Source organism: Nonlabens sp. YIK11 (genome assembly GCF_001413925.1).
GTDB lineage: Bacteria > Bacteroidota > Bacteroidia > Flavobacteriales > Flavobacteriaceae > Nonlabens.
Genome location: NZ_LBMJ01000001.1, coordinates 115,344 through 576,716, shown reverse-complemented (window position 1 = coordinate 576,716; position 461,373 = coordinate 115,344). Strand labels below are relative to the sequence as shown.

The following is a 461,373-nucleotide window of genomic DNA, read 5'->3' as shown; positions in this document are numbered from 1 at the left end:
AACCTTGACACCGTCAATGACGATGATTTCGTCACCAGCTTTAAGACCAGCTTTATCTGCTGGATAATCTTTCCAGGGCTCCACTATAATGAGTTTGTCTGCTCTGGAACTCACGTTAGCACCTATACCGGTAAACTCGCCACGCGAATTGATCTTGGCACGTTCTACTTCTTGCTCTGTCCAGAAAGTGGTGTACGGATCTAGATCTGATAACATTCCTTCTATCGCGTCATCCATGAGTTGCGCAGGATTGGTTTCATCTACATAGTTCATGTTGAGCTGCTTATACATCTCTGTAAAGATTTCGATCTGCTTGGCGATTTCAAAAAAGTCATTTTTGAAACTGGCTAGTGATAGAAAAAATACAGCCCCTAAAACCGGAACCAGAATTTGTCTTTTGATCTTGTGAGAAGTAGATGCCATAAAGGATTGTGTGCTAAAATGTTATACTAATATACTCAAAACGAGCTTACACTAATTTTAGTGCAATTATGATTCCGTAGTTGTGCAGGTATGGGATTTATGCAATTGCTTGATAATTCCCTGCAAAAGCTGCTTGACATGGTCCTGATCTGGAAGTTTGTGGGATTGATAGATCCACATAAAATGGAAGTGCCTGTCTTCTAACTGAGGTAAATTGTGCTGCTCCAAACGGTACGCTTCCCGCAACAATCTTTTCACTCTGTTGCGATCTACGGCAAGTTTGAAGAACCGCTTAGGCACACTGAAACCCGATCTATGTACACCAGGTTCTTCTTTTAAGGCATATTTAAGCAACAACGCACCTTTCCTGATGGTAGTACCCTGCGTAAAAAGCTCTGTAATAGCTTTTTTACTTTTTAGTTTTTTGTCTTTGCCTAGTGTGTAGCGCATGTGACAAAGATACTGGAGGCATATTTGAAACCAGCAATAAAAAATAGGCGCCCCAGTTGAGACGCCTATTCCATAATAAATTAAATACGCTTAGTTATTCTGCATCAGTGTGAACACTTGGTATTTGTTGTTTTCTCTGTCAACATCTGCCATCATATTCTTAGGGTCGATAGTTACATTACTAATGTCTTTTTTGCTCAATCCACTTAATTGAAGTTCATAAGTTGGGTAAGCCCAAGCCCAATCTGCTGCCACAGTCCAGTCTGCAGGCACTTTTTTCTGATTATACATGAATTCCAGTGGTACATAGTACATTTTGCTAGTGCCATCATTCATGGTCACTTGAATATCAAGTGGCATAGGCATAAGACCCTTTCGCGAAAGCGATACAGTGGCCACGCCATTCACATCTTTCAAATCATCAATCGCATAATCAATGGTGTTTGTAGTTTGCGTCCAGTCTATGAGGTACCAGTCCAATTCAAAACCGCTCACACGCTCTGCCACGCGTTTGAAATCATTAGGATTAGGGTGCTTGAATTTCCAGGTGTTGAAATACTCTTTGATGATCTGGTCACGGACGTCTTCGCCCACGATATAACCTAGTTGTGACATGAAAACCGCACCTTTAGAATAGGCGCTGGTTCCATAGGCGCCGTTGAGGTTGTAGCGATCTGCATGTGTGGTTTGGGGCTGCTCTACACCAGAGTTTGCCAGCTGTGCATAACCTCTAAAAGAGCCTGCATTTGGATTTTCCTTGCCCTCGTTGTAGATCTCGTTCATGGCAAGATTTGAAATATAGGTGGTAAAGCCTTCATCCATCCATTCATGTTTTGCCTCGTTAGTCGCAAGGATATGGTTGAACCATGAGTGTGCGAACTCGTGTGCCGTAACGCCGGCAAGGCTGCCGTAGCTGCGCTCGCCTGTAATTAACGTTGCCATGGCATATTCCATACCACCATCACCACCTTGAATCACAGAATATTGTTTGTAAGGATACAACCCTACATTTTCATTGTAGAACTCCAACATCTTGTTGGTATCTGGCTGTAGTTTTTTCCAGTTGGCCTTAATCGCCTCGTTGTCTTTGTAAAAGAAGTGAAGGTCGACTCCATTAGCTCCTTTGTAGATATCATGTATGTAATCAGGATCTGCGCCCCAGGCGAAATCATGTACCATAGGCGCCTTAAAGTGCCAGGTCAATTTACCATCCTTACCTTCTGCAGGGCCAGAATTAGGGCGATCATAACCATGTCCTATTTCTTTAGGGTTTTGGAGGTAGCCTGTACCACCAATAGTGTAATCCTTATCGATAGTAAGTTTTACATCAAAATCTCCCCAAACGCCATGAAACTCACGACCTACGTACGGCGTTGCATTCCATCCATCACGATCAAATTCGGCCATTTTAGGGAACCATTGTGTCATGGAAAGTGCCACACCTTCTGCATTATTACGACCGCTGCGGCGTATTTGTACGGGTACCTGACCGTTAAAATCCAGTTCAAAAGTCGTGGACTGTCCAGGCTTCAAAGCTTTCGCGAGCGGTACAATAAGAATGGTACCTTCTTCTATTGGGTTAAGCGGTACGCCATCCTGCATCATATTTTTCACATGTAGTTGTCCTTGCTCGTTAGGTTGTAAACCTGCAATTCTAGAACCTACACGACGATCAGGATCTGCGATGGTACGGGAACGCACATCCATCTGGCTGCCTGGCTGGAACGCGTTGAAGAACAAATGGTAATACACACGGTCCAGAGTTTCAGGTGAGTTGTTGGTATACACCAATTTTTGCTTACCAGTATATTGATAATTGTCAACATTCATATCCACATCCATGGTGTAGTCAACATGTTGCTGCCAGTAACCAGGTACAGAAGAGTCTGTTGTATTTGAAGGTTTCGTGTTTTGGGTAGAGCTACAGCTGGCCAGAAAAACACCAACGGTGAACATTAAAAAAATCCTTTTCATGTATAATTTTTAGTAAGAGATAAAGATACAAATTTGAAAGCACTGTTTTAAGGCACAAAAGATACGCGTCATTTAGTGGGCGTTCCCTACGGTCAGGCTTTACGCTGCCATCTTTTTGAGCCCAAATGCAACACGGCAGAGGCTCAAAAAGGATGTACGCTTCAATCCTTAACGCGCAACGATGTTTCAAACATTTGATTGCTATTTTATCGTTACTGCGGTTAGACGGCTTGATGATAAAAATGATATCTGAAAATCAAGATTTGTTTAATTAGGCTCAAAAGCTAAGAGCATCTTTTAATTCGAGAAGTATGAGCAAAAAAAAGACCCTAGCGATTGCTAAGGTCTTTGTTGTGGGCCCACCTGGGCTCGAACCAGGGACTTTCTGTCCCGATAGCTATCGGGAGAGTCAGATATTTTTAGTTTCATTGATGACTTTTTCTCGCATTTCCTCGTACCGAATAAGATTTTTAATGTACGTACTACTCTTCATTCGTTTTATCTTCTTCTCGAGTCTTAGCGCATGGTTGTAATCATGACACTCAAGTTTCAAAATAAGTTTCCAATCATTGGCTTTGGCTGTAAAGCGATGCGATCCATATGCACCAGAGTTGTGAGCGCTAATTCTATCTTCAAGACTTGCTTGACAAGCGCCTATGTAGTTCTTTTTCAAGATCTCGCTGTAAATAAATACAAGCCATTCCTAAAAATAAAAAACCTCAGCTAAAAAGCTGAGGTCTTTGTTGTGGGCCCACCTGGGCTCGAACCAGGGACTTTCTGATTATGAGTCAGATACTCTAACCAGCTGAGTTATAGGCCCTCAAAATATCGCAGCGCGATATACTGATTTAAAAGTCTGCAAATTTACACTATCCGCTCGTTTCACCAAACTATTCATTGATTTCCTGACATAGTTCTACCAGTACGCCATTAGTCCCTTTAGGATGCAAAAAGGCAACGAGTTTGTTGTCAGCTCCTTTTTTGGGCTCTTTGTTCAGTATGGTGAAGCCTTCTTTTTCCAGTCGGGCCAACTCTTTTTTAATATCCTCTACCGCAAAGGCGACGTGATGAATGCCTTCACCTCGCTTGTCGATAAACTTTGCAATGGCGCTTTCAGGATCTGTGGCGGCTAGTAGTTCTATCTTATTCTCACCAGCTTTGAAAAAGCTGGTGATCACGTTTTCAGTTTTGACTTCTTCCATTTTATAGGATGCGGTTCCCAGCAGCTTTTCGTATAGATTATTGGAAGCCTCTAAATCCTTGACGGCAATTCCTAGATGTTCAATTTTTCCCAGCATGGTATTGTTTTGATCAAAAATAATGATTTCAGAAATTGGCAGCTCTCGATTTATCCTTGATGGAATCCAAAATACTCATTGTTCAACTCATGAACTTTAAGTGGTAATTAAAACATCAAACCTGCGTTAGGGATAGTAGCGTAAATCCTTTTCAAGCCATCTTCATAGTCAAGCTGGGCTTGAAAAGATTGTAGCGCATAGCCCGACGGCAACCTTGAGCGCCAGGGAAAGTTTGCCGTAACGCCCTAATCATTATAATTATAGAATCTAGTTACCTTTGTAGCATGGAAGAAACTCAACGTCAGAAGAAAATCGCCGGTATCCTGCAAGAGGATATCTCGAATGTGTTGCAGGAGAAAATGCGGGAGAATGCCGTTAAAAACCTGCTGGTGTCTGTTACTAAGGTGACGGTCACGCCAGACCTGGGTTATGCCAAGGCTTTTATCTCAGTTTTCCCGCCAGAAAAGGCAGATGCCGTGGTGAATGAGATCAAGGAGATGACGAGCGATATACGGTATGAGGTTGCGGCAAAGGTGCGCCACCAGTTTCGTCGTATGCCAGAGCTGCAATTCTACAATGACGATAGCCTGGAATATATGGACCAGATCGATAAGGAGTTGAAGGGCGAGAACAACCCTATTGAAAATCCTGATATCCTGCCACGACGCAAGAAGTCATAAGTGAACTTTTCGTTTTACATAGCGCGACGTTACCTGATTTCCAAGAATGGCAAGAATGCCATCAACATCATTAATATTCTCAGTTTTATTATCACAATCGTGGGGACCACGGCATTGTTTATCGTGCTTTCTGGTTTTAGCGGGTTGAAGGAGTTTAGCACCAGTTTTAGCGGTTATTTTGATCCAGACCTGCAGGTCACAGCGGTACAGGGAAAGACGTTGAATGTTCCGCTTTCGCGAAAGCGTGCTCTCGAAAACATAACTGGTATCCAAGTGCTCTCTGAAGTCATTGAAGAAAAGGCCTTTTTAAGCTATTCTGAAAAAAATGACATCGCCTACATTAAAGGTGTGCCAGAGAATTATGATCAAATCGTGTCGCCAGATTCCATTCTAATTTACGGTAGCTGGCTTACTGACAATGATCCCCAAGTGGTCATGGGTGCAGGAATTGCAGACGACCTTTCCATATCTGTCAACGATTACTCGACCTTTATGCAAATCATGGTGCCGCGACCAGGTACCAATGCGATCAATGCGATGAATTTAAGCCGTTCTTTTAGCACGCTGGATGCGATTGCCACGGGACAATTTAGCGTTAATGAGGATCTGGACAACAAATATATCTTCATGCGGCTAAGTGCTGCACGAACGTTGCTTAGTTATAGTGATTCCACGGTCACGGCGCTTGAGATCAAGCTTACCGATCCTGAGATGGAAGATGAGGTGCGTGAAGAGATCACTGCTCTTTTTGATGTGGATCTCGAGATTAAAAACAAGCTGCAGCTTAACGGTGCGCTCTACAAGATGTTGAACAGTGAGAACCTGGCGGTGTATTTGATCTTTACACTGGTGTTGATCATTGCGCTGTTTAATGTGGTAGGTTCGATCATCATGATGATTCTAGACAAAAAGAAAAACCTCAAAACCCTGGCAGATCTAGGCGCTGAGGTAGGTCAACTACGCCTCATATTCTTTTTACAGGGAACCCTAATGACGCTGTCTGGCGGCATCATTGGTTTGTTGATAGGTGTAGGTTTTGTGTATGGCCAGATCCATTATAACTGGATCTACATTGCTCCTGGCATTCCTTATCCTTTTGCCATGGAGCTGTTGAATGTCTTGGTTTCTTTATTGACGATTGCCGTACTGGGAATTATCGCCAGTTACGTAGGTAGTCGCAGGATCAACGACCGGTTGCTTTCTCAGGCGAAGTTGTAATCACCAAACTCCTTTAGTATGTCTTCAATCGCTGCTAAACTAACACCCGCCACAACACTATTTGAACAATATGTTTCAGGTAAACGATTTAATCGCGATTGAAAATTGAACTTAAAAAAACTAAATCAAGAACAGTAATTATTCTATAATTAAAAAAAAATTAACGTAGCTGAACTAATTTCTTATAAGGTTTAAGTATTTTTTTCTATAATATAATAAGCTTATTGAATATATGATTCCTATAACTGAAATTATAAATACAATAGCCAAAAATATAGTGCCTATCCAACTGACTACGTACCAGTCTTTCATTTTGAAATAAACGGAAGTTAATTCTTTATTCTTTTTCCCAGCAATATCAAAAACCTCCACAGGAAAATTTTTTGTTTTTCCTTTCAAAAACAAGATTATACCCGGAATTTTCTTCTGCTATTTTCTTCTCCAACTGCCCTAAGTCATCATTTAGGTAAACAATTGAAGAGGGTAATATTGCATTTGTATTGGCATTATATGCTTCCAGATTGTATGTTTCAATATCGTTGTATTCTAATGTCAAGTAAATTGGTGTAAAAGCGAGAAAAGCACAAACGATTAATATACCAAAACCAGACTTCAACATATCTATACTAAACTTCTTTATTGAAGGAACATTGGGTATTCGATGATGAAAATCTAATCTTTCTCCGATATTTTCCTTTTTAATATCCTCATTAATTTCGATTATTCCCTCATACTCAACGAATTCTTTACTTTTTATTAAATCGAAATTTAAGAATACTGACTCATCATTAAGCTTTTTTTGAAATATCATTCCCTTAGAATTAGAGACTATTTTGTAATCAAGCCATTTCCAATTCGTCGGCAGATTTATCTGAAGACTATTTTCGTCATTTGAAATATCCTTCTTTCCTTGACAAACAATAAAGCCATTAATAAAATAAATGTTTTTTTGAACTTCAATTCCTTTATATTTTATAGAAAGCTCTTCAAAATTTTTAAGTAAATCATCTTTTAAATTAATGATTCGCTTCTCTAAATGAATTAGCTTAGTTTGATTTATTCTAAAAAAAGTAATGATACTTGGTATGCCTATAATTAGCGTAATAGCTATCGATATAATTCCTTCCGTACTCATTCTATTTTCACTTTTATCATTATAACACTTGCTTCTCAGGCAAAACTATAATCCCCAAACTCCTGCAACACCTCTTCAAAAGCGGCAAAAACTGAAGCACTATCATCGCTAGTGACCATTTTCATGCGGTGTTCTTTGAAGTTGGGAATGCCTTTGAAATAGTTAGTATAGTGGCGACGGGTTTCAAAAACGCCCAGTTTTTCTCCTTTCCAGGCAATGGCCATTTCCAGATGGCGTCTCGCTACTTCCACACGTTCTTGCATGGTAGGTGGATCCAAGTGCTCGCCAGTTTTAAAAAAGTGCTTGACTTCTCTAAAAAACCATGGATAACCTATACTGGCGCGACCTATCATAGCGCCGTCAAGTCCATATTCATCACGCATTTCTACAGCGCGTTCTGGTGTGTTGACATCACCGTTTCCAAAAACCGGGATATGCATTCGTGGGTTGTTCTTTACCGCAGCAATGGGTTTCCAGTCGGCATCGCCTTTATACATCTGGGCTCGCGTGCGACCGTGAATACTAATGGCCTTGATACCTACGTCTTGCAAACGCTCTGCTACTTCAACAATCTTGATGGAGTCGTGGTCCCAACCCAATCGTGTTTTTACGGTAATAGGCAAATTAGTATGCTTGACCATGGCGGCAGAAAGTTGCACCATCAGGTCAATATCTTTTAGAATTCCTGCGCCGGCACCTTTAGAAACTACCTTTTTCACGGGACAACCAAAGTTGATGTCAATCATGTCTGGCTTGGTGCGCTCCACGATCTCTACAGACTGTAGCATGGATTCCATATTGGCGCCAAAAATCTGGATGCCAACTGGGCGCTCCGTCTCATAAATGTCCAGCTTCATGGTGCTTTTTGCGGCGTCTCTTATGAGGCCTTCGCTAGAAATGAACTCTGTAAAAACGACATCTGCACCATTTTCCTTACATAACGTACGGAATGGTGGATCACTCACATCTTCCATAGGTGCGAGAAGTAATGGGAAATCGGGTAATTGAATGTCGCCTATCTTAACCATGCTGCAAAGATAGGGCAGTTGCTTGACAATTTATGATGCGTAGAAATTTGTGGAAGTTCGCTTTCGCGAAAGCGTAATTTTCTAAAAGCTATTGTCACGAGCATTGGTGCGCTCCTGATCTTCTGGAGTGGAAACCTCATTATTATTCAATCTAAAGTTTCCAAAGTTGTAGGTAAAGCCTATGGTGATTAGATTGGTTTCAGGTAGTGCCAGATACTCATTATCCTGATTCAAGTATCGTGATTTTAATGGCTGGTTCTGACTCAAAAATATATCATCATAATCCAGTGTTATCACGGCACGGTTGTTCCAGATGCTTTTACGCAATCCTATTCCAGAAGTTATCTGGTTTTTGAATTCATAGGAACCTATAAGAATATTAGAAAGATAGCCCAGATCTAGTGTTGCGCTAAATGTTCTATCGTCAGATAGGTTGATGCTACTCAAGGTGCTCACGTAAAGACCAGTGACGTCGTTCTTTTGCTTTACGCCGCCTGACTGGATTGCGGTAAACTCATTTTCCATATAAAACAAGCTGGTCTGTGCCTGAAAAATGATGCTGTTACCAAGAAATTGGTAGAACTGGAAATCAAGACTGTACTGTAGCTCATAATCCATATTGAAATTCTGTGAATTCACGACATTAGTCTGATTGTTCTGAAAGGGCAAAATGGCCAAGGCATTGTCAGTTCTTGTATAGTAAGCATCAAAGAAATACTGATTTTTAATATTCCAATTAAGATTGACTTTATTGGTAAACGCTGGTCGCAGGTTAGGATTTCCTGTGTTCACATTATTATCATTTATAAAATACGTGAACGGATTCAAACTCTCATACCGCGGTCGCTCGATAGAGCGTCTATAACTCAAGGTCAAGGAGTGGTTGTCGCTTACTTGGTTAGTCACAGAAAGGTTAGGGAATAGCTCAAAATATTCCTGTGTATTGACCTGACCCAAAGAGCGGCTGTCGCCTTCCACATCTGTTTGTTCTGCACGTAGGCCTAGAGCCATGGCCCACCTATCCCAATCTCGATCTACCTGGAAATAGGCGGCATAGATATTTTCGTCATATATAAAACGATCAGACAGAGCGGCGTTGAACTGCCGTGAGCCTGTGTTTGTATCAAAGAAGTCCAGCTGGCTGGTAGAGCTTACATCAGAGAATTTGGCACCAGCTTTAAGCAGGTAATTCCCGACGGTGTTTTCGTAATCTGCTTTCGCGACAGCGATATCAATAGTCTGTGCAGCATCTGTAAAGAAGCTGTTGGTAGAAGTAGTGGCACCGTTTTGGTCAAAAAACGTGCTCAACAAATCTTGTGTTTTGTCACGATCTGTAAAAATGTAGTTTCCTTCAAGAGAGAAACGACCAGCGCCTTCATTAAAAGAGTTGTTCCAGGCCGCGTTTACAAAACCTGTGGTACGGTCAATAGCTAGGTCGCTGTTGGTATCAAAGCCGTCAAAACTCATGGAGCCGCTGGGTAAAATGAAAGTTTCCACATCTGTTCTTACGTCTTGATTATTGTTGGCACTGTAATTTGCGGAAATGCTGATGTCGTTGCTGTCGTCAAGTGTAAAATCGATCGCCGTGTTGAGGTTGTGCGCATCACTTTCTGTCACCTTTTCAAAATCTGTAAACCATCGCGAGCTGCGAGAGCCGTCAGGATTGAAAAAGCCTACTTGAGCCTCGTCCAGTTTTAAGTCTTTACGTGGATTGTAACTGTAGTTCGCATAGATGTTTACCCAGTTGTTCTTGTAAAATTGTGAGGTTCCTATTTGATACTTGGCAAGTTCATCAATAGAATAACTACCGTTTATGGAACCTTTGTAACCTAGAGACACGCCTTTACTGGTGTTGATGTTGATCACGGCAACACCTTCTGCATCATAATTGGCTGACGGGTTTGTGATGACCTCTACGCTCTTGATGTTATCACCGCTCTGGCTTCTTAAAAAATCGTTGAGCTCGTCTTGTGTGATGTACACGCGCCTGTCATTAATGTAGATTACTGCCGTAGCGTTTTGTACCATGTAGGAACCGTTCATTTCAAAAACACCAGGTGTGTTCTTCAAAATATTAGCGGCATTACTGGTGCTTAATGAGGTGTTTTCTACGTTGAAAATCAATCGGTCGGGACGTTTTTCAATCGTGGGACGCCTTGCGGTGACGGTGACGCCGTCTAGCGATTCTGTTGATGTGGAAAGAATGAGATCGTTTAAGTTCGTGGTGTTGTTGATGGTCAGCTTTCGCGAAAGCGTTACATATCCTACATAACTCGCTGCAAAAGTATAGTCGCCCGTTGCAATGTTTTCCATCTTAAACCGACCATTCTCATCTGTAGTAGTGCCTTTGTAATAAGTGCTGTCAGGCATTTTGAACAAGAGTGCATTGGCATAGGCTACCGGCTGGTTCTGTTCATCTACCAGGTTTCCTTGTATGGAATGTTGAGCTGTGATTTGAAGGCTCACGAGCAGCACCATAAGCGTAATAATTTTCATACAGGAAAGTTGTAATTCGTAAAAATAATAAAACCCACCTGTTTAAAGGAAGATTATAGCGCTTAACCTTTTAGATTATATTTGTACCGATAAAATTTCTATGAAAAACATACGCAACTTTTGTATTATCGCCCATATTGACCACGGTAAAAGCACGCTGGCAGATCGCCTGCTGGATGCCACCCAAACGGTTACCGCACGAGAGTCAAAGGCGCAGTTGCTTGATAATATGGATCTGGAACGTGAGCGTGGTATCACTATCAAATCCCATGCGATCCAGATGGACTATATCGCACCTGACGGCGAGAAGTATATCCTAAACTTGATTGACACGCCTGGACACGTGGATTTCTCCTATGAGGTTTCCCGTTCCATTGCGGCTTGTGAAGGCGCTCTTTTAATCGTGGACGCGGCACAAAGCATACAGGCACAAACGATTTCAAATCTTTACCTAGCGCTGGAAAATGATCTAGAGATCATCCCAGTACTGAATAAGGTGGATCTACCATCTGCTAACGTAGAGGAAGTTACAGATGATATCGTGGACCTATTGGGTTGCGACCCTAGCGAGGTGATTCCCGCAAGTGCCAAAACTGGCCAAGGAATTCAAGATATATTAGATGCGATTATTGAACGCGTTCCCGCACCTAAAGGTAATGTGGATGAGCCTTTGCAGGCTCTAGTTTTTGATTCACAGTACAACCAGTTTAGAGGTGTTGAGACCATCTTTAGAGTTATCAACGGTTCGATCAAAAAAGGCCAACACATCAAGTTTGTTGCAACGGGCGAGAGCTATTATGCAGACGAGATAGGAACCTTGAAACTGAATCAAGTTCCCAAACAAGAAATTAAAGCTGGTGATGTAGGATACCTTATTACCGGTATCAAAGAAGCCAAGGAAGTTAAAGTAGGTGATACGATCACAGACCATGAACACCCAACTACAAACCCCATTGGCGGATTTGAAGATGTAAAGCCTATGGTTTTTGCAGGAATCTATCCGGTAGATACTGAGGACTATGAAGACCTGCGGTCCAGTATGGAAAAATTGCAACTCAATGATGCTTCATTAGTATTTCAAGCAGAGAGTAGTGCGGCGCTGGGATTTGGTTTTAGATGTGGATTCCTGGGAATGCTGCACCTAGAAATCATCCAGGAGCGACTGGAGCGTGAGTTTGATATGACCGTGATCACCACGGTACCTAACGTTTCCTATTTTGCCTACACTAACAAGGAGCCCGACGTGCCACTTATCGTGAACAACCCGTCAGACCTTCCAGAACCGTCCACACTCAATAGGGTAGAAGAGCCTTACATCAAAGCCACAATCATCACAAAATCTGACTTTGTTGGTAACGTGATGTCCTTGTGTATCGAGAAACGAGGAATCGTGACCAATCAGACCTATCTTACTACAGAGCGTGTGGAGTTGACATTTGACATGCCACTTGCTGAGATCGTCTTTGACTTCTACGATCGTTTGAAAACCGTTTCAAAAGGTTACGCATCGTTTGATTACGCACCTATAGGTATGCGCGCTTCAAAACTGGTTAGAGTAGATATTTTATTGAATGCCCAAACGGTCGATGCGTTAAGCGCTTTGATTCACTTTGACAATGCCTATACCATAGGTAAGAAAATGGTGGAAAAACTCAAGGAACTCATACCACGCCAGCAATTTGATATTCCAGTACAGGCAGCAATTGGAGCAAAGATCATCGCTCGTGAAACGATCAAAGCCCTGCGTAAGGACGTAACCGCAAAATGTTATGGTGGTGATATCTCGCGTAAACGTAAACTTCTTGAAAAGCAAAAGAAGGGTAAGAAGCGCATGCGCCAGGTAGGAAATGTGGAAATCCCACAACAGGCGTTTATGGCGGTTCTCAAATTGAACGATTAAGTTTGTGAGGAGTTCGCTTTCGCGAAAGCGAACTTGCTAAAAACCTGAAGCTTTTACCACGCCTTTACCATAGTCATTTTAGGAGGAATGATTTATTCTTCCACATTTTCCATGGTCACCTCGCCACTGGCTTGTTCTACAATTTGTTTACCCATGTAAACGAGTAGGCTGCCTTCTTCAATCTCAATTTCTAAAGAATTAGAAGGAATCAAATCGATCTTTTTGCCGGTTCTAATAAATAATGGAACGATGTCGGTATCGGTTTTAGTGATCTCAATCAACCCACGGAAATGCTCTGTGCTATTCAGTTCGATCTCATGAATATCGCCGTAATGACGGGCAACTTCCATCAGGTTGACATAATCGTCTGTAGCAGAAAATAATCCAGCATCTGGATTCTCATTCGGATTGCTTATTTCGCTGGAGTGCACCAATCTAAAGGCGCCATTTTCTCCATATAGTTTACCAAACCTCTCTATCGCATAATCATTGATTTGCGAGTTACCAGTAAGCGCCAGCAGGTATCCTATATTGTTGAATTCAATATCGTCCGTCAAGGCATCGCTGTAGATATCGGCAACCTGGGCATCAAGGCCCCTTTCTTTTGCGGCGCGTATGTTATTATTGTTGGTATCTATGAGAACGACACTTCTACCGTGTTCTTTAAGATATTGGGCGATAAGCCTTGAGAACTTAGAAGCGCCCACGATCATGATACCTTCAGATTGCTTGAGGAATACGCCTACGATTTTGGCAAATAATCTGGCTGTAGTTGCATTCAAAAGAACCGTTCCCAGAACGATCATGAAAACTAATGGCGTGATGTACTCTGCTCCAGGAATACCTTGGCTCACCAATTTGGATCCGAAAAGTGAGGCGATACCAGCGGCAACGATACCACGCGGTCCTACCCAAGAAATAAACAACTTCTCATTCAGGTTGAGCCCACTATTGATGCTACTCGCAAAAACTCCCAATGGCCTGATGACCAATACGACCACACCAAACAACAAGGCAGTTCTCCAATTATAAAGTAATTCTAGGTTTGCCATGTCAATATTGGCCGCAAGCAGAATAAATAGAATAGAGATAAGAAGGACACTAAGCGACTCCTTAAAATAAAGCAGCTCTTTAATATTAGGTAAATTGATATTACCTAACACCATTCCCATAACTACAACCGCAAGAAGTCCAGACTCGTGAGCAAAAGAGTCGCTCAAAACAAAAACACCCAGAACCGTTGCCAGTGTAAAAACATTTAAAAGGTAGTGAGGTACCTGTTTCGCCTTTATGATAAAAGCAAGGCCGTGAGCAAAAGAGAATCCAAAAGAGAACCCAAACAATACAATTTTACCAAACTCTTGAAGCGCGACCACGGTAAACTCGCCTCCAGCATTTGCACTGATAAATTCAAAAACCAAAACGGCAAAAAGCGCCCCAATTGGGTCTATCAATATTCCTTCCCATTTAAGAATGGAACTTATGTCCTTTTTGAGCGGTATGTTGCGCAAGATAGGCGTGATTACCGTTGGACCAGTCACAATGATAAGCGCACTAAACAGCAAAGAAATTTCCCAGGACAATCCAAAAATGAAATGTGTTGCCACACCAGCACCTAAAAATGTGATGATCACCGCAACAGAAATCAATTTACCTATCACAGGTCCAGTGTTCAAGATCTCGGCGCGTTTAAGGGTCAATCCACCTTCAAAAAGGATGATGCTAATCGCCAGAGAAACAAAGTAATACAGGCTGTCGCCAGGGAAAAGACCCAACTCAGACTCTAGGTCAAAAACAGGTTGGATAAGCTTGGTATGTTCTGCAGTAAAAAGTGTCGCCAGTGGACCTACTAAAAGTCCTATGATGATCAATGGTAAAATGGCGGGAATCTTGAATCTCCAGGCGGTCCATTGTGCCAGTATTCCCAATATGATAATTCCAGAAAGTTCTAACATGGGCTAGTTATAAGGGCTGAAATTACAACCTTTTGATGAGGTTGAAAAGTAGTAAGTTCGAGTGTAAGCGTGATAAGCATATAACATCGGGTATAATTTGACCTGTAAAAACATAACTGCAATTATGTATCAATTCAAATATACCCTGAATAGGGTATAGGTTTTTAATCTCATGGACAATAGCTTTAAGCTCAAAATCCAACCAGATGCAAAAAGCAACTTTCCTATTCGTAATCACAGTGCTGTTTACGGTCACTATCACCACAGCACAAAACATTACAGCAGTAAAATATTCTTTGTTTGAGAAAACGACAAACGATCACTGGCTTAGAATAACACCCAATACTTTTGATGGGAACGTTTCAGAAACCACCAAGACCTCTGGAGTTTATGCAGTAATGATCTGCTATACTTTCAATGGTAAGGAAAAGTCTGTTTTTCAAGATGTTACTTCAAAATTTGTCAATGGAGAGGATTATATCTACACTTTTTCATTTGGCACGGCCAGCCTTGATAAGCTCAAGCTTAATAATGTCACTTTCTTTAGAAGGGACAAGTCTAAGGAAACATGGCCTAGCAAAGATGGCTGTAATGACGGTCAAGTTTTGAGAAGCGCAAATACATTTGCAATAAGCAGTCTGTATAACCGCTAGAGTATTAAACAAGTCATAATATTAAGGGCCAGTTTAACGTCAACCTGACCTATTTTGTATTTTGCAGGTATATGAAAATATATCCTGTAGAAGCTGGAAATTTCAAATTGGATGGCGGTGCTATGTTTGGCGTGGTGCCTAAGTCTTTATGGTCTCGCACTAACCCGGCAGACTCCAACAACATGATCGATATGGCGGCGCGCTGCCTGTTGATTGAGAATGGCGACAGACTCACGCTGCTGGATACGGGAATGGGTAATAAACAGTCTGAAAAGTTCTTCGGCTACTATTACATGGATCATAAATATGATCTGGATAGCTCCCTCAACAAATTAGGTTTTTCTAGGGATGATATCACAGACGTGTTCCTTACTCATCTACATTTTGATCATTCTGGTGGTGCAATAGTTTATAATAAGGAAAAGAAGATTTATGAGCCCGCTTTCGCGAAAGCGAAATTCCACACCAACCACAACCACTGGAAATGGGCTACAGAACCTAACGAAAGAGAAAAAGCAAGCTTCCTTAAAGAAAATATTCTACCCATTGAAGAAAGTGGCCAGCTCCATTTTATAGACCAAACCTCAGAATTTCAAGAGCGTGATGAGATGGATTTTGGCATTTTGTTTGTGGATGGTCACACTGAAAAGATGATGATCCCACACCTGGAAGTTGACGGTAAAACCCTTGTTTATATGGCAGACCTTTTGCCTACCGCAGGTCATATTCCTTTACCATATGTAATGGGCTATGATACAAGACCATTGTTAACTCTTGATGAAAAGGCAAAATTCCTGGACAGAGCAGCTACACATAACTACTATTTGATCCTGGAACACGATCCTTTTCATGAAATTATCACTGTAAAACATACTGATAAAGGTGTGCGACTGGATAAAGTCTTTACCTTCAAAGAATTATTTGACAATTAATTTAATCCTATACTAATGAATAAAAACTTTTTTAAATACACTTTTCTTGCCGTAGTAGCAGCTAGTACACTTGCTGGTTGTGGAGGTAGCAGCTTGAATATTGCTTCACCACCTATTGAAAATATAGATCAACGACCACTAAAAGTTGGAGAGCTTTCTGAAGCTGAGGCAAAAAACTGGAAGGATCTGGATCTTGCCATGGACACTGTTCCTGGAATGTCTGTTGATAGAGCTTATAATGAACTGTTGACTACTACCGTAAACGGTAAAACAGTAGTGCGTAAAGGTGAGCCTGTTATTGTAGCCATTATTGACTCTGGTGTAGACATTGAGCATGAAGATCTGGATGGTGTTATCTGGACTAATGAGGATGAAATCCCTGGAAACGGCATTGACGATGACAAGAATGGTTATGTGGATGACATTCACGGCTGGAACTTTTTGGGAGACATCGTGGATGAAAACCTTGAGTACGAGAGAATCGTAAGAGACAAGGCAAAATTACCTGCAGATATCGTTGCAAAAGCTCAAGCTGAATACGATGAGAAGGTTGCCGAGGCGAGCCAGACCAAAATGGTTTATGAGCAAATCCTACAGCAAATCAATCAGGTTGATGCAACGCTTGAGAAATTCTCTGGTAAAGATGACTATACCAACGAGGATATAGAAAAGGCTGCCAAATCTGATGATCCTCAAGTGCAGCAGGCAGCTGCTACCTTGAAAGCCTATATGGCGCAAGGACTAGAATCTGCAGACCAAGCTAAAGAAGAGTTGACTAAATTGATCAACAGCGCTACAAGTCTTATGAACGGTGATAAGCTTAAAACCAATTATCGTAGAGATATATTAGGTGATGACCCTTATGTTTGGGATACGGGTGTTTATGGTAATAATGAATATTCTGGACCAGATCCTAAAAAAGCCGATGCTTTTCATGGGACTCACGTTGCAGGTATCGTTGCGGCAGAGCGTAATAATGGCTTAGGCGTTAATGGCGTCGCCAACAATGCACAGATTATGGTATTGAGAGCCGTTTCTCAAGCAGATGAGTACGACAAGGATGTTGCTAAAGCAATACGCTATGCAGCAGACAATGGCGCTAAAGTCATTAATACAAGCTTTGGAAAGTATCATTCTCCTAATCCAGAATGGGTATGGGATGCGATAAAATATGCCGCAAGCAAGGATGTGCTTATTGTAAATGCAGCCGGTAATGAGTCTATAGATACGGATTTCACTCAGGTATACCCACAAGACCAAGAAGGAACAGGAGCCAACATTTCTGATAACTTCTTGACCGTTGGCGCACTTGCACCTACTTACGGTCCAAAGATGGTTGCTAACTTCTCCAACTATGGAAGATCTTCTGTTGACATCTTCGCTCCAGGCGTCGCTATATATTCTACGGCACCATTAAACGAGTACAGAAATGCAGGTGGTACTAGTATGGCCTCACCAGCAGTAGCAGGAGTGGCGGCGGTGATAAGATCTCAGTTCCCAAAATTAACAGCGGCACAGACTAAGCAAGTCATTTTGGACAGCGGTTTGACAACCAGTATTGATGTAGTTTTAGGTGACGAGAGTAAAAAAGGCTTTGATGAGATTACTGTTTCTGGAAAAATGGCAAACCTTTACAATGCCTTGATTCTAGCTTCTAAAATGTAGATAACGTCTCAATTTGTAAGATAAACCTCGAAATGTAATATTTCGAGGTTTTTTGCGTTTTGGGGTTTCACATTATTTGTTAATTTGCCGTTCAAACGCGAATGTTCGTAAATTGTTAATAACATAAGTTAACTTATACGACGTATAGCATGAAAAAAACGATATAAGAACTAAAAAGACCGTTTTTACGTATTTAACTATCAGAACCCCCTATTTTTGCTACTAGTTAATAATCAATGCTAATACAACTCTACATCTTCACCACAGCTTTGGTGCTGCAAGGTTCTGCAGATTCTCCGCCGGTGCCTAAAATGGGAGGTCCAGCCCCACCAGTAGGTGATCCTGTTCCAATTGATGAGTCTATTTTGGTATTAGTATTACTCGCTATTTGTATTGGAGTTTGGCATCTTTACTCCGGCAGGGTAAAAGATTTCAAAGGAAATTAAAGAGACATCAACCTCTTGACATATTTACCTATAACATCAAATTCTAAATTCACCGTATCTCTTACCTCTAATCGTTTAAAGCCGGTATGTTCATAGGTGTAAGGAATGATGGCTACGGAAAACGAAGACTCTCTTGAGTTAACAACGGTTAAGCTAACACCGTTGATACAAATACTGCCTTTCTCAATAGTGACATTATTTGAACTAGGATCATACTCAAATGAGAAAATCCACGAACCATTTTCTTCACTTTTTTCAATGCAGGTAGCTATTTGGTCGACATGACCCTGCACGATATGACCATCAAGCCGGGCATTCATAAGCATGGCTCTTTCCATATTCACCAGATCACCAACCTTCCAAGCGCCTAAATTGGTTTTTTTCAAGGTTTCATTGATCGCTGTTACCTTATATTGCTTGCCCGACAATTCCACAACAGTTAGGCAGACACCATCATGACTGACACTTTGGTCAACTTTCAATTCTGACGCGAGGTCATTTTCAAGCGTGAAATGCACGTTAGACTGATCTTGATCAATCTGTATAATTTTTGAAGTAGACTCTATGATTCCTGTGAACATAAGTAGTTGAAAACCGTTATTTTTAGACTTTCAAAAATACAGCGAAAAGCGCTCACTTCATGGCAAAGCAAAAGAACATTAAGGTAGGTATTAGTATTGGTGACCCCAATGGAATAGGCGGTGAGATTATATTAAAAGCATTTGAGGATCCTATGATGCTTGAACTATACACACCTGTCATTTTTGCAAGTACCAGACTCTTCTCTTTTTACCTTAAAGAATTTGATTTGTCTAACAAGATTCACGGTATTAAATCTTTGGATGATGTTGTTCTAGGTAAAATCAATGTGGTAAGATTGCTGGAAGATGATTTTAGTGTTGAATGGGGAACCGTTAGCCCAAAGGCTGGCGAGGTTGCCATTAAAAGTCTGCGAGCTGCGGTTGAAGCCTTAAAGGAGAATCAAATCAATGTCTTGGTCACTGCACCGATACATAAAGAAGCTATTCAGTCAGATGACTTTAAATTTCCTGGACATACAGATTTTTTGAATCAAGAACTGGAAGGCGAGAGCTTGATGTTTATGATTTCTGAGAGCCTGCGTGTAGGATTGATCACAGACCATGTTCCCATCAGTGAAGTAGCTAACCAAATAACGGGTAAGCTTATAAAATCCAAAATCGGAACGATTAAAAAATCGTTGAAGAGAGATTTCGGTATTACAAAACCAAAAATTGCGGTTTTGGGAATTAATCCACATGTGGGTGATAATGGTGTCATTGGAAGGGACGATCAAGAAAAACTGATTCCTGCGCTGGAAGAATTGAGGGAAGATGGTAATATTATTTTTGGCCCATATGCTGCAGATGCCTTTTTTGGCAGCGGCAACTATAAAAACTTCGACGCTATTTTAGCAAGTTACCACGACCAAGGCTTGGTGCCTTTTAAGACCTTGAGCTTTGGATCTGGAGTTAATTACACTGCTGGTTTGAGCCATGTTAGAACCAGCCCAGATCATGGTACTGGGTTTGATATTGCTGGAAAAAATGAAGCAAAACCTAGTTCTATGATCGCTGCGATACATGCTGCGGTTGCGATATACCGCAACAGAATGAGCTATGACAAACTGACCTCAAATCCATTAAAATCTAGCTCTAGAAAACGCAGAGAATATTAACAGGGCTTTTTTAATAACTTTTATTATCTTTGCCCGCTCTTTGAAAAGAGAATATTATGGAACTCAAAGAATTCAAAATCGCCTTTGCTGGACTTAAGCAAGGTAAACATGAGTTTTCCTTTGAGCTTGATAATGAGTTTTTTGAAAGTTTTGGATACGATGAGTTTAATTCTGCTGCAGTAATTGCTGATGTAGAATTGGATAAAAGATCAACACTCATGGACCTTCATTTAGTAGGTTCAGGTAGCGTTAATGTCAACTGCGATGTTACCAATGAGCCTTTTGATATGCCTGTCGAAGCCACAATGGACATTGTGGTAAAATTTGGAGAGCGCTTCAATGATGACAATGAGGATATTTTGATCTTACCTCATGGGGAATATGAGTTGAACGTGGCTCAATACCTTTATGAAATGGTTGTTTTATCCATACCACTTAAAAAAACACATCCAGGACTGGAAGATGGTTCTTTAGAATCAGATGTTTTGGAAAAATTAGAAGAATTAAAACTGTCAAATCCAGACGAGTCAGAAGAAGGAATTGACATTGATCCCAGATGGGACGCATTAAAAAAATTAAAAACGGATAATAATTAATAGCCATGGCGCATCCTAAGAGAAAAATCTCGAAAACGAGAAGAGACAAAAGAAGAACGCACTACAAAGCATCAGTTCCACAAATCGCAACTGATAGCACAACTGGTGAGGCTCACTTATACCACCGTGCTCACTGGCATGAAGGTAAATTGTACTATAGAGGTAATGTCCTTATAGACAAAACTGAGGTTGCCGAGGCATAACATAAAACCTTAGATAACACTGCTTTCTAGCAGTTTTATATCGAATTTGATAAAAAATGACACGTTTTTACGAGAAAATGTGTCATTTTTTCTTGTTTTTTAGTAGCTTTCAAAGTTGAAGTAATCCTTCTAGTAATTAAGGTATGATAGATATGAAAGCGGCCATAACTGCCGTAGGCGCTTATGTCCCTGAATATAGACTTACCAATTCCATCCTGGAAACCATGGTAGATACCAATGATGAGTGGATCACCACTCGCACCGGTATTAAAGAACGTCGCATACTCAAAGATCCAGATAAAGGATCTTCATTTCTCGCTATTAAAGCAGCACAGGATCTTTTAGGAAAATCTAACACAGATCCTTCCACCATAGACTTGGTGATAGTTGCAACCGCGACTCCAGATATGCCAGTGGCATCAACGGCGGCTTATGTAGCTACAGAAATAGGTGCTATCAATGCTTTTTCCTACGACTTGATGGCTGCCTGCTCCAGTTTCCTATACGGTATGAGCAATGCCGCAGCTTACATTCAATCTGGGCGATATAAAAAGGTGTTATTGATTGGTGCAGACAAAATGTCCAGCATCATCGACTATAAAGACCGCGCCACGTGTATCATTTTTGGAGATGCAGGTGGCGCGGTTCTTTTTGAACCCAATGAGGAAGGATATGGGCTTCAAGATGAGATCTTACGTACAGACGGTAGCGGTAGGGATTTCTTGCGTATCGAGGCCGGTGGCTCACTAATGCCTGCAAGCCTGGATACGGTAAAGAACAACCAACACTTTGTGTACCAAGATGGTAAGAATGTTTTCAAACACGCTGTTTCTAATATGGCAGATGTGTCTGAACAGATTGTAAAAAGAAACAACCTTACTAATAATGATATTGACTGGCTTGTACCTCATCAAGCAAATAAGCGCATCATAGATGCCACGGCCAGACGTGTACAGCTTCCAGAAGAACAGGTAATGGTGAACATCCATAAATATGGGAATACGACCAGTGCCACCTTACCACTTTGTCTAAACGATTACGAAAAACAACTCAAAAAAGGAGATAACCTTGTATTTGCTGCCTTTGGTGGTGGTTTTACTTGGGGATCCATTCTCTTGAAATGGGCCTATAATACTAATTAATAATAACCATTAACTATGGAACTTAAGGAAATACAGAATCTAATCAAATTTGTGGCAAAGTCAGGCGCCAGTGAGGTCAAGCTAGAAATGGATGACATCAAGATCACCATCAAAACAGGATCTGACGAGCCTAACATCACCTACATGCAACAGCCCATGGCACAGCAGGCCGCTCCAGCACCAGCCGCAGCTCCAGCTGCTCCAGCAGCGTCTAACGAGAGCGCCGCACCAGCTGCATCTGCATCAAGTGATGACAAGTATATTACCGTCAAATCTCCTATCATAGGAACGTTCTATAGAAAACCTTCTCCAGAAAAGGATACTTTTGTTGAGGTAGGCGATAGCGTTAAGGTTGGTGACACCTTGTGTATCATCGAGGCCATGAAACTCTTCAACGAGATTGAAAGTGAGGTATCGGGAACGATCGTCAAAGTTCTTATCGACGATATGTCGCCAGTAGAATTTGACCAGCCATTATTTTTAGTAGACCCATCCTAGTTCTACAGCTAGACTAGATTGTAAATGTTGTGGTGATGACGCTTTCGCGAAAGCGATATCTCCATAAACACACTCACTAAAAACAAACATTATGTTTAAAAAAATATTGATTGCAAATCGTGGTGAGATCGCATTACGTGTTATACGTACCTGTAAAGAAATGGGTATCAAGACCGTAGCGGTTTATTCTACGGCAGATGCTGACAGTCTCCACGTAAAATTTGCAGACGAGGCCGTTTGTATTGGACCACCACCCAGCAACCTATCCTATCTTAAGATGTCCAACATTATAAGCGCTGCAGAGATTACAAATGCAGACGCGATACATCCAGGATACGGTTTCTTGTCAGAAAATGCAGATTTTTCTCGCATTTGCGATGAGCATAAAATCAAATTCATAGGCGCGAGTCCAGACATGATCGCCAAAATGGGAGATAAGGCAACTGCCAAAGCTACCATGAAGGCTGCTGGAGTACCTTGCGTACCAGGATCTGAAGGTATCATTCCAGACTTTGAGACCTGTAAGAAAATCGCACTTGAAACAGGTTATCCTGTCATGCTCAAAGCTACTGCCGGTGGCGGTGGTAAAGGGATGAGAGCGGTCTGGTCAGAAGATAAACTGCAAGCCGCATGGGAAAGTGCACGCCAGGAAAGTAAGGCCGCGTTTGGCAATGATGACATGTACATGGAAAAACTCATTGAAGAGCCACGACATATCGAGATCCAAATCGTGGGAGACAGCTTTGGTAAGGCATGTCACTTGAGTGAACGCGACTGTAGTGTTCAACGACGTCACCAGAAGCTGACTGAAGAAGTACCATCGCCTTTCATGACTAAAAAGTTGCGTAAGGACATGGGAGAAGCAGCAGTCCGCGCCGCGGAATATATCGCATATGAAGGTGCTGGAACCGTTGAGTTTCTTGTGGATAAACACCGCAACTTCTACTTTATGGAAATGAATACCCGTATCCAGGTAGAGCACCCTATTACGGAACAAGTGATCGATTTTGACTTGATACGCGAGCAAATTTTAGTGGCTAGCGGCGTCAAAATCTCTGGTAAGAATTATGAGCCTGCATTGCACTCGATTGAATGTCGTATAAATGCAGAGGATCCATATAATGGCTTTAGACCATCTCCAGGTAAAATCACCACACTTCATGCGCCTGGTGGTCATGGAGTACGATTGGACACTCACGTTTACGCGGGCTATTCCATTCCGCCTAACTATGATAGTATGATTGCTAAGTTGATTACAACTGCACGTACACGTCAAGAGGCGATTGATAAAATGAAGCGCGCCCTAGATGAGTTTGTGATAGAAGGTGTGAAAACGACCATTCCATTTCACAGACAATTGATGGATGAGCCTGCTTATGTAAAAGGTGATTACACCACTGCATTCATGGACACATTTGTCATGAAGCCGTTAGAGGACTAACAATCTATACAGAAATAAGTAAGCGCCACATGATTCATGTGGCGCTTTTGTTTTTGGGATTATTGACAATCCTTTTGCGCGTCGATGGTGCCCTTGAGTCCCCAAGAAGGTTCAAATCCAGTTACAGTTTCTTTTTTAAATAGAGCAACAGCTTTTTCTAGGCCACTGCAATAGGGCGTTACATCCTTATTAAAATAACGGGCACTGCCCATCAACCACTGTGCACGATTGCTCACTACTCTTGGATTGTCTGGCGCCATGGCATAGGCCTTTTCATAGAGGGCGCTCGTGGCTGCAGAAAGCTTCATTCCATAAATAGATCCATCATAGTTGATCCAGCACGTATTGAGCAGTCCTTGAAGCACCATAACCTCTGGATTGTTGGGAGATAATTGATCGGTTAGGGTGATGTATTCTTGAGCGTGTTTCATGGTTGCGAGCGTTTCTTCTGGACCGTATTGTCCCCAGGAGCTATTGATGTTTGCCAGAGCGACATAATAGGCAGGCAACCAGTTCTCCTTTTCGGCTTTTGAGATGCGTTCAAATTGTTGAGCTGCCGCCTTATTGTCCGTTTTTAGTAGTTCTAGGGCGTTGCCCATCGCTTTTTCATAGGGTGTCTGTGCCATGATTAATGCTGTGAATAGTAATAATAGAGTAGTGGCTATAGTCTTCATAATGCTTTGATTGTTATAGGTTTAGTTCAAATGTCTAGGTAATTTCGCTTTCGCGAAAGCGAAACAAACCCAACTGTCATTTTACCTATCTGAACTGTATTACAAATTGTCCAGCTGATTGTCCTTACCGCCAATAGTCCAGAAGAAGCCCACGAAAATGAACCGGTCTGCGGCCTGACCTATCGTGCGTCTATCAAATTGACCCTGAACATCTGGTGTGTTGCTGTATTGATACCCAAAGACGTTGTCACGACCCAATACATTACTAATGGATAGGTAAAGAATCTTTTGGTCATCGATAAGGTATGCCCAGTTAAAATCTAGGCTTTGGAATGATGCTGTCGTGTCGTTTAGGAATCCGTTCTCATTGGCATTTGTAAAGGGTCTACCGCTGGAATAGTTGTAAGTGAACCCTACTTGTGACTGTAGATCTTCCATCCAGTATTTTGTCACGATGCTCAAATTGTGGTCTGTCGCAAAGGCAGGCGTTGCGGTTTCAGGATAATTGCGATAAAGTCGCTCTGTATCCAGACAGGAATAGCTTATCCAGTATTCTAAGTTTTTAATGGACTGCTCATCTCTCCAGAAAAGATCCAAGCCTGCTGCATATCCATTGCCGTCGTTGGAGTAGGAGCTGTCAAAGCTAGGCATGGCAGAGTCGTAGGTCAATAGGTGATCGTACTTTTTATAGTAAGCCTCGGCACGTAGCATGCGATTGTTTTTCTTGTGCAGAAAATTAAGGATGTAGTGTTGGGCTGTTTCTGTTTCTAAACTAGAATCGTATTGAAGAATACTATTATCAATTTGCTGGTGAAACATCCCATAGGCTGCCGATAATTGCGAACTCTCGCTCAAGCTTATAGCGGCACTCAATCTAGGTGATAGGGTTGCTTTTTGTGTCGTATTAAAATAATCAGCACGACCACCTATTTTAAAAGCTAGTTCTTTAGACGCAAAGATTTCAGCTTCTGCAAAAGCACCGGTATTGTATTGGTTGATCCTTGTCTGGAAAGGTTGATTTTCAAATAAAACTTTTTCATTACTATGGATGGCAAACTGTTCTGCTCCAAAGAATAGTTTGAAATAATTATTATAGCGCTTGGAAAGTTTAAGCTTTGCATGAGCTGCAGTTTCTGCATTTTCTAATGTAGTTGTTTTAATGTTCAAATCGGTATGATCTCTTGAAACACTCAAGGCCGCCTGCACATCCCAACTTTGTGAAAGTTCGCCGTTATAGTTGAGATTGCCGTAATAATTGCGGTTGCGCAACCCTAAGAAGAATCCATCCTCAATATCAATATCTTCTTGAATCAAGCTAAAATCACTGTATGAAAAGGCGCCGTAGGCTTTAAACAGACCCTTATCTGTTTTGTGCCTATAAACAGCCTCGCCATTGAAGCTTTGATATGGATCAATGAATTGATTGTTTTGTGGTACAAGATCGTTGTAAGGCGCTAGATTGATATACGTGGCATTGACGCTCAAGCTATTGTCATCCCAGATTTGAGTATTACCGCCACCAAAGCCTACACTCATCAATTGTACTTCGGTTTCTTCTTGGGTTGGGAAATTGGTGGTGTTGAGCAGTAAAATAGAGGACAAAGCGTCTCCATATTCTGCGCTGTAGCCACCGGTAGAAAAGGTGATACCATCAAATAAAAATGGCGAAAACCTGCCTCGTGTAGGTATATTTCCAGTCGTAGGAATGTATGGACTAAATACTCGATTCCCGTCAATGAAAATCTGAGTTTCATCTGCGGTGCCACCTCGAACGAACAGGCGACCATCTTCTGGATTTGCCGTGGTTCCCGGTAATGTTTGCAATGCGCCCAGAACATCTCCAACGGCACCAGCGGTTGTGACGATGTCAAGAGGCTTTAGAGCGCTAGCTTTTGAACTGTCGCCAGCGCTAAAACTACCGGCACTTAATACAACGGTATTGAGTTCATTCATGCTTTCCCTAAGTGAAATGGTCACCTTGTTTAAGGTAGAAACATCTGCCTCACGTCTAAACTCCTCATAACCTACAAAACTGGCGAGAAGAATCACCATTTCAGTTTCTGAAGTCGTGAAGGTAAAATTCCCATCAACATCAGACATAGCTCCATCATAGGTTCCTTCTAGATAGACGTTCACGCCCATCAATGGCTGCTTCTTTGAATCCGTAATGGTCCCAGAAATTGTTGTTTGCGCAGTCGTAGCAGCTGAAATAAGAAGTATAAATAGTAGTAGCTTTTTCATGGTTGTCGGTTTGATGTGACAAACATGCGGCGGTTTTATACTGTGCTCAATTTTAAGCTACCCAACTGTAGAATCCAGTTCCTGAAATGATTTTACTACTTGATTTTTAAATAAACTATTGAAGAATTGGAGAGCTCCTTCTGTGATTTTACCCAAAATGTACGCTCTGCAGACTTGCATTCAATCAAATAAGAATCGCCTTTGAAATAGGAATTGACCACTACGGTTTCATATCCAGCATTTGCGATCTCTAATTGATATGGATATAACAAAAGATCTTTTGTATTTGACATCACACCAGATGGCAACACGTTGATATCATCAAACAAAGTAGCTCCGTAAACGTCTTTTGGGTTATGGTACACTTCCCTGGTAGATCGATGATCTACGATGTGACCAGCTCTCATAATGATGGTTTCATCAGTAAATGAAAGCACATCATCGCGATCATGTGTCGCGATAAGAGCACTAATTTTTTCTTCCTTCAAGTATTTGAAAAGTCTGCGTCTTAAAGTGTTTTTCCTAAAATTATCCACGTGGCTGAAGGGTTCGTCAAGCAATAGTAGCTGTGGTTGTTGCGCCAGTGCTTTGGCAATGGCGACACGTTGCTTTTGACCACCAGAAAGAGTTTTGACCTTACGGTCTGCATAGGTTTCCATTTCAACGACCTCTAAAAGTCTGTGGATAGTTTGTCCACGATCATCCAGTTGTATGGAAAGGTGCTCGCCCACGTTCTCAAATACCGTGGTATAGGGCATAAGGTTAAACTCTTGCGGTACGTATTTCATCATGGGATGACCGGGAACGAGATGATGGTCTGGACCCAGTAATTCTTTGCCATTCCACAGGATTTTACCAATATCAGGCTGCAAGAGCCCATAAATGAGATTGAGTAGAGTGCTTTTCCCGCAGCCGCTCTCGCCCATGACGGCAACAACAGCACCTTGCTCCAACTGTAGGGAGATGTTTTTGAGGGTTTTCGCTTTCGCGAAAGCGAAATCAATATCAACTAGTTGCAGCATCCAGCAAAGGTACTGCCCATAGAGCTTGTCCTACAAGAAAGCACTGCCAAATTGATGCCAGTCATTACTGGACTTGATGCCCAGCTTTTTAATGATGGACTTCCTATGGGTGGCTATAGTGGACTCTGATAAGAAGAGACGCTCTGCGATCTCACGGTTCACCTCGCCGCTGCAAATCGCCTTTAGGATTTCAAATTCCCTCAAGGTCAACTGCTCAAACTTCTCTGAATGCTCTATCCTAAACTGAAACTGCTCTTTAAGTTTATCCAGGTGCCTAATGGCGTGCGGCAACTGTCTGTGATGCACCTCTAAGGTGATTTGGGTGGCGTCAATCGTTCTATTGATTTCATAGGCGATCTTCTCTTTATCCTCGGGATAATTACCTTCTAACAGGAATCGCATGGCTTTTTCCCTGCAAACGAAATACCTGGGCTGCATGATGCTGTTTACCTTATTAAAGGAATCGATGATGGAGATATGTGCCTCTTGATCCTTGGGAATGGTAAAGGCAAGCCTGCGTAGACCGTATTTGTATTGGGGTTCAAGAATTTCTCTCTCGATCCAATTATGCAATTCGTTGGGAATATCCAGCGTGAACTTTTCTTGCAGCCATAAAACACCCTTCGGTTTCAGTTTTTTGAACAGACAAAGAAAGCTTCTCAGCTCTTTTTTAAAGTGATCCACAGTCAATTGCTTATCAGTCCATTCTTGTACGAGGATTTCGTTTATCGAATGGATCATAAGATGATCTGATTGGTAAAGTTGTGTCATTTTCAAAACTTTTGAATGGAGACCTTAAACTAATTGTCAATTCAAAAATGAAAAAAAGACGTGCTAATTACCTATAAATAAAGGGGTTTGTCGTGAGTGACATCATTATCGTCATGAATGACATGATGTTTTATGAGTTTATGGACCTTAGAAAACAGATCCTTATATAAAAAATTTACTTTCTTATCTAGGCAAAAAGTGGATGCTGCTCTTCTTTAAGGCGTTGTTTAAAAGTTCGCGATAGCGGAATCTGATTTCCAGTTTCCATCACGACTAGTCCAGACTGAATAGATCTTACTTTTTCAATATTGATGACAAAGGAGCGATGTACCTGCAGGAAGCCACTAGTTTCCAGCTCTGTGATCCTATCCTTTAAAGTATTTCTTTCAGTAATAGGCTTCTCATTATCTGATACAAAATAGTCAAGATAATGACCTTCACTTTTTACATATTCCAGTTGATCCAGTTTTACCACTTGCTTAGAATTTACAAGAATGCTTCCTGCTGTAGCGTCTTGTTGTTTCTTGGCGAGCTGTTCCTGTAACTTTTTAAACGAGGCCTTAATTTGTGCGTTTTGTGCTTCTAATTGTGAGGCTTTGTTCTTGCTTTTACGATAGCGCATATAGACAAACAACAAGGCAATAATGATGAGTGCTCCCATGATGGAAAGCCAAATTATCGTATATCGCGACCTCTCGTTTTGAGCCATAGTCTCCTTCAAGGAAGCCTCCTTTTTTTCAAGATCATAGGCATCTAGAGAGTTTTGAATGACGGCCAGATCCGTTAAATCCTTTAGGCTATCTTTTGCTCGGGTATAGGTTTCAAAGACCTCATAAGCCTGCTTATATTTCCCCCAAGATTGATAGAGCTCTACATATTCAAGATATAGTGGTAAATGGGTACTAACGGGCTGGGAAATTGATTCTGTTTTCATGTTATCCAGAATCTTTTCGGCTTTTTCAAATTCTCCCATTTCTCTAAAGAGCTTTTGTTCAATCATGAGAGTATTGATTGCTGTTGGGTCCTTTTTTCCACGCCAATCGATCTGCCTCGCTTCTTCGATTCTTTTAGAGGCCTCAATAAGTTTTCCCTGCTCTATATTGATGTCTGCCAGTAGAAGTAAACTTCCTTTTTTTCTCAAAGGGTCAATATTATCCACGTCAATGAGTTGCTCCACATAGTACTGACTGCTATCTAATCGACCAATATTCTTATGGAAATTGGCAAGGTTATAGGAAAGGCCATATAAAAATGGCGAATTTGATTTTTGCCGAGCTACCGACAGGGATTTGTGATACCACTTTAAAACCATTTCTGGTCTTTGTAAACGCTCGTATGCCTTTGCAATACTTTGGTAGGTGTTCTCTAGACCATTGGGTGAGAATCCTTCTTCTATGCGCGCAGCTTCGATATAAGTTTCCACGGCTTCTTCATACCTACCTAGATTAAGCAACGCAGAACCTTTTTTTGACAACGAACCCACTATGGTGCGGTCATCATTTATTTTTTTTCCAAAGGCTTCGGCCTGAGCGGCATACTCAAGAGTTTTTTCAAAATCCCTGGACATCATATAAGCCATTGCGAGACCGTTATACGAGCGACCTTTCAATAACTTCGGTTCTTCAGGTGACCACGACAAGGCCAGTTGGTAGTTAGAAATCGCCCTTTCAAAATCCCTAAACCTCAAAAGAACAGATCCTTTTGCGAGATACCCTTCTGTTTTAGCTAGGCTATCGTTCATTTCGATAAGTTGGTCGGCATATGCTAGAACCGCCTTGCTGTCCTGCGTATGGGTTCTTATATCGTTTTTGAGAGATTCTATTTTTGCATCTTGGCCCACTAGGGTCATTGGTAGACTACTGGCGAGGAATAGAAGGAAGACCTTCAATGGTAGAGATAATTTTTCAGGCATAGGGATAGCTGTAAATCATCCAAATTAATAAAATATTAGGAGAATCAAAATGGCTGTTTGCCTTGCTTCCAGATCTATAGTTGCTGTTAAAACCCTATTTAAGATTTTTTCGCTTTCGCGAAAGCGAAATTTCCCCACAAAAAAACCGCCAAGCATTGAGGCTAGGCGGTTCATAAAAAGTGATCTGTTATTCTTACATTTTTACATCATCAACAGGTTGTGGTAACTCCTTATAACCCATGTTGTAGAGCGTGAAACCGTAGATGTCTGTTTGTTCTTCAATGATTTTACTGGTAGGTTTTCCCGCGCCATGACCAGCATCAGTCTCAATGCGTATTAGCGTTGGGTTGTTGCCTGCTTGTTTTGCTTGAAGCTCTGCCGCAAACTTGAAGGAGTGTGCAGGTACCACACGATCGTCATGATCACCAGTAGTAATCAAGGTTGCTGGGTACTGGGTACCTTCTTTAACGTTATGCAAAGGCGAGTAGCCTTTAAGGTAGTTAAACATTTCTGTATTATCCTCTGCCGTTCCATAGTCATAAGCCCAACCAGCACCAGCGGTGAACTTATTATAGCGTAACATATCCAATACACCTACTTGTGGAATGGCAACGGCAGCTAGGTCCGGACGTTGCGTCATAGTTGCTCCGACCAGCAAACCACCATTAGATCCACCTTGAATGGCCAGCTTTTCTGTGCTTGTATACTTTTCGGCTTTTAGGTATTCTGCAGCAGCGATAAAGTCATCAAAGACATTTTGCTTTTGCATTTTAGTACCTGCATCGTGCCATTTTTTACCGTATTCACCACCGCCACGCAAGTTGGCTACGGCATAAATGCCGCCCATTTCCATCCATGCAGCTCGGGTTACAGAGAAACCAGGATTGAGTGAAATATTAAAGCCACCATAGCCATAAAGAATGGTAGGATTGGTACCATCCTTCTGCATTCCTTTTTTGTAAGAGATGATCATAGGGATTTGTGTACCGTCCTTTGAAGTATAGAAAACCTGCTTGCTTTCATATTCTTCTGGGTTGAATTTTATATCTGGTTTGCGATATAACTCTGAAGTCCCTTTTTCTATATTATAGATGTAAGTGCTGCCAGGTGTCACATAGTTAGTGAAGGAATAATAAAGAGTCTTGTCCTCATCCTTAGCACCAAAACCGCCTACATTTCCTACTCCAGGCAACTCTACATCGCGAACTAAGGTGCCGTCCAGATTGAATTGCTTGATCTGTGATACCGCGTCGACCATATATTCTGCAAATATGTAGCCGCCACCGGTAGAAGGTGATAGTACATTATCTGTTTCTGGAATCAAATCGACCCAGTTGTCTGGAGTTGGGTTGGAGATATTCGTCGTGACCACGCGCTTGTTGGGAGCATTGTAGTCAGTTACCAACCATAGCAAATCACCGTCATTATGCAATACATAAGTGTTTGTATCAAAATTGTCCAGTATTGTCACCAGCGGCGCATTAGGCTGGTCCAAACGTTTCATGAACAGCTTACCGCCATTTGTACTCGTGCTTGCCGAAATAATCAGCAGCTTTTGATCGTCTGTAACATTACCACCTATGTAACGGTATTTTTGATCTGGAGTACCACCAAAGATCACTTTATCTTCACTTTGTGGGGTTCCCAGTTTATGGTAATACAGCTTGTGCTGGTCTGTCATAGCGCTTAGTTCACTTCCTTTAGGCTTGTCATAACTGGAATAATAGATGCCTTCATCCTTATACCAGGAAAGACCAGAAAACTTCACATCCTGAATCGTATCGCCTATAATTTCTTTAGTTGCTGCATCCATCACAATAATCTTGCGCCAGTCACTACCGCCGGTAGAGATGGCATAAGCAAGTTTAGAGCCATTTTCAGTAAAACTCATGCCGCCCAATGATATGGTACCATCTGCTGCAAAACTATTGGGATCAAGAAAAACGCTCGCCGTTGATGGGTCTGCATCTTTTTCATACCTGTATAAAACAGATTGGTTTTGCAAACCATCATTCTTATAATAATAGGCATAGTCACCTTCAATAAATGGTGCGCCTATTTTCTCATAGTTCCACAACTCAGTAAGACGCTTATTGATCTTGTCGCGATAGGGAATTTGTGAGAGATAATCCTGTGTGACCTTATTTTGTGCCTTGACCCATTCACCGGTTTCCTCGCTACGGTCATCTTCCAACCAGCGATAATGATCTGCTACCTCATTGCCAAAATACACATCAGTCGTATCCACTTTCTTAGTTTCGGGATAGGTCATTGCCATAGCCGTTTCTTCATTGTTTTCCTGCTTACAAGCTGCTAGGGCCACAAAACCCAAAGCTGCCATATAGATGTTATTAAATCTCATAATTAATTTTTAAGGACTGGTATTGATTGCATTCCCAGTGGTGTCGTGATTTTCAATAGATATAAGCCTGTAGGCAAACCTTCCAGCGATAAGCTGTGAGAAGGCTGGAAAACCTTGAGGCTTTGACCGCTTAAATTAAACAATTCCAGATTCAAAACACGGTCTGTACCAGAGATGTTAAGCTCATTTCTTGTAGGGTTGGGATAAAGGGATATCGCTTTCGCGAAAGCGAACTCATCACCAGCACTAAGTACATCTCCAACATATTTGAAAACACCAGTCGTATTTGTATCACTGGTAAAACCACCACTATAACCTGCCGAAGTATTCAAAAAGGCAACGTCCACGTGCTGTTTAGTGTCAATATTCACCCAAGTCACGCCATCGTTAACAGAGTAGGAGCTACCTGCAAAATTAGGATCAGAGCCTACACTCACAATATAGGAAGTGAATGGAAGGTAGGCAATGTTGTCGCCGTAAGGCGTTCCCGTGCCGCTGGTCACTATCTGTGTCCAAGTCTGGCCTGCATTTGTCGTACTGTATAAAATTGCGGCATTGGTTTGTAGAATCCCTTTTGAAGCATCTGCAAAACTGATGTCTCCAGAAACTTCACTGCCGCCAAAATCACTAATGGGCGACTGATACACATTCCAGTTCAAACCACGGTTTGTGGAGTGAAATATCCGGCCTGTACTCGTCGTAAACCATATGGAGTCGCCGCTGGCGGTGTTTTGTGCCAGATATCCGGTTTCATTAGTTTGCGGTGCAGGAATATTGGCGGCCGGAACTGGTGTAAAGGTCGACCCACCATCTGCAGTGGTGTAAATCTCCCAATTGCCATTTACAGGATCGCCAGTGACAACGCCATTATCTGTATCAAAAAAATGGATCGTATTGGGAAAACTGCCACTAGAGGTAAACTCTGTCTGGCTTATTTTAGCCCAGCTACCGCCGCCATCTTCCGTTTTCCAGATACCACCATTTTGTCCAGCGATTCTGGGATAGACCGCTATAAAAGCGGTTTGGCCATCGATGGCAGCAATGTCACCTATTCCCAAATTGGTATTTCCTATGCCGATGGAACCCGCGTTCCAGGTGGAACCAGCATCTGTAGTTTTAGAGAACTGCTGGATGTTGTTTTCTGGATTAATGCCGTTGTAGCCTATTCCCCAAGCCACATTTTCATCAACGATGCTAAATCTTGAAATACCGGTGGATTCTGTTGGGAAGTCAGAATCGACTTCACTCCAGAACTGTGCCTGCAGGTTCCAAGTGAAAAGAGCAGCAATGCTTGCAAGTAAAAATTTATTCATAAGGATTTCTCTAGAACGATAAATGTAGAGAAAATCCAGCGGTGGCACTCAAAATTAGGCGCTTACTAGTTCGTTTTTGATCAAATACTCGGCTATCTGCACAGCATTGGTAGCAGCACCTTTTCTCAGGTTATCTGCAACGATCCACATATTGAGCGCGTTAGGCGCAGAATGGTCTCGTCTTATTCGTCCCACAAAAACGTCATCTTTCCCGTGTGCCATGAGTGGCATAGGATATAAGTTGACATCTGTATTGTCCTGTACAGTAACACCGTCAGTATCTGCGAGGATGGCGCGTACTTCAGATTCTGTAAAGTCGTTGTGAAATTCTACATTCACAGATTCTGAATGACCACCAACTACTGGTATTCTTACTGCAGTTGCTGTCACGGCAATGGTTTTATCGTCTAGAATCTTTTGTGTTTCTCGTACCAGTTTGAGTTCTTCTTTAGTATATCCATTTTCTTCAAAAACATCACAATGCGGTAGTGCATTCCTGTGGATCTGGTATGGATATGCCATGGCACCTTTAGTATTGGTGTATTCATTTTCCAATTGTTCCACGGCTTTGACACCTGTACCCGTAATAGACTGATAGGTAGATATCACCAATCTTTTAATACCATACTTTTTGTGCAAAGGCGCAAGTGCCATTACCAGTTGTATGGTTGAACAGTTAGGGTTTGCAATGATCTTGTCGTTTGTGGTAAGCTGGTCTGCGTTGATTTCAGGAACAACCAATTTCTTATCTGCTTCCATGCGCCATGCGCTGGAGTTATCGATAACGGTCGTACCTACTGCTGCAAATTTGGGAGCGTTTTCTAGACTCACGCCACCACCAGCAGAAAATAATGCAATAGCTGGTTTCATGTCAATAGCATCCTGCATGCTCACCACCTTATAGGGTTTGCCCTTAAAAACAATTTCAGTACCTACAGATTTCTCTGATGCTACAGGAATCAATTCCGTTATTTCAAGATTGCGTTCTTCTAGAACCTTGAGCATCACTTGACCTACCATGCCGGTAACGCCCACAACAGCTATTTTCATTGTCGTAAAATTTAAGTTAGCAAATGTAAGCGTCAAGTATTTATAAACCCAACTCTTACAAAAGTTAAGAATAGAAAAAGCCGCTTCTATCATAGAAACGGCTTATCAATTTTGAGCAATTTACAGAATTAGTTTTGCGCCTTGATGGCATCTCTTATTTCTATAAGCAATTCTTCTTGAGTAGGACCTTTTGGTGCCTCAGGAGCTGGCTCTTCTTTCTTTTTGGTTTTGTTATAAGCCTTCACGATCATAAATAAAACAAAGCCTACAATGATCAAGTTGATGATTGTATTGATCCATTCTCCATAAAGAATGGCGTTTTCTGGCACCTCAATAGTACCGTCTGCAGCTACCACAGCTTCACTTAGGACTACTTTGAATTCTGAAAAGTCGGTTCCACCCGTAAAGTGCCCAACGATAGGCATCATGATAAGCTTTACAAATCCGTTTACGACAAGTGCGGTCGCGCCAGCAAGCAATACGGCAACGGCTAGATCTATGACATTTCCTGTCATAATAAAGTTTTTGAACTCTTTAAGCATAATGGTTAGATTTAAAATATTGAACGGTAAACTTACTAGATTAACAGGAATTTAAGAATCAAAGGGAACAGGAAAAAAAACGTCTTTCGATCAATTTGTTTAAAAATCAGACGATTAGTCGTTTAAATAAATTCTAGGAACTCGTTTTTGTATTCCTGTTAAAAGTTCGTAGGAAATGGTTCCTGCTTTTTCTGCCATGTCTCTTGCCGGATGGGTTTGATCAAAAATAATGACCTCGTCACCTGGCTTACAATCCACTCCAGTGACGTCTACCATAAACATATCCATACAAATAATTCCTAGCGTAGGCGCCCATTGACCATTGACCAACATGCTTGATTTACCATAACCATAAATACGGTTGATACCATCGCCGTGGCCTAATGCGATAACGGCATAGTCCATGTCCTGAGAAGCTTTGTGGCTGCGATTGTAACTTACGCTTTCTCCTTTTTTGATATGTCTGATCTGGGAAATGTTGGATTTAAGGGAAGCCACTGGTTTCAAGTGAGCGTCAAACTTGAGGTCATTCCCGTAACCATAGAGGCCTATTCCAGAACGTACCATACTGTAATGTGAGTGGTCATAATTGAGAATACCGCTAGTATTATCGGTATGTCGCAGGCATTGATAACCTATTTGATCCTCTACTTTATGGCACAGATCTTCAAAGGTCTCGATTTGTTTGAGGGTAAAATCTTTCTCGCTCAAATCTTCACTGGCGGCAAGATGGGATTGCAGTCCGCGAACTTTTATTACATCGGTAGCTTTGACAATAGCAATCGCTTTATCAAGGTCGTCAGGATCTATTCCTATACGATTAAGTCCCGTATTGAATTCTAAATGAATAGGATAGGATTTTTGGGAACTCGCTTTCGCGAAAGCGATAAAAGCTTTCAGCATCTCAACGCTATAAATCACCGGCTCCAGACAGCGATCAATGCATTGCTGCAAGGTGTGTACCTGCGCGTGCAGCACCAGAATAGGCTTTGTAATGCCGGCATCACGCATCTCAACACCTTCTTCTACATAAGCAACCGCAAAATAATCGGTTCCCAAATCTTGAAGTTTACGGGCAACGGTTGTGATACCATGGCCGTAGGCGTTTGCCTTGACCACGCTCATAAAAAGAGTTTCGGCGGGAATTTTTGATTTTAAATACTGAAAATTATGGGCGAGCGCCGCCAGATCTACTTCCAGTCTGGTGCCTTTTGATTCCATTTAGGATCCTGTTTTGTTTTTGATTTCCTGTGCATCTTTGACAGGAATATCCTTGACCTTGCTAGAAAGCATGGCCTTGTAATATGCGCCACGGCTCAAGGGTTCATATTCTTGATGTTCACCTAGAACCACAACGCTCTCGTCACTTGATTTGCGGTAGCTATATTGTGCAAGATTACCGGTGCGAGTGCAAACGGCATGGACCTTAGTCACATACTCTGCCGTAGCCATTAGCGCAGGCATAGGGCCAAAGGGATTGCCTTTAAAATCCATATCCAGGCCGGCCACAATCACGCGTATGCCTCGATTTGCCAGGTTGTTGCAAACGGCGACGATCTCATCATCAAAAAATTGTGCCTCATCTATTCCTACTACTTGGCAACCGGTAGCGAGCAATGGTATGTTTGCTGCCGCGGGAACTGGAGTGGAATGAATCTCATTGGAATCGTGAGAGACCACTTTTTCTTCATCATACCGCACGTCTATAGCGGGCTTGAAGATTTCAACTTTTTGATTGGCAAATTTGGCGCGTTTTAACCTGCGAATCAATTCTTCTGTTTTTCCAGAAAACATGGAGCCGCAAATCACCTCGATCCAGCCGAATTGCTCCTCATGATTAACTGTATTTTCTAGAAACATTTTGTAATTTACAGGCTCTAGCAGGATGCCGTATCGTTCCTGCCTTGATTCCAAAAATACAAAGAAACACACGGCATAGAAACCCAATATGAAAAAGAAAATAGCGGCAGACCTTACCAGCCTCGCACATCGTGTACTACAGATCAAAGACAAGGAAAATGTAGTGGAGTTGCAAGCCATCGCCAAAGAATTATACGAGAAACTAACAGTGCTGGTATTTACTGAAAAGCACTTTTCTGACATACAACCTACTGCAGGAAACCGCGAGGTAGAAGACAAGCTCAAGCGTGCCTTTGAAGAGGCACAGCAAGACGTTAAAAATGTGGCAGACGATGTGGAACAAGTGATGGAAGAAGCGCAACAGCAAGCTCGCGAAACCTTTTCTACCAATGATTTGAGCGACCTGTTTGTTCCAGAAGAAGATACTCGTGAAGAAATGGACCTGCCTGGAATTTCTACCATAAGTAAAATGGTTACAGAAATGCCAGAAAGCGCTCCACAAACACCAAAACTAGACCCATCTGAGAATGAAGACTACCGAGCTACAGGCAAATTACCTAACCGTTACAGAGACTCGTTTACTACCAACAGCTTGAACGATCTAGAAGTCCCAGAAGATGATGATCGTGAAGAGATGGACCTACCGGGAATCGCGACTATCAACAAAATGGTTACTGAAATGCCAGACGATGAGCTCATCGAGCCCAAGCCTAAACAACCTAGTCCTCATTCCAAAACCGACCTTGAGCAGCTCACCGTAGATTTTCAAACGATGCCGGTTTTTGAGCGCAAGTCTGCTTCTCAAGAAAGCGATAAGCCTCAATCCCTCAATTCAAAGTTGAACACAGGACTCAAGATAGGAGTGAACGATCGCATGGGTTTTGTGAAGCATCTTTTTAATGGGAACAACCAAGATTTCAACAGAGTGATCTCGCAGTTGAACACCATTGACAATTTTGATCAGGCTCAAAACTTTATCCATACCATGATCAAGCCAGACTATAATAACTGGGAAGGAAAGGAGAGTTTTGAGAATCGGTTTTTAGAGCTTATCGAGCGCAAGTACCAGTAGGGTTGCCATTATGAAATATGCCTACTGGATCGTCACGGGACTTGTGAGCCTGATTCTATTAGCTTCCGCTGGATTTTATGTTTTTAAAAACGCTCAGGTTTCTTCAGAGTTTGTGAAGCTGGGTTTTCCCACTTGGGTCATTTATCCATTAGCCTTTGCAAAGGTTGCCGCTGTTTTGGTGATTCTTTTTAGAAAAAATAGATCATTAACGGAATGGGCTTATGCTGGATTATTCTTTGATATTCTACTCGCAGCCATTGCCCATTTGACCATTGCAGATGGTGGGCAATGGACCGCTGTTGTAGCACTATTCATGTTGATGACTTCTTATTTTCTGGGTAAGAAAGTGAGGCCTTTGGGGTAGTTCGCTTTCGCGAAAGCGAAAACACTTCAAATTTTAATGCACAAAAAAACCTTCTAGGAACTCTAGAAGGTTTTTTATGGAGATCCAATAAGCTGATTTGTTTTCTTATTCAGATGCTGAAACGAGTTCAGCATGAAAAGAAAATTTTAGTTTAGTTATTCAAAGCCTCGGCACCACCTACGATTTCAAGAATCTCGTTGGTAATGGCGGCTTGACGCGCTTTATTGTAAGTCAATTTCAATTGATCTCTCAATTCTGTGGCGTTGTCGGTCGCTTTGTGCATGGCTGTCATACGCGCACCGTGCTCGCTGGCCCATGAATCACGTACACCTTTGTACAATTGCATTTTCAAAGACTTAGGAATCAGCTGCTCTATGATTTCTTCCTTAGATGGCTCATAGATGTATTCTGTCGCATTTGCTGGCGCTTCACCTTCCACCTGATCAAGAGGTTTCAAAGGCAGGAAATCTTCACTCATGACTACCTGTGTGGCTGCGTTTTTAAAACTGTTGTAAACCAAAACAATTTTGTCAAACTCACCAGTAACAAATAGCTCCATCAATTCTTCTGCGATGGCAGAAACCTTATCAAAGGAAATGTCGTCAAACAAATCACTTTTGTTGGATTGAATCGTTGATCCTTTCTTAGCAAAGTCATTGGCTTTTTTACCAATAGTCATATAAGAAACAGCAACTCCTTTCAAATCTTCCTTATTGAGTCTGATCAACTCCTTAATGATATTTGAGTTGAACGCTCCTGCAAGACCACGGTTAGAGGTAATGGCTACCACTAATGCTCTTTTTACTTCACGCTGTTCTGCATACTTGCTACCAGCGTCACCTTCCATGGAAGCGCTCAGGTTTTGAAGCAACTCTGTTAGCTTATCAGAATAAGGACGCATTGCTGTAATGGCATCCTGTGCCTTTTTGAGCTTTGCTGCGCTCACCATCTTCATAGCAGATGTAATCTGCATCGTTGAAGATACTGAGGTTATTCTATTACGTATTTCCTTAAGATTCGCCATAGTTTATGAGGTTAGAGTATGGAGTATAGAATATGGATGTCCATACTCTATACTCTAAAATCTATATTCTTAGTAACGAGAAGAAAGATCCTTAGCCACAGCTGTCAACGTATCGATCACCTCGTCTGTCAACTTACCTGCCTTAAGCGTATCTAGTGTACCTCTATGCTTAGCATTAAGGAGTTCTAGATAATCTCTTTCAAATTCTTTTACTTTTTCAATCGGTACATTTCTCAACAAGTTTTTTGAACCTGCATAGATAATTGCGATTTGATTTTCTACTGGATAAGGATTGTTTTGAGCTTGTTTCAAGATCTCCACGTTTCTCTTTCCTTTCTCGATAACACTTAAAGTCGCAGCATCTAGGTCAGAACCAAATTTTGCGAAAGCTTCCAATTCACGGAAAGCCGCTTGATCCAGTTTCAAGGTACCAGCTACCTTCTTCATCGATTTGATCTGTGCGTTACCACCAACACGAGATACCGAAATACCTACGTTAATCGCTGGACGTACACCAGAGTTGAACAAGTCACCGTCTAGGAATATTTGTCCATCCGTAATCGAGATCACGTTAGTTGGGATATAGGCAGATACGTCACCAGCCTGAGTTTCGATAATAGGTAGTGCCGTTAATGATCCACCACCTTTAACGATAGGTCTTAAGCTATCAGGCAAGTCGTTCATCTCTGCAGCAATTTTGTCATCGTTAATGACTTTTGCCGCGCGCTCCAATAATCTTGAGTGCAAGAAGAAAACGTCACCTGGATACGCCTCACGTCCTGGTGGACGACGTAGCAATAGGGACACCTCACGGTAGGCTACCGCTTGCTTAGATAAATCATCATAAATAATCAATGCAGGACGACCTGTATCACGGAAGTACTCTCCAATCGCAGCTCCAGCAAATGGTGCGTACACCTGCATAGGTGCAGGGTCTGATGCATTTGCAGCAACAATAGTAGTATAGGCAAGAGCTCCAGCCTCTTCAAGAACCTTTGCAATTAATGCAACGGTAGAAGCTTTTTGACCTATGGCCACATAGATACAATAAACGGGCTCACCAGCATCATAGAATTCCTTCTGGTTGATGATGGTATCGATACACACGGTAGACTTACCCGTCTGACGGTCACCAATAACCAACTCACGCTGTCCACGTCCTACAGGAATCATGGCGTCGATGGACTTGATACCGGTTTGCATAGGCTCAGTTACCGGCTCACGGTAGATAACTCCTGGAGCTTTACGCTCAAGAGGCATCTCATAAAGATCACCTTCAATAGGACCTTTACCGTCGATAGGCTGGCCTAGAGTATTTACAACGCGACCTACAATTCCTTCACCAACTCTTAGGGAAGCAATACGCTCGGTTCTTTTTACTGTATCACCTTCTTTGATCTCGATGGATGGACCTAAAAGTACCACACCAACGTTATCTTCTTCAAGGTTCAATACGATACCTTCCATACCGCTCTCAAAAGAAACAAGTTCTCCATATTGTGCGTTTGAAAGACCATAAACACGTGCGATACCATCACCTACGGTAAGAACGGTTCCCACTTCATCAAGGGATGCCGTAGCATCAAAACCTGATAATTGTTGCTTAAGTATTGCAGATACTTCTGCTGGATTTACTTCTGCCATGTTGTTCTATTTATACTATTGCTTCGGCTTTTTAAGACCTAATATATTATTGTTGTTTTCGCTTTCGCGAAAGCGTACTATTCAAAATTTGTTTTACTCTATTGAGTACTTGTATGCAAACTCTCTTTTGAGATCACCCAAGGTGCTGTGAATACTGGCATTGATTTCTTTATCACCAACGCGCAGGATGAATCCACCAACGATACTAGGGTCAATTTTCTTTTCAAGAGTTATTTCCTTGCCTGCCAGTTCTGTAGCCTTAGCAAGAATTTTAGCTTCCAACTCTTTTGAAATCTCTACAGCCGTGGTAACAGTAGCTACCTCACGCTTGTTCATTTCATCAAAAAGCAGAATGTACTTAGTAGCAATATCACTCAAGATATCTGCACGTTGATTGTCAACGATCAAGTCAAAAGCTCCCATGGTGATACCACCTACCTGGCTAAAAACTTGACGCAATGCACCGCGCTTTTGTTCTGTCTTTACCACAGGACTTTTCAAGAAATCCTGAAGCTCTTTGTTTTTATGAACCGTCGTAAGGACAGATTTCATGTCTTCATTCACGGCAGCCGCTTCCTTCTTGTCGATCGTTAGATCTAAGATGGCTTTGGCATATCGGGATGCTGCTCTTGAAAGTTTCATAGTTGTTTTCTAGATGTTTGCGTCAGCTAGCATTTTGTCAATGAGAGCAAACTGTGCCTCTTTTTCAGAAAGTTCCTTGCGGGTTACTTTCTCTGCAATGGCCACAGATAGGTCTGCTACTTGCGACTTGATGTCTGCTAGAGCTGCTTTCTTCTCTGCTTGAATAGCTTCTTGAGCGCTTGCAATAATCTTGTCTGCTTTTTCCTGTGCGGTTGCTGCAGCGTCCACAAGCATTTTCTCCTTGATCTCACGAGCTTCCTTGATGATCGCATCACGTTCTGCGCGAGCTTCTTGAGCGGCGACCTTGTTGGATTCTTGTAGTAGTGCCATTTCAGCTTTAGCCTTTGCGGCAGCGTTAAGTGCATTTGCGATTCCTTCTTCACGCTCACTTAAAGCAGCTAGGATAGGCTTCCAGGCATATTTTCCTAGAAGTAATACCAGTATAATCAATATAATGGCCTGCATGATAAACAAGCCTGGCGAAAAATCTTCTAACATAATCTTCTGTCTAAATTAATTCTGATTGCTGTTTTAAAAACACAACTTGCAACCAACCGTTACAAGTTGTGCCATAAATTTTCTGGTTTGCTACCTAGAGTACTTGACCCAAGATAAGTGCACCAAAACCAAGTCCTTCAAGAAGTGCTGCGATAATGATCATTGCAGTTTGGATTTTTCCAGCTGCTTCAGGTTGACGAGCGATAGCTTCCATCGCTTTTCCACCTATTTGACCAAGACCGATACCACCACCGATAACGACAAGACCTGCTCCAATTAAATTGTACATAACAATCGATTTAAAAATTAATAAAAAACTCTACTAGATAAAACGTTCTCTTACTTCATCAATATCATCCTCTGGTGTGTGTGCATGTTCTGCATGATCATGCTCTGCAACAGCCATTCCTATAAATAAGGCAGACAACATCGTGAATATAAAGGCTTGTAGAAAAGCAACCAGCAATTCTATAACCATGATAAATAAGGCTAAAAACAAGGATACTCCAGTAGAACCTATAGGTCCAAACTGTGCTTTAAGTGTAATCATCAAAGCAATAAGACTCATCAATACAAAGTGACCTGCTGTAATGTTTGCAAACAGACGCATCAAGAGTGAGAAAGGCTTGATCAACAAGAAACCTACTAATTCAATAACAGCAAGAATAGGCTTGAAAATCACGGGAATACCTGGCATCCACAACATGTGCATCCAGAAGTCTTTGTTACCACTTACTAGATAGATCACTAAAGTAAATATCGCTAGACATGCGGTCACAGCCAGTTGACCAGTAATATTGAATCCAAAAGGCGTCAATCCTAAAAGGTTGGCAATCCAGATAAGGAAGAATACGGTAAGTAGATATGGCATAAACTTCTTATGCTTCTGCTCACCTATGTTAGGTCTAGCAATCTCGTCTCTTATGTAGATAACCAATGGCTCCAACACACGGCTAAATCCAGTTGGGATACTCTTTTTCTTGTATTGTTTTGCAAGTCTACCAAAGAAAATCACCAACAGTAAACCTATGAACAAGGTTCCAAAAACCGATTTGGTAATAGAAAAGTCCAGTACTTTGTGTGCGTTCGTTGGGTGGTGCTCTTCATCAAAACTCAAGGCGTTTGCTCCAGCATCCAGTTCGTAAATCTTGCTGTGTAGTTTTACCAATCTCGCGCCACCAGACTCAACAATCACCTCACCAGCATCGTCGTGGTGAAATTTAGAGGACATAAAAACCTGAAGACCTTCCGTAGTCCAAACCATTACTGGTAACGGGAAACCTACGTGTTTTCTCTCGCCATCATCACTGGTATAAGAAAAGACATGAAAATCATGCGCATCTTTTAGGTGATGCTGGATGTACTCATTAATTTCTTCAGACGTATTGATGCGGCCGCCATCGTTATCCATGACTTCTTCATGCGCAGGACCGTGTTCGGTTTCTGAAACTTCTTGAGCATTCACGCCCATGGAAGTGAAAAATACCAAGGATAGCAATGCTGTTATAACGTACACTTTTGACATGTGAAACACCTTAAAAAGTTGGGTCTTTTAATTCGGGTGCAAATGTATGACAAAAAACAATCTTAAAATAGTCCTTTTATTTAGATTAATTTCTTGAAACTGTTGTGGGTTCGCTTTCGCGAAAGCGAACTCAATCAATTATCATTGAGCCATTTGATGACGATCACTACTTCAATGAACAGGAATATGAAATAAGGCACCAGAAACCCCAAAACCTCCATCAAATTCAATCCAGAGTTTTTCACGATCAATTCTGGAAAACAAACGATCGCCAAACCACATTTCACAAAGATTGCGGCCATGAATGCATACCCTAATTTCTCTGGAACATAAAAGTGTACAAAGCGCAGCGCACTTACCGTAACAAACGTTGCGGTCCCTAGAAAGATGTACGTTCTCGCAAGTGGGATTGCGGGATCGACAATCCACCAGCTATGCAAGAAATAAGCAGCGACCGTTAAAAAGGCGACGATGAGAAAAGTCTTGAGGTAGAATTTCAAAATAAGCAGACTGGTTTTAAATAGCTATGATGTGTAGCCATTGTGAATGTTGATATGTTTTAATGGAATGAACACGACATATATAGAAAGGCTGACACCTGATAATACGCCTTTAATGGTAAAGATTTTATTAGAGCCATAAGCATTACAACCTTGCCAGAACAGCTATGATCACCTGGATCTGGATTGCAATCCCTAAAAAGACCTGATAAGTCCTAAGCAGATTTTCCCTGCTGGCCATTTGCAATGGACTTCACACCACTATCCATGGAACAGGATGCGTTAAAGGTCGCGCCAGGTTCTACAGATAATTTGCCGGTGCTTACATCGCCTTCAATATGTGCCGTGGATTTTAAAGACAACAGACTACTTACTTTAAGGTTACCAGAAAAGGCACCTTCAATATCTGCATTGGAACATTCAAGCGTGCCGTCAATTTTCCCATCTTTCCCAATCACCACTTTTGCAGGCGTGGTTAACGTACCTATGATCTCACCATCGATTCTAAAACCGGCCTCGCTATTGATATCACCTTTAATGACGGTTCCTTTGGCAATTCTGTTTTGAGAGTTGCCCATTAGCTCTGTTGCTTTGTTTGATTTCATATGGGGAATGGTTATGGGATCTGTATCATGTAATCGTTAAGGCTTTTGTAAACCTGTACGATCTTGTAGTTTTCTGACGATATGGCCACCGGCATGGAAGGCAGCTCGACGCCTTTCACATTTTCATCCAGATAGGTGGCCACTTGTGCAGCTCTATCTTTGGTTTTCATACCATGAATGACGAGCAGTGACTGTTGCGGTGTGTAAACATCGATGGAATAGGTGATGTCGCTACCTAATGCTTTCGCTGGTTGTTCCAGATTGAGTTTTAAATCGTTGATAAGCTGCTCATTTGCGGCATCGACGGTATAGACCAGCTTGAAGTTATTGCTGTTATCCTCTGGTGCAAACTCACTTGGGATCACTAGTTTTTCTGCATCTGCCGCTAGAACTGCGGCTTCCTTACCTACTTCTGTACTGGGATAGTTCAACGCAATAAAATCAAGACCTTCTTTATAGGCCTTGAATCCATACAGTCTACCCGATGCATAGGTCTTTAAAAGTTCCAACTTTGGAATGATGGGATCGCCCGCAAAACGGATGATTTGATTGTTTGCCTGTTCAATAACAGCAGCATAGTTTTCTTGCTCGTACTGTTTGAAGATACGGTTATAGACACCTTCGGCAGTTTCACTGGTGTCTAGTTTGCCGTCAGGATTTTGCAGGATTTGTGCGTATCTGGTTTCAGGATATTGGGATATGATGGTGGATTTGTATTGTTCCGCTTTCGCGAAAGCGATATCATTACCGTCATTTGAACCGTCACGACCCATTAAGTATAGATTGTACAAGGTAGGAAGCAGTAACTTTTCTTCTGGCTCAAAGGTCAAAAGCGTTTCAAACCTATCGATCGCAAGGTCATTGCGCTTGAATTTTTCCTTATATAAAACACCCAGCTGATAGTAGGCAAAATCGCGAGCTCCCGCAATGCTATCAAATGCCACCTGACCTTGTGGTAAGCGGTCAATGTAATAGGCGGCTTGATATTCTGGAGCTAGATCGCCGTTTTCTATGGCGGTGACACTACCGTCTGTCGCCTCATCGATCAAGTTGCTATTCACGCTCGCTAGATTCCAATTATCCTTGAGGGCACGATTTCCCCAAATAGCCCTAAACTGCAACTTGCCTCTTGCCACCGTTGCCGGTATATAAAAATAGAAACCACTGTTGGTGCTTGTTGGACCTGAATCATTTATGGTAGCACCACTAGGCGGCCCTAATCTATTATTAACGGAATTATTGGTCTGTATTGTCGCAAGGGCTGTTTTTTGCTGGGCAAGATTTGCCTCTTCTATAGCTGCCTGTTCGGCTAGTTGTGCCTCGCGCTCTTTTAGTTCTTCTATGTAGTTGTTGTAATACTCTACTCGTTCACCATCGCTCATGGCAACGATACTCAATAGACTGTCAGCACTGCGGCGATTGCTCTCGTAAAGAATAATGTCTGCCAGATTTTCTCTCTTCTTGATAACCGCACGCTGTTCTCTGGATTTATCTTCATATCTGGTTGATGCGCTATCAAAATATTTTCCAGCTGTTTCAAAACGGGCATCGTCAAAACTAATGCGGCCCAAAGCATCATAGGTGTTTCCCTGCAAATAGGGATCTCTATCGCCGGCTTTCAAGGACTTGTTGTAATAAGCCACGGCGCCGTCTACACTGTCTATAGTTTCCAGATATATGGCCTTGCGATAATTGATGATATCCAGCCACGGTCTATTTTCCCTGTTTTCTTCCAGCTCATTGAGCACTTCTAGAAACTCATCATCAGACTGTTCTACCGTATCTCTAAGTTTGATTTTCTCTATGAAGGCGTTGACGTAGTAGTTGCGAGGTATTTTCCTATGTAATTCAATGACCTCGTCAAAATGTGCAATGGCACTGTCTCTTTGACCTGCCTTTGCAAAAAGCTGTCCGGCAATGAATTTGTAACGGCCTTCAGTTGCTCGATCCTTTGTTTTTTGGGCAGCGCGATTCATATAAATAAGCGCACTGTCGACTTTATCCACATTAAGATAAGCCTGAGCCAAAGTAGCATTAGCAAGAATCAATTCTTCACGCTCAATCTCAAGGCTGTCTTCTTTGATAAGCTGCTGTAAATTCTCAATGGCAATCTCATTGTTCTCCAGGCGCATGTTGGTCTTCTCGCGCCAGATTTTTGCCATTCTAATCTCATCAGATTCTGGCATGAATTGCAATACATAATTGAAAGCCTCTAGCGATGGAATAAAGCGCTGGTCATAATAACGGGCTTTTCCAAGTAGCATGTAGGCCTCGTCGATTTGTGGATTCACTTCTTCACCATCGATAAGCATGCTGTGTTTTTGAACTGCCTTGACGGCCTTTTCTTCGGCTAGTGAAAAGTTGGGATCAGACTGGTCGTCTGCGCTAACTCTTATTTCGTCCTTGACTGTCAGGCGCTCTACGGGCAGGATATCCCAGTAGTTGTCCCTATAATTTGCCTCTATATTATCCAGTCCAGCCTGTAAGGCGAGATTTCCATTATAGAGTATATTATACTCTGTACCAACCGCATGCAGGTTGCGGCTAATAAAAGAATCATTCTTACGGCTACAACTGGCGAGAACCAGCAGCAGGCAAAAAATGATGGCAGTAAAAGCAAAAAGATTTTTCAAACGAGCTCTTTTTTCTAGCTATCATAACTGTTGTAGGGTTATGATATTGTGATATCGTTCAAAAATAAGGAATTAAGTAAAGAGCAAACAATGGTAATGCAGGGCTTATGTGATCTTAATAATCTTCTTAAAAAAGATACTTTTCAATCCATACTGATTTCCAGATTGGCTTTTTATGATATGAGGCCTAGGAGTCAACAGCATCACCACAGCAACAGGGAAGAGGATTCTGAAATAGGTTGACGTATTAAAATACTGTAACGCGACCAAGCTTAACGTCAAAAGGGAAAATGCGATCAGAAAATAAATAAAGAAGGTCTTGAATTTTGCATTCATTACATTTCTATTTGATGTGAATGATCCTCTTAAAGAAAATACTCTTCAAACCATATTGCCGTCCAGATTGGGTTTCTTCAATGTGTGGCTTGGGCGCCAGCACCATTCCTACACCTAGCGGAATAAAAGTGAGCCACATACTAGGTTCTGGATAAAACTGTACCAGAATAAACCGCGTAATAAGAAACACGAGCATGAAGCTAATGCCGTAGATAAGGAACACTTTAATTTTAGGTGACATGTCTATTCTTCTTCTTCAAGGTTAGTGGTGATGGTAGTATCCTCCACAGGGACAGCGTGTAATTCACTAATTCCCATGAAATACTTTTCCAGCTGGCCAAAGGTAGCTGCATCCTTCACTTGATCCATCACGACTTTACCCTTTTCTAACAGTACAACGCGTTGCGCCACCTCAGTCACGTGAATCAAATCATGGCTTGAGATAAGCATGGTGACATTAGGGTCGTTAGACAGATCCTTTATGATCGCTTTAAGCCTTATCTGTGTTGATGGGTCCAGATTGGCAAACGGCTCATCTAGAATGATCACTTCAGGATTGCCTATAAGAGCAGCGATAATCCCAACTTTTTTCTGGTTACCCTTAGAAAGGTCACGCAGGTATTTTTTTTGGCCTATCGCCTCACCGTTGAAAAAATCGGCGTGCTTTTCCATAAGAGCATCGATATCTGCTTTGTTTTGTCCGCGCAGCTCGCCTATGAAATAGAAATATTCTTCTGGCGTCAAGTAGCCTATCAAGAAACTCTCATCAACAAAAGCGCTAGTGAAAGGCTTCCATCCTTCGCTTTCATTGACCTGAATATCATTGGACATGATATGTCCCGTGGTAGGTTCTATCAAGTCCAGCAATAGGGAAAACAACGTGGTCTTACCAGCACCGTTATTTCCTACCAGCCCGACGGACTGTCCTCTAGGAATTTGTAGGCTTTCGATATCAAGAACGGTGGTGTCGTTATATTTTTTGGAAAGGTTCTGTATGTGGATCATTTCAAATGTTTTAGTGTTGGTTAAGAGTTTTGGTAGGATTTCGCTTTCGCGAAAGCGAAATAGTTCAAGCCATTTTCACATCAATCCTTTTGCGCATAGGCAGCAATCGTATCGTATTTCTCGTTCTTATAAACATTCTCTACAATAGTCAAGATCTTATCTCGGAAAAGCAATCCCAGCAGCCCAGTTGCCGCAATGGCAATAAATCCAGCCTCGCTACTGATGGTCAGAGAAAATGCATAGTATATAATCACGGGCAAGATCATTTTAGGAATGGTAAGCAAAAGCGTTTTGACATTGAAGGCCTTACTGTCGCCAAAGGCTTTCTTGTTGCTCGTCAAATCAATGGGCGTTTTTACATATGCACCACCCAGCAGTGTGATGGATGCGTTGAGTCCAATGTTGTAAACGGCGCCGGCAAGAATGGCATAAAGCCACTCGAGCCCAAAATAAACATAGAAGCAACTAAGCAAGGTGCTAAAGCCAGTCACAACCACCATGAGCCACCATTTGCTCAGCAAAAACTCACGATAGGGAATATTTTGCGCCATCATCAATTTATAGTAGCTGCTATCCCATGACGGCACCAACCCACCAAAACTGAACAGGAAACCACCGGTACAAAACAAGGCCGCAAAAACCTTCATCCATTCGCCTTGACCTACAGCAATAAAATAAAGGCCATAGAACATAAATAGGAATCCCATGATAAAAGTGGTCCTAGCTCGTTTGTTGCGGCGTATGAGCTTCACATCATTCTTAAGGTAAGTTGACATTTTCCCGAACCGATTGAGAAAATCCAGATTTTCTGTGGTAGCGGTTTCATGTTTGGTTTTAAGTCCGGCATCCAGATACAGCTGTTTTTTAAAGTAGACATAGGCATATTGACCACTAAAAACGGCCAGCGCCAGCGGCAAGACAAAACTCCATGGCTGACTGTAGAAAAAGTCAAACATAGGTTGTGTGTAACTGGTGATATCAAAGTAGCCGTAGTATTGTATCGTGGCAAGACCCGCTATAAGGATCACTACTGGATAGAATACCTTATCTAGATTATTGAGAAAAATATTCAAGAAATTGAGCAGTAATGTGATGGACAACATCGCAAGATGCCAGCCTATCACGCCTAAAGGGTCATAGCCTTCTATTAATAGGACAATGGAAAATGGTATAAAAAAGAATGCTGGTAGAATATTAAAAAATGAGATCACCGTTTTTCCCATGGCGTATTGAACAATCTTTCCTTTAGTAAAAGGTAAATAGAGAAGTGGCTTGATATTAGCCACCGGCATTTTTTGGAAGAAATATCTAAATATGAGATCCACCGCAAACCAGTAGATCAAAAATTGATTAATTACCGCTAAAGGATCAGATGCCAGGATGTTGCCGTCCTCAATAAAATTTTCCAGGATATAGAAGCTTCCAGCGCCCAAAGCGGCAAATTCCAGCAAAAAGAGAACAGCAAAAAAACCGATAAATATCTTGAAGAAAAGATTTTGCTTGAAGGCAGCAGATCTAAAGAAACTTTTCCATTCTAGACTAGCAAAGAGTTTGAACATGGTAGTAAGGTTAGTTGCTGGATTAGTGAAGATAAAATTAAAAATGTTACAACTCTTTCTCTGTTTCTTACTTTTGCAGCCCAATTAATCGACACATGGTTTTTCACGAATTACGCATTGAACAAGTCACTAAGGTTACTTCTAGAGCCGTTGAAATTATTTTTGAAATCCCTGGCAGTCTCCAGGAAGAATTCCAATATCAGGCAGGTCAGTATTTGACGCTTAAAGCCACGATTGATGGCAATGAGGTGCGTCGCGCCTACTCCATAAGCAGTGCTCCAGACGACGACCAATTAAAGGTGGTGGTCAAGACGGTAGATTTGGGTGTTTTCTCAAATTACGCCATGAAACTGCGTGCTGGCGATACCTTAGAAGTAGCGCCGCCAGATGGGTTGTTCATTCATGAGAAGCAGGAAAAGGGAATCTTTTTGATGGTTGCTGCCGGTAGCGGCATTACACCTATCATGTCTATATTGAAGACCGCACTCGCTGGCGATGCTGACAATAAAGTGGCATTGATTTATGGGAATCAATCAGAAAGTCAGGCCATTTATCTGGAACAGCTCAATGACCTTAAAGATCAGTACGGCGAGCGATTTACGTTGAAATACTGTTTCAGTCGTGAGGAGCGTCAGGATGCCTTGTTTGGTAGAATAACTAAAGGCAACTTGAACTATTTCCTGAAGAATGATTGTGAAGGGTTCGCTTTCGCGAAAGCGTACTTATGCGGCCCTGAAGAGATGATCCAAATGACCCAACTCAACCTCATAGAAAAGGGATTGCTCGCTGAGGAGAACATCAAATTTGAACTATTCACATCAACCGAAAGTGATGTGGAAATTACCGAGGACAGTCACCTATCTGAAATTACCGTCATCCTGGATGACGAGACGCATACGTTTACCATGCGACGCGATGAGGTCATGCTGGACGTGATGCTAAAAAATGATATTGATGCACCATACTCGTGTCAAGGTGGTATCTGTTCCAGCTGTATAGCTCTCATTGAAGAAGGAGACGTCAAAATGCGCAAGAACTCCATTTTGACAGATGAGGAAATCAGCGATGGCTTTACGCTCACTTGTCAGGCTTGTCCTACCAGCGCAAAAGTCAATGTAAACTTTGACGAGGTTTAAGTAAAAAGCCTTGCTTGATCATCTTTGGCTGGCCCTCAAAGGGTTAGTTAGTGAATCACTGTGCCTTATTTTCAATAAGTGTAAGACTTCATGTGTAATGCGTGGCTTTTTCACGCTTTGGACCACCGTTCACTAAAACTCTCAAGTATTTCGTATTTTCATAGCAAAGAAAATTTGCATGATTTATAGAACAGTAGCAAGTGTGAAAGAAGCACTAGCTGGCGTAAAGAGTGGTATGACATTGATGGTTGGTGGATTTGGTTTATCAGGAATTCCAGAGAACAGCATTGCTCAATTAGTGGAGTTGGGAGTCAGTGATCTGACCTGCATTTCCAACAATGCTGGAGTCGATGATTTTGGACTAGGGTTGTTATTGCAGGGCAAACAAATCAAGAAAATGATCTCGTCTTACGTGGGCGAGAACGACGAGTTTGAGCGCCAGATGCTTAGCGGTGAACTGGAAGTAGAATTGATCCCACAAGGAACGCTGGCCGAGCGTTGCCGCGCCGCACAATCAGGAATTCCTGCCTTCTACACACCAGCAGGCTACAGAACAGAAGTAGCCGAAGGAAAAGAAGAGCGAGTCTTTAATAACAAACCTCATATTCTAGAGTACGCTTTTAAGGCAGATTTTGCTTTTGTCAAAGCATGGAAAGGAGACACCGCAGGAAACCTAATTTTTAAAGGAACCGCTAGAAACTTCAATCCAGTCATGTGTGGCGCTGCCAGCATTACCGTGGCTGAGGTAGAAGAACTAGTTCCCGCAGGTGCGCTTGATCCCAACCAGATCCACATTCCCGGAATTTTTGTCAAACGCATTTTTCAAGGTGAGAAGTATGAAAAGCGTATTGAACAGAGAACGGTTAGAAGCAAAAATTAAATATCAGATCTATCTGTCTTCCCTTTATTATAGAAAGAGCAGTATAGAACAGTTTAAAAAAAAATCATGTTAGATAAAATAGGCATCGCAAAAAGAATCGCGCAAGAAGTGAAAGACGGTTACTACGTCAATCTAGGTATTGGTATACCAACTCTAGTGGCAAACTATGTTCCAGAAGGTATCGATGTAGAGTTCCAGTCAGAAAACGGCGTGTTGGGAATGGGACCTTTTCCCTTTGAAGGTGAGGAAGATGCAGATGTCATCAACGCAGGAAAGCAAACCATCACCACATTGCCAGGCGCAAGTTTCTTTGATAGCGCAACCAGTTTTGGGATGATACGTGGTCAGCATGTTGACCTCACCATTTTGGGCGCCATGGAGGTAGCCGAAAATGGTGATATCGCCAATTGGAAAATCCCAGGTAAAATTGTCAAGGGAATGGGCGGCGCCATGGATCTTGTCGCCAGCGCAGAAAATATCATTGTTGCCATGATGCATACCAATCGCGCCGGCGAGTCAAAGCTGCTTAAAAAATGCAGTTTACCGCTTACAGGTGTCAATTGCATCACTAAAGTTGTTTCTAACATGGCCGTCATTGAAATAACAGACCAAGGTTTCAAACTGCTAGAAAGAGCACCTGGCGTCACCGTTCAGGAGATTCAAGCAGCTACCGAAGGTACACTTATCGTAGAAGGCGACATCCCAGAAATGGTCATCTAATGGCATTCAAAAACCTTCTCGATCCACGATATGCATCTCAGGACTATTTCCCTATGGATCTCTCCATCCACAATCCGTATTGGGATGAAAATGATGTGAGTGATATTGCCGTGATGGAAAAATATCTTAAGGATCATCGCCATCAAACAGGCAGATTTGTTGCCCACGGCGGCTACAAAGAACAGCGAGCGTTGTATCGCAAATCTGCGAGATTTCAGGATGGAGCGGTGCGCGACGTCCATATGGGAATTGACCTATGGGCGCCAGCTGGCACCAGTGTTCACGCGATTATGGATGGAAAAATTCATTCTTTTTCAGACAATGACGACGCTGGGAATTATGGACCAACACTAATTTTAGAGCACGATTACAATGATGGCAAGTTGTACAGCCTTTATGGCCACCTTTCTAGATCTGATATGCAAGCGTGGGAAATTGGAGTTCGCTTTCGCGAAAGCGAACAAATTGCAACTCTAGGCACACCACAAGAAAACGGTGGTTACTCGCCACATCTACATTTTCAATTGATGACTACCATGCAGGAGTATCGTGGTGATTTTCCTGGAGTCCTTGCCGAAGGTGATCTCAAGGCTTTTGAAACCATCATTTTGAACCCCAATCCTTTTATTTTTGGGTAATGGATAAACAAGAGCTGCTCTCACTTCTTGCCTTAAAAAAGGCACCGCTTATAGGCGATATCATGGCCAAAAAGTTGATCAGGACTTTTGGCAGTGCAGCAGCAGTCTTTGAACAACCTTATCGCGAAATTGCAGCCATTGAAGGCATAGGTGAGAAGAAAGCCCAATTCATTAAGGCAAAAGACCTTTTCCAAAAGGCCGAAAACGAGCTCAAGTTTATTGAAGAAAACAAGCTCAAGTATAGGGTTTACTATAATGATGACTATCCAGAGCGATTGCAGTATTGCGTTGATGGACCTATCATCTTCTTCGAAAACGGAAACATCAACTGGAACAATCCATACACCTTAAGTATTGTTGGCACACGCCAGATTACCAGTCAAGGCAGCGCTTTTTTGGAAAAATTCATGGCAGATATTGCTCTGCTCAATCCTACCATTATTAGCGGTTATGCGTATGGTGTGGATATACTGGCACACAAACTTTCTATCGAGCATGGCCTGCAAACTGTAGCAGTCATGGCGCATGGGCTGAATCAGACCTATCCTCGCAACCACGCCGCACATAATAATGACGTCAAGAAAAACGGCGGTTTTGTTACTGATTTTTGGAGCACAGACACCTTTGATCGTAAAAACTTTTTGGGTCGCAATCGTGTTATTGCTGGATTGAGTGAAGCGACTGTGGTCATTGAAAGTGCAGAAAAAGGAGGCTCTCTGGTCACTGCAGACCTGGCCAGTGGATACAATCGAGAGGTTTTTGCTGTTCCAGGTCGAGTGAATGATAAATATGCCTCAGGTTGTAATAGTCTGATCAAACAAAGCAAGGCACATTTACTTACCACCGCAGCAGATATTCCATATATACTAGGCTGGCAACAAAATGAAGTGGCCGTTCAAAAGCAATTATTTGTGGAGCTGGACAAAGATGAAAGAGCCATCTATACCGTACTCAAAGAACAAGAAAAGGAATTGCTGGATATTATTGCGCTACAGGTGCACATGCCGGTTCACAAAGTAGCCTCTTTGCTGATGTCCATGGAGCTTAAAGGTGTGGTGAAGCCATTGCCGGGCAAACTGTTTATGTTGACCTGAAATATTTAATAGGTAATTAGAATGGATAATGTCGCTTTCGCGAAAGCGTAACAATCCTCAATACTATGGAACAAAAAAAGAGACCCTAGATGGGTCTCTTCTCTTTTCTACAATCTACTCTACAAATTGCACTTGAAAAATCGTTGTATGTTATTCTACGTTAAGGTAGATGCTTGAGATTCCTGAAACGGACTGCTGCATCTTTGGTCTTGCGTTGCCTACGGTAGTGGTGTCAAAGGATAAAGCCATGCCACCGTTGGTGCTGCGCTCTGCCGCATAGAGTACCTTTCCTACATTGTCGTACTCAAGGTCTACCGGGTTGCCCAACATGGTCTCTGAACCGCTTACCGTGGTCACATCTGTGATGGTACCGTAAGCCTCAAGACCGCTGTAGATCACTGAGAAGTTCTTGATCGTGTGGATCGCTCCGTCGCTGTCGTTCAATGGGTTTCTGACATCGGCAAGGAATAGTTGGTCCTCTACCTCGTCATAGGTGATTCCTCTTAGGGACTGTGCACCTTCAATGGTGATCTGGTCGTCTGCGGTAAGCTCACCGCTGTTGTTGGAGAAGAAGTCGTTATAGACGGCTATTCTACCACTGTTGTCCACGGCTGCATAAAGAGTGTTCCCAGCAAGGAAGATTCCCCAGTGCTGGTTACCCGTCTCGTAGATGTTGACCAATCTTACAGAGTTGGGTGTCGACTCATATACATAGAACTTGTTGCTGTCGCGTGGTCCCACTGCATCTGCAGATACCACGATGCGGTTTCCAGAGATGGCAATATCTCTTGGGTTCTCCACCTGTACGTCAGATCTAAGAGATGGAGCGAGTGCCGATCCGGACTCGTTGTTGTTTAGGTTTTCAAAGACCAATACGTTACTCTCTGATCTTGATGCCTCAAAAAGACAGTCATTGAGTGGATCGTAGTGGATGCCGTTACCATCGGTACTGGCGCTCTGGAAAGACTTGTTGGTGATGTTGTTGGAATCGGTAAGGTCGAACATGTTGATCTTACCAGATGTGTTGCTGCCTGTAAACAAGGTCACTTTGGGACCGTTTACCGGTGCACTGGTATCGTCGATACCTTCAGAATCTGTGGAGCAGGAAACAAATGTCGCTGCGGTAAATAGGATAGCTGCTGTTAGGGTAAATTTTTTCATTTTGTAGAGGTTTTTGATTGTTATCGTTTTAATGATGGTTCAAATATGGGAGGTTTGAACACGATAAACAAACTGAAAACATCGATAAAATGCATTAAATACATCTAATAAATTGTATTACAGAACGTTATAATATCATCTTAAAAATATCTTAATATACTTTTAAACAGATAATCGTGTATTTGAACGAGATAAAAGGCAGGTGGTAAACTACCATCAGTGATTCTAACACCAAGAAATAGTAGAAACTTTAGGTGCGAAATAGGGTATCCGAATGTTGCTATGGAAAAACTAATGAGAAGTTTGCGCCGAGGATTTAGGTCAAACTATTATAAATTAAGAGCACACAAAAAGAATTGTCCACTTGAAAGGTAAATTCAGTAGACTTTTGCGTTCAAAACAATAAGAAGGAAGTTTTTTAAAGCTTCTAGTTAATAGCCCAGCTTTTCACGAACTCTAGAAAGGACGTCGTCTGCAACAAGTTTAGCTTTTGCCGCACCTTCTTTGAGAGCAGCATCTATTTCATGTTTATTGGACATATAGTGCTCAAAACGTTCCCGATTTTTTCCAAATTTGAACAAGATCAATTCAAACAGTGCTTTTTTAGCATGTCCATAACCGTAATTTCCAGCTTCATATTTTTCACGCATTTCTGCGGTTTGCTGGGCAGTAGCAATCAGTTTGTAAATCGCAAAAACGTTACAGGTGTCGGGATCTTTAGGCTCTTCCAGCGGCGTACTGTCCGTTTCTATGGACATGACTTGTTTTTTCAACTGCTTTTCCGGTAAAAAGATATTGATCAAATTACCACGGGATTTACTCATTTTCTCACCATCTGTTCCTGGAACATACATCGTATTTTCCTGGATTTTGGCTTGAGGCTCTATAAGCGTATCGCCCATTTGATTATTAAAACGTCCTGCCACATCACGTGCCATTTCAAGATGCTGCAGTTGGTCTTTTCCCACAGGCACAACTTGCGCGTCGTACAACAAGATGTCTGCTGCCATTAACATAGGATAGGTGAATAATCCGGCATTCACATCATTCAATCGGTCTGATTTATCCTTGAAACTGTGAGCCAGTGTCAACCGTTGATATGGATAAAAGCAATTGAGATACCAGTTAAGCTCTGTGACTTGCGGGACATCGCTTTGTCTATAAAAAGTAGTACGACTAGAATCCAGTCCACAAGCCATCCAGGCAGCAGCTGTTGCATACGTGTTTTCTCGTAAAGTTTCGCCATCCTTGATTTGCGTCAAGGAATGAAAATCTGCAATGAACAGGAAGGAATCATTATCAGGTTGTGAGGCCATTTCTATCGCTGGCAAGATGGCGCCCAATAAATTCCCTAAATGTGGTATTCCCGTAGATTGTATTCCCGTAAGTACTCTAGCCATTGGTATAATTTAGGGGACAAAGATAATTCCTTAGGAGCTTAAACCACAAGAAGCAGATCAAGGTGTTGTGGCCTGTTTTAATTCTGCTATTTTTGGAACTCATGAAATGGATACGATATATTGTAATGCCTATTTATAGGGTTTGGTTTTATGTGCTACTCGCCATTCCTATTTTGGTCATGTTTCCGTTTCTTGTGTTGGCGACAATTTCAGAGAAAACCTATGGTATCTTTTTCAAGATGGCTCAAGCCTGGGCAGCGTTTGTTATCTACGGGATGTTCTGGTGGCCACAGATATATAGAGATGCTCACATGCAGAAGGGACAAAGCTATATGCTGGTGGCCAACCATACGAGCATGGCAGACATCATGCTCATGCTACTGGTAGCAAAAAACCCGTTTGTTTTTGTAGGTAAAGCAGAGCTTTCCAAAATTCCCATTTTTGGTTTTTTCTATAAGCGCACGTGTATTCTTGTAGATCGCGGTGACCCGCAAAGCCGCAAGGCCGTTTTTGAAAGCGCCAGCCGCAGACTGGATGATGGTGTTGGAATATGTATTTTTCCTGAAGGTGGTGTACCATCAGACCGGTCGATACTGCTGGATAACTTCAAGGATGGTGCCTTTAGACTGGCCATAGAGCATCAAATTCCCGTGGTTCCCATGAGTTTTTATGACAATAAAAAACGTTTTCCGTTCTCCTTTTTTCATGGATCGCCGGGACGCATGCGTGCAAGAACCCATGAGATCCAACAAACTGCTGGCTTGCAGTTGCCTGGAGATAAAGTTCGCTTTCGCGAAAGCGTAAGAAATATCATCTATGAAGATCTTGTCAGGCAACAGAATTCCTAACCTATCCTTCATCACGACGCATAAAAAAACCGTCCTGCATAGCAAACAGGACGGTTCCACTCTTTTTCATTGCATTTAATTGAGTTCAATGATTAACCAACCTCAATCTCTTTTTCATATACCCACAAACGCCTGCAATGACAACAATTTGTGGTTAAAATCTATACATCAAACCGGTATATACACCAACGGTGTAAGGTCTGAAGTCACTTGTGTTTTCTTTTAACGAGTTCAACTGATATTTAAACGTAGGCTCTAGAGTTAGTCCGATATTTTTGGAAAACTGATAGTCCAGACCTATACCAAAATTGGCACTCTGGTTAAAGCTGTTGAAATTTTCATCACTGCCCAGATCCAACCTGCGGCTATCGTTTACAATACTTACATTATTATCAGTGAGAAACAGCGCGCTAAAACCACCCAAAACATTCACTCCCAATTTTTTGTCTACCAGCCTATATGTCACTTCAAAGGGCATTTCCAGATAACCCAATTGCTGACTCATCTCGCCCTTAAAATTGGACAGAATGCGGGCATTTCTCAATTCTTGATCAAAACTACTTGCACTCGAGAACATCGCCGGCGCTGGCGCGTTGACGGCGCTAGGATCAAAGATGGCCATGGCTTCTGCATTATTAAGAATTAGGGTATTTCCATTCAAACCATAATTGATATCCTGGTTGTTGTAGTTCATGTTGACTTGATGTAAGCCGGTACGAACACTCCAACGGGAATCGATCGCATAAGAGATGGCTACTCCGTAACTTATGTCGGTTTGGGTATTTTGATTTTCTCTAGAAACGCGATCACTAATAGATGAACCACTCAAGCTACTTGCATAAACAGGTGCGACAACGGTGGCAGCACTCCATTTTTTTCTAGGCATAGGTTCATCCTGGCGGGTCACAGCAGTTGCGGCAGCAATATCTTCCAGACTTTCTAATTCAGTTTCTTCCTTTTCTTGAATTTCATCGGCTTTAGTTTCTTGGTTCATCGCCATGGCATCTCCAACATTTTCATTTACCGAATTCTGGAATGGATCACTTGACGATTTTGAATCAGCAGCATTTTGTGGATCAACATCATTACCATTTGCCCTTGAATCCAATGGTTCTCTAGTTTGCTCGCTTTGAGCTATAAAATCTTTTTGCGCCTGACTAGTGACCTTATTCTGTGGCGTGGATTCTTTGGTTTTAAAAGAGGTACCATTTTTTGACTTACTACTACTGGGCATGGCGGCTGCAGCTTCACTAGAATTCTCTACAACACTTTCTTGAGACTGTTTGGTTTGATTTGGATTGGAATCAATGGAGTTAGACTGTTGATCTGTTATGTTAGCAGGTTGCTTTTCCTCATTAGCAATTCCCTGATGAAGTTCTGTTTCTTCAGAAGATGGTGCCTCTTCCACAACCATATTTTCAACAGGAGTAACATCGTCAGGATTCCACACAAATACAGATATAAGAACTGCTAGAACTGCAGCGACGCCGGCAAGTTTCCACCATAAAGGTAGCACCGCTGGTCGCTTTTTAGCTTGATCCAGTTTTGACTCAATGGCATCCCAAGATCCAGCTGGAGCAGCTGGTTTGAAATCCTGGAATTTCTCCTGGAACAATCGGTCTATGTTCTTTTCTTCTTCCATTGTATTATATGGCGTCGCTATTCATTTTTCTGCGCCACGCCTGTATCATTTGTTGTAAGCTAACCCTAGCTCTGGACAAATTGGACTTGGAGGTTCCTTCCCTTATATCCATTAACTCTGCAATTTCCTGATGACTAAATCCATCTAATGCATAAAGAGAAAAAACCATTCTATATCTATCAGGCAGCTGTTGTACCATCGCTAATAAGTCTTCCAGCCCTAATTGTTCCATGTATTCCACCACGGGTACTTCTTCCACTAATTGCTGCTCGTCTTCCAATAAGTATACTTTGGCGCCTCGATAGCGCTGCAAAGCAGTATTGATAGCAATTCGTTTACACCATCCTTCCAGAGATCCTTCATTCTTGAATTGCTGGATCTTTTCAAAAATGGTTATAAAGCTATCTTGTAATATATCTTGAGCTTCCTGCTCGTTAGAAGCATATTTTAAACAACATCCATATAGGGAAGCAGCATATTGATCGTAAAGCGCCCGCTGCGCCTTACGATCTCCTTTTCTACATCCCTCAAGAATTTGTTGTTGTACCACATTTAAAAATATCCTATTCCTGTACTTCTACTTCAATTTCTAAAAATTCTTTAACTCCATTTTCATCGATTCCAGTTAAGAACTTAAACACAATAGTGCCATTACTGGTGGGTCTGAATCTTAAAACTTGCTCTGTCGGGATGTCACCTTCAACGCAATTTTCTGAATCGATGTAGCTTGATATAACTGCAACCTCTCTTATATTCAAATCATAATTAACAGCAAACTGGTCAAACCGATAACAATCTGATGGATTGTTGTAACGAACAATGATCTCGTTTACCTCACCAAATACAAAGGGATCAGGAATTTCTACATCTGTAATAAAAAGAGTACTGTAAAATACTCTAGGCTGATCATCATCACCTATGTCGCAGGAGCTTATACCAAGGGCAATAAATGCCAGCAACGCAATAAATTTAATTTTCATAATCTTTTTCTTTACTTTCTAGATGCGATATCCTTGAAAAGGTTGCGTCCAAAACACAAAAAAATCGCTTTGAATTCATCAAAGCGATTTTTTATTATTCCAATCTATTGAAATCTAGCTGCTTGCGAGCTTAATGGATTCCATGATTTTCACTTCCAATTCGTCCATCAAGTCTGGATTATCCTGCAATATAGACTTTACACTATCACGACCTTGACCTAGTTTAGTATCTCCATAAGAGAACCAGCTACCAGCTTTGTTGATGATTTCATAATCAACACCTAGATCGATGACCTCACCTATTTTGGAAATTCCTTCACCGTACAAGATATCAAACTCTGCCGTACGGAATGGCGGCGCCACCTTATTCTTCACCACCTTAACACGAGTCTTGTTTCCTTGAACAGATCCATCTGTGTTTTTGATTTGCGTGGATCTTCTTATGTCCAGTCGTACCGATGCATAAAACTTCAAGGCGTTACCACCAGTAGTCGTCTCTGGATTACCGAACATCACACCTATCTTCTCACGCAACTGGTTGATGAAAATCACGGTACAGTTTGTCTTAGAAATGGTACCCGTCAATTTTCTCAAGGCCTGAGACATCAAACGAGCGTGCAGTCCCATTTTAGAATCACCCATCTCACCTTCAATCTCACTTTTAGGCGTCAATGCCGCAACCGAGTCAATAACAATAATATCAATCGCTCCAGAACGTATCAGGTTTTCAGTAATTTCAAGAGCCTGTTCCCCATGATCTGGCTGTGAAATGATGAGGTTTTCTAGATCAACGCCCAGCTTTTCTGCATAGAATCGGTCAAAAGCGTGTTCTGCGTCAATAAACGCGGCGATACCACCAGCCTTTTGTGCCTCGGCAATAGCGTGTAGCGTCAATGTTGTTTTACCAGAAGATTCTGGTCCATAGATTTCAATCACACGGCCACGTGGATAGCCGCCTACACCTAGAGCTGCATTCAACGCCAGTGAACCTGTAGAGATCGCCTCTACATCCACCACCTGGCGGTCGCCCATTTTCATTACCGTACCTTTCCCGTATGCCTTATCCAGCTTGTCCAGCGTCAATTTGAGCGCTTTCTCCTTTGCTGCTTTTTCTTTATCTTCTGCCATTGTAAATATTTTCTGTAAAAATAGGCTTTGAAAGCGCCGTTTCCAATAGCGTGATGCAATGGTTATTAACGATAGGATGGTTGGGAATTAAGCTTTCCTGCCTGCCGGCAGGCAAGGCGCGAAAGCGAGAAAACTTTTATCACAATCATTTGGGCGTTCCCTCTAACCGTCGCTATCGCTCCTGTTTTCGGTCGGGCTTTTCGTTGCAATCTTTTGAAGCGTAATAAGCTTCAAAAGGATTTTCACTTCAATCCCTAACGCAGTAATCGCAATATCCATAGTCTACCAGCGCAGCGATCTATTATCTATAATCTAACTACCTTTGCAACTTCAACACTCAAATGTTTATAGCATGCAACTGTATAACAAATTAAGTGCTGAAGAAAGACGCGAATTGATACGTGAGGCCGGTAAGGAACGGCTCACGATTTCTTTCTATCAGTATGCCCGCATAGGGAACCCACATTTATTTAGAAACCATTTATTTGTTGCGTTTGACGCCCAAGAAGTGCTGGGTCGCATTTATGTCGCCCATGAAGGGATCAATGCCCAGCTTTCCATTCCAGCAGATCGGTTTGATGAGTTTAAAGAATTCCTTGATGGCATTTATTTCTTGGAAAATGTCCGACTCAACATCGCTAGGGAACACGATAATGAGAGCTTTCTAAAACTAAAAGTCAAAGTGCGCCACAAAATTGTTGCCGATGGACTGGAAGATGAGACTTTTGATGTCACCAATAAAGGCGTTCATGTGGACGCGGCGAGGTTTAACGAGCTTATATCAGATCCAGATACCATTCTGGTCGATATGCGCAATCATTACGAGAGCGAGATAGGCCATTTCCAGAATGCCTGGACGCCAGATGTGGATACCTTCCGCGACAGCTTGCCGATTATTGAAGAAGAAATCAAGGAGCATAAAAAGGACAAAAAACTGGTGATGTACTGTACTGGCGGCATACGCTGTGAAAAGGCAAGTGCCTACTACAAACACCGTGGTTTTGAAGATGTGTACCAGCTGGAAGGTGGTATCATCGAGTATCATCGACAGGTAACCGAGCAAGGTTTAGAGAATAAATTCCGTGGGAAGAATTTTGTGTTTGACCACAGGTTGTCAGAGAAAATCAGCGATGAGGTGATATCCAACTGTCACCAGTGCGGTAATCCTTGCGATACGCATACCAACTGTGCGAATGAAGCATGTCATTTATTGTTTATCCAGTGCGAGGATTGTAAATCTAAATATGAGAATACCTGCAGCACAGAATGTCATGAGATCATCCAGCTGCCCTATGAAGAGCAAAAAGCATTACGTGCCGGTAAGTACAACAGTAACAACATTTTCAAAAAAGGAAGATCAGAGAAACTAGAATTCAAAAAGCACAAGGTTGAGTAGAAGCATTCCCTATTTTATGGTGGACTCGTTTACCAGCGAGCCGTTCAAAGGGAATCCTGCTGGTGTTTGCTTGCTGGACAAGCCATTATCCAATGACTTCATGCAATCCATCGCGATTGAAGTCAATTTATCAGAAACTGCTTTTGTGCAGGATCAAGGCGATTATTTTTCTATAAGGTATTTCTCGCCCATCATGGAAATACCATTGTGCGGTCACGCGACCCTGGCGAGCGCCAGAGTGTTGTTTGATCAAAATCAAGATGTAAACGAGATCCATTTCAAAACTGCTGAAGGTTTAGAATTACAAGCTTACCGTAACGGTGAAAAAGTTTCCTTGAAGTTCCCAAACTATGGAATTATAGACCGCGATGCACCAAAAGCATTGCTAGATGCTATGGGAATCGATAGTATTTTGAATTCGGCTTACAATCATGAAAACCTAGAGTTGATGATCGAACTCGAGGATGCCGACAAGCTTAGAAATCTGGATCCTGATTTTGCTGCCATGAAAGCCTCCATCAACGACATCAATGGTGTTGTAGTCACCTCAAAATCAAATCAACCCGACTTTGATTTTGAATCCCGATATTTCTGGCCTTGGAGCGGCGGCAATGAAGATCCAGTGACTGGAGCTACGCACACTTTTTTAACTGGGTATTGGACTAAAAAATTAGGCAAAACCAAATTGCGCGCTTTTCAATGTTCTGCTAGGACTGGCGTTTTAGAGGTTGAAGTGTTGAGTGAAGAACAGATTTTAATTACTGGTGATACGCGAATCATCCTCTCAGGCGAGATGACGGTTTTGTCAAATTAGAGAATCAACTTACTTTTTTAATTCTCTCTAGCTCTTCTGTCAAATCACTTCCATCCATAAATGTTCCTTCAGCAGTAACTTCATTATTTAAAGGATTGATTGTAAAAAATCTAAAATCAAAATCTGTTTGCTTGGACCAAAACGCTACAAATACTAGATATTCATTTTTAAAATGGGTAACAACTAAATTATAAGGTAAACTTATAACTCTCACGAGTACTTGATTTGTCGACTGTGACATTGAATATTTATCCCCTAAGGAATCTTCAATAAGATCAAACCTATGATTACTGGACACTTTGGAAACATTATAGATATCGATTATAACTGAAACACTATCAGCAGGTATTGTTGATTTATTTTTAATTTGTATGGAGATTTCGTTGCTCTGAAAATCAACTCTATTTATATCAATTTCTGCAGTCAGCTGTGGTCTTTTCCTTTTTTCGAATAATGCCTGTACTAAGCCATGTGGTGCTGGCTTTGCTTCGCATTCAAGTCTGATATAGTATTTTCCATCTGATGAACTTTGATGTGGCGGATTGGAACTTTGCGGAATATCCAATAGGAAAATTGAACCTTCTACCGTTAAGTACTCATTTATTTTAATGTTTGTAGGAGTAGGGACAATGTTGGAAGCTATTTTTTGATAAAGCCAGTCTTTATTCTTGAAAGAAGAATATGTTAACTCTCCTTGGCATACCGTCCGGTAATTCTTACCAACTTTATCCTTTGTTTCCCTAGGCGCACCAATCATTAATAGACCACCTTCTGTATTTAAGAAAGCAGTTATTTCTTTATAGATATCAATAATTTCAACACCACCGCTCTTAAATTCTACAATTGAAGTTTCCTCTTGAGGTGACTGAAAATAATTTTTTATATTTTCTAATGTAACTTCTTGACGGTTCTTGTGAAATATCTTTTCAATGTAATTATTCATTTTCCATTATTTGTAAGGTGAAATACATTTCTTCAAAAAAAGAACATTTAAGCTCCACCTAACACCACTACAAACTCTCCTCTAGGCTTGTTTTCTGTAAAATGCTGGATGGCCTCGTCAACAGCGCCTCGATAATGCTCTTCAAACATTTTGGTGATTTCTCGAGAAATGGAGATTTGGCGATCAGCGCCGTAATGCGTTTTAAAATCTTCAAGTGTTTTGAGCAGTTTGTGTGGCGACTCGTAAAAAATGATGGTTCTGCTTTCTTCGGCGAGTTCTTTGAGTCGGGTTTGGCGGCCTTTTTTGACGGGTAAAAAACCCTCAAATACGAATTTATCAGATGGCAGCCCACTACTGGTAAGCGCTGGGACAAAGGCTGTAGCACCAGGCAAGGATTCTACCGCGATGTTTGCGGCGAGCAACTTTCGCGTAAGCAAAAACCCAGGATCACTGATACCCGGCGAACCGGCATCTGTGATGAGTGCCATGGTCTCACCGCCTTGAATTCTGGAAACGATGTTGTCTGAAATCTTGTGCTCATTGTGCATGTGGTAGGACAGCATGCTTGTCTTGATGCCGTAATGGTTGAGCAGTTTACCGCTGGTTCTGGTATCTTCGGCAAGGATTAAATCCACACTATTGAGGACTTCTACGGCACGATAGGTCATGTCTGCAAGATTGCCTATAGGCGTTGGGACCAGATAGAGTTTCATGGCGTTGGTTTGCTACAAAGATAGCAGAAAGCCCTACTTTTATAGAACGGCACAATCGTTGAATCTTATTTGAAAATGTTGTTTATGAAAATTGTAAGCCTTTTTGCTTTGGTCATTATGGCCTCTAGTTGTTCTTCCCAAAAAATTGACAACACACTCAGCAGTTTTGAAGAAGGCTATCAACCCTATGCGCAATCCTGGACTGGCGGCATACCAGGATCTGGTAGTGGAATAAACCTATTTTTACCATTAGACCCTACCGAAATGCAGCAAATGGAAGCCATTTATTTTAAGGGCATGATCACTCAATCCTTTGACATCAAGGATCCCAACGGCTACATTATCGCAAGGTTCAAAACCGACTTTAACAACAAGCCAGACATGAATATGAATCTAGATTCCAAAGCGGAATACGGCAATAAACCACCCAAAAATCAAAAATTCCCCTTTGAGCTTGAGGACAGTGAAGCGGTAGTGAAGTTCTCGCGTGATAGTAAAACCACCTATACCTTAATTACGGGAATACAGATGCGACCTTCTATGGACCTACCGTCCAGACCTCAATAAACTAGAAACATCTACATACACAAGGCTGCAATTCTTAACCTAGAAATGCAGCCTTAATTGTACCTTTGAACCTCAAAACCAACTGTCTTTGAGTTCCATCAACCGTCTTTTTAAACACACCTTTGTGTATGGTCTGGCGACTGTCTTGCCTAGGCTTTTAACGGTTTTGCTCACATTACTTCTTACCGAGTATTTACCTAGTAAATCAGCATTTGGTCAGGTGTCCATCATATTTTCCTGGATTATTTTGGCAAATGTGTTTTTGACGTACGGCATGGAGACTGCCTTTTTTCGCTTTCGCGAAAGCGAGGACGACAACAAAGTCATTAGCACAGGACTTTTGTCCTTATTAGGAACAACGATTGTATTTGTTGTGCTTGCTTTTCTAGGCTTGGATCAAATAGCCGAATGGTCTGACAAGTCAGCCGACTATTGGAAATGGGTGATCGGAATTCTAGCTTTTGACACTTTGATGGTGATACCTTTTGCGTGGATGCGTGCGCAGGGAAAAGCGATGAAATATGCGATAATCAAGATGGTCAACGTGATCATATCCGTTGGGATGACAGCGATATTTTTGATATGGTTGCCAGATTTTCCAGCGCTGGCCCAGTATTTACCAGCAGATAAAGTTGAATTGTATTTTATGGCGCTCATGGCTGCAAGTGCCGTAACGCTTTTGGTGGTTTGTAAAATTTACTTCCGTAAATGGGAATTTGATGCCGGATTGTGGAAGCAAATGTTGAAGTACGGCTTTCCTATTTTAATTGCGGGAATCGCATTTGCCATTAACGAGACTTTTGACAAGATTTTACTGGAATGGCTCTTAGTCGATGACGCCACAGCCCAAGTTGGTGTCTACACCGCTTGTTATCGAGTTGCAGTTGGAATGACCCTGTTTGCAACGGCGTTTAAATTAGGTATTGAGCCTTTCTTTTTTAGCGAGTCCAAAAGCAAAAATGCCACCGCAACCTATGCCATGATTACCAAAATGTTTGTGGTACTAGGCTCCATTGCTTTAATCACCTACACCGTATTTATTGATCTGATCAAACGCGCCATCATAGCCGAGGAATACTGGGAAGCGCTCGATATTGTACCCATCGTTCTGGTCGCTTATCTGTTTTTTGGTATTTATCAAACGCTTTCGGTTTGGTATAAAGTAACCGATCGTACCAGCTACGGCGCGTGGATTTCCGTTTTGGGAGCTGCCGTTACCATAGGATTCAACATCTGGCTCATTCCCATCATAGGTTACATGGCAAGTGCGCTCACTACCTGCACCGCTTATGGATTGATGATGGTGGTGTCTTACTTATTAGGAAGAAAACATTATCATATACCTTATGAAGTTGGGAACATGCTCTTGTATCTCGCAATTTCTATTGGCGCAACATTTTTCTTCTTTTACGTAGTTAGAGATTACTTTGGACCCAACACATGGCTTATGTACGCTAGCGGTATCGCACTGGCTGCACTTGTTTCCTTATTCATTTTGGGCCGTGAAAGGACCTTTATCAAATCATTACTCAAAAAATCATGACCGTTAAAATCATCAACAAATCTGCTCACGACTTACCTGCTTATGAAACCGTTGGTAGTGCAGGAATGGATATTCGCGCTTCAATCAAGGAAGCTATCACATTAAAACCACTGGAACGCGCCATTGTAAAAACAGGTTTGTTCATAGAATTACCTGTAGGAACTGAAGCTCAAGTGCGTCCGCGTAGCGGCCTGGCTGCCAAAAAGGGAATCACCGTACTCAATGCACCAGGCACCATTGATGCCGATTATCGCGGTGAGATAGGCGTGATTTTAGTGAATTTATCTAACGAAGATTTCACCATAGAAAACGGTGAGCGCATCGCACAATTAGTCATCGCAAAACATGAACAACCCACATGGGAAGAAGTTGAGGTTCTAAATGAAACTGCTCGTGGTGCTGGAGGTTTTGGCAGTACTGGAGTGAAGTAACAAATTCCGGCGCAAGCAGGAATCTGTTTGAGAAAATAACCTCATTTAACTATTCGTCTTTATTTCGCTTTCGCGAAAGCGAAACAATCATCTTTATTTGATCTCATAATTACATAACTTTAGATCAAACCCATTGATTATGAGATTTGTTGTTCTACTTCTAATAACCATTGTATTCTTTTCATCCTGTAAAAATGATCATCCCGAAATTCCTGAAGAAGTAAAGCAATCAGAGCCCGAATGGGTAATGAGCGACAGTATCACGTTTAAAGTTGAGTTAGCGCCAGAAGAAAGCCTGCTTTTAAATCTAGAAGACCAATACTTTGACCATTTTTTATTAGAATGGGAAAATGAATCTGATAAGGACTCTGTTTTTACAATAACGATTCCAAGATATCATAAAGTTCAAAAGATAGATTATGGCTATGGTATGTGGGATTCTATCCAGAAGAAAGCAAGCTTTATCAATCAGGACTTTATAATTGATAGCATTACAGACCTCGTTCACTTAAAAGTCTTAGACCGAAAAATTGAATTAGTTGATCAAAAATCAACGATGGACATTTCAGAAATGGAAAATGCGTACGAAGACCTACGAGCTCAAATTTACAAATGGAAAGGTGATGATACTAAATTCATAAAACCGCTAGACAGCCTTAGTAACTATTACGATTCTATGTATAGTAAAGAGTCGGCAGGTTTAAACAGAACGTTGAATGAGTTCGAGTACTTTGATAAATTACATGGAATAGATCCAGAATTAGTTCCGCTAGATTCATTATTGCGCTCTACTGACTTAATGATTGCCAGATCTGCTGGACCTTCCTTGGTATTCCAATACATCGATAACAATATGGATTCTATCGGTTTTGAATTGATGAATCCTTCTGGTAGCAGCGAGGCATCTAATAAAACCGATATTATTTATGAAAGAAACCTAGCTTATGGAGTTTTGAGGTATTTAAGATATAAAGACAATAAAGGCAACAACCTCTATCCAGAAGCAAGAAATTGGCTCAAAAGAACCAAGTTCTATCAAGATAATAAAGAACAAATTGATAGTCAGATTGAACAAATGGATAACACCGAGTTCAAAAAAGTACTGAGCAACATAGAACTGGTTGATTTGAATTTGGACAAGGTAACCATGAGCCAAATCATTAGAGAAAATCCGTCTCCATACTACCTCATTGATCTATGGGCGACCTGGTGCGCACCTTGTTTAAATGGAATGAAACTCATGAAAAAAATGAATTTTCCTGAAAATGTAACTGTCATAAGCATTAGTATAGACTATGAAAAGGACACGGCCTTATGGCAAGAACAATCACCAGGGCTAGACCTTGAATTGAATTACCTAATGAAAATCAAAGGTGAGAACAGTCAAAAATTCATCGATTTTATACAAATGAAGACTATACCACGATATCTATTGATGGATAAAAACATGAATATTATTGATCCAGCATTCTACCGTCCGCAAGAGCCACAATTTTTATCTAAACTCAAGGACGTCAAAAACCATACGAGTTGGTGATGCCACATCCGTTTATTTATTCAATCATTAAGAACTAAAGTTTTTACCTTAGCGGCTTAGTAATCAAATAAACAAGATTTCCACCTGCGTGGAAAAGTGCCTATGAAAATCATCGTACCCATGGCCGGTCGCGGCTCCAGATTAAGACCTCATTCCCTTACGGTTCCTAAGCCTTTAATTCCTATTGCTAACAAACCTATCGTACACCGATTGGTGCGTGACATTGCGCGTATTTTAAGCGAACCGGTAGAAGAGATCGCTTTTATTTTGGGAGATCCAGCGTTTTTTGGTGATGAGGATGTAAAAAGTCTGGAAGAGTTGGCTCAAAGCCTTGGTGCCAAAGCCAGCATCTATCGCCAGCTGGAGCCATTAGGAACAGGACACGCCATTATGTGTGCAGAGCCATCACTTTCAGGGCCTGCTGTGGTAGCTTATGCAGACACCTTGATTCGAGCCGATTTTGAACTGGACCCAGCTGCAGATGCCGTGATCTGGACTAAGGAAGTTGACCAGCCTGAAGCCTACGGCGTGGTAAAACTCAACGATAAGGAAGAAATCATAGAGCTGGTAGAGAAGCCGAAAGAGTTTGTGAGCAATCAGGCCGTGATAGGTATTTACTACTTTAAAGAAATTGCAGACCTCAAAAAGGAATTGCAATACGTGATCGATAACGAGATTATCAACGGTGGCGAGTATCAAATCAACGATGGCATCAAGAGATTGATGGCCAGCGGCAATATCTTCAAGACAGGAACCGTTGATGAGTGGATGGATTGTGGGAATAAAGAAGTGGCCATCGATACCAATACACGCATCATGAAATTCATGGTTAAGGATGGTAGCGATGAACTTACAACTAAGGCAACACTAGAAAACTCAAACATCATTGAGCCTTGCGTGATTGCAGACGATGTAGTCATTAAAAACTCTACCGTTGGACCGCATGTGAGCATAGGTGCTGGTACCACGATCACTAATTGTAAGATCAGCAATAGTTTGATACAGAATAATTCCGTGATTAAAAACGCCACTTTGGACGAGGCGATGATAGGTAATCACGTCAAGTACAACGGCAACTTTAAATACATCAGCATTGGTGATTATTCTGTAATGGAATAATTGTTGAAGCCTCAGACCTTTATGAAACACTTTTTGATCCTGGCGATGTTGCTTAGTTTTTCTGGCCTTTGGGCACAGGAAGAAGTGGCCGCTATGGAGGTCAATCAAGATGATCTGGGCGAGGTTTCTGACGGCTTCAAAGAGAACTTTTTTGATGCCTTGTCAGAGAAGGCACGCGAGAACTACGATCGGGCCATCGAGAAACTGCTCATTTGTGAGCGCTTGCAACCAGATAATGGTGCGGTACAGTTTGAACTAGCAAAGAATTATATGGCGAGTAACGCTTTCGCGAAAGCGGAAACCCATCTGCTCAATGCTCTTAAAATCTCTGGCGATAAGGAATGGCTGTTGGACACCTTGTTGGAAAACTACAACCAGCAGCAGGAATTTGACAAAGCGGTAAGCGTTCTGGAAAAACTATCGCGCATCAATGAAGATTATGAGGAGCTGTTACCGGTTGCCTATTTGCGCGTCAACGATACGGCCAAGGCGTTGGAAACCATTAAAACGCTGGATCGTAAGCTGGGAAGAAACACACAGCGCACTGCACTTAAAAACCGTTTGGAACGCAACAGCGAGCAACAAGAAATCATTGCTGATAACCTGGAAGAACTGGAACAACAGCTCGCTGCAGACCCAAAAAATGAGCAGCTCTACATCCAGTTGATCTATGGTTACAGCCGTCAGGATAACCTGGAAAAAACACTAGAATTTGCCGAAAAACTGGAAGAAGAAATTCCTGGAAGCGACAAGGCACAGTTAGCGCTTTACAAGATTTATTTGGACACGGGCGATGTAGAAAAGGGTTTGGAAAGCATGAGTAAAGTGTTTGCTTCCAGTCAATTAGAAACAGTCTCAAAAACTGAGGTTCTTAAGGATTTTATCCAGACATCGACTACTAATACTTCCTTGCAACCATTACTGGAAAGTGTCATCGATGATTTTTCAAGTCAAGTAGAAGATCTGGAAGCCTACAAGGTTTTGGCAAGTTATTTTAGGCAAGAGAAGCAACTTGCCGCAGCACTAAAATTTTATGAATTGGGTATGGAACTTAACGACCAGGATTTTGAATTGATTAAGAACACGGCATTATTGTATCTGGATACGGGCGCTTTCGCGAAAGCGGAACAGCTATCCAGCAACGCTCTAGAAAGTTACCCAGCACAACCTTTATTGTATCTCATCAATGGTGCGGCTCTTAACCAGACCGGCAATCCTAAAAAGGCGGTCGCACAACTGGACGCTGGATTATCCTACTTATTGGACGAGCCACAATTGGAACGCGATTTGTACGGTCAACTCGCCATTGCCTATGAAAAACTGGGCGACAACAAAAAAGCAGCAGATGCTACCGCAAAAATGAACGCGATCTCAAACTAAAACAAGATGATGAAAAGAATATATGGACTGGCGCTGGCGATGATACTCATCTCTTGTGGTGGCTCCCAAAAGGCCACAGAAACCGCTGTCGCCACGGCAGCGGCAACTAAGATTATTAAATCACATAACGCAGCAGCCATTGATTTTAAAACGATGCAATCAAGGTTGAGCGTCAAATATATTGATGAAGATCAATCCAGGTCGTTACCTGTAGATTTAAGAATTGAAAAAGGGAAAAAAATCTGGATGAGCGCTCGGTTTTTAGGTGTTACCTTGGCTAAAGTATTGATAACGAATGATAGAGTTCAATTTTATGACCTAATAAATAAACGATCATTCGACGGCGATTTTAAATTGATTTCTAGATTTTTGGGAGAAGAACTCAATTATGCCCAGTTGGAAAACCTTCTATTAGGTCAAGCCATCGAGCCTTTGAACGGTCTGGATTATGCCGTGGTGGACAATCAGTATCAGTTTAGAAAAGAAGGCGTGATCGCAAGACTTTTCTCCCTACGACCTGCCGATTTCAAAATGGCGCAACAATCCATTAGAAAACCATCAGAAAATACTACGCTGGACGTGAAATACCTGAACTATCAAACGGTAGAGAACCGCATCTTGCCAGAAGATATTACGATAAACGCAAATGCTCAAGGGAAATTAGTACAGGTAGAATTGGATCTTAAGAATGTGGAATTTGATCAGGAATTAAGTTTCCCGTTTGAAATACCATCGGGATACACACAAATGGAGCTGTAATGAAGTCATTTTTATACATAGGTCTTTTCTTAAGTTGTTTAGCCGTTAGCGCTCAGTCAGAAAAAGCTAGATTAGAACAACAACGTGCCGCTATTCAGGCACAAATCAATCAGTTTGATAAGCTATTGACAGGTGCCAAAAAAGAAGAGCGATCTGTCCTTTCTCAAGTTCAAACCATCGATGCCAAAATTTCCAAAACCCAGGAAATCATCAACATTACCAACAAGCAAGCAAACCTGATCACTCGCAGCATCAATACAAATGCAGAAGAGATCAAAAAACTCAATGCAGAGATCAAAGAGCTCAAAAAGGATTACGCCGCTATGATCGTCAAGTCCTACAAGGCCAAAAACGATCAAAGCCGTTTGATGTTTCTATTGTCCTCAGAGAATTTTCTTCAGGCCTATAAGCGTGTACAATACCTCAATGCCTATGCTGATTACCGTAAAAAGCAGGCAGACGAGATCACGGTAAAAAGCAATACGCTCGCAAAGAAGAATGCCGAGTTGGAAGAGGAAAAGGCTCAAAAGAAAGAAATCCTAGCGGCCAATGAGAAGCTGCGTAACGAACTCAAAAAGGACAAATCAGAACAAGTGGTCCTGCTGGAAGAAGTGAAGAAAAACGAGAAGCAATACGCTGCAGAGATTCGCACCAAAGCTCGAGAGCGTGATAAAATCGACCGCGAGATACGCAAGATCATCGAGGCAGATATCGCGGCTTCCAACAAAGGAAAAGTAGGAGCGACTAAAGGTAAATTCTTCCTGACTCCAGAGGCTAAGGAACTAGCAAGAAGCTTTCAAAACAATCGCGGTAAATTACCGTGGCCAGTGGCAGAAGGTGTGATCACCAGACGCTATGGCGTACAGCCGCATCCCGTATTGAAAAACCTACCTATACAGAGCAGCGGTTACAGGTTCCAGACACCTAATGGCGCTAGAGCCAGAGCCGTTTTTGATGGCGAGGTCGTTCAGATTGTAAAGGCTAACAACGGTATTCTCATGGTACACGTGCGCCATGGTAACTTTACCACCAGCTATGGAAACCTCAAAAACGTGAGTGTTCGCAAAGGCCAAAAGATCAACACATTGACGGAGCTGGGCGAGATCTTCACAGACCGCGATGGCATTACAGAACTTCACTTTGCCATTTTGGAAGAGACCAAAACTCAAGACCCAGCACGCTGGTTGTTGAGTAAATAAATAGGATTTTATAATGCTGATTAGGGTGTTCCCGCCATCTTTCGCTATCGCTTAAGATGTTGGTCGGGCTTTCCATTTCAATCTTTTTAAAACCTCACATGACATGTGATCTTTTAAAAAGGATTTCCATTACAATCCCTAACGCATTGGAAGAGATGAGCATCTGAAGTTTAGATGACTAGAATATATTTTCCTCAATGCCAGATAGAGCTTGTAGAACCTATCTGAAAATGCACGTCGTGAAAATCAAAAAATTACTCAAATAAAGCTGCTAATTCTGTAGCGTCTTTGGCTTTCATTTTACCCGCTAGAACAAGGCTTAACTGCTTGCGTCTCAAGGCAGCGTCATAGCGCTCTTTTTCAACTTCTGTTTCTGGATGAATCGGCGGAATGGTTACCGGTCTACCGGTATCGTCAACGGCCACAAAGGAATAGATCGCTTCATTGGCTTTGGCGCGATCGCCGCTCTCGCGATCCTCGATCCACACATCCATATACACTTCCATGGACGATTTGAACGCTCTGGAAACTTGCGCCTCAATCGTCACCACACTTCCTAAAGGTACACTGCGGTTAAACGCTACGTGATTGACAGATGCGGTCACCACAATACGACGACAGTGGCGTCTGGCTGCAATACTTGCCGCACGGTCCATACGAGCCAGTAATTCACCACCAAAGAGATTGTTCAGCGGGTTGGTCTCGCTGGGCAATACAAGATCAGTTACGGTCGTAAAGGATTGTCTAGGCGTTAATTTATCCATGGTCGATTTTTTTTGCAAAGGTACGCTGCAAAGTAGATTTACTGTGATCGCGAGTAGGATCTAGGTTTTATTTAACGCTTCCTTCCTATATCGCACCGTGTTTATCCGTGTCCATGGAACTGCTCGTTGTTGACATCTCAAAAAAAGGTGTTTAACCCTAAAAACACGATTTAATAGTAAATGGAATAAATCTAATTGTCACTATTTCATTACATATTACTTAATGAAATAGCCTAGGGAAAGACTTACAACAGAATTTTTATAACGCTCATTCTCGAAAACCTCAGCGAGACCATAGCTATATCTTGCTTGTAGAAATAGTTCTTCATTAAATTCATAGGAAAAACCCGCGTTGACAGCAACGTCAACTGTATTTGTGTTAGAAATTTCAACCTCTTCACCGTTGTTGTTCAGAGAGTTTACAATCTTTCCTTTACTACTGATCAAAAATCCTATTTGAGGACCAAATTCAAAACTCAAATTTTCTAAAAACTCAAATTCTGCTAGAACAGGCACATCAATGTAATCAAGTTGAGTATCGATGGAGAAGGACTGAGAAACATTATTGTTATCAACTCTAAACAATCCACCTTTTTTGTTGTAGAGCAGTTCCGCCTGTAATGAAAATGATTCTGATAAGTCAAATTGAGCAAACCCACCTATATTAAATGACACTCTATCTGTATTTGCACTTTTTCCAGTATGAAAACCTGATAAGTTAGCACCAGCTTTTCCTCCAAATCTGACTTCATTTTGAGCCATTAAACTCGAAGAGGTCATCAAAAAAAGCAAAATGGCAAGTGTAGATATTTTCATAAGCTCATCGCTCTGTTTTGGGTAGGATGGATATAGAACGAAAAAAAACCACTACTTCAAAGTCCCACTGAACAACCAGGCTCCATCATTACCTAGCTTGCGTACACGGTATAGCTCATTGATGGCGTCGTTGCGATCTGCAAAGCTGGCGTAAGCAACATTGTGCAAGCCATATTTGTTGACCCCAATGCGTTGGGCATCAAATCCTTGAGCCTTAAGTTGAGCCACTTTTTTATCTGCGTTGGCTGGGTCTCTAAAAGCACCTGCCACCACATGGTGGTTCTTCACGACAGGAGCGACTTCCATGGTGACGCTGGGCAGCGGCGTTGGAATAAAGAAGCTGGCTTCCTGTATTTTGGATTTCAATTGCTCATTAGCCATTTCTTCTACGGCCACGGCATCGTTGAATTGTTGTGTTTGGTAGCTGTTAACACCTAAATAACTTCCAGCGACCAAAATGGCAACAGCGGCAGCAGCACGTACCCAAGCAGCAGATTTGCTCGCTGGAGTTTCCAATTGGATTACCGGAGTATCCACAGGCTCGGCGGTTTTAGTTGCTACAGATTCCTCGGTTGTAATTGCCGTTGCAGGTTGTGGAGCGACAGCTGCCGTTTCTATCGCTGTGCGATCGACGGCATAAACTTCCTGCATACTCAGTCCAAAAGCTTCTGGCAAATAGTTCACCAGATACATAGGAGTGAATGACAGTGCCTTTTCTGCATTTCTAGTAAAGCGACCTACCTTATGAATCGTGACCTCACCTTTTTCATCAATCTCATGATCTAGAAATCGCACATAGTTGCGTATTTCCTGAATGGCATCCTCATACGGCAGCTTTTCTACCGTAGAGATATAATTGACCAGCAACCCATCATTTTGCTGGATCTGCGCATTAAACGAAAGACCCTTTTTAGGCGGATACAGCGTGTGCGTGCTCGCAAAATGTTGTGCGGGAACCCGTCGTGAAATAAACGCGCCAAAATTGGGCACCACGACACATTCATGGCGGTACAACAAATCAGATATGTAAGCTGCTATTTGCATAGAACAAACATAGAAATTTTGGCAAAACGATCAAGCCTGCTTCTACAATAGTTATTAAGAATTGATGCGTTTGAAGGGTGAACCCTTGATTTTGAAAAGGTTCGCTTTCGCGAAAGCGAACTCATAATAATCTTCAAGATTGTAAGAATCTGCCTTAATTTTACCACCCAAAGTCAATGAGATGAACCTTGCATTTATTCTACAGGAGGTCAACGATAGCGGTCCTATTTACAGGGAAACGCTCATGGAACGTTTCCCAGTGGAGCCTTTCAATACGTTGAGCAACCTCATCTTCTTGGCTGTGATCATTTATTTTTTTGTCAAGGTTTGGAAATCGGCAAAGCATCATTATTTGATCAAGTTCATTCTGCCTATTTTTTTTATAGGTTATATAGGCGGTACGATTTATCATGCGACGCGCAGTGCAGAAATCTGGTTGCTTATGGATTGGGTGCCTATCGTGATTCTTTGTGTGGTATGTGCGTTCTATTTTACGTTCAAAGCGACACGGCGCTGGCCTGCCAGGTTGGTATTGCTCGCGGCTATTGTGGCACTTAATATTTTGCCCAGATGGATTTCCTTTCCTATAGGCTATCGCAACTCCATAGGTTATATAGGTAGTGCGCTGGCGATCTTGTTGCCCATTATTATTTATGCCTATCGTACCCATTGGCATCGTGCAAGATTCTTGGGATATGCTTTTTTGTCCTTTTTTGTTGCTGTATCCTTCAGGACACTGGACAAGAAGTTTGACATTGATTTTTTATGGATGGGAACGCACTGGTTATGGCACTTGCTGGGCGGCATTGCCGTCTTCTGGACCATGCTTTATATCTATGAGGACATCGAGCACGAACAGGAACTGGAAAAGTAGAGAATATCGTAAATTTGCAGGTTCAATTTAAGGAAACGCCATGCTGGAGAACGTAAAGGAACATATTGCCAAGGTTGATTCATTCACTGCTGATAATGCTGATGCCGTAGAGCAGTTCCGTATTCAATATTTGGGAACCAAAGGATTGCTCAAAGAGCTTTTTGCAGCGTTCAAGGAAGTTCCCAACGACCAAAAGAAAGAATACGGTCAGGCCATAAACGAGCTCAAGCAAAAGGCAACCGATAAAGTACAGCAGCTCAAAGAACAGCTGGAGAATAAGGAAGAAGAAGGCGGTATTTTAGGAGATTTAACCAGAACCGGTTACCCTATGGAAATAGGCGCACGTCATCCTATCTCGCTGGTTAAAAATCAGATTATAGAGGTCTTTTCTCGCATAGGCTTTAACGTGAGCGAAGGTCCAGAAATCGAGGACGACTGGCACAACTTTACCGCATTGAACTTACCAGAGCACCATCCAGCTCGCGATATGCAAGACACGTTCTTTATCCAGACAGATCCAGACGTATTGCTGCGCACGCACACTTCAAGTGTCCAGGTGCGCTACATGGAAAACAATAAACCGCCCATCAGGACTATTTCTCCGGGTCGCGTGTTTAGGAATGAGGCGATAAGTGCCAGAGCACACTGTATTTTCCACCAGGTGGAAGGCTTGTACATTGATAAGGACGTGAGTTTTGCTGACTTGAAACAGACCTTGCTCTATTTCACGCAGGAAATGTTCGGGAAGAGTAAGATACGACTGCGACCTTCCTACTTTCCGTTTACAGAACCTAGTGCAGAGGTTGATATCTATTGGGGTCTTGAAACCGAAACCGATTATCGCATCACAAAAGGTACTGGCTGGTTGGAAATCATGGGTTGCGGTATGGTAGATCCAGCCGTATTGACCAATTGTGGTATCGATCCAGAAGAGTACAGCGGTTTTGCCTTTGGGATGGGAATTGAACGCATCGCAATGTTGCTGTATCAAATAGGCGACATTCGTATGTTTTTTGAGAACGATGTGCGTTTCTTAAAGCAATTTTCTAGCGCGCTATAATGCGCATTGACAAACTCATTTTTGTTTACAATGCCAATTCTGGCACCATCAACGCATGGCTGGATAGCGCCCATAAAGTGGTGAGTCCATCGACTTACCAGTGTAAATTGTGCGAGTTGACCTATGGTGTTTTAAAGGAGAATGTGGAATGGGCACGCTTTCGCGAAAGCGAACTCATCCAAAACCACGTGCAGGAATTAGAGTTTTTGCATAGGGATGAGTTTAACAAGAATTATAATTCTAAATGGCTGCCTAAGTATGAATATCCGCTAATTTTGATGGCCAGTAGCCAAGGCCTGGAAGTTTTCATGAGTGCGCAGGAAATGCACGAGATACAAACCACTACCGGCTTGATAAGTGCTATAGAATCTAAATTAAAGGCATTATGAAATACGTCTGGGCATTTATAATATTTGTAGGTCTGATTCTTGCGGGAATCGTTTCCATTATTGGTGAACTGTTGGAGTTCGCTTTTGGCGTGGCTCTTACGGGAATAGGTATCATTGCGGCGATTGCCCTATGGATCTACATAAAAGTGAAAAATTAGATTGAAGAAAGATATTGTCATACCAGTAGTTAAGGATGTGCATCTAGCCGTTGTCAAGGAATGGAACGCAGATTTCTCTTCACACGACTGGATCATTTACCTTATTAATAATTTAAAGGAACCGCTGGAATCTGTTATGATCATGAGCCGCGGTAAGCATCGTGATGGTCGCAAGACTTCAACGTTTAGGCATGCTTTTAAAGTAGTTCCCGCAAAAAGCTCCATTAAAGTAGAACTGATCATGGAGAATGTGTTCCCATTTATGAATGAATTTGTGCTTACTTATTTTTTGGGATCTACATTATATGATAAAACCTTTATGGCGCCACCTCATTCTATAAGTGAGGCCAATCTTAAGGACCTACCGGTCATGTATGCGCAAGGTGTGTTATTGGATTGATCCAATACCGCAACAATTCTTGATTACTTCTCTTTAAAATTACTTCGGTTACTCAATTCTTTTCTCTTTTGGGTAACCCTTTTCAATTTACATTATCTGTAATATTCTGAGGTAAAAACGTACAAATCCGTACGTTTTGTAGGATTTATATGAGAAAAGCTAATGTTTCCTAATTAAAGCCATATCAGGTTAATAATCTGTTAACCAGAGTTAGGTTTAAAACCACACAGATACTAAGCGAGTATATGTAACCTAATTAATAATAACCTAATACAATACCCAATGAATTTTCAAAAAATCACAAGTATCGCAGCTCTTGCACTAGCCCTGGTCGTTGGATCAACCGCGTTTGCACAGGAATCAAAAACGTACGGTAAAGAAAAGACCGTAATGGTAGGTGGTGCAGAAATGTATCCAAGTAAAAACATTGTCGAGAATGCTGTGAACTCTAAAGATCACACAACATTAGTAGCAGCTGTAAAATCAGCAGGATTAGTAGAAACACTATCTGGTGAAGGCCCATTCACAGTATTTGCTCCAACTAATGCAGCATTTGATGCTCTTCCAGAAGGAACAGTAGCTACATTAGTGAAGCCAGAAAATAAAGAAACATTGACTGGAATCCTTACCTACCACGTAATTGCGGGTAAAGTAAATGCAGCAGATGTAATTGCTTTAATTAAAAAGAACAATGGAAGAGCTACTGTACCAACCGTTCAAGGTGGATCGTTAACTTTTTACCTAAGTGGTAGCAACGTGAAAATCGACGATGAGAATGGAAACACAGCAACAGTAACGATTGCAGATGTAAATCAATCCAATGGTGTCATACATGTTATTGATACCGTATTACTACCTAAGAAGTAAACATTAGGAATCCCTAATACTAATGTTGATCCCGAGACTCTTATCGAGTTTCGGGATTTTTTTATCCCACAAATCGCTTGTCGGTTTCCATCACGGTACCGCAAACATCGCAGGTACGCAGCTCTTCGCTTTCAAAAAACTCTTTGAATCTGGGCAGGAAATCCTTTTCTATATCATCAAGTTTAAAGTAGGTCTCGTGCAGTTTGTGGTTGCAATTATCGCAATACCATAACAAACCATCCACAGCATCTTCGCTTACACGTTTCAGTTCAATGACCAGTCCTATGGAATTTTCATGACGCACTGGAGAATGCGGCACTTTTCCAGGGTGTAGGTACATATCGCCTGGACCTAATTTCATGGTGCGCTTCTCACCATTGTCCTGTACGTGAATTTCAATAGTGCCTTCCAGTTGGTAAAACAGCTCTTCCGTTTCATTGTAGTGGTAATCCTTTCTAGCGTTGGGTCCAGCGACGACCATCACAATATAATCACCGGCATCTTTGTACAGATTTTTATTTCCTACGGGCGGTTTAAGGCTATCGCGATTTTCTTCAACCCACTTGTTCAGGTTGAAAGGAGCTTTTATAGGCATAACAAATTTTTATTTTAAAGGTAGCAAAAACGATAGAGATCGCTCTATTTGAGCGGTATCATTGCTGCTATTTATTGTAAATTGTAGAAAAATTTACCACCATGAAAAAACTTTTATTTCTAGCCGCCTTGATTCTTATCAATTCCTGTCAGGAGAAAAAAGCAGACACACCAGAAACTGCTGAAACCACGGCTGCGCCAGAACAAGTCAACGAATTTGCCATTGTTATTCATGGTGGTGCAGGTACCATTTTAAAAGAAAATATGACTCCAGAATTGGAGCAGGAATACAATGCAAAATTGACTGAAGCGATCCAGACCGGCCACGAGATCCTCAAAAATGGTGGCAGTAGCATGGATGCAGTAGAGGCGACCATACGCGTGATGGAGGACTCGCCACTGTTTAACAGCGGTAAAGGCGCTGTTTTCACTCATGATGGTATCAACTCACTCGACGCCAGTTTTATGGATGGCCAGACGCTCAATGCTGGCGCTGTGGCTGGAGTGACGACGGTAAAAAATCCTATTTCGCTAGCGCGTAAGGTGATGACAGACTCAGAGCACGTTTTGTTGAGTGGTGATGGGGCAGACGCTTTCGCGAAAGCGTTACAAGATCCAAACATCGAGATCGTATCCAACAGTTATTTTTATACAGAAAACCGTTTCAAAAGTTTGCAACGCGTCCTCGAAAGAGAAAAGGAAACCGAAAACCAAGCTACCGAAGAGAACAAAACCGCTATGCGCCAGCTGGAACTGAAAGATCCCTATTTCAAGGATTCAAAGTATGGTACCGTAGGCTGCGTCGCACTAGACAAAAACGGAAACATCGCAGCAGGAACCAGCACTGGCGGCATGACCAACAAAAAATATGGCCGCATAGGTGATGCACCTATTATAGGTAGTGGAACTTATGCCAATAACGCAACTTGTGGAGTGAGCAGTACGGGTCACGGCGAGTATTTCATTAGAGCTCAAGTGGCCTATGACATAAGCGCATTGATGGAATACAGCGGTTTGACCCTGAAAGAAGCAACTGATAAAGTCATTCAAGATAAGTTGGTCAAATTGGGCGGTACCGGTGGCGTCGTGGCTCTAGATCACTACGGGAACATTTCCATGGATTTCAACACACCAGGCATGTATCGCGCCATGATGAATGATAAAGGTGAGTTGGTGGTTGGGATGTATAAGGATTAGATTTTAAGTTTAAACTTGAACTTGAATCTAAATGTACGTTCGTCTTATTTAAAAAGCTAACTATTGGCTAACGCTCGTGATGCCTTGCTTTTCCAATCTTTGTAACCAGTATCGAGCGAGAGTCGAGATATGTTTTGTCCGAAGACCAATTCTCACATCATCACATTAATAAATTACCACATTAAATTATGAAAATCATATCCTATAACGTTAACGGTATACGTGCCGCCATGAAAAAGGATTTTATAGAGTGGCTTACCGCTGCAGATCCTGATGTGCTATGCTTACAGGAAATCAAGGCTATGGAAGATCAAATCGATACCGATGCTTTTAAACAAGCGGGCTATGAATATCAATATTATTACAGCGCACAGAAAAAAGGATATTCAGGTACTGCGATAATTTCCAAAATCAAACCTAATCACGTTGAATACGGTACTGGGATTGAAACCATGGATCAGGAAGGCCGCAACCTGCGAGCCGATTTTGACAATTTGTCCGTTATGAGCATGTATTTGCCCAGCGGTACCAGCGATGCGAGGCTTGATTTCAAGTTTCAATACATGGAAGAGTTTCTAGAATATATCACGGAGTTGCGCAAGGAAATTCCAGAACTACTTGTCTGTGGTGACTACAATATTTGTCATAAGGCCATTGATATTCACGATCCTGTGCGTTTGAAAAACACCTCTGGATTCTTACCAGAAGAACGCGAGTGGTTTGATCGTTTCGTTGAAAGTGGTTTTGTTGATACCTTTAGGCTCTTTAGTGATGAACCTGACCAATACACCTGGTGGAGTTATCGAGGTGGCTCCAGAGCTAGGAACAAAGGCTGGAGATTAGATTACCACATGGTCACTCCTCAGTTGGTTCCCAATGTAAAACGCTCTGTGATACTAAGCAGTGCGGTTCATAGTGATCACTGCCCAGTCTTGATTGAAGTGGAGTAGAATCAGATATTATGGGTTCTACCTTTTAACTTCCTACTATTGAAATCACTAACTCTAGTTTCATCTTGTTTGTTGATGACCACATAAGCAAATACAGGTACTAAAATAAATAGACCAGTGATATATATCACATAGTGATTTACAGAGCGGCTTAAAATAAATGAAAGACCAAAAAAGACCAGTGGCGTGCCAACTAGAAACAGCACACCAGCAAGTATTTGTGCCATTTTAGAAGGTTTAGCATAAAATTCATCTACCGTTATTCTTGAAGTTGCACCGCAAGTATTGCAGGATACATCAATTTCCTCTCCTTTCTTCATGGCCAATTCTACTCTAGTATTTGCTGAGGTTTGCACGCTATTTTCATTTTGGCAATTGGAACATTTAGTAAAGACTTTCATTTTGCAATCAATTTAATTACAGATTTATGAGCGAACCCGGCTAGACTATCTGCGGTTCGTATATGATACCAGTCGTTGCTGTTTCCCAAAATGGTCAACGTGTCATTTTGGATATTGCGAATCAGTCCGCCATTAGCATCAGGTTGAGATCGCAGGTTAGCACCGGTTCCAGAACCTATGGCTAGAGGACTTAGAGGTAAGGTTTGGGAATTTTCAGGAATGGGAACTTGCCAGATATAGGGTTTGGGATCGACAGCGCCACCAGTTTTATATATACCAAAATGTAAATGCGGTGGTGTGGTTCTCGCATTACCAGTATTGCCTACCAGCCCAATGGTATCGCCTCTAGAAACTCGTTGTCCAGAAGTAACGAGTTGTGAATCTAGATGAGCATAGTAGTGACTGGAGTTGGTAAGATTGTCCCGCAACCAGATTTGCTTACCGCCAAGACCACGATCTCGCACAGAACTTATCCTGCCATCTGCTGCCGCTATAACTGGATGGCCGCGGTCTGCAAAAATATCGTTTCCTTCATGGGACCTGCGACCACCATCACGAGCCACACCCCAAAAGGACTGGATCGCATTATTTCCTTTGCCAGCCAGTGGGAATTCTAATAAGGGTTGCTTATAAATTTTTAGCTGAACAGTATCAGTGACATTTAAAAAGGACTGAACAACAATTTTCAAGCTTTGTGCCTCGCCATTTTTAATATGGAGACTTAAAGTAGAGTCGTTTGCTATGGCGCTTTCAAGTAATACTCCATTATTGTTATAGGCTTCTAGAATCCAAGATGGCTGGATGCTATCGATGGAGATGGTGGCGAGCAAACTTTCGCCTTGAGCGATATGTACCACATATCCAGCGGCAAATGAGTTTTGATCGGTAGATGTTGCAATTTCGCTATAGCTATCACCAATCAAAATGCTATCATTGATCGCCATTTTACTCAATCTATTCCAACGTTCGAGTTGATCTGGATATTTTTTCAAACAGCGCTCATACAGGCTGCGCGCGGATGGCTGGACGATAAAATCAAAATATTCTGGCTTGTAGAAATAGGTCAGTACTGCTGCAGTGATGCAGCCTATGACCGTTAAGGAAACAATATTTCTACGAAAGAACGACAACCTATTGCTCAATGAGTAGTTGAAGCGTAGACTCTAGGTTTTCATTGGTAGGCGCCATAGCGTCGTTATCGATGAGCTTACCTTTTCTGTCATAAAGCATGAAACGTGGTAGTGCGACAAAGTCATACTCTTCGGCAAAATTAGAATCTTCAAAACCTCGCGCTATATAATTGTGCTCTAGTGTAGTGATCGTTAAATGCTCCTCAAATGGTCGCATGGCAGCGTCCAGACAGATGTTTATGATTTTAAAGTCTTCTTTTGGCATCTCTTTTTCCAATTTCTCAAGCGCTCGCATGGACTCTTTAAATCCAAACTCATAACTGGCCCAAAAGTTCACATAAACCAATTTACCTTGACTGGCTTCTATAAGATCTTCCAACGAGTAGTAATAATCGTCAGGATCTGATAAGTGTAGAACATCTTTTGATGAGGTGTCTACATCTGCATATCGCAAGGGTTTTTGTGGTTCTTTTTTACAGGAAACCATTAAAGCTAACAAGGTCAAAAACAATAGATTTTTCATGATTCTAAGCAAATAAATATTTTACAAGTTCTTCAATACGAGAAACGGCCTGGATTTGCGTTCCCTTGTCCTTTAAAGCGGTCTTTGATGGTGCTACAAAAATCTTTTCAAAGCCCAATTTTGATGCTTCATTAACGCGTTGCTCCAAGCGGCTGACGGGTCGTATCTCACCACCTAAACCAACTTCTGCACTAAAGCAATGTTGCGAGGAGATTTCAATGTCAAAATTAGAGGACAGCACGGCAACCACTACCGCGAGATCAATCGCAGGATCGTCTACATTGATACCACCAGTAATGTTGAGGAAAACGTCTTTTTGACCCAATTTGAAACCGGCTCTCTTTTCCAACACCGCCAGAATCATATTGAGACGTTTCAAGTTATAACCAGTGGCACTGCGCTGTGGCGTGCCATATACGGCAGTACTCACTAGAGCCTGCACCTCAATAATTAGCGGTCTCATGCCTTCCATCGTGGCAGCAATTGCCGTACCGCTCAAACTGGAACCACGCTGAGAAATCAACAGCTCGCTGGGATTAGTCACTTCACGCAGGCCATGTCCCAACATTTCATAGATTCCTATTTCATGGGTAGAGCCAAAACGGTTTTTAAGTGCCCGCAAAATTCTGTAGGTATGGTTGCGATCGCCCTCAAATTGAAGCACTGTATCCACCATGTGTTCTAGGACTTTGGGTCCTGCGATGTTTCCGTCTTTAGTGATATGTCCTATCAGAATAACCGGTGTGTTGGTTTCCTTAGCAAACTTGATCAGTTCGCCAGTGCATTCCCGTATTTGTGAAACGCTACCAGCGGTGCTTTCAATATGATCAGTTTGCAGCGTTTGAATGGAGTCGATGATCAACGCATTAGGCTGATTTTCTGCCACCTGACGAAATATGTTTTGCGTCTTGGTTTCGGTTAGGATGTAGCAATTGTCAACGTCTTTTTTGATGCGCTCTGCCCGCATCTTGATTTGCTGTGCACTTTCCTCTCCAGAAACATACAGTGTTTTAAAAGGCAGGTTCAAGCAAAGTTGTAACAATAGGGTAGACTTCCCAATTCCCGGCTCTCCACCTAGTAGCGTGACAGATCCCGGCACGAGTCCACCGCCTAGAACCCGGTTGAATTCGGCATTTGTGGTGTCCATGCGTGGACTTTCAGTCGCATCAATTTGAGAGATGCGCTGTGGTTTTTGAGTGCGCTTTCGCGAAAGCGTACTCTCATCCACACTTTGCGACCAGTCTTTCTTAGTAGATTTCTCAACGACCTCTTCTACCAGCGTGTTCCATTCCTTGCAGGCCGTGCACTGGCCTTGCCAGCGAGCGTGCTGCGCGCCGCAATTTTGACAAAAGAATGTGGTTTTGGTCTTGGCCATGGGAACTTTTTTGGAAAGATAAAAATTAAGAGGTGTAACCTAGTGCAAATTTACTTGCGCATTGAAAAAAGCACAAAACATAGCAGTCCAAAAACGATGACCAATAGGGTTTGCGATAACCAGACAATCCAACCAAAAGCGGTTCCCACCACGGCACTGTAACCAAACAACAGCAACACCTGGCTGATCAAATAAGGATATGCGCCCAAGCCGCCATTAGTAAAGGCCACTGCAAAGCTGCCCGCCACAAATGAGCATAAAACGGCACTTATGGGCATGGAATCTGTGTCTGGAATGGCAAAAATGCAAACGTAAAACATCGCGAGGTACATGAACCAGATGAACAACGTGTGCGCTAGATACCACCACTTTTTTTCCATGGTCCAGATCGTGGTGAAGCCATCCTTGATGCCGGCTAAAAATCCCTTTACCTTTTGGAAAAGCTGCAGTTTTTTGAGAAGGTATATTCCCAAGACAACGATGATCACTAGAATGATGAGATATGCGGTGATTTTAATGGGGTTCGCTTTCGCGAAAGCGAACTCAATACCATCCTTAAAAAATTCCACGATCTCGCCACTTGCCGTAAGCATTGCGGTTGCGGTGATTGCCAATAAAATGATGAAATCCAGTACACGCTCTGCAATGATGGTTCCCAGGCCTTGATCTACGGGAATATCATCTGTGCGGTTCACGATCACGGCACGAGTCACCTCGCCGCTGCGCGGTATGATGAGGTTCATGGCATAACCAGAACCTATGGCGATGATGTTGTTGAGGTAAGTGGGTTTCTTGTCCAGTGCTGCAAGCATGTAGTTCCACCGCCAGGCTCTGGAGAGATGACTTAACATAGCTAGCACCATGCCTAGAGCAATAAAACTGTAATCTGCATCACGCAAATAACCTTTGATTTCATCCAGCTGTTCTGTCGTGAATTGAGAGTAGGATATGTAAATCAAAAAAGCTCCCAGCAAAAATGGCAGTAGAATCTTTGCGATCTTGATGAGCGTTTTTTTCAAGCTCAAATTAGGTAAGTGTATTGTCCTTCTCGTTAGGGAACAGTAGGCTAGGTTTGAAGTTACGAGCTTCTTCCATAGTCATTTGAGCATAGGTGATCAAAATAAGCACATCGCCTACCGCAACCAGGCGTGCGGCTGCACCATTAAGAGTAATTTCACCACTACCTCGCGGCCCTGGGATGGCATAGGTTTCCAGTCTATTACCGTTATTATTATTGACGATTTGAACTTTCTCGCCTTCAACAATATTTGCACCGTCCATGAGGTCCTCATCTATGGTAATACTACCTATATAGTTAAGGTCTGCGCCAGTTACTTTGACACGGTGAATCTTAGATTTTACTACTGTGATTAACATGCGGCAAAGATACGATTTGTAGATATTATCAAAATACTAATACATGGGAATATTGTCAATAAGACGAACACCCTGTAGGTGGACAACGATAAAGGCGCGGTACTGTTTTTCTGAATCTTTGGCGCTTGCCGGCACAAGGGTTTTCTCGTCTGCTATGGTGTAGTATTCCAGTGTAAAGCCTGATATCGCCTCTACTTGCTCTTTTACAAACTGTTCTGTTTCCTGAATATCGTGGTTTTTAAAATGTTCTTTTGACTGGGTCAATATGCGATAGATGTGGGCAGCCTTTTCAAAATTTTCTGGAGTAAGCAAGCCGTTCCTAGAACTCATGGCAAGACCACTTTTCTCTCTGTGAATGGGACAGCCTATAATCTCGAGCTCAAGATTCAAAATGTCCACCAACTTTTTGATGATTTGTAATTGCTGAAAATCCTTCTCACCAAAATAGGCACGATCTGGGCGAACCGCCTTGAACAAAAACTCCAGAATGGTACCAACACCATCAAAATGTCCTGGTCGTTGGGCACCTTCCATGACATTTTCCAACTCTCCGAATTCATAGTTTTTTGCCTTGGTATTAGACCCGTAAACATCTTCTACTGCTGGAGCATAGAGGACAAAACGGTCTTCTGGAATATGAGTCTTGATTTTTTTGAGGTCCTCGTCTAGAAGCCTTGGATATTTCTCAAGATCTGCCTGATTATTGAATTGGGTAGGATTCACAAAAATGGAAGTGACGAGTAAGTCATTTTCCTCAAGCGCCTTATTCATCAAAGCCAAATGGCCATCATGGAGCGCGCCCATGGTGGGAACAAATCCTATGGATTTATCAGTAGACCTAAAGTCTTTGAGGAATTGGGAGAGCTTTTTATGAGAGGTAAAAACCATTTGAGAATAGGGTAAATAGCCTACAAACATAAGGTTTACAAGTGAATGTGCAAGAAAAGACGTATTTTTGCATTCTGCTAGAAGAAAGGCGACAAAAATCGATCTATGAAGGAAAAAAGAGTATTATACGTATCCTCAGAAGTTATTCCCTATTTACCAGAAACCGAAGCATCCTCCATGTCTTATTTTGCACCAAAGATGGTGAATGATCGTGGTGGACAGATTAGAATTTTCATGCCGAGATTTGGTAATATCAATGAAAGACGTCATCAACTTCATGAGGTGATACGATTAAGTGGGATGAATATGGTGATCAATGATCTTGATATGCCATTGATTATAAAGGTAGCGTCTATACCTAAGGAGCGCATGCAGGTGTACTTTATCGACAACGATGAGTATTTCAAGCGCAAGGCAACTTTAACTGATGAAAATGGTGATCTGTTCGACGATAATGACGAGCGAGCCATGTTCTTTGCTAAAGGTGTAATTGAAACGGTTAAGAAACTAAACTGGGCTCCAGATATTATCCACGTTCATGGATGGTTGGCAAGTTTATTACCGTTGTATCTAAGAAACTATTACGGTACAGATCCTTTATTTGAGGAAAGTAAAATAGTCACATCTGTCTACAATCAATCCTTTGAAGGAACGTTAAACGAAGAAATGTATGAAAAACTACAGTTTGACGCGTTGGATGATGAGGTGATCAGTACGTTCAAAGAGCCTTCTTATTTAAACCTTATGCGCAGTGCTGTAGTCTACAGTGATGGAATCATCAAGGGAAGTGAAACCCTGGACGAGGAATTGGAAAGTTTTATTGATGCTCAAGATAAGCCTGTACTGGACTATCAATCACCAGAAGATTTTGCTGACGCCTATGAGGAATTTTACCTTGATAAGATCCTTAACGTAAAAGAAGAAGCTTAGTAATGAAGAATTTATTGAAGTATGGAACGATGGTAATTGCCATCGTTTTTGTTCTAATTAGTTGTGATACAGACCCAACCGAATTAGGAGGTGAGTTTTTAGGAATTGATGTTGACAATACGATTATAGAAGAGGACTTTGAGGTTACCGCATATAGTGCTAGGCTTAATCCTGTGCAGACCAATAATTTTGGATCTGTTCAACTAGGAAGATATTTGGACCCCATCTATGGCAAATCTACCTATGACTTTGTTTCCCAATTGAGCCTTAGCAATACTGGTGTTGATTTTAGTGAAGACGCAGTCTTTAATAGCGTTACCCTTGAAATTCCTTACTTTTCAAGACAAACAGGTACTGACGGTGAAGCTACCACTTATGAATTAGATTCTATTTATGGGACTGATAATATCAATTTTCAGATTTACGAAAATAAATTTTTTCTAAACAGTTTTGATCCCAATAATGTTGAGCAATCGGCAGCATATTATTCTGATTTAGGAGAGCAGGTAGATGCTATAAAAGGAGATGCAATAGAATTAGTCAACGGTAATACGCTGATCGAAAACTTCAAACCTAGTAATGAGGAGATAGTTATTACAGAGTCAGTTGAAGGAGTTAGTACAGTAAGAGACAGGCTTACACCTAGACTTCAACTGGAGCTTAATGCGGATTTTTGGAAAAACTTATTGATTGATAGTGATGGACAGTTGAAATTTGATAGTAATACAGAATTTCAGAATGCATTTAGAGGACTCTATTTTAAGGTAACTGATGATAATGACAGTGAAGAAGGGAAAATGTTTTATCTTGATTTAGCGGAAGCGAGAATAATAATTAAATACATCTCAAAATTCCAAGATATTAATGATCTAAATGACAACGGAGATACGGATGAGATAATAGAAGTCGATTCTGAATATTCTCTAAGCTTTTCTGGAAATAGAGCAGTCTTCGTTGATGAAGAAATTCCAAATGAGGTAGAGTTGGAAATCAACGATTCCTTTAATTCAGATATCGGGTCTGAAAGAGTTTATGTCAAAGGAGGACCAGGTGCAATAGCGTTCATAGATCTATTCGGGCCTGATTTAATTGGTAGTATAAATGGAGGTTCTGATGGAGTTGCAGATGAACTAGCAAACTTTATGGGAATGGAGGTTTTAATTAACGAGGCTACTTTAGAGGTTTTTGTAGATCAAGAAAAGTTTCCGGAAGGTTATTCTGTATCTGCTGAACCAGAAACCATTTTGTTATATAACATTGTAGATAGAACCATTGTCGGGTTTGGCATTTTAGAAAGGGATCAAAGTTCAGGTAGAGGTATTAAGTATGTAATAGATCTCACTCAATATGTTTCGAGTATAGTGGAAGGGGTTGTTGAAAATAAAAGATTAGGTCTTACTGTATCTCAAAACCTTTCCTCTGCAGGTATTTCCAGGGTCAAAAATCAAACCCAGCCATTACAAATTGAAAGTATTCCTGTAGGTAGCGCAATCTCTCATGAAGGAACGGTTTTACACGGTAACCTTTCTAGTGATCCAGAAAAACGCCTTAAATTGAAGATTTTTTATACTGAAGTAAATTAATAAAGCATGTGTGGAATTGTAGGCTACATAGGTAAGAGAGATGCTTACCCTATCGTTCTAAATGGTCTAAAGCGACTGGAATATAGAGGTTATGATAGTGCCGGAATTGCGCTATTTGATGGTGAAGATCTTAAGGTTTGTAAGACTAAAGGAAAGGTAGCAGACCTTCAAGAAAAAATGGAAAATGAGATTTCCATTACTGGCAACATAGGAATAGGTCATACCAGATGGGCGACTCACGGTGTGCCTAACGATGTCAACTCTCATCCACATTACTCAAATGATGGTAATCTAGTGATTATCCACAATGGAATTATTGAGAACTATGATCCGTTAAAAAAGGAACTTACCAAACGTGGCTACACGTTCAAATCAGATACAGATACAGAGGTACTGGTAAACCTAATTGAGGATGTTCAAAAACAACAAGACGTCAAGCTAGGCAAGGCAGTACAAATAGCTCTTAATCAAACCATAGGTGCGTATGCAATTGCCGTTTTTGACAAGAGAAAGCCCGATGAGATTATTGTTGCAAGATTGGGCTCACCTCTAGCCATTGGAATAGGCGAAGATGAATTTTTCATAGCCTCTGACGCCAGTCCGTTCTTAGAATTTACAAAGAATGCGATCTATCTCGAGGATGGTGAAATGGCCATTGTGCGTACACACAAAGAAATCAAGGTAAGAAAGATTCATGACGATTCTTTGGTAGACCCTTATGTGCAGGAGCTACAAATGAATCTGGAAGAAATTGAGAAAGGTGGTTACGATCACTTTATGTTGAAAGAAATTTATGAGCAGCCACAGGCGATAAAAGACACCTTTAGAGGCCGCATGCTTCCAGACCAAGGCATCATTAAGATGGCTGGAATTGACGAGCACATGAATAAGTTTTTGAATGCAAAACGCATCATCATAGTAGCATGTGGTACCAGTTGGCATGCAGGACTTGTTGCAGAGTATATCATTGAAGAACTTGCGAGAGTTCCTGTTGAGGTTGAGTATGCATCAGAGTTTAGATACCGCAATCCTATCATCGATAAGGATGATATTTTAATTGCCATATCTCAAAGTGGTGAAACGGCAGACACCATGGCGGCTATAAAGCTTGCCAAAGAAAACGGCGCTTTCGTTTTTGGTGTATGTAACGTGGTGGGAAGCTCCATTTCTCGTGAGGCTCATGCTGGAGCGTACACACATGCCGGTCCAGAAATAGGCGTCGCATCCACTAAGGCATTCACAACCCAAATTACGGTTCTTACTCTTATCGCACTTCAACTAGCCAAGAAAAAAGGGTCGATCTCTCGCAGTAAGTTTCACGAATATCTAGTGGAATTAGACAGCATTCCCAACAAAGTCAAGAAGGCATTGGAATCCAATGATCTTATCGAGCAGATTGCCCACATCTATAAAGACGCGAAAAACTGTCTTTATTTAGGTCGAGGTTTCAATTTCCCTGTGGCTCTGGAAGGCGCTTTGAAACTTAAAGAGATTAGCTACATACATGCGGAAGGTTATCCAGCTGCTGAGATGAAGCACGGTCCTATCGCCTTGATCGATGAGCAAATGCCTGTGGTGGTGATTGCTACAAGAAAAGGTCATTACGAAAAAGTAGTGAGTAACATTCAAGAGATCAAATCCCGTGAGGGCAAGATCATTGGGATCGTTACAGAAGGCGATGTGGATGTACGCGACCTCGCAGACCACGTCATTGAGGTGCCCGATACACTTGAGTGCTTGACACCGCTATTGACGACCATTCCGTTACAGTTGTTGTCCTACCACATTGCAATTGCTTTGGATAGAAACGTGGATCAACCGCGTAACCTAGCCAAATCGGTGACGGTAGAGTAACCTTATTTATACAATTTATCAAAGCCTCATTCTAGTAATGGGGCTTTTGTTTTTTACGCTTTCGCGAAAGCGAAACAACCACAATCTCGCTCCTAAATTTCCAATCAGAAAAAAGTAAAAAATCAATTAATTAAATAAATGTGAATGCAGTATCTTTGCGCCACTGAAAAAAGGCTTTATAAGCCAAGCTTTTAAGTTTTAAAAAAAGGATAGAATGTCTCAAAGTACAGGTAAAGTTTCACAAATCATCGGCCCGGTGGTTGATGTAACGTTTGATAGCACTCAAGGTGCGTTGCCCAACATTTACGATTCACTAGAGATTGAATTGAAGGGAAATAAACTAGTTCTTGAAGTGCAATCACACATAGGTGAGAGCACCGTTAGAACCATATCCATGGATTCTACTGATGGATTGAGTAGAGGTACAGCTGTAGTGGCTACCGGTAACCCTATCAAAATGCCTATAGGCGACGACGTTTATGGTCGTCTATTTAATGTTATAGGTGATGCGATCGATGGTCTGGGAAATCTTCCCAAGACTGGTGAAGATGGACTTTCCATTCACAGATCTGCACCTGCATTTGAAGACCTATCTACCTCTACAGAGGTTCTTTTTACCGGTATCAAGGTAATCGACTTGATTGAGCCTTATGCAAAAGGTGGTAAGATTGGACTATTTGGTGGTGCAGGAGTAGGTAAAACAGTATTGATTCAAGAATTGATTAACAACATCGCAAAAGGCCACGGTGGACTTTCTGTTTTTGCAGGAGTTGGTGAGCGCACGCGTGAAGGGAACGACCTTCTGCGTGAGATGTTGGAATCAGGAATTATAAAATATGGAGATGCATTTATGCACTCTATGGAAGAAGGTGGATGGGATTTGAAGTCTGTCGATAAAGAAGTGATGAAAGAGTCTAAAGCGACATTCGTTTTTGGACAAATGAATGAGCCACCAGGAGCACGCGCTCGTGTGGCACTTTCTGGATTGACGATTGCAGAATACTTCCGTGACGGTGGTGCAGATGGTCAAGGGAAAGACGTTTTGTTCTTTGTTGACAACATATTCCGCTTTACACAGGCAGGTTCTGAGGTGTCTGCACTTCTAGGACGTATGCCATCTGCGGTAGGTTACCAACCAACACTAGCGACTGAAATGGGTGCGATGCAAGAGCGTATCACATCTACTAAAAAAGGATCTATTACATCTGTACAAGCGGTTTACGTACCTGCAGATGACTTGACTGACCCTGCACCAGCGACAACTTTTGCTCACCTGGATGCTACAACAGTATTGTCTCGTAAGATTGCAGAGCTAGGTATCTACCCAGCGGTAGATCCACTAGATTCTACATCACGTATTCTTACAGCAGATATCCTTGGAAAAGACCACTACGACTGTGCACAACGTGTAAAAGAGTTGTTGCAGCGTTACAAGGAACTACAGGATATCATTGCGATTCTAGGTATGGAAGAACTATCTGAAGAAGACAAACAAGCGGTTTACCGTGCTCGTAAAGTACAGCGTTTCCTTTCACAACCGTTCCACGTAGCAGAGCAGTTTACAGGTCTTAAAGGAGTTCTAGTTGATATCAAGGATACCATCAAAGGATTTAACATGATCATGGATGGTGAGCTTGACAACCTTCCAGAAAGTGCCTTTAACCTTAAAGGAACTATCGAGGAAGTGATCGAGGCTGGAGAGAAAATGATGGTAGAAGCCTAAAATTAATTCTGAATGTAGAATGCAGAGTTTTGAATTACTTCAATTCGATTCTGAATTCATCATTCATCATTCTTAATTAGAAAAGATGTTTTTAGAAATAGTAACTCCAGAAGAAACACTTTACAGCGGTGAAGTAGACTCTGTATCTGTTCCAGGTATGGAAGGTGATTTCCAGATGCTGGACAATCACGCACCTATAGTTTCTTTATTGACTCGTGGTACCGTCAAAATGTATGGTAACATTACCCTTGATTCATCTGTAGCTAATAAATTCAGTAAAGGAAATGGAACTACTGATTTTAAAATTCAAGGCGGTGTACTGGAAATGAAAGACAATAAAGCCATTGTATTAGCGGACTAGTTTCTTGAGATTATAATATTTAAAAAAGCCTCGATTCTATGGATCGAGGCTTTTTTTGTTTTGTTCGCTTTCGCGAAAGCGAACTACTTTAAAATTAAGGTCAAATATTAATCTTCCACCTGAAATTACTCTTTACGGTACTCTAAGATATCTCCAGGTTGACAATCTAGTGCATCGCAAATAGCTTCTAAAGTCGAGAATCGTACCGCTTTTGCCTTACCTGTTTTAAGAATGGAAAGGTTTGCATTAGTGATCCCAACAATATCTGCCAGTTCATTGCTGCGCATGCCTTTCTGGGCAAGAACTACGTCAAGATTGATGTAGATGGGCATATTATATGGTTAGGTCGTTTTCCTGTTTTAGAGATGTTGCATCGTCAAAGACTTTACTCAGTGCTAAACAAAACGAAGCGACAAAGATGCTCGCAGCAAAGTATAAGGTTTCACCGTCATGGAATCTGGATTCAATAAGGCTCAAAATACCTACTATCAATAATAAGATAGATTGGTATTTCCATATTTTAGATGAACTGGCAGAAAACAGTAAACCTTTATTTGCATGGAATACAAACCGAGCGAATAAAATAAGTACCATGATAAGTAATACCGGTTTTACTATCGCAATTACTCTCCACCAATCTAGATTAGTGTTAGCTTCAGGTGTGGTATTTGAAGAGACATCATATATATCCATGGCAAAGTAAAAAACAAATGCAGCGGTAAAATAGTACATGCTATTGTTGAAATATGTTTCTTTCTTCTTCATATTGTTAGATCGTTTTCTTGTTTGATCCCAATACTATACTGTATAATTTTTGAGGGGATAATTAAAAAGATGCCGAAACAAACTACAATCAACATCGAATCAAAACTATACAATAGGCTTAATGTCGTAGACGATCCAACAGATTTGTTGGGTAACATATGAAACATATTATAAAAAAATGGTGGGACTCGATTTAGTAAAACACCGACCACACAAAGAATCCCAGCTTGATATAAAAGTCTGGATAGCTCAATTCTTAAAAAGTTCAGTTTTTTAAGGAGTCTGGCTGCACCTCGCATTTGATGGATCATTCCTAAAAATAAATATTGGGATATAATAGCGCAGGTGATTACCAGATAGAAGCTCCAATGAACGTTCTTAAAATCATAATTCGAAACCTGAAAATGAAAGCTAGGATCTTTAAGAGCAACGAAAAAGAACATGGTTACTCCCAATGCAGAAAGGAGCGCGAAGTAAAACAACAAATCAAGAGTTGCATTTAAAATTTTAATCCATCTCATAATTATATAGTTAGATCATTTTCTTTTCTCATCGATATCGCTTTTTGAATAACTTCTCCCATGACAAAAAGAAAAAGGCCGAATAGCGATACTTTAAGTAGACTTATGACATTTTCAGTACCGTAAATCTTTAGCCTATTTCCTTCGCTTAAAAAGTATTCTATAAGATGAATCATTTCTGAAGCAATAGGAATTACCAAAAAGGCAATCAAATAATTCACGCCGGCTTTTTTAAAATTCTGAGCGTTTGAATCCGTGAAATATTCTTCGTACTTGAAGCAAAGCATGATATGGATAATAGCATCACAAGCTCTAAGACTAAAAATCAAGGAAGCAACCACACCTATCGCGATTATTGAAATCCAAACCATTTTATCAAAGAATGGATCAGTAACATTGAAAACGGCATCCGTTTTCCATGATACCCCAATAGGCATGAAAAATAATTCCATGACCGCTGCAAAAATCACAAACCCGCAACCGCCAATTAAAAGAACTCGAAGAAATTTGAGTAACGATATGAATAAATTTAAAAACCTCATTTAGAAATCTTATTAAAGATATTCAAAGATAAAAATTATTGCAAAACAATAAAACTTTATTGTTTTTCAATAAATATAAATTTTCTTTGACTTTAATACCTAACTGTTATGTAAGAAAGCCTGCTTAAACATATTGAAGGTCTGGTTAGCAGCTTCAACGATTTCCTTTGATTCTTGAGGTGTGAGATCTATGGAGTTCATATGGGCAACGTAGTTGCGCCATCGTTTCGCCCGTTCTGGGCTGCCTGGTGCATAGAATTGTTGCGGTGATAGGTTTTCAAGCGCTGGACATTTAGTAAGGTGTTGGGCGATCATGGCACCGCCTAGGAGTGATCCTTCTATGACATATTGTACGCCTAGTTTACCTAGATTGGAATCTTGAACAGTGACTTCTTCTTTTGAATTAGGCACTTCGGCGCCAGCAGCTTGTAAGTCTTGTTTGATCCATGTAGCTATGGACTCATTTTGTAAGGGTGCTAGTTGTGATTCTGCTTTCGCGTAAGCGATATAATTTGCCTGCAGAATTTTTACATACTGTTCTAAGTTGATTGTGCGATCCAATATTTTGGCGGCACCGCTCACCTGTTCCAGCTCTATATGTGCATCACGGGTTTCTTTGCGCAATAATTCCAGTATGGTCATGCTATTTGATAATCGTCTTGATGCGGTCGCCTATGTTAGCTAGTATCTTTTGGTAATATTCTTGGGTGGATTCTGCACTATCTTCTGATAAAGCGGCTTCTTTGAGAAGGCTTTGTATTTCTTCTAATTTTTCTCTTTCTCTTCTTTCCTTTTCAAGTCTGGCAAATAACTGGGCTTTCTCATCGAGTATCCTTGAAAGCATGGGCTCGAGTCGCTCGTGAAGTTTTGACATGTTGCTTTTAAGTAGGAAACCAGAGGCACCGCTTAATACTACTTTAGCGGCAAGCTCTTCATCGTTTAAGGTTCCTGTCACGACAATGATAGGAATGTTAGGGTAAATTTCCTGAACGTTCTCAATTACTTCCATTCCCGTGAAACCTACTAATTGGAAATCAGTAAATACTACATCTGGAATAAAAGTCTTTACAGCGTGTCTGGTCTGGATGATCTTGTCACTTACTACAATTTCTGGATCCTGTACGCACTTTCTAATTTGTCGCTGTAATAGGGCAACATCTGTGATGCTATCCTCTACGATTAATATTTTTAATGGCTCTTTAATCATGGTTAGTTGGTGTTTGTGTACAGCCAGTAATCGACAACACTTTTTAATTTAATTTTTAGATCGCTATAGCTGCCCGGTTTGATGACGTAGCTATTGGCTTTATGGGAATAGGCGGCATCAAGATCTTTGTGATGGTCACTGGAGCTTAACACAACTCTAGGGAGTTTATTATATTCTTCTTTTATTGACAATGCTTTAAGTAAATCAATACCTGAAACTTTAGGCATGTTGATGTCTATGAGCAATAAGTGTGGCCTGGATTTTTTTAGGTCACCACTTGTGATTTGTTTGAGCAGGTCTTCAGAAGCTGGAACGGCCACTAGATTAACATTGTCAAATTGTCTAGAAATGGCTCTGGTGATGAGTTCCATGTCTTCAACTCTATCTTCTATGATGAAGATGTTCTTGCTATTGCATGTATTATTGACCTGGTCCATTTGCTAGGTAAAAATTAAATGTTGCTCCTTTGCCAACCTCGGTAATCACCCAGATTTTTCCATCGTGTTTAAAAATAATACGCTGTACTATTGCTAGTCCAACGCCACTGCCTTCATATTCGGTCGTGAATAATCGGGTAAAAACTCCAAATATTTTATCCTGATATTGTGGGTCAAATCCTATGCCATTGTCTTTGACGTAATAAATGGTTTTGTCGTCTTTATTGTAACTGCCTATTTCTATTTTTGGATGATCAACTTTTGATGAGTATTTAAAAGCATTCGTTATCAAATTGGAAAATAGTTGTAGCACCATGGTCTTGTCACCGTATATAGATGGCATGGAATCCTGAATGCTAACTGTGGTGTTGGGATATTTTTCCTTTAATCTATGTTCCACAATGATGGATTCACACAAGCTCGCAGCATCTTGATAATCGCTAATAACCTCTACACTGCTTAGACCGCTGTAACTCAAGATGTCATCCATGAGTCTGTTCATCTTCTCTGCACTTTGAATGATGATTTTAATGGAGTTTTTCCCGTATTCATCCAGAGTATCTGCATAGTCTTCCATAAGGATTTGTGCAAATCCATCAATACCTCGTAAAGGTCCTCTCAAATCGTGACTCACGCTATAGCTAAAGCTTTCCAATTCCTGATTGAGGCTTTCCAATTGTTTGTTCAAGCGATTGACCTCGCCATACCTGGAGACAATAACACTTTGTAGATCATCTACAAAAGCGCTGGCGGCAGCTTGTTCAAAATCCTGCCATTCCACGCTGGTGTATCGCAATTCTTCAGTCCATTTTTCAAAGGATTTGCGAGGCGAAAGTCGCTCGCTTTTTTCTTTTTGATCCTGCTTGTCGTTTTTTCCGCCCCAAGTAACATGAGCTCGTTGTTCTTTTCTAAACCACATGACAGCTTCTTGATCATCCACACCTATTTTATGACACAACAGACCCGAGAAATCAGCTGCAAGTGGCTCCATCCATTCAAAATCTTTTACTAGACTGTTGGATGCATAACATCGCTTCTTTGACAATTGATGTTCCAGTTCATTCATCAGTTGCTCTGCAACAGATCTAGTTGGGCAGTGACCAACGGTACGGTATTCATTATTATAAATGATGGCAAAGCCATCGCAGTTAATTAGATCCTTTCCCGTGATTTTGTGATCACAAACACCAGCCACGAGATCCCAGTTTTTACTGATATGCTTGATCAGTTTTGCTCTGGTATTTGTAGAGTCATTAACTTTCTTCAATACCCATTTGGTATTCTTTACCGTAAGTTGATTGCTAAACATCTCTGCTAGCAATTGACAAGATTTGCGTTTATGAAAATTGACAAATTTAGCTGAGTAATGATGACAGGCGATGAGACCCCATAACTGCTCGTCTTTGACAATAGCGCAATTTAAAGTGGCAGCGACCTTCATGTTATTTAGGTACTCAATATGTATAGGCGATGATCCACGTAAATGAGACTGACCGGTAGGAACCAAAGATTTTAAGACTGGATTCACGGTAGGAACGATGTCACTGTAAGTGGACGACACATCACTTAAAATACGCACGCCTTGCTCTAAGAATAGTTTACGGGCATTGGCTGGAATATCTCCTGCAGGGTAGTGTAGGCCTTTCCATGATTCCAGATGATCTTCCTTGGATTCTGCTACGACGGTACCGTTCCAGTTCTCGTCAAATTGATAGATCATCACACGATCATAGCCCAGCAACTCTTTGAGTAAGGTTGCTGCCATACCGGTTAGTTCAGACTCATTGTTAGCGGTATTGAGCTGCTTCAAGGTATCGAGCATTTCCTGCTGGAAGGCAAAAGAATCCCAATCGCTGGCGATGGGTTCCAAATCCATATACGTCATATCCTCGATGGCGTGAGGTATGGCGGTAAATTCCTTACCAGATGATGAAAATGTAAAGGGAACGTGAGAACGCTTATTTTTTTTCCACTCTTGTAACAGACTCAGCGTTGATGGTTCACAGATGGTTTCAATGTGGCTGCTTAAAACCGCGTCAATTTCGACCTCTAAAAAGCGATTGATGTTATCACTTACCTGGATGATTTTATCCTCTTTATCAAGAACAATAACAAACCCGTGTTGCTGGATTTTAGGGATAAGATGGATAGGTTCTTGCTCACAGGTTTCTAAATCTGTTTTGCTGGGATAACGGGTCAATTGCATGCGAGAAAGATCTTAAATTAACTAGATAGGGTTGGAAGTCTTTTCCTACTTTTAATAATATTTTAACGTATATGGAGTCTCGAACAATCAATTCCTACACCTTTCCCTATTTTAGGGAACTAAAGAAGCTATTTCCGTTATTTTTGAACTCATGATTCCAGAAAAGCTTCTTATAAAATTAGCCCAGCGACATGCTAATCAAAGCATGCGCGAACTCAAGACCACAACTGGGCTTATTGACTTTTCATCAAACGATTATTTAGGCTTTTCAAAAAAACTCAAACCTGTCCAAAGCGAACACCACGGCGCAACCGGTTCCCGATTGCTAACCGGACAAACAAAAGACTTCCAGGATCTGGAACAAAAAATTGCAGATTACCATAAAACAGAATCGGCCTTAATTTTCAATTCTGGATATGATGCTAACTTAGGATTGATAAGCAGCGTGGCACAACGTGGCGATCTTATTTTGTACGATGAGTACGTACACGCCAGTATACGTGATGCGATGAAGCTAAGCGACGCACGATCGCTTAAATTCCGTCATAACGATCTGGGTCACTTGGCTATCTTGCTGGATAAATTTTCCAAAGAAGAAAATCAGGAAGTCTATATCATTACAGAAAGCGTCTTTTCCATGGACGGCGATATGCCCAATCTGGTAGAGTTGATCGAGCTTGTGAAGAAAAAGGATAACGTTCATCTTATTCTGGACGAGGCTCATGCTCTAGGAACGGTAGGCAACCATGGTGAAGGTCTGGCACAATCCCTACAACTTGAAAACGAGATTTTTGCTCGCATCGTTACCTACGGCAAATCAATGGGTTCTCATGGCGCGGCGGTTTTGGGAGGATTTGACCTCAATCAGTTTTTGGTCAATTTTGCCCGTAGCTTTGTGTACACCACAGCATTGCCGCAGCATTCTTTGAATTGCATTTCAAATGCCTACGATCTTCTCATTCAGGATTCCCAAGAGGTGGAAAAGCTACAGATGCTCGTGAAGCAATTCAATAGATTAGTGATACAAAGTGGGTTGAGATTACGCTTTCGCGAAAGCGTAACACCTATTCAAACCTGTATCATCCCAGATAATAAACTGGTCAAAAATGCCGCGATGCAACTACAGGATAAAGGCTATGACATAAGACCGATCTTGTCACCTACCGTTCCTGCTGGCGAGGAACGATTGCGCATATGCCTGCATAGTTTCAATACCGCTCAGGAATGCGAGCAAATGCTACATACCTTAGCTGGAATACTCAAGAAGCAATGAACAAATTCCGCACCGTGGCGACCTTTTCTTACCCGGCAGAGGCAGCTGTGATCAAGAGCAAACTTGAGAGCGAGAATATAGAAGTGTTCTTACGTGATGAGTTTACTATTGCATCAGATCCCTTTGCGACAAACGCCATAGGTGGTGTCAAAATGGATGTTTATATAGAGGATTTTATCAAGGCACTTGCCATCATTGAGAAATCTTCACCAGAATTATCGCAGCGTATCACAGATTATATCATCTGTCCCAATTGTAAGAAGCGCAAAGTGCGAGAACAGCAAGATATCAATAGCGCCAGCGGTTTTATTGAGGTCATCAAAGCGATTACCTATAGCCTGCTGCCACTTAGAAAACATAAATTGTATAAATGCACGAACTGTGCTTTTGAATTTGATTTACATGAGTAGTTATTTTATTACTGGAATAGGAACCGATGTAGGCAAAACTGTAGCTGCAGCCATTGCAACCCTCGCGCTGGATGCAGACTATTGGAAACCCATACAAAGCGGCCTCACCGAAACCGATCGAGGCACCATTAAAGAGTTACTGCCTGATCATACCGGTACGTTCCACCCAGAATCTTACCGCCTCAAAACGCCCATGAGTCCACACAAAGCTGCAGAAATTGATGGTGTAAGCATCGCGATGGACAATATCAAAAGACCGCAAACCCCAAAAAACCTGATTATTGAAGGTGCTGGAGGTTTACTCGTTCCCATCAATGATCAACATACTATCGCAGATTTGATGCTGCCTACAGATAAAATTGTTTTGATAAGTTCTGGTTATCTGGGCAGCATCAATCACACATTATTGAGTATTTCTTATTTAAAGTCCAAAGGACTAAAATGTGCTGGTATTATCTATAACCATGTAGATCTAGACGGTACGATTGACATCATAGAAAAAATGAGCGGCGTTCCTACCATAGGTCATATGGAAAGACATGAAGCCATTACACCGCAATTAATCAAAGATTACGCTCGAGAATTCAAGGCAAAACTAGAACAGTTATGAATGCCAGCGACATTCTAAAAAAAGATGCGCAGCATATCTGGCATCCATTGACCCAGCATAAGACAGCATTGCCGCCTCTTGCCATTTCTCATGCGCGTGGTAACTTCCTATACGATCACGATGGTAATCGTTATTTTGATGCGATCTCCAGCTGGTACACCTGCAGTTATGGACACTGTAACACTACACTGATCAATGCGTTACAAAAGCAAGTCGAGCAATTGCACCATGTAGTTTTTGCCGGCATGACGCATGAACCGGCGGTAATTTTAGCGGAGAAACTACTCAACATTTTGCCTCATAATCAAAGTAAACTGTTCTTTTCAGAAAATGGATCTACCAGCGTAGAGATTGCTCTTAAAATGGCATTTCAGTATCATTTTAATCGTGGTGAGAAGCGACTCGCCGTGGTAGCGCTGGAAGGTGGATTTCACGGTGACACTTTTGGTGCGATGAGCGCCTCGGGACTGTCGGTGTACAACGGTCCTTTTGAGGATCTTTTGATTGAGGTCATTCGCATACCAGCGCCAACATTAGAGAATGTGGATTCGGTTTTGGAACAAGTGGATCAGCTTATTGATGATCATAAAATTGCCAGTTTTATTTATGAGCCGCTCGTGCAAGGTGCCGCTGCCATGCAAATGAATGATGGTAGTGCGTTGTGCCGTTTGATAAGACGCTTTCGCGAAAGCGGAATTCTTTCCATTGCAGATGAGGTCATGACAGGTTTTGGAAAAACCGGAAGTTATTTTGCAAGTGACCAGATGCTCAATAAGCCGGATATTATTTGTCTATCCAAAGCATTGACAGGTGGCATCATGCCTATGGCGATCACTAGTTGTACACAAGAGGTGTACGATGCCTTTTTAAGTGATGAGACCAGTCGCGGCTTTTTTCACGGGCATACCTATTCTGGAAATCCGTTGGGATGTGCGGTGGCAGCTGCCAGTATTGACCTATTGACTTCTAATGAAATCCAGGAAGGAATTGCAAGGATCAAAGAATCACATGCTGCTTTTAAACCAACTTTGGAAAAACACAAGCTAGTGGCACAAGTGCGTCATTGCGGCGTGATTCTGGCCTTAGACCTTGACCTAGAAATGCAGCGCTACGGGAATGAGCGCAACGAGATCTTCCAGTGGTTTTGGAGTCGAGGAGTTTTCCTGCGACCCTTAGGGAAAACAATCTACTTAGTACCGCCTTTTACGACTACATCGACAGAGCTGGATTTTCTTTACAAAACCATTATGGAATTTCTGGATTCACGGTTAGTTTAGACCATTCAAGGTGTCATTTTTCATGGCTTTTCCTCATTTTTGCAAGCCGAAATCTATCCATTGAAAAACCCCATTTACATACACGATGCATCACTGGTTTCTCCCTTAGGCGAAATCGGTTTTGAGTCGGCTAGAGCTTTTTTTTGTCATCATGAGGGAACTGCGGTAGGAAAGGTTGATCAGGCCACAGAGCAAGCCATAACTAATTTACGTGAGGAAAACACTCATTATCAAAAGCTGGATCGATCAACGATTCTAGCCATATTGGCGGCACGTCAATTAAAATTGGTAGATAAGAATGTAGCCATCAATATAGGTTCCAGTCGCGGTGCGACAGGAATCTGGGAAGAGTTTCATGCCGGCTTTGTAAAAACCGGTCAGGTTCCTGTGCCTACATCACCATTGACAACCTTAGGGAACATCAGCAGTTGGATTGCCCAGGATCTAGGGACACGAGCTGCTGCTTTTTCTCATTCCATCACTTGTGCCACGGCAGCGCATTCCATTTTAAATGCCATTGCTTGGCTGGAAAGTGGTATGGCCACCACTTTTATCGCTGGTGGTGCCGAAGCGCCTCTAACCGATTTTACCATTGCGCAAATGAAGGCGCTACGCATCTATTCACAGGAAAGTGGTGATTATCCTTGCCGTGCTCTGGACATGGAAAAAAACAGCAATCAAATGATTCTGGGAGAAGCTGCCGCCTGTTTTGTGTTATCCAAAAAACCAGCTACTACCAAGATCAAAATCACGGGTTATGGTACTTCCATTGAGAACCTAACCAGTGCGACTTCAGTCTCTAACGATGGCATCGGGTTCCAGCATTCCATGAAACAAGCGATGGAAGGCCAGGATTTGCAGGATATAGATGCAATTATCACGCATGCACCGGCAACGCTTCAGGGCGATCGATCAGAACTGGCAGCGATAAAGGCTGCTTTTGGGGAACTTCATCCGCAGTTGTGTAACAATAAATGGCAAATAGGGCACACGTTGGGCGCCAGTGCTGCGGTCAATTTGTTCATGGCGGTACAGATGTTGAGCACTGCACAGATACCTGCAATCCCTTATGTATCAGGTAATTTTGTGAATCCGCGAGAGAGGTCTGTGGTTCCTCGCAAAATATTGATCAACGCTAGTGGTTTTGGCGGCAACTGTGTGAGTATCCTTGTAGAAAAGGAATTGTAAGCAATCAAGAAGTGGCCTGATTTTGTTTTATTTTTGGTTTTGCCCAATTGGTAAACTTTCAAGCGGTGTACCCATGAAAATGAGATGTGTTTTATTGATTTTGATCTGTTCCGCTTTCGCGAAAGCGCAAACAGACCCAAACATCTTTGATAAATTCAGCAGTGAGTTTATCACCATCGATGGGTACAAGATCAACCTTGAAGTCAAAGGCGAAGGTGACCCGATTTTCTTCTTGCCTGGCGGTCCTGGAAACTCGCATGATTATATGAAGGGAAATTTTGGCCAGTACTACACTTCCAATAAAGTGGTATTTTTTGATTGGTTGGGTAGAGGCAAGTCTGACAATGCCAGCAATAAAGAAGAGTACACGGTTGAAGCTGATGTCGAGATGATCGAGAAGATTAGGAAGCATCTCAATCTTGATAAGATATCATTGGTAGGACATTCTTATGGTACCGTTCCCGCGCAAGCCTATGCTATCAAGTACGGCGATAAAGTAGAAAAAATGATGCTTATCAATGGCTTTCATAGTGGCGCCATGTGGCAGGCCAATTGTGATAGCTATAACCACTATTCAAAAACACATTTTCCAGAAAAATGGGTGAAGGTGGATTCTTTGAGAGCGCTAGGTTATGTCTCGACAGACCAGCCGCTACAAGATCTTTATGCTACCTTTCCTACTAAGTATATCTATTACCACAATACTAGCTTGCAACAAAACGTTCCCGATACCGATTATCGTGGTTGGGCAAACGAGGTCTATGAACAGATCATAGGTCCTGATGGCGATTTTGATGTGAGCGGTAGTATGATTGAACAAGATTACCGTAGAATGTTGAAAGACGTCAAGGCAAAAACACTAATCATAGCCGGTAGATATGATGGCGTCTCTACACCAGAATTTGCAGTACAATACAAAACCTTCATGCCACAGGCACAATTTGAAATGTTTGAGAATAGCGGGCACAATCCCTATCTTGAGGAACCCCCAAAGTTCTACAAGCTATTCGAAGAATTTTTTGAGATAAACAAATAACTATGCTAACAAATACCCGACACGACTGGACTAAAGAAGAAGTTCTGGCTATATATAATAAACCTATTATGGAACTGCTTTATGATGCAGCTACTGTACATAGGGAATATCATAACCCTAATCAGGTGCAGGTTTCTACTTTGCTATCCATAAAAACTGGTGGTTGTCCAGAAGATTGCGGATACTGTCCACAGGCCGCTCGCTATCATACAGATATCGAAGGCAATGATCTAATGTCTGTAAGTCAAGTCAAGGCGCAAGCCTTGCGTGCCAAATCTAGCGGTAGTTCCAGAGTTTGTATGGGAGCAGCATGGAGAAACGTCAAGGACGGTCCTGAATTTGATCAAGTTCTTGAAATGGTACGTACCATCAACAAACTAGATATGGAAGTGTGCTGCACACTTGGAATGATTACAGAAAACCAAGCCCACAGACTTGCCGAGGCTGGTTTGTACGCTTACAACCACAACCTTGACAGTAGCGAGGAATATTACAAGGAAGTAATTTCCACTCGTGGTTACCAGGATCGTCTGGATACCATAGGGAACGTACGTAAGACCAACGTGACTGTTTGTAGTGGTGGAATCATTGGAATGGGTGAGAACGTAGAGGATCGCGCAGGAATGCTTGTCGCACTTGCGAGTTTGAGTCCGCAGCCAGAAAGTACACCTATCAACGCACTGGTAGCCGTTGAGGGAACACCGCTGGAAGAGCAGGAACCAGTTTCCATTTGGGAAATGATCCGTATGGTGGCGACTACAAGAATTGTGATGCCACAAACCCAAGTGCGATTGAGTGCTGGAAGAACCAGTATGAGCCGTGAAGGACAAGCCATGTGTTTCTTTGCGGGCGCCAACTCTATTTTTGCTGGAGACAAACTGCTCACGACGCCTAATCCAGACGTAAACGAGGACATGGAAATGTTCAAGATGTTAGGACTGGAACCTATGAAGCCATTTGTCAAAAAGGCACAACCAGAAACGGTAGAAGAGCAATATTCCAAGTATAAAGATCAAGGTGAAAAGCCACGCTGGACACGTCCAGATCACAAGATTGAGCGTAACGAGCAAGCCAAGGAAATGGCCAAGGCTGCCAAAGCAAACTAAATTATCACAGTAACTTGAGTTCATTAAACCTCACACAAATACCGCGACACAAAACACTCTCTAAAGCAGAGTTTGTCAAGAATTACCTAAAACCACAAAAACCGGTCGTTATCGAGCGGTTGACTGAGGACTGGCCGGCTTATGAAAAGTGGAATCTGGAGTACATCAACAAAATTGCTGGTGACAAAACCGTGCCGTTGTACGATGATCGCCCGGTAAAACACGATGAGGGCTTTAACCAGGCACATGCAGAAATGAAGATGTCTGAGTACATCGACCTGCTCAAAAAAGGACCGACTAACTTCAGGATCTTTCTTTATAATATCATGAAGGAAGTGCCACAGCTGCAAACCGATTTCAAATATCCAGACCTGGGCATGAAGTTGATCAAGGGATTGCCCATGATGTTCTTCGGCGGGACAGACTCAAAGGTGTTCATGCACTATGATATTGATTTTACCAACATCCTGCATTTCCATTTTCATGGGAAAAAGAGATGCATCATAATGGCACCAGACCAGTCAAAATATATGTACAAGGTTCCTAACGCGTTGATCACTCGTGAGGATATCGATTTTAGCAATCCTGATCTTGAAAAATGGCCAGCACTCAAAAAAGTGCAGGGATTTGTATGCGACCTTAATCATGGTGAGATGCTCTACATGCCAGAAGGTTACTGGCACTACATGCATTACCTAACACCAGGATTCTCCATAAGTTTGCGATCGTACCCACGTAAGATCAAGAATTTGAGCAAGGCGCTTTACAACATCTTTATCATGCGTCATTACGATAATTTGATGCGCCGCTGGAAAGGTCAGGACTGGATCGATTATAAGAATGAAAAGGCTATCACGCGCACTAACGATCGACTTTAATCGTCTGGTATAAGCTCTTTTGCCTTGGCATAAACCAGGTGTGATTCCCAGCCGCGATAGAGCAGATAGTCCGCTAGTTTCTTGCGGCGCTTGTACTTGTCAGTTTCTGTAAGTTGGTTGTTTCGCTTTCGCGAAAGCGTGTCAAATGTCAATCTGTATTGCTCCTCAGGAATCTCTGCAAGCCCGATGTCGATGGTTTTTTTATTGAGGCCACGCATCTTAAGCTCACGCACGATCCTCACACGACCCCATTTCTTGATACGGAATTTCCCACCGGCAAACACCTTTGCAAATCTAGTTTCATTCAAAAAATTGTGCTGCAACAAATGCGGTATGATCTGGTCGATTGCATCCTGAATCATTCCCATTTTCTTAAGCTTGCGCTCCACATCCTGATGGCAACGCTCCTGATAGGCGCAAAAGCGCTCTACCGCTCGTGTGGCTTCTTCTAGGGAATATGATTTTTGAGAGTCGTTCACGTGACAAATTTAGGGATAGTAGTGTTTTTCTAATCGTAAGGTGACGTCTGTACAACACAAAGACATTTAATAATTCTTTATAAAGAAAGAATATACCTATTATTGGGTATGTTATCACCCAAAACAATAATATAAGTTTGTCAGGTAACTAATGTTTTAAACAAAAAATCTATGTTTAACCACCAACTACCAACTACCAACCACCAACCACCAACCACCAACCACCAACTAGTCTACAAAACTTTTTCAAAATTGGGCTGAAGGTTTTGCGTTCCCATCAGATTGGCCAGGTTTTTATAATGGCAATCTGCATATTTCTTCTTAGTTGTGAAGAGGAGGAATTATTACAGTTGGAATCAAATAAAACTAATCCTGAATATACCATAAACTATAAACGTGTGGTTTCTAGGGTGATTAAATGGGAAGAATTTATCAGTGAGAGTAAAATTAATGGCGAGAGCGCTTTGTTTGAAGCTTTTAGACTAAGTAATAGCTCTCTTGCTCCTGCTGGTTTATCCCATAAGTCTGCCGTGCAGGACCATTATGTACTGGACGTTGATCACATCGAGATGATGAGTGTAGATGGTGTGGCCACGTATACTTTTGCCATCCAGCAATGGTTTGAAGGTCAGACGTTCAAGAACCTAGTGGTGAGACAGATTGATGGTGAAAATATCAGGGCTGATCTTATCACCTATATGCCTACTCAGGAATGGTTGGAATCAGATGAGGTGATAACTCCATTTGCAGGCAGGATACAACGTGAATCTTTTGATGGTACTTTTACCATAGGTTCAAAAAGTGGTGCAGAAGACTGCTTTTTAACTTTTACGATTTTATGGGAATGTGATGCTGGACTTCCTCATTCACCAGAAACATCCCATAGATTATGTACTAGTCGTGGTGCGGAAGTAGTAGGTATTGAAATAGGTGAGGAAGGTAACTGCTCATCAGGAACTAATGGAGGCGGTACTCCAGACGGTAGCTACACCAATCCAGAAGAACCAGATTACGGAACAGGACCTGATAACGGTGGTGAGAGTCCCGGTGGAAGTAATGGTAATGATGATGGATCTACCTCAAATAACCTACCTACAAAGGTCAAAAAACCATTCACACTGCCTGAGTTGTTTCTATTTTTGCTAGACGCAGGTGATAGATCATATATTACTCATTCAGATCAACGAGAACAACTAGGCGACATCCTAACTTATTTGCATGGGGAAAATTATAGTCTAGATGCCCGAGATTTTGCAATAGAAGCCATTAAGACAAGAAAGGAGGATGAGGATACTGAGGTTGATTTTGAGAATAAATCGATAGAAACTTCAAGCATTCCAGATTGTGTAAAGAACATTATAAACGATTTAAAGCCTACCAACGGGAATCCTGGTTTTAATGTAAGCGATTTAGACGATGTCATTAAAAACCAATTGAACTTGCCTCTTAACCCAAATGGGCTAGCTAATTTTCCAGGCGGTATCATCGCGATGTTTAACAATGATCAAAATTATGGACTTAAGTTTAAGGTAGGACACGTTGACGATGCACCAAATGGAGCATTTAGAAATGCGATTACGGAAACTGGACCTACGGCATCAGGTGGTAGAATGTCAACCATAACTCTTAATCAGGATTACGTTAATCGAGCTACTGATCTAGCTATTGCTCGAACATTAATACTTGAGTTAATGCATGCATATATAAGCTACTCTATAAACAATAATGCAAATGGTTTCATAGGATCAGTTATTGATAACTTAGTTATTCAGGCAGGAGTTACACGCGGTTGAGCACAGCATGAACTTATGGCGCAACAGTTTGTGGATGTCATGGCTGCATCGCTTGCTGCTGTTGATAATAATCAACAAGATCCAATTGAATATGAAAGGTTATCTTGGTCTGGTGATATGAAACAAAGTGAAATTTTCAGCTCTTGGGATGACAATGAAGAAATTACAGATGCGAGAGGTCAAGTTGAATCAGGTCTAGGCCACCCTATATTATCACCTTTAGGAGAAAAAAATTGATAATATGAAAACTTTAATATACACTATTATCATTTGTATTACTTGCTGCAATACAAAAGAAAAAAGTGACCTTGGTAACCCCACAGATTTGGATTCTGTTAAGGTTGTAGATAGCTTAAATTATAATCTTCAGGTATATAAACTCATCAACTGCGTATACGAACAAAAAGTTCCAGAACATCAAATTAGAACGTCTTACATTAGCCCTAACCATAATTTGAGAAGCTCAAATGATTTCCTTGAAACGGACCTTTTCCGAAGGTTAATTTCAAAAGAGTTTAAGTTGGGAAATAATATTTCGGACAAGCAATTAATTGAGTACAAAGATAGCTGGAGACAAGATGAAATTGATATGCCTGAAAAGTTTGATTCCACCAAAATCGATTTACCCTATCTTAAACTAAAAGATCCAAAAACGGTTGATATAAATAATCATGAAATAATTAGTAGTATTGATTATGTACTTTTCCATAATGATCTTGCAATTTCCGTTGGGAACGTTTACGGGATAGTAACGACCGCATTTCTTTCTAAATGGGACGGTAAATGTTATGTGAGTCAAGGTAGCGTATCTTATCCGCGTAGCGCAGAAGAATAGCTCACTTCTCAACTGACTGTTAGATGACGGCTCCTATTTTATATAATAGAATGATAATCAATAAGATACAATTAAACATGAGCGACTAGCTTAGTCTGACGATATGAAGGAAAGTGAAGTTTTTGAAAGACTGGAATTTGATTTTCAAACAGACGTTACCAGCAGAAAAGGAGTCGAATCAGGAATATTTGCACCTAACGCAGAGTTTCCACTCTTGGGCGAAAAAAATTGTTGATATGGAGTATATCCTATCATTTTTATTCGTTTTGACTATTGCAAATTGCGGTCAACAGAAATATAAACAAGAAGTAAAGAACGAACCAATACAATTATCTTACGAAAACAAAGTCTATGAGTTTTTGAATTCTATATATCGCCATAAAGAAACTTCTCCATACAATGAAAATGTATACATAAACACAAACCACAATTTAAACAACTCCTTTCAAAATACCAATAAGGTGCTTTTAGTAAAACTTCTACAAGAAGCAGGATCTAACAGACGCTTTGCAATCTCAAAGAAAGCCTTAAATTTGAACAATTGGGCTCGCGAAGAAACAAACTTTGTTTCCAGTTCTTTTGATCAAAAACGAATAAATCTGAGTCATTTAATCTTTAAAGATCCTCGGAATATTGTGTCAATGCAGACATTTAATAGGGCTAAAATAGATGGCATATTATTTCTAGATGATTTTGCAGTTTTGAATTACCCGCTTTTAGATGGACATGTAAAGCATTTGACCCTATTCAAGAAAGAAAACGTCCAATATATTAGAATTAATATGGTAACTGATCCTGCTATGGGAACGGAATAAAAATGTGCTATTGCTTTAATAGGGCATTTGTTTGAAGATATCATTGCAAATATATTAGTATTAATGGATGGTAATCAACAAAATGCAATTGAATATGATCGTCTAATCTAGCCTGGCTCAATATGTCAAAAGTATTTTAAATTATTTCGCTTTCGCGAAAGTGTAAAAACTACCCACAAAAAAACGCCTACAAGTCTAGCCTGTAGGCGTTTTATAGTTTTAATAGTCGTTAGGACAATTCCTTACCATCTTTATCTGTGAAATGAAATTCTAGATAGGTATAGGCGTCTCAGTGCGTAGGTTAATTTATAAGCTTTGGTTAGACTTAATATTTTATCTATTTTAAACAAGTTGTCTAGATAAATAGACGATTTCCTGTTAGGAGAAGAGCATAGTGAACCTGCAAATGGTTTTGCAAGGGAAGCCATCAGGGCAAAAATGGATGATGAGGATACTGAGATTAATTTTGATAATAAGTCCATCTACGACCCTAGCGTTCCAGATTGTTAAAGAACATTATAGATAAAATTAAACCTACAAATAATTTTAATCTTGACGTTAGTGATTTTCATAATGCTTTACTCAAACAATTGAATATTGCTGGACAAACTTTAGCTTTATTCGAAAACGATGGTGGTCATGGAATAAAGTTTGTTGTCAAACAATTAACTGATGCTAATGTCCAAACTTTACCATTCTACAAAAATATTGACAGTGTTAGAATCTTAACTAGTGCTGAAAATCCAACAAGTTTAGGTGCGGTTATAGATACTCATGCTTTAGGAGAACGTAACTTTAACTAATTATGAAATTATGAGAATTTATATTAATAATCTTTTATTTCTACTATCTATCAGTTGCTTTGGGCAAGCAAACTTTATTACCGATGCATTTTCTATAGCTCAGAAAAGATTTTTTGTACAATCAGAGTGCGATCTTCTTTTACTTAGTAAGGATATATGTAAACGATCAAATGAATTTAAGAAGACAGATTTTTTTGAAGATTTTTTGAACGATATGCTCAAGGATCAAAAAATGGCTTTAGGTTATCCAGACGGGAAAAATCCATTCTACGATTTGTCGTCAGAGCATTTGAACGTCCTTAAAGATAAAACCATTTGGAATCCAGTGGGCTGTAGTTGCTATGAGGAAGTTGTGAAGGCTTCTAGCGACTGTGAGGTGTCTGAAGATCAAATAAATAAGGTGGTCAAAAAGTATTCTCTACAACGAGAACCGTACGGTATATTATTCAATGGAACATATGCGATCTATTTCAGAATTTTGGGAAATGATTGGTTTTCTGCTACTACCTTGCATAAAATTGACGGTGAATGGTTTTATCAGTATGGTAAGAGCAATGTTCCTTTTAATGATGAATAATATGCTATTGTTGCGAGCAGGTTTTATGGAATGGAAGTCGCCACTTGATATAAAAACGACGATGGCGAATACTATCGACTCTTCCTAAATAGTCAGTATCGATTTTCAGCACAAAAACCCACCCACAAAAAAACGCCTACAAGTCAAGCCTGTAGGCGTTTTATAGTTTTAATAGTCGTTAGGACAATTCCTTACCATCTTTATCTGTGAAATGAAATTCTAGATAGGTGTAGGCATCTCTAGGCATGACCTTGATCCACTTGCGGTGTTTTGCAAACCACTTTGACCTAACGGATGGGTATCCTTTAGTTATAAAAGCGGCAACGAAAGGATGCGCATGTAGCGTGATCTTTTTCTTTCCTGCTTTTAAGTGGCGTTCCAGTTCTTCAGTAATCTTTTGAATTACGAGAATAGGTGCTTGTATCTCTCCATCGCCGTTGCCATCTGGATTTTCTTCCCGGGTTTTGATGTTGACTTCTTGACGCACGCGCTGGCGTGTGATTTGTATCAAACCAAATTTTGAAACGGGTAAAATCTTGTGTTTGGCACGCTCGTCAGCCATTTCATCACGCATGTGCTCATAGAGCTTTTTGCGGTTTCCTGCCTGGCGCATGTCGATAAAATCGACAACGATGATACCGCCCATATCGCGCAATCGCAACTGTCGCGCGATCTCTGTCGCGGCGATCATGTTGGTTTCTAGCGCAGTGTCTTCTTGACTGTCTGCTTTGTTGGAACGGTTTCCTGAGTTGACGTCTATGACGTGCATGGCTTCTGTATGCTCGATAACGAGATACGCGCCTTTACTCATGGAGACTGTACGGCCAAATGAGGTCTTGATCTGACGCTCGATTCCATATTTCTCAAATATGGGAACGCGTGGGTTGTGATATTTTACGATATTTTCTTTATGTGGAGCAATGGTCTTTAGGTAATCCTTGATTTCATTGCATACTTCCTCGTCATCCACAACAATGGATGTGTAGCTGTCATTAAAGACATCTCTCATGAGGGAATTGGTACGACTAACTTCTGACATTACTTTGGTAGGGTAGCTTGCTTTATGCAGTTTGCTACACATGTTTTCCCAGCGAGTCATTAGATTAGTTAGATCCTGATCCAGTTCTGCTACTAATTTACCTTTGGCAACGGTGCGCACAATGACACCAAATCCTTCAGGTTTAATACTTTTTACAAGTCTTTTAAGTCTACTCTTTTCTTCTCTATCCTCAATTTTCTGGGATATGGAGATTCGGTCAGAGAAAGGTACTAGAACGACATAACGTCCAGGAAGGGAAAGCTCTGCACTTAGGCGAGGTCCTTTTGTGGATATGGGTTCTTTTACTACCTGTACAAGGACAGGTTGGTTGGGAGCGACGACATCTGTAATAGAGCCGCTTTTCTCGAGTTCTTTCTCGATCTTTATGTCTTTAAGAGCGTAGTTTTTGAGTCTACCGCTTATGACTTGTTTGGTGAATTTAAGTTGGGTTAGGTATCCTGGGCCTAGATCATGATAGTGTAAAAAACCATCTTTTTCATATCCTACATCAACAAATGATGCGTTAAGACCGGATAATACCTTGCGGGTTTTGGCGATAAAAATATCGCTTACCGCAAACTTGTTTTCATCCTCATCTGCATGTAATTCAATTAGCCTTCCCTGTTTAGTTAGGGCATAATCAATTTTTGTAGCACCGGAACGGATAATAATTTCTTTATCCATGATTCCAATTGTTTAATCACCTCTATGGATAGATAGACGTGATAAATTATACATTAAGTTGGACACACCTTAAATAGGTGCATCTCCCGAACGAGCTGTACGACGCAGCCCTATGTCAAAGAACAAAAAAAGAAAAAGTAGTACTAGACTACTTTTTCTTCTTGTGACGATTAGCGCGACGACGCTTTTTACGTTTGTGGGTCGCTACCTTATGTCTTTTTCTCTTTTTACCGCTTGGCATATCTCTTATATTTTACTTTACTTTTACGTTTGATTTTACACCTTCAACAAATACTTTGGCAGGTTTAAATGCCGGTATGTTGTGTGCGGGTATTTTAATTGTTGTGTTCTTGGAAATGTTACGGCCGGTTTTTTCAGCTCTAGTTTTCACTATAAAGCTACCAAAACCACGTAAATAGACGTTCTCGCCAGTCTCTAGGGATCCTTTCACTTCATCCATAAAGGATTCAACCGCTGCTTGCACCTCGGTCTTCTCCATTCCCAGTTTATCTGAAATTTTTGATACGATATCTGCTTTAGTCATGTTTACTGTTAAATTTTATTATTAGGGTTTCTGAAACAGGGCGCAAATATAGTTCATTATTGCAAATTAAATTTCCCTAATTGATTAAATTTTAAGAAGATATATCATCACAAGAGGCATTTTTGCACCCTATGAATTTTTCTAACAAGCTCATTTCTTGGTATCAACTGCATAAAAGAGACCTGCCGTGGCGTCATACCAGTGACCCGTATTTCATCTGGTTAAGTGAGATTATATTGCAGCAAACCCGTGTGAACCAGGGCTTGCCGTACTATTTACGCTTTGTGGAGACCTTTCCCAGCGTGCAGGATCTGGCCGCTGCGCCACAAGAAGACGTGCTAAAATTATGGCAAGGCCTAGGCTATTATTCCAGGGCAAGAAATCTTCATACAGCAGCCATGCAAGTGGTCGATAACGGTGGTACATTCCCTAATAACTATAAGGAATTGCTCAAATTGAAAGGAATAGGCGACTACACCGCTGCGGCAATCGCCAGTTTTGCCTTTGACGAAGCCGTTGCCGTAGTGGATGGAAACGTTTATCGAGTTCTTTCAAGAATCTTTGGGATCTCAACGCCCATCAATTCTACAGATGGCATTAAGGAATTTAAAAATCTTGCTCAAGAACTCATCGACCCAAAACATCCCGCGAGTCATAACCAGGCGATCATGGAATTCGGTGCGATGCAGTGCGTTCCTAAAAATCCTGATTGTAACATTTGCCCGTTCCAGAACGATTGTGTTGCCTTTCAAGATCAACGCATAACAGAACTTCCCGTAAAGATCAAGAAGACTAAAGTCCTCAACCTTCACCATCATTATATGGTGACCGTCACGCCATCTGGGAAAACCATTCTTCAGGAGCGGCCGCAAAATGGAATTTGGGCTGGACTATACGAGTTTCCGTTTGTAGAAGCAAAAGGTGCCTTGCTGCCGTCAGAGCTTATCACAGCGGTTGATTTTGAGAAAGTATATAAAGGAGTTCGCTTTCGCGAAAGCGTATTTAATCACGATCCCATCATACACAAGTTGAGCCATCGCAAGATCCACGCCTATTTCTGGATCATCCACACAGAATCTGAACTAGAGAACGCCATCACCATTGAAGAAGCTAGAAGCAAACCCTTACACGTTCTAATGGAACGATTTATGACCCAATTCTGGCCCTTAAAAAGCTAACGGAAACTACTGTTTAACACGATATTATCTAGGTGTATCACAGGTGCTTTTTCTATATTTGTAGACTTTTTTAAAATCAATACAGACTAATTATGGCAGGAACGTTAAACAAAGTGATGCTTATAGGCCACACCGGTGATGAGGTCAAAATGAAATATTTTGAGGGCGGCAATTGCATAGGCCGTTTCCCACTGGCGACTAATGAAGAATACGTAAACCGCAACACTGGCGAGCGTGTTTCTAATACAGAGTGGCACAACTGCGTGGTGCGCAACAAAGCTGCCGAAGTCTGCGAGAAGTACCTGCACAAAGGTGATAAAGTGTACATAGAAGGTCGCATCAAGTCCAGACAATGGACTGGCGAGGACGGCCAGCAACGCTACACGACTGAGATACAGGTGCAGGAATTTACATTCCTCACGCCCAAGAATGAAAACGCAGCGCCTGCAAACAATGCCGCGCCGTCATCATCGCAGCCTGCTCGCAACAATGCCCCAGCACCATCCAAAGCGCCAGCACCGCAGTCCATGGACGACGATGAGGATGATGACCTGCCGTTTTAAATTTCACTAAAACAACTTATTGATCTTGGATCCAGACCCATTGCCCTTAATGCAATTGCTACTCGTATATCAACCAGAACAGTTGATGTATCTAGGAGTTTTTATTCTACTTTTAATTTTTAGTGCACTGATTAGTGGTGCAGAGGTTGCCTTGTTTTCGCTAAGCAGTACAGAGCTGGAAGAGGACAACCCTTCTTTTCCCAAGCAGGCTATTGTCGCCAAACTTTTGGATCGGCCTAAAAAGTTGCTGGCGACGATACTTATTGCCAACAACGCCATCAACATTACATCGGTACTTATCTTTAGTATTCTTGCTGAGGTTTGGTTTGGTGGGCTGGAGACCGAATGGCTTAGATTCTTGCTGGAAGTTGGCGTTGTTACCTTTTTGATATTGCTTTTTGGGGAGATTTTCCCTAAGGTGTATGCCAATAGAAATCCCATAGGGTTTGCTAATTTTATGGCGCTGCCTCTAAATGTGTTAGATAAACTCTTCAGTTTTATGAGTTTGCCCATGAGGTACATCACCTTGCTTATTCAAGACCGTTTGGGCAGCAAAAAATCAAATATCACCGTATCGCAACTATCTCAGGCTCTCGAGCTCACTGACGAGAACGACACCACCGATGAAGAGCAACAGCTTCTTCAAGGCATCGTTAGTTTTGGTTTGACAGATACTAAAAACGTCATGCGCAACCGCACTGATGTTTTTGCTCTGGATGAAAGTTTGACCTTTAAGGAAATCGTACCTCAAGTAGTGACCAATGGATACTCACGCATACCGGTATTCAAGGAAAGTATCGACAACATTACTGGTATTTTATACGTCAAGGACCTGTTACCTTATATAGACCGCAAAAATTTTGAGTGGACCAAGCTGCTGCGAGAAGCTTACTTTGTCCCAGAAAACAAAAAACTGGACGACCTGTTGCAGGATTTTCAAGAGCAGAAAAAGCACCTTGCTATTGTGGTAGATGAATATGGTGGTACCAGTGGTTTGATCTCGCTGGAAGACATCATTGAAGAGATTGTAGGTGATATAAGCGATGAGTTTGATGATGAAAATCTCGTTTACAGCAAGCTGGACGATCGCAACTACATCTTTGAAGGCAAGACATCCATCAAGGATTTCTATCGCATCCTAAAATTGGAAGAGGACGCCTACCAACTGTTTGAAGATGCAAAAGGCGAATCTGAAACGCTTGCGGGATTCCTGTTGGAGCAAACCGGACATTTTCCTAGAAAGCTGGATAAAATAATCTTTGAAGGCTACACGTTTATCATAGAGTCCATGGACAAGAAACGCATCAAACAAATCAAGTGTACGACACCATAAAAATTGTCATTTCCATCTTCCTTTTGACCCTACTCGCAAGTTGTGGTGGCGATGGTCCTGTACCTAAACCAGATGCACAGCTCGCGCTTAATTATTCCAGTCCGATTTATAAGTCACTCGACAAGTCATTACCTTATACTTTTGAGTTTAATGAGTTCGCTTTCGCGAAAGCGAATGACGACAAATCTTCATCCATCACATATCCAGAGCTGGATGCAAAAATCTACTTGACCTATCGCGCCGTGGATACCAACTTGAGACAGCTGCTTATTGATGGGCAAAAATTATCCTACAACCACAACCAGATGGCAGACGCTATAAGTGAGACTCCATTCATGAACACCCAAAAAAGTGTCTATGGTATGTTGTACGGTGTTGAAGGGAATGCGGCGTCTAACGTGCAGTTTTATGCTACAGACAGTACACGTCATTTTCTAACGGCTGCGCTCTATTTTGATAGAGAACCTAACTATGATTCCATCCTACCAGCTGTGGACTATATCAAAAAGGACATGATCAAGATGATGGAAAGCCTTGAGTGGCGATAATTTTCCAGTGTATTCCTAACAGATTATGTAAGACCTTTGCGGTATGCTTTTCAACATACCCAATTCCCGACTCAAATACATCTACCTTGTCATTTTAAGCATCATTTGGGGTACCTCATTTATTCTTATCAAAAAAGCCTTAGGCCAGGACCAGAGTGGTAATCTCGTATTGCAACCGCTTCAATTGGGCGCGCTGCGTACTATGATTTCTGGAGTGATATTGATTTCCATAGGGTGGAATTCTTTTGCCAAAACAAATCGTAAGGACTGGAAATGGCTCGCCTTATCTGGCTTACTGGGAACCTTTTTTCCTGCATTCCTTTTTGCATATGCACAAACTGAAATCGATAGCGCCGTTAGTGCGATTCTCAACTCGACCGTACCTTTGATCACCTTGATTCTAGGAGCGGTACTGTTCGGGATTAGTTTTTCCAAAAGACAGTTACTGGGTGTGATCATTGGTTTGAGCGGTGCCATAGGGCTTGTTCTTGCAGGTATGGAAAACAATCCTGAACAGAACTACTTATTTGCTGGCCTTGTACTTATCGCCTGTTGCTGTTATGCCAGCAATGTGAACATCATCAAGCGCTACCTGCAAAACATCAAACCGCTGGCTATCGCAACGGCCAATTTTGTATTCATACTACCGCTAGCGATTATTGTGTTTTTATCGGCTGGCGGTGGGAATCTTGAGTTTACTTCTACAGAGGTGCTGCGCCGTCTTGGTTTTATTTTGGTGCTTTGTGTTTTTGGGACCGTCGCGGCCAAAATCATGTTCAATAAACTGGTGCAAATGACATCACCGGTTTTTGCGAGTAGTGTCACGTATCTAATGCCCGTTGTGGGATTGATATGGGGAACACTGGATGGCGAGGATTTCTCGCTTTGGCAAGGACTAGCCACAGGTGTGATCATTTTTGCGGTCATTCTGGTAACTCGTGAAAAGAAAAAACCAGCCTCTGATTAGAGACTGGTTCTTTGATTTGTAGAGGAGAATTATGATGTTTTCGCTTTCCTGCCTGCCGGCAGGCATGGCGCGAAAGCGAACTCTCTATCCATCTAATACTTATTCAAAGTCAGCATCAACGACACCTTCATTGACACGTACGGTATTGATATCAAACCGCATATCACGACCTGCCATTTGCTGAATGATCGTCATAGGGTATTTCACACCTTTTACTTCTTTATAATTGTCGTACTTGATCATGGTTTTAAATTCTTGACCTTGAGCCTTGATCGTATTTTCCTGACCCAATAACAATCCTGAATCCATGTCGTAGAACGTTTTCTTGGTGTCAGACCACTTGATGACGTAAGCATTCTTGTCGCCTATCTTTTCTGCTCCTACAAGTTCACCTTTATCTGGAAACGTGTATTCTGGGAATAGAACTGCTTCATCTGCCACGGCAGCAAGTTGCTCGCCTTCCAGCTCTGCATTTCCTTGCATGCCGCCTACTCGACCTTTACCGTTAGCATACACTTGTTTAGATACAACGTTACCACCAACGGTGATGGTTTGACTAAACTTATTGTCATTGGTCTTTTTCACATTAAGAACAATCTCGCCCATAGGTGATGAGCTAGATCCTATCAATGCAGTTGATTTAACGGCCGCAACATTATCGCGCCCACCAATAGCTTTGATATAATCTGCAAACACTGTATTTACCGTAGTTCCCGCAGGAATTGAAATGGTAGATGGACGGCTTGTAGGGTTGGCTTCCTTATCATAGAATTTGATAGGCAATGCTTTACCATTGACTTTCATTTTTTCAAGGTTCTCCAACACGTCGCTAGCTTTACCTACCAATACAACTCTCATGTTGTCTGTCTTGAAGTATTTATTTGCTACACGCTTTACGTCTTCTTTAGTCACTGCATTGATGTTTGCAATGAAGTCTTTGTAGAAATCCTCGTCAAGATCATTAGTGCGAATTGTGATCGCACGATTAGCAACTACAGATTTATCTTCTGACTGCATGATGAAATTCCCTAGGAATTTAGCTTTGGCATTTGCCAAGTCTTCATCAGATACGTAGGTTGTTTTGATGCGGTCCAGTTCTTTGAAAGTCTCAACAATGGCGCTGTCAGTTACCTCATTACGTACTTTGGTTGTTGCTCTAAAGGTAGATTTGTAATCTCTACCAGCTCCTAATCCAGATCCTGCACCATAAGTATATCCATTCTTCTCACGTAGGTTCATATTAAGATATGACCCAAATCCACCACCAAAAATATAATTGGCTACCAATGCTGCGTGATAATCATCATCGCTCATCTTTAATTCAGACGTGTTGTAAACGGCAAGCTCTGTTTGAACAGCATTAGGAACGTCCACAAAGTCAATCTCGGTTGTTGCAACGTCAGTTACTTCTGGCAAGTTTGGCTTTGGAGCCTCTTTTGCCTTCCAGTCTTTGAAGTACTTTTCAACTAGTTTTTTTGCTTCCTTTTTATCAATGTCACCGCTAATCAAGAGGTAGGCATTGTTAGGAACGAAGTAGTCATTATAAAACTTCTTGACATCGGCTAGAGTTACATTGTTGATGGTCTCTTCTGTAGAGAATTCTCCTGCAGCGTGATCTTTACCATAAACTAAAGCACTGCGCACTTTGCCAGCGATGGCTGCTGCACTGTTTTCTCCAGATTTGATACCCTCAATCAATTGTGATTTTTCTGTATCCAACTCTTCTTGGGTGAAATTTGGATTAAGAGCTGCCTCTGCAAAAAGTCCCATTACTTTGTCAGTATACTTTGATAAAGTTGAGACATACCCACCACCAGTGCTAACGCTTATGAGTGCACCTAAGTAATCCACTTCTTCATTGAATTTTTCTTTAGGCGTTTTGGTAGTTCCTTTTCCCATAATGGAGCCTGTCAAAGACTGGACACCAGCTTTATCTCCTTCCACAATAGGAGGATTGTTCAGGTCCAAACTCATCGAAATGGTAGGAAGTTTACGTTCTGTAACTACTAATACTTGAAGGCCGTTATCCAATTCAAAACTGTCAGGTTCGCCTAGATTGATTTCTGGAGTTGGTCCAGAAGTAGGAATTTTGGAACGGTCTATTTGTGCTATGGCACTTGTCCCTATAAAGAGAACGGCCATTAATATATTGATATGCTTTTTCATTGTTTTCAATTATTTTTTGGTGATAGTGAACTCAGTTCTTCTCGATTGCTCATACTGCTCTGATGTACAGTCCATGGCGCTACAATCAACAACTGGATTTTCCTCGCCACGTCCTATTCCTTCCAGACGGTCTTTAGAAATCCCTTTTGCAACAAGATAACCTATAACCGCTGCAGATCTTCTTTGGGAAAGATCCAAGTTATAAGAAGCGCTACCTCTACTATCAGTATAAGTTTCCGCTTTCAACATTAAGGTTGGATCTTGTTTCATGACTTGCGCCATTTTATCCAATTCCTTTTTTGAGGATGCTGTCAATGTTGCTTTATCATAATCAAAGAAAATCTTGTCAGACATTTTATCGGTTCCGGTGGCCATCATTTCTTCCTTCATTTGCTCTACTTCATCCTTGGCATCTTCAGTATCAGTAGGAGCTTGTCCTGCAAGGTAATCCAGTTCTAATCGTTGGTTAGGCTTCAAATATTGGTTTGCAGCTCTTTTGATGTCCTCTCTGGTAACGCTTTTGTATATCTCCAATTCCTTATTGATACGATCTGTGTCGCCTTGAAGCATGTTATAGGTTGCGAGGGAACTTGCGATACCTTGAACTCTAGAGTTTGAATTGATGTACTGAGCTTCAAATTGGTTTTGCAATTTTTGGTATTCACGTTCTGTGATAAGCGTGGTTTGAAGTTTTTTGATTTCTTCATCCATTACTTTAGCAAGAGTACTTAATTCTGTGTCGCCTTTCGCAAGAGCGCCCATCGTATAAGTACCATAATCCTGGTTGGCAGAGTTGAAAGCTAATACCTGGAAGGCAATTTTCTCATCCTCTACCATACGCTTTTGCATTCTGGAACTCGCACCGCCAGTCAAAACTTGGGAAATATAATCCAACACATAAGCGTCACGATCTGTGGACTTAGGTGTTACATAAGAGAAAATCTTAGCAGGAATCTGGATGTTAGCATCGTATTCTGTTGCATAGCGCGTTTCAGTAATAGGGTTTTCTACGATGACAGTTCTATTATTGCGAGGCGCCTTGTTTTCAATAGGTCCAAAATAATCCTCGATCATTTTCTTCGTGTCCTTGATATCAATATCACCAGCAACTACTAATGTAGCGTTGTTGGGATTGTAGTATTTGTCATTGAATGCACGGAACTCTTCTAGTTTTGCTGCATTCAAATCGTCCATGGAGCCAATTACTGATTGACCGTATGGATGTTTTTTAAATAAGTGCTTGTCGATACCTGTTCTATAGATTATCGCTCCATAAGGTGCGTTGTCGATACGTTGGCGCTTTTCTTCTTTCACGACTTCGTTTTGAGTATCTACGCCTATCTGTTCAATCTTAGGGTGTAGCATACGCTCGCTTTCCATCCATAGACCTAATTCCAACTTATTGGACGGGAACGTCTCATAATAGTAGGTACGATCTTGTGTTGTGTTGGCATTGTTGCTACCACCATTGGCAGCTACGATATTGAACCATTCACCGCGCTCAATATTTTCAGTTCCTTCAAAAAGAAGGTGTTCAAAAAAGTGAGCAAATCCAGTACGTCCTGGTTCTTCATCCTTGGCGCCTACCTGATACATGACACCTACGGTCACCACAGGAGCAGCATTTTCCTGATGTAGAATAACGTGCAGACCATTGGACAGGTCATATTCAGTGAATTCTACCTTTTGAGCAAGTCCAGTAGCGCTTATAAAAGCTACTACAAGACCTAATACGATTTTGTTCATTTGATTATTTTTACATTTATAGACTATAAGTATATCACTCTCTAGAAATGTTACACTTAAATTTGAATTCTAATTATAGGGAGTTATACCGACAAATACCGTTAAAGTAAGTTCAAAACACTAGGAAAGGATTTCTTTTAAGCCTTATTTTTACCTCAAGACCAATCATTTTATAACCACATGAATAATAATCTTAAATACGGCCTCTATATAGCAGCGACATTAATCGCTTACTTTTTAATTATTGACCTTTTAGGCCTTGCAGAAGTCGTTTATCTGTCCTTTTTAAATGCCATCATTACTGGTGGTTGTATATTTCTTGCTGTAAGGGATGTGTACAAGCTAAGTAAGGACCGTTTTAAATATATGGAAGGTTTTACTGCCGCACTGCAGGCAGGATTAGTAGGTACGACCATTTATACCATATTTATGGCTGTTTACCTTTTTGAGGTTAGGCCAGAACTAGCCGAGGCTCTTCAAGAAAAAATTACAATAGCAGGTAGCGGTATCGAGGTAGCTATACTTCTTTTCATATTCCTTTCAGGACTTGCCACGACCGTGGTGAGTGCGCTAGTTGTAATACCTATCTACAAACAATCATGGAATACCAGGAAGGTTCGCAAGGATCAACATCCCATGAATGACAAGCACTAAAATTCAAGCTGTTTAATAATTGTGTATAACTTTGGTTATTTGACCAATAGCAGTATATTTGCAGCCCGAAATTATTCACATTAATTAATCATTATGTACGCAATCGTAGAGATAGCAGGGCAACAATTCAAGATCGAGAAAGATCAGAAGTTGTTTGTACATCGCTTGCAAGAAGATGAAGGAGCCACGGTTTCCATCGATAAAGTTCTTCTAGTAGGTGACGGCGACAACATCACACTCGGCGCCCCAGCTATAGAAGGAGCATTTGCAGAAGCAAAAGTTCTGGGACACCTTAAAGGTGACAAAGTAATCGTTTTTAAGAAAAAACGTAGAAAGGGATACCGCAAGAAAAACGGTCACAGACAATATATGTCTCAAATCCAGATTTCAAGCATTTCCGTAAAAGGTGGTAAGAAGAAAGATTCTTCTGAGTCCGCTTCCGCGAAAGCGAAAACAGAAAAGGCAGCTCCTGTAAAAGCAGAAGAAGCTCCTAAAGGAAAAGTAGAGCAAAAGGAAGCTCCAGCCAAAAAGGCACCAGCTAAGAAAACAGCTGCCAAAGGTGGAGATGACCTTAAGAAAATCGAAGGAGTAGGTCCAAAGATTGCAAGTACACTAGCGGAAGCTGGTCTAGCAACATTTGCAGACATTGCCAACTCAACTCCAGAGAAAATCGCCGAGATCATTGCAGATGTACGTGGTAACCACGTGCCTGATACATGGCCACAGCAAGCCCAACTTGCCGCAGATGGGAAGTGGGATGAATTACAAGAACTTCAAGATCGTCTAGATGGCGGCGTTGAAAAATAAAGTCTAACCGTTCTCGTTAATATCGAGACATCAAAATAAATTATCATGGCTCACAAAAAAGGAGTAGGTAGTTCGAAAAACGGAAGAGAATCAGAATCAAAACGCCTAGGTGTTAAGATTTTTGGTGGACAAGCGGCAACCGCTGGTAACATCATCATCCGTCAGCGAGGTATGGAGCACCACCCAGGTGAAAACGTATATGCTGGTAAGGACTTTACCCTACATGCACAAGTTGATGGTGAGGTAAAATTCACTAAAAAGAGAAACAATAGATCTTATGTGTCTATTGTACCAGTAGCTGAGGCTTAATAGCTCAACTATTTATCTTATTAAAAAATCCCATCTCGGTTTGACTGAGATGGGATTTTTGTTATGGTTCAGTTTAGCTATTTAGCAAAACGACCTATATGCCATAATATACCTGATGGGTCATGCAAAAAGAACTCGCTGCCCCAATTGTTGTGTACGATCTCTGACAGCCTTACTTTTTTAAATCTGTCTTGCAGATCAAGAGATTTTAAATGTTCCAAGATATTTTCCAAGTCCTCTATCTCTAGAAAGAGCATCGTGTTATTGATCCAGTCTTCTACATCTGCATCCTGCAAGTAAAAGCCAAAACCGCCTAAATCAAAGTAACTCATGTTTGTGGAGCTCCAGTTTTCAGTAAAGCCTATAAGGCGATAAAAATCCTTTGATTGCTCAAAATCATCAGAACCTATAAATGGTCTTATTCCTTTAGGTGTCATGAGTGCCTAATTGATCAATCCATTTTTTGAAAACACGTGGATCAAGGAATCTACAAACTCTCGTTGTTCCAGTTGGCCTTTGTTGGCAATCTGAATTGTGTAAACATCAGTCATTTTGCCTGGTGTGGCGATGGCTGTGTCCATCACGTTCTTTAATGACTCTGTAAGCTTTGAGATAGGCCAGTTGGTCATTTGTATGGAGTCTTGGGTAATTTTTAAACCAGCATCACCGTAAACGCCCAGAGCGTTCCCAGATTCTATGAAGCCACTCAGATTTTCGGTTTCAATGGTTCTTCTTTGAAAATCGCTGGAACAGGAGACAATGAGTAATGCGACGGTTAAAAATGTAAATAAATAGGTTTTCATGATTGTAATTAGGTAGAGATAACGAGCAAGTGGTTCTGAAATTATGAATGGATGGGACATAAAAAAGCCCCAATATTAAATTGAGGCTTTTTAGGTTTATGGACGTCCCTTGAGACGCTTTTCTATTTTTTGCTTTTTGGCAGTTAGACGTTTCATCAAGTCCATGATTTCATCGTCTTTAGTTTCCTTGAATATTTCATTCAATGCCAGTATGAGTTCCTTGCCCTTACGTGAAGCATGTACGCGATCGCTCGTGGACATGTTACTCATGGACATGTTCTCATATTCCAGTGCTTGTTCTTTTAGTTCCATTAATTATATTTATTAAGCTTTCGCGAAAGCGAAATCGCAATATTCTTGACTTATTGCGGAATATATGATAAAAATCTTAATATCTGTAATATTCCGGCTTGAATGGACCAGTAACTTCAACACCTATATAATCGGCTTGATCCTTCTTCAATTCAGTTAATTCTGCACCCATTCTTGACAGGTGTAATGCCGCCACTTTTTCATCAAGATGTTTAGGCAACATGTACACTTCATTTTCATAAGCGTCTCTGTTGTTCCATAACTCGATTTGAGCCAGTGTTTGATTTGTAAATGAGTTACTCATCACAAAACTAGGGTGTCCAGTGGCGCAACCTAGGTTGACTAGACGGCCTTCGGCAAGTAGGATGATGTCTTTGCCATCAATGGTGTACTTATCCACTTGTGGCTTGATCTCTACTTTAGTATCACCATAATTCTTGTTGAGGAAGGCCACGTCAATCTCGTTATCAAAGTGCCCGATGTTACATACGATCACTTTATCACGCATCGCTTTGAAGTGCTCGCCGCGTATGATGTCCTTGTTACCAGTAGTAGTAATTACCACATCTGCATTGCCAACAACGCTTTCCAATTTTTTCACTTCAAAACCATCCATCACGGCTTGTAGGGCACAGATAGGATCAATTTCAGTTACTGTAACGATAGATCCAGCGCCTTTAAATGATGCTGCAGTACCTTTTCCTACATCTCCATAACCACAAACGACTACTCGTTTACCGGCAAGCATGGTATCTGTTGCACGTCTTACGGCGTCCACAGCACTTTCGCGACAACCGTATTTGTTATCAAATTTTGATTTTGTTACAGAGTCATTCACGTTAATGGCTGGCATAACCAGTGTTCCATTTTTCATGCGCTCATACAATCTGTGTACTCCAGTAGTAGTTTCTTCAGAGAGACCGTTGATTCCTTTAGCCAGTTCAGGATATTGATCAAAAACCATGTTAGTCAAATCACCACCATCATCAAGGATCATGTTCAACGGCTTGCGATCTTCACCAAAGAAAAGCGTTTGCTCGATACACCAGTTGAATTCTTCTTCATTCATTCCTTTCCAGGCATAAACTGGAATTCCTGCAGCAGCAATAGCAGCAGCAGCGTGGTCTTGTGTAGAGAAAATGTTACAAGAAGACCAAGTTACATCTGCACCTAGAGCTACTAGAGTCTCGATAAGTACGGCAGTTTGGATCGTCATGTGTAGACAACCCGCTATACGTGCTCCTTTAAGTGGTTGGGACTCTCCATATTCCTCACGCAAGGCCATAAGACCTGGCATTTCTGCCTCGGCAAGCTCTATTTCAAGACGGCCATATTCGGCAAGGGAAATGTCTTTTACTTTATAGGGAATGTATGGAATCGTTTCTGTGCTCATAAATGATTTTATCTTGGTAACTTCGTCGTTGAGTTGGTTAAAAATCAACAATTTGTAACCTTTTAATTATTGTTAAATTGCGGTCGCAAAATTACAAAAAATCGTCCAGCTATAATGCCTGTTATAAAAACCATAACAAATCGATTTAATACGAGGGTTTTTGTATGGCAGGTCACCGAGTCTGAAGCATGGCTGAGATCTGGTATCGACTTATCCCAAAACTCTATCAATAGACTTGTCACGATGAGTTCTGAAATGCACCGTCGTGGTTTTTTGAGCATACGCCATTTATTGTTGCACGCTGGTTATACAGACAAGGATTTGTACTATGACGAACTAGGGAAACCCCATCTTGACGGCGAGTGTTATATCTCCATCACGCATAGTTATGAGTTGACCGCCATCATCATAAGCGACGCCACCACAGGTATCGATGTAGAGAAAAGACGTGATAAAATCTTGCGCATCGCAAAGAAGTTCGTGAATTACGAGAGCGATTTTGTAGAGAACCAAGAAAATAAAACCAGCGCACTTACGGTCATTTGGGGCGCCAAAGAATCCATGTACAAATGCCTGGGACAAAAAGGCCTGGGATTCTATGACCATTGCAAGGTCGAGCCTTTTGAGCTTGCCAGCCACCACACGATTTCAAGAATTGATTTTAACGAGATCCAGCTTTCCTACGACACCTATTTTGAGGAAATTCTTGAATACACACTCGTTTACATTCTCCCATTGTCTTGATGGAAATCCTTAAAAGTATCTGTGAGTTTGAGAGGACATTGGGGATTCTAGTGGATCCTGAGAAGTTGAAAGTGGATGATTTTTCCGCTTTCGCGAAAGCGATAACTTCAACAGGCTCTATACTTACAAAAGATTTAGGTCTAGATCAAATCATTCTATTAATAGGTGGCAGCACCATGGAGCATGTGGATCTTGAAGCCTGGTTAGGCGCATTCAGACAACAAATCGATTTTAAACTAGTGTTGTTTCCAGGATCAGCGCAACAAATTTCTGAACGTGCGGATGCATTGCTCTTTCTCAACCTGATCTCTGGACGCAATCCGGAATATTTGATTGGGCAACAAATAGAAGCTGCCAAAAAGCTAAGGAATTCTGCGCTGGAAATTATTCCTACTGCATATCTTTTGCTCGATGGTGATCAACAAACCGCGGTGGAACGTGTTTCAAAAACCCAGCCCATACGACAAAGCGAGGTAGACCTCATTACAGATACGGCTCTTGCTGGCCAACTCATGGGAAATAATCTTATCTACCTAGAGGCAGGAAGTGGTGCCAAGACGCCTGTTAGTATAGAGGTGCTCAAGAAAGTGGTGGAAACCATTCATGTTCCAGTGATTGTAGGTGGTGGCTTGTGCTCCATAAATCAGATTAAAAAAAGGTTTGAAGCTGGAGCCAAAATGGTGGTCGTGGGAACTGCCATGGAAGAAGATATCAACTGGAAAGGTTAGCTTTGTGGGAAAACAAAATCCTATGGAAGTTTCCATTGAATTGACCATGTCGCCCTTACAGGACGACTTTGAATCCCATATTATTGACTTTATCAAGGCCTTGCGCGACTCAGAATTTGAGGTGCTTGAAAACCCATTATCCACCCAGATTTATGGGGAATATGGCAAGCTTATGCCGTTTTTGACTCAGGCCATTGAGAACAGCATCTCAAAGCAAAAGTCGGTATTGATCTATATGAAAATGGTCAAATCAAACCGCGCAGATTACAAGCCACATTTCTAGATGGAGGTTTGGGATTTCATTTTTGGCCAGTACAGTGAGTATTCAACGACACAAGTAATTATTGAAGTCATTGCGATTATCATGAGTGTGATAAGCGTTCTATTTTCCATGCGCAATAGTGTGTTGGTATTTCCTTTTGGAATTATTAGTACGCTGCTATTTATCTATTTGCTCTATCAGTGGAACTTATTGGGTGATATGGTCATCAACGGCTATTACTTTATTATGAGTGTTTATGGATGGTATTACTGGTTGTCAAAGGGAAAAAACAATCAGGAAACACCCATCACGAAAACGCTAAGGCAAGAATGGATAACCGCAACAGCCATCGCGATTTGTACTGGTATTGCCATATTTTTCCTTTATTTTTTTACAGAAAGGCTCGAGAGTTGGGTTTCCTACATCGATATGTTAACTACAGGAATATTCTTTGCAGGGATGTGGCTTATGGCACGACGCAAATTAGAACACTGGCTGGTATTGATGGTAGGGAACATCATTTCAGTGCCGCTGTATTTTTACAAGATGCATGATTTGTATGGCTCCTTTAGCCTCACGGCGGTACTATATATTTTCCTTTCAATCATTGCATACATAGGATATAAAAGATGGATAAAATACCTATACAAACCCATTTTGACGGTTTAAGAGTCGTGCTCTACGGTCCTGAAAGTACTGGCAAAACGACGTTAGCTCATCAGCTTGCAGCGTACTATCGTGAGCCACAGGTGGCAGAGTTTGCTCGGGATTATCTTCAGGAGCTTTTTGATAAGGACGGTCATATCTGCACATTTAAGGACATTCTGCCAATTGCTATAGGACAACGAGCTGCAGAGAATATCGCTTCCGCGAAAGCGAAAAAAATACTCTTTTGCGATACAGACATACTGGAGACCTATGTCTATTCCATGGCTTATTTTGACAAGGCGTCTCAAGAATTGCTGGAAGCATTGCAACAATCCAGTTATGATCATTACTTGCTGCTGGACATTGACACACCATGGGTTAAGGACGATTTAAGAGATAAACCCGATGACCGTAAGGAAATGTTTGATAGATTTGAGCAAGCCCTCAATGATTTTGGTCATTCGTATACTAAAATTTCTGGGTTGGGCGACCGTAGATTGAAGCTCGCCATCACTGCTATAGATCAATTATTATGATAGAACTCACCGCCATACAAAAGGAACAACTTAAGGAAAAAGGAATATCTCAAGAAACCCTGCAAAAACAAATAAGCAGATTTGTCAATGGATTTCCGACGGTGAAACTTAAGAAGGCCGCCACCGTAGGCGATGGGATCGTACGTATTCCAGAGTCAGAAATTAAGGAATACGTGGATTTTTATGAATCCAAAAGAGAGCAACTTGATATTCTCAAATTTGTTCCAGCTAGTGGTGCCGCTACTAGAATGTTTAAGTTTTTGCATGAATTCCTTCAAGAATACGACGCCAGTGTAGAATCCATCAATTCCTTTATCAACCGTAAAAACGCAAGAGACCTATTCACCTTTTTTGTTGGGATTGAAAAGTTCCCATTCTATGGTGCGGTCATCAACTCATTGAAAAAGGATGTAGAAAACTGGCAAAGCCTCACTGACCGAGATAAAAAGGAGCGTTTTGTACGTAAAATGTTGTTCAAGGATGGTTTTAACTTTAGTGCGATGCCTAAAGGTTTGGTGCCGTTTCACAGTTATGGCGATCACAAAGTGACTGCTTTCGAAGAGCATTTACATGAGGCTTCTGGTTATGCGGCAACGAGAAATGAGGCTCGCTTACACTTTACTATAGCACCGGCTTATCAAAATCATTTTGTCAAAGAATTTGACAGAATTGAAGAGGCTGTAGAAGCAAAAACTGGTAAGAATTATGAAATATCATTCTCTTATCAAAAGCCGAGTACGGACACCATAGCCGTCGATATGCAGGATCAACCTATCGTTGACAAAGATGGAAAGTTGTTCTTTAGACCTGCTGGTCATGGTGCTCTACTAGAGAATCTTAACGATCAGGATGCAGATATTATTTTTATCAAGAACATCGATAACGTGACCGTTTCCACGATGGATGAGGATGTGAGCGTATACAAGAAAATGCTTGCTGGAGTATTGCTTAAGCTTCAAGAAAAAGCCTTTGCCTACTTGAATGACCTTCAAAAAAATTCCGTTGATCATGGTGCTTTTGATGAGATGGAACAATTTATAAGCGATCAATTGTTACGCCGCTTGCCGCGAGACTACCATAAATACACCAAACAATACAAATGTGAAGCTTTGATTGAGGCGTTGAACAGGCCGTTGAGGGTTTGCGGTATGGTAAAAAATGAAGGTGAGCCTGGTGGTGGCCCTTTTTGGGTAACCAATGAGTTTGGTCAGAGCAGCCTGCAAATCGTCGAGAGTGCACAAGTGGATAGCGATGATTACCGTCAGCGTAAAATCGCGGCCAATTGCACGCACTTTAACCCGGTCGATCTGGTGTGTGGCGTGCGTGATTTTCAAGGCAATAAGTTTGACCTGTCGCAATTTAGAGACCTTGAAACCGGATTTATTACCCATAAATCCAGAATGGGTCATGAACTAAAAGCCCAAGAACTTCCAGGATTATGGAATGGTGCCATGGCGCACTGGAATACCATTTTTGTAGAGGTGCCGCTCATCACGTTCAACCCTGTCAAGACCGTCAACGACTTACTCAAGCCCGCACACCAGGCATAGATGGACATCGACCAGCTGCATCGTGAGGTAAATTACACCGCAACAACTTCCAGTGGCGCTGGCGGGCAGCATGTCAATAAGGTAGCCACTCGAGTGCAATTGGATTTTGATGTGGAGCAAAGTATCGCTTTCGCGAAAGCGGAACACGAGAGAATTCTGGAGGCCTTAAAAAATCGACTTACAAAAGATGGACGCTTACAACTAAGCTCCCAAGACACTCGCAGTCAAGCCACCAATAAAGAAAGAGTCTTCCAGAAGCTTATAGACGTCTTGAACAAGGCTCGCAAGCCCAAAAAAGTGCGCAGGAAACGAGTCGTGCCAGCTTCTGTAAAGCGCAAGCGCTTGAACGATAAAAAGAAGCACAGCGAGAAAAAAGCAAATAGGAAATATCGCGGCTAGATCTTAAAAACTAGAAAACGACCCTTTCAAAGAAAAGGTCGCTTTCACACATCAAAACAGGCTTGTCATTAGGCACAAGCCGGTTTCAGGATGAGAAATCTCTATAAAAAAGATACGTAATCGCCACCGTCACAAAGGCAGTTAGAACTAAGCTGACCACCACCGTCCATTGAAAGGGTTTTTGTAAAAGCATCCAGATGGATGTAATTAAAAGTACTGGAGCAGCAATGATCATAGGGATCATTAAAAGTTCATGAAACACGCCTGCAATGACCCAATCTATTTCAAAGATATAGGTTAGATACACCCAAATAAAAAATAACGTATTGCCTATTGACGCATAGAAAACGGCAGTGTCTTTCTCATATATCTCTTTCATTTCCTTTTCCATTAGTCGGTACCGTTTTCATCAAGAAACTTTATATCTCTGGTGTTTTTTTGAACGGCAATCGCTGCAAAGAGGCTAAGAAGGAATGACATGGCATAAAAACCTTTTTCGCTCAGCCACAAATCGGCATTCCACAATCCTATGATTAGTAAAACGATGGAAGCGATCGTCACAAACCAGCTAATGCCGTAATAAATATCTGTAACTGCAATGCCTTCTTGTTTGTCTCTCACTGCTTTTTGCACTGAAATAACCGAGAATAATCCAAATAGCAGTATCACAAAGTAGTAACCTTTCTCGTTAAGCATCATTTCTGCATTCCACAATCCCACGCAGTAAGAAATCATTCCTACAAGTAGCGCCGTCCACGAGGCTGCGATAAATGCTGCCGTAGGTTTGCCGTTAAAGACGGTTGGCTTTTTGAGAATTTCTTTTTTCTCTGTTGAATAATTAATTTGATTTTCCATGTTTTTGTTTTGATGGGACAAAGTTGCAACCTCATAAACGTTTGGAATGACCTATTTTAGTGGATTATGTACGATTGGAATGTAGTTATATAATACATAAATCACTAAAAGCCAATAAAAAAGGAATTTATAATGAACGATTTGATAGTGTTGATTAGATCGATGCAAAGTGATGAAGCTGAAGATTTTATCGCTTTCGCGAAAGCGAAAAACCAGCGATCTGATGTAAAAAACATCAAGTTGTTTGACCTCATAAGGTCTGGCGTGCGCCGTGATCTGGACCTAAAAATCTATGGGAAAAGGAATAACAACGCGCTGAATGCACTTAAAAACAGGTTAAAGGAAAACTTAATAGACTTTACGGCCAGTCGTGGCTTTAGCAACGAATCATTGGAAGAATTACAATTGCTCAAGTTGTTACTAGCCGCCAGAATATTTTTGGAAAAGGAGCAGTTCTCCATAGGTTTTAAAACGCTCCATAAAGTGATTAGATCGTCTTCTAAACTGGAATCCTATGCCATCCTTCAAGAGTGCTATCATACCTATGTACAATACGCGCATCTAGATCCTAAATGCGATCTGGAAGAATTAATTGCAGCTTACAACCGTATCCAGTCGCTTTATGAAACTGAAATCAAATGGGTGAAGCTGTATGCAATTCTAAAGAGAGAACTTACCCAGAATCCATCAAACAGCTTTGATCTGATAAAAGAAAAACTAGAGGAATATGAATTACAAATAGATGCAAGCTTGTCGTTTAAAACGCTGTTTCAGATCATGAACATCGTGACAGATGCTGCAACTCTTGAATCAGATTATGCTGGTGTATCACTCTTCATGAATCACGTTTTTGAACTGGTTAAAGTCAAGAAACATCTTGCAGATAAACATCTGTATTATCATTGTGAGATTCTCTACCTTATGTCAGGAACCTATTTTAGAAATAGGGACTTTATGGCATCCCAAAAAATCCTAACAGAACTGGAAGTGCAGTTGTCAAAGCAAAGAGGTGCTTTTGAGTTACAATTTAGAGAACGTGTTTTATTGCTGAAGGCCTTGAACTTTAACTATACCAACAAGCCTCTAGAAGCAATGCAATTGATTACCCGTTTAAAGAAGCCCACTACAAGAATTGTGGTAGTACACGCAATGCTTTTATTTCAACAAACAGAATTTAACGCCGCACGCAGGAAACTCAACGAGCTCAAGCATACCGATCGATTTTATGAGAGAAAAGAAGGCCTGTTGTTTGTTCTGTACAAAAATATATTGGAGATCTTGATCTATATGGAACTGAGTCAACCAGATCTTGTAGAGTCTAAAATGCGCAGCTTCAAAAAGCGTTATAAAAATTCACTGCTTGGTATAAAAGAGGAACGAGTGATTACCTTTATGAAACTGCTTCGTAATTATTTTGACGAGCCCTATCTGGCGACACAAAAAACTTTCAAGGATAGAGTAGAACAAGCCTTCATCTGGAAACCAGCTGACCGTGAAGATATTTTTGTAATGAGTTTTTATGCCTATCTCAAAGCTAAAATGGAGCGAAAAACCATATTTCAAGCGACCATGGATTTAGTTGCCCAAGGCTCTAATAGTTAACAACAGGAAGAATGTACCAATTTAAATGACCGCTAAAACCTTTTATCGAGATTTCATGAGCTTACTTTTGTAATATGGAACTACAGCAAATTATAGAGAAGTCATTAGAGAACACCTTATCCTATCAACAATACAGAGCTTTTGTAGCGGCGCACGTGGTCAATGGCACCAACAGCGGCGCTGAGGTGACTCCAGCACTAACAGAATATACAAAGCTCAATCACCAGCGCATGAAGCGACTGGACAAAACTGTCAAACTAGAGCCAGAAACCCAGGACTTTTTGAATCGGTTTGATAAAAAAATTAGCTTTTTAATCATTACCGAAAGCTGGTGCGGCGATGCCGCTCAAACCATGCCCATGATCAATAAAGTGGCTATGGCAGCTGGAATAGATCTGAAAATTGTTTTGCGAGACGAGAACCTAGAATTGATGGATCACTTTTTAACGAATGGCAGTAGATCCATAGCAAAGCTGTTGGTACTGGATGCGAGCCATACAAAAGTTCTATCCCAATGGGGTCCAAGACCTAGCAAAGCAACAGTTCTTGTGGCGGAAGAGAAAGCACAAAAAGGAGAACTGTCGGCAGAATTCAAGCAAGAGTTACAAAACTGGTACAATAAGGATAAGGGAAAGAACATCGAAAAAGATCTAAAGCAATTGCTTAAAGTCCTTTAGTGGCAGTACTTAGATGAACCTATCGTTTATCACTGCTTCTTTTCAATTTCCATCATAGGATGATGTTTAACAGTTTGTTTATGGATATTATCTAAATCTGTTATTTATTTGTACATACAATTAAAACACCTACAAATATGAACATTCTAAGAATTGATAGTAGCCCAATGAAGGAAGCCAGCATAAGCAGAGAGCTGAATGACGTGCTTCAAAAAAAGTTGGAATCTCAAGGACATCTCATCACAGGAACGCGTGATCTTTATTATGATGATCTCGTTAGTTTAGGTGATAAAGAGCGCTATTCTGCTTTTTTCACACCTTCTGAAAATCTTACAGATGTACAAAGAACCGAAATAGAAGGTAGCAACGAGCTGGCGATCGAATTTGCAGCAGCCGACGCCTACATTATTGGTGTGCCTATGTATAATTTTACGGTAACCGCGGCATTAAAAACTTATATCGATTTGATTTCCAGAGCTGGAATTTCATTTAATTATACTCCAGAAGGTCCTGTAGGATTACTCAAAAACAAAAAAGTATACGCCATCATCTCAACGGGCGGCACACCAGTAGGTAGCGAGGTAGATTTCGTATCACCTTATTTAAAAACCCTATTTGGTTTTTTAGGAATTACTGATGTTACATTCATTGCCGCAGACTTAACGAGTCAATCAAGAGAAGCGAGCATAGAAAAGGCTACTAAAGCCATTGATGCTTTGTAATAGAAATAAGCAAATCAAGAAAAAACCCAATCCAGTGCTGGATTGGGTTTTTTGTTTCAATGAATCTAGAAATGCTTTTGTGTTTGCTATTTCGACAATCCTTTACGCAGGACTTCTTTGATACCTTCTAGATTTTCAGTAAAATCCATCATCTGACTCAGGACTTGGGACATTTGATTCTGTCCACCTAGGCCATTGAGCTTGTTGTTTTTTGCAAAAATCTTCTTGATATCTTCCCATCGTTGCTGTTCTTCAGGCGTGATGGTGTTGACTAGTTCTTTATATTTCAAAAGATTGGCTTCAGCGGCACTGGTTAAGGTTTGTGATTCACTTTCATAATGTGATAATAGTAAGGTTTGTAATTCCTTATCATCCATGATTGGGACAACCTTTGCGACTAGTTTATTCATGTCTCGATAAGATCCTTGTAGTTTAAAACTAGGTTCTGTACGATACGTATCCTCCATTCCTGCGCTGGCGATATAAGTTTCATTGACTTTGAGAACCGTATCTCTTATTTTCAACACTTTTTCAAGTACGGCTACATAATCTGCTATTTCTTGATTGCTGTGATTTCCTTTGAGTTCGTTATCACTGGCGCCATTTTGAACCCTATCAATCAAAGCGTAGACATCATCAAAATGCTTATTACTCAATTGTTGCAACACCGGATTGCTGGTCAGTGCATTTTCTACCAGGCTCAACTCAAATAGATGTGCTGTATCGCCTATGATGTCACCTAGATTATAGATATCGGCACGGTTTGCCAGCATGTCAGGAATCTGGAATTTATCTCCACTTTCAGTATATGGATTACCAGCCATGATGATGCAAAATTTCTTACTGCGCAGGTCATATGTTTTGGGCTTGCCATTGAAAACACCTTCAATCTTACGCGTACCGTCAGACAGGCTGATGAATTTTTGTAAAAACTCTGGATTACAGTGCTGTATATCATCTAGATACAACATCACATTGTCACCCATTTCAAAGGCAAGATTCAGTTTCTTGAGTTCTTCTCGTGTGGCTGCATTTGACGCTGCTTCTGGATCAACTGATGTGATATCGTGACCTATTGCTGGCCCATTAATTTTCATAAAAATCAAACCCAGTCGATTTGCCATATACTCCATCAAGGTCGTTTTACCGTAACCTGGTGGTGAGATCAATAGCAATAATCCCATGCGGTCGGTACGTTTAGTATCGCCTACCGTTCCTAATTGTTTGGCAAGATTGTCTCCTATTAATGGGAAATATACCTGGTCGATCAATTTATTACGCACAAACGAGCTCAAAACGCGTGGCTTGAATTCTTCTAAGCGCAAAGATTCTTTCAGCTCCTCAGTTACTTGATGTTTCGCGGCTTTAAAGGTCTCGTATGCAGGTACTTTTGTCGTCGTAAAATGCTCCAGTGTTGCAACAAAATCATGATAATTGAATTGGAAAGTTCCTTCTTCTATCGTTGCATGCGCTCCTTTTAAGTTTTGGATGGTTTCTTCTGGTGATACGGCTACGGTTTTGTCTGCCGTCAGTTCGCCGTAAAGAATATTTGCTACACACTCGTCTATGTAAGGCAATAAAGCTTGTTTTGAGTTCGCTTTCGCGAAAGCGGAAACCCAGTGTCTCACTAATTCTATTTTATCTTTTTCATTATCGCAGGCCTCCAGACTTTTCTTGAATTTCAAATCGGCATTTTGAGCTTTGATTTTCTTTTCAAAAGCTTCCTTTAATTGAATGGCGCTGTGACTCACCGTAAAGTGATCATTGTCCTTGAGCTCGTTGAACAAATACCTAGCCGCTGATGGACTATCAATTAATTTCGAAACATTGAAAATCTCTTCTGTCAGCTCGTCGATAATAAAATTATACTCTTTACTATCTGGAAAAACAGATAAAACCTCACCAGCACTTTTTAGCGTGCGGTTAAGATGGAGGCGTCGTTGATCATCAAGACTATTCCAGAAAAATTGCGCTTGTGCACGTACTTGTGGCGCATAGGTGAGTAATCCTAAATCATGGTCCTTATGTAAAAGCACACTTAAGATCTGTGCGGCATCATGATCATGAACACCTTTTACATAACCACCAGAATAGTTCCCACTAGCTATTTCTTGAACGTGAACTAACAAGTCTGCCGGACTCATCGTTCTTAAGGCTTCTTGATCTCCATTTTTGAAAATTGAGTAGGCGAGGTAGGCAGATCGATATACCTGAGCATTTTCTGAAACCAGTTCTTGATTCCAGATTTCTTTAGACTGTGTCAGGATTTCATTGTGTAATTCTTGATAAAAATCTGTACCAGTAAGATGGTAGAACAGCGCGTTATCCTTGAAGACGATGGTTAAATCCAGCTGTTGTTTATTGACGCCAAATTTATGCTTACCCAGCTTAATGATATTATCACCATCTTCATACAGTTCATTTTTATCCTTAAGTTTTCTCAAGGCATCTTCACGAGCTACTTTTAGGGCGGTTTCAATAGCTTCCGCTTTACCAGCGTCGTCCAGCTCCTTTAATTGCGCGACAATGTCTCGCACCTTATTGATCATTAAATCACTGGCAAAATAACCATTGATTTCTGTGATGCTATCTAGTGATTGCGCTCGTTTTTGGACACCTTTGATGATGCGTTCTGCAGCATTTTGATAAGAAATAGCTTTCTTATTACGTGCTTCTACCAGGCTGCTCTTACGGTTATCAAAAGCGGCATAGACTTCTTCACGTTTAGCAATAATCTCTGTGATATACTCGTCATAATCGGCAAACTTTCCTTCCAGCTCTTCTAGCTGAATAGAAACTTTAGTTAGGAATTCATCGCATTTTTCAGGTGTATTTGCAATGTCTAGATAATTGATGATACTCTGATCGATCAACTTTAACTGTGCTGCAAAATCGGCTTGTGCTTCTTTTTTACCTACGGTTTTAATCTTATTCTTAATAGCAGCCTTTACCTGATTGATGGTCGCAAAAATCAAAGAGATGTTCTCAATAATTTTGGTTGAATGCGAGGTATCCTCAATGTCTAGGTTAGAAACTATTTCTATAAGTAGCTCCAGATCTTCTGCAATCTGATTGACCTCTTTCTCTAGGTTTTTAATCTCGATGACTTTTTTAGTGTCGTCTAGTGCTTTTTGTTTTTGGGCAACGGCATCATGGTATGGAGCTAGTGCTTTATCATCCAGCAAGAAAGTTACTGCACGACGTGATATTACCTCGTTTTGCTCAACGATCTGCTCCTCAATTCCTTTGATGAAATCGGTATCTACATATCGTATTTCATATAGACCTATGGCTTCACCACGCAAACTGCGCAGTTGGGTCAAAAGCTCTACAAAATCATTAATGGACTTGAACGACGTACTTTTTATTTTGCTGAAAAGTGCATCGGCTTTTTTTGAAATATCTTTAGTGTCGGCAGCGGCTTGTTTACGCATTTGCTTGACTTTCTCAAACTCATCAATAGCTGCGTTAGACGCTTTGTTGATTTCAAGAAGCGGTATGTTGATTTGCTGGGTTTCATCTTCAGACAACCAGTAATAGGCATCGAGAATATCTTTAGAAGTACGAGCGATATCATCGTACAAACCGGCATAACTATCTTCCTTGTTTAATAGCGTCAAAAGCTCATTGGCTTCGGCCATGGCTTTTACAATGTCTTTGTTACCAATTTTATAGAGCATAGTATCTTGATGCTCAGACGGCATGATATCACCTTTCAAATAGGGTGTTTGCCATATTTGCATGATGTGATGCTTAGTCTGCTCTTCTCCAGCTCTAAAGTAACACAGCTCACCACGTTCCAAAATCGTAAAACCACTGCAGATTATAGGTGTCTTGACCGTCTGGTCAATCACGTTATACGACATCAATGCATACAACCCTTGAGCGGCATTGTAGAATACATATAAATGATCCTCGCCATTAGGTGAAGCTATCTTTTGCTCAAACTTTAGTTTGCCAGCGTCGCTGGGAAATACGTTGTATTCTCCAGTTTGTAGGTAATAACCGCTAGGAAATATAATTCCTTGCTCGTCTGGAAGCAGTACAGCTGCCTGCGCAATGCTGTCTATTTTTTGAACTTCTTTGATCTTGTGATTGTAGACAAAATAGCGTGGTTCTTCCTGGAAGGGTTTGATCTCAAGAATTATCAAGTTGCCTAAATCTGCATAGCGGTACTGACCATCGTCCAGTGTCTGGTCGCGATGTTCTACGTCCTCGCGGTAAATCCCTTGACCATCATCTGTATTATCCTCGACCTTAATCGTGAGGTCACCACCTATGGTTTCTACAAAAACCTTGTCCAAAATAGACACGTGACCATGCCTTCCAGATCGCTGATTGTCACGTCCGGCTTCCTTCCACTGGAATCCATATTGCGGCGGAAATCTATACTCGTGCTCGCTGCGATTGTCTATGTATTGTAGTTCGTTCTCCTTGATCAACCATTTAAAGGTCTTGATATCAGTCACGGAATCACTAAGCTGAAACACCATGTGCAAGTAATTCCCAACAATGGCAAACTTGGAGAATATGGTATTGCGGTAGTATTTGTAAAGGTTTTCAAAATCGGTTTGAAAGATAGGATCCTCAATGATTTGAAGCTTTGTTCCGCTTTCGCGAAAGCGTAATGCATCACCAGCCTCACCATCACGATCAAACTCATAGACATTAAAAACGTCGCTCAACTTGATCTCTGTACGCAGGCCAAAGTGTACGTTGTACCCAAAGAGGCTGTAATTGCCAATGGTCACAATATCCCGAGCGATACAGTTGTTCTCTGTATTGACGCGATCATTTGCAATAAGCCGCGTCTCTAGCGAACCGAAGACTTTTTTACGCTCGTCATTGAGTGCTGCCAGACGCTGCTGCAAGTCATTTTTTTGCTTGAGCAAACGACTCTGGATGATCTCATAGGTTCCTGAGTCCAGTTGGGTGGTGTCTTTTAGTTCTTTATCTGCCATTGAAAGTAGAATAGTAGTAATTGATGGTTAATAGAGCCATAGAGGTTGATGAAACTCTTGTTCTAGTGGTAAATCATTCTGCTAGCGCTAGGGATAGCAGCGACATCCTTTTTGAGATCTCACAGGTTATTAAAACCTGTGAGATATTCAAAAGATTAAGCGGATAGCCCGACACTATTCTTTCTCAAGAAAGAATAGTGGAGCGTCCTAAAATCTACCTAGATATTCCCCAACTTTTTGTTGGATAACCCCATTCCTTTAGCAAGATTCATGAGGTTGGTCAACATGTTCTGGTCTTCATTATTGTCAACTCTAGCCTGTAGATCGATCAACAAATTAGCAATCGTCAGGTTCTTGATGTCTTCAGAACTGATGTCGTAACGGTCTGCAAAGTCCTTTACTTTATCGAGTAGATTTCCTTTTACATCGTCGCTTCCTAGAATGGCGTCTTTGACTTCAGATACGGTTTCAGAATGCTTGACCAGTCTGTCATAGCCTTTAGCCTTAGTGATCTGGCCTATGATTTGTTCAAAGAACATGGTCTCGCCACCTACAATGTCAATCTTAGCTGCTTTTAATGCATCTCCTATCACCTGCGCTTGTGCGTCTGCAATATCTTTCTGTATGTTGATTTGTGCCAGGTCTACTTGAAGCTCCTTATCCAGACGTAGTTTGAACTCTTCATGGTCCTTACCTACACCGTCCAGTTTCTTCATGGCATTTGCTTTCTCCTCAATACCAGCGGCATCTGCAAGGGCTTTTTCTTTGATTACTTCTGCCTCTGCGAGTCCATCTTGACGTTTTGCAGCAGCTTTGGCGGTAATTCCGCTTGCTTCGGCTTCTGCTTTTTTCTGGATGATGAGTGCATCTACAATTCCTTGACGCTCGCTAGCCTCTGCTTTTGCATGCATTACTTGTGCTTCAGAAAGACCTACAGTAGCTTCTTCTTTAGCTTGCGCCTCAGCAAGAATCTTACGGGCATCTGCCTCTTTTTCACTGGCTTCTTTGTGAGCTAGTGCTTCGATATTAATTTCTTCTGCTTTTTGAATAGCTGCTTGTTTAGAAGCCTCTGCAGCAATGGTGATTCTTATTAACTCGTCCTGCGCTTTGGCCTCTGCATTAGTGATAGCCACTTGTTTTGCACGATCTGCAGATTTGAAAGCCTCAATGTCTTTCATGTTTTCCTGCTCTTCTACCACTCCTTTTTCAAGAACTACTCGATCTCTAATAACATCCTGAATGTTCTTCTTCTCAACCTCAACTACCTTTTCTTTCTCAATTTGAGCTAGAGTAACCACTCTTTCACGTTCTGTGGCTTCTAGTAATCGGTCTTTTTCTACACGCTCAGTTTCTACAGCATCGGTACGTTGCTTGTTCTTTTCTGCCACGATAATCTGACGCTGCATGTTCTCTTCGGCAATTTTTACTTTTTCCTCAGTTGCTATACGAGCAGTTTCTGATTTGAGTCGTTCTTCTTCAGAGACTTTTAGGGTTTCTGCTTCCTCACGAGATTTTATGTTTGCAATCTCACGTTTTTGTTGCTCTTCTTTTTCTGCCAGTTGTTTGTCCAGTTCAAGGATGGCTTCACGCGCTTCTACATCTTGCTTGCGAATGGTTTTTTCTTCATCGCGTGTGATCAAGTTGGCCTTGATGTTTTGAGCTGCCGTTAATTCAGTAATCTTCTTGATACCTTCTGCATCCAGAATGTTGTCTTTTTTCAAGAATTCTACACTGGTTTGCTCTAAAAAGTCAATGGCACAGTCTTCTAGTGTGTAACCATTCAGGTCAGTTCCAATGATGTCTACAATCTCATCACGGAACTCGCGACGTGCTTCATAAAGGTCAATGAACTGGAATTTTTTCCCAACTGTTTTTAGTGCCTCAGAAAACTTGGCTTCAAAAAGATCTTCTAGCGTTTCAATGCGAGAAGCGCGTTGCACACCTATGGTTTGCGCCACTTTCTTGATGTACTCTACCTCATTGTTGACGCGTACAAAAAAGGCCACTTTAATATCGGCTCGCATGTTGTCCTTACATATCAAACCTTCCACGCCCATACGCTCAATCTGAATTTTCTTAACTGAAATATCCATGGTCTCCACACGGTGGAAAACCGGCACTACATACAATCCTTTGTCTGTAGCGACTTTTGTACCTCCAAAACCAGTACGCACCAGCGCCTGTCCTTGATGTACTTTTTTGTAAAACATCGCAATGATTGCGAAGTAAACGATGACTAGGAAAAGGAGAATTCCCAGTCCTGTTACAATAATTCCTAAAATTCCGTCCATAGTTGTTTTTTGGTTGTGCAGAAGGATTTCTGCGGTGGTTATTATTAATTGATTTTTTTAATTGTGAAATGTCGTCGACAAGCTCAGACTTACATTTTGATGGATTACGCTTTACTCACTAAAAAATAATTCTTATCGTCTGATTGCTTGATGATGAGCACGCTTTCGCGAAAGCGTAATTCTGATCCATCCAGGGACTTGACATAAATACTCATCGGGTTTCCATCGGCAAGCACTTCAGCATTGCCCAATTTGTCTCCAGAAATAGAGGACATCAAGATAGCGCTGCGGCCCAAAAAGTCCACTGCTTTGTCTCCATCTTTATTAAGATTTTTGAAAAAGGCCTTAAAAGGCGTGGTCACTACTTTAGTCACAAATAGCGCTGGAAGGATAGCTACCAGCACGATGATGAAACCAAAAATGTTGTCATAGCTTCCCGTAACGGCTGTGGTTAAAACGCTCATGAGCCACCATATGAAGATCCAAAAGGTAAAGGTGAACATGAACGGCAAACCCACAAAATTGAAGTAAATCAAGATGATTTGCCACCATTTGAGCTGGCGCGTGCGCTTATTGACGACATGCTCGCGATCTACCTCTGCATTGGCAACATCTTCAAAATCAAGGTTACCACCTTCAATGCTGTCAAAATCCATGTCCAGATCTGCATCTACATCGATGTCAACGTCTATATCCAGGTCAAGATCAATACCGCTAATCATGGTAAAAATCCAATAGATAATGAGGATGAGCAGCAGCACGGTAAGTGTGATGTTCACTTCAGAAAATAGTATGTTGAAATAGTTTTCCAATGGTTGGTTGTTAATGGTTAGAATTTTCCTGTCACTCTGAGCATTTCGATAAACTCAGCACAAGCTTGTTGAAATGCGACTGCACAAAGGCTTGTTGTTGCGTAACGACACTTATTAGACAGGCTTAGACTGACAACTTGCGCTGGCAATAGAAACCTACGCCTCATCCTTTTTAATGCCTAGTTGCTCTTTCAACTTGGCAAGATCATCTTCTACTTTGGCTTGTTTTGTATCTGCCGCAGCATCGATTTCATCATCTACACTTGTTTTAGAGCCAGCCATCTCGCTGTAGGCTTCGGCAAGCGCTTCGTCTTGTGCTACCTTTTCCTTCATGCGTTCCAGCATGCTTACCGTGCCAGTGCTGTCCAGTTCTGCCATTTGCTTGTTGACGTTTTTTGTAGCATCGCTCACTTTGACACGAGCCTTCAATGTTTTTAATTCATTTTCCCAGTTGGTGATGTTTGACTTGATCGTGTCAATGGTCGATTTTAATTGAGCCACGTTGTTTTCAAATTTCTCACTTTCTTTCTGGGCGCGTTCCACATTAAGCTGTGCTGCCTCTTTTTTGGCCAGTGCTTCTTTTGCAAGGCGATCTGCCTCTGCACTATCCATCTCGCCACTATGGGCTTTTTTAAGGATGATAATCGCTTTTTGTTCATAATCCTTTGCGGTAGCAGCATGCTCTTCCTTGTCATTTTTAGAGCGTATGGCGAGTGCCTTGACTTGTGCCATTGCCTCGACACTTTTGTTGAGGTCCTCTTTCATGTCAAGAATTCCTTGTTCGGTCATTTTGATGGGATCTTCCATGTTGTTGACTGCTGCGTTTGCTTCTGCCTGTCCTATTTTGAAAAGTCGTTTGAATATGTTCATGATGTTCGTTTTTAGTATTTTGAAAATTTAATAATCTGGTCAGAGTACTCACTTAAGAGCAAGCTTAACGAGTTAAGGGTGCCTTCAAGCTCATTCAGGTCGATGTTTTCTATTTGTAGGGTGTCTCTAAAGATGACTTTAGTTCCACTCTCGTCCAGGACAAAAGCGCCGTGAATGATGTCTCTGTTTTTTTGAAGCAGGCTTTTAAATACCTCTTCGTTTTTATTGTTGATCTTGAAAATGTACTGCTCCATAATTAGGATAGGTGGCGCGATACCTAGAATAAGGTTCTTGACGCCTACACTTTCTTTTTCAATGACAAGAATGCCGTCAGTCCGGTTTTCTCTGGTAATCTCAAAATTAAGTTCCTGTAAGAAATCCTTAATTGTATTAAAATAGTTGTCCATAGGCATTTTTATTACTGGTTTAATATTACGAAAAGCTCTTGCGAGATCACAGGAAAACCGTAAGGCATTCTTGAAGGTAAAGTAGAATAAGTGTGGTCATAGATGTAGTTTTAAGTTGGATAGATTTTTAAACTTTTACTATTTCGCTTTCGCGAAAGCGAACTATGCACTGGCCTATTGCATCGTTCTAGTTTGTTGATCGGTAACAGTCAAATCTGCACATTAATGTTCAAATAATTAGCAACATCCAATATATATTGCTAATATTGTTAGTGTAAATATATACAAAAAGTTTTAATTGCAAATAAAATTAGCAAAATAATGTCGTTTTTTGGTAAAAACATAAAAAAGATACGTGGTGTTAAGGGTTTGTCTCAACAGGCATTTGCCGATATGTTTGACTTAAAACGCGGTACTTTAGGCGCTTATGAAGAAGGTCGTAGTGAACCAAAGATTGAGACTATTATTACAATTGCTAATTATTTTAGCATTTCAATAGACGACATGTTAACTGCCGAATTAACGGTGAACCAATTATTACGATTTAATGATCAACTTACCGTTTCACCCGAAGAGCTGGAGCGTGAGAAGTTTGCTAGTGTGCCCTGCATCACGCCTAATAATGCTGGCGATTACCTAGAATACAGCCTGAATGAGCAATTTATGCAGGACATGCCGCAGCTCCAATTACCCATTAATCTAGATAAACGGTTTATAGCTTACACCGTTGACAGTCTGGAAATGACAAGCCGCGACGAGGGCTTGTTCCCTAAAGATATTGTGATTGCCGAGTTTGTTCCTTCTAATGTCGTTTCTAAACTTAATGCTGGCACCATGGTCCTGGTCGTGACAGCAGATCAATTTATTTTGCGTAGAATGTACCTTACCGGCAAGAAGTTGACCTTAAGGGCTGACCACAATAAGATTGAAGACATGACGCTGGAATTATCACAAGTCAAGCAAGTATGGCGCGCACGTTATGTCTTTTACCGTCGACTGCCTGAAATTGCTAATGATATATCGAGCAAAATGAATGCCCTTCAACAACAGATGGAGGAATTACGAAAGTTGACGAGTTAATTTATCCTTCTTTGGATAGATCGTCGTCATAAAATGCAATGGAAGTTCTAGTGCACTGGCCAGTTGCATCTGTATTCTCAATTTTGGAGCAGGCTTTACCGTCTGGTATGCAACCCTTTGAACTGGAACTTGAGGTGCATATAGTGTTGCCCGTATAATAGGCTGCTTTTTCAGAATTATAATCAATTGCTATGGTAGTAATCTTTCCATCTTCTCTGTACAATCTCAAAAACCTATTCCCGTCAATGTTTTCTATCTTGTAGGTATAGGAAACTAAATTGCCGTCATTACTCTCCATAATAAATTTAGTTGCGGCATTTAAAAGAGATGATTCCGTTACCGCCAGCTGAAAAGTCGAAGCGTCGCCAACACCTATTTTAGCCTCGGCAAAACGACTCATTTCTTCCAGCTCTGGAGTTTGTGCTATCGTGTCGCTATCCTGTTGCGTCTTGCATGCAGATACGCTGATGCATAAAGCTAGTGCATAGATCAATTTTAATTTCATAGCTCCTGAATTAGAGAAGCGTAAGATAGAATATTTTGTAATGCTGTTCTAAAAAGAAAGTAATTTCTCAAACTCTTCAAGACCCATCGCATCCTGCACGTTGTAGTTACCAATTTTGGTCCGGCGCAACGCGCTCAAGTGACCTCCATTATTTAAGGCCGCACCATAATCATTTGCCAGTGACCTAATGTAGGTTCCTTTACTACAGGCGATTCTAAAATCTACTTCGGGTAGTTCTATTTTAGTGAGTTCAAACGCAGAAACATGAACCGCACGAGTTGGAATCTCGGTTGTTTTTCCTTCTCGAGCCAGCTCGTACAATCTCTTTCCTTCTTGTTTTATAGCACTAAAAATGGGCGGTCGTTGCTGGATATCACCAGTGAATTGTTCGGTGGTTTGCTGGAGTAGATCTTCTGTTAAGTGGTCGGTAGAAAAGGTTTGATCAATCTCGGTTTCCAGATCATAACTAGGTGTGGTAGCTCCTAAAGTTATGGTTCCCGTATACTCTTTTTCTTGAGCTTGATAGGTGGTGATATTTTTGGTTTCCTTTCCTGTGCATATAATGAGCAAACCAGTCGCTAGTGGATCCAAGGTTCCAGCGTGACCGACCTTGATTTTCTTCAATCCGTAGCGCTGTTTGATCATCCAGCGCACTTTGTTGACCACTTGAAACGACGTCCAGTTTAAAGGCTTGTCAAATAGCAGGACTTTACCGGTGAGATAGGAATTATCAAGAACTTGGGAACTCAATACTTTAAATTTCTAATGAATAGTTGGGCTGCGGTTAGGCAGCTAGGCTTCCGGCGATGATGGCTATAATACCTACTGCAAAACAATAATAGGAGAAGTAGTGCAACTTAGCTTTCTTGACTAAAGAGATCATCCAGGTACACGCGATCAAACCAGTGATAAACGCCGCAATAAAGCCAAAAAGCAACGGCAAGCTGGCGCTGCTTTCATAATTGAGGTCGCCGCTCATCACGTCTTTGGCGATTTTACCCAAGATCAACGGCACCACCATCAAAAATGAAAATCGAGCTGCTTTGGTACGATCGTTTCCTAATAATACCGATGTAGAAATAGTGGCGCCACTACGTGAAACGCCTGGCAAAATAGCAATCGCTTGAGCCACACCTATAATAACAGCATCTTTCCAGGTCACAGCTTTGCCCGTGTTTTTTGCTCGGCCAGCGAGAAATAGTAACAAACCTGTTACGATCAGCATAAAGCCCACGAGCAACACGTTACCGCCAAAAAGCGACTCCAACTCTTCTTCAAACATCAACCCGACAAACACTGCTGGGATCATCGACAACACGATTTTTGCGGCAAACTGGGTTTCCTCATTCCACTGAAAGGAGAAAACACCTTTCAGCAATTCTAAAATGTCTTTTCTAAAAACCACAATCGTACTCAATGCCGTCGCAAAGTGGAGCACCACCGTAAACATCAAACTTTCTTCAGGAACCGAGTTATCGCCTAGAATGGCTTTGCCTAATTCTAAATGACCGCTGGAAGAAACCGGTAGGAATTCCGTTAATCCTTGAATGACTCCTAGGATCATCGCATCAATAGCCTCCATTATTTGTCAGGATCTAAAAGGATCGCATAAACTTGTATCCCAAACCCAATAATCACTAGCGCTGGCGCCAGTCGTATACGTCGCCAGTGAAAGATATCTGGATTGAAAACAGCAGGATCATCACTGCCACCACCTATCATGAGAATAAATCCTAGCGCGATTACGGCAAGACCTATGATCATCCACGTGTAGTTTTTCTTCTTAAACACAAATCCAAAAACCGGCTTGACATAATCAGGCTCGTTGCTTTGGACGGGTTCGTTCTTTTTGACTTTTTTACTCATAATGCTTTTTAAAATTTCGCTTTCGCGCCTGCCTGTCGGCAGACAGGAAAGCGATATACCCATATCAGACTTCAATAATAGGTCTATGCTCTATATTCTAGCAGCGTAGCGATCTATACTCCTTTAATAATACAACTGATCCGTTCTCAAATTCAAATACCTGGTCGTTGCAAAAAAGGTACTGATCAAACTGATCAACACACCAAAAACCAAAACGCCCACAAACAAAATCGCCAGCATTTTATAGTTCTGTAAAATTTCCAGTTCTGGCACATAACCATCCATCCAGTAGACCACGGCGCCCAGCGCTACCAGTGCCAGCAAGGCACCTATAATGCCCAATTTGATGCTGGTCAGGATAAAGGGTTTGCGTATAAAACCTTTGGTCGCACCTACCATTTGCATGGTTTTGATGGTGAAACGCTTGGCATAAATCGATAGCCTGATGGAACTGTTGATCAATAAAAATGCGATAAATATAAAGACACCGCTTACGATCAACATCCAGAACGAGATGCGCTTGACGTTCTCGTTAAGCAAAGAAACCAGCGGCTTATCATAACTCACTTCCTGCACAAAATCCTTAGCGGCAAGATCATCAGCGATTTGCTGGATCTGGCTATCGTCCACAAAACTAGCGTTCAAACGCACGTCGATGGAATTGGGAATAGGGTTAAAACCATCCAGTTTTGCCACAAAATCCTCGCCCAGATCTTCCATGGTTTGTTTGGCGCCTTCTTCACTACTTACAAAAACCGCACTTTTAGTATAGTCGGCCATTTGCAGGGATTTCTCCAGTTGTTGCATCTCTACATCCTTGGCGCTATCCTTAAAATAAATGGACATGGGCACCTGCTCACGGAAGTAATCTGCCAACTTCTGGCTATTCAGCAAGAAAAAGCCTTGCAGGCCCAACATAAAAAGTACCAAGAAAACACTGATCACGACCCAAAAATAGGAGCTGAACAAGCGGCGTTTTTGATAGGAAGAAGAGGATGCCATAAATCGCTGTTGCAATGAATTAAGAGAACAAAAATAACAAAGTTCCCGAACTGTCTGGGTTTACAACGCTATAAGTTTCCTACTTGTTGCAAAGGGATTATTTTTGCGCTTTACAAAACCACTCGCATGCTACTGTACGACCACAAGGAAATTGAGAAGAAATGGCAAAACTATTGGGCTCAAAACGGCACGTTCCACGCTCAAAACCACTCTGACAAGCCTAAATTCTATGCGCTGGATATGTTCCCATATCCCAGTGGCGCTGGACTGCACGTGGGTCATCCATTGGGTTACATTGCGAGTGACATCGTCTCCAGATACAAGCGCCACACAGGCTTCAATGTCCTGCATCCTATGGGTTATGACAGCTTTGGCTTGCCGGCAGAACAGTACGCGATACAGACCGGACAGCATCCAGCCATCACGACTAAGGAAAACATTGCGAGATACCGCGAGCAGATGGACCGCATCGGTTTTAGTTTTGACTGGTCGCGCGAGGTCAAGACCAGCGATCCCAGCTATTACAAATACACGCAAGAGATTTTTATCCTGTTGTTTGAGAGCTGGTACGATAACGACGCAAATAAAGCACGTCCTATAGAAGAATTGGTAGCTCGCTTTCGCGAAAGCGGAACAACCTCCATCAACGCTGCAACAGATGAAGATCTGAAACAATTCACAGCAGCAGATTGGAACTCGTACACCGATCAGGAACAACAGAAAATCCTACTGGATTATCGTCTGACATTCCTGGCTGATACCGAAGTGAACTGGTGTCCAGCGCTGGGAACGGTACTGGCCAATGATGAAATCGTCAACGGTGTGAGCGAGCGTGGCGGCCATCCTGTGGTGCGCAAGAAAATGCGCCAGTGGATGATGAGAATCAGCGCGTTTGCAGAGCGATTACTGAACGACCTAGAAGACCTCGACTGGAGTGAATCCATCAAAGAAATCCAACGCAACTGGATTGGAAAATCTATTGGTTCCATGGTTTCTTTCAAACTTGAAGGGAACTTTCCCCTTGGGGGAAATGCCGCAGGCAATGGGGCTAAAATTGATGTCTTTACGACACGTCCAGATACTATCTATGGAGTCACGTTTATGACGCTGGCACCAGAACATGAGCTGGTCGACATCATCACAACACCAGAACAAAAAGAAGCGGTCGAGGCCTACAAAAAAGCCACCGCAGCGCGATCAGAGCGCGAGCGCATGGCAGATGTGAAGACGATTTCTGGTGTGTTTACGGGTGCTTATGCCACGCATCCTTTAAGTGGTGAAAAAATTCCTGTGTGGATAGGTGATTATGTTTTGGCGGGTTATGGAACAGGCGCCGTGATGGCCGTACCATGCGGCGATGAGCGCGATCATGCGTTTGCCAATTTCTTTGCGGGTCAAAAAGGGATGCCTGAAATCAAAAACATTTTCAAAGAGGTAGATGTAAGTGAGGAAGCCTATGCGGCTAAGGACGACACAAAACTCACCAATAGCGATTTCCTCAACGGGATGAGTTACGCCTCTGGTGCGATGGCAGCTGCTATCGACAAATTGGAAGAAGTAGGTGCTGGAAAAGGCAAAACCAATTACCGTTTGCGAGATGCGGTGTTCTCCAGACAACGTTATTGGGGCGAGCCGTTCCCAGTATATTATAAGGACGGTTTACCACAAATGATCGATCGCAAGCATCTGCCACTGGAATTGCCAGAAGTTGACGAATACCTACCTACTGAAGATGGCGCACCGCCACTAGGTCGTGCGACCACATGGAGCTGGTGTACCAAAGAAAACAAAGTGGTTTCCAATGATGATAATCGCGATTGTGTGTATCCATTAGAGTTGAACACCATGCCAGGTTGGGCAGGAAGTTCTTGGTACATGTTTAGATACATGGATGCCAACAACGAGAACGAAATGTTCTCTAAAGAAGCGCAGGAATACTGGCAAAACGTCGATCTATACATAGGCGGTAGCGAGCACGCTACGGGCCACTTATTATATAGTAGGTTTTGGGTGAAGTTGCTGCACGATTTGGGCAAAGTCACCGTCAACGAGCCGTTCCAAAAGATGATCAATCAAGGAATGATACTTGGGGAAGGCGCCTTCATTTACCGTTTGAATCCTTATTATGTAAGCGATAATCAGCAGTATCTTATCGGTATGAAGAGTGCCATATTTATAAGCGATTACGTGTTTTCATTGTGGGAAAAAGAACAATCAGCCGATGATCTCAAAGACAATGGTAATATTGATGAAATTCTAAAGTATCATATTTCAGAAAACGCCCAGCACTTACCTAAACAACCTGAATTTACGATATCAAAAATTAGAATAGACATTTCCTTAGTTCAAGAAAATAGGATGGATATAAATAATTTTAGAGATTACTATTCTAATAAAGGATATCGTGAGGCTACGTTTTTGGATTACGTTGACGGTAAGCTCCAACCTTTATTTAAAGAGTCTAAGTGGCAAGTTAATCGTGAGGTTGAAAAAATGTCCAAGTCTAAATACAACGTCGTTAATCCGGACGACATCTGTGATCAATATGGCGCAGATACTTTGCGTTTGTACGAGATGTTTTTAGGTCCGCTAGAGCAGGCCAAACCATGGAACACCGCAGGAATTACTGGCGTTTACGGCTTTATGAAAAAACTGTGGAAACTCTATCATGACGAGAATGGATTCAATGTTTCTGACGAGAAAGCCTCGCCAGACAGCATGAAAACCCTGCATAAGACCATCAAGAAAACCCGTGAGGATATTGAGAACTTCTCATTCAACACCAGCGTGAGTAGCTTTATGATTGCAGTGAACGAATTGACCGCTCAAAAATGCAACCACCGCGAGGTGCTGGAACCACTGGCGATTCTGGTATCACCGTACGCACCACACATTGCCGAGGAATTATGGTCATTGTTGGGACACAACGAATCCATCAGCGAGGCGCCGTTCCCGGTTTTTGAGGAGAAATATTTGGTCGAGAGCAGCAAGACCTATCCTATTTCGTTTAACGGCAAGATGAAATTCACACTGGACCTACCGGTTGACATTTCTAAAGACGATCTAGAAAAAATGGTATTGGAAAACGAAAAAGTCCAAGAGCAGCTGGAAGGAAAAGTGGTACGCAAGACCATCATTGTTCCCGGTAAGATTGTGAATTTTGTGGTGGGATAATACATAGGACTAAAACCATGTCTCGACACTTCGACAAGCTCACCGCAACGCTATCGCTCGACAATGGTTTAAGACTATTGTAGTTTCGCACAATGTAAGCCGCTTCGAGCGAGAGTCGAGAAGGAGCGATTTTCTTGTTATGAAGATTGTGCAAGAACCATGTCTCGACACTTCGACAAGCTCACCGCAACGCCATCGCTCGAAACTGGTTCAGGAGCATTGTTGTCTCACCGTTTGAAAGCATCTCAGAGTCAATTAACGAACTGTCACGCTGAATTTATTTCAGCGTCTTGTGGATCTTGGGTGTAAAACGTCATGGGAACTATAACCTAAAAGATCCTGAGAACGAGTTCAGGATGACAGGTGGTGACTGGGATTGTGCATGAACCATGTCTTGACACTTCGACAAGCTCACCGCAACGCTATCGCTCGACACTGGTTTCATGATCATTGCAATGTTGACGTTCGATATAATTTACAGGCATTAGTTTCACACTCTGTAAGCCGCTTCGAGCGGCAGTCGAGAAGGAGCGATTTCAAAACGTCATTCTTGTCACTTGCAAATAAGCTTGTTCATTCCTCGCTTTCGCGAAAGCGAAAACATCTTTTAACAAGACCTTTGAAAGGCTGTTAATTGCTTTGCTACAAAGTGGTTGTAGGGTATCTTTGCAAACCCTTAAAAACGACACTTTTGAGTGAGGCACAAGCCATAGCGAAATCTCCCGGAATGCTGGCAAACTATGTGGAAATCACAAAGCCACGCTTGTCTATAGTCGTGGTGTTTTCTTCCATTGCCGGATACTTTTTAGGCGCCGTGACCTATGACTGGTTGACGATTGTCCTGCTTTGTATAGGTGGCTACTTTCTAGTGGGGTCTTCAAACGTGTTTAATCAAATCATTGAGCGTGATCGAGATGCGCTCATGAAACGCACCATGAACCGACCTATTCCCACGGGTCGTATTGCTGTGAATCATGCCTGGATATTTGGGTTGACCATGGCGCTTACGGGTGTTTACTTATTGTATTTGATCAATTGGCCTACAGCATTTTTTGGTGCGCTGAGCATCATTCTTTATGCTGCGGTTTACACGCCGCTGAAGACGAGAACACCGCTTTGTGTCTTTGTGGGTGCATTTCCTGGTGCGATTCCCTACATGCTGGGTTGGGTGGCTGCGAGCGGCAGCTTCGGCATAGAGCCTGGAACCTTGTTTATGTTGCAGTTTTTCTGGCAATTTCCGCACTTCTGGGCGATAGGATGGATGCTTGAGAGCGACTACAAAGCAGGTGGTTTCAAGATGTTGCCTACTGGCGGTGCAGACCGTGGAACGGCGATACAAATTATTTTGTATACCATCTGGACCATCGCGGTATCGTTGATACCAGCCTTTGGTGTGACCGGTTCTTTATATATGACGATATGGAGTGCAGCGATCATTTTGTTGCTGGGACTTTGGTTTCTATACTATTCGGTCAAATTGTTTAGAGAACGAACCAATGTGGTCGCGCGCAAGCTGATGCTGGTGAGTGTGAGCTATATAACTTTAATACAGATCATCTACGTAGTAGATAAATTTTTAAGATAATGACAGACGTAACGGAATTACCCATTGAGCAAAAGTTAGCTCGATCCAAAAAACAGATGATGTGGTTTGCCATAGCAAGTCTTGTTATGATGTTTGCAGGATTGACCAGTGCTTATGTGGTAAGTAGTAGTAGAAGAGACTGGGTTGATATTGATATGCCGTCGGAGTTCTTCTATAGTACAGGTGTGATTTTATTAAGTAGCTTGACGCTATGGCTGGCTAAAAGCCTCATTAAAAAGGATAATAAAAGTGCTGCGATGATTTTTACCGTCGTGACTTTTGTCCTGGGAACCACATTTGTGGTCATGCAGTTCATGGGATTCAATTCCATCATTGAGATGGGTTACCGCTTTACAGGCGCGGCAAGTAATGTGAACGCGTCTTTTATCTATGTGATTGTGGTCGCGCACTTGGCACACATTGTAGCTGGATTGATATGCTTACTGGTGATGACTATCCAGACCATAAGAGGTAAATATACCAGTGAGAGCTTGTTAGGTTTTGAGTTGGGGTCCATGTTTTGGCATTTTGTAGATGTACTTTGGATCTATTTACTATTGTTTTTAGTTTTTGCTAAAGATATTTTTTAGACCTATTTTTGCCACTTATTACAACTAATCTGAAGATATGGAAACGACAGTAGCTGCTACTGGTACAGAAGGCCAAAAATGGGGTGGCGGCACACGACCACTCAACGCGAGTTATGGAAAGATGATGATGTGGTTCTTCATCCTGTCTGATGCACTTACCTTTTCTGGATTTCTTGCCGCATATGGTTTTTCCAGATTTAAGTTTATCGAGGAATGGCCTATCGCAGATGAGGTATTCAACCACTTCCCGTTTATGCATGGTGTAGACGCACCTATGTTCTATGTAGCATTGATGACGTTTATCCTTATCGGTTCGTCTGTAACTATGGTACTTGCCGTAGATGCTGGACACCACATGAATCGTAAGAAGGTGGCCTTCTATTTATTATTGACCGTTATAGGTGGTTTGATATTCGTTGGTTCACAAGCTTGGGAATGGAAAAACTTCATCGCTGGTGAGTACGGTGCAGTAAAAACAAAAGGAGGAAAAATTCTTCAGTTTGTTGACGCTCAAGGCGAAAGAGTAGCACTCGAAGAGTTCGTAAGTGTTGGACCTAGAGAAGTGACACCTTATGGTGATAGTGAAGGAATCTGGTATCAATCCTCTGGCGCAGAAAATGCGACATATACACTTGCAGAAGTTCAACAAGGATTTGCCGCTCGTCCAGATCTATTGATCCGCACGCAGCAAATCATTGTAAACGAAGAAACTGGAGCATCAGAAAAAACCATTTTGTCTAGAGAAGAATCTCAATTCAAACTAGAGAATCAAGCCGTAAGCGTTGTTGAAGGTGCTAATTTGACTGAAAACGAATACGGTGCGCCGTTGTTTGCAGATTTCTTCTTCTTTATCACAGGATTTCACGGTTTCCACGTTTTCTCTGGAGTTATATTCAACCTCATTATTTTCTTCAATGTTTTGTTGGGAACCTATGAGCGCAGAGGTAGCTATGAGATGGTAGAAAAGGTCGGTTTGTACTGGCACTTTGTAGACCTCGTATGGGTATTTGTATTTACATTCTTCTACCTCGTTTAATTTTTTAAGATATCAAGATGGCAGATCACGCATCACACGCAGAACATAACGAACATAAACTGGCAATCTTTAGAGGTAGATTGAAGTTTAAGAATAACGTGCAGAAAATTTGGGGAGTCCTGATTTTTCTTTCCATTGTGACCACGGTAGAAGTAGCTTTAGGGTATATCAAACCTGACTTTTTGAACGGTCAATTTTTAGCTTTGAAATATTTGAACTGGATATTTATCATCCTGACTTTAGTAAAAGCCTATTACATCACTTGGGACTTTATGCACATGAGAGATGAGGTAAGCGGCTTGCGTCGTGCCGTTGTCTGGACAGGAGTATTCCTAATCATTTATTTGATAGCGATCCTACTGGTAGAAGGTGATTACATATATGAAGTTTATAAGAACGCCGCTGTAAGTTTTGACTTCTAGGCGATACTAATTACAAACATATAAAGGACGGTTTTTCCGTCCTTTTTTATACCACAACATGTCAGCAAAAAAGGACACTTACGATATCAAGAAAACGAATCCGTTTGCCAAGTATTTTGTCTTGGTGGTATTGTTTGCGCTACCATTGGTAGCCTACTTATTCTTTTTGGGAGGAAAGCATCATTTTGATACACTTCCCGTAATGAATGAATCCGTTGGTTCATTAGAGAGTTTTAGAACCTTACAAGGTGATAGAGTCCAGCTTCAAGATAGTGTTAGTGTCATCACGTTATTAGGAAGTAATCCTTATACGAGGTTGGGATACGTTTCGAATATTAATGAGAAGATCTATAAGGAGTTTCACGAGTTTGACACCTTTCAAATGATTTCTATCATACCACAAGCTGGTGTTGCAGATATTGAAGAGATGCGTTCCCAGATGCGTGGCACTACAGACATTGAAGACTGGCATTTTGTAACGGCAACGGACCAACAAATCAAGGACTTTTATGCATCCTTAGATTCAGGACTCGATCTTAACGAAGATCTTTCATCCAACTACGCCTTTATCTTTGATAAAAATGGCGCATTGCGCGGTCGCGAGGCAGATGACGAAGATCCAGCACTTTACGGATATAACACAGAAAGCATCGCAGCATTACAAAAAACAATGATCGATGATATGCGAGTGCTGCTGGCAGAATATAGATTTGCCTTCAAGAAAAACCGCGACGATCAAATAAAGGACGATGAGTAAAGAAAACAACACGCCTTATTATATAGGACTTGGGATCATTATTTTGATCTTCGGTTATTTTGCTGTTACCAATATTATAGATTACGTCCAGAAGGATAAAGTCGTGGACAGCAACCGCAGCGAGGACCGTGATCCAGTGGCAGACAAATTTTTATACAAGTTCAATAAGGTTCCAGACTTTGAATTTGTCAATCAAAATGGCGACACCATCACTAATGAAACTCTTTTAGGTAAAGTATATATCGTAGATTTTTTCTTCACTACTTGTCCTACTATATGCACTCCTATGAGTCGCAATCTATCGATCGTTACAGAGAAACTCGCCAAATACGATGATTATAGATCAGTTTCTATAAGTATAGATCCAGAAAACGATACTCCAGCAGTTTTGAAAGAGTACGCCGCGCGCTACAATGCTAATGATTCCATCTGGCATTTTTTGACAGGAGATAAAGCAGCGACCTATCAGCTTGCGCGAGAAGGATTCAGCTCCTTTGTTGGGGAAAGCGACGATCCAGCCATACGTTTTGAGCACAGCGGTAACTTTGCACTTGTAGATCAGGAAGGTTATATAAGATCCCGTAAGGATGCCTTTGGGAATTGGATCAAAGTATATAGTGGCATTGAAGAAAATGGCTTTCCTGCCATGATCAAGGAGATTACAGAAGACGCAGAAACCCTTTTGAATAAATAATCATGTTAGAAAAACGTGGCCCAGCGATCATTATCGCAATTTCAATTATCGTACCGCTAGTCGTGGTAGTGCTCATGTTCATGCCAGAGCGTTACAACTTTCTAGGAGTAGAATCTGGACTTTTTCCATTGTTCCACGCCATTTTAAATGGTAGTACTGCTTTATTGCTTATCACAGGTTTGACCCTAATCAAATCAGGCAATCGCAAGGCGCACCGTGCTGTAATGACAACAGCATTTGTATTGAGCGCGATTTTTCTCGTGAGCTATGTCATCTCAAAAATAAGCAATGAACCTGTTGCCTATCCAGAAGATGCACCGTTGCGCATGGTGTATCTGTTTATCTTGATCACGCACATTGTGCTATCTGGTATCATCTTGCCACTCGTATTATATACCATGTATTTTGCATGGAATAAGCGATTTGAACGACACAAGAAAATAGCACGTTGGACCTTTCCTATTTGGCTATACATTGCCATCACCGGTGTTTTGGTTTACGTGTTCATGCAACCTTATTATTAAATACCTTGAAAAAGCTCGTTACTCTTATTGTAGTTCTTCTTTTTTCCGCTTTCGCGAAAGCGCAATGTGCCATGTGCCGTGCCGTTATTGAAAGTGGCGGTAGCACTGCCGAAGCTGAAGGATTAAACAATGGAATCACCTATCTCATGATTTTCCCATACCTACTGGTAGGCGGAATTATTTACATGATCTATCGCAGTACCACACGCAAAAAGGTGAATTAACGCATATTTAACAAGCATTATGTAACTATTGGATTTTATTGGAGTCTATATAGGTGCACTTTTGTGCGCTGAAATATTTGCCCATGATTGAAATCAAAGACCTCCATAAGTCCTACAAAACAGGTAGTAACTCGCTACACGTACTCAAGGGAATCAATTTTAGCGTTAAAGAAGGTGAGTTGGTCTCCATCATGGGATCTTCAGGATCTGGTAAGTCAACACTGTTGAATATTCTGGGAATGCTGGATGAGGCAGATGAAGGCAGCTACACTCTGGACGGGACACCCATTAAAAACCTTAATGAAAAGATCGCAGCGCGTTACCGCAACAAATTCTTGGGCTTCATATTCCAATCTTTTAATTTGATTGGCTACAAAAATGCAATCGATAACGTTGCTTTGCCGCTGTATTACCAAAAGATCTCTCGTAAAGAACGAGAAGAAAAGGCCATGCATTATCTGGAAAAAGTAGGCCTTGCAGAATGGGCAGACCATCTTCCCAACCAACTTTCTGGTGGACAAAAGCAACGTGTTGCCATCGCCCGAGCACTGGCGAGTGACCCCAAAGTACTACTGGCAGATGAACCTACGGGTGCCCTTGATACCAAAACCTCTTATGAAGTCATGGATTTGATCCAAGGAATCAATGAAGAAGGTCGCACGATTCTAGTCGTTACCCACGAGCCTGATATTGCACAAATGACAAAGCGCATCGTGAACCTTAAAGACGGTCGCATCATTGACGACACTATGGTGGATCAAGTAAAAGCCTTGGCTCATGTTTAGTATAGAAAGCTGGCAAGAAATTTTTGAAACCATACGCAAGAACAAACTACGCACGTTTCTCACGGCGTTTTCTGTGTTTTTGGGAATCTTTATTCTAGTCATTCTCATGGGATTCTCCAATGGCATTGAGAATGGTGTGAAGTCAGAATTTGAGAGCGATGCCACCAATAGAATATCCATACGTACGGGAACCACAACTAAAAGTTATAACGGTCTCAATCCAGGTAGGAATCTGCAGTTGCGTAACGGCGATTATGATAATTTAAGCCAGCGGTATGAAGACCAGATCGAATATAAAACGGGAACCTACTCCACTTGGGGTGGCCAGGTAAATTACAAGCAGCAGCAAGGCAATTATCGTATTGAAGGTGCCAATGCCGACCAGCAATTCATAGAAAACCAATCCATGGTCGTCGGTCGTTTTCTCAATCAAACGGATCTTGAAGAAAAGAAAAAGGTTGCCGTCATCGGTAACCAGATGAAACTGGATTTGTTCAAAGATGAAGATCCCATCAACAAAACCATTTTACTGAATAACAACATCAACTTTAGAGTGGTAGGTGTTTATACAGATCCAGGCGGCAATCGAGAAGAGTCTAGATTGTTTATTCCTTTGACCACTGCACAGCAAGTATTTAATGCTGGAGATAACATACGCAGTATTGCCTATACGGTAAAAATGAGTGATAATTTTGATGAGGCTGTGGATTTAAGTATGGCAATGTCACAGTCCATTGATCAGGATTTAAGAAGTAGATTCTCCGTCGCACCAGACGACCGCTCTGCAGTACGTGTGGACAATACTCTAGAGCAGGCACAAAAAATCTACGGACTTATCGATACCATTAGAGCCGTGTTCTGGTTCATAGGAATTGGAACCATCATCGCTGGTATTGTAGGCGTTAGTAACATCATGCTGATTATTGTAAAAGAACGAACCAAGGAAATAGGGATACGCAAGGCTTTGGGAGCACTGCCTTCTGCGATCACAGGAATGATTCTTCAAGAAGCCATTTTTATCACGGCTATCGCAGGATTCATTGGATTGTTTGCCGGTGTTCTTGCCATGGAAGCTATTGGTCCTTTAGTAGAAACCGATTTTCTTAAGTATCCTAAAGCAGACCTCAAGACCTCGCTTACTACGGTGATCATTTTGATCATAGCTGGAGCGATCGCAGGATACATTCCAGCCCGCAGAGCGGCAAACATCAAACCAATTGAAGCTTTAAGAGACGAATAATATGTTTAGCAAGGACCGATGGAATGAAATATTAGAAGCGCTCAACGCAAATAGGTTCAGGACCTTTTTGACGGCATTTGGTGTATTTTGGGGTATTCTCATTTTGGTGTTATTGCTGGCCATGACTAATGGTCTTAAGACGGGTGTTAGTAAAGATTTCGGTGATTTTGCCACCAACTCCATGTTCATGTGGGCTCAAAGAACTTCCATGCCCTATAAAGGTTTTGAGAAAGGACGTCGTTTTGATTTGAAAGTAGGCGATGTAGATGTGCTCAAACGCAAATTTCCAGAACTTAAATACGTCTCTCCTAGATTTAGATTAGGTGGATATCGTGGTTCTAATAATGTTACTCGTAATGAGAAAACTGGAGCTTTTGAGATCAGCGGTGACTACCCAGAATTTATCAATCAGCAACCTATGGATATCATTAAGGGTAGATTCATTAGTTACTCAGATATCGATAATAATTTAAAGTCTGCAGTGATAGGTGTAGATGTAGTAAAGACTTTATACGATGTAGGTGTAGATCCTATAGATACGTACATCTCCATCAATGGTGTCAATTTTAAAGTGGTAGGCGTGTTTCAAAACCCTAACAGTTCAGGAGACTCTGAAGAAGAGGCTAATACCATTTATCTACCATTTACCACATTCGCAAAATCCTTTAATTCTGGAGACAATGTTGGATTCATGGCGATTACCGCTTATGATGACTATAATATTACAGAGCTCAAACCACAAATACTGGCTACCATCAAAGAACAGCGCAGTGTGCATCCTAACGATGAGCGTGCCCTAGGAAACTATGATATCGCTGAGCAGTTTGCCAAAGTCAACGGCCTGTTCAATATTCTATCGTTTGTTGGCTTTTTCGTTGGCGGATTAATCTTGATTTCAGGAGGAATAGGAATCAGCAATATTATGTTGATTGTCGTTAAGGAAAGAACTAATGAAATAGGTGTACGTCGAGCGTTGGGAGCAACACCTTGGGATATCAAGGCACAGATCCTGCAGGAAAGTGTTGTTCTAACCTTAGCTGCTGGTTTTGCAGGAATTGCTTTTTCTGCTGGAGTCATTTGGATCATGAATTTCATCCTGGATCAGAATGGTCCTGTGGAGAATTTTGCCAACCCAACCGTAAATATCAATGTCATTTTCATCGCCTTGGCCATTTTGGTAATCGCTGGTTTGCTAGCTGGATTCATACCAGCATCTAGAGCGACACAAATGAAGCCAGTGGACGCATTAAGAACAGAATAAATAAACAAAAAGAATAAACTCAACTAGAAATGAAACGTAAAGGAACCATCATACTACTGTCCGTTATCGTGCTCTCAGTCATCGCTGGAATATGGTACATCGTCGTTAAAGACCTGGAAGATCCTGTAGAATATGCTACAGAAATGCCAGAACAAAGAACGATTGTAAAAGAGACGGTTGCCACAGGAAGCATTGTTCCTAAGGAAGAAGTCAACATTAAACCCAACATTTCTGGAGTTATTGAGACGATCCACGTAGAAGCTGGTGAATATGTCGAGGCTGGAGACCTTATTGCAGATATTAAAGTGGTACCTAATGTAAGTTCTTTGACCAGTGCTAAAAACAGCATTGCCTCTCAAAGAAATGCTGTGGAAACAGCAAAACTGGCATTTGACAATCAGACCGCGATCTATAACAGACAAAAGGAACTTTTTAATAAAGGAGTGATTTCTGCAAACGATTTTGACATTGCCCAAAACAACTACAACAATGCTAGACAACGCTATGATCAGGAAAAGGTAGCTTTGACTGGCGCTAGCCAAAACTATGACATCATACGTACGGGTACCACCGCAGGATTAGGAGAATATGCCAATACCAATGTGAGAGCCACAGTATCTGGAATGGTCCTAGACGTACCAGTTAAAGTTGGTAACCAGGTCATAGAAGCAAACAACTTCAATGAAGGTACAGCGATTGCACTTATTGCAGACGTTAATAAAATGATCTTTGAAGGAAAAGTTGACGAGTCTGAAGTAGGTAAAATCAAAGAAGGATTACCACTGGAAATTACCGTTGGTGCCTATGACAATAAAAAATTTGATGCCGTACTGGATTACATCGCTCCTAAAGGTGTTGCAGAAAACGGCGCCATACAATTTGCCATAAAAGGAACATTAAAGCAAAGCGAAGATAATTCCTTTGTACGTGCAGGCTTAAGCGCAAATGCTAGCATCATTCTGGATAAGGCAGAAGATGTTCTCGCGATCAAAGAAGCTTTGGTACAATACGACCCAACTACCAAAAAGCCATTTGTAGAAGTAGCCGTTGGAGATCAGGAATTTGAAAAGAGAGATATAGAGTTGGGATTGAGTAACGGTATTTATGTAGAAATCAAAAGTGGTATTACCAGCAACGATCGTATCAAAGTCTGGAACGCCTTGAAACCAGCGGCAACAGCAACTAATTACGGCGGTTAGAAAAATCTTGTAACAAATACCAATTAAGAACTACCTATAGACATTACCAGATTATGAAGAACTTAATTATTTGCATGGCAGTTTTTGGTTGTTTCGCTTTCGCGAAAGCGCAAACCCCAACAGCCTCTACTAACAATAAGCAATGGACCTTGAGCGAGTGTGTGCAATACGCACTGGAAAACAACATATCCATCAAGCAAAGCCAGCTGGACATAGAATCTGCAGATGCCGATAGACTAAACGCCTTTGGAAACTTTTTGCCTACAGCAAATGCATCTGGTGGTGTTTCAGAAAACACGGGTCTTAGTTTTAACCCGGTAACAAACAATGCTCAAACCACCACGTTCCTATCGGTGACTGGTAGAATCAACATAGGTTATACGCTATTTGATGGTTTGAGAAATGTGAGACAGCTACAACAAGCTAAAATCGCTCAGATCGCTAGCCTGTACAGGCTGGACAAAATGAAGGATGATATATCCTTATTTGTGGCAAATAGTTATTTGGAAATTCTTACGAACAAGGCAAACCTAGAAGTACTTCAATCTCAAAATCAAGTTACCCTAGATCAAATCGAGCGCACACAAGAATTAGTGGATGCTGGACAATTGCCTAAAGGTGACCTTCTTGAGATCCAAGCGACCAACGCATCAGAGCAGCAGCAAATTATCAATGCCCAAAATGCCGTGACCATTAGTAAGATAAGCCTGGCGCAATTACTTCTTATAAAGGACTACGAGACTTTTGACATTGCGGACGAGGATTATGAAATTATTGATGAAAGCATTGCCAGTAAACCTGTAAGCGAAATTATCGCTGGAGCAGAAAGTAATCGCTCTGAAGTTAAAATCGCCGAGAAGGAAGTAGAGCTGGCAGAAAAGTCCTTACAAATCGCTAAAGGTGCTTATTATCCTAGTTTAAGTGCATTTTTTGGCTACGATACAAGATACACGGACGCAACATCTTTTACGCAAACCGTAGATCCAGACAATCCTGTTTCTATAGAACAGATAGGTGTGGTTCAAGAAACTGGACAAGCCGTGGTTGGTGAATTTCCCAACACCATAGCCACCTTACGTGGTGCTGATCCATTTATTGACCAGTTGTATCAAAACGATGGTATCGCTTATGGATTCCAATTAAGCATTCCCATATTCAATGGTTTCAGTGTTCGTAGCAACGTGCAGCGCAACCAAGTAAACCTTAAAAGAACTGAATATCAATTAGAGCAAGCAAAGCTGGATCTTGAGAGTAACGTTTATCAAGCCTATGTAGATGTGAAAGGTGCACGCGAGTCCTATGAAGCAGCAAAAAAGGCAGTAGAATCTCAAGAACTGGCTTACAACTATGCGACAGAACGATACGATGTTGGGTTGACCAATGCTTTTGATTTCAGCCAGAGTAAGTTGAGATATGACAATTCAAAAATCAATCTGAATCAAGCCAAATTCAATTACTTATTCAGACTTAAAGTGCTTGAATTGTTCTTTGGTATTGAACCAACAGATTTAAAACTATAGAAGATGAATAGAAAATTACTAATAGCATTAATTATTGTTGGAGTACTGGTAATCGGGTTTGGTGCGCTTAAGGTTTTAGGTGTCATAGGATCTTCAGATGAAGGTACTAAGGTGGAGACCATGATCGTTGAGAAAATGGACGTTACTGAAACCGTTAGCGCTACTGGTAAAATCAAACCAGAAATTGAGGTGAGTATATCACCTGAAGTTCCTGGAGAAATCATTCAGCTAAATGTAAAGGAAGGCGAGGCTGTAGAAAAAGGTCAGTTGCTAGTTATGATCAACCCTGATTTGTTGGAGTCTAGTGTTAACAGATCCAGAGCAGGTCTTTCCAATTCCAGATCCAACTATGCACAAGCTCAGGCCAGTCTTACAGAAGCTAAAGCCAATTTTGAGCGCAGCTCAAAATTGTTTAAGAAAGGAGTCATATCGCAATCAGATTACGATACTGCGCTGGCTAATTACGATCGTGCTCAGGCAGCAGAACGGTCGGCCTACTTTAGTGTTCAAAGTGCGGCAGCAACAGTAAATGAAGCTGCAGATAACTTGGGACGTACCAGTATTTATGCACCTATGACAGGTACCGTCTCTCTCCTTGCCGTTGAATTGGGTGAAAGAGTAGTGGGAACCCAGCAAATGGCTGGTACAGAATTGTTGCGGGTAGCAGATCTTTCGCAGATGGAAGTTGAGGTAGATGTCAATGAAAATGACATTGTAAAGATCAATGTAGGCGACAAAGCCATTGTGGAAGTTGACGCGTACCTTAAAAAGGAATTTGAGGGTCAAGTAACTGAGATAGCTAATACGGCTACTGGAACACTTACCGCAGATCAAGTGACGAACTTTAAAGTTAAAATTAGAATCCTTTCTGAATCCTATAAAGATCTCACCGAAGGAAAACCAGACAACTATAGTCCGTTCAAACCTGGAATGACTGCTACTGTAGATATCATTACAAAAGAACGCAAAGATGCTATTGCCGTGCCTATAAGCGCGATTGTAGTAAAAAATGACACCACAAGCTCCTACAAAAAACCAGAAGTCACATCGAACACTGAAAAGTTTGAATGTGTCTTTGTTGAGGAAAATGGTAAGGCAAAATTGAAAGTGGTCAAAACAGGCATTCAAGATGATAAAAACATTGTCATCACTTCTGGTTTGGAGCCTGGTGAAACGGTGATCACAGGTCCTTATAGAACGGTTACAGATGTTCTCAAAAGCGGAACCAAAGTAAATGCCAAGTCTACGCCAGATAAAAAACCAGCTGACATTGAATAATCATTTGGTATGCCTTTGATTCTTTGCTTGGAAACCTCTTCTACCAATTGCTCTGTTGCATTAGCAACCGATCAAGGTGGTTTTGAAAATAATTTAGGCGTGATGAACTGCTTGGATCTTAGTGAAGATCAAAGCGACTCTTACAGCCATGGAGAACGACTTCACGTTTTTATTGACGAGATACTCAAAAGGAATGCGTTATCAACCACAGACCTTGATGCCATAGCTGTAAGTAAAGGTCCTGGTTCTTACACGGGTTTGCGAATAGGAGTAGCAAGTGCTAAAGGCTTATGCTTTGCATTAGACATACCATTAATCGCCATCGATACATTGGAGTCACTTGCCTTGCAAGTTCCTAAACCATCTAATTATGTGATCCCGATGTTAGACGCTCGTCGCATGGAGGTTTATACCAGTGTTTTTCAAAACAATAAAAAGATCAAGGAAACAACAGCTACCATCTTGGAACCAACCACATTCCAGCAAACTTTAAATAGAAGTAACGTTACTGTCATAGGTTCTGGAGCCTTGAAGTTTAAAGAACTCAATAAGGATAATAAGAATACTTATGTTGATGCTTTACCTACTGCCTTAACTATGTGTGATCTTGCCATGGTAGCCTATAAAAAAAGCGATGTCGCAGAAGACATCGCTTATTTTGAACCCTTTTACTTGAAGGAGTTTAAATCAAATTAATTGTTTTGAGGTAAATTTTGAATTTACTTTTTTATTCAAAAACCTTATTATGTATAACTTGAGATCATTACTCAGTGATACGCATAATTGGTTGAGACCAAATAATTACCCGTTTGTCGCCACAACTCTATTGATTTTACCTGGAATCATTTCTTTCAACATCGTTTCGATTCCATTTTTTAAGGTCATGGTTGAACTGGGACAGCCGCTACAAGCTCCTTGAAGTATCACGTTTACCTCTTGGGAGTTTTCATCATAGCTTTCAAAGGCTATGTTACCACCATCGCTGGCTACGGCTGGTCGTATGTATTCATCTAGTATTTCTACGATCTTTTTTGAGACCTCACTCAAATTCTCAAACTTAGGCAAGCTCATTTCCTCGCCTTTCTCTTTGGAAGTGCCCGCGCTGTATTTGGAAACCCCTATTTCTTGGCCGTTTTCAATGAACTCTTTTATAAATGACCTGATTTCATTGGTGATTTCTGGCCACTCAACAATATCGTGCTTTGTGACAGATATGTAGTTCTCATCCACAAAGATTTCTTTTACAAAAGGAAAGGTGTACAGCTTTCGCGAAAGCGAACCAGACTCAGTATCCTCAATTGTTTTAAACTCCTGACTGGTGACCGTCAGCTTCTTATTAGCGACATACTTCATCACGGACGGATTAGGAGTAGCTTCTGCATAAACAGTTACTGGAACCTTCTTGACTTCACCTTCTTCTGGTAGTAGAGGCTTGTCGCTGTTGAGGTATTGTTCGATTTGTTGTGCCACCTCATCCTGTACATCGCTCCATTCAACAATGTCATAGCGTTCAATAGCGATAAAGTTTTGGGCGATATAAACCGTTTTCACAAACGGCAAGTAGAAAAGCTGTTGTGCTAGTGGTGATGGCTTTGCCTCATCAATATTTTTAAACTCATAACTGTGGTTCTTCACTAAAAACTGGTTGCTTTCAAACTTAATGATAGCATCATTTGTAGTGGAAACGACTTTTATGGTGTGTGTGCTCATAGCTTAATTATTATGTTTGCAAAGATAGAGCGATCATAGATCAATCGGCTTTATTTGTAAATGCATTCTTTTATGGTTCAATGGTCAAATACAATCGTCAACCTAGACCAGATGCCTTGCCTGATTGTTGCTATTATATGATATATTTGAGGCAATGGATAATAACAAGCAAATTGTATTTGTTGTCATAAAACAAATAGCACCGCCTTGCGTTATTTCTGTAGAATTTACTTGATGAAGCATTTTTTCTTTTTCCTCTCATTTGTCTGCCTTGTTAATTTTAGCACTGCTCAAGAAGGAATACCGGTGTATCAGGATTACTTGATGGACAATCTGTACCTATTACATCCATCCATGGCGGGTGCGGCAAATTGCGGTAAAGTAAGAGCCACGGCAAGACAGCAATGGTTTGATCAAGAGGATGCTCCTAACTTGCAAACCTTGAGTTTTAATACCGCGATAGGTCAAAATAGTGGTATAGGTGCGATTGTATTTAATGACAAAAACGGGTATCACTCACAGACAGGTGCCTACTTATCCTATGCCTATCACTTGCAAGTAGGTGGTGGTTATGAGGATTTGAACAGATTGTCTTTTGGCGCAAATGTAGGATTGGTGCAAAGCCGCCTGGATGAGACCAGCTTTGACCGTACGAACTTTGACCCCATTATTACTGGCGTTCTCGTTAGTGACTCCTATTTCAATATTGATTTTGGAATGTCTTATCTTTACAAGGATTTCTTTGTTCATGCCACGTTGAAAAATCCCATTTTTCAAAATCGTGAGATATACTCAGAAGGTTTTGAGAGTACCAACCAGCTGCGCTACATTGTAAATGCCGGCTATTTGATCGCTCCCAGAAAATCTGACTGGCAGTTTGAACCATCTGTATTGTACCAGCGTACAGATCGTACCAAGGAACAATTTGTAGACCTTAATGCAAAAGCTTTCTACGATTTGAATGAGGACACAACCCTTTACATGGGACTTTCCTACCGTCAAAGTTTTGAAGGAGCCGAATTCCAGAATGGAGCCGATATCCAACAACAAAACCTTTCCTTACTGTCACCCTTCATAGGAGCTAAATTTGACAGCTTTACCGTAGGCTATACTTACAGCCAGCAATTTGGCGAGGTTCAGTTTGCGAGTGGTGGTTTTCACCAGATCACGTTGGGAATTGACTTCTTATGTACCAAGGATCGCTGGAGCTGTAATTGCCCTGCGGTGAATCTATAAGCCTTACCGTTTTGTCCGAAACCAGAAAACTTCTCAATGACGAGCTGGATAGGCTGTCTCCAGACCGCTTTCGCGAAAGCGAAAAAACACCACTCATCATCGTTCTTGACAATGTTCGCAGTTTGAACAACGTGGGAAGCGTTTTCCGCAGTGCAGATGCCTATCGTGTAGAGAAAATATATTTGTGCGGCATTACCGCGCAGCCACCGCATCGAGAGATACGCAAGACCGCATTGGGCGCAACCGAAAGTGTCGCTTGGGAATATGTAGAAAATACCATGGATGTCATCAATGCACTCAATGATGCCGGTTATACCACATGCGCTATCGAGCAGGCAGAACGCTCTCAAAACCTCTATAATTTTTCACCATCCATAGGTGATAAAGTCGCCATCGTGTTGGGCAATGAAGTTAAAGGCGTGCAACAAGACGTGGTAGATGCCTGTAAGGAAGTGATTGAACTGGATCAATTTGGCACCAAGCACAGTTTAAATATTTCGGTTTGTGCTGGGATCGTGATCTATGATATCTTTAATAAGATTAGTAAGTTGAGGTCTTAGGTTTTAGAGGCCTTCTAGTTTATTTCACTAGCTCAATTTACAACTGTCTAAGAGCTCTTATTCTTCATTTTTTTTGCAATTCTGACAGCATGATCCCGCCACAACTTATCAATTTAGATAATAAAGCAGAATCAACATTTTTTGATAGAACCTCACCAGAATAATATTTGTTAAAAACAGTTTCAGGTCTGAATTGGATTTGATAAGTTGTGTCTAAGATGGAAAAATCAGGAGTTTTATTGCTTGTACGATTATCGTATGTCACATAAGGTTGATAGATAATATCAGTAATACTCTTTTCATTGAGATATATAATTCTTCTTTGAAAAGATAATTCACCACCATTTGTAGCTTCTATATAAACTAGCTCACCGTTGAAGTAATAACCATCTACCGCGCCGCCACATTTTGATTTAGCACCAAAAGAACTTTTTTGAAGTAACCCCTTTTCTCTCAGTGAATCTATTTTAATGGCATACGCAGTTCTATCTAAATCTGCAATTTCCATTGAATGGTTTGTTTTGCAGGAGAGTAATACTAATACGAGTATGAAGCAATAAATTTTCATTTAGCTTGAGAATTAATAGCTTCAGAGATTTGCCGCAGTACTTCGAGATAATCCTGTTGATTATTCACAAAATCCAGATTTGTCACGTCAATGACTTTTATCTTTAAGTCCTTCTGTGACCTTATAAAATCAGAATATCCTTGCTGTATCTGCGCTAGATAACTGGCTTCAATATTTTGTTCATAGTCGCGACCGCGTTTCTTGATGTTTTCCAGTAATCGCTCCTCGGTTTGATAGAGGTATACGTAAAGATCTGGCTTGACCAACTCCTTATACATCATATTGAATAGACGTTTGTAAAGCGCGTACTCTTCTGACTGCAAGGTGATTTTGCTAAAAATCAATGACTTGATCACATAATAATCTGCCACGGTAAAGTTGGAGAACAACTCATGCTGTGCCACATCATCACTAAGCTGTTGGTAGCGATCTGCTAGAAAGGACATCTCTAGCGGAAAGCTGTAGCGCTCTTTATCTTCATAGAAAAGCGGTAAAAACGGGTTGTCCGCAAAACGTTCCAGTACGCATTTACCTTTAAAATCCTCACTGATCTTATGGGCCAGGCTGGTTTTTCCAGATCCTATATTTCCCTCAATCGCAATAAAGTTGAGCTGATCAATGGGAAATCTGTTCAAGGCGAGTTGATCGTTGTCTAGGCTACTTTTACTATTGGAAATAAGATTGTCGACAATCTGCTTTCGCGAAAGCGATATTCCACTTTCCCCAACCACATGTTCTAGTTCTTTTGAAAATGCCAGTGAACCTATCGTTTTTTTGAGAACAGGATGCTCTACATCACTGGCGATGGCGCTTAAAGGCTTCATGACAAAATCCCGATCCAGCATATGTGGATGCGGTATCGTGAGCTGTGGATCGTCCATGATCACATCGTCATAAAGAAGTATGTCCAGGTCAATGACTCGGTTTTCATAGCTCTCACCAGTTTTGGGCAGTCGTCCCATGGACTTCTCGATGCCCTGCAAGATTTCTAGGGCTTCCACAGGTGTTTTAATCGCATGAACTAGTATGCAGCTGTTCAAAAAATCATTGCCGTCAAAACCCATGGCAGGAACTTCATAAACCGGCGCCACTTTGATAATGAGTCCCAATTGCTGCTCAATAAGGTCCACGGCGTCGCATAGGTTCTCAAACCTATCGCCTAGATTACTTCCTAATGCTATGAAAATCTTATGGTTATGATGTAGCGTGATGGCAATTACTTTTGCAGCAAATTAAGGAATATTAGCGAACTGCTTTGGTACTTTTGCAGCATTATGAAACAGCTCATAGGCAAGGATTTACGACTGGCTCACCGTATTTATCTGGTGCTCGCCGCCTTGTTTATTTGCTCGCTGGTAGTATCAAATTTGATCTTCCAGAAGTTCTTTTATTGGAATCCCTTTGGGTGGTTCAGGTTTGAACTGTCGGTAGGTTTGCTGCCGTATCCCATTACTTTTTTGATCACTGACCTCGTGAGTGAGATCTATGGCAGGCGCAAGGCAAACGATCTGGTTCTGGCAGGAATCTTTGCATCGGTGTTTAGTTTGGGAATTATTTATGTGGCAGATATTGCACCGGCGATTCCAGAAAGTGCCATACAGGACGATGTGTTTACAAAGGTTTTTGGCGCTACCACGCTGGCCGTAATTTCCAGCATGATGGCTTATTTGTTTGCCCAGTTTGTGGACATACAGATCTACCATTTCTGGAAAAGGGTTACTAAGGGAAAGATGCTGTGGCTGCGTAATAATTTGAGCACGTTCTTCTCACAGTTTGTAGATACCATGTCGGTACTGTTATTGCTGTGTTATGCAGGTATATTGTCCTGGGATAAGTTCTGGCCATTATTGGGCGCTGGTTTCTTTTTTAAAGTGCTCGTGGCCTTGTTTGACACACCATTGCTATATGCCGGTGTCTATATATTTAGAAGACTGTTTCGTCTGGAACAGGCTCAAGAAATTCAAATTGATTAATACATTATAAGTGATATGAAAAAGTTTTTTAAGATTCTGGGAATCGTGATTCTAGTACTGGTTCTGGCCATCGTTGCCGCTCCATTTTTATTTCAGGATCAAATCGCGCAGGCCGTCAAGGATAAGCTCAATGCATCACTGGATGCGCAGATTGAATTCGGCGAGGTGGATTTAAGCTTTATCAAAGCCTTTCCAGACGCGCGCCTCAACATTGAGGATTTGTCCATCATCAACAAAGAGCCTTTTGCTGGCGACACTTTGTTCTATGCCCAGCAAACCTACCTGGACCTGCCACTTTTTGACGTGTTCAATAAGGCAGACGAGCCCATTCGTATCAATGAGCTTATTGTCAATAATGCTGTTTCACGTTTAAAAGTCAATGAAGAAGAAGTGGCTAATTGGGATATCGCTTCCGCGAAAGCGGACTCCCAACAACCTCAAGACACCTCTTCAGGCTTCACTTTTGACCTTAAACATTACGAGATAACAAATTCTGAACTCTCCTATGAAGATATCAGCACTAAAAACGTATTGGTCCTAACTGACCTGCAACACAGCGGTAATGGTGATTTTTCACTGGCGAGCAGTACGCTGGATACACAAACGTCAGCACTGGTAATCTACAGTCTGGATGATGTTGAATATTTATCAGGACAACGCGTGCAACTGGATGCAGATATCCTGATGGATCTGGACAATCAAAAATATACGCTCAAGGATAACAAGGCACTGGTCAATGATCTGGAACTGGAACTACAGGGTTTCATTGATCTGGAAGAAGAATCCACCATTGTGGACCTCACTTTTAACGCACCGTCATCTGATTTTAAGAACTTCTTTGCCATCATTCCAGAAACCTACAGATCTAATCTAGATGGTATTACCACCACAGGTGACTTTACCGTGGACGGTTCCATAAAGGGCCAAGTGACAGATGAGTTGATCCCATTATTGGATATAAGAGTTAAATCTGATAATGCGTCTTTCAAATATCCAGATTTACCACAAAAAGTGACCAATATCTATATTGATGCCCAACTCATGAACACGACAGGTAAAGTAGATGATACTTATCTGAATATTGCCAATACTTCTTTCAACATAGGTAAGGATCGCATGCAGGGTAACGCCATGATCACGGCACTTACTTCAAACATGAATGTGGATCTCAATGCTCAGGGAAATCTGGATTTAGGCAACCTTTCACAATCCTTTCCATTGCCAGAGGACATAGATCTGGATGGTAGGCTAGCGCTGGATATGGCAGCTCAATTTGATATGGAAAGCATTGAAAAGGAACGCTACGAACGAGTAAGAACTAAAGGAACCGCATCATTAACTGAATTCAAATACATAGGTACTGCGTTTAAAAATCCATTTTTGATCAATAGGGCAGATATAGATTTGAATACATCTACCATAAAGCTTAATGCTTTTGATGCCATCACTGGTAACACAGACATTAAAGCTAGTGGTACCATCAATAATTTGATAGGCTTCTTGCTACAAGATCAAGGTTTGAAAGGAAACTTCAACTTGAGGTCCAATAGTTTTGACGTTTCTGACTTTATGGAAGAAACTACTGAAGTCGCCAGTGCTAATCAAACTTCTACAGCAACCACTAGCGAGGCAGTGAAGATTCCTGCTTTTCTTGATGCGCAACTGGACTTCAATTTAGGCCAAGTGCTATACGATGGATTGACTCTTAAAAATGTAAAAGGAATCGCAATGGTGCGTGATGAAACCTTGACATTGAACAATACCAGTACGGATATTTTTGGTGGTGCGATCACGGTAGCAGGATCTGTGAGTACAAAAGGAGCGACACCGCAATTCAACATGAATTTGAACATGGTCAGTCTGGATATTGCGCAGTCCTTTCAAGGTTTTGAGATGTTCCAGACCTACGTTCCTATCATTCAAGCCTTACAAGGTAAAATCAATACCAATATTGATATTAAAGGAAACTTGACAGATGACCTGTCACCTATATTAACCTCCATAAGTGGTGATGCCCTAGCCGAATTACTTACCAAAGAGATTTTACCTGGATCTGCACCATTACTGGATAAACTGGATGAAAAATTAAGTTTTATAAGCCTCAAAGACATCGATCTAACTGACCTTAAAACCAAATTAAGATTTCAAGATGGTGCGGTACAGGTAAGTCCGTTTGATTTTAAGGTCAAGGACATCGTTGTGACGGCTAGTGGTAGACACAGTTTGACTAACGAGATGGATTATACCATGGATCTAAAGGTACCTGCCAAGTATTTGGGTAAAGATGGCGCTGCGCTGCTTTCAAAACTTCAGGATAGTGAAATTGAGAATCTTACCGTGCCTGTTCCTGTGCGTTTTTCAGGGTCTTTTGCGGCTCCTAATGTTCAAGTGAATTTGGAATCTGCGATTACTAATTTAACCAATCAAATCGTAGAAATCCAAAAGCAGAAACTTAAGGATCGTGGTGAGAATGCTCTAGGCGGAGCGATAGATGACCTAACCACTGGTAAAAACCCACTGGGTGGTATTAAAGATGTGCTTACCGGTAAAAAACCAGCAGCTACAGACACTACCGCTATTAAAAAACCAACAGACTCTGTTGCAAAACCAGCACCTAAGGAACAAGTTAAAGAAACCGCCCGCAATCTTTTGAACGGTTTGCTGAAGAAAAAGAAGGATACTACTGGGAATTAATATTCCAAGGCCATTCTTGTTAGTTTCTAATCATTGGTGGTTATTTTGCAACCTTACTGGAAAAGTTTAGCAGAATAATCTATTATGAGAAACCTACATTTAAGCATACTTTTTATAACCTGTATCATCATTTCATCCTGTACACCTGATGATGGCGGCGAGATTACGGTCCAATCAGAGAAATTGCTAAAGAAGTTGACGATTTCTGACAGTAATGGCTCGTCTTCCTTGAACTTTTTTTACAATGAAAATAATAGTATCGACAAAATTCAAAGTCAGGGAACCGGCGACGACTTTATAAAACAATTCTATTATGAGAACGGCAACATTGATAGAGCCGAATTTCAAGATTTAAATGCTATACCCGATGGAAACATTGAACAATACATTTATGATAATGGCCAATTAGTAGGACGAGAAGATTACTTTAACGAGAACACATTGGATGAAAAGTATGAATACGAATTTTCAAATGCATTGGTCAGTGAGATACGGTATTTTGCAGTAAACCAAACGAACTTTTCAGAGAAATCCACATTTCAATACGATTCCAACGGTAATGTGAGCGCCTTGATCATCAACTACACAGGTAATTCTAGCGCAGAAGAAGAACTATCCTTAACCTATGATAACCAGAACAATCCTTTTAATAACGTGACATCCCGTATTGTCTTGATCGATGATTTCTATTCTTTTCAGAACAATGTCATTTCACAAACCTTGACAGATCTGTCAGATAATTCAACGATCTCCACTATTAATTTTACATACACTTATGACAGTGACGATTATCCAGTATCCAGTAGCAACGGCACTGAAACAATTACATATGAGTATTACTAACAGGATACAATTGAAAAACCCATGAGACCCTTCACAATAGCTGTATTCCTTGCCCTATTACCGTTTCTATCTTTTTCCCAAGATAAAATTGGAATATTTGCAGGTGCCAGTGCCGTATCATTATCAGATGGCATTTTAGAAACCATAGGTATAACCACTAGTGATTCTTTCGTTTTCCACGCTGGGGTGAATTATGAAACTGTTGTTACAGATAAAATATCATTCGCACCTAAATTGGTTTATTCTCAACAAGGTGATCGTGAAGACGACGTTAGAGGTATTCAATATTCTACCTCTTACATCAATGCCCCATTGAATTTTAAGTTCTTTAATCAGCCATATATTCTCGCTGGACCGCAAATAGGTTACTTGATAGACACAGATAAAAGAGACCGCGATTATGGAGATTTAAAGACTGTAGATTACGGTCTTAATTTAGGAGTTGGTTTCGACATTAAAGACTTTTTTATTGAGCTCAACCTATATCAAGGATTCAACGAGTTGATTGATGTCCAGTTCGAACAACGGGATCCATTTAGGGATGTTGATCTGCAAGCGACTAATACAGTTATCCAGTTAAGCCTTGGATATAATTTTGACTTATAACTTTAGACAAGGCTATAAATTTGCCATTTAGTCCACCTTCAAATCCACCACAAAGCCTTCATGGCTGCGGATATTCATGACTTTGCCATTTTCAAAAATGAAATATTGGCCTTTGATACCTATCAACTTTCCAGAATGTTCAGGTGTTTTTGAAAGATTGACGCTGGTTACTTTTTTGGGGTATTGCAGCACGGGAAAATGAATATGCGTTTCTTCCTTTACGGGTAGAACAAACTCTCGGGCTTCTTCTGGGATGAGGTCGAGCACGCTTTCGCGAAAGCGTAACAAATCAACATCTTCAATATCATTGGTGAGCATTTTTCTCCAATTGGTCTTGTCGGCAACTTTTTCTTTTAAAGCTACCTCTGTGATTCCGGCGAGGTAACGATTGGGTGCCTCGAGAATCGCAACGGCCTCGTGGGCACCTTGATCGATCCATCTAGTAGGAATTTGGGTCTGACGAGTGACGCCTACCTTGATGTTGCTGGAGTTTGCCAAATAAACGATGTGAGGCTTGAGTTGTACTTTCTTTTCATATTCCAGATCGCGATCTTCCTCATCCAGATGGGCGCGGCTCAGTTCTGGTTTCATGATCCAATCACCCGCTTGAGGTATGCTGGAAAAACAGTCGTAACAAAATCCCTGACGCCATATTTTCTTGTCCAGCCCGCAATTGAGGCACTCATTTGCCACGTGCTTGATCGTGATATGATGGTCGAGTAACTGGTTGGCATGCACAAACTCATCTCTAAAAACCATATAGTATTGAACGGTTTCCTGAAGTTCTGTTTGCATTTTACGAATGGTGCCGCTTACAATCATTTTGGGTATAGGTTGAAAGAAATTGAATTATATTGCCCCAAAAATACCCTAAACCCAGTAGAGCGTGGCCATACCTTTAGTCAATTCTGTAGTTTCCTGGTTCTTGAAAAAGAGAATTCACGACATGGAGTTGTTTATGAAACACCCACAAGAACTGCAAAACAACTTATTGCTGGAGCTGGTGCAGCAGGCTAAGAATACCGAGGTTGGGAAAAAATACGGCTTTCAATCCATTACCAGCTATGAACGATTTAGGGATCAAGTGCCTATTTCAAATTATAGCGATGTACAAGAAGATCTGGAACGTACCCGTCGTGGCGTCAACAATATATTCTGGCCAGAAGAGATTAAATTTTTTGCGATGTCCAGCGGTACAACCAGCTCTCGCAGCAAATTCATACCGGTAAGCCAGCAGTCATTACAGGACTGCCATTATGCAGCAGCTAAGGACCTGTTGTGCATGTACCTTAACAACAATCCAGAATCCAGATTGTTTACGGGTCGTGGTTTACGATTAGGCGGCAGCAAGACCTTGGATAAAAGCTCTGGTACATCAGCTGGAGATTTGAGTTCCATTTTGATAGACAACATGCCGTTTTGGGCAGACTATAGTTCTACGCCTACTAATGAGGTCGCCTTAATGGCCGATTGGGAAACCAAAATGCCAGCCATCGTTGCAGAAACGATTAAGGAAGATGTCACGAGTCTTGCCGGTGTACCTTCATGGATGATGGTGCTGCTCAATAAAGTATTGGAGACCACAGGAAAAGATCATATCCTACAAGTATGGCCGCATATGGAAGTGTTCTTTCATGGTGGCGTAAGCTTTGAGCCTTATCAGGAACCTTTTAAGAAATTACTACCCAGTAGTGATATCAAGTACTATGAGACTTATAACGCTAGCGAAGGGTTTTTTGCCATACAGGATCAAAACGATAGTAAGGAATTACTGCTCATGCTGGATTACGGCATCTTCTATGAGTTCATTCCCATGAAAACCTATGGAACACCTGATGAGGTAGCCATTCCATTGGAGCAAGTCGAGATAGGTGAGAATTATGCCATCATCATAACCACTAACGCTGGGTTGTGGCGTCACAAAATAGGTGACACTGTGAGGTTTACCAGCACCTCGCCATACCGAATAAAAGTGACCGGTAGAACTAAGCATCACATCAATGTTTTTGGCGAAGAGTTGATCATTGAAAACGCAGAACAAGCACTCAAAAAAACCCTTCAAAAAATTCCTTGTGTCATAAAAGACTACACGGTAGCGCCGATCTTTATGAAAGACAAAGAGAAAGGTGCCCATGAATGGCTTATAGAATTTGACCAGCTTCCAGAAAATAAAGAGGCTTTTAAGGAGCTACTGGATCAACATTTGCAGGAGGTCAACAGCGACTATGCCGCAAAGCGCTACTTAAACACCACCTTGCGGGAACCTACCATCCATTTTGCACAACCAGACTTGTTTTATAATTGGCTCAAGTCCAAAAATAAATTAGGTGGGCAGCATAAAATTCCAAGACTTTCTAATACCAGAGTTTATCTAGACGAGTTGCTGGAAATGCAAGCCCACGTTTAACACTTTGAATCCTTAAGATTTAGCGGTTAATATTTTCCTATTCCTTGATTGCGTAGTACTTTTGCTTATTCAAAATAATTCTAAATAAGGTTTGGAAAAGACCATTGCACATCTAAAGCGCGGCGAGATCGCGGTCATTAAAAATTTTAAGGAGACCGACGTTCCCTTAAAATTACTGGAAATGGGTTGTCTGCCTGGCAATCTAGTGACGATGATGCAAAGTGCACCTTTTCAGGATCCGATTTATTTGAATATCAACGGTACGCATCTAGCCATTCGACGGGAAACTGCGGCAAAGATAAATGTTGATCCCTATGTCTAGATCTATAAACGTTGCACTTATAGGTAACCCAAATACGGGTAAAACTTCCTTATTTAATAGGTTAACAGGACTTAATCAGAAAGTAGGAAACTATCCTGGAATCACGGTTGAGAAAAAAGAAGGTATCTGTAAACTGGATCGCGGACTTAAAGCGCATATCCTTGACCTTCCAGGAACTTATAGTTTGAACACATCATCACTGGATGAAAGTGTGGTTGTGGAAACATTACTCAATAGGAACTCGCGAGACTTCCCTGATGTTGCAGTAGTGGTGAGTGACATTGAAAACATTAAGCGCAACCTTCTTCTCTTTACCCAAATTAAGGATCTTGAGATTCCTACCATTCTTGTGATCAATATGGCAGACCGCATGGAGCGCAAAGCCATTACCTTGGACATAGAACAGATGGAAATTGAGCTCAATACAAAAGTGGTATTGATAAGTGCTCGTAAGAACCGAGGTATCGACGACCTAAAAGATGCCATCACACAATATAAAACGCTCAAAACAGATCCTTGTGTCAATGCAAGCGTTATAGATCCTGAATATTTTGAGCGTCTAAGAAAAGCTTATCCGCAACAGCTAGTTTACAAATTGTGGCTGGTGATTACACAAGATGTGAATTTTGGAAAAGTAGATCGTAATCGTGACTTTGATCAACTCAAATCAGGTTCATTCAATATAAAATCAGAAGAAGATTTAAAACGGTTACAGCACAAAGAAACCGTAGTACGTTATCAGTTTATCAATGGGTTGCTCAAAAAAGTGCTTACTGTAGATCAAATGCATGCTAAGGATTTACGCAGTAAGTTGGATCGTGTGCTATTGCACAAGGTTTGGGGTTACCTCATTTTCTTCTTGATCTTGCTGGTTATTTTTCAAGCGATTTATGATTGGTCTTCCTACCCAATGGATTGGATCGATCAATTATTTGCATCCTTCAGTGCCATTACAGCATCAAGTTTGCCTGCAGGACCACTAACCAGCCTCATTGCCGAAGGTATCATTCCAGGATTGGGTGGTATCGTGATTTTTATTCCACAAATTGCTTTTCTATTCTTCTTTATTTCGCTGTTGGAAGAAAGCGGTTATATGAGTCGTGTGGTGTTCCTGATGGACCACATCATGAAAAAATTTGGATTGAGTGGTAAGAGCGTTGTACCGTTGGTTTCAGGAACTGCTTGTGCCATACCAGCCGTTATGGCCACCCGTAATATCGAGGACTGGAAAGAACGATTGATCACCATTCTGGTGGTGCCATTTACAACCTGTAGCGCAAGATTACCGGTATATTTAATCATCATCGCGCTCGTGATTCCAGATCAGGATTTGTGGTGGATTTTCAATCTACAAGGTTTGACGTTGATGCTTTTGTATTTATTGGGATTTGGTGCGGCTATTTTTTCAGCTTGGGTATTGAATAAAGTACTTCCCATTAAGAGAAAGACCTTCTTTGTTATGGAAATGCCGGCCTACAAATTACCTATGGGCAAAAATGTATTGATCACTGTTATCGAGAAAACGAAAAGTTTTGTTTTAGGTGCTGGTAAGATCATCATGGCCATCAGCATTGTTTTGTGGGTACTTGCCAGTTATGGTTTTGGAGAGCAATTCACAAATGCCGAAGAAATCGTCACCCAGCAATATGCAAGTCAGAATTTATCTCAAACTGAACTGGATCAAAAAATTGCATCTCACGAACTGGAACACAGTTTTATAGGTTATATAGGTAAAGCGATCGAGCCAGCCGTAAGACCGCTAGGTTATGACTGGAAAATTGGCATTGCGATAGTGAGTTCCTTTGCCGCGCGTGAAGTCTTTGTGGGAACACTGGCGACTATTTACAGTGTGGAAAGTAGCGAAGAAGAAACCATTAAAAACCGAATGCAGGCAGAGACCAACCCCATTCTAGGTGGTCCATTGTTCACTTTTGCCAGCGGTATTTCCCTGCTGTTATTCTATGCCTTTGCCATGCAGTGCATGAGTACGCTGGCGATTGTTAAACGGGAAACTAATGGCTGGAAATGGCCTGCTGTTCAATTCACGGCAATGACCTTGATCGCCTATTTTGCGGCGTTGGGTGCCTTTCAAATCCTGCAGTAATGAACGTCTTGTTGCAACATTTCTTGTTTTTAGTTCGCTTTCGCGAAAGCGAATTACAAATCTATCTGCAGTACGGTATCGTTATTTTGCTATTGATTGCAGCCGTGGTATGGCTGTTTAGAAAAAAATTATTCCCGTCACGTTATAATTCCAATAATTGCGGCGATGGTGACTGTGGTTGCCATTAGTGTTTGAAACACAACATCAAAGCATAAAAAAAGCCCGTTCAACGAACGGGCTTTTAGATGTAAGAAATATAAATATGTATTACTGGATAACTCTAACGTTAACAGCATTCATCCCTTTTTTTCCTTCTTTTTCTTCGTATTCCACTTTGTCACCTTCTCTAACCTCATCGATTAGTCCAGTTACGTGCACGAAGCAGTCTTGATTTGTTCCATCTTCAACGATAAAGCCGAAGCCTTTTGACTCATTGAAAAATTTTACGGTACCTTGTTTCATTATAAAAAATTGTAATAATTAAGCCACAAACATAATAAGATTCTTTGAACCAAATTGTTAATAACTTAAATTATTTACTTTTTCCAGTATTGATGGGCTTTTATGATGGTAATTTAGGTGTGCCATCGATGTAAATGGTTGTTCCTTTGACACTTCGGTCATACATCACGATGCTGCCAGCCACAGAAACATTGAGACTTTTAGGCGTCTCAAACTTGATGAGATGGTGTGACTTTTCAACCGCTTTTTTGCTCAATCCGTGATCTTCTGCACCTAGCAAATACACCGCATTACGTGGATGGTGAAATTCTTCCAATCGGGTTGCTTGTTCTGCCAGCTCAACACCTATGAGCATGGCACCTTTAGGAAGGTGCTTATAAAACTCGTCAAATGTTTTGTAGTGAAAATAGGGAATGGCATTGACCGCATTATGAGTGTCGCTGGCTTGTTTTGCATAACGATTCCCAATCGTGAAAATAAAACTCGCTCCAAAATTCTGAGCACTGCGCCACAGTACACCTAGATTTTCTGGCGTCTTTCCATTTTCTATCCCAATACCAAAAAAGCTATTCTCTAATGGATCTATCATCGTTGTGGTTCCATGGTTCTAGTTTCAACAACGGCCATTCCCAGGTGCAGTTTTCCATAACCTATTTTACCATCAAAATAGTCAAACACCGGTTTCATGGAACGGTCCTTTTTGAAGTTGGGCAGCATGTTTTCCAGCTTTTCTAGGTCAACACCATCCAGTAATGGGTCCACTTCCACATCACGGTGCGAAGCATAACGTTTACCTAGATGTGATAGAATGGTATCTGCTTTTAGGGAACGTTCCTCTGCAATTTCTTCAATGGATTTTCCAGCCCAGAAAGCTTCTACGCTCTCCATCACTGTATCAGATAATCCGCTGATATTAGAGCGTTTCTTCTTTTTCTTTTTAGTTGCCGCACGATAGATAAAGCTGGATGGTCTAGATTCTTTGTGTTGTTCTACCACTTTTAAAAATTGTTGACCGTATTTATCATGTTTATGGACACCAACTCCAGTAATATCTGCAAACTCGTTATCATCTAGTGGTAATCGGGCTGCCATATCCTTAAGGGTTGCGTCACTAAAAACCATGTATGGCGCCAGATTTTCTTCCTTCGCAAGGCTTAAACGCAATTCTTTTAATTCTTTGAACAACTCCTTGTGAACCTCTTCGGGTAATTCTTGCAATTGCGCTGCGGCAGCACGCTGCTCTGGTTTAGGGATTACGGCTAGTCTAACGGGCTTGTCCTCAAACAAAACCTTTTCAGATTCAGGAGTAAGTTTTAAATGGTTGTTTTCATGAAACGCAATCTCCAGTAATCCCTGATTGATCAATTGAATGATGTACTGTTGCCAGTCGTTCCATGAGGTTTCTTTTCCTGCACCATAGGTCTTGATTTTATCAAAGCCACTTTCCATGACTCCAGCATTATTGGCACCTCGCAATACATCTACCAGCAAATTAAGAGTAGCTCTTTGATCCATGCGATACACGGCACTCAAAGCCATTTGTGCCTGTCGTGTACCATCCATAAAGTCTGGCTTGTTGAGGCACACATCACAGTTGCCACAATCTTGTTCCAGAAACTCATTGAAATAGGACAACAACATGCGCCTGCGGCAGGTGAGCGCCTCGGCAAATTGTTTCATTCGTTCCAGTTTTGCGATCTGCACCTCGCTATTCCCGCTACCTTCTGCAAACTTGCGCAGCTGGATCACGTCTGCATAGCTGTGAAACAGCAAAGCTTGCGAGTCAAGACCGTCACGACCAGCGCGTCCTATTTCTTGATAGTAGCCTTCGACGTTTTTAGGCATGTTGTAATGGATGACAAAACGTACATTGGACTTATCGATTCCCATCCCAAAGGCGATCGTCGCTACCACAATCTTGATCTCGTCCTTTATGAATTGTTCTTGTACGCTTTCGCGAAAGCGGTTTTCCAATCCAGCATGGTAGGCAGCGGCAGAGAATCCTTGTCCCTTCAACTTTGCTGCAATATTCTCGCAGCTCTTGCGGCTCAAACAATAAATGATCCCAGAGTTTTCCTTATGATGGTTCAAAAACCTAAAGATTTGCGTCATGCGGTTGTTGCCGGGACGCACTTCCAGCATGATATTGGGCCTGTCAAACGAGGCGACAAACTCTCTTGCGTTATCGATAGCCAGTTGCCTTTTTATATCGGCTCGAGTGGCACGGTCAGCGGTTGCGGTGAGTGCAATGAGACTGGCTTCTGGAAAGGATTTCTTAAGGTAGGAAAGTTGCGTATAGGCAGGCCTAAAATCATGTCCCCATGTCGAGATACAGTGTGCCTCATCCACAGCGATAAGTGAGACTTTGACTTCGTTTAAATGATTTTGCAACAGCGAGATACTTTCTGGAGCCACGTATAGCAGTTGTAGCTGATTGCTTTGCAGTTTTTTAATGACCTCATCTTGGTCTGCTGTCTCCTGTGAACTATTGAAAAATCCAGCCGCAATGCCATTTGCATTAAGCGCATCTACCTGATCCTTCATTAATGCAATAAGTGGTGAAATCACCAGCGTAATACCGGGTAGAATGAGTGAAGGCAGCTGGAAACACATGGACTTACCGCCACCCGTAGGCATGACCACCATCAGGTCATTGCCGTCAAGAACGTTGTCGATGATCTTTTCTTGAAGAGGTCTAAAGCTGTCGTACCCAAAGTGTTTTTTGAGTAATTCTAATTTTGTCATGGCGTGAATTTGTTGATCTGGCGTTGAAGCAATGCAAAGGTATAAAGTTAGTCAAACGGCACAAAGATTGAGTATGCTTTTGCACGATGGTGTTCATCGCATGATAAGCAATCCATTATCTTTACCTTACTCTTATTATAAATAGATTTTTGACATGAAGAAACTGATAGCTGTCCTCTTGTTTTCCTGCTTTTTTTATGCTGGCGCACAATCCATTAATGATTACAAATACGTGGTGGTCGATAATCAGTATGAGTTTCAAAATGAGGCAAACGAGTACCGCTTAAATGAGTTGATGGTTTTTGAATTAAAAAAGTATGGGTTCAATGCCTATCGTAACTCTGAAATTTTACCTGCCGACTTGAATCGCGGCTTATGCAATTCTTTAAAGCTAAATGTGTACAAATCTGGCTGGTTGTCAACGGAATTGTATGCAGAATTAGTAAACTGCGATGGAGAGGTGTTATTCACTACACCATCCGCTCGCAGCAATACAAAGGATTTCCGTAAGGATTATTTTTCCACTGTTCGTGAATCCTTTAAGTCGTTTGAAGATCTGAATTATCAATATACAGGTGATGATCAATATATCGCACCTACCAGACTACTTACCATTCAAGAAGAGCAACAACTCAATAAGGCGAAGGAAACTAAGCCAAAAGAAAATAAAACGGTAGATGTTACTGCTGAGGAAAAATCGAAGACTACACCAGACAATCTAAAGGAAGCATCTAGCGCGCTTCCCGAAGCCATCAAAATGGACTATGAAGATAAAACCATCACCGGCTTATCGATCAAATTCGACAATTCAAAGGATACCTTCCAATTATTCAAGAATGGAGAAGTAGTGGGTTCTGGACGTAAATCTGCTGCTGGGGTTTACCTTATCACTGCGGAATCTTTTACAGGCCTCGGCTTTCAAGATGGTAATAATTTTGTGATCGAATTTGATCAAAATGGTACTACCCAACGTATCGTGCTTGCCAAAAAATAATCACTGATGCTTTCCTACCTCAAACCCGTGTTTTCCTAAAAATTGCTTGCCACTATCAATGGCATCACCTTCTAGCGTGGTCGCCATGCTATCGTTCCACCGGTTGAGGTAACCAAAGAGTGAGATGACGCCCAACATTTCTACGATCTCGCCATCGTCCCAATATTCATGCAAGTTCTTCTTTATATTAGCATCAACGGCATTGGGAATTTGACTCGCTGCAAGAGAAAAATCTAGTGCTGCTCTTTCCGCCGCAGAAAATGCGGGATGTGTTCTATATTCCCAGATATTATCAAGCTGTTCCTGCTCTGCGCCGTAACGTTCTGCTGCTCGAATGGCGTGTGCCTGACAATAGCGGCAACCTGTAGCATTACTGGAAACCCAAGCGATCATTCGCTTCAAGGCGCTGCTAACGCGACCTTCATTTGCCATAACGGCCTTGTTGAGGTTTATGAATGCTTTTGAGATCGCTGGTCTACGTTGCATGGTCAATACTGAGTTAGGGCAAAAGCCCAAAGTCTCATTAAAAAACGCAGCAAGTTCTTTAGTTTCTGGATCGTGATCTGGTGGTAATGGAGTTACTAATGGCATATTTCAATAGGATGATCTGGAAAGTTAGAGAAATTCTTTGATTCATTTTTTCACGTTTACCTTTATGCAATTAAATTGCGATTATGAGAAATAGGTTGGCTTTATTCTTAGGTGTATTCTTTTTGGTAGTAGGTACATTATGGCGACCTATCCTATCATGGATGAATTCCTTGACGGAATTGGACTTCGTGAGATTTGCCAATCAAAGCCGAAACTTTATCATTCTCGGCTTAGCATTCCTATTTGTATTCGTCCTGCGCAAGATCAAAAGCAAATTCCTCAAAAGATTTGATATTCAAGAGGAAAACAACCTTAGAGCCAGAAAGATTCACACCCAAGTTGGTATCCTTGAAAAGATCCTCATTTTCATAACCTTTCTCATAGCGACTGGTCTCATATTACTTTCTTTTGAAAATATAAAGGAAATAGGAATAGGCCTTTTTGCATCTGCTGGTGTGGCTGGGATCATCATAGGTCTATCTGCCCAGAAAATGGTAGGAGCCTTGCTCGCAGGCATACAGATTGCCATCACCCAACCGTTTAGACTAGGTGATGCTGTCGTGGTAGAAGGTGAATGGGGTTGGATTGAAGAGATCAACCTTACCTATGTTGTCGTTAGAATATGGGATAAGAGAAGGCTGGTGTTGCCATCTAGCTACTTTTTGGAAAAGCCATTCCAGAACTGGACTAAAAATAGCGCAGACATCATAGGCACGGTTTTTTTATACACAGACTATAGCGTTCCTTTTGCAGAGCTGCGTGCAGAGCTCACCAGAGTATTGCAGTCAACCGACTTATGGGACGGCGAGGTGAATGTATTACAGGTGACAGACTCCAAAGAATTTTCTATTGAATCCAGAATTCTTGTAAGCGCTAAAAACTCTCCTACAGCCTGGGATTTACGGGTATTTGTGCGTGAAAAGATGATTGAGTTCATTCAAAAGAACTATCCAGAGAGTTTCCCCAGAACGCGAGTGGAACTGAAGGATAAGAAGGCAGATATTCAGACCAGTTGATAAATGAACTTATCTTTGATGTCTTAAAACACCATTTTGCGCTGGACACTCAAACCACCACCAGATCCTGAAAAACAGGAACAACTAGCCCAAGATCTCAATATTGATCCGGTGCTGGCGGGTTTGCTGGTGCAGCGTGGTATAGACGCTTTCGCGAAAGCGAAATCCTTCTTCAGACCATCTCTTAAAGAATTGCATGATCCATTCTTAATGGCAGATATGCAACTTGCGGTGGATCGAATTCTGCAAGCGGTAGAAAACGGTGAAAACATCATGGTATATGGAGATTATGATGTCGACGGAACGACTAGCGTTGCGCTCATTTCCACTTTTTTACAGAGCTTTTATCCTCAAGTATCGACCTATATTCCAGATCGTTATGATGAAGGTTATGGCGTTAGTTACAAAGGGATTGATTATGCTAGTGACAATAATTTTACTCTCATCATTGCCCTGGATTGCGGCGTGAAGGCGATAGATAAAGTGGCCTATGCGCGAGAAAAGGGAATTGATTTTATTATCTGTGACCACCATAGGCCAGGTAAGGAATTACCAGATGCGGTAGCTGTATTGGACCCAAAGCGAGAAGATTGTAACTATCCGTTTGATGAATTGTGCGGTTGTGGTGTTGGGTTCAAATTGTGCCAAGCGATCACAAAGGTCAAAGGATGGGATTTTGAGATATTGATTCCTTATCTGGATCTAGTAGCCACCGCGATAGGCGCAGACATCGTTCCCATGGTAGATGAAAATAGGATACTAACCTATCATGGGCTGCATGTGATCAATACCTGTCCACGACCAGGATTTCAGGCGATCATTTCCCAGCTCACCAAAAGCTCGCTCACGTCTACAGATGTTGTTTTTACTATTGCACCACGCATTAATGCCGCGGGAAGAATGAAACACGGTTTGTTTGCTGTTGAATTACTCACTGCCGAAGATCTTGACACAGCAATAACGCTCGCCAAAGCTATTGAACAAAACAACACAGATCGCAAAGAAACCGATAAATGGATCACTGATGCAGCGCTAGAGCAGATCATTGCCAATGAAGAGAAGAATGGTTTCTCTACGGTCGTTTATGATCCCAGCTGGCACAAAGGTGTTATAGGTATTGTAGCCTCCAGACTTATAGAAACTTATTACAGACCTACCGTCGTCTTTACTAAAAGCGGCGATAAGCTGGCAGCCAGTGTACGTAGCGTTAAAGGTTTTGATGTTTACAATGCGCTAGAGCAATGTTCTGAATATATTGAACAGTATGGTGGTCATAAATATGCGGCTGGTTTGACCATAAAGGAGGAACACTATGAAGGTTTCAAAAAGCGATTTGAAGAAGTAGTTTGTGCCACCATCAAAAATCAAGATCGCACTGAAGAGGTCACTATTGACATGAAGCTGCCGTTAACATCGATCTCACCTAAGTTCTACAGGATCCTAAAACAAATGGAACCTTTTGGTCCTGGTAACATGACGCCCGTTTTTTTTACCGATAACGTGATGGATACTGGTTATGCAAAAGCGGTTGGCGCAGATGGAAAACATCTCAAGGCCTGCATTACTACGGGAAAGAATTCTGCTGTAAAATATAATGCGATAGGATTTAATTTAGGAGATAGAATAAGTTTGATCAATGAAAATCAAACATTTGAGATGGCTTATTCCATTGATGAGAATACCTGGAATAAAGTCACTAGTCTACAACTTAGGTTAAGGGATATCCATTAAGGATTTTGCATTTGCAATCAATTGTAAGAGTGCACTTATGGTAACTGGTTTGACCACAAAGTCTTTGATGTCCTCGTACTTTTTAGCCTTGATCCGGTCATTGGGATCAATAGATGAGCTGATTAAGTAAACGATAATTTCTTTTTTGTCAGCAAACTGTGAGAATTCATCCATAAACTGCCAGCCATCCAGAATAGGCATATTGATGTCTAGCAAGATGATATTAGGATAAGGCAGATTATTTTCCCTGCGGAAATCCAGTTGCTGCTTTGCCTCCAGACCATTGGAAAACGTGTCAATCCTATGGGTCAAATTATTTATTTGCAGGAGTTTTTTTACCGTAAAGGTAAATATACTGTCATCGTCTATGATCCACGTGTAATCTATTGCCATCTCTACAGAGTGATTTTGAATTTAGTACCTACATTTTTTTCACTCTCGACTCTAATCGTTCCGCCCATGGCTTCTATTTGATTTTTTGTCATATAAAGACCTATACCGCGAGCATCTTTGTTCCCGTGAAATGTTTTATACATTCCAAAGATCTTATGTCCATTAAGCTTCATATCAATACCTATACCATTGTCTTCAAAGATGATCCTAGATTTCCCTTTGTGTTTATAGGCCTTGATGGTGATTCTACTGGGTACATCTTTTTTCCTATACTTGATGCTGTTGGTAAGCAAATTTAGAATAATACTTTCCAGGTAAGCCGGTGATGCTGCAACGGTAAAATCATCATCTATTTCTACATCTACATTGATGTGATATTCCTTGATCTGGGAAGATATGTTTTCCATCACCTTAAAAATGTTTTCCTTAAGATAGATGGGACTCAATTCTATCTTCTTGGTGTTGACCGCAACCACATCGTTCAGGTGGCTTATGGTTTCAGCCAGTTGAGAACTGGAAGAAGATAGGAGTTTGATGATATTATTTTGATCCTCAACATCTGTTTCTTGATGATACAAGTTGAGCAAGACTTCAAAATTGCTGGAATGTGATCTCAAATTATGGGAGACAATATGTGCAAAATTGAGAAGCCTCTCATTTTGTTGCTCTACGTACTTGGTAAAGGCTCGCAACTCTTCTTCTTTCTTTTTGATCCCAGATATATCTATGACTTGGATCACTAGGTCGATAGGGTTACCTTGATCGTCATCGATCAATGTCCCTATTACTGAACAAATCACAAACCTTCCTGTAGATTTCTTCAAGTGAATGTCCAGTTCAATACCATCAATCTTATTATTTAAAAGATCAGTGACGGAATTGAATAATTTTGGAAAATCTGCTTTGAGAACAAATCTTTCAAGAGAAGAAGTTTTGATATGGTCGCTATGATAATTGAGCAGCTCACAAATCTTTGGGTTCACTTCAGTAATGCTTAGATCAATAGGATCTACGACCATCATCCCAACTCCGGATGCCTCAAAAACATCGTGAAACTTACGTAGCGCCAGTCTATAGTTTTTTTCAGACTCGACCTTCTCGGTGATGTCTTCAAAAGTTCCATATTGTCTAATGCATTTGCCGTCGACTATTTCTGCCTTCATAACGCTGCGCACCCATCGCTCATGACCTTTTGCAGTGATGATCTGTAACTCTGCCTCAAAACGTTCTCCTGTGTTGTATGATCTAGAAAACAAGTCAGAAACTATTTCTTGATTGACTCCAGGTTTGTAAAAGTCAATACCAGTGGCAACATCAGGAACAAAATCTTTATGAACCTCATGTATCTTTTTTGTGACTCTAGACCAGTAAAGCTCACCGGTATTATGATTCATTTCCCAGGTACCTATTTTTGCCTTGTCTGCCGCATCTAGAAGGAGTTGATGCTCACGATCGACTTTACTTTTGGCATTCATGGTTTCCGTAATGTCCTCAGTTGACATTACCATACCGCTTATTTCACCACGTTCGTTAAAAGTTGGTCCTACAGTCCATTTGATCCATTGAAGGCTACCATCAGATCTTACAAATAAATCTGCTGGGCTGGATTCTGTATTTCCATTTTTCAGGATATCCTGATGTAGTTGTTTCCATTCTTCTCCTATTTCTGGAAAGACGTCATAGTGATTTTTCCCAATAATATCCTCTTGAGGTAAATTATAGTCATTCAACCATTTTGCAGAATAAGCGATGTAATTAAGATCAGTGTCTAGATACGCTATCGCAATAGGAGCTTGCCAAATAGCTTGAAATTGAAGAGATTGATCCATTTTTAGGGGTGTTTTCCTATTAAAGGTAAAAGGTTTCAGCCAATAAAATCTACGTAATTATCACCTAAACGGATTTATCGATTAAAAGTAAATAAATCAGACTAAAAACACAATAGGAATGTTAATGGCGGCCGATGACCGACTCTTTAGTCCTTAAAACGCTTTAATCTGAAGGATTTCCCGTCAAAGTCACCATAAGTATAATAAGAGATCCAGTCACCTAGATTGTAGTATATGGCGTTTTCAGAAATGGAGATCTCCATAGGTAGATGCCTGTGGCCAAAAATGAAATAATCAAAATGCTCTTGCTCCGTTTTACGCTTGGCGTATTGCGCCAGCCATTCTTTCTCATCGCCCAAAAAAACCGCATCATCATCGCCAGAGATCAATTTGTTCTTTACAGAAAGGTGCCGCGCCAGCCTGATGCCTATATCTGGATGGATCCACTTAAAACACCATTGAAAAAAAGGACTTGTAAAAATCTTTTTCATGCGTTTGTAACCCTTGTCGCCAGGTCCTTTACCATCGCCATGACCTATAAAAAACTTCTTGTCGTTAAACTCAAAAACTTGTGGATCGTGATAAACGGGAATGCCCAGTTCTTCTTCAAAATACCCGAACATCCATAAGTCATGGTTACCCACAAAAAAATAAATAGGTATACCGCTATCGCGTATTTCGGCTAGCTTGCCCAACACACGCACCTGTCCTTTAGGAACCACTGTTTTGTACTCAAACCAGAAATCGAACAAATCGCCCAGTAAAAAGATCGCGGCAGCATCTTCCTTAATCATATCCAGCCATTGCAGGAATATTTTCTCACGCGGTTTGCTCAGCTCCTGTGTAGGTGCTCCCAGATGATTGTCACTGGAAAAATAGATTTTTTTACCTTCTGGAATCTGCATGGGTTCAAAGATAGCAATCCCGCAACATATCTAATGGCCCATATTTTGCCTACAGTTACCATAGTGTTAAGCGGTAGTTCGCTTTCGCGAAAGCGATATCAATTTCCATCTCCTTGAACTATATTTAAGTCCATGATCAATAAGCGACTTCTCGTTAAGAACCTACTCGCTCATAATGACGAGAATAGCTTTTATGACAAGAAATTGCGAGTGGATTTGTCTACCAAAGAAGGCAAGGCTAAGTTTCTCAAACACATTTGTGCGCTCTCAAATTCAAATCCTGCAAACAACAGTTACATCGTCGTGGGCGTAGACGACCGCAAGAACGAGATTATAGGCGTAGACTTTTTTGACGATTCAAAATTGCAGAATCTCATCAACGCCTATCTGGACAACCCGCCACTGGTCATGTATGAGAACGTGCCTTTCCCGCATTTACCGGTAGATAAAGTGGTAGGTCTTGTGACGATACGCGCGCAAAAGGGCGTCGTGGCGCTGCGCAAGAATATCTGGAAATACTATGGTGGCGCCGTATTCTTTAGAGATGGCAGCATGTCCATGCCTAAGGATTTTGGGATCAGGGCAAGCGATGTCAACTCACCCATCGTGAATGAAATCGAGAAAAATGCGAGCAATAATATTGAACTCACGCTGGACCGAGTTCAAGATTTTATGAATAGGCGTGAGAATGGTTTGGAAGCTTTTTACAAAGTGTTCAAGGAACAGTTTGTCATTTGCTGGTCTGGAAAAATCAAACGCAAAAAAGATCGTGAGTACTATTATCGAGTCGATATAGAGATGGTCAATGAGCAGGTACGATTGTTTTATAGCGCACTGGATGAGGTTCAAATCTCCTATGACGAGGATAGTTTTAGCATCCTGGAGTTTGTGGAATTAGGATTGGGCGACCGCCATGCGTACCATCCACTGGAGCGTCAAACGTTGCGATTTTTCCCTAATGGCACCTATAAACTGGAGAGTAAGATTTTATTCAACCCGCCATATTACGATCGTCGCACCTTGCATCATATCTATAATACCAATTTATCACTGCTCAATAAGATCAGCAATGATGTACAGCTCAAGGAACAATCCTTGGTCGATTTGCGCAATTTGCCAGAAACCATGCTCATTTGCCACTTCAACAATGTGGGCGAGCCTATAGAAAAAATGAAGGCGGCACGCACGCACCTCAAAAATTTTCCAGATACCTACAAGGCATATAAGGAGTCCTTGCGTATATTGAGAAAAGTAAAATACAATTCTTGAGAACATTAGCAATAGGAGACATACACGGTGGCCATAGAGCCTTGACCCAATTATTGGAAAGAATAGATCCACAACCAGACGACCGTCTTATATTCCTAGGCGACTATGTAGACGGCTGGTCACAAAGTTATGAGGTCATTGAAGAGTTGATATCGCTCAAGCGAAAGCGTGCCAAAAACAATCATACTGCACCCATCTACCTTAGAGGAAATCATGATGAGCTCGTCCTCAATTTTCTGGTAAAGGGACAACAGAACAAACAGTGGTTATTCCATGGCGGCAGCAGTACCGTTACAAGCTATTCCAAACGATCCGATGAAGATATTGCCAGACACGTGGCCTTTCTGACCGAAGAACTGGAGGATTTCCTAGAGCTGGATGGTAATGGCTATTTTCACGCGGGTTTTCATAATTTGAATGGACCGCATCATGAGTACTATAAAAATCTGCCTTATTGGGATCGATCGCTTTGGGAAATGGCACTGTGCATAGACCCAAATCTCTCACAGGACGATCCCAGATTTCCCAACCGTCTCAAATTGTACACAGAGATTTTTATAGGTCATACGCCTACCACACGATTGGAATCTACAAAACCCATTCATGCTGCAAACATCTGGAATGTCGATACTGGAGCTGCGTTTACAGGACCTTTGACCGCATTATGCGTGGAAACTAAGGAAATATGGCAAAGCGACCCGTTGCCAGACTTGTATCCTAACGAGGATGGTCGCAACTAGGGTTTGAACTATGACGCGTTCCTGTCTGCCGACAGGTAAACTCAAAAGCGTAACACTTTCTTCTAAATTTCTACTAATAAACGTAACTTGAAGTGTAGAACCTTAAAAATCAACCAATATGGGAATCTTTGATAAGATAAAAGAAAAGCTCAGTCACGAATTTATCGACATTGTCGAGTGGCTGGATTATACAGATGATACCATCGCCCACCGTTTTGAACGCTATCAAAATGAGATTAAAAATGGAGCAAAGCTTATCGTGCGTGAAGGACAAACTGCTGTTTTTGTCAATGAAGGACAACTAGCCGATGTTTTCAAACCAGGAACCTATGACCTGACCACTCAAAACTTGCCTATTCTTTCCACGCTTAAAGGATGGAAATATGGATTTAATTCGCCATTCAAAGCAGAGGTTTATTTTGCGAATACCCATCTATTTACAGATGAAAAATGGGGTACTAAAAACCCGATTACTCTTAGCGACGAGCGATTTGGTTTGGTCGAGATTAGAGCGTTCGGGACCTATGCGTTCAAAATTGCAGATGCTGGTAAGTTCATTGTTGATATCGTGGGAACCGATAATAACTTCACCAATTTTGAGATCAATGAGCATCTCAAAAGTCTTATCGCTACTAGATTTACAGATACCGTAGGTGAGGCCAATTTACCCATAGAACTATACGCCGCAAACACTTCAGAACTTTCTGAAACCTGTCAGGAAGTGATGCAACCAGAATTCTTAAGCGTTGGAATTTCATTGGAGAAATTCTATATAGAGAATGTTTCCATGCCAGAAGATCTTAAGAAAGAGATCTTTGAATATAGCCGTATCGATAAAATCGACCTTGATAAATTAACTAAATTCAAAACAGCCAAAGCAATTGAAGCCGCTGCTGCAAATGAAGGTGGAACAGCTGGTGCTGGTATGGGAATGGGAATGGGATTTGTGCTCGCGCAGCAAATGGGCGGCATGATGAATCCTCAAATGGGTGGACAACAAGCCACACCACAACAGCAAGCGGCGGCAGGGCCGCCACCTATGCCTCAAGCGGTGCAGTATTTTTATGCGAGCAATGGTGCACAGGCCGGACCAGTTCCTTTTGAACAGCTGCGAGCCCTTTTTGCAGGTAGAACGATCAATAGAGACACACTTATCTGGAAAAGTGGTATGGAAACCTGGAAGCCGCTTAATGAGGTTGAAGAGTTGAAAACGTTCTTAGGCGGCAACACGCCACCGCCTTTACCATAACTCTAAATCTCTCTATTCCTGTTTTGACGTATTAATTGCGAATGGATTGCTATTAAAGAGTTTGCGAAGGAAATTTCAAAGCAGCATAAAGCATTTGAATTTTTAAAGGCTTAAGCGTAATAAGGAATCGACAAAGAGGTTCAGCAAACTATAGCCAAATCAAGAATTGGGATTTTTTGAACTCTATATTTCTTACCCAACAGCAAGTGAATAAGTAATCATCATTATTTGAACCCTAAGGCCACATCAATTTCCGAACGAAAAAAGTCCTGTGTCAACTGTGGCGCAGAGCTTACCTATGAACCTGGTACTGATACGATCACTTGTGATTATTGCGGTCATGTGGAGCAAATCGATCAAGAAGTCCAACCGTTTCAGGAATTAGAGCTGTTGAAATACTTGGAATCTATGGGTGCACAATCGCACTCCATGGAATTGACCATGTTGCAATGCAATAATTGCGGCGCTACCCAGCACATTGAGGATAATTACAAATCATTGCATTGCGTGTATTGCACGATGCCATTGATCATAGAAGACCAATATACCGAGGAATGGATCCTGCCAGGAGCTGTGCTGCCATTTTCCTTTAAGGTAAACAAGGCGCACCAGATTTTCAAAACGTGGGTCGATGGTTTGTGGTGGGCACCTAATAATCTGCAACGCGCCAGTTTAAGTCCAGAGTATACTAAAGGTTTGTACGTTCCCTATTGGACCTTTGACGCACAGCTCGCGTCCAGTTATTCTGGACAGCGAGGTGATTATTATTATGTCACCGTGACGCGTGGGTCTGGAAAGAACAAACGCACGGTTCAAGAACGTCGTACGAGATGGTCTAATGCATCAGGAAATGTGAGTGGTTTTGTGGACGATACGCTGGTCAAAGCGACCAACAATCAAAAAATAAAAATTCCCAATGCTATCGCCAGCTGGAAATTGAGTGACCTCAAAACCTTTGATACTCGATACCTAGCGGGCTACGTCACTGAAAAGTATACGATTCCTTTAAAAGACGGCCATTTAGTAGCTACCGACAAAGCAGAGGAAATTGCCAAAAACTGGATACGCCGCGACATAGGTGGTGACGAGCAGCGCATCACCAGCATGAACATTGATCTTACACAGGAAACGTTCAAGCACATTTTACTGCCACTATATATCAGTTCCTATAATTACAACGGCAAGCGTTACCATTTTTATGTCAACGGCCAGACTGGTGCGATTCACGGCGATCGACCTTATTCGTTTTGGAAGATATTCTTGGCGGTTTTGGCAGGGTTGATCCTGATTGCCGTCATCGCTTATGTTGTGAATTTGAAATGAGGATGGAATGAGTTCGCTTTCGCGAAAGCGAACTTCAAACCATACTTAATCCTACGACTTTAATTGGTGATTTTCTTGAAAATATAGCGGGTCACGTAGATACCGTTGGAGTCTCCATCGCCACTATAGCTTTCTACACCACTGTTTACAAAGGCAAGTTCCCAACCTTGAGAGGCCAGGTCATTGATTTTAGAAGTCACTACGGCATCGTTTGCCGCGATATTCTGAAATCTAATTCCAGCGATATTGAAAAAGTTGAGCAGTTTGGTCTCTTCAAAATCCTTGACACGTATGTCACTACGGTCAGAAGAGTTGCGCTCGTCATCTTCCTCGCTGCGTGTGCTTGTGAAATCGCGATAATCGCGTTGTTCAGTCCCAAAAATCATACGAGATCTTCCTAGACCACTTGGGATAATAGATTCTACCACGGTTACTGTTTGGTACATGTAGATGGGTGATTGAGTGCTTACAGGTACCGCATCTTGTGCCTGGACAAGTGACGTGCCAATTAAGGAAATAGCCAAAAGGAGTGTTTTGAATTTCATGAGAAAATGGTTGGTTAACAAAAAAGCTTTTCAAATAGAACTTCCATTTTAACGGATTCTATTTGAAAAGCTAATTTAGAGATTTTCGGGATCTGTTTTACAGATCAAATTTAATTCCCTGCGCGAGCGGAAGCTCTGTCGTGTAGTTAATAGTGTTGGTTTGTCGTCTCATGTAAACCTTCCAAGCATCACTACCAGATTCACGACCGCCACCGGTATCTTTCTCACCACCAAAGGCTCCACCTATCTCAGCACCGCTGGTTCCTATATTGACGTTTGCAATACCACAATCAGATCCTGCAACGCTTAGGAAGCGTTCTGCTTCTCTTAGGTTATTCGTCATGATGGCGCTAGATAGACCTTGATTCACACCATTTTGAAGTTCCAAAGCGTTTCCTACATCGCCACTGTATTTTAATAAATATAAAACAGGAGCAAAGGTCTCGTGCTGAACAATCTCAAAAGAGTTCTCAGCTTCGGCGATCGCTGGTTTTACATAGCAACCACTTTCATAACCAGCACCTTCTAAAACACCACCTTCTACTATGATTTTGCCGCCTTCTTCAACCACTTTAGTCAAGGCATTTTGATAGCCTTTAACCGCATCTTTATCGATCAACGGTCCTACGTGGTTTTTCTCATCCAGTGGGTTTCCAATTTTTAATTGTTTATAAGCATCTACCACTGCATTCTTCACTTTATCATACATGGATTCATGAATGATCAAACGACGCGTTGAGGTACAACGTTGGCCAGCCGTTCCCACCGCACCAAATACGGCACCTATTACCGTCATTTTAATATCTGCATCTGGAGTGACGATGATGGCATTGTTACCACCTAATTCTAGTAAGGACTTGCCTAATCTTTCACCAACCTTACTCGCAACGATTTTACCCATACGAGTAGAACCGGTGGCACTGATTAAAGGCACGCGCTTATCTGTAGTCATCATTTCGCCTACTTTATAATCACCATTGACTAGACAAGAAATACCTTCTGGAAGGTCATTATCCTTAAGCACTTTTGCGATAATGTTTTGACAAGCGATACCACAAAGCGGTGTTTTCTCACTTGGCTTCCAGATACATACATCACCACAAACCCAGGCAAGTGCCGTATTCCAAGCCCAAACCGCTACTGGGAAGTTAAAAGCGCTAATAATGCCCACGATTCCCAATGGGTGATATTGCTCATACATTCTGTGACCTGGTCGCTCACTGTGCATTGTGAGACCGTGCAATTGTCTGGAAAGACCTACCGCAAAATCACAGATGTCAATCATTTCTTGTACCTCGCCTAATCCTTCTTGATAGGATTTCCCCATTTCATAGGAAACCAATTTACCTAGTGGTTCTTTCAACCTGCGCAGCTCTTCTCCAAACTGACGAACAATCTCACCACGCAACGGCGCTGGCATCATTCTCCAGTCTTTAAAAGCACCTTGAGCGGCGTTTACAACTTTCTCAAAATCGGCTGCAGTCGTAGTGGTCACTCTTGCTATTTCCTGACCGTCTACTGGTGATGAAGAAATGATTTCTTCTCCACTTCCAAAATGGTGATTACCTGTTGAAGTTCCTTTATTTGTGTTTTGAACGCCCAATTGTTGGAGCGCTTCTTCTATACCAAAATCCTTGGCTACGTTTGACATGTACTTTGATTTTAAAATTTAGTCCAGCTTCTCAGCTAGTTTTTTGAAGATCTTTTTTGGATTCTTGTTTTCATATAAGATGTCGTGAACGGCATCAAGAATAGGTGTTTTGGCACCTTGTTTTTGATTGAGCTCATAGGCACTTTTAGTGGCGTAATAACCTTCGGCAATCATGCTCATTTCTAATTGTGCACTGCGTACGGTGTACCCTTTTCCCAGCATGTTGCCGAATAATCGATTACGGGAAAAAATAGAATAACCTGTCACTAGCAAATCACCTAGATAGGCGCTATCATTGATGTTGCGCTTCATTTTGTGCACTTTCTTGATGTAGCGCTTCATCTCTCTTATGGCGTTTGACATCAACACACTCTGGAAATTATCACCATAGCCCAATCCGTGAGCAATACCTGCGGCAATGGCATAGATATTTTTGAGTACGGCGGCATATTCAGTACCTATGATGTCATCACTTATCTTACAATTGATGTAATCGTTCTCAAAATATTCGGCAAGCTCTTTTGCCTTGGTCTCATCTGCAAAGGCCACGGTGAGATACGATAGTCTTTCCAGAGCCACTTCTTCTGCATGGCAAGGTCCAGTTAGGACGCCTATATCATCCATGTCTACGTTGTGATGCTGGTTGAAATATTCACCTACAATAAGACCGGTTTCTGGAACGATACCTTTAATGGCAGACACGACGCGTTTACCCTCAAAAGAAACGGTAAGCGCAGAAAGCTCTGAATGCAAAAAGGCACTGGGAATGGCAAATATGCACACATCTGCATACGCCACTATTTCATTGATGTCATTGGATAGCTTGAGCCTGTCCACATCAAATTCTACACTGCTTAAATAACTGGGATTATGATCGTTGCGCTTGATGTGCTCGATGGCATACACACTGCGCATGTACCACCCAACTTCATCCATACTTTCGGTAAGCATTTTTACAATTGCTGTGGCCCAGCTACCGCCACCTAGGACGGCTATTTTGAGTGTTTTTTCCATAGAAAAGTGTGTATTTGTAAAGATACCATTTTTGAAAGGACTGTTTTTTGAGAATTTGTCAACCTATGGAATGGTTAAATGAGGCGATGGAGAGAGTTCGCTTTCGCGAAAGCGAAACAATCATTCATAACCATCAGTAAATCAATACGATATAATAATGGCACGATTTTCGAAAACGTTGTAGTGAACTTTAAAAGGATACCGATATGAAATCAATAACTACTCTCTTAGGCGGATTTGCCCTTGCCATCACCCTTGTAAGTTGTGATGCAGAACTTATCATAGGCGATCCAGTAGTAGAACCTACACTTAACGAGGTTCTTTCTTCTCATGATGTATGGTATCTGGACTTGAATAGTGCCCAAGGTAACCTGGACATTCCATTCATGACTCGTGCCTTTACCTTGACATTTGAATATGGAACGCTCTATGCCAACAATAATCTTGTGGGATTGGGTCGTGCAGGATCTGGAATAGGCATTGATGTAGGTGTTTATGATACTTACTTTGATACGTTGACTATTGATCACGACATTGATGGCGTTCATGAATTTGATGTGTATGTCAACAGCTTTAACCGCATTGAACTTAGGGATACCTATAGTGGCACTCGATACTTTCTGGATGGGTACAGCACGAGTACGTTTGACTATGATAAATTATTTTACAACAACATCCAGTATTTCTTGCAGGAGTATGGTGCCTGGGAAAAAACCTATACCAGCAATGCAGGTGCGATCAATGAATTTGACCAGGAAAACTACTTAAGATTTAGACCTGGAACCAATGCAGATGTATTTCAGAGCTCACAAGATCGCAATGCGATGACGACTGGAAGTATATTTTGGGATTACAACGGTGAATACTGGGTTGAGGACGCCTCACCAGGCTCACTTAACAAGCATTTAACGCTCGATTATGATTTTTTAGGCAATGATTATTTCGACCTTTACGTGATCGATGATAAAACGATAGAATTATATCATATATCATCTGGTACTACCTATGAATTCAAGGGTAGAAACTTTATACAGTACAAGAGTAGCGTGGCTACAAAATCTAGATTACTGGATGTAGATCGCGCAAGAAAAGAAAAATAAAAGTTTCTAGTTAAGAAACTGAAGATTTGGTTGGTTGGAAGCCGCCTGTAAACCTTTCAAAAGGTTGCGGGCGGTTTTTTACTGGTAGAAGTTCATCTCTGTGATGTAGGTGTTTACTTCTTGATGCAAGAAGTATCTAAGGTCTTGGCCACTGGCGATTCCATTTCTAATCATGGTAGAAGAAATCTCCATGATAGGAGCATCAATTTTTTGTATGCTGGGATGGTCGATCAATTCCAACGGTACCTCGCCAGCAGATATTCTAGGATAGACAATGATGCTGTAGTCTTCTAGAAGCACTTTGTAATTCTTCCACTTAGGTAGGCTCTTCAAATTATCTTCACCCATGATCAGGACAAAATCTGTATCAGGATATTTTTCCTTTAGATGTGCTAAGGTGTTTACCGTGTAATTGGGCTGTGGTAAATTGAACTCTATCTGACTGGGCTTGATTTTTAGATAATCGTCTACGGCAAGATGTACCATGTGCAGCCGTTGATAATCATCTAATAAGGTACTCTTCTTTTTTAAAGGATTATGAGGTGTGACTACCATCCAGATTTCCTTCAAATCGCTGTTTTCCACCAGATAATTTGCAATGGCCAAGTGGCCTATGTGAATAGGATTGAACGTGCCAAAATAGAGTCCTACCTTACTCTTCTTCATCTCTAGGTACTGGTTGATTGATAAAGTCTTTTACTACTTGAATGGCGCGTTCTTTGGCTAAATTAAGATCGTCATTCTTAATAATGATATCAAACTGCGGTGCGGTGGCCATTTCTGTACTGGCTTTTGCAACGCGCATAGCAATTTTTTCTGGGGTTTCGGTCTTACGCTTTTTGAGTCTTATCTGAAGCTCATTAATAGAAGGTGGCTTTACAAAAATGGCCAAAGTACGTTCTGGGAATTTTTTCTTAAGCCTCAATCCACCTACTACGTCAATATCAAAAATAACGTGTTTACCTAAGGCCCAAATACGCTCTACTTCTGACTTCAAAGTACCATAAAACTGATCTCTATAGACTTCTTCAAATTCTAGGAACTCTTCTTTTCTTATCCTGTTCTTAAACTCTTTCAAGCCAAGAAAGTAGTAATCCTTACCGTCAACTTCTCCTGTTCTAGGTTCTCTAGAGGCAGCACTGATAGAGAAAGCGAGGTTGAGTTCCTTTTGTTTTAATAGATGCCTTACTAGAGTTGTTTTTCCTGCTCCTGACGGTGCGCTAAACACGATTAATTTTGGCTGTATTTCCATTACAGTACGTTAAGCATTTGTTCTTTAATCTTCTCCAGTTCATCTTTCATTTGAACCACTTTTTGCTGCATGGATGCATGATTCGCTTTACTACCTATGGTATTAATTTCGCGACCTATCTCTTGGGAAATAAAAGCTAATTTTTTGCCTTGAGAAGTATCTGCCTGCATGGTTTCCTTGAAATAGTTGAGGTGGTTGTTGAGCCTCACTTTTTCTTCTGTGATGTCATATTTCTCTAGATAATAGATCAATTCCTGCTCAAACCTATTTTCATCAACTTTCTCTTTTAGGTCAGCTACGGCTTTTTCAAGTCTGGTACGTATGCCGTCAAGTCGTTCCTTATCGTCAACGATGACGTCATCCAGTAACTGTGCGATGTTATCAATACGATTGGTAAATTCCTCTCTTAGGATTTCGCCTTCGTTTTTGCGATAATCATTGACCGCATCAAGACCTTCTTGAACTGTTTTTAGAACGACATCAAATTCAGAATCTTCCACTTCTTCTTGAGTTGTCAGGAAAACATCTGGAAAGGTGGAAGCGATCTGTACGAGTTGTATTTTGTTATCGGAGTCTAGATTTTTGATCTGAGACAATTGATCAATGTATTGCTCGATTTGATCAATATTCAAAGTTTGTCCCGTCTTGCCGCTGGTATTTTCTATGTGCAGGGCAAGGTCGATCTTACCTCTGGAAAGCTGGGCGGCAGCTATTTTTCTAATCTCTAATTCCTTCTCACGATACGCGTTGGGAATCCTTAGATTAAGATCAAGGTTCTTGCTATTTAAGGTGCGTATCTCTACGGTAATCTTGCGTTGTGGTAGTTGCTGGACAGCTTTACCATATCCAGTCATGGAAATAATCATGCGCTCATTTTAGGCCAGCAAAGATAATGAATGCAAATGCTTAGTGCATATCTACGCTCTCAGGATCCAGCTTACTGCGCAGACGACTTAAAGATTGTTGTCTAATTCCCAAATAAGAAGCGATGTCTTTAAGTGGTAGGCGCTCTTCCATATCCTTGTAACGCTCCATAAATTTTAGATAGCGTGTGGTCGCGTCGTTGGTAATCATACGAGACTTTTCATCCAGTAGGTTATGGTACCTTTTGAGCATGAGCTTTTGAAATGCGGGAAGCAATCCTGGATAAAGTTTGTTGATGTAGGTGAAGTCTTGATGGTTAAAGCACAATACCTCTCCAGACTCAACGCATTGGATTTGAATATTGGAAGGTGTCTGGTCCACAAAACTATACATGGATGTCATCACATCGTTCTCTGCCACAAATCTAGTGGTGTGTAAATCTCCATATTCATCAATGATGGAACCTTTAAGTATGCCAGACTTGATGAAGTAAATGTTGTCACACACCTCACCTAGATGAAGCAAGACTTGTTTCTTCTTGATTTTTTTAACCTCAAGCATGCTGAAAATTTCAGTAGCATACTTAATGGAAGGCAAATCATCTTCTCCAGTTAAATCATGTAGGAAATCTGGTAACTCCATTGTACTCATCTTTATCTTTGTAAATATCGCTTTTACTTAGTGTATATGCAACTAAACTAGGCGTTTAATACAGAATGTTCATATTTCAGTTGCGCCTATTATCCAATAGGCAATAGCTTTTCTTTTATTCCACACTAGTCTTGATCTTTTCTTCAAACCTTTAAAAACACTTATGTTCAAAAGGAATAACGAAGTAAATATCAGTACAACTAGAATTGGTTTTTACTGCTATCTAAATCTATAAAAATGTAGGAAAACATAACTATAGAAATATGGTCAGATTTTTAAAACCATTGGCCTAAGTCTTGAGAATTCCGCTATGGCTAAGACATAACAAGCCTGTGTTGTAAACTAGTTTCACAGGAAAAATCATACATACGCAACTGGTCTATGTTTGGTTTTATAAAAATTGTTGAATGATTGATTCGTAATTTTACTCCAACCTTGATACATGATCGCCACAATACTTTCTACTAAACGATTGACTTTACCGCAACAGCAATTGGTATTGCACAGCGGTATAGGATTAGTGCATTACGACATTCTCAAAACAGAAACCCTAAAGGTTGACCTGAGTTTAAATAACCTGGCACACGTCATTATCACCAGCAAGAACGCGTTGCGAGCTTTACAACCCTATCAGAAACAAGTGGATTCCGTTTATTGCGTTGGATCAAGTACAGCTCAAGCGCTTGAGAATATGAGTATCAAACCTCGAATTGTCGCAAGCAATGCGGCTGAATTAGCAATGCAGCTGATCTACACACTTCCTAATATGCAGTTCACCTATTTGTGTGGTGATCACCGCCGTGATGAGTTGCCAGACCTTTTTAAAAGCCATAAGATCACGTTAAAAGAGGTGATTGTTTATAAATCTGCCATCGTGCACAAAAGCTTTGATCGTATTTTTGCGGCAGTTTTGTTCTATAGTCCTCGTGGTGTTTACGCTTTCGCGAAAGCGAACAAACATCAACCCCAATGCTCCATTTGCATAGGCGAGACAACGGCAACGGCAGCGAGAGAAAAATTCTCTAACGTGCTGGTCGCCAAAAAACAAACCGTAGAAAACGTGCTGGTGACGGCCATAAAAAAATTGAGAGATGATAAAAAATGATTTGTTCCTACGTGCATTAAGAGGCGAGACCGTGGAAAGACCACCAGTATGGATGATGCGCCAGGCTGGAAGGTATCTGCCAGACTTTATGAAGCTTAAGGAGAAATATGATTTTTTTACCCGTTGCCAAACGCCAGAACTCGCGACCGAAATTACGGTCATGCCTATTGATCAAATAGGACCAGATGCCGCGATCTTGTTTTCTGATATTCTGGTGATTCCTCAAGCGATGAATATTGAGGTGCAAATGAAGCCAGGCGTTGGGCCATGGTTGCCCAATCCTATAAGGTCTGCCGCAGATCTAGATCGAGTAGTGGTTCCAGATGTAGCAGACTCCTTAAGCTATGTAATGGAAGCCATCGATATGACAAAGGATGCTCTTGCTAACCGAGTGCCTTTAATAGGTTTTGCAGGATCGCCATGGACTATTTTATGCTACTGTGTGCAGGGTCAAGGCAGTAAAAACTTTGACAAAGCCAAGGAGTTTTGCTTCACCCAGCCAGAAGCGGCTCATGAATTACTGCAGCGCATTACAGATACGACGATTGCTTATCTACATGAAAAAGTGAAACATGGTGTGAATGCCGTACAGGTTTTTGATTCATGGGGTGGCATGTTATCGCCAGTAGATTACCAAGAGTTTTCATGGAAATACATACAGCAAATTATCAACTCCTTGCGACCAGTCACTGAGGTTTTGGTTTTTGGAAAAGGGTGCTGGTTTGCCTTGAACGAAATGTCAAAAAGTGGCGCCGCGGCACTAGGTGTAGACTGGACTTGTAGTGCGCGCAATGCCCGCTATCTTTCTGGTGGGAACATCACCTTACAAGGTAATTTTGATCCTTCGAGATTATTCTCGCCGCCAGCGACGATCAAAAAAATGGTGAAGCAGATGATTGATGAATTTGGGAAGGATAAATACATTGCCAATCTAGGTCATGGAATCCTGCCTAACATACCCGTAGAAAACGCACAGGCATTTGTGGATGCCGTAAAGGAGTACTAATGTGAAGAATTACGTCAAGAAGTACTACAAGTTCCTGATTGGGCTAACACCACAACGCAATCTGGTGTATGGTTTCCTTCTTTATAACGTGATAGGAGCCTTGCTTCTTTGCTTGCCATTTTCAAGAAAGGGCGATGTTTCTTTTATTGACACGCTTTTCACCTCAACTTCTGCGATAAGTACCACTGGTTTGATGACCGTTGGGCTAACAGATCAGTTTACGGTTTTTGGTCAATTTGTAATCATGTTGTTGTTTCAGATAGGTGGTATTGGGTACATGACATTCACTACCTATATTCTTTTAAACACCAGTCACCATACGGCAAAATGGCGCGAACGTATCTTAAATGCCGCATTTGCAATACCTAAAACCATCCAGTTAAGACCGTTTCTTAAATCGGTTATTATTTTTACGATCCTGTTTGAAATCGTTGGGACAATTTTGTTTTACATAGGTTTCGCAGATCAAGAATGGGGTTTTTGGGAACGCTTGTGGAACAGCATTTTTCACAGTGTGAGTGCTTTTTGTACCGCTGGTTTTAGCTTGTTCAATTCTGGATTTGTCGATTTTGTGGACGATGGTCTCATCAATTTTACCGTTTCCTTTCTGGCAATAGCTGGTTCGTTGGGCTTCATCATATTTTCTGATTTCTATCTCAAATTTGCCCGTAAAAAGCATGAGGTAAGCTATACCTCAAAATTGATACTTTCGGGATTTTTGATTTTGCTTTCATTGGGTACGGTTGCCATGTATTTTACGGAGCCCAGTATCATGATTCTAGAAGGTAAAACCAGGTTCTACGCGTCGTTCTTCCAGTCTATGACGGCCATGACCACGGTAGGATTTAATACGATCGATAATGGAGTGATGATCTTACCGGTAACTATGATCACCATTCTGCTCATGTATATAGGCGCGTCACCATCGGGAACCTCTGGTGGTCTAAAGATTACAACACTCGTGGCAACGGTAGCCTACTTGCGCAGCAAACTTAAGAACTGCAAGGACTTCTTGTTTTTCAATACAAAAATTCCCAGCGGTAGGGTTGATGCTGCGGTATCGACCTTTATCTTTTATTTGATCGTGAGCTTTTTTGGAGTTTTGCTCCTGACATTTTCTGAGGCCGACACACTGGATCGTATTGCGTTTGAAGTTTTGTCTGCTTTGGGAACCGTAGGTTTGTCGATGGGAATCACGGGTGGCCTCACTTTTTTCGGGAAGTCTGTCATTATTTGTCTTATGTTTATAGGTAGGCTAGGTGTGTTGACTTTTGGGCTGGCTATAAGCAGAGCCTATGTTCCTGATGAGCAAGAAGCCGAAGAAGAGGAAGATATAGCAGTTTGATATGATCAAGAATATTTTCAAGGCACTTAAGGATTATGCGGGTAGCTTCAGGCTCATGTCGCAATTGGGTCTATGGAAATACTTTATGGTTCCCATGGCGATTAGCATTCTTTTTGCTGTCACGATAGGTTTTACCGCCTATGGCTTGTCAGATAATCTGGCCGGTCCACTTACTAAGTTGTGGATCTGGGAAACTGGTGCAGATGCCTTTTTCGCTTTCGCGGAAGTTCTTAGCGCGATCATTATTATCATTTTAGGCTTATTGGTATACAAACACTTTGTGATGGCCTTGAGCGCGCCATTCATGTCTCCAGTGTCAGAAAAGATTGAAAAACATCTGTATCCCGAAGTGTACGATGCCTCAAACTATAGAGACACTTCAAATGCTTCACAACTATCTCGCGGTATACGTATTAATATTCGTAATCTTTTTTATGAATTACTGCTTACCATTCCTCTATTGTTACTTAGTTTGATACCTGTTATAGGAATTCTATTTTGGGTTATTGGGTTTTTGGTGCAATCCTATTATGCCGGTTTTGGTAACATGGACTATACCTTAGAACGTCATTTTAAGTATAGAGCCAGCGTTGATTTTGTCAAAAATCATAGAGGTTGCGCCATAGGGAACGGCATCGTATTCAATGCTATGTTGTTGATCCCGATTATAGGAATCATTCTGGTGTTGCCTATATCTGTCACCGCAGCCAGCAAGACGACCCTAGAGCTCTTGCGCGGCCAAAAATTACTTGCAGATCAAGCCACATAGATCGTTGTATAAAGTAACTTTGCAAGCAGATTTTTTCTCATGGATTCTCAAAAAGACGCCTTTTATTCCTTTATTAAGGAACTTCAAAGCACCATCTCCTCTCAATTAGAAGAGCTGGATGGAAAAGCTCAATTCATTGAAGATGAATGGGTAAGAGAAGAAGGTGGCGGCGGTTTTTCTAGAGTTATACAAGATGGAGATGTTTTTGAAAAAGGCGGCGTCAATATAAGCGCTGTATATGGAGCATTGCCACCGGCCATGCAAAATTACTTTAACGTCCAAGATGCAGATTTCTATGCCACGGGAATCAGTCTTGTGATCCATCCGTTAAATCCTATGGTGCCTACCGTTCATGCAAACTTCAGGTATTTTGAAATGTATGATAAGCATGGTCAACTTGTTGACTGTTGGTTTGGTGGTGGGCTTGATCTAACACCATATTATTTATTTAAAGAAGATGCTCAACACTTTCATCAAGTTTGTAAAGAAGCCTGTGATCGCCATGAAGTTGCAGATTACCAACTTTTCAAGAAAAAATGTGATGAGTACTTCCATAATGCACATAGGAATGAAGCCCGCGGTATAGGCGGATTGTTTTATGATTATTGTCGCGCTAGCGATACTCTTACCATGAAAGATTGGTTAGACTTCCAGAAAGATATGGCATCCCATTTTTTGGATGCCTATGTGCCTATTGTAAAACGTCGAAAGGATCTTCCTTATACACCAGATCATCGTGAATGGCAAGAAATACGTCGTGGCCGTTATGTGGAATTCAATCTGGTTCACGATAAGGGTACTTTGTTTGGACTCAAAACAAACGGTCGTATAGAAAGTATTCTTATGAGTCTACCGCCAGCCGTACAATGGAAGTACGATCATCACCCAGAAGCTGATTCTAAAGAAGCAGAACTCGTTGAGGTATTGGAGAACCCACGTGATTGGGTCTAGGAGACTGAGTGAAGACCTGGCTAACAAGCATCAAAAACTAACTATTGTAATCTATTCCTCACAATTATTTTTCTGCACGCTTTTTCGCGACTCTCAAAATATTATTCTGAATATCTTTCATGATCCATTTTGCCCATAAACCAGCGTAAAAATCGAAAGTTGTATCTAATTCAAATTTGCTGTATAGATGCAATCTATTGATCCCGTTGGGTAATTGTTCTAATTCATAGGTGCCGTTTAGAACGTCAAAATATTCACCTCCTATAACAACATGCTCATCTAATGTGGTTGAGGGAATCTCGTGAGGATATGCTTTTATGGTAAAAACCATTTTTTCATTATCAATATATTCGGTAACGGTTTCGTGAAACACTAAACCATTTGTAAAAATTGTCTTACGGTAAGCTCCAACACCTTCAAAATTTAATTCGGCCTTGATAGGTCGTGGGAAACCTAGGGTTTTATTAAGGTAGCCAGTGTCCTCTGACGCTTCAATTTCAGAAACTTTAGTCACATTGTCCCAAATCTTTTCGATAGGCGCATCAATGTCAATGTAGGTATAGGCTTTGTATTCGCCTGGAATTGAATCGACCAGGCTTTCCATTGGGGCAATTAAGAATGGAAGTAAGAACAAAATTGAAATATTCAATTTGTCATTGCGCCATTGGCCTCTTAAATATCCACCAGCAAATCCACCAATGGTAGCCGCTAATAGAAATACCGGCAATATCATTAGCCAGCAAGCCCAACCCTCGATAGAAAACACCATGGTCACTAAGAGAAATAAAAATATAGGAATCCAAGGCGCAAAAATTCTGTATGCTACACTACTAGCTCTTGATTTTTCTGAAAGATATACTGTTAACGCACCCATTATTGTGGGAAGAACAAAAATAAATGTAGTTGACATCACTGAAAACAAATCACCAAAACCCTCGATTTTCATTCCGAATGAAAATCCTATGATCATTGCATAAATTAGAGGAATGCCAAATGCAATTATCAATGTCTTGAGTGTCTTGGTCATAAATCCGTGCAATTGTAACTAGAGCTTCTAATTATCACTCGCAAACCACTCTGCATAACTGGTTTCAGTTTCACGAAGGCGCAGGGAAAACAACTTGATGTTATCAGGTAGGCGACCAGCAATCTTTTTTGCAAAATCCTGAATCATCATTTCGCTAGTAGGTTGGTAGTCGGCGAGAATGACTTCATGGCCGCGGCTTTCCAGTTCCTTGGCAAGATCTACATGCGGTGAATTCTTGTTAAAAACCGTCGCATGATCAAAGGGATCCACGATTTCTTCTTTCACGATCTTTTTCAAATCACCAAAATCGATCACCATTCCATATTTTACATGATCAGCATCCATAATAGGTTGCCCTATAACGGTCACGGCAAGCTTATAACTGTGTCCATGCACATTGCGGCACTTGCCATCATACCCATATAGCGCGTGACCCGTTTCAAAAGTGAATTCCTTAGTAATGCGTACCGTTCCCATTATCGATTCTTAAAAAATTTCTTGTAAATAACCACGACGACCAGAATAATCCCTATCACAAGAAATATCCCAACGCCACCCATAAAACGGGACAGTTGGATAAACCAGTTTTCCTCTTGAAGTAGAACAAGCATGCCTATTAATTTGAAGCAAAGATACTATTTGTCCAGCACAGAGCTCGCGTTAGGGATAGAAGTGAAAATCCTTTTTGTGGGTGCGCAGTATCCCAAAAAGATTGCAACGTATAGCCCGACCTCGAGCAACGAGGTAACGCCCATGAAAATATTGATGAGGAGAATATTCGCTTTCGCGAAAGTCGATCACATCATCCTTGCCAGTCTATTTCTAAATTTGAGGTGTAGAAAAACCGCTCTGCCTATCATCCAGGCAAAGAACGCCAACCAGATGGCTTTGAGTTCAAAGCCAAAATAATCCAGCAGCAGCAATACAGGGACGAAGACAGCCACCGTCACTAAAAGAAGCAAGTTGCGCAGATACGGCGCCTCGCCCCAACCTTTAAAAATACCATCGTAAACAAAAGCCACGGCATTGATGGGCTGCATAAGCAAGATGATAAAAAAGGTATTGACAAACAGCAAATCGACTTGTGGATCGTCTGTAAACCAACCGCCAATCAAGTTATAGAACAAAGCGCAGATCAAGGCAAGAACTACCGAAACACCTATGCCAAAGGTGTTGGTTTTAAGCGCCAGATACCGTAGCGACTCGCGATCGCCAGCGCCCAATAGCTTGCCGCCTATGGCGTTTCCTGCATTTGCAAAACCATCTATGAAGAAGGAAAAGAACAGCCAGATATTCATTAAGATGGCATGAGTAGCGGCCTCTTCCACGCCATAACCGTTAGCGTACCGGTAGGAAAGGTAGATGCAGATGTTGATCGCCAGTGTACGTAAAAAGAAATTTACCGTGAGTTTAATATGCTGCCCCAACAGCGCGTGCGGTTTCCAACGTTGTATGAAAAGCGTAAATGGCGTGTTTTTGAAAAAATAAAAAAGGGCTATAAGGAGCATTGTGGATTGGGCAGCTAGACTGGCAAGAGCAGCGCCAGTGAGGCCCAAGCCGTCCAACCAGCCATCAACTCCATATACCAGCAAGTAGTCCAAGGCCACGTTGACAACCGCGCCAGAGATGCTGGCAATCATCGCCCAACTGGTGTTTTGTAAACCTCGAAAGATTCCAAAAATAGCAAATGCACTAAGTGTTAATGGAAAGCCCAGCGCGCGTATCTGGTAATAAGACGCGGTCAACTCTAGAACCTCACCTTTAGCTTTATATAAATCAAATATAAATGTCGCCAGTGGTGCCGTCACCGCGTAAATGACCAATCCCATCAAGATGTTGATCCATATGACTTGAGGAATAAGATCGTTGATTTTGTCCAGGGATTTGTTACCCAAGGCTTTTGAAACGATGCTGGAAATAGACGTTTTGGTTTGTGCCAGTGTCCAGATCACCGTGCTTAAAAATGCACCGGCAAGGCCAACGGCAGCAAGAGCGTCCACGCTGTCACCTTCCATATTTCCAATGATCGCGATGTCTGTGATGCTTATGACGGGTTCTGCTATTCCTGCAATAATCGCTGGAAAGGCGAGTTTGAGAATATAATTGGTAGAAATATTGATGCTGGATTTCACGTTGCAAACTTAGCAGTTATGAATTTGATTTATCGTTATGAAATGATGGGAAAGTGTATATTTGCCGTCTAAATTTTGGGGGATTAGCTCATTTGGCTAGAGCGCTTGCCTGGCAGGCAAGAGGTGACCGGTTCGAATCCGGTATTCTCCACAGAAAAACAAAACGCAACCTTTTAGGGTTGCGTTTTTTGTTAAGGCTAGAGAGCTTCTTTGTTTGTAAAGATCAATTACTCCTTAAAAAATTGATGGTGCATTGCACGACTTGTCTCAAGTCTTTAGGCATCAAATCTTGTTCCCATGGATGGGACGCTCCAAAAACGTGGTCTGCACCTCGTATCAAACTTAGTTGAGCATGTCTGCTTCTATCTCGCAAACGATAGGCATCGTTGACGTTTACAGTTGGATCCTGCGTTCCATGCACGATTAAGTGTGGTATGCTCAAACGTGAGGCGGCATCCAGAATATGTAGTTCCTTCTCATTTTGTTTAAAATCTGTATAAAGCTGGTAATTGAAAGGCATATCTTGATGGGTACGTCCGTTTTTTACATAATAAACGCCGTCCTGCTCCCATTTTTCTAGCTCGTCGTCTTTTGGAAATCGCTCTTCATAATCTGCCACACCAGCAAGTGTCACCAGACGTTTGATGCGGTCGTCTTTGGACGCCGAAATCGTCGTGATCCCACCAGCTCTGGAATGACCTATAAGATTGATTTCATTACGATCTATCGGTAAATCAGATGTTTCTAACCAGTCCAGCACACTTTGCAGATCTCTCAGCTCCAGGCTGTAATTATTGTTTCCAAAAGCTTCTAGATCTGGAAAATCGATGGGCTGTTCAGGAGTACCGCCATTATGAGAGAAGTTAAATTTGATGAATAGGAAGTTCGCTTTCGCGAAAGCGGAACCCATTAAATCCCATGCGCCCCAATCTTTAAAGCCTTTCAACCCATGACAAAAAATGACTACAGGTAAGTCGGTGCCTTGGTCTTTATACTCATAATCTAGAAGAATTACTTTGCCGTTCTCTGATGCTATCTGGATGTTATCCTTTTTCATACTTCTTTCTCAGTTAAAGGTGTTGTAGGGTCAAATAACTCTTTGATCAAGGCAATGAGTTGTTTTTCAAACTGGTCTAAAATGTTCTGGTCAATTTCTTGAGGCTGATAGCTGCGACCGTTTTTTATCCCAAACGGAATAAAACCTTCGCCAAAGTTTTTGAAGCTTATGATTCCAGCCTGCAAGGTATCTACAGGATGATTTTTTGCGTACAGATAGGCATACATCAATACTTGAAATGCCTTGGATTTTTCATAATCCTGGATCATGACTTCATAACCGTCTTCTTCAATACCAACGTTGCCTTTTGAAACGCTGCCGGTTTTATAATCTATGATTCTAAGAACGCCATCAATCATGTCCACTCGATCAACTTTACCATGCAGTGTTACGAGGCCTATTTCTGGTAATTCTATTGTTGTTGAGAGATCCTGCTCCACGCTCTTGATGACAAATTCGCTGGATTTCTCTACCGTTGTTTTATCCAGAGCAATCATTTTTTTGATGTAGTGGTGCGATACCTCATAAATGATCTTGTTTTTACCCAAAGGATTGGATGTAGAATTATAACATCCTTTATAGGCCAGATCCAGCTCGGTCTTGATTTGACTTTCTATTTTTTTGAAATCCTCAAGAACTAAAATTTGATTCTGATAAGGCTGATACAATTTATCCAGTGCCTCATGTATGATGGATCCCATGGTGTTGAGAGCGATGTCTTCTTCCACATCTTCCAGGTCTGAAATCCTAAGAATCTTGTTAGAGAAGAAATCTATGGGATTACGTACATAGCTGGTTAATGCAGATGGTGAGAATCCCTTTGAGGCTATTTCTTTAAGTCGTTCAAAATAAATAGGTTCTTTGATGATTTCCAGCAGTTCCTTATTAATTGCATTTACTTTATGAAAGTAATTCGTGTGTGTTACCTGGTGATGCGTGTTCTCATCACGCTCCAGCTGTAGCAGGAATCTGCTTTTCTCACCACCACCTAAATTGTCAGACTCTGCATTATAGATAAACGTTGCATTATCGCAGCGGTGTAATAGACGGTAAAAGTGGTAGGCATAGACACTATCTTTTTCAGTATAGGTAGGCAGGTCAAAAGCCCTTTTCATTTCATGAGGTATGTAAGAACCAAAGGACTTGCCTGCCGGTAGCGTTCCCTCATTTACTGATAGCATCAATATATTCTTGTAATCAAGAGCTCGTGTTTCCAGCAGACCCATAATCTGTAATCCTTGAACGGGTTCTCCTATAAAATCCAGTTTTTTAAGTGGCAATAGTTGTTGTAACAAATACAGATAGGTTCGCAGATCATTGATTCCAGAATTATTACGCACTAGATCTTTTAGCTCGTCGACCACTTCAACCATTCCTAATAATTGCTCTAGCTCGAGCCTGCTATTTTCGGTTTTGGTGAGTACCTTTTTCAACTCAACCAATATGTCATTGGTGAGATCTAGAATTTGTTTAGGTTGTTCAAGTTCTACAAGGATCTTGTTGATGAACGGATATTCCTCTTTTTCAAAATCGGTTTTCTGTACTTGAATAAGATTATACTCTCTGATCTTTTGAAGCGCCTTAACTGACTGTGCAGGTGCTACAAGGTTAGCAAAGGAAGACTCCAAAAGACTCGTTAGATTTTTGTAATAGAAAATTCCATCCGTAGCTTCTTTGTGGAGCTTAAAAAGATCGGTAAAAAATGAGCTTATAGGCAGCTGGTCCAGACTCAATCCCATGGTGACATTGAAGGCATCCACATTATCGGGCAAAGCGCTTAGTAGTGGCAGCAGCAACTGTTCATCTGCCAGGATCACGGCAGTGTCGAGTAATTCGCTAGATTCTAACTGCGAGAGGTATTTTCTCGCTGCCTGAACCATCCCTAGGTTTCCCGTAGCACTAATAATCTCGATACTTTTAGAATCCCTATAGCAAGACCCTATAATCTCAAGCTCTCGATTCTTGTAATAGTTCCAATTTGTCTGATGACTCCTTATAAATTTGCCAGCTTCATGAAACTTGTTTTCCAAAAAATAATGGTCGGTATCCCAATATATCATCGCTTGATCTTGTTCCAGAAGCTTCTGGATGATTTCAGATTCGGCAGTATTTAATGCGTTGAGACCTAAAAAAACGATAGGATTGTATGTATGGTTGGATGTGGATGAAGATTTCGCTTTCGCGAAAGCGAACCTATATGCCATTCCTTGATAGGCGACTTGGTTTTGTTGCAAAACATCACGTAGGGATTCATAATAGCGATAGAGTTTTTTCCAAAAATCAAGGTATTGGGTGACCATTTGGGTAGGATTAGCATCCAGCGACCAATGGCGATCTGTATCCAAGGCCTTGAAATTGCCCAGGTATCCAAAGAATTGTTGTGGATCAACAAGGTATCGATCCACTTCATTGAAATCTTTTAGAATGGTAGGCGCCCAACCTATAAATGCGTCAAAGCTGTCTCTGTGATCCTCTGGCTCTACATTGCAATAAGCTTGATAAAAAAAGGGAAGTATATCTAGGTCTGACAGTATGTTCAACCCTGAAAGTTGTTGAATATAATCTTCTATACTCAACGTTATGGGAGCCAAAATAGGCACCTCATGCCTGCTTGCTATTTCTTTATTAAGAAATAATCCTACCCTGCGACTGGGAACAATGTATTGAATCGTCTTTAGATCAAACCCTTTGCTGGCTAGACTGTCTAGAATGGTACTAATGAAAGTTTCCTGCATGAAAGATTTTTACACTATCTAAAAATAAGGCATAAAAAAACGCCATCTGTGGAGATGGCGTTTCTATTTTAAGATACTTAAATCTTCTTAAAAATTACTTTTTCAAGTTGATTTCAGTACGTCTGTTTTGTTGTCTTCCAGCTGCAGTGCTGTTAGTTGCGATAGGCTTAGACTCACCAAAACCTTCTGCAGACAATCTATCTGGATCAATACCACCATTTACTAGGTATCTAAGTACAGAATTAGCTCTTTCTTCAGAAAGCTTCTGGTTGTAAGCTTCAGAACCTTGGCTATCTGTGTGACCATCGATAGAGAATTCAGCTTCTGGATACTTTTTCAAGATATCGATGATATCAGATAAAGTTTGAGCAGATTGCGCTTGAATATCAGATTTGTTCAATTCGAACAAGATCGTTTTAGCATATGCGTTCAATTGCTCTTGCTCTTTTACAGTTGGTACTGCTGGACGTGGACATCCTTGAAGTTCAGCTATACCAGCTTCGTTAGGACATTTATCATCTTTGTCAGAGATTCCATCACCATCAGAGTCAGGACAGCCGTTGAATTTGGCAAGACCAGCTTCATTTGGACACTCATCATCACCATCAGCTATTCCATCACCGTCAGAGTCAGGACAACCCATTAAAGCAACTAAACCAGGAGTTTCTGGACATTTGTCATCTTTGTCAAGAACAGAGTCACCATCAGAATCAGGACAACCGTTAGTTTCAGCTGGACCAAATACATATGGACACTCATCTTCACTGTCTTTGATACCATCATTATCAGAGTCTGGACAACCGTTGAATTGCTCTAAACCCGGAGTTTCTGGGCATTCATCTTGGCTATCTGGAATTCCATCACCGTCAGTATCCACAGCGCCCCAAGCAAATTTCAATCCGACAAAATGTTGGAAATGTTTAGGATTGTCATCTTCAAATGCATGCTTATAAGTTGTTTGAATATTTGCATATAAATTTTGTGCAACTTTAATATCAAATCCAAAAGTACCATTGAAAGTTCCGAAAGAAAGATCATCAACAAATTGATAAGATCCACCGATACCTAAATAGGGATTAAAAAGATCGCTACCGTTGTAGATCTCTCTAAGGTTATATCTCAACCCACCATCAATACTTACGTAGGTGTCATCTGGAACATTCATATCACCTACTTGATCTATTGTGTTTACCGATCCTGCCAAAGTGGTAACTATCCCGTCACCAACATAGTAGCCTACTTCTACACGACTAGGTGCTGTAACAAAGTTATAATGATTGGTGTTAAAAAATTCGTCAAAATAGCCTCCTAATCCTTGGTCTTCTTCACCAACTGGATATAGATCAATGGCATTCACACCTAATGCGACAGACCAACGGTTGGTCTCGTCTTGAGCTTGAACCAACGATGCAGACAAAAGCAAAGCGCTGGCAAAAAAGAGTTTAATAAAGTTTTTCATGTTGGGTTTTTTAGATTTACAACGACGCAAAATTAATTCGTTCCCTGTCATTTACAAGGCTTAAACAATAAAATTATCCTAATACCGCAAGTATGTGCTGAATTAAATGTTAATTTTTGATAATTCCTAAGGATTCACCCACGTTTTTAAATGCTTTGATAGCTTTATCTAAATGTTTTTGCGAATGTGCTGCACTCAACTGCACTCGTATACGTGCTTTACCCTTCGGAACTACAGGAAAGAAGAAACCTATTACATAAATACCTTCCTCTAGAAGCATATCTGCCATTTGCTGTGATAGTTTAGCATCGTACAACATTACAGGGACAATGGCACTTTCTCCATCTATAATATCAAAGCCAAGTTCCTGCATTCCTTTTTTAAAGTAAGCTGTATTTGATTGAACCTTCTCTATAAGATCTGTGCTGGTGTCAATCAACTCCAGCGCTTTGATGGATGCACCAACAATAGACGGTGCTAACGAATTAGAAAACAAATAAGGCCTAGAACGCTGACGCAATATTTCGATGACTTCTTTTTTGGCACATGTGTAACCGCCCATGGCTCCACCTAAAGCTTTACCTAAAGTTCCTGTAACGATATCTATACGTTCCAAAACGCCTTTCGCCTCCAAAGAACCTCGGCCTGTATCGCCTAGAAATCCAGCAGCGTGGCATTCATCTACCATGACCAAAGCGTCATATTTATCGGCTAGGTCGCATATTTTATCTAACGGAGCTAAAACCCCATCCATGGAAAAGACACCATCGGTAACAATAATTTTATGTCTTGCGCCATCTTCATTCGCTTGTTGGAGCTGCTTTTCTAAGTCCGCCATATCTGCGCTGGCGTACCTGTAGCGCATCGCTTTACACAAACGAACGCCATCAATAATGGAAGCGTGATTTAATGAATCTGATATAATGGCGTCCTCTTTACCCAGCAATGGTTCAAAAACTCCACCGTTGGCATCAAAACATGCAGCATATAAAATGGTGTCTTCCATTCCATAGAATTCCGCAAGCTTTTGTTCCAATTCTTTATGGATGTCTTGAGTTCCACATATGAAACGAACGGAGCTCATACCAAAACCATGAGAATCCAACGTGTCTTTTGCAGCCTGGATCACTTCTGGATGTGAGCTTAAGCCCAAATAATTATTGGCACAAAAATTTATAACCTCGCTACCATCATCTAAGGTAATTACAGCATCTTGGGCAGATGTTATGATGCGTTCCTTTTTATAAAGTCCAGCATCTTTTATTTCTTCCAGTTCCTTTTTGAGATATTCTCCTATTGCTCCGTACATAGTGTGTTTTCGTTTTACACAAAGGTAAGAACTCTGTAGGATCTAGTCCCATTGTACGATATGGAGATCGTCTGTATAGATCAATATCTTTTCCTTGATGTGATAACCCATTTGAGATAACAAATCTGCATATCGATTTACTTGGGTAATATGTTTGGGATTTTCTGCGCCGGTTTTGTAATCCATCACGGTGACGTATTTATCTTCAAAGACAAGGCGGTCTGGGATAGATGTGCTACCAGTGTTGCTCAAAATTGCTCTTTCATTGATAGCCTCGACATTCGGTAGATAATACTGAGCAATCTCTGGCAGATTTACAATTTGCTGGATCTTTTCAAATAAGCTTTTACCAGCGTTGTCATCTAGGGAACGATCTAGGTCAATAGCTATTTTGACTTTATCCAAATCCTCAACATTTTGAATCATAGACAGGTAATCATGCAGTTGGGTACCAGCATCAATAGCTTGAATGGCGTCGCTTGCCCATAACATTCCTTTTCTGGTAGCAATATCGATGCGTTTTGTTCTGGAGCTGACAAAGTAGTCATCCATAAGAATACTGGCCGTAGTTTCTTTAGGCTTTGAAACTCTAACTGGATTCCCATGATTAGCCGATTTAAAATCGGTTTGCTGCTGTAGCGTCCAGTTGGATTTCTCCACAAACTCCATCAGTACTTTACTATAATTATTCTTTTCCTTCGGGTTCTCAAAACAGCTTATGTACAATTGCTCCTTAGCTCTTGTAAAAGCTACATATAAGGTATTGATTTGATCCATTTGCGCCTTGGCTAGTTGCTCGCTATACATCAATGGTGCAGGTCCTGGATAGAGCAGGCATTCCTTTTTTAAGGAAATGTATAAATTTTCAAATCCAGAATAATTTTCGGGAGCAACAGGCATCCAACCGGTCGCGTCTCGCATTTCTTCCAGTAAGACGTCGCAATAGGGAACGATCACCACAGGAAATTCCAAACCCTTGGATTTGTGGATCGTCATGATCTGTATGGCGCTGGGATCTTCTGCCGCCGGTACGCTCAAGCTACCTTGTTTGTTTTCCCATGATTCCAAAAAACTGGATGCGGTCTTGTCATAGCCGGTACCAAATTCAAAAACATGTTCCAGGAAAGCCTGCAGCCTCATGTCGTGATCTTCAAACAATCCCAATGCTGCCGCTGCTTTTTCTGTGGCTTGAAATAAGGGCGCTTTCGCGAAAGCGAGATAGACATCATCTGCATCCTCTAACAATGTCTTGGTCAACTCATCAATGGCCTTATCAAGATTTTCTTTTATAAACTGATGCAGCAGGGTTTTCTCTTTCAAAATCGCATGGTGCAGCAAAAATTCATAGCGCGGCTGTTGCTGTTCTGGATAGAGGCACATGCGCATAAACTGGACGAGCAGCTGTACGCGTGGCGATGCAGCGACCAACAAACTATCTGCAGAAACCACGCTCATGTCCTGACGGACCAGATACCGCGCGATCTCATCACCTTGTTTCTTTTTCCTTACTAAAACACAGATCTCGCTGGGTCCAAAACCGCTGGCAAGAGCCTGGTCAATCTGCCGTTTTACATGAATAGGATAGATGCTGTTCAATTCTGGATCGTCCTCTAGATCTTGATTTCCATTGCTATCCAGAAAGTCGATTTGCACATAACCGCCGATTTTTGGATTAGGCTCTTGATGTAGGTAATTGAGGTATAAATCCTGATACAATTCGCTCTTCAAATAGCTCCCATAATGTTCAAAAAGCTGATTGTTGAACTTGATGATGGTGTCATAACTGCGCCAGTTGGTATCCAGTGTCTCGTTGCGTTTTTCCTGGAGGAATAATTGACCACTGCCCAAAATTCCCAAAAACTGATCTGCATCGCCACCACGCCAGCGGTAGATGGACTGTTTTGCATCACCTACCAGCATGAGGCTACCTTTAGTACCATCATCACGCAATTGCACTAACGGATTCTCAATCAACGGCATCAGGTTTTCCCATTGCATCTTGCTGGTATCCTGAAATTCATCAATGAAGTAATGCCGGTAGCGCTCGCCCAAACGCTCATATATAAATGGCGCCGGCTGGTCCTTGACCTGTTTGGAAAGGATGCCGTTAAATTCATAGATGGGAACGATTTGCTCTTCTTGTTTGATCCTGTCAATTTCATGCATCAACTCATTTAGCAATGATAGCGCGGTGATGGATGACAGCGCATTTTGATGCAATGCAATAGTTCCAGAGTTTTGCTGGAAGGTCTTTATCAAATCTACCAAGTCATTTTGTACGGCATCAATGGTAGCTTGATTGGAAGCGCTCGTGGTACCAGCAATAGAATCGGTTAGGGCTTTTTCTAGATATTTTTGTTGCCCATTTGCCGGGATATTTCCAGTGGCGATCTTTTGAATCCAGCCGTAGATGCCGCGTGATTTTCCCGTAAAATCATCTTGAGTAAGCCCGTTAGAGGTGTAATAATCAATAAGCTTCTTTGCTTTCGCGATAAGATCAGCTTCTGCAGTTTTTATGTTGGACCGCAGTTGTGTGCGCAGCTGCAGAAAGTCTGCAATGGATTTTTCCTTGAGTTGTTCCAGATAGTTGTAATGGGACTCACTCAATATAAGTCCGGCAATATTGTGCAGGTCGTACTCAATATCCCAACTCTTGCCGTCGTCAATTTTTGACAGTGAGAAATCCACCAGCAAATCGGTAAGTTGTTTTTCCTTTCCAGCTCTCGCCAGTAGGTTGTGAATGGCTTTGGAAATCAACCTGCTGCTGTCCAGCTCGATTTCAAAGCCATCTGGTAATTCTACCTCACGCGCAAAGGTGCGCAGGATCCTGTGATTGAAACTATCGATGGTCACAATGTCAAAAGCCGCATAGTCGTGCAGCAGTTTCTGCTCGATTTTTGTTGCCTTATTGATGATGCCGGCGTTGTCCAGTCCAGTTTCTGCCTTGATATGGTCTCGTATGGGAATGAGATCCTCAAGGATTTCAGGTTTGGTTAATTCGTTCAGGTTTTCCAGGATGCGCTGCTTCATTTCTGCCACCGCCTTGTTGGTAAAAGTGATCGCAAGGATCTCGCGGTAGCCGTTGTGAAATGCGCTTTTAAATAGCAGCGTCAGGTAATCTCTCGCCAGTGTGTAGGTTTTTCCAGATCCTGCGCTTGCACTATAAAAAGTGGTGGGTTGATGTGCCATGCTCAAAGTTAGGACAACCATTGATATTAGTGGGCTTTCTTTTTTGGGAGATCTCGCTTTCGCGAAAGCGAACCCAACATCAAAACCCTGCTATAAAACTAGCTTATCAATAGGTGACAATTCCTACGATTGCTTTTAGCTGAATTAGCGGTCCATCTTTAAGTATATTATAACACCAGCGATTTTATTACAGCGCGTTCCTACACTAACTTTATAGTTCAAAGAATTACTAACTAAAAACTTATTATAATGGCTTTTGAATTACCGAAGTTAGATTATGCATATGATGCATTAGAACCACATATAGATGCTAAAACAATGGAAATACACCATACAAAGCATCACCAAGGATATACCGATAAATTGAACGCTGCGATTGAAGGCACCGATCATGAAGGGAAAACCATAGAGAATATCTTGAGCAATCTGGATATGAAAAATAAAGCAGTACGTAACAATGGTGGTGGATATTACAACCACAAATTGTTCTGGAATATCATGTCACCTAATGGTGGCGGCGAGCCTACTGGAGATCTTGCTAAGGCAATTGATTCTGCTTTTGGAAGCTATGCCGATTTTAAAACAAAATTCTCTGAAACTGCCAAAGGACAATTTGGTTCTGGATGGGCATTTTTATGTGTGCATGAAGGCGGAAAAGTAGAGGTTTGTGGATGTCCTAATCAAGACAATCCATTGATGCCAGATACTGGCTGCGGTGGAACGCCAATTCTAGGATTGGATGTATGGGAACATGCTTACTACCTTAACTACCAAAACAGAAGACCAGACTATGTTGAAGCATTCTTTAACGTGATCAACTGGGAAGAAGTTTCTAAACTATACGCGCAGAACAAATAATCTGTAGCTTATTAAAATCTAAAAATCCCTTCAACGTGAGTTGAAGGGATTTTTTTGTATTACGATTTCGTGAATGAATTTTTTATCAAATTGGCATCAACGACAATTATTAGTTTTTTACTACTACTTTTATTGGCTTTAGTAAAGAGATCAGACTTACATTTGGTTGTTGCGCAATAATATTCTATCTGTCCTAATTTGACAGATATTGTATCTACAACCTCATCTTTGTATGAATATGTAAACTGTTCATTCCATCTGGCACCGAAACCAAGAATTATTTCAGCCTTTCTCAAAGGTTCTATATCTATTGTATATGGCTCGTAAGTTTTGTTTTGATAAGAAATTTTGACTTGAGCTTTTAGAGGGAAGTCGTTTTGAACCTCAATACTTCCTGGTGTGTCACAGCTAGTTAGAGTTATAACTAATGTAGCGATAATAAAATTCTTTACGTATGTCATAGACATCTTATTACATTATCAATAAGCCCGTTCATCATTGCCTTCATAGAAATTGATGAAGGCGCGATTTACAACACGGTTGCCACCATCTGTGGGGTAATCGCCGGTAAAGTACCAGTCACCAAGGTTTTTGGGACAGGCTTTGTGTAGATCCTCTACTTTTTGGTATACGATCTCGACTTTGGCGTTGAGGTCATCGTCAGAAAGTAATTCTGCGATTTTATCAGATATTTCCTCGTCGGTAAACGGTGCGTAGAATTCCTGTACATAATTCTTTACATCACGGTCTTCATATTCCAGTTGGGTTTTGCACTTCTCATAGATCTCATCGATGATTTTTTCAGTGCCTCGATCTTTGTGTAAATGCAGTGCCGCTTGAAATGCGATTAATCCTTCCAGTCTTGCCATGTCTATACCATAGCAGTCTGGATAGCGTATTTGTGGCGCGCTGGAAACGACTACAATACTTTTTGGGTTGAGTCGGTCCATCATTTTCAAGATGGATTTTTTAAGCGTGGTGCCACGTACGATGGAGTCATCGATGATGACTAGATGATCTGTTGGTTTCACGACGCCATAAGTGACATCATACACGTGCGCTACAAGATCGTCCCGTGAAGAATCTTCTGTGATGAAGGTTCTCAATTTGGCATCTTTGATTGCAATCTTTTCGGTTCTCAGCTTTCGCGAAAGCGTCTTCTCAACCTGCTCTGCAGTGAGGTTTCCTTCACCTGCAATGATCGCGTCTCTTTTTTGCTCGTTCAAGACCTGGTGTGCGGCTTCTATCATCCCATAGAAGGATGTTTCTGCCGTATTCGGAATATAGGAGAACACAGAATTGTCGATGTCATTATCGATCTTTTCCATGATCTTAGGAAAAAGTAGTCTACCCAGCATCTTACGTTCCTGGTAAATCTCTGCATCGCTACCACGTGAGAAATAGATGCGCTCAAAAGAACAGGCCTTGCGCTCCAGCGGCTCGCTAATCTGCTCTAGAGAAACGGTCCCGTTTTTCTTGATGATAATGGCTTTACCTGGATCCAGCTCGTTTACGTCCTCAAACTTTGCATTGAAAGCGGTTTGGATCACCGGTCGTTCACTGGCTACGACCACGACTTCGTCATCCTTGTAATAATAGGCAGGACGTATTCCTGCTGGATCGCGCAATAAAAACGCATCACCATGGCCCATCAAACCGCCCATGGCATAACCGCCATCCCAATCGCGAGCACTCTTGCGCAGGATTTTAGCAACATTGATTTCCTCGGCGATTTTAGGTGAGGCCTCCATTTTAGAAAGGCCAGAGTTTTTAAATTTCTTATATAATTTGCGCACCTCATTATCCTGAAAATGGCCCACTTTTTCCATGACCGTCACGGTGTCTGCCATGTCTTTAGGATGTTGACCTAATTCCACCAGCTTATTGAAAAGCTTGAATACATTAGTCATATTGAAGTTTCCCGCCATGATCAGGTTGCGGTGCATCCAGTTGTTTTGACGCAAGAACGGATGTACAGATTCAATGGAATTTTTTCCAAATGTTCCATAGCGCACGTGACCCATAAGAAGCTCACCTACATAAGGAATACTTGTTTTTTGAGCAGCAACATTATCCTTCAATTTAGGATTTGCAGCCATTTCATCATTGATGCGATTATTGATTTGATCAAAAATATCCTGAATGGGTTGTGCGGCATTACTGCGCACTCTGGAGATGTATCGCTGCCCAGGTTTTACGTCCAGTTTGATGCTGGCAAAACCAGCGCCGTCCTGACCGCGGTTGTGCTGCTTTTCCATCATAAGGTACATCTTGTTGATACCGTAAAATGCGGTACCGTACTTTTCCTTATAAAATTCCAGCGGCTTCAATAACCTGATTAGGGCAATACCGCATTCATGTTTTAACTGGTCACTCATATCATTTCAAGGGCAAAAGAATGAATAAAAAAAGCCCGAGAGTTTCCCGGGCGTTATGTTTTAGTTGTTTATTTCAAATTTAGTGAGCGCTTTAAACTGCTCTAGTCGTTTGCTTATTTCATCGTTCGTGACCGTTTGCATTCTCTCGGTACCAAATTTTTCTACGGCAAAAGACGCAAAATTAGATCCATAGATAATCGCACGTTTCATATTCTCAAAACTATAGTCACGGCTGGAAGCTAGAAAGCCTGCAAAACCACCGGCAAAAGTATCTCCAGCACCAGTAGGATCAAAAACTTCTTCTAACGGTAACGCTGGTGCAAAGAAGATTTCATCATTATGAAACAGCAATGCTCCATGCTCTCCTTTTTTGATCACCACATATTTGGGACCCATTTCATGGATCTTTTTAGCTGCAGTGACCAGACTGTATTCGCCAGACAATTGTCTCGCTTCTTCATCATTTATGGTAATGACATCAACTTTGGCAATGACTTCTTTCAATAGGTCCAATGCACTATCCATCCAGAAATTCATGGTATCCAAAATATGCAAATCAGCATCTTTTGTTTGTTCGATGACGCCTAATTGTACTGCTGGGTGCAAATTCCCTAACATGACTACATTGGCGTCCTTGAAATGTTCTGGTACGATAGGATTGAAGTCAGCAAGAACATTAAGCTCAGTGGCAAGTGTGTCGCGCGTGTTCATGTCGTTGTGGTATTTACCACTCCAGAAAAAGGTCTTGCCATCTGTAACGATCTCGATGCCTTCTATGTTCATGCCACGGTCTTGCAACATGGTAAGGTAGTTTTCTGGAAAATCACCACCTACGACGCTTACCAGTCCAACTTCAGCATTAAAATGTGATGCAGCCAGTCCTATAAAGGTCGCGGCGCCACCTAGAATTTTATCGGTTTTGCCAAAGGGTGTTTCAATGGCATCAAATGCAACAGTTCCTACTACTACCAACTTACTCATGAAGATCAATTTTGATGCAAAAATACGCCATTTAGTTGGCAATATTTCATGCTGGAATCATAAGGATTTATGACTTCTTGGTCACGATTTCCTTCAACTCGTCACTTTCAATTCTGGACTTGGAGTAACCGTTAACGGCGATTTCAATCATCGCTTGTGAGATCACCGCAGGCTCAATGGTTCTATATTTTTTGAGACCGCCCACCAGTAATGGGTCGATGAATTGTTGAAATCTTTTCCAAAGGCTTTCAAACGTGCGCTTCTCTTCTCGCTTACCACCTATAAGTGCCGGCTGGACAAAATAGGCTTGTTCAAAACCCAGTTGCTCCAGGTCGCGCTCCATCTCGCCTTTTCCTTTGTTATAAGAGAACCTGCTATCTGGATCTGCACCTAGAGCCGATATGGCTACCATAGTAGCAACACCATTCTTAAGTGCCACGCGAGCCACCGTGAGCGGTAGATCATGCTCGATGCGATAGTACTGTTTTGGATCTGGCGTTTTGGCTTTGGTCGTACCAGTGCAGATAAACAAATGATCGCCTTTTAAGTGATGCTCATAGGTAACAGGATCGAAAAGATCTGCCTCAAAATTCAGTAGTTTGGGATGCTCTTTTTGAACTCGCTTTCGCGAAAGCGTAATCACCACATCATACCTGCTATCGTCCAGCAACTGTTCTAATAATGCAGATCCAGTAAGTCCAGTGGCGCCTATGATAACGGCCTTTAATCCTTGTTTTTTCATCTGGGTAGGTGCGTATTAAAGAAGTCTAAGTTCTAATTCTTGTTTGACTTGTTCAGCCGTAGGATTTTTTGCTATAATTATTCCTGTTTTGTCAATTAAAAACATACCGCCGCCACCATGGTCGACTCCGTATTTGTGCCAAATAGAATTTTTTTTGTCTAGCTCCACTAAATTAAGCCAAGGCCATTTCTCTCTATTAAGAAACTTTTTCAAGTTATTTGTATTTTCATATTCTCCAGCAACACCAATTATGTTGAAGCCTTGATCCTTAAATTCTTCATAGATAGGAATCATTGTCTTCGTTTTTGCGATACATGGTCCGCACCATGTTGCCCACAGATCCAGTAGTATGATCTCACCATTCATTTTATCAGATAAGGTTATCTCGTTTCCAAATAAGTCAGGTGCAGTAAAATCCGTGTATTTTGAACCAACTCTTGCGTTATCAATTGCTTCGACTAAACTGGTTGCTAAATCGTTATATGGATGGTTTGGATTTCTTTCTGAAAGTAGCTTGATTGTATTTCTAGCAGCGTAAACATCGATTTCTTCTTTTTCAAAAATCAAACTTTCAAATAATAGAAAATAACCGACAACATTCAGCTGGTTATCAATATACTCTTGTTGGAATTTTCTTTGTTCCTCCCTAATTTTCTCTAACTGATCATTCAATTTCTGTGCTGGTTCCGTATAAAAATTGCCAGACTCTCTCAAACTATCAATCTGCTGGTAAATTGGAACTTTTTCATCTTGATTTGTAGCATTTCTTAGTGCTGAGTATAAGAATTTTGCACTATCACTTTCATCAAGGCCGTTTTTTTTTAAAACACTCAAGCTATCTTTCAAAGGCTTAGTCTTGTGGTCAAAACGAAAGGATAATCCTTGTTTATAATTTTTATATTCTTCGTTTAGCGTGCCTCCATCAATTTCATTCTGATCAAATTTTTCCTCATCGTATATAGTGAGATTGATTTTTTCATTCTCTAAAAAAACAGGCATTGTTCTAAATATGCCATCTTCGACACTTTCTTTAAAAGCTATATTCATTTCTTGAGGATATTCAAGAGTGTCTACATACAAGAACTTACCTTCTACGATTGGGATTTCGATAAGAGAATCACGGTAAACGTCTTGATTAGGGCTGATTAAAATAATCGTTTCATATTCAGCGTCCACGACCCGACCAGACAATTGTAGATATTTTACTTCATCTTTTGTGCAATTGATAAAAAATATGCACGAAGCTAAAAGCGTTAATTTTGAGAGGTTAGTCATAATTTTGCAAATTCAATTATTCCTTGATCTAACCACAATATACGCATAGTAGCTAAACTTAAGCTTTCGGGATAATATATGACTCTTAGTTTCGTCAGTTAGAATTATTAAATTTTGAACACAGATCTTCGCAAAATCATACATGTGGATATGGATGCCTTTTACGCATCAGTAGAGCAACTCGATGCACCAGAATTAAAAGGCAAACCACTGGCAGTAGGCGGCAGCAGCAAGCGCGGTGTTGTGGCAGCAGCAAGTTATGAGGCGAGAAAATACGGTGTGCGCAGTGCCATGCCTAGCGTGACCGCTGCGCGATTGTGTCCAGATTTGATTTTTGTAAAAGCTCGTTTTGAAAGGTATCGCGAGGTCTCTAACCAGATACGTGAGATTTTCTTGGACTATACCGATCTGGTCGAGCCATTATCCCTGGACGAGGCCTATCTGGATGTCACGGAGAACAAACTGAATTATCCCAGCGCCACCATCATCGCCTACGACATACGCCGCAGGATTTATGAGACAACTGGTCTAACTGCCAGTGCCGGAATCTCCATCAATAAATTTATCGCCAAGGTTGCCAGCGATTACAATAAGCCTAACGGACAGATGACCATTACTCCTGATGAGGTGTTAGAATTTCTGGAGCAGTTGGACATCCGTAAATTTCATGGGATAGGAAAGGTGACTGCAGAAAAAATGTACCAGCATGGCATCTTTAACGGTGCAGATTTAAAATCAAAATCCAAGGAGTTTCTCGCAGAGCATTTTGGCAAAAGTGGTGTGTATTATTATGACATCGTACGCGGCGTTCACAAAAGCGCGGTAAAACCAGACCGAATTAGAAAATCATTGGGAGCAGAGCGTACTTTTTCTGATAACATCTCCAGTGAGATCTTTATGATGGAACGCCTAGACCAGATTGCCGAAGAAATTGAAAGGCGTCTAGCAAAAAGCGATGTTGCCGGGAAGACGGTCACGCTCAAAATAAAGTATAGCGATTTCAAAATGCAAACGCGCAGCAAAACGGTTTCCAACTACGTCGATAAGAAAGAACAGATCTTAGAAATTGCCACAGAGCTGGTGCGTCAGGAATCCTTTCGCGAAAGCGTACGTTTGCTAGGGTTGTCTTTGAGCAATCTTAATACAGAGGACAAGGACGAAGAAGAGCCTGTTGAGGTACAGCTGGAGTTTGAGTTTTGATTGCCGTCATCAAAAACTGAAAAAGCTGGAAAAACAATAAAGTCTTTCCAGCTTTTAAAATATATGAAATGAGGATTATTCTACCTCACTAACTCTCAAAGTGTTTACCATTCCTTTTTCTGTCACTGGCATTGCAGCTAGATTGATAAGGAAATCTCCTTTTTCTACAAATTTCTTGTCTTTGGCAAACTTGTTCACGTCCTCAATCGTTTCGTCTGTACTTACAAAACGATCATAGTTAAACGCTTGAACACCCCAAAGCAAACTAAGTTGTGTCAAAATACGGCTGTTGCTGGTAAAGGTCAAGATATGCGCCGCGGGTCTCCAGGCACTGATCTGGAATGCGGTGTAACCAGAATTGGTCATGGTCGTGATGGCCTTGGCGCTAATTTCATCAGCCATTTTAGCGGCGTGATAACAAATAGATTTAGTGATATACCTTTTAGTCTTGATATGAGGCGCCGCATGTGGGACTTTGATAAGCTCACTATCTTCCACTGCGCGACAAATGCTTGCCATCTTTTCAATCACCTGAACGGGATATTGTCCTACAGATGTTTCACCAGAAAGCATTACTGCATCAGCACCATCCATAACGGAGTTTGCTACGTCATTAACCTCGGCTCTGGTTGGTGTCAAACTTGTGATCATGGTTTCCATCATTTGCGTGGCAATGATCACAGGAATTCTCGCGTTTTTAGCTTTAAGCACCAGTTGCTTCTGGATAAGTGGTACTTCGTGCGCTGGAATTTCAACACCTAGATCACCACGTGCCACCATGAGTCCATCACAGTAAGCAACGATCTTGTCGATGTTTCTTACGGCTTCGGGTTTTTCAATTTTGGCAACGATTGGGATTTTATGTTCAGAGTGCTCTTTGATCAGATCTTGCAATTGTATCAAATCACGACTGTGACGTACAAAGGATAGCGCCATCCAGTCTACTTGAAGTTCACAGGCAAATTTTGCATCCACGATATCCTTTTCAGTCAACGCTGGTAAGGACACATTGGTTTGAGGTAGGTTGACACCTTTTTTAGACCTGAGCGGGCCACCTTGAATTACCTTAGTCAGCACGTTTTTCTCACCGTCTGTCTTGACCACTTCAAAAATCAATTTACCGTCATCCAATAGAATGCGCTCGCCAGCCTTAACGTCTTTTGGGAATTGATCGTAGTTCATGTAGACATTCTCGGCCGTTCCCTTAAAAGGTTTACCGGTCGTGAAGGTGATTTGATCACCAGCCTTGACGACTACTTCTTCACTCATGACACCTACACGCAATTTAGGACCTTGTAGGTCTCCTAAAATACCGGTTGCAAATCCATGCTCTTTGTTCAGGTCGCGTATCATTTGAACACGTTCTCTAACGGCCTCGTGATCTGCGTGTGAGAAGTTGATTCTAAAGACATTCACACCAGCGCGTATCATGTCCAGTAAAACTTCTTTTGTCGCTGTTGCTGGCCCTAGGGTAGCAACTATTTTGGTCTTTTTAAGGGTACTATTCATTATTCGAAAATTAAATAATCCGTATTTTTTATCGAGGTTGCATCAGCTTGATAGACTGATATGACCTGTGGTATCTCGTTAAGTTCGCTCAGCAATTTCTTTAATGGGAAATGTTCTGGATCCTTCTCAATCTTAAGTAAAAAATCCACTGTGCGATACTCTTTTATCAATGTTGTTTTTATCTCGTCCACTTGATGGGTAGCAAACAAACCAGCACTGGATGTTGATTTGATTTGAGCCCGGCAGTGGTTGGGAATCAAATATAAGGAAGCATTTTGATCCACATCCTTATAATGATACACGGGAAATCTGGCAATGTATTCCTGTAAGGTGATATCTTGATCCTTTTCCTGTCTCTTAAAAGAAACCTTGAGGTACTTATTTATAAAATAAGCCATTCTGTAAGGTTCACAAGTGGAATGGATGCCTATGAGCACAAACGGCTCATCTTCCATATCCCAATCAACTAATTTGTGAGTGCCCATAAGTAATCAATCTACAAAAATAACCTAACACTGCTTGAAAGGTGGCGTTGAAGATGGTAAGTTTAATTACGCAAACGTTTTCGTTAATAAGTAAAACATTGATTTTGTTGTATTTCGCTTTCGCGAAAGCGAAATGATCACAGACCTGGTTGGCAAGATCCGCGATGGTTACTTCTTGGCAATACGGTCCTGCAAAGCAAAAAATGCTCGCTTACTGGCTTTTTCTTCTGCTTTTTTCTTTGATGTTGCTCGAGCCTTTGCGACGACTTTTTTATCAATTGAAAATTTAACCGCAAAGTGTCTTACCTCATTAAAGCCAGTATCCTCATAGACATCAAAATCAAATATTTTCTTGTTTTTCTGACACCATTCAATCAACAGGCTTTTGTATGAGATGACCTTTCCTTCCAGTTTATGGATATCCACATAAGGCTCAACCACTTTTTTGCAGATGAATTTCTTACAGGATACGTAACCTCTATCCAGATAAACCGCACCAACAAGGGCTTCAAAAAGATTCCCGTAGATGTTGTTCCCAAAATTTTTAGGCGGCACTTGGGTTTTGGCAAACGCGAGCAGGCCAAAATCTTGTCCCAGTTCATTGAGATGTTCGCGGCTCACTATCTTAGAACGCATCTTTGTTAGATATCCTTCATCACCACTGGGAACCTCATTGTAGATGTACTCTGCGATGATGGCACCTAGAATGGCATCGCCTAAAAATTCCAGGCGCTCATAGCTTATGACATTGCCATCTTCACATTTGAGTCCCATGGACTTATGCGTGAAAGCAGTATGATAAATATTGATGTTTTTAGGAGTAAGTCCTGTAATTGCTTTAATTCCTTTTTGTAGCCTTTCTGTATCTAATACTAAAGGTGTTGTTTTACGTGAGGAAAAAAGACTTTTAATTCTATTCATCTGATCGTTTCAGATTCTAGATTTTTCTAAAGGCAATACAACAGTTGTGACCTCCAAAACCGAAGGTATTGCTCAACGCAACTTTTACCTCGCGTTGTTCTGGTTGATTAAGGATAAGGTGTAGGCTAGGATCAATATTTTCATCAACCGTGGTGTGGTTGATGGTAGGTGGCACAATGCCGTGATTGATCGCCATTACACTGGCAATAGACTCGATGGCGCCGGCAGCACCCAGTAGGTGGCCTGTCATCGATTTTGTAGAATTGATACTGATTTTGGGAGCGTGATCACCAAATACGGCTTTAATCGCCTTAAGTTCTGCCACATCACCTAGCGGTGTGGAAGTACCATGAGTATTGATGTGATCCACATCTTCTGGTTTGATACCAGAATTCTCCAATGTGTTTTTCATAACGGCAATCACTCCTTTTCCTTCTGGATCTGGTGCGGTAATGTGATAGGCATCGCTGGAGAATCCACCGCCGATGACCTCAGCATAGATTTTTGCTCCGCGAGCTTTGGCATATTCATAACTTTCAAGAACCAGTGCACCAGCACCTTCACCCAGGACAAAACCATCTCTGGTCGCGTCAAAAGGTCTGCTAGCTGTTTCTGGACTCTCGTTGCGGGTCGATAGGGCATGCATGGCATTGAATCCACCCATTCCAGCCTGCGTCACCGCAGCCTCTGATCCACCGGTGACAATAACGTCACAGTGGCCCAATCGTATATAATTCATGGCGTCGAGCATCGCATTTGCACTCGATGCACATGCAGAAACCGTAGTATAATTAGGTCCCATGAATCCATACTTGATGGAAATGTGGGCCGGAGCGATATCTGCAATCATTTTAGGGATGAAGAAAGGATTGAAACGTGGCGTACCGTTACCGTTTGCAAACGCCTTAACCTCTTCTTGAAAAGTTTCCAGGCCACCTATACCGGCGCCCCAGATAACACCGACTCTATTCTTATCAATAGAGTCGGTATCAAGTCCGGAGTCAGCTATCGCCTCGTCGCCTGCTACCAGTGCGTACTGGGCAAAACGATCCATACGTCTAGCTTCCTTACGGTCTATGAAATCTTCGACTTTAAAGTCTTTGAGTTCACAAGCGAATTTTGTCTTGAAATGTTCTGTATCAAAATAGGTGATGTCGGCACAGCCGCTTTTTCCTGCTTTCAACGCTTCCCAGTACTCCTGTAGGTTGTTACCTATAGGTGTTAGGGCGCCCATTCCTGTAATGACAACTCGCTTTAATTCCATGTACTCTTAATTAAGCTTTTGCTTCTTCTATATAGGAAACAGCTTGACCTACAGTAGCGATGTTTTCTGCTTGATCGTCTGGGATTTGAATATCAAATTCCTTTTCAAATTCCATGATCAGCTCAACGGTGTCAAGTGAGTCAGCGCCCAGGTCATTAGTGAAGCTAGCTTCAGTTACTACCTCATTCTCGTCCACGCCTAGTTTGTCAACGATAATCGCTTTTACTCTTGATGCAATGTCAGACATAATAATCTTGTTTTAATTTTTAATGAATGGCAAAAATAACAAACTTTGCGACAAAACCACGGTTATTAAAATTATGTGAAGATCAAATACTGATTTCATTTATGCCTAATGAACCACATTCCTATATTTGATAAATGAAGAAGATCGTAATTTTTGCAAGTGGTGGCGGCAGTAATGCGCAGGCCATACTGGATTATTTTAAGGACTCTGCAAAAATAAAGGTGTCGCTTATTTTAACAAATAATCCTCAAGCTGGTGTGCTGGATCGTGCTAGAAAATCTGGTGTTGCAGCGATGAGTTTTAACAAGTTCGCTTTCGCGAAAGCGAACTCCATTCATCAACTACTTAAAAGTATAGATCCAGACCTGATCGTCCTCGCGGGTTTTTTATGGAAGTTCCCAGAGCATCTCGTGGTCGATTTCCCCAATAAAATCATCAATATCCATCCGGCATTATTGCCTAACTATGGAGGCAAAGGCATGTATGGTATCCATGTGCATCGAGCTGTGGTGGAAAATAAAGAGAATGAGAGTGGCATCACCATTCATTATGTCAACGAGCATTATGATGAAGGTGCCATCATCCATCAGGCAGTTTGTGAACTGGAAGCTACAGATGCACCCAAAGATGTGGCCCGCAAAGTCTTGGAACTGGAACACGAGCATTTCCCCAAAACCATTGAAGGATTATTGAGCTAATGGATCAGGTACATATATATACAGACGGTAGCTCACGCGGTAATCCAGGACCTGGCGGTTACGGCATTGTCATGGAACAGGTAGGACGCAATTTCAAAAAAGAATTTGCTCAAGGCTACCGTAAGACGACCAACAACCGGATGGAACTGCTGGCTGTGATTGTTGCCTTGGAAAAAATCAAAAAGCCAGAAATTCCCATCACTGTTTTCACAGATAGCAAGTATGTAAGTGACGCAGTCAATAAAAAGTGGATCGACGGCTGGATAAGACGCAAATGGAAGAACGTCAAGAACGTCGACCTCTGGAAACGATTTATAAAGGCTTATAATCAGGCTCCAGCCAAATTTGTCTGGATCAAGGGACACAACGACCATCCTCAAAACGAGCGTTGTGACCAACTCGCTGTTTATGCTGCCACGCATCCAGAAAAGCATCTCATTGATGAGGGTTTTGAGGCTGGCGAGAAAGATTTATTCAAAAAGTAAATGCAAGAAATAGAACGCAAATTCTTGATTGAGAACGCTGATTTCCTGAAGGGCCTAAAAGGCTTAAAAATCGTCCAAGGTTATTTAAGCAGTGATCCAGAACGAAATGTACGCGTGCGCATCAAAGGCGATCAAGGCTTTCTTACCATCAAAGGAATTTCAAATGATTCTGGTACCAGCAGGTTTGAATGGGAAAAAGAAATTGATGTTCAAGAGGCACAGCAGCTTCTAAAATTATGCTTGCCAGGCGTGATTGATAAAACCCGTTTTGAAATACCTGTAGGTAAACACATCTTTGAAGTGGACGTTTTTGATGGCGAAAACAACGGACTTATCATAGTAGAGGTAGAACTACAAAATGAAAAAGAGCTTTTTGAAAAACCGGAATGGCTAGGTCAAGAAGTCACAGGCGATGTACGGTATTATAATTCCTATCTAGTAAGTACTCCATTTACACAATGGTAGAAACAATCTTCTTCCCAACAGAATTACCTTCTTCAAAAGTAGGTGCTTCCACGTTGAATGTATCAGCCATTTTTGTGTAATAGGATTCTCTTGACTCGTGAGGTTCACTTATGGCGTGAATTATAGGTGCGTGTAGGTCACCTACTATGACGCTAGTGATCACATTGATCAAATAATCCCGATCAGTCATGTTAACTGGTGCAGCTGGGTTGGATACATTTTTTCTGCCAGCCAGCATCTTGATGGGATGGCGCTCATCGCCTATGAGTCCGCCAGGTCTTATGATAGTTGTAGTGGCGTTAGCTTTTTGAATCACCTTTTCTGCGGCAATGAGTTTTTTACCTTTTGAATTTTGGGCGTTAGGTTTAGCAGCTTCATCATATATTGGAATACCTGCTTGATCTTCAAAAACTGAAGTCGTTGAAACGTAAATCAGTTTTTTGAGGCTGGAGTGTGCTTCAATATTTCTAAGCAGTAATCGAATCCTACCGGCATAATCACTTTGGGGATTGGACCTCAAACCCGGCGGAATGTTCACCACCAAGACTTCCAAGCCTTCCAAAAAAGCTTCAATGCCACCATCGATATAGGTTTCTCCCAGATCCACTACATAAGGATCGATGCCGGCGTCTCGTAGTTCCTCTAGTTTGGAAATACGGGTCGTGGTTCCTTTGACCTGAAAATTCTGTTTCAAGAGCCGGATCGCTAGAGGTTTTCCCAACCAGCCACAGCCCATAATGCCTATAATCTTACTCATCAGCTGGCGTTGGGTTTGTAGTGATATGTTTTTGAACAACTACCGCATCATTTAATACAAAGGGCATGGGCATGGTATCTTCAGGTCGTTGTGATACTCCAAAAACAGGTTGCTCCAACAAGTCAAAACTGGCGGCATACACATCAAATTCTGGAGATTGCGTGGCGTCAAAAGTCAATTCCATAACCAGCGGTGCCTGATTAGAAACATAGTAGGAGATGATTCTGTTGCCTCGTCTATAGGTAAAAGGCTTCCCATTCTCATCCATGGGAACCACGACGCCATTGATGACCGCCTTGCTAAACTGAAACTCAGGATCACAAAAAACTTCCCATCGATCTACCTGGCGATCGCTACGTACCAGAAGTTTGATCGTTCTCAAACCGTTGACAGTTGTGTCTACCGTGATTTGGGATTCTACGGGTGGCAGATTGATCGCTGTGGCTTCTTTTATATAAGTGAATCGGCCATTGTATTTTGAATCAATGGTTTTGGCATCGCCGGTATCTGCCGGTTGTGGATCGTCACCTATTTTTTCCTTGGTCCAGTCGCTCAAATGATTGTCATAAGTAGCCCATTGCGCGGTTTGTGAATCTGCATCAAGAAGATAGACCAAGCTGGTTTTTTGTGGAGTGGTTGAAGAGAATTCCGCTTTCGCGAAAGCGAAATAAACAAAAACACCACATATCAAAAATGACAGTATTGCCAGCAACTTTTTCTTGCGGTAATGTCCCAAAATAGGAACGAGCAGGCCAAATACCAGAACGCTCAAAACAGCGGCGACAAAAAGAATATTCATGCCCAGCGCCACGGGAAATGCCACCACAAAAGGCACGAAAATAAAGATCGTTGGAATAGCGAGTAGCAGCATAATGAGGTAGCTGGGACGTTTTTGGTAGATGTTGAGCCACAGCAAAAACAAGCCACAGATCAACGGAATGATAAAGAATCCAGCGCCCGGCAAATAGGCCGCAGGCACTAACCCAGAATCACCTACGGGAAATGCCAGTAGTAGGCAGATAATCCATAATAATATCAGCGGCGCAACGCTATGACTGGCCACTCGTGTCTTGTTATAAAAGAAATGATAGAGTAGAAAGGCGACCGCGATTCCAAAAAATGCGGTTGCTGCCACCCATAAATATCCCGTTGCGGGAAAAACACTGGATTGCTCTACATAAAAAGGACTGGTCCTTATAGCTTGCCAGGTGTAGGTCGGTACCAGATAACTTAAAGCCAGACTTCCCAAAAACGGTATAAACCCAACCAACATTTGACCTAAGGAAATGCGCTTTTTGGCAATGCCGTAAATGATCAAGCCCAATAATAAAATCCCACTGATGATGATCAGGATGGACATCCATGAAAAGGGAAAACTAACCATTCCCAAAACGGGCAATGGGAAATAAATATCATCTGTGCCTACCTTTGTCTTGAAACCATCGCTTAAGTCTGTGGCGGCAAAATAATCCAGCAGCGGCATGAGGTAACTGCCCTGGTGAGCGAGTGTGTTTCGGTCCAGGTTCTCATAATTGTCCAACTGTGTATGATAGTCAATATGATCACCTATAAAGGCAAAGTTGAGACCGTTGATATCGCCATCTTCACGCATGACGGTAAGATCTGTATCGTTGGGTAGTTTTTTGTAGATGCTGTAAGCGAGTGAATTAGTTACCGGATATTCAACATCAGCCGCTTTAAAGGCATCTATGATTTTGCGATTGCCTCCATTAGTTTCTACCAGCATATAGCTAGGACCGCCGCTACCACGAGATTCAAAATTGAGGATCATTTTGATATCCTTTGTATAGCGATGGTTGTTTACAAAGTAATCTGCACCGTTAAGGCCTAACTCTTCAGCATCTGTAATGATGATGATGATGTCGTTGACGGGTTTTTTATCTGTGAGATAGGCGCGAATGCCTTCCAGAATGGTCGCAACTCCAGAGGCGGCATCACTGGCACCCAAAGAACTGTGCGGATCGCTGTCATAATGCGTCATCAAGGCAATGGCATCACCGGTGTTTCCAGTTCCAGGAATACGAGATATGATATTGCTGGGTCGTGCTAGATTGCCGTACTCATCGATGGTAAAACCGGTCTGGATCTCTACTTTGAGCCCCATTTTTTCCAGCTGGCGCTTGATGTAGATGCGGTTTTCCTCGTGGGCTTTGCTGCCTACATAGTGAGGTGCTTTGGAAAGTTCTTTGACATGAGCCAGTGCTCTGGCGGTAGACCATTCATTTGCAGGAAGATTGTTCTCAACACTACCGCTGGGCGTCTGGCTATGAAAGGCATACCAGATCATCGCGATGAGCACAAGAAAGGAAAAAGCAGACGTCACATGGGATTTGGCTCTCATAATAGATGGTTGGAATTAAGTATCTCGTTTTACAATCAGGTAATTGTCCTCGTCCATGGCTAGATATCCTTGATCGTATATAAAGTAATAGGTTGCTCCTTTTTTGGTGGTATAAATGCTGGTAAAAAAGGTGAAGTCAAACCCTTTGGACAACAACTTATTACGGGTCGTTTTTATTTTGCCAGATGGGTTGAGCTCATTAAGCACGCGCCAGTTTTTGCGCAGCCTGTTGTTGATATTGCGCATGAGCGCACTGCTGTCGCGATTGAGTTTATTGTTCGCAACATTACGGCAATAATCGCTGCAAAAACGCTTGTCTGCACGACCTCGTACTTCTTCACCACATTCTGGACATGCACGTTTTGCCATGGGAATAGTTTGGTTAAATGTACTTAACTATTTGTAAACGGTTTGATGCCGTACGGAAATTAAAAGGATCAAGTTTAAAAACGTAGATGCGTGTTTGAGATGGCAGCTTTTGTCGGTTTCTGTTCCTGACGTTATCTGGATGCTTGTTTTTGTGCATTAGGTTGAGATTGATTACGCTTTCCTGCCTGACCGGCAGGCAGGCGCGAAAGCGAAATCCATAACAACATTTGATATAACCATAAGCATTGAGGTAATGAATCTACTTAAACACCGACCATAAAACAGTTATTTTTGTACAAACACAGCTTATGAAAAAAGGAGTCTTACTTGTCAATCTAGGATCGCCAGACACACCAGAACCTAAGGACGTGAAACGTTATCTGGATGAATTTCTTATGGATGAGCGTGTGATTGATCTCCCTTATATATTAAGAGCCATTTTGGTTAAGGGAATCGTACTCAACACCAGACCAAAGAAAAGTGCCGAGGCATATTCAAAAATCTGGTGGGAAGAAGGCAGCCCATTAATTGTGTTGTCTGAGCGTTTACAGGAGAAAATTGATACCTATACCAGTGTTCCCATTGCGCTGGCCATGCGTTATGGCGGCATGACCATAGAAAAAGGAATGCAGGAATTGCATGATCAAGGAGTTACTGAGGTGCTACTAGTTCCTTTATATCCGCAATTTGCAATGGCCACTACGGAGACTATCGTGGTAAAAGCTGATGAATTGCGCAAGGAAAAGTTCCCGCACATGAACTTTACCCAGATGCCACCATTCTATAATCATCCAGATTATATACGCGTGCTATCGGAATCCATAAAGGAATCCCTGGAAGGAAAAGACTATGAACATTTACTGTTTTCATACCATGGTGTTCCTAAAAGGCACATTAGAAAAAGTGATATTACCAATGGTCACTGCAAGATGGACGGCAAGTGTTGTGCAACGCCATCACCGGCACACCAGTTTTGCTACAGCCACCAGTGCAAGGAAGTGACCCGACTGGTAGGTGAATATCTAGAGATGGAAGATGGTACTTATTCTACCACCTTTCAATCTAGATTAGGTTTTGATCCATGGTTAACTCCATATACCGATCGTACCATAGAACGCATGGGACTAGGTGGAACAAAAAAACTGGCGATTGTCACGCCAGCTTTTGTAAGTGACTGCCTAGAGACACTAGAAGAAATCGCTATGGAAGGCGAGGAAATCTTTCACGAGGTAGGCGGTAAGGAGTTTCACGTCATACCGTGTTTGAACACGCGTGAAGATTGGGTCAAAGTCTTGAGCCGCTGGATTGACGAATGGGCCATGAGCGAACCAGTCGCGGTTTAATCCTTAGAAAACACCTCGGCTAATAGGTCTTGAACGCGGTTCCAGGAATCTTTATCTGCTTCTGCATCATAATCTAGCGGCAGGTCATATTTCTCAGCCTTGGCATTAGCGTTTTTGTTGGTGTAGGCATGTTTGACTTCAGGATAGGTGACATATTCATAGTTCACGTCGATGGCATCCATGGCATTTGTCCAGGCCTCAATACTTTCTTCTGATACAAAAGGATCGTCTGCGCCGTTTGCAACGACGATTTTTGCGGCAAGCTTCTCGTTAGGCATGATGGGAAGCTCGACTTTGGAATGAAAGGCCATCACAGCTTTAAGTGGTAATCCTGCATTTGCCATGCTTAATGCCATCGCACCTCCAAAACAGTAGCCTACAGCAGCCGTGTTTCCTGCATCTACTATGGATTCCCTATGGAAAGCATCCATGGCTGCTTGAAATAGAGCCACTGCGTGATCTGGATCTTTTTTTACTTTTTCTGAAAGCTTTGTAGCTTCCTCGGCATCTTTTGCGACCATGCCATTACCATAAAAGTCAACGACAAGAGCAGCATAACCTAGAGCGGCATATTCATCTGCTCGCCATTTGATGTAATCTGTCATTCCCCAAAATTCTGGACATACCATTACACCTGGTTTGGGTGCGACGGCATCATCTGGTAGGGAAAGGTATCCTACATATTTCTGGTCCTTATATTCATAGGGTATTTGAATTCCTTGAAGCTCGCTTTTATTTTTCATCTTTTTATTTTCAAGATATTCATTTTTAAAAGGCCTAGTTTTTAAAGAACCGTTAATCCTTATTATAATGCTGCTTTGTAATTAGATTTGCGGAAAGATCATTCATTGGCCACACCCAATCTATCCCAAGAAAAAAGCGCCCTTTTAGGAACCGAATCGATTCCTAGTTTGTTGGTCAAGCAAGCCGTGCCGGCCTCGATTGGTATTCTGGTAATGTCCCTTAATATTTTAGTGGATACCATTTTTGTAGGCAATTGGATAGGATCTGTAGCCATCGCAGCCATCAATGTGGTTTTGCCCGTATCGTTTTTTATTGCCGCCTTAGGTATGGCAATAGGAATAGGCGGCGCGAGTATTATCTCTCGAACATTAGGTGCTGATGATCGTGCTAAGGCCAAGCGCACTTTTGGTAATCAGCTATCATTGACGATTGTTATCACGACAGTGCTGGTGATTTTGGGGCTGTTTTTTATCAATGATCTGGTTCCGGCATTTGGCGGGAAAGGAGATATTTTTGAACCTGCCAAAATCTACTATCGCATTGTTCTTTATGGGGTTCCCATTCTCGCGTTGTGCATGATGGGCAATAACGTTATACGCGCCGAAGGCGCTCCAAAACACGCCATGATCGCCATGATGATTCCATCTGTCGGGAATTTGCTGTTGGATTATATATTGATCAACAGGCTGGATATGGGCATGGAAGGTGCGGCATGGGCTACCACGGTAAGTTACGGTCTATGTTTTATGTATATCGCCTGGTTCTTTCTATCTGGTCGCAGCGAGTTGATGCCTTCTTTAAAACAACTTTTACCTGACTGGATGATTCTTAAGGAAATAGGTGGTCTAGGTTTTGTCACTTTAGGCAGACAGGCAACCACCAGTGTTTTGTACCTCATTTTGAACAACATTCTGTTTGAACTGGGCGGCGAGGACAGCGTATCGGCCTTTGGGATCATAGGTCGTTTGATGATGTTTGCCATCTTTCCAGTGCTGGGAATCACGCAGGGTTTCCTACCTATAGCAGGCTATAATTACGGGGCACGGCAATGGAAACGCGTGCGTGCCGTGATTTACACGTCTATAAAATATGCCTGCATTTTAGGGGTGTTGATTTTTGTGCTGCTATTTGTTTTTGCCAGTGAAATTGCTGGAGTTTTTATCGATAACCAGGCAGTTATTGATCAAACCACAGTAGCGATACGCACCGTGTTTTTTGCGGTTCCCATCATTGCGATCCAGCTCATAGGCGCTGCTTATTACCAGGCGATAGGTAAAGCCTTGCCAGCATTTTTACTCACCACACTGCGTACGGGAATTATCTTGATACCTTTATTGCTATTGCTCAGTCATTATTATGGGATTGACGGCGTGTGGATCAGTTTTCCCATTGCAGATATTTCCAGCACGATCATTACCGCTTACTTTTTATGGAAGGCGATGCAAAAATTGTACGAGGCTCCAGAGAAAGATATGTCTATGGGTAAGGAAGAGGTTTAAGAAGAGTTCGCTTTCGCGAAAGCGTAATTATCATAAGCTTTTTTAAAAATTACCAGCTGTCAAGCGCACCTTTTCTACCTTGCGCGTTTATTTCAATTTTATGTATACCAAAAAATTTGACGTACGCTGGAGTGATCTGGATGCAAACCGTCATATGGCAAACAGTGCCTATCAAAATTTTATGAGCCATACCCGTATGGCGTATTTGATAGAGAATGGTTTTGGTCAACAGCAAATGCAGGAATATCAAACTGGGCCTGTCATTTTTAACGAAAACATATATTATTTCAAGGAAATTCACCAGGGTCAACCCATAACTGTAAGTTGTGAGCTAACTGGGATGAGTGAAGATGGTAGTTTGTTTAGCTTTAGACATAATTTTTATGATCACAAAGGGAAGAATCTCGCTCGCGGATTGATGACTGGTGCCTGGATGAATCTTAAGGAACGCCGCATCACAGCGCTGCATGAAGATCTTTATAAGATGATTGATCATTTACCTAAATCTGACGATTTTAAAGAAATTCACCTTAAAGAAACCAGGTCTCACGGTCAATTGCCAGAAGACCTAGGTAATCAATAGTCAACCGAACTTTCCTTATGCCATCCATTGAGAACTCCATCTACCGTAAACATATCTTGAAGAAGCTGGAGTTCCGGTTTGGTGAGTTTTATTTGTGCAAGGACTTTATCGTGTCTGAAGTTTATGAAGGTTTTGTTTTTGGTGTAGAAGAAGCTACACAAGTGGTGGATGAGAGCGTTGCGTACTACAATAAAATGGAACTCTTCCATAAAAAGCTGTACATCGCTAACCGTATTCACAAATATTCTGTGAAACCTACCGGCTGGCTCAAATTTGGTCACCTTAGGAAATACCTATATGGCTATTGCGTCGTTGATGATACGCAACATGGTGTCATGAGTGCTATTCTGGAGTCTAAATTTGTGCCTATTGCGTTCAAATCTGTAACCAGTCTAGGTGATGCCATCGACTGGGCACTTAAGCGTCAAATGAAATAACAAGCAAGGCACTGACCTGTAAAAGATTAGGTATCCATTAGTGTCGTCCATCGATTTTTTAACCAATAAACATCGCTTAGAACTTACTATTTTCAAGGGTTTGTTATTTTTGACAAATGATTTCCATTGAAGAGTCTGACTATAGTGACCTGATTTTATGCAAGCTAGAATTTGATTTTGGCGATGTATATTTAATGGAAGATATGTTTGTCACAGAGCTTAAGGAAGGTGTGGTAGGTTGCGCAGATCATGTGTATCAAGTTCTTGATAAAGCATTAGCATACTATGAACAATACAACGTGGTGAAGAGAAGAGTATGGATCGCTAACCGCACTAGAAAGTACTCTGTCAAACCAGTCGAATGGATCCGGCTTAAAAATCTAGCTCACAAATATCTTTGTGGTTATTGTGTGGTTGACAATACCAGAAATGGTATCACAAATGCGATTCTAGAATCAAGATTCGTGCCTGTGAATTTTAAGTCTGTCACAGATTTAGGAGAGGCTATAAAATGGGTAGCCCTCATTCAAGCCAAACAGAAACAATAACCGTTTTTTGATTTTTAGGTCAACAATCTAGTTTGAATCGCTTAATAGTTTTTCAGACAATTCTCTTTTGGATTTCTTTCCCGCCAGATACACACCCAGAAATATTACCGCACCAGCTGCAGCTTTCACCCAAGTAAGCTCATCAGTTCCCAATGCTACTGCTATAAGTGCCGCAAGTAACGGCTGCAAATACACAAATACCGCAACAACACTAGGCTTGAGAGTGCGTATGGCAATAATGTTGAGCATATACGTACCAAAGGTCGCAAAGATGACCACATAGGCAATATTGAGAATCACATGACTCGAGGCATTAGAAACATCAAAACCTAAACCTTGCTGGATCCCAAATGGTGTGATGAATAACACGCCAAACAGATACAGCCATTTCATAAGTGTGAATACGTGGTATTTTTTGGTGAGTTTTTTGGCTAGTAAAATATAGAATGAATAGGACAGTGCATTCAAGAAAATAAGAACATTCCCTAAAAAGGGATCTGCCGCAACCTGATTGGGTGTTGAGGAAAGAAAGATTAAAAATGCAGCACCACTAAAACCGAGTCCTATTCCCAATACCTTCCAGAAGTGTAGATGTTCTTTGAGAAAAATGGCGCTCAATACTGCTACAATGATAGGAGTAGTGACCATTAATACAGATGCAGTTATGGGCGTGGTTAATGATAGACCCCACATAAAGGTCACCATGTTGAACCCTACACCACAAAACGCAGCTAATGCTATAAGAGGCAATTCCTTAAAAGGCACTTTTTCTTTGGGCCCGGCAAATAAAGATATGGTCCAGAATATCGCGCAGGTAAAAACCACCCGATACCAAGTCAATCCAAACGGACCTATATGTTCTGGCGTGACTTCTTTTGCAGATGAAAAATTGATCGCATAGAATAACGCGACAAGTGTGGCGCAAACGAGCGCTATCTGGCGTTTAGTCATTAGCTACTGCCTTTTTTGCCTCTGCCACCACTTTTTTTGCATTACCTATATAAGCTTGATCGTTATAAATAAGTATAGGGCGTTTGATGAATGTATAATGATCTAGTAACAGATCTTTATAATCAGCTTCACTCAGGTCTTTTTCATGTAGGTTGCGACCGCGATACAATTGGGCGCGACGATTGAATAGAGATTCATAAGAACCACTTTGTTTTTTGAGGTACTCGAGTTGTTCTTTTGTGATAGGATGTTCCTTTGTGTTTTGTAAAGTCACAGTATCTGGCAACTCCAATTCTTTTAAAATACGCTGACAGGTATTGCAGCTGTCTAAGTAGATAAATAGATTTTCCATATAGCAAAATTACGACAGCACATCCTTAAATGATACCTTTATAAAAACGAATCCCATGGATAGCAGATTTGAACATCTTCTCATCACCCGTAAACACTTTATAACATTAATAGACAACCTCACTACAGAGGAACTCAACAAGGTACCAAAAGGTTTTTCCAACAATATTATTTGGAATGTCGTGCATTGCATGGTCACCCAGCAGGGATTGATGTACGGTTTGTCTGGTTTGGAACAATTGATGTCCAAAGACGTGATCCTGCAATATAAACATGGCACCAGACCAGAGAAGGACTTAACAGAAAATGAAATTACTTCTTTTAAAAACCAGTTGGTTCCCATGTTGGAAACTACTGTAAAGGATTATGAGAATGGCGCTTTTAGCAATTTTAAAAAGTATACCACAAGTAAGGGTTATTCCCTATCATCGATTGAAGACTCCATCAATCTGGTAAACATCCATGAAGGTATTCACCTGGGATATGCACTTGCTATTAGAAAAACCCTGTAGATCGAGGATGGAACTATAGTCTCTCAACCAACGAGGAATACTTAATGGAAAACAAAACGATGAAATTCAATACCAAAACGATTCACGGCGGCCAGGAAAATATTGATCCAGCCTACCATAGTGTGATGCCACCTATATACCAGACCAGTACTTTCAAACAAGAGAAAATAGGCCAGCATCCAGAGTTTGCATATGCTCGCAGTGGCAACCCAACTAGAACGGCGTTGGAGAAGTCATTGGCCAGTTTGGAAAATGGCACGTATGGATTGGCTTTTGGATCTGGATTGGCAGCAATTGACGCGGTACTCAAATTATTGAAGCCAAGCGATGAGGTGCTTTGTACAAATGACCTATATGGTGGTTCCTATAGATTGTTTACTAAAATCTATGAGGATTTTGGGATCAAGTTTCGGTTTGTGGGAATGAGTGATGCGAGCAAGATAGAGTCTTTTGTAAATGAAAGTACAAAGCTCATCTGGATCGAGACACCTACTAATCCCATGATGAATATCATTGATGTCGCCGCAGTGGCTCAAATTGCTGAACGTAATAAATTGTTGCTCGCGGTTGACAACACTTTTGCTACTCCATACTTACAGCAACCACTGGACCTAGGTGCAGATATTGTGATGCATAGCGCTACAAAATATCTGGGCGGCCATAGCGATGTAGTCATGGGTGCGCTAGTGGTAAAGGATCAAGATCTTGCAGACAGGCTTTACTTCATCCAGAATGCCAGCGGTGCCGTTCCAGGACCTCAAGATTGTTTTTTGACACTGCGAGGTATTAAGACCCTACACGTTAGAATGCAGCGTCATTGCGAGAATGGAAAAGCGGTAGCTCACTTTCTCAAGTCTCATCCTAAAGTGGATAAAGTATACTGGCCAGGTTTTGAAGACCATCCCAACCATAATATTTGCTCAAAACAGATGACGGATTATGGCGGCATGGTGTCCTTCACTACTAAAGCAGACACCAGGGAAAGCGCCGTCCAGTTGGTAGAGCGTTTGAAAGTCTTTACGCTGGCCGAGAGCCTAGGTGGCGTGGAATCGCTCGCTGGTCATCCCGCAACCATGACCCATGCCAGTATTCCTAAAGAAGAGCGTGAAAAAACAGGAATCGTGGATTCTTTGATCCGCTTGTCTGTTGGAATTGAGGATATTGACGATCTAATTGATGATTTGAAACAGGCATTGGCCTAGATAAAATCCATAATGAAGTACGTGTGTTTTAATGGATTCGCTTTCGCGAAAGCGATACTTTCTAAAAGTACTACGACAAGCTAAAAAGCTGTTTACAAATAATAGATGTAACCTATGTTGAACCACCAGATCCAGTCGTCGTTGCGGTTATTGGGATTGTTGGGACTCAAGCCATCCACGTAGTTGTCATCATAATAATGCCAGGCAGAAGAGATCAACAAATCACTTAATGGAGTCAACTTGTATCTCACGCCTAGATCTGCTACATAGGCCAGTGTACTGCCTCGATCGGTATCTATACGATCAATGAACGTGGGAAATGTAGTGATACTGTTGCCTAATGGTCCCAGAGAACTTTCAGCTTCTGGTTTGTAGTTGGCATAGTGTAAGCCTAAGCCTACATATGGAGCCCATTTGTAACCACCATTTTGGAAATCACGTATGCTCCATGGATAATACTCCAGGTGTGCGCCAGCTTCAAAGACCTTTGCCTTTCCTTCCATAGAACGTAGCTGTAAACCACCTATACTGTTGCGTTCTGCAAGTTCGCTCAAGTGATTTAAGGTGGTCACGTGATAGGCGAGTTGGGATCTAATTTTGAAATGGTCGTTCCAGTAGGTGTCACGGCTGTAGCAATTACAGTCTGCACGGTAGGCAAAGTTGATGTAGTGAATCAGCCCAATTCCTATACCAACATTTCCTTTGTTGGTATCAAAGTCATAACGTTCACCGTAATCGCTTTGAAAAGCAACTGGGCCCGCGATAACACCTACTTCATGAGAAAAACCTAGTTGCGCCTGTGAAATATTCATGCAGGTACTCAAGAAGAGCAAAAAAAGTATTCCAGCAAACCTGCTATTCATCGATTAATTGTTTGATGCAGCGCCAAATATAACAAATTACATTTCTTGCCCTACGATGAAACGCAGGAATATCAGATTTAGTCTACACACAAAATACACCTATAAATTATCGCGATGTGGGCATGCTTAAAATAATGGTAATTAAAAGTTAAGTGAATTGGATAATTTTATCTTTGCAGCTTTAACGAAAACGTTTTTTGAAACGCTTATTTTATAAATAATGGAAAAAAACATCCAAGATTTTATCGATTTAGTAGAAAAAAGGAATCCCAACGAGCCTGAATTTATTCAAGCCGTCACTGAGGTGGCTGAGGTTGTCATTCCTTTTATTGAAGAAAATCCAGAATATGGTGCAGACAAGTTACTGGAGCGCATGGCAGAGCCTGAGCGCGTGACCATGTTTAGAGTGCCATGGACAGATGATAATAACGAGGTGCAGGTAAACCGTGGTTACCGCATCCAGATGAACAGCGCAATAGGTCCTTATAAAGGTGGTTTGCGTTTTCACCCATCGGTAAACTTGAGCATTCTTAAATTTCTTGCCTTTGAGCAAACGTTTAAGAACAGTTTGACAACGCTACCTATGGGCGGCGGTAAAGGTGGATCTGACTTTAATCCTAAAGGGAAGTCTGACCGTGAGGTGATGCGTTTTTGCCAGTCCTTTATGACAGAACTGCAACGCGTGATAGGTGCTGATACTGATGTTCCAGCCGGAGATATAGGTGTAGGTGGTCGCGAGATAGGATACCTTTTTGGCCAATACAAAAAAATCAGAAATGAATTCACTGGAATTCTTACCGGTAAGGGAAGATCATACGGTGGTTCATTAATACGACCAGAGGCTACCGGTTACGGTAACGTGTACTTTGCAGAAAACATGTTAAAGACCAGAAACGAAAAAATCGAGGGCAAGACCGTCGTCATTTCTGGATCAGGAAACGTGGCGCAATACGCTGCAGAAAAGATCATACAATTGGGTGGTAAAGTAGTCACCATGTCAGACTCTGATGGATTTATCCACGACGAGACTGGAATCGATGGAGAGAAGTTAGCTCACGTCATGTACATCAAGAACGAGAAGCGTGGTCGCATCAAGGAATATCTAGATAAATATCCAGACGCAAAATTCCATGAAGATGCAAGACCATGGTCTATCAAGTGTGATATCGCCTTACCATGTGCCACTCAAAACGAGTTGAATGGTGACGAGGCAAAAACCCTTGTTGAAAATGGATGTATGTGTGTAGGTGAAGGCGCTAACATGCCTTGTACGCCAGACGCTATCGAGCACTTCCTTGATAAGAAAATCCTATTTAGCCCAGGAAAAGCCAGTAACGCTGGTGGTGTGGCAACCTCTGGACTAGAGATGTCCCAAAACTCTTTGAGATACAGCTGGACTGCCGAAGAGGTTGACAACAGACTACACAGCATCATGAACGACATTCACGAGGCATGTGTAAAATATGGAACTGACGAGGACGGTTTTACAGATTATGTAAAAGGCGCAAACATCGCTGGCTTCGTAAAGGTTGCAGACGCAATGTTAGCTCAAGGAATCGTATAGTAGCATTCTGATTATAAAGAGTTCGCTTTCGCGAAAGCGTCATAAAACTAAAAGCCTCTGATCATTTCAGAGGCTTTTGTTATATTGAAAATCACTCATGAATCAGAAGTGGTAGTAAGTAATGAATTCTGTTTTGTATGCTCAAGAACTCCAATAAATAGGAAGGGGACACAGAATAAAAAATAGGAGACATCTATTTTACTCTCAAAAATTGCATTATTAAAACCATGCTGGGTCACCATGTAACCAGAGTAAAAAAATATAGAAAGAAATAAAGTGAAGCCAGTGTAGATAAATCTTTCTGACAAATTTTTAGCGAAAATTCCAAATCCTATCGCAATTATAAAAAGGATAGGCACAAAGTGCGCAGGAAGTAAAAATGAGGATTGAATTATAAACGGATTTATTTCATAAAACTCATTGGGGAAGAAAATTATAAAAGGCAAAAACGTAAGTGTAAATACTGCGAGAATCATTGTTGCAAGAAATGAAGCTTTCAAAAACGTCATACTTGAAGTCTTTATTAAGGATAAAAAGAATACAATGTAAGCTAAGGAATAAACACTGCGTGTTGATAGTAATAGACCTAGAGCTACAACAATCAGAATCATTCTCTTCTCAGGTTTCATTATCGATTTTTCAAAATATAGTAGAGCTATCGCTACTAATACTGAAAAACTAATGATATTACTCAATGAGAATATTTCCCATAGCATAAAGATGGAAATAACAGTTAAGATTAAAAAACTTGAATTATAGGTCTCACAGTAGAAACGTTTGTAAAAAATCCCTAAGGCCATGAATCCTAAAGCACTTAATAGGCTGTAGGCTTTGAAAAAATCGAATGGTAACGCGATAAGAAAATAAATAGGCATTGGCCCAGGAGGATTTCCTACGTGTGATATGGCACTATATGGATATCTTCCATTTAACAAGTTTGTTAAAAAGGAATTAATCACACTCCATCTATCAACATTTAATTGCTCAGGAGAAATGTACACATAACTCAATAGAGCTAGAAAAAACGGAATAATGATCAATGTATTGATAACAATGCTTTGACACTTTTTAAAGGTCGTAATTTTGTTTATGAAAACAATGAACGTAATTTGACCTATCAAATAAAATAAAGTTAGGAGTTCGTATTGATCAGTATATCTTTCAGAATATTTATAACAGAAAAGGCAATTGATAAAGATTAATACAGCAAATGATAAGTATTTAATCATTTAAAAAAATTAATGATTTTACTTTAAAATTACGGTGTAAAAAGTACCTTATAGATACTTCAATTACACCTATTCCATACTTGACGCTTCTCGAAAAATTAATTGAAGATGCTTCTTCAAAATATTTTGTTGGACAAGTTATTTCGGCTATTTCATAATTCATCATGCAAATTTGTGCTAACAACTGATTATCAAAAATAAAATCATCAGAATTTTTATCGAAATTTATTTTTTGTAAAATACTTTTTGAAAAGGCACGATAACCAGTGTGGTATTCGGCAAGTTTTTGATTCATCAAAATATTTTGAAATAGAGTTAACCATCGATTTGCGACATATTTATACAAAGGCATACCGCCATTGAGAGCACCATTCCCTAAAATCCTCGATCCTAATACTACTTTATAAACGTCATTTGCTATAAGAAAAGCCATTGAGTGAATAAGCTTAGGTGTATATTGGTAATCTGGGTGCAGCATTATAACGATGTCAGCGTTTAGTTCTAAAGCGGCATTGTAACAACTCTTTTGATTAGCACCATATCCTTTATTCTGCTTGTGTCTTAGTATATTTTTAATTCCTAATTTTCTAGCAAAGTCAGTCGTTCTATCAGTACTATGATCATCCACTAATATGACCTCATCAACAATGTCAAATGGAATTTCGTTGAATGTTTTTTCAAGTGTCTTTTCTGCGTTGTAAGCAGGAAGCACCACAACTATCTTTTGATTGTTTATCATTGTAACGAATATAATATTACTATTTGTAATTGAGTTCGAACTGTTGGTGATCATTTATTTTATAAAATCCACAGGATTCAGCTTAATACGGATTGACAAATTATTTTTCAATTAATCACCATAGATTATGAAAGCAAACGTTTGTTGTAAATGAAATATATAATTTGAGAATTAGCATAACCTCTGGAGAATTTCAGAGGTTTTTTATGTCCTAATAAATTCGACCTATTTTTGTCGTCCTATCAGATGTCCAGTAATTATGCGTTATAAGATCATGAAAATTAGATTACTGTTTTTATTACTGTTTACCAGCCTTGCTTCTTCACAGGATTTTAGCAGTCAATGGACGGGACTTTTCTCCTTTACTCGCATCATAGATGTTGAGCAAACGGATGAACGTATTTATGCGGCGAGTGAGAATGCGGTTTTCGTTTATGATATCCTTTCTCGCACGTTCACCACGATCACAACGGTAAATGGCTTGAGTGGAGACCCTATTTCGCAAATTTATTATCGAGAAAGCGATGACCAATTGGTCATAGGGTATGAAGATGGTTTATTGCAAATCGTACAAGACGATGTCGTTCTGGATATAGTGGCGATAAGAGATAAACAGGTCATCAATCCTGACCGTAAACGCATCAATGAATTTAAGGCAAATGACCAGTTGCTGTATATCGCTACAGATTTTGGCATCGCTATTTACGATCTAGATCGATTGGAATTTAATGACACCTATTTCATAGGTGACAATGGCGCCCAATTGCGTATTAAGTCCATTGAAATATTTGATGGGTTTCTATATGCAGCAAGTACTGGTGACGGCATACGTCGCGCTGATATTTCAGACCCTTTTTTGATTGACTTTACCAATTGGTCCCAAACCAATATGGGTTCCTATGATGAGGTTGTAGCGCTGGATTCTCAGATTTATGCCGTTGACACGGCAGGTTTTTTATTCAGGTTTGCCGCGACTTCTTTTGTTTCTACAGGATACCGTTTTCCATCACGCAGTGTTGACGCGACAGTGACAAATAACCAGCTCACCGTGACTGGATCTAATTTTTTACAGATCATTGATGACAACGAGAACCTACTAAATGACGTTAGAGATATTAATGGTGAGGCCTATGTCTTTACCGCAGGAGATTCTAATGGAGATAATATATACATAGGAACGACCTCAAATGGATTGGTACGACTGGACCGTAAAGATTTCTCTACTGCCGAGTTTATTGTGGCAGATGGACCATCACGCAATCGCGCTTTTTCACTTACCACAGCGCCTAATACGTTATGGGTAGGTTATGGCGACTATGATTTGTTTTTTAACCCATTCCCGTTAGAGCAGTTTGGTGTTAGTAGATTAGTAGAAGAAGAATGGACCAATTTCACCTTTGATGAGGTACTTAACATCAATAGTATTTCCAGCATCACGATCCATCCAGAAATTCAAGCTGAAGTATATATCAACAGCATGCACAACGGTGTGTTGGAATTTGTGGACGGCATGGCAGAAACATTGTATGGAGTTAACAACAGTTCTTTGACCAGCATATTGCCACCAGCGACCGACTTTGTACGTATTCCAGATAGCAGATTTGATAGAGAAGGTAATCTTTGGGTTCTTGCAAGTCTAGTGGACGAGACACTCAACCGTCGTTCTCCAACAGGTCAATGGACAGCCATCGACGTTTCTCAATTTGTTCCTACAATTAGTGAAACTGGTGGTGCGACAAAAATGGCAATTACTAATGCAGGGAACATCATATTCGGTACGGTAGATTTTGGTGTTATTGCTTTTGATCCTGCAGAGAATAAATTTGGTGACCTTAGAGAAGATATTCAAGAAGGCAATCTTGTGAGCAATTATGTGAGCGAGGTGACTCTAGATTTAAACGAGCAATTGTGGATAGGTAGCAATCGAGGATTGCGTGTACTCTTTAATGCTAATAGCATACTGTCTGAGAACCCACCAGATGCGAGACCCATAATCATTGAGGATCAAAACGGAATCCCACGAGAATTGCTCAAGGATGAAGCCATTCTAGATATTGAGGTGGATGGAAATAATAGAAAATGGGTTGCGACTGCAAGCTCTGGAGCATTTTTATTCTCACCATCAGGCCAGGAAACTATCTTTCAATTTACTAAGGATAATTCACCGCTACCTTCCAATGGCGTAAACGATATTGCTATTGATAATACTACTGGCCGCGTCTATTTTGCAACAGATAATGGTATTGTAGCCTTTCAAGGTGATCGCACCAGCCAACCGGCAGAGGATCTCGAAAATGTCTTTGCATTTCCCAATCCTGTAAAACCTGGTTTTGATGGCAATGTTACCATAGATGGACTTACTGATCGTGCACGCATCAAGATCACTGATATTGAAGGTAATCTCGTTTTTGAAGTCGTATCGCAAGGTGGTAGTGTCCAGTGGGACACCACGAGCTTTAACGGCAACCGCGTTGCTTCTGGAGTATATATGCTGCTCATTTCTACTGATGATAATGTGGAAACTACGGTTTCCAAAATCATGATTATTCGCTAGATGATCGTTCGCACACCGGCTATTGTACTATCAACCATCAAATATGGTGAGGCAGATCTTATCGCGAGAATCTATACCAAGAAGCTAGGAACCCAAAGCTATATGCTTAAGGGAATTTGTAAATCCCGTAAGGGAAAGCTGCGAGTTTCTCTGTTTCAGCCATTGACGCAATTGGAGATCCAGACGCAACATAAAGGAAAAGGAACTTTGGAATATATCAAGGAAGCTTCAACCGCATATACTTACGTGAATATCCCGGTTGATGTGGCAAAAAGTTGTGTGGCTCTTTTTTTTGGAGAAGTACTCTCACAATTGTTGACGGAGCAACAGCCAGATGAGCAGTTGTTTGATTATTTAAGTACCATTTTTGAATATCTGGATCAGACAGATCATGTGGCCAACTTTACCATCAAAACCTTGCTGGATATGAGCGAGTTAATGGGATTTGGAATGGATCGATCGACTATGGATTTCCCATACTTTAATGTGCTGGACGGCAGCTTTGACAATCATGGAATGCAACCGCATCATTTAAATGAAGAAGAAAGTTCTTTGTTCAAGCTGTTCATTGGTACAAATTTTGATGCTATCCATTCCATCAAAATCAACCGAAACCAACGTACGGCGCTTCTTAATCTTGTGCTGGATTACTTTAAAATCCACCTGCACAGCTTTAAAAAACCCAACTCGTTAGACATCTTGAAACAGCTTTTCGATTCGTGAAAATTTTTACATTCCTGCTTCTTCTTATAGTTACAGCATCAACGCTCAACGCACAGCAAATCCAAGTTTTAGATGCCGTCTCTGGTGAGCCTATTGCTAGTGTTGCGATTTATAATAAAGACAAACAAAAATCCATCATCACTAACATTGATGGTTTTGCAAGTCTTGACAAGTTTTCTGAAACAGAAAGCATCTACTTTCAAACCTTCGCCTTCAAGACGTTGAAAACCACAAAGGAAAAACTATCTACTAATGACTACAAGGTAAAACTAGAGCCAAGGTCTGAAGCGATGAATGCCGTGGTTCTTTCGATTTCAAAATTTCAGCAACGACAACAGGATATACCACAATCGGTCGTGAGTACCAGAAAGGAAGAAATCGTCTTCCAAAACCCACAAACCAGTGCAGATTTGTTGCAGCAAACCGGTCAGGTGTATGTTCAAAAAAGCCAGCAAGGTGGCGGCAGCCCATTGATAAGAGGCTTTTCTACCAACAGATTGCTACTCACGGTTGACGGTGTGCGTATGAATACGGCCATTTTTCGCGGTGGTAATCTTCAAAACGTCATCTCCATAGATCCATTGAGCGTGGAGCGGACTGAGGTGATTCTAGGACCAGGCAGTGTTGTTTATGGTAGCGATGCTATAGGTGGCGTCATGAATTTCTTCACGCTGTCCCCTCAATTTTCAGATACTGAAACCGCTGCTGACTTTTCAGGAAACGGCATTTTACGTTTTGCAACTGCAAACAATGAAAAGACAGGTCACGTAGATTTTAATTACGGCACTTCAAATTTTGCAAGTGCTACCAGCATTAGCATCAATTCGTTTGATGATTTAAAAATGGGATCCAATGGTCCTGATGACTATTTGCGAGAACGTTATGCCGCACGCCGCAACGGTCAAGATGTTGTGATAGAAAATAAAGATCCTGAGGTGCAGGTACCTACGGGTTATGACCAGATCAATCTGCTGCAAAAATTCAGTTATAAACCTAGTCTGTACTGGAAGCTGGATCTAGGATTGATTTACACAGCAACTTCAGACTATAGCCGCTATGATGCTTTGGATCGCTTTCGCGAAAGCGGAAACCCAAGAAATGCAGAGTGGTATTATGGGCCTCAAAAGTGGTTGATGGTTAATGCCAAAGCCCAGCACCGCGGTAGTGGTACCTGGTATGATAAAATGATCATTACTCAGGCATTCCAAAGGTTTGATGAGAGTCGCAATGCCCGCAGTTTTCAATCACCTGATCTTTTTGAAAATGTTGAACAAGTCGATGCCTGGAGCACTTCAGTGGATTTTGAGCGCCGTAATCGTGAGGATAACATCTTGTTTTATGGTGCAGAATATGTTCATAATAAAGTCGGCTCAACCGGTAGTGTCTTTGACATTGAGACCAGACAAAGGACAGATGCTGCCACAAGATATCCAGACGGTTCTACCTGGCAATCCCTGGCGGCTTACGTAAGCTATCAATGGAAAGTGGCTTCTAATTTCACCGTACAATCTGGCGCTCGATATAATCATATCTGGCTGGATGCAGACTTTGACAATACTTTTTTCAATTTCCCATTTGATGATGCCATGGTCAATACTGGTGCATTAACCGGCGGCATAGGCGCAACTTATCTGCCAGATCCTAGCCTAGAATTGCGAGCTAATTTAAGCACAGCCTTTAGAGCGCCTAATATTGATGATGTAGGTAAGATTTTTGATCCTAGTCCAGGCACAGTGATCGTACCCAATCCAGACCTGGAATCTGAATATTCCTATAATGCAGAATTAGGTCTCAAGAAACGCATAGGCGATGATTTGACGGTAGAAGTAGCTGGCTATTACACCATTTTAAAGGATGCTTTGGTTCCCAGAGATTTCACACTCAATGGTGAGGACATGATTGTGTATCAAGGAGAATTAAGCCAAGTGCGAGCGATTCAAAATTCAGAACGCTCTGAAATTTACGGTATTGAATTAGGTCTCGATTACAAATTGTCTGATTATTTTAAGCTGTACGGTCACTACACCTGGCTGGATGGAAAACAGGAAGAAGAAGATGGCAGTGAGGTTGCCGTTAGACATGTGGCACCAGCTTTTGGTGATGCGCACGTGGTTTATGATCAAGGCAAATTCAAGCTGGACGCATTCACCATTTTCAATGGTCAGTTTGATTTTGATGAGTTGGCACCAGACCAACAGGATAGGGATTATCTATATGCCAGTGATGCCAATGGGAATCCGTTTTCTCCTTCATGGTACACGGTCAACCTAAGATCGCAATATCAGTTTACGGATAGCTTAAGTGCGATTGCCACCTTAGAAAATATCACAGACCAGCGCTATAGAACGTACTCTTCTGGAATAGCGGCTGCTGGGCGCAACTTGATACTCGCTCTTAATTATTCATTCTAGAACAATGAGTGATAGTCTCCAAGTAACTCTTCACAATCAGACCTTTCATTTACATAGCACTGGTGCCTGCTACTGGCAGGAACAGGATGTTGTTTTATTGGCAGATGTTCATTTGGGCAAAAGCGCCCATTTTAGAAAGCACGGAATGGCCGTGCCATCGCAGGCAGATGACAATGAATATGATAAACTTAATGCTGTGATCGATTATTTCAAGCCTTCACGGCTTTGGTTTTTAGGAGACTTATTTCACTCCTATCAGAATGCAGAGTGGCATTTTTTTGAGCAATGGTCCCGCATGCAAAGTATTGAACTCACGCTGGTCATGGGAAATCACGACCTTATATCAAGCGATCATTTCAATATGCTGGGAATAAAAACGGTACAGCAATTACAAATGGGCGATGTGCTGCTCACCCATCATCCCTTAGAAATGGAAAACGTCTTCAACATTGCAGGGCACATACATCCTGCGGTAAAATTGACGGGAATAGGTAGGCAACGTTTAAAAATGCCTTGTTTTTTCTGTACAGATTATGGTATGATTGTTCCAGCTTTTGGGGATTTTACCGGAACCTATGCCATGAAGCCTCAAAAGGGCAATCGCATTTTCGTTTGTGTGGAGAATGAAGTGGTAGAGTTATCCTAAAAACTACTGTATATTTATTCCCACAAAACCTAGCCATGTACAAACGTCTGATCAGCATACTCAACCTTTTGATGGTTATCATTCTCATTGCATGGAATGGCTACGCAAACACGGGAAACTTCAACTGTAGAACGGTAGGTGATCTAAGTGCAGAGTACAATAACCTGTTTACTCCAGCTAGCTATGCCTTCTCTATTTGGGGTCTTATTTTCTTGATGCTATTGGTGTTTGCTGGATATGGTGTGTATTCCGCTTTCGCGAAAGCGAAATCCCTTCAACCTCGCAGCTATAGGACCAACTTTGTGATCACCACTTTCCCTTATTTTCTGGCGGCCAATATATTTTGCTCTATTTGGGTGGCTTTGTGGCTGGAAGAAATGATTGGAGCATCTGTGCTTTGTATGGTAGGAATACTGGTTTGTTTACTGCTTTGCGTTAAGCAGCTGGACATGGAATTGTGGGATGCGCCATTTCCTATTATCGCCTTTGTATGGTGGCCTTTGTGTTTGTACTCTGGATGGATAAGTGTCGCAATTATCGCAAATGTCGCGAGTTATTTGAATGGTATGTTTGATATTCCAGAAAATCAACAAGTACTAGCCACTATAGGAATTATTGTTGTCGCAACGATTATCAATTTATTGATGGTCTGGTATCGCAATATGCGTGAATTTGCAGGAGTTGCCGTTTGGGCACTGGTGGCGATTTATGTGAGACACACAGGAACCATGGACGATATTGCTTACCTAGCCTTAGGCGCTGCTATATTGATAGCGATTAATTGCATGATTCACGGGTATCAAAATAGAGCTACCAATCCTATGCTAAAGTTCCAGCAGTGGCGCGCCAGTAAAGCTTAAAAACTTTTGAGGTCGTTAGCCCAGCTAGGATAGGTAAATATCGTTTGCTGTAAATGCTGGAATGTGATATCGTGATTCATTGCGACAGAAAATAGATTGATAGTTTCTCCAGCCTCGTGAGAAACGATATGCGCGCCTAGAACCATTCCTGTTTCATCATCTACCAAAACCTTATAAGCATAAGTGCCTGCATTCATACGGCGTGTATTGAACCAGCCGCTGGCATCACCTTTAAGGACTTTGAACTTTTTATTTTGATCATTGGCTTGCGCCTCGGTCAAACCTATGCTGGCCACCTGCGGGATGGTAAAGGCAACGCTAGGAATGTCTACGGGAACGAGTGGATGCTTGCCTTCAATAATATTTTTTGCGGCGATGGCTCCTTCTAGGTTGCTTAACGGCGTCAAAGGTAGATTCATGTTGGTGACATCTCCACATGCATAGAATCGCTCATTGGTAGTGCTTTGCAAACAGTCATTGACGACCACACTACCTTGATCTGTTACCACACCAGCTTTATCAAGGTGCAAAGATTTTGTGGACGGTACACGACCTGTGGTGTTGTAAACTACATCTGTCGTGATTTGATGGATGGAACCTTCATTTCCATAGTGAACTACAAACCTGCCATCTTTCTTTTCTACAGATGATAAGGTAGACTCCAACTTAATGTCGATACCTAATTTGATAGAATCTTCCATAAGGAAATCTGCCACAAACTTTTCAAAGGGTGATAAAATCTGGTCGCCTTGTTCAATAATGGTCACCTTGACGCCAGCTCTGGCCATCATGTGACTAAATTCCATACCTATGTAACCACCACCTATAAAAACCATCTTTTCTGGAACATCCTTCATTTTAAAGAAATCCTCACTGGTAAGAAGATGATCTGCACCTGGAATGGTTAGTGGCCTAGGTTGCATACCTGTAGCGATAACAAAGTAATCTGCTGTTATAGTGGTATCGTCAAACACAAACGTTTTTTCATCTACAAAACTACCGTCACCGTGATAGCAATCGATACCGTTTTCTTTCAGGCTAGATTCTGTATTGTCAGGGATGTTTTGAGTGTATCGTCGTATGTAATTGTAGGCATCTCTCCAGTTGATGTTTACTTCACCATCCACGCCGTCACCTTGCATGTTTCTGGCATAATCCACGGCTTCACTGCTGGCCAGCAATAACTTCTTAGGATCACAACCTCGTTGGGAACAAGTGCCACCATATTCTCTATTGTCTATGATGCCGACCTTTAGTCCTGCATTTTTACATCTATTGGCCACCAGTTTGCCAGCTGTACCAGTTCCTAAAACAAAAACATCATATTTCTTCATGTTCTAAAAATAGGTGGTTAAGATCTTTAGGCTGTGAAAGAATTCTCAATATTTGGGATCAGGTAGTGTCGCAGTCTATCTTTGCAGCTAACTGCATTGCAAGTGTCTTATCCACAAATTTTAGAATCTTACAGTAACGCAAGTCCATCCCTAAAACTTAGGGATCATATATCATTACCTAACGGCAGGTGCGAGATCAAGGGACTTATGGGAAGCGCCTTGTCCATGGTACTCACAAATATGTTTGAGTCCACTGATAAGCCATTTCTTTTTGTGCTCAATGACAAGGAAGAAGCTGCCTATTATTTGAACGATCTGGAAAAAATGATAGGTGAAGATCACGTGCTTTTCTATCCAGGCAGTTATCGCAGGCCATATCAAATAGAAAAAACAGACAACGCTAACATTCTTTTGAGAGCTGAGGTACTGAATCGCATCAATTCCCGTAAAAAACCAGCGGTCATCGTCACCTATCCAGATGCTCTTTTTGAAAAGGTGGTGACTAAAAAAGAGCTGGATCGCAACACGCTCAAAATAAGCGTAGGCGACCAGATCTCCATTGACTTTGCTAATGAGGTGCTTTTTGAATATGCCTTCAAGCGCGTTGATTTTGTGACAGAACCTGGAGAGTTTTCGGTGCGTGGTGGTATTTTGGATGTGTTTTCATTTTCAAATGATGAGCCTTATCGCATTGAGTTTTTTGGCAACGAGATCGACTCCATCCGCATCTTTGACGTGGAGACACAATTGTCCAAGGATCAAATTAAGAAGCTGTCCATTATTCCTAATGTCGAGAATAAACAGTCTTCAGAAAAACGAGAGAGTTTCCTAAAATATCTTCCATCCAAGACAGTCGTGATCGCGAGGAATGTCGAGATGATGTATGGTAGGATAGATTCGCTTTTCGCGAAAGCGGAACAAGCATACAGCGAGTTGCAAGGAGAAATCAAGCAGTTGGAACCAGAAGATATTTTTAGCAAATCGGCACTGCTAAAAGAGCAGCTTGCGGAATTCAACCTAGTGGAATTATCTGGAAATCAGCCAGACATTACTTTCAAAACCGTACCGCAGCCATCCTTTAATAAACAGTTTGAGTTGCTTATCGATAACCTGAAGCAAAATGAAGCTGACGGTTATAAAACCTACTTGTTTTGCAGCACGGCACAGCAGGCCAAAAGATTCAAGGATATTTTTGACGACATGGGCGCTAATGTGGCCTATGAAACGGTAATCATGACACTGTATCGTGGTTTTATGGATCACGATTTGCGCATCGCGTGCTACACAGACCACGAGATTTTTGATCGCTACCACAAGTTCCAGTTAAAGAACGGTTATGCTAAAAAGCAGGCCATCACGCTCAAGGAGCTCAACACACTAGAGAAAGGTGATTATGTGACTCATATTGATCATGGAATAGGAAGATTTGGCGGGCTTCAAAAAATTGATGTCAACGGCAAGATGCAAGAGGCGATCAAGCTGTTTTATGGCGAGCGAGATATCTTGTATGTTTCCATCCATTCACTGCACAAGATCACGCGCTATTCCGCTAAGGATGGTAAAACTCCTAAGATCTATAAATTGGGAAGTCCGGCCTGGAAAAAGCTCAAGGCCAAAACAAAAACACGAGTCAAGCAAATTGCTTTTGACTTGATCAAACTATATGCTAAGCGTCGTGCTAACAAAGGCTTTCAATATGCGCCTGACGGCTACTTACAAAATGAACTTGAGGCCAGCTTTATCTATGAGGACACGCCAGACCAAAGCACGGCCACTCAAGATGTCAAAAATGACATGGAAAGCGAGCGTCCCATGGACCGTCTTGTTTGTGGTGACGTAGGCTTTGGTAAGACTGAGGTTGCTATACGTGCCGCTTTTAAAGCCGCTGTTAATGGCAAACAAGTCGCTGTTTTAGTTCCTACCACGGTTCTTGCGTTTCAACACGCCAAAACTTTTAAGGAACGTCTGGTAGACATGCCTGTGAAGGTGGATTACTTGAACCGATTCCGTACAGCAAAGGAAAGACGCGCCGTTCTGGATGGACTTGCAGATGGTTCTATTGACATTGTTATAGGTACGCACCAATTGGTCAACAAATCGGTCAAATTCAAGGATATTGGATTGCTGATTATTGATGAAGAACAAAAATTTGGGGTTGCCGTAAAGGACAAGCTCAAGACACTCAAAGAGAACATAGATACGTTAACCTTAACGGCAACGCCCATTCCTAGAACCCTGCAGTTCTCTTTAATGGCAGCGCGTGACTTGAGTGTAATCAAAACCGCACCACCTAACAGGCATCCCATAGAAACGCAAATTGTACGCTTTTCTGAGGAGACCATAAGAGATGCGATTAGCTATGAGATTTCTCGTGGTGGCCAGGTGTTTTTTGTTCACAACCGTATCGAAAATATTAAGGAAGTGGCTGGAATGATCCAGCGATCAGTGCCCGATGCAAGAGTAGGTATAGGCCACGGGCAGATGGATGGTAAAAAGCTGGAAGAATTGATGCTCGCATTTATGAAGGGCGAGTTTGATGTTTTGGTAAGTACTACCATTATTGAAAGCGGACTTGATGTACCTAATGCCAATACCATTTTCATCAATAATGCCAATAATTTTGGACTATCTGACTTGCACCAGATGCGCGGTAGAGTAGGTCGTAGCAATAAGAAGGCATTTTGTTACTTCATCACGCCACCTTACGATATGATGACAGATGATGCCAGAAAGCGCATGCAAGCCATTGAGAATTTCTCAGAACTGGGTAGTGGTTTCAATATCGCGATGAAGGATCTTGAGATACGTGGTGCAGGTGATATCCTAGGAGGTGAGCAAAGTGGTTTTATCAATGAAATAGGATTTGATACCTATCAAAAAATTCTCAGTGAAGCCATAGAAGAACTCAAGGAAAATGAGTTTGCTGATTTGTATCCTACTGATGCGACTAAAAAGAAACACGTTAGTGATGTTACCATCGATACTGATTTTGAACTCTTGTTCCCAGATGATTACATCAATAGTGTGACAGAGCGACTGGCACTATATTCTAAGCTTAATGATATAGAGGATCAGGCTGGGCTTGATACATTTAGAAAGGAGCTGGTAGACCGTTTTGGCGAGTTGCCTTATCCAGCAGAAGATTTGCTCACCAGCATTAAACTCAAATGGATTGCGAGTCGCATGGGACTTGAGAAAATCGTCATGAAGCAAGGTAAGTTTGTAGGATATTTTATCGCAGATCAAACCAGCAAGTTTTATCAAAGTGAGACCTTCAATTTCTTGATACAGTCCATGAGCCAACGTGGCAGTAAGATGCACATGAAAGAAAAGCAAACCAGGTCTGGCTTGAGACTGTTGCTAAAAATGGATCACATCACAAGTGTTGACAAGGCATTCAAGATCATGAACGATGTGCTGCCATTAGAAACTGCAACGGTGGAGCAGGAATAGATAAACGATTGTTTCGCTTTCCTGTCTGCCGACAGGCAGGCGCGAAAGCGACCTCCAATTACAGTAACGTATTAAAAACAAAAGCGGCGGAATGTAATTCCGCCGCTTTTGTTTTATGTAATTAAATATTCTACATCCACTGATCCCATGGAAGTCTGCTTAGCACTACCAAGAATGCTAGTGTGTAAAATATCGAAAGCATCTTAAACTTGCCATGACTAACGATCTTCTTCTTGTGCTTTGAATACCCTATAGTCAATAGTGTTACAGCAACAATCATCATTAATGGATGTTCCACAGCGAGTAACCTTAGATCAACATTTCCCATAACTTCAGATGGATTGGAAAACAGCGCGCTGCTGTAAGGCGATAAAGCCCATAAAGCAAGTCCTAAGAGCAATTGGATATGCGTAACAATCAATCCAACAAGAGCTAGACTAAAGTCCTTATTGCCAAAATCCTTTTTAGCAAACAAACCTATAAGCGCATTAACGGTCGCGATGAAAAGAACGATGAGAAGTAAATAAGCCCATCCAGAGTGAGCAGCTTTAAGAATGTTGTACATAGTAAATATTTGTGATCACAAAAATAGTCCAAAAACAAAGAACCCGATGCGCGAGCATCGGGTTCTAATCTTTATTTGTAACTAGTTACTAGTTACTAGTTGAAAATGTATCTAGCACCTATTTGCATTTGCCATCTTGAAGATCTTGTACCAAAATCATCGATCTGCTCAATACTATTATTAGTAATGCTAGGATCAAATGTAAATGTCGGGTTTGCACCACCTGATTCAGTACGGATCAATTCAACTTCATTAAAGTTAGGAACTTGAGTTATCTCACCCCAATCTTTGTTTAGCAGGTTTGCAACGTTGAAGATGTCAACAGAAAGTTGTAATGTATTTCTCTTGTCTTTGTTAGCACCTGTATAAATTGAGAAGTCTTGAAGAACTTTAAGGTCAATTGAGTGATTCCAGGAAGCACGACTACCGTTACGCTCTGCATATTGACCTCTTCTTGATCTCAAATATTCATCATTTTCAATGAAGGCATCAAGAGCGGCATACTGATCTGCTGCTGTAAATACTTGGCCATTTGATACTAATGGAACAAGGTTGATCTCACTAGCATTAGCTGGTACGTAGATAGAAGCGTTATCTCTAGAGTCATCACCTAGCAATAAGGTGTTCTCTTGATCATAGATGTAAGAGATACGAGCACCATTCTGACCTGTGTAGAACAATCCAAATTGAGTGCGGATATTTTCATTCCAGTTCAATTCATAGGTTGCACTAGCTGTTACACGGTGACCTGTAGCAAATTGAGAATTAGTCAAACCAGCTTGGTTTTTACCATTTACAGTAACTAAGTTTCTCCATTGGCTTGAGTTTTGTGATGACGTGTTGTCAAAAACTTCTTTACCGTCACCATAAGTATATGCTGCACTTGCTCCAAAACCGTTTTGTACTGGTTTAGTCAATGTAAAAGTTGCGTTGTACGAGTAACCTTTGTCAGTATTACTTCCTAAGTAAACACTACCATAAGTTCTATCAACCAAACTACGGCTATATAATGGACGATTGTCTGCACCATTGAGGTTACCAACTTGACCAACGATGTTGATGTTTTCATATTGAACGTTAGATAACACATCGTTATACAAGAAATCTGCTGATGCAATTAATCCCCAAACTCCTAGTTCTTGATCAACACCTATGTTGTATTTCAACACCTGTGGTAATTTGAAGTCTGGTGCAAAAAGGTCGATTTGACCACCTAACTGTCCGCTACCAGGAGCAGCACCGTTTCCAATAGGTTGATTTGCCGGGTCTGCAACGAATTGAACACCACCTGGGAAGTTTCTTTCATCAACACCACCTACAGAAATACCGTTGTTGTTGTATGTTCCACCAGGCCATACCAATGGAATTCTAGAGGTGAATACACCAATACCACCACGTATTTGAGTTGAGTTATCACCATTTACGTCCCAGTTGATTCCCAATCTTGGAGCAACATGAATCTGGCTTTTGATAGGCTTACCAACTCTTGCACCTTGTAGATCTTTACCAGCTGCTTCAAGTAATGCTACAGTTCTTGTATTGAAGTCATCATTCACTGTACCGTCAGAGAAGAATGGTACGTCAAAACGAACACCATAAGTCATTGTGAAGTTTTCTGTCAAGTTCCAAGCATCTTGAGCATAGAAACCTAATTGTGAATATTTGAAAGCTGCTGCTGCTGCTTCTATATCATCACCAGAAGTTCCTGCTGGATCAAGTAATGAATAACTGTAGTCATAAAATCTAGCGTCTGCTTCATTTCCAGCTGTACCGTCTAAGTATGTATTGAAATCAGCTAGGCTGAAAAAACTGTATTGTCCAAAATTTTGACGAACAAAAACGTTTCTTACATTAAAGTATTCAAAGTTTCCTCCAACAGTGATGTTGTGTGCTCCAGATTGGATCTCAAAATTGTTAGTTACCGTAAACACTTCCTGTTCAAGAATGTTACCTGTTGAGAATGCCTCAGAACCGAAAGTGATTCCTCCAGGACCGTCACCTAGTGATACACGTGGGAAAGGATTACCAATTGGATCACGGTCATCATTCACTGTAGTATAACCTATAACAAGATTGTTTGAGAGGTCAGATCCATTCGTTGTTCTCCACTCCAATGTAGATGAGTTAGTTTCTGATGGGAAGAAAATACCGGCATTACTAAAGTTAATACCTCTTGGGCTACTTAGGCTAGGGCTCAAGCTTTCAGCCTTAACGTAATTGTGCTTTAATGTAAAGGTGTTAAGTTCATCTAGGTTGAAGTCTAAGCGTGCTGTAAACTTATCAGAAGTTAGAGACTCTGTACTGTTACCAAATGTACCTGGGTCATATCCGTAAGTATTAATCAAACCTTGACGCAGTGCTTGGATATCTGCTAGAGAAGCATTTCCTTGATAATCATCAAAGTTGAAAAACCTAGGAGTTTCTTCATCTTGTCTTTCATAATTCAAGAAAAAGAAAAGTTTGTTTTCAATGATTGGACCACCAATTCTGGCACCAATCAAAGTAGCTGTGAATTCGTCTAACTTTTCACGCTCATCAAGATCAAATCCACCTGGAGTTTTTCCTGCAAGATCTTCATTACGGTAATAACCGTAGGCAGATCCAGACCATTCGTTTGTACCTGAACGAGTAATCGCGTTTATGGTACCACCAGCAAAACCAGATTGACGTACGTCAAATGGTGCAAGGTTTACAGAGAAAGATTCAATAGCATCCAAAGAGATAGGGTTGACACCTACTTGTCCTCCATTGGTTCCGGTTCCAGATAGACCAAAAGCATCATTCTGTACTGTACCATCGATATAAAAAGAGTTATATCTGTTGTTTTGTCCAGCAAGAGTTATGGCACCACCTTCACTAACATCAGCTTGTGGAGTTTTTCTCAACAAGTCAGAGATGTTACGAGTAGTAGTAGGTAATGTATTGATCTCACGAGTTGAGATGTTTGTTTCAGGACCTGTTTTACCGCTATCAAAGATACCGTTGCGCTGTGCCTGTATAACGATCTCATCAAGAGCGTTAGTAGACTCAGCTAGGGTAGCGTTGATTTGCTCTGATTCTCCTAACTGTAGGAAGATATTGTTTAGAGCAAGATCCTGCTTACCTACATAGGTAATCGTGATGTCATAAGGACCTCCTACACGCATGTTGTTGATACGGTAGTAACCTTCAATGTCTGTTACAGAACCGTACTTTGTACCTGTAGGCGTGTGAACTGCAACAATTGTTGCTCCTAAAAGAGGTTGGTCTTCTCCTTCAAGAACACGACCATTTATGGAAGATGTCGTAACACCTTGTCCCATCGAGGCCATCGAGCTTAAAATAATTCCTAGAAAAAGGAAAATCTGTAAAGATTTGTTCATTATTGAAACGTTTTAGTTTAGATGCGGCAAAAGTAATCCGTTTAAAACATTTCCAATATTAAGCTAACATTAAGTATTCATTTTTTTATGAACCTTAACTTGTTGATAAACTTTAAGTTACCTTAATTTAGAGTCAAAGCGCTTAAGAAGCGCAGTGGTTGAGGCGTCATGTCCATTAAACTTTTTGGACTTCAGGTCGTCGTTTATCCTATCTGCAAGAACTTTACCTAGTTGGACACCCCATTGATCATAACTGTAGATGTTCCAAATAACACCTTCAGTGAAAATTTTGTGTTCATACATCGCGATGAGCTTGCCTAAACTTTTTGGAGTCAGTTCGTCGATTAAAATAGTAGTGGTAGGCTTATTACCTTCAAAAACTTTAAAAGGAGCCAGTAACTTCTGCTCTTTTTCAGTCAATTTACTTTTCTCTAAATCTTCTTTCACTTGATCCATGGACATGCCGTTCATAAGCGCCTCGGTCTGTGCAAAGAAATTTGCCATGAGTTTTTGATGGTGATCAGGATGATTGTATTTCGCTTTCGCGAAAGCGATAAAATGAGCTGGAATAAGTTTAGTTCCCTGGTGAATCAATTGAAAAAAAGCATGTTGGGAATTGGTTCCAGGTGCTCCCCAAATAAGATTTCCTGTTTGGTAATCAATGGGTTTCCCATCTCTATCGATGCTCTTCCCGTTGCTTTCCATGATCGCCTGTTGCAAATAGGCAGGCAGTTGTTGTAGGTACTGTGTATATGGAATGATGACCTCACTTTCTGCCTTGAAAAAGTTGTTGTACCATATGGTAAGCAGCGCTAACTGTACCGGAATGTTGTCGTCCAGCTTTGCATCTCTAAAGTGTACATCCATCTCGTGAGCACCATCCAATAGCGCCTGAAAGTTGTCCGTACCTATTCCCAATGCGATGGACATCCCAACGGTGCTCCATAAAGAAAAACGACCACCTACCCAGTCAAACATAGGGAAGATGTTTTCTTTCTCCACACCAAATTCTATCGCGCGCTCTACATTACTGCTCACTGCAATGAAATGTTTGCCTACAGCATCTGTGGATACCTCTTTTGAAAACCAGTCCCGCAGGGTCGTAGCATTGGTCAAGGTTTCTTGAGTGGTAAATGATTTAGATACGATGATAAACAACGTGGTTTCAGGATTGAGCTTTTTGAGCGTTTCCTCTACGTGATCACCGTCCACATTGGAGACAAAATGGACTTTTACCTGATTGTGGTAGGCTTCTAGAGCGGTGTAAACCATCATGGGTCCCAAGTCGCTACCACCTATACCTATATTGACGACTGTATCAAATGGTTGACCATCATAGGTAGTACGAGAGCCATCTAAGATCTCATTGACATACGCAAACATTTTCTCTTTGCTGGCCAGCGCATCTTTTACATAGCTTTTGATTTTATCATTTGCTTTGTCTAGAGGCGTTCTAAGAGCTGTGTGTAGAACCTCACGATATTCTGTAACGTTAATGGGTTGGTCGCTGTAGTAGGACTCAATGGCTTTCTCAAGATCACATTCCCTAGCCAGTTGGGTCAACACATCTTTTGTAGAGGTGGTCAAAAGGTTTTTTGACATGTCTACATAAAAATCATCGTTGATGATCGTGAAATTATCGACCCTATTGGGGTTTTTTACAAAGGATTGCTTAAGGTCAAAATCCTTGAGATTTTTATAGTGTTCTTTCAGGGTTTCCCAAGAAGTAGTAGTGGTTGGGTTGATGTTTTTCATGAGACGGAATCTTCTTCTTTATAGGGTAGATTGTCAATTTCTTTTTTGAGTGGTTCAATGAAGTTTTTGTAAACATCCATTTGATCTTTCGGCAATGGATCTGCGCTAGGCAATTTTTGGCGGTATGGATCTACTTGTTTTCCATTTACCCAAAATCTATAGCACACGTGAGGTCCAGTCGCTAGGCCAGTACTACCTACGGTACCAATAGTTTGTCCTTGATCGACGCGTTGTCCTACTCTGACGAGTCTTTTGGTCATATGCAGGTACTGTGTCTCATAGGTATTGTTGTGACGTATTTTGACATAATTCCCATTACCACGCGTGTATCCAGATTTTGTTACCACACCATTTGCAGTAGAAACTATCGGTGTTCCATAGCCTGCAGCATAGTCCGTTCCTAAGTGTGCCTTCCAGCGCTTTTGTACGGGATGGAATCTGTTGCCACTATAACGGCTAGAAATACGGGTATAATTCACTGGTGCTTTTAAAAAGAAATTGCGCAGTGTTTTACCTTCATCATCATAGTAGTCGCGCACTCCTTTGACAGAATCTGTTACATAATTAAACGCGTAATACGGTTTGCCACGCGTCTCAAAGATGGCAACGTCAATGGCTTCAATTCCATCATAAACCGTGTCGTTGATATAACGTTCTTGATAGATCATTTTGAATCGATCACCTTGTTGTAACTTAAAGAAGTCAATTGTCCATTTATAAATGTCGCTCAATTCCCAGATAGCACTCATTCCCAGGCCTTCTTCTTCCATTGCTTCAGATAATGTGGAATTCACAACACCAGTAGCCGTCTTGCGTCTAATGGTTACGGGATGTTCATCCTTGATGGCTTGCATGCCATCAGTCAATTTGAGAATGACAAAATCCTGGCGGCTGGGTTCGTAAATAAAAGCTTCTGGTGTGCGGGCCGCATCCTTGCGCTTCAAGATCTTAAAAGGTTTACCGGCTTGAATCTTGCGTAACTCATAGACGCTATCCATGGTCATGGCAGCTTCATAAGCACTTTGACCTTGAACCAAATGCGAGGCAATAAGGTCGTTAAAGGTGTCTCCAGATTCTACGGTATCTTCTACAACCGTGTAATTATTGAGGTCGTATCCATAAAGAACTTTAGGTACGATTTTAATAGGGTCTGCAATTGCTAGATCTGTGGGTTCATCTACTTGTTCACATGAAAATAGACATAGACATGCAGTAGCTAGGACAATTAATTTCTTCATTCTATGGTAGAGGTATTAAAAGTGTGGTCCACCCATTGTTTGCCCCATTCTGCATGCTCTTGATCAGACCATAAAGATGGGAAAAATGAGATGCGCTGGAAACTGGGCGGTAGAAATTCCTTCCAGTTGGTGCCGCCTGTAGCTTGTACCGTACCGCTTTCCTTACGCAGATAGCGGTGCGCTGCTCCCATGTGCATGAGTAACCAGTTAATATTGACGTTTTGATCCATTTTACGTAATTCTTCCTTCAGCTCTGGTAATTTCTCAGATTCAGGAAGTTGTAGGTATCGCTGGTAGATATTGCTGTGTTTGACTTGCTCTGCAATTCTAAGGAACCTAGGTGTGTAACGTTTCTCAAACTGTTTTAGTGTAAGTGTTTTTTCGCCAGTGGCTTTGTCAATGCCGCCTTTTTTCCAGTAAATATGTTGGAACAGTTCTGGAATGCTTGTGGTTGTTTCGCTTTCGCGAAAGCGAACTCTATCATCATAATGCACCAGATGATCCACATTTGTTGCATACAGCTCTATCATGCGGAACTGCGCACTCTGGAAACCACTCGCTGGCAACAGCGACATCCTGAATTTAAGAAACTGCTCGCGCTCCATGCCTTTGATCATGACCTCAAAACTGTTGATCATCACATTAAAGTACCGATTGATGCGCTTGATTTTTTCCAAAAAATAGGTTCCTGTAAGCTGCTCCTGCTCGATTACCTGAAGCTGCTCGTGGATTACGAGTTTAAAGTACAATTCTGTGATTTGATGATATCCTATGAAAATCATCTCATCTGGAAATGGCGTGGACGGCACTTGTAAACTAAGCAACGTGTCCAGTCTTATGTAATCCCAGTAGGTAATGTATTGATCGTAAAGAAGGCCGTCAAGGTAGGAAAGCATGTCCTGCCCAGAATTTTTGAACTTCTTTTCTAGCAGTTGGATGCGTTCTGCAATTTCTGGAGAGATCTTGTCCGGCATTTATGGGCTTTATAAGCTGGCAAATGTAAACAACATAAGGGATTTGAGTCCATTACCTTGCGTTTAATCCTAATTTTTAAACCTGTGGCTGTTAGTCAACGATTTTTTGAAAGGAATGGCTCAATCCTTTAAAGGCATCTAAATCAGCTGTTAATGAACCTACGGCTAGTTTTGCCTGTATTTTTAAAGGGATTTTATTCTCATCATCACTAATCCATACGGTCAAACTCTCTTCTTCTTCAAACACACGACCTGACTGTACATAAGGTCTGAATTTAAGTGCCTTGATCTTACCAAATTTTGTCTTGACAACTTCACGTTCCAAAAACTTCATTTTGAAATCATAGTTCTCATCATCAAAAAACATAGGCAGTACAAATTCATCTCCTACTTTGAGACTGTTGTGATCTACAATATTGCGTAAGTGATAAAATGAGGAAACCATGTCCTGGGTACCAGGCTTGATGTCCATAGTCTTGATCTCTTTGTGCTTTTTATTATTGATTACTGCTTTGCGCGTGTCATGATTAAAGTCGATCTGGATATCCTTAGTATGTCCACCTTCATCTATGTCACGTATAAACCTATATGGTTTTCCCGTATTGCGATCCACATAGCTTTCGTAGCGATCATCTACTTTGAAGAATAAATGAAGTAAACCTGTAGATTCACCCTTTCCTTTAAGATGGTACACTGGTTTGCCATTAAGGGTTTTGCTTTCTACTCCTAATGTGGCAAAGCTGGCATTGAACATCCCATAATGAATACGAAACTTGAACCACTCACCAGATTTATAGGCTTGTTCTATTTTATTGTTGGAACTAGGTGGTATATAAGCAACACTCACTAAAGAGATCGCCAGTAATAAGAGTACAATTTTTTTCATGGTGTTTTGCAACTTACCGTTTATGGTGCTACAAGTTATCATTTACAAATGCCATTCCAAAATTATTATAGCGTGCCTCGCAATGCCTGCTCACGTTCTATAGCTTCAAACAACGCTTTGAAATTCCCTACGCCAAAAGATTGAGCACCCTTGCGCTGGATCACTTCAAAGAACATGGTAGGACGGTCTACAATGGTTTTGGTAAACAGTTGTAGAAGATAACCTTCTTCATCGCGGTCGATCAGGATGCCGTGTTTTTTAAGTACCTCAACATCTTCATCAATCTCACCAACTCGCTCCAATAGATCGTCGTAATATTCGTCTGGAACATACAGGAACTCAACACCTCGATCACGCATAGCGCTTACTGTTTTTACGATATCATCTGTAGCAACCGCGATATGCTGTACGCCTGGTCCATTGTAAAAATCCAGATATTCTTCTATTTGGGACTTCTTTTTTCCCTTGGCAGGTTCGTTGATAGGGAATTTGACGCGACCATTACCATTACTCATTACCTTACTCATAAGAGCAGTGTATTCTGTAGAGATATCATCATCTGCAAAAGATATGATTTGCGCAAAGCCCATCACTTCTCCATAGAATTTACACCAGGTATTCATTTGATCCCAGCCTACGTTTCCTACCATGTGGTCGATAAACTTAAGACCGACGGGTTCTGGATTATAATGGCTTTCCCATTTTTTAAATCCTGGCAGAAAAATACCTTCATAATTCTTGCGCTCCACAAACATGTGAACGGTTTCACCATAGGTGTAGATTCCAGAACGTACTACTTCACCATGTGCATCAGTTTCCTTTGTAGGTTTCTGGTATGGTTTTGCGCCTCTTTTTGTGGTTTCTTCAAAAGCTTTCGTAGCATCATCAACCCACAAGGCCACGACTTTAACGCCATCGCCATGCTCATCAATGTGCTTATTGATTTCACCACCTTTTTGAAGCGGTGTGGTCAAGACCAAACGTATTTTTCCTTGTTGAAGCACGTAGGATACTCGATCCTTTATTCCTGTTTCCAGTCCTGCATAGGCTAGGGATTGAAAACCAAATGCGGTCTTATAAAAGTGGGCAGCCTGTTTTGCATTACCTACATAAAGCTCTACGTAGTCTGTTCCAAGAAGCGGCAAAAAATCTTCGGCTTCCTTGAAAAGCTTTTTTAGGCTGTATTCTGTATTACTTAAATCTTTGAGGTTTTTAATTTCTGCTGGCATGATGTGTTTTTTTAAAAATTAGAATTGATATGGTGTACTTTAAATTGCAGTTACCACATCGCTCTTGTTTGAAATGCCATATATGTTTTAACCTCTATCATGTATTAAATGGAATCGTTGTATTGTTCGTATTCCTCTACTTCTATGACCTTATCACCTGCGGTAGTGCTGTCTACAGCATCTTCATATCTCCAGGTGTCGATTTCTTCTTCGGTAGTAGTATCATCAAAAGAATCATCTTCATTCATGTCATCCACTTCAACATTGAATTCGCCATTCTCCAGTTGTTCAAAGAAGTTTTCTGGATTGTTAAACATACTGCCGAACCAAATCATGGATACTACTAGTGCGATGGCGCTAAGTACAAGGGCAATGATGTTCAAAATCTTGGCGGTTTTGATGTTGTTATAGCTTTTGGCAAGATAGGACTCTGGTGATCGTTTATAGGCATTACCACTTTTTACGGCCCAAACCAGACCTATGATACTCATAATGACCGATGGTATGGCAAGGATACCACAACAGCATCCTGTAATGCTTATGAGCAATGCGATGATTCCCAGGACAGTGGCGCCTGGATCAGCTGATAGTTTTCTTTGAATGTCGTTCACGTCGTTTATTTATGGTTGGTTATTAATTTGCTATTCATGATCTAGCCAGCTTTTATGATAGGAATCGTCGGCGATTTCTAGGCCGGCTTTGGTAACTTTCAAAGGTTTAAAGGTGTCCACCATAACGGCTAGCTCCTCAGTTTCTGTCTGTCCTATACTGCGCTCCACAGCTCCAGGATGTGGTCCGTGTGGTATACCCGCAGGATGCAATGAAATGTGCCCTTTTTCAATATCATTACGACTCATAAAGTCGCCATCTACATAGTAAAGAACCTCATCGCTATCGATGTTGCTATGGTTGTATGGTGCTGGAATACTTTCCGGATGATAGTCATATTTTCTAGGCACAAAACTACACACTACAAAAGCATCAGTTTCAAAGGTCTGGTGTACTGGTGGCGGTTGGTGAATGCGACCCGTTATGGGTTCAAAATCATGAATGGAAAAAGCATAGGGATAATTATAACCATCATAGCCCACCACATCAAAAGGATGTGATGCATATACCATATTGAATATTTCATCCTGTTTCTTGATCTTGATCAAAAACTCACCTTTTTCATTGTGCGTTTCCAGAGTTTCTGGTCTGCGTATATCACGCTCGCAAAATGGTGAATGTTCCAGAAGTTGACCAAACCAATTGCGATAACGCTTAGGCGTATAAATAGGTCTGCGACTCTCTACGATAAACAGTCTATTCACGGCCGTGTCAAAATCAATCTGATAAATCACACCTCTAGGGATCAATAAATAATCACCGTAAGAAAATTTAAGGTTGCCCAGGTGTGTGCGCAATACTCCAGATCCTTGGTGCACAAACAACAGCTCGTCACTATCGGCATTTTTGTACCAGTAATCCCTTAAGGATTCTTGGGGCGCTGCCAGTAAAATCTGCACGTCACTATTCATTAAAATGCAGGTTCTACTATCAAGATAATCTGGTTGTGGCGGCACTTGAAAACCTTTAAGGCGATAAGATTTCAAGTGGTTTTCAAGGGCTATTTCTGGCTTTACAGAGTAGCTTCCTTTGATTTCCTTGACCATCGTTGGCCTATGTTCATGATAGGAATTAGTGTACATTCCGTCAAAACCTATCGTGCCAAAAAGCTGTTCATAGTACAGCGAGCCATCTGGTTTTTTGAAAACCGTGTGGCGCTTGTGCGGTATGGAACCCATTTTATGATAGAAAGGCATAGGACAATGTTTGTATCGTAAATTTCGGAAATTCTCCAGACCATTCCATAGAAATGACTGCTAATTAGATGCAAAAGTCTATGATTTGTTACGATGGGAAGGATTTTTTCGCTTTCGCGAAAGCGAACTTCATCTCAAACTAAAACGCAAATCCTAGTCGTACATAGAACTCACTATCGTCTCGTTGCGGGCTAAAGCTATATTTCAGCTCTACCGGACCCAGAAATGTCTCAATCCCGTAGCCAATGGCATAGCCTGAGTATTGAGCCTCGCTAAACCAGTCGTCTTTTTCAAAAAGATCATCGTCTAGGCTGGCAAAATTGGCACTCAAGGTCACGTGATTCTTACGAAACACCTCATAATCCACCTCAAATAAGGACTTGATCATGGAATTGCTGCTAAGGCTTATAAAATCATAGCCATAGAATGGCAGGATGTTATTGATGCGCCTGGCGCCATAACCACCCAGAACAAAATCAAGTGATGAGGTTTGCGGGTTACCTATCGAGACACCCACGTGAGCCATCGCCTGGAGGCTAAGTTTCCCAAAGGATCTCGCATGAGCTACCTGCAGTTGTGCGATGGAGTATTCACTAAACTCTTCTTGAAACACATCGTTATAGAGATACAGGTGAAAATCGCCATCCACAAACCATCCTGATGAAGGAAAAAAGGCATTATCATAAGTGTCTAGCAATAGCTTCCCATAAATGCTACCGGTGGTACTGTTTTCAAAATCGGTACGTGTGGTCAATACATTACCAGTGGTAAGTGTATTGGTAAAAATATCCAAGGCCTTAACCTCGATTCCAGCCGTCACGTTAAAACCACGATCCAATCGGGTTTGTAAGTAGAATTGTTGTGTCCAGTCATTGTATTCAAAGTCTAGACTATTAATATTAGGTGGTATGGGGCGACCTACCGTTTCAAGAAAGCTGGTTGGGATTCCCTTTTCAAACTGGGTGAATTCACTGTGTAAACCAACAGACCAGTATTTACCCTTATCAATATAATAGTCTGCACTGTAACGCAAGTTGTCACCAAGTATGGCATCAAAAGAAACCTGATCGTTGCTAAATAAGACACTCTTGCGACTCAAATTAACCAGTGCCGCACTGCGCAGTAGCTCGTCATAATGCAATCCCAGACGCAAATAATTACGCACGGTAGATTCTTCTACCATTACGGCTAGTTGGATGCCGTTGATGTCTGGTTTGAGTTCGTAGTTGATTTTTGTAAAGTTATTGGTGGCCTGCAAGTTGTTCACACCATTTTTAATACTCTCATAAGTGGTAAATCCTGGAGTGTTGATTTTGAATTTACCTATGATATAAGACCTGGTATAGCGATCATTGCCTTCAATGGTAATACCAGACAAGTACAACCGATCGTGAGACTGGACCTTTAAAGCGGGACGTTTGTAACCGCCAGTAGCCAGCGTAGTGAGCGTATCTATACTTTTTCTGGTTGCGATAGCTCCTTCATTAATGATAGCTGCACCTTGATCAAAGGAAATGACACTGTAATCCTTGATATTAGGTGTAATGTAGACATCTGTTTTGGGTGCCTTGACCTTCATGTCGTTGATGGTCCTAAAGTTGTTGATTTGCGTAAGGATGCTAAAGGCACTGTTCAACTCGTCCAAGGATTTCAAATCATCTTGTACATCAACACCTATGATAACGTCCATTCCTTTGGCCCTAAGCTTCTCCACTGGGTAGTTATCAGTCACGCCGCCGTCGATCAACATCTGGTCGTTGATCTGTACCGGTGCAAATAATGAAGGTAAAGCGCCGCTGGCATTTACAGCTCTAGGTAAGTATCCAGAATCAAGGACCACTTCTTCACCAGTGGCGATATTAGTTGCGATGCAAAAAAACGGAATGGGCAATTGTGAAAAGTCATCTACATCATTGACGTGCGACAGCAATTGCGACATTAAATTATAGACATTTTGCCCTTTGCTAAGTGAACTGGGAAGACTCACTTTAAAATCTTTAAATGGCAAGGTCACCGCATACCGCTCGTTTTGTTTACGCTCATAATAGGTTTTGGCACTGCGAGGTATCTCGTCTGCAATCAGGTTGTTGAAGTTGGTGACTTTAAAGATGGAATCAATTTGGTGACCTGTATAACCACTGGCATACAAAGAACCCACAATGGCGCCCATGCTAGTTCCAGCCACATAATCCACTTTGATTCCCAAGGAGTCAATGACTTTAAGTGCTCCTATGTGAGCGAGTCCTTTGGCGCCGCCACCAGAGAGTACGAGGCCTATTTTTTGTTCATTAGAAGATTGGGATTGTTGCGCTTGTAGGTAGTTCGCTTTCGCGAAAGCGAGAACCATCAACAACAATGCTATCCTACTCTTCTTCACTATAGAAGTCAATTATTTTTTGTGCCCTGCTGGTTCCCACTACAGACTCCAGTTCTTGTTTAGTAGCTTCCTTAACGCGTTTGACAGACCTAAAGTGTCTCAACAATTCTACCGTGGTTTTCTCACCTATTCCTGGAATCCCGTCCAGTTCTGTCTCGATGGCCTGCTTGCTGCGTTTGTTCCTGTGGTGATTGATACCAAAACGGTGCGCCTCGTTACGCATTTGCTGGATAACTTTCAATGTTTCAGAGCGTTTGTCCAGATATAAAGGTACGGGATCGTTGGGATAAAACAGTTCTTCCAGGCGTTTTGCAATACCTATAATAGGCACCTTTCCTCTCAAGCCCAGTCGTTCCAAGGCGGTCACGCCACTGGACAGTTGTCCTTTACCACCATCTACAATAACTAATTGTGGTAGAGGTTCATCTTCTTCCAGTAACCTGCGATAACGGCGATAGACGACTTCTTCCATACTGGCAAAATCATCTGGCCCATCGACGGTTTTGATGTTGAAATGACGGTAGTCGCTCTTGCTGGGCTTTCCGTTTTTGAAAACCACGCAGGCAGCGACAGGATTTGTACCTTGTATATTGGAGTTGTCAAAACACTCCATGTGTCGTGGCTCCTCATCCAGACGCAAATCGGCCTTCATTTGTGCCATGAGTCGGTTGACATGACGATCTGGATCCACAATTTTGATGGTTTTGAACTGCTCCTGACGGAAGAATTTTGCATTGCGCTCTGATAATTCTACCACACGTTTTTTATCGCCCAGTTTAGGTACGGTCACTTTTATCAAATCACCAAGATCTACTGGAAACTGGGTATATACTTCGGTGCTTTGGGAATCAAATCGGGTTCTTAATTCTACAATGGCAAGCTCTAAAAGCTCCTTGTCGGTCTCGTCCAATTGTTTTTTGAGTTCCATAGTGTGCGATCGCGTAATGGAACCGTGATTGATCTGGATGTAATTGACATAACCGGCAGCCTCGTCACTAACGATGGTAAAAATATCCACGTTGGAAATGTTAGGGTTGACGACCGTTGATTTCGTCTGGTATCGAGTCAGTATATCCAGTTTATCCTTGATGCGTTGGGCATCTTCAAACTCCATATTTTCTGCATGCTCTTTCATAGAGTTGTGAAAGTGGTTCACCGCATCCTTAAAATCACCTTTCACAATGTTGCGTATCGCCTCTATGTTACGATTGTAGGCCGCTTCATTTTGCAGCCCTACGCAAGGACCTTTGCAATTGCCTATGTGATATTCTAGACACAGCTTGTATTTGCCGGCCTGAATCTTTTCTTCTTGTAAGTCGTATTTGCATGTGCGAATGGGATAAAGACTCTTTACCAATTCCAATAATGTACGCACGGTACGTACGCTGGTATATGGGCCGTAATATTCGCTGCCATCCTTGATCATCTTGCGGGTCAAGAAAATTCTAGGAAAACGTTCGTTTTTAATACACAGCCATGGATAGGTCTTGTCATCTCTAAGCATGATGTTATACTTAGGCGATCTGGATTTGATAAGACTGTTTTCTAGAAGGAGCGCATCCGTTTCTGTCTGGACGACGATGTGCTCGATGCGTGCTATTTTTTTGACCATCGTCCTGATGCGATAGCTGTCATGACTTTTAGTAAAATAAGAGGAAACCCTTTTTTTGAGTTTTTTTGCCTTACCTACATAAAGCAATCGATCTGTCTTGTCAAAATACAGATAGACTCCTGGCGATAAGGGTAAGGTTTTTATTTGAACCTCTAACGGCGGTACTTCCATAGCACGGTAAAGGTATCAATTTTAATTACTGGGGCTTTTAAATTTTTACTAAGCTGCGGTTTTAAAACGGCATATAGATTCCCAACTTCTCTAAGGGTGAACTTTTAATTCTTAAATAAATATTACTAGTACCAGTCGTGAGTCTGGCTTTGTGTATTTTGTGTAAAATGACAATGCTATGGCAAAATTCAGCGAAATAATTGCAGATGACGTTCCTGTTCTCGTGGACTTTTATGCGACCTGGTGTGGACCATGTCAAACCATGATGCCAGTGCTGGAGCAATTAAAAAAAGACCTAGGTGAGAATGTCAAAATCATTAAGGTTGATGTAGATAAAAACCAGCCGCTTGCCGCTCAATTTAACGTGCGTGGTGTTCCAGCTTTTATGATCTTCAAAAATGGAAAGCAAGTCTGGCGTGGTAGTGGCGTACAACCCATTAGCGAGTTAAAGCATCAAATACAAAAGGCATAAAAATGGACCAAAAGAAAAACATTCTAGGAGAACCTCTTATGGCCTGTTGTACAGATCCCATGACAGGATTCTATCGCGATGGTTATTGTAGAACTTCAAATGCAGATACAGGAACTCATGTCGTCTGCGCAATCATGACGGCAGAATTCCTGGAGTACACCAAAGCTCAAGGCAACGATCTATCCACGCCTATTCCGGCTTATCAATTTCCTGGACTCGTGCCTGGTGATAAGTGGTGCTTGTGTATAAGCCGCTGGCTAGAGGCAGAAAAAGCTGGCGTAGCACCATTGGTAGATTTAAACGCAACAGATCAAAAAGCACTAGAATACACAGACATCAACGTCTTGAAAACCTATGCAGAATGAGCCGCGGATTTGTAAAAGAAGGTGATCAGGAAGAGCCAGTAGTAATCCCGCCAAGAGCGATTTTACCAGATGGCGTCATTAACTATGTTACACCTTATGGACATCAACAGCTTTTAAATGAGTTGGATGAATTGGAAAATGAATTGGGCACTTTATCCAATGAAAATGAAACCGACCTACGCAGGTCTCAAACTTTGATTCACGGCAAGATCAAATTGCTCAAAGAACGTATCGCCAGCGCTAGGATTTTAAAACCAGAAGATCAGGCACAGGACGAAGTACGTTTTGGAGCCACCGTAAAATTCAAAAACACATCTGCAAATGCTGTTCAAACCATTCATATTACAGGTGTGGACGAGGCAGATGTTTCCCAAGGCAAAATTGCATTTACCACACCTATCGCACGCGCGCTAGCTGGTGCTCAAGAAGGCCAAGAAGTGGATTTCAAACTAGGCAATGAAGTTCGTAAACTAAAAGTCCTGGAAATTAACTATTAGAAATTATCTCCAGTGGTTCTTCTTTAGGTTTGTGGCGGCGATAATCACGTCCATCCTAGAGATTTGACCTATCAATTTTCCATTTTCGGTAACGGGAAAACGGCGGTGCCCAGATTTAAGAAATCTGCCAGCGGCATCAAAAATATCAGCCTCGGCATCTATGGTAGCTACTTGAGTGCTCATGAGATCACCTACGGTACGATCGCCTACAGGCATATTGTGGTAACGACTATCGCCTATGACCTGCATGAGGTCTGTATCACTAATGATTCCTATAAGGTTGCCGTTATCGTCAGTCACCGGTCCACCAGTGATGCGTTGTTTGAGAATGATCTCCATCACCTCGTTGATGCTTTGGTCAACAGAAAAGGTAATCAGTTTGCGTTTCATGTAATCCTTGACACGTATCGCTTCCCTTTTATCTTCTTTGACTTCAGACCTGCGGCCCATAAAACTCTTGATACCCATAATGAATTATTTAAAAACAGAACCAGTAAGTTAGTAAATCTTTAGATATGGAGTGAAATAATTACCATATCTATTTTTAATTAAGAGGAATAATGTAGAGTTCGCTTTCGCGAAAGCGAAACTACCACACCATCAAACACTGCATAATTCCTTCTGTATATTATTTAGAATCATTTTCAATACGTCTCTCTAGACCTTATCTTTGTAGTAATTGAAAGTCACATGAAGATAGAAAAAAGCGCAGTCCTTAAAGCTCTGGAAACCATAAGTGTTCCCGGCGAAGGTCAGAATATGGTAGAGAGTGGTGCGGTTAAAAACGTACTGGTTTTTGGCGATGAGGTTATCGTGGATATTACCATTACAAACCCTGCATTGCAGGCCAAAAAGAAAACCGAAAGCTCCATCCAGCAGGTCATCAAAGAAAAGACTACAGACAAGGCTCAGGTAAAAGTGAACCTCAAGGTAGAAGCTCCTGTTAAGGCAAACAATGCTCCAGAAATCAAGGGAAAACCCATTGCGGGAATTGACAACATCATTGCGATAGCCTCAGGAAAAGGTGGCGTTGGTAAATCGACAGTAACCGCAAATCTTGCCGTGACCCTTTCTAAAATGGGCTTTAAAGTAGGCCTACTGGATGCAGATATTTACGGTCCATCAGCTACCATTATGTTTGATGTGGTCAACGAGAGACCACTGTCTGTCAACGTTGATGGCAAGTCAAAAATGAAACCTGTAGAAAGCTATGGCGTCAAGATTTTGAGTATAGGCTTTTTTACAAAGCTGGATCAGGCCGTCGTATGGCGTGGACCTATGGCGTCTAAAGCGTTGAACCAGATGATCTTTGATGCTGACTGGGGAAAATTGGACTTTTTGCTGGTAGACTTGCCACCAGGAACCGGTGATATCCACTTGAGTATCATGCAGGCTTTACCGCTAACTGGAGCCGTGGTAGTCAGTACACCGCAAAATGTGGCACTAGCAGATGCCCGCAAAGGTGTCGCCATGTTCCAGCAGGAAAGTATCAATGTGCCTGTTCTGGGAATTATTGAAAATATGGCATATTTCACACCACCGGAACTGCCAGAAAATAAATATCATATTTTTGGGAAGGACGGCGCGAGACATCTTGCCGAAGATCTGGACATTCCTTTTCTAGGTGAATTGCCGCTTATCCAAAGCATACGTGAAGCAGGTGATGTAGGCCGACCAGCAGCCATGCAGGATGGAACCGTGATAGAAAAATCCTTTATAGATATCACCAGGAATGTGGTAACTGAAACTGTACGTCGCAATGATCAAATGCCTCCAACTGAAGCCGTAAAGATCACCACCATGGCTGGATGCAGTCCCGTTAATAAAAAATAGATGAACGCAACTCAATTAAAAGCAGCTGTCGAGGCAGGACTTGAAGAAATACGACCTTTTCTACAAAGAGATGGTGGCGATATAGAACTGGTCAGCATTACTGATGGCGTTGATGTAAAAGTGCGCCTGCTGGGTACTTGCGTGGGATGTCACGTCAATCAAATGACACTCAAGTCTGGTGTCGAGCTTACCATCAAGAAACACGCACCACAGATACAAACTGTGGTGGACGTTTCAAATATGGTAGAAAAGGAAGATTATCGCGATAATCTAGATGTGGAAAACTAGATTACTGATCCAGACGCTCTAAAATACCACTGAATAACTCATAACGACTTTCCAAAGCTTGCTGGCTCACGGTCGTGGCTTCTTTCCATTTGGTTTCATCATCACCACAAAGTAAAGCGACCATCTTGTGTGCCATAGGCCCATGTTCATCACCGTCCAATTCTATGTGACGGTCAAAGTAGTATTTGATTTTTGAGAGATCAATAGCGACCTCAGATTTTTCTAGGCCTGCAATAATTTCAGTAAACATTTCTGGTATAAGATCCTCGCGACCGTAGGTAAAAGCGGCAGCGATCTCGTGCGCCTTGCCTCGTTTGATGACGGTAAAAGTGTTGTTTAAAAATTGGCTCACATGTGCTGGTAGCTCATCTGTTGCCGTAACCTCAAGAACTTGATCGACCGACTTCCAGTTGGAGATTTGGTTTTCTACCTTTTCGGTAGTGATGCCGGCCGCCTGCATGGCATCTAGATACATTTCATAATGGCTCAATCGGTGGCCATTCATGTCTTCATCGGTTTCTTCGGCGAGTACTATCTCATTGATTAGATATCGCAATTGGGTGTCGCCGACAGGACGCCATGGCAAGGTCGTACACGTCAGTTGTTGCTGGAGCGCCTTTAACAACGACATGAAATCCCATACCGCGTAAACATGAGACTTCATAAAAGTCTGTAAATGAGAAGTGGTATTTATCGCGGTGTAAAGCGGATGTTGTAATAATCGCTTTCGCGAAAGCGAGATAGCCTCATTCAACATTTTCATAGCATCGTTACTAGAACTTGGAACTGTTTGATTAACGGGCTCTTGTATCATCTTTTTTTACAAAAATAAAGGCTGGTTACAACAAATAACCAGCCTCAAAAAAGTTTAGGATAGGATTAACTAGAAGGTGTACCCTAACTTCAAGATCAACTGTCCAGCGACTTCTTCTTGTTGAAAATCATAACCCAATCCTGTCTGGAAGTTGAGGTTGAAATGTTTCCAGTAGGTACGCTGGATGCCATACGCACCTATTAGCGCTGAGCCAGGCTCTACACGAACGTCATCATTTTCTGCCTCAAAAACATTAGCAAAACTCAAAGCGACATAATTACCACTATTATTTTCAATGGTTTTGCCCTTTTCTAACCTGCGATTGAAGTTGGTATAGTATCTAGTTGCCAATTCTATTTGAAATGGAAATATGAGACCTACTTCATTATTTCCGAAGCTATTGTTTCCATAGATAGCAATTCCCACACCTGCACTTGCGAGTAAGGAAATATCTTTTGTGACATCTTTTTCAATTTCTAGGTTAGGTGTTAAAAGAAGGTTGACCCTGTAAATCGTTTCATTTTGAAAATCGGTCTTTGAGCGATTTTGATCTTGAACTTGAGCAAACGAAAGGGTTGACAGCAACAAAGCTGCTGTAAGAGATAATAATCTTTTCATGGTTGGAAGGTTAGTTTGGGAAAGCTGTCATCAACTATAGTACCAAATAGTACTAGTTGAACGCATTCTCACCCGTAATGTCCAATCCTGTTATAAGCAAATGTATATCGTGCGTGCCTTCATAAGTGATCACACTTTCTAGATTCATGCTGTGGCGCATGATGCTATACTCGCCGGTAATTCCCATACCGCCCAAAATCTGTCGGGCTTCACGAGCAATATTGATGGCGATCTCGACATTGTTTCTTTTGGCCATGGAGATTTGTGCGCTGGTGGCTTTTCCTTCTTCACGCAGGACACCTAATCGCCATGCGAGTAGTTGGGCTTTGGTAATCTCTGTGATCATTTCTGCGAGTTTCTTTTGTTGCAATTGGAATCCTGCGATAGGTTTTCCAAATTGTTTGCGTTCCTTGGCATATCTCAATGCGGTGTCATAGCAGTCCATCGCAGCACCGATCGCGCCCCATGCAATGCCAAAACGAGCACTGTCCAGACAGCTCAATGGAGCGCCTAAACCGCTGCGGCCTGGTAAAATATTAGCCTTGGGAACCTTGACATCTTGAAAGATCAACTCACCAGTGGCGCTGGCACGCAGCGACCATTTGTTATGGGTTTCTGGCGTGGTAAATCCTTCCATACCACGTTCCACGATCACACCATGAATGCGATTGTTTTCATCTTTTGCCCAGACTACGGCCACATCGCAAAACGGACTGTTAGAGATCCATAGTTTAGCACCATTGAGGATCACGTGATCTCCAGCGTCTTTGAATCGGGTCACCATACTGCCAGGGTCAGAACCGTGATCAGGTTCGGTCAGACCGAAGGATCCCATAAACTCACCGCTGGCAAGTTTGGGTAGGAATTTTTGTTTTTGCTCCTCACTACCATATTTCCAGATAGGATACATCACTAGTGATGACTGTACGGATGCTGTAGATCTTACACCGCTATCGCCACGCTCCAGTTCCTGCATGATCAATCCATATGAGATCTGATCCAGTCCAGGACCGCCATATTCTTCTGGAATATATGGGCCAAAAGCGCCTATGGAAGCCAATCCAGGAATGATGCTTTGAGGAAATTTGGCATCTTGGGCAGCCTGCTCGATGATAGGTGATACATCACGTTTTACCCATGTGCGCGCCGCATCGCGTATCATCTTGTGTTCCTCAGTCAATAAATCGTCTAACTGATAATAATCCGGTGCTTCAAATAAATCTGGTCTCATAGGTAGATGGAATGATATATTGTGATTTCCTTAATTTGGAATATAAGTTATTGCTAAATCGCTAATCAAGGTAAAAATAGCAATCCTAACAAGGAATCTGGTACAATTGGTCGTAATTGTTGATCGTCCCTAGCTACATTTTCAGGTAAAAATCTTTGGTAAGATTCACGTAGTCATCGGTATAGTCATGGCGGGATTTCTCAATAATGAGATGACTTATCACGGTTGGCAGGTTGCTGGTGGTTTTTTCGCTTTCCTGCCTGACCGGCAGGCAGGCGCGAAAGCGAAATTCTATCAAAACTCTCTTGACAGGAGCATCTGCCGTACCTTTCACATAAGTCTTGCGAACTGGCACAAGCTGAAAATGATCTGTGATTTTAAGGAAGGCTTCTTCACGATCTGACGGAATGATGCAGGCAAAAGTCCCATCATTTTCCAGTAGTTGATAAACACCATACACCAATTCCTCAAAGGGCAAGGCGTCGTCAAACCTGGCCTGCTGGCGTTTTTGATCCACGATCTGGTCGTCACGCTCTAGATTACCATCAAAAAATGGTGGATTTGAAATGATGAGATCATAACGTTCCTCAACCTCGTGATAGAACTCCTGAAAAGAAGCGTGATAACAAAACAACCGATCGCCATAAAGGCTGTTCTCAAAATTAAAGGTCGCTTGCTCAAAGGCAGCATCGTCAATCTCTATCGCATCGACTTGAGCGCTGGAGAATCGCTGCGCCATGATCAAAGCAATTACACCAGTACCAGTGCCTATATCAAGTATAGAAAAAGGCTGCTCTTTCGGATCTGCCCAAGCGCCTAACAATATAGCATCAGTTCCAATTTTTTGCGCACATTGATCTTGAGCTACTTCAAATTGTTTGAATTTAAAAACGCTCATGATTCAAAGGTTTGGGAAGTGATATGGAGTTTATATGGTCTCCGCCAGCGTGGTTGAGATAAAAATAACCGCTGAATAAGTATTAGGAGATGTAAAGGTCAATCAAACCTTCTGGAGTATTAACGGTGATGGTTTTATTCTCACGATCTACTTTTTCAATAAACTCATCGTTGATAGGAATAAGAACCTCGTCACCATCATGGTCAACTTCAAACAAAGCTTGTGAAGTGGTGTCGTTCACACCGGTGATGGTGCCAACAGTTCCATACTCTGTGTCGATGATTTCAAAACCTATCACCTCGTGAAAATAGAATTGAGTCCCTTCTAATTTAGGCAGAACCGTCAATGGTAGATACAGTTCTCTTTTCATGAGACTGTCTGCCATGGGTTCATCGTCGACATCTTCAAACTTGACCCGTAACAATAAGGATTTGTGTAATTGACTGCGTTCAATAAAAAATGGAACCAAGTTTTTACCGATCTCGATAAAAACTGATTCCATTTCTAGAAAAAGTTCTGGCTCATCTGTGTCAAGCTTGACTAGGAGTTCGCCTTTAAAACTAAATTTATTGACAATAGTGCCTACGTAGAAACAATCTTCTTTACGCATGGCTTATTGATTTATTCCTCTTCTTTAGAAGCATCAGCTTCTGCAGCAGGAGCTTCTTCAGTAGCAGGCTCTTCAACAGCTTCTGGCTCTGGAGCGTTAGCAGCGATACGAGCTTCATTTACTGCTTTTTCTGCAGCAAGTGCCTCAGCAGCTTTTTTCTCTTCATCTTTAGAAAGACCAGATGCTTTTGCAGCAATCTTAGCTTCTTTCTCTTCCATCCATGCGTTGAATTTCTCTTCCATCTGCTCTTCAGTGAAAGCGCCTTTCTTCACACCACCTTTTAAGTGTCTCTTCAACAACACACCTTTGTATCCTAGTATTGCACGAGCAGTATCAGTAGGCTGTGCACCATTTTCCAACCATTTTACAGCACCATCTACATCAAGGTTGATTGTAGCTGGGTTAGTGTTAGGATTGTAGGTTCCTATCTTATCAAGATATTTACCATCTCTTTTTGAACGTGCATCTGCAGCAACAATCCAGAAAAATGGCTTTCCTTTTTTACCGTGTCTTTGAAGTCTGATTTTTACAGGCATAACATTAAATTTATGGGTTCTCGACCCTGGTTATTAATTTGAGCTTGCAAAAATACTATTAATTTAATTATGAGCAACCAGCAGTACTATTTTATTTACTTTTGAGTTATAACCTGGAACAACGAGTTGATATCTATGAGAGCGACATACCTATTATTATGGATCACTTTGGGTCTATTCATATCTTGCGAGGAGAATCTGGATAAGGATAATGTCCCGGCACTACAGGCTTCCCGCAATGGAGAATTCTTTGGAAGTGATCAGGTAAGTGTGACGAATAATGCAGATGGTACTGTTACTATCGCTGGTGAGAATCCGTTGGAGAGGCTGCGTTTTGTTTTGACATCTTCCAATCCTGGAGTGTATCCTTTAGGTCAAGGATCTCCTAACGAAGCGATTTACACTTTTAACAACCAGCAACAATTCAGCACTCGTACAGGTCAGAGTAATGGTACTGTGGTTTTATCTGCTAACAGCCCAGAAGGAACCGTGAGCGGTGATTTTAGCTTTGTTAGTTATACGCCTAATGCTCAAGATACCTTAACCATGCGTAAAGGTGTCATTTATCAGGTGCCTTTTGGTACTGAGGTAGGTTCTGATATTGTCAATACCGTTCGCGCCATGATCAATGGAACGGCGCTTAACCCGACAACAGTAGCAACTAATGCGGGATCTGGAATTGTGATTGTAAATGCCAATAATTCCAACACAACCCTTCTTTTGAGCTTTCCTCAAAACGTTACCGTGGGAAGTTATGACATAACAGCCACAGGAAACTACAGGGCAAGCGTCACTAATAATGGTACCACGGCAGATGCCATTGACGGCACATTAGACATTACCATTGTGAATGCTGCCAGACGACAGTATAGTGGGATTTTTAGTTTTGTAACTGGACCGCCATCAAACGTCACCGTGACCCAAGGCTCATTTACCGTGACCCTATAATTTAAGGAAGATCCATTTGCCGCGATAATCGATAACCGCTTTGCTGGCAATGAGAAAATCTGCTCCCAGTAAACCTTGAATCGATCTCATGCCTTCGGCTTTGAGTGCGCTGTTCACAAAGCTCATGTCCATGGAAAGTACGGTGGTGTCCTCATCACTCCAGTCGCCCAATTCTAAGGTATTGTTGTGAGAGATACGAGGCCGCAAAGAACCGCTAGCTGTACCTATTTGCTTATCCATAAACTCTGTCGTCAATTGGAACTCCTTATAAAGCAGTTGATCCACACAGGTAGCACTTGCACCGGTGTCGATGATGAATCTACCTGAGTAGCCGTTGAGCGATACTTTGGTCACAATATGTCCACTCTTTTTTGCTATGCGCAACCGGTGTGCGATATATCCTTGTTCCAAAAGTGTTTTCTTGATCGATGCCATGGCGCTAGTTAAGAGATCAAAGATAGGTTCGCTTTCGCGAAAGCGAAATGAAAACCAGTCATTGTCCATCCTTAAAGAGAGAGAGAGAAATCCAATTTTTATTCGCACACCATTTTTCTTTTTGAGCTTGCTACCTTTGCCGCATGGATTTGACCGATACGCATACGCATTTATATAGTGAGCAATTTGATGAGGATAGACATGCCATGATCCAGCGGGCCATGGATGCCGGCGTGAATCGTTTTTTTCTGCCAGCTATAGATTCTGAAACTACAGAAGCCATGCTGCAGTTACAACGAGATTTTCCAGAGCACATTCATTTAATGACTGGCCTGCATCCTACGCATGTTAAAGAAAATTATGAAGCAGAATTGGATCACGTGCTCCTGCAGTTGGATAAAGAAAAGTACGTCGCCATAGGCGAGATAGGAGTGGATTTGTATTGGGATCAATCTACTAAGGACATCCAGATGCGTGCCTTTCACCAGCAAATTGAATGGGCGCTCGAGCGTGATTTACCTATAGTGATCCATTGCAGAGATGCTTTTGATGAAGTTTTTGAGGTATTGGAACGTTTTGACGGCCAAGGTTTAAAAGGAATTTTTCATTGTTTCACAGGTACGCTGGAGCGGGCACATCGTGCCATCAAATGCGGTATGAAACTAGGAATAGGTGGCGTAGTTACTTTTAAAAACGGCAAAATCGACCAGTTTCTAAATCAAATAGACCTAAAGCACATTGTACTGGAAACTGACGCTCCTTACTTGTCACCAGTTCCCTATAGAGGAAAACGCAATGAAAGTGCCTACGTAAAATTGGTAGCAGAGAAGGTTGCCGAGTTGTTTAACAAGAGCGTTGAGGAGATTGCTAGGATCACAACGTCAAATTCATGTGAAGTGTTCGGTGTCTAGTGGTTAAGATGCTTACTTTTGAAATTCTAGAATATTGAGATTTGGCGATTTACGACGATATACGGTTTTTTAATGACGAAGAGGTTTCCATTGCGTTGCAAAGTGCGGTGCGTCACCCAATGATTAAAACCCTTTTTAAATACACGTTTCCTGACAAGACAGAAGACGAGATCAAGGACATTGTCTTGTCTTGCAGCTCGATCAACGATTTTCAGCGAGATGTGATCTCTGTAACGGTAGAACGCATTCTGGAAGAAACCAGTGCTGGATTGACCACTTCGGGTTTTGAAGATCTTGAGGAGTCACAATCCTATCTATACATTTCCAACCATAGAGACATTGTTCTGGACACTTGTTTGATCAACCTTACTTTGTTCAAACATAATTTGATACGCACAGCTAGCGCCATAGGCGATAATCTGGTGCAACGACCTTTTGTGAACGCCTTGAGTAAACTTACCCGTAATTTTATCGTGAAACGTGGTGGCACACCTCGCGAGACTTTAATGAGCAGTAAGAAATTGAGCGAATACATTGAATATTTGCTCAAAGACCAGCAACAAAGTGTCTGGATTGCCCAACGTCAAGGACGTACCAAAGACGGTAATGACGTTACCGAACAAGGTGTGCTTAAAATGATTGCACTGGCAGCAGGCAAAAGATCTGTTATTGAATATTTGAATTCGCTTAAGATCGTACCGGTTTCCATTTCCTATGAATATGACCCTACAGATATTTTAAAAGTGCCAGAGCTGCTTGCCAAAAAAGCTCAAACAGAATACATCAAATCAGAGAATGAAGACTTCAATAGCATTCTTAAAGGAGCATTGGGTCAAAAGAAACACATTCACATCACGGCTTCAAAGCCTTTATCGCTGGAAGAATGCAGTGATGAGGCTACCAACCAGGTGCTGCAGCAACTGGTCACAAAACTGAACGACATTATCCAGAGCAATTATAAGCTGTGGCCTACCAATTACATTGCATACGACCTATTGCGTGATACGAGAGAATACGAGAAATTTTATAGCAAGAAAGACCAGGCACAGTTTGAGCGCAGGTTGCGCATGCGTGTGGACATGCAAGATCCCGAAGCCGTAAAAAGCTTTTTGAACATGTATGCACGACCGGTGATCAACAAGCAAGAATTGGAGCCAGCCTATGAAGCCTAAGATCCTGCTCATCTATACGGGTGGAACCATAGGAATGATCAAGGATCCAGCTACCAAAGCGCTTAAAGCCTTCAACTTTAAGGAACTGTTACTTCACATTCCAGAGCTTAGACAATTGGAATGCGAGATTACTACCTTGTCTTACGACCACCCAATCGATTCATCAAACATGAACTTGTCGCACTGGCAAGAAATGGGAGCAACCATCAATACACATTACGACGATTTTGATGGGTTTGTCATCCTGCACGGCAGCGATACCATGGCATACACAGGTAGCGCCCTAAGCTTTATGTTTGAACATTTGACTAAGCCTATCATCCTCACAGGCTCACAATTGCCTATTGGCGATCTGCGCACAGATGCCAAAGAAAATCTCATCACCACCATAGAACTCGCTTCGCAATGGGAACAAGGCAGGCCTATCATACAGGAAGTTTGTATCTATTTTGAATACCAGCTGTATCGAGCAAATCGCACGGTTAAAGTAAGCGCAGACCGTTTTGAGGCCTTCGCATCGCCTAACTATCCGCCACTGGCAGTGAGCGGTGTGCATTTGAAGGTGGATCGCGGTTTATTGTGGCAGCAGGGCTATGATGAGTTCGCTTTCGCGAAAGCGAAAACATCCAAAACATCAATCACGCAACAGCGCATGAACTACCGTCCAGACTTTGTCAAGGATGTAGTGGTTCTCAAAATATTTCCAGCGATTACCCAAAGTGTGGTCGAGGCTATATGCAATATTCCTGGGTTGAGAGGTATCGTATTGGAAACTTACGGTAGCGGAAACGCGCCCAGTGAACCTTGGTTTGTAGCTCTCATGAAAAAAGCGCTGGATCAAGGAATTTACATCGTAAACGTCACCCAATGTCGTGGAGGCGCCGTTGATATGGGAAAATACGAAACCAGCATCCAGCTTAAAGAAATAGGAATGGTGTCTGGAAAGGACATCACTACAGAATCTGCCCTGGCAAAAATGATGTACTTGCTCAACTATACTAGCACTCTGGAAGATTTCAAACATTATTTTGAAAAATCCTTGCGAGGTGAATTAACTGTATAAATTGATTCTTGCACAGAGCGACATAAAGTCGTAATCTTGCAATCCTAAATTAGTGAGGTGGCCGAGCGGTCGAAGGCGCACGCCTGGAAAGCGTGTAAACGGCAACGTTTCGAGGGTTCGAATCCCTTCCTCACTGCATCAAGAAAGCCCGAGTTCGAACTGCGAATTCGGGCTTTTATTTTTTGATCACTAGTGCTATTAGGGCACCATCACGCAAAGATTGCCGGGTAGAATAGAAACTTTAACTTTGGTCTGCTCGCTGCAGTATTCTCCGTCAATTTGAAAACTCACTGGTTTTTCTGTAGTAACAATGGCTTCTTGGGTCTTAATTATTTCTACAAATTCTGAATCCAGTGGTATGCTGCCCATCATAGTTTTGACTACATCTATAGGGTCTAGATTTTTGAAGATAAGTACTTCAAAATAGCCGTCTTCCATACTGCTGTTAGGATTGACTGTAACACCGGTACCAAATTTCTTGCTATTTGCAAAGGCAACCATGACGGCCATCACTTCCTTGGTTTCATCCTTAGTCACGATTTTGAATTTACAAGGCGTCTCACTCTTCCATAAAGTAGGAATGACTTGTAACGCATATCCCAGATGACCTCTAATGGTACCGCTGTCATATTCTCTAATCAATTCTGCATTGAGTCCTATGTCGCTTATATGCAGACCTAATCCATCGTTGATGTATAGCGTGTCGATGACCTTAGCATTAGAACCTAACGCAATCTGGATCGCGGCACTTTCTTCCATGGGTATATCAAGATCTGTGGCGAGACCGTTAGAAGATCCAGCAGGTAAGATGGCAATGGGGATTTTATTGGTGACAATTTCAGCGACTAGTTTGATGGTGCCATCTCCACCCATAACCATGATACGATCTGGCTGATAATTATCGATGACATCTTTTATATTGGAAGCATCGTTCTCTCCAGTCGTGTAAAAAACCTCAAGAGCCCACCGATGCTCTATCAGTTTCGTTACCGTATCTATATAAGGTGCTTTATCTGTCCCGCCGGCGATAGGGTTAACAACCAATAATAATTTATCTTGAGAAGAAAGCGTGTTCATAAGGAGAGTACTTATATTTAAAAGTAGATAAATTGCAGTACCATCAATGAAATTAAAACTTAAAGTATACAGAGGCTTTGTCAATGAGAAACGTCTTTATACCAGTGGGCACGTTTTTAAGAAAACCGATCCGTCCAGTTTTAATCTTGAACACAGCTGGTTAAGATATGCCTACTATATGTGGCGTACTTTTAGTATAAAAACCTTATCAGGCATTTCTGTCACTCTTGAGTTTAACGGCATCACGCAAACCGTAGAAACCGACGAAAACGGATTTTACTTCTTCAATCTGGAGCATCAACTTGATATTGACGCTGGATGGCATGAAGTCAGCGTTACGGTGAATATGGGTTCTAAAAAAATGGTTTCCAAAGGTTCCTTATTGAAAGCCGCTCCAGGTTATGGGATCATTTCAGATATTGATGATACCTTTTTAGTGTCCCATTCTGGAAATATCTTCAAGAAGATCTACATCCTATTGACCAGAAATATCAACAAGCGTAATTTCTTCAAAGGTGTGGTCCAGCATTACAGGGAGCTTGCACACATTGATAAGCCAGACTTGCAACCAGCACTGTTCTTTTATGTTTCCAGTAGTGAATGGAACCTGTATAATTTTATTGAAAAATTCACCATTCTCCATCAGTTTCCTAAAGCTGTTTTTTTTCTAAAGTCCATAAAAAGTGGTGTGTTTGACCTACTGGCCTCTGGCGGTGGCAATCACGATCATAAATTACATCGCATAAAAGATATTCTGGAATTCTATCCAGATCGGTCGTTTGTATTGCTGGGCGACGACACTCAGCAGGATCCTTATATATACAACGAGGTTTTTAAAGAACATCCTAAAAGGATCTTAGCTGTTTATATCAGACAGGTGAGCAAATTAAAAAAGGCAAAAGTTTCCTCTTTACTTGATGAGATCACGGCTGCCGGCACGCCTGTGTGTTATTTTGAGAATAGTGCAGAGGCCAGGCAACACTCCAAGACCTATTTGAATTCATAAAAATGACCTAGGCTTTTTGCCAATTTCATTTTCTAGGAAGCTGCGCAGACTTATACGATGACTCAAATCCTACGCTGATTTTTTATCGCAAAAGTCGTAAAACGCTCAGCCAGGAATTAGCAGGACAACAATGGTGTATACGACCTCGATCTTAAGGAGCTGTTGGCTTGAGGAGCAAGACTTCATTCAAAAGACTTAAATAGTATGATTCAAAAAGTTTAGGTGAACACTAGAAGGCAACTAATGACGTTATATAAAAGAGTCACAAATTGTTTTGCAGGAATATGGTGGTGTCTAGTTCGCTTTCGCGAAAGCGAATACCTCAAAGTCAAAGTTGCTGATAATCGCAAATCGTTCTTTCTAATTGATATGTAGCAAACTAGAACACCAATGCCAGTGAAAGCGGCAATTTCTTAACGCTCGTAAGCAATTATTAAGGATTCTCCTAGTAGATCTGACCTCAAAAAAAATATTGGTAAAAATCCTATAGAAATAGGTTTGAGGTTCGGTTTTACCGCAATAAATTATATATTTAGCCCTTTATTAGAAAAATCACATAATCAATAAATCTTCAAATGAAACGATCACTTTCAATTTTGTTCATGGCAGTTGTAATGATACTAGGAATGTCAACTACTGCAACGGCAACTACAACGACTACTAACACAGCGGTTACTGCACTTGTAGCAGCCCAAGATGAACCAGAAACTGTGGAAACAGTTAGTTTTCATCAAGAACTTAAAAAACGATTTATAGAAGGTGGACCTCTATTTATGTCTATCGTACTAGTTTGTTTGATCTTAGGACTTGCTATAGCTATAGAAAGAATTATCTACTTAAACCTTTCTACTACAAACTCTAAGAAATTAGCTGCAGATGTAGAAGAGGCTCTTAAAAGTGGTGGTATTGAAGCTGCCAAAGATGTTTGTCGTAACACAAAAGGTCCTGTTGCATCTATCTATTACCAAGGTCTTGATAGAGCTGACGAAAGCGTAGAGGCTGCTGAGAAGGCAGTTGTAGCTTACGGTGGTGTTCAAATGGGACAACTAGAGAAGAATGTATCATGGGTTTCCCTATTTATTGCTCTTGCTCCTATGCTTGGGTTCATGGGTACGGTAATAGGTATGATCAAGTCCTTTGATAGTATTGCAGAGGCTGGAACTATGGAGCCTGCTCTTGTTGCAACTGGTATTAAGGTAGCACTTTTGACAACTGTATTTGGTTTGATCGTTGCGATTATCCTGCAGATTTTCTATAACTATATCGTTGCTAAAATCGATAGTATCGTGAACGATATGGAAGATGCTTCTATTACTCTTATCGATATTCTTGTAGATTACAAGAACGGTAAGCTGTAATTAACCCTTAATCAATACTTAATCATGATTGCACATAAAGTATTAAAATATTTATCAATGGCGTTGTGCCTTATCGCAGCCGTATTCTTTATATACGCGCTTAGTGTAGGTGATGATCCCATCCAGATGGATGAGGACGGCGTTCAAGGTATGACCGTAGTCCCTATGATGTACATTGCTTACATAGTAATGGCGATAATTATAGGTCTTGTAGCGGTTTTTGTAGTTATCAATTTATTTACAAAACCTGGTGCTCTTAAAAGTGCTGCCGTGTCAGTTGGCATAATGCTTGTTATCATTTTATTGGCGTATTTCGTATTTGCTGATAATAGTACACTAGATCCTGCAACAGGAAAACAAGTGATGCTTGATGACGGTGAAGCACTTACCGCTGGCGATTCACAATGGATCGGCGCTGCGCTCTGGACGTTCTACATTATCGGTATCCTAGCGATAGGATCGATCTTGTGGGCTGGAGCAACTAAACTTGTAAAAAAATAAATTATGGCTAAAAGATCTGCACCCGAAGTTAATGCTGGATCTATGGCAGATATCGCATTTCTTCTATTGATATTCTTCCTGGTTACAACAACCATTGAAGTTGATAGTGGTATTCAAAGTAAACTGCCGCCACCTGTACCGGATGAGGTTACTCCACCAAAAATCAAAATGAAGAATATCTTCCAGGTTCTAGTTAACCAAGACAACCGTCTTTTGGTTGAAAATGAGGACATGGAGATCAAAGATTTAACTGCTGCTGCAGTAAAATTTTTGGATAACGGTGGTGGTGAAGGACCTGCTGGATGTGCTTATTGTGAAGGTGAGCGTGATCCTGAAAGTTCGGACAATCCAGATAAGGCTGTAATTTCTTTAGTAAATGACCGTCAAGCAACGTACAACACTTATGTGACTGTATATAACGAATTGGTGCGTGCTTATACAATCCTACGTAATAGAGAGTCTAACAAGAGATACAACGAATCTTATGAGGATATGTATCTGCGCTACAAGGAATGGCCTGAAACCGAAAAGGAAACTCCAGAATACGAAAAGTTAGAAGAGCAAGTCAACTTGATCCGTGATCTTTTTCCATTGAAGTTGTCTGAAGCTGAACCACAAGAATCATAAATTATGTCAAAGTTTAAAAAACAAAAAAGTGGTGACTTACCTGCGATCTCTACAGCATCGCTTCCAGATATCGTTTTCATGCTTTTGTTCTTTTTCATGGTAGCAACCGTGATGAGAGAAGATGAGTTGAAGATTGAGAATAAGTTGCCTAATGCTAATCAGGTTGAAAAACTCGAGAGCAAGAATAAACTGATATACATCTACATAGGAAAGCCTAGTGCACAATACCAAAAAACCTATGGTGTTACTGACGTAATTCAATTAGGAGACAAGATTTCTACAGTTGAAGAGGTTCAAACGTATGTAAATACAAAGCGTAACGATATGCCTGAAGATATTCAGGATGAAATGATGGTTTCTCTTAAGGTAGATAGTGGCTCTAAAGTTGGAGTACTTACCGATGTGAAACAGGAATTGCGTGAGGCTATGGCGTTAAAAATTAACTACACCGCAAAGAATGGTGATCCTATGCGTAACGTTAAGAAATAAGTCGTGATTCAATTATTAAAAAACCATCCTGATCTTCAGGATGGTTTTTTTGTTTAAAGTAACTGCGAGTTAGTCTATATTTAAGTAATGAAGTCACTACTGTTTACATTCTCGTTTCTTTTCATCAGCCTAGCGTGGGCGCAGCCAGCAGATCTTCCTAGCGATGAGAATGCGATTCCAGAAGTTGTAGATAGTTTGTATCGAGAAGATCAATTCTATTTAGGACTATCGTTCAATCTGGTGGTGAATGACCCGTCTAGCTTTTCCCAAAATGGTTTTTCTGGTGGGTTGCACTTCGGTTTTATTAGAGATATGCCTATCAATGAACGACGTAATGTGGCTCTTGGAGTTGGTTTAGGTTTATCTTCCAATACCTACAACTCTAACTTGGTCATCGGTGAAACCGTCAACGAGCGAACCGTATTCAGGACAATTGAAAACATTCAGGACAACTCTGATGCCAATAGGTTTAGTACAAATTTGGTAGAAGTCCCAATACAATTTAGGTGGCGTACATCCACTCCTACGACATTTAATTTTTGGCGTATCTACCCTGGATTTAAAGTAGGTTACATGTACTTTTTTAGATCTACTTTTAAAGACGGTGATTTTTTAATCCGTCAGACTGATGTCCCAGAACTCAATAGATTGAGATACCATGCAACTCTGGCTATAGGTAATGGTAGTTTCAATGCCTTTGTCAATTATAGTCTCAATGATATGTTTGATAAAAATGCAGTCACCGTTGATGGAGACGATGTAGGACTGCAGATCATCAAATTTGGTATCGAGTTTTATTTCCTTTAAATATAGTAAGCGGCCACCACCACCTGAACCGCAATACCCATCACGGTACCAAAAATCAATTCTGCTGGAGAATGTGCTTTCATGGATAGTCTTGAGGTTGCTGTCAATCCTGTAGCAATGGCGAGGCCTATCACATAATAGATCAAATCTACTTTAAGATAGAATCCCAATAGAATTACAAATGCTAACGCTCCAGCCATTCCCATCATGTGCAAACTGATCTTAAATTGAAACAGCGCCAAAATAAGCGCGATAATGGTGGACATCAAGATGCCAATAAAAAAGAAGTAAAGAGGCATGAACATACCATCGTTGAAAGCTAATTTTACAATGGTAATAATTAATATTCCATATATCAGTAATGGGATCAAACGCTCCTTTGTAGAAGATAGATGAATGCTATCTGCTAATTTTAAGGAGTATAATACGGCATATAAAAGTAATGGTATGCCAACAGTAAATAAGGCGATGATGTAAAGCTTAAGCTTTATAACAGGATCTGAAAAACTACCTGCATAGCTCAAGAACCAAAAGGAAATTGCCAACGGCACTAACAATGGACTTGATATAAAACTCCAGACCCTCAAGAACCATTTCATGGTGGATTAAATTTCTTTGCGTAAACGCGCTACGGGAATATCGAGCTGCTCTCGATACTTGGCAACGGTTCTACGGGCAATGGGATATCCCTTTTCCTTGAGTATTTCGGCAAGACGTTGATCAGTTAGAGGTTTTCTTTTGCTCTCATCACCAATGACCGTTTCCAGTATTTTTTTGATCTCACGGGTGGAGACTTCCTCTCCATCTGTATTGGTCATGGACTCAGAGAAGAATTCCTTGATCAATTTTGTCCCGTAAGGTGTATCAACATATTTGCTGTTAGCAACCCTAGAGACGGTAGAAACGTCCATTTGAATCTCGTCTGCAATATCCTTGAGAATCATGGGTCGCAAATTGCGCTCGTCACCGGTCATGAAATACTCCTTTTGATAATTCATGATGGAGGACATGGTCATAAACAAGGTTTCTTGACGTTGCTTAATAGCCTCTATAAACCATTTTGCGCCATCAAGTTTCTGCTTGATAAACATGACCGCATCTTTTTGCGACTTGGTCTTTTCCTTTGCTTCTTTATAGCCTTTCAACATGTTGGAATAATCGCGGCTCACATGCAATTCTGGAGTGTTGCGACCATTAAGGGTCAGTTCCAGCTCGCCATCTTTAATTCTTATGGTAAAATCTGGTACGACTTGTTCTACAATACGAGTGGAACCACCAGCGTAGGAACTACCAGGCTTAGGGTTCAAATGACTTATTTCTTCAATCACGTCGCGCAAATCATCTTCTGTGATATGATATTTTGCGATCAGTTTTTTATAGTGTTTCTTGCTAAAAGCATCAAAGGAATCTCGAACGATTTTAAGAGCAAGTTCGGTAGCTGGGTTGTTACGCTTTCGCGAAAGCTGAATCACCAGACACTCCTGTAAATCTCTAGCACCAACACCGGCAGGATCTAACTGGTGAACAATCTTGAGCACTTTCTCCACCTTTTCTACCGTAGTGTAAATATTCATGGTAAAGGCAAGATCATCTGTAATATCCTCGAGGCTGCGTCTTATATATCCGCTATTGTCAATGCTTCCCACGAGAAACTCTGCAATGCCTTGATCTTCTTCACTCAACCTTCTGGTATTAAGCTGATCTTTTAAAGATTGTGTAAAAGACTTTCCTGAAGCGTAAGGTATGCTGGTCTCCTCATCATCAGAGCTGTAGTTGTTAGCTCTCGTTCGGTACTCTGGAATCTCATCATCACTCAAATAATCATCCACATTGATGTCCGGCTCTGGAGCATCGTCGTATTCATTCTCGTTGGAAAATTCATCATACTCATCGTCGCTTTTTTCCTTGCCATTGTCCAAAGCAGGATTCTCTTCCAGCTCAGATTTGACACGTTGTTCAAAAGCCTGCGTGGGCAGCTGGATCAACTTCATGAGTTGGATCTGCTGCGGCGATAGCTTTTGCGAAAGCTTAAAATTTAAGGACTGTTTAAGCATGATAGATGTACTTGACTAGTAAAAATAAAGAAACCCAGTTTTATAAATCCCATTGAAACTATAAATGTTAAGGTATGGAATTGCTCAACATAAAAATAGCCTGTCAGTGACAGGCTATTATTTCTATTCGTTTCTTGTTATTAAAACGCAGCATTACCAGGCGTACGTGGATAAGGAATCACGTCCCTGATATTTGTCATTCCAGTCACGAACAACACCAATCGTTCAAAACCAAGTCCAAAACCACTGTGTGTCACACTACCAAATTTGCGCATCTCCAGATACCACCACAATTCCTCTTCTGGAATGCCCATAGTTTCCATCTTCTTTTTTAAAACATCATAACGTTCCTCACGCTGGGAACCACCTACGATTTCTCCTATTCCTGGGAACAGGATATCCATAGCTCTTACGGTCTCGCGTCCATCTTTATCCTTCTCGTTCAAACGCATGTAGAATGCCTTTATTTTTGCAGGATAGTCAAATAAAATCACCGGACACTTAAAATGCTTTTCTACAAGAAAACGCTCATGCTCAGACTGTAGGTCTGCGCCCCATTCTTCAATGAGGTATTGGAACTTCTTTTTCTTGTTGGGCTTTGAGCTTTTTAAGATCTCGATGGCCTCAGTATAAGAAACTCTCTTGAAGTTGTTTTTAAGTACAAATTCTAGTTTTTCACGCAGTGGCATCGGGCTGCGATCTGCTTCTGGTTTTGACTTTTCTTCTTGCGCCAGACGGTTTTCCAGGAACTCAATATCCTCAGCGCAATTTTTCATGGCGTATTCGATCACGTCCTTGATAAAATCCTCGGCAAGATCCATGTTGTCCTGCAAGTCATTGAAGGCGACCTCTGGCTCAATCATCCAGAATTCTGCCAGGTGGCGTGAAGTATTGGAGTTTTCTGCTCTAAAGGTTGGTCCAAAGGTATATACCTGTCCCAATCCTATCGCATAGGTTTCGGCTTCCAGCTGTCCAGAAACGGTCAGGTTGGATTCCTTGCCAAAAAAATCTTGTTTGTAATCCACCTTGCCATCTTCAGTCAGTGGCGTGTTTTTGGGATCGAGCGTCGTTACTCTAAACATTTCGCCAGCACCTTCGGCATCACTACCGGTTAGGATAGGCGTGTGGGCTTGATAAAAACCCTTTTCCTGAAAGTATCTGTGCACTGCAAAAGACAACGCTGCACGCACGCGCATCACGGCACCAAAGGTGTTGGTACGCACTCTCAAGTGAGCTTGCTCTCTTAAGGTCTCCAGATTGTGACGCTTAGGCGACAGCACGGTTTTCTTGACATCCTCTGGATCTGCAGGTGCTAAAATTTTGACCGCTGTGGTCTGCAACTCTACTTTCTGGCCGCTACCGGCACTTTCCACCAGCGTTCCTGTCACAGCTACAGCTGCGGCAATATTGATTTGATCCAACAGTTCGCGATCAAAATCTTCTGGCTCGATCACACATTGTAGATTTGCCAGACAGGAGCCATCATTTAAGGCGATGAAACGGTCGTTTCTAAAACTGCGCACCCAACCTTTAACGGTTATCTCGTGCAATGATGGATCTGATTTAAGTAGCGCGTCTATTCTCTTCATGGTTGATTTTTCTCGTGCCGACAAATATAAATTTTATGAAAGCTATAATCAACGTAGAAAGCTATAAATCCTGCGATGGGATCCTGTAAAAGAGTAATGAGGTGGATGATGTATTCGCTTTCGCGAAAGCGAACTCACTCAGCGGCTACTCTTCTTCATCACCATCCTTGGCAATGATTGGAAATGCCGGCTTTTTGATGGTTTCCTTATTACTGAACTGGCGCTCAAAGGAAAGCAGCATACTGGGCAGAAGCAGAAGGTTTGCCAGCATCGCAAATAGGAGCGTGGCACTGACCAAAGCGCCCAAAGCGACCGTTCCTCCAAAACTGGATATGGTAAACGTGCTAAACCCAAAGAACAGGACGATGGACGTGTAAAACATACTCACGCCAGTTTCCCGCAAGGCACCGTAAACCGATTTCTTGATTTTCCAGTCATTGGCAATGAGTTCCTGACGGTATTTGGCCAGAAAGTGAATGGTGTCATCCACCGAAATCCCGAACGCGATCGAGAAAACCAGAATCGTTGATGGCTTAATGGGAACACCTATAAAACCCATCAAACCTGCGGTTATCAATAACGGCAATAGATTGGGAATGAGCGATACCAAAATCATCTTATACGAACGGAACATGAATGCCATAAAAACGGCGATCAGAATAATCGCGAGCGAAAGCGAAATGATTAGATTGTTGATTAGATAATTCGTTCCTTTTTGAAAAACCAGCGCCTTACCAGTGATTAGCGTATCGTAGCTTTCTGCTGGGAAAATGGTGTTGACCTGTGCAATCAGGTTTTCTTCCACACGTTCCATACGGTCGGTGCCCATGTCTTTCATAAACGTGGTCACTCTGGCAATCTGGCCTGTACTGTCCACATAACTGGACATAAGACCGATGTCCGTGCCGCTGCTTTGCATCAATGGCGCCATAAACATACGTTCATTGCTGGTAGGTAAATCATAGAATTCTGGATCACCACCATAGAATGCCTGTTTGGAGTATTTAACGAGACTTACTACGGACAGCGGTCTGGAAAGTTCTGGCGTTTCTATGATATGTTCCTCGAGACGTTCAAGTTTCTTAAGGTTTTTGGATTTGGTAACACCTTCTTTGGATCTAGTGTCCACTAATATTTCCACTGGCATGATGCCGTCAAAACTTTCTTCAAAGAATTTGATGTCCTTATAAAATTGTGCGCCTTTAGGCATGTCTTCAATCAAGCTACCAGATATTCTAATCTGATACATTCCTATAAAACTGGCAATCAATACGGCCACACTGGAAATGTAAATGGCAATTCTATGGTTGCGCACCATGTTTTCCATCCAGTCTACAAAGGCGCCTATCCATCTTTTTCTTAGATGTTCTAAGTGGCGTTCCTTAGGTAATGGTAAATAACTGTAGATGATGGGAATCACCATCAAGCTAATGAGGAATATGGAAATAATACATATTGAGGCCACAATACCAAATTCCTTAAGCAATGTACTTTCTGTAAAGATGAACGTAGCAAAACCGCTGGCCGTAGTAATATTGGTCATTAAGGTGGCATTACCTACTTTAGTAATTACGCGTTGCAGAGATTTTGCTTGGTTCCCGTGTTTTTTGATCTCTTGCTGGTATTTGTTGATCAGGAAAATGCAGTTGGGAATTCCAATCACGATGATCAACGGTGGTATCAAAGCCGTCAGGACAGTGATCTCGTATTGCAGCAATCCAAGTATCCCGAATGCCCACATGACACCTATGACTACGGTAATGATGGATATAAATGTCGCTCGCCAGGATCTAAAGAAAAAGAAGAAAATACCCGATGTAATAAGCAATGCCGCCAAAAGGAAAATGCCAATCTCATCAACGATGTTTTTTGCATTAAGCGTCCTGATGTAAGGCATCCCAGAAACTTTAATATGCAGATTTTGTGCGTCTATTAGCGGTTGTAAGTGGTCCAGGACAAAATCCTTGCGTGCCTGCGTGTTGACGATTTCCTTTTTAAGGTAGATCGCTGTTCTTATGACACTATCCTTTTCAGAATAAATCAGGTTTTTATAAAAGGGTAGCTCACTGTAAAGCTTTTTCTTGATGGTGTCCAGCTCCTTATTAGAAGTGATCTTGCGATCGACAAAGGGTTGGATCTCAAAGGAGGATCCATCTTCAGATTTAACGAGCTCTAGAAGATTTGCGGTGGAAAGTACGAGATCTACTTCAGGAAATGTAGCGATACTATCGGCTAACTGGTTCCACGCATTGAACTTATCAAAGCTGTCCAGTTGGGAATTTTCCACACCCAAGATGATGAGATTACCTTCTTCACCAAATTGTGCTAAAAATTGATTGTACTCAACATTAACAGGATGATCGTCTGGTAGTAGATTGGCTTCAGTATGTGTGAATCGCAGGTTTTTCCATTGCGTGGATAATGCAATGGTGGCAATTCCTAGAACCACTAGAATAAGGATTCTATTGCGCAGGATCAGTCTTGCGACATAGTTCCAAAAACCAAAACTTAATAACTTATGCATAGATAAAAGCAGTATGCAAAGGTACTGCTTAAAGCAATGCTAGTGTAGGACGACTGGCAGAATTATAAGGTTTACCATCAGGCTTAAAGCTCTAGGTAAAAGGTGAATTTGATGGAAAGATTATCTTCAAATTCTGGTAGGTGATAGGCGCCATAGCGGTAGGCGGCGCTTAGACCAAAACCAAATAAGAGCTTGTTAAGTTCAAAACCACTTTCCAGATAACCTTTCTCCAAAGTGTCGAACTCAATATTGAGATGTTGCTGTTGATCATTTAATTGGCCTATGGCATATCTGGTAATCAACACCAGTTCTGGCTGTAAGTAAGGAGCGATCTTAAACGGCGCAAACTCATGCTTGACTTGTCCTATCGCGATTTTATCAGAGAAAAATTCATTGAAATACATGGTCTCAAAACTGCGGCGACCCGCTACTGAAAATCGCTGGAAAAGAGCATCCTTATTAGGTGCGTTGGGATAGGCGTGAAATAAATGCGTTAAAGGAACCTCGCCACTGGCATAGTGACCTTCTACTGAAAATTCTGTATTGGAATTGTTGGAATGCAGCCTGGTGTAAGAAGCTTTTGCTGACACCTTCACATAATTAAAATCAGATTCCAGCACGTCCTTAAACCCTTTTGTGAGTTGTGCGCTCAATACCGGGAAACCTTTGATGCTTTCTTCATAGCCATTGGGTGTTCGCATGAACTCACTATAAGGACTCCATCGTGCCCCAACTTTCAGCTCCGTTAATGCATAGCGCTCAAAGGGTACATCATCAGGCTGAAAAATGTAAGCTGTGGTTTGATCTATTCGCTTTCGCGAAAGCGAAACTTCACTAATCACTGATGGTAACAATCGTTGCTGTAGGGATAAACCATACTCGCGATACAAGTAAAAAGTAGGTATGTTGACCAATCGTGGTTCAAAGAGCGAATAAACTCTGGCATCTGTTAAGAAGGATTCTGCAGCAAACTCTGTAATGTCATCTGTGCGATAAACGTTAAGCCAGGTATTCTTTTCCTTATTGATTCTATAACCAGCGTTGAGATTGTACTTGAACGTCTGGTCTTTTGTACCGTAGGCAACATAGCCACCTAGGCGGTAATGCTCTGATAACTTTTCGTTAGTCGTTCCACCTATTCCTAATCTAAAGGCCTCGTAGTTGTTGTACTTAATGAGGTATTTGAGGTCAATGTCAAAGAATCCAACGGGATAGTAGCCTATTTTGAACTTATCTAGGGTTTCCAGTTTTTTGGTAATGTTTGTCGCCACCACGACACTATCGATGTTTTTATAAGAGGCAAACTCGTCATCGGTATTATTGGCTCTGTCTCTGTAGGGTTCCCAATATTCTGGTGATTTATCGATAGCTTCATCGAGTACTTCTTTGGTAAGACCTTGGCGACCGTAATCTTGGTTCAATTGATTGGTGAAGTTGTAATTGATGGCTTTGATGAATACATAGAGGTCTTCATTTTTCGCTTTGGCCTTGTCGGTTTTTTCTATCCCAACTTCTAGTCTCGCACCGAATAATTCCAGTTCCTTTTTATCCTTTTCCTTCTTGATCGATAGAAAACGCTCTGTATTGAACCACAGGTCCAGATCTTCCTGATATTCAAAATTATGAATGGCCTGTACGTTAAGATCGTTGGAAATACTGTAAACCGCTTTTGCAATTCCAAGAGTTTCTTTATCAATGTAAAGATGGCCTTCCAGTGTTGTTTTATTGCGCTCGTTTGCTGGGATAAAACTAAGTTTTATCACTGGGCGATTGTGGATGATGGAATCGTTGCCTATAGCATATAGATAATTATTTAGGCCTTTTGCACTTATAGGGTTGATGTACTTGTTGTCAAAAATGATATAAGGAGACTGGTAAGCACTGGACGATTGAAAGTTGATGTTGTAAATAGGGTAGACAGGCTCTGCAAAACCGGGCATATCTGCAGCGGTGATCTGTTCTTTAAGGCCGTATTTTTGAGAGTAGATGTAGCTGGATGTCTTTTCTGCATAGAAAACCATAGTCTGCTTGATGGTTTTGCGCAGTTCGGTTTTCTTGTATCCTGGACCAGTGATGGCCTCTGGATCACCAGTGATCTTTAGATTCTCATAGCTCTCATATTGAAACTCAGAAAAGCGTAACTGTGGATTGTTTCTCGCCTTTGCCTTAATGATGTCGTTTATAAACCCAATTTCAGAACTAGAAGCGGGATCTTGTTGACCCATACAAAAACAGCTCACCAGTAAACTGAAAAACAAAAAACAGAACTTCATAGGGAAATTTACAAATGTGATCAAAGCTAATTAAACGCTTAGGATCAGCGGCTTATTATAGGAAGATATTGTGATGTGGCATGGCCAAAAAAAAGCTGGCGACAGCCAGCTTTTACTTGATGGATATTAAAAAATCACACGGTCATGATCTCTTTTTCTTTGACCACGAACATCTCATCGATCTTGGCAATGTATTTATCGGTCAATTTTTGAACATCGTCTTCTGCATTCTTTAAAAGATCTTCAGAAATGTCTAGTTTCTTTAATTCGTTCATAGCTACCTTGCGGTCGTTGCGCACGCCTATTTTTGCTTCTTCGCTTTCAGCTTTTGCTTGTTTTGCTAGCTGAACGCGTCGCTCCTCTGTCAATACAGGAACATTGATGATCACGCTCTCGCCATTATTCATAGGGTTCAAACCTAGGTTGGCAATCATGATTCCTTTTTCGATTTCTGGGATCAATCCCTTTTCCCAAGGCTGGACACTTATCGTGCGAGCATCAGGAGTGTTCACGTTAGCTACTCTGGAAAGTGGCGTCTGGCTACCATAATAATCTACCATTACACCACCTAGCATGGCTGGGCTGGCTTTACCGGCGCGTATATTCAATAATGATTTCTCTAAGTGAGCGATAGCTTTATCCATGTCCTCTTTGGCGCTATCCAAAACAAAATCTACTTCTTCGTTCATGTTATTCTTTTTATAAAACCTGCGGCAAAAGTTTTGCCATTTTTACATCTGTACTTTAGTTCCTATGGATTCTCCTTTGATCAATTTAACCAGATTCCCTGGTGTGTTCATATCAAAAACGATGATGGGCAACTCATTTTCCTGACTCAAAGTAAAGGCTGTGGTATCCATCACTTTAAGACCTTTAGTAAGCACATCATCAAAAGAGATGAAATCAAACTTAGTTGCAGAACTGTCCTTTTCAGGATCTGCTGTATAGATGCCGTCGACTCTGGTACCTTTTAGAATCACATCTGCCTCTATTTCAATAGCTCTTAAAACTGCGGCACTATCTGTTGTGAAATAAGGGTTTCCAGTTCCACCACCAAAGATCACTACACGACCTTTTTCTAAGTGACGCATTGCTTTTCTTCTAATAAAAGGTTCTGCTACCTCATTGATTTGAATGGCGGTTTGCAATCTGGTAGGTATGCCAGCATCCTCACAGGCACTTTGTAATGCCAGACCATTAATGACGGTGGCGAGCATTCCCATATGATCACCTTGAACTCGATCCATACCATTACTGGCTCCTGCGACACCTCTAAAGATGTTACCGCCGCCTATCACAATGGCTACTTCTACACCTTGATTTACTACTTCCTTAATTTCATGGGCATAGTCTGCGAGGCGTTCTGGGTCGATACCGTATTGACGATTTCCCATAAGGGCTTCTCCAGATAGCTTGAGTAATATGCGTTTGTATTTCATAGGATGTGTTGTGTGCGCTGCAAATATAATTTAATCGTACAGAATCAATTCAAACTAGACTTATTCAATTTTGAGTGTCATTTTATATAGTTGGCCATTAGTTTTGGCCTCGTCTTCACCCAGTTTCAAGTTGACGGCCTCGCTGCTCAAGTAATAAACTTCGTCTTTACCTATTGTCTCAAAATAGGTAATCGCTTCTATCTGCGCTCCATTTATCACGGGTAATTTTATACGCTCCACAATTTGCAAGGTGCCGTTTTCCAGTTTTAATATGGCGACAAAGGGATTCAAGCTACTATTGTAACCACAAAGAACGACGCGATTGGATCCATTAAACGTGGCACCGGTCACTAATCCATCCACATCAAGATTCTGTAGGCTGGTGACTTTCTGTTTTTCTTTTATTGTCTCGATCTCATATACATCTGTATTGAAGTTGACCCAATCCTTAGAAAATAGCAGTAGCCGATCTTTCGCATAAACAATCGCCTCGCCATCTAAAGAATGTCTTTGGTTCTGGCGTGTAAAGCTTTGCTGTCCATCATATTCAAAAGTCAATATTTCTGGCTGTACGGCTGGATTTTGAATTTCTGAGATTGGGATTTTATAGATTTTTAAATCCTTACGGTCGCCGTAATTATTACCAATATCAGCGATGTACAAATCTGTGTCACTTATGGCGATGTCTTCCCAGTCGATGTTTGTCATTTCCCGATACTCGATTTGAGACTTAATAATTCCATTAGTTTCTAGAAAGTAGATGACGGGTTTTGCGTCACTGTCATTATGGGTCAAAAGATTACCGTTATAAGTCTCCAAACCTGAGGTTTCGGTGATTTCTAGATCCAGATTGGATACGACTTCAAAAGATGATAAAATTGTCGTGGACGCTAATGATGGAACAGCCTTATCGATGGAGCTGCAAGAATGAATAAAGAGAAGGATCACGACGGGAAAACTCATTTTCAAATTCGTGTAGCCCATCGTTACCATATGTTTGAGAAAATTCAGGATTTTCATATAGTCACTGCGTTTTATAGGTATTTCGCTTTCGCGAAAGCGAACTTATTTTATTCATTCCACTTCAATTCATAAAGATGGGCTGGCAGCACGATCTGGTTGCCGGCAAAGGATCTTGTGAACTGCTCACTGGTCAAGTAATAGGTCGCGACGTTATCGATCATTCCGAAATAGGCGATGCCTTCAATTTGAGAGGCATTAGCAAGCATGCTGGTCAGATTGATTTTGCGTTCCAAAACTGGAGTCTCGCCTTGAATGTTAACGCGTCCTACAAAGGGTGAAAGAGTTGGGCTGTAACCAGTGATAATTATGTCACCTTCTGGACTGCTGGTCGCACCGGTTACCAGGCCACCTACGTTCAATGTTGCCAGCGGCTGTAGGGCGTAGGTTCCTGGTTCCTTGCTTAACTTGTAGATGTTGCTATTTAAGTCGAGCCAATCTTTAGTGAGTATATACAAATCGTTATTTATGGCAACCAGTGCTTCTAGATCATAGCTGGTTTCGTTCAATTCTGTATTGTCAAAGTTGGTTTGATCTGCAAAGGAAAAGGTGATGGTTTCTACGGTTGGATTGGTGTTGTTCAAGTCTGCCCTTTTGATTTTAAAAATCTTCAGATCAGTTTTGTTGCCTAGATTATTGCCTATGTCGCCTATGTACAGAAACTCCTGATCGACGGCGATGTCTTCCCAGTCGCGTATGTCTATATTTTGATAGGTTGTTGTGTTACTTATGGAGCCGTCCTTGAGGATCTGTATTAATTCTGCCTTGCCTCTAATGTCGCTGTGTGTATATAGCAAATCATCAACAGCCACAATCCCTGAAGATTCTGTAATGCTGGAATCAAGCGTTGCAATTTGATCTATTTTGAAAACAGGTTCAATCGCAGCCTGTGCGGTCTTCTCATCAGACTCACAGCTGGCAACTAAGGCTATAAAAAAGAATAGTCTATACGTCATACCGCAAGATAGGACGGCTTGAAATGATAGATGTTAATTTAACTTGAAAGCGCCAACAAAAAAATCCCGTTCCTAACAAAAGGAACGGGATTTTAATATTTATGAAGGTATGACTTAAGCTAGAGAAACTCTCTTGAAGCCTACTACATCTGCATTTTTAGAATCAACATATTCTGCAACTGTTTTCTTGTCATCCATGATGAAGTTCTGGTCCAAAAGAGCCAACTCCTTATCAAGAGTAACGTTGTCAGAAATGAATCGCTCAATTTTACCTGGAATAATTTTGTCCCAGATCGCTTCTGGTTTCCCTTCTGCTTTCAATTCTTGCTCAAAATTAGCTTTGGCATCTGCGATAGCAGCGTCAGTCAATTGAGATCTAGAGATGAACAATGGTACATTGATCAAGTTCTTACCTAGACGACCTCTTTCAATATTATCTTTTTCGATCGCAGCGATACGAGCTTCAGTTTCAGACTTAACGAATTCTGGATCAAAATCTTTATAAGACAATGTAGTTGCTCCCATGGAAGCTACTTGCATGCTTACAGATTTTGCAACTTCTTCCTTGTTTTCGCTCTCTGTCGAAAGACCGGTTAATGCACCAATCTTGCCACCATGAACATAAGCTCCAACATAAGGTGCTTCAAAAACTTCAAAGCCTCCTATTTCTAGTTTTTCACCTATGACACCAGTTTGCTCGATCAACTTTTCTTCAACGGTCATCCCATCAAAGTCTGCTGCAAGAACTTCTTCTTTAGAGTTTTTGTCCAAAGCGATTTCTGCAATTTTATCAGCAAGCTCTACATAAGAGTCATTTTTTGCAACAAAGTCAGTCTCACAATTCAAGGAAAGTAAAATACCTCTTGTATTGTCATCATTGATTTTTGCTACAACCACACCTTCAGATGAATCGCGGTCTGCTCTCTTTGCAGCAACTTTTTGTCCTTTTTTTCTAAGGATGTCAATTGCTTTATCAAAATCACCATCTGCTTCTACAAGGGCCTTTTTACAGTCCATCATACCAGCACCGGTAGTGTTTCTTAGTTTACCTACTTCAGCGGCGGTTATTTTTGCCATTTTGTACGTTTTTTTAATTCTGTATTTACAGAGTTATTTATTCTTCTTCAGATGCTACAGCTTTCTTGGCTGCTTTTTTAGGAGCGTCCTTTTTGTCTGCTTTACCTTCTTTCTTTTTTGGTTGATCGTCATCACCTTTCTCGTTCTTACGATCTTCCAATCCAGCTTTTACAGCATCAGTAACAGATTTGATGATGATTTCAATAGATCTGGATGCATCATCATTAGATGGGATCACATAATCGATATCACGTGGATTTGCATTGGTATCTACCATTGCAAAAATTGGAATACCTAGATTCAAGGCTTCTGCAACAGCGATGTGCTCACGTACGGTATCAACGATAAAAAGAGCTGCTGGCATGCGGGACATGTCAGAGATGGAACCTAAGTTCTTCTCTAATTTTGCACGCATACGGTCTACTTGAAGACGCTCTTTCTTAGAAAGAGTCTCATAGCGACCATCTTTTTTCATACGGTCTACAGTAGCCATCTTCTTAACTGCCTTACGGATGGTTACAAAGTTGGTCAACATTCCACCAGGCCATCTTTCTGTGATGTAAGGCATGCCAGCATCTTTTGCATGTTCTGCAACGATGTCTTTAGCTTGCTTCTTAGTAGCTACAAAAAGGATTTTGCGACCAGATGCAGCGATCTTACGCAATGCAGCGTTAGCTTCATCCAGTTTTGCACTGGTTTTGTAAAGGTTGATGATGTGAATCCCGTTACGTTCCATATAGATATATGGTGCCATGTTGGGATCCCATTTGCGGGTTAGGTGTCCAAAGTGTACACCTGCGTCAAGTAGATCCTTGACCTCAATAGTATTTGCCATTTCTTAAATAGTTTACGTTCTGTCAGATAGCAATGGATTAGTGGTCATTCCATAAGGAAATCGCCTGACCCATTTAGATGCTAAACTAGCATTCGACGGCAATCGAGTTGACAGCAAATTAAAATAATAAATAAAGAACAAAAGTATCGTCCCGCAGTTGCGGGACGATAAAGATTGTGTTGTATTAACGCTTGGAGAATTGGAATTTCTTTCTCGCTTTCTTTTGACCAAATTTCTTACGCTCTACCATTCTTGGGTCACGAGTCATAAGACCTTCAGCTTTCAATAATGTTTTCTTGTCTGCATCGATTTCTACAAGGGCTCTTGAGATCGCTAGACGTACAGCCTCTGCCTGTCCAGTGATTCCACCGCCGAAAACGTTTACACGAACATCATAACCATCTACATCGTCAGTCAACATAAACGGCTGCTTCACTTTGTATTGAAGCATTCCAGTTGTGAAATATTGATCTAATGGCTTGTTGTTGATCGTTACAGCGCCTTTACCTTCTGTAAGGTAGACTCTTGCTACGGCAGTTTTTCTTCTACCTATTTTGTGTACTGTCTCCATAGGTTTACTTTACCTCGTTAAGATTGATTGTTCTAGGTTGTTGTGCACCTTGCTCATGCTCGGCACCAGCATATACTTTAAGGTTGCGATAGATAGCAGCGCCTAACTTGTTTTTAGGCAACATACCTTTTACGGCATTTTCTACTACTCTCGCGGGATCCTTATCATAAAGCTCCTTTGCGGTAAGGCTACGTTGTCCACCTGGGTAACCCGTGTGGCGTATGTAACTCTTATCGTTCCATTTGTTGCCGCCTAATTGCACTCCAGCAGCATTTATAATGATCACGTTATCACCACAGTCAACGTGCGGTGTATAGTTGGTCTTATATTTACCTCTCAAGAACTTTGCGGCGATGGAAGCCATGCGTCCCAATGGTTGATCAGCAGCATCTATCAGTACCCATTCCTTGTTTACTGTAGCGCTGTTAGCTGATACGGTTTTGTAACTTAAAGTATTCACTGTGAAATAGTTTTAATTTCTTACGCGATTTTACTAACTAAAATCGGGCTGCAAATGTACTATTAAAAATTTGATTGACAAGCCCTAGCAAATAATTTTACACAACTTATTTACAGGCACTGTGACTCTCGCGACTTTTGGAAGTCGTATTTTTAAGGCATCGCTTTACCGGCGGCAAAGATACCTATTATATGAAGTTGGTTTTCACATTGTTGGGAAGTTTATTTTTTTTCGCTTTCGCGAAAGCGCAATCCACACCATCTACCAGTACTACAGCATATTCCCTGCAGGCAGATGCGTTCTATGGTGTCGATGATTTTGAAAACCTGTACTACGGCAAAGACAACGTGTTCTATAAATCACCCATCGATGGCCGTGCCAGTGTCCCGAAACAACAGTTTTATGATGTGCAGTTGGGCGACCTGACCAGTGTGGATTTGATCAATCCGCTTAAGATTTTGCTTTTTTATAAGGACACTCAAACCATCGTATTGCTGGATAATCGGCTCAATGAAACCCAGCGTGTGGAACTCAATCAATTGCAACCTTATCGGTACTTTGAATTTGCCGGTCTCGCTGGTGAGCGTCGTTTGTGGCTTTACAACCTGGACCAGCAGCGATTGGAATTGTACGACTATATCAATGACAAACTAGTGGTGAGTTCGCCAGTCATACAAAATCAAGTCACGCAAATGTTGACCGATTATAACTACTGTCATTTAATAAGTGATACAGGAGTCGCCAGCTATAACAATTATGCTAGTAAGACCAGCGAACTGAAACTTGACAACATCCATCTCGCTGATTATGATTTTGAACAACTCATTATACAACAGGATGATGCCTTCAAGAGCTTTAAATTCACCTCAGGTTATGAGTTCGCTCCTATGGAAAACGACCAGAACATTGAACCACAAGAGCCGCCAAAATCACTTTACCTAAAGAACGGAAAACTCTATCTTTACAGCCGCGCTCGCCTGAGCGTTTTTACGACTAACCAGAAGAAGAACTAAACATGCACATCGCCGTCGCAGGAAACATAGGAGCAGGAAAGACTACACTTACAAAATTACTTGCCAAACACTATAAATGGACACCGCAATTTGAGGACGTTCTTGAAAACCCATATTTGGAAGATTTTTATCAGGATATGGAGCGCTGGTCCTTTAACCTGCAGGTGTATTTCTTGAACAGCCGTTTTAGCCAGGTGTTGGAAATACGTGAGAGTGGAAAGAAGATCATCCAGGATCGTACGATTTATGAAGATGCCAGCATTTTTGCACCCAACCTTCATGCTATGGGATTGTTGTCCCAGCGTGACTTTGACAACTATAGTAGGCTGTTCAATCTCATGGAAAAATTAGTAGCAGCTCCAGACTTGTTGATCTATTTGCGCAGTTCTATCCCAAATCTTGTGAACCAGATTCACAAACGTGGCCGCGATTATGAGAATTCTATCTCTATTGATTATTTAAGCCGCTTGAACGAGCGCTATGAAGCATGGATTCACGGTTATGACAAGGGTAATCTATTGATCATTGATGTGGATAACATCGATTTTGTCAATAATCCTGAGGATCTAGGTGATATCATTAACAGGATCGATGCAGAGATGACTGGGTTGTTTGCTTAGGGATATTCTCTTGCCATTTTCTTAAAAATTATTCAAACAGAATTACATGAGAAAATTCATATGTTTTATAATATTAGCTTTGTGTATTTCTATAGCTAGAGCTCAAAGAAATTTTGGGGTTTTTGCAGGAGCAAATCTTATTAATTTGACTGAGCCAGAAAACTATCCTTTTCAGGGATCGTCAAACGGAGTTGGTCTACACATAGGATTAAGCTATGATCTGGAAATATCCAAAAACATCAACTTTAGTCCTAGAATTGTTTATTCTCAACAAGGAACTACAAAGTCTAAAGCTGAGGAAGCTGGCTCCAATGATGGTTCTGCATCATCGGTGGATTTTAAATATAAATTGGATTATTTGAATATTCCTTTACAGTTTAAATTCTTTAATCAGCCTTATATCCTAGCTGGTCCTTACGCTGGGTATGTATTGAATGAAGAAAGGTTCAATCGAGATTTTGGTGATTTAAAAAGTAAAGTCGACTATGGTTTTAATTTAGGTGTAGGCTATAATATTGAGGGCTTTTTTACCGAGTTAAATTTTCAGCAGGGATTTGCTACTTTGATTGAAGTAGACGAAACTCCAAGATCGAATGGTTTCAAATTGAGAAATACGATTATACAGCTGTCGTTTGGTTATAAGTTTAGATAGTATAAGTTATCATAAATAGGGTTCTCCCGCATTTTTAGAAGGTTGACCTGTTTTATATTTCACTTCAAACAATCCATCCCATTCCACGCGCATGTTTAATCGCCTCGCTGGATTCTTTTACCAATAAAACTGGGCAAACCTCAAATGCATCTGCCATTTCTTTGATCGCGGCCATTTTTTTGGAGTGGTTTACCGCTCTTATGTAGATCGCTTTAACACGTTCAGGATATTCTGTCGCGGCGTTGGTGTAGTAGGTGGTATCGTGCTCACCGGCATCGCCTATGAGTATAAACTGCTGGTCTGGATAATGTTTTAAAATATTAATCAGCTCGTGTTCCTTGTGTGGCCGCTCTTTTTTTGGTGTGCGATCCCATGGTGTTGGAAAATCACGCAAGAGAATAGGTCCTTTTGGGAATCCGTGAAAATCCACGAATTTTTCTAGATAACGGTATAAATTCCATGGGCTATTGCTCAAATAAAACATGGGATTTTGATCCTTGCCAGATGGCCCGCGATGCAACAGTTGGTAAAAACTTGCGGCATCTTTAAACGGCGATCGCTGGTCAAAATTCTTAAAAAAGGTATTGAACGCCACGCGCAATTTCAAGAAGCTGGTCACACCAGTCTTCATGATGGTGTCGTCTATATCGCTTATCACGCCATAAGCCGTCGTGCTGGGCGGCACGAGTGTCTCACCGGTGAATTTATTGATAGATATTCTTTGTTGGGATTTCGCTTTCGCGAAAGCGGAATTTTTCTCGTCAAAGGAAATAACGATAGGCACATAGCCTTCCTCATCTGAGATGTCTTGCAAGTCGGTTTTGGTCTGTATATCAAAAAGGAAATACCCTTCACTATCAGTAGTGGTTTCAAAAAAGTTTCCATTTGGCAACGTAAGTCTGACGGGAATCCTTCTTATTTCGTCCGTTTTAAAGGCGCGCCAGGTGTTGCGCAGGGTTTGATAGAAGGTCTGCTGCTCATAAAGTTTCAACGGCTGGTCCTCAAGCGCCCGACCACGAACGTACAGGTGAAATTCACCACTATACGTACGGAAAACGTCGATGATCCATGGATCGCGCTGGAATAATGCCATAAACTGATTTGAAATTGAAATATACAATCTATGTAAATGAGTTCGTGGTAGATTCTCTTAAAAACAAAAGCCGTTCTGAAAACAGAACGGCTTTAAATCTTATAAAATGAATTCGTCTAACGTTCTGCCAAAGGATTAAGAGCGCGCTCTGCCGCATTTGCTGGCTTGAAGTAATACATTCCAGCATCGCAGGCGACTAACAATTCTTCGTTTTGGGCAGTTTCCAGTTCGTCTTGAGTTTCTAGCTGGATCTCCGTTGGAACAACCGCAGTCTCTACCTCATCGCTGTGATTTCCTAAAATAGGAGCAATCACCAGTCCTATCAAACAAGTCAGCTTGATCAAGATATTCATGGATGGACCTGAAGTGTCTTTAAATGGATCACCTACCGTATCACCAGTCACTGCCGCTTTGTGCGCGTCAGATCCTTTATAGGTCATCTCGCCATTGATCATCACACCAGCTTCAAAAGACTTTTTAGCATTGTCCCAGGCGCCACCGGCGTTGTTCTGGAAGATGGCCCAAAGCACACCACTCACGGTAACACCAGCCATGTAGCCACCTAGCATTTCTGCAATCGCTAGCGGATTCATACCAAAAATCATAGGCACAAAAGCAATCACCAATGGGAACCCTATGGTCAATAGACCTGGTAACATCATTTCTTTCAAAGATGCCTTGGTTGAAATATCCACACATTTATCATACTGTGGTTTTCCAGTTCCTTCCATAATACCAGGAATCTCACGGAACTGTCTTCTCACTTCTTCTACCATTTCCATGGCTGCTTTTCCTACCGCATTCATCGCCAATGCACTGAAAACTACAGGCACCATACCACCTACAAACAACATCGCAAGAACAGGCGCTTTAAAAATGTTGATCCCGTCAATTCCCGTAAAAGTTACATAAGCTGCAAAAAGCGCTAAGGATGTTAAGGCTGCTGAAGCAATGGCAAATCCTTTACCCGTTGCCGCAGTCGTGTTTCCAACAGAATCCAAAATATCCGTACGCTCACGCACGATAGGTTCCTGCTCGCTCATCTCTGCAATACCACCAGCATTGTCAGAAATAGGGCCGAAAGCATCAATGGCCAGTTGCATCGCTGTGGTTGCCATCATGGCGCTGGCCGCTAGAGCCACACCATAGAATCCTGCAAAAGCATAGGATGCCCAAATAGCACCAGCAAATAAAATTACTGATGGAAAAGTAGAAATCATTCCCGTGGCAAGACCAGCGATAATATTAGTTCCTGCACCAGTTGAGGATTGTTGTACTATTTTAAGGATAGGTTTTTTACCTAGACCTGTGTAATATTCGGTTACTGATGAGATTACGGCTCCTACGACAAGACCTACGAGCGTTGCGTAAAACACATTAAGCCATGAAATCGTCATTGCGCCTTCTCCATAAAAATTCATGGTCATGGTTTCTGGAAGTAGGTAGTAACACAGTCCAAAACAAGAGAGAGCAACCAGAATAATCGACGTCCAGTTCCCTACATTAAGAGCGCCCATCACTTGAGCTTCCTTAGCATCGTTACTGGAAATCTTCACCAGCATGGTACCGATCACTGAAATAACAATTCCAAAACCTGCAATCGCCATAGGTAACAAAATAGGTCCTATCCCGCCAAAACCTTCATTGACAATATCGCCGCCCATATCACGTATCACATAATTACCCAACACCATCGCCGCAAGAACCGTCGCCACATAAGAACCGAATAAGTCTGCGCCCATACCGGCCACATCACCTACGTTGTCACCTACGTTATCTGCAATGGTGGCAGGGTTGCGAGGATCATCTTCTGGGATTCCAGCTTCTACCTTACCTACAAGGTCAGCGCCTACGTCGGCTGCTTTAGTGTAGATACCACCGCCAACTCTGGCAAAAAGTGCAATACTTTCTGCACCTAGTGAGAAACCGGCAAGAGTTTCAAGAACGATAGTCATTAACTCGCCAGGTGTTTTCATGACTCCGCCAAATTCTGCTGGAGCCCATTCACCATTCATGAATACGTGAAAAAAGATGATAAAGAATGCCGTTAATCCTAGAACCGCAAGAACTGCGACACCTAATCCCATCACTGTACCACCGCCAAAAGAGATTTTCAATGCCTTAGGCAAACTGGTTTTAGCTGCTTGTGTGGTTCTAACATTGGTTTTGGTAGCAATTTTCATCCCTATGTTTCCTGCATAGGCAGAAAACAAGGCTCCAAAAATAAAGGCCACAAAAATCATCCAGTGTGTGGTAGGCACTACAAAGGATACTACCGCCAGTAGTATGGCTACAACGACAACAAATATGGATAGCAGTTTATATTCTGCTTTTAAGAATGCCAGCGCGCCCTCATAAATATGATCAGAAATCTCTTTCATCTTGCCGTCGCCGGCATCTTGTTTCATGACCCAGGACTTCTTGGTCAGCATAAATACAAATCCTAATGCGGCCAGAGCGAGTGGCGCATAAATAACTAATTCTTCCATGTGTTAATTGATTGTTTTTTAATTGTCGCTAATGTAATAAAATTCTGTTAACGATAATATGAACTGTCAATATCTAAGAAAACGATGCTTCCAACCATAAAAAAATAGGATTGTGATAATTCAGGAGTAAAAAGAAGAGGTTTTGGCTACCACAAGATAAACCAGCAAGATTTTGATGAACCTAACATGTTTAAATAGAAAAAGCTGTGGATTTTAATGCAGTTCGCTTTCGCGAAAGCGAACTCAAAAAAAACATGTGTACAAAACAGGAACCTAGAAACTAAACCCGAAGCTGCCTGTAATGGCAAAGGTGCGTGCATCTGGAAGCTCGCGATAGTTGCCTCTAAAACTTGCGTCAATCCTTAAGATGCGGAAGATGTTACCTATCCCAAAACTATACTCGTAGTAGATATCTTCTGGTGCTCGATAATCGATACTGCTGCGGTTGATGGCGATATTATCATCGCTTATGGTACCATAAACGGCTTTGAATCCTACCAACTCGCGCAGGTCGAGTTGCTGCAACCCAGGAATACGAGAGAAAATGCGTCCATTGAAGTTGTGGTCCAGGTGTAGGGTCACGTACTCATCAGTTACAAATTCGTAAAAATTCATGGTGTTAAATGCTCCAGAGATATTGAAGAGCGTCTGGTTACCTGGAACTACATTCAGTAATGCTAATGGAACGGTTCCAAAAGTTTTTCCAGCCTCGACACGCGCTCGCAATCTACCAAAACCACCTATCTGTAAAGGATGTTCATAATAGAATTGCATTTTGTCATAATTGAAGTAACTATTGAGAACACCTTCCAGACCTCTAGTGTAATTGGCATATAGAATAGGGTACTGAAACGAGTTGATAATGGTTCTATCCACGCCATAGTTGGAGGTCTTGCGGCCTGGTGTGTAAGTCATGGAAAGTCCAATATCACTTTGATTGACCTGTCCATTGATCATACCGTTATCATCCAGATAATCGAGACTAAAGAAATCTGGGTTTGCGGTTTTGATGGTTCTATAGCTTCCACCTAAACGAAACTCCAAGTTATACAATGGCTCAAAACTCAAGCTTACCGTAGATAGGTTGATAGAAGACAACCTGCCGTTATTTCCTGTACTGATCAATGCACTAGATGCGAGACTACGACCTAGTACGTCATTGGTATTGGTTAAGCTTGCGGCAAGCTGTTCAATGTCTCTACGGTTTCCTGCTTGTACGGTAAGGCGACTGCGTTTATCCAGTAGGTATTTTCCAGAAATTCCATACTTGACCTGGTCATCTCTAAAACCATAGGCAAGATATCCTTCTAATCGCCATGGATCATTTGCCGTAAAATAGGTGCGTCCACCACCGCGTAATCGTAAACCCTCCACATCATTAAATCCAAAAATTGAAAAGACTGGACCTATGTCAAAATTGTCCACTTCATAGTAACCAGAAGCGAGTATAGTACCAATGTTGTAAAGTCGATTGAACTTTTTGTTTTGGCGCAAGGTGTCCAGCATGGTGTAGATTTGCTTTTCATCCTTGTTCAGTTTTTCCAAACGGTTTTCATCCCAGTATGCTTCACTGCGGTTATAGGTTTCTGGGTCGTAATCATTGACGCGACGACGGTAGAAATCTTCTTTTTTAGCGATATCAAATTGATATTTATCGAATAGTGTCGTGCGTTTTCCGTACACACCTTTGGCTTCTTCCTTTTTTCTAAAAGAAAAATCGCTTTGAAAATAATCGCGTGTGATCAAAAACAAACTGTCGCCAAGAACATCATATTCCTGTTCGATATAAATATCTTTTACCCAGTTGACGTTGGCACTTTTAGTGGCCTGCAGATTAATCTCTTTTATGGCAAAAGTGGAGTCGGCTACCCAGAAATCTCCTTTAAAGGTAAGCTCGCCCTTGCGACGTGGATAATATACGATATTAAAGGCACGCACACCATCTACATCTGCCGTATCACGCAGTACATAATTATAGGTATCAATTCCAGCCCGACCTATGGGACTCACAAAACTTTTATCAAAAAATTTAAGGTGTCGATCATAGATATCAATATCTGTATAAAGATCTTTTACCAGCGCAATTAAAGTCTGGTTATTGGAAAATCCAGAGTTCTTATTGGCCTTTACATTCTCCTTTTCTTTATTCAGTAAATTGTCTCCATATACTGTAGAAAGGGATTCATTGATGAAAATGGGTAGATAGGTTTTACCACTTACAGCACTAGTGTCTGCATAATCAAAGACAAACTCCATTCCTTTAAAAAGATTGGAATTGATCATGGCGCTGTCGATGGTGTTCAAGTCAAACTCCAGCTTTTCATATTTCTCATACTGGTACTGTTTGAATTGGCTTAACCCATTCTTACGCCTATTTTCCCAGATCTTTCGCAGGATGTCCAGTGCTGGATTGTTTTTCTTTGAAGTCTTGCCAGAGTAAACGACGACTGCATTAAGTTGCGCTTCATCACTTTCCAGTGTGATATTAAAATCTAGTTTAACACTACTCTCCAGATCTATAGTTTTGGTTTTGTAGCCTACAAAGGAAATCTCGATCTGGTTATAGGACTCGTCTGACTGCAGATAGAATCGACCGTCATCATTGGTGATCGTACCTTCATAAGTCCCAGGAAAGACCACATTTGCAAAGGGAACCGTTACACCATCTGTGTCATAGACAACACCACCAACTTTAGTCTGTGCCATCAATGTATATGAGGTAAGTAAAACGGTAAAAATCGCCAGAAACGATTTCAAATTAATTAGATAATAGTTATCTGTCATTGCGTGGATTACAAGAGCCGAAGATATGACGACTCCATCAATCTAAGTGTTATGAAAACAAAAAATCGAGCCGGCTTCCCTACAAGCAGACCCGATTATTAATAAGGATTAAACCCTTATTAATTTTCAAAACATACGTAAAATGGGAACTACTGGTTTTTAATCGTATTGAAACTGAAATTATCTGTTCCAAAAAATGGAAATAGGTTAATCGGGAAGCGAATGAGTTAAGGAAGAAATCTGCGTTTTTTCAATTTTCCTTTGCTACCTGACTGGCAGGCCTTCGCGAAAGCGAACTCATCTACCAGCAATTTTACAACACAAAAAATCCCAACTCGCAGGAGCTGGGATTTAAATTATGGGAAGAAAGTTTTTTATTTTCTGTACATTACTTTTTTTACACCTTCTACGACATCGTCACTGTTAGGCAACCATTCTGCTAGTAATACTGGAGAATAAGGCGCTGGAGTATCTGCTGTGTTGATTTTATAGATAGGAGCATCCAGATAGTCAAAAGCTTCTGCCTGTACCATGTGGGAAATTTCAGTTGAAACATTACCAAACGGCCACGCTTCTTCAAGAATTACAAGTCTGTTGGTTTTCTTGACAGATTTTAAGATGGCTTCCTTATCATAAGGACGTACGGTTCTCAAGTCGATGATCTCGCAAGAGATGCCTTCTTTTTCCAATTCTTCAGCAGCGGTGTAGGCTTCTTTGATGATCTTACCAAAGGATACAATCGTCACGTCGGTTCCTTCACGCTTGATTTCTGCCACACCTATAGGTAGGATGTACTCATCTTCAGGAACTTCACCTTTATCACCGTACATCTGCTCAGACTCCATAAAGATTACAGGATCGTCGTCGCGTATAGCGGCTTTAAGCAATCCTTTAGCATCGTATGGGTTTGAAGGTACGATCACCTTAAGTCCAGGTGTATTTGCAAACCAGCTTTCAAAAGCCTGTGAGTGTGTTGCAGCTAGCTGTCCAGCACTACCTGTAGGTCCTCTAAAGACGATAGGACACTTTAGTTGTCCACCAGACATCTGGCGTATTTTTGCTGCGTTGTTGATGATTTGATCGATTCCAACTAGCGAGAAGTTAAACGTCATATATTCAACAATAGGACGGTTACCTGTCATGGTTGATCCAATTGCAACACCAGCAAATCCTAGCTCAGAAATAGGAGTGTCGATAACGCGCTTAGCGCCAAATTCATCGAGCATTCCTTTTGAAGCTTTGTAAGCACCATTATATTCCGCAACTTCCTCACCCATAAGGTAGACGGACTCATCACGTCTCATTTCTTCACTCATCGCTTCGCAAATCGCCTCGCGGAATTGTATTGTCTTCATAAAAATATTGATCTTGTACTACGAACAAAAATAGGCCTTAAAGAACTATCTGCTTAAAAAGTCTAACAAAATTTTATTATGCACGCATAGTTTATTGTGTGATTTTTAATTAATTTCGTGGACATTGAATTATTGATAATAAAACACCTCATAAAATGAAGATATTAGTTTGCATCAGCCATGTGCCAGATACAACCTCAAAAATCAATTTCACAGATGACAACACTCAGTTTGATACTAATGGTGTGCAGTTTGTGATCAATCCTAATGACGAGTTTGGTCTAACTAGAGCCATGTGGTTCAAGGAAAAGCAAAACGCGAGTGTGGATGTGGTTACTGTAGGTGGTGCGGAAGTGGAACCTACCTTGAGAAAAGCCCTAGCCATAGGTGCAGATCAAGCGATACGAGTGGACACGCCAGCCGTGGACGGTTATGCTGTGGCAAAAGAACTCGCAGACGTTGTAAAAAACGGTGGTTATGATCTTGTAATTGCTGGTCGTGAGTCTATTGACTATAATGGAGGAATGGTACCAGGAATGGTAGCTGCCATGACTGGATCCAGTTTTGTAAACACTTGTATTTCCTTGGAAATTGATGGTGATACCGCAACTGCAACCCGTGAGATTGATGGAGGTAAAGAAACGGTAAAAGCAAGTTTGCCGCTCGTGATAGGTGGTCAAAAAGGTCTGGTTGAGGAGAGCGACCTTAGAATCCCTAATATGCGTGGTATCATGATGGCTCGTAAAAAGCCATTGGATGTCAAGGCGTCCGTTGGTGCGAGTACAGAGACTAGTACGGTTTCTTTTGAAAAGCCAGCACCTAAAGGAGAAGTTACGTTAGTGGACGCAGACAATCTTGATAAGCTGATTGATCTGTTGCACAACGAGGCAAAAGCGATCTAGAGATTTTCTTTTTTCGCTTTCGCGAAAGCGAACTAAAAAGAAGTTTATGCCGCACCTGATGTGGTACGAAAGCGAATTAATTATAAACCACAGTGGAACCATCAAATGTTAGATTCCACATCAAAATTTAAGATATGTCAGTTTTAGTATATACAGAATCAGAAAACGGAGCCTTTAAAAAAACGGCTTATGAAGTGGCAAGTTATGCCAAAGGAATTGCAGACATGCTGGGAACAGACGTTGCGGCAATTTCCTTTAATGCAACAGACGCCGGCGAGCTGGGAACTTATGGTGTGAGCAAATTGCACAATGTCAAAGAGTCCAAGCTTGATAAATTCAACGCAGGCGCTTATGCAGACGCGATTTCTCAAGCTGCCAAGGCAGAAGATGCAAAAGTGATCGTGATCAGTTCCAGTGCAGATTCCAAGTATTTGGGATCTCTATTGAGTGTTCATTTAGACGCTGGATACGTTTCAAACGTAGTGGCTTTGCCTTCAAGTGCAGATCCATTTACCGTAAAGAGATCTGTTTTTACCAATAAAGCCTTTAGTAACACACAAATCTCTACCGATCGTAAACTAGTAGGATTGTCCAAAAACGCATATGGCCTAAAAGAAAACCCAACCGATTGCACCGTAGCAGACTTTGCACCATCCTTGAACGGCGATGACTTTAAAGTAGAAGTGCAGTCTGTTGACAAGGCTACCGACAAGGTAACTATTGCAGATGCAGAGATCGTAGTGAGTGCCGGTCGTGGTATGAAAGGACCAGAAAACTGGGGAATGATTGAAGAACTTGCAGATGTTCTGGGAGCAGCCACCGCTTGTTCCAAACCAGTAAGTGATATGGGATGGAGACCACATGGAGAACACGTGGGACAAACTGGTAAGCCTGTAGCTTCCAACTTATATATTGCGATAGGGATTTCTGGAGCGATCCAGCATCTAGCAGGAATCAACTCTTCTAAAGTAAAAGTGGTTATCAATACAGATCCAGAAGCGCCGTTCTTTAAGGCAGCAGATTATGGAGTCGTTGGTGATGCTTTTGAAGTAGTACCTGCACTTATTGAGAAATTGAAGGCATTTAAGGCCGCTAATGCCTAATACCTAAAGAAATATTAAATTTAAGGCTGTGCAATATGAGAAAATGCTCATTTTTGCACAGCCTTTTTCTATTTAAGTCCATTTATAAATAATGAGTCTAAAACGACTTAACATACGCGGAATCTCCTATAGCCAGACACAAAATGGTGCGTATGCGTTGATCCTAAAAGAATCTGGTGGTAATCGACAGTTGCCTATAGTCATTGGTGCTTTTGAAGCGCAGAGTATTGCTATAGCACTAGAAAAGGAAATAAGTCCACCACGTCCTTTGACCCACGATCTTTTTAAAAGTTTTGCAGAGCGTTATGGTATCGTGGTCAAGCAGGTTATCATCCATAAATTGGTCGATGGTGTGTTCTACAGCAGTTTGATTTGTGAAAAGGACAAGATTGAAGAAATTATCGATGCGAGAACAAGTGATGCCATCGCCCTGGCAGTGCGCTTCAAGGCGCCTGTGTTTACCTATGAGAATATTCTGGACGAGGCTGGAATCCAACAGCAAATTTCAGCTGACAAGGATTTAGTGGATGAAGATGAAGATAGTGATGAGCTTATAGAAGAATTGATCAATACACCTATAAGTGAGCAAAACGATTACAGCAGTTTGTCGATGGACGAACTCAATAAAATGCTACAGGAAGCAGTGAGTAATGAAAATTATGAGTTGGCTGCCAGCATTAGAGATGAGATCTCAAAAAGATAACCTATCATTCTATATGAAGATTTTAAAACCTGCGCTGACCGGCTTTTTTCTGTTTGTTTCTTTATTATGCTCTACTCTCGTCACTGCGCAGACAGACCAGATTTCAATTGAGGGAACCTGGAAGATCAACACTACAGATCAAAATTATAAGCCTGCCACCTTTAAGGGTACTGCGATAGATTCGGTAGCATTCGGGAAAAATAATTTCACCTATTATCTGGCATCAGATTCCCTGCAACAGGCAGCTGGTAATTATTTTTATGACGAGAACGAGTTGACTCTATATTTTGTAGAGCCTAACGATAATGCAAAACGTTACAAGGTTGAAAACTTAACCAATGATCTACTGGTCTATTCCAGCGATACAGAATCTTTTGACTTTTCCAGAAATACGGAACCACTTGAGGTTGCTGCAGATGATACCGTTGAGCAGGATTTTGCTGTGGATCCATCCAAAGGGTTTGGTTTTACGTTCACGAGTTTGTACCGCGGCCTTATTGGTATCGTTTTTATCATCGGACTTTGCTTTTTATTAAGTGCGAACAAAAAGAAAATCGACTGGAAACTGGTCGCTACTGGATTGGGCTTACAAGTGGTTTTTGCAGTATTGGTATTGAAGGTTCCAGCAGTAGCATTCGTTTTTGACTGGATTTCCAATAAAGTAGTAGATTTTTTAAATGTTTCAGAAGCTGGAGCAGACTTTGTATTTGGAGATTTGATCGATGTCAATTCTAGCCTAGGCTACATATTTGCTTTCAAGGTCCTACCTACCATTGTATTCTTTTCGGCATTTACATCGCTACTTTATTATTTAGGCATCCTTCAAAAAATCGTTTACGGTTTTGCATGGGTTATGAGTAAAACCATGCGATTAAGTGGTTCTGAATCCTTAGCTGCTGCTGCTAATATTTTTATAGGTCAAACAGAAGCGCCGTTAGTGGTAAAACCTTACTTGGATAAAATGACCAAGTCAGAAATGCTTTGTCTTATGGTTGGTGGTATGGCAACCATCGCTGGTGGCGTTCTTGCAGCATTCATCGCCTTTCTGGGTGGCGATAGCGATGCTGAAAAAATTATTTTCACGAAGCATTTGTTGACGGCGTCCATCATGAGTGCGCCAGCAGCTATCATCATTGCAAAAATCTTATTCCCAGAAGAGAACAAAGACGACATCAACAGAGAATTAGATATTTCTAAGGAAAAAATAGGATCCAATGTTCTGGATGCGATCTCTCGAGGCACGACAGATGGATTGAAACTAGCGGTAAACGTTGGTGCCATGTTGCTTGTATTTACAGCGATCATGGCTGTTTTGAATTGGATGCTAGGCGATTTAATAGGTGATCCTACGGGCTTGAATGACAAGATTGTTCAATGGACTGATGGTAGATACCAGTCTTTTTCCATGCAATACATCATGGGTAATCTATTTGCTCCTGTAGCCTGGCTTATCGGTGTGCCGTTTGAAGACATTGTTGCGGTAGGGCAGCTGTTAGGAGAGAAAACAATTCTCAATGAATTCTTTGCCTATGCATCATTAAGTACCCTAAAAAATACAGGCGTTCTAGTAAATTATCGATCTATAGTGATTGCTACCTACGCTCTTTGTGGGTTTGCAAATTTTGCCTCGATAGGTATTCAAATAGGTGGAATAGGAGTTCTGGCACCATCGCAACGTGGCGTTTTGGCCAAGTTTGGAATAAAAGCTTTGATAGGCGGTACTTGCGCTGCGCTACTTACAGCAACCATTGCAGGGATGCTTTTTGGATAGTCAATACTTGACTGATATTTCTTTGCTTTTTAAGTTTATCTCAAATAATAGGTTTCTATTTAACCTTTATTTAGTATTCCGTTATACATTTACCCAATAATTAGTTAAGGAGAAATATGTCTCAAGTAGAAGTAAAAAAATTTGATTTCGGCCAGATGGAGTTTCATGACAACTATGTCATTAGCACTATCCTACCTAATACCATGGTCACCACTTCTATTGCCAAGACTATTTTGACATCCATCAAAGATCATTTTGGAAGTAAAAAAATGGTTTACATCTCGAACAGGGAATTTGGCCATGAGGTGGATCTTTCTGTTTACAAAATGGTAAACCCTAAGAAAATGGTCGCTATCGCAATGGTTTCTAGCCAGAGAGAAGAACTTGTTCGATCGGTTGGTAAGGAGCAAGAAGTGTATTCTGGTTCGTTTGGAGTCTTCAATTCTATAGATAGTGCCGTTTCCTGGGCAAAATCTTTTCTTGAAGAACAAGAAGACTAATTCTAATAACACGTTGAAAAATTAGCTGGATCAAATTCTTTATTCAATTTGGTTCATCATTCTATTTCTTATTTTTCAACTTTAGTTGAAGCGCTTTCTTTAGTGCTGAAACAGACAAGCATTTCTCATGAAGCAATATCACGACCTCTTACAATATATACTGGATAATGGTAACGACAAGGGTGACCGCACAGGCACTGGTACGCGCAGTGTTTTTGGCCAGCAATTGCGATTTGACCTTCAAGAAGGATTCCCTTTAGTGACTACAAAAAAAGTACACCTTAAAAGCATCATTTACGAGTTGCTATGGTTGCTCAAGGGAGATACAAATATCAAATATCTGCAGGACCATGGCGTACGTATCTGGAATGAATGGGCAGACGAGAATGGAGATTTAGGTCCTGTTTATGGACACCAGTGGCGCAACTGGAACAGTGAAGGTATTGACCAGATAAAAGACGTGATCCATACCATCAAGAACAACCCCAACAGCCGTCGCATGATGGTTACTGCATGGAATCCCAGCGTGATGCCAGATACCAGCAAGAGTTTTGCAGAAAACGTTGCCAATGGCAAGGCGGCATTACCGCCATGTCATGCCTTCTTTCAGTTTTATGTGGCAGATGGTAAATTGAGCTGCCAGCTCTACCAGCGCAGTGCAGATGTCTTTCTAGGCGTTCCCTTTAACATTGCTAGCTACGCCTTGCTTACCATGATGGTGGCTCAGGTTTGCGGGCTGGATTACGGTGATTTTGTACACACTTTTGGTGACGTGCACATCTATTCCAACCATCGCGAGCAGATTGACCTGCAACTCTCCAGAACACCACGAGATTTGCCTACCATGAAACTCAATCCAGAGATCAAAGACATATTTGATTTCAAATACGAAGATTTTACCTTGGAAAATTACGATCCCTATCCTGCGATCAAGGCTGCTGTGGCGGTTTAATTTGATTCAAAATATTTTGGTTGAAGTTTCGCTTTCGCGAAAGCGAAATCACAAAAAATATCATTGATATTTCAAAAATCGAGGGTTACAGCGGTCTGTTTAACTAGAAGTTAACTCTAACAGGAATCTGCTTACAATCAAAACCACTTAAATTTGAGTAGTGAACCAAGATCAACCACTTCTCGAACTTTTCAATCAAACCAGAGCCGACTCTGAAAACATCTGTAAACCGCTGGCTACAGAGGATTATGTGGTACAGCCCATTGTAGATGTATCACCACCTAAATGGCATTTGGGACACACGACTTGGTTTTTTGAGGAATTCCTACTTACTAAATATCTATCAGGCTACCGAAGATTTGACGAGCGATACGCCTATGTATTCAATAGTTACTATGAAAGCATGGGAAAACGTGTCGTGCGAACAGATCGCGGTAATCTATCGCGTCCCAGCGTTTCTGATGTCTATAGCTATCGAGCTCATGTCACCAATGCAATGATACAGTTGTTGTACAGCGAGCCAGCGGCAGAGGTTCTAGAGGTGATAGAAATAGGGATACATCACGAGAAGCAACATCAAGAATTGTTGCTTACAGATATCAAATACATTTTAGGCAACAACCCATTGCAGCCTATTTATGGCGCGCAAAAGGATGAGGTTTTTGTAGAGCACCAGCCGGCACAAATGATTCCCATAAATGATGGGATTTATCATATAGGGCATGACAAAGACACTTTTTGTTATGATAATGAATTGCCTAGTCATCGGGTTTTTGTAGAGCCATATGCTATTTCAAATAAGCTGGTGACGAATGGAGAATGGATGCAGTTTATTGAAGATGGCGGCTATACTAAGGTTTTGCTTTGGCATACAGAAGGTTGGGATTGGGTTCAAAAAAACGACATAAGCGCACCTATGTACTGGTTTAACGACAATGGTACATGGAGCAACTATTTACTTTCGGGATCCCTAGAAATAGACAAGAACGCAGCCGTCACTCATATTTCCTACTATGAAGCTTTTGCCTTTGCACAATGGAAAGGTATGAGACTACCTACTGAATTTGAATGGGAAATAGCTCAAGATAAATTCAAATGGGGTGAACGATGGGAATGGACAGAAAGTGCTTACCTACCTTATCCCAATTACCAGAAACCAGATGGTGCTCTAGGCGAGTACAACGGTAAATTCATGGTCAATCAAAAAGTATTAAGAGGTAGTTCCATTGCCACTGCGGCCAACCATGCACGTCCTACCTACCGCAATTTTTTCCATCCTTATTTAAGATGGCAATTTACAGGCTTAAGACTAGCCCAATCTTTATGACTAAAAAAGAGACCTTTCAAAAGGAATTTGAAGTCCATGTCAAAAAAGGACTGACTTCATCTCCTAAATACTTGAGTTCTAAATATATCTATGATGATAAAGGCGACCGTCTATTTCAACAAATCATGGAGTTACCAGAATACTATCTCACAGGAGCCGAGTATAATATTATAGATACCTATAAAACAGATTTACGTAAACTATTAACCATTGATGGTGGTTTTGATTTGATTGAGTTGGGTGCTGGTGATGGAAAAAAAACAAAAGTGTTGCTCAAGGAATTGTGTGATCATCAAACTGATTTTACATATAAACCCATCGATATAAGCCAAAATGCAATTGATCAGTTGGCACAGGATTTATTGCAAGTGTTTCCCAACCTCGATGTACAAGGTGAGCAAGGAACTTATTTTAAGGTGCTGGAAGAACTTGCCCAGTACAATAAAAGACCCAAAGCGATTTTTGTACTAGGATCTAACATAGGAAATCTTCAACATCCAGAAGCTATTGATTTTTTAAGTAAGCTAGAAGAAATCATGAGCGATAAAGATGTCTTGTTTATGGGGTTTGATCAAAAGAAAGATCCGTTAACTATTCAAAATGCTTATGCCGATTCCCAAGGGATCACGCAAGAGTTCAATAGAAATCTTTTGCACCGAATCAATAAAGAAATGCAGGCTAATTTTCCAGTAGATGTTTTTGAACATTGGGAAGCATACGATCCACAGACAGGAACGGCAAAGAGCTATCTACTCGCCACGGAACCTTGTACGGTTGACGTAAGGCATTTAAACCTACAAGTTGAGTTTAAGAAATGGGAAACCATTCATACCGAAATTTCTCAAAAATATGATGATGACATCGTGGAGTGGCTTGCGCAGAAGGCAGGTTTAGAAATCGTCCAGTTTTATGAGGATGATCGAGAGTTTTTTAAAGATTACCTTTTTAAGGTTAGGTAATAGAGCTTTATAATTTCGCGTTTCTTATTTAGAATTTCAAGGTTCTGTTGGCATTCGTTTAACACAAATAATTTTTGGTCTAATATATTAGCTATATGACGAAAAGGTAATTTGTTGGCGATGGCTTAACCTAACTTTATTTCTTAAACATAGCACTTCCCATTATGAACAAATTCAAATATCTAGTATTGACTGCATTGGTGGTTTTACTAGCCTCATGTGATGATTCACTTGAAAATCGAATCGATATTACTGCGCCAGAAAATGCTCAGCAACTTTTTACCGTAGTACCGCAAAGTGCTGATCAAGTAACCTATAAGCTCATTGAGGCCGATGTACAAGGTATACAAGGTATTATAACTATTCGAGATGCCGGTATCATGGGAGTGGAATCTTTCATGAAGCTAGAAAATACGATACCAGGAATCATGCATCCAGTCCATATTCACGAAGGCCTTTTTGGGAATAATGGTGATCGAGTTATTACTCTAAACCCCATAGATGGAGATACTGGAATAGGAAGAACTTTTTTCGATAAAAAGGATGATGGCACTTCTACTGACTACTATGATTTAACAGAGAATCATGAGTATTATGTAGGTCCACACTATAGTATGGATGATATGTCTACCATCATCGCAGCAGGAAATATAGGGTTGAATAACCCGCCGATACCTTGTGGTCCTTGTGATGGAAAAGTAACAGCATTATCTTTTATATATGAGGGAACTGAAAGTGCTAGAATTACCGTTGAACAAAAAAGAGGTGGAATTGTTTTTGACAGAGTAGTAAGTCCACAAGAACAGTTCTCTATTGATGGTACGGATAGGAAAGGAACTCTTAGCACAGAAATATATATGTCTATCGACGGCGCTCAGGTGGCCAAAATACATACCAGTTGTAGTATTCCAATCGGGATAGGCTATGCGGTTTCTGACTTTATTATTGTAGCTGGAGAAAGCAGAAATGGAGGTCCACTTTGTGACCTAGACGAGTCAGACATACCAGAGCCTTGCAATACTTGTGATGGAAAGGTTACCTCTTTAAGCTTAGTGTACAATGGTTCACAAACGGTAGACGTTAAAGTGGAACAACAGCGTGGAGGAGAAATATTCAATCAGTCTGTGGATCCAGGAGATGTGATTCAATTGATAGGTCAAGATAACCAGCAAACATTATCTAGCAAGGTATATATTATGGTTGATGGTCGTAGGGTAGAAGAAATTCACACCAGCTGCTCTCAACCAATTGGCCCAGGTGCAATTTTTGGAGATTTTGAAGTGATCGCAGGTAGCAGCCGTAATGGTGGTGTCCTTTGCGGAATGCCTTAATTTGAGGAGCTCATTCTTTACTTATTTGATAAGTAGAAGCTTTTTGTTTAGGATCTTTTAATATTGAAAAAATTCTCTGGTTTAGTTCTAAACTTTGCATGAAGCATCTATTAATTCATTTTTATTATAAAAAAACCCGAGCTTATGGCTCGGGTTTTATATTTAGTGGTATTTCATTTTATTTAATAAGTGATTCTCTCGCACCACCAGCGGCAAATAGCGCTCTCATTCTCGCTTTTTGACCTGAACTAAACATATACATGCAAGCATCGTTTGTATAATCCATGTAGTTCATCGTCATGTCTGCACTTCTACAATTGGTTGTAGGATATGTAGGACAGCCGTAATTTGCTCTGTCAGATGTTGGCGTGTCGCTAACAAAATCATCGCGGTTACATCTTCCATCACCCCAAATGTGGCGTAGGTTCAAATAATGACCTACTTCATGAGTAGCAGTACGACCTTGATCAAATGGAGCCGATACACTACCAGTGTTTCCGAAATACTGTGGAGAGATTACCACACCGTCAGTAGCTGCAGATCCACCAGGAAATTGTGCATATCCTAAAATGCCACCACCTATGTTACATACCCAGATATTTAAGTAATTGGCTGGATCAACAACGTCAACACCACCATTTGCAGAACTCTTCATAGCATTATTTGTTCCCCAAGAAGTTCTTGAAGACGCTTTTCTTGTAACTCCTGCAAGTGTAAAGGTTACTTCAGAATCTGCAGCTAGATCAGCAAATTGAGAAGGAACTTGATTCACGTCAGAATTTGACTTTCTAAAGTCTTGGTTTAACACGGCAATTTGTGAATTGATTTGAGCATCGCTTATATTCTCAGCGTTGTTGCTATAGATCACGTGTACCAAGACTGGTATATTGACAACACCTAGATTATCACCGACTGGAGTACCGCCACCGCCACTTGGTTTGCCACCTGGCTTACCTTTTTTGGCCTGCAATTCCATATCTGCTATATATGATTGGGTTTGATCTTCAATTAATTGAACGTTTTTTTGATACTCTGGATTGAGCATCATTTTATCAAAGTTTTCTGAGGCAAAACACTTGCGCAATTCTGCGGTCTGCACACCGTCATTGTTGATCAAGACTTCTTCTTGAACGTCTGTGTTTTCACTACAAGCGATAAGGAGCGCCGTAGCAAACAGGGATAAAATAATTTTCTTCATTGAGATTAGATTTATAATGAACCGACAATGTAAAATAATTATTAATAAATCCTTAACATTGATGTAGGTGTTTTCGACAAACTGCATTGATTTCTTTAAATGATTTACAAATCAATGCTAGAACCGTACTCTAGATGTTAATTTAGTAGAAAAGGAATAATATGAAAGCGATCTGGAACAACAAGGTTATAGCAGAAAGTGATACAACCGTAGTGGTCGAGAACAACCACTATTTCCCAAAATCTTCATTAAAACAAGAGTTCTTCAAACCCAGCGATAAAACTACCTCTTGTCCCTGGAAAGGCACTGCCAGCTATTATTCATTAGAGGTTGAGGATAAAACCAATAAAGATGCCGCATGGTATTATCCAGACCCTAAAATGGCCGCCAAGGAAATTGAGGGACATGTGGCGTTTTGGAAAGGTGTTGAGGTTACTAAATAGAGCAGGAGTTCAGTACTTGATTTTAACTTATTCGCTTTCGCGAAAGCGAACTATGAAACAATCATCATATAAGTAGCTTATATCTATGGGCACAGCAATTTGTAACCATAACCTCTAACGTTCACGATTTCCAAAGCTTCATCTTTAGCAAGCTTCTTGCGCAACTTTGTGATAAAGACATCCATACTGCGGCCGGTAAAAAAATCGTCACTGCCCCAAAGCTTTTGTAAGATATAACTGCGATCCAGTACCTTGTTTTTATTCTGTATAAGGTGATAGAGCAAGTGGGATTCCCTATGTGTAAGCTTCACGGGTTCGTTCTCTTCAAAACTTAATTTTTGCTGCGGAAAGTTGAAAAGATACCTGCCTATACTAAATGTATCAGCTGATTGCTGTACATTTTTACGTTCCAGAAGATTGTGAATGCGTACAATCAATTCTTCCATAGAAAATGGTTTTTTCAAATAATCATTACCTCCTACATGAAAACCTTTCAGGACATCTTCTGTCTGTGCCTTGGCCGTTAGAAAAACGATAGGGATCGACGGGTTGTTTTTTCTGATTTTGGTCGCAAGTTCAAAACCATCCATTAAGGGCATCATAACGTCCAGTACTAATAGATCAAAATCATTGCCTAAAAAGGAGTCGTAGGCTTTCTGACCATCTTCACAAAGAGTGACGTCAAAATCTCTGGTTTCGAGACTTTCCTTGACAATCATGGCGAGTGAGGGCTCATCTTCAGCGAGAAGGATTTTGATTTTTGAACTATTCATGCGGTAATTCTATGGTGAAAGTAGTAGGCTTGAGGGTTAGATTTATAGTTCCGTTGTGTTTCTCTATGATGGCTTTAGTGTAAAACAAACCTATACCGTGACCTTTAGTATGATGCTTATTGCCATCTGTCACGCGGTAGAATTTTTCAAAAAGATTCTTGGCATTTCTGTTGTTGAGTTGTGTGCCATCATCAATGATTTTTGTAATAAGGGATTGCCCTTTCTTAGATATGGTGGCGGTAATGTTATTTCCACCGTATTTAATGGCGTTGTCCAATAAGTTGTTGATGGCATTCTCCATATGGAACTCGTCTCCATAAAAATCTATTTGGGTTGTGTCACTTTCAAATTTGATATTCTTTTGAGTTTGCGACTGGAAACGCTTGACAGACTCTTCCAATAACATCTTGAGGTCAAATCTCGTTTTTTGAAGGGACAGTCGCTCGTTGTCAATCATGGCAGTTTCCAAGAGTTTCTCCACCATAAGGTTAAGTTTCCCTAATTGCTCACGCCCAACGTTCAGGTATCGGTTGGATTTTTCTGTATCTCCAGTGACTGTAAAATTCTGTACGCCTTCTAGGGCAGCGCTCGCCGTGGCAATAGGCGTTTTAAACTCATGGGTAATGTTGGATATTAAATCATTTTTGATCAGGCTTAATTGTTTTTGTTTCTTAATAATGAATAATAGGTAAAATAGGCAGAGTATGATCCCACAAACCAAAATGAAGGAAAGCAAAATACTCACCAGGTTGCGCTTGAATAGAGTAGCCTCTTGTCCTTGATATATCAATTTGAGATTGGTATTCTTATATAGTTGTGGGCTCTTGCTGTCCATAATCTGTGAACCTGCAATATTTCCTACCTCAAAATCATCTTCACCATCATTGTATTTGAAACCATAATCAATGTCGATATTATTTTTTTCGAGCGACTCGCTCATCAAGGAGTCCAGCGATTCAAGATCTAATACATTAGTGGTGAAAGAAAATATGATCTTGTCAGACACCTCTTTTAATTGCCCAGAAAGTTGGCCTTCAGAGTCGTCTGTAAAACTCATGTTGGTGACCTTAGCGTTTGAGGTTGAGTCACCATTGGATTTTGACTTAAAGAACCTGGTCAAATTTAGATCCTCATTCTTTTTGTAGACTGCAGTATCTGCATCAAGACCTTTAAATACGGTAATCGCCTTGATGTTATTTTCAGCAGGAGTTTTTGACAACCGGTCATTTCCTTTTTGCGAGGGAATGATACTGTCAATTTTCACATTGTTCTTTTTTGAAGACTTCGCCTTTTTTGCAAAAGTGGTAATGTTGCCCAGCAGCGAGTCAAACTCACTTTCACTCCATTTTTCATTGGCCTCGTTAAAAAAACTAAGGGTATTTCTTTTGGCGCTGGTAGTGTAGTAATCCTCAACGCTCAAGTCAAATGACGTTCTAATATCACGTTCTAGTTGACGCTCACTTTCCTTATAATTTTTGAATACCCAATAGGATTGGATACCTAGAGTTATTAGGATCACGGCGCTTATCAGCACTAATAAAAATCTATATTTATGATGATTCATAAGGTAAAGGTGCTCATTTAAAACATTACAGGAAAGCCGGTTAACACTAGTTAACGCTCGTTAACCTAGTTCAACGCACAATCTTGGCATCTTTGGAAAGAATTACAAAACCAATATATCATGAAGAATTTTAAATGGACCGCGTTGATTGTTGTTTGTATCGCTTTCGCGAAAGCGAATACATTACAAGCCCAAGAAAACTTCAAGGCCATCGCACATTACATCGTTCAAACTAAAATTGACCTTAAGGATGATGAGGATAAGCAAAAGGAGGCAAAGGATGAAGCCGAAGACGCCAGAACCTCTGAAATCATGGCCAAGTTAAGAGAGGCTATGTCTAAGGGTAATCAGCAGGAATATGTAATGGAAATCACCCCAACTGAATCTTCTTATAACAAGGTTGTAGAACTTGCCAAACCTAAAAAAGCTGGTGAAATAAGCGTGAGCTTTACCGTCAACAATGGATCCACAAGCAGCGTTTACAAAGACTTAAAAGAGCAAAAGTATTATAAGGAAGATGAGATCATGGGAAAAGAGTTTCTGATCGTTGATGATATACCATCGTATGCATGGCAACCTGTCAATGAAACTAAAAAAATAGGAAACTATACCTGCTACAAAGCCACCTACACACCTGTCCTTACCGAAGAAGAAAAAAAGGAACAGGAAGAAAAGATGGAAAAGGCCTCGCAAGGTAGTTTGCTAGCCATGATTCCTGAGCAAGACAGAACGATCACGGCATGGTACACTCCAGAAATCCCTATAAGCAACGGTCCAGGAGAATATCAAGGGCTTCCCGGATTAATTCTCGAGGTGCAAGAAGCTAATACGGTATTGCTATGTACAAAAATTGAGATCAATCCAGAAAAGGATCTTGATATGAAAAAACCAAAATCTGGTAAGAAAATTAATCAAAAGGATTTTGACGAGTTAAGGGAAAAGAAAATGCAAGAACGCATGGAGCGAAATGGAAATAAAGGCTTCATTATCACTAGAACCACTAGCAACTAGTTCTATATTATCTCACCATAGATTCACAGCTAGGAATCACTAACCTTAATTGTTATAAAAACGTTAATACTATCAACGCGATTGCAACCATATCTGTTTTTTAAAGTCATAAAGCGCAAACTGTAACTTAACCATCATATAAGTTACTAACTCAAAAAAATAGAAATGAAAAACATCATACTTTTTGTCGCTTTGATAGCCGTGACTACTTGGTCTACTGCTCAAGATATCTATGGCGAGGCGACATACTTCTCAAAAGCTTCTATAGACAAAAGCTTTCTCGAAGGCAATAGAGACATAAGTCCAGAGCAGCGCAAACGCATCGAGGAAAACCTCAAAAAGGCAAGTGAGAAAACGTTCATCCTAAAATTCAATAGAAGTGAATCTTTGTGGACAGAAGAAGTGGCTCTAGCAACACCAGGTCAAAGTGGCGGCTGGGGAAATTTCATGGGAAGTTCCATGGGTGGTGATAAGTATAAGGACATGACATCCAACACGTTCACAGAGCAGCGTGATATGATGGGTAAGACTTTTTTGATCAAGGATGACTTGCCGCAGTTGGACTGGCAAATTACTGGAGAGACACGCCAGATAGGAAACTATACTGCCATTAAGGCCACTGCTGTTAAGAAAAACGATGCATTGGACATGAGCGCCTTTAGAAGAAGACGTGACGATAACAAGAAGAAGGAAGAAGATGGCGAGACTAAACTTACAGACATGATTGAAAAGGATGAGAATACCACGGTAACGGCGTGGTTCACACCTCAAATTCCAGTACAGCATGGTCCTGCAGAGTATGGTGGACTTCCTGGACTTATTCTCGAGCTAAATGCGAATAACACAACAATGCTTTGTACAAAAATTATTTTGAACCCAGAAGATCGCAGCGATATTGAGCCGGCGACTAAAGGAGAAGAAATTAAATTGGAAGCATATAATGCCACTTTCCAACAAAAGATGGAAGAAATGTCGCAGCGTTTTCGTGGTAGAAGTCGTGGTAGAAACTAAGTACATTAAAAATAAACCTACAAACAGTTGAGCGAGGTTGTCATACCTCGCTTTTCATTATCTAAAATAATTCAACCAACTGATGAATAAAATAATACTTCTCATTGTGTCACTCTTTCTTACCGCAATAGTGGCACAAGCACAATCAGTAAAAATTACGGGTACCGTTGTGGATAGTCTAGGTACACCAGTGCCTATGGCAAATATTATTGCCTATGGCTCCAATAATACCATGGGAGCTTTTGGTATTACAAATACTGAAGGTAGGTACCAGCTTCTCAATCTCAAAAAGGACAGTACCTACGTACTCAAAGTTTCCTTTTTAGGCTTAAAACCTATTGAAGAAACGGTAAGCAAGATCCAGGCAGATATGGTCAAAAACTTCATCATGCTAGATGGAGCAGATCAATTAGACGCCATCAACTTGGTTTATGAAATGCCGGTAACCATCAAAGGAGATACGATAGTTTACAATAGTGATAGCTTTACTAATGGTACGGAGAGAAAACTCGAGGATGTTCTAAAGAAACTTCCTGGAATGGAAGTGAATGAAGATGGTGATGTTCAAGTAGAAGGTAAGGCTGTGGAACGAGTTTTTATTAACGGTAAGGAATTCTTTGAAGGCGATACGCGACTAGCTACTAAAAACATCCCAGCAGATGCTATTTCAAAAGTTGAGGTGTTGAAAAACTTCAACAACGTGAGTCAGCTTAAAGGCATTGGGAATGATCAGGATCGTGTTGCCATCAACATCAGACTCAAGGAAGGAAAGGAAAAATTCTGGTTTGGTGAAATAACAGCTGCTGGTGGATATGGAAATGATGATGTGCGTTACCAGGTAAAGCCTAAGGCATTTTACTACAGCCCAGATTTGTCGGTAAATATTTTGACAGACTTTAATAATCTAGGTATTCCAGCTTTTAGTTTTAGAGATTATTCACGTTTCACAGGAAGAAGTTTTAGTAACACCAGCGATGCTGGAACTGATGTAGGTACTGGAGTAGGCACATCTGGATTTACCACATTTAGACAAAATCAAGCAGTTAATATTGAAAGTAAGTTTGCCGCTTTTAATGCCGCTTTTAAAGCAAGTGAAAGTCTAGACATTAGTGGTTTTGCGATATTTTCCAAAACACTTACTGATGATAACAGTGTTCAAAACAGATTATACGACGATGCTCCTAATGATGATCTAGATGGTGGTATCCAGGAGAATGTCCAAAATGGGTCATTTCAAGAAAATGATCTCGCTATTTTTAAGTTAGGTGCAGATTATAAACCTAATGCCAACTTTACACTGGATTACAATGGACAAGTAAACATTACGGATATTCAGGAAACATCAAATCTTATCTCGACTCGTATCCAGCCGGTATCTGGCGGTGGCGTCGAGAACGTGGTAGAGAATATTGACCAATTGGATGCTCAACGTCCTGTGGTGATTGATCAAAGCTTGAATGGTTATTACACCGCTGGTGATAGAAGTATTTTCTCCTTAGAGAGTCGTTACATCAATCAGGAAGAAGATCCGTTTTACAATGCCGTTCGTGATCAACAGAATGCTCAGGATCCAGAGCCATTTAACGGTCGTCTCGGATTGACTCAAGCTGATCCCTATAACATCAATCAAAACAACCTCGTGCAAACCAGCCGTCTGGATGCCAAAGTGGATTATTGGTACATCCTCAACAAAATCAGTAATATCAATGTAACAGTTGGTGGAATTTTTGCTAAACAGGATTACAACTCCAGCATTTTCCAGATTCTTGACGATCAATCTAGAAATGATCTTACAGATCCAGATCTGATCAATTATGTCACCTATAATTATGATGACATTTATGCTGGCTTACATTACAAACTTATCTCTGGTAAATTTACGTTCACACCTGGTTTTAACTATCATAACATTACTACCACTGATGAACAAAACAACGTCACGAACGAGATCAAGACCAGCAGAATATTACCTGATCTAGATATTAGATATGATTTGAAGTCTTCTGAAAGCTTATCCTTTAGATACAACGAGACCTTGAATTTCTCTGACGTGAACAATTATGCAGAGGCATTGGTATTTGGTAACTATAACTCTTTGAGTAGCGGTAACAATCAACTGGAAGGTGCGATAAACGACGTCTTTCGTTTGAATTATAGAAACTTCAATATGTTCAATTACACCACGATTTTTGGTGGTTTGACTTATACCAAGCAGCGTGATGCGATTCAAAATGACTTTATCTTGGATGGTATTAACCAGATTTCAAGACCTATCAATTCCCAGTTTGCTCAAGAATCTTATGGCGGTAACGGTAGATTTAGTCGTGAATTTGGAAAAGTGAATGCTAGCATTTCTGCCGCCATGAACTTCGCATCCTTCAATAACCTTATTAGAGGTGAAGTTCAGGAATTGAAGAATTTCACCCAAACCTACTCTGCTGGATTACGCAGCAATTGGGATGATGGTGTCAATTTTGATCTTAATTACAGCCTCAATCTACAGAATGTTGATCAAGGATTACAGGTAACCAACTTTACTACCAACACATTTTCCCTAGATGCCGACTGGCAAATAGGTGAGTCGTTACAACTAGTTGCAGAGTACGATTTGAATCTATTTAGCGGTGACCTAGACAGCCAGAACTATGATTTCCTCGAGGCGAGCCTATACTACAACAAGCCAGATTCTAAATGGGAATATAAACTGGCAGCGACCAACTTGACTAATACAGAAGCGATCGTAAGCGCTTCTGCCGGTACCGGTATCATCGTCTCCAGTACAAGACAAAACTTTGTACTACCTAGATATGTATACCTGCAGGTGAAGTACGATTTGTAGAAGTAGCATAACTAATAATAGAAAAGGCAACATGTAAAAATGTTGCCTTTTTGTTTTTGAGAAATTTCGCTTTCGCGAAAGCGAACTTTTTCAAGAACTAGGTTTACAGTTTCCGTTTATTTTCAATCGAGATTCTGGAGCCGTGAGCCATCATCACGCTATTGGGTTCTAGAGTGTCCAACACGGCAAACTCTTTACCATAGGTCTGTTCAAAATTGACGTTGATCTGGTGATCAGTGACTTTGTAATGCTTCCAGCTGGCGTGTCGTACCTCATATTCATAGGTGGTCTGTGGATCATAAGATGAATAACCGAAGTATCGTTCCAAGATAAATTGCTCGTTGCTGCCGTCTTCAATGGAAAGGGCAGCCGGTTCGTAAGTAACGCCCATTTCCTGCCAGTCCTTAGGCTTCCATTTATAATGCACGTGATGAAGCTCTTTATTCGCTTCAAGCTGGAAACCCAGCGGCATGGTATCGTAGCGTTCATTGTAGAGTTTGTTGGCTACCAGCGTGATTAAAGGTTTGTCCACAATTTCTTTAATGAAAACCACGCCTCGCCTGTTGGTTCCCGTTTGTCTCACATAGAATCTCAAGTTGATCTCGCTAAAGTTGATGTGAAATGGAACAGGTAAATTAAGGATGCGTGTGTTTTCAAAACGCAGGCCTACTAGACTAATATCTGCCAGATCGCCTCGCAGGTCCAGTTGAGTGCCTTTGGGTAAATATGGCTTTAAAAGTGCCGGTAATACTTTGTAATTCGCAAAAGGAAGATAGCTCCAGGTTGAGGTTAAAAATGACATATGGTAAAAGTAGTGACGAACGTCAACCATTACGTTAAAGCCGTCATAACTAGGGAAAACCAAATAATATTTTAAAAATACAAAACCAACTAAAACCATTCAGCGATTAAATGCGTAGATTATCGACATATTGATGACGATGAAATTAAAATCAGTTTACCTTATCATTTATCCCATGCTATCTTTTCTATTTTTGAGCATGAATTCCTGTGCGATCAAAAAGCATACAGACATTGATTATGGCAGCCGCATCAGCGGTATTACAAACCATCCAGATCTCAATATTTTCTCCAGTAAAAATGTTACAGAGTCGCTCAAACCTGTTCTAATTTTCGTTTATGGTGGCAACTGGAACAGCGGCAGGAAAGGTTTGTATAATTATGTAGGTAGAAACTTTGCCAAACATGATATGATCACCGTCCTACCAGATTATACAAAAAGTCCGCTAGTCAATGTGGATCAAATGACCACACAAATTGCTACAAGTATCAAATGGGTGCGAGATAACATTGCTAAGTACGGCGGCGATCCAGAAAGAATCTACCTCACGGGTCATAGTGCAGGTGGTCATCTGGTAGCGCTCGCGGCCATGAATCCCAAATACGGTATCGAGCAGGGCACGATCCAGGGCATCATTCTCAATGATGCTGCAGGACTTGACATGGCAACTTATCTTGCAAACCATCCTCCAACGGCAGATGACGACTATCTCACGACTTGGACCAGCGATCCAGAGTTCTGGAAACAAGTGTCACCCATCAATTTTATCAATGAGAAAACGCCTAGAATCAAGATCTACGCCGGCAGCAACACGTACAATTCCATCATCTCCAGTAACCAGCGATTTCTGGAAGGATTGAAAGAACATCAACCTGGCGCCAGCATAGAATGGCTGGATAAATCCCACATTCCCATGGTGTCCCAACTGTTTTGGCCTTGGAATGATAGGTTTAAAGAGGTGCGCGATTTCATGAATGAGTAATTGATGCCATATAAAAGTGATCGTGTTTTTAGTGGAGTTCGCTTTCGCGAAAGCGAAATACCAACACATCCTTTTAATAATACATAGGCAATCTTACCCAAGAAACCTTTGTACATTGCGCCTCTAAAAACGAGGGCGATCAAAAGCAATAAAATTATCATAGGCCGCACCGATAAGGCTGATTTTCCAAAACTCAACTTTGAAAATATCGATATCAAGATCGATACTGGTGCCTACACATCCAGCATTCACTGCAAGGATATTGAAGAAAACGATGGCGTCTTGTGTGCCATATTTCTGGATGAATCCCATCCACAATTTCACGGGCAAAAGATAGAGTTTAACGATTACCAGATCACTACGGTGCGCAGTAGCAACGGTATGCTGGACCAGCGTTATGAAGTGCAGTCCAACATCAGATTGTTCAACCGATTGTTCAAAATATCGCTCACGCTTAACAACAGGGAAGAAATGAGGTTTCCCGTACTGCTGGGTCGCAAGTTTTTATCCAAAAAATTTATAGTAGATCCTGAGCTGCAGGATATTTCATTTTTACAGACGAATCATGAAGATTGATATACTTTCAAGAAGTAAAAACATATACAGTACTGCCCGCATGGTGGAAGAGGCTACTAAGGCCGGACACCTGGTAAGAGTGGTAGATCCACTCAAGTGTGATATAAAACTTGAGAAACAAAAACCTACCGTTTATTATAAAGGAACCCGTCTGGATAAACCAGACGCGATCATTCCTAGAATAGGCGCCAGCATTACCTTTTACGGCACGGCTATCGTGCGGCAGTTTGAGGCCATGCACTGTTTTACTACGGTTAGCTCCCAATCACTGGTACGCAGCCGCGATAAATTGCAAAGTCTCCAGCGATTGAGTAGTTCTGGCGTTGGTATGCCTAAAACGGTATTCACCAATTTTGGAAAACATACGTCTACCATTCTTGAAATGGTCGATGGTCCGCCATGTATCATTAAGGTACTGGAAGGTACCCAAGGAATAGGCGTGAATCTCGCAGAAAATTTTGAAAGTGCCGAAGCCATTATGGAAGCCTACAACACCATGGAATCCAGAGTGATTGTACAGGAATTTATTAAAGAAGCTGGCGGTGCAGATCTTAGAGCCTTTGTAGTAGGAGATAAGGTCGTAGGCGCCATGAAACGACAGGCCCAAAAAGGAGAATTTAGATCCAACCTACACCGTGGAGGAACGGCAACTAAAATCAAACTTTCCAAAGACGAAGAATACACCGCTATCGCGGCGGCTAAGTCTTTAGGATTAGGTGTTTGTGGAGTAGATTTACTGCAAAGCAGTCGTGGTCCACTGGTACTGGAAGTCAATAGTTCTCCAGGATTGGAAGGCATTGAAGCGGCTACGCAACATAACATCGCTAAGGAGATCATCAAATACATAGAAAAAAGTACCTAGATATGAAAAAGGAGATCGTTATTCTGGATACCATCATTAAACCAGGCACCAGTCATACGCTCAATTTTAACATGGCAAGGCTGTACACTACGACGGTAGTGGATGTACCGGTAATTATTCATAGGTCTAAGAAGGATGGACCAGTTGTTCTATTGACCGGTGGCGTGCATGGTGACGAATTCAATGGTGTAGAAGCAGTACGACAATTAATCTCCAAAAAGGTGGCCAAGCCTAAAATAGGGATGATCATCGCGATGCCTGTGGTGAATATATTTGGCTTTCTAAACATGCAACGGGAATTTCCTGATGGTCGTGATCTAAATAGAGTTTTCCCAGGAACTAAGAATGGCTCTCTTGCCAGTAGGTTTGCGTATCAAGTCACTACCAATATTTTGCCTCATGTAGATCTAATTATGGATTTCCATACGGGTGGCGCGCAACGGTTCAATGCACCCCAAATAAGAGTGGACCCGTCAGAGACGGAAAGCCTAGAACTAGCCAAAATCTTTCACCCGCCATTCTTGATGCACAGTAGGAACTTAAGCAAAACCTTTAGGGAAAGTTGTGGTAAGCTGGGTAAGAAATATCTTTTATTTGAAGGTGGTAAGTCCCAACAAAGCGATAAAGGAATTACTGGAGTTGCTGTGAACGGTGCGATTAGGGTTCTAAATCATCTGGGAATGCTATCACAACCAGATCTATTGGTCGAACCTAGTTTTCCTACCATAGTTATCAAGGAATCCAATTGGCTTAGAGCAAAGTATAGCGGCCTGCTGCATCCTAAGGTAAGTCACGGGAAACGAGTTGAAAAAGGCGAATTTTTGGCGGTTATAACAGATCCATATGGTACCATGCGTCATAAGGTAAAGTCACCAAATGCTGGATATATACTCAATGTGAATCACAGTCCACTGGTGTATCAAGGTGATGCTATTTTCCATATAAGCAAGGATGAAAAGCAAAAGAAGTCTTCGTAAAGAATATCAAGATAAAAGAGAACGGCTAAGTGAGGATAACATTCACAAGCTAAGTCTGGATATTGCAAATAATATCTTGAAACTTGATATCTGGAGCTTTAAAAATTTTCATTTGTTTTTACCTATAGAAAACAAAAAGGAAGTGCAGACCGAATATATTATGCAGGTGCTTCAAGGTAGAGATAAAAATATAGTCTTGTCCAGAAGCGATTTCAAAACCATGGAGATGAGACATTTTCTGCTGACAGATCAAACTGTTATTAGAAACAACAATTACGGTATTCCAGAACCTGAAGGAGACGACTTTGAAGTAGATCCCAAACAATTGGATGTGATCTTCGTACCGCTTCTTGCAGTAGATCATAACGGATCCAGAATAGGCTACGGAAAGGGCTTTTACGATAGATTTTTAAATCAATGTCGACCAAATGCGTTAAAAATCGGTGTTTCTTTTTTTGAGCCTCTAGACGAAGAAATTCTTGCTAATCAAACAGATGTTTCTATAGATCAATTAGTTACACCTTATTCTGTAATTACTTTTTAAATTAATTGTCAGAAAATATTTACTTTGACTGTATTTATATGATCCTTTAATCGATTTTTTTAGTTTATTTTCACATTTGAACCCAAAACTAAACTAGCATACTTCCCCTAAAAGATGTTGGACAACCCTGATTATTTTAAATCTAGCCTTGAGGACAAGGCCTATTTTCTAGAAGAAGTTGCTGCAGCCACTAAAACTGGGGTATATGCAATTAATTTTAAAGAGAATCAATTCTTTATTGACGCCATAGGAAGGTCTATTCTCGATATTCCAGATGCGCTTAACCCAACCATTCCCGAAGCTTCAAAGCTGTTTTTTGAAAAGCAGGATTTTAAGGACTTATTAGAGACTTGTCTAGCAGGTGAGTTTTTAGAAGCTGATATCCAGATGACATCCTCCAACAAGGAAAAAATTTGGATGCGATTTACCGGTAAGCCTAAGTATAATAACAATCATGAAATAGTAGGTATTAGGGGAATATTTACCAGTATAGATAAATACGTAAGAGAGCGTGAAGAAGTCGTTAGGCACAGTAAGGTGATTGAAGCGCAGAATGAGAGACTACTGCATTTTGCCCATATTGTATCTCATAATTTAAGATCTCACAGTAGTAATCTGGAACTTACATTGGAACTCTTTAACGATATAAAACATGACGATAGGTCCTCTGTATTTTATTCGTATCTAGAAGAAGTTTCTCTTAACCTAAGTGCTACCTTAAAGCATTTGAATCAGGTTGTTACTTTAAATTCCCAGGCTACCAATAGAACCATAATCAAGATTGACGAAATCGTAAATCAAGTGCTGGAAATCTATAAAACGGAGTTACATCGAATTCAAGCTGAGGTAGAAATAAACGTTGATCATTTCAATTCGATTGAATATGTTCCATCGTTTTTACACGGTATCTTGGTGACGCTCATTTCTAATGCCATTGAAAATCGTTCTCAGGCGAGACCATTGAAACTTAGTATCTCCACAAAAATTTCCAAAGACAAAAAACTTCTTGTCGTTCGTGATAATGGATCAGGAATGGATTTGACCAGCGTTGGATCAAATCTTTTCAAAGTAAATCATAAAGAGCATCCAGATGGTAAGACGAAAGGATTGGGCTTATTCTTGGCAAAAAATCAGGTAGAGGCAATGGGTGGCGATATTGTGGTAAAAAGCAAGAAGGATCAAGGAGCCACATTTACCATCAAGCTATAATCATGGAAAAACCGTTAGTAAGCAAGGTCTGTATCATTGATGATGATCGACTTTATGTGAGTTTAGTAACGATGATGATCAAAAAGAACTCCTTTGCTAACGAGTTGTTAGTTTTTCAAAACGGTCGCGAGGCTCTCGATTATTTTAAAAATGCCATTGACGACCCTAATGAGATCTTACCAAGTATTATCCTCTTAGATCTCAATATGCCTATCATGAATGGTTGGGAGTTTCTAAAGGAAATTCAGCCTTATGCAGACAAGATGTTGGAGCGTGATATAAAATTGAATATCGTGAGTTCCACTATAAATCCAGAAGAGGTCAATCGCGCTGAAAACCACGATATCGTGCACAACTTTATCACAAAGCCTATATCTAAAGACGCCATTGTTGAGGCCTTTCTTAACTAGATCAATTCTGCTTATTAACGTTTATCAGGGAACGCCTTTTTGCTAAAGAGAATTAGCAGGATGACGCCTATGGTGATGGCACTGTCTGCCACATTAAATACGGCGTTGAAAAAGGTAAACTGTTGTCCACCAACGCTAGGTACCCATTCTGGCCATGTGCCGTCAAACAATGGGAAATATAACATATCGACAACCTCTCCATGAAACCAGGTTCCATAACCGCCATTTTCGGGTAGGAATGTGGCAACACTATTGGTGCTGCTGGAAAATATTTTCCCGTAAAAAACACTGTCGATTATATTACCAAATGCCCCAGCAAATATGAGGGCAATACAAACAATCAAGATGGAGTGACTTTTTTCCTTGACACTTTTCCATAGCCAGTATCCTATGCCGCAAATAGCAAAGATTCTAAAGACCGTTAAGATGATCTTGCCATAATCTCCTGGCAGTTCAAAACCCCAAGCAGCACCTGGGTTTTCATAGAATAAAAGCTGGAATTTGTCCCAATCTACTATGGGATTTCTGGAATCCCTAAGCATATAATTAAGCTTGATATAAATCTTACTTGCTTGATCTATAAATAGAACGACAACAATAATGAGTATTGCTTTGTATAACTTCATTAATAGGGACTGTTTTGGTACAATATACTTAAAAAAGTCATTGTATTTCTATATTACCATTCACGCTTTCAACGGTCATTGTGTAGGCTGGATGATTCTTTTTTGAACTTGCAGAAACCTTCCCATTTCTACTGCTGGCGGTAACTTCGTAGTTTCCCAATTGAGAACCTATAACGTTTGCATTGATGGTAGTAATCTCTGAGTTTCCAGAAACGGAATTTAACCAGACAGAACCATTACTTACGTTGACTCTCAATAGCTGGTAATCTCCTGATATTTCCGCATTGGTATGTGCCATGCTAATCAAGACAGACTTATTTTTTGGAATTTTGATGTTGGCTTTGGAATCCGTGATTTTATGAGCACTTAGTTTATCCTGTGGCAATTCGAATACAGGACTCATGGCATCCTCAAAAAACAAGGTATCATTGGCAATAAAGGATTTAAATATCACGGCATCGCTGTATTCTCCAGACTGTTTTTCGTTGATGGAATAGGTGTCTAACTCGTTGCTGCTATCCAATCTCAACTCCACGAAGTGAGACATCTCTACCACAACAGTATGAAATGAGGTTTCTAGTTTTTGAGAATGCCCCAATGCCAAAAATAGCATTGACATCCATACCAGGAAGGAATGGGCAATGCTATTCTTTAGATTCATTAGTTGCTTAATCCTGCATGTTCTTTGCCTCGATACTCAAGGTCGCATGAGGTACCAGTTCTAGTCTTGCTTTTGCGATAAGCTTTCCTGTAACACGGCATACACCATAAGATTTATTCTCGATACGAATCAAGGCATTTTTCAAGTCACGGATGAATTTCTCCTGGCGTATAGCCAGCTGTGCGTTAGCTTCTTTACTCATGACGGCACTACCTTCATCAAAGGCTTTAAACTGCGGTGCTGTATCATCAGTACCGTTGTCTGCATCGTTCATGTAGGCGCTCTTGATCAATTCGTACTGCTCAGTGGCCTCGGCGATTTTGTTTTTTACTATTTCTTTGAAATGAGCTAGATCCTTGTCGCTGTATCTTACTTTTTCATCTGTAGATGTACTCATAGTTAAATCTTTTTAATTCGAATAACCGTTCTTAATTCGTCAAAATCAATTTCCGTACCGTTATCCAGTTGGTTTGTAATTTCAATGCGATCTGCAAGCGTCTCATCCTTGATATACTGTTCATTGCTGTGAACAGCTGCATTGATTTCTTCCTGCGATTGCAACTCAATATTGATGCGGTCCGTAACCTCTAGTCCAGAATCCTTTCTGATGTTTTGGATTCTATTGACCAGTTCTCTAGAAATCCCTTCTTTTTTGAGTTCTGGAGTGATGGATACGTCGAGAGCGACCGTTATTCCGGACTGATTAGCAACTAGCCAACCTTCTATGTCTTTGGACGTTATCTCTACATCATCGAGGCCCAAAGTAATTTGTTTTCCATCAACCTCAATAGATTTTTCACCAGTTTTTTCTAACAAAGCGATGTCTTCTTGTTGAAAACTATTTATCAGTCCAGCGACCAATTTCATGTCTTTTCCAAAACGTGGCCCCAATGCCTTAAAATTAGGCTTGATCTCTTTCACAAGTATGCCGCTCGCGTCATCGATGAGCTCTATTTCCTTGACATTTACCTCGCTTTTGACCAGGTCTGCGATGGCTTCAATCTGCTTTTTATCGTGAGCTCCCAAAACTGGAATCATAATGCGCTGTAGCGGTTGACGCACCTTGATACTTTCCTTTTTACGTAAGGAAAGCGTCAAACTTGAGATGACTTGCGCTTTGTGCATTTTTTCTTCCAATTCAGGATCGATGATGGTTGCATCAAATGTAGGAAATTTCGACAAATGCACACTTTCTACGGCATTTTCTTCACAAACACTTGTCAAGTCGCGGTATAATTGGTCCATAAAGAATGGTGCAATAGGTGCTCCCAGCTGCGCTACGGTTTTCAAACAAGTGTACAAGGTTTGATAGGCAGCGATTTTATCTTGTTGGTAATCACCTTTCCAGAAACGTCTTCTACACAAACGTACGTACCAGTTGCTCAGGTTTTCGGTCACAAAGGTCGTGATCGCTCTTGCTGCTTTGGTCGGTTCATAGTCCTCATAAAAGGCGGTCGTTTCCTTGATAAGCGTGTTCAATTCTGAAAGTACCCATCGATCAATTTCTGGACGATCTGCTAGAGGTATTTCGCTTTCGCGAAAGCGGAACCCATCCACATTTGCATACAAAGCAAAGAAGCTGTAGGTGTTGTACAAGGTCCCAAAGAACTTGCGTTGTACCTCAGTAATCCCGTCAATGTCAAACTTGAGGTTGTCCCAAGGATTGGCATTGCTCACCATGTACCAGCGTGTGGCATCTGCGCCAAATTTGCCCAGCGTATCAAAAGGATCCACGGCATTGCCTAGACGTTTGGACATTTTTTGCCCGTTCTTATCCAGTACAAGACCGTTACTCACTACATTTTTATAGGCTACATCGTCGCTTATCATGGTGGCGATCGCGTGTAGCGTGTAAAACCAGCCGCGTGTCTGGTCGACACCTTCGGCAATGAAATCTGCCTTGCGCAGTTGGTTTTCTACTTCTTCTTTATTCTCAAAAGGGTAATGCCACTGGGAATAGGGCATGGAACCTGAGTCAAACCAGACGTCAATCAGGTCTGCTTCTCGGGTCAATTTCTCGCCGTTTTGCCCAACCAGGTAAATCGCGTCCACCACATTTTTATGCAGGTCTACTAGGTCATAGTTCGCATCGCTCATATCGCCAGACTTGAATCCCGCAAACGGATTTTCAGTCATGAAACCAGCAGCGATGGATTTCTCGATTTCAGTCACTAATTCCTCGATGGAGCCGATGATTTTTTCTTCGGTTCCGGTCTCGTTTCTCCAGATGGGCAATGGAATTCCCCAAAATCTAGATCTGGAAAGGTTCCAATCGTTTGCATTTGCGAGCCAGTTACCAAAACGTCCTTCTCCAGTAGATTTAGGTTTCCAGTTGATGGACTTGTTCAACTCGTGCATGCGGTCCTTGAACTCGGTCACCTTTATAAACCAACTATCTAACGGATAGTATAAAACAGGCTTGTCCGTTCTCCAACAATGCGGGTAACTGTGCACGTATTTCTCCACCTTAAAGGCGCGGTTGTCTTCTTTTAATTTGATCGCGATGTCCACATCTACCGATCGTTCTGGTGCTTCACCTTCTGCGAAATATTCATTCTTCACGTATTTCCCACCTATAAACGGCAACTCATCACGGAATTTTCCCTGTAGGGTGACTAGTGGTACTGGATTTTTATATTCATCGAGCACCAATAGTGGTGGAATAGGTGGGTTTGCCTGTCTGGAAACCAGCGCATCGTCTGCTCCAAAGGTTGGTGCCGTGTGTACGATTCCGGTTCCGTCCTCTGTAGTTACAAAGTCACCTGCGATGACTCTAAAGGCATCCTGTGCGTTTTCATAAGGCTGAGCATAATCCAACAATTGCTCGTAGCGTATGTTGACCAGATCGGTTCCTTGGCAGCGCCCTAGGATTCTATACGGTATTTTCTTGTCAGAAAGTTGGTAAGCTTGTTTCGCTTTCGCGAAAGCGGACTCATCATCCACATTTTGGTATTTTTTACCAAACTGGTAGCTCACGAGCTTTTCGGCAAGGATCACCTGCATAGGCTCGCCCGTGTACTGGTTGAAAGTGTCTACCAGCACGTAGTCGATCTTGGGACCAACTGTAAGCGCTACATTGGATGGCAGTGTCCACGGCGTGGTCGTCCAAGCGAGGAAAAAGACCTCGCCGCTCGCAGCAAACGGTAATTTTGAAGGGTCCACGACTTTAAATTGAGCGGTCACCGTGGTATCAGTCACATCTTGATAGGTTCCAGGCTGGTTCAACTCATGCGAGCTCAAACCGGTTCCTGCTGCTGGTGAATAGGGCTGGATGGTGTAGCCTTTATAGATCAAATCCTTGGAATAGATCTCTTTCAACAACCACCATACAGACTCCATATATTTAGACTTGTAGGTGATGTATGGATCTTCCATATCTACCCAGTAGCCCATGTCATCTGTGAGTTTGCTCCAGATGTCTGTGTACTTGAGGACGGCTTTTTTACATTCCTCGTTGTACTCTTCCACACTGATTTTAGTGCCTATATCTTCCTTAGTGATTCCCAGTGCTTTTTCAACGCCTAGTTCCACTGGCAGACCGTGCGTATCCCAACCAGCCTTGCGGTTGACCTGGTAGCCTTGTTGTGTCTTGAAGCGACAAAATAGGTCTTTGATGGTACGACCCATCACGTGGTGGATCCCAGGAAGGCCGTTAGCAGATGGTGGTCCTTCAAAGAAAATAAAAGGTTCATTTCCCTCACGAGTCGTTACAGACTTATTGAAAATATCGTTTTCCTTCCAAAATGCTTTGATGCGTTCATCAACTTCTGGTAGGTTCAACCCTTTGTATTCCTTGAATTTAGTACTCATTCTACTGCTGTTTTACGGCTGGCAAAAGTAAGGAAAAATCCAGATGTATTGATGAAGATATGCAGCTTGAAACTCTTAGAGATGTAGATGTTCAAGAATTTGAAAAATGACTTAATACATAAGGTCTAGCTCAAGTTCTTGATCAAACTTACTCTTGAAGATCACTGCTGCGCTGGTGTAGCCGCCTTCAGTCGCATCTACAAAATGTATATGATTGTCTCTTCTATCTTGAACATAGCAACTCATGACTGATGCATAGGTGGAATGTATGCCGTACTTAATTTTGCCTTCTCGCTCCAGTAAATCAAGGTAGTTTGTCAAACGCTCGATTTGATCTGCATCACCTTCCATAACGGTGTTGAGCGATCCGTCAAACATGATGGTGTCAGATAGCTGGCTTACTTTATTGAGGTATTCTTTTCCTTCTTTAAAATAGGCGAAGTAAAACTTGCCAAAATAGGTGATCAACCAGTGTTTCACGAGATAGGTCAGATCATTTCTTCCTATTCGTGCAACCATTTCTTTTCTAATTTTGCGAATGGTAGCCTTAAGCTTGAGTCTTTTTACAGTTATAGGCTGTCGCTCTTCAAGACTTCCGAATACCAAAGTGATAATATCAAGAATATCTGCATAAACAGATTCTTGCTGGCTTTCATCCTCGCAATGTACCAGCAGGCATACCACTTTATTTTTCTCATCACGAGGTGAGATTTGATCCCAGCGACACTCCATACCGGTTAAATCAATAAGTGCAGTGGAGTCCTCAATAGCGTTTGCCAGATCTATTTCTTTCTTGATATATTTTTCGGCATACTTGATGCCATTTCCTAAAACAATAGGAATGGTCAAATGCGGATTCACTTTTGACTTCAAGATTTTGATCTGTAAGTTGTTATGGTAAATTTCCCTAACGGATAAGGCTCCAACCTTTAGTTTGAGTTTTAGGTTTTTGAAAACGTGTTTTTTATAGGTTTCCAAAGCGCTCATGACCTTTTCTAGATAATCGTCCGGAATTAAAAAGGTAACTCCATCACCACCAAAAAAGTAAGGAATCTCATGTTTATGCAAGTCTGTTTTTAGACTATTAAGCACGGCCACAACACTGCCTGTAGCTGCAAGGTTAACATTATTGTGCATCCCATTTTCTACCGCTTGCGTGCTATTTTGAACATCTGCAACGACGACATGCCAGTCTGCAGGAACCGCTGTAAAATTCCTAGGTTGACGAACAAGGTATTGAAGGGATTTTTTCTTTGCCTTTAATTGAGCATAGAAATGACGAGTGCTGTTCATGAGGTTTAAGAATTATCACCAAATGTATTCTAGGATAATTCATACAAAATCCTAATTAACTATACATTAATTAGGTAACTCAATTATTCCCATTGCAACTGCATCCGCTTGATTCGATCTGCCAGCTTTTCGCTACTTAATTTTTCGCGTAAGCGATCTGTAATAATTGGGAACGAAAATGGCGTAGGCTTCTCGCAGGCTTTCCAGACAATTTCTTGATTTTGAATGCGCTCCAGCGCGTCAAATAATCGGTATTCTTCAATGGCTTGTTCAAAGGTTTCTGTGTACGCTTGTCTGAATAGCAAATTTTCGGGTTCGTTGTCACGAAAGACTTCAAACAACAATTGGCTGCTATTTTGAAGGTGCTTGGTCTTGATCAATTTGTTGGGGTAACCTGTAAAAACAAGCCCAGAAATCACCGCAATATCGCGGAATTTCCTCCGCGCCATTTCCGTAGCATTCATGCTGGATTGCAGGTCTTGGGACAGCATGTCTGGTGTGAGTAGATTGTTGTCCAGTACTTCTTGCATGTCAAATTCCTGATCACTCAGGATCTCAAAGCCGTAATCATTAAACGCGAGCGAGAACGTGATAGGTTTTAATAAACTGATGCGATAGGCAATTACACCGGCCATGGCCTCGTGAACAAATCGGCCTTCAAACGGATAAAAAACCGCATGATAGCCTTCTCGGGTTTTAAAGGTTTCAATCAAGAATTGATCACGCTGCGGAATAATGCTTTCGCGCTGCTGGCGTATGATAATATCTCTTAACGCCTTGACTTCTGGCGTACGCTTTTTACCGGTTTGAAAATTAATCATTTCCTCACGCAGCAGTTCGCCCAGTTGCGCACTCAATGGTAGTTTGCTGCCTTGCCAATTGGAAACTTGCGCCCGTTTGCGAGATGAGTTACGCACCTGCGCCACCATTCCTTTCAACCGAATGAATTCTAACGTTCTTCCCGCAAAAACAAAAACATCACCACGAGAAAGTTTACTAATGAAGTATTCCTCAATCGATCCTATGTAACCACCAGTCACATACTTTACCGTCACATCAGTCGCTGTGACGATGGTTCCCATTTGTAGGCGATGACGCATGGCAACCTTGCGATCTGTAATCACATATTTCCCATCGGTTTCTACGGTCACACGTTTATACTCGTCATAGGATTGCAGCGATGAACTGCCGTGAACGATCAGGCGCAGGCACCAGTCCCATTCTTCATCGGTAATGCTGGCATAGCAAAAGGTATTCTTGACTTCGGGATAGATTTCGCTAGGGTAAAATCCGCCAGAAACGGCGAGCGTACACAAATACTGTATGAGCACATCATAACATAAAATGTACGGCAATCGATCTTCTACGGCTTGAGTGGAAACGGCTTTTTGTAGCGCGCTTGCCTCGATCAATTCCAGCGCGTGCGTCGGTAAAAAATGAATAACGCTGGTCTCGCCAGGTCGGTGGCCGGAACGACCGGCACGTTGTAAAAATCGGGCAACACCTTTGGGTCCACCTACTTGAATGATGGTTTCCACAGGTGCAAAATCCACACCTAGATCCAGCGATGAGGTGCACACACAAGCCTTCAAACTCTCGTTCCTGATCGCATTCTCTACCCAAATCCGCGTTTCCTTATTGATCGATCCATGATGCATGGCGACCTCGCCGGCAAGCTCGGGAAAATTGGTCATCAAGCCTTGAAACCACAGCTCACATTGCGCCCGTGTATTGGTAAAAATCAGTGTCGATTTACTGGAATTAATAATCTCGACCACTTCTTTCATCAAGTGCAATCCCAGATGGCCGCGCCACGGGAACTTGTCCATCGATGCCGGAATTATGGACTTGACCTCGATATCTTTTTTCAATTGTGCTTTGATGAGTACGCTTTCGCGAAAGCGAACTTCATCAACACCTAACAACACTTGACGGGCTTGTTCCAGGTTGCCGATCGTTGCGCTAATTCCCCAAACCCGAAGTTTTTTGCTCAGGCCCAATAATCGCGAGATGCCCAGTTCCATTTGCACGCCGCGTTTGGTGCCCAACAGCTCGTGCCACTCGTCCACCACGATGGCGTTGAGGTTGCCAAAAAACTTTTGATGATCCTTGGACGCCAGTAATAAATGCAGACTTTCTGGTGTGGTGATCAACAGATCTGGCATGGATTTGATCTGTGCCGCACGCTCTTTAGTAGACGTGTCGCCAGACCTAATCCCAACCGTAAATGGCAAACCGATGGCATCCACAAAACGCTGGGAAGTTTGCTCAATCTCGTTGGACAGCGACCTCAACGGCGTGATCCAGATCGCTTTCAAGCCTTTTTTGGGTTTGCTTTTGTAATCCGGATTTTGCTTGATGTAGTTGAGAACGATCGCGACCCACAAGGCATAGGTTTTCCCGCTACCAGTAGGCGCATTGAGTAATCCATGCTTACCTGCCAGAAAAGCTACCCAGGTCTTTTTCTGAAAAGGGAACGCTTCCCAGCCTTGCTGCTGGAAAAAATCTTCGGCGATATGGAAGAGTTCTTTTTTAGTCATCATTGCCTCGCGCTTGTTACGAGATCTGCATTTCTTGCCATCCTGAACCCGTTTCAGGATCTGTTGCTTGTTTTAATACATAAACCATCCATATCTCGACTGTCGCTCGATACTGGATTACTTATTTTGAACTACAAAAACTCTCCATCAGTCGGTATCAACGCCTTTAAATCATCTAGCGTATTGGCTTCCTCAATGGGTTTGTCTTTTCTCCATCGTACAATCCGTGGAAATCTTGTAGCAACACCAGATTTATGTCGTTTACTAGGAGCAATGCCTTCAAACGCAATTTCGAAAACATGGTGAGGCGTTACTGATCGTACGGGTCCAAAACGCTCCAAGGTGTTTTTCTTGATCCAAGCATCCACTTTTCTAAACTCGGCATCCGTGAGTCCAGAGTACGCTTTCGCAAAAGTGACCAATTCGCCATCCTGCCATAATCCAAAAGTATAGTCGGTAAATAAATTGGCTCGGCGACCGTGACCTCGCATGGCATAAGTCAATACAGCATCAACGCTGAATGGATCGACCTTCCATTTCCACCAGTCGCCTTTCTTGCGACCTACCAGATAAGGGCTGTCCTTCTTTTTGAGCATCAATCCTTCAGAGCGACGCTCTTCTGCTTTGTTACGTTCTGCAGCCACTTCTTCCCAAGAGTTGAAGTTCATGGTTTCTGAGAGCAGTAGCGGCACCGCTGAACTTGAACTCGAACTCGAACCTGAACTCGAACTTGAAGCTGAATCTGAATTCGAACTCGAATTGACATTGGAATTATCATCCTGAACTTGTTTCAGGATCTGCCGGTTGTCACCAGATTGCTCATAGCGAGTTCCGTCCTGCACCACATTAACCAATTCCTCCAACAACTTCCGGCGCTCCATAAACGGCAATTCTCTGATGTCTTTGCCTTGCCATTCCAGTAAATCATACGCGACCACTACCACTGGAACATCAGCTAATAATTTTTTACCTACCGTTTTGCGACCTATTCTGGTTTGAAGGTCGTTGAAGTTCATGATCTCGCCATCCTTATAAGGCAATATCTCACCATCGATAACGGTACCGTTGGGAATCACATCGAGGAATTTTTGAAACTCGGGATATTTATCAGTAACCAATTCCTCACCGCGTGACCAGACGAATAGTTCGCCAGCCCTGATGATGGTTTGAGATCTGATGCCGTCCCATTTATGTTCTGCACTCCATTGGTTCACTTCGCCTAATTCTTCCACTTTTCCTTCTACCGCATAAGCCAAATAAAACGGATAAGGTTTGCCGCGCATGGCGACCTCGTTATCTTCATAAACCAATTCTTGAAAGGTAGTGTTTTCGCCAGTCCAGCTTCCCATCAGTTTATGCGCCAACACATCCTGATCAATACCTGTGGATGCTGCGAGCGCACGTGTCATTAATTTTTGTGAGACGCCAATTCTAAATCCACCAGTCATGATTTTATTAAACACGAACCTCTCGTAATAATTCAGTTTGAGCCAGTTTTCCTGTAGGTATTCTTTCTTTTCTTCATCCGTTTTTTTGCGCAAGGCAATCAACTCATGGATGATTTGCGATAAAGATTTATCAGATGGTTCGCTGGTCGTAGGTAGGATGAGCGCGATCGTTTCCGCGAGGTCACCTACGATGTGATAGGATTCTTCAAACAACCACATGGGAACACCGCTAATGTCCGTAGCCCATTCCCGCATGAGCGTAGTGTTGACCGGTCGTTTGGGTCTTCTATGGGAAAGAATAGCAATGGTCCATAATTTATCCTCTTCAGGTGCCGTGTTGAAATATTCGGTTAAGGCAGCGACCTTGAGTGTGGTCTTATTGGTACCATCGATGGTTCTTATGAGTCCTGCGAATTGTTTCACGTTCCTAAATTTAAACTTAAGTCAAAATCAAAACTTAAATTATTGGTCGTGACCGATGCGCTTTGAAACTTGGATAAGTTGGTTTTGGATGTTTTAGATAATATCACGACTAATTTGAGATTTGAATTTAAGTTTGGATTTAAATTTATCATTCAGCTTCGACCTCGATTTCAGGTTCAGATTCATTGACCGTTTCACCTTCGTATTGCGTGCGCTCGCTAATGGCGTTAAGTCCTTTCTCTTCCCGTAGGTATCTGGCAAAAATATCCTGATAGCCATGCGTGGTGATCACATTCTCGCAACCAGTGGCATCGATGCTTTCCAGTAAGCCGTCCCAATCGCAATGGTCAGATAGTACAAAGCCTTTATCAATGGCTCTTCTGCGGCGCGCACCTCTAAAAGTCATCCAGCCGCTAGCACTAGCCGTGGCATAAGGCACAAATTTGCGCATCCATGCAGATCCATGAGCACTAGGTGGAGCGACCACAATATTGCCTTTCAATTCTTCTTTGGTAGTTTCTCGAGTAACCAAGGTAGTTTCTGGGAAATCGATGAGTTCGCGCAATACTTCCGTCATTTTATAGACCGCGCCATGACAGTATATTTTCATCTGGCTGGTGTCTAAATGTTTGATCAGTCGCTGGGCTTTGCCTAGAGAATAGGCAAATAGGATGGAGGTCTTGCCTTCGGCATGATTTTGAGCGCACCATTCGTTGACATCGTGCATAACTTCGCTTTGTGGTCGCCATTTAAAAGCAGGCAACCCAAAAGTGCATTCCGTTATGAAGGTGTCACACTTAATGGGAACGTAAGGTGTGGAAATCCCATCATCTTCCGTTTTATAATCGCCGGTAAAAACCCAGACTTCGTCTTTGTGTTCCACTCTTATCTGGCAAGATCCCGGAATGTGTCCCGCAGGATGGAATGAAAACTTGACGTTGTTGATGAGCAGGCTTTCGCCATGAGCGACACCAGAAACATTAATATCTCCCAATCTGTGGGAAATAATAGGCACATTGTCGTGATGCGTGATGTATTTTTTATGGCCCCAGCGGCTATGATCTGCATGACCGTGCGTGATAAGTGCCTTGTCTACCGGTTTCCATGGATCTAGATAAACACCTGCAGCATCGCAGTAGATACCTTTGTCTGTAAATTGTAGTAGTGGCTTGCTCATTGCCTAAAATTAGGCGCCTACCAGTGAATTATCGATCGTTTAAGAGAAGTTTATAAGCCGATGGAATCATTGGGAACGCCATCAAGATCTCGCAAGTCTGACTTCAATTCTTCTATAAGCTGCTGCTCCAGATCGTCGACATAGGACTTCTCATTGAGCTGACCGTTGAGGTTGTCCAGTGCATCGATGATGTTGCTGTAATATTCCTTGTACTCGTCGGCAGATTTGCTGGTGTAGCCTAAAAAGGAAGCGTATCGCCTCAATCTGGTCTCCAGTACCAGGATTCTGGAGCGTATGGGTTGACTATCAAACTCTGGTATCATGTTCGAACGCAAATTACCGGCCAGCGTTGCCAGACGCTGCGTGGACGCTATGCTGTGATCATAATTCTCAAAAGAAGTTTGGAAGGTCGTGTAGGCTTCCCATTGCGAGGCGATTCCTTGTGCCTCGCCCACGAGCGCCACTTGGGTTTTTGGGAACTGGATTTGAGAAACATCAACCTTGTCTGCCTTGACCGTATCACGTTTTTCTTCCTGACAGGAAATTAATACGAGGCTGAAAAATAGGAAAAGGATATAACGCATAACAAGTCAAAATTAAACAAAAAAAGCACCTCTTTATTGCCGTAAGTTCTAGGCTAGTGAAAAGCTCATTTTTGGAAATAGTGACAGGTTTCCACTTTAAAAAATCGGACGGGTTTGAGTAGTCCCATTTTATCATTCATAACCAAAATTAAAATACCATGTGCAAAAGATCGATTCTTAACAGTGTTGTTGAGAATAAATGGATGGTTGATGAGTTCGCTTTCGCGAAAGCGAAATATATATAACCAACGCTACCAATTATCCATAGCTTGAAGGTGTCCACTATATTTGCAGGAAACTTAATCGCATAATGCCAAATAAAATTCTAGTCATAGGTGCCTGCGGGCAGATAGGAACTGAATTAACCATGAAGTTGCGTTCCCTCTATGGAATCGACAACGTCATAGGCGCAGATATTAGGGAAGGAAATGAAGAGTTGATGCAATCTGGTCCTTTTGAAATACTGGATGCGATGGATAGGGAAAAGGTAAGCCAGGTTTGTGAATCCCAGAAGGTGAATGAGGTGTACCTTATGGCAGCGATGCTAAGTGCTACTGGCGAAAAGTTTCCAGATAAAGCCTGGAAGCTCAATATGGATTCTTTGTTTATCGTACTGGATCTGGCTAAAGAAGGAAAGATCAAGAAAGTGTTCTGGCCATCGAGTATTGCGGTTTTTGGACCTACCACACCCAAAGAACAAACGCCACAGCATACCATCATGGAGCCTACCACGGTTTATGGCATAAGCAAACAAACCGGTGAACGCTGGTGTGAATATTATCATCGTAAATATGGTGTTGATGTGCGCAGCATACGCTATCCTGGACTTATATCATGGAAGACCTTGCCAGGTGGTGGCACGACAGATTATGCCGTAGAGATTTTTCATAAAGCCATAGAAGAAGGTTCTTATTCCTGTTTTTTATCAAAAGACACAGCTTTGCCCATGATGTATATGGAAGATGCCATAAGAGCCACGGTGGATATCATGAAAGCGCCAGCAGAAAACATTAATGAACGATCCAGCTATAATCTAAGCGGTATGAGTTTTACACCTCAAGAAATGGCTCGTTCCATTAAAAAACACCTACCAGATTTTGAGATAACTTATGAGCCAGATTCTAGGCAGCAGATTGCCGACAGCTGGCCATCGTCCATTGATGACCGTCAGGCACGTACCGACTGGAACTGGAGTGCGGCCTATGATCTTGAAAAAACAGTTGCTGAAATGCTGCAACATCTATCCTAGAAAAATCTGATAGCAGCGTCATATTATTATATTTGTACCTACTTATCAAAAACGAATTATGTCATTTTCATCATTATTTGAATCTGGAGAAAGCGCCAGAAATAAAAGCCATTTTGCAACAATTGTGTCCCTTGCACAGTCCTCAGGAATTAAGGAAGAAGAGAAAGTGATGTTACAGCGATTCAAAAGTGTGCTGGACATTTCAGACGCTGATTTTGAGGATATCATGAAGGATCCCAGCAAATATCCCGTAACACCACCTAATACAACTGAAGAACGCATACAGTGGTTGCACGACCTATTCAAAATTGTTTTTGCAGACCATAGAATGGACGAACCAGAACACAGACTGTTGCGCAAGTACGCGGTCGCTCTAGGTTACAATGATGCAGATGCAGAATATCTTGTAGAACGTTCCATTGAAATATTTAACGGACACTTAAATCTGGAAGATTACAGGTATCTTTTGAATAAAAACAGATAGGAATTTTTCCCTTGAACAAAAAAAAGAGCTTTTCCATCTGGAAAAGCTCTTTTTTTGAAGTCTATTTTTTAGCTGTTTGCCCTAGCGATAAATTCTTCGGCTTTTTCAACCATTTTTTTGCTGCCACAAATAAAGGGAACGCGCTCGTGTAATTCAGTAGGTTTTAGTTCCATGATGCGTGTGGTACCATCGCTGGCCTTGCCGCCTGCTTGTTCTACGATAAAAGCCATCGGGTTGCATTCATAAAGCAGTCTTAGTTTGCCTTTGGCGGCTTTAGAACTTTTAGGATACATATAAATGCCGCCTTTGATCATGTTACGGTGTATGTCACTCACAAGGCTACCTATGTAGCGACTGGTGTAAGGTCGGTCGCCTTCTTCTTTCTGGCAATATTTGATATAATCCTTGATTCCTTGTGGGAAATGCACATAATTACCTTCATTCACACTGTAGATGTGACCTTCTTCAGGAAACTTCATATTAGGGTGCGATAAGTAATAGGTGCCCAGAGCTGGGTTGAGTGTGAAACCATTGACACCATGTCCAGTCGTGTAGACCAGCATGGTGGATGTACCATAAACAATATAGCCTGCGGCTACCTGCAGGTTACCAGGTTGTAAGAAATCTTCTACCTGTACTGGTGTTCCCAACGGCGTTACCCTGCGATAGATCGAGAAAATGGTTCCTACAGAAACATTCACGTCAATATTGGAACTTCCATCCAGCGGGTCGATCAACACCACATACTTATTCTTGTGATCACTATTGGATCCAGAAATGGTGATAAAATCTTCATTTTCTTCACTGGCGATTCCACAAACGATCTCGCGATTGGTTAGGGTTTGTATAAAAACGTTGTTGGCAAATACGTCAAGTTTTTGCTGATCTTCACCTTGAGTGTTGATCTCACCAGCGCTTCCAGTAATATCCACCAGACCGGCTTTATTAACTTCATGGTTGACCATTTTTGCTGCAAGGCGTATGGAATTGATGAGTCTTGAAAGCTCGCCGCTGCTGTAAGCGAACTCGCCCTGATTTTCAATTATAAATTCTCCTAGGGATTGGTTGATACGTGCCATGTAGCTTTTGGTTTGCACAAATATATAGGGTTGGTTTAACTATAACGTTATCGTTACCTACTTTTTGCCTTCAGTTGTGTGCCTCTAATATTTTTTGACTTTTCTTTGTTGTCATGATACATGTACGACCAGCAAATAGTGAGGATTATCCTAGAGTTCTGGAACTTATTACAGAACTAGCCATTTTTGAGAAGGAACCAGATGCCGTTGAGGTGACGGTAGAAGAGTTACAATATCACGCATCAACAAAACCACCATTGTTCACTTGTTTTGTAGGTGAGTATGATGGCAAGGTAGAAGGCATCGCCTTATGCTACCCAAGGTTCTCCACCTGGAAAGGAAAAACGATTCACCTGGAGGACTTGATCGTTACAGAAAAGATGCGAGGCAAAGGCCTGGGCAAGGCATTGTATGATCGCGTACTCACTCACGCGCAGGAACAAAAAGTCAAACGCGTGGAATGGGTAGTCCTGGAATGGAACAAAAATGCGGTCGAATTTTATGAAAGCACAGGCGCCACCATCATTCCTGGATGGCACTTGGCGCAAATGGATGGAACATCACTAGCAGAATATTTAGGAAAATGAGAATTTACAAATTTGGAGGCGCATCAGTAAAAGATGCCGATGGAGTACGCAACGTCACTAAGGTTTTAAAAACCATGGGAACCCAAAATCTGGGCATCGTGGTTTCGGCGATGGGCAAGACCACAAACGCGCTGGAGGCTGTAATCGCAAGCTATGAATCCAATGACAATAGCTACCTCAAGCTAATTGATCATTTGCAGGAGCAACACTTGGAGATCATTGAAGACTTAGACAAGAACGTGGATGGTGTTGAGGATGATTGGGTAGTTCGCTTTCGCGAAAGCGATATAAAAAAAGACCTCAAAGCTATCGTAGAGTCACTCAAAGGCGAAATGCTGCGCAACAAGAGCCGCAACTACAGTTTTCTTTACGATCAAGTCGTGAGCCATGGAGAATTAATGTCTACTAAAATTGTCGCCGCCTATTTGAATTCCTGCGATATTCCCGTGGTCTGGAAGGACGCGCGTCAACTTATCATGACTGATAATAAGTATAGGGATGCCACGGTAGATTGGGAACATACCGAGGAGCAGATCCAAAAGGAATGTGGTGATGAATTGTTTATCACGCAGGGATTCATAGGATCTGATGAGAACGGCTTTACCACAACCCTAGGTCGTGAAGGTAGTGACTACACGGCAGCGATTCTTGCCTATAGTCTCAATGCTAGCGAGGTAACGATCTGGAAGGATGTTCCAGGTGTTCTCAATGCAGATCCACGTGTGTTTCAGGATACCGTATTGTTACAACAAATACCTTATGATGAGGCAATTGAGTTGGCTTTTTACGGTGCCAGTGTTATTCACCCTAAAACACTGCAGCCACTTCAAGAGAAAAATATACCGCTTAATGTAAAGTCTTTTATAGATCCTAAAGCTGATGGGTCAACCATTACTTCCAGTGAAAGCCTTGTGCCTACCACACCTTGTTTTATCGTGAGGAAGAATATGGTGTTTTTACGTATCGCGTCTAGGGATTTCAGCTTTATAGGTGAAAAGAGTATCTCAAAGATTTTTGACGAGCTTAGTGAGAATAAAATACAGGTAGGACTTTTACAAAACAGTGCAATTAGTTTTTCCCTGTGTGTAGAAGATAAATATGCCAAGCTGGAAGAATTGCTTGATGGACTGCAAAAGGATTTTAAGGTCAGTCACGTGAGTGGTGTGTCGTTGTATACCATACGCCACTATGCCGGTGATACCATCCAGGAAATGGAAGACGGCAAGGATGTTTTGCTAAAACAACGTACCCAAGAAACGCTGCAACTGGTCGTCAGGGAATGATGCGTTGTCGTTGTGTTATATTTGTTGGTAAACGTAGGTAATTGATTTATGAGTCTGGTAAATGCAAATGAGGTAGCAAAAGCAATCCATATCGATAAATATGGTGTGCTGGGACGCATAGGCGGCTGGTCGCTTATGAAGTTGTTACGCATTTCTACACTCAACAAAATCTACACGCGCAACAAGGATAAACAAGGCACGGTTTTTCTGGATGCGATCCTGGATGATTTAAAAATTGATTTTGAAATACCAGAGGACGATTTAAAACGCATTCCAAAAACTGGCGGATTTGTTACTATTTCCAATCACCCATTAGGCGGCGTTGATGGAATTTTGTTGCTGAAGCTATTGCTGGATAGAAGACCTGATTTTAAGATCATTGCAAACTTTTTGTTGCACCGCATTGAGCCACTTAAACCATACATTTTACCTGTAAATCCATTTGAGGATCACAAGGATGCCAAATCTTCAACTGCTGGTTTCATGCAGGCGATGCGTCACTTAAAAAGCGATTTGCCTTTAGGGATTTTTCCTGCTGGCGAGGTTTCTACGTATCGAGACGGTAAGCTAGTGGTGGACAAACCATGGGAACCGACCGCTATGAAATTGATACAGCGAGCTGAGGTTCCTGTGATTCCCATTTATTTTCACGCAAAGAATAGTAAATTATTTTATAGACTGGCCAAGATTTCTGACACCTTTAGAACCGCAAAATTACCGTCAGAATTATTGACGCAAAAAAACAGAACCATCATTGTTAGGATTGGAAACCCAATCAACGTTGCGGCACAAAAGGAGCACTCTTCACTTGATGAGTTTACAGAGTTTTTGAGAAAGAAAACCTATTTACTCTCCAAAGCTTACGATAAGGAAACGGTCAAGCTTAGAGATATTCCTAAAAATATAAAGCTGCCTAAACCACCACCTAAAAAAATCATAGAGACTGGCGATAGCGCCAAAATGATCAAAGAGGTAGACCAATTGCGCAAGGATGAAAAACGCTTACTCATCTCTAAAAATTACGAAGTATTTCTTGCCAAGGCCGACAAGATCCCGAACATCTTACGTGAATTGGGTAGATTGAGAGAGATCACTTTTAGACAGATAGGAGAAGGCACTAACAAGTCCATTGATCTGGATAAATATGATGAATATTACCACCAGATGTTTCTATGGGACAGCGATGCCAATTGCATCGCCGGCGCCTACCGCATGGGAATGGGCGAAGAGATTTTTAAGGAATATGGTATTGAAGGTTTTTACCTCAATGAGCTTTTCAACATAGATGTCGATGCTCACAAGATGATGTCTCAAAGTATTGAAATGGGACGTGCCTTCATCATTCCAGAATATCAGCAAAAGCCGATGCCATTATTCTTATTATGGAAAGGCATCGTGCATTGTACGTTAAGATTTCCAAATCACAAGTATCTTATTGGTGGCGTGAGCATAAGTAATAAATTCTCCAATTTCTCTAAGTCTCTCATGATAGAATTCATGAAGTCCAATTATTATGATCCTTATCTAGCTCAGTTCATTAAGCCTAAAAAAGGCTTTAAAGTTAAGCTGGAAGATGCCGATAAGGACTTCATTTTTGATGCCTCAGAAGCTGACTTGAACAAATTTGATCGTCTTATAGACGAGCTGGAGCCTAATGAATTGCGCCTACCTGTTTTGATCAAGAAGTATGTCAAGCAAAACGCAAAGGTTATTGCTTTTAATGTAGATCCGTTATTTAATAATGCGATTGACGGGTTGATGTACATTAGGATAGCAGACCTTCCAGAGAGTACGGTAAAACCAGTCATGGAAGAGTTTCAAGCCGAAATGGAAGAGAAATATTTCAAATCTAATGACGATGCCTCTGCAGCAGAATAGTCTTTTCCTCAAGGGTATTTTGGTGCTCTTCCTTTCCTTTTTCGCTATTATCCAAGTCAGTGCTCAAGAGCAACTGATAGAAGGTAAAGTGGTAGATGCCATTACTAAAGAGCCCTTGATGGGAGTTGGCGTTTATCTGTCTGGGACTTCTACTGGCGTCGTAACTGCTCCAGATGGTAGCTATTCCATTAATTACGATAAGGAAATGAAAGCGCCTTTAGTTTTCGCTTATTTGGGATACGAGACGCGCACCTTTGTAAATCCATTACAAGAAGATTTAAAACTGGTTTTGTTAGCACAGCAGGAAAATGAATTGGAAGCCGTGGTGATTAATCCAGATCCATGGGATCGTGCGACAAAAGAACGTCTTTTTCTAGATCATTTTTTAGGCCTTAGAAGCCTCGAGGATTCTGAAATACTCAATTTAAAAGACGTTAGATTGAGGTTTAATACAGATTCTAAACAACTCACAGCCAGCTCTCGCAATCCCATCATCATCGTGAATAACCATTTGGGATACCGCATTAAGTATGATCTGATCGAATTTGAAATTAATTTTAGATTTTTCAAACCTTCACAAGGAATAGAGCGTAAGTTTGAGATAGAACACGCTAGGGAAAATTATAGGGTTGAAAGTTCTTTTGTTTCGGGAAGTTCTTTTTATCAGGAGCTTGAAAAGGATCAGCCCAACGAGAGAAGGAGAAATAGGCGTCGCGAGAAGGCCTTTGAAATATCACAGCTACTTTTCTATCGATCTTTGATCAACAAATCATTAAGCGAAAACAAATTTGAGCTCTATCATAAAGGCTTTCGGGTGAATCCAGAAGATCATTATAGAGTTCGAGAAGAAAACGGACTTTATAAAATAACCTTTAGACATCTCAACTATTCCGTTAGGGATCGCGATGGACATCAAACCGATTTAACGCTGTACGACCACTTTATTTATGTGGATTCTTTTGGTAATAATCTATCTGCAAGAGAATTGATGTTATCAGGATATCTGCCTCAGCTAGGCGTTGGCGGCATGCTGCCATTGGATTACAGCACAAACTCAGACGAATAAAAAAGTCGCCCTAGAGCGACTGTTTGTAAGTGAATTTATAAAGATTAAAACCAAGGTCTTTTTCCAACCTGGTAGGTTTGATAAAATTCCTCGTCAGACTTAGTCAAATAGATGATACCTTCAATCAGACCTAGGACTGGCCCTATGGTACCGCAGGTGATAACGGTGATGCCTATTGTGATCAAGCCTTCCTTAGTATAACCAAGAATAAACTTGTGAATACCAAGTCCTCCTAAAAAGATACCCAACAAACCTGCTAGAACCTTTTTGTTTTCCTGACCGTTTACAATGTCATTAACGCCGCGCTGGAACTCTCTGGCGCTTTCTTTGGCAGCCTCTTTAGCTTCCTCAAAACTCTCGTTTCTTTTGGTGCTATCATAACCTTCTGTACTCATGTGATCTATTTATGATTGGTTGGAATAAAAATAAATTTATTTTTCAAATAACGATTCGTTTTCTGATCGCCAAGATTCTATTTTTTATGAGTTCAAGTGGTGGATCATTTTATCTGCGATGACTTCGGCCAGTTTGAATTTTGACTCTACCGTCCAACCTGCCACATGCGGGCTTAAAATGACGTTTTCCATTTGCATCAATTTGTTCAATGCTTTTGGTATATCGCTTTCCTGCCTGTCTGGCATGCGGGTGCGAAAGAGCGATTCAAAAGAGCTTTTCTCATATTCCAAAACATCCAATCCAGCACCGAGCACCTTACCATTTTCCATGGCGGTGACTAGATCCTCAGTCACCACCGCAGATCCTCTCGCTGTATTGATGAGGTAAAAGGGACGAGCAAAACCTGAGATGAACGCAGTGCTGATCATTCCAATGGTTTCAGGAGTTTGTGGCGTGTGTAAACTAAGCACGTCTGCTCTAGATTGCAGCTCGCTTAGAGAAACTTGAGTGGCATTTTCATCCCCTACACCATCTTTAATATCATGACATAAAACGGAGCAATCAAAACCTCTAAGTTTTTTGGCAAAGGCTTTTCCCATGTTTCCATATCCTATGATACCTACCGTTTTGCCGTCCAATTCTAGTCCGCGATTTCCTTCACGGTTCCATATACCTTGACGCACTTCTTGATCTGCTTTATTCAACTTATTAAACAAAGAGAGCAGCATTCCTAGTGCATGTTCGCCTACCGCATTGCGATTTCCTTCAGGAGCATTAAAACAAGCAATGCCTAATTCTTCTGCAACCTTTAGATCTATGTTTTCCAGACCAGCGCCTACACGTCCAATGCACTTTAAGTTGCTGCACTGCTCAAGGAACTGCTTATCAATTGGGAACCTACTACGCACCACCAGGCCGTCATATTGACCTATAACTTTTTCAATTTGTTCCTTGTTAGAGGTGTAATCGTGGTGGTTCTTAAAACCAGCATCGGCTAGTTTTTGTTCCAAAATCTTGTGATTACTGTCTAAATGAAGGATTTTCATGAATATAATTTAGAAAAAATTGTTAGTAGTCAATGTCATTAAGTTCTCGCTGGTAGTCGTATTGTAGGTCTTCATGAAGTGTAGAAATCCGAACTTTTACCAGCACAATCTGTCGCTTGACAACGTCCCTAATGATTTTGTTACTCATTAATTTAGGATGCGTCTCCTGCAGGCTTTTGCAAAAATGAATCAGCAAGGCGACCTCAGTTTCTTTATGGCCAGAATACCTTATGAATTTCTTGGTCTCTTTGAGAAGTCGGCGTATTCCTTTTTTGGCATAATATCCATTACTGGTGTTGATTTCCAGCAACTTCTCGTCGATGTACGATTTAATGGTCTGTATGTACTCATCTTCATGGTGCGCCTCAAAAAGCAAATAGGACAACAACTCTTTGTTTTCCTTTTTAAAACGGGACAACCTCAATACGATCTCGCGCAGCTCGGCTTGCGTGCGGTCCTTGAGTTCATCGCGTATTTCTTTGGCTGTTGCAGCTTTCATGTAGTGAAGATAGTGGGAAATGAGCTTTCAAGCTAGTATAGGAGCAGCGTTGACGTTTATTTAATATCGCTTTCGCGAAAGCGAACTCATCAACATACCACCTGGAATTCTAAATGCCTATAATCGCCTTTGCGAGCATGAAGTAAATCAAAATCCCGCAAATGTCGTTGCTGGTCGTGATAAAAGGACCTGTCGCCAGTGCAGGATCAATGCCGCGTTTGTGTAGAATAATAGGAACCGAGGTGCCTATGAGACCAGCCACAATGATCACCACAAACAAGGCGGTTGAAATGGCTACCGATACTAGCAGGTCACCCTTAGAAAAATAGGTGTATGCAAATAGCAAGATGCCCAGAATCAAACCGTTGAGCATGGCCAGCAGCACCTCTTTAATCAATCGATTGCTGATGCTTCCCTTCAAATCATCATTAGCAATTCCCTGCACGATAATCGCGCTGGACTGGACACCTACATTACCGGCCATCGCGGCAATAAGTGGCGTAAAGAGGAACAAAATTGCATGTTGGGCCATGAGCGGCTCAAAAAGCCCCATGATAAATGCAGCACCTATACCGCCAAAAAGTCCCAAAACCAACCACGGCAATCGCGCCCTGGTCAGTTCCCAGATGCTGTCGTTAGCCTCTACGTCTTGAGAGATACCTGATGCGAGCTGGTAATCTTTTTCTGCTTCTTCTGTGATAAAATCTACAATGTCATCAATGGTAACGCGACCAACGAGACGATCCAACTCGTCTACTACAGGAATGGCTTCAAGGTCATACTTACGCATGATGCGTGCAACCTCTTCACCAGATGTGTTGACGGTGACGTAGTCCACTTTAGGGATGTACACTTCTTTTATGGGTGTGTTTTCTGCACTGGTGAGTAGATCTTTTAGGGAAAGTCTGCCTTTCAGTTTTTGGTTGTTGTCCACCACATAAATGGAGTGGACTCTGGTGACGTTTTCAGCTTGTGCGCGCATCTCACTCACGCAACCGGTAACCGTCCAGTTCTCATTGACCTTTACCAATTCTTTGGCCATCAATCCACCGGCGCTGTTTTCATCATAACGCAAGAGGTCCACGATGTTTTCCACATGTTCCTCATCTGCCATCGCGCTTATGATTTCCTGCGCGCGCTCGTCTGATAGGTCGTTAAGGATATCTGCAGCATCATCAGTATCCATTTCTTCCAACTCATCGGCAATTTCTTGAGGCGACAAGGCGCCCAGGACTCGATCACGCTGGTCCTCGTCCAGTTCCATCAAAGCCTCACTGGTCGTCTCACTATCCAGTAACTTGATAATGAAGATTGCCTCTTCCAGATTGAGATCGTCAATGATCTCCGCAATGTCTGCAAAGTGAACATCTTCTAGGATCGATTTTACCTGCTCAGCATCATTCTGTTCAATGAGGTGCTGTAGGTTCTCGATAAAATCGTCTGTAAGTTGGAATTGCATAGAAAAAGTTACTTATCCACAAATATAATTGGATTAAGCGTAGTAATCAGAGGAGTGTTTGAACTTGAATAGATCACGATCAACTGTTCTACTATGTATTGCAGTCTACCCATCACATTCGAAGGTCCACTTAAAGAGCCTTAGGAATTTGCCAGTTCGCGCAATTCCTTGATGGTCTTTTCTTGATCTGCCGATTTGAATACGTAAGAACCTGCGACTAACACGTCTGCGCCAGCTTCTACCAGTTGTTTCGCATTCTGGTCCGTCACGCCACCATCGATTTCGATCAGTGTTGAGGCACCTTTACTTTTGATCAATTCTTTCAACTCCTTGACCTTATCATAGGTGTTTTCAATAAAACTTTGTCCGCCAAAACCAGGATTCACGCTCATCAAACAGACTAGATCAATATCCTTAATTGTATCCTTCAAGTGATCAACACTCGTATGCGGATTCAACGCTACACCAGCTTTCATGCCATTAGCTTTGATGTTTTGGAGTGTGCGGTGCAAGTGCGTGCAAGCTTCAAAATGTACCGTGAGAATATCACAACCTAGATCTGCAAAAGCTTTTACATAACGATCTGGATCAACGATCATGAGATGGCAGTCGATGGTTTTGGTCGCGTGCTTTGCAATGTCGCGCAAAACTGGCATCCCAAAAGATATGTTGGGTACAAAAACACCATCCATGATATCGATATGGAACCAATCTGCGTCACTGCGATTCAACATTTCACAATCTCGTTGAAGGTTGGCAAAGTCGGCAGCAAGGACAGATGGAGCAATAAGTTTTGACATGATGAGGTGTGTTTTTTGCAAAGATAAAATTTTGAAAAGGCCTCTACCGAATTCTGTCCTTGTAATTTTTGGATTAAATTTATTCCATGAGCTCTAGACCAGCATCCAGATCCCGCATCAACCAGTTGAACATTGCCTCCATGGTAATTTTGCTCATCATCCTGATATTTTTTGTACTCAAGGATACGTTCCCGTTCCAAACTCAAAAATGGATTTACCTCATTTTGGGTATTTTGCTCATTGTCGTGGACTTATTACGAATTAAGGAAGTCTACAAATTGGGACATCGCAAACTTTTGCTCTTCAGGATAGTGACCACACTTATAGTAACAGGTTTCGTGGGTTACTGGTGGTATTTACACTTTTAAAAAGATTGGAAAGAGAGTTCGCTTTCGCGAAAGCGAACAAAAACTCATCATTACTCAATCATGAATCTGCATTCAAGGATGTGAAATGAGTATCAAACTCAAAAATTTCCAGATCAAAATAGGGAACAGCTGCCATGGCATGATCAAAAATATCTGCAATGATATACTCATAGTTAGCCCAGCGTTTATCACTGCTAAAGGCATAGATCTCTAATGGCATGCCTTGTGAAGTAGGCGGCAATTGCCGGATCATGATCATCATTTCCTTATTGATGGCAGAGTGGCTGCCCACATATTCCTGAAGGTACTTTCTAAAAACGCCTATGTTGGTCAAGTTGCGACCGTTGATCAAGACGCTTTTGTCTATTGCATTCTGCTCGTTAAAGGTATTTATTTCTTCTTGCTTTGATTTGAGATAATCGGTAATCAGACTTATTTTTTGTAGTTCTTGAAGATCCTTGTTTTCTAGATAACGTATGCTCCTTGATTTGATAATGATGGCTCTTTTGATGCGCCTACCACCAGAGTCAGTCATACCACGCCAGTTTTTATAGGCATCAGAGATGAGCGCATAAGTTGGTAAGTTGGTAATCGTATTGTCAAAGTTTTGCACCATGACCGTAGAGAGATTGATTTGCAACACCTCACCATCGGCACCATATTTTTCCATCGTGATCCAGTCACCTATACGTACCGTATCATTGATGGAAACTTGAATACTAGCCACAAAACCCAGAATCGTGTCCTTAAAAATCAACAGTAAAATCGCCGATGCTGCACCTAGCGTCGTGAAAAACTTGATAAACTCAATATTGGCCACGATTGCTAATATTGAAGCAAAAGCCAGTACCCAAAGCACTAACATAATCACCTGAATGTAACTGTCTATAGGTTTATCTCTGAATCGGACAGTGAGTTTTAAAAACTCGTTGACGGTACGTAAAACGCTCCTGAAAATGAAAATGATTAAGAATACAAAAATGACCCACAATAAGGTTTGAAAACCACTTTCCAACCTTGGGTAATCAAAAAATAGGTAAGGAATGCTTCTATTTAATAAAACGACAGGAATCACCAAAGAGGCCAGGCGAGGTGCGCCGTGTTTGACCAAGAGATCATCAAACTGAGTTTCGGTGCGTTTTGAAAAGACTTTGAATGCTGTAATGATGGCCCGTCTAGTGACCCAATAAATCGCAAATAGAACAATGGTAAATAATAATCCTAACACCAGAATGTTACCCAATTCTGCCAGGCTTTTTTCCCAACCTAGGTCTTCTGTGAGCCAGTCATAAATGAATCTTCTATATTCTATCATCATCTTCAAAATTTATGGCAAAATTAGAGCGATTACTTTACAAACCCGCCTTGGATGGAGTTCATTTCAAGACAGCTAAAAACCACCAATAAAAAAACCGCCGCTAGAACTTCTAGCGGCGGTTTTGCGTTTGAATAATCAACTGTCATAGACTCTGAAATAAATTCAGAGTGACAATTGGTTTATTTACTCGTCAGAGCTGTTGTCATCATTGCTGCGACGTGGACGATCGTTAGATCTACGGTCATCGCGACGGCCACCACTACGGCGATCATCACGGCCACCGCGACTGTCGTCACGTTTGCGTGGTGGACGTTCTGTCCAGCCTTCTGGTTTAGGTAATGTTTCCTTACGGGAAACTTTTTGCTTCTTAGTACGTGGATCAACACCCATGTATTTTACATCTAGAGTATCACCTACTTTAAGTACCGTAGAAGGATCTTCAATACGCTTGTAATCAAACTCACTCACATGAAGTAACGTTTCTTTACCAGGCTTGAATTCTACCACAGCACCAAAGTCTAACATCTTCACCACTTTTACATGGTACGTCTCGCCAACTGTTGGTTCAAAGATGATGTTCTGGATACGCTCAAGAGCGTCCTCGATCTTGGCACGGTCTGTACCAGCGATCTCGATAATACCCATCTCATTTTCTTCCTTGATGTTGATCACCGTATCGGTTTCTTTCTGTAATTCTTGAATTACTTTTCCACCAGGTCCTATCACAGCACCAATGTACTTACCTTCAATCTCCATAGATTCCATCTTAGGAGCGTGTGGCTTCACATCCGCAGCAGGAGCGGCAATCGTGTCAGTCAGCTTTCCTAGAATGTGCATACGGCCTTCTTTAGCTTGCATCAGTGCATTGGTTAGGATTTCATAGGAAAGTCCTTTTACCTTAATATCCATTTGACATGCCGTGATACCGTCTGCAGTACCAGTAACTTTAAAGTCCATGTCACCCAAGTGATCTTCATCACCAAGGATGTCAGACAATACCGCATATTTATCACCTTCTGTAATCAATCCCATGGCAATACCAGAAACTGGTTTCTTCATAGGTAGACCAGCGTCCATCAATGCCATGGTGCCAGCACAAACCGTTGCCATAGAAGAAGAACCGTTAGATTCCAAAACTTCTGACACCACTCTTACCGTATAAGGTAGATCTGATGGAAGCATTCTTTTCAAGGCACGTTGCGCCAAGTTACCGTGTCCTATCTCACGACGGGAAGTTCCACGTAGTGGACGAGCTTCTCCAGTAGAGAATGGTGGGAAATTGTAGTGTAAGTAGAAACGCTCTTCACCTTCTTGCGAAGCCATATCAATAATATTGGCATCTCTTGAAGTTCCCAGTGTTACTGTGGCTAGAGCTTGTGTTTCTCCACGAGAGAATATCGCACTACCGTGAGTAGATGGAAGGTAATCTACCTCACACCAGATATCACGTATGTCTGTCGTCTTACGACCATCTAGACGAATACCTTCATTCAATAATACATCACGTACTGCTTTCTTGTGGGTCTTATTGAAATACTTAGAGATCAAATCGCCGTTTGCTTCTTGATCTTCTTCTGAGAATTGAGCCTTGATTTCTTCCTTGATCTCGCTAAAGGCCGCGCTACGCTCGTGCTTAGCACTTCCCAGTTTTGCAACATCATAGACTTTTTGGTAGGCAAGTTCTGCTACTTTAGCCTCGATATCTGCATCCTCGCGCTCACCTTCGTACTCACGTACTTCTTTTTTGCCTACTTGCTCAGCAAGGGCAACTTGGGCAGCACATTGGTCTTTAATAGCTTCATGAGCGGCTTTAATGGCAGCGATCATATCTTCTTCAGAGATCTCTTCCATTTCACCTTCTACCATCATCACGCTGTCTGCGCTCGCACCTATCATCATTTCAAGATCTGCTACTTCTAGTTGGGCATAGCTTGGGTTGATCACGAACTCGCCATCAACACGTGCCACACGTACTTCAGAAATGGGACATTCAAAAGGAAGGTCAGAAAGCTGAATTGCAGCACTAGCCGCAAGTCCTGCCATAGCATCTGGCATTACCTCATCGTCATGAGACATGAGTTGGATCATTACCTGTACCTCTGCATGGTAATCCTTAGGAAACAATGGGCGCAATACACGGTCTACAAGACGCATGGTAAGAACCTCACCATCGTTGGGACGTGCTTCACGTTTAAAGAATCCACCTGGATATTTACCAGCTGCGGCAAATTTCTCACGGTAGTCTACGGTAAGTGGAAGGAAATCTAGTCCAGTAGATTTGTAGCTGGACACTACAGTTCCTAGAAGCATTGCTTTACCACATGTGATCACAACAGATCCATGTGCTTGTTTTGCAAGCGCTCCAGTTTCAATAGTGATATCTGGCCCATTGGCCATCTTGATCACTTGTTTAAAAACTTGTGGTTTCATTTTGTTTTGTTAAACGTTAATCTCAAGTTGTGTGTGGTGAGAAGGCGTTTACTTACTGAGAAACCAGCTTTTGTTATGTCGCGATAATTATTTTTATTACGCTTTCGCGAAAGCGTAAACAGCATGAACTGCTGCGATATAAAATAAAAAAGGGGACACGCAGTCCCCAGTTCATTACTTTCTAATACCTAGTTCCTTAATCAACTCACGATAAGCAACAATGTCTTTCTTCATTTTGTAATCAAGAAGAGAGCGACGCTTTCCTACGAGTTTCACAAGGCTACGCTCTGTGTTGTAGTCGTGGCGGTTGTTCTTAAGGTGTTCTGTCAAGTGGTTGATACGGTAGGTAAACAATGCGATTTGCGCGTCTGTGTTACCGGTATCGTTTGCTGATTTCCCGTACTTTGAGAAGATTTCAGCTTTTTTTTCTGGTGCTAAATACATGCCAAAATTATTTGAATAATGAATATTATGTATGTCAGTCGATCTGACGATGCCTTGAGATTCATTCTCTTAGCGGCTGCAAAGATACGTTTAAAAAATAAAAGTTAACCGAAAAAGAAAATCAAACTTAAGATAAGTCAACCGTTGTAAGACAGTAGTGACTTTTAATTCATAAGAATGATTTCACATCTTTCTGCAAGCTGCGACTAAAAACCTCTCTAAGCCACCTTAATCTCTCGGTTCAAGATCAAGTCTAGATATTGATTTACTTTTTTCTTTAACTGTGGACGTGGCACGATAAAGTCTAGGAAGCCTTTTTCCAAAAGGAACTCTGCTGTCTGAAAACCTTCTGGCAATTCCTTACCGGTAGTGTCACGCACGACACGTGGTCCAGCAAAAGCAATCAATGCGCCAGGTTCACCTATGTTTATGTCACCCAACATCGCAAAAGATGCTGTTGTACCACCAGTAGTTGGATCAGTACACAATGAAATGTATGGTATGCCAGCATCAGAAAGCTGAGCGAGTTTTGCGCTGGTTTTAGCCAGTTGCATCAATGACAATGCTGCCTCCATCATACGAGCACCTCCAGATTTAGAGATGATCATAAATGGGATATTGTTTTTAAGCGAATGGTCTGCAGCTCGAGCTATTTTTTCTCCTACCACGCTTCCCATGGATCCACCAATAAAAGCAAAGTCCATACAAGCCACCACAAGATCATGACCGTTTGATTTACCTACGGCCGTACGTACTGCATCTTTCAATCCTGTCTTGGACTGGGCAGCGTCAAGTCTGTCCGTATACTTTTTAGTATCGGTAAACTTCAATGGATCTTTTGAGGTGATGTTAGGGTTGAGCTCTTTGAACTGGTTGTTGTCAAAAAGGATTTCAAAATATTCCTTACTGCCTATTCTAACATGGTATCCATCTTCTGGACTCACATAAAAGTTATTTTTAAGCTGTTCAGAATCTATGATTTTACCGGTAGGTGACTTATACCATAAACCTTTAGGCGTGTCTTTCTTAGCCTCAGTAGGTGTAGTAATTCCCTTTTTCTCTCTTTTAAACCAAGCCATATGAATTGTAATGAGTTAGAAGTAAAATATAGAGTAGCGCAACTATTAATGCTTGCGCTACTCCATTTTTACTCTTGTTTCTTCTTAAAGTGTTCCCACATTATTTAAATCTTCAAAGGCTTTTTTCAATCGCTCTTTGAAAGACTCTTCTCCTACACGCAACCATTTGCGTGGATCGTAATATTTCTTGTTAGGGGAATCTGGACCTGTTGAATTTCCTATTTGTGATTTTAGGAAGTCGTCGTTGCTGTCCATATATTTTTTGATGCCGTCAGCAAATGCCCATTGAAGATCTGTATCAATGTTCATTTTAACCACACCATAGCCTATCGCTTCACGTATTTCTTCTACAGTAGAACCAGAACCACCGTGAAATACAAAGTCAATGTGGTTGTGCTCCACACCATATTTTTTGGTGATGTATTCTTGAGAGTTCTTCAAGATTTTAGGAGTGAGCTTTACGTTACCTGGCTTGTAAACTCCATGAACGTTACCAAAGGCTGCTGCCACCGTGAATTTATCACTCACTTTGCTTAGCTCTTCATAAGCATAAGCGACTTCTTCTGGTTGGGTATATAATTTTGACTCGTCAACATCGCTGTTATCAACACCATCTTCTTCACCACCGGTAATACCTAACTCAATTTCAAGAGTCATGTCCATTTTTGACATGCGCTCTAGGTATCTTTTACAAATCTCAATGTTCTCTTCCAGTGGCTCTTCACTTAGGTCTAACATGTGCGAGGAGTATAAACTTTTTCCGCTTTCGCGAAAGCGTGCCTCACTAGCATCCAGCAAACCATCAATCCATGGCAATAAATTCTTTGCACAGTGGTCTGTGTGTAGAATTACCGTTGCGCCGTAAGCCTCTGCAAGTTCGTGTACATGCTTAGCACCGGCAATACCACCCAAGATGGCCGCACGCTGGTTCTCGTTGCTCAAGCCTTTACCGGCGTTAAATACAGAACCACCGTTGGAGTATTGTATGATTACGGGTGACTTAAGTTCTGCAGCAGTTTCCAAAACCGCGTTTACAGAGCTGGATCCTATCACATTTACCGCTGGTAATGCATAGCCATTTGCTTTTGCATGATTGAATATTTCTTGAACTTGGTTGCCCGTGGCAACGCCTGGTTTGATGTTGTGGCTCATAGTTTTATTTCTTGGACTAACAAAAGTAAGCAAATTATAAAAGCTGCGAATATTCGCAACTAGAAAGGATAATTGATTCCCACGTTAAGGACAGAGTTGGCAAAATTATATTCTGTAAACCATCTGCGGTCCCTAGATAGCGCTGGATTGTATGTTTTGAATCCTATATCAAATCGCAGTACAAAAAAACCGAAGTCATATCGCACGCCAAATCCTGACCCTATCGCTAGATTCTCCAGATCCTGAAACTCATTAAATACAGCTCGAGGATCTTCCTCACTGTCTGCCACGTTCCAAATGTTTCCAATATCAGTAAAAATGGCGCCCTTAAACGCTCCCAACAGCTGGAATCTATATTCTGCGTTGAAGGCGAGCTTCATATTGGCAACATTAAAATCGTTGAGCCCACCAGTGCTTCCTGGACCTAGTTCATACGCTTGCCAGGCACGATTGTCGTTGGGACCACCGGCAAAAAAGGATCTAATAAAAGGAATGTTGTCTGAATTGCCATAGGGAACGGCGATGCCGCCCAAAGCTTTTATGGCTAAAACGTTTTTATTGTCGTATTCCCAGTGCTTGATGTATTCAATTTCGGGCTTCAAATATTGTGAAAACTCTACACCAAAAACTCGTCTGTTCCCATTTTCATTGCGGTCTGCGTTGACCAGGCTCGACACTCCAGCAATCAGGTTACCTGCACTTTCCAGACGCACGCTAAACCTGGAATAGTCCTCGTCGTAAATTCCTTGCTTGTTGTTTCTTATCCAGTTGTAGGAACTCGCGATAATCAAATTATTCTGTACCAATCGATCACGTCGCTCATTAATATTTCTAATGTCCTCTAGCTGTGATGCGTTGGTGTTGAAGTTTCCTTGCAGCGCATCGTTGATGAATTGGTTAGTACCTTCAGGAACGGTGAGGTCATTTTCATCATTTACATAAGTAGGATCTGTAATGTTGAGATCCATGGCGATATCATTAAGACTGGTATAACTGCTGCGATAAACATTGAAAAAATCCTGCGGATCCAGATTGCGTACATACTGGGCGTTGATCAAATCAAATCTCGTACTCTTGATAGGAGTTTGCTGCCATCGATAGCTCAAAGCGCCGTTCACGCTTTGCCGGTCCAGACCAATATTGGTTTGGGAAACAAACCCAAGGGAAAGATTGGTGGCAGGAGACATATATTTAGGAATAACTCCATCGGTTTCCAGTGGAAAGAATAGCCTTGGAAATATAAGACTGGCATCTGCTCCCAATTCCTGAAGGTCAAAAAACCTAGAATCGCCGGTAGCATTGTTGGAACTTGCACCTATGTTACCCCTAAATGTGATGCTTAATAACTCACTTCCTTTAAATACATTCCTTACTAAAAATGAAGTGTTGAGACCAACGCCGAAGGTTTGGATATTACTATGAGAAGCCTCGGTACCAAAGACCAGGTTGTACTTTTTCTTTGAAGTGAGAGAAATGTTTGCAATAAGGTTGTTTCCAGTAGAATCTGCTGGATCTTCTACATAGGTAATACTGGGATAGAGGAAGCTATTCAGTTCCGTTATTCTTTTGTACGTGCGGTCTCTATCTAGGTCTCGATAAATAAAATCTGGCTCAAAGAAAACAGCGTCTGTCAATACACGATTGCTGTATTTTAATTTGCTGTTGCGTATGATTTTATAACCCTTGTAATCAACGGTATCTGGTACAATACTGTCTTGTTCTCTTTGATAATCGGGAAGAATGTGAACCTGACTTATTTTGTGTAGTTGGAAAGGGATTCGTACCGTGGAATCAGCATCTTCAATTTCGCGATCTCTGATGATTAAGGTAAGATTGGCTTTATGATCTGTGTTAACGGTATCGCCTTCAAATTTGATAAATTCCTTTTCCATATGGATGGCGCCATTGTTACGGAACAGTTTGTAAAGCCTATCACGCTCTGCATTGATGTCTCCTGTGTAATATTGCCTTCCTTTTTCCAGTGAGCTAATGTTCTTATGGGCCTCATATAAAGAGTCAATAACAGGAGTAGAAATTTTGCTGTTAATGCTGTCAACGATATACGGTTGGTGACGTTGTACATAATAATTGACACGAGCTCGCTTTTCTCTTTTGGCATCAACGGTTTCTTCGTCGACTTCTGTGTTGAACCAACCTTGATTCCAATACCATAACCTAAGACGCTCTGAAGATTTTTTACTTATTCTTTCATCCACCAGAACCGGTGCTTGACCTGTACGCTTCAACCACTGGTTAAAGGCAACCAGCCCTTCACCCAGTTGTATGGTTTGTTTTTCAGATAACAAATCAATTCTTCTCTCCAGTTGTTTGGGATTTTCTTGCATCCATTTAAGGTATATGGAATCACGGTGCGGTCTGGCGAGATTATAAATGTGAAGCCTTAAAGGGAAAAACCCTATGCCTTGATTGGGCTGCTGTATAGGTAGGTTTGCCACACGGTCATCATCGGGAGCTAGGCTATCCACGATAATGTTGTTCTCTAAAAGAAGCTTACGACCATCGGTAACTCTTCTGACCGTACTACACGATACTGAAAAAATAATAAGCGTTACAATTAAGCCTATTTTTGCGTGAAGTCGTTTTATTCCCATAGGTAGCGGCTCAAAAATACGATGATAATGATTACCAAAAATAAAATTAAACAGATCAAAAGCCTGGCAAGAAAAAAGCATCGGGATGAGCTGCGGCTATATATTGTAGAAGGCTATAAATCTATAAGAGAACTCAAAAATGCCGGACTTAGTATAGAAGAAATCTTTGTTACCAACGAGTCACAAAAGCTGGATGACCTTCACCCAGAAACCATAACCGCAGCAGAGATGAAGTCCATTTCTAATTTGAAAACACCGCCAGGATATCTTGCTGTGGTAAAAATGCCTGAGCCGCAGGGTTTACCCAATGAAGGCTTGATTCTCGCCCTGGATAATGTTCAGGATCCAGGTAATTTAGGAACTATTATTCGGCTAGCAGATTGGTTTAATGTCAAGCATGTGGTTTGTAGTTCTGCAACGGTAGATTTGTTCAATCCTAAATGCATTCAAGCTACCATGGGCTCTATTGCTCGAGTCCAAGTCCATTATACAGATCTAGAAGATTACCTTCAAAAAAGCGATCTGCCTATAATGATTGCCACTATGAGTAAGACTAGTGTCTACGATTTGAGCTTGCCTAAAAATGCTATTCTAATAATGGGAAGTGAGTCTCATGGAATTTCTGAAGAACTCTTGAATTTAGGTACTGCTATTTCAATCCCTCAATATAGTCCTGAAAATGATAAAACGGAAAGTCTCAATGTTGCTACCGCAACCGGAATTCTGTTAGCAGAATGGCGTCGATCTATTGGAATGTAAAGTTTAAAAACACACCTCTTGAGAGCATGCTGTCCACGCTACCGGTGTATGGGCTGTCTGGATTTTCATCTCTCACCAGCTCATCGCTAATGGCAAACACACCTCTTATGGATGGTGTGAATTTGAAATAAGGCAGGTAAATGTCCACGCCTAATCCCATTTCATAATTGAAAACACCCGTCGTTTGCCTAAACTGACCAGCGCTATTGTCATCAGGATTGTCTTCATTACTGGAAAGATTGTGCGAATATGAAGCACCGCCAATTACAAAGGGTTTCCAGTTGTTCAATCGCTTTGTAGAGACTTTGAGCAATAAGGGTAATTGAATGTAGGTAGAACTCACTTCTCTTATGGGCTGCTCTGGAGCGGTAAAAGAAGGATCGGTGAACATGAGATTGCGTTGCACAAAAGCAACGCCAGGTTCAAATCTCAAATTGAGATATTCATTGATTCTTAAATCGCTTAAAACACCTACATTAAATCCAACGGTTGTCTCGGTCTGGATTTCATCTACAATTTCGTTGTAGTCAAACTTGTAATCGTAGGTGTTGAGGCCCATATAAAAACCAAAGGTCAAAATCTGTTTGTCAAAATTCTCACGGTTTTTGAGGCGCTCCTTTGTGAAAAGTTGTGCAGTGGCAAATGAACCTGTGAGGCAAACAAGAATTAAAAAGGTAGTTCTCAACGGTAATTATTTAATGGCTTTGTAAATGGTTGAGGCGCCGTGAAACTGTAAATGGCTCTCCACATCCTTAAACCCAACTTTCTTTAAAATATTGTTGAAACGCTCTCCATAAGGGAATTTTGAAGCGCTTTTTGAAAGATATCCATATGCCTTGCGATCCTTGGAGAAAATTTTGCCCAGCGTTGGCACTACTAAATTGCTATACACATAATATCCTTGTTTAAAAGGAAATTTTTGAGGTACGCTGGTTTCAAGAATGACTAAGATCCCGTTGGGTTTTAAAACGCGCAATATTTCAGAAAGACCTTTTTCAAGGTCCTCAAAATTACGAACACCATAGGATACGGTTATCGCGTCAAACGTGTGGTCTTCAAACTGCAGGTTCTCAGAATCACCCAGCACCATTTCAATGCGATCGTCCAGTTGTTGCTGTTTCACCTTGATTTTTCCCACTTCAAGCATACCGCTTGAAATATCCAGACCTACGAGTCTGGAAGCCTTGGTTTTTTCAGCCATTTTGATCACCAGATCACCGGTTCCTGTTGCGATATCCATAATTGTGTCAGGCTGGTGCGCGGCAACCATATCCACGACGTTGTCACGCCATTTTTGATCCAGTCCTAGAGAAATCATACGGTTCAGCCCGTCGTATTCTCCGCTAATGGTATCAAACATTTTGGTGACTTGCTGCTTTTTTCCGGCGGCATCGTCCTGATTTGGTTTTACTTGTTCAGACACGGTTTGTGGTTTGTGTCAAAGATACAATGGAGCGTTGAGGTAATTGTTATTTCGCTTTCGCGAAAGCGTATTTATCAACCATCCCATCAATATTAGAGCGACTTTCTTACCTTATTATGACCTTATTGGTATATTTGAATTCCACAGAATCGATTTTATGAAAATCATTATAGCTGGCGCTGGCGAGGTAGGATTTCATCTGGCCAAGCTGCTTTCTTATGAATCTCAGGATATCACCCTTATAGATCCCGTTAAGGAGAATCTGCATTATGCAGATACCCATCTGGATATCAGGACAATGAGAGGTGACGCCACATCTATTAAAACGCTCAAGGATTCCAATGTAGGTCAAGCTGATCTGGTCATTGCCGTAAGCAGCAGTGAGGCGATCAATATTACGATTGGAGTACTTGCAAAGCAGTTGGGAGCCAAAAGGACCATCGCGAGAATTTCAAATACAGAGTTCCTGGAAGAGCAACAAGCCATAGGTTTTAAGGGATTTGGGATTGACGAACTGATTTCGCCAGAATCGCTTGCCAGTAAAGAGATTGAGTTGCTTCTCAATCAAAGTGCCTTTAATGACAGTTACGAGTTTGAAGATGGAGCGCTCACCATGGTAGGAGTGAACCTTAGCCGTACCGCACAATTTGTAGGTAAGTCTGTCCAGGAAGCTGGCGAGATTTTCCCTGAAGTTCACTTCATGCCTATTGCCATACAGCGTTTTGGAACCCAATATACCTTGATACCACGTGGTGATACCCAATTCAAGGAAGGCGACCAAGTTTATTTTATTACCACCACTGGTGGCGTGGACGAACTCTATAAACTTACTGGCAAGACACGACGTTCCATGAAGAATGTCATGATTCTAGGTGGTAGTAATATAGGTGAGCAAAGTGCCCGTAATTTATCAGCTGCTGGGATGAACGTCAAACTGGTAGAAATTGATCCTGAAAAGGCCTTTGACCTTGCGGACAAATTACCAGAGGTTCTTGTGATAAGTGGTGATGGACGCAACGTGGAATTGTTGCAGGAAGAAAGTATCCACGAGATGGATGCTTTTATCGCAGTTACCGGTAATAGCGAGACCAATATTATTTCTTGCCTTATGGCAAAAAGTAAAAGCGTGCGCAAGACCATATCACTGGTGGAGAATATGGATTACTTCCAGTTGTCACATAGCATAGGGATCGACACCTTGATCAATAAAAAGCTTCTTGCGGCAAACAATATATTTAGATATATACGTAAAGGAGAAGTGGTCGCGATGACCAAGCTCAACAACATGAATGCCGAGCTGCTTGAATTCATCGTGAAGGAAAACAGCGATTTGTGCAATAAGAAAATCATGGATATCAATGTACCTCGTAGCGCTATCATTGGTGGTGTCATACGTGAAGGCAAAGGAAACATTGTATTAGGTAGCTTTACTATAAAAGCAGGTGATAGAGTAGTAGTTTGTTGTTTGCCGCGCTCTATTTCCAAAGTGGAAAAACTGTTCCAATAATGCCAAGACTCAACTACAAGATCATTAATTATATCATGGGATTACTGTTGGTTTTCAACGGTGGTTTTATGTCCATTAGTTCGCTGGTTAGCGCTTACTACAGCGAGAATGAATCGCTGGAAATTTTGCTGGCAGCGGTAGTGGCGATCACTCTAGGATCGTTGATGATGTTGTTAACCAGGAATCACATCAAGGAATTGGGAAAAAAGGAAGGATACCTCATTGTTACCTTGGGCTGGTTGTTTATGGCTTTTGCTGGTACCATGCCATATTTGTTTACTGGTGCCATAGGTAACTATACCGATGCTTTTTTTGAAACCATGAGCGGTTTCACCACTACAGGTGCGAGTATCATGAACGATATCGAGATCATGCCTAAAGGTGTACTCTTCTGGCGCAGCACCACGCACTGGATAGGTGGAATGGGAATTATAGTACTAGCGGTGGCGATCCTACCTTTATTAGGAATAGGTGGTATGCAGCTTTTTGCTGCAGAGGCGCCTGGTCCCAGCGCAGATAAACTTCATCCCAGGATTACTGACACTGCCAAACGTCTTTGGCTCATTTACGTTGGCTTTACAGGGATCGAGACCGTTCTTCTTAGAGTAGCGGGAATGGGATGGTTTGATGCTGTTAATCACGCCATGAGTACACTTTCTACTGGTGGTTTTTCCACAAAAAACGCCAGTATCGCCTACTGGAATGATAATCCATGGATCCAGTGGATTATTACGCTATTTATGTTTATTGCTGGGATGAACTTTGTATTGAGCTATTTTGGTTTCAAGGGTCAGTTTAAAAAGATCTTTAGGGATACAGAATTCAAATGGTACGCAAGCTTTGTTCTAGGTTTTTCTATCATTGGAGCACTGCTAATATACCTACAGGCAGATGTTTCAATCTCGTCTATAGCGCATCCTATGGTTTGGGGTGAATTGGAAAGCGCCGTCAGACATTCCTTTTTTCAAGTGCTCGCGGTGATCACCACTACTGGATTTGTATCTGCAGACTATACCATGTGGACACCATTTTTAACCATTATGTTCTTTGGGCTGTTCTTTTTGGGTGGTAGCGCAGGATCAACATCTGGTGGTATTAAGGTGATGCGACACATCATCTTGATACGTAATGGTATCATGGAGTTCAAACGCACCTTGCATCCCAATGCTATCTTGCCGGTACGCTACAACGGCAAGGCGTTATCCAACAACATTGTATTTAACATTCTGGGCTTCTTTATCTTGTACATGCTTTCCTTTATAGTGGGTTCTGTTGGGTTAGCGGCTTTAGGTTTGGATTTTGACACGGCAATAGGTGGAGCGCTTAGTAGTTTAGGTAACGTAGGTCCGGCTTTTGGGGATCTGTCACCCGTTAACAACTTTGCCGGTTTACCTGATTTGGGGAAATGGTGGTGCGCCTTTTTAATGCTTATAGGAAGGCTGGAGTTATTTACCGTTTTGATATTATTGACTCCGTTCTTCTGGAGGAATAGGTAAATATTGATCCTATCCATTTTACGCTATCCAATGATTCTCTAGCTTCTTAACGCGAGTAGGCCAGTAGCTGTTATCTTTGCAACCTCAATAAATGATTTATGTTTCAGCTAGGGAAAACCATCGTGTCTGATGATGTTCTGGATAAGGATTTTGTGTGCAACCTCACAGCTTGCAAAGGCATTTGCTGCGTCGCTGGCGAGGCTGGTGCACCGCTGGAACAAAAGGAGCTCGACATCCTTGATGCAGAGTATGAGAAGATCAAGCCTTACCTAAGACCAGAAGGTATCACAGCGATTGAATCCCAAGGTACCTGGATCGAGCGCGAAAATGGCGAACTAGAAACGCCTCTAGTCAACAATAAAGAATGTGCTTACGCCACATTCAGAGATGATGGCACCGCGCTTTGCGGTATTGAGGCAGCTTATCGTGATGGCGCTACCCAATTTTATAAGCCTATTTCCTGTCACTTATATCCAGTGCGCCTACAGGAATACACTTACTTCACCGCGGTGAATTATCATAAATGGCAAATTTGCGATGACGCCTGTGAGCTAGGTGAAGAGCTGGGCGTTCCTGTCTATAAATTTTTGAAGGAATCGCTTACGCGAAAATTCGGTAAGAAGTGGTACGCAGAACTTGAAGAAATTGCGGAAATGAAATCACATAAATAAGATCCAAGACCGCTGCGCTTTAAGATAATAGATTCGAGACCAATCAAATTATAATCACTAGGGCGTAACCAACGCATCATTAGAACCTTAACTTTTTGTCATCCTGAACTTGTTTCAGGATCTTCTGTTTTTTCTATTTCAGTAATTTAAACTTGGTTTAAATGACCTTTTAGTAAGTTATTATAATGCGATTTTTTAAAGGATATGATCGATGTTTCAGCATGACAACTTTTTATGTTGCGTGAGGGATAGTAATGGAAATCCTTTTAACGCGCCGCGAGCGCGGTATGAGATTGAAATAAAAAGCGCGACTGGCGCACTGAGCGAAGTCATGCCCCTAGAAAAGTTCAATTGTAAAAATCACGAACTCCTATTTACACTAGAAATTGACCTATAAAAAAATTCAGCTAGTTTTCAAAGTTCACACATTTAAACTTATATTTATCAAACCAAAAACGCCGATGCTGATGACATCGACGTTTAAGAGTAATCTTTTGGAATGTTTAGATATTTATTAATGAGATAAATTCTAATTCGACTTGCTGCTCTATATATGTTTTTAGAACCTTAAAGATTACTGGTCAATAGAATTGGTTACTAAATCCCTATCCTATTTTCATTAACTTTTTAAAAAGCACCTTTTTAAAGGTGCTTTTTTATTATTTTCATTACGCCTCGCAGCTCACGCATTCTTTCTTTTGCTTGAACTTCTGCGCGGCGTTCATACTGTGCTGGTAATAAAGGGATTTCAATCCCAGTTTCCATGCGGTAATGTGGATCTTGTTCACATCTTTAGTAGCCATGTCTGGATGAACGATGATGTTCACGGACTGACCTTGGTCAATGTGATTCTGACGGTTTGCTGCCTGATAGATGATGTCCATCTGGTCCAGCTCACTGTAGGTCTGGAAAACGGCTTTTTCATTCTCTGTCAAGAAATCCAGGTGCTGCACACTACCGTCATGGTTGCGTATGTCATGCCACACTTCTTGAGTATTCATTCCCTTTTCTTCCAACAATTCCACTAAGTATGGATTCTTGATAGTGGTCTTGATTTTGGCAATGTCCTTCACATAAATATTGGACCAGATAGGCTCGATACCTTGGGATACTTGGCCTAGGATAAATGCGCTAGAAGTGGTAGGAGCGATCGCATTAAGCGTCGCGTTTCTACGGCCGTAACCTTTTAACAATTCTGGCTCACCGAATTTTTGTGCTAACTCCTCGCTCGCTTTGTAACTCTTTTCTTTAAGCGCCTTGAAGATCTCGCTGTTTAAATTGAAGGCTTCCTGGCTGTTGAATGCCAATCTTTTTGACTGGAGTAAAGAGTGCCATCCTAAAGCGCCTAAGCCTAGGGAACGGTTGTCTTTTGCAAACTTGTACGCACGCTCCATAAACAGGAACGTCTGACGGTCGTCCAGCTTATCAGAGTCACGATATGCTTCCAGTTTTTCCAAGAACTCTGTAATCACAGCGTCAAGGAAGTATACCATAGTTTCTACGGCGTCTGTGTCCTTCCACTTGTCATAATGCAAAAGGTTGATGCTGGACAACACGCATACGAAAGAGTATTCATCGCTGGATGGCAACATGATCTCTGTACACAGGTTGCTGGCATAGATTGGCATCTTTTTATCCTGGTAAACATCTGCCGCGTTGTTGTTGGCATTGTCTGTAAAGAAGATGTATGGATAGCCCATCTCACCACGAGACTGCAGTACACGTGCCCAGATGGTACGCTTTTGCTCATCGCCGGCGATCATTTGCTCCATCCATTCATTAGTCACGGTCACACCGTGCGTTAATTCCTGAATAGGATTTCCTTCAGTTCCTATTTCTAGGAACTCATTGATGTCTGGATGTTCTACAGGTAGGTAAGGAGAGAAACGTCCACGACGTACAGATCCCTGACTTACTACATCTACCATAGATTCAAACAATCTCATGATATGAACCGCTCCAGATGCCTCTCCATTATTTTTAATGGCAGCACCGCGATGACGTATTTTACCAAAGTAACCAGAGGTACCACCACCTAGTTTTGACATCATCCCAACTTCCGACTGTGAATATAGAATATTACCTATATCATCATCAATGTGGGAACCAAAACAACTGATGGGCAAGCCACGACGCTTACCAAAGTTAGACCATACTGGTGATGCCAGTGAGTAAAAGCCTTCACTCATGTAACCATAGAACTTGTCTGCATAGCCTGGAATTTTCAGGATAGCTTCGGCGCGCTCTGCTATTTCACGTATGCGCCCTTCTGGTGTTGCGCCAGGTGTTAGGTATCCAGCTTCCAAAAAGTTGCGGCTGTTCTCGTTCAACCATTCAAAACCTTCCTTAGATGGTTTTGCAGAGTTGAGAGCTTCTTTTCTTGCGTCAACCAACTTCTGGTTGGCATCAACCTTTTGTTGTTGTTCTACTTGTGTCGTGGTATTCTGTTCTTTCATAATTAAAATAGGTCGTCTTTGGTTACACTTTGGGCTCTCTTGGTATAGTTGATGGATCGCTTCACAAAGAAGTCTCCATGTTTAGTGGCAATAATTTCATCGTCAAACCATTCCGTTTGTGCGATGAGGTCTTCGTCAATTTCAAATACTTTCTCGATACCTATACTGGCAAGCGAGTTGTTGAATCTGTTTTTGATAAACTCGTTGACTACGGCTTTAGGCAAGAAGTCCAGTTCTCCTTCTTCAAAGATCCAGTCCACAAGGGCGCTTTCTGCCTCAAAGGATCTTCTACACATGTTCTGGATACGCTCGTGGTATTCTTCTGTAAACCAGCCTGGTTGTTCGTCACGTAGAATTCTGATCAAGTCGATACCAAAATCACCGTGAATCTGCTCTTCCTTACTGGTAGCTTCTACCACATTGGAAATTCCCTTCAACATGTTCTTGTGCTTGTTAAAGCCCATGATGATCAAGAACTGTGAGAACAAGGATACGTGCTCAATGAAAAGGCTAAAAAGCAATACAGCTTCTGCATAGCTCTGGTTGTCGTCTGCTTTAGAATTGCGCAACGCGGTTTCCAGATACTGCACACGTTTCATGATCACAGGTTTCTTTTTTAACGCCTTGAATTCTTCATTAAGTCCCAGGATCTCGATAAGGTGCGAGTAGGCATCTGCATGACGTACTTCACTTTCTGCAAAGGTGGATCCTACGGCGCCTATTTCTGGTTTTGGCATACGGTGATACAAATCACCCCAGAAGGATTTTACGGCTACCTCAATTTGTGAAATGGCCAGCATGGTGTTTTTGATGGCACTTTGTTCTACCGGTGTCAATCTGGATTTGAAATCCTGGATGTCGCTGGTAAAATTATATTCCGTATGGATCCAGTAGGAATGACGTATCGCTGGCACATATTCGTATAGTTGTGGATACTCGTAAGGCTTCAAGTTGACGCGCTTCTCAAAAATATCCGTCTTGCGCTCCATGGCGCGTTGATTTCTATATAGGATGTAAGCTTTTGCCGCCTCGTGAAATTCAGTTTCCATCAATTTATTCTCGACGATGTCTTGAACCTGCTCGATGGTAGGAATGTAATTAGGATCGATATCCTTCCTTTTCATCAGGGTTTTATACACCGCTAGGGCAACGTTTTGGGCGTCTTCTTGGGTTCCAGAATTTACGGCAGATAGCGCCTTAAATACTGCATTTGTTATGTTGTTGAGATCGAACGGCTTAACGCTGAAGTCTCTCTTTCTGATGTGAGTGATTTCCATGGGCAAACTTTAAATGACTTGAATAATTTAAAAGTCGTCATAGATCAGGGAAATTTTCAGTGAAATCTTGGGACGTTCTCCACATGGTTATTAACATCGATTTAAGAGCAGATTGAGACTGAAAAAAACAGCGATAAGTAAGCTAATTCCTACTCTTGAAAGTCCCATAAGTTCGTTGGGTGTTAAAATGATTTTGGGGTTTTCGCTTTCGCGAAAGCGTCATTTCAACTTCTTCCAACCTCAAAAAGGCTTCTAAAGACGGGTATGCTTTTTACAAAAATGAGGAATGAAAAGTTGAAACAGAAAAACCGTGTTTTTTGAGTCGTTTTTGTGTCAGTTTCTATAGACAGGAATAATCATGTCGCTCTCAAACGTACATCGTTAATATCTTAACGTATTTGAATAGTTGCTTTACACAATCGTTAATAGCGGCCTAAACTTAAGCCAAACCAATCCCAAACGACGTACGAAACAACCCACATAGCAGTAAATTAGGGTCATAATTAATCACTTAAAACAACTATCATGAGCTATACAGATGAAGTAGGAAAAAAATTAAACGCATTATTGGAAAAGAACTATGATGCAGAAGCTGGTTACAAAACCGCAAAGGAGCAAGTGGATAACACGCAGTTGAAAGATTTCTTTGGTAAGCAGGCACAGGAGCGTTACAACTTTGGTCATGAATTGAAAGCCGAGTTGAAGAGCTTTGGACAGGAACCTGATAAAGGAACCAGTCTAGCAGGTGATGCGCACCGTGCATGGATGAATATTAAATCCACATTCTCTGCAAACAGTGCAGACAGTATTCTTGAAGAAGCTATACGTGGAGAGAAGGCTGCCGTTGAGGAGTACAATGAAATCATCAATGACAGCACATTGCCACCATCTACTAAAAGTGTGTTGACAAAACACAGAGATAATATCCAGAGTGCCTTGACTAATGTCAAGTCCTTAGAGAAAACTTGGTAACAAATTATGCGTTGTCTTTTAAAGACGCGCTAATCAAATCCTAAGAGGTGTTGGTTTTGACCAATTACTCTTGGGATTTTTTTTTTCAAAATGACACCGGCAGCGTGCTCGTTAATTAAATTAACAAAGTCAGGTAATTAGGCCTTCTAACGTTAAGCTGATGGTAAGATTAAATTAAAGTATTGGTAATCAGGGTGTTTTAAAGATCTTATGTTGTTATATTAAGGTATAACGAATTACAAACCATACAAACTAATATTATGAATTACACAGACAAAATAGGAAATAAGTTAAACGAGTTATTGGAAAAAAACTATGATGCCGAAGCTGGTTATAAGCTGGCAAAGGACAAAATAGAAGATTCCAGATTGAAAAGCTTTTTTGATACACAACAGAAGGAACGTTATGATTTTGGACATCAATTAAAAGCCGAAATGAAAACATGGGGGCAGGAACCTGATAAAGGGACCAGTGTAAAAGGCGATCTACACCGCACATGGATGAATATTAAATCCACATTTTCTAACGATAATGAAGAGGCCATTTTAGAAGAGGCTATACGAGGCGAGAAAAAAGCGGTTGAAGAGTATAATGAGATTATCAACAATACGACCTTACCAATTTCCACAAAAAATATATTGACCAATCATAGAAACCGTATTCAAGAAACCTTGAAAACGATCAATATGTTGGAAGCAGCTCACTAGAATTTAAGTGAACTACTCTACAAATTTAGATCCCATCTCAATAGCGAGATGGGATTTTTTATTGTGTATAAATCAAGCATACTTGTGGATAAGTGATCTGGTTAGAAACAAGCATTTGAACTATATTTAAACTTCCCGAATTTTTCAATTTCGATAATTCAAAATACAGATAATCAGTTATTTGTAAATCACTGTTCAAACGCCACACAGCCCTATGTACTTAATATTTGATACTGAAACCACTGGATTACCTAAACGTTGGGATGCACCTTATACAGATGTTGACAACTGGCCACGAGTGGTGCAAATCGCCTGGCAGTTGCATGACGATATGGGCAACATGGTGGACCATCAGGATTATCTGATCCAGCCCGATGGTTATGATATTCCCTACGATTCAGAGCGCATCCACGGTATCTCTACCGCGCTAGCGCAAAAGGAAGGAAAACCATTGCTGGAAGTGCTCGAGAAATTCAACGATGCGCTGGCGATGACCAACTTTGTCGTGGGACAAAATCTACAGTTTGACCTTAACGTGACCGGTGCAGAGTTCATCCGTGCGCAAATGGAGAACAACCTGCAGGAAATCCCGGTGCTGGACACCTGTACAGAGCATACCGCGCAGCTTTGCCAGATTCCTGGTGGACGCGGCGGTAAGTTCAAGCTGCCCACGTTGACAGAGCTTCACGAGTTTCTTTTTAAAGAACCTTTTGGCGAGGCACACAACGCCACGGCAGACGTGGAGGCCACTACTCGCTGTTTCTTTGAACTGGTAAGACTGCAGCAATACACGGTGGCACAATTAAAGCAGGATGCAGATTATTTGGTTCGCTTTCGCGAAAGCAACCCAACCACCATCCAACCTGCAGGTATCCCGCATACCAACCTTAAAGAGGCATCGGCTAGACTGGTTTCCAACGATGAGCCGGAAATCTCAAAAGCAGAGATCAAGGAGAATCTGGATGAATTGAGCAGTGCGCCTTTTGCTCATTTGCACAACCACAGTCAGTTTTCTATCCTACAATCTACGGCAAGTGTTCAGGATCTGGTACAGGCAGCGGCGGCAAACGATATGCCTGCCGTGGCCATGACAGACCATGCAAACATGATGGGCGCCTTTCATTTTGTACGTGCGGTTAAGGCCCATAATGCCAGTCTTGCTGGTGATGCAGATACACACCTTAAACCCATCAAGCCTATTATAGGTTGTGAGTTTCAGGTGTGTGAGGACATGAACGATAAGTCGGTCAAGGACAACGGCTACCAGATCGTCATGCTTGCCAAAAATAAAAACGGGTATCACAATCTCGCCAAAATGGCGAGTAAGGCCTATACAGAAGGATTTTACTACGTGCCACGTATTGATAAAAAATTGGTGGAACAGTATAAAGATGATCTTATCGTCCTGACGGGTAACCTATATGGAGAAGTACCATCCAAAATTCTTAATGTAGGAGAAAAGCAGGCCGAAGAGGCATTGCTGTGGTGGAAGGAACATTTTGGTGAAGATCTCTATATTGAAATCATGCGCCACGATCAAGAAGATGAGCAACGCTGTAACCAGGTCTTGCTTGAGCTGGCTTCAAAACACGAGGTAAAAATTGTTGCTACCAACAATACCTATTACATCGATAAGGCAGATGCTAATGCGCATGATATTTTATTGTGTGTCAAGGATAATGAAAAGCAGGCAACGCCTATAGGTCGCGGTCGCGGTTACCGTTATGGATTGCCCAACCAAGAGTACTACTTCAAATCCAGCGATGAAATGAAGCAGCTTTTCAAGGATTTACCAGATGCGATCTTAAACGTTCAGGAAGTAATTGATAAGGTAGAAGCTTATGAACTTGCCCGTGACGTATTATTGCCGGCCTTCCAAATTCCTGAAGAATTTGTTGATCCAGATGATGCGATCAACAAAACCAAAAATGGTGAAAACGCCTATTTAAGGCACTTGACCTATGAAGGTGCTAAGCTGCGTTATGGAGAAGATTTTAGTGATGAGATACGTGAGCGACTGGATTTTGAGCTTGAGGTCATTAAAAATACCGGTTATCCAGGTTATTTCCTGATCACATGGGACTTTATCAAAGCCGCCCGTGAGATGGATGTGGCCGTTGGACCAGGTCGTGGATCTGCTGCTGGTAGTGCGGTAGCCTATTGTTTGAAGATTACTAATGTGGATCCTATCCACTACGATCTACTTTTTGAGAGGTTCCTAAATCCGGATCGTGTATCCATGCCAGATATTGATATTGACTTTGATGATGAGAATAGGTATAAAGTCATGGATTATGTCATCGAGAAATATGGTGCCTCACAAGTAGCACAGATCATCACTTATGGAACCATGGCGGCAAAGTCATCTATAAGGGATTGCGCCAGAGCGCTGGATTTACCACTTCAGGATGCCGATCGCGTGGCTAAATTGATTCCGGATTTTGCAAAACTCAAGAAGATATTTGCACTCGAGGACAATGAGATCAGCGGGAAATTTAGAGGTGATGATGCAGATATGGTAAGGGAATTGCGCGAGCTGGCCGAAGGTGATGATCCAGTAGGCGAGATGTTGAAGCAAGCTAGAATCCTGGAAGGATCTGTAAGGAACACAGGAGTACACGCTTGTGGTGTGATCATCACACCAGACGATTTGACCAATTTTGTTCCTGTTGCAACAGCAAAGAATTCAGATCTTTATGTGACCCAGTTTGACAATGAAGTCGTGGAAAGCGCCGGTTTGTTGAAAATGGACTTTCTGGGCTTGAAAACCTTAAGTCAAATCAAGGATACGGTAGCCATCATCAAGGAGCGACATGGAATCTCGTTGGATATAGAATCTATACCTCTGGATGATGATAAAACCTATGAGCTGTTCCAGCGTGGTGAAACCACCGCAATATTTCAATATGAAAGTGTTGGGATGCAAAAATACATGCGTGAACTCAAACCTACCCAGTTTGCCGACCTTATTGCCATGAACGCATTGTACCGTCCAGGTCCATTAGAATACATTCCAGAATTTATTGACCGCAAACATGGCCGTAAAGAAATAAGCTATGATTTAGATGCGATGGAAGAATACCTCAAGGAAACTTATGGTATTACCGTGTATCAAGAGCAGGTGATGCTACTTTCTCAAAAACTGGCTAACTTCTCCAAAGGTGATGCCGACGTTTTGAGAAAGGCCATGGGTAAAAAGCAAATGGCAACTCTGCAAAAAATGAAACCTCAGTTTCTGGATGCTGGAGAAAGCAATGGTCATGATAGAACCATCCTGGAAAAGGTATGGAAAGACTGGGAAGCATTTGCATCTTATGCCTTTAATAAATCGCACTCGACCTGTTATGCTTGGATTGCTTACCAAACCGCCTACTTAAAAGCTAATTATCCAGCAGAGTTTATGGCGGCAACGTTGTCCAACAACATGAACCAGATCAAGGACGTCACTAAATTTATGGATGAATGCCGTCGCATGGGACTGGAAGTATTGGGACCAGATGTGAATGAATCCAATTATAAATTTACGGTAAACCCTAAAGGAGCCATACGTTTTGGAATGGGTGCCGTTAAAGGTTTGGGATATAATGCCGTGATGACCATTATTGAGAACAGGTCAGAAAAGCCCTATATCAGCATATTTGATATGGCAAAACGTATCGATCTAAGGGCTGCCAATAAAAAATCTTTTGAAGCTCTAGCCTTAAGCGGTGGTTTTGATGGATTGGGCGGCGATAATAGAGCGCAATATTTTCATGAAGCAGACAATGGTCAAATGTTCCTAGAGCAGGTGGTAAAATATGCTCAGAAATTCCAGGAAAATGAGAATAGTGCGCAGGTAAGTCTTTTCGGAGAATCCAGCGACGTGCAAATACCAGAGCCTCAATTGCCGGTCTGTGAAGATTGGGGAACCATGGAGAAATTAAAAAGAGAAAAGGAAGTCGTCGGGATTTATATTTCTGGTCATCCATTGGATGATTATAAAAAGGAAATCGATTTCTTCTGTAATTCTAATCTATCGGTACTTACTGATCTTGAATCACTGGTCAATAAAGAATTGAGTTTTTGTGGTGTAATTTCAGAATGCCGTCATTTGGTAAGTAAAGCAAACAAGCCATTCGGTAGTTTTGTTTTGGAGGATTACAACGATAGCTATGAGTTTAGATTATTTGGTGAAGAATACTTAAAGTTCAGACACTTTCTGGTTCCCAATACGTTCTTGTATGCTAAAATCAAGATCCAGCAAGGCTGGATGGATAAGAACACGGGTAAACCGCGAGATCCTAGAATCCAGTTCACCCATATGCAACAATTGCAGGATGTCATGGCTACCAGTGCAAAATCCTTGATTATAGAATTTCACGTGACAGAGCTTATGGAAAAACGTGTGGAACTGCTCAAGGAAGTATTGGAAAAACATAAAGGCGATCACAAGTTGCACTTTAATCTCAAGGATCATGAGGAAAAAATATCACTGGATATGTCCAGTAGGTTGCACAAGGTAAATGTCAATGCAGAGCTACTTTCCATGCTGGACGAGGCAGAGATAAGTTATGGTGTCAAAGGATAATCACATAATAACATACTTATATAAGTAACTCTAATATAGGTTTAAGAAAACTGGCGCGAGTTTTGCCTAAATTTGTAAATAATTAATAATATAGAAATCATGGCATTAGAGATAACAGATGCAAATTTTGAAGAAACAGTCCTTAAAAGTGACAAACCTGTTTTGGTTGACTTTTGGGCAGCATGGTGTGGACCATGTCGTATGGTAGGTCCTATCATTGATGAAGTTTCTACTGAATATACAGACAAAGCCGTTGTGGGTAAACTAGATGTTGATGCAAATCAAGAGTTTGCAGCAAAATATGGTGTACGTAACATACCAACAGTTTTGGTATTCCAAAATGGAGAAGTGGTAGGTCGTCAAGTAGGAGTTGCTCCTAAGAATGCCTACACAGACGCATTGGACGCGCTTTTGTAGAAGTTTCTGCATAACAATAAAAAACCCGTTTTGATTTTTCAAAACGGGCTTTTTTATGCCATGTCGTTTAGGATACTCTCTTACTCGCCTGCCTGTCGGCAGACAGGAAAGCGAAATAAAATCTTGTTTTTCATCAAGTTATGGAGCATATCCGGTTGTAGACATCCAACCACAGAATAGAGCAGTTAGGCCGCTCTTTTCACACTAGCACCAGCACGCAATTGAGTGGTGATGATCGTTTTCCACTTTTCTGCGCGTTGCACTTCATAATCCTCTGCATCATTGTCGTCTAGATTGTAGAAATTCAATAATTGAGAGGTTCCATTAATAAGATGGATTTGAAGGTCCAACCTTTCCAAAACTGCATTGGCTTTATTCCCTTTTCTATGTTCAATCACTAGACAGTTTTTGACATGAGCCAAGTTTAATATCTGAACCGTATCTTGAGATACAGCGTTTTCAGCAGTTGCAGCCTTTAGAAATACCAGGACCTTTTGCTGTGTATCGATACCAATGTATTTATGGTTCCAGCGCTCGTCTTGAGAGATTTGCAGATTGTTTTCCAAAACCACCTTTTTGATTTTCAATGCTATTTTTTTGGTCTCGCTAGTTCCTGCGCTGATAAATAGGTAATAGGGAATAGCAACTAAGCCTACAACGATAAGGCTCACGATAATGAATGAATGATCCATTTGATGATAATTTAAATATTTATATTTTTTGAAAATGACTCTCTTACATGCTCGAAGTACGGCATAGAGAATCTAGGAAAGTTTTAACCTTCCAAAGGATAAAGCTAGTAGGTCCTAGATCAGGGAAAAAGATGAAAAGGGAAACCTATGCGATGACTGTCAAGCCTCAATTCTATACGGCTTGCATAGATAAGATAGCAGCCTTGTATGGCGCAGTCTAGACCTAAGCTAGATTTGCCATCAGTAGGTTCTAAAAATATAGGATTAGGGAACGATCTTAAAAAGGTAGAAAGCGTACTGCTTTCCAAGCTTTTTTCAATGTCACCTAGCAGATGCTGATAGTGGTTGCTATCGCTTAAACTCTCTCCAGTGCCTTGCTCGCTAGCGACAATAATAGGACTGACCGTGACTGTAGATGCCAGCGCCAGCGCATTGCTGCCTAACAACATCATCAGGATAAGTACTCTAAGCCCTATCATTTTAAGCCTTCTTATTATCCATCAAACGTAATACATTCCTGCGTTAATCTGGAGTTAAAAACAAGGGCAACGCGCATTTACTTTTCGACGTTTTTTTCATTCTAATTTCACTCAAGTTCTATATCAAAGCCGAATATCTTAATGTAATTGAGCAGCTTTTAATTTGCATCGCTTTCGCGAAAGCGAACTATCATCAAGCATCGTCCATCTAAACATCATTTTTAACGTACGTCGTGACAAGTTTAAGACCGTTCTAAGAATGGCGAATAGGGTAAGTCTTAACTTCATAAAAAAGCGAAGACGATGAAAACAATACTTTTAAAAAATAGACCAAAGGGAAAACCACAAACATCTGATTTTGAATTCACAGAATCTGAAAAGCCTGTCCCACAGGATGGTGAGGTATTGCTGGAGACAAAATATGTGTCGGTAGATCCTTATTTAAGAGGACGCATGCGCGATGAGAAGTCCTATATAGAGCCCTTCAAGTTGAACGAGCCAGTGGAATCTGCCGTGGTAGCTGAGGTTGTGGAAAGCAAAAACGAGAAATTCAAAAAAGGTGATTTTCTAACGGGAATGCTACAATGGAAAAAATTCCAAACCAATACAGGCAAAGGATTGCGTAAGGTCGATAAAGACAACGCATCGTTAAGTGCTTACCTGGGTGTTTTAGGTTTGACGGGTTTGACCGCATACTTTGGCCTCAAAAGAATAGGAGAGCTTAAGGAAGGTGAAACTCTACTTGTTTCTGGTGCTGCCGGTGCGGTAGGTACCGTAGTTGGACAAATAGGAAAAATAATGGGATGCACCGTTGTAGGAATTGCAGGAACTGATGAAAAGGTCACCATGCTTACCGACGAATACGGATTTGACGCAGCCATCAATTATTCCAAAACTGATGATATGACAGTTGCCATCAAAAAGGCCGCTCCTAATGGTATTGATGTCTATTTTGACAACGTAGGTAGCTATACGCTGGATGCCGCCATGAATAACATCAACCGATTTGGTAGAGTCGTGAATTGCGGAGCCATCTCGTTATACAATGAAACGGAGCAGCCCACAGGACCGCGATTGGAAACCACCATAGTGAAGAAGAGTATCAAGATGCAAGGTTTTATCGTGCGCAATTTTGAAGAAGATTTTCAGGAAGGAATACAGCAATTGGGAAGCTGGCTGCAAGAAGGAAAATTAAAGCACGAAGAGACTATCGTCGATGGTTTTGAAAAGATACCTCAGGCATTTATCGATCTTTTTGATGGCAAAAACAAAGGTAAAATGGTAGTGAAAGTCTAATGGCAAAAACATAAGAGCCATGTAGGTTTTCAATATCTACCGACAAAGGAATTTGCATGGCCTATGAAGTTTTTCTACCGTAAAGCTAAACATCAAAAGATCCTGATTTTGAATACTGAATACTGAATACTGAAAACCGAAAACTGCTTCTTATATTCACTACATGGATCTTCAAAGAGAACTGAATAAAACATCTGGATTTAAAAACCTCGCTTTGCTCGCCAGTCAGGTGGTAGAAGGTTACATAAGCGGTATGCATAAATCGCCTTTTCATGGCTTTAGTGCAGAGTTTGCTGAACATAAGATTTATAACCAAGGTGAAAGTACCAGACACATCGACTGGAAACTTTATGCTAAGACCGATAAATACTACACTAAAAAATATGATGAGGAAACCAATCTAAGGTGTCACCTGATCGTTGATAATAGTGCTTCCATGCATTATCCTGAAGTTAAGAAGCAGGAGTTGGGAAGTTTGAATAAAATAGGATACGCAACCCTTGCAGCAGCAAGTATCATGAATCTGCTCAAGAAGCAACGCGACGCCGTTGGTTTGAGTGTTTATTCTAATTCATATGAGTACTATGCACCAGAAAAAGGTAGTGATCGCCACCATGCTATGTTGTTGGATCAGCTTAACTCCATAAGCGTGGAAAAGGGCACCCAAAAATCCACAGATACCTATAACTATCTACACGAGATTGCTGAAAACATTAAAAGAAGATCCCTTATCATTCTTTTTACGGATATGTTTCAAAATGATAGGCAGGAAGAAGAGCTTTTTGAAGCGTTGCGACACTTGAAATACAATAAGCATGACGTGGTGTTATTCCACACCTACGATAGCGATACCGAAGTTGATTTTGATTTTGAAAACAGACCTACTCGTTTTATTGATGTTGAGTCTGGAGATCACATCAATGTATATGCAGATAATGTGAAACAAAGCTATAAAGAAGCAGTAGGTCTTTATTTTGAGCAGCTCAGAATCAAGTGCGGTCAGTATAGGATCAAATATATGCCTGTAGACATTCAAAAAGACTTCAATGTGATTTTGACTACATTTTTATTGGAGCGTCAACTTTTCAAATAAAAAAACCGATTTGCTGGGAAGCAAATCGGTTTTATCGTCTAGGGCATCTTAGGGATTAAGAGTTGTCGTCTGTTTTGATTTTTTCAACGTTACCATTATCATCATATTTGATTTTGGTTTCGCTTCCATCATTGTTTTCAATTTTGACTTTGTCTTCTTTAACTTCGACATTGTCTCCGTTATCAATCATTTCCTGAGCAGTTTCCTCAGTAGTCATTTCTTCATTTTCTCTACAAGAAGCAAAGGATACAACCATTGCAGCTGCGATAAAAGTTACTTTTAAAAGAGTTTTCATTTCGTTTTGATTTAGACCGTAAAAGTATATGATTCAGTTATTTGTACATCATAAATAAAACAAAAAACCTGTCTTATAGAAGACAGGTTTTGTAACCGTAATTTGTTGAAAAGAGTAAAGGTTACTTGTTTGATAAACGCTACGTTTAGGGATTATAACGTTTACATGCCGATAAAAATAATGACTATATCGCTTACCGCAAACAAACCCTTTAGAAACGATGCAAAAAACTTTAGTTTTTAATCAATTTTATCGACGAACGGTTATTCTCTAGGTCATACGCATCAATAATATACATTCCAGTAACCAGATTTGAAACATCGTAACGAGCCTGCATCTCATCAAAGATTTTTACGGTCTGTCCCGTGATAGATCTTACTATCACTTTCTTAACAGGCACATTGAATTCAAATGTGTCTTGAGTAGGATTAGGATACAGTTGTATGTTAGATACAGTTCCTGTTGTATCACCACTGCTTGCCGTGGTATTGATCTCCTTGCTGGTAAAGATTTTATAACCACCAGCAGGAATACTTACGGTCGCATTTTGATTGGTCACGTTAGAGCTGGTTCCTTCAAAATAATCGTACCAAGTTCCCGTTTTAGTATACTTAGGAGCGATCTGCTTTGGCGTTACGTCAAAGTTTGCTAGCACGATAGCATCAAATTCAGGACCTCTTAGCTCAATGCGCTTCACCAGGCCTCCACTCACTTCCAAGAAGTTGTTCGTATTGTTGAAGGTCTCTGGATATTTCACTTTTAACTTGATCATTTCGCTGGTCTTCTCATACAAATCCAATCGCTGTGCATCAGATGCATAGCCATTAGTAAAAGGAACAGGTTTTCTATCGGTACGACAAGTGGTACAAGTTGGGTTTGAAGCACTAGCATTAATAGAAATATCATAGCCTAATTCTCCAAATTGCCATAGCATTTTAGGTCCTGGAATACTGTACTGAATGGCAGCAATGGCTTCTTGTCTGTCTAATGCTACAGGCAAACTGCGAACTTGATAGTTCGAGAAGGCATTGTTACCGTTTCTTAAGGTTTCGTACATGATGCGTTCTTCATCATGACTCTCTGCATAAGAAACTAGGTGCTGCTCATTGAATCCACGAGATGTGAAATAAGCCCTTTGTAAGCTTGAATTACTGGAGTAACCTAATGAGTTCTGCTTGTACTCTTCACTCATTTTCCCCCATAACATAAATCCGGAATCTGCTAATATCTTCTCTTCTTCGTTATCAGATAAGTGTTCTAGAATGAGGTAGATATCATCATCATTGTTTGCTAGCAGGAAAGACTTATACTCATTTAAAATAGCGATTCTGGAATCATCACGACGTCCCCAAGCGCCAACATCATTGCCGGTATTCGTTTGCGTAAAACCCTTAGAAAGATCAAACCTAAATCCGTCAAACTTATACTCATCTAGAAAATATTGCATGGTTTGCTTAACGTATTGTTTGGTCCATGGACTTTCATGGTTGAAGTCTGTACCTACATTGAATGGGTGTCTTGCATTTTGATTAAGATATGGGTTGGTTGGTCCAGCATTAAAGCCACCGCCATCTGGCCACATTTGTACCAATGGACTTTGTCCAAAAGAATGGTTGTAAACCACATCTACAATAGCGGCAATACCATTAGCATGTAAAAGATCAATCAATTCCTTCAATTTTGCTGGCGGTCCGTACGCTTTGTCTAGTGCACCATGAAACTTAGGATTATAACCCCAACTATCATTGCCTTCAAACTCGTTAAGAGGCATGAACTCTACAGCATTTACCCCTAAGTCCACGATATAGTCAATGTTGTCAATGATGGATTGATAACTATCATCTTCTGAAAAGTCACGCACCAGTAATTCATAAATCACTAAGTTTTCATTATCAGGTCTTTGAAAATCAGTGACTGTCCAGTTGTAGGGTGTGGCTTGATAAGTGTACAAAGTCACGTCATTTACCGTTAATCCAGTGGGATATTCTGGAAGGTTGGGATAATTACTATCGCTAATAAAGGAATCATTAAATGGATCCAAGATCAACGTGCTAAAAGGGTCTGCTATTCTAATGTCATAATCGATGAGATATTGGTACTGAAAAGAAGTGTTTGCGGTAAAGTTGCTCGCAGGCACTGTAATCCAAAAATAGTCACCATCCTTATTCATTTGAAAGTCCGTATTCAAATCCCAATTGGTAAAACTACCTATAAGAACCGCATCACTTTTAAGTGGTGCTGCAAGTAAAAACGTCACGCTTCCATCTGCATTTTCATTAACTCCATTTTTTAGACCAGTAGGTCTTGGTTTATTTACCGTTTCATTAGGAACAAATACACTAATAGAATTGGTCGCTGTTTCACTTGCAGTCGTGGCAGCGAATTCAAAAGTGTAATTTCCAGTAGCAGGAAAAGTATAGGAGCTAGAAATGGATGTTCCAGTTACCGCAGCAATCTGGTTACCGTTCACACTCAATGTCAAGTCTGCTGATTGAGAACTCTCTGCGGTTATGGTGGTAGATTGATTGACCTCAAAAATAGTATTTCTCTCTGGTGAGGTAATCAAGGCATTCAAACCTGGTTCAAAAACAGGCAAAAAGATATCTGGCCTTGTCTGGCGCGAGCCATTGGAATTTCTTACCACCAAGAAAATCTCTGTTACGACATCACCTTGCTGGACATTATAAAACTCATTAATACTTGGGGTAATATCAAGTTCGTAGGTGTTTGCACCGGTCTTTGTGAATTTAGGTGCGCCATTATTTTCAAAAAAATCGTCCACTATAATATTCTGGAACCTTTCCCCATTAATGGTGAGCCCAGTGTAAGCATATAAGTCTGTAGTGGAGTTTTCAAGATCAGTTCCTACCGCATTGAACACTAGCTTTACAGCGTCTGTTTGGGTTGGTGTCGCGGGTACTGTTGTTACTGGTGATTGCGCTTTCGCGAAAGCGAATACCAATAGAGCAGTGAGTAACATTCTAAATTTCATATTATTTTTTTAAGAGTTAAGCAAAAAAAAGGGCTGCGAACAGCCCTAATTTGTTGACTAAATTCAATTTATTCTTCAACTGGGACAAAGATGAACCTACCATCCAAGTCATTAAAAAATACGTCATAAGTTCCAGCAGTTGCTGGGATATTAGGACCGTTCATAGATGCTTGACCTACGTAGCTATTGCGATCATCACCCCAGTTTACGTCCCATGCATCATTAGCTCTAAACTTAACATCACCGCTTCCCATTTCTAGATTTCTGATTACCCATTTGTGTGGATCAAATGTAGATTGTGTGAAGTTGATGTCTGGACCACCAAAACCGTTGTCCGGAAAAGCATCTCCCAAGATACCAATACTGGTGTATGTAGGCGCTGTGGCAGCGTCAGCATTAGGAGTGATAGAGAAGCTTGAGCTACCTTCAGAATCATTAGTTACTCCAGTAACGTCAATTACAAAATCATAATATCCAGCTGATGGTACCGAAAATACATCTGGGTCACTACCATTACCGTCGTTTACACCTACAGCACCATTTCTAGGCCCGTATTGTGGCTGCCAGTTCCCTAAATCAGATAATACTTTGAAAGCATCACCATTGAAATAACCAGTGTATCTGTAAACATTGTTGTTGTCAAGATCGATATATAGAGCTGGATTGGTTTTATTGTTTCCAGATCCATTGTCCCATCCTGGTTCTGTCGCTGCACCTACAAGAAACAACGGGTCAAAAGGATATCCTACAAATGGAGTGATTGTTATGGAAACATCGTCAGAGACGATAGGCGCCACACTTGAATCTGTTGTTGATGCCACCACTCTTGCTTTATATAAAGCTGGTGTACCGTTCTCACCTCCTAGACTCAAAGCCGCATCGTTGATTTGACCATATGTCAATGCAGCGTCCACGCCAGATGATTGTGCGATAATTACTGGTGCCGAATAATCGCCATCTGCATTATCCAATTGTACTGAATAGGTCAATGCGACTGGTAAATCCAATTCAATACCGTCCCAATTGAAGCGCTCTGCCAATTGATTTTGGTTAGTCTCAGTAACCACAAAAGAAGAAGATTGTGGTGACAAGGTAAGATTACCAGTCTGGTTTGTGTCAAGGGTAAACTGCTCTTCATCTTCAGAACAGGATGCGACGCTTGCAATAATCGCAAGGCCCATTAATAAACTATATACTTTTTTCATCGTTAATTTATTTTAAAGAGTTATTAATATCCAGGATTCTGGACTAAGTTGTCATTAAGATTAAGTTCTCTAGCTGGGATAGGGAATAAGTCTCTAAAGCTTGAGGTAGTCGTACCTGTAGCAACGTTTCCTTTCCATGCCCAAACTCCATTGCTGGAAAATTGATTAAATCGTATCAAGTCTTGACGCCTGTGTGTTTCCCAATACAATTCTCTACCTCTTTCATCTAATATGAAGTCAAGGTTCAAATCACCGGCAGTAATATTACTACCACTATTGCCGTAGGCTCTTTCTCTCAAAATATTGATATAATCAACAGCAAGAGAAGTGCTACCGCCACCGCCACGTAATACGCCTTCTGCATACATTAAATATGCGTCTGCTAATCTATATACTGGAAAGTCGATATCTACAAAATCTCCAGTGGCATCTGAGCCTTGAACGCCATTAACGTCAACATTTTTATACTTTGCAATTGCAAAACCTTGACTAAATTGACTTTCATTGTTGATTTGTTTCGTCTGATTTTCAGTAAAGAACAACTCTCTGCCATCAGCAGAATTTTCTTCTCCTGGGAAGAGCTCTACAAACTGTGGTGTTGTTCTGATACCAAACCATCCACCATTGATTCCAAAGTTGTCTGGATCCATGTCGCCACCTACGGGAGCGTGAGTAAGGAATGTAGTACCACCAAACGTTTGAGTTCTTTGTCCATCAAAATTAAGTGTCCAAATAAATTCATTCTGAGATCCATTGGAGTCATTATCTGCCAAGAATAGGTTGGCATATGGAGCACTTGTATCAACAGAGTAACCCGCATTGATTACTTTAGTGGTATAATCGACCACTTCAGTATATCTAGAAGTTCCTGTATACACTTCTGCATTCAAATAGATTTTTGCTAACGTCATCCACACAGTGGCTTGATCTGCACGGCCATATTCATTAGTTCTAGCAGGAGCAATTTCATCTTCGATGTCCAGTAATTCAGACTCGATATAATTGAACAAATCAGCTCTTTCTATATTTTGTGCTAGTGCATTAGGATCAGAGTTTTCATCCTTAAAAGGCATAGATCCAAATAAATCCATTCCATGATAATAGGAATAAGCTCTCAAAAATCTCACCTCAGTTCTAAACGCTCTGATAGTTTCTCTTTCGCTTTCAGGAATCCCGTAGGAGTCAAGACTAGCTTCAGAGCTATTTCTAATAAAGTCATTTGCTAAAGCAATCTGGTAGTTCACGCGAGAATACATTGCGTTGATAAACTCATTGGAGTCAGACCAGGTTTGTCTTTGAAAATCCTTAATAGTTCCGTCGTCCCATGCGATCAAGGCTTCATCACTAGAAAGCTCTTGATGCTGCCAGTAAATTCTAAGATAATTGGAGAAACCACCATCGATTCCACCAATGTCTGCATTTCCATCTCCACCTTCCTGGCCTCCTAAGATCAAACCAGCATAAACTTTTGCTGCAAGTCGATCGTAAGATGCTGGATCAGATAAAACTTCTCCAGAAGTGAGATTTTCACCTCTTGGCTCTAGGTCCAACGTTTCTTCGCAGCTCGATAGAGCAAAGAACGCCACCACAACGCCAAATAAATACTTATAAATTTTCATATAGCTAATTTTTAAAATGTAAATCCTAAACCTAAAATAATTCCTCTACTACGTGGGTAGATCGTATTATCGATACCACCAGCTACTTCTGGATCTAAACCATCGTAATCTGTGATGGTGAATAAGTTAGTTCCTGTCAATGAGGCTCTTATGTCAACTTTGTCGCCGGGAATATTATAACCTATCTGCGCATTATCTAATTTCAAGAAGTCTGCCTTTTGAACGTAATAGTCAGAGAACAGTTGAGTGTTCTCAAAGTTCGTATCTAAAACATCTGTAGTACTATTGGTATAGTAGGCTCCTGGATTGTTGAAAATATTTGAATAGGTAGCAGCGTTAGAGTCCACATTATTATAATTGTATAATCCAGCAGATCCTCTTAGAGTGAAGTTAAAAAAGAAGTTTTTGAAGCTCAAATTTGAAGTCAATCCGTAATACATATCAGGATTTGCTTTTTTGTAACGTACTCTATCAGCGTTGTTTATAACGTTGTCATTATTTATATCTACGTAAACGCCGTTCAAAGGGTTTCCGTTTTGGTCATAAACTTGGCGGTAGACGTGAAATGCTGTTGGGTCAAAGCCTATGGCTCTTTCTTGAATGTTATTTCCTACACCACCAGCAATTCCTCCAACTTCTACTGGATTATCGTTTGGCCCTGCAAGATTTGTAATTTCAATTTCATTGAAGGTCATATTCGCACCAACGTTCCATCTTAGATCATCATTTCTGATAACATCTGCATTCAAACCTAATTCTAGGCCTCGACTTTGTGTGTCCCCAGCATTTTGAAGGATGAAATTTTCTAAAGCACCACCTGGTAATGGAGCACCTTGTAATAGATCTGTTGTTTCTCTGTAGTATGCGTCGACAGTACCTGTAAGGCGATCGTCAAATAATCCAAAATCCAAACCTACGTTATATTGAGAAGTCTCTTCCCACGTCAAATCTTGTGTTCCTTCTGGTCTCAAAGTAGGTAAAAATCGGTTACCAAATTGAACAGAGGCAGCTGGTTGTCCTGGAGTAAAGACCTGGATATATAAAAAGTCTGGTCCTATTTCCTGCTGGCCAGTAACACCATATCCAGCACGTAGTTTTAATTGTGAAAGGAAGCCACTGTTTTGCACAAAATCAAGGTTTGTCAGCTTTAAAGCACCGCTTACACCTCCAAAAATACCAAAACGTTCTTCTGGCGAGAATCTAGAGGATCCATCGCGGCTAATACTTCCAGAAAGAACGAATAGATCATTAATGTCAAACGTTAAACGTCCAAAGAAACTAATCAGCCTATTATCTCCAGGGAAAAAGCGTCGATCCAACAAAACGCCATTGTCTGTGTTCTGTGAATAGGTTTCTCTCGTAAAGTCTTGGTAACTACTACCAATAGTTGCTTGAACATCTGTATTGATAGCGTCTATGCTTGTTTCATAGTCAAGGCGACCATTTAGCAAAACATTTCTTCTAAGTCCGTCGCTTAAGGAACGAGATCCATTATCGTTGAAACCTGCACCAGAATTTGCAGATCTTATACTATAGCTATCAAATTCATTGTAATCAAATCCAGCATTACCGTCAAATGTCAATCCCTCAAGAAAAGGAAGCTTATAGTTCACATTAAGATTGGCTCTTATTTGTGAGTTGTCATTTTCAGAATCTAAACTTTGAAGTAATCCCACAGGGTTTCTAGGAGCATTTACTTCGAGGTTACCATTGGTAAAGAACTCAAAATATCCACCTAGGTTATCTGCTGGATTGTTTGAGGTAATGGGTTGGGTAGGATCAAAAACCAGTGAGCTACCTATGGCACCACCATCTGCATTACCTATTTCTTCTAAAGCACCTTGAGCTGTTAATGTTAGTTTCAAGTCATTGTTAAGCGCTCTTTGAGTAACAGATAAGTTAACAGTTGATCTTCTATAGTCAGATGTTCTAAGAGTACCTTCTTCATTTACCTGCGATAAGGCAAGTCTTAAAGCAGTAGTTTCAAAACCTTTGGAAACTACAAGGTTGTGATAACCACGAGTTCCAGTTTGAAAAATAGCTTCTTGCCAGTCAGTATTGGCATCACCTAAAAGAGAAAGGTCTTCACCTCTAGCAGTAGCTATATTTCTAAGTTCATCTGCCGTCAAGATATCTAAACGGTCTGTGTTATTGTTTACAGCAAATTGAGCATCATAACTTACTTCCCAATCGCTGTTAACTTTCCCTTTTTTAGTAGTAATCAATATGACACCATTAGAGGCGCGGTTACCGTAAATAGCAGTTGCACTCGCATCCTTAAGGATTGTATAGCTCTCAATGTCATTGGGGTTCAAACTGTTTAGATTGGCATTTTGTTGATCTAGCGGCACACCATCAACTACGTAAAGAGCATCATTGTTACCGTCAAGTGTAGATCCAGCACGCACCCTAATTCTAGGTCCATCGCCAGGACGTCCTGATGGAGCAATAACTTGAACACCAGCTGCCTTACCTGCAAGTTGTTGGCCTGGAGATACTATGGCACCATTGTTAAATTCATCATCGCTAATGGTGGTTTGTGCAGCAGTAACGTTCTCTTGCTTGATAGATCCATAACCAATGAGAACGATTGCATCCAGCTGTGAGGCATCCTCAGCAAGGGCAACATTTAGTGTTTCTTGGCCGGTGTAAGGGATTTCTTGAGTGGCATATCCTAGATAACTTATGACAATGGTCGCGTTTTCTGGGACATTGTTGAGGGTATAATTCCCATCAAAATCTGTTGAGGTACCATTACTGGTTCCTTTGACAACTACTGATGCTCCCAGAACCGGTAGGTTGGTAGAGCCATCCGTTACGGTTCCTTTTACCGTTTGCGCAAGAGCAAAGAGCGGTAATAAGAGTAGTAAGGTTGCAATTTTTAATTTTTGATTCATTTCTGAAGTTTGAGTTAATGATTATAAAACGGTCTTCTTCTCACACGGTATAAAACTATGTAAACAAAACGTTAAGGGAAGGTTTTGAATACCTATTTCTACGAAAACGTTTTCGACTTTTTGTAGTTATTATAGTTGAAGTATATTTAGCTTTCGCGAAAGCGAACCCCTTAAAATCCCAATAACTGATAATGGCTCAAAAACTTACCCTAAAGAAAATTGCACAGGACTTGAATGTGTCTATTTCTACCGTTTCCAAAGCATTGAGGGATTCTCACGAAATAAGTGTAGAGACTCGAGATAAAATCAAGGACTATGCTAAAAAATATAATTACAAGCCCAACAACATCGCCTTAAGTCTTAAGAATCAGAAGACTAAAAAGATAGGGATCATTATTCCAGAGATCGTTCACCACTTTTTTGCCACTGTAATTTCTGGTATAGAAAAGGTAGCTAATGAAAAGGGCTATCAAGTGATAATCTGTCTATCTGGAGAAAGCTTTGATAAGGAAGTTGTCAATATGGACATGCTGGCTAACGGTAGTATTGACGGTTTTATCATGAGCCTGTCGAAGGAAACGCTTGAAAGACAGGACTTTCACCATCTTAGGGAAGTGCTCAATCAAGGTATGCCTATCGTGATGTTTGATAGGGTTGTGGATTCCATTGCTTGCGATAAGATTATTATTGACGATGTCGCGGCCGCTCAAAGCGCTACCGATTTTCTCCTGCGCAAGGGCAAGAAAAACCTAGGTATCATATCTACCGTTGATTATGTAAACGTAGGTAAATTAAGGACTCAAGGGTTTAAGGATGCGCTGCTTAAAAGAGAGATCAAATTCAAGGAATCCAGCGTTTTAAGAATCGAGGATGCCGATAATTGTACGAAAAGCATTGAAAAATTCCTGAAGCAGGGTAACTATGACGGCGTTGTTGCCGTCAATGAACTTTTTGCTGTCACGGCTAGCAAGGCACTCAAAAAAATGGGTAAATCCATTCCTGACGATGTTGCCATCATCGCATTTACAGATGGAATGTTGAGTAAGTATGCCAGTCCCACATTGACTACCATAGGTCAAAAAGGCGAAGATATGGGTGGTCTTGCGGCTGCAAAATTGATCGAAAGACTGGAAAGTAAGCACGATATGGAGGAGAGTTACGAAACCGTTATCGTAAAAACTTCGCTGGTAGAACGTGAATCTACGCCCTGATCATCTTATATTTGAATCGTGATTTTTAGGATCACAACACTTATCCAAAACTTGTTTTCTTCTCACACACCAAGTTTTGATAAGTCATAAGGCTTATCGTAATTAACAATTATCGATATGCAAAAGCCTAAGTTAGGTTTCTGGGATATCTGGAACATGAGTTTCGGGTTTCTCGGTATTCAGTTTGGTTTTGCCTTGCAAAATGCCAACGTTTCTAGAATCTTTTCCACGCTCAATGCTCCTGTGGAGGATTTAGCCGTTTTCTGGTTAGCAGCACCATTGACAGGTTTGATTGTGCAGCCTATCATCGGTTATTTTAGTGATCGTACCTGGACAAGATTAGGGCGTAGACGTCCCTATTTTCTGGTAGGGGCCATTTTATCTTCACTGGCCTTGGTTGCCATGCCTAATTCCAGTTCCTTATGGATGGCCATAGGTGTGTTGTGGATCATGGATTCCAGTATCAATATTAGTATGGAGCCTTTTCGTGCTTTTGTAGGTGACAATTTACCGCAACGTCAACGAGCCCTAGGTTTTTCTATGCAATCCTTCTTTATAGGTATTGGTGCCGTAGTTGGCTCGCTATTGCCATATATGTTTACCAACTGGATGGGAATAAGCAATACGGCGCCAGAAGGTGTCATTCCAGATTCAGTTACCTATTCTTTTTATGCAGGCGCAGCAGTTTTCTTGATCGCCGTACTATGGACCGTATTTAATTCCAAAGAGTATTCTCCAGAAGAAATGGCGCAGTTTGAGCAATCTGATATTGCCAAAAAAGTTTCTAGAGACACGCCAGAAGATTTAAGAGCCAATATCAACTGGCAATTTATCAACGGTGCGATTATGTTACTGATAGGTATTGCTGGTGCCTCATGGGTATACTTTAATGAACTCAAAAACGACCTGTATATTCTTACGGTAGGTCTAGTAGTTGCCGGGCTTCTATTTATAGTCGTTGGATTGCTTAGAAAGCAAAATATCAAAAACGGCTTCACCACCATCATCACAGATATGCAAAACATGCCCATCACTATGAAGCAGTTGTCCATCGTACAATTCTTCTCTTGGTTTGCGCTGTTTTCCATGTGGATCTATATGAATGATACGGTCACGGGTCACGTGTTCAACTTTTTTGACAAGACCTCTCAAGGCTACAATGATGCAGCAGATTGGGTTCCAGTAATGTTCGGTGTTTATAATGGTGTTGCTGCAGCCGTAGCCTTTTTACTGCCCGTTGTCGCAAAGAGAACTTCTAATAAAGTCACACACATGCTGGCTCTTATCTTAGGTGGATTAGGCTTGATATCAGTTTATTTTGTGAGCGATCGCATAGGATTGGTCATGAGCATGGTAGGTGTAGGCGTGGCTTGGGCAAGTATTCTTTCCATTCCATACGCCATGTTATCAGGTTCATTGCCATCAAATAAGATGGGTTATTACATGGGAGTTTTCAACTTTTTCATTGTGATACCACAATTGGTTGCCGCCAGTATATTGGGATATTTAGTAGGAACTGTCTTTAATGAGCAACCTGTTTATGCCATTTTAATAGGTGGTTGCTCCATGATTCTCGCGGGTTTGCTTACCCTAAATGTCACTACCGCCAGAACCGTCAATATTCCTGAAACCCCATTAAGACCACAGTAATGAGTAAAAAAGCATTCATATTTGATCTGGATGGAGTCGTAGTCGATACCGCAAAATTCCATTTTATTGCTTGGCAAAAACTGGCGGCAGAATTAGGTATCGCTTTCGCGGAAGAGGAAAACGAACAGCTCAAAGGAGTATCCAGAGTTCGTTCCCTAGAAAAGATCCTCGAATGGGGAAACAGATCCATTGATCAAGAAACCTTTGACCGAAAACTCATTCAGAAAAATGAGGAATATCTCGAGATGGTAGAAACACTTACCCAGGATGATATCCTACCTGGCGTGCATGAATTTTTATTACGCTTACGCGAAAGCGAACAACCCATCGCCCTAGGTAGTGCCAGTAAAAATGCCAGACCTATACTCAAAAAACTTGGGATTCATGATTTGTTTGACGCCATCGTAGATGGTACCGATGTGAGCAAGGCAAAACCAGATCCAGAAGTGTTTCTTAACGCCTGTGAACTGCTCAACATGCCAGCAGCAAACGCCATCGTTTTTGAGGACAGTATCGCAGGAATCCAGGCCGCCAATAATGCTGGAATGATCAGTATTGGTTTGGGAGAAGCACAAAATTTAAGTGAGGCAGATGAAGTTTTTGAGAGCTTCCTGGATATGCCTCAAGATTATCAACAACAGTTATTGAATAAAACGAAGTAATGAGTCGAGAATATATCAAACCAAACGCGTGGTCCATCATTGAAGAAGGCTGGAATCCAGATTTAGTAAAATCTAGTGAAAGCCTATTTTCCATAGGTAATGGAGCAATGGGACAACGAGCAAATTTTGAAGAATCCTATTCTGGAGAAACCTTCCAGGGAAGTTACCTCGCAGGTGTCTATTATCCAGACAAGACCAGAGTTGGATGGTGGAAAAATGGCTATCCAGAATATTTTGCCAAAGTCCTTAACGCACCTAATTATATAGGTATTGATATTTTCATCGACGGTGAAATGCTCGATCTTGCCGCATTTGATAGGAAAGACATTCGCAACTACCGTCGCGAGCTCAACATGAAAGAAGGTTGGTATGAGAGAACCTTTGAAATTGATCTGTCTGAAGAAAAAACGATCAAGGTTACTGCGCGCAGATTCTTATGCATGAATCTTGATGAGCTTGCCGCAATCAATTACAGCGTTAAGGCCATTAAAGGGCACATGCGCATCTCGTTTCAACCCTACATTGATGCTGGCATCACAAATGAAGACTCCAACTGGGACGACAAGTTCTGGGATATAGAAGAGCTGCAATCTACAGATCATCAGGGATTTATACGCAGCCGTACGAATAAAACCAACTTCTACGTCTGTACCTTTATGCAATCAGAATTGTATAAAAATGGAGAGCATGTCCAGTATGCAGATCATTTTGATAAAAATGACACCGTTGTTAGACATAAAGTCGCTACGCAGATTTCTGAAGGAGAAACAGCAACATTGATCAAATATGCGGGTTATACCTCAAGTCTTAACTACGAGCATTTTGAGATTTTGGACGCGGCAAAACGTGTTCTTCACACTGCGGTAGAAAAAGGATATCCTCAATTATTGCAGGATCAAAAAGAGGCTTGGGCTCAAATCTGGTCCATGGCAGATATTGCGATAGAAGGAGATTTGAAGGCCCAGCAAGGCATTAGATTCAATATTTTCCAGCTCAACCAGACATATTCTGGTAAGGATGCACGCTTAAATATTGGTCCTAAAGGTTTTACAGGTGAAAAATATGGTGGCTCTACGTATTGGGATACTGAGGCATATTGCATACCTTTCTACATGGCTACCAAAGATCAAAAGGTCGCCAGAAATTTACTGAAATATAGGTATGAGCAGCTAGACAAGGCCATTGAGAATGCCGAGAAATTGGGATTCTCCAATGGAGCTGCTCTGTATCCTATGGTTACCATGAATGGCGAGGAATGCCATAATGAATGGGAAATCACCTTTGAAGAAATCCACCGCAACGGTGCGATGATTTTTGCAATCCACAATTACCTTAAATACACCGGCGACTATTCCTATGTTCCAGAAATGGGTCTGGAAGTCATGATAGGTGTTGCCAGGTTCTGGCACCAGCGTGCAACGTTTTCCCAGCGTGCTAAGAAATACATGATTCTGGGCGTTACAGGTCCCAATGAATATGAGAACAATGTCAACAACAATTGGTACACGAACTATCTAGCAAAATGGTGTATTGAGCAGGCGGTTAATCATTTGGACAAAGTAAAGAGCGGTCATAAAAAAGACTATGAGCGCATCGTTGGCTTAACTAAAATTTCTAATGGCGAGGTCGCATCATGGCTGGAAGTAGCACAAAATATGTACGAACCCTATGATGAAGAGTTGGGCGTTTACTTACAGCAGGACGGCTTTTTGGATAAGGAAATCATTCCAGTTTCTGACCTCAAACCTTCACAACGACCTATCAATCAAAAATGGTCTTGGGACCGCATCCTGCGCAGCTGCTACATCAAGCAGGCAGATGTACTTCAAGGATTCTACTTTTTTGAAGATCATTTTAGCAGGGAACAACTAGAAAAGCACTTCGATTTTTACGAGCCATTGACGGTTCATGAGAGCTCGCTATCGCCGTGCGTTCACAGCATACAGGCAGCCCATTTGGGTCGCATGGATCAAGCCTATCAATTCTATTTAAGAACTTCTAGATTAGACCTGGATGACTATAACCATGAAGTAGAAGAAGGTTGTCACATCACCAGTATGGCGGGAACATGGATGAGTATTGTAGAAGGTTTTGGTGGCTTAAAGATCATCAACGACATTCCTAGTTTCACTACAAGATTGCCAGAGCAATGGGATTCCTTTAGTTTCAAAATCAACTTTAGGGATCAAATCTTAAAAGTGCATGTGACAGCAGATAAAACTACCGTAACTCTAGAGGGCGAAAGCACTCAAGATGTCATTGTAAATGGTAAGCAAATACATCTAGAACCAGAGACGGTCAAAATATAACATATGAAAATGTCAAAATTTGTAGTGGTGTTGTTGGTGGGTTTCGCTTTCGCGAAAGCGATACAAGCACAAACCCTCAAATCACCCAATGGAGCTTTTGAAATGCAGTTTACCTTGGACCGCAACGGTACACCGCAATATCAATTGCAGCTTAATGGTGAACCTGTCATCAAGAAAAGCAGCTTGGGATTTGAGCTTAAGAACGATGAAAAATCACTGAAAAATGATTTTTCAGTGGTGGCTACAGATCGCAATAGCTATGATGAAACTTGGCAGCCGGTTTGGGGTGAAGAATCGCAAATACGCAATCATTATAATGAGATGGCCGTGACCCTGCAACAGGCTGGTACAGATCGCAATATGGTGATCAGATTTAGGTTGTTTGATGATGGTCTAGGGTTTAGATATGAGTTCCCACAACAAGAGTTTACCTATTTTGTAATCAAGGAAGAGTTGACGCAGTTTGCCATGACCGGCGACCACACGGCTTACTGGATTGCTGGTGATTATGATACACAAGAGTATGACTATACCACTTCTAGATTATCCCAAATAGGAGCTTTGCATGATTCTGCGATTTCAGACAATGCTTCACAAACTCCGTTTTCACCTACAGGCGTTCAAACCGCTCTCATGATGAAAACTGATGATGGTTTGTACATCAATATTCACGAGGCTGCTCTCGTGGATTATAGCGCCATGCACCTTAACCTTGATGAGGAGACCATGGTTTTCACATCTAAGTTGACACCAGATGTCAATGGTGATATGGCTTACATGCAAGCGCCCACTACAACGTCATGGCGCACGATTATCGCCAGTAAAAATGCTACTGATATCCTGGCATCTCGCATGACTTATAACCTAAACGAGCCACTCGCGCTTGAAGACACATCGTGGATCAAACCCACAAAATATATCGGCGTCTGGTGGGAAATGATTACTGGTAAAAGTTCCTGGTCGTACACTAACGATTTGCCAGCCATCCAATTGGGTAAAACCGACTACTCAACACTCGAGCCCAATGATACTCATGGGGCCACAACGGCACACGTAAAGGATTACATTGACTTTGCAGCACAACATGGTTTTGATGCTGTCCTGGTAGAAGGCTGGAATCAAGGCTGGGAAGACTGGTTTGGGCACTCAAAGGATTACGTATTTGATTTTGTAACTCCTTATCCAGATTTTGATGTAGAAGGAATTCACGAATATGCCAAATCCAAAGATGTCAAAATGATCATGCATCATGAAACCTCAGGATCTACCCGTAATTATGAGCGTCATCTGGATACGGCTTTTCAGTTTATGAAAAAGTATGGTTATGATGCCGTTAAGACCGGTTATGTAGGCAACATCTTGCCTAGAGGCGAGCATCACTATGGCCAGTGGACGGTCAATCACTACCAGCACGTTTTGGAAATGGCGGCAGAGTATGAGATCATGATCAACGCGCACGAGGCCGTGCGTCCCACAGGAATTGCACGCACTTACCCTAATTTGATAGGAAATGAATCTGCTCGCGGTACAGAATTTCAAGCTTTTGGTGGGTCAAAACCTAATCACACGACCATCCTTCCATTTACAAGATTGATAGGTGGACCTATGGATTACACACCAGGAATTTTTGAAATGGATATATCTAAGGTCAATCCAGACAATGATTCCCATGGGAATTTCACGCTCGCAAATCAGCTGGGACTTTATGTGGTGATGTACAGTCCACTACAGATGGCAGCAGACCTTCCTGAAAACTATAATCGCTTTCTGGATGCCTTTCAATTCATAAAGGACGTTCCCGTAGATTGGGAAGTTTCAAAATACCTGGAAGCAGAACCTGGCGAGTACATCACCATTGCAAGAAAGGATAAGAATTCGAGCAGTTGGTTTGTGGGAAACTCTAACGGCACTACCGCACGTACCGCTACAGTTGATTTTAAATTTCTGGAAAAGGGAAAAAAATACAAGGCCACGATTTACGCAGATGCAAAGGATGCCCACTACAAGAACAATCCGCAGGCGTATAAAATCACCACTAAAAATGTGACCCAAAAAACGAAGCTGGATGTGTTTACAGCACCTGGTGGCGGTTTTGGTATTAGTGTCGTAGAGGTTGAATAGAAAAACATGATGATGAGACATTGGTTATTGGGATTGATTGTTTTCGCTTTCGCGAAAGCGAGTACCGCACAAATCCAACGTATGGAACCACCCAATTGGTGGACCGGCATGGAGTACTCGCAAGTAGAGGTCATGCTCTACGGAAATGATATTGCCAATCAAGGCGAAGTCACCTCTGATTTACCTATTGTTAATATCACCAAACCCGAAAATCCCAATTACCTTTTTATAACGGTGGAAACCGCTGGTAAATCTGCTGGTGATTATAAAATATCAGTCGGGAAAAAGAAGGCCAATTCCAAGACCTTTAGGTTGGAAAATCGCGAGTCTGGATCAAAAGAACGTGAAGGATTTGACTCCAGCGATGTGATTTACCTGGTCATGCCAGATCGATTTGCTAATGGTGATCCCAGCAATGATTCAGTAGACTCAATGGCAGATAAGTTGAACAGATCTGATAGAAACGGCCGTCATGGTGGCGATATTCAAGGAATTATAGATCATCTGGATTATATTGATGAATTGGGTGCTACCGCTATCTGGAGCACGCCATTGCTGGAAGATAACGACGCTAGAACTTCTTATCATACCTATGCGCAAAGCGATTTGTATAACGTCGATCCACGTTATGGAACGAACGAATTGTATCGCAAACTTGCCGATGAACTACATGCGCGTGAGATGAAATTGATCATGGATGTGGTTCCCAATCATTGGGGCGCTACACACTGGATGATGCAGGATCTACCCATGAAATCATGGATCCATCAATTTGATGACTATAAAGACAGCGATCGTGATTTCCCAGTCGATGGTTATGCAAACTCTTCTTATCGACAGTCGGTTCAAATGGATCCCAATGCTAGTGAATATGATATGCGGTATGCAGAAAAGGGTTGGTTTGTAAGTACGATGCCAGACCTGAATCAGGAAGAGCCATTGGTATTGAACTACTTGATCCAAAACACCATCTGGTGGTTGGAGTATGCTGGATTGGACGGGTTGCGTGTAGATACCTATGCTTACAATGAGAAGCAAGGTATTGCGGACTGGACTAAAGCTATAATGAAGGAATATCCCAATATCAATATTGTGGGAGAAACATGGTTGCATGATCAGGCGCAAATTTCCTATTGGCAAAAGGATTCTCCAGTTGCCGCCATACAAGACTACAATACAGAGCTGCCCAGTGTGATGGACTTTACTTTACATGATGCGATCATGGAAGCCTTTAAAGAAGAAGAGCAAGGTTGGGACAAAGGAATGGTGCGCATGTATGAGAATTTTGTCAATGATTTCTTGTACGCAGACACAGATAACTTGCTGGTATTTATGGCAAACCACGATACCAACAGGTTTAGTGGCTCTGGTGTTTACAACAATAATGTGGCAAACTATAAGCTTGCATTAACCTTAATATTGACTACACGCGGTACTCCACAAATCTATTATGGAGATGAGATAGGTATGATGGGCGATAAGTCTAAGTTGGGCGATGGTGATATACGCCGTGATTTTCCTGGTGGCTGGAAAGGTGATGAACAAAATGCCTTTACAAACCCAACAGCCGAGCAAAACGAATATCAAGCTTTTACCAAAAAGCTATTAAACTACCGCAAGAATAAATCAGTCCTGCACACAGGAAAGTTCCTACAATACGTTCCCGAGCAAAATTGCTACGTGTATTTTAGACATAATGACAAAAGCCGTGTGATGGTGATCATCAACAATAATCCCGAAGCGGTTTCTTTAGATATGAACCGTTTTGCTGAAGGTCTAGATAATACTCAAGCTGGAACGGATATCATCACTAACAAGGAACTGAATCTTTCTGGTAAACTGGAAGTCGCCGGTAAAACCAGCCTGGTCATTGATCTGGATCGATAGAGGTAATAGGACAACCATGAAAAAAATAGTATTCCTACTGTCCATCATCATGCTAATTTCCTGTAAGCAAAACCAGGAAGTGGAACGCGTAGCGAGTGTGATACAGGTACCTAGTAGTCCCATTTATGCAAAAAATGGAGCTACCGACGTGGTTATTGAAGACTACTTGCCAGCCGATACTAAAGTGGATAGTATTACGACAGGAAACGGAATCAAAGCCATGCCCTGGCAAACCACAGATGAGGTTTTTACTTTTGAAATAGTTGATGGTCCAGCCATCAATCTCATCACGCTATGGACTAACGGTATTCGCAACGATATTCCTGTTTTTAAGAGTGAGAGCAAGGTCAAACGCATCACCTACGATAAGCCAGTGGGCAGTTCCAGGATACAGCTTAAAGGCGAGTTCACCAATTGGGCGCCAGTAGATCTTGAAAAGGATGGCGATCAATTATACTATGATGCCGAAGTACCCACAGGAAAATTTCAGTACCTATTTCTTATCGACGGAAATGAAGAAAAAATAACGGCAGATATGCCTGATGTAGTCAGCAATGGCATGGGCGGTTTCAATCGTGTTATCGATAATAGCCGCAACGCATCGCCAGCCGAACTTAGTTATGGTACCATTCTAGAGGATGGTTTCACTTTTAGAACATCAGGTTCTTTAGACAACGTCGTTATTCTGTATGAAAACCAAAAAATAGAAGCGCAAAAAGACGGCGATACCTACACGGTCAACATCCCAGAAACAGATTTCTCAAACCGCATCTCTAAAACACAGCTCGTGCGCGTCTTTGCCAGCGATGCCAACGGCAGGACAAACGACCTGCTCATTTCCATCCAAAACGGTAAAGTTGTTAGAGATCCATCTAAACTGGATCGATCTGATTTTCACACACAGGTCTTGTACTTTATGATGGTAGACCGCTTCCTGGATGCAGATCCATCCAACACAAAACCAGTAGTAGATCCTGATATCTTGCCCAAAGCAAACTATATGGGTGGCGATCTTGCTGGAGTTCTTGAAAAAATCAATGATGGCTATTTTGAAGAAATGGGAATCAATACCATCTGGCTATCACCTATTACCCAAAATCCAGAAACTGCCTACGGTTTATGGCCCGATCCCAAAACAAAATTTAGCGGTTATCATGGTTATTGGCCCATTTCTAATACTGCGGTGGATTACCGCTTTGGAGACGAGAAGATTTTAAAAGAGATCATCGCCACGGCTCATGAAAAGGACATCAATGTGATATTGGACTATGTCGCAAATCATGTCCATGAAGAACATCCTTTATATAAAGAGCATCCAGAATGGGCAACTGATCTGTACTTGCCAGATGGATCCCTAAATACAGAGCGTTGGGATGACCAGCGACTCACCACATGGTTCGATACATTTATGCCTACACTGGACTTTTCGAAGCCAGAGGTTGTAGAAAAAATGACCGATTCTGCGTTGTATTGGGTCACCAATTATGATTTGGATGGTTTCCGTCATGATGCTACAAAGCACGTGCCTGAAGCCTATTGGAGAATGCTCACAAAAAAGATCAGGAACCATACTGATCGACCTATTTACCAGATAGGTGAGACCTACGGTTCCTACGATTTGATACGCAGTTATGTGAGTACGGGAATGCTGGACGCGCAGTTTGATTTTAATATGTATGATGCTGCGGTTTCCGCTTTCGCGAAAGCGGACAATAGCTACTCCAATCTAGCCGAAACCTTAAACAAAGGGCTGGAATATTACGGTCATCATCATTTGATGGGCAACATTTCGGGCAATCAGGATCGCGCGAGATTCATTACCTATGCCAGTGGAGACCTGCAGTTTGATGAAGATGCAAAGTTGGCCGGATGGACTCGTGAGACACAAATGAGCGACTCCACAGCCTACGATCGCCTGGGAATGTTGCAGGCATTCAACATGACGATTCCTGGTGTGCCGGTGATTTATTATGGCGATGAATACGGCAGCATAGGTGCCGGCGATCCTGATAATCGCAGGATGATGAAGTTTGACAACTTATCAAATCGAGAGAAGAACCTACGCGAGCTGGTTCAAGAATTGGCGCAACTGCGCCGCAATTCCATGTCTCTATTGTACGGTACAACTCAAGTCATCACAGACCAGAATGGATTGCTCATTCTGCGTCGGGCGTATTTTGATGAAGAGACCTTTGTCTACTTTAATGAGAACCCTATTTTGATGAATGTGGCAGATAAAAATGCACGCTTTCGCGAAAGCGAAACAACGCTCATAAACACGCTGGAAACGGACAAGTACGTACAGGTACGCGCCAGAAATTTTGCCATTATCCAAACTAAAACCAAGAACAAACCTCAATAAATCCTACTTCAATTATGAAAAAATACATCTGGTCACTTTTTATAGTGAGCTTTTTAGTCGCTTGTAAAGAAGCGCCTAAAACAGAAGAAACCGTTCAGGAAGAAACCATCGTGGCTAATGAGCCCATCACCGATGAAGATCTGGAGAATGCGATTATTTATGAAGCCAACATTAGACAATATTCTGATGCTGGAACTTTTAACGAGTTTACAAAAGACATCCCGCAGCTTAAAGAGTTGGGTGTAAAAATCATCTGGTTGATGCCTATTTTTCCTATTTCTGAGAAAAACAGAAAGGCCAAAGGTGATCTTATGGTAGAAGATATTGAGGATGAAAATGAGCGCAAAAAATATCTGGGCAGCTATTATGCGGTTGCAAATTATACAGCCATCAATCCAGACCTGGGCAATGAAGAAGATCTAGATAACCTTATTGAAACGGCTCATGAGAATGGCATGTTTGTCATTCTGGATTGGGTTGCAAACCACACAGGTTGGGACAACAATTGGATTACAGAACATCCAGAGTACTACACAAAAAATGAAGCTGGAGAGATCATCCATCCAGCAGGAACAGACTGGACAGACACAGCAGATTTAAATTATGACAATCCAGAGTTGCGTGAGGCGATGACGGCTTCCATGAAATACTGGGTAGAAAAGCACGATGTGGACGGTTTTAGATGTGATGTCGCTCATGAAGTTCCAACCGACTTCTGGAATGCTAATAACGCAGAACTCGAGACCATCAAACCACTATTCATGCTTGCGGAAAGTGAGAAAAAGGACCTTTTTGAATCGGCATTTGATATGGGATACAATTGGGAAGGTCATCACATCATGAATGAACTTGCTCAAGGTAAAATGGATGTGGCAGATTGGGATGCTTACATGAAAAAGATCGATACGACCTATCAAGAGGATGATATCCTTATGAATTTCATCACCAACCACGATGAGAACTCTTGGAATGGAACGGTGACAGAGCGCATGGGCGATGCTCAAGACGCCATGTTGACCTTTCAGTATGTAATTCCAGGAATGCCTTTAATCTATTCAGGTCAGGAATACGGCATGGATAAGCGCTTAAAGTTTTTTGAAAAGGATTCTATCCCAAAAACTAAAGGTCGTGTATGGGAACAAATGGAAAAATTAGGCGAAATCAAGGTGAACAACCCAGCACTTCATGGCGGTAAAAATGCAGCGGACTATAAACGCTTAGAAACACAAAACGAAAATGTTTATGCTATCCAGCGCTCTAAAGATGGCAAGAAAGTCTTTTACATCGCTAACCTATCTGGAAATCCTACTAAAATGTCAGTAACCGGAATGAATGGTTCTTTTAGGGATTTAATGTCTGGCGCCACCGTAAATCTTAATGAAGGTGAAGCGACGGCCATGAGCCCGTATGCTTACATGTTACTGGAACCGACAGAATAATTTAGGACATATCACAAAATAAAAAGCCGCATCCATGGATGCGGCTTTTTTTATGGTAAAAATGGACTAGACCTGATCGGTATCCTTACGGTACTTGATTAGGGAAATTCCTGCAAAAAAGAAGATAACTCCTAAAATAATGGACGGCCACTGGCCAGCTCCCAACGCAAGACTACCAAAGGCAGATAAGGTTCCTAAAATTAGGGCGATCGCACCGCCTACAGTCATGATTAATCCTAATATCTTGATCATATATGGTTGATTTTTGGGTAAATGTATAAGAATCAACTCTAGTCGTTCACGCGTTTAACTGATTTTTAATGAAAGCACATGCAAGCGCTTAACACCTACATGAAGAATAGAATTATAGGATTTTAAGAAGAGTTCGCTTTCGCGAAAGCGGCATTATCGTAAATTGTCCAGCAAAATACAAAGACATGGATAAGACCTATTACGACCCAAAAGACTTAAGAAAATTTGGTAAGATCACTGAGTGGAGCGAGGAATTGGGAACCAAATTTTTTGACTACTACGGGAGCGTTTTTGAAGAAGGAGAACTTACCGCAAGGGAAAAATCGCTTATAGCACTAGCTGTTTCGCACGCCGTTCAATGTCCATATTGTATCGATGCTTATACCAGCGACACATTAAAAAGAGGTGTGACTAAGGAACAAATGATGGAAGCCATTCACGTTGCTGGTGCTATAAAAGGCGGCGCTACCTTAGTTCACGGTGTCCAGATGATGAATAAGGTCAACAAGCTGGAAATGTAAGATCGTTGAGATTCTTGCAAATCATACCCAGTGATTTTTTAACACAGCATTTCATAAGCTTTACAGCGCATCTGAAGACACGCTTATATAATGGATCTTCTTGTTATGTAAGTGTGGTTTCTTTGAGCCAGTCCATCAAAGAATTTCCTTGGAATGTAAAGATCATCCATCATTAATGACTAACGTTTCATAGTAAGATCTGTTTTTGCTCAGATCATAAGCGCTAGAGAATTGGTTTACAGACCAGAATAGGATTTTAAACTATAATGGCAGGGTCATTGCAAAACTTCAATGACATTTTTATCGTAATTATGTAATGTCCTTTGGACAACATCAATATTAAAACTAGAAACACACGCATGAGTGTAGCAGTTAATACCAAGAAATCCCTTCACAAACGAGATTCAGACCTCGCAAATATCAATAAGCAACTTGAAATCCTGAACGGCGAACCGTTTTCAGATGGTGAGTTGCCATCTTTTGCTAAAAAGATCAAGGAAACAAATCAGTTTCCCTTGCGCCCTAAAAAGCTGGAAATTCTTCAGGTCAATGTAGGTTATATGTGCAACCAGGTTTGTGCGCACTGTCACGTGGACGCTGGACCAGATCGTAAGGAGATCATGACCCGCGATACCATGAGGCAAATCCTGGACGTGATCAAAACCACTGAAGCGCACACGCTGGACCTTACCGGTGGCGCGCCAGAGATGAATCCAGATTTCCGCTGGTTTGTGGAAGAAGCTGCTAAAGCTGGAATCCAAGACTTCATCGTTAGATCAAACTTGACCATTATAAGGGCAAATCCCAAGTATCACGATTTGCCAGACTTTTTCAAAAAGCACAACATTCACGTCGTTTCTTCCATGCCGCACTGGACTAAGGGAAAAACCGACAAGCAGCGTGGTGATGGAGTTTTTGATAAATCCATTAAAGCTCTACAAGAACTCAATGAACGTGGCTACGGCATGCCAGACAGCGACTTGAGACTTGATTTAGTTTACAATCCTAGCGGCGCTTATCTGCCCGGTGATCAAGCCAGTATGGAAAAGGAAATGAAAGCCGCCTTGATGGAAGATTTCGGGATTCACTTTCACAACCTTTTTGCGATTACCAATCTACCTATCGCAAGATTTCTGGATTATCTAGTGGCCAGTGAAAATTACGAGGACTATATGTATGCGCTGGTAGAGGCCTACAACCCGGCAGCGGTTCAAAATGTCATGTGTACCAATACCATTTCCATTTCTTGGGATGGTTGGTTGTACGATTGCGATTTTAACCAGATGCTTGATTTGAAAGTGGATAACAAGATCCAGCACATCAAGGATTACAATGAGGACCTTCTCAACGACCGTAAGATTCAGATTTCCCAACACTGTTATGGCTGTACGGCTGGTGCGGGAAGCAGTTGTCAAGGTGTTGTAACCAATTAAATAATTTATTTTTATTTCGCTTTCGCGAAAGCGAAACAAACCAACAAATTTCCTAAACCATGAGCTACCTAAACGCTACTGAAGAACTTTATAGAGATGCCGCATTGGTGCCCGATGTTGGGCTGTGTTGTACGACCAATCCTGTTTGGGAATTGCCTGGTCTCAAGATTCCTAAGATCATGCAGGAAATGAATTACGGTTGTGGTTCTACCGTGCATGCGCGCGATTTAGGAAACAGTCCTAGAATACTATACGTAGGCGTTGGTGGTGGTATGGAACTGTTGCAGTTTGCCTATTTCTCTAGACAAAAAGGTGGTGTTGTAGGTGTTGACGTGGTTCCAGAAATGCTCGAGGCATCCCGCAAAAATTTCAAAATCGCCGAAGAGGAAAATCCGTGGTTCAAAAGTGAGTTCGTAGAACTTCACAAAGGCGATGCTTTAAACCTTCCTGTAGCTGATAATTCCATTGATGTCGCTGCTCAAAACTGCCTGTTTAATATTTTTAAGGAGGAAGATTTGAAAAAGGCAATTGAAGAGATGTACCGTGTCTTAAAACCTCATGGTAGATTGGTCATGAGCGACCCAACATGCGAGCAGGAAATGAACGATGCTTTAAGAAATGACGACCGCCTACGAGCTTTATGCTTAAGCGGTTCATTGCCTATCGATCAATATGTAAAAGCCTTGACAGATGTAGGCTTTGGAACCATTGAAATAAGAGCGCGCAAACCGTATCGTATTCTGGATCCTAAAAATTACCCTACAGACGAACTGATCTACATTGAATCCATTGAGGTGGCAGCGATAAAGGATCCCATGCCAGAAGATGGACCTTGCATCTTTACCGGTAAAGCCGCTATTTACTATGGTGACGATCGCCAGTTTGATGACGGAAAGGGACATGTGTTGTTAAAGAATCAACCATTAGCTATTTGTGATAAAACAGCACAAGCACTAAAGGATTTGGGCCGTGACGATATCTATTTTAGCGAGTCCACTTACCATTATGATGGTGGCGGTTGCTGTTAGAACATGAATAAAAGTATATTTCATCTCTAATCCTAGTTCCTAAGATCATTACAAGTCACTCAAATACTGCTATTCTCATCTTTGCACAAAATGCAGAGGCAGATGCTCAATACAAATCACTTGCTGCTAACCAGCAATTGATGGATGTTTTGAACAGTAGAGTCATTCAGCAGGTGGAAAAGAGTGGTCTGGATTACTTCCATTTTACAGAGAAGGAACAAGAAGGTATTGGGTTTGGTAAGCGATTTTCAAATGCCATTCAAAAGGTATTCAAAAAGGGATACGATCAAGTTATTTGTGTAGGTAACGACACACCACAGCTTTCCTGCGACCATCTTTTAAGAGCTGCAGATTCACTGAATCATGGTAAAGCGGTCAACGGTCCATCGCTGGATGGTGGTTTTTATTTGATGGGTATCCACGCCTCATCTTTTGATGCGATTAGTTTTGAAAACTTACCATGGCAAACCGCTCATCTGGCAACAAGTTATATGGAGCTGCTGGAACGGCAGTCTCAATCAGTCGATGTACTGGAACACCTTCATGACTTAGATCATGAGGATGATATCCAGCAGCTTTTCAAGGGAAAGGATCTAAGATGGCACCTGGCACAACTCATTCTTGAAACACTTACTTTTAAGTCTATCACATTCTCTTTAGAATTCTCAAATACCGAATCAGTTCCTCTGGAATCACCATTGAACAAAGGCTCGCCTATCTCTATCGCAGCTTAAGATTCGTTACCCTAATCAGGGTTTTTATTTCACTTTTTTTATTGATTACATGAAGAGAATTACTCTTGTCATGCTCCTGCTGTGTTGTATCACGAGTTGGGCGCAAATTACAATTACGGGAACCGTCAATGATGTGACAGGAAATCCCATAGCCTTTGCAAACGTTGCAGAGCGCGGTACTGAAAACGGTACGACAACTAGTGTAGATGGAAGGTATTCCATTACCGTAGCTAATGATGCGGTTCTGGTATTTTCATACATAGGCTACCAAAGCCAGACGGTTCCAGTTAACAATGCTACTGTTTTGAACATCACTCTACAAGAAGGCGATGCGCTGGATGAGGTTGTGATTACAGCTTTAGGTATCAAACGTGAAGAACGAGAACTGGGCTATGCCGTACAAACCTTGGATACAGAAGATATTCAGGAAGTAAAGTCGGTCAATCTGGTTGATAACCTTCAAGGCAAGGTGGCTGGTATTACCGTAACACCTGGCGCGACAGGCGTTGGTTCTTCGTCTAAAATAACCATACGTGGCGAGGCGAGTTTCTCAAACAACAATCCGTTATTTATCGTGGATGGAACGCCAGTCAATAACAACTCGGTTTTCAATTTTACAAACGAAGCCGCAGCTGGTTTTCAAGAAGTAGATTTTGGGAATGGAGCAGGTGAGATCAACCAGGATGACATCGCCAGTGTATCTGTACTTAAAGGACCTGCAGCCGCAGCACTTTACGGCACAAGAGCTGCCAATGGAGCCATCATTATAGAAACTAAAAGCGGCGGCAAAAAAAGAGGATTGGGTGTTTCATATAATACCAGCTTCTTTGTGGATAGTGCTTTTAAACTCCCAGAATTTCAGAATGAATTTGGTCAGGGAAACAGCGGTCAGTTTGAATACGTGGATGGTTTAGGTGGTGGTATCAATGATAACATCTCCTATTCTTGGGGACCACGACTGGATCAAGGTACGTTGATCCCACAATTTGATAGTCCAGTGACTTTGCCAGATGGAACGGTAGTTCGCGGTGGTGATACCGCTTTATACAGTGGTCTGGACATCACGCCTACACCTTTTGTGAGCCATCCAGATAATTTGAAGGATTTCTATGAGACCGGTTACACGGCCATCAACAATATATCGGTAAGTAATGGTTTTGAAAAAGGAGACTATCGATTGAGCTTTACAGACCTGCGCAGCGAGAGCATCATTCCTGGTGTCAATCTGGACCGTCAAACCGTTGCTGCAAAACTTAATTTTAGGCCTAGCGACCGTACAAGAATCAACGCTAGCATCAACTATGTGAATAGTGCATCAGACAACAGACCGTCCAACGGTTATGGTAGTGAGAATGTCAACTACTCACTGGTCGCTTGGGGACCACGTTCTTTAAACATTGACAGTTTGCGTGACTACTGGCAGCCTGGATTGGAAGGCGTGCAGCAGTACTCGTTCAACTATACGTTTTTTGACAATCCCTATTTCATACTTAAAGAAAACCGCAACAGCTTTGGTCGTGACAGGCTTTTTGGAAACATATCGCTTTCGCGAAAGCTAACTCCAGAGCTAACCGCAACCATACGATCTGGTATGGATTACAGCAATGAGAAGCGACGTTTCCTGCGCAACTATTCTTCCAACAGGTTTAGAAATGGAGCCTATGCAGAGCATGATGTTTTCTACCGTGAGATCAACACAGATTTCCTGCTCAATTATAAAAAGCAATTTGGAGACATTAGTTTTGATGCCAGTGTTGGTGGGAATCGTTTGAACCAGACGGCACAAACCACCCAAGTACAGACCACTAGCCTTGCGCAACCAGGAATTTTCTCCTTGAACAATGCAGCGAGCCCGATTGAAACCTTTGGCTTTACTTCAGAGAAAAGGATTAATAGTTTGTACGCTTTCGCGAAAGCAGGCTACAAAAATTTCCTCTATCTAGACATCACAGCCCGTAACGACTGGTCCAGCGCTCTCGCAACCCCATTCACGGCAGATAATACTTCGTTCTTTTATCCGTCCATATCGACCAGTTTTATATTGAGCAACGTAGTTGAACTCCCTAGAGTCATTGATTTTGCCAAAATACGCGCGAGTTATGCAGAGGTTGGTAACGATACCAATCCGTACCAGACTCAAGGAACTTTCCTGTCGCAAACGCCTGTAAACTCACAGCCTACGTTTACCAACCAGGATTTTATCCCAAATGCCAATTTGAAGCCAGAGACGACCTCTAGCATCGAGTTAGGTTTTGATGTGCGTTTGCTTAAACAGCGATTGAACCTTGATTTCACCTATTACAATGCCGTGACAGATGACCAGATTCTTTCCTTGCCTATTGCCATCTCATCAGGATTTAGCCAGCAGGTAGTCAATGGTGGTTCGGTTAGAAATCAAGGGGTCGAAATTATTTTGAACGCCATTCCTGTTCAAAATGCCAATTTCCAGTGGAGTTCCACCGTGAATTTTGCCAGCAGTAGAGCCATTGTTGAGAGCCTGCCACAGGAAGATGGTCGTTTGACTTTGGGCTTTTCCAGAGTCTATGACAATGCCGACCAGACCGTTTTTCATCAAGTAGAAGAAGGCGGTCGCGTGGGCGATTTATATGGAACCGGTTACACGCGCAATGAAGTCGGCGAGTTTATTTTGACTCCAGCAGGTCGTTTTATCGCAGATCCAGAACTTAAAAAATTAGGTAACTACAATGCAGATTTCACTGTAGGGTTGACCAATTCATTCCAATACAAAAACTTTGATGCATCGTTCTTGTTGGACTGGAGACAAGGTGGGATTTTAGTTTCACGAACGCTAGCCCTAGGTGCTGTTGGCGGCCAGTTGAACGACACCTCGTTTAGGCCAGAAGCTGGAATTGTTGCCGATGGCGTAGTCAATACAGGAACGGCGCAGAATCCAGTGTATGTTCAAAACACCACAGCGGTCACTGCAGAGAGTTATTACCGTCAGTTTTATGACCGTAACCATGAAGAGAACAATGTGTACGATGCCAGTTATTTGAAATTGCGTCAGTTCTCTATAGGCTACAATTTTGAATTGAAGGAAGGTGCTTTCGGCATCTTCGGCGATGGTGCAGACTTGCGTATTTCATTGATAGGTAGAAACTTGTTTGCCTTTAGTGAGATTCCGCATTTTGATCCAGAGCAGCTGGCCGTGCAAGGACAAGGCTTCGTCAATGGTGTCGAGGACATGTCCTATGCATCAACAAGAAGCATCGGTTTGAAAGCTGGCATCAATTTTTAAAACTTTTTCGCTTTCCTGCCTGCCGTCAGGCATGGCGCGAAAGCGAACTCAACCCATAATACATCCATGAAGATGAAACATATAAAACATTACAGCCTTATGATGGTGGCTTTTCTAGGTCTGGCCATCGTATCCTGTACCAACGATTTTGAAGAATTAAATACAAATCCTAACGCTCCAGTTAGCGTACAGCCCAGCTTGCTGTTGAGACAGGTGATCTACGACTACGGCGAGCAAATGTCCTATGAAGGTTTTGTGGCTGGTGGTTTGTTGAGCCAACACTTGACTGCACTGGATTTTAATCTCTTTGACCGCCATGCGTTGAAAAGTCCACAACTAGGTGGTGATCCATGGCCTATTTTTTACAGGAATTTGAGAGACAATGAAATCATTATCGAGCAGTCGCAAACCACACCAGCCTTTGCGGTTTATGAAGGACCAGCTTTGATTTTCAAAGCTTACATGACCGCTGGCTTGACAGATATTTTTGGAGACGTGCCGTATACAGAAGCTTTTAAAGGACTGGACGGCACGGTGCAACCCGCTTATGATCTACAAGAAGATATCTATCTCCAGGAAAACGGAATTCTAGATAATCTGGATAAAGGTATTGCAGCCATTCAGGCTTACAACGGTTCGATTGCATTAGAAGGTGATGTGCTTTTTAATGGCGATCTGGATGCTTGGGTGCGATTTGCCAATAGTTTGAAGATAAAGGCACTGGTACGTATCTCTTCAAAAGAGAATGTGAACGCAAGATTACAAGCTGTTTATGCGGCACAGAATTACATTAGTTCCAACGATCAAAATGCGGTATTCAATTTTACTGATGGTGAGCCTAACAACTTCCGTATGGCGCGGTTGAGAGCTGGTGACTTCAACAACTTTGTTATGAGTGAAACCATGGAAGAGGTTCTGGAAGGTTTGAATGATGATCGCATCAATGTGCTTTTTAGACCGCGAGCAAACAATGGTAACGGTGATGATTTTGAAGGATTGATCAACGGTATCGATGCCTCTTCCACCTCAGTAAGTCTTGCAGATTATTCTCTTGCAGGCACCATCTTTAGGGAAAATACGGGAATGCTGGATGCCAATTACATGACGGCATGGGAAACTAACTTTCTTTTAGCTGAAGCTGCTCAAAAGGGACTCATCACGGCACCAGCTCAAGAGTTATATGAAACTGGCGTGGCACAAGCCTATGAATATTGGAATACGCCTTTACCAGCAGACTATCTCACTACAACAGGTGCGTATGCGGCTAATGGTAATGATCCCATTCAGCAAATCATCACCCAAAAATGGATTGCTAACATGATCAATGGCTATGAAGGCTGGATTGAGTACAGAAGAACAGGTTTTCCTGTGTTGAAAAATGTTTCTGCCAGCTTGAATAACGGTTTAATTCCGGTAAGAATGCCTTATCCTGCAGAGGAAGCCGCCTTGAATGCTGATAATTACAGCACCGCTGCCGCTGCAACAAATGACAACAGTATTAACGTACCGGTCTGGTGGGACGAGTAAGATGTAACGTCCCAAATTTTTTGATTGAAGATTTTAAAAATTGGAAGCAAGCCGCTTCGGGCGACAGTCCAGAAGGAACGGATAAACTTTTACAAAGATTAGACTGAACATTAATTAAAGATTTAACACGCGAATTGTTCTCGACTCCGCTCGAACTAACATTCTACTAACTACTAACTAATTAACTTGGAATTCCTCACTCAAACATCAACCTTACAATGGCTGCTAATTATAGGCAGTAGTGTGGTGTTTTTCATATTGGCACCTTACGCCAAAGATGTGGCGACCTTTTTTAAGGCACAACATCGCGGTAAGGAACCCAATATGTTGATGTTGACGGGTAGTTTAATTATCTCTTGGATTTTTGCAAAGAGTATTACCAATGCCGCTAACCTTGGATTGGAATTTGGTCTGGTTGGCGGTGTGGCTTATGCAGGTTATTATCTGTCTTTTGCAGTAGCTGGACTTATTATTTATCAGTTGCGTACGGTTGGTGGTTATAGCAGCATACATCATTTCCTGACTGATAAATACGGGCGCAGAGCTGTTGGTTTGTTTTCCATCTTGATCAGTTTTAGGTTGTTTAATGAAGTCTGGTCCAACACGATGGTGATTGGAACCTACTTCGGTGATATGGGTAGCACACCTTATTATGCAGCGATCATTGTTTTTACGATGCTAACGCTGGCCTATACGTTAAAAGGCGGTTTGAGTAGTTCCATATTTACGGACGTGATACAGATGGTACTCTTTTCGGTGCTACTTATGATCATTCTCGGAGTCATTTTTGCCGAGCCGTCTGCTGATGTAAGCGAAATGATGACCAGCGGTACCTGGTCCATGGAAATGGGATTAAACTTATTTTTTGCGGCTGTACTGCAAAGCTTCAGTTATCCGTTTCATGATCCAGTATTGACAGATCGCGGATTTATCACCAGTCCACGTATCACAAGAAAAAGTTTCTTGTGGGCAGCTTTATTAGGCGGTCTGTGTATTGTTCTTTTTAGTTTAGTAGGTGTCTATGCACAACAAGCAGGATTGGAAGGTCAAGCGGCTGTTGAAGTGGCTAAAAAGTTGGGAGTCGTTCTGTTACTCATCATCAATTTTATCATGATTACCAGTGCTGCGAGTACGCTGGACAGCACGTTCTCCAGTTTTTCTAAGCTGTTAACGCTAGATTTGGGATTGGGCTCTACCGTAAGTTTTGGACGACTCATGATGGTTTTAGTAGCACTGTTGGGAACTATTCCCGTTTTTCTGGATGCCGAAATCCTGAGCGCTACAACCATAAGCGGTACCATGGTAATAGGATTGACACCAGTCTTTCTTTTATGGAAGATGAAAGTGCCACAGATCAGTTATTTTTTGTCCGTAATTTGCGGCCTTATTTTCGGACTATTATTAGTCTTTGAATGGTTCCCAGAATCACTCATCTACACAACAGGAAAATATGCATCCCTTTTATGGATCAACATTTATGGAGTTCTTCTTAGTTTCATCTTATTCTTATTGCCCACATGGATAAGAAGATCATAGATTTAGGTCAAAAGACCGGCAAGATGCTACTATTCGGTGGCGTGTATAGCAATTTACAAGCGCTGGAAAGTTTGATGGAACTGGCGCAAAGTCAAGGTATCACGGCAGAAAACTGTATCTGTACCGGCGACATCATAGGTTACTGCGGGCAGCCACAGGAAACCTTGGAGCAATTTCAAAAATGGGGCGCTCATAGCATTTTAGGTAATGTAGAGATCCAACTGCGCGACGATCAGGAAGATTGCGGTTGCGATTTTACCACAGGTTCTAGATGCGATGGATTTAGTGAGATATGGTTCGCTTTCGCGAAAGCGAATCTTCACACCAGCTCAAAACACTATTTTAAATCCTTGCCAGACCACATTACATTTTCCTATTCGGGCAAACAGATAGCGTTGGTTCATGGAAGTTATGATCACGTATCCCAATTCGTTTTCAAGTCCACAGACTGGACACAAAAACAGACAAGCTTTGATGGGTTGACAGCAGATGTTATCATTGCGGGTCATTGTGGCTTGCCATTTGCAGATGATCACCAGGAAAAGTTATGGCTCAACGCTGGAGTGATAGGTATGCCGGCAAATGATGGCTCTGCGCAGACCTGGGCAATGATCATTGACGACAGCAATGGCTTTGAATTTGAGCATGTTCAGCTTTCTTATGATTATCAAACGGCCATGCAACAGATGCAAAAAAATGAGCTACCTATGGAATATGCCGCTACACTTGCTACAGGAATTTGGGACAATATGGAAATCCTTCCGTCTGCTGAAAAGCAATTGCAGGGCAAAAAAATAGTATTGAATGAAACCACACAGCACTTTTAAAATGACGATCAAGAAACACATGCTGGTAGCTGTGATGTTTTTTATGGGTGTGGCCGTAGGCGAGGCGCAGTCCATCGATGACGTGCTCAAGAAATACAATACCCAAAGCGTTCCCTACATAAGCGTACAAGAGCTCAAGATGAACTATCAAGATTATATCATACTGGATACTCGAAAACTTGAGGAATTTGAAGTAAGTCATTTGCCAAATGCCATCTGGGCTGGTGAATCGTTGAAGGATTGGAAAGGGTTGGCAAAAACGGCAAATAAAAACAAGCCTATCGTGGTTTATTGTACCGTAGGCGTGCGCAGCGAGAATTATGGTGAAAAACTACAGGAAGCTGGTTTTAGCGATGTCAAAAACCTTTACGGAAGTATCTTTGCCTGGAAGGATGCTGGTTATGAAGTAGTAGACCAACAGGGCAAACCTACTGAGGATGTTCATACCTATTCAAAGGCATGGGCAAAATATTTGAAGACTGGAAACAAGGTAACTGGTAAGAACTAACACTATGGAAATCCCCAAATGGTTCTGGAAAATTTTATTCTACACTAGTTGTGTGGGAAGTGGCTACGTTCTTTTCCTTATGGCTACTGGAGATAGAGATCGTGGTTATATATGGTATCTCTTTTTATTTTTAATGGCCTTGTGGTTTGCGATGCGACAGATGCGCAAATCATAATTTCAAGATCAAATTGGAATCAATAAAAAACCCCAAGCGTTTATCGCTTAGGGTTTTTTACGAAACCTAGAAGAATTATAGTCCAAAAGCTTTTTTCACTTGCTCTGTAAAGTCCAGCTTTTCCCAGGTAAATAGTTCTACTTCTTTAGTGATTTTCCCATTGTAAGGTGATTCAAAGACCTTAGTCACCGTTTTGGTCTCACGACCCATGTGACCGTAAGCGGCCGTTTCCCTATAAATAGGGTTGCGCAACTTAAGTCTGGATTCAATGGCAGCAGGTCGCATGTCAAAGATGCTGGCTACTTTTTTAGAAATCTCACCATCAGTAAGATCAACGGTTGAAGTTCCAAAAGTGTCAACATGAATGGAAGTAGGTTCTACCACACCTATCGCATATGAAACCTGAACTAACACCTCTGTGGCAAGTCCAGCCGCAACAAGATTTTTGGCCACGTGTCTCGCAGCATAGGCTGCACTGCGATCTACTTTTGATGGATCTTTACCAGAGAAGGCACCACCACCATGCGCTCCTTTACCACCATAGGTATCCACGATGATTTTGCGACCGGTGAGTCCGGTATCACCATGTGGTCCACCTATTACAAATTTGCCGGTTGGATTGATATGATAAGTAATATCGTCATTAAACAGTTTTTGCGCATAGGCAGGAAGCTGTTCCTGAACTCTAGGAATAAGAATCTCTACAAGATCTTTTTTGATCTTGGCAAGCATTTTATCATCATCTGCGTCAAATGGATCGTGCTGCGTAGAAATCACGATCGCGTCAATGCGTTGCGGGACGTTATCATCGCTGTATTCAATGGTGACCTGTGATTTTGCATCAGGTCTTAAATAGGTGATGTCCTTATTTTCACGACGTAGCTTTGCCAGCTCGATCAAGATTTTGTGCGAGATGTCCAACGCCAGCGGCATGTAATTCTCTGTCTCGTTAGTCGCATAACCGAACATCATACCTTGATCACCGGCACCTTGTTCCTCTTTGCTCTCACGATCGACACCTTGATTGATGTCTTGTGACTGCTCATGTATCAAAGAAATGACGCCACAGGAATCACCAGAGAATTGGTATTCACCTTTAGTATATCCTATTTCATTGATGATCTCACGGGCGATGGTCTGCACATCCAGATAGGTGTCAGATTTCACCTCGCCGGCAAGTACGACTTGTCCAGTGGTGACTAGAGTTTCACATGCTACTTTGGATTCAGGATCAAAAGCGAGAAAGTGATCCAGTAACGCATCACTAATCTGGTCTGCAACTTTATCTGGGTGACCTTCACTCACAGATTCTGATGTAAATAAATAAGGCATATAAGTATTACGCTTTCGCGAAAGCGAACTCACTATAAGTTCTCTAACGTTTGATTAATAAATATAAAGGAAGGTAGACTGTGCGGGAAATACTTCTGGTTTAGCATTTGTGTCTTACTGAAATAAGACGAGGTTGCAATCAGTCAAATCAATCCTCTTTCAAGAATCAAAGATACATATTATGATGGGTCAAACGTAATCGTGTTATAGATTTTATAACTACAGGTATTTCAATTTTTATGAGCGATTAATTAGGGTAATCTAGCCTTGAGCTCTTCAATTTGTGCCTGTTGCTCTTTTATCGCATTTACCAGGATGGGAATGATCGAGGTGTAGTCGACAGAAAGGGATTTCATCTCGTCAGGAGCTTCTGTCACAACGCTAGGTAAATCTGCTTGTAGATCCTGCGCCATAAAACCATAGTGTTCCTTGCTATCGGCATCATCTTTATAGCTGTAGCTGTATGTTTTGAGAGCCAAGACCTTTTCTAATCCATGATCAAGCTTGTCTATGTTCTCTTTTTTTCTGCGGTCGCTCACCTGTGATGCATTACGGAAATATAAAATGTTCCAAGGTCTGTCGGACCGACCTAGATTGCGATTGTTTTCTACCGCAAAAAGAGCTTGATTCGTAAAGTGATAATCTGCCACTGAGCCACCGTTAGAGCCTATATTTATTCTCAAGCCACCGTTATTATCGTTGTCGTTGGAATGGACGCCTTTGGTGTACATTCTTCTAAAATGTCGATCAAACCTACCTAGGTCATAGGTTCCGTTGTTTGTCGTGATATTGTTGGGTGCGTCAATAGCGGGAAGCATGGCATTGGTATCAAAAGATAAACGGCTGCTGTTCCCAAAGGCTAGATTAATGGTTCCTGTCGCTTGCGTGTTTTGCATAAAGAACGTATTTCCTGACTGGATCATGTTCAAATCATAATTCAAAAAATCGAGAGAAAAGCCATCAAATTCCGTATTGGTCTTGACGACTAGGGCATTTCCTGGATTTGTAGCGCCAGCACCTATGCCCACATTACCGTTTGCCTTCACTCTAATGCGCTCTACGGTATTGGTAGCAATGGAAAGATCTCTGTCGTCAGCTGTTCCTAAATAGTTGTTGGTGCCACCACCAGGCGTTGTACCTGAATTACCGTTAAGAGACCAAGCGTTATTAGCGCCTGTAGTAGCAGGAACATCGTTTTGAGTGGTGAGTTTCTCCCATCTGTTACCTGACCAGTAGTAAAATCCTTTTTCGTTGCTTTCATTGGTGTTGTACACCAGCAGACTTTCTTCAATGGCACCTACTATGGGTGCTTGACTATTCAAGTCTGTAAGACTCACTCGCGGAATCATGATTCCTTTATCGCCACCAGCGGCATTGATATCAAGTAAACTAGCACTATTTGGAGCATTTGTACCTATTCCAACTTGTGCTTTGGCTAGGGACATTATCAAAAGAGTAAAAAGAGTAACTGTTGTTTTCATGTAACTATTTTGGTTGTCCTATAAGTACGTACAGCTGATAATGCTAGTTTTCCTTTTACCGTGATTACTAAACACTTTGTCTATGTGTGAACTATTGTTTACCAAAATGGTACCGTTATGAAGGTTATCGGTTTAAGCGCATTAATGTTTAAGGCTTTTCCGACGTAGTTCGTCGAGCTATTTTTTTTTGTAATACTTTTTTGCGAATATGAAAAGGGACATTAACCTCGAGCCATATGGATGAAATGATTTTCATTCTGTGCAAAGTTTTAGTGGCTAGCTCAACATCATGAAGTTGTTAATTTAGGTGCTGAAATTTTTTAAAGTTTACGGAATTTATCCATATTTACCACATGAAGCCATCCGGTAGCATTAACGTCATTTCTATTATTATTCAAACCTAAACGGGTTGGGAATGGCTATTTTATATATAAAACCTTCCCATTCCGGAAGGTTTTTTTATACGAAATAGTTTGAAATGAAATGATTGGACATCATACATGGAAATGGTTTAAGTGCCTGTAAAACAATGATATAATTAAACATTGCCTAGTTTGAACGAACTTGAACCGTATGACACTAGATATCTAGAGAAAACACATTGAATAACTTTGATCAATACAGTATGCAAACAGTACCCATGAATACATCAAGAAGTATCAAGACTTCGTTTAAACCAAGCGTATGTCTTTAAACAAATACAGTAAAACCGTAACACAAGATCCAACGCAGCCGGCTGCACAAGCCATGTTGCATGCCATAGGTCTATCTAAGGAAGATTTGCAAAAACCATTTGTTGGGATTGCCAGTACAGGTTATGAGGGAAATCCCTGTAACATGCACTTAAATGACTTGGCTAAACTGGTAAAGCAAGGAACCTTAGAAGAAAACCTTGTTGGTTTAATATTCAATACCATTGGTGTTAGTGACGGTATTTCTATGGGAACACCTGGAATGCGTTATTCATTACCTTCCAGGGATATCATAGCTGATTCCATGGAGACAGTCGTACAGGCCATGAGCTATGATGGACTTGTAACAGTGGTGGGTTGTGATAAAAATATGCCAGGAGCATTGATGGCGATGATTAGATTGGATCGTCCCAGCATTTTAGTGTACGGCGGTACCATAGATTCTGGTTGCCACAATGGCCAGAAGCTGGATGTGGTATCTGCTTTTGAAGCTTGGGGCAGCAAGGTTGCTGGTACCATGCAAGAAGAAGAATACCAGAGTATTGTGGAGAAAGCTTGTCCTGGCGCTGGTGCCTGCGGCGGCATGTACACAGCAAATACCATGGCCAGTTCTATAGAGGCACTTGGAATGGCCTTGCCTTACAATTCATCCAACCCTGCATTGAGCAAGGATAAACAACAAGAATCCATTGACGCAGGAAAGGCAATGCTCAACTTGTTGGAAAAGGACATTAAGCCATCTGACATCATAACTCGCAAATCATTAGAGAATGCGGTAAGATTGGTGACCATTTTAGGTGGATCTACTAATGCCGTACTTCACTTTCTTGCGATTGCCAGAGCGGCACAAATTGATTTTACACTTAAGGATTTCCAAAATATTAGTGACAACACGCCATTCCTGGCAGATTTAAAACCTAGCGGGAAATACTTGATGGAAGACATCCACCGCATAGGTGGTATTCCAGCCGTCATGAAGTATTTGTTGAGTAAGGGATTGATCCATGGCGACTGTATGACCGTAACTGGAAAAACTGTTGCAGAGAATTTGAGAGATGTGCCAGATCTAACAGCAGATCAAGATGTTATCAAAACGGTAGAAGAACCCATCAAGGTTTCCGGTCACTTGAGGATGTTGTACGGCAATCTGGCAAGCGATGGTAGCGTTGCAAAAATTACGGGAAAAGAAGGATTACAATTCACGGGTAAGGCTAAAGTTTTTGATGGCGAGTATGCCGCAAACGACGGCATTCGTGACGGCCAGGTAAATAAAGGCGACGTTGTCGTTATAAGATATGAAGGTCCTAAAGGTGGTCCAGGAATGCCAGAAATGCTTAAACCTACAGCGGCCATTATGGGTGCAGGTTTAGGTAAGGAAGTAGCCTTGATAACTGATGGTCGATTCTCTGGCGGTACGCATGGCTTTGTAGTGGGACACATCACTCCAGAAGCTCAGGAAGGCGGCACTATCGCCCTAGTAAAAGATGGAGATACCATTACCATAGATGCCGTTTCCAATTCCATTATTCTGGAAGTATCAGATGAAGAATTGGAACAAAGAAAAAAACAATGGAAACAGCCACCACTCAAGTTTTCAAGAGGTGTGCTCTATAAATATGCACGAACAGTTTCAAATGCCTCAAAAGGCTGTGTGACTGACGAATTTTAAATAGCTGATTATGAAAGAACAAACAGCAACTCAAACTGCGCCCAGCGCCACCACGACAGAAAGAATGTCTGGCGCTGAAGCTATCATCAAATGCTTTCTTGCCGAAGGTGTGGATACCGTTTTCGGCTATCCTGGTGGCGCCATCATGCCGCTCTACGACAAGTTCTACGGCTATCAAGATCAGCTTAAGCATATTTTGACACGTCATGAGCAAGGTGCCACACACGCCGCACAAGGCTATGCACGTATTTCCAATAAAGTAGGCGTTGCCATTGCAACCTCTGGACCAGGTGCTACCAATCTTATCACTGGACTGGCAGACGCCATGATCGATTCCACACCATTGATTTGCGTCACGGGTCAGGTAGGATCGCACCTGCTGGGAACCGACGCGTTTCAGGAAACGGACATCGTTGGTATTTCCACACCAGTGACTAAGTGGAATACACAAATCACCAAGGCGGCAGATATCCCAACCGTTTTTGCCAAAGCCTTTTACATCGCACAAAGTGGCCGTCCAGGTCCAGTCTTGATTGATATTACTAAAGACGCACAGTTTGAAGAGTTTGATTTCGCTTACGCGAAATGTAATTCAATCAGAAGCTACGTACCTGTTCCAGAAACCACGCAAGGATCTATTGAGGCTGCTGCAAAAGCCATCAATGAAGCCAAAAAACCACTGATCGTTTGGGGTCAAGGCGTCGTGTTAGGCGAGGCAGAAGAAGAATTACTAGCCGTAATTGAAAAAGGTGGTATTCCAGCAGCCTGGACCATATTGGGAGCGAGTGCCGTTCCAACCTCACACGAGCTTAATGTGGGAATGGTAGGAATGCACGGTAATTATGCACCTAATCTATTAACGAATGAGTGCGATGTGCTTATCGCCATCGGTATGCGATTTGACGACCGTGTGACCGGCGATTTATCGCGATATGCTAAACAAGCCAAAATCATTCATTTTGAAATTGATCCAGCTGAGGTCAGTAAAAATGTCCACGCAGATATTCCGGTTTTGGGAGATTCCAAAAAGACACTGGCCGCGCTGTTACCTCTATTGGAAGAAAAAACCTATCCAGAATGGCGCCAGCAATTTGCTGATTTGTACCAAGTAGAGCTGGACAAAGTCATTAACGACGACATGAACCCAAAAACCGAAGGGTTGACCATGGCAGAGGTCATACAGCAAATCAATAAGCAGTCTGCGAGTAAAGCAGCCATTGTTACTGATGTAGGACAGCATCAAATGGTGGCATGTCGTTATGCCGACTTCAAACAGACGCGCAGTAACATCACATCTGGAGGTTTGGGAACCATGGGCTTTGCCCTGCCCGCAGCCATAGGAGCAAAAATGGCCGCTCCAGATCGTCAAGTGGTGGCCGTTATAGGCGATGGTGGATACCAAATGACCATTCAAGAACTGGGAACTATTTTCCAGACTAAGGTCCCTGTTAAGATCGTCGTACTCAACAATGAATACCTAGGCATGGTGCGTCAATGGCAGCAGCTGTTTTTTGACAAGCGCTATGCCAGTACAGAAATGATCAATCCAGATTTTATCAAGATTGCAGAAGGTTATAACATCAAGGCAAAACTCGTGACAGACCGCAAGGATCTCGCCAGTGCCGTTGAAGAAATGATGAAATGCGACGACGCCTATTTCCTTGAAGTACGAGTAGAAAAAGAAGGGAACGTTTTTCCTATGATTCCTACGGGCGCTGCGGTTTCAGAGATTCGGTTGGAGTAAGAGAAGCTTGGACACATCAAGGATGTACAGCCAAGAAGGAAAGCTGGACGATATTTCGCTTTCGCGAAAGCGAACCCATCAAAATGCACGAGTAAAAGAGAGTCAGTAAGGTCGTCTCGTCACGCCTTGAAAACATTAATTGTATGGAAAACAAAGAACAACTATATACCGTATCCATTTATACCGAGAATAATATTGGGTTGTTGAACCGCATATCTGCCATATTTCAACGTCGCCATATCAATATTGAAAGCATCAATACCAGTGCTTCAGAGATTGAGGATGTTTCTAGATGGACGATTCTAGTCAAGATGACTGAGGTCCAGATCAAAAAGATCATAGGCCAGATTGAGAAACAGGTGGAAGTCATCAAGGCATTTTATCACACTGAGGATGAGACCATCTATCAGGAATCCTGTCTTTTTAAAATCAAATCAGACCTTCTTTTTGAAGAGCGTCAAATACAGAATATCATCAAGGATAGCAACGCACGTATCGTGACCGTGAATAAAGAATATTTTGTGCTGGAGAAATCTGGTAGGCGCAGTGAGGTTGATCTACTATATCGAGAATTGAGTGCTTTTGGCATTCTTCAATTCAACCGTTCTGGGCGCATTGCCGTCACTAAAGATGCCATGGAAATAACTAAAATGCTAGCCGCATTAAACTCATAAAAACCAAACAATGTCAAATTACTTTAACACCTTATCGCTTTCGCAAAAACTGGAACAACTCTCCAAATGCCGCTTCATGGAGCAGGCAGAATTTGTAAATGGTGTCGATGCCCTTAAAGGAAAAAAAATAACTATCGTAGGTTGCGGTGCTCAAGGATTGAATCAAGGTTTGAACATGCGTGATTCTGGTCTTGATATTTCTTACGCACTTAGAAAAAAAGCTATAGAACAACAAAGACAATCCTATAAAAACGCTACAGAAAATGGTTTTACTGTTGGGACCTATGAAGAGTTGATCCCACAATCAGACCTCGTACTCAATCTAACGCCAGACAAGCAGCACAGTGCTGTGGTAGAAGCGGTAATGCCGCACATGAAAAAAGGAGCCACGCTTTCCTACTCGCACGGTTTCAACATCGTGGAAGAAGGCCAAAAAATCAGGGAAGATATTACCGTGATCATGGTAGCACCTAAATGTCCAGGATCTGAGGTTAGAGAAGAATATAAAAGAGGTTTTGGGGTTCCTACCTTGATTGCTGTACATCCAGAAAATGATCCAGAAAACAAAGGTTGGGATCAAGCCAAAGCTTATGCAGTTGCCACTGGTGGTCATAAAGCTGGCGTATTGGAATCTTCTTTTGTGGCAGAAGTTAAGAGTGACCTGATGGGCGAGCAAACCATTTTATGTGGTGTGTTGCAAACGGCCTCTATTTTATTGTACGATAAAATGGTCGCACAGGGAACGCCAGAAGGCTATGCGTCAAATTTGATCCAGTACGGCTGGGAACGCATTACAGAGGCGCTCAAACATGGTGGTATTACCAACATGATGGATAGGCTGGATAATGTTTCAAAGATTAAGGCCTATGAGCTTTCTGAAGAATTGAAAGACATCATGAGACCTCTATTTGTTAAGCATCAAGACGATATCATGTCGGGTCATTTTTCACAAACCATGATGGAAGACTGGGCAAATGACGATAAGAACCTCTTGAAATGGCGCGCCGAAACTGAAAACACCGCATTTGAGAAATCCACCGCTACTGGCGATATTAAGGAGCAGGAATATTTTGACAACGGTGTTGCTATGGTAGCCTTTATCAAGGCTGGTGTAGAACTTGCGTTTGAGACGATGGTTGCCTCTGGGATCGTTGAGGAAAGCGCTTACTATGAATCTTTGCACGAGTTGCCATTGATCGCAAACACAGTCGCTAGAAAGAAGCTGTTTGAGATGAACCGTATCATTTCTGACACGGCAGAATATGGCTGCTACTTGTTTGACCATGCTGCAAAACCTTTATTGTCTGATTATGTCAATGGACTGGATAAAGCTGTTATAGGTAACGCTTTCGCGAAAGCGGAACGCATCGACAATCATAAACTCATAGCCATAAACAAAGCCATTAGAAACCATCCTATTGAAAGCGTAGGCGCAAAGTTGCGCGACTCCATGACCGCCATGAAATCCATCTAAGATGATTGAAACGCAGGTGTATTATCCAAAAATGGAGGACATCAAGGCTGCCGCAAACCGTTTACAGGACGTGGCTTCCTTGACGCCACTACAATTAAATGAATTGTATTCCAACAAGTATGGTTGCCAGGTGTACTTTAAGAGAGAAGATCTGCAAACGGTACGTTCCTATAAAATAAGAGGTGCGTACAACAAGATTTCTACCTTAAGGGAAGACCAGTGTCCTAATGGGATTGTCTGTGCAAGTGCTGGAAACCATGCGCAAGGCGTGGCCATGTCTTGCAAAGTATTGCAAATTCATGGAACGATCTACATGCCGTCGCCTACACCAGTTCAAAAAATTGATCAGGTAAAGATGCATGGCGGTAGGTTTGTCGATGTGATCCTGCACGGTGATACATTTGATGATGCCTATGCCGCTGCAGTCGCAGAAAATGAGAAGCAAGGCAAATGTTTTATCCATCCTTTTGATGATGAAAAGGTGATTGAAGGTCAAGCGACCGTAGGACTTGAAATTATGGAGCAGGCCGCAGTGGATATTGATTATCTGATCATGCCTATAGGTGGTGGCGGTTTATCAGCTGGTGTTTCTGCGGTATTTAAAGAGCTTTCACCAGCTACAAAAATCATAGGTGTAGAACCTACAGGAGCACCTTCTATGGGTACTTCAATTTTCAATAGACAAAACACTACACTGGATAACATAGAAAGCTTTGTGGATGGTGCAGCTGTTAAAAGAGTTGGTGAACGCAACTTTGAAATTTGTCAAAGAAACCTGGAACGTGTTATCAGCGTTCCAGAAGGTGCTATTTGTCAGACGATTTTAGATCTATACAATCAACAAGCTATTGTAGTAGAGCCTGCAGGCGCTATGAGCATCACCGCATTGGAACAATTGCGGGACGAGATTAAAGGCAAGAACGTGGTCTGCGTGGTAAGCGGTAGCAATAATGATATCACTAGAACGGCAGAGATTAAAGAGCGTGCTTTACTGCAATCACAACTCAAACATTATTTTATCGTGCGATTCCCGCAACGAGCTGGTGCTTTACGAGAATTTGTTGAAAAAGTACTAGGTCCCAATGATGACATCACTCATTTTGAGTACACTAAAAAAACCAATCGCATAAATGGTAGTGCCGTAGTAGGCATTGAACTCAAATCTACCGAAGATTTTGATTCACTCCTGGAGCGAATGAAAGCACTCCATTTTTATGGAGACTACATTAATGATAACCCAACCTTATTCGAGTTTTTGGTTTGATATAACATCAGCGTAAAACTGTATGAATAATGAGGTGTTATCTTCAAAATTTAAAACCTAACCAATGAGCCAAACAACAATACCACAACAATTTCAAATCACGTCACAGCTACACCAAAACAGTTATTTGGTAGGTGGTCAACTTATAGAATGGAAAGGCGAAGTTTCTGAGGTGTATTCTACCATCTCGTCTACAGATAACTATCAACCTACGTTATTAGGTACGATTCCTACCTTGGGAGAAAAGGAAGCGCTGGACGCACTTGATGCTGCTGTTGTGGCATATGACAAAGGGAAAGGTTTGTGGCCTACCATGAAAGTAGTGGATCGCATCAACTGCATGGAAAAGTTTGTGGCACAAATGAAAACAAAGCGCGATGAGGTTGTAAAACTGCTCATGTGGGAAATAGGTAAAAACCTTCCTGATTCTGAAAAGGAATTTGATCGTACCGTAGATTACATATATGATACCATTGAAGACTACAAGCAAATGGATCGAGACAGTGCCAAGTTTCAAAAGCACGATGGTGTTAATGCTCACATAAGACGTGGACCACTAGGCGTTGTTTTGTGCTTAGGGCCTTACAATTACCCATTAAATGAAACGTTTGCGTTGTTGATTCCTGCTTTGATTATGGGAAACACTGCCATTTTTAAGCCTGCCAAACATGGTGTGTTACTTATATCACCTTTACTGGAAGCCTTTAGATCCAGTTTTCCAGCTGGCGTGGTCAACATCATTTACGGCCGTGGTAGAGTAGTGGCATCGCCCATCATGCAATCAGGAAAAGTGGATGTGCTGGCATTGATTGGTAACAGCAAAAGCGCCAATGCACTACAAAACCAACATCCTAAAAGTAACCGACTTAGACTCGTATTAGGGTTGGAAGCCAAAAATCCTGCTATTGTTTTAAAGGATGCCAACTTAGATCTTGCTATTGAGGAATGTATCGCAGGTGCTACATCCTTTAATGGTCAACGTTGTACCGCACTCAAGATTCTTTATGTTCATGAAGATATTGTTGAGGAATTCAACAAAAGGTTTGCGGCTAAAGTAGATGCCTTGAAGTTTGGGAATCCATGGGAAAGTGGCGTCAAATTAACTCCTTTGCCAGAACCAGACAAGCCAGCCTACATACAAGAATTGATTGATGATGCGACAGACAAAGGAGCCAAAATCATTAATGAAAAAGGTGGACAAACCACCGAGAACTACATTTTCCCTGCAGTGCTATATCCAGTAACTAAGGACATGCGCGTTTTTCAAGAAGAGCAATTTGGGCCAGTGATTCCAGTTGTTTCATTCAAGGATATTGACGAGCCGTTGGATGATATGGCAGCTTCCAACTATGGGCAACAAGTCAGTTTATTTGGTCAGGACATCAAGACGTTAGCGCCATTGATTGATACATTAGTGAACCTAGTTTGCCGAGTGAATCTAAATAGTTCCTGCCAGCGTGGTCCAGATGTGTATCCGTTTACTGGTAGAAAGGACAGTGCGGTGGCTACCTTGAGTGTTCACGATGCATTACGCTCGTTCTCCATTAGAACTTTTGTAGCTTCAAAGGATAACGAGGCTAACAATGCGATTCTACAGGAACTGCTGCAATCCAGAAGTTCTAATTTTGTGAGTACGGATTATATTTTATAGGGATTCACGAATCATGATACCTTAGACTGAATAATAGTTCGCTTTCGCGAAAGCGAACTTTTCCCAAACAAAAAAAGCGCTCCTAAGGGCGCTTTTCTCAATCATAGATCTAGGGACCTTAAATTATAGTGGATTGACCTAAGTGAATGTTGTTGAAATTGGCATTTGTATCGTAGGGATGTGCAATAAAATCTGCTATGAAGTCACCTACTTTACTGGTGGTAATGTTGTTGTAATTATCATTTAAATCTGGTGTTGTTATACCAAGTTCTAAAGATCGATCAACAGCCATTTTAATCAATTCAGCTTCGTTATGAAGGTCAAAGTGTTCCAACAACATCGCAGCGCTCAATATGGAAGCAATAGGGTTAGCGATGTTTTTTCCAGCACCTTCTGGATAAGAACCGTGAATAGGCTCAAACATGGCATACTTGTCACCAACGGATGCACTGGCCAAAAGGCCAATGGAACCACCAATGACGCTCGCCTCGTCGCTAATGACATCACCAAAAAGGTTTTCAGTCAAAATCACATCAAACTGGGATGGATTCAAGATCATTTGCATCGCGGCATTGTCCACAAAAAGGAAATCCAGTTGTACGTCAGGATATTGGGTGGCTAGTTCTGTAACGACACGTCTCCATAGTCTTGATGTTTCTAGTACATTGGCTTTGTCTACTAACGTCACTTTATTGCGTCTGGATTGGGCCGCTTTAAAAGCTTGATGGGCAATACGTTCAATTTCTTCGCGAGAATAAGCGCACAAATCAGAGGCGTGATTACCGTCCTCGCTCAATTGCTTTTCGCCAAAATAAATGCCACCAGTCAACTCGCGGTAGATAGAAATGTCTGTGCCGGCAATAATGTCACGTTTCAACGGTGACTTTTCTAGTAAGGCTTCATAAGCCTTAACGGGTCGCACGTTGGCATATAGACCTAATTCCTTACGCAATTTGAGTAGGCCTTGTTCAGGTCGTACGTTGGCAGTAGGGTCGTTATCATACTTGGGATGACCTATGGCTCCAAATAGAATGGCGTCTGTAGATTTACAAAGATCCAAAGTTTTTTCAGGCAACGGATCGTTAAATTGATCGATGGCCGTAGCGCCTACAGCTGCGTTCTTGAACACAAACCGATGGTCAAACTCGACCGCTATCGCTTTCAATACTTTTACAGCTTGAGCTGTAACCTCGGGTCCTATGCCGTCTCCCGATAAAACTGCAATATTTAACTTCATATAATCTTGTTGATAATGTATAATAAGCGTTTGATGCTCGCTATGGCAATGACATCAAAAATTCATTCAATAGTTATTAATGACCAATGACTCTTTAAAATGGTCTCTCTTTTTCAAATTGTTCGATCACCTCTTTTTTACTCAGTAAATAATCAATATCGTCATACCCGTTGATCATACAGGTTTTTTTATAGGGATCGATATCAAAAAATTCTTGAAAGGAAGTTCCTTCTACATTTATGGTTTGCTTCTCTAGGTTTACTTGTAATAATGTTTCTGGATTTGCGGTGATGGTATCTAGCAGGACTTTTAAGAATTCTGGTGTTACCTGAATAGGCAACAAACCGTTATTAAGGGCATTACCTTTAAAAATATCTGCAAAATAGCTGGATACGATCACCTTGAAACCATAGTCAGTCAATGCCCATGCGGCATGTTCCCTACTAGAGCCACAACCGAAGTTATCTCCAGCCACCAAGATTTTTCCTTCGTACCTGTCATCGTTCAAGGCAAAATTCTCATTAATAGATCCGTCCTTTTTGAAACGCCAGTCTCTAAAAGCATTCTCACCAAATCCTTCACGATGGGTCGCTTTCAAAAAACGAGCAGGAATGATCTGGTCAGTATCAATATTTTCAATCTTAAGGGGTATCGCTCGAGAGGTAAGTGTTGCAAATTTCTCCATTAGTTCATCATCTTTGTAAAGTCCACAATCTTTCCTTCTACAGCCGTAGCAGCAGCTAACAATGGGCTAGCTAGAATCGTTCTACTACCTTGGCCTTGTCTTCCCTCAAAATTTCTATTGGAAGTACTTACACAATATTCACCTTGAGGTATTTTGTCATCATTCATGGCAAGGCAAGCGCTACAACCTGGCTGGCGCAGTTCAAAGCCTGCAGCATCAAAAATATCTTTCAAGCCTTCTTCTATGATCTGGGACTCGACCTGTTTGCTTCCAGGGACCAACCAAGCTGTTACATTGCTGGCTTTTTGTTTTCCCTTGATAAAACTTGCGGCTACCCTAAAGTCTTCTATTCTTGAATTGGTACAGCTACCTATAAAAACATAGTTAATGGGCTTATTGATCAAAGACTCTCCTTTTTTGAAATCCATATACTCAAGGGATTTTTCAAAAGAAGTATCATCCGTATCTGGAATAGTTTCAGTGACCTTGATTCCCATTCCTGGATTGGTCCCATAGGTCAACATGGGTTCTATGTCTGCCGCATCAAAGAAATATTCTTTATGAAAAACAGCATCATCATCAGTGGGAAGTGTTTTCCAATAAGCTACCTTTTTATCAAACTCTTCTCCTTGTGGTGCAAACTTTCTTCCTTTCACGTACTCAAAAGTCGTCTGGTCTGGAGCAATCATGCCACCACGAGCACCCATTTCTATACTCATGTTACAAACGGTCATGCGACCTTCCATGGACATATTTTTAAACACATCACCGGCATATTCACAGAAGTATCCGGTTCCTGCATTGGTGCCCAATTTTGAGATGATATAGAGAATAACATCCTTAGGCAAAACTCCTTTTTTAAGCTCACCGTTCACCGTAACGCGCAGGCTTTTTGGCTTGGTCAATAACAAACATTGACTGGCAAAAACTTGTGCTACCTGACTGGTTCCAATCCCAAAAGCTATACTGCCAAAAGCACCATGAGTTGAGGTATGAGAATCACCGCAAACGATCGTCATTCCTGGCTGGGTAATTCCCAATTCTGGAGCCATAACATGAACGATTCCATTGTATTTATGGCCTAGTTCGTAAAGAGTGATATTGTTTTTTGCACAATTCTCTGTCAATTGTCTCAACTGGTTCCTGGATAGTTCATCCTTAACCGGTAAATGTTGGTTTTGGGTTGGTGTATTATGATCTGCCGTGGCGACGATTTGATTAGGTCTCGCTACAGGAATATTACGGGCTTCCAATTCATTGAAAGCTTGCGGACTGGTCACCTCGTGAATCAAGTGTTTGTCAATGTATAAAATCTGTGGTCCATTCTCGATGGCGTCCACCACATGGGCGTCCCAGACTTTATCAAATAATGTTTTTTTCATGAATGGTTTTATTCGTTTTCTGCCATCCTACCTATTCGGCAGGCAAGCGGGAAAGTGATAAATAGATCTATATCAATACTTAATAGATATCATTATGCAGAAATAATCTCTCTGTACAAGTGACTCTTCTCAATGATTTGATGGATGTCATCGTCCTTGATTTCTTTCTTACGATCTGCAAACTCCAAAAACTTGGAGTACACCACATCCAGCTGCAGTTTTGTAAGTTCATAACCCACAATCTTAGCGCGGTAGGCTAGGGCAGCTCGTCCAGAGCGTGCGGTGAGTACTATGGCAGATTCAGTTACACCTACATCCTTAGGATCGATGATCTCATAGGTTGCGCGATTTTTAATCACGCCATCCTGATGTATTCCTGAACTGTGTGCAAAAGCATTGGCACCTACGATGGCTTTATTGGGTTGTGTGTAAATGCCCATGCTATCACTGACTAACTGGCTAATTCCAAACAGTTGTCGTGTGTCGATATTCGTATCTAGGTCTAGGTATGGATGCTGTTTGAGCACCATAACGACTTCTTCCAGCGCTGTGTTTCCAGCACGTTCGCCTATACCATTAATGGTGCACTCAATCTGTCTGGCACCGTTTATCACACCTTCAATAGAGTTTGCCGTGGCAAGTCCCAAGTCGTTGTGACAGTGAACGGAAAGGATGGCTTTGTCAATACCTTTGACGTTTTCCTTTAGATATTTGATCTTGGCTCCATACTCACTAGGCAAGCAATATCCAGTCGTGTCTGGAATGTTCAGCACCGTTGCACCAGCCTTGATGGCGGCCTCGCAAACTCTGGCGAGATAATCATTATCGGTTCTTCCGGCATCTTCTGCATAGAATTCCACGTCTTCCACAAATGATTTGGCATAGCTTACGGCCTTAAAGGCGCGCTCAATAATCTGCTCTCTGGAAGCCTTGAACTTGTGTTTGATATGGGAATCTGACGTTCCAATTCCTGTATGTATCCTGGGTTTTACGGCATGCTTCAAAGCATCTGCTGCGACTTTGATGTCGTTTTCTACCGCTCGGGTAAGTCCGCAAACGGTAGCATTTTGAACCATTTTTGAAATCTCAACGACAGACTGGAAATCACCAGGACTTGATACCGGGAAACCAGCCTCGATCACGTCAACACCTAGACCGTCCAGTCGTTGTGCGATGCGTACTTTCTGGTCAGTATTGAGCTTGCAACCGGGAACTTGCTCGCCGTCTCTTAAAGTCGTATCAAAGATTTGAACGTTGTTTTTTGACATTTGGGCTACTTAAATATTACTATTGTTACACTAATGTATCTTTAGTGTTTCGCTTTCGCGAAAGCGAAACAACCCAACCTACGATGTTCAAACCACATCTAGGATGTCTAAATATCTGAAATACTGTAAGTTGAAATAGTAATTAATTGATGACAAAGGACCAAAAAGACCCTTTATTTGTACTGATTAAGTCTTTGACTAAGTCAGAAAAACGCCAATTCAAGCTCTATGTAGGTAGATTGGGCGTCAATGCAGATTCAAAATTTTTGAATCTTTTCAACGTTTTGGACAAGGCAAATACGTACAATGAAAAGCTGATTTTAAGCTCTACCGACATCAATAAGAGGCAACTGGCAAATGTAAAGGCACACCTTTACAAACAAGTACTCATAAGCCTCAAGCTCAATCCAGCGCACCAAAACATACGATCACAAATAAGGGAACAGCTTGATTTTGCCTCTATACTTTATCACAAGGGCTTGTATAATCAAGGATTGAAAATTCTGGATAAAGCCAAGGAACTCGCCATTAATAACGAGGAAAAAAACCTGGCCTATGAAATCGTCGAGTTAGAAAAGGTGATTGAATCACAGTATATCACTAGAAGCATCAGTAATCGCGCAGACCAGCTTTCCATACAGGCTAAAGAGTTGAGCGCTGCCAATGTCCTTACCAGTAAATTGTCCAACCTCTCACTACAGCTTTATGGACTGTTACTCAAAACAGGTTATGTCAAAGACGAGGAAGAAAGCCAGCAAATCACAGAATACTTCAATGCAAGATTGCCCAAGTACGACATCGCAGATTTAGGTTTTAGAGAAAAGCTTTGGTTGTACAAGGCCTATTTATGGTACGGTTTCCTGATGCAGGATTTTTTGAGTTGCTATAAGTATGCGACAAAATGGGTCGAGCTGTTCTATGAACATCCCAATATGATTCAGCTGAATCCTGTGTTTTTTCTAAAAGGAAACAATTATTTACTGGAGGCACTTTTCTTTTTGAGAAGAAAGGAAAAATTTGATAAAAGGCTAGCTATACTTGAAGAAACCGTCAACGATGGCAATTTCCCGGACAATGAAAATGTGGCCGCGCTCTCGTTCTTATACCTCAACTTGAATAAGGTAAATGCCTATTTTATTGACGGTAGCTTTAGTGATGGACTATTCTTGATTCCTAAGATTGAAAAGGAATTAAAATCTTTCAAAAGCAAGATTGATGAACACCATCAAATGGTTTTCTATTACAAGTTTGCCAGTATGCATTTTGGTGCTGGGAACAATCTTGAAACCATATATTACCTTGAAAAAATCATCAATAATAAGTCATTGACCATGCGGGAAGACTTGCTGTGTTTTTCCAGAATCTTGAGTGTCATTGCACATTATGAAGCTGGAAAAGACGAACACCTCGAGGCAGATTTGAGGGAAACCTACAAGTTCCTGATCAAGATGAACGACTTGCATGAGGTGCAAAAAGAGCTCATGAGATTTATACGGGATTTGGGCAATATTTACCCACAAGATTTGAAATCTGCGTTTAAAAAGCTGTTGGAAAAACTCAAAATTTATGAAGATCACCCGTTTGAGCGCCGCGCTTTTTTATATCTCGATATTATTTCCTGGCTGGAAAGTAAAATCTCAAATACCACTGTAGGTCAGGTAATTAGGAATAAATACGAGGCTTAAAAAAGCTGAATTTTGACACGGCAGATCAAGTTTTTTCAGAAATTTTCTGTGAAAAATTTGTTTTCCCCATTTTATTTATTGAATCTTTACATTCACGTTCATAACCATACTGAAATTATCAAGAAAGGACGAGGGAACAGACCCATCGACTCCTTAGCAACCCTTCATTTATGTGATCCATAAGTGATGAAGGTGCTAATTTCTGCTCGCATCTCGCGAGACAAGATGATACACATGTAAGTAGGTTACACTACCACAAGTTTCTTTTTTGATTTTTCCGCTTTGTGCAAACAAAGAGGCAAATCTGTATTTCTATTGGTTCTGGACATTAATCTAATTTCTAATTTAAAAAAGAAACAAAATGTCAGATCAAAAATTTTCAACCCAAGCATTACACACCGGTCACGATGTAACAAAGAATGGAGGTACACGAGCAGTGCCATTGTATCAATCCACTGCCTATGTATTCAACAACAGCGACCACGCTGCAAACCTGTTTTCATTGTCAGAACCAGGCTGGATCTACACCAGGCTCAATAACCCAACCGTTGATGTGCTGGAACAACGCCTCGCTGCACTGGAAGGTGGCATCGCGGCAGTAGCTACAGCTTCTGGAACCGCAGCTATTTCAACTACCTTATTAACACTGCTTAGAGCTGGTGATCACATCGTTGCTAGTAACTCATTATATGGTGGTACCTACAATTTGCTTTCGGTTACCTTACCGCGCCTGGGAATCACAACTACATTTGTGAATCCTAATGATGACGACGCTTTCGCGAAAGCGAGACAAGAAAACACACGCGCCATTTTTGTAGAATCTCTAGGAAACCCTAAACTGGATGTACTCGATCTTAAAAAAATAAGCGCTCAGGCCAAGGATGCCAAAGTCCCATTAATCGTGGACAACACTGTCGCAACGCCTTATTTGTTGAATCCTATTGAGCATGGTGCTAATATCGTTATTCACTCTTTGACAAAATACATCAATGGTAACGGTACCGCTCTAGGTGGTATCATCATTGATGCAGGAACCTTTGACTGGACTAACGGTAAGTTCCCAGAATTTACAGAGCCGTCTGCCGGTTATCATGGGCTCGTTTATAGCGAGGCCCTAGAAGCTGCGGCGTTTATCGCCAAGGTAAGAATAGAAGGCCTGCGTGATCTAGGTGGCGCTATCTCACCATTCAACGCATGGCAAATCATCCAAGGATTGGAAACCTTGCAACTGCGTATCAAACAACATAGTAAAAGTGCGCTGGAACTGGCAACTTGGCTTAAAGAGCAAGACGATGTGGCTTGGGTAAATTATCCAGGACTCGAGTCCAGCGATTACTACGATCTTGCTCAAGAATACTTGCCAAAAGGTCAAAGCGGTATCGTCACATTTGGTGTTAAAGGTGGCTATGAAAGTGCCAAAAAAGTGGTGGATAGCGCCAAGGTATTCTCGTTGCTAGCTAATATAGGCGATACAAAATCTCTCATCATTCACCCAGCAAGTACTACGCACCAGCAACTTAAAGATGAAGATCAATTGAGCACTGGTGTGACTAAGGACTTGATCAGATTGTCTGTAGGACTTGAAGATCTTGAAGATTTGAAGTCTGATTTGCTTAACGCTTTCAAGAGCATCAAATCCACGGTGACGGCCTAAATGTCAAAAAAGCTGCAATACATATCTATTCCAGACCTAAAGCTTAGATCAGGTAAAGTCCAGGATATTAGTGTTTCGTACCAGGTTTTTGGGCGTGAGTTGCATACCGCGCCCATTATTCTGGTCAATCACGCCTTGACGGGAAACTCCGGTATTCATCTATGGTGGGAACCTCTTGTGGGCGCTGGAAAGACGCTAGACACGGACCGTTTCACATTACTGGCTTTTGATATTCCTGGTAATGGTTATGATGGTGATGTGGATCGATTGATCTATAACTATCAAGAATGGTGTCTGGCAGATGTAGGTCTCGCTTTCGCGAAAGCGATACAAAGCTTAAACATCCATACCATCGACATAGGTATAGGTGGCAGCATAGGCGGCGCGTTATTGTGGGAAATGATCGCCATAGAACCAAAGCTATTTAGAACCATCATACCTATTGCCGCAGACTGGAAGGCAACGGACTGGCTCGTGGCTTGTTGCCACGTACAGGACTCCATTCTCAATACATCCAGTGCACCGCTGGAAGTCGCCAGACAGCACGCGATGACTTTTTATAGGTCGCCACAAGGATTGACCAGTAAATTTCACCGTAAAAAAGTGGCAGGCTCATTTGCAGTGAACAACTGGTTGGATTATCATGGAAAAGCCTTGGATCAAAGATTTAGCTTACCCGCATATCGATTATTGAATCACCTGCTAGCCAGTACAGATGCTGCTGCTCGCTATGATAATTCCATTGAAGAAATGATAGGGCGATCCACCACATCCATTGAATTGATTGCCGTAGACAGCGATGGGTTTTTTGTAGCACAGGAAGATCGCGACACGTTTGCATTACTCAAGGAGTCTCACGAAATAAGATACCATGAGATTCAAAGCTTGCACGGTCACGATGCCTTTTTAATGGAACATGACCAGGTCAAATCTATAGTTTCCGAAATCCTGAGGCACCATTTAAAGGAAGTCGATGCCAGTTAGGGCATGATCGCCATTGGGAAACCAATAAAAAAAATCAACATGAAAACAATACACCTCTATATTTTCGGCTTAGGAAATGTGGGCAGTAAGCTCATACAACAAGTTCTTGAAAGCCATGAATTTTTTAAAAAACAACAGCACTTGGAATTGCGCATTGTAGGTCTGGCCAACTCTCGCAGGGTTTACACTACATCAAGAGGAATTACCGCAGATTGGAAAAATGAATTTGCAAAGCATTCTCAGGTTAGGGAAGAGAAAAGCTTCTACGAATTTTCTGAAGACTATCAGGTTCCTAAAATAGCTATAGACGCTACTGCCAGTAAAGAACTTTCTAAATTTTATCCAGAGATTGCTGGACAAGGATTTCACATAGTTACTGCAAATAAGATTGCTAATACCTTATCGCAGGATTTTTATGATCAATTACGTGTGGTATTGAACAGTCAAAACCTAAAATTTGAGTATGAAACCAATGTAGGTGCAGGGTTACCTATCGTTCAAACGGTCAGAGATTTGTATCACAGTGGTGAGCAGATCTTTGCTATCAATGGTGTTTTTTCAGGTTCGTTGGGATATATTTTCAATAGGTATTCACAAGAAGATGTACCATTTTCCCAAGTGGTAAAGGATGCGCTTCAAAATGGCTATACAGAACCTGATCCCAGAGAAGACTTGTCGGGTAATGACGTGGCGCGTAAACTTTTGGTCCTCGCCCGTGAAGCCGGATTAAAACTCGAGTTTGAAGACATTGATGTAGAAAATCTAGTAGTACCGCAGCTACAGACCTATTCTCTAAATCAGTTTTTAACAGAGCTGTCATCGCTGGACGAACAGATGCAGCAGCGCAAAAATGACCTTAAACCTAATGAGGTGTTGCGACACTTGGGGCAGCTGGATGTAAGAAACCAGACCTTGACGGTATCCCTTCAAGCCGTTTCCAAAGATTCGCCTGCAGGACAATTACAAGGTAGCGATGGTTTTTTTGAGATCTATTCTGAAAGCTACGCCAAGGAGCCGCTAGTCATCAAAGGCGCTGGTGCTGGTCGCGAAGTGACCGCACGTGGTTTGTTGTCTGATATCATTAAGATAGGTAGATCCTTGAAGCAACAGCCAGTTCCACAATTTTGTGTGAACTAGTTGTTAGCGCTCAATAGTAAATGTAAATGTGGTCGAAACTCCCAATTCGGATTTTGCTGTAATGCTGCCGCCTAGGCTTTCAACCAATTGCTTAACGGTAGATAATCCTATGCCGTGGCCTTGATTGCCATCGCGGTCATATTCTCCTACGGTATTGAATAGTTCAAAGATGTAGGATATTTTATCTTGCGGAATCCCTATACCGTTATCGATAATCCTAAACTCATAATGGCTCGAGTGAATATCAGCCTCTAGGTTTATGATAGTTTCTTCCTTGTCGTTGTATTTGATACTATTGCTTATCAAATTGAGGAAGATTTGTTCCAGCGCTACTTGATTGCAGTAAATCGTGTGATTTACTTCAGGTAAGTTGATTTCACAGTGATGTTTGATATTGATCAATTCCACGATGTCTTCCAGCACGTCGTTTAAATTGAAGGTGGTGCGATCTTCAATATCATGTGACGAGCTCTCGTAATGCGAAAGAATATTTGTGATATAATCACTTAATGACAACGATGATTTTTTGAGGTATCCTAAATACTGTCTTCCATCATCGTCAATTAAAGCACTGTATTTCTTATTTAATATGTCTGAAGTTACAATCAGATTAGCTAGCGGCATTTTCATATCATGAGAAACCGTAGCGGCAAAGTCCTTTAAAAGCGTGTTATGCTTTTGAAGATGTTTCTGTGAAATTTCCAGTGCTTGATTGGCCACATGTAATTTAAAAAGCTGCTCTACCTGTCGGGCGAGGTTTTTCAAAGCTTTACGTTGGCTGCTGGTAAGTTCTTTGGGTTCATCATGTAGAACACATAAGGTTCCTATGGCATAGCCATCAACACTTAATATGGGAACACCTGCATAAAAGATCGTTGGAGTTTCAGGATGAGTGACTAACGGGTTTCCTATAAATCGTTCGTCCTTGGTGGTATCCGGGATTTCCAGAATCTCATCTGGCCGGTTGATCGTATGGGAGCAAAAGCTAATATCTCTATCTGTTTCACATACATTGATGCCCACTTTGGACTTGAACCACTGTCGATCCTCGTCGATAAGAGATATTACGGCATTCTTGGTGCCGCAAACAAAAGCCGCTAGTTCTGTAATGTTATCGTATTGATCCTCAGATATAGTATCTAGGATCTTAAGACGTCGCAACGAGTTGAGGCGTTCTTTTTCATTAGCAGGTTTTGAGGCTATAATCATAAATAATCATTATCAAACGATGCTGATCATAATGACCATGTTATCTGAAATGCGCTACAAATTTAGATATTATTTCCAAGTAGGAAAATGCGGTAATTTCCTACAAATATACGATTCAAATATACTATCTATAATGAGTTGTAAATCCATTAGTTTTACGGGAT

Annotated in this window: 428 protein-coding genes, 3 tRNA genes and 1 riboswitch (2 of these 432 running past the window's edge); of the genes, 221 read left to right on the top strand and 210 right to left on the bottom strand. The window is 41.5% G+C overall.

Annotated elements, in window-relative coordinates; genetic code table 11:
- The 6 genes from AAU57_RS02650 to mce form a co-directional block, all read right to left on the bottom strand.
- Window positions 1-423, bottom strand: partial view of a S41 family peptidase gene (locus AAU57_RS02650; protein WP_055411450.1) — the start only. The gene continues 1,224 nt to the left of window position 1, outside the view; only the first 423 of its 1,647 coding nucleotides appear in the window; the start codon lies at window positions 421-423; its stop codon lies off the left edge, out of view.
- 66 nt (window positions 424-489) lie between these two features.
- Window positions 490-873, bottom strand: coding sequence for a ribonuclease P protein component (gene rnpA / locus AAU57_RS02645; protein WP_055411449.1), 384 nt, complete (start codon window positions 871-873; stop codon window positions 490-492).
- Between the two features lie 90 nt (window positions 874-963).
- A complete protein-coding gene (locus AAU57_RS02640) occupies window positions 964-2,847 on the bottom strand; it encodes a M1 family metallopeptidase (RefSeq protein WP_055411448.1) in 1,884 nt (627 codons plus the stop codon).
- 409 nt (window positions 2,848-3,256) lie between these two features.
- On the bottom strand, window positions 3,257-3,535 hold the full coding sequence (locus AAU57_RS02635; RefSeq protein ID WP_082438516.1) for a GIY-YIG nuclease family protein: 279 nt from the start codon (window positions 3,533-3,535) through the stop codon (window positions 3,257-3,259).
- Between the two features lie 58 nt (window positions 3,536-3,593).
- Window positions 3,594-3,667 (bottom strand) — tRNA-Ile (locus AAU57_RS02630).
- Window positions 3,668-3,737: 70 nt separating this feature from the next.
- The gene (mce, locus tag AAU57_RS02625) at window positions 3,738-4,142 is read right to left on the bottom strand and encodes a methylmalonyl-CoA epimerase (protein WP_055413645.1); all 405 of its coding nucleotides are present in this window, start codon (window positions 4,140-4,142) and stop codon (window positions 3,738-3,740) included.
- Window positions 4,143-4,429: 287 nt separating this feature from the next.
- Here mce and rbfA point away from each other — a divergent pair, with 287 nt between their 5' ends.
- Both rbfA and AAU57_RS02615 read left to right on the top strand, forming a co-directional pair.
- Complete coding sequence (gene rbfA / locus AAU57_RS02620) at window positions 4,430-4,825, top strand: 30S ribosome-binding factor RbfA (protein WP_055411446.1); 396 nt, start codon at window positions 4,430-4,432, stop codon at window positions 4,823-4,825.
- A complete protein-coding gene (locus tag AAU57_RS02615; RefSeq protein WP_055411445.1) occupies window positions 4,826-6,043 on the top strand; it encodes an ABC transporter permease in 1,218 nt (405 codons plus the stop codon).
- Between the two features lie 358 nt (window positions 6,044-6,401).
- On the opposite strand, the gene AAU57_RS02605 is transcribed toward AAU57_RS02615, so the two are convergent.
- The 3 genes from AAU57_RS02605 to AAU57_RS02595 all read right to left on the bottom strand — a co-directional run bounded on the left by AAU57_RS02605 (window position 6,402) and on the right by AAU57_RS02595 (window position 10,702).
- The gene (locus AAU57_RS02605; RefSeq protein WP_055411443.1) at window positions 6,402-7,178 is read right to left on the bottom strand and encodes a hypothetical protein; all 777 of its coding nucleotides are present in this window, start codon (window positions 7,176-7,178) and stop codon (window positions 6,402-6,404) included.
- 35 nt (window positions 7,179-7,213) lie between these two features.
- Complete coding sequence (gene dusB, locus AAU57_RS02600; protein WP_055411442.1) at window positions 7,214-8,206, bottom strand: tRNA dihydrouridine synthase DusB; 993 nt, start codon at window positions 8,204-8,206, stop codon at window positions 7,214-7,216.
- A gap of 81 nt (window positions 8,207-8,287) precedes the next feature.
- Window positions 8,288-10,702, bottom strand: a complete 2,415-nt coding sequence (locus tag AAU57_RS02595) for an outer membrane beta-barrel protein (RefSeq protein WP_055411441.1) — start codon at window positions 10,700-10,702, stop codon at window positions 8,288-8,290.
- A gap of 100 nt (window positions 10,703-10,802) precedes the next feature.
- Here AAU57_RS02595 and lepA point away from each other — a divergent pair, with 100 nt between their 5' ends.
- The gene (lepA, locus tag AAU57_RS02590) at window positions 10,803-12,602 is read left to right on the top strand and encodes a translation elongation factor 4 (protein ID WP_055411440.1); all 1,800 of its coding nucleotides are present in this window, start codon (window positions 10,803-10,805) and stop codon (window positions 12,600-12,602) included.
- Between the two features lie 92 nt (window positions 12,603-12,694).
- Here the strand turns inward: lepA and AAU57_RS02585 are convergent, their stop codons facing one another.
- Window positions 12,695-14,557: a cation:proton antiporter gene (locus tag AAU57_RS02585; RefSeq protein ID WP_055411439.1), complete on the bottom strand. Its 1,863-nt coding sequence runs from the start codon at window positions 14,555-14,557 to the stop codon at window positions 12,695-12,697.
- Between the two features lie 206 nt (window positions 14,558-14,763).
- Here AAU57_RS02585 and AAU57_RS02580 point away from each other — a divergent pair, with 206 nt between their 5' ends.
- From AAU57_RS02580 to AAU57_RS02565, 4 genes are all read left to right on the top strand, one after another.
- Window positions 14,764-15,210 (top strand): hypothetical protein, encoded by a 447-nt coding sequence (locus AAU57_RS02580; RefSeq protein ID WP_055411438.1) that lies wholly within the window; start codon window positions 14,764-14,766, stop codon window positions 15,208-15,210.
- A gap of 71 nt (window positions 15,211-15,281) precedes the next feature.
- The gene (locus tag AAU57_RS02575) at window positions 15,282-16,142 is read left to right on the top strand and encodes an MBL fold metallo-hydrolase (RefSeq protein WP_055411437.1); all 861 of its coding nucleotides are present in this window, start codon (window positions 15,282-15,284) and stop codon (window positions 16,140-16,142) included.
- Window positions 16,143-16,157: 15 nt separating this feature from the next.
- Complete coding sequence (locus AAU57_RS02570; RefSeq protein WP_055411436.1) at window positions 16,158-17,807, top strand: S8 family peptidase; 1,650 nt, start codon at window positions 16,158-16,160, stop codon at window positions 17,805-17,807.
- 236 nt (window positions 17,808-18,043) lie between these two features.
- Window positions 18,044-18,253 carry a hypothetical protein gene (locus AAU57_RS02565; RefSeq protein WP_055411435.1) on the top strand — a complete coding sequence of 70 codons (210 nt, stop codon included), beginning with the start codon at window positions 18,044-18,046 and terminating at the stop codon, window positions 18,251-18,253.
- Here the strand turns inward: AAU57_RS02565 and AAU57_RS02560 are convergent.
- A complete protein-coding gene (locus tag AAU57_RS02560; RefSeq protein ID WP_055411434.1) occupies window positions 18,250-18,834 on the bottom strand; it encodes a riboflavin synthase in 585 nt (194 codons plus the stop codon). The two genes, AAU57_RS02565 and AAU57_RS02560, sit on opposite strands and share 4 nt — an antisense overlap.
- Window positions 18,835-18,893: 59 nt before the next feature.
- Here AAU57_RS02560 and pdxA point away from each other — a divergent pair, with 59 nt between their 5' ends.
- The 6 genes from pdxA to accC all read left to right on the top strand — a co-directional run bounded on the left by pdxA (window position 18,894) and on the right by accC (window position 23,829).
- A complete protein-coding gene (pdxA, locus tag AAU57_RS02555; protein WP_055411433.1) occupies window positions 18,894-19,949 on the top strand; it encodes a 4-hydroxythreonine-4-phosphate dehydrogenase PdxA in 1,056 nt (351 codons plus the stop codon).
- A gap of 56 nt (window positions 19,950-20,005) precedes the next feature.
- Window positions 20,006-20,545: a YceD family protein gene (locus tag AAU57_RS02550; RefSeq protein ID WP_055411432.1), complete on the top strand. Its 540-nt coding sequence runs from the start codon at window positions 20,006-20,008 to the stop codon at window positions 20,543-20,545.
- Window positions 20,546-20,550: 5 nt separating this feature from the next.
- Complete coding sequence (gene rpmF / locus AAU57_RS14765) at window positions 20,551-20,748, top strand: 50S ribosomal protein L32 (protein WP_015361852.1); 198 nt, start codon at window positions 20,551-20,553, stop codon at window positions 20,746-20,748.
- Between the two features lie 143 nt (window positions 20,749-20,891).
- A complete protein-coding gene (locus AAU57_RS02545) occupies window positions 20,892-21,890 on the top strand; it encodes a beta-ketoacyl-ACP synthase III (protein ID WP_055411431.1) in 999 nt (332 codons plus the stop codon).
- 15 nt (window positions 21,891-21,905) lie between these two features.
- Window positions 21,906-22,388, top strand: coding sequence for an acetyl-CoA carboxylase biotin carboxyl carrier protein (gene accB / locus AAU57_RS02540; protein ID WP_055411430.1), 483 nt, complete (start codon window positions 21,906-21,908; stop codon window positions 22,386-22,388).
- 91 nt (window positions 22,389-22,479) lie between these two features.
- Entirely contained in the window at window positions 22,480-23,829 is a 1,350-nt protein-coding gene (gene accC, locus AAU57_RS02535; protein WP_055411429.1) for an acetyl-CoA carboxylase biotin carboxylase subunit, read from the top strand.
- A 59-nt stretch (window positions 23,830-23,888) separates the two neighbouring features.
- On the opposite strand, the gene AAU57_RS02530 is transcribed toward accC, so the two are convergent.
- The 11 genes from AAU57_RS02530 to AAU57_RS02480 form a co-directional block, all read right to left on the bottom strand.
- A complete protein-coding gene (locus tag AAU57_RS02530) occupies window positions 23,889-24,503 on the bottom strand; it encodes a hypothetical protein (protein ID WP_055411428.1) in 615 nt (204 codons plus the stop codon).
- A gap of 99 nt (window positions 24,504-24,602) precedes the next feature.
- On the bottom strand, window positions 24,603-26,744 hold the full coding sequence (locus AAU57_RS02525) for a TonB-dependent receptor (RefSeq protein WP_055411427.1): 2,142 nt from the start codon (window positions 26,742-26,744) through the stop codon (window positions 24,603-24,605).
- 95 nt (window positions 26,745-26,839) lie between these two features.
- Window positions 26,840-27,766, bottom strand: a complete 927-nt coding sequence (locus tag AAU57_RS02520) for an ABC transporter ATP-binding protein (protein WP_055411426.1) — start codon at window positions 27,764-27,766, stop codon at window positions 26,840-26,842.
- Window positions 27,767-27,796: 30 nt separating this feature from the next.
- On the bottom strand, window positions 27,797-28,507 hold the full coding sequence (locus AAU57_RS02515) for a response regulator transcription factor (RefSeq protein ID WP_197275382.1): 711 nt from the start codon (window positions 28,505-28,507) through the stop codon (window positions 27,797-27,799).
- A 217-nt stretch (window positions 28,508-28,724) separates the two neighbouring features.
- Window positions 28,725-30,449, bottom strand: coding sequence for a LytTR family transcriptional regulator DNA-binding domain-containing protein (locus AAU57_RS02510; protein WP_055411424.1), 1,725 nt, complete (start codon window positions 30,447-30,449; stop codon window positions 28,725-28,727).
- Window positions 30,450-30,642: 193 nt separating this feature from the next.
- On the bottom strand, window positions 30,643-32,811 hold the full coding sequence (locus AAU57_RS02505; RefSeq protein ID WP_055411423.1) for a prolyl oligopeptidase family serine peptidase: 2,169 nt from the start codon (window positions 32,809-32,811) through the stop codon (window positions 30,643-30,645).
- Between the two features lie 2 nt (window positions 32,812-32,813).
- Window positions 32,814-34,124: a T9SS type A sorting domain-containing protein gene (locus AAU57_RS02500; RefSeq protein ID WP_055411422.1), complete on the bottom strand. Its 1,311-nt coding sequence runs from the start codon at window positions 34,122-34,124 to the stop codon at window positions 32,814-32,816.
- Window positions 34,125-34,178: 54 nt separating this feature from the next.
- Window positions 34,179-35,174, bottom strand: a complete 996-nt coding sequence (locus AAU57_RS02495) for an aspartate-semialdehyde dehydrogenase (protein ID WP_055411421.1) — start codon at window positions 35,172-35,174, stop codon at window positions 34,179-34,181.
- Between the two features lie 128 nt (window positions 35,175-35,302).
- A complete protein-coding gene (gene mscL, locus AAU57_RS02490; protein WP_055411420.1) occupies window positions 35,303-35,716 on the bottom strand; it encodes a large conductance mechanosensitive channel protein MscL in 414 nt (137 codons plus the stop codon).
- Between the two features lie 114 nt (window positions 35,717-35,830).
- On the bottom strand, window positions 35,831-36,937 hold the full coding sequence (gene alr, locus AAU57_RS02485) for an alanine racemase (protein WP_055411419.1): 1,107 nt from the start codon (window positions 36,935-36,937) through the stop codon (window positions 35,831-35,833).
- On the bottom strand, window positions 36,938-37,576 hold the full coding sequence (locus AAU57_RS02480) for a thymidine kinase (protein WP_055413644.1): 639 nt from the start codon (window positions 37,574-37,576) through the stop codon (window positions 36,938-36,940).
- An 88-nt stretch (window positions 37,577-37,664) separates the two neighbouring features.
- Here AAU57_RS02480 and AAU57_RS02475 point away from each other — a divergent pair, with 88 nt between their 5' ends.
- Both AAU57_RS02475 and AAU57_RS02470 read left to right on the top strand, forming a co-directional pair.
- Entirely contained in the window at window positions 37,665-38,648 is a 984-nt protein-coding gene (locus AAU57_RS02475; protein ID WP_055411418.1) for a hypothetical protein, read from the top strand.
- A gap of 10 nt (window positions 38,649-38,658) precedes the next feature.
- Window positions 38,659-39,012 carry a DoxX family protein gene (locus tag AAU57_RS02470; RefSeq protein WP_055411417.1) on the top strand — a complete coding sequence of 118 codons (354 nt, stop codon included), beginning with the start codon at window positions 38,659-38,661 and terminating at the stop codon, window positions 39,010-39,012.
- Between the two features lie 151 nt (window positions 39,013-39,163).
- Here the strand turns inward: AAU57_RS02470 and atpG are convergent, their stop codons facing one another.
- The 12 genes from atpG to AAU57_RS02405 form a co-directional block, all read right to left on the bottom strand.
- Window positions 39,164-40,036: an ATP synthase F1 subunit gamma gene (gene atpG, locus AAU57_RS02465; RefSeq protein ID WP_055411416.1), complete on the bottom strand. Its 873-nt coding sequence runs from the start codon at window positions 40,034-40,036 to the stop codon at window positions 39,164-39,166.
- A 69-nt stretch (window positions 40,037-40,105) separates the two neighbouring features.
- Window positions 40,106-41,680: a F0F1 ATP synthase subunit alpha gene (gene atpA / locus AAU57_RS02460; RefSeq protein WP_055411415.1), complete on the bottom strand. Its 1,575-nt coding sequence runs from the start codon at window positions 41,678-41,680 to the stop codon at window positions 40,106-40,108.
- Window positions 41,681-41,773: 93 nt separating this feature from the next.
- On the bottom strand, window positions 41,774-42,322 hold the full coding sequence (gene atpH, locus AAU57_RS02455; protein WP_055411414.1) for an ATP synthase F1 subunit delta: 549 nt from the start codon (window positions 42,320-42,322) through the stop codon (window positions 41,774-41,776).
- Window positions 42,323-42,331: 9 nt separating this feature from the next.
- Entirely contained in the window at window positions 42,332-42,820 is a 489-nt protein-coding gene (gene atpF, locus AAU57_RS02450; protein ID WP_055411413.1) for a F0F1 ATP synthase subunit B, read from the bottom strand.
- A gap of 94 nt (window positions 42,821-42,914) precedes the next feature.
- A complete protein-coding gene (gene atpE / locus AAU57_RS02445) occupies window positions 42,915-43,109 on the bottom strand; it encodes an ATP synthase F0 subunit C (protein WP_055411412.1) in 195 nt (64 codons plus the stop codon).
- Window positions 43,110-43,142: 33 nt separating this feature from the next.
- Window positions 43,143-44,345: a F0F1 ATP synthase subunit A gene (atpB, locus tag AAU57_RS02440; protein ID WP_082438514.1), complete on the bottom strand. Its 1,203-nt coding sequence runs from the start codon at window positions 44,343-44,345 to the stop codon at window positions 43,143-43,145.
- Window positions 44,346-44,479: 134 nt separating this feature from the next.
- Complete coding sequence (locus tag AAU57_RS02435; protein ID WP_055411411.1) at window positions 44,480-44,845, bottom strand: hypothetical protein; 366 nt, start codon at window positions 44,843-44,845, stop codon at window positions 44,480-44,482.
- Between the two features lie 215 nt (window positions 44,846-45,060).
- Window positions 45,061-45,450, bottom strand: a complete 390-nt coding sequence (locus AAU57_RS02430; protein ID WP_055411410.1) for a polymer-forming cytoskeletal protein — start codon at window positions 45,448-45,450, stop codon at window positions 45,061-45,063.
- A gap of 11 nt (window positions 45,451-45,461) precedes the next feature.
- A complete protein-coding gene (locus tag AAU57_RS02425) occupies window positions 45,462-48,083 on the bottom strand; it encodes a tetratricopeptide repeat protein (RefSeq protein ID WP_055411409.1) in 2,622 nt (873 codons plus the stop codon).
- A gap of 343 nt (window positions 48,084-48,426) precedes the next feature.
- Window positions 48,427-48,660, bottom strand: coding sequence for a hypothetical protein (locus AAU57_RS02415; RefSeq protein ID WP_055411407.1), 234 nt, complete (start codon window positions 48,658-48,660; stop codon window positions 48,427-48,429).
- A gap of 2 nt (window positions 48,661-48,662) precedes the next feature.
- Complete coding sequence (locus AAU57_RS02410) at window positions 48,663-49,424, bottom strand: ABC transporter ATP-binding protein (RefSeq protein WP_055411406.1); 762 nt, start codon at window positions 49,422-49,424, stop codon at window positions 48,663-48,665.
- An 80-nt stretch (window positions 49,425-49,504) separates the two neighbouring features.
- Window positions 49,505-50,983: a DUF5687 family protein gene (locus AAU57_RS02405; RefSeq protein WP_055411405.1), complete on the bottom strand. Its 1,479-nt coding sequence runs from the start codon at window positions 50,981-50,983 to the stop codon at window positions 49,505-49,507.
- 95 nt (window positions 50,984-51,078) lie between these two features.
- Between AAU57_RS02405 and AAU57_RS02400 the strand changes: the two genes are divergently transcribed.
- The 5 genes from AAU57_RS02400 to AAU57_RS02380 all read left to right on the top strand — a co-directional run bounded on the left by AAU57_RS02400 (window position 51,079) and on the right by AAU57_RS02380 (window position 55,451).
- On the top strand, window positions 51,079-52,119 hold the full coding sequence (locus tag AAU57_RS02400; protein WP_055411404.1) for a ferredoxin--NADP reductase: 1,041 nt from the start codon (window positions 51,079-51,081) through the stop codon (window positions 52,117-52,119).
- Between the two features lie 178 nt (window positions 52,120-52,297).
- Window positions 52,298-52,999, top strand: a complete 702-nt coding sequence (locus AAU57_RS02395; protein WP_055411403.1) for a CoA transferase subunit A — start codon at window positions 52,298-52,300, stop codon at window positions 52,997-52,999.
- A 66-nt stretch (window positions 53,000-53,065) separates the two neighbouring features.
- Window positions 53,066-53,719 (top strand): 3-oxoacid CoA-transferase subunit B, encoded by a 654-nt coding sequence (locus AAU57_RS02390; protein WP_055411402.1) that lies wholly within the window; start codon window positions 53,066-53,068, stop codon window positions 53,717-53,719.
- Complete coding sequence (locus AAU57_RS02385; protein WP_055411401.1) at window positions 53,719-54,357, top strand: peptidoglycan DD-metalloendopeptidase family protein; 639 nt, start codon at window positions 53,719-53,721, stop codon at window positions 54,355-54,357. The genes AAU57_RS02390 and AAU57_RS02385 overlap by 1 nt, the downstream gene beginning before the upstream one ends.
- Window positions 54,357-55,451 (top strand): DNA-processing protein DprA, encoded by a 1,095-nt coding sequence (locus AAU57_RS02380; RefSeq protein WP_055411400.1) that lies wholly within the window; start codon window positions 54,357-54,359, stop codon window positions 55,449-55,451. Before AAU57_RS02385 ends, AAU57_RS02380 begins: the two co-directional genes overlap by 1 nt.
- 150 nt (window positions 55,452-55,601) lie before the next feature.
- Here the strand turns inward: AAU57_RS02380 and AAU57_RS02375 are convergent, their stop codons facing one another.
- Both AAU57_RS02375 and trpS read right to left on the bottom strand, forming a co-directional pair.
- Entirely contained in the window at window positions 55,602-56,612 is a 1,011-nt protein-coding gene (locus AAU57_RS02375) for a hypothetical protein (RefSeq protein WP_055411399.1), read from the bottom strand.
- A 431-nt stretch (window positions 56,613-57,043) separates the two neighbouring features.
- On the bottom strand, window positions 57,044-58,012 hold the full coding sequence (trpS, locus tag AAU57_RS02370) for a tryptophan--tRNA ligase (RefSeq protein ID WP_055411398.1): 969 nt from the start codon (window positions 58,010-58,012) through the stop codon (window positions 57,044-57,046).
- A 101-nt stretch (window positions 58,013-58,113) separates the two neighbouring features.
- Here trpS and AAU57_RS02365 point away from each other — a divergent pair, with 101 nt between their 5' ends.
- Window positions 58,114-58,860: a lysophospholipid acyltransferase family protein gene (locus AAU57_RS02365; protein WP_055411397.1), complete on the top strand. Its 747-nt coding sequence runs from the start codon at window positions 58,114-58,116 to the stop codon at window positions 58,858-58,860.
- A gap of 154 nt (window positions 58,861-59,014) precedes the next feature.
- On the opposite strand, the gene AAU57_RS02360 is transcribed toward AAU57_RS02365, so the two are convergent.
- From AAU57_RS02360 to recA, 4 genes are all read right to left on the bottom strand, one after another.
- Complete coding sequence (locus AAU57_RS02360; protein ID WP_055411396.1) at window positions 59,015-60,502, bottom strand: outer membrane beta-barrel protein; 1,488 nt, start codon at window positions 60,500-60,502, stop codon at window positions 59,015-59,017.
- A gap of 4 nt (window positions 60,503-60,506) precedes the next feature.
- Window positions 60,507-61,052, bottom strand: coding sequence for an RNA polymerase sigma factor (locus AAU57_RS02355; protein WP_055411395.1), 546 nt, complete (start codon window positions 61,050-61,052; stop codon window positions 60,507-60,509).
- 13 nt (window positions 61,053-61,065) lie between these two features.
- A complete protein-coding gene (locus AAU57_RS02350; RefSeq protein ID WP_055411394.1) occupies window positions 61,066-61,482 on the bottom strand; it encodes a hypothetical protein in 417 nt (138 codons plus the stop codon).
- A 114-nt stretch (window positions 61,483-61,596) separates the two neighbouring features.
- Entirely contained in the window at window positions 61,597-62,610 is a 1,014-nt protein-coding gene (gene recA / locus AAU57_RS02345) for a recombinase RecA (RefSeq protein ID WP_055411393.1), read from the bottom strand.
- 352 nt (window positions 62,611-62,962) lie between these two features.
- Here recA and AAU57_RS02340 point away from each other — a divergent pair, with 352 nt between their 5' ends.
- Complete coding sequence (locus AAU57_RS02340) at window positions 62,963-64,006, top strand: rhodanese-related sulfurtransferase (RefSeq protein WP_055411392.1); 1,044 nt, start codon at window positions 62,963-62,965, stop codon at window positions 64,004-64,006.
- Entirely contained in the window at window positions 63,999-64,820 is an 822-nt protein-coding gene (locus AAU57_RS02335; RefSeq protein ID WP_156339980.1) for a PhzF family phenazine biosynthesis protein, read from the top strand. Before AAU57_RS02340 ends, AAU57_RS02335 begins: the two co-directional genes overlap by 8 nt.
- 4 nt (window positions 64,821-64,824) lie before the next feature.
- Here the strand turns inward: AAU57_RS02335 and AAU57_RS02330 are convergent, their stop codons facing one another.
- Entirely contained in the window at window positions 64,825-65,763 is a 939-nt protein-coding gene (locus AAU57_RS02330; RefSeq protein ID WP_055411390.1) for a helix-turn-helix domain-containing protein, read from the bottom strand.
- A gap of 47 nt (window positions 65,764-65,810) precedes the next feature.
- Window positions 65,811-66,476 (bottom strand): 16S rRNA (cytidine(1402)-2'-O)-methyltransferase, encoded by a 666-nt coding sequence (gene rsmI / locus AAU57_RS02325; RefSeq protein WP_055411389.1) that lies wholly within the window; start codon window positions 66,474-66,476, stop codon window positions 65,811-65,813.
- 84 nt (window positions 66,477-66,560) lie between these two features.
- On the opposite strand from rsmI, the gene AAU57_RS02320 reads away from it, so the two are divergent.
- From AAU57_RS02320 to AAU57_RS02285, 8 genes are all read left to right on the top strand, one after another.
- Window positions 66,561-67,043 (top strand): hypothetical protein, encoded by a 483-nt coding sequence (locus AAU57_RS02320; protein WP_156339979.1) that lies wholly within the window; start codon window positions 66,561-66,563, stop codon window positions 67,041-67,043.
- Window positions 67,044-67,131: 88 nt separating this feature from the next.
- Window positions 67,132-68,586, top strand: coding sequence for a lipopolysaccharide biosynthesis protein (locus AAU57_RS02315; RefSeq protein ID WP_082438513.1), 1,455 nt, complete (start codon window positions 67,132-67,134; stop codon window positions 68,584-68,586).
- Window positions 68,583-69,017: a dUTP diphosphatase gene (dut, locus tag AAU57_RS02310; RefSeq protein WP_055411387.1), complete on the top strand. Its 435-nt coding sequence runs from the start codon at window positions 68,583-68,585 to the stop codon at window positions 69,015-69,017. Before AAU57_RS02315 ends, dut begins: the two co-directional genes overlap by 4 nt.
- 139 nt (window positions 69,018-69,156) lie before the next feature.
- A complete protein-coding gene (locus AAU57_RS02305) occupies window positions 69,157-70,554 on the top strand; it encodes a TlpA family protein disulfide reductase (protein WP_055411386.1) in 1,398 nt (465 codons plus the stop codon).
- A 102-nt stretch (window positions 70,555-70,656) separates the two neighbouring features.
- Complete coding sequence (locus AAU57_RS02300; protein WP_055411385.1) at window positions 70,657-71,673, top strand: sugar phosphate nucleotidyltransferase; 1,017 nt, start codon at window positions 70,657-70,659, stop codon at window positions 71,671-71,673.
- Window positions 71,674-71,694: 21 nt separating this feature from the next.
- The gene (locus tag AAU57_RS02295) at window positions 71,695-73,053 is read left to right on the top strand and encodes a tetratricopeptide repeat protein (protein WP_055411384.1); all 1,359 of its coding nucleotides are present in this window, start codon (window positions 71,695-71,697) and stop codon (window positions 73,051-73,053) included.
- A gap of 6 nt (window positions 73,054-73,059) precedes the next feature.
- The gene (locus AAU57_RS02290) at window positions 73,060-73,812 is read left to right on the top strand and encodes a DUF4292 domain-containing protein (RefSeq protein ID WP_197275381.1); all 753 of its coding nucleotides are present in this window, start codon (window positions 73,060-73,062) and stop codon (window positions 73,810-73,812) included.
- Complete coding sequence (locus tag AAU57_RS02285; RefSeq protein WP_055411382.1) at window positions 73,812-75,011, top strand: murein hydrolase activator EnvC family protein; 1,200 nt, start codon at window positions 73,812-73,814, stop codon at window positions 75,009-75,011. Before AAU57_RS02290 ends, AAU57_RS02285 begins: the two co-directional genes overlap by 1 nt.
- 254 nt (window positions 75,012-75,265) lie before the next feature.
- On the opposite strand, the gene AAU57_RS02280 is transcribed toward AAU57_RS02285, so the two are convergent.
- The 3 genes from AAU57_RS02280 to AAU57_RS02270 all read right to left on the bottom strand — a co-directional run bounded on the left by AAU57_RS02280 (window position 75,266) and on the right by AAU57_RS02270 (window position 77,635).
- Window positions 75,266-75,775, bottom strand: a complete 510-nt coding sequence (locus tag AAU57_RS02280) for an acyl-CoA thioesterase (RefSeq protein ID WP_055411381.1) — start codon at window positions 75,773-75,775, stop codon at window positions 75,266-75,268.
- Between the two features lie 216 nt (window positions 75,776-75,991).
- On the bottom strand, window positions 75,992-76,591 hold the full coding sequence (locus AAU57_RS02275; RefSeq protein WP_082438512.1) for a porin family protein: 600 nt from the start codon (window positions 76,589-76,591) through the stop codon (window positions 75,992-75,994).
- Window positions 76,592-76,642: 51 nt separating this feature from the next.
- The gene (locus AAU57_RS02270) at window positions 76,643-77,635 is read right to left on the bottom strand and encodes an SPOR domain-containing protein (RefSeq protein WP_055411379.1); all 993 of its coding nucleotides are present in this window, start codon (window positions 77,633-77,635) and stop codon (window positions 76,643-76,645) included.
- Between the two features lie 181 nt (window positions 77,636-77,816).
- On the opposite strand from AAU57_RS02270, the gene AAU57_RS02265 reads away from it, so the two are divergent.
- The 6 genes from AAU57_RS02265 to AAU57_RS02245 all read left to right on the top strand — a co-directional run bounded on the left by AAU57_RS02265 (window position 77,817) and on the right by AAU57_RS02245 (window position 81,383).
- Window positions 77,817-78,509, top strand: coding sequence for a hypothetical protein (locus AAU57_RS02265; RefSeq protein WP_055411378.1), 693 nt, complete (start codon window positions 77,817-77,819; stop codon window positions 78,507-78,509).
- Window positions 78,510-78,549: 40 nt separating this feature from the next.
- The gene (gene pheS, locus AAU57_RS02260) at window positions 78,550-79,569 is read left to right on the top strand and encodes a phenylalanine--tRNA ligase subunit alpha (protein ID WP_055411377.1); all 1,020 of its coding nucleotides are present in this window, start codon (window positions 78,550-78,552) and stop codon (window positions 79,567-79,569) included.
- A complete protein-coding gene (locus AAU57_RS02255; RefSeq protein WP_055411376.1) occupies window positions 79,569-79,958 on the top strand; it encodes a hypothetical protein in 390 nt (129 codons plus the stop codon). The genes pheS and AAU57_RS02255 overlap by 1 nt, the downstream gene beginning before the upstream one ends.
- On the top strand, window positions 79,955-80,116 hold the full coding sequence (locus AAU57_RS14960; protein ID WP_156339978.1) for a hypothetical protein: 162 nt from the start codon (window positions 79,955-79,957) through the stop codon (window positions 80,114-80,116). The genes AAU57_RS02255 and AAU57_RS14960 overlap by 4 nt, the downstream gene beginning before the upstream one ends.
- Window position 80,117: 1 nt before the next feature.
- Window positions 80,118-80,516: a hypothetical protein gene (locus AAU57_RS02250; protein WP_055411375.1), complete on the top strand. Its 399-nt coding sequence runs from the start codon at window positions 80,118-80,120 to the stop codon at window positions 80,514-80,516.
- 282 nt (window positions 80,517-80,798) lie between these two features.
- The gene (locus tag AAU57_RS02245) at window positions 80,799-81,383 is read left to right on the top strand and encodes a fasciclin domain-containing protein (protein WP_055411374.1); all 585 of its coding nucleotides are present in this window, start codon (window positions 80,799-80,801) and stop codon (window positions 81,381-81,383) included.
- A 61-nt stretch (window positions 81,384-81,444) separates the two neighbouring features.
- On the opposite strand, the gene AAU57_RS02240 is transcribed toward AAU57_RS02245, so the two are convergent.
- The gene (locus AAU57_RS02240; protein WP_055411373.1) at window positions 81,445-81,978 is read right to left on the bottom strand and encodes a 3-hydroxyanthranilate 3,4-dioxygenase; all 534 of its coding nucleotides are present in this window, start codon (window positions 81,976-81,978) and stop codon (window positions 81,445-81,447) included.
- A 101-nt stretch (window positions 81,979-82,079) separates the two neighbouring features.
- On the opposite strand from AAU57_RS02240, the gene AAU57_RS02235 reads away from it, so the two are divergent.
- Both AAU57_RS02235 and AAU57_RS02230 read left to right on the top strand, forming a co-directional pair.
- Complete coding sequence (locus tag AAU57_RS02235) at window positions 82,080-83,174, top strand: isoaspartyl peptidase/L-asparaginase family protein (RefSeq protein ID WP_055411372.1); 1,095 nt, start codon at window positions 82,080-82,082, stop codon at window positions 83,172-83,174.
- A gap of 188 nt (window positions 83,175-83,362) precedes the next feature.
- The gene (locus AAU57_RS02230; protein ID WP_055411371.1) at window positions 83,363-84,124 is read left to right on the top strand and encodes an exodeoxyribonuclease III; all 762 of its coding nucleotides are present in this window, start codon (window positions 83,363-83,365) and stop codon (window positions 84,122-84,124) included.
- Between the two features lie 2 nt (window positions 84,125-84,126).
- On the opposite strand, the gene AAU57_RS02225 is transcribed toward AAU57_RS02230, so the two are convergent.
- Genes AAU57_RS02225 through panC form a run of 7 tightly spaced genes read right to left on the bottom strand, consistent with a single transcriptional unit; the run spans window position 84,127 to window position 89,848 of the window.
- Window positions 84,127-84,525 (bottom strand): hypothetical protein, encoded by a 399-nt coding sequence (locus AAU57_RS02225; protein WP_055411370.1) that lies wholly within the window; start codon window positions 84,523-84,525, stop codon window positions 84,127-84,129.
- Window positions 84,522-85,667, bottom strand: coding sequence for a peptidoglycan DD-metalloendopeptidase family protein (locus tag AAU57_RS02220; RefSeq protein WP_156339977.1), 1,146 nt, complete (start codon window positions 85,665-85,667; stop codon window positions 84,522-84,524). Before AAU57_RS02220 ends, AAU57_RS02225 begins: the two co-directional genes overlap by 4 nt.
- Window positions 85,657-86,178: a TlpA family protein disulfide reductase gene (locus AAU57_RS02215; protein WP_055411368.1), complete on the bottom strand. Its 522-nt coding sequence runs from the start codon at window positions 86,176-86,178 to the stop codon at window positions 85,657-85,659. Before AAU57_RS02215 ends, AAU57_RS02220 begins: the two co-directional genes overlap by 11 nt.
- Before the next feature lie 4 nt (window positions 86,179-86,182).
- Window positions 86,183-87,553: a DNA repair protein RadA gene (gene radA, locus AAU57_RS02210; RefSeq protein WP_055411367.1), complete on the bottom strand. Its 1,371-nt coding sequence runs from the start codon at window positions 87,551-87,553 to the stop codon at window positions 86,183-86,185.
- Window positions 87,554-87,603: 50 nt separating this feature from the next.
- On the bottom strand, window positions 87,604-88,578 hold the full coding sequence (locus AAU57_RS02205; protein WP_231717754.1) for a YbhN family protein: 975 nt from the start codon (window positions 88,576-88,578) through the stop codon (window positions 87,604-87,606).
- A 1-nt stretch (window position 88,579) separates the two neighbouring features.
- Window positions 88,580-88,930, bottom strand: coding sequence for an aspartate 1-decarboxylase (gene panD / locus AAU57_RS02200; RefSeq protein ID WP_055411365.1), 351 nt, complete (start codon window positions 88,928-88,930; stop codon window positions 88,580-88,582).
- Window positions 88,931-88,966: 36 nt separating this feature from the next.
- A complete protein-coding gene (panC, locus tag AAU57_RS02195; protein ID WP_231717753.1) occupies window positions 88,967-89,848 on the bottom strand; it encodes a pantoate--beta-alanine ligase in 882 nt (293 codons plus the stop codon).
- A 75-nt stretch (window positions 89,849-89,923) separates the two neighbouring features.
- Here panC and AAU57_RS02190 point away from each other — a divergent pair, with 75 nt between their 5' ends.
- The 5 genes from AAU57_RS02190 (at window position 89,924) to AAU57_RS02170 (ending at window position 96,269) form a co-directional block, all read left to right on the top strand.
- Complete coding sequence (locus AAU57_RS02190; RefSeq protein WP_055411364.1) at window positions 89,924-90,748, top strand: glycogen/starch synthase; 825 nt, start codon at window positions 89,924-89,926, stop codon at window positions 90,746-90,748.
- A gap of 2 nt (window positions 90,749-90,750) precedes the next feature.
- A complete protein-coding gene (locus AAU57_RS02185) occupies window positions 90,751-92,331 on the top strand; it encodes a DUF4270 domain-containing protein (protein ID WP_055411363.1) in 1,581 nt (526 codons plus the stop codon).
- A 6-nt stretch (window positions 92,332-92,337) separates the two neighbouring features.
- Window positions 92,338-94,185 carry a glutamine--fructose-6-phosphate transaminase (isomerizing) gene (glmS, locus tag AAU57_RS02180; RefSeq protein WP_055411362.1) on the top strand — a complete coding sequence of 616 codons (1,848 nt, stop codon included), beginning with the start codon at window positions 92,338-92,340 and terminating at the stop codon, window positions 94,183-94,185.
- A 214-nt stretch (window positions 94,186-94,399) separates the two neighbouring features.
- A complete protein-coding gene (atpD, locus tag AAU57_RS02175; protein ID WP_055411361.1) occupies window positions 94,400-95,908 on the top strand; it encodes a F0F1 ATP synthase subunit beta in 1,509 nt (502 codons plus the stop codon).
- 85 nt (window positions 95,909-95,993) lie between these two features.
- Entirely contained in the window at window positions 95,994-96,269 is a 276-nt protein-coding gene (locus AAU57_RS02170) for a F0F1 ATP synthase subunit epsilon (RefSeq protein WP_055411360.1), read from the top strand.
- A gap of 125 nt (window positions 96,270-96,394) precedes the next feature.
- On the opposite strand, the gene AAU57_RS02165 is transcribed toward AAU57_RS02170, so the two are convergent.
- From AAU57_RS02165 to AAU57_RS02130, 8 genes are all read right to left on the bottom strand, one after another.
- Complete coding sequence (locus AAU57_RS02165; RefSeq protein ID WP_055411359.1) at window positions 96,395-96,601, bottom strand: helix-turn-helix domain-containing protein; 207 nt, start codon at window positions 96,599-96,601, stop codon at window positions 96,395-96,397.
- A 1-nt stretch (window position 96,602) separates the two neighbouring features.
- Window positions 96,603-97,034, bottom strand: coding sequence for a DUF2975 domain-containing protein (locus AAU57_RS02160; protein ID WP_055411358.1), 432 nt, complete (start codon window positions 97,032-97,034; stop codon window positions 96,603-96,605).
- Window positions 97,031-97,477: a DUF2975 domain-containing protein gene (locus AAU57_RS15350; protein WP_410503884.1), complete on the bottom strand. Its 447-nt coding sequence runs from the start codon at window positions 97,475-97,477 to the stop codon at window positions 97,031-97,033. The genes AAU57_RS02160 and AAU57_RS15350 overlap by 4 nt, the downstream gene beginning before the upstream one ends.
- Before the next feature lie 80 nt (window positions 97,478-97,557).
- Window positions 97,558-98,007, bottom strand: a complete 450-nt coding sequence (locus tag AAU57_RS02150) for a DUF2975 domain-containing protein (protein WP_231717752.1) — start codon at window positions 98,005-98,007, stop codon at window positions 97,558-97,560.
- A 189-nt stretch (window positions 98,008-98,196) separates the two neighbouring features.
- On the bottom strand, window positions 98,197-98,739 hold the full coding sequence (locus tag AAU57_RS02145; protein WP_055411355.1) for a biliverdin-producing heme oxygenase: 543 nt from the start codon (window positions 98,737-98,739) through the stop codon (window positions 98,197-98,199).
- 1 nt (window position 98,740) lies between these two features.
- Window positions 98,741-99,304, bottom strand: a complete 564-nt coding sequence (locus AAU57_RS02140; protein WP_055411354.1) for a response regulator — start codon at window positions 99,302-99,304, stop codon at window positions 98,741-98,743.
- A 2-nt stretch (window positions 99,305-99,306) separates the two neighbouring features.
- Window positions 99,307-99,741 carry a response regulator gene (locus AAU57_RS02135; protein ID WP_055411353.1) on the bottom strand — a complete coding sequence of 145 codons (435 nt, stop codon included), beginning with the start codon at window positions 99,739-99,741 and terminating at the stop codon, window positions 99,307-99,309.
- On the bottom strand, window positions 99,725-101,947 hold the full coding sequence (locus AAU57_RS02130) for an ATP-binding protein (RefSeq protein ID WP_055411352.1): 2,223 nt from the start codon (window positions 101,945-101,947) through the stop codon (window positions 99,725-99,727). The genes AAU57_RS02135 and AAU57_RS02130 overlap by 17 nt, the downstream gene beginning before the upstream one ends.
- 151 nt (window positions 101,948-102,098) lie before the next feature.
- Between AAU57_RS02130 and AAU57_RS02125 the strand changes: the two genes are divergently transcribed.
- From AAU57_RS02125 to AAU57_RS02090, 8 genes are all read left to right on the top strand, one after another.
- Window positions 102,099-103,220: an aminotransferase class I/II-fold pyridoxal phosphate-dependent enzyme gene (locus AAU57_RS02125; RefSeq protein ID WP_055411351.1), complete on the top strand. Its 1,122-nt coding sequence runs from the start codon at window positions 102,099-102,101 to the stop codon at window positions 103,218-103,220.
- Complete coding sequence (locus AAU57_RS02120) at window positions 103,217-103,630, top strand: DUF2007 domain-containing protein (protein WP_055411350.1); 414 nt, start codon at window positions 103,217-103,219, stop codon at window positions 103,628-103,630. Before AAU57_RS02125 ends, AAU57_RS02120 begins: the two co-directional genes overlap by 4 nt.
- The gene (bioD, locus tag AAU57_RS02115) at window positions 103,623-104,240 is read left to right on the top strand and encodes a dethiobiotin synthase (protein WP_055411349.1); all 618 of its coding nucleotides are present in this window, start codon (window positions 103,623-103,625) and stop codon (window positions 104,238-104,240) included. Before AAU57_RS02120 ends, bioD begins: the two co-directional genes overlap by 8 nt.
- Window positions 104,237-105,517, top strand: a complete 1,281-nt coding sequence (gene bioA, locus AAU57_RS02110; RefSeq protein WP_055411348.1) for an adenosylmethionine--8-amino-7-oxononanoate transaminase — start codon at window positions 104,237-104,239, stop codon at window positions 105,515-105,517. The genes bioD and bioA overlap by 4 nt, the downstream gene beginning before the upstream one ends.
- 60 nt (window positions 105,518-105,577) lie before the next feature.
- Window positions 105,578-106,705 (top strand): beta-ketoacyl synthase N-terminal-like domain-containing protein, encoded by a 1,128-nt coding sequence (locus AAU57_RS02105; protein ID WP_055413640.1) that lies wholly within the window; start codon window positions 105,578-105,580, stop codon window positions 106,703-106,705.
- A 73-nt stretch (window positions 106,706-106,778) separates the two neighbouring features.
- Window positions 106,779-107,741: an alpha/beta fold hydrolase gene (locus AAU57_RS02100; RefSeq protein WP_231717751.1), complete on the top strand. Its 963-nt coding sequence runs from the start codon at window positions 106,779-106,781 to the stop codon at window positions 107,739-107,741.
- A 2-nt stretch (window positions 107,742-107,743) separates the two neighbouring features.
- Window positions 107,744-108,847: a biotin synthase BioB gene (bioB, locus tag AAU57_RS02095; protein WP_055411347.1), complete on the top strand. Its 1,104-nt coding sequence runs from the start codon at window positions 107,744-107,746 to the stop codon at window positions 108,845-108,847.
- Window positions 108,848-108,861: 14 nt separating this feature from the next.
- Window positions 108,862-109,725, top strand: coding sequence for a cupin-like domain-containing protein (locus AAU57_RS02090; RefSeq protein ID WP_055411346.1), 864 nt, complete (start codon window positions 108,862-108,864; stop codon window positions 109,723-109,725).
- Here AAU57_RS02090 and AAU57_RS02085 read toward each other — a convergent pair.
- The gene (locus AAU57_RS02085) at window positions 109,722-110,204 is read right to left on the bottom strand and encodes a regulatory protein RecX (RefSeq protein WP_055411345.1); all 483 of its coding nucleotides are present in this window, start codon (window positions 110,202-110,204) and stop codon (window positions 109,722-109,724) included. The two genes, AAU57_RS02090 and AAU57_RS02085, sit on opposite strands and share 4 nt — an antisense overlap.
- A 299-nt stretch (window positions 110,205-110,503) precedes the next feature.
- Between AAU57_RS02085 and AAU57_RS02080 the strand changes: the two genes are divergently transcribed.
- From AAU57_RS02080 to AAU57_RS14955, 6 genes are all read left to right on the top strand, one after another.
- Window positions 110,504-111,997, top strand: a complete 1,494-nt coding sequence (locus AAU57_RS02080; RefSeq protein ID WP_055411344.1) for a hypothetical protein — start codon at window positions 110,504-110,506, stop codon at window positions 111,995-111,997.
- A 15-nt stretch (window positions 111,998-112,012) separates the two neighbouring features.
- Window positions 112,013-112,234 (top strand): hypothetical protein, encoded by a 222-nt coding sequence (locus tag AAU57_RS02075; RefSeq protein ID WP_055411343.1) that lies wholly within the window; start codon window positions 112,013-112,015, stop codon window positions 112,232-112,234.
- 4 nt (window positions 112,235-112,238) lie between these two features.
- Window positions 112,239-112,832: a hypothetical protein gene (locus AAU57_RS02070; RefSeq protein ID WP_055411342.1), complete on the top strand. Its 594-nt coding sequence runs from the start codon at window positions 112,239-112,241 to the stop codon at window positions 112,830-112,832.
- Between the two features lie 122 nt (window positions 112,833-112,954).
- Window positions 112,955-113,647, top strand: coding sequence for a hypothetical protein (locus AAU57_RS02065; RefSeq protein ID WP_156339976.1), 693 nt, complete (start codon window positions 112,955-112,957; stop codon window positions 113,645-113,647).
- Window positions 113,648-114,150: 503 nt separating this feature from the next.
- Window positions 114,151-114,450, top strand: coding sequence for a hypothetical protein (locus AAU57_RS02060; RefSeq protein ID WP_055411340.1), 300 nt, complete (start codon window positions 114,151-114,153; stop codon window positions 114,448-114,450).
- A 214-nt stretch (window positions 114,451-114,664) separates the two neighbouring features.
- On the top strand, window positions 114,665-115,027 hold the full coding sequence (locus AAU57_RS14955; protein ID WP_156339975.1) for a hypothetical protein: 363 nt from the start codon (window positions 114,665-114,667) through the stop codon (window positions 115,025-115,027).
- Between the two features lie 178 nt (window positions 115,028-115,205).
- On the opposite strand, the gene AAU57_RS02050 is transcribed toward AAU57_RS14955, so the two are convergent.
- Together AAU57_RS02050 and AAU57_RS02045 are read right to left on the bottom strand one after the other, a co-directional pair.
- The gene (locus tag AAU57_RS02050) at window positions 115,206-116,750 is read right to left on the bottom strand and encodes a ribonuclease E/G (RefSeq protein ID WP_055411338.1); all 1,545 of its coding nucleotides are present in this window, start codon (window positions 116,748-116,750) and stop codon (window positions 115,206-115,208) included.
- 253 nt (window positions 116,751-117,003) lie between these two features.
- Window positions 117,004-117,294, bottom strand: a complete 291-nt coding sequence (locus AAU57_RS02045) for an HU family DNA-binding protein (protein WP_041495415.1) — start codon at window positions 117,292-117,294, stop codon at window positions 117,004-117,006.
- A 131-nt stretch (window positions 117,295-117,425) separates the two neighbouring features.
- Here AAU57_RS02045 and mutY point away from each other — a divergent pair, with 131 nt between their 5' ends.
- From mutY to AAU57_RS02020, 5 genes are all read left to right on the top strand, one after another.
- Window positions 117,426-118,472 (top strand): A/G-specific adenine glycosylase, encoded by a 1,047-nt coding sequence (mutY, locus tag AAU57_RS02040; protein ID WP_055411337.1) that lies wholly within the window; start codon window positions 117,426-117,428, stop codon window positions 118,470-118,472.
- A gap of 92 nt (window positions 118,473-118,564) precedes the next feature.
- Entirely contained in the window at window positions 118,565-119,035 is a 471-nt protein-coding gene (locus tag AAU57_RS02035) for a single-stranded DNA-binding protein (protein WP_055411336.1), read from the top strand.
- 25 nt (window positions 119,036-119,060) lie between these two features.
- Complete coding sequence (locus tag AAU57_RS02030; RefSeq protein WP_055413638.1) at window positions 119,061-120,368, top strand: gliding motility-associated protein GldE; 1,308 nt, start codon at window positions 119,061-119,063, stop codon at window positions 120,366-120,368.
- Window positions 120,353-120,916, top strand: a complete 564-nt coding sequence (gldD, locus tag AAU57_RS02025; RefSeq protein WP_055411335.1) for a gliding motility lipoprotein GldD — start codon at window positions 120,353-120,355, stop codon at window positions 120,914-120,916. Before AAU57_RS02030 ends, gldD begins: the two co-directional genes overlap by 16 nt.
- A gap of 43 nt (window positions 120,917-120,959) precedes the next feature.
- Entirely contained in the window at window positions 120,960-121,883 is a 924-nt protein-coding gene (locus tag AAU57_RS02020) for a DMT family transporter (protein WP_055411334.1), read from the top strand.
- Window positions 121,884-121,982: 99 nt separating this feature from the next.
- Here AAU57_RS02020 and AAU57_RS02015 read toward each other — a convergent pair whose 3' ends face one another.
- Complete coding sequence (locus AAU57_RS02015) at window positions 121,983-124,049, bottom strand: insulinase family protein (RefSeq protein WP_055411333.1); 2,067 nt, start codon at window positions 124,047-124,049, stop codon at window positions 121,983-121,985.
- A gap of 9 nt (window positions 124,050-124,058) precedes the next feature.
- Window positions 124,059-125,795: an insulinase family protein gene (locus tag AAU57_RS02010; RefSeq protein WP_055411332.1), complete on the bottom strand. Its 1,737-nt coding sequence runs from the start codon at window positions 125,793-125,795 to the stop codon at window positions 124,059-124,061.
- Between the two features lie 180 nt (window positions 125,796-125,975).
- On the opposite strand from AAU57_RS02010, the gene AAU57_RS02005 reads away from it, so the two are divergent.
- The 3 genes from AAU57_RS02005 (at window position 125,976) to rpmA (ending at window position 127,565) form a co-directional block, all read left to right on the top strand.
- A complete protein-coding gene (locus AAU57_RS02005; protein ID WP_055411331.1) occupies window positions 125,976-126,449 on the top strand; it encodes a DUF4199 domain-containing protein in 474 nt (157 codons plus the stop codon).
- Between the two features lie 93 nt (window positions 126,450-126,542).
- Window positions 126,543-127,256 (top strand): 50S ribosomal protein L21, encoded by a 714-nt coding sequence (gene rplU, locus AAU57_RS02000; protein WP_055411330.1) that lies wholly within the window; start codon window positions 126,543-126,545, stop codon window positions 127,254-127,256.
- 45 nt (window positions 127,257-127,301) lie between these two features.
- On the top strand, window positions 127,302-127,565 hold the full coding sequence (rpmA, locus tag AAU57_RS01995; protein WP_055411329.1) for a 50S ribosomal protein L27: 264 nt from the start codon (window positions 127,302-127,304) through the stop codon (window positions 127,563-127,565).
- Window positions 127,566-127,642: 77 nt separating this feature from the next.
- On the opposite strand, the gene AAU57_RS01990 is transcribed toward rpmA, so the two are convergent.
- The 4 genes from AAU57_RS01990 to ahcY all read right to left on the bottom strand — a co-directional run bounded on the left by AAU57_RS01990 (window position 127,643) and on the right by ahcY (window position 130,073).
- Window positions 127,643-128,002 (bottom strand): glyoxalase, encoded by a 360-nt coding sequence (locus AAU57_RS01990; protein WP_055411328.1) that lies wholly within the window; start codon window positions 128,000-128,002, stop codon window positions 127,643-127,645.
- Between the two features lie 6 nt (window positions 128,003-128,008).
- Window positions 128,009-128,368 (bottom strand): hypothetical protein, encoded by a 360-nt coding sequence (locus tag AAU57_RS01985; RefSeq protein ID WP_055411327.1) that lies wholly within the window; start codon window positions 128,366-128,368, stop codon window positions 128,009-128,011.
- A 96-nt stretch (window positions 128,369-128,464) separates the two neighbouring features.
- A complete protein-coding gene (locus tag AAU57_RS01980; RefSeq protein ID WP_055411326.1) occupies window positions 128,465-128,680 on the bottom strand; it encodes a hypothetical protein in 216 nt (71 codons plus the stop codon).
- 76 nt (window positions 128,681-128,756) lie between these two features.
- Complete coding sequence (ahcY, locus tag AAU57_RS01975; RefSeq protein WP_055413637.1) at window positions 128,757-130,073, bottom strand: adenosylhomocysteinase; 1,317 nt, start codon at window positions 130,071-130,073, stop codon at window positions 128,757-128,759.
- A gap of 114 nt (window positions 130,074-130,187) precedes the next feature.
- Between ahcY and AAU57_RS01970 the strand changes: the two genes are divergently transcribed.
- Genes AAU57_RS01970 through arfB form a run of 7 tightly spaced genes read left to right on the top strand, consistent with a single transcriptional unit; the run spans window position 130,188 to window position 134,940 of the window.
- Window positions 130,188-130,817, top strand: a complete 630-nt coding sequence (locus AAU57_RS01970) for a 4'-phosphopantetheinyl transferase family protein (protein ID WP_055411325.1) — start codon at window positions 130,188-130,190, stop codon at window positions 130,815-130,817.
- Window positions 130,817-131,545, top strand: coding sequence for a geranylgeranylglyceryl/heptaprenylglyceryl phosphate synthase (locus tag AAU57_RS01965; RefSeq protein WP_055411324.1), 729 nt, complete (start codon window positions 130,817-130,819; stop codon window positions 131,543-131,545). Before AAU57_RS01970 ends, AAU57_RS01965 begins: the two co-directional genes overlap by 1 nt.
- Before the next feature lie 22 nt (window positions 131,546-131,567).
- Window positions 131,568-131,828: a thiamine-binding protein gene (locus AAU57_RS01960; RefSeq protein WP_055411323.1), complete on the top strand. Its 261-nt coding sequence runs from the start codon at window positions 131,568-131,570 to the stop codon at window positions 131,826-131,828.
- Window positions 131,829-132,476 carry a nicotinamide riboside transporter PnuC gene (gene pnuC / locus AAU57_RS01955; protein ID WP_055411322.1) on the top strand — a complete coding sequence of 216 codons (648 nt, stop codon included), beginning with the start codon at window positions 131,829-131,831 and terminating at the stop codon, window positions 132,474-132,476. It begins immediately after the preceding gene.
- Window positions 132,437-132,991 carry an AAA family ATPase gene (locus tag AAU57_RS01950; protein ID WP_055411321.1) on the top strand — a complete coding sequence of 185 codons (555 nt, stop codon included), beginning with the start codon at window positions 132,437-132,439 and terminating at the stop codon, window positions 132,989-132,991. The genes pnuC and AAU57_RS01950 overlap by 40 nt, the downstream gene beginning before the upstream one ends.
- Complete coding sequence (locus AAU57_RS01945; RefSeq protein ID WP_055411320.1) at window positions 132,988-134,541, top strand: DUF4301 family protein; 1,554 nt, start codon at window positions 132,988-132,990, stop codon at window positions 134,539-134,541. The genes AAU57_RS01950 and AAU57_RS01945 overlap by 4 nt, the downstream gene beginning before the upstream one ends.
- Window positions 134,542-134,940 carry an alternative ribosome rescue aminoacyl-tRNA hydrolase ArfB gene (arfB, locus tag AAU57_RS01940; RefSeq protein WP_055411319.1) on the top strand — a complete coding sequence of 133 codons (399 nt, stop codon included), beginning with the start codon at window positions 134,542-134,544 and terminating at the stop codon, window positions 134,938-134,940.
- Window positions 134,941-135,025: 85 nt separating this feature from the next.
- On the opposite strand, the gene AAU57_RS01935 is transcribed toward arfB, so the two are convergent.
- Both AAU57_RS01935 and yiaA read right to left on the bottom strand, forming a co-directional pair.
- On the bottom strand, window positions 135,026-135,319 hold the full coding sequence (locus AAU57_RS01935; RefSeq protein WP_156339974.1) for a hypothetical protein: 294 nt from the start codon (window positions 135,317-135,319) through the stop codon (window positions 135,026-135,028).
- Between the two features lie 11 nt (window positions 135,320-135,330).
- The gene (gene yiaA, locus AAU57_RS01930; protein ID WP_055411317.1) at window positions 135,331-135,795 is read right to left on the bottom strand and encodes an inner membrane protein YiaA; all 465 of its coding nucleotides are present in this window, start codon (window positions 135,793-135,795) and stop codon (window positions 135,331-135,333) included.
- Between the two features lie 132 nt (window positions 135,796-135,927).
- On the opposite strand from yiaA, the gene AAU57_RS01925 reads away from it, so the two are divergent.
- From AAU57_RS01925 to AAU57_RS01915, 3 genes are all read left to right on the top strand, one after another.
- Window positions 135,928-137,397, top strand: a complete 1,470-nt coding sequence (locus tag AAU57_RS01925; protein WP_156339973.1) for a hypothetical protein — start codon at window positions 135,928-135,930, stop codon at window positions 137,395-137,397.
- Window positions 137,398-137,471: 74 nt separating this feature from the next.
- Entirely contained in the window at window positions 137,472-138,074 is a 603-nt protein-coding gene (locus AAU57_RS01920) for a thioredoxin family protein (protein ID WP_055411315.1), read from the top strand.
- A gap of 137 nt (window positions 138,075-138,211) precedes the next feature.
- Window positions 138,212-138,796, top strand: a complete 585-nt coding sequence (locus AAU57_RS01915) for an FMN-dependent NADH-azoreductase (protein ID WP_055411314.1) — start codon at window positions 138,212-138,214, stop codon at window positions 138,794-138,796.
- 86 nt (window positions 138,797-138,882) lie between these two features.
- Here the strand turns inward: AAU57_RS01915 and AAU57_RS01910 are convergent, their stop codons facing one another.
- From AAU57_RS01910 to AAU57_RS01890, 5 genes are all read right to left on the bottom strand, one after another.
- Complete coding sequence (locus AAU57_RS01910) at window positions 138,883-143,757, bottom strand: DNA repair ATPase (protein ID WP_055411313.1); 4,875 nt, start codon at window positions 143,755-143,757, stop codon at window positions 138,883-138,885.
- A 218-nt stretch (window positions 143,758-143,975) separates the two neighbouring features.
- Window positions 143,976-146,048, bottom strand: coding sequence for an SPFH domain-containing protein (locus AAU57_RS01905; protein WP_055411312.1), 2,073 nt, complete (start codon window positions 146,046-146,048; stop codon window positions 143,976-143,978).
- Between the two features lie 104 nt (window positions 146,049-146,152).
- A complete protein-coding gene (locus AAU57_RS01900) occupies window positions 146,153-146,860 on the bottom strand; it encodes an OB-fold-containig protein (protein WP_055411311.1) in 708 nt (235 codons plus the stop codon).
- 156 nt (window positions 146,861-147,016) lie between these two features.
- On the bottom strand, window positions 147,017-147,730 hold the full coding sequence (locus tag AAU57_RS01895; RefSeq protein WP_055411310.1) for a PspA/IM30 family protein: 714 nt from the start codon (window positions 147,728-147,730) through the stop codon (window positions 147,017-147,019).
- A gap of 11 nt (window positions 147,731-147,741) precedes the next feature.
- Window positions 147,742-148,137: a YbjN domain-containing protein gene (locus tag AAU57_RS01890; protein WP_055413636.1), complete on the bottom strand. Its 396-nt coding sequence runs from the start codon at window positions 148,135-148,137 to the stop codon at window positions 147,742-147,744.
- Window positions 148,138-148,458: 321 nt separating this feature from the next.
- Here AAU57_RS01890 and AAU57_RS01885 point away from each other — a divergent pair, with 321 nt between their 5' ends.
- Complete coding sequence (locus tag AAU57_RS01885; RefSeq protein WP_055411309.1) at window positions 148,459-149,217, top strand: helix-turn-helix domain-containing protein; 759 nt, start codon at window positions 148,459-148,461, stop codon at window positions 149,215-149,217.
- 1 nt (window position 149,218) lies between these two features.
- Here AAU57_RS01885 and AAU57_RS01880 read toward each other — a convergent pair whose 3' ends face one another.
- The 5 genes from AAU57_RS01880 to AAU57_RS01860 all read right to left on the bottom strand — a co-directional run bounded on the left by AAU57_RS01880 (window position 149,219) and on the right by AAU57_RS01860 (window position 152,590).
- Window positions 149,219-149,722: a hypothetical protein gene (locus AAU57_RS01880; protein ID WP_055411308.1), complete on the bottom strand. Its 504-nt coding sequence runs from the start codon at window positions 149,720-149,722 to the stop codon at window positions 149,219-149,221.
- A gap of 48 nt (window positions 149,723-149,770) precedes the next feature.
- Window positions 149,771-150,472, bottom strand: coding sequence for a tRNA pseudouridine(55) synthase TruB (gene truB, locus AAU57_RS01875; protein WP_055411307.1), 702 nt, complete (start codon window positions 150,470-150,472; stop codon window positions 149,771-149,773).
- A gap of 34 nt (window positions 150,473-150,506) precedes the next feature.
- A complete protein-coding gene (locus AAU57_RS01870) occupies window positions 150,507-151,304 on the bottom strand; it encodes an undecaprenyl-diphosphate phosphatase (RefSeq protein ID WP_055411306.1) in 798 nt (265 codons plus the stop codon).
- Entirely contained in the window at window positions 151,304-151,588 is a 285-nt protein-coding gene (locus tag AAU57_RS01865; RefSeq protein ID WP_055411305.1) for a DUF3098 domain-containing protein, read from the bottom strand. Before AAU57_RS01865 ends, AAU57_RS01870 begins: the two co-directional genes overlap by 1 nt.
- Window positions 151,589-151,711: 123 nt before the next feature.
- Complete coding sequence (locus tag AAU57_RS01860) at window positions 151,712-152,590, bottom strand: cell division protein FtsX (RefSeq protein WP_055411304.1); 879 nt, start codon at window positions 152,588-152,590, stop codon at window positions 151,712-151,714.
- Window positions 152,591-152,716: 126 nt separating this feature from the next.
- On the opposite strand from AAU57_RS01860, the gene AAU57_RS01855 reads away from it, so the two are divergent.
- The 16 genes from AAU57_RS01855 to tsaB all read left to right on the top strand — a co-directional run bounded on the left by AAU57_RS01855 (window position 152,717) and on the right by tsaB (window position 169,575).
- Window positions 152,717-155,764, top strand: coding sequence for a leucine--tRNA ligase (locus AAU57_RS01855; RefSeq protein ID WP_055411303.1), 3,048 nt, complete (start codon window positions 152,717-152,719; stop codon window positions 155,762-155,764).
- Between the two features lie 691 nt (window positions 155,765-156,455).
- Window positions 156,456-157,349 carry a heme o synthase gene (cyoE, locus tag AAU57_RS01850; RefSeq protein ID WP_082438510.1) on the top strand — a complete coding sequence of 298 codons (894 nt, stop codon included), beginning with the start codon at window positions 156,456-156,458 and terminating at the stop codon, window positions 157,347-157,349.
- Window positions 157,349-157,939: a heme-copper oxidase subunit III gene (locus tag AAU57_RS01845; protein ID WP_055411302.1), complete on the top strand. Its 591-nt coding sequence runs from the start codon at window positions 157,349-157,351 to the stop codon at window positions 157,937-157,939. The genes cyoE and AAU57_RS01845 overlap by 1 nt, the downstream gene beginning before the upstream one ends.
- A 37-nt stretch (window positions 157,940-157,976) precedes the next feature.
- Window positions 157,977-158,975 carry a cytochrome c oxidase subunit 3 gene (locus tag AAU57_RS01840; protein ID WP_055411301.1) on the top strand — a complete coding sequence of 333 codons (999 nt, stop codon included), beginning with the start codon at window positions 157,977-157,979 and terminating at the stop codon, window positions 158,973-158,975.
- Window positions 158,976-158,992: 17 nt separating this feature from the next.
- Window positions 158,993-159,397: a cytochrome C oxidase subunit IV family protein gene (locus AAU57_RS01835; RefSeq protein WP_055411300.1), complete on the top strand. Its 405-nt coding sequence runs from the start codon at window positions 158,993-158,995 to the stop codon at window positions 159,395-159,397.
- A 58-nt stretch (window positions 159,398-159,455) separates the two neighbouring features.
- A complete protein-coding gene (locus AAU57_RS01830) occupies window positions 159,456-160,154 on the top strand; it encodes a hypothetical protein (protein WP_055411299.1) in 699 nt (232 codons plus the stop codon).
- Complete coding sequence (locus AAU57_RS01825) at window positions 160,147-160,848, top strand: SCO family protein (RefSeq protein ID WP_055411298.1); 702 nt, start codon at window positions 160,147-160,149, stop codon at window positions 160,846-160,848. The genes AAU57_RS01830 and AAU57_RS01825 overlap by 8 nt, the downstream gene beginning before the upstream one ends.
- Before the next feature lie 2 nt (window positions 160,849-160,850).
- The gene (locus AAU57_RS01820; RefSeq protein ID WP_055411297.1) at window positions 160,851-161,372 is read left to right on the top strand and encodes a DUF420 domain-containing protein; all 522 of its coding nucleotides are present in this window, start codon (window positions 160,851-160,853) and stop codon (window positions 161,370-161,372) included.
- 5 nt (window positions 161,373-161,377) lie between these two features.
- Window positions 161,378-161,596, top strand: coding sequence for a hypothetical protein (locus AAU57_RS01815; protein ID WP_055411296.1), 219 nt, complete (start codon window positions 161,378-161,380; stop codon window positions 161,594-161,596).
- A gap of 83 nt (window positions 161,597-161,679) precedes the next feature.
- Window positions 161,680-162,381, top strand: coding sequence for an ABC transporter ATP-binding protein (locus AAU57_RS01810; RefSeq protein WP_055411295.1), 702 nt, complete (start codon window positions 161,680-161,682; stop codon window positions 162,379-162,381).
- Window positions 162,374-163,621 (top strand): ABC transporter permease, encoded by a 1,248-nt coding sequence (locus AAU57_RS01805; protein ID WP_055411294.1) that lies wholly within the window; start codon window positions 162,374-162,376, stop codon window positions 163,619-163,621. Before AAU57_RS01810 ends, AAU57_RS01805 begins: the two co-directional genes overlap by 8 nt.
- A 1-nt stretch (window position 163,622) precedes the next feature.
- Window positions 163,623-164,882: an ABC transporter permease gene (locus AAU57_RS01800; protein WP_055411293.1), complete on the top strand. Its 1,260-nt coding sequence runs from the start codon at window positions 163,623-163,625 to the stop codon at window positions 164,880-164,882.
- A gap of 29 nt (window positions 164,883-164,911) precedes the next feature.
- Window positions 164,912-166,081 carry an efflux RND transporter periplasmic adaptor subunit gene (locus AAU57_RS01795; protein WP_055411292.1) on the top strand — a complete coding sequence of 390 codons (1,170 nt, stop codon included), beginning with the start codon at window positions 164,912-164,914 and terminating at the stop codon, window positions 166,079-166,081.
- 53 nt (window positions 166,082-166,134) lie between these two features.
- Window positions 166,135-167,601 carry a TolC family protein gene (locus AAU57_RS01790; RefSeq protein ID WP_055411291.1) on the top strand — a complete coding sequence of 489 codons (1,467 nt, stop codon included), beginning with the start codon at window positions 166,135-166,137 and terminating at the stop codon, window positions 167,599-167,601.
- Between the two features lie 3 nt (window positions 167,602-167,604).
- Window positions 167,605-168,879: an efflux RND transporter periplasmic adaptor subunit gene (locus tag AAU57_RS01785; RefSeq protein WP_055411290.1), complete on the top strand. Its 1,275-nt coding sequence runs from the start codon at window positions 167,605-167,607 to the stop codon at window positions 168,877-168,879.
- Window positions 168,880-168,888: 9 nt separating this feature from the next.
- Window positions 168,889-169,575, top strand: a complete 687-nt coding sequence (gene tsaB, locus AAU57_RS01780) for a tRNA (adenosine(37)-N6)-threonylcarbamoyltransferase complex dimerization subunit type 1 TsaB (protein ID WP_055411289.1) — start codon at window positions 168,889-168,891, stop codon at window positions 169,573-169,575.
- A gap of 105 nt (window positions 169,576-169,680) precedes the next feature.
- Here tsaB and AAU57_RS01775 read toward each other — a convergent pair whose 3' ends face one another.
- Window positions 169,681-170,589, bottom strand: coding sequence for a NifU family protein (locus tag AAU57_RS01775; RefSeq protein ID WP_055411288.1), 909 nt, complete (start codon window positions 170,587-170,589; stop codon window positions 169,681-169,683).
- A gap of 234 nt (window positions 170,590-170,823) precedes the next feature.
- Here AAU57_RS01775 and AAU57_RS01770 point away from each other — a divergent pair, with 234 nt between their 5' ends.
- Both AAU57_RS01770 and AAU57_RS01765 read left to right on the top strand, forming a co-directional pair.
- Complete coding sequence (locus tag AAU57_RS01770) at window positions 170,824-171,825, top strand: type IX secretion system membrane protein PorP/SprF (protein ID WP_055411287.1); 1,002 nt, start codon at window positions 170,824-170,826, stop codon at window positions 171,823-171,825.
- Between the two features lie 11 nt (window positions 171,826-171,836).
- Window positions 171,837-172,385 carry an RNA methyltransferase gene (locus AAU57_RS01765; RefSeq protein ID WP_055411286.1) on the top strand — a complete coding sequence of 183 codons (549 nt, stop codon included), beginning with the start codon at window positions 171,837-171,839 and terminating at the stop codon, window positions 172,383-172,385.
- Window positions 172,386-172,449: 64 nt separating this feature from the next.
- Here the strand turns inward: AAU57_RS01765 and AAU57_RS01760 are convergent, their stop codons facing one another.
- Entirely contained in the window at window positions 172,450-172,893 is a 444-nt protein-coding gene (locus tag AAU57_RS01760) for a hypothetical protein (RefSeq protein ID WP_055411285.1), read from the bottom strand.
- 56 nt (window positions 172,894-172,949) lie between these two features.
- Window positions 172,950-174,134 (bottom strand): 2-amino-4-hydroxy-6-hydroxymethyldihydropteridine diphosphokinase, encoded by a 1,185-nt coding sequence (gene folK / locus AAU57_RS01755; RefSeq protein WP_316931661.1) that lies wholly within the window; start codon window positions 174,132-174,134, stop codon window positions 172,950-172,952.
- Window positions 174,135-174,227: 93 nt separating this feature from the next.
- On the opposite strand from folK, the gene AAU57_RS01750 reads away from it, so the two are divergent.
- From AAU57_RS01750 to AAU57_RS01735, 4 genes are all read left to right on the top strand, one after another.
- Entirely contained in the window at window positions 174,228-174,926 is a 699-nt protein-coding gene (locus AAU57_RS01750; RefSeq protein WP_055411283.1) for a queuosine precursor transporter, read from the top strand.
- A 15-nt stretch (window positions 174,927-174,941) separates the two neighbouring features.
- The gene (locus AAU57_RS01745; protein WP_055411282.1) at window positions 174,942-177,620 is read left to right on the top strand and encodes an AsmA-like C-terminal region-containing protein; all 2,679 of its coding nucleotides are present in this window, start codon (window positions 174,942-174,944) and stop codon (window positions 177,618-177,620) included.
- 84 nt (window positions 177,621-177,704) lie between these two features.
- Window positions 177,705-178,463 carry a hypothetical protein gene (locus AAU57_RS01740; protein WP_055411281.1) on the top strand — a complete coding sequence of 253 codons (759 nt, stop codon included), beginning with the start codon at window positions 177,705-177,707 and terminating at the stop codon, window positions 178,461-178,463.
- Between the two features lie 21 nt (window positions 178,464-178,484).
- Window positions 178,485-179,069: an outer membrane beta-barrel protein gene (locus AAU57_RS01735; RefSeq protein ID WP_055411280.1), complete on the top strand. Its 585-nt coding sequence runs from the start codon at window positions 178,485-178,487 to the stop codon at window positions 179,067-179,069.
- Between the two features lie 27 nt (window positions 179,070-179,096).
- Here the strand turns inward: AAU57_RS01735 and AAU57_RS01730 are convergent, their stop codons facing one another.
- Window positions 179,097-179,891: a DUF2797 domain-containing protein gene (locus tag AAU57_RS01730; RefSeq protein WP_055411279.1), complete on the bottom strand. Its 795-nt coding sequence runs from the start codon at window positions 179,889-179,891 to the stop codon at window positions 179,097-179,099.
- A 64-nt stretch (window positions 179,892-179,955) separates the two neighbouring features.
- Between AAU57_RS01730 and AAU57_RS01725 the strand changes: the two genes are divergently transcribed.
- The 4 genes from AAU57_RS01725 (at window position 179,956) to AAU57_RS01710 (ending at window position 184,090) form a co-directional block, all read left to right on the top strand.
- Window positions 179,956-181,476 carry a GH3 auxin-responsive promoter family protein gene (locus AAU57_RS01725; RefSeq protein WP_055411278.1) on the top strand — a complete coding sequence of 507 codons (1,521 nt, stop codon included), beginning with the start codon at window positions 179,956-179,958 and terminating at the stop codon, window positions 181,474-181,476.
- Window positions 181,477-181,567: 91 nt separating this feature from the next.
- On the top strand, window positions 181,568-181,798 hold the full coding sequence (locus tag AAU57_RS01720) for a ferrous iron transport protein A (protein ID WP_055411277.1): 231 nt from the start codon (window positions 181,568-181,570) through the stop codon (window positions 181,796-181,798).
- A complete protein-coding gene (gene feoB, locus AAU57_RS01715; protein ID WP_055411276.1) occupies window positions 181,791-183,902 on the top strand; it encodes a ferrous iron transport protein B in 2,112 nt (703 codons plus the stop codon). The genes AAU57_RS01720 and feoB overlap by 8 nt, the downstream gene beginning before the upstream one ends.
- A complete protein-coding gene (locus AAU57_RS01710) occupies window positions 183,902-184,090 on the top strand; it encodes a hypothetical protein (RefSeq protein ID WP_055411275.1) in 189 nt (62 codons plus the stop codon). The genes feoB and AAU57_RS01710 overlap by 1 nt, the downstream gene beginning before the upstream one ends.
- A gap of 79 nt (window positions 184,091-184,169) precedes the next feature.
- Here the strand turns inward: AAU57_RS01710 and AAU57_RS01705 are convergent, their stop codons facing one another.
- The 3 genes from AAU57_RS01705 to recQ all read right to left on the bottom strand — a co-directional run bounded on the left by AAU57_RS01705 (window position 184,170) and on the right by recQ (window position 187,109).
- The gene (locus AAU57_RS01705; RefSeq protein ID WP_055411274.1) at window positions 184,170-184,364 is read right to left on the bottom strand and encodes a cold-shock protein; all 195 of its coding nucleotides are present in this window, start codon (window positions 184,362-184,364) and stop codon (window positions 184,170-184,172) included.
- A gap of 100 nt (window positions 184,365-184,464) precedes the next feature.
- Window positions 184,465-184,953 (bottom strand): RNA methyltransferase, encoded by a 489-nt coding sequence (locus tag AAU57_RS01700; RefSeq protein ID WP_055411273.1) that lies wholly within the window; start codon window positions 184,951-184,953, stop codon window positions 184,465-184,467.
- The gene (gene recQ, locus AAU57_RS01695; RefSeq protein ID WP_055411272.1) at window positions 184,950-187,109 is read right to left on the bottom strand and encodes a DNA helicase RecQ; all 2,160 of its coding nucleotides are present in this window, start codon (window positions 187,107-187,109) and stop codon (window positions 184,950-184,952) included. The genes AAU57_RS01700 and recQ overlap by 4 nt, the downstream gene beginning before the upstream one ends.
- A 154-nt stretch (window positions 187,110-187,263) precedes the next feature.
- Here recQ and AAU57_RS01690 point away from each other — a divergent pair, with 154 nt between their 5' ends.
- Complete coding sequence (locus tag AAU57_RS01690; RefSeq protein ID WP_055411271.1) at window positions 187,264-188,103, top strand: hypothetical protein; 840 nt, start codon at window positions 187,264-187,266, stop codon at window positions 188,101-188,103.
- Here AAU57_RS01690 and AAU57_RS01685 read toward each other — a convergent pair whose 3' ends face one another.
- Window positions 188,104-188,694 carry a carboxymuconolactone decarboxylase family protein gene (locus tag AAU57_RS01685; RefSeq protein ID WP_055411270.1) on the bottom strand — a complete coding sequence of 197 codons (591 nt, stop codon included), beginning with the start codon at window positions 188,692-188,694 and terminating at the stop codon, window positions 188,104-188,106.
- An 83-nt stretch (window positions 188,695-188,777) separates the two neighbouring features.
- Between AAU57_RS01685 and AAU57_RS01680 the strand changes: the two genes are divergently transcribed.
- The gene (locus AAU57_RS01680) at window positions 188,778-189,710 is read left to right on the top strand and encodes a mechanosensitive ion channel family protein (protein ID WP_055411269.1); all 933 of its coding nucleotides are present in this window, start codon (window positions 188,778-188,780) and stop codon (window positions 189,708-189,710) included.
- A gap of 36 nt (window positions 189,711-189,746) precedes the next feature.
- Window positions 189,747-191,441 (top strand): single-stranded-DNA-specific exonuclease RecJ, encoded by a 1,695-nt coding sequence (gene recJ / locus AAU57_RS01675; RefSeq protein ID WP_055411268.1) that lies wholly within the window; start codon window positions 189,747-189,749, stop codon window positions 191,439-191,441.
- Here the strand turns inward: recJ and AAU57_RS01670 are convergent.
- The 3 genes from AAU57_RS01670 to AAU57_RS01660 all read right to left on the bottom strand — a co-directional run bounded on the left by AAU57_RS01670 (window position 191,424) and on the right by AAU57_RS01660 (window position 194,568).
- Window positions 191,424-191,834, bottom strand: coding sequence for a two-component system response regulator (locus AAU57_RS01670; protein ID WP_055411267.1), 411 nt, complete (start codon window positions 191,832-191,834; stop codon window positions 191,424-191,426). The two genes, recJ and AAU57_RS01670, sit on opposite strands and share 18 nt — an antisense overlap.
- Window positions 191,835-191,836: 2 nt before the next feature.
- Window positions 191,837-193,663, bottom strand: coding sequence for a PAS domain-containing sensor histidine kinase (locus AAU57_RS01665; RefSeq protein WP_055411266.1), 1,827 nt, complete (start codon window positions 193,661-193,663; stop codon window positions 191,837-191,839).
- 146 nt (window positions 193,664-193,809) lie between these two features.
- Complete coding sequence (locus AAU57_RS01660; RefSeq protein ID WP_055411265.1) at window positions 193,810-194,568, bottom strand: UDP-2,3-diacylglucosamine diphosphatase; 759 nt, start codon at window positions 194,566-194,568, stop codon at window positions 193,810-193,812.
- 132 nt (window positions 194,569-194,700) lie between these two features.
- Here AAU57_RS01660 and AAU57_RS01655 point away from each other — a divergent pair, with 132 nt between their 5' ends.
- The 4 genes from AAU57_RS01655 to AAU57_RS01640 all read left to right on the top strand — a co-directional run bounded on the left by AAU57_RS01655 (window position 194,701) and on the right by AAU57_RS01640 (window position 199,149).
- Window positions 194,701-195,837, top strand: coding sequence for an ATP-binding protein (locus AAU57_RS01655; protein WP_055411264.1), 1,137 nt, complete (start codon window positions 194,701-194,703; stop codon window positions 195,835-195,837).
- Window positions 195,834-196,577, top strand: coding sequence for a metallophosphoesterase family protein (locus AAU57_RS01650; protein ID WP_055411263.1), 744 nt, complete (start codon window positions 195,834-195,836; stop codon window positions 196,575-196,577). Before AAU57_RS01655 ends, AAU57_RS01650 begins: the two co-directional genes overlap by 4 nt.
- A 118-nt stretch (window positions 196,578-196,695) precedes the next feature.
- Complete coding sequence (locus tag AAU57_RS01645) at window positions 196,696-197,826, top strand: SPFH domain-containing protein (RefSeq protein WP_055411262.1); 1,131 nt, start codon at window positions 196,696-196,698, stop codon at window positions 197,824-197,826.
- Window positions 197,827-198,054: 228 nt separating this feature from the next.
- On the top strand, window positions 198,055-199,149 hold the full coding sequence (locus AAU57_RS01640) for a hypothetical protein (RefSeq protein ID WP_055411261.1): 1,095 nt from the start codon (window positions 198,055-198,057) through the stop codon (window positions 199,147-199,149).
- A 59-nt stretch (window positions 199,150-199,208) separates the two neighbouring features.
- On the opposite strand, the gene AAU57_RS01635 is transcribed toward AAU57_RS01640, so the two are convergent.
- The 3 genes from AAU57_RS01635 to AAU57_RS01625 form a co-directional block, all read right to left on the bottom strand.
- Window positions 199,209-199,694 carry a hypothetical protein gene (locus AAU57_RS01635; protein WP_231717749.1) on the bottom strand — a complete coding sequence of 162 codons (486 nt, stop codon included), beginning with the start codon at window positions 199,692-199,694 and terminating at the stop codon, window positions 199,209-199,211.
- Between the two features lie 97 nt (window positions 199,695-199,791).
- Complete coding sequence (locus AAU57_RS01630) at window positions 199,792-201,345, bottom strand: aldehyde dehydrogenase family protein (protein ID WP_055411260.1); 1,554 nt, start codon at window positions 201,343-201,345, stop codon at window positions 199,792-199,794.
- Window positions 201,346-201,363: 18 nt separating this feature from the next.
- Window positions 201,364-202,359 carry an NAD(P)H-dependent glycerol-3-phosphate dehydrogenase gene (locus AAU57_RS01625; RefSeq protein ID WP_055411259.1) on the bottom strand — a complete coding sequence of 332 codons (996 nt, stop codon included), beginning with the start codon at window positions 202,357-202,359 and terminating at the stop codon, window positions 201,364-201,366.
- A 206-nt stretch (window positions 202,360-202,565) separates the two neighbouring features.
- Between AAU57_RS01625 and AAU57_RS01620 the strand changes: the two genes are divergently transcribed.
- Window positions 202,566-203,459 carry a hypothetical protein gene (locus tag AAU57_RS01620; protein ID WP_055411258.1) on the top strand — a complete coding sequence of 298 codons (894 nt, stop codon included), beginning with the start codon at window positions 202,566-202,568 and terminating at the stop codon, window positions 203,457-203,459.
- Window positions 203,460-203,537: 78 nt separating this feature from the next.
- Here AAU57_RS01620 and nadD read toward each other — a convergent pair whose 3' ends face one another.
- From nadD to AAU57_RS01600, 4 genes are read right to left on the bottom strand one after another with little or no spacing between them, the layout of a single operon-like run.
- Entirely contained in the window at window positions 203,538-204,125 is a 588-nt protein-coding gene (gene nadD / locus AAU57_RS01615) for a nicotinate (nicotinamide) nucleotide adenylyltransferase (RefSeq protein WP_055411257.1), read from the bottom strand.
- A complete protein-coding gene (gene gmk / locus AAU57_RS01610; protein ID WP_055411256.1) occupies window positions 204,112-204,711 on the bottom strand; it encodes a guanylate kinase in 600 nt (199 codons plus the stop codon). Before gmk ends, nadD begins: the two co-directional genes overlap by 14 nt.
- Window positions 204,711-205,577, bottom strand: coding sequence for a YicC/YloC family endoribonuclease (locus AAU57_RS01605; protein WP_055411255.1), 867 nt, complete (start codon window positions 205,575-205,577; stop codon window positions 204,711-204,713). The genes gmk and AAU57_RS01605 overlap by 1 nt, the downstream gene beginning before the upstream one ends.
- Window positions 205,578-205,617: 40 nt before the next feature.
- Window positions 205,618-206,226 (bottom strand): Crp/Fnr family transcriptional regulator, encoded by a 609-nt coding sequence (locus AAU57_RS01600; RefSeq protein WP_231717748.1) that lies wholly within the window; start codon window positions 206,224-206,226, stop codon window positions 205,618-205,620.
- Window positions 206,227-206,668: 442 nt separating this feature from the next.
- Here AAU57_RS01600 and AAU57_RS01595 point away from each other — a divergent pair, with 442 nt between their 5' ends.
- The 5 genes from AAU57_RS01595 to hemF are packed head-to-tail and all read left to right on the top strand — an operon-like array spanning window position 206,669 to window position 211,402.
- On the top strand, window positions 206,669-207,331 hold the full coding sequence (locus AAU57_RS01595) for a uroporphyrinogen-III synthase (RefSeq protein ID WP_055411253.1): 663 nt from the start codon (window positions 206,669-206,671) through the stop codon (window positions 207,329-207,331).
- Entirely contained in the window at window positions 207,318-208,337 is a 1,020-nt protein-coding gene (hemE, locus tag AAU57_RS01590) for a uroporphyrinogen decarboxylase (protein ID WP_055411252.1), read from the top strand. Before AAU57_RS01595 ends, hemE begins: the two co-directional genes overlap by 14 nt.
- Before the next feature lies 1 nt (window position 208,338).
- The gene (locus AAU57_RS01585) at window positions 208,339-209,682 is read left to right on the top strand and encodes a TrkH family potassium uptake protein (RefSeq protein WP_055411251.1); all 1,344 of its coding nucleotides are present in this window, start codon (window positions 208,339-208,341) and stop codon (window positions 209,680-209,682) included.
- Between the two features lies 1 nt (window position 209,683).
- Window positions 209,684-210,451: an EI24 domain-containing protein gene (locus AAU57_RS01580; protein WP_055411250.1), complete on the top strand. Its 768-nt coding sequence runs from the start codon at window positions 209,684-209,686 to the stop codon at window positions 210,449-210,451.
- Window positions 210,452-210,490: 39 nt separating this feature from the next.
- Entirely contained in the window at window positions 210,491-211,402 is a 912-nt protein-coding gene (hemF, locus tag AAU57_RS01575; protein ID WP_055411249.1) for an oxygen-dependent coproporphyrinogen oxidase, read from the top strand.
- Between the two features lie 64 nt (window positions 211,403-211,466).
- Here hemF and AAU57_RS01570 read toward each other — a convergent pair whose 3' ends face one another.
- The 4 genes from AAU57_RS01570 to AAU57_RS01560 all read right to left on the bottom strand — a co-directional run bounded on the left by AAU57_RS01570 (window position 211,467) and on the right by AAU57_RS01560 (window position 214,561).
- Window positions 211,467-212,429, bottom strand: a complete 963-nt coding sequence (locus AAU57_RS01570) for a hypothetical protein (protein ID WP_055411248.1) — start codon at window positions 212,427-212,429, stop codon at window positions 211,467-211,469.
- Window positions 212,430-212,456: 27 nt separating this feature from the next.
- On the bottom strand, window positions 212,457-212,906 hold the full coding sequence (locus tag AAU57_RS01565; RefSeq protein WP_055411247.1) for a 6-pyruvoyl trahydropterin synthase family protein: 450 nt from the start codon (window positions 212,904-212,906) through the stop codon (window positions 212,457-212,459).
- A complete protein-coding gene (locus AAU57_RS15275; RefSeq protein ID WP_262491927.1) occupies window positions 212,906-213,040 on the bottom strand; it encodes a hypothetical protein in 135 nt (44 codons plus the stop codon). The genes AAU57_RS01565 and AAU57_RS15275 overlap by 1 nt, the downstream gene beginning before the upstream one ends.
- Before the next feature lie 186 nt (window positions 213,041-213,226).
- Window positions 213,227-214,561 carry an MATE family efflux transporter gene (locus tag AAU57_RS01560; RefSeq protein ID WP_055411246.1) on the bottom strand — a complete coding sequence of 445 codons (1,335 nt, stop codon included), beginning with the start codon at window positions 214,559-214,561 and terminating at the stop codon, window positions 213,227-213,229.
- 77 nt (window positions 214,562-214,638) lie between these two features.
- Between AAU57_RS01560 and AAU57_RS01555 the strand changes: the two genes are divergently transcribed.
- Window positions 214,639-214,712: transfer RNA gene (locus AAU57_RS01555), tRNA-Ala, on the top strand.
- A 72-nt stretch (window positions 214,713-214,784) separates the two neighbouring features.
- On the opposite strand, the gene AAU57_RS01550 is transcribed toward AAU57_RS01555, so the two are convergent.
- The 5 genes from AAU57_RS01550 to AAU57_RS01530 form a co-directional block, all read right to left on the bottom strand.
- A complete protein-coding gene (locus AAU57_RS01550) occupies window positions 214,785-215,618 on the bottom strand; it encodes an alpha/beta hydrolase family protein (protein WP_055411245.1) in 834 nt (277 codons plus the stop codon).
- The gene (locus tag AAU57_RS01545; RefSeq protein ID WP_055411244.1) at window positions 215,615-218,353 is read right to left on the bottom strand and encodes a PD-(D/E)XK nuclease family protein; all 2,739 of its coding nucleotides are present in this window, start codon (window positions 218,351-218,353) and stop codon (window positions 215,615-215,617) included. The genes AAU57_RS01550 and AAU57_RS01545 overlap by 4 nt, the downstream gene beginning before the upstream one ends.
- Before the next feature lie 94 nt (window positions 218,354-218,447).
- Window positions 218,448-219,812 carry an OmpA family protein gene (locus AAU57_RS01540; protein WP_055411243.1) on the bottom strand — a complete coding sequence of 455 codons (1,365 nt, stop codon included), beginning with the start codon at window positions 219,810-219,812 and terminating at the stop codon, window positions 218,448-218,450.
- A 109-nt stretch (window positions 219,813-219,921) separates the two neighbouring features.
- Entirely contained in the window at window positions 219,922-221,121 is a 1,200-nt protein-coding gene (gene kbl / locus AAU57_RS01535) for a glycine C-acetyltransferase (protein ID WP_055411242.1), read from the bottom strand.
- 42 nt (window positions 221,122-221,163) lie between these two features.
- Window positions 221,164-224,310, bottom strand: a complete 3,147-nt coding sequence (locus AAU57_RS01530) for a UvrD-helicase domain-containing protein (protein ID WP_055411241.1) — start codon at window positions 224,308-224,310, stop codon at window positions 221,164-221,166.
- Between the two features lie 249 nt (window positions 224,311-224,559).
- Here AAU57_RS01530 and AAU57_RS01525 point away from each other — a divergent pair, with 249 nt between their 5' ends.
- Window positions 224,560-225,168 carry a superoxide dismutase gene (locus AAU57_RS01525; protein ID WP_055411240.1) on the top strand — a complete coding sequence of 203 codons (609 nt, stop codon included), beginning with the start codon at window positions 224,560-224,562 and terminating at the stop codon, window positions 225,166-225,168.
- Window positions 225,169-225,227: 59 nt separating this feature from the next.
- Here AAU57_RS01525 and AAU57_RS01520 read toward each other — a convergent pair whose 3' ends face one another.
- The 5 genes from AAU57_RS01520 to AAU57_RS01500 all read right to left on the bottom strand — a co-directional run bounded on the left by AAU57_RS01520 (window position 225,228) and on the right by AAU57_RS01500 (window position 230,544).
- The gene (locus tag AAU57_RS01520) at window positions 225,228-225,629 is read right to left on the bottom strand and encodes a hypothetical protein (RefSeq protein WP_055411239.1); all 402 of its coding nucleotides are present in this window, start codon (window positions 225,627-225,629) and stop codon (window positions 225,228-225,230) included.
- A gap of 18 nt (window positions 225,630-225,647) precedes the next feature.
- Window positions 225,648-227,546, bottom strand: a complete 1,899-nt coding sequence (locus AAU57_RS01515) for an amidophosphoribosyltransferase (protein WP_055411238.1) — start codon at window positions 227,544-227,546, stop codon at window positions 225,648-225,650.
- Between the two features lie 60 nt (window positions 227,547-227,606).
- A complete protein-coding gene (locus AAU57_RS01510) occupies window positions 227,607-228,527 on the bottom strand; it encodes a PfkB family carbohydrate kinase (protein ID WP_055411237.1) in 921 nt (306 codons plus the stop codon).
- 67 nt (window positions 228,528-228,594) lie between these two features.
- Window positions 228,595-229,269 carry an NAD(P)H-binding protein gene (locus AAU57_RS01505; protein WP_055411236.1) on the bottom strand — a complete coding sequence of 225 codons (675 nt, stop codon included), beginning with the start codon at window positions 229,267-229,269 and terminating at the stop codon, window positions 228,595-228,597.
- A 15-nt stretch (window positions 229,270-229,284) separates the two neighbouring features.
- Window positions 229,285-230,544, bottom strand: coding sequence for a redoxin domain-containing protein (locus tag AAU57_RS01500; protein WP_055411235.1), 1,260 nt, complete (start codon window positions 230,542-230,544; stop codon window positions 229,285-229,287).
- 111 nt (window positions 230,545-230,655) lie between these two features.
- Between AAU57_RS01500 and dinB the strand changes: the two genes are divergently transcribed.
- Complete coding sequence (gene dinB / locus AAU57_RS01495; RefSeq protein ID WP_082438509.1) at window positions 230,656-231,744, top strand: DNA polymerase IV; 1,089 nt, start codon at window positions 230,656-230,658, stop codon at window positions 231,742-231,744.
- 75 nt (window positions 231,745-231,819) lie between these two features.
- Here dinB and pyk read toward each other — a convergent pair whose 3' ends face one another.
- The 5 genes from pyk to AAU57_RS01470 form a co-directional block, all read right to left on the bottom strand.
- The gene (pyk, locus tag AAU57_RS01490) at window positions 231,820-233,253 is read right to left on the bottom strand and encodes a pyruvate kinase (protein WP_055411233.1); all 1,434 of its coding nucleotides are present in this window, start codon (window positions 233,251-233,253) and stop codon (window positions 231,820-231,822) included.
- Complete coding sequence (locus AAU57_RS01485; protein WP_055411232.1) at window positions 233,253-233,738, bottom strand: IPExxxVDY family protein; 486 nt, start codon at window positions 233,736-233,738, stop codon at window positions 233,253-233,255. The genes pyk and AAU57_RS01485 overlap by 1 nt, the downstream gene beginning before the upstream one ends.
- A gap of 168 nt (window positions 233,739-233,906) precedes the next feature.
- Complete coding sequence (gene rnc, locus AAU57_RS01480; RefSeq protein WP_055411231.1) at window positions 233,907-234,659, bottom strand: ribonuclease III; 753 nt, start codon at window positions 234,657-234,659, stop codon at window positions 233,907-233,909.
- A 16-nt stretch (window positions 234,660-234,675) separates the two neighbouring features.
- A complete protein-coding gene (fabF, locus tag AAU57_RS01475) occupies window positions 234,676-235,923 on the bottom strand; it encodes a beta-ketoacyl-ACP synthase II (protein ID WP_055411230.1) in 1,248 nt (415 codons plus the stop codon).
- A 10-nt stretch (window positions 235,924-235,933) separates the two neighbouring features.
- Window positions 235,934-236,170 (bottom strand): acyl carrier protein, encoded by a 237-nt coding sequence (locus tag AAU57_RS01470; RefSeq protein ID WP_015361896.1) that lies wholly within the window; start codon window positions 236,168-236,170, stop codon window positions 235,934-235,936.
- Between the two features lie 134 nt (window positions 236,171-236,304).
- Here AAU57_RS01470 and AAU57_RS01465 point away from each other — a divergent pair, with 134 nt between their 5' ends.
- The 3 genes from AAU57_RS01465 to AAU57_RS01455 are packed head-to-tail and all read left to right on the top strand — an operon-like array spanning window position 236,305 to window position 237,818.
- Window positions 236,305-236,868, top strand: a complete 564-nt coding sequence (locus AAU57_RS01465; RefSeq protein ID WP_055411229.1) for a phosphoribosylglycinamide formyltransferase — start codon at window positions 236,305-236,307, stop codon at window positions 236,866-236,868.
- Window positions 236,868-237,353 (top strand): ribonuclease HI, encoded by a 486-nt coding sequence (gene rnhA / locus AAU57_RS01460; RefSeq protein ID WP_055411228.1) that lies wholly within the window; start codon window positions 236,868-236,870, stop codon window positions 237,351-237,353. The genes AAU57_RS01465 and rnhA overlap by 1 nt, the downstream gene beginning before the upstream one ends.
- Window positions 237,354-237,818, top strand: coding sequence for a CYTH domain-containing protein (locus AAU57_RS01455; RefSeq protein WP_055411227.1), 465 nt, complete (start codon window positions 237,354-237,356; stop codon window positions 237,816-237,818).
- Here the strand turns inward: AAU57_RS01455 and AAU57_RS01450 are convergent.
- From AAU57_RS01450 to AAU57_RS01440, 3 genes are read right to left on the bottom strand one after another with little or no spacing between them, the layout of a single operon-like run.
- Window positions 237,805-238,575: an NAD(P)H-binding protein gene (locus AAU57_RS01450; RefSeq protein WP_055413633.1), complete on the bottom strand. Its 771-nt coding sequence runs from the start codon at window positions 238,573-238,575 to the stop codon at window positions 237,805-237,807. The genes AAU57_RS01455 and AAU57_RS01450 overlap by 14 nt on opposite strands.
- Complete coding sequence (locus AAU57_RS01445) at window positions 238,568-240,937, bottom strand: M28 family peptidase (protein WP_055411226.1); 2,370 nt, start codon at window positions 240,935-240,937, stop codon at window positions 238,568-238,570. Before AAU57_RS01445 ends, AAU57_RS01450 begins: the two co-directional genes overlap by 8 nt.
- Before the next feature lie 15 nt (window positions 240,938-240,952).
- The gene (locus AAU57_RS01440) at window positions 240,953-241,306 is read right to left on the bottom strand and encodes a hypothetical protein (RefSeq protein WP_055411225.1); all 354 of its coding nucleotides are present in this window, start codon (window positions 241,304-241,306) and stop codon (window positions 240,953-240,955) included.
- Window positions 241,307-241,614: 308 nt separating this feature from the next.
- On the opposite strand from AAU57_RS01440, the gene hemH reads away from it, so the two are divergent.
- Window positions 241,615-242,649, top strand: a complete 1,035-nt coding sequence (hemH, locus tag AAU57_RS01435; RefSeq protein WP_055411224.1) for a ferrochelatase — start codon at window positions 241,615-241,617, stop codon at window positions 242,647-242,649.
- Here the strand turns inward: hemH and AAU57_RS01430 are convergent.
- On the bottom strand, window positions 242,646-243,392 hold the full coding sequence (locus AAU57_RS01430) for a dienelactone hydrolase family protein (RefSeq protein WP_055411223.1): 747 nt from the start codon (window positions 243,390-243,392) through the stop codon (window positions 242,646-242,648). The two genes, hemH and AAU57_RS01430, sit on opposite strands and share 4 nt — an antisense overlap.
- A 105-nt stretch (window positions 243,393-243,497) precedes the next feature.
- On the opposite strand from AAU57_RS01430, the gene AAU57_RS01425 reads away from it, so the two are divergent.
- The 4 genes from AAU57_RS01425 (at window position 243,498) to AAU57_RS01410 (ending at window position 246,460) form a co-directional block, all read left to right on the top strand.
- Complete coding sequence (locus AAU57_RS01425) at window positions 243,498-244,892, top strand: MATE family efflux transporter (RefSeq protein ID WP_055411222.1); 1,395 nt, start codon at window positions 243,498-243,500, stop codon at window positions 244,890-244,892.
- Between the two features lie 100 nt (window positions 244,893-244,992).
- A complete protein-coding gene (locus AAU57_RS01420) occupies window positions 244,993-245,475 on the top strand; it encodes an acyl-CoA thioesterase (protein ID WP_055411221.1) in 483 nt (160 codons plus the stop codon).
- Window positions 245,476-245,492: 17 nt separating this feature from the next.
- Window positions 245,493-245,912, top strand: coding sequence for a hypothetical protein (locus AAU57_RS01415; RefSeq protein ID WP_055411220.1), 420 nt, complete (start codon window positions 245,493-245,495; stop codon window positions 245,910-245,912).
- Between the two features lie 116 nt (window positions 245,913-246,028).
- Complete coding sequence (locus tag AAU57_RS01410) at window positions 246,029-246,460, top strand: hypothetical protein (protein WP_055411219.1); 432 nt, start codon at window positions 246,029-246,031, stop codon at window positions 246,458-246,460.
- 27 nt (window positions 246,461-246,487) lie between these two features.
- Here the strand turns inward: AAU57_RS01410 and AAU57_RS01405 are convergent, their stop codons facing one another.
- Both AAU57_RS01405 and AAU57_RS01400 read right to left on the bottom strand, forming a co-directional pair.
- Window positions 246,488-247,411 carry a DMT family transporter gene (locus AAU57_RS01405; RefSeq protein ID WP_055411218.1) on the bottom strand — a complete coding sequence of 308 codons (924 nt, stop codon included), beginning with the start codon at window positions 247,409-247,411 and terminating at the stop codon, window positions 246,488-246,490.
- The gene (locus AAU57_RS01400; RefSeq protein ID WP_055411217.1) at window positions 247,404-247,763 is read right to left on the bottom strand and encodes an arsenate reductase family protein; all 360 of its coding nucleotides are present in this window, start codon (window positions 247,761-247,763) and stop codon (window positions 247,404-247,406) included. Before AAU57_RS01400 ends, AAU57_RS01405 begins: the two co-directional genes overlap by 8 nt.
- Before the next feature lie 55 nt (window positions 247,764-247,818).
- On the opposite strand from AAU57_RS01400, the gene AAU57_RS01395 reads away from it, so the two are divergent.
- Entirely contained in the window at window positions 247,819-248,274 is a 456-nt protein-coding gene (locus AAU57_RS01395; protein WP_055411216.1) for a DinB family protein, read from the top strand.
- A gap of 44 nt (window positions 248,275-248,318) precedes the next feature.
- Window positions 248,319-249,476 carry a cystathionine gamma-synthase gene (locus tag AAU57_RS01390; RefSeq protein WP_082438508.1) on the top strand — a complete coding sequence of 386 codons (1,158 nt, stop codon included), beginning with the start codon at window positions 248,319-248,321 and terminating at the stop codon, window positions 249,474-249,476.
- Window positions 249,477-249,568: 92 nt separating this feature from the next.
- Here the strand turns inward: AAU57_RS01390 and AAU57_RS01385 are convergent, their stop codons facing one another.
- On the bottom strand, window positions 249,569-250,339 hold the full coding sequence (locus AAU57_RS01385; RefSeq protein ID WP_055411215.1) for a THC0290_0291 family protein: 771 nt from the start codon (window positions 250,337-250,339) through the stop codon (window positions 249,569-249,571).
- 220 nt (window positions 250,340-250,559) lie between these two features.
- Here AAU57_RS01385 and gdhA point away from each other — a divergent pair, with 220 nt between their 5' ends.
- The gene (gdhA, locus tag AAU57_RS01380; protein WP_055411214.1) at window positions 250,560-251,903 is read left to right on the top strand and encodes an NADP-specific glutamate dehydrogenase; all 1,344 of its coding nucleotides are present in this window, start codon (window positions 250,560-250,562) and stop codon (window positions 251,901-251,903) included.
- Between the two features lie 95 nt (window positions 251,904-251,998).
- On the opposite strand, the gene AAU57_RS01375 is transcribed toward gdhA, so the two are convergent.
- Together AAU57_RS01375 and AAU57_RS01370 are read right to left on the bottom strand one after the other, a co-directional pair.
- Window positions 251,999-252,904, bottom strand: coding sequence for a hypothetical protein (locus AAU57_RS01375; RefSeq protein WP_231717747.1), 906 nt, complete (start codon window positions 252,902-252,904; stop codon window positions 251,999-252,001).
- A 220-nt stretch (window positions 252,905-253,124) separates the two neighbouring features.
- A complete protein-coding gene (locus tag AAU57_RS01370) occupies window positions 253,125-253,871 on the bottom strand; it encodes a glycosyltransferase family 2 protein (RefSeq protein ID WP_055411212.1) in 747 nt (248 codons plus the stop codon).
- Between the two features lie 274 nt (window positions 253,872-254,145).
- Between AAU57_RS01370 and AAU57_RS01365 the strand changes: the two genes are divergently transcribed.
- From AAU57_RS01365 to AAU57_RS01345, 5 genes are read left to right on the top strand one after another with little or no spacing between them, the layout of a single operon-like run.
- Entirely contained in the window at window positions 254,146-256,425 is a 2,280-nt protein-coding gene (locus AAU57_RS01365; protein WP_055413631.1) for a T9SS type A sorting domain-containing protein, read from the top strand.
- Window positions 256,426-257,148, top strand: a complete 723-nt coding sequence (recO, locus tag AAU57_RS01360) for a DNA repair protein RecO (RefSeq protein ID WP_055411211.1) — start codon at window positions 256,426-256,428, stop codon at window positions 257,146-257,148.
- Complete coding sequence (locus AAU57_RS01355) at window positions 257,145-259,559, top strand: TonB-dependent receptor (RefSeq protein ID WP_082438507.1); 2,415 nt, start codon at window positions 257,145-257,147, stop codon at window positions 259,557-259,559. Before recO ends, AAU57_RS01355 begins: the two co-directional genes overlap by 4 nt.
- A gap of 4 nt (window positions 259,560-259,563) precedes the next feature.
- Window positions 259,564-260,205: a ligase-associated DNA damage response endonuclease PdeM gene (gene pdeM / locus AAU57_RS01350; protein WP_055411210.1), complete on the top strand. Its 642-nt coding sequence runs from the start codon at window positions 259,564-259,566 to the stop codon at window positions 260,203-260,205.
- Window positions 260,206-260,240: 35 nt separating this feature from the next.
- Window positions 260,241-261,065: a hypothetical protein gene (locus tag AAU57_RS01345; RefSeq protein ID WP_055411209.1), complete on the top strand. Its 825-nt coding sequence runs from the start codon at window positions 260,241-260,243 to the stop codon at window positions 261,063-261,065.
- On the opposite strand, the gene AAU57_RS01340 is transcribed toward AAU57_RS01345, so the two are convergent.
- Window positions 261,062-262,399: a dihydrolipoyl dehydrogenase family protein gene (locus AAU57_RS01340; protein WP_055411208.1), complete on the bottom strand. Its 1,338-nt coding sequence runs from the start codon at window positions 262,397-262,399 to the stop codon at window positions 261,062-261,064. The genes AAU57_RS01345 and AAU57_RS01340 overlap by 4 nt on opposite strands.
- Before the next feature lie 102 nt (window positions 262,400-262,501).
- On the opposite strand from AAU57_RS01340, the gene mfd reads away from it, so the two are divergent.
- Window positions 262,502-265,852, top strand: a complete 3,351-nt coding sequence (gene mfd / locus AAU57_RS01335; protein ID WP_055411207.1) for a transcription-repair coupling factor — start codon at window positions 262,502-262,504, stop codon at window positions 265,850-265,852.
- Between the two features lie 130 nt (window positions 265,853-265,982).
- Here the strand turns inward: mfd and AAU57_RS01330 are convergent, their stop codons facing one another.
- The 11 genes from AAU57_RS01330 to uvrC form a co-directional block, all read right to left on the bottom strand.
- Window positions 265,983-266,417 (bottom strand): hypothetical protein, encoded by a 435-nt coding sequence (locus tag AAU57_RS01330; protein ID WP_055411206.1) that lies wholly within the window; start codon window positions 266,415-266,417, stop codon window positions 265,983-265,985.
- A 95-nt stretch (window positions 266,418-266,512) separates the two neighbouring features.
- Entirely contained in the window at window positions 266,513-269,779 is a 3,267-nt protein-coding gene (locus AAU57_RS01325) for a carboxypeptidase regulatory-like domain-containing protein (RefSeq protein WP_055411205.1), read from the bottom strand.
- A gap of 117 nt (window positions 269,780-269,896) precedes the next feature.
- The gene (gene pgi, locus AAU57_RS01320; RefSeq protein ID WP_055411204.1) at window positions 269,897-271,534 is read right to left on the bottom strand and encodes a glucose-6-phosphate isomerase; all 1,638 of its coding nucleotides are present in this window, start codon (window positions 271,532-271,534) and stop codon (window positions 269,897-269,899) included.
- A complete protein-coding gene (locus AAU57_RS01315; RefSeq protein WP_055411203.1) occupies window positions 271,531-272,772 on the bottom strand; it encodes a peptidoglycan DD-metalloendopeptidase family protein in 1,242 nt (413 codons plus the stop codon). Before AAU57_RS01315 ends, pgi begins: the two co-directional genes overlap by 4 nt.
- A complete protein-coding gene (locus tag AAU57_RS01310) occupies window positions 272,769-273,746 on the bottom strand; it encodes a tryptophan 2,3-dioxygenase family protein (RefSeq protein ID WP_055411202.1) in 978 nt (325 codons plus the stop codon). Before AAU57_RS01310 ends, AAU57_RS01315 begins: the two co-directional genes overlap by 4 nt.
- A gap of 91 nt (window positions 273,747-273,837) precedes the next feature.
- Window positions 273,838-274,632 (bottom strand): DUF3108 domain-containing protein, encoded by a 795-nt coding sequence (locus AAU57_RS01305; RefSeq protein WP_055413629.1) that lies wholly within the window; start codon window positions 274,630-274,632, stop codon window positions 273,838-273,840.
- A 65-nt stretch (window positions 274,633-274,697) separates the two neighbouring features.
- The gene (gene hppD, locus AAU57_RS01300; RefSeq protein WP_055411201.1) at window positions 274,698-275,861 is read right to left on the bottom strand and encodes a 4-hydroxyphenylpyruvate dioxygenase; all 1,164 of its coding nucleotides are present in this window, start codon (window positions 275,859-275,861) and stop codon (window positions 274,698-274,700) included.
- A 104-nt stretch (window positions 275,862-275,965) separates the two neighbouring features.
- Window positions 275,966-276,472: a CCC motif membrane protein gene (locus AAU57_RS14950; protein ID WP_156339972.1), complete on the bottom strand. Its 507-nt coding sequence runs from the start codon at window positions 276,470-276,472 to the stop codon at window positions 275,966-275,968.
- 30 nt (window positions 276,473-276,502) lie between these two features.
- Entirely contained in the window at window positions 276,503-277,666 is a 1,164-nt protein-coding gene (locus tag AAU57_RS01290) for a homogentisate 1,2-dioxygenase (protein WP_055411199.1), read from the bottom strand.
- Between the two features lie 139 nt (window positions 277,667-277,805).
- On the bottom strand, window positions 277,806-280,043 hold the full coding sequence (locus tag AAU57_RS01285) for a patatin-like phospholipase family protein (protein WP_231717746.1): 2,238 nt from the start codon (window positions 280,041-280,043) through the stop codon (window positions 277,806-277,808).
- On the bottom strand, window positions 280,030-281,826 hold the full coding sequence (gene uvrC / locus AAU57_RS01280) for an excinuclease ABC subunit UvrC (RefSeq protein WP_055411197.1): 1,797 nt from the start codon (window positions 281,824-281,826) through the stop codon (window positions 280,030-280,032). The genes AAU57_RS01285 and uvrC overlap by 14 nt, the downstream gene beginning before the upstream one ends.
- A 178-nt stretch (window positions 281,827-282,004) precedes the next feature.
- Here uvrC and trxA (AAU57_RS01275) point away from each other — a divergent pair, with 178 nt between their 5' ends.
- From trxA (AAU57_RS01275) to AAU57_RS01265, 3 genes are read left to right on the top strand one after another with little or no spacing between them, the layout of a single operon-like run.
- Window positions 282,005-282,298: a thioredoxin gene (gene trxA, locus AAU57_RS01275; RefSeq protein WP_055411196.1), complete on the top strand. Its 294-nt coding sequence runs from the start codon at window positions 282,005-282,007 to the stop codon at window positions 282,296-282,298.
- A gap of 2 nt (window positions 282,299-282,300) precedes the next feature.
- A complete protein-coding gene (locus tag AAU57_RS01270) occupies window positions 282,301-282,663 on the top strand; it encodes a DUF2237 family protein (RefSeq protein WP_055411195.1) in 363 nt (120 codons plus the stop codon).
- Entirely contained in the window at window positions 282,660-283,160 is a 501-nt protein-coding gene (locus AAU57_RS01265) for a GreA/GreB family elongation factor (protein ID WP_055411194.1), read from the top strand. The genes AAU57_RS01270 and AAU57_RS01265 overlap by 4 nt, the downstream gene beginning before the upstream one ends.
- A 3-nt stretch (window positions 283,161-283,163) precedes the next feature.
- Here AAU57_RS01265 and AAU57_RS01260 read toward each other — a convergent pair whose 3' ends face one another.
- Window positions 283,164-283,628: a CBS domain-containing protein gene (locus AAU57_RS01260; protein WP_055411193.1), complete on the bottom strand. Its 465-nt coding sequence runs from the start codon at window positions 283,626-283,628 to the stop codon at window positions 283,164-283,166.
- A 222-nt stretch (window positions 283,629-283,850) separates the two neighbouring features.
- Here AAU57_RS01260 and AAU57_RS01255 point away from each other — a divergent pair, with 222 nt between their 5' ends.
- Together AAU57_RS01255 and AAU57_RS01250 are read left to right on the top strand one after the other, a co-directional pair.
- The gene (locus tag AAU57_RS01255; RefSeq protein WP_055411192.1) at window positions 283,851-284,993 is read left to right on the top strand and encodes an Mrp/NBP35 family ATP-binding protein; all 1,143 of its coding nucleotides are present in this window, start codon (window positions 283,851-283,853) and stop codon (window positions 284,991-284,993) included.
- Complete coding sequence (locus AAU57_RS01250) at window positions 284,994-285,281, top strand: NifU family protein (RefSeq protein ID WP_055411191.1); 288 nt, start codon at window positions 284,994-284,996, stop codon at window positions 285,279-285,281.
- A gap of 1 nt (window position 285,282) precedes the next feature.
- On the opposite strand, the gene AAU57_RS01245 is transcribed toward AAU57_RS01250, so the two are convergent.
- From AAU57_RS01245 to AAU57_RS01220, 6 genes are all read right to left on the bottom strand, one after another.
- Window positions 285,283-286,044 carry a DUF3050 domain-containing protein gene (locus AAU57_RS01245; RefSeq protein ID WP_055413628.1) on the bottom strand — a complete coding sequence of 254 codons (762 nt, stop codon included), beginning with the start codon at window positions 286,042-286,044 and terminating at the stop codon, window positions 285,283-285,285.
- 120 nt (window positions 286,045-286,164) lie between these two features.
- Window positions 286,165-286,713, bottom strand: a complete 549-nt coding sequence (locus AAU57_RS01240) for a hypothetical protein (protein WP_055411190.1) — start codon at window positions 286,711-286,713, stop codon at window positions 286,165-286,167.
- 52 nt (window positions 286,714-286,765) lie between these two features.
- Complete coding sequence (locus tag AAU57_RS01235; RefSeq protein WP_055411189.1) at window positions 286,766-287,944, bottom strand: acyl-CoA dehydrogenase family protein; 1,179 nt, start codon at window positions 287,942-287,944, stop codon at window positions 286,766-286,768.
- Window positions 287,945-288,077: 133 nt separating this feature from the next.
- Window positions 288,078-288,842 (bottom strand): tRNA1(Val) (adenine(37)-N6)-methyltransferase, encoded by a 765-nt coding sequence (locus AAU57_RS01230; protein ID WP_055411188.1) that lies wholly within the window; start codon window positions 288,840-288,842, stop codon window positions 288,078-288,080.
- An 82-nt stretch (window positions 288,843-288,924) separates the two neighbouring features.
- On the bottom strand, window positions 288,925-289,452 hold the full coding sequence (gene rimM / locus AAU57_RS01225) for a ribosome maturation factor RimM (RefSeq protein ID WP_055411187.1): 528 nt from the start codon (window positions 289,450-289,452) through the stop codon (window positions 288,925-288,927).
- An 11-nt stretch (window positions 289,453-289,463) separates the two neighbouring features.
- Window positions 289,464-289,988: a 30S ribosomal protein S16 gene (locus AAU57_RS01220; protein ID WP_055411186.1), complete on the bottom strand. Its 525-nt coding sequence runs from the start codon at window positions 289,986-289,988 to the stop codon at window positions 289,464-289,466.
- Between the two features lie 135 nt (window positions 289,989-290,123).
- Here AAU57_RS01220 and AAU57_RS01215 point away from each other — a divergent pair, with 135 nt between their 5' ends.
- Window positions 290,124-290,936: a DUF6252 family protein gene (locus AAU57_RS01215; RefSeq protein ID WP_055411185.1), complete on the top strand. Its 813-nt coding sequence runs from the start codon at window positions 290,124-290,126 to the stop codon at window positions 290,934-290,936.
- Here AAU57_RS01215 and AAU57_RS01210 read toward each other — a convergent pair.
- Entirely contained in the window at window positions 290,931-291,371 is a 441-nt protein-coding gene (locus tag AAU57_RS01210; RefSeq protein WP_055413627.1) for a retropepsin-like aspartic protease, read from the bottom strand. The genes AAU57_RS01215 and AAU57_RS01210 overlap by 6 nt on opposite strands.
- Window positions 291,372-291,514: 143 nt before the next feature.
- Here AAU57_RS01210 and AAU57_RS01205 point away from each other — a divergent pair, with 143 nt between their 5' ends.
- The 4 genes from AAU57_RS01205 to AAU57_RS01190 all read left to right on the top strand — a co-directional run bounded on the left by AAU57_RS01205 (window position 291,515) and on the right by AAU57_RS01190 (window position 294,653).
- Window positions 291,515-292,282 (top strand): TatD family hydrolase, encoded by a 768-nt coding sequence (locus AAU57_RS01205; RefSeq protein ID WP_055411184.1) that lies wholly within the window; start codon window positions 291,515-291,517, stop codon window positions 292,280-292,282.
- Between the two features lie 41 nt (window positions 292,283-292,323).
- The gene (locus AAU57_RS01200) at window positions 292,324-293,454 is read left to right on the top strand and encodes a 1-acyl-sn-glycerol-3-phosphate acyltransferase (protein WP_055411183.1); all 1,131 of its coding nucleotides are present in this window, start codon (window positions 292,324-292,326) and stop codon (window positions 293,452-293,454) included.
- Window positions 293,444-294,517 carry an asparaginase gene (locus tag AAU57_RS01195; RefSeq protein WP_055411182.1) on the top strand — a complete coding sequence of 358 codons (1,074 nt, stop codon included), beginning with the start codon at window positions 293,444-293,446 and terminating at the stop codon, window positions 294,515-294,517. The genes AAU57_RS01200 and AAU57_RS01195 overlap by 11 nt, the downstream gene beginning before the upstream one ends.
- 51 nt (window positions 294,518-294,568) lie before the next feature.
- Window positions 294,569-294,653, top strand: a tRNA-Ser gene (locus AAU57_RS01190).
- Between the two features lie 62 nt (window positions 294,654-294,715).
- Here AAU57_RS01190 and AAU57_RS01185 read toward each other — a convergent pair.
- Window positions 294,716-295,594: a diacylglycerol/lipid kinase family protein gene (locus AAU57_RS01185; RefSeq protein WP_055411181.1), complete on the bottom strand. Its 879-nt coding sequence runs from the start codon at window positions 295,592-295,594 to the stop codon at window positions 294,716-294,718.
- A gap of 46 nt (window positions 295,595-295,640) precedes the next feature.
- Between AAU57_RS01185 and AAU57_RS01180 the strand changes: the two genes are divergently transcribed.
- The 6 genes from AAU57_RS01180 to AAU57_RS01155 all read left to right on the top strand — a co-directional run bounded on the left by AAU57_RS01180 (window position 295,641) and on the right by AAU57_RS01155 (window position 300,382).
- Complete coding sequence (locus tag AAU57_RS01180; RefSeq protein WP_055411180.1) at window positions 295,641-296,600, top strand: App1 family protein; 960 nt, start codon at window positions 295,641-295,643, stop codon at window positions 296,598-296,600.
- A gap of 575 nt (window positions 296,601-297,175) precedes the next feature.
- Window positions 297,176-297,958 carry a MotA/TolQ/ExbB proton channel family protein gene (locus AAU57_RS01175; RefSeq protein ID WP_055411179.1) on the top strand — a complete coding sequence of 261 codons (783 nt, stop codon included), beginning with the start codon at window positions 297,176-297,178 and terminating at the stop codon, window positions 297,956-297,958.
- Between the two features lie 57 nt (window positions 297,959-298,015).
- Window positions 298,016-298,459 (top strand): hypothetical protein, encoded by a 444-nt coding sequence (locus tag AAU57_RS01170; RefSeq protein ID WP_055411178.1) that lies wholly within the window; start codon window positions 298,016-298,018, stop codon window positions 298,457-298,459.
- Between the two features lie 3 nt (window positions 298,460-298,462).
- Window positions 298,463-299,086 (top strand): ExbD/TolR family protein, encoded by a 624-nt coding sequence (locus AAU57_RS01165; protein WP_055411177.1) that lies wholly within the window; start codon window positions 298,463-298,465, stop codon window positions 299,084-299,086.
- 3 nt (window positions 299,087-299,089) lie between these two features.
- Window positions 299,090-299,575, top strand: coding sequence for an ExbD/TolR family protein (locus AAU57_RS01160; protein ID WP_055411176.1), 486 nt, complete (start codon window positions 299,090-299,092; stop codon window positions 299,573-299,575).
- An 87-nt stretch (window positions 299,576-299,662) separates the two neighbouring features.
- Entirely contained in the window at window positions 299,663-300,382 is a 720-nt protein-coding gene (locus AAU57_RS01155; protein WP_055411175.1) for a porin family protein, read from the top strand.
- Here the strand turns inward: AAU57_RS01155 and AAU57_RS01150 are convergent.
- From AAU57_RS01150 to rplM, 13 genes are all read right to left on the bottom strand, one after another.
- On the bottom strand, window positions 300,379-300,981 hold the full coding sequence (locus AAU57_RS01150) for a hypothetical protein (RefSeq protein ID WP_156339971.1): 603 nt from the start codon (window positions 300,979-300,981) through the stop codon (window positions 300,379-300,381). The two genes, AAU57_RS01155 and AAU57_RS01150, sit on opposite strands and share 4 nt — an antisense overlap.
- 6 nt (window positions 300,982-300,987) lie before the next feature.
- A complete protein-coding gene (gene rpoN, locus AAU57_RS01145) occupies window positions 300,988-302,436 on the bottom strand; it encodes an RNA polymerase factor sigma-54 (protein ID WP_055411173.1) in 1,449 nt (482 codons plus the stop codon).
- Between the two features lie 140 nt (window positions 302,437-302,576).
- Complete coding sequence (asnS, locus tag AAU57_RS01140; RefSeq protein ID WP_055411172.1) at window positions 302,577-304,025, bottom strand: asparagine--tRNA ligase; 1,449 nt, start codon at window positions 304,023-304,025, stop codon at window positions 302,577-302,579.
- Window positions 304,026-304,170: 145 nt separating this feature from the next.
- Window positions 304,171-306,549, bottom strand: a complete 2,379-nt coding sequence (locus AAU57_RS01135) for an efflux RND transporter permease subunit (RefSeq protein ID WP_055411171.1) — start codon at window positions 306,547-306,549, stop codon at window positions 304,171-304,173.
- 83 nt (window positions 306,550-306,632) lie between these two features.
- Entirely contained in the window at window positions 306,633-308,822 is a 2,190-nt protein-coding gene (locus AAU57_RS01130) for a DUF5686 family protein (protein ID WP_055411170.1), read from the bottom strand.
- 134 nt (window positions 308,823-308,956) lie between these two features.
- Window positions 308,957-309,511 (bottom strand): ribosome recycling factor, encoded by a 555-nt coding sequence (gene frr, locus AAU57_RS01125; protein ID WP_055411169.1) that lies wholly within the window; start codon window positions 309,509-309,511, stop codon window positions 308,957-308,959.
- Between the two features lie 42 nt (window positions 309,512-309,553).
- Entirely contained in the window at window positions 309,554-310,261 is a 708-nt protein-coding gene (pyrH, locus tag AAU57_RS01120) for a UMP kinase (RefSeq protein WP_055411168.1), read from the bottom strand.
- Window positions 310,262-310,321: 60 nt separating this feature from the next.
- Window positions 310,322-311,281, bottom strand: a complete 960-nt coding sequence (locus AAU57_RS01115; protein WP_156339970.1) for a hypothetical protein — start codon at window positions 311,279-311,281, stop codon at window positions 310,322-310,324.
- A 50-nt stretch (window positions 311,282-311,331) separates the two neighbouring features.
- Window positions 311,332-312,237 carry a hypothetical protein gene (locus tag AAU57_RS01110; RefSeq protein ID WP_055411166.1) on the bottom strand — a complete coding sequence of 302 codons (906 nt, stop codon included), beginning with the start codon at window positions 312,235-312,237 and terminating at the stop codon, window positions 311,332-311,334.
- Between the two features lie 114 nt (window positions 312,238-312,351).
- Window positions 312,352-313,314: a translation elongation factor Ts gene (gene tsf, locus AAU57_RS01105; protein ID WP_055411165.1), complete on the bottom strand. Its 963-nt coding sequence runs from the start codon at window positions 313,312-313,314 to the stop codon at window positions 312,352-312,354.
- A gap of 37 nt (window positions 313,315-313,351) precedes the next feature.
- Window positions 313,352-314,149 carry a 30S ribosomal protein S2 gene (rpsB, locus tag AAU57_RS01100; RefSeq protein ID WP_055411164.1) on the bottom strand — a complete coding sequence of 266 codons (798 nt, stop codon included), beginning with the start codon at window positions 314,147-314,149 and terminating at the stop codon, window positions 313,352-313,354.
- A gap of 184 nt (window positions 314,150-314,333) precedes the next feature.
- Window positions 314,334-314,720, bottom strand: coding sequence for a 30S ribosomal protein S9 (gene rpsI, locus AAU57_RS01095; RefSeq protein WP_055411163.1), 387 nt, complete (start codon window positions 314,718-314,720; stop codon window positions 314,334-314,336).
- Between the two features lie 4 nt (window positions 314,721-314,724).
- The gene (gene rplM / locus AAU57_RS01090; RefSeq protein WP_055411162.1) at window positions 314,725-315,180 is read right to left on the bottom strand and encodes a 50S ribosomal protein L13; all 456 of its coding nucleotides are present in this window, start codon (window positions 315,178-315,180) and stop codon (window positions 314,725-314,727) included.
- Between the two features lie 191 nt (window positions 315,181-315,371).
- Here rplM and AAU57_RS01085 point away from each other — a divergent pair, with 191 nt between their 5' ends.
- Genes AAU57_RS01085 through AAU57_RS01075 form a run of 3 tightly spaced genes read left to right on the top strand, consistent with a single transcriptional unit; the run spans window position 315,372 to window position 317,465 of the window.
- Entirely contained in the window at window positions 315,372-316,193 is an 822-nt protein-coding gene (locus AAU57_RS01085; RefSeq protein WP_055411161.1) for a hypothetical protein, read from the top strand.
- 2 nt (window positions 316,194-316,195) lie between these two features.
- Complete coding sequence (locus AAU57_RS01080; RefSeq protein ID WP_055411160.1) at window positions 316,196-316,813, top strand: deoxynucleoside kinase; 618 nt, start codon at window positions 316,196-316,198, stop codon at window positions 316,811-316,813.
- 46 nt (window positions 316,814-316,859) lie between these two features.
- A complete protein-coding gene (locus AAU57_RS01075; protein ID WP_082438506.1) occupies window positions 316,860-317,465 on the top strand; it encodes an outer membrane beta-barrel protein in 606 nt (201 codons plus the stop codon).
- Window positions 317,466-317,529: 64 nt separating this feature from the next.
- Here AAU57_RS01075 and AAU57_RS01070 read toward each other — a convergent pair whose 3' ends face one another.
- The 4 genes from AAU57_RS01070 to AAU57_RS01055 form a co-directional block, all read right to left on the bottom strand.
- Window positions 317,530-318,558: an App1 family protein gene (locus AAU57_RS01070; RefSeq protein WP_055411158.1), complete on the bottom strand. Its 1,029-nt coding sequence runs from the start codon at window positions 318,556-318,558 to the stop codon at window positions 317,530-317,532.
- Between the two features lie 116 nt (window positions 318,559-318,674).
- Complete coding sequence (locus AAU57_RS01065) at window positions 318,675-321,047, bottom strand: sodium-translocating pyrophosphatase (protein ID WP_082438505.1); 2,373 nt, start codon at window positions 321,045-321,047, stop codon at window positions 318,675-318,677.
- 273 nt (window positions 321,048-321,320) lie between these two features.
- Window positions 321,321-323,831, bottom strand: a complete 2,511-nt coding sequence (locus AAU57_RS01060) for a DUF5686 and carboxypeptidase-like regulatory domain-containing protein (RefSeq protein ID WP_082438504.1) — start codon at window positions 323,829-323,831, stop codon at window positions 321,321-321,323.
- Between the two features lie 374 nt (window positions 323,832-324,205).
- Window positions 324,206-325,186 (bottom strand): pyruvate dehydrogenase complex E1 component subunit beta, encoded by a 981-nt coding sequence (locus AAU57_RS01055; protein WP_055411156.1) that lies wholly within the window; start codon window positions 325,184-325,186, stop codon window positions 324,206-324,208.
- Window positions 325,187-325,341: 155 nt separating this feature from the next.
- Between AAU57_RS01055 and AAU57_RS01050 the strand changes: the two genes are divergently transcribed.
- From AAU57_RS01050 to AAU57_RS01010, 9 genes are all read left to right on the top strand, one after another.
- On the top strand, window positions 325,342-326,088 hold the full coding sequence (locus AAU57_RS01050; RefSeq protein ID WP_055411155.1) for an electron transfer flavoprotein subunit beta/FixA family protein: 747 nt from the start codon (window positions 325,342-325,344) through the stop codon (window positions 326,086-326,088).
- A gap of 134 nt (window positions 326,089-326,222) precedes the next feature.
- Window positions 326,223-327,191: an electron transfer flavoprotein subunit alpha/FixB family protein gene (locus tag AAU57_RS01045; RefSeq protein ID WP_055411154.1), complete on the top strand. Its 969-nt coding sequence runs from the start codon at window positions 326,223-326,225 to the stop codon at window positions 327,189-327,191.
- Window positions 327,192-327,282: 91 nt separating this feature from the next.
- The gene (locus tag AAU57_RS01040) at window positions 327,283-327,894 is read left to right on the top strand and encodes a bifunctional nuclease family protein (RefSeq protein WP_055411153.1); all 612 of its coding nucleotides are present in this window, start codon (window positions 327,283-327,285) and stop codon (window positions 327,892-327,894) included.
- Between the two features lie 13 nt (window positions 327,895-327,907).
- On the top strand, window positions 327,908-329,665 hold the full coding sequence (locus AAU57_RS01035; protein WP_197275424.1) for a nucleoside transporter C-terminal domain-containing protein: 1,758 nt from the start codon (window positions 327,908-327,910) through the stop codon (window positions 329,663-329,665).
- 116 nt (window positions 329,666-329,781) lie between these two features.
- Window positions 329,782-330,165, top strand: a complete 384-nt coding sequence (locus AAU57_RS01030) for a hypothetical protein (RefSeq protein ID WP_055411152.1) — start codon at window positions 329,782-329,784, stop codon at window positions 330,163-330,165.
- Between the two features lie 127 nt (window positions 330,166-330,292).
- Entirely contained in the window at window positions 330,293-331,117 is an 825-nt protein-coding gene (locus tag AAU57_RS01025; protein ID WP_055411151.1) for a thymidylate synthase, read from the top strand.
- A 160-nt stretch (window positions 331,118-331,277) separates the two neighbouring features.
- Entirely contained in the window at window positions 331,278-332,444 is a 1,167-nt protein-coding gene (egtB, locus tag AAU57_RS01020; RefSeq protein WP_055411150.1) for an ergothioneine biosynthesis protein EgtB, read from the top strand.
- Window positions 332,441-333,403 carry an L-histidine N(alpha)-methyltransferase gene (locus tag AAU57_RS01015; RefSeq protein WP_055411149.1) on the top strand — a complete coding sequence of 321 codons (963 nt, stop codon included), beginning with the start codon at window positions 332,441-332,443 and terminating at the stop codon, window positions 333,401-333,403. Before egtB ends, AAU57_RS01015 begins: the two co-directional genes overlap by 4 nt.
- A gap of 164 nt (window positions 333,404-333,567) precedes the next feature.
- Window positions 333,568-334,734 carry a hypothetical protein gene (locus AAU57_RS01010; RefSeq protein ID WP_055411148.1) on the top strand — a complete coding sequence of 389 codons (1,167 nt, stop codon included), beginning with the start codon at window positions 333,568-333,570 and terminating at the stop codon, window positions 334,732-334,734.
- A gap of 178 nt (window positions 334,735-334,912) precedes the next feature.
- On the opposite strand, the gene AAU57_RS01005 is transcribed toward AAU57_RS01010, so the two are convergent.
- Window positions 334,913-335,932 carry a zinc metalloprotease gene (locus AAU57_RS01005; RefSeq protein WP_055411147.1) on the bottom strand — a complete coding sequence of 340 codons (1,020 nt, stop codon included), beginning with the start codon at window positions 335,930-335,932 and terminating at the stop codon, window positions 334,913-334,915.
- A 161-nt stretch (window positions 335,933-336,093) separates the two neighbouring features.
- On the opposite strand from AAU57_RS01005, the gene AAU57_RS01000 reads away from it, so the two are divergent.
- The gene (locus tag AAU57_RS01000) at window positions 336,094-336,375 is read left to right on the top strand and encodes a DUF427 domain-containing protein (RefSeq protein ID WP_055411146.1); all 282 of its coding nucleotides are present in this window, start codon (window positions 336,094-336,096) and stop codon (window positions 336,373-336,375) included.
- 83 nt (window positions 336,376-336,458) lie between these two features.
- Here the strand turns inward: AAU57_RS01000 and AAU57_RS00995 are convergent, their stop codons facing one another.
- Window positions 336,459-337,148 (bottom strand): response regulator transcription factor, encoded by a 690-nt coding sequence (locus tag AAU57_RS00995; protein ID WP_055411145.1) that lies wholly within the window; start codon window positions 337,146-337,148, stop codon window positions 336,459-336,461.
- Window positions 337,141-338,712 (bottom strand): sensor histidine kinase, encoded by a 1,572-nt coding sequence (locus AAU57_RS00990; protein ID WP_055411144.1) that lies wholly within the window; start codon window positions 338,710-338,712, stop codon window positions 337,141-337,143. Before AAU57_RS00990 ends, AAU57_RS00995 begins: the two co-directional genes overlap by 8 nt.
- A 120-nt stretch (window positions 338,713-338,832) precedes the next feature.
- Between AAU57_RS00990 and AAU57_RS00985 the strand changes: the two genes are divergently transcribed.
- The 3 genes from AAU57_RS00985 to AAU57_RS00975 all read left to right on the top strand — a co-directional run bounded on the left by AAU57_RS00985 (window position 338,833) and on the right by AAU57_RS00975 (window position 343,573).
- A complete protein-coding gene (locus tag AAU57_RS00985; protein ID WP_055411143.1) occupies window positions 338,833-339,723 on the top strand; it encodes a GLPGLI family protein in 891 nt (296 codons plus the stop codon).
- Between the two features lie 165 nt (window positions 339,724-339,888).
- A complete protein-coding gene (locus tag AAU57_RS00980) occupies window positions 339,889-340,734 on the top strand; it encodes a GLPGLI family protein (RefSeq protein WP_055411142.1) in 846 nt (281 codons plus the stop codon).
- 82 nt (window positions 340,735-340,816) lie between these two features.
- Window positions 340,817-343,573, top strand: a complete 2,757-nt coding sequence (locus AAU57_RS00975; RefSeq protein ID WP_055411141.1) for a carboxypeptidase regulatory-like domain-containing protein — start codon at window positions 340,817-340,819, stop codon at window positions 343,571-343,573.
- A gap of 103 nt (window positions 343,574-343,676) precedes the next feature.
- On the opposite strand, the gene AAU57_RS00970 is transcribed toward AAU57_RS00975, so the two are convergent.
- Entirely contained in the window at window positions 343,677-344,375 is a 699-nt protein-coding gene (locus tag AAU57_RS00970; protein WP_055411140.1) for a YqjF family protein, read from the bottom strand.
- Between the two features lie 139 nt (window positions 344,376-344,514).
- Here AAU57_RS00970 and AAU57_RS00965 point away from each other — a divergent pair, with 139 nt between their 5' ends.
- From AAU57_RS00965 to AAU57_RS00935, 7 genes are all read left to right on the top strand, one after another.
- Window positions 344,515-345,357: an alpha/beta hydrolase gene (locus AAU57_RS00965; RefSeq protein ID WP_055411139.1), complete on the top strand. Its 843-nt coding sequence runs from the start codon at window positions 344,515-344,517 to the stop codon at window positions 345,355-345,357.
- A 108-nt stretch (window positions 345,358-345,465) separates the two neighbouring features.
- A complete protein-coding gene (locus AAU57_RS00960; protein ID WP_231717745.1) occupies window positions 345,466-345,933 on the top strand; it encodes an ATP-dependent zinc protease in 468 nt (155 codons plus the stop codon).
- The gene (gene rimK, locus AAU57_RS00955) at window positions 345,923-346,795 is read left to right on the top strand and encodes a 30S ribosomal protein S6--L-glutamate ligase (RefSeq protein ID WP_055411138.1); all 873 of its coding nucleotides are present in this window, start codon (window positions 345,923-345,925) and stop codon (window positions 346,793-346,795) included. Before AAU57_RS00960 ends, rimK begins: the two co-directional genes overlap by 11 nt.
- A 2-nt stretch (window positions 346,796-346,797) precedes the next feature.
- Window positions 346,798-347,772, top strand: a complete 975-nt coding sequence (locus AAU57_RS00950; RefSeq protein ID WP_055411137.1) for a succinylglutamate desuccinylase/aspartoacylase family protein — start codon at window positions 346,798-346,800, stop codon at window positions 347,770-347,772.
- On the top strand, window positions 347,747-348,316 hold the full coding sequence (locus tag AAU57_RS00945) for a 5-formyltetrahydrofolate cyclo-ligase (protein WP_055411136.1): 570 nt from the start codon (window positions 347,747-347,749) through the stop codon (window positions 348,314-348,316). Before AAU57_RS00950 ends, AAU57_RS00945 begins: the two co-directional genes overlap by 26 nt.
- Window positions 348,317-348,430: 114 nt before the next feature.
- Complete coding sequence (locus AAU57_RS00940) at window positions 348,431-349,525, top strand: ATP-binding protein (protein WP_055411135.1); 1,095 nt, start codon at window positions 348,431-348,433, stop codon at window positions 349,523-349,525.
- Between the two features lie 2 nt (window positions 349,526-349,527).
- On the top strand, window positions 349,528-349,935 hold the full coding sequence (locus AAU57_RS00935; RefSeq protein ID WP_055411134.1) for a response regulator: 408 nt from the start codon (window positions 349,528-349,530) through the stop codon (window positions 349,933-349,935).
- A 14-nt stretch (window positions 349,936-349,949) separates the two neighbouring features.
- Here the strand turns inward: AAU57_RS00935 and AAU57_RS00930 are convergent, their stop codons facing one another.
- From AAU57_RS00930 to AAU57_RS00890, 9 genes are all read right to left on the bottom strand, one after another.
- Window positions 349,950-350,561, bottom strand: coding sequence for a lipoprotein signal peptidase (locus tag AAU57_RS00930; protein ID WP_055411133.1), 612 nt, complete (start codon window positions 350,559-350,561; stop codon window positions 349,950-349,952).
- Between the two features lie 37 nt (window positions 350,562-350,598).
- Window positions 350,599-351,222 carry a hypothetical protein gene (locus AAU57_RS00925; RefSeq protein WP_156339969.1) on the bottom strand — a complete coding sequence of 208 codons (624 nt, stop codon included), beginning with the start codon at window positions 351,220-351,222 and terminating at the stop codon, window positions 350,599-350,601.
- Between the two features lie 7 nt (window positions 351,223-351,229).
- Window positions 351,230-351,619, bottom strand: a complete 390-nt coding sequence (locus AAU57_RS00920) for a TraR/DksA family transcriptional regulator (protein WP_055411131.1) — start codon at window positions 351,617-351,619, stop codon at window positions 351,230-351,232.
- 2 nt (window positions 351,620-351,621) lie between these two features.
- The gene (ileS, locus tag AAU57_RS00915; protein WP_055411130.1) at window positions 351,622-355,032 is read right to left on the bottom strand and encodes an isoleucine--tRNA ligase; all 3,411 of its coding nucleotides are present in this window, start codon (window positions 355,030-355,032) and stop codon (window positions 351,622-351,624) included.
- A 111-nt stretch (window positions 355,033-355,143) separates the two neighbouring features.
- Window positions 355,144-356,325: a DUF3095 domain-containing protein gene (locus AAU57_RS00910; RefSeq protein ID WP_055411129.1), complete on the bottom strand. Its 1,182-nt coding sequence runs from the start codon at window positions 356,323-356,325 to the stop codon at window positions 355,144-355,146.
- An 83-nt stretch (window positions 356,326-356,408) separates the two neighbouring features.
- Complete coding sequence (locus AAU57_RS00905; protein WP_055411128.1) at window positions 356,409-358,865, bottom strand: ligase-associated DNA damage response DEXH box helicase; 2,457 nt, start codon at window positions 358,863-358,865, stop codon at window positions 356,409-356,411.
- 131 nt (window positions 358,866-358,996) lie between these two features.
- Window positions 358,997-360,736, bottom strand: coding sequence for a hypothetical protein (locus AAU57_RS00900; protein ID WP_055411127.1), 1,740 nt, complete (start codon window positions 360,734-360,736; stop codon window positions 358,997-358,999).
- Window positions 360,737-360,884: 148 nt separating this feature from the next.
- Window positions 360,885-361,913: a ligase-associated DNA damage response exonuclease gene (locus AAU57_RS00895; protein ID WP_055411126.1), complete on the bottom strand. Its 1,029-nt coding sequence runs from the start codon at window positions 361,911-361,913 to the stop codon at window positions 360,885-360,887.
- Window positions 361,914-361,963: 50 nt separating this feature from the next.
- Entirely contained in the window at window positions 361,964-362,497 is a 534-nt protein-coding gene (locus tag AAU57_RS00890) for a hypothetical protein (protein ID WP_055411125.1), read from the bottom strand.
- 310 nt (window positions 362,498-362,807) lie between these two features.
- Here AAU57_RS00890 and AAU57_RS00885 point away from each other — a divergent pair, with 310 nt between their 5' ends.
- Both AAU57_RS00885 and AAU57_RS00880 read left to right on the top strand, forming a co-directional pair.
- A complete protein-coding gene (locus AAU57_RS00885) occupies window positions 362,808-363,746 on the top strand; it encodes an NAD-dependent epimerase/dehydratase family protein (RefSeq protein WP_055411124.1) in 939 nt (312 codons plus the stop codon).
- A gap of 58 nt (window positions 363,747-363,804) precedes the next feature.
- Window positions 363,805-364,230 carry a TerB family tellurite resistance protein gene (locus tag AAU57_RS00880; RefSeq protein ID WP_055411123.1) on the top strand — a complete coding sequence of 142 codons (426 nt, stop codon included), beginning with the start codon at window positions 363,805-363,807 and terminating at the stop codon, window positions 364,228-364,230.
- 68 nt (window positions 364,231-364,298) lie between these two features.
- Here the strand turns inward: AAU57_RS00880 and fbp are convergent, their stop codons facing one another.
- Window positions 364,299-365,309 (bottom strand): class 1 fructose-bisphosphatase, encoded by a 1,011-nt coding sequence (gene fbp / locus AAU57_RS00875; protein WP_055411122.1) that lies wholly within the window; start codon window positions 365,307-365,309, stop codon window positions 364,299-364,301.
- 113 nt (window positions 365,310-365,422) lie between these two features.
- On the opposite strand from fbp, the gene AAU57_RS00870 reads away from it, so the two are divergent.
- From AAU57_RS00870 to AAU57_RS00855, 4 genes are read left to right on the top strand one after another with little or no spacing between them, the layout of a single operon-like run.
- Window positions 365,423-365,896 (top strand): GNAT family N-acetyltransferase, encoded by a 474-nt coding sequence (locus tag AAU57_RS00870; protein WP_055411121.1) that lies wholly within the window; start codon window positions 365,423-365,425, stop codon window positions 365,894-365,896.
- On the top strand, window positions 365,893-367,179 hold the full coding sequence (locus AAU57_RS00865; RefSeq protein WP_055411120.1) for an aspartate kinase: 1,287 nt from the start codon (window positions 365,893-365,895) through the stop codon (window positions 367,177-367,179). Before AAU57_RS00870 ends, AAU57_RS00865 begins: the two co-directional genes overlap by 4 nt.
- A gap of 48 nt (window positions 367,180-367,227) precedes the next feature.
- Window positions 367,228-369,057: a GNAT family N-acyltransferase gene (locus AAU57_RS00860; protein ID WP_055411119.1), complete on the top strand. Its 1,830-nt coding sequence runs from the start codon at window positions 367,228-367,230 to the stop codon at window positions 369,055-369,057.
- Complete coding sequence (locus AAU57_RS00855) at window positions 369,038-370,123, top strand: carboxypeptidase-like regulatory domain-containing protein (protein WP_055411118.1); 1,086 nt, start codon at window positions 369,038-369,040, stop codon at window positions 370,121-370,123. The genes AAU57_RS00860 and AAU57_RS00855 overlap by 20 nt, the downstream gene beginning before the upstream one ends.
- A gap of 44 nt (window positions 370,124-370,167) precedes the next feature.
- On the opposite strand, the gene AAU57_RS00850 is transcribed toward AAU57_RS00855, so the two are convergent.
- The 5 genes from AAU57_RS00850 to rpe all read right to left on the bottom strand — a co-directional run bounded on the left by AAU57_RS00850 (window position 370,168) and on the right by rpe (window position 374,326).
- Window positions 370,168-370,518 (bottom strand): TM2 domain-containing protein, encoded by a 351-nt coding sequence (locus AAU57_RS00850; protein WP_055411117.1) that lies wholly within the window; start codon window positions 370,516-370,518, stop codon window positions 370,168-370,170.
- A gap of 84 nt (window positions 370,519-370,602) precedes the next feature.
- Window positions 370,603-371,565 (bottom strand): 2-hydroxyacid dehydrogenase, encoded by a 963-nt coding sequence (locus tag AAU57_RS00845; RefSeq protein ID WP_055411116.1) that lies wholly within the window; start codon window positions 371,563-371,565, stop codon window positions 370,603-370,605.
- Between the two features lie 22 nt (window positions 371,566-371,587).
- Window positions 371,588-372,064, bottom strand: coding sequence for a hypothetical protein (locus tag AAU57_RS00840; RefSeq protein WP_055411115.1), 477 nt, complete (start codon window positions 372,062-372,064; stop codon window positions 371,588-371,590).
- Between the two features lie 109 nt (window positions 372,065-372,173).
- On the bottom strand, window positions 372,174-373,523 hold the full coding sequence (gene mgtE, locus AAU57_RS00835) for a magnesium transporter (RefSeq protein ID WP_055411114.1): 1,350 nt from the start codon (window positions 373,521-373,523) through the stop codon (window positions 372,174-372,176).
- Between the two features lie 140 nt (window positions 373,524-373,663).
- Window positions 373,664-374,326, bottom strand: a complete 663-nt coding sequence (gene rpe / locus AAU57_RS00830) for a ribulose-phosphate 3-epimerase (protein WP_055413624.1) — start codon at window positions 374,324-374,326, stop codon at window positions 373,664-373,666.
- A gap of 83 nt (window positions 374,327-374,409) precedes the next feature.
- Here rpe and AAU57_RS00825 point away from each other — a divergent pair, with 83 nt between their 5' ends.
- Window positions 374,410-374,691 (top strand): hypothetical protein, encoded by a 282-nt coding sequence (locus tag AAU57_RS00825; RefSeq protein ID WP_055411113.1) that lies wholly within the window; start codon window positions 374,410-374,412, stop codon window positions 374,689-374,691.
- A 58-nt stretch (window positions 374,692-374,749) separates the two neighbouring features.
- Here AAU57_RS00825 and AAU57_RS00820 read toward each other — a convergent pair whose 3' ends face one another.
- The 6 genes from AAU57_RS00820 to AAU57_RS00795 form a co-directional block, all read right to left on the bottom strand.
- A complete protein-coding gene (locus AAU57_RS00820; RefSeq protein WP_316931641.1) occupies window positions 374,750-376,009 on the bottom strand; it encodes a mechanosensitive ion channel family protein in 1,260 nt (419 codons plus the stop codon).
- 183 nt (window positions 376,010-376,192) lie between these two features.
- The gene (locus AAU57_RS00815; protein ID WP_055411111.1) at window positions 376,193-378,439 is read right to left on the bottom strand and encodes a polyribonucleotide nucleotidyltransferase; all 2,247 of its coding nucleotides are present in this window, start codon (window positions 378,437-378,439) and stop codon (window positions 376,193-376,195) included.
- Between the two features lie 174 nt (window positions 378,440-378,613).
- Window positions 378,614-378,883 carry a 30S ribosomal protein S15 gene (gene rpsO, locus AAU57_RS00810; RefSeq protein ID WP_055411110.1) on the bottom strand — a complete coding sequence of 90 codons (270 nt, stop codon included), beginning with the start codon at window positions 378,881-378,883 and terminating at the stop codon, window positions 378,614-378,616.
- A gap of 218 nt (window positions 378,884-379,101) precedes the next feature.
- Window positions 379,102-379,962, bottom strand: a complete 861-nt coding sequence (gene accD / locus AAU57_RS00805) for an acetyl-CoA carboxylase, carboxyltransferase subunit beta (RefSeq protein ID WP_055411109.1) — start codon at window positions 379,960-379,962, stop codon at window positions 379,102-379,104.
- Window positions 379,963-380,046: 84 nt separating this feature from the next.
- On the bottom strand, window positions 380,047-381,114 hold the full coding sequence (gene fbaA / locus AAU57_RS00800) for a class II fructose-bisphosphate aldolase (protein WP_055411108.1): 1,068 nt from the start codon (window positions 381,112-381,114) through the stop codon (window positions 380,047-380,049).
- A 59-nt stretch (window positions 381,115-381,173) separates the two neighbouring features.
- A complete protein-coding gene (locus tag AAU57_RS00795; protein ID WP_055413623.1) occupies window positions 381,174-383,726 on the bottom strand; it encodes a BamA/TamA family outer membrane protein in 2,553 nt (850 codons plus the stop codon).
- Window positions 383,727-383,753: 27 nt separating this feature from the next.
- Here AAU57_RS00795 and AAU57_RS00790 point away from each other — a divergent pair, with 27 nt between their 5' ends.
- On the top strand, window positions 383,754-384,485 hold the full coding sequence (locus AAU57_RS00790) for a TrmH family RNA methyltransferase (protein WP_055411107.1): 732 nt from the start codon (window positions 383,754-383,756) through the stop codon (window positions 384,483-384,485).
- On the opposite strand, the gene AAU57_RS00785 is transcribed toward AAU57_RS00790, so the two are convergent.
- Complete coding sequence (locus AAU57_RS00785) at window positions 384,472-385,170, bottom strand: porin family protein (RefSeq protein ID WP_055411106.1); 699 nt, start codon at window positions 385,168-385,170, stop codon at window positions 384,472-384,474. The genes AAU57_RS00790 and AAU57_RS00785 overlap by 14 nt on opposite strands.
- Window positions 385,171-385,176: 6 nt before the next feature.
- Complete coding sequence (ubiE, locus tag AAU57_RS00780) at window positions 385,177-385,908, bottom strand: bifunctional demethylmenaquinone methyltransferase/2-methoxy-6-polyprenyl-1,4-benzoquinol methylase UbiE (protein WP_055411105.1); 732 nt, start codon at window positions 385,906-385,908, stop codon at window positions 385,177-385,179.
- A gap of 157 nt (window positions 385,909-386,065) precedes the next feature.
- Here ubiE and trkA point away from each other — a divergent pair, with 157 nt between their 5' ends.
- The 3 genes from trkA (at window position 386,066) to AAU57_RS00765 (ending at window position 389,582) form a co-directional block, all read left to right on the top strand.
- Entirely contained in the window at window positions 386,066-387,415 is a 1,350-nt protein-coding gene (gene trkA / locus AAU57_RS00775; RefSeq protein ID WP_055411104.1) for a Trk system potassium transporter TrkA, read from the top strand.
- Entirely contained in the window at window positions 387,415-388,911 is a 1,497-nt protein-coding gene (locus AAU57_RS00770) for a TrkH family potassium uptake protein (RefSeq protein WP_055411103.1), read from the top strand. Before trkA ends, AAU57_RS00770 begins: the two co-directional genes overlap by 1 nt.
- Window positions 388,912-389,009: 98 nt before the next feature.
- Window positions 389,010-389,582 (top strand): DUF3109 family protein, encoded by a 573-nt coding sequence (locus tag AAU57_RS00765; protein ID WP_055411102.1) that lies wholly within the window; start codon window positions 389,010-389,012, stop codon window positions 389,580-389,582.
- A gap of 668 nt (window positions 389,583-390,250) precedes the next feature.
- Here AAU57_RS00765 and AAU57_RS00755 read toward each other — a convergent pair.
- Together AAU57_RS00755 and AAU57_RS00750 are read right to left on the bottom strand one after the other, a co-directional pair.
- Window positions 390,251-392,038: a ribonucleoside-diphosphate reductase subunit alpha gene (locus AAU57_RS00755; RefSeq protein WP_055411100.1), complete on the bottom strand. Its 1,788-nt coding sequence runs from the start codon at window positions 392,036-392,038 to the stop codon at window positions 390,251-390,253.
- Between the two features lie 2 nt (window positions 392,039-392,040).
- Window positions 392,041-393,315: a ribonucleotide-diphosphate reductase subunit beta gene (locus AAU57_RS00750; protein WP_055411099.1), complete on the bottom strand. Its 1,275-nt coding sequence runs from the start codon at window positions 393,313-393,315 to the stop codon at window positions 392,041-392,043.
- 525 nt (window positions 393,316-393,840) lie between these two features.
- Here AAU57_RS00750 and AAU57_RS00745 point away from each other — a divergent pair.
- The 4 genes from AAU57_RS00745 to trxA (AAU57_RS00730) all read left to right on the top strand — a co-directional run bounded on the left by AAU57_RS00745 (window position 393,841) and on the right by trxA (AAU57_RS00730) (window position 399,978).
- The gene (locus AAU57_RS00745) at window positions 393,841-394,287 is read left to right on the top strand and encodes a ferritin-like domain-containing protein (RefSeq protein WP_055411098.1); all 447 of its coding nucleotides are present in this window, start codon (window positions 393,841-393,843) and stop codon (window positions 394,285-394,287) included.
- Window positions 394,288-394,547: 260 nt separating this feature from the next.
- Window positions 394,548-394,994, top strand: coding sequence for a ferritin-like domain-containing protein (locus tag AAU57_RS00740; RefSeq protein WP_055411097.1), 447 nt, complete (start codon window positions 394,548-394,550; stop codon window positions 394,992-394,994).
- A gap of 214 nt (window positions 394,995-395,208) precedes the next feature.
- Window positions 395,209-399,561 carry a DNA polymerase III subunit alpha gene (gene dnaE, locus AAU57_RS00735; RefSeq protein ID WP_055411096.1) on the top strand — a complete coding sequence of 1,451 codons (4,353 nt, stop codon included), beginning with the start codon at window positions 395,209-395,211 and terminating at the stop codon, window positions 399,559-399,561.
- A gap of 99 nt (window positions 399,562-399,660) precedes the next feature.
- Window positions 399,661-399,978, top strand: a complete 318-nt coding sequence (gene trxA / locus AAU57_RS00730) for a thioredoxin (RefSeq protein ID WP_055411095.1) — start codon at window positions 399,661-399,663, stop codon at window positions 399,976-399,978.
- A gap of 185 nt (window positions 399,979-400,163) precedes the next feature.
- Here trxA (AAU57_RS00730) and AAU57_RS00725 read toward each other — a convergent pair whose 3' ends face one another.
- Both AAU57_RS00725 and AAU57_RS00720 read right to left on the bottom strand, forming a co-directional pair.
- The gene (locus tag AAU57_RS00725; protein WP_055411094.1) at window positions 400,164-400,670 is read right to left on the bottom strand and encodes a hypothetical protein; all 507 of its coding nucleotides are present in this window, start codon (window positions 400,668-400,670) and stop codon (window positions 400,164-400,166) included.
- Between the two features lie 119 nt (window positions 400,671-400,789).
- Window positions 400,790-401,149: a hypothetical protein gene (locus AAU57_RS00720; RefSeq protein WP_055411093.1), complete on the bottom strand. Its 360-nt coding sequence runs from the start codon at window positions 401,147-401,149 to the stop codon at window positions 400,790-400,792.
- A gap of 303 nt (window positions 401,150-401,452) precedes the next feature.
- Here AAU57_RS00720 and AAU57_RS00715 point away from each other — a divergent pair, with 303 nt between their 5' ends.
- Window positions 401,453-402,445 carry an NADP-dependent oxidoreductase gene (locus AAU57_RS00715; protein WP_055411092.1) on the top strand — a complete coding sequence of 331 codons (993 nt, stop codon included), beginning with the start codon at window positions 401,453-401,455 and terminating at the stop codon, window positions 402,443-402,445.
- A gap of 163 nt (window positions 402,446-402,608) precedes the next feature.
- Window positions 402,609-403,538 (top strand): DUF58 domain-containing protein, encoded by a 930-nt coding sequence (locus AAU57_RS00710; protein WP_055411091.1) that lies wholly within the window; start codon window positions 402,609-402,611, stop codon window positions 403,536-403,538.
- 55 nt (window positions 403,539-403,593) lie between these two features.
- Here the strand turns inward: AAU57_RS00710 and AAU57_RS00705 are convergent, their stop codons facing one another.
- The 5 genes from AAU57_RS00705 to AAU57_RS00685 form a co-directional block, all read right to left on the bottom strand.
- Window positions 403,594-403,833 (bottom strand): hypothetical protein, encoded by a 240-nt coding sequence (locus tag AAU57_RS00705; protein ID WP_055411090.1) that lies wholly within the window; start codon window positions 403,831-403,833, stop codon window positions 403,594-403,596.
- A gap of 232 nt (window positions 403,834-404,065) precedes the next feature.
- Entirely contained in the window at window positions 404,066-406,825 is a 2,760-nt protein-coding gene (locus AAU57_RS00700; protein WP_055411089.1) for an alpha-amylase family glycosyl hydrolase, read from the bottom strand.
- A 68-nt stretch (window positions 406,826-406,893) separates the two neighbouring features.
- Window positions 406,894-408,030, bottom strand: coding sequence for a SusE domain-containing protein (locus AAU57_RS00695; protein ID WP_055411088.1), 1,137 nt, complete (start codon window positions 408,028-408,030; stop codon window positions 406,894-406,896).
- A gap of 23 nt (window positions 408,031-408,053) precedes the next feature.
- The gene (locus AAU57_RS00690; RefSeq protein WP_055411087.1) at window positions 408,054-409,649 is read right to left on the bottom strand and encodes a RagB/SusD family nutrient uptake outer membrane protein; all 1,596 of its coding nucleotides are present in this window, start codon (window positions 409,647-409,649) and stop codon (window positions 408,054-408,056) included.
- Window positions 409,650-409,660: 11 nt separating this feature from the next.
- Entirely contained in the window at window positions 409,661-412,546 is a 2,886-nt protein-coding gene (locus tag AAU57_RS00685; protein ID WP_055411086.1) for a SusC/RagA family TonB-linked outer membrane protein, read from the bottom strand.
- Window positions 412,547-412,737: 191 nt separating this feature from the next.
- Between AAU57_RS00685 and AAU57_RS00680 the strand changes: the two genes are divergently transcribed.
- The 8 genes from AAU57_RS00680 to AAU57_RS00645 all read left to right on the top strand — a co-directional run bounded on the left by AAU57_RS00680 (window position 412,738) and on the right by AAU57_RS00645 (window position 426,187).
- Window positions 412,738-413,757 (top strand): LacI family DNA-binding transcriptional regulator, encoded by a 1,020-nt coding sequence (locus tag AAU57_RS00680; protein ID WP_055411085.1) that lies wholly within the window; start codon window positions 412,738-412,740, stop codon window positions 413,755-413,757.
- A gap of 117 nt (window positions 413,758-413,874) precedes the next feature.
- Window positions 413,875-415,407 (top strand): MFS transporter, encoded by a 1,533-nt coding sequence (locus AAU57_RS00675; RefSeq protein ID WP_055411084.1) that lies wholly within the window; start codon window positions 413,875-413,877, stop codon window positions 415,405-415,407.
- Window positions 415,407-416,069 (top strand): beta-phosphoglucomutase, encoded by a 663-nt coding sequence (pgmB, locus tag AAU57_RS00670; protein ID WP_055411083.1) that lies wholly within the window; start codon window positions 415,407-415,409, stop codon window positions 416,067-416,069. Before AAU57_RS00675 ends, pgmB begins: the two co-directional genes overlap by 1 nt.
- Window positions 416,069-418,378, top strand: a complete 2,310-nt coding sequence (locus tag AAU57_RS00665) for a glycoside hydrolase family 65 protein (protein WP_055411082.1) — start codon at window positions 416,069-416,071, stop codon at window positions 418,376-418,378. The genes pgmB and AAU57_RS00665 overlap by 1 nt, the downstream gene beginning before the upstream one ends.
- A gap of 9 nt (window positions 418,379-418,387) precedes the next feature.
- On the top strand, window positions 418,388-420,499 hold the full coding sequence (locus AAU57_RS00660; protein WP_055411081.1) for a glycoside hydrolase family 97 protein: 2,112 nt from the start codon (window positions 418,388-418,390) through the stop codon (window positions 420,497-420,499).
- A 12-nt stretch (window positions 420,500-420,511) separates the two neighbouring features.
- A complete protein-coding gene (locus AAU57_RS00655; RefSeq protein WP_197275378.1) occupies window positions 420,512-422,386 on the top strand; it encodes a glycoside hydrolase family 13 protein in 1,875 nt (624 codons plus the stop codon).
- A gap of 16 nt (window positions 422,387-422,402) precedes the next feature.
- Window positions 422,403-424,748: an alpha-amylase family glycosyl hydrolase gene (locus AAU57_RS00650; RefSeq protein ID WP_055411079.1), complete on the top strand. Its 2,346-nt coding sequence runs from the start codon at window positions 422,403-422,405 to the stop codon at window positions 424,746-424,748.
- Between the two features lie 14 nt (window positions 424,749-424,762).
- Window positions 424,763-426,187 carry an alpha-amylase family glycosyl hydrolase gene (locus AAU57_RS00645; protein WP_055411078.1) on the top strand — a complete coding sequence of 475 codons (1,425 nt, stop codon included), beginning with the start codon at window positions 424,763-424,765 and terminating at the stop codon, window positions 426,185-426,187.
- A gap of 66 nt (window positions 426,188-426,253) precedes the next feature.
- Here AAU57_RS00645 and AAU57_RS00640 read toward each other — a convergent pair whose 3' ends face one another.
- A complete protein-coding gene (locus AAU57_RS00640) occupies window positions 426,254-426,439 on the bottom strand; it encodes a hypothetical protein (protein WP_055411077.1) in 186 nt (61 codons plus the stop codon).
- Window positions 426,440-426,624: 185 nt separating this feature from the next.
- Between AAU57_RS00640 and AAU57_RS00635 the strand changes: the two genes are divergently transcribed.
- The 10 genes from AAU57_RS00635 (at window position 426,625) to AAU57_RS14945 (ending at window position 437,987) form a co-directional block, all read left to right on the top strand.
- Window positions 426,625-426,960 carry an arsenosugar biosynthesis-associated peroxidase-like protein gene (locus tag AAU57_RS00635; RefSeq protein ID WP_055411076.1) on the top strand — a complete coding sequence of 112 codons (336 nt, stop codon included), beginning with the start codon at window positions 426,625-426,627 and terminating at the stop codon, window positions 426,958-426,960.
- 359 nt (window positions 426,961-427,319) lie between these two features.
- Complete coding sequence (gene arsS, locus AAU57_RS00630; protein WP_055411075.1) at window positions 427,320-428,393, top strand: arsenosugar biosynthesis radical SAM (seleno)protein ArsS; 1,074 nt, start codon at window positions 427,320-427,322, stop codon at window positions 428,391-428,393.
- Between the two features lie 59 nt (window positions 428,394-428,452).
- Entirely contained in the window at window positions 428,453-429,421 is a 969-nt protein-coding gene (gene arsM, locus AAU57_RS00625) for an arsenosugar biosynthesis arsenite methyltransferase ArsM (RefSeq protein ID WP_055411074.1), read from the top strand.
- Window positions 429,422-429,561: 140 nt separating this feature from the next.
- A complete protein-coding gene (locus tag AAU57_RS00620; RefSeq protein ID WP_156339968.1) occupies window positions 429,562-430,155 on the top strand; it encodes a DUF2064 domain-containing protein in 594 nt (197 codons plus the stop codon).
- Window positions 430,156-430,204: 49 nt separating this feature from the next.
- Complete coding sequence (locus AAU57_RS00615; RefSeq protein WP_055411072.1) at window positions 430,205-433,414, top strand: SusC/RagA family TonB-linked outer membrane protein; 3,210 nt, start codon at window positions 430,205-430,207, stop codon at window positions 433,412-433,414.
- A 72-nt stretch (window positions 433,415-433,486) separates the two neighbouring features.
- The gene (locus tag AAU57_RS00610; RefSeq protein ID WP_055413622.1) at window positions 433,487-434,941 is read left to right on the top strand and encodes a SusD/RagB family nutrient-binding outer membrane lipoprotein; all 1,455 of its coding nucleotides are present in this window, start codon (window positions 433,487-433,489) and stop codon (window positions 434,939-434,941) included.
- A gap of 186 nt (window positions 434,942-435,127) precedes the next feature.
- Window positions 435,128-436,477, top strand: a complete 1,350-nt coding sequence (locus AAU57_RS00605) for a sodium:solute symporter family transporter (protein WP_055411071.1) — start codon at window positions 435,128-435,130, stop codon at window positions 436,475-436,477.
- Window positions 436,459-437,304: a metallophosphoesterase family protein gene (locus tag AAU57_RS00600; RefSeq protein WP_055411070.1), complete on the top strand. Its 846-nt coding sequence runs from the start codon at window positions 436,459-436,461 to the stop codon at window positions 437,302-437,304. Before AAU57_RS00605 ends, AAU57_RS00600 begins: the two co-directional genes overlap by 19 nt.
- Entirely contained in the window at window positions 437,282-437,812 is a 531-nt protein-coding gene (locus AAU57_RS00595) for a rhodanese-like domain-containing protein (RefSeq protein ID WP_231717744.1), read from the top strand. The genes AAU57_RS00600 and AAU57_RS00595 overlap by 23 nt, the downstream gene beginning before the upstream one ends.
- A gap of 4 nt (window positions 437,813-437,816) precedes the next feature.
- Entirely contained in the window at window positions 437,817-437,987 is a 171-nt protein-coding gene (locus AAU57_RS14945) for a hypothetical protein (RefSeq protein WP_156339967.1), read from the top strand.
- 75 nt (window positions 437,988-438,062) lie between these two features.
- Here AAU57_RS14945 and metK read toward each other — a convergent pair whose 3' ends face one another.
- The gene (gene metK, locus AAU57_RS00590; RefSeq protein ID WP_055411068.1) at window positions 438,063-439,319 is read right to left on the bottom strand and encodes a methionine adenosyltransferase; all 1,257 of its coding nucleotides are present in this window, start codon (window positions 439,317-439,319) and stop codon (window positions 438,063-438,065) included.
- Between the two features lie 251 nt (window positions 439,320-439,570).
- Complete coding sequence (locus AAU57_RS00585) at window positions 439,571-440,800, bottom strand: tail fiber domain-containing protein (protein WP_082438501.1); 1,230 nt, start codon at window positions 440,798-440,800, stop codon at window positions 439,571-439,573.
- Between the two features lie 684 nt (window positions 440,801-441,484).
- Between AAU57_RS00585 and ilvD the strand changes: the two genes are divergently transcribed.
- The 6 genes from ilvD (at window position 441,485) to AAU57_RS00555 (ending at window position 449,968) form a co-directional block, all read left to right on the top strand.
- Complete coding sequence (gene ilvD / locus AAU57_RS00580) at window positions 441,485-443,161, top strand: dihydroxy-acid dehydratase (RefSeq protein WP_055411066.1); 1,677 nt, start codon at window positions 441,485-441,487, stop codon at window positions 443,159-443,161.
- A 10-nt stretch (window positions 443,162-443,171) separates the two neighbouring features.
- Complete coding sequence (gene ilvB, locus AAU57_RS00575) at window positions 443,172-444,905, top strand: biosynthetic-type acetolactate synthase large subunit (protein ID WP_055411065.1); 1,734 nt, start codon at window positions 443,172-443,174, stop codon at window positions 444,903-444,905.
- A 143-nt stretch (window positions 444,906-445,048) separates the two neighbouring features.
- Window positions 445,049-445,579 carry an acetolactate synthase small subunit gene (ilvN, locus tag AAU57_RS00570; protein ID WP_055411064.1) on the top strand — a complete coding sequence of 177 codons (531 nt, stop codon included), beginning with the start codon at window positions 445,049-445,051 and terminating at the stop codon, window positions 445,577-445,579.
- 10 nt (window positions 445,580-445,589) lie between these two features.
- A complete protein-coding gene (ilvC, locus tag AAU57_RS00565; protein ID WP_055411063.1) occupies window positions 445,590-447,053 on the top strand; it encodes a ketol-acid reductoisomerase in 1,464 nt (487 codons plus the stop codon).
- Window position 447,054: 1 nt separating this feature from the next.
- Window positions 447,055-448,317 carry a threonine ammonia-lyase IlvA gene (gene ilvA, locus AAU57_RS00560; protein ID WP_055411062.1) on the top strand — a complete coding sequence of 421 codons (1,263 nt, stop codon included), beginning with the start codon at window positions 447,055-447,057 and terminating at the stop codon, window positions 448,315-448,317.
- 64 nt (window positions 448,318-448,381) lie between these two features.
- A complete protein-coding gene (locus AAU57_RS00555) occupies window positions 448,382-449,968 on the top strand; it encodes an NADP-dependent glyceraldehyde-3-phosphate dehydrogenase (RefSeq protein ID WP_055411061.1) in 1,587 nt (528 codons plus the stop codon).
- A 118-nt stretch (window positions 449,969-450,086) separates the two neighbouring features.
- Here AAU57_RS00555 and leuB read toward each other — a convergent pair whose 3' ends face one another.
- The 4 genes from leuB to AAU57_RS00535 all read right to left on the bottom strand — a co-directional run bounded on the left by leuB (window position 450,087) and on the right by AAU57_RS00535 (window position 454,540).
- Entirely contained in the window at window positions 450,087-451,205 is a 1,119-nt protein-coding gene (gene leuB / locus AAU57_RS00550; RefSeq protein WP_055411060.1) for a 3-isopropylmalate dehydrogenase, read from the bottom strand.
- Window positions 451,206-451,299: 94 nt separating this feature from the next.
- The gene (gene leuD, locus AAU57_RS00545) at window positions 451,300-451,890 is read right to left on the bottom strand and encodes a 3-isopropylmalate dehydratase small subunit (RefSeq protein WP_055411059.1); all 591 of its coding nucleotides are present in this window, start codon (window positions 451,888-451,890) and stop codon (window positions 451,300-451,302) included.
- On the bottom strand, window positions 451,890-453,272 hold the full coding sequence (leuC, locus tag AAU57_RS00540; RefSeq protein WP_055411058.1) for a 3-isopropylmalate dehydratase large subunit: 1,383 nt from the start codon (window positions 453,270-453,272) through the stop codon (window positions 451,890-451,892). Before leuC ends, leuD begins: the two co-directional genes overlap by 1 nt.
- A gap of 92 nt (window positions 453,273-453,364) precedes the next feature.
- Complete coding sequence (locus AAU57_RS00535) at window positions 453,365-454,540, bottom strand: 2-isopropylmalate synthase (protein ID WP_082438500.1); 1,176 nt, start codon at window positions 454,538-454,540, stop codon at window positions 453,365-453,367.
- A gap of 149 nt (window positions 454,541-454,689) precedes the next feature.
- On the opposite strand from AAU57_RS00535, the gene AAU57_RS00530 reads away from it, so the two are divergent.
- The 4 genes from AAU57_RS00530 to AAU57_RS00515 all read left to right on the top strand — a co-directional run bounded on the left by AAU57_RS00530 (window position 454,690) and on the right by AAU57_RS00515 (window position 460,000).
- On the top strand, window positions 454,690-456,225 hold the full coding sequence (locus AAU57_RS00530) for a hypothetical protein (protein ID WP_055411057.1): 1,536 nt from the start codon (window positions 454,690-454,692) through the stop codon (window positions 456,223-456,225).
- Window positions 456,226-456,337: 112 nt separating this feature from the next.
- Window positions 456,338-456,457: riboswitch (SAM riboswitch) on the top strand.
- 129 nt (window positions 456,458-456,586) lie between these two features.
- Window positions 456,587-457,879: an O-acetylhomoserine aminocarboxypropyltransferase/cysteine synthase family protein gene (locus AAU57_RS00525; RefSeq protein WP_055411056.1), complete on the top strand. Its 1,293-nt coding sequence runs from the start codon at window positions 456,587-456,589 to the stop codon at window positions 457,877-457,879.
- Window positions 457,880-458,863: an alpha/beta fold hydrolase gene (locus AAU57_RS00520; RefSeq protein ID WP_055411055.1), complete on the top strand. Its 984-nt coding sequence runs from the start codon at window positions 457,880-457,882 to the stop codon at window positions 458,861-458,863.
- Window positions 458,864-458,902: 39 nt separating this feature from the next.
- The gene (locus AAU57_RS00515; RefSeq protein ID WP_231717743.1) at window positions 458,903-460,000 is read left to right on the top strand and encodes an aspartate kinase; all 1,098 of its coding nucleotides are present in this window, start codon (window positions 458,903-458,905) and stop codon (window positions 459,998-460,000) included.
- Window positions 460,001-460,003: 3 nt separating this feature from the next.
- Here AAU57_RS00515 and AAU57_RS00510 read toward each other — a convergent pair whose 3' ends face one another.
- Complete coding sequence (locus tag AAU57_RS00510; protein ID WP_055411053.1) at window positions 460,004-461,209, bottom strand: sensor histidine kinase; 1,206 nt, start codon at window positions 461,207-461,209, stop codon at window positions 460,004-460,006.
- 162 nt (window positions 461,210-461,371) lie between these two features.
- Here AAU57_RS00510 and AAU57_RS00505 point away from each other — a divergent pair, with 162 nt between their 5' ends.
- Window positions 461,372-461,373 carry a 2-nt sliver of an RrF2 family transcriptional regulator gene (locus AAU57_RS00505; protein ID WP_055411052.1) on the top strand. The gene runs 412 nt beyond the window's last position, so only 2 of the gene's 414 nt are visible here; its start codon straddles the right edge of the window (only 2 of its three bases are visible, at window positions 461,372-461,373); its stop codon lies off the right edge, out of view.

Bases quoted from the DNA above. Each gene is read 5' to 3' on its own strand.
- rnpA (WP_055411449.1), bottom strand. From the start codon at position 873: ATGCGCTACACACTAGGCAAAGACAAAAAACTAAAAAGTAAAAAAGCT.
- AAU57_RS02640 (WP_055411448.1), bottom strand. From the start codon at position 2,847: ATGAAAAGGATTTTTTTAATGTTCACCGTTGGTGTTTTTCTGGCCAGC.
- rbfA (WP_055411446.1), top strand. From the start codon at position 4,430: ATGGAAGAAACTCAACGTCAGAAGAAAATCGCCGGTATCCTGCAAGAG.
- AAU57_RS02605 (WP_055411443.1), bottom strand. From the start codon at position 7,178: ATGAGTACGGAAGGAATTATATCGATAGCTATTACGCTAATTATAGGC.
- dusB (WP_055411442.1), bottom strand. From the start codon at position 8,206: ATGGTTAAGATAGGCGACATTCAATTACCCGATTTCCCATTACTTCTC.
- AAU57_RS02595 (WP_055411441.1), bottom strand. From the start codon at position 10,702: ATGAAAATTATTACGCTTATGGTGCTGCTCGTGAGCCTTCAAATCACA.
- lepA (WP_055411440.1), top strand. From the start codon at position 10,803: ATGAAAAACATACGCAACTTTTGTATTATCGCCCATATTGACCACGGT.
- AAU57_RS02585 (WP_055411439.1), bottom strand. From the start codon at position 14,557: ATGTTAGAACTTTCTGGAATTATCATATTGGGAATACTGGCACAATGG.
- AAU57_RS02580 (WP_055411438.1), top strand. From the start codon at position 14,764: ATGCAAAAAGCAACTTTCCTATTCGTAATCACAGTGCTGTTTACGGTC.
- AAU57_RS02575 (WP_055411437.1), top strand. From the start codon at position 15,282: ATGAAAATATATCCTGTAGAAGCTGGAAATTTCAAATTGGATGGCGGT.
- AAU57_RS02570 (WP_055411436.1), top strand. From the start codon at position 16,158: ATGAATAAAAACTTTTTTAAATACACTTTTCTTGCCGTAGTAGCAGCT.
- AAU57_RS02565 (WP_055411435.1), top strand. From the start codon at position 18,044: ATGCTAATACAACTCTACATCTTCACCACAGCTTTGGTGCTGCAAGGT.
- AAU57_RS02560 (WP_055411434.1), bottom strand. From the start codon at position 18,834: ATGTTCACAGGAATCATAGAGTCTACTTCAAAAATTATACAGATTGAT.
- pdxA (WP_055411433.1), top strand. From the start codon at position 18,894: ATGGCAAAGCAAAAGAACATTAAGGTAGGTATTAGTATTGGTGACCCC.
- AAU57_RS02550 (WP_055411432.1), top strand. From the start codon at position 20,006: ATGGAACTCAAAGAATTCAAAATCGCCTTTGCTGGACTTAAGCAAGGT.
- rpmF (WP_015361852.1), top strand. From the start codon at position 20,551: ATGGCGCATCCTAAGAGAAAAATCTCGAAAACGAGAAGAGACAAAAGA.
- AAU57_RS02545 (WP_055411431.1), top strand. From the start codon at position 20,892: ATGATAGATATGAAAGCGGCCATAACTGCCGTAGGCGCTTATGTCCCT.
- accB (WP_055411430.1), top strand. From the start codon at position 21,906: ATGGAACTTAAGGAAATACAGAATCTAATCAAATTTGTGGCAAAGTCA.
- accC (WP_055411429.1), top strand. From the start codon at position 22,480: ATGTTTAAAAAAATATTGATTGCAAATCGTGGTGAGATCGCATTACGT.
- AAU57_RS02530 (WP_055411428.1), bottom strand. From the start codon at position 24,503: ATGAAGACTATAGCCACTACTCTATTATTACTATTCACAGCATTAATC.
- AAU57_RS02525 (WP_055411427.1), bottom strand. From the start codon at position 26,744: ATGAAAAAGCTACTACTATTTATACTTCTTATTTCAGCTGCTACGACT.
- AAU57_RS02520 (WP_055411426.1), bottom strand. From the start codon at position 27,766: ATGCTGCAACTAGTTGATATTGATTTCGCTTTCGCGAAAGCGAAAACC.
- AAU57_RS02515 (WP_197275382.1), bottom strand. From the start codon at position 28,507: ATGATCCATTCGATAAACGAAATCCTCGTACAAGAATGGACTGATAAG.
- AAU57_RS02510 (WP_055411424.1), bottom strand. From the start codon at position 30,449: ATGCCTGAAAAATTATCTCTACCATTGAAGGTCTTCCTTCTATTCCTC.
- AAU57_RS02505 (WP_055411423.1), bottom strand. From the start codon at position 32,811: ATGAGATTTAATAACATCTATATGGCAGCTTTGGGTTTTGTGGCCCTA.
- AAU57_RS02500 (WP_055411422.1), bottom strand. From the start codon at position 34,124: ATGAATAAATTTTTACTTGCAAGCATTGCTGCTCTTTTCACTTGGAAC.
- AAU57_RS02495 (WP_055411421.1), bottom strand. From the start codon at position 35,174: ATGAAAATAGCTGTTGTGGGCGTTACCGGCATGGTAGGTCAAGTGATG.
- mscL (WP_055411420.1), bottom strand. From the start codon at position 35,716: ATGCTTAAAGAGTTCAAAAACTTTATTATGACAGGAAATGTCATAGAT.
- alr (WP_055411419.1), bottom strand. From the start codon at position 36,937: ATGGAATCAAAAGGCACCAGACTGGAAGTAGATCTGGCGGCGCTCGCC.
- AAU57_RS02480 (WP_055413644.1), bottom strand. From the start codon at position 37,576: ATGTTTCTAGAAAATACAGTTAATCATGAGGAGCAATTCGGCTGGATC.
- AAU57_RS02475 (WP_055411418.1), top strand. From the start codon at position 37,665: ATGAAAAAGAAAATAGCGGCAGACCTTACCAGCCTCGCACATCGTGTA.
- AAU57_RS02470 (WP_055411417.1), top strand. From the start codon at position 38,659: ATGAAATATGCCTACTGGATCGTCACGGGACTTGTGAGCCTGATTCTA.
- atpG (WP_055411416.1), bottom strand. From the start codon at position 40,036: ATGGCGAATCTTAAGGAAATACGTAATAGAATAACCTCAGTATCTTCA.
- atpA (WP_055411415.1), bottom strand. From the start codon at position 41,680: ATGGCAGAAGTAAATCCAGCAGAAGTATCTGCAATACTTAAGCAACAA.
- atpH (WP_055411414.1), bottom strand. From the start codon at position 42,322: ATGAAACTTTCAAGAGCAGCATCCCGATATGCCAAAGCCATCTTAGAT.
- atpF (WP_055411413.1), bottom strand. From the start codon at position 42,820: ATGTTAGAAGATTTTTCGCCAGGCTTGTTTATCATGCAGGCCATTATA.
- atpE (WP_055411412.1), bottom strand. From the start codon at position 43,109: ATGTACAATTTAATTGGAGCAGGTCTTGTCGTTATCGGTGGTGGTATC.
- atpB (WP_082438514.1), bottom strand. From the start codon at position 44,345: ATGTCAAAAGTGTACGTTATAACAGCATTGCTATCCTTGGTATTTTTC.
- AAU57_RS02430 (WP_055411410.1), bottom strand. From the start codon at position 45,450: ATGAAATCAAACAAAGCAACAGAGCTAATGGGCAACTCTCAAAACAGA.
- AAU57_RS02415 (WP_055411407.1), bottom strand. From the start codon at position 48,660: ATGTCACCTAAAATTAAAGTGTTCCTTATCTACGGCATTAGCTTCATG.
- AAU57_RS02410 (WP_055411406.1), bottom strand. From the start codon at position 49,424: ATGATCCACATACAGAACCTTTCCAAAAAATATAACGACACCACCGTT.
- AAU57_RS02405 (WP_055411405.1), bottom strand. From the start codon at position 50,983: ATGTTCAAACTCTTTGCTAGTCTAGAATGGAAAAGTTTCTTTAGATCT.
- AAU57_RS02400 (WP_055411404.1), top strand. From the start codon at position 51,079: ATGGTTTTTCACGAATTACGCATTGAACAAGTCACTAAGGTTACTTCT.
- AAU57_RS02395 (WP_055411403.1), top strand. From the start codon at position 52,298: ATGATTTATAGAACAGTAGCAAGTGTGAAAGAAGCACTAGCTGGCGTA.
- AAU57_RS02390 (WP_055411402.1), top strand. From the start codon at position 53,066: ATGTTAGATAAAATAGGCATCGCAAAAAGAATCGCGCAAGAAGTGAAA.
- AAU57_RS02385 (WP_055411401.1), top strand. From the start codon at position 53,719: ATGGCATTCAAAAACCTTCTCGATCCACGATATGCATCTCAGGACTAT.
- AAU57_RS02380 (WP_055411400.1), top strand. From the start codon at position 54,357: ATGGATAAACAAGAGCTGCTCTCACTTCTTGCCTTAAAAAAGGCACCG.
- AAU57_RS02375 (WP_055411399.1), bottom strand. From the start codon at position 56,612: ATGAAAAAATTTACCCTAACAGCAGCTATCCTATTTACCGCAGCGACA.
- trpS (WP_055411398.1), bottom strand. From the start codon at position 58,012: ATGGCTAGAGTACTTACGGGAATACAATCTACGGGAATACCACATTTA.
- AAU57_RS02365 (WP_055411397.1), top strand. From the start codon at position 58,114: ATGAAATGGATACGATATATTGTAATGCCTATTTATAGGGTTTGGTTT.
- AAU57_RS02360 (WP_055411396.1), bottom strand. From the start codon at position 60,502: ATGGAAGAAGAAAAGAACATAGACCGATTGTTCCAGGAGAAATTCCAG.
- AAU57_RS02350 (WP_055411394.1), bottom strand. From the start codon at position 61,482: ATGAAAATTAAATTTATTGCGTTGCTGGCATTTATTGCCCTTGGTATA.
- recA (WP_055411393.1), bottom strand. From the start codon at position 62,610: ATGGCAGAAGATAAAGAAAAAGCAGCAAAGGAGAAAGCGCTCAAATTG.
- AAU57_RS02340 (WP_055411392.1), top strand. From the start codon at position 62,963: ATGCAACTGTATAACAAATTAAGTGCTGAAGAAAGACGCGAATTGATA.
- AAU57_RS02330 (WP_055411390.1), bottom strand. From the start codon at position 65,763: ATGAATAATTACATTGAAAAGATATTTCACAAGAACCGTCAAGAAGTT.
- rsmI (WP_055411389.1), bottom strand. From the start codon at position 66,476: ATGAAACTCTATCTGGTCCCAACGCCTATAGGCAATCTTGCAGACATG.
- AAU57_RS02320 (WP_156339979.1), top strand. From the start codon at position 66,561: ATGAAAATTGTAAGCCTTTTTGCTTTGGTCATTATGGCCTCTAGTTGT.
- dut (WP_055411387.1), top strand. From the start codon at position 68,583: ATGACCGTTAAAATCATCAACAAATCTGCTCACGACTTACCTGCTTAT.
- AAU57_RS02305 (WP_055411386.1), top strand. From the start codon at position 69,157: ATGAGATTTGTTGTTCTACTTCTAATAACCATTGTATTCTTTTCATCC.
- AAU57_RS02300 (WP_055411385.1), top strand. From the start codon at position 70,657: ATGAAAATCATCGTACCCATGGCCGGTCGCGGCTCCAGATTAAGACCT.
- AAU57_RS02295 (WP_055411384.1), top strand. From the start codon at position 71,695: ATGAAACACTTTTTGATCCTGGCGATGTTGCTTAGTTTTTCTGGCCTT.
- AAU57_RS02290 (WP_197275381.1), top strand. From the start codon at position 73,060: ATGATGAAAAGAATATATGGACTGGCGCTGGCGATGATACTCATCTCT.
- AAU57_RS02285 (WP_055411382.1), top strand. From the start codon at position 73,812: ATGAAGTCATTTTTATACATAGGTCTTTTCTTAAGTTGTTTAGCCGTT.
- AAU57_RS02280 (WP_055411381.1), bottom strand. From the start codon at position 75,775: ATGGATAAATTAACGCCTAGACAATCCTTTACGACCGTAACTGATCTT.
- AAU57_RS02275 (WP_082438512.1), bottom strand. From the start codon at position 76,591: ATGAAAATATCTACACTTGCCATTTTGCTTTTTTTGATGACCTCTTCG.
- AAU57_RS02270 (WP_055411379.1), bottom strand. From the start codon at position 77,635: ATGCAAATAGCAGCTTACATATCTGATTTGTTGTACCGCCATGAATGT.
- AAU57_RS02265 (WP_055411378.1), top strand. From the start codon at position 77,817: ATGAACCTTGCATTTATTCTACAGGAGGTCAACGATAGCGGTCCTATT.
- pheS (WP_055411377.1), top strand. From the start codon at position 78,550: ATGCTGGAGAACGTAAAGGAACATATTGCCAAGGTTGATTCATTCACT.
- AAU57_RS02255 (WP_055411376.1), top strand. From the start codon at position 79,569: ATGCGCATTGACAAACTCATTTTTGTTTACAATGCCAATTCTGGCACC.
- AAU57_RS14960 (WP_156339978.1), top strand. From the start codon at position 79,955: ATGAAATACGTCTGGGCATTTATAATATTTGTAGGTCTGATTCTTGCG.
- AAU57_RS02245 (WP_055411374.1), top strand. From the start codon at position 80,799: ATGAATTTTCAAAAAATCACAAGTATCGCAGCTCTTGCACTAGCCCTG.
- AAU57_RS02240 (WP_055411373.1), bottom strand. From the start codon at position 81,978: ATGCCTATAAAAGCTCCTTTCAACCTGAACAAGTGGGTTGAAGAAAAT.
- AAU57_RS02235 (WP_055411372.1), top strand. From the start codon at position 82,080: ATGAAAAAACTTTTATTTCTAGCCGCCTTGATTCTTATCAATTCCTGT.
- AAU57_RS02230 (WP_055411371.1), top strand. From the start codon at position 83,363: ATGAAAATCATATCCTATAACGTTAACGGTATACGTGCCGCCATGAAA.
- AAU57_RS02225 (WP_055411370.1), bottom strand. From the start codon at position 84,525: ATGAAAGTCTTTACTAAATGTTCCAATTGCCAAAATGAAAATAGCGTG.
- AAU57_RS02215 (WP_055411368.1), bottom strand. From the start codon at position 86,178: ATGAAAAATCTATTGTTTTTGACCTTGTTAGCTTTAATGGTTTCCTGT.
- radA (WP_055411367.1), bottom strand. From the start codon at position 87,553: ATGGCCAAGACCAAAACCACATTCTTTTGTCAAAATTGCGGCGCGCAG.
- panD (WP_055411365.1), bottom strand. From the start codon at position 88,930: ATGTTAATCACAGTAGTAAAATCTAAGATTCACCGTGTCAAAGTAACT.
- panC (WP_231717753.1), bottom strand. From the start codon at position 89,848: ATGTTTGTAGGCTATTTACCCTATTCTCAAATGGTTTTTACCTCTCAT.
- AAU57_RS02190 (WP_055411364.1), top strand. From the start codon at position 89,924: ATGAAGGAAAAAAGAGTATTATACGTATCCTCAGAAGTTATTCCCTAT.
- AAU57_RS02185 (WP_055411363.1), top strand. From the start codon at position 90,751: ATGAAGAATTTATTGAAGTATGGAACGATGGTAATTGCCATCGTTTTT.
- glmS (WP_055411362.1), top strand. From the start codon at position 92,338: ATGTGTGGAATTGTAGGCTACATAGGTAAGAGAGATGCTTACCCTATC.
- atpD (WP_055411361.1), top strand. From the start codon at position 94,400: ATGTCTCAAAGTACAGGTAAAGTTTCACAAATCATCGGCCCGGTGGTT.
- AAU57_RS02170 (WP_055411360.1), top strand. From the start codon at position 95,994: ATGTTTTTAGAAATAGTAACTCCAGAAGAAACACTTTACAGCGGTGAA.
- AAU57_RS02165 (WP_055411359.1), bottom strand. From the start codon at position 96,601: ATGCCCATCTACATCAATCTTGACGTAGTTCTTGCCCAGAAAGGCATG.
- AAU57_RS02160 (WP_055411358.1), bottom strand. From the start codon at position 97,034: ATGAAGAAGAAAGAAACATATTTCAACAATAGCATGTACTATTTTACC.
- AAU57_RS15350 (WP_410503884.1), bottom strand. From the start codon at position 97,477: ATGTTCTTTTTCGTTGCTCTTAAAGATCCTAGCTTTCATTTTCAGGTT.
- AAU57_RS02150 (WP_231717752.1), bottom strand. From the start codon at position 98,007: ATGGAATTATTTTTCATGCCTATTGGGGTATCATGGAAAACGGATGCC.
- AAU57_RS02145 (WP_055411355.1), bottom strand. From the start codon at position 98,739: ATGACCATACTGGAATTATTGCGCAAAGAAACCCGTGATGCACATATA.
- AAU57_RS02140 (WP_055411354.1), bottom strand. From the start codon at position 99,304: ATGATTAAAGAGCCATTAAAAATATTAATCGTAGAGGATAGCATCACA.
- AAU57_RS02135 (WP_055411353.1), bottom strand. From the start codon at position 99,741: ATGGACCAGGTCAATAATACATGCAATAGCAAGAACATCTTCATCATA.
- AAU57_RS02130 (WP_055411352.1), bottom strand. From the start codon at position 101,947: ATGCAATTGACCCGTTATCCCAGCAAAACAGATTTAGAAACCTGTGAG.
- AAU57_RS02125 (WP_055411351.1), top strand. From the start codon at position 102,099: ATGATTCCAGAAAAGCTTCTTATAAAATTAGCCCAGCGACATGCTAAT.
- AAU57_RS02120 (WP_055411350.1), top strand. From the start codon at position 103,217: ATGAACAAATTCCGCACCGTGGCGACCTTTTCTTACCCGGCAGAGGCA.
- bioD (WP_055411349.1), top strand. From the start codon at position 103,623: ATGAGTAGTTATTTTATTACTGGAATAGGAACCGATGTAGGCAAAACT.
- bioA (WP_055411348.1), top strand. From the start codon at position 104,237: ATGAATGCCAGCGACATTCTAAAAAAAGATGCGCAGCATATCTGGCAT.
- AAU57_RS02100 (WP_231717751.1), top strand. From the start codon at position 106,779: ATGAAAATGAGATGTGTTTTATTGATTTTGATCTGTTCCGCTTTCGCG.
- bioB (WP_055411347.1), top strand. From the start codon at position 107,744: ATGCTAACAAATACCCGACACGACTGGACTAAAGAAGAAGTTCTGGCT.
- AAU57_RS02080 (WP_055411344.1), top strand. From the start codon at position 110,504: ATGGCAATCTGCATATTTCTTCTTAGTTGTGAAGAGGAGGAATTATTA.
- AAU57_RS02075 (WP_055411343.1), top strand. From the start codon at position 112,013: ATGGCGCAACAGTTTGTGGATGTCATGGCTGCATCGCTTGCTGCTGTT.
- AAU57_RS02070 (WP_055411342.1), top strand. From the start codon at position 112,239: ATGAAAACTTTAATATACACTATTATCATTTGTATTACTTGCTGCAAT.
- AAU57_RS14955 (WP_156339975.1), top strand. From the start codon at position 114,665: ATGCTCAAGGATCAAAAAATGGCTTTAGGTTATCCAGACGGGAAAAAT.
- AAU57_RS02050 (WP_055411338.1), bottom strand. From the start codon at position 116,750: ATGGATAAAGAAATTATTATCCGTTCCGGTGCTACAAAAATTGATTAT.
- AAU57_RS02045 (WP_041495415.1), bottom strand. From the start codon at position 117,294: ATGACTAAAGCAGATATCGTATCAAAAATTTCAGATAAACTGGGAATG.
- mutY (WP_055411337.1), top strand. From the start codon at position 117,426: ATGAATTTTTCTAACAAGCTCATTTCTTGGTATCAACTGCATAAAAGA.
- AAU57_RS02035 (WP_055411336.1), top strand. From the start codon at position 118,565: ATGGCAGGAACGTTAAACAAAGTGATGCTTATAGGCCACACCGGTGAT.
- AAU57_RS02020 (WP_055411334.1), top strand. From the start codon at position 120,960: ATGCTTTTCAACATACCCAATTCCCGACTCAAATACATCTACCTTGTC.
- AAU57_RS02015 (WP_055411333.1), bottom strand. From the start codon at position 124,049: ATGAAAAAGCATATCAATATATTAATGGCCGTTCTCTTTATAGGGACA.
- AAU57_RS02010 (WP_055411332.1), bottom strand. From the start codon at position 125,795: ATGAACAAAATCGTATTAGGTCTTGTAGTAGCTTTTATAAGCGCTACT.
- AAU57_RS02005 (WP_055411331.1), top strand. From the start codon at position 125,976: ATGAATAATAATCTTAAATACGGCCTCTATATAGCAGCGACATTAATC.
- rplU (WP_055411330.1), top strand. From the start codon at position 126,543: ATGTACGCAATCGTAGAGATAGCAGGGCAACAATTCAAGATCGAGAAA.
- rpmA (WP_055411329.1), top strand. From the start codon at position 127,302: ATGGCTCACAAAAAAGGAGTAGGTAGTTCGAAAAACGGAAGAGAATCA.
- AAU57_RS01990 (WP_055411328.1), bottom strand. From the start codon at position 128,002: ATGACACCTAAAGGAATAAGACCATTTATAGGTTCTGATGATTTTGAG.
- AAU57_RS01985 (WP_055411327.1), bottom strand. From the start codon at position 128,368: ATGAAAACCTATTTATTTACATTTTTAACCGTCGCATTACTCATTGTC.
- AAU57_RS01980 (WP_055411326.1), bottom strand. From the start codon at position 128,680: ATGGAACTAAAAGAACAAGCACTGGAATATGAGAACATGTCCATGAGT.
- ahcY (WP_055413637.1), bottom strand. From the start codon at position 130,073: ATGAGCACAGAAACGATTCCATACATTCCCTATAAAGTAAAAGACATT.
- AAU57_RS01970 (WP_055411325.1), top strand. From the start codon at position 130,188: ATGCCTGTTATAAAAACCATAACAAATCGATTTAATACGAGGGTTTTT.
- AAU57_RS01965 (WP_055411324.1), top strand. From the start codon at position 130,817: ATGGAAATCCTTAAAAGTATCTGTGAGTTTGAGAGGACATTGGGGATT.
- AAU57_RS01960 (WP_055411323.1), top strand. From the start codon at position 131,568: ATGGAAGTTTCCATTGAATTGACCATGTCGCCCTTACAGGACGACTTT.
- pnuC (WP_055411322.1), top strand. From the start codon at position 131,829: ATGGAGGTTTGGGATTTCATTTTTGGCCAGTACAGTGAGTATTCAACG.
- AAU57_RS01950 (WP_055411321.1), top strand. From the start codon at position 132,437: ATGGATAAAATACCTATACAAACCCATTTTGACGGTTTAAGAGTCGTG.
- AAU57_RS01945 (WP_055411320.1), top strand. From the start codon at position 132,988: ATGATAGAACTCACCGCCATACAAAAGGAACAACTTAAGGAAAAAGGA.
- arfB (WP_055411319.1), top strand. From the start codon at position 134,542: ATGGACATCGACCAGCTGCATCGTGAGGTAAATTACACCGCAACAACT.
- AAU57_RS01935 (WP_156339974.1), bottom strand. From the start codon at position 135,319: ATGAAAGAGATATATGAGAAAGACACTGCCGTTTTCTATGCGTCAATA.
- yiaA (WP_055411317.1), bottom strand. From the start codon at position 135,795: ATGGAAAATCAAATTAATTATTCAACAGAGAAAAAAGAAATTCTCAAA.
- AAU57_RS01925 (WP_156339973.1), top strand. From the start codon at position 135,928: ATGAACGATTTGATAGTGTTGATTAGATCGATGCAAAGTGATGAAGCT.
- AAU57_RS01920 (WP_055411315.1), top strand. From the start codon at position 137,472: ATGGAACTACAGCAAATTATAGAGAAGTCATTAGAGAACACCTTATCC.
- AAU57_RS01915 (WP_055411314.1), top strand. From the start codon at position 138,212: ATGAACATTCTAAGAATTGATAGTAGCCCAATGAAGGAAGCCAGCATA.
- AAU57_RS01910 (WP_055411313.1), bottom strand. From the start codon at position 143,757: ATGGCAGATAAAGAACTAAAAGACACCACCCAACTGGACTCAGGAACC.
- AAU57_RS01905 (WP_055411312.1), bottom strand. From the start codon at position 146,048: ATGGACGGAATTTTAGGAATTATTGTAACAGGACTGGGAATTCTCCTT.
- AAU57_RS01895 (WP_055411310.1), bottom strand. From the start codon at position 147,730: ATGAACATATTCAAACGACTTTTCAAAATAGGACAGGCAGAAGCAAAC.
- AAU57_RS01890 (WP_055413636.1), bottom strand. From the start codon at position 148,137: ATGGACAACTATTTTAATACAATTAAGGATTTCTTACAGGAACTTAAT.
- AAU57_RS01885 (WP_055411309.1), top strand. From the start codon at position 148,459: ATGTCGTTTTTTGGTAAAAACATAAAAAAGATACGTGGTGTTAAGGGT.
- AAU57_RS01880 (WP_055411308.1), bottom strand. From the start codon at position 149,722: ATGAAATTAAAATTGATCTATGCACTAGCTTTATGCATCAGCGTATCT.
- AAU57_RS01870 (WP_055411306.1), bottom strand. From the start codon at position 151,304: ATGGAGGCTATTGATGCGATGATCCTAGGAGTCATTCAAGGATTAACG.
- AAU57_RS01865 (WP_055411305.1), bottom strand. From the start codon at position 151,588: ATGAGTAAAAAAGTCAAAAAGAACGAACCCGTCCAAAGCAACGAGCCT.
- AAU57_RS01860 (WP_055411304.1), bottom strand. From the start codon at position 152,590: ATGGCATCCTCTTCTTCCTATCAAAAACGCCGCTTGTTCAGCTCCTAT.
- AAU57_RS01855 (WP_055411303.1), top strand. From the start codon at position 152,717: ATGCTACTGTACGACCACAAGGAAATTGAGAAGAAATGGCAAAACTAT.
- AAU57_RS01845 (WP_055411302.1), top strand. From the start codon at position 157,349: ATGACAGACGTAACGGAATTACCCATTGAGCAAAAGTTAGCTCGATCC.
- AAU57_RS01840 (WP_055411301.1), top strand. From the start codon at position 157,977: ATGGAAACGACAGTAGCTGCTACTGGTACAGAAGGCCAAAAATGGGGT.
- AAU57_RS01835 (WP_055411300.1), top strand. From the start codon at position 158,993: ATGGCAGATCACGCATCACACGCAGAACATAACGAACATAAACTGGCA.
- AAU57_RS01830 (WP_055411299.1), top strand. From the start codon at position 159,456: ATGTCAGCAAAAAAGGACACTTACGATATCAAGAAAACGAATCCGTTT.
- AAU57_RS01825 (WP_055411298.1), top strand. From the start codon at position 160,147: ATGAGTAAAGAAAACAACACGCCTTATTATATAGGACTTGGGATCATT.
- AAU57_RS01820 (WP_055411297.1), top strand. From the start codon at position 160,851: ATGTTAGAAAAACGTGGCCCAGCGATCATTATCGCAATTTCAATTATC.
- AAU57_RS01810 (WP_055411295.1), top strand. From the start codon at position 161,680: ATGATTGAAATCAAAGACCTCCATAAGTCCTACAAAACAGGTAGTAAC.
- AAU57_RS01805 (WP_055411294.1), top strand. From the start codon at position 162,374: ATGTTTAGTATAGAAAGCTGGCAAGAAATTTTTGAAACCATACGCAAG.
- AAU57_RS01800 (WP_055411293.1), top strand. From the start codon at position 163,623: ATGTTTAGCAAGGACCGATGGAATGAAATATTAGAAGCGCTCAACGCA.
- AAU57_RS01795 (WP_055411292.1), top strand. From the start codon at position 164,912: ATGAAACGTAAAGGAACCATCATACTACTGTCCGTTATCGTGCTCTCA.
- AAU57_RS01790 (WP_055411291.1), top strand. From the start codon at position 166,135: ATGAAGAACTTAATTATTTGCATGGCAGTTTTTGGTTGTTTCGCTTTC.
- AAU57_RS01785 (WP_055411290.1), top strand. From the start codon at position 167,605: ATGAATAGAAAATTACTAATAGCATTAATTATTGTTGGAGTACTGGTA.
- tsaB (WP_055411289.1), top strand. From the start codon at position 168,889: ATGCCTTTGATTCTTTGCTTGGAAACCTCTTCTACCAATTGCTCTGTT.
- AAU57_RS01775 (WP_055411288.1), bottom strand. From the start codon at position 170,589: ATGAGCACACACACCATAAAAGTCGTTTCCACTACAAATGATGCTATC.
- AAU57_RS01770 (WP_055411287.1), top strand. From the start codon at position 170,824: ATGAAGCATTTTTTCTTTTTCCTCTCATTTGTCTGCCTTGTTAATTTT.
- AAU57_RS01760 (WP_055411285.1), bottom strand. From the start codon at position 172,893: ATGGAAATTGCAGATTTAGATAGAACTGCGTATGCCATTAAAATAGAT.
- AAU57_RS01750 (WP_055411283.1), top strand. From the start codon at position 174,228: ATGAAACAGCTCATAGGCAAGGATTTACGACTGGCTCACCGTATTTAT.
- AAU57_RS01745 (WP_055411282.1), top strand. From the start codon at position 174,942: ATGAAAAAGTTTTTTAAGATTCTGGGAATCGTGATTCTAGTACTGGTT.
- AAU57_RS01740 (WP_055411281.1), top strand. From the start codon at position 177,705: ATGAGAAACCTACATTTAAGCATACTTTTTATAACCTGTATCATCATT.
- AAU57_RS01735 (WP_055411280.1), top strand. From the start codon at position 178,485: ATGAGACCCTTCACAATAGCTGTATTCCTTGCCCTATTACCGTTTCTA.
- AAU57_RS01730 (WP_055411279.1), bottom strand. From the start codon at position 179,891: ATGATTGTAAGCGGCACCATTCGTAAAATGCAAACAGAACTTCAGGAA.
- feoB (WP_055411276.1), top strand. From the start codon at position 181,791: ATGTCTAGATCTATAAACGTTGCACTTATAGGTAACCCAAATACGGGT.
- AAU57_RS01710 (WP_055411275.1), top strand. From the start codon at position 183,902: ATGAACGTCTTGTTGCAACATTTCTTGTTTTTAGTTCGCTTTCGCGAA.
- AAU57_RS01705 (WP_055411274.1), bottom strand. From the start codon at position 184,364: ATGAAACAAGGTACCGTAAAATTTTTCAATGAGTCAAAAGGCTTCGGC.
- AAU57_RS01700 (WP_055411273.1), bottom strand. From the start codon at position 184,953: ATGATAGATCCATTAGAGAATAGCTTTTTTGGTATTGGGATAGAAAAT.
- recQ (WP_055411272.1), bottom strand. From the start codon at position 187,109: ATGACAAAATTAGAATTACTCAAAAAACACTTTGGGTACGACAGCTTT.
- AAU57_RS01690 (WP_055411271.1), top strand. From the start codon at position 187,264: ATGAAGAAACTGATAGCTGTCCTCTTGTTTTCCTGCTTTTTTTATGCT.
- AAU57_RS01685 (WP_055411270.1), bottom strand. From the start codon at position 188,694: ATGCCATTAGTAACTCCATTACCACCAGATCACGATCCAGAAACTAAA.
- AAU57_RS01680 (WP_055411269.1), top strand. From the start codon at position 188,778: ATGAGAAATAGGTTGGCTTTATTCTTAGGTGTATTCTTTTTGGTAGTA.
- AAU57_RS01670 (WP_055411267.1), bottom strand. From the start codon at position 191,834: ATGGCAATAGATTACACGTGGATCATAGACGATGACAGTATATTTACC.
- AAU57_RS01665 (WP_055411266.1), bottom strand. From the start codon at position 193,663: ATGGATCAATCTCTTCAATTTCAAGCTATTTGGCAAGCTCCTATTGCG.
- AAU57_RS01660 (WP_055411265.1), bottom strand. From the start codon at position 194,568: ATGCAGATTCCAGAAGGTAAAAAAATCTATTTTTCCAGTGACAATCAT.
- AAU57_RS01655 (WP_055411264.1), top strand. From the start codon at position 194,701: ATGATCAATAAGCGACTTCTCGTTAAGAACCTACTCGCTCATAATGAC.
- AAU57_RS01645 (WP_055411262.1), top strand. From the start codon at position 196,696: ATGGGAATCTTTGATAAGATAAAAGAAAAGCTCAGTCACGAATTTATC.
- AAU57_RS01635 (WP_231717749.1), bottom strand. From the start codon at position 199,694: ATGAAATTCAAAACACTCCTTTTGGCTATTTCCTTAATTGGCACGTCA.
- AAU57_RS01630 (WP_055411260.1), bottom strand. From the start codon at position 201,345: ATGTCAAACGTAGCCAAGGATTTTGGTATAGAAGAAGCGCTCCAACAA.
- AAU57_RS01625 (WP_055411259.1), bottom strand. From the start codon at position 202,359: ATGGAAAAAACACTCAAAATAGCCGTCCTAGGTGGCGGTAGCTGGGCC.
- AAU57_RS01620 (WP_055411258.1), top strand. From the start codon at position 202,566: ATGAAATCAATAACTACTCTCTTAGGCGGATTTGCCCTTGCCATCACC.
- nadD (WP_055411257.1), bottom strand. From the start codon at position 204,125: ATGAAGAAGAGTAAGGTAGGACTCTATTTTGGCACGTTCAATCCTATT.
- gmk (WP_055411256.1), bottom strand. From the start codon at position 204,711: ATGGAAATACAGCCAAAATTAATCGTGTTTAGCGCACCGTCAGGAGCA.
- AAU57_RS01605 (WP_055411255.1), bottom strand. From the start codon at position 205,577: ATGATTATTTCCATGACTGGATATGGTAAAGCTGTCCAGCAACTACCA.
- AAU57_RS01600 (WP_231717748.1), bottom strand. From the start codon at position 206,226: ATGAGTACAATGGAGTTACCAGATTTCCTACATGATTTAACTGGAGAA.
- AAU57_RS01595 (WP_055411253.1), top strand. From the start codon at position 206,669: ATGATCGCCACAATACTTTCTACTAAACGATTGACTTTACCGCAACAG.
- hemE (WP_055411252.1), top strand. From the start codon at position 207,318: ATGATAAAAAATGATTTGTTCCTACGTGCATTAAGAGGCGAGACCGTG.
- AAU57_RS01580 (WP_055411250.1), top strand. From the start codon at position 209,684: ATGATCAAGAATATTTTCAAGGCACTTAAGGATTATGCGGGTAGCTTC.
- hemF (WP_055411249.1), top strand. From the start codon at position 210,491: ATGGATTCTCAAAAAGACGCCTTTTATTCCTTTATTAAGGAACTTCAA.
- AAU57_RS01570 (WP_055411248.1), bottom strand. From the start codon at position 212,429: ATGACCAAGACACTCAAGACATTGATAATTGCATTTGGCATTCCTCTA.
- AAU57_RS01565 (WP_055411247.1), bottom strand. From the start codon at position 212,906: ATGGGAACGGTACGCATTACTAAGGAATTCACTTTTGAAACGGGTCAC.
- AAU57_RS15275 (WP_262491927.1), bottom strand. From the start codon at position 213,040: ATGCTTGTTCTACTTCAAGAGGAAAACTGGTTTATCCAACTGTCCCGT.
- AAU57_RS01550 (WP_055411245.1), bottom strand. From the start codon at position 215,618: ATGAAAAAGGATAACATCCAGATAGCATCAGAGAACGGCAAAGTAATT.
- AAU57_RS01545 (WP_055411244.1), bottom strand. From the start codon at position 218,353: ATGCAGGAAACTTTCATTAGTACCATTCTAGACAGTCTAGCCAGCAAA.
- AAU57_RS01540 (WP_055411243.1), bottom strand. From the start codon at position 219,812: ATGAAAAACTTTATTAAACTCTTTTTTGCCAGCGCTTTGCTTTTGTCT.
- kbl (WP_055411242.1), bottom strand. From the start codon at position 221,121: ATGTACGGAGCAATAGGAGAATATCTCAAAAAGGAACTGGAAGAAATA.
- AAU57_RS01530 (WP_055411241.1), bottom strand. From the start codon at position 224,310: ATGGCACATCAACCCACCACTTTTTATAGTGCAAGCGCAGGATCTGGA.
- AAU57_RS01525 (WP_055411240.1), top strand. From the start codon at position 224,560: ATGGCTTTTGAATTACCGAAGTTAGATTATGCATATGATGCATTAGAA.
- AAU57_RS01520 (WP_055411239.1), bottom strand. From the start codon at position 225,629: ATGACATACGTAAAGAATTTTATTATCGCTACATTAGTTATAACTCTA.
- AAU57_RS01515 (WP_055411238.1), bottom strand. From the start codon at position 227,546: ATGAGTGACCAGTTAAAACATGAATGCGGTATTGCCCTAATCAGGTTA.
- AAU57_RS01510 (WP_055411237.1), bottom strand. From the start codon at position 228,527: ATGAGTAAGTTGGTAGTAGTAGGAACTGTTGCATTTGATGCCATTGAA.
- AAU57_RS01505 (WP_055411236.1), bottom strand. From the start codon at position 229,269: ATGAAAAAACAAGGATTAAAGGCCGTTATCATAGGCGCCACTGGACTT.
- AAU57_RS01500 (WP_055411235.1), bottom strand. From the start codon at position 230,544: ATGACTAACCTCTCAAAATTAACGCTTTTAGCTTCGTGCATATTTTTT.
- pyk (WP_055411233.1), bottom strand. From the start codon at position 233,253: ATGAATAGTACCCTTAAAAAGACCAAAATAGTTGCTACCCTAGGGCCA.
- AAU57_RS01485 (WP_055411232.1), bottom strand. From the start codon at position 233,738: ATGGGCACTCACAAATTAGTTGATTGGGATATGGAAGATGAGCCGTTT.
- rnc (WP_055411231.1), bottom strand. From the start codon at position 234,659: ATGAATAGAATTAAAAGTCTTTTTTCCTCACGTAAAACAACACCTTTA.
- fabF (WP_055411230.1), bottom strand. From the start codon at position 235,923: ATGGAATTAAAGCGAGTTGTCATTACAGGAATGGGCGCCCTAACACCT.
- AAU57_RS01470 (WP_015361896.1), bottom strand. From the start codon at position 236,170: ATGTCTGACATTGCATCAAGAGTAAAAGCGATTATCGTTGACAAACTA.
- AAU57_RS01465 (WP_055411229.1), top strand. From the start codon at position 236,305: ATGAAGAAGATCGTAATTTTTGCAAGTGGTGGCGGCAGTAATGCGCAG.
- rnhA (WP_055411228.1), top strand. From the start codon at position 236,868: ATGGATCAGGTACATATATATACAGACGGTAGCTCACGCGGTAATCCA.
- AAU57_RS01455 (WP_055411227.1), top strand. From the start codon at position 237,354: ATGCAAGAAATAGAACGCAAATTCTTGATTGAGAACGCTGATTTCCTG.
- AAU57_RS01450 (WP_055413633.1), bottom strand. From the start codon at position 238,575: ATGAGTAAGATTATAGGCATTATGGGCTGTGGCTGGTTGGGAAAACCT.
- AAU57_RS01445 (WP_055411226.1), bottom strand. From the start codon at position 240,937: ATGAGAGCCAAATCCCATGTGACGTCTGCTTTTTCCTTTCTTGTGCTC.
- AAU57_RS01440 (WP_055411225.1), bottom strand. From the start codon at position 241,306: ATGGCAAAACGTGCATGTCCAGAATGTGGTGAAGAAGTACGAGGTCGT.
- hemH (WP_055411224.1), top strand. From the start codon at position 241,615: ATGAAAAAAGGAGTCTTACTTGTCAATCTAGGATCGCCAGACACACCA.
- AAU57_RS01430 (WP_055411223.1), bottom strand. From the start codon at position 243,392: ATGAAAAATAAAAGCGAGCTTCAAGGAATTCAAATACCCTATGAATAT.
- AAU57_RS01420 (WP_055411221.1), top strand. From the start codon at position 244,993: ATGTATACCAAAAAATTTGACGTACGCTGGAGTGATCTGGATGCAAAC.
- AAU57_RS01415 (WP_055411220.1), top strand. From the start codon at position 245,493: ATGCCATCCATTGAGAACTCCATCTACCGTAAACATATCTTGAAGAAG.
- AAU57_RS01410 (WP_055411219.1), top strand. From the start codon at position 246,029: ATGATTTCCATTGAAGAGTCTGACTATAGTGACCTGATTTTATGCAAG.
- AAU57_RS01405 (WP_055411218.1), bottom strand. From the start codon at position 247,411: ATGACTAAACGCCAGATAGCGCTCGTTTGCGCCACACTTGTCGCGTTA.
- AAU57_RS01400 (WP_055411217.1), bottom strand. From the start codon at position 247,763: ATGGAAAATCTATTTATCTACTTAGACAGCTGCAATACCTGTCAGCGT.
- AAU57_RS01395 (WP_055411216.1), top strand. From the start codon at position 247,819: ATGGATAGCAGATTTGAACATCTTCTCATCACCCGTAAACACTTTATA.
- AAU57_RS01390 (WP_082438508.1), top strand. From the start codon at position 248,319: ATGGAAAACAAAACGATGAAATTCAATACCAAAACGATTCACGGCGGC.
- AAU57_RS01385 (WP_055411215.1), bottom strand. From the start codon at position 250,339: ATGAATAGCAGGTTTGCTGGAATACTTTTTTTGCTCTTCTTGAGTACC.
- gdhA (WP_055411214.1), top strand. From the start codon at position 250,560: ATGGAAAAAAACATCCAAGATTTTATCGATTTAGTAGAAAAAAGGAAT.
- AAU57_RS01370 (WP_055411212.1), bottom strand. From the start codon at position 253,871: ATGATAAACAATCAAAAGATAGTTGTGGTGCTTCCTGCTTACAACGCA.
- AAU57_RS01365 (WP_055413631.1), top strand. From the start codon at position 254,146: ATGAAAATTAGATTACTGTTTTTATTACTGTTTACCAGCCTTGCTTCT.
- recO (WP_055411211.1), top strand. From the start codon at position 256,426: ATGATCGTTCGCACACCGGCTATTGTACTATCAACCATCAAATATGGT.
- pdeM (WP_055411210.1), top strand. From the start codon at position 259,564: ATGAGTGATAGTCTCCAAGTAACTCTTCACAATCAGACCTTTCATTTA.
- AAU57_RS01345 (WP_055411209.1), top strand. From the start codon at position 260,241: ATGTACAAACGTCTGATCAGCATACTCAACCTTTTGATGGTTATCATT.
- AAU57_RS01340 (WP_055411208.1), bottom strand. From the start codon at position 262,399: ATGAAGAAATATGATGTTTTTGTTTTAGGAACTGGTACAGCTGGCAAA.
- AAU57_RS01330 (WP_055411206.1), bottom strand. From the start codon at position 266,417: ATGTACAACATTCTTAAAGCTGCTCACTCTGGATGGGCTTATTTACTT.
- AAU57_RS01325 (WP_055411205.1), bottom strand. From the start codon at position 269,779: ATGAACAAATCTTTACAGATTTTCCTTTTTCTAGGAATTATTTTAAGC.
- pgi (WP_055411204.1), bottom strand. From the start codon at position 271,534: ATGAAAAACATCAACCCAACCACTACTACTTCTTGGGAAACCCTGAAA.
- AAU57_RS01315 (WP_055411203.1), bottom strand. From the start codon at position 272,772: ATGAAGAAATTAATTGTCCTAGCTACTGCATGTCTATGTCTATTTTCA.
- AAU57_RS01310 (WP_055411202.1), bottom strand. From the start codon at position 273,746: ATGCCGGACAAGATCTCTCCAGAAATTGCAGAACGCATCCAACTGCTA.
- AAU57_RS01305 (WP_055413629.1), bottom strand. From the start codon at position 274,632: ATGAAAAAAATTGTACTCTTATTACTGGCGATCTCTTTAGTGAGTGTT.
- hppD (WP_055411201.1), bottom strand. From the start codon at position 275,861: ATGCCAGCAGAAATTAAAAACCTCAAAGATTTAAGTAATACAGAATAC.
- AAU57_RS01290 (WP_055411199.1), bottom strand. From the start codon at position 277,666: ATGCCTTTCTATCATAAAATGGGTTCCATACCGCACAAGCGCCACACG.
- uvrC (WP_055411197.1), bottom strand. From the start codon at position 281,826: ATGGAAGTACCGCCGTTAGAGGTTCAAATAAAAACCTTACCCTTATCG.
- trxA (WP_055411196.1), top strand. From the start codon at position 282,005: ATGGCAAAATTCAGCGAAATAATTGCAGATGACGTTCCTGTTCTCGTG.
- AAU57_RS01270 (WP_055411195.1), top strand. From the start codon at position 282,301: ATGGACCAAAAGAAAAACATTCTAGGAGAACCTCTTATGGCCTGTTGT.
- AAU57_RS01265 (WP_055411194.1), top strand. From the start codon at position 282,660: ATGAGCCGCGGATTTGTAAAAGAAGGTGATCAGGAAGAGCCAGTAGTA.
- AAU57_RS01260 (WP_055411193.1), bottom strand. From the start codon at position 283,628: ATGGGTATCAAGAGTTTTATGGGCCGCAGGTCTGAAGTCAAAGAAGAT.
- AAU57_RS01255 (WP_055411192.1), top strand. From the start codon at position 283,851: ATGAAGATAGAAAAAAGCGCAGTCCTTAAAGCTCTGGAAACCATAAGT.
- AAU57_RS01250 (WP_055411191.1), top strand. From the start codon at position 284,994: ATGAACGCAACTCAATTAAAAGCAGCTGTCGAGGCAGGACTTGAAGAA.
- AAU57_RS01245 (WP_055413628.1), bottom strand. From the start codon at position 286,044: ATGAAAATGTTGAATGAGGCTATCTCGCTTTCGCGAAAGCGATTATTA.
- AAU57_RS01240 (WP_055411190.1), bottom strand. From the start codon at position 286,713: ATGAAAAGATTATTATCTCTTACAGCAGCTTTGTTGCTGTCAACCCTT.
- AAU57_RS01235 (WP_055411189.1), bottom strand. From the start codon at position 287,944: ATGAGACCAGATTTATTTGAAGCACCGGATTATTATCAGTTAGACGAT.
- AAU57_RS01230 (WP_055411188.1), bottom strand. From the start codon at position 288,842: ATGAGCGTTTTTAAATTCAAACAATTTGAAGTAGCTCAAGATCAATGT.
- rimM (WP_055411187.1), bottom strand. From the start codon at position 289,452: ATGCGTAAAGAAGATTGTTTCTACGTAGGCACTATTGTCAATAAATTT.
- AAU57_RS01220 (WP_055411186.1), bottom strand. From the start codon at position 289,988: ATGCCTGTAAAAATCAGACTTCAAAGACACGGTAAAAAAGGAAAGCCA.
- AAU57_RS01215 (WP_055411185.1), top strand. From the start codon at position 290,124: ATGAGAGCGACATACCTATTATTATGGATCACTTTGGGTCTATTCATA.
- AAU57_RS01210 (WP_055413627.1), bottom strand. From the start codon at position 291,371: ATGGCATCGATCAAGAAAACACTTTTGGAACAAGGATATATCGCACAC.
- AAU57_RS01205 (WP_055411184.1), top strand. From the start codon at position 291,515: ATGGATTTGACCGATACGCATACGCATTTATATAGTGAGCAATTTGAT.
- AAU57_RS01195 (WP_055411182.1), top strand. From the start codon at position 293,444: ATGAAGCCTAAGATCCTGCTCATCTATACGGGTGGAACCATAGGAATG.
- AAU57_RS01185 (WP_055411181.1), bottom strand. From the start codon at position 295,594: ATGAACACGCTTTCTTCTCAAGATAAATTATTATTGGTTGTTAACCCT.
- AAU57_RS01180 (WP_055411180.1), top strand. From the start codon at position 295,641: ATGAAATTAAAACTTAAAGTATACAGAGGCTTTGTCAATGAGAAACGT.
- AAU57_RS01175 (WP_055411179.1), top strand. From the start codon at position 297,176: ATGAAACGATCACTTTCAATTTTGTTCATGGCAGTTGTAATGATACTA.
- AAU57_RS01170 (WP_055411178.1), top strand. From the start codon at position 298,016: ATGGCGTTGTGCCTTATCGCAGCCGTATTCTTTATATACGCGCTTAGT.
- AAU57_RS01165 (WP_055411177.1), top strand. From the start codon at position 298,463: ATGGCTAAAAGATCTGCACCCGAAGTTAATGCTGGATCTATGGCAGAT.
- AAU57_RS01160 (WP_055411176.1), top strand. From the start codon at position 299,090: ATGTCAAAGTTTAAAAAACAAAAAAGTGGTGACTTACCTGCGATCTCT.
- AAU57_RS01155 (WP_055411175.1), top strand. From the start codon at position 299,663: ATGAAGTCACTACTGTTTACATTCTCGTTTCTTTTCATCAGCCTAGCG.
- AAU57_RS01150 (WP_156339971.1), bottom strand. From the start codon at position 300,981: ATGAAATGGTTCTTGAGGGTCTGGAGTTTTATATCAAGTCCATTGTTA.
- rpoN (WP_055411173.1), bottom strand. From the start codon at position 302,436: ATGCTTAAACAGTCCTTAAATTTTAAGCTTTCGCAAAAGCTATCGCCG.
- asnS (WP_055411172.1), bottom strand. From the start codon at position 304,025: ATGAAGAGAATAGACGCGCTACTTAAATCAGATCCATCATTGCACGAG.
- AAU57_RS01135 (WP_055411171.1), bottom strand. From the start codon at position 306,549: ATGCATAAGTTATTAAGTTTTGGTTTTTGGAACTATGTCGCAAGACTG.
- AAU57_RS01130 (WP_055411170.1), bottom strand. From the start codon at position 308,822: ATGAAGTTCTGTTTTTTGTTTTTCAGTTTACTGGTGAGCTGTTTTTGT.
- frr (WP_055411169.1), bottom strand. From the start codon at position 309,511: ATGAACGAAGAAGTAGATTTTGTTTTGGATAGCGCCAAAGAGGACATG.
- pyrH (WP_055411168.1), bottom strand. From the start codon at position 310,261: ATGAAATACAAACGCATATTACTCAAGCTATCTGGAGAAGCCCTTATG.
- AAU57_RS01115 (WP_156339970.1), bottom strand. From the start codon at position 311,281: ATGAAAATCCTGAATTTTCTCAAACATATGGTAACGATGGGCTACACG.
- AAU57_RS01110 (WP_055411166.1), bottom strand. From the start codon at position 312,237: ATGACGTATAGACTATTCTTTTTTATAGCCTTAGTTGCCAGCTGTGAG.
- tsf (WP_055411165.1), bottom strand. From the start codon at position 313,314: ATGGCAAAAATAACCGCCGCTGAAGTAGGTAAACTAAGAAACACTACC.
- rpsB (WP_055411164.1), bottom strand. From the start codon at position 314,149: ATGGCAAATACTATTGAGGTCAAGGATCTACTTGACGCAGGTGTACAC.
- rpsI (WP_055411163.1), bottom strand. From the start codon at position 314,720: ATGGAGACAGTACACAAAATAGGTAGAAGAAAAACTGCCGTAGCAAGA.
- AAU57_RS01085 (WP_055411161.1), top strand. From the start codon at position 315,372: ATGAAGTTGGTTTTCACATTGTTGGGAAGTTTATTTTTTTTCGCTTTC.
- AAU57_RS01080 (WP_055411160.1), top strand. From the start codon at position 316,196: ATGCACATCGCCGTCGCAGGAAACATAGGAGCAGGAAAGACTACACTT.
- AAU57_RS01075 (WP_082438506.1), top strand. From the start codon at position 316,860: ATGAGAAAATTCATATGTTTTATAATATTAGCTTTGTGTATTTCTATA.
- AAU57_RS01070 (WP_055411158.1), bottom strand. From the start codon at position 318,558: ATGGCATTATTCCAGCGCGATCCATGGATCATCGACGTTTTCCGTACG.
- AAU57_RS01065 (WP_082438505.1), bottom strand. From the start codon at position 321,047: ATGGAAGAATTAGTTATTTATGCGCCACTCGCTCTGGCCGCATTAGGA.
- AAU57_RS01060 (WP_082438504.1), bottom strand. From the start codon at position 323,831: ATGACAGATAACTATTATCTAATTAATTTGAAATCGTTTCTGGCGATT.
- AAU57_RS01055 (WP_055411156.1), bottom strand. From the start codon at position 325,186: ATGAAGACAATACAATTCCGCGAGGCGATTTGCGAAGCGATGAGTGAA.
- AAU57_RS01050 (WP_055411155.1), top strand. From the start codon at position 325,342: ATGAAGATATTAGTTTGCATCAGCCATGTGCCAGATACAACCTCAAAA.
- AAU57_RS01045 (WP_055411154.1), top strand. From the start codon at position 326,223: ATGTCAGTTTTAGTATATACAGAATCAGAAAACGGAGCCTTTAAAAAA.
- AAU57_RS01040 (WP_055411153.1), top strand. From the start codon at position 327,283: ATGAGTCTAAAACGACTTAACATACGCGGAATCTCCTATAGCCAGACA.
- AAU57_RS01035 (WP_197275424.1), top strand. From the start codon at position 327,908: ATGAAGATTTTAAAACCTGCGCTGACCGGCTTTTTTCTGTTTGTTTCT.
- AAU57_RS01030 (WP_055411152.1), top strand. From the start codon at position 329,782: ATGTCTCAAGTAGAAGTAAAAAAATTTGATTTCGGCCAGATGGAGTTT.
- AAU57_RS01025 (WP_055411151.1), top strand. From the start codon at position 330,293: ATGAAGCAATATCACGACCTCTTACAATATATACTGGATAATGGTAAC.
- AAU57_RS01015 (WP_055411149.1), top strand. From the start codon at position 332,441: ATGACTAAAAAAGAGACCTTTCAAAAGGAATTTGAAGTCCATGTCAAA.
- AAU57_RS01010 (WP_055411148.1), top strand. From the start codon at position 333,568: ATGAACAAATTCAAATATCTAGTATTGACTGCATTGGTGGTTTTACTA.
- AAU57_RS01005 (WP_055411147.1), bottom strand. From the start codon at position 335,932: ATGAAGAAAATTATTTTATCCCTGTTTGCTACGGCGCTCCTTATCGCT.
- AAU57_RS01000 (WP_055411146.1), top strand. From the start codon at position 336,094: ATGAAAGCGATCTGGAACAACAAGGTTATAGCAGAAAGTGATACAACC.
- AAU57_RS00995 (WP_055411145.1), bottom strand. From the start codon at position 337,148: ATGAATAGTTCAAAAATCAAAATCCTTCTCGCTGAAGATGAGCCCTCA.
- AAU57_RS00990 (WP_055411144.1), bottom strand. From the start codon at position 338,712: ATGAATCATCATAAATATAGATTTTTATTAGTGCTGATAAGCGCCGTG.
- AAU57_RS00985 (WP_055411143.1), top strand. From the start codon at position 338,833: ATGAAGAATTTTAAATGGACCGCGTTGATTGTTGTTTGTATCGCTTTC.
- AAU57_RS00980 (WP_055411142.1), top strand. From the start codon at position 339,889: ATGAAAAACATCATACTTTTTGTCGCTTTGATAGCCGTGACTACTTGG.
- AAU57_RS00975 (WP_055411141.1), top strand. From the start codon at position 340,817: ATGAATAAAATAATACTTCTCATTGTGTCACTCTTTCTTACCGCAATA.
- AAU57_RS00970 (WP_055411140.1), bottom strand. From the start codon at position 344,375: ATGTCATTTTTAACCTCAACCTGGAGCTATCTTCCTTTTGCGAATTAC.
- AAU57_RS00965 (WP_055411139.1), top strand. From the start codon at position 344,515: ATGAAATTAAAATCAGTTTACCTTATCATTTATCCCATGCTATCTTTT.
- rimK (WP_055411138.1), top strand. From the start codon at position 345,923: ATGAAGATTGATATACTTTCAAGAAGTAAAAACATATACAGTACTGCC.
- AAU57_RS00950 (WP_055411137.1), top strand. From the start codon at position 346,798: ATGAAAAAGGAGATCGTTATTCTGGATACCATCATTAAACCAGGCACC.
- AAU57_RS00945 (WP_055411136.1), top strand. From the start codon at position 347,747: ATGAAAAGCAAAAGAAGTCTTCGTAAAGAATATCAAGATAAAAGAGAA.
- AAU57_RS00940 (WP_055411135.1), top strand. From the start codon at position 348,431: ATGTTGGACAACCCTGATTATTTTAAATCTAGCCTTGAGGACAAGGCC.
- AAU57_RS00935 (WP_055411134.1), top strand. From the start codon at position 349,528: ATGGAAAAACCGTTAGTAAGCAAGGTCTGTATCATTGATGATGATCGA.
- AAU57_RS00930 (WP_055411133.1), bottom strand. From the start codon at position 350,561: ATGAAGTTATACAAAGCAATACTCATTATTGTTGTCGTTCTATTTATA.
- AAU57_RS00925 (WP_156339969.1), bottom strand. From the start codon at position 351,222: ATGAATCTAAAGAATAGCATTGCCCATTCCTTCCTGGTATGGATGTCA.
- AAU57_RS00920 (WP_055411131.1), bottom strand. From the start codon at position 351,619: ATGAGTACATCTACAGATGAAAAAGTAAGATACAGCGACAAGGATCTA.
- ileS (WP_055411130.1), bottom strand. From the start codon at position 355,032: ATGAGTACTAAATTCAAGGAATACAAAGGGTTGAACCTACCAGAAGTT.
- AAU57_RS00910 (WP_055411129.1), bottom strand. From the start codon at position 356,325: ATGAACAGCACTCGTCATTTCTATGCTCAATTAAAGGCAAAGAAAAAA.
- AAU57_RS00905 (WP_055411128.1), bottom strand. From the start codon at position 358,865: ATGACTAAAAAAGAACTCTTCCATATCGCCGAAGATTTTTTCCAGCAG.
- AAU57_RS00895 (WP_055411126.1), bottom strand. From the start codon at position 361,913: ATGAGCAAGCCACTACTACAATTTACAGACAAAGGTATCTACTGCGAT.
- AAU57_RS00890 (WP_055411125.1), bottom strand. From the start codon at position 362,497: ATGCGTTATATCCTTTTCCTATTTTTCAGCCTCGTATTAATTTCCTGT.
- AAU57_RS00885 (WP_055411124.1), top strand. From the start codon at position 362,808: ATGCCAAATAAAATTCTAGTCATAGGTGCCTGCGGGCAGATAGGAACT.
- AAU57_RS00880 (WP_055411123.1), top strand. From the start codon at position 363,805: ATGTCATTTTCATCATTATTTGAATCTGGAGAAAGCGCCAGAAATAAA.
- fbp (WP_055411122.1), bottom strand. From the start codon at position 365,309: ATGGCACGTATCAACCAATCCCTAGGAGAATTTATAATTGAAAATCAG.
- AAU57_RS00870 (WP_055411121.1), top strand. From the start codon at position 365,423: ATGATACATGTACGACCAGCAAATAGTGAGGATTATCCTAGAGTTCTG.
- AAU57_RS00865 (WP_055411120.1), top strand. From the start codon at position 365,893: ATGAGAATTTACAAATTTGGAGGCGCATCAGTAAAAGATGCCGATGGA.
- AAU57_RS00860 (WP_055411119.1), top strand. From the start codon at position 367,228: ATGAGTCTGGTAAATGCAAATGAGGTAGCAAAAGCAATCCATATCGAT.
- AAU57_RS00855 (WP_055411118.1), top strand. From the start codon at position 369,038: ATGCCTCTGCAGCAGAATAGTCTTTTCCTCAAGGGTATTTTGGTGCTC.
- AAU57_RS00850 (WP_055411117.1), bottom strand. From the start codon at position 370,518: ATGAGTACAGAAGGTTATGATAGCACCAAAAGAAACGAGAGTTTTGAG.
- AAU57_RS00845 (WP_055411116.1), bottom strand. From the start codon at position 371,565: ATGAAAATCCTTCATTTAGACAGTAATCACAAGATTTTGGAACAAAAA.
- AAU57_RS00840 (WP_055411115.1), bottom strand. From the start codon at position 372,064: ATGAAAGCTGCAACAGCCAAAGAAATACGCGATGAACTCAAGGACCGC.
- mgtE (WP_055411114.1), bottom strand. From the start codon at position 373,523: ATGCAATTCCAACTTACAGACGATTTTATCGAGAACCTACAGCACCTC.
- AAU57_RS00825 (WP_055411113.1), top strand. From the start codon at position 374,410: ATGAGCTCTAGACCAGCATCCAGATCCCGCATCAACCAGTTGAACATT.
- AAU57_RS00820 (WP_316931641.1), bottom strand. From the start codon at position 376,009: ATGATGATAGAATATAGAAGATTCATTTATGACTGGCTCACAGAAGAC.
- AAU57_RS00815 (WP_055411111.1), bottom strand. From the start codon at position 378,439: ATGAAACCACAAGTTTTTAAACAAGTGATCAAGATGGCCAATGGGCCA.
- rpsO (WP_055411110.1), bottom strand. From the start codon at position 378,883: ATGTATTTAGCACCAGAAAAAAAAGCTGAAATCTTCTCAAAGTACGGG.
- accD (WP_055411109.1), bottom strand. From the start codon at position 379,962: ATGGCTTGGTTTAAAAGAGAGAAAAAGGGAATTACTACACCTACTGAG.
- fbaA (WP_055411108.1), bottom strand. From the start codon at position 381,114: ATGAGCCACAACATCAAACCAGGCGTTGCCACGGGCAACCAAGTTCAA.
- AAU57_RS00795 (WP_055413623.1), bottom strand. From the start codon at position 383,726: ATGGGAATAAAACGACTTCACGCAAAAATAGGCTTAATTGTAACGCTT.
- AAU57_RS00790 (WP_055411107.1), top strand. From the start codon at position 383,754: ATGATTACCAAAAATAAAATTAAACAGATCAAAAGCCTGGCAAGAAAA.
- trkA (WP_055411104.1), top strand. From the start codon at position 386,066: ATGAAAATCATTATAGCTGGCGCTGGCGAGGTAGGATTTCATCTGGCC.
- AAU57_RS00770 (WP_055411103.1), top strand. From the start codon at position 387,415: ATGCCAAGACTCAACTACAAGATCATTAATTATATCATGGGATTACTG.
- AAU57_RS00765 (WP_055411102.1), top strand. From the start codon at position 389,010: ATGTTTCAGCTAGGGAAAACCATCGTGTCTGATGATGTTCTGGATAAG.
- AAU57_RS00755 (WP_055411100.1), bottom strand. From the start codon at position 392,038: ATGAAAGAACAGAATACCACGACACAAGTAGAACAACAACAAAAGGTT.
- AAU57_RS00750 (WP_055411099.1), bottom strand. From the start codon at position 393,315: ATGGAAATCACTCACATCAGAAAGAGAGACTTCAGCGTTAAGCCGTTC.
- AAU57_RS00745 (WP_055411098.1), top strand. From the start codon at position 393,841: ATGAGCTATACAGATGAAGTAGGAAAAAAATTAAACGCATTATTGGAA.
- AAU57_RS00740 (WP_055411097.1), top strand. From the start codon at position 394,548: ATGAATTACACAGACAAAATAGGAAATAAGTTAAACGAGTTATTGGAA.
- dnaE (WP_055411096.1), top strand. From the start codon at position 395,209: ATGTACTTAATATTTGATACTGAAACCACTGGATTACCTAAACGTTGG.
- trxA (WP_055411095.1), top strand. From the start codon at position 399,661: ATGGCATTAGAGATAACAGATGCAAATTTTGAAGAAACAGTCCTTAAA.
- AAU57_RS00725 (WP_055411094.1), bottom strand. From the start codon at position 400,670: ATGGATCATTCATTCATTATCGTGAGCCTTATCGTTGTAGGCTTAGTT.
- AAU57_RS00720 (WP_055411093.1), bottom strand. From the start codon at position 401,149: ATGATAGGGCTTAGAGTACTTATCCTGATGATGTTGTTAGGCAGCAAT.
- AAU57_RS00715 (WP_055411092.1), top strand. From the start codon at position 401,453: ATGAAAACAATACTTTTAAAAAATAGACCAAAGGGAAAACCACAAACA.
- AAU57_RS00710 (WP_055411091.1), top strand. From the start codon at position 402,609: ATGGATCTTCAAAGAGAACTGAATAAAACATCTGGATTTAAAAACCTC.
- AAU57_RS00705 (WP_055411090.1), bottom strand. From the start codon at position 403,833: ATGAAAACTCTTTTAAAAGTAACTTTTATCGCAGCTGCAATGGTTGTA.
- AAU57_RS00700 (WP_055411089.1), bottom strand. From the start codon at position 406,825: ATGAAATTTAGAATGTTACTCACTGCTCTATTGGTATTCGCTTTCGCG.
- AAU57_RS00695 (WP_055411088.1), bottom strand. From the start codon at position 408,030: ATGAAAAAAGTATATAGTTTATTAATGGGCCTTGCGATTATTGCAAGC.
- AAU57_RS00690 (WP_055411087.1), bottom strand. From the start codon at position 409,649: ATGAAAATTTATAAGTATTTATTTGGCGTTGTGGTGGCGTTCTTTGCT.
- AAU57_RS00685 (WP_055411086.1), bottom strand. From the start codon at position 412,546: ATGAATCAAAAATTAAAAATTGCAACCTTACTACTCTTATTACCGCTC.
- AAU57_RS00680 (WP_055411085.1), top strand. From the start codon at position 412,738: ATGGCTCAAAAACTTACCCTAAAGAAAATTGCACAGGACTTGAATGTG.
- AAU57_RS00675 (WP_055411084.1), top strand. From the start codon at position 413,875: ATGCAAAAGCCTAAGTTAGGTTTCTGGGATATCTGGAACATGAGTTTC.
- pgmB (WP_055411083.1), top strand. From the start codon at position 415,407: ATGAGTAAAAAAGCATTCATATTTGATCTGGATGGAGTCGTAGTCGAT.
- AAU57_RS00665 (WP_055411082.1), top strand. From the start codon at position 416,069: ATGAGTCGAGAATATATCAAACCAAACGCGTGGTCCATCATTGAAGAA.
- AAU57_RS00660 (WP_055411081.1), top strand. From the start codon at position 418,388: ATGTCAAAATTTGTAGTGGTGTTGTTGGTGGGTTTCGCTTTCGCGAAA.
- AAU57_RS00655 (WP_197275378.1), top strand. From the start codon at position 420,512: ATGAGACATTGGTTATTGGGATTGATTGTTTTCGCTTTCGCGAAAGCG.
- AAU57_RS00650 (WP_055411079.1), top strand. From the start codon at position 422,403: ATGAAAAAAATAGTATTCCTACTGTCCATCATCATGCTAATTTCCTGT.
- AAU57_RS00645 (WP_055411078.1), top strand. From the start codon at position 424,763: ATGAAAAAATACATCTGGTCACTTTTTATAGTGAGCTTTTTAGTCGCT.
- AAU57_RS00640 (WP_055411077.1), bottom strand. From the start codon at position 426,439: ATGATCAAGATATTAGGATTAATCATGACTGTAGGCGGTGCGATCGCC.
- AAU57_RS00635 (WP_055411076.1), top strand. From the start codon at position 426,625: ATGGATAAGACCTATTACGACCCAAAAGACTTAAGAAAATTTGGTAAG.
- arsS (WP_055411075.1), top strand. From the start codon at position 427,320: ATGAGTGTAGCAGTTAATACCAAGAAATCCCTTCACAAACGAGATTCA.
- arsM (WP_055411074.1), top strand. From the start codon at position 428,453: ATGAGCTACCTAAACGCTACTGAAGAACTTTATAGAGATGCCGCATTG.
- AAU57_RS00620 (WP_156339968.1), top strand. From the start codon at position 429,562: ATGGATGTTTTGAACAGTAGAGTCATTCAGCAGGTGGAAAAGAGTGGT.
- AAU57_RS00615 (WP_055411072.1), top strand. From the start codon at position 430,205: ATGAAGAGAATTACTCTTGTCATGCTCCTGCTGTGTTGTATCACGAGT.
- AAU57_RS00610 (WP_055413622.1), top strand. From the start codon at position 433,487: ATGAAACATATAAAACATTACAGCCTTATGATGGTGGCTTTTCTAGGT.
- AAU57_RS00600 (WP_055411070.1), top strand. From the start codon at position 436,459: ATGGATAAGAAGATCATAGATTTAGGTCAAAAGACCGGCAAGATGCTA.
- AAU57_RS00595 (WP_231717744.1), top strand. From the start codon at position 437,282: ATGAAACCACACAGCACTTTTAAAATGACGATCAAGAAACACATGCTG.
- AAU57_RS14945 (WP_156339967.1), top strand. From the start codon at position 437,817: ATGGAAATCCCCAAATGGTTCTGGAAAATTTTATTCTACACTAGTTGT.
- metK (WP_055411068.1), bottom strand. From the start codon at position 439,319: ATGCCTTATTTATTTACATCAGAATCTGTGAGTGAAGGTCACCCAGAT.
- AAU57_RS00585 (WP_082438501.1), bottom strand. From the start codon at position 440,800: ATGAAAACAACAGTTACTCTTTTTACTCTTTTGATAATGTCCCTAGCC.
- ilvD (WP_055411066.1), top strand. From the start codon at position 441,485: ATGTCTTTAAACAAATACAGTAAAACCGTAACACAAGATCCAACGCAG.
- ilvB (WP_055411065.1), top strand. From the start codon at position 443,172: ATGAAAGAACAAACAGCAACTCAAACTGCGCCCAGCGCCACCACGACA.
- ilvN (WP_055411064.1), top strand. From the start codon at position 445,049: ATGGAAAACAAAGAACAACTATATACCGTATCCATTTATACCGAGAAT.
- ilvC (WP_055411063.1), top strand. From the start codon at position 445,590: ATGTCAAATTACTTTAACACCTTATCGCTTTCGCAAAAACTGGAACAA.
- ilvA (WP_055411062.1), top strand. From the start codon at position 447,055: ATGATTGAAACGCAGGTGTATTATCCAAAAATGGAGGACATCAAGGCT.
- AAU57_RS00555 (WP_055411061.1), top strand. From the start codon at position 448,382: ATGAGCCAAACAACAATACCACAACAATTTCAAATCACGTCACAGCTA.
- leuB (WP_055411060.1), bottom strand. From the start codon at position 451,205: ATGAAGTTAAATATTGCAGTTTTATCGGGAGACGGCATAGGACCCGAG.
- leuD (WP_055411059.1), bottom strand. From the start codon at position 451,890: ATGGAGAAATTTGCAACACTTACCTCTCGAGCGATACCCCTTAAGATT.
- leuC (WP_055411058.1), bottom strand. From the start codon at position 453,272: ATGAAAAAAACATTATTTGATAAAGTCTGGGACGCCCATGTGGTGGAC.
- AAU57_RS00535 (WP_082438500.1), bottom strand. From the start codon at position 454,540: ATGTCAAAAAACAACGTTCAAATCTTTGATACGACTTTAAGAGACGGC.
- AAU57_RS00530 (WP_055411057.1), top strand. From the start codon at position 454,690: ATGACAAAGGACCAAAAAGACCCTTTATTTGTACTGATTAAGTCTTTG.
- AAU57_RS00525 (WP_055411056.1), top strand. From the start codon at position 456,587: ATGTCAGATCAAAAATTTTCAACCCAAGCATTACACACCGGTCACGAT.
- AAU57_RS00520 (WP_055411055.1), top strand. From the start codon at position 457,880: ATGTCAAAAAAGCTGCAATACATATCTATTCCAGACCTAAAGCTTAGA.
- AAU57_RS00515 (WP_231717743.1), top strand. From the start codon at position 458,903: ATGAAAACAATACACCTCTATATTTTCGGCTTAGGAAATGTGGGCAGT.
- AAU57_RS00510 (WP_055411053.1), bottom strand. From the start codon at position 461,209: ATGATTATAGCCTCAAAACCTGCTAATGAAAAAGAACGCCTCAACTCG.